This window comes from Haloplanus sp. CK5-1 (assembly GCF_037201915.1).
In the GTDB taxonomy this organism is placed as follows: domain Archaea; phylum Halobacteriota; class Halobacteria; order Halobacteriales; family Haloferacaceae; genus Haloplanus; species Haloplanus salilacus.
The window spans coordinates 2,353,209-2,808,144 of sequence record NZ_CP147505.1; the positions used below are offsets into that span (position 1 = coordinate 2,353,209).

The following is a 454,936-nucleotide window of genomic DNA, read 5'->3' on the forward strand; positions in this document are numbered from 1 at the left end:
TCGGATACTGATTCGTAGAGCAGCAATCACTCGATCTCTGTCAGTAATGGCGTGACCGATACAGAGGGTATTTTGCACATAGGCACCTGGCAAGGGTCAGGAAGAATAATTTCGCCAGCGCGCCCCCCAAAGTATCCAGCCACGCGCCGGGAGTAGTCGTTCCGTCAGGCTGACAACGGGAGTTCCACGACGAACACCGCGCCCGTCGCATCGTTGTCCTCGACGTAAACGCTGCCGCCGTAGCGGTCAACCAGCGTCTCGACGAGATACAGTCCAAGTCCAGTGCCTTCGCTGTCGAGCCCCATCTCCCCCTGCTGGAAGATTTTATCTTTCCGCTCGCCAGAGATACCTGGCCCGTTGTCAGCGATACGTAAGACAGCGATGTCGTCTTCCTGTGTCACAGAGACGCTCACTTCGGGAACCTCCTTGTTGTTGTGCTGAATGGCGTTTTTCATCAGGTTCCGAAACACCGACTCCAGCATCCCGTCACCCGGCACTTCGATGTTCGGAATTGTCCCATCGATACGAACCAGCGCCTCCTCGTAGTTCGACTGAACGCCGTCGACCTCGCTTTCGAGTGCTGGCCGGAGTCGAACTGGTCTCAGTTCGACGTCGGAGTGGAGCATCACCCTCGTCACGTCCCGTGCCGTCGTGGTGATGTCGATTGCGTCTCGTGTCGCATCGAGGACCCGGTCGAGGTTCTCTTCGCCCTCGGGTTCGACGTAGGTTATCAACGTTTCCGCGTAGGCCAACACGAGTTGCAGGTCGTTGCGGATGTCGTGACGCACGACCTGATTGAGGATTTCGAGGTTGTCCCGTTGACTCTCGAGTTTGTGCTGGTATTCCGTGACTTCTGTCACGTCCCGAGCGTATCCCAGGACCGCGTCTTCTCCACTCTCGGGGACTTGATAGGGAATCTTCTTCGTCTGGAGAATGCGCGTCTCGCCGTCGGCGGTTGTCAGTTCCTCCTCGGGGACAAACTTGGGTTCGCCGGATTCGATTACTTCGAGGTCGTCCTGTCGGAACTCCTCAGAGTCCTCAACTGATGGAATGACCTCCGTCTCGTGGCGTCCTTCTACGTCTTCGGGTGCCATCCCGTAGAAGTCGGCCGTCGTCTCGTTGGCCAGTAGATACTCTCCTTCTCTGTTCTTGACGAATATCAAGTCTGGTACGAGGTCGATTATCTGTCTGAGTTTCTCCTGGGTCGTTTCGAGAGCTTGCTCGTATTCTTTGCGCTCGGTAATGTCCCGTGCGACGGCCACGAACTTCTGCGATTCGCCGTCACTGTCGGTAATCGGTGAGATTGTTTGGTAAAGGACTATCTCCGTACCATCAGCTCGCTCGTCGACCATTTCGTTTTCCCAGTGGTTTCCGTCACGCACAGTTTCCCAGAGATCTTCGTAGAAGGCGTCCTCGTGTTCGCCTGATTTGAGCAGTCGGGGTGTGTCACCGATCACTTCGTCTTCGCTGTACCCGGTAACCTCCTCGAAGGCTGGGTTGACGTACTCGATGCTCCCGTCCGTGTCGGTTATGTACACCGCATGGCCGGTCTGTTCGACGGCTTCCCGGAACTGCTTGAGTTTCTGCTCTCGCCGCTTGCGCTCGGTAATGTCCCGACTACTTATCAGTATCCCATCGATCACATCATCATCAAGACGGTTTCGAAGCGTTGATTCGATCCAGCACCACGAGTCATCAGCTCGCCGAAACCGTGTCTGTATCGTCTTCGTTTCACGGGATTGTCGAGCACATATTCGATAGCGTCGGCAACATTTCTCTGGGTCTCTTCTGGTTGATACCTGTACCCATTAGCACCGATCAACTCTTCTGGATCATATCCCAGAACATGTTTGACAGCAGAACTGACGTACGTTATCGTCCCCTCTGGATCGATAATCGTAGCGATGTCAGTCGAATTTTCGATAATCTGTTGAGAACGGTTTAGTTCCTGCTCGCGTTCCTTACGCTCTGTGATGTCGACGAGATACCCCTGACGGTGTGTGATTTCCCCATCGTTCCACACGTTTTTCGTATGGTCGAGTATCCACCGGACGTCGCCGTCGGCGGTGACGATTCGATACGGTTCGTGACTGAAGCGGTCAATGCTTTCCTCGCTGTTCTCGGCGACTTCCTCGGTGACTCGATCGATGTCAGCATCGTGCACGAGTTCGGCGTAGGAGACCTCTCCGGAGGTGAACTGCTCGGGTGAGTACCCCGTGATGTCCTCGACGTTCTCGGAGACGAATTCGACGGGCCAGCCCTCTGCGTCTTTCCACTTGAAGAGGATGGCTGGCCCCTGTGTGAACATGTCGCGCTCCTCTTCGAGGGTCTGCTCGTGACTCTTGCGCTCGTCGATATCGAAGTGGATACCGACAGCGCGGACCGGGTCGCCATCGTCGTCACGCTCGACGACTTTCCCGATGTCACGAATCCACTTCCAGCCCCCATCGGCTGTCTTCATCCGATGTTCGCTGTCGTAGTAGTCGGTCTCTCCGGCCAGGTGACCCTCTAGTGTGGCCTTGACCTCAGAGAGGTCACCGGGGTGGACTCGCGTCTCCCAGGCGTCGAGGTGGTCGTCGATGTTCGCCGGATCGTACCCCAGCATCTCGGCCCACTGGTCGTTGAACTCCACCTCGTCGGTTTTGACGTTCCAGTCCCACACACCCAGTTCGGCACCCTCAATTGCGAGTGCTAGCCGGTCTTTGAGTTCCTGTATCTGTCGTTCGCGCTCTTTCCGCCCCGTAATGTCTCGACTGGCTAGGACGACCCCTTCGATTTTGGGGTCATCGAATCGGTTGATCCCCGTCGACTCAATCCATATCCACGACCCGTCGTCGTGCTGGAACCGGTACTCGACCGTCGCACGAGAACCTGGCGTGGCTATCAACTCTGCTAACTGCTCTGAGACCGCCTCTCGGTCAGCCGGGTGCACATGTTCGATTGCCTCCGTTCCGACTAACTCCTCGGGTTCATGCCCCGAGACGTGACTGGACGCTGGACTTACATACTCGACTGTTCCATCATCGCTGATTATTGTAATCACGTCGGAGGTATTTTCGACAAAGGCCCGGTACCGGGAGAGTTCCTTCTCCCGTTCTTTCCGCTCGGTGATGTCCCGCCCAAGTGCGAGATACTGCGACTCGCCCGACATGTCTGTTCTCGACACCCACATTTCGACCGGGAACGTCGAGCCATCTTTGCGCTGGTGTAGTCCTTCTACTTTATGCGTCTCCTCGCTGTCCATCTCTGCCCAGGTGTTCTGTGCTGTTGCGGGGTCGAGCTCTACCGCGAAGTCCGTGACATTCATTTCGAGCAGTTTGTCGCGGGTATATCCGAGCTCGTCGACGGTCTGCTCGTTGACATCGAGGATGTTGCCATCTGCGTCGTGGATGGTGATGGAATCCGGTGCCTCGTCGAACAGCGCTTGCAGTCGTGTTCTGGCCTGTTCGAGTTCCCGCTCTCTGTTTTTCAGTTCGGTAATCTCTCGGCCCGACCCAACGATTCGCTCGACTGTCCCGTCGACGACAATCGGTGTCAGTTTGGTCTGCCAGGTTGTCGTCTTGTCGTTGAGGTCGAGTTCCTCCTCGTAGATGACGGCCTCCTGGCGTTCAAGACACTCTCTGTAGTTGGCCGCCAGTTCCGACCCGAGTTCGTCGCCGAATACCTCGGTCGGCGTCTTCCCGCGGACTTCCTCGGTGGATTTGCCGGTAAACGCTTCCTCGCGTTTGTTGAACCACTGGAATCGAACAGTCCCGTCGTCGACATCGAGCAAAAAGAGTGCGTCCTGCACATGATCGAAGACCGATTCGTACTCCCGCTTGAGCTCGTCCAAACCCTCTTCTCGTTCCTTTTGCTCGGTGATGTCACGACAGAATGCGACGACCGCTGGTTCCCCGTCGTAGGATATCTCAGTCACGGAAAACTCGATTGGAATTTGGTCACCCGACTTGGTCTCGAGAGTGACCTCATACTGATCCGGGACGTCTTCGCCGCTCGTGCGAGCACTGTGATACTGCTCGACGAGGGCTGCATCGTCGTCTGTGACAAGCATCGTCTTCGGTGCGCCCACGAGTGTTGCTTCGGCGTATCCTGTCAGTTCCTGTAATCGCTCGTTGGCGTAGACAATTTCGCCGTTTCGAGCAACGAGAATACCGTCGTTGCTCTCTTCGACGATTGACTCGTAGGGGACATCGTCCATCGTTGACTTCATATTCAGGTGACGCTCTGATAAAGTTTCAAAAGAGTGTTAGTTCGATTGAGAGGTCAATGTCTCTATAGGTGTTGTACGGCAGCAAACCAACCGCTGAATAGATATTTTTTGTCCTCTCCATCTCGACCGACAATGAGTGACAATAGCATAATACCGTCAGCAGCATTCGCAGCAGTAGACCCATCGCAGGAGACTCGGGGCGAACAATGGTGAGTTGCTGCAGATCTCTGTACTGAGCGATTGTGACTCATACCAACTCGGAATCCGCAGGGCGAGATATGCGCCTTCCGTTCAGCGTTCACTGAACGAACTGCTCGATTACTACCAGAATTGTTGTGACCGATTCAGAGCGTGTAGTCAGCGCGTGAACTGCGTTATTTTCTCTATCTGGATCCTGAATCAGCCGATAGAACGAGTCTGCGTATTGACAGCCGGACCGTATAGGAGACTCTCATTACTCGGAACCACTTTCAATGTCGGCAGAAGACGTGGCACAATGACCAACATTCGTCGTCCTCTCGTATCTGGTTTCGCCATCGCCATCGGCACATTAATTGGACTTGTCTTCCTTGGTGACAGCTCAGTTGAAGTCGGATTAGTGGGTGCAGTTAGCGCGTTCGTCGTTATGTTCGTTCTGAGGGCCTATTTTTGATAAGAGCATACCCTGTGTTGACCGATCCACTCTGATCGAACGGGAGAATGATTCTGTGCAAGATACGCGCGCTGTATTCAGCACGGTCTCAACAAACTATCAGAAACTGAGGGTTTCAACAGAGGGGTCCGTGGGTATCTCAACCCCAAAGACGGTTTGGTGGGCTGTTTTCTCTAGTCTCCCCCAACCAGTTGGTGCGGTCCTCGCGTTCGCTTTCGTTCGGATCGCGCTAGAATTCCTTCCGGCTGGGTTCGGATTCGCTGCAGGTGCGATGATTTACCTCGTACTGTCGGAATTCATTCCTGAAGCACTTGAACTCGGGCGACCGCTCGAAAACAACGGCTATCCTGAACTCGGCATTTCGTTCGTTCTCGGTATTTTGGCGATGGTTCCGTTGGCATTCATCTAAGCCATCGACGGTTCTATCGACCTATAGTAAACCCGGAGACTTCATTGGCAACGGAGAGGTCTTCAAGTTCATCCTTGCTTGCGGTCTAGAAGAAGAGATTGACCGCCCAGAGCCTCGGACTAGATGGAGAACCGTATACATTGAGACGACCAATCTCAACTACTGTGGACGGTTGGTCCCTCCAAGATTCAGTTGGCATCCTCATCGTCCTATAGTAACCGTTAGAATTTTTTGCTCGGAGACTGTTGTGGGTGGTAGTGGATCATCTCGACGAGATCTCCGTCGAGGAATTGCAAGACGCTCTCGACAACGTGGACGAAAAGAAGCCGACACAACGGCTCTTAGCGGCAATTGCGTACAAGAATGGTGTAACGCAGACCGAGCTAGCTGAGTGGTACGACGTTCAGCGACGGACCATCTACAGCTGGCTCAAGCGACTCGACACCGACGAGTCGCTTGAGCAAGCCGTGTCTGACGATAAACGAACTGGGAGAAAACGTAAACTTTCAGAATTACAGCAAGAAGAATTCGAGGAAACCGTTCACGATCCACCTGAAAAGGTCGGGATCGACGCGCCGGCGTGGACGCCGGCGCTTGCCCAAGAGTATCTCGAAGAAACGTACGGCGTTGAGTATTCACTCCCGAGTTGTCGGCGGTTGCTGAAAGAAGCGGGATTGAGCTATCAAAAACCACGCCGTTCAGCCGCCGAGGCTGACGAAGACGAGCAAGAAGCGTTCCACGACGAGCTCAAAAAAAGCGGCGGGAAATGGACGCCACCGTAGTTTGTATTGACCAAACCAAGAAATCCGTGCAAGTTGAGCCGCGTGCCGCGTGGTTTCCGCGCGGCACGCGGCCCTCGGTCGAGCTTTCAGGCCAACGTGATTGGACGTGTCTGCTGGGCGCGATCACCGAGGACGGTGATCGCTTCTTCTCTCGATTTACCGAGTACGTCACGGCCGAACACGCAAAGCATTTCATTTTAGCATTATGTAAAGAATTCGAAGATGACTTGATCGTCGTGTTGGACGGAGCGCCGTATTTCCAGGCGTCGGCCGTCACGGACCTAGCGGCCCGTGACGACCTCGCCTTCGTGACGTTACCCTCGTATTCACCGGAGTTGAATCCAGTCGAAGAATGCTGGAGACAGCTGCAAAAGGCTCTGAGCAACCGCTTTTTTGACTCGCTTGATGAGCTAACAACAGCGATCGACACCGCTCTCGACAAACTCTCTGTTCCTAAAATAAGCAATTACTTCTAATGCCTACTATAGTCCGTTGATTCAGTCGCGCCGCTAAAGACTTAACACTCGGTGAACCCTACTCTGAGGTATGAGCCTGAGTATCTGGGAAGTATTTCAGACCCTGTTTCGGTGGGGCGGGAGTACAGATGAGGCTCCCAGTGAAGAGGCAGATGAGGGTCGCTTTGTTCCGTCGCCATTGGATCTTTCCGTACGAGTCGCCCACGGCGGGTCGGACGATACCGTCGTACGTGAACTCTCCAAGGTAGACGAACAAGCGCGCGAACTCGAGAATACGGACCACAACAACTAGCCCCTCTGTATGTTGTGGTCGGACACAAGATACAGGCCGTGCGGGCTGTAGTGGCACCTATGGAACAGTCACGCCCTGATAGCGATAGAAAGGAAGACGATGAAAAGAAAATCAACGAGCGACTGGATCGGATTATCAACTTCCTTGCAACGTACCTCCCGTGAAGCTCTTCACACCCCAGACGGGGTGAGTGCTTGATTCTAGTCGCTACCGTCTGTGGCCTCATTTGTCAGTTGGTCGACGGATATGATCGATTCGGTCCCCAAGAGAAACATTGGCCGAAAGCGGATTCGAAAACCGTCGACGTGTTGGTTCGATCGGGCTGTGTTGAATCGCTGTAAGGCGTAAAGATTCACTGTTTGACGAAGCGCTTGATGTTATAGACGACACACATCAGCGCGATTTCTCGGAACTCACGAAACCATGACCGCGCTCGCACGGCGAAGCCGAGCGAGCGCTTCACAGCAGAGTTCACGGTTTCGGTCATAGAGCGCTGATTGTAGCGGTTATCGTCGATTCTGGCGTTGTGTGCGTGGTCGTACGGAGCGAAGATGCGGTGCTTGATCAGTGGTCTGATGCCGAGATCGCGTAATCCTTCACGAAGCGATTGCTTGTCATAGCCTTTATCGGCGGCAAGAGACCGCAGATCGCCCGCGTTCCGGCGGGCGATCTGCTCAGCAAGGTCTGCGTCGCTTCCTTTTCGATTCGTTGAGCAGTGAACGTCAAGAACGGCTTGAGACGCTGTATCGACGAGTTTCGTGACTTTGAGCTTTTGAACGCGGTAGCTGATTCGCTGGCAGTAGTGGCGGCTGGCTGGTGAGCGGTCGTAAAACGTGGCGTCGATCGCGGCGTGTTCAGAGAGTTCGTGCAGCTGCGCCGACTGGCGCAGCAGCACTCGACAGATGCTCATGCTGATCCGGTCGAACGCCTTACACAACGTGGACGGCGCGGGGAGATCGGCCGCGTTGAGGCCGATCTCTCCGGTTATTTGTGGCATTTCTTTGAGCAGGTCGATCGTCATGCGGTACGACGAATCGAGGTAAATCCGCAGACAGTGAAGGGAAACGAGTGCATAGTCGGCGAATCCGCCGCCACCTTCCGGGGCGGCGGATTCGCCTCCATCGCCAGTAACTCTTTGAGCAACCGGTACAACCTCCCCGATGAAGCGGGAGATTTGCGTCATAGACAACCGCACTCTCTCGCTTCAACTCCTTTGATTTAGCGGCCTACCTCGCTGCTGTATGGCGATTCAACACAGCCTTCGATCGCGTGAAAATCGGCATATCGAGTGAGAGCGTCAGAGAGCGCGGCTGTATCTACCTGCTCAGCGGCGTACTCATCGGCTGCCCGAATCTGTCGCCGAGACAGCCAGAATCCGATGAGTACCACGCCGATCGAAAACCCAAGTAACGGCCAACGTGGCCCGACGCCGATCAGAGACGCGATGAGGGCGATGCCGGCGACGACCACAGTGCTCACCCTGATTTCGAAAACGTGCATTTCGAGCCGTCCTGCCTCGATCGCCAGGAGTGTAGCTGCAGTCTCATCGTCGAAGACGTCCAGAAACGTGCTCGTGAGGAACAGGCGGCGATAGTTCGGTGGTCCACGGACCAGAGAGTTGGCTGTTTCTTCGTCGTCTGTGTCGAGTATTCGGATGTCCCTAACGTCGAGGCAGGCTCGAGAACAGAGCGTCGCAATTCGGTTCGTAACCTCATCGGTCGGTTCCTGTGTCGATCGGAGCAGGGGAATGAGCCACGGGGAGGTATAGAGGAAGATAACGGCGATAGCCGCGAGTCCCATTACCAGAACAAGGGGCGAGGTTTCAGGCGGGAATACTTCGAGCGGTGCGATGACCACCGCAAGGGTGGCGCTCAAGCCGATTACGTATCGACTCATCTTCCAGAGCGCCGCGCTCGATGACAGTTCCACATCGCGCACGTCGCGGACGCCTCGTACCGTGGGTGCGTAGATCGCGAGCCAGACGATACCCGTAGCGAGGAAGCTACTGAAATTGGCGAGGAGGCGGCTGAGGAAATGCGGCATAGCTGGAAGAAGGGCAACGATTGCCGCACCGACCCCAAGGACAGCTAAAATGCCGTAGGACAGTAACGTGAATGGAAAGAGTACGGCACCATACAGCAAGCGGTACTTTGCGACGGGGTTCGAGAGACGACGGACGACAGCACTCCCCACTGCTCCGACAACCCCCCCGACGAGAACGAGAGCGACGAGTGCAGCGACTGGGGGGCCAAGTGAAGATGACGTGGTCTGGAGGGCAAGCATACAGATGTGTTCCTGAAACGAGCCCAAAATTGTGTCGAAGAACGAAGTAGTGATCGTGTTTGTATACTCGATACTTGCTGCGCTTAATAGTTCTGCGACCGGTCTGGTTGATCTTCTCGTGTACCGTCAATACGTCGCGGACACCGGTTCGGGGACATCCGGGACCGACCGGCATCCGGACCTCGTCCGCCCCTTCTTCTGATGCTGGTGGTGTTTGTCGTCTCCACATTCAACTACGCGCTGGTTACGTTCTGCTGCAGGAACTCGTTACCGATCATTGTGTAATCTGATCTGATTCAATTATCTTGGATAGCATCAATAACGACTGTCCCTGCCAAGATCAGATCTATTGGGACCGAACTGTTGTCATTAATCGTAATATCATATTGATCACGAATTGCGAAATCGCTCTCAATAGTACCAACGGAATTGTCTTCTACATCAGCGATCTCAAACCTGTGGGCAATAAATTGTCCCACGGGCAGGAGCTTTCGACCCACCGTGATGAGTCCCCCACGCGACATGATCTTGGCGATGAGGGATCCGTCTTCTGCGTCGCGGATTCGCCAGGTGTCCTGTAAAAGTGAGAGGTCATTGTCCAAGACGACGAGATCTTCTCCGGTATGAGTATCTGTCAGAACATAGTTGCCAGCGATATCCAACGTGCCCTTTGCCTCTACAGAAGCCAACTTGTTGCCCTCCTGATCAACGAAGGGGAATGTGTCCTTCCCCTCGTACATATTGTAGGTGCAGCGGAAGATTGTATCGCCAGCCACATTCCGGGCTTCGTACTCGGGTCGAAGGTTCTCGTCTCGTCCCGTCTGCTCAACAGCATACTGGGAGCCAGACAGGCCAAGCTCGGTGATCTCGTATTGCTGTGGTGTTCCCATCTTAGCAGTTTTATCGAGACGACAGATAAATTCAGTACATCTCCACGATTCAAAGTGTTGCCGCTCAGCTCGTCTCTGTTGTCTCTGAGAAAAGTCTGAAGCATACGCATACCGTGTCATAAAATCCATGATGAGTACCGTACTTGCTGGCTGAAGAATCACGTAATTCGATGACCGATTCTGACAGGTCCAGACGGCTGGGAGGCCGACGACGGTATGAACACCTACGACGAATGGTTGGGTCAGGAATCCGCACCCAGCGACGGACTGTCCACCCACATGTGTCCATACGTGGAGATAGAACCGAAACCGCCTCAGCACGATTATGCCGGAGTCACCCAGCGAGTCCTATGCGGCCTCCTCGACATCTGTATCGACGGCAGGCACCCACCTGTTATCACAGCGTCGAGAGGCCCTCGCCTGAACGGCGTTGCACCATATTTTCACACGGCCTGCGCAATACATTCAGATGAAGAACAACGCGATAGCGGCCATTCTGTTTACTATTACGGGAGTCGTCGGACTTGTCTACTTCGTGGTAGCCGACGGCACACTCGAGAGCAATCTGTTCAAAGGACTCACCGCACTTTCGTTCATACTCGTGGGTCGGTTGATATATTCGGGAGGCCTTGTTGAAACCCTCAATCGGTAATATGATTCAGCGGCCGTGCTGAATACAGAGAATACAGTCAGCACGGGAACTGCGTTATTTTCTCCAAATAACTCCTGAATCAGCCGATAGAATGCGCTTGCGGACTGACCGCCCCGAAACTGTAGTCCACAAAACAAAAATACGTGGCCCCGGATGTTTGGCGTATGCAATTTGATATCGGTGATAAAATTCGTGATGGACTCGGCCGATCAAAGGAATCGAACGACTCCGGGACATCATTTACCGATGTAGACCGGCCGGAAGACGTGACTGTTGAGCGTGTCAGGTCGGATCTCACGGATGCTATAGCGAGCGGAGACCTCGCCGTTGAGGATACCGAATTCAAAGATGAGTCGGCTCTTCTTGGAGCCGTCGAACCGATAATCCGGGACTACTGTGAGTACCACAACTTGATCGCCTCGGCGAACGAGATCCAAACGGCAATGGGGACTGATACCGATGACACGGACTCAGCTACGATCAATGAGCTGGAGACTGACGAGGCCGTCCGAGCGATCAATCGACACACTCCAAAGGTCGTGTCGGTGCTGGAAGGATTCGGAGAGACTGAACCATTCGCCTGGACGACCAGTTACGTCAACCAATACCCCTATTTCGGTTGTCTCGTCGAATACGTCTTTGCGTACAGCGAACTCGAAGATCAAGAGTAGTTCGAGTACTCGAGTGTTGGCTCGAAATCTACAGCTTGTTGGACCTCAGTATGGGCCGACGACCGATCTACCCCTCTACTGTATTGACCTCTCAGAGTGATCGGTCTACATTATGAATGGGACAGGCGATGGTGAGTTCACGGAACTGCTTCCACCATCGTCGTGAGCGAACGAACGCGCCGTGCTTCCGCTTGAGCGTTGAGTTGACTGTCTCAGATTGACTCCGTTGCCCGTAGAGATCAGTGTCTGGGCGTGCGTTCCATGTCCGGTGGAGTGACGTGAACTCACGATGCTTAATCAGTGGCCGAACCTCGTGTTGACGTGCAAGTCGTCTGATCTTCTGGTCGTCGTAGCCCTTGTCACCGAGTAGAATGTCAATATCCTCGGGGTTGCGCTTGATCGACAACGGAGCAATCTGGCTATCGTGTTTTCGTGTCGTCGTCACGTGTAAATCGAGGATTGCGTTCACCTTCGCATCGACCAATAGCGTCATTTTGAGTTGCTGAATCGTGAGTTCAGCGCGTTTCGTATAGTGTTTCGAAGCGTGACTACGGTCGAATCCTGACGCATCAACACCAACAACTCCGCTTGTCGGAAGTAGCACCGCTGAGAGAGTCAATATAACACGCCACACAGCCATATCAAGCCGGTCGAACGCCTTACTATTATAAGTCCAGCTGGTTGCTTGCGGTCGCCAGTTCGCGCTGTCCACCGAATTCTCTGTGAGTAGCGATTCTCAGGAGCGGTATACGTATGCCAACTGTGCTATGACACCCTACTGTAAGCTAACATTCGAAAGAACTCGTCTACCGAGCGTTCTCGACAGAAGCAGCCAAACTCTATTGATATACCAAATCGAATGACAGCAAGAGAGTTTCAAATAAGCCCAAAGAGCAAAAATTTGAGCCGGTATATTATTGTGATCACCGAATTGAATTCCTGTATGGTTGGGTCTGCAACTCTTATTATTGTAATTACGATCACCGTTGCGATGGTGCTGACCCTAGCTATGCTGCTACGGTTGTTTAAAGACGCTGAGGGCTTGTGACCGGCAGTTCAATTGTATTGGCCGCTCCAGCCTAATCGAATTTGCAGCTAATTTCGTGCGAGATACACGTTCTGTATGCGGTATGCCCACCGGAATTCTGCTGAACTTCTTGAACGTCATTCACCCCGCCGACAGAGATGCCGTCACGGACAAGAGAGCACGCACATTCCCCAAACAGAACGGTTGGGTGAAATTTGTTAAATAGATGACGAAGTACGGAGTCACTATAATCAATGTTTTACTCTACAGCAGTATTTTGCTGCCCTCTGTTCAAGGATTTGATGTAGTGATCTGCCAGTATCGACCTCCCCGTGTCGGGTGTCGTCTACGGACCAGTGTGACGACGCCGATCAGTCGTATCAGAGTACGGAACTAACTAGATCTTCCGCTAGCTAATCGGCTACCAAAATAAGACCATGACAGCGCAGACCAACATCTCGCGTCGACAAGTCGCCAAGGCGGCTGGCCTTGCAAGTATTAACGCGCTCGCTGGTTGTACAATCAACGATAATGGCGGTCCGGAGAACGTAACACCCACATCGATGCCCTCGGACAAAACACGGACCAGCGCTGACAGGACGGATTCTCTCATTAATGCGATCGAGCACGTAGCAGTCACGTTCGAACTGAGTGGATCATCAGACCAACTCGATACTGTCGCTACGCAACTTGCGCAGTCATCGATCATCGGTATCGGCGAGAATTCGCATGGTATTGCTGCGTTCAAGCAAATTCCCTCGTTCCTGGTCCAACGCCTCGTTAGGGACCACGGGTACCGGTTAGTGGCGCTTGAGGGGACGCTCGGCGACTTTTCCTCCGTCAATCAGTATATCCACGGTGATTCGGATGATCTTGACGCGGCGATATCTTCGCTCGAATTCTACTTCTGGCGGACGGGAGCTATCAAACAGCTGTTCGAGTGGCTCCGTAAGTTCAACAGGGGCCGTCCCGACGCGGATGGGGTGGAAGTTCGAGGATACGACGCTCAGTTTCACGATATAAATGCCGGAGCGATTCAGTCGTACCTTGATCGTGTTGATCCGGAGTATTTGGCCGAAATCAACGCTTCCCTAGATCCACTCACCCATCCGCTCTACGAACGGTCGGATGCCTCCTTCATGACGGAGTCACACGTCACTCTTATCGATAATCTGCGGACGCGTTTCCAGAATCGGAAGTCGAAATACATCAACGAGAGTTCGGAATCGGAATGGCAACTCGTAAGACGGCACATCTGGACGCTTGAGCGAGGGTTACAGTTCCTGAAAGAGTCGTCTGCCGAAAATTACACGCGCGGAAAGCGGATCCGTGATGAGGCGATGGCTGAGAACGTCTCGTGGCTGCGTGACTGGACGGATTCGGACCGCGTCGTGGTGATGGGAAACTCGAACCACACCATGCGTGGCGGCGGTGGGCAACATGCCACTCGAATGGGCGAGCACTTGACCGATGAATTCGGGACGGAGTATTACTCACTGGGTATGCTGTTTGGCAGCGGAGAATTTTCCGCGCCAGCTCACCAACGAGGTGACTTCACGACCTACGAAATCGGCTCGACTGTCGACGACACGCTCGAGTCGACGCTCGTCTCAGTTTCGCAGCCGCCGTTTTTCCTCGATTTCGAGAGGGTACGTGATCGACCCCAACTGAGTGCCTGGTTAGATAACACGGCAAAAACCCAGTTCACGGTTCCTCGTACCGCTGATCGTGGTGCTATAGGATTACCAGAGCCACCTGGAGAGCTGTTCGATGGAATCGTGTTCGTACGTGATGCGACTCCTGCAGCCATCATGTCTCAGTCATGAATATTCAACAGCTCCTCACGGACGGCCGTAGCGGTGGGTCGAGACCGTCCGATAATCTCCCGTCCATGCGGCGTCGCGGTCTGCTTGGATCCATCGGAACGGTTATCAGTACGACTGTCGCCGGGTGTTCAGGTGGATACGCAGCCGACGAACCACCTACTGCTACGCCAACGACGCCGACGGAGCGATCACTGGCCCTTCCATCGGTCGTCACGCGGGGTGACTTGCCTGACGGCCGTGTCGAACTCCGTCCAGAGAGGTCGGTGACCCTTTTGAACTTCTTCGCTACGTGGTGTAAACCCTGTCAGGAGGAGATGCCAGACTTCCGGCGTCTCCGCGCGGAGTATGATCCGGACTCACTACATATGGTATCCATTACACCCGAAGTTGACGAGACACTCATCCGGGAGTTCTGGGAGAAATACGGTGGGACTTGGCCGGTCGTGAAGGATCCGTCATTGAAAGCGACCGAAAAGTGGGACGCGAACAGCTATCCGACAAACCTTCTGTTCGATCGTAACGGGAATCCGACTGAGGGAGACTCACCCGAGATTAGAGCCAGGGAGTTCAGTGAACTAAAATCGCTGATCGATCCACTGATCGAGGAGTCGAAATGATGGTTGACCTCGGCTCAATTGCTCTGTTAACCTTGGCGTTCTCAGCGGGGGCTGCAACCTTCTTCGCTCCATGTGCGTTTCCGCTCCTCCCTGGCTATCTTTCGTATTTTTTGAGCGACAGCATCTCCGCAGTCGCCAACACCGGTCGAACGACTGACAGCGGAGTCGTCGAGCGTAGTCGGCGTCCGCTCGGACGGGCTGCCTTGGTGAGTGTTGCTGCGTGTCTCGGCATGACACTCGTCTACGTCGGACTCGCGGGGACGACGATTGCGCTGGGGGCGCAGGCGCTCACGGATATCGCGGTTCTCGAGTTAGTCGTTGGTTCAGTGTTTATCGTCGCGGGAGGGATGATGGCTGCTGGCTGGACCGTCGAGCGATCGCTCATTCAGTTGCCCGAGCGGCGTCGGTCTATCGGCGGCTTCTTTGCCTTCGGAGCCCTGTACGCTGGAGCCGCTGCGGGTTGTACAGCACCGTTGTTCATCGCGATCGTCGTGAGGGGAATCGCGGCGGGGCCAGCGCTCGGAGTCGGACTGGCCGTCTCCTATGCGTTCGGCATGAGTGCAGTGTTGGTCGTGCTGACAGTGCTATCGGCGCTCGGTGGGTCGTCGATTGCTTCGACAGTGAGCCAGTATACCCGGAAGATATATCGTCTTGCTGGAATCCTGCTTGTTCTGTCGGGCGGTGCCGAGATTTATTATTACTTGTATGGATTTCCGGAGGTGATCCTCCGATGAATCCACAGCCGGCCCTCTCGCTACTCGTCGTTGGGTTGCTGCTCACCGCCGGGTGTGCTACATCGCCGGCACCGGCGTCACCACCAAGAATCTCGGGCGGAGAGGTGATTGATGCGACTAGCCTGGTACAGTCGCACACGGACGCTCTTGAGGACGGTACGTTTACCGTTCGATCGACGACAACTATGCGTGGCGTCGAACGTGAGTTTCGGGTGACGACCAACCGAACGTGGCGGGTGGATCCAACTGGCCCGGTTCGTGGGTCGGTGGTGCGGACGACCACGACGGAGGGGGACGTACCCGATCGATATACTCGGACACCCGACAGAGTGGATACCTGGCGGAATGGGACGACCACCGTTCAGCGTGTTCGGAGGGAGAACGGATATCGGCACCAGCGCATAGATCTATTTAATTCGTCAGTCAAGCTGAATCCCGCTCTTCAGCGAAAGAACATCTATCGGCTCACAACCCGGTCGAACGCAACTGTCGAGCGAATCTCTCGGGATGGAAGCCCGTTTTACCGAATTTCGGCGAAGTTGAACGAAACCCGTGTGACGACCAACGCCTCGATGACGTTGCTTGTAGACCCGGACGGGGTCGTTCACGAGATACGGACTGCCCAGACGGTCCGCTATAGATCCGGTCCACGGCGGATTACTGAGCGGATCCGTATCGTTGCCGTTGGTACGACAGGCGTCGACCGGCCCAACTGGGTTAGAAACGCTACCGAGCAGTATTCTCATCGATGAATCGAACCGAATCGTATTCGTCTAATATTCACACGCTCACTGACGGCCGAACGCTCGCCTACACCTGCAGTGGGGCCTCCGATGGAACTCCCGTCGTCGTCCACCACGGAACCCCTGGGTCTCGGTTATTCGCAGGACCCCTCTCGGACGTTGCAGCTACCGAAGGAGTCCGACTCATCACTCCGGACCGTCCGGGATACGGTCGATCCTCGACGCCACCCAGCGACTGGACGTGGTGGGACTGGCAGAGTGATCTGACGGAGCTTCTCGACTCGATGTCGATCGACCGGGCCGCACTGCTGGGCTTCTCCGGGGGTGGCCCCTTCGCGATTGCCGCCGCGACCAGCGAGTGGGCGAGTCGTCTCGGACTCGTCAGTACTGTGATCCCGCCAGCTGAGACCGGACTTGCAACACTCTCGAAGGTCCCGTTCGCAGTACGTCTGCTCTTTTGGGTATCAAGCGTGATCGCGACCGTTGCAGGACCCGAGACCGTCGTCCAACAGTATACCGATCGGACAGTATCGGCTACGATTGCGCAGGCGGTCGCCGAGGACTTCGATGAGGCGCTTCGACAGGACACACGGGCTGTCGCGCGTGAGTGTCGGGCGTTCGCGGCCAATACTCTCGATTCCAAGCGAGTGTCCATTCCCGTCCACGCTTGGCACGGCACCGAGGATGCGAATACGCCACTCGCGCCCGTACAGGCATTCATGAACTCCACTGGTGGACCGCTGGAGATCACCGAAGCCGACCATCTCGGGACGTTACTCGATCACAGAGAGGACACGTTCAGGTGGCTGGATTCCGGATAGTCATCGTTCGATTGCCGAACAGGATTGTACCGATTGAGTGGGAATTTGTCGGATCTAAAGATGTGCTACCGATTAGCTGTATTCGAACCTGTATATGATCATTCGAGGGATACGGAGTGCATACTATCGACGGTCGCGGGAATCTTTCATCGTGAGCGTCGATGGTGACCGGGGCTATGGAGGGGTGACAGAGAGTAACAAGAACTGAATTGTTCCAATATATCCCTCCGCTGCGTCTGTAGCTCATTTAGGGATTTGAGCGCCGATTACTGTCTCTGTATCCCGACCTCACCGCTGGTCCGAGGGAATGAGTTGGAGAAAATACCACACGTTCTTCGTCGACTATAGAAGATGTAATCAGCATAGGATTACTGACAACACTCCAATAAGTCACTTAGACACCGCTGAGTAGGGACTGATGCGGATCGGCTACTCAGTCGAGCGTCTACTCGTGGTCGCGTTAACTTTGGCGTGAGTTGTGCCGGACGGCGAGGGCTTTGAGCCACGATTCTGCTGTCTGCGGTTCGACATGACTGAAACTAGTTGCGAACGATGAGGTTCGTTGTTCTATCTCCCAAAAGACACGTTCGATGGCATTCCGATTCCCGTGTGAAATCATCTGGAATCGGTACCCATCTTCGTCGAGGACGTTCACTAGATAATCGGCGTCATCGACGAGAAATTCGACGCCATCTAGCCGATATTGCCGATGCAGCTCGGTCAGAAACCATCGCGTCGTCTGTTTCGTCGTCGCTGGAAACAGCCTGAACTGCAGGATTTCGTTTGTTTGGGGATCGACGGCACCGTACAGCCAGTAGTCGTCGCCGTTGATGCGGATCACTTTCTCGTCGACCGCAAGTTGATCCGCACTCACCGTCGACATCGGCTGTAGATCGGCCTTGTGCACCCAGTTGTGAACCGCGACGTGACTACGTTTGACTCCCAACTCATCGAGAAACTGACTGGCATCCCTTGTTGACATACCGGCGAGATGACACCGGATGCCCACTTGAATCGCCCACTCGGGAGTCCGCTTTCGCTCCACAAACGACAAGTCGATCCACTCGATACATCCGTTGAGGCGGTCGAATTCTGCCATAAGCACTCAGAACTCGTCCGCCTCATCCTCTAACTTAACGCGACCGCGACGACCGCCCCGAGCGTTATGTTCTCCGGGGACCGCCACACTTCGAGCGCGGTGAACGGGATCTCGCACGTCGGACACGATAACTGATTCATCTCCTGTCGTGTCAATATGTGTTGTGCCGTTCCAAGCGTTCTGTCTAACTTCAGTCAGTGAAGCCGCCACGAACTGCCATTCGTCTATACGCTCATTGTTCAGGAACAGATGTCGGGAAGACGGACTGTATTGCGGACTGTCGTACAGATACTCCTCGGAAGCTTCGTCGTGTTCCTGACCGTCCCGACCGGAATCGGTCCGGTCGCTGGTTGCTGGCTCGCAAGCCGCGAAACCCAGCGCTATCGTCGTAGGTCCCCTTATGAATCCCTTAAGCCGGCGTGCTGGGGGGGCATTGCCTTGGACGGCAGTGACGTTTCTTTGAGAGGGACGGGTTCGGATACAATCACCCGAAAATCGCACCTCATTTGCGGCCGACGCCCGACCACCGATGATGCGTCCGAAATTATATCCACGACCTATCACAACCAATCGGTAGCTGTATGTCACCCTACGGGACCTCTCTCTCTCACTCACTGCTTGGCGCCGCCACTTTGTTGATCGCAGCTGCGCTCACCCGATCGGCGTGGAATCGACGAAGCAGGCCCGGAGCCAGAGCGCTAGCTACTGTCGGGGGTTTGCTCACGCTCGGTAGTATCGTTTTCATAATTATGTTCGTCTACCCGGCACGGTATCAGGGACTTTGGATCGTAGCGTTGTACAACACCTCCGGTTTCGTCGCCGTTTTCGCGTTCCTGTTCGCTATTAGGTTTACCGGGCGTGGCCAGTGGCTCACGCGGCCGGTTCGAACTCTCTTGATATCGCTGCCAGTTACGTTGCTGATAGTAAGTTTCCTCCCGTTCGAACTGGGTATCGAGACGACATCGCAGGCGGGTATCCTCACTCAGCGCGTAATCGGACTCATCTCTGGAGTGCTCACTCCGCTGTACGCTATCGCCGCAGCCATCCTTCTCTGGGCGGCAATCTCTCGAGACGCCGTGCCGTATGGACAGGGGCTCTTACCGGCTGGGTCACTTCTCGTGTTGGCTCTGGCCCCGATCCTGTCGTCGGTATTTGCCTACTCGGAACGGATCTTTCCTGTCGTCCTGCTCCTTGCAGGCGGGGGGCTCTTGGCCACGCTGCACTGGTACCGGCCGCTAGAACAGCTTCCGGTTGCCCGGCCGGTAGTCCAGAGTCGTATCGTCGATGAGTTGTCGGAACCGGTCGTGGCGATCGACCGTAAGGACAGGGTTGTCGATCTCAACACTGCCGCCGAAGACACGTTCGGCTGCGAGCAGGCGGCCGTGGTCGGACGGCCTGTCAAACGTATCTTCGACGATGCGGTGCTGGCACACGAGGAGCGACAACTGATTCGAGTGAGTGATGGAGTCTTGACCGTCGTTCCGGAGGCTGTTGACGACACCGACGGCATTCCCCTCGGCACGGTACTGCTGTTCAGAGACACGACCGACCAGCGGCTCCGCGAGCGGCAAACGCGCATGCTGACCGACCTCCTCTCCGAAGTGATCGGCGTCCAGCTCAACGAAATCGCAAGGCTCGCATCGTCGGTTGAAGGACAGGATAGTTGTAACACACCCGGAGTCGCGCTGAGCGACGCGCGGACCGACCCCGAGGATGTGGGCGAACGAATCCGGACACGTAGCGACCTCCTGCTCACAGTCGGGAAGCGTGCAAGAGAGATAGAACAAGCGCTCGCCGGGACCTCCTTGGGAGAATCAAGCGAGCTGCTAACGGGAATTCGGACCGCCGCGGCGCGCAGTTCGATACAGGCAGACGAGAACACCATCCAAGCGACCGGAGAGTCGTACACCGTCGCAGTCCCACAGCCGCTCTTGATTTCGGGGTTCGCGGCCGTTTTCGACGCTGTCACGATCCGGAACCGTTCGGTGACCATCTCGTTCGAGGCCGACATCGGAGGGCGGGGCGCAAACAACGGATCGATCGTTGGCTCCGAGTCGAGAACCGGATCCGATACGGACGGATCGAATCGACAGCCGGGTCCACGACTAGCCGTTATGAGAGCCGACGGTCACGGGTACGACGGAGTCGTATACGTCGATATACGAACGGACTCCCGTGACGAGGACGCCGATCCGGTGGCAGAACCCACCGCGGAGCATCCCGCAGCGAAGCTGCTCTCGTTGATTGCCATCGATGCTGGCGGGAGCGTGGGTGTCGACGGAACCGCTTGGGAGCATCTCCGCTTGGCGCTTCCCGTACGCAAGACCCGGTTTGAGGGTGAGCGGTGATCGACCCGCTCGTCATCGCCGATGTCCTGCTCGTCGTGTCCCTGGTCACAGCCGGAATCACGGCCGTCGCCCGTCGACCGGAACTCGGGACGACCGGTCTCGGTATCACTGCCGGGTGTCTCGCCGTGGTCGCCGTCCTTGACGTGGCCGTCCGTCTGAGGGTCGCTGACATCGAGACGCTGTTCAGCGGTGTGAGAGTCGCTCTGTTTGGGGCGTCGATAGCCTGGTTGTGGTTCGCAGTCGGACACACCGGTCGCGGTCCAGAACTCACGCGCAGGCGACTTTTCCGTGGCACCGGGACGGCTGTCGCCCTCGTGTTCGCGACGCAACTACCGGTGTCAGTGATCCAGGACGTCTCGATGGCCATCATCAATATCTCAGCAACGTACGGGAGCGTCGCCGGAACCTTTCTGCTCTCACAGGCGACACTCAAGCGCAAATTGGTCCCCCTGTGGCAAGGCGTTCTGCTTCCAATCAGCGGTAGCAGTCTCGTTATGATCGGGTTCGTCGTGTCACTCACACCCCTGCAAAACAGTGTCGTCCAGAATCTCATCTTGGCCACCGTCCTCGGCTCTGGAGTGCCATTAGCGGCGAGCGTGTTCACCGAAGCAGCCGAAGACACCACGAAACAGGCACGGTTGGCCCGCGGCGTGGTTCTCGAAGAAGTTTCGGAAGCCGTGGTCGTAACGGACACGCGCGGAAATATTATTTATACGAACGAAACCGCGAGTCAGGTGTTTCTCGGGACACAGTCTCGAGACGCCTTCGGACGCGATTTCGAGTCACTCATCGGGGTTGGGCCCGATGAACTCCGCGATGCTCCCGTTGACCGTGAGCTGACTACCGAAATCGGGCGCCGGTGGTTCGAGGTGACACACAGCCCGATGACGGAACGGAACGGTGACCGAACCGGAGACATCTACATCTTCCGTGACGTTACAGCGCGGCGGAGCAACCAGCAACGGAGAAACGTCCTCGTGAGGCTCTTGCGTCACAATCTCCGTAACAAAGTAGACGTGATCCGTGCCCACGCGGAACTCCTTGATGACCAGCCGGAACGCGGTAAACAGATCGCAAATTCCGCCAGAGAGCTCGCGACGGTGAGCGAAACCGTCACCGAGATGGACCAACTCCTCTCTCAGGAGCACATCGACCGGAAACGGATCGAAATAGGAGAACTCATCCGGAAGGTAGGAGAACAGGTCGCCGACGATTTCGGAGGGACCGTGACCGTCAACGCGGAGCCGGTAACGCTGTACACCAGTCGTGAGGCTGTCCGGACCGTTGTGGCCGAACTTATCAGCAACGGCATGAAACACGCCGAGATGGATGAGCCACCTGTTCGCATCTCAATTCGTGCATCCGCCGAACACGCTGTGGTTACGATCGAAGACGAGGGACCAGGCATCCCTGAACAGGAGTACGCGGTGCTTGGGTCTGTCGAACAGTCACAGCTCCGTCATGGGCGGGGACTGGGCATCTGGATGGTGCAGTGGATCGTCACCCGACTCGGTGGTACGCTCTCGTTCGACGCCGACAGCTCCGGAACCGTTGTAACTGTTCAACTTCCACGCGGTGAGGGCAAACGTGACGCTCGATATAGCCCTCATCACACGCAAGATTGATACCCGACGGTTGGGTCGGCATATTAGTTCATGATCGCGTCGATATTAGATCGGAATGGCTCGGAAACGAACGTATTAGCGGCTAACGACTGAATCGAACTGAACTGTCATTTGTCGAGCCGTCGTATCATCGTGAACGAATATTTCAATTTCAATCACAATTATAAACGCCGCTGGACGACTGAGGATATGCAGCGCCGCTCAGGCTTTGGGCTATCGATGCTGCTTATGAGTCTCTGGATGGGGCAGACTGCTCTTACCGAATCAAGGACCGTATCGCTGGCTATGGGTATTTCCGCAATCACATTAGCATTCTTCGGCGGTGGACTACTCTCGGGGTACTTCAAACCGGAAGCGATTCCCGACGAAAAAATGAGTCCTCTCGCGAGTCGTATCCTTGTGACAATGCTCGTTGTCGGCATGATGGCCTTTCTGTTGATACTTGCGCTGCAGTACCGTTGATCTATATGCGCCATCAATTGCGGCTACTGAAATCGTTCGGGGGATACATACAGGTCGGCGACCAGAGACTCCGTATGAAATATAAGGGGCTGCTCGTCACCCTCTGGATGATTGGCTCATTTGCTGTCAGTACAGTGGTATTTTCACCGCTGAATGGGATAGCACTTTCTTTCTCGACCACGTTCATATTCTGGGCCTTACTCGAATTGCGGGACATGAGGGGTACTCAGTGAAGCATGAGCAGAATCTCGAAGAGCCGACTGTTGGTATCCGGCGGCAGTCTTCTGTTGGTATTCCAACTTATCGTGTTTCAGAGAGCGTTTAATATAGTCGAACCCCCCGGAGTTCCAAGCACCCTCAGAGGTGCTATCAGCGGCGGGTTGTTGCTTATCGCCACTGTCTGTATCGCCGGCGGAGCGTATCTCCGGTATCAGTGCTCTTCGGTCAGGTAAGCGTTGCACTGAGCGACGAAGAGCTGAAACACTGATGTGATAACAGCTTGACAACATCGTGACGGAAGGGCACCTCTCGAACGGACCTACCAGTGCGTGGTGAATACAAAATACGGAACAGGGATCGCCTGAAAACGTTCGAACCAGCAAAACTCTGTCCTTTAGTAGCCAGGTGTGATGATCATCCACAGTATGACCTCAATTACTCATTAAGTCAAAGACAAAAATATACAGTAGCCAACGCTCACAAGCACTGTGATTCCGTATTCGTCCATCGGAGAGATCACGACGACGCTGTTGCAGTATCTGGCAGTAATCGGCGTTGTTGCCCTCGGGTGTCTCCCATCACTCACGGTGTCGGACTTTCGTGCCCGACTCGATAGCTGGCCAACTGACCGATTCCCGGTGAACTATTTGCTACTGGTCGGTGTTATCGCACTCGGTCAGGGGGTCGCCATCGTTGCTGGGTGGCAGGTGCTTCACATCGGGTCCACGCAGAGCGATCCGCAGTTTCGGGAATTTCGACTTATCGCGGTGCTCATAGCCTACCCGATAGCGGTGTGGGGACTTGGAACGATAGGTGTTCGTCTGTATTGTTGGCAACAATCGATGGAACAGTGGTTGACGCTTCGGACTATCGCCGGCCTCGGAGTCGCTGCTGGGATGTATATTGTAACGCTCATGGGAGCAGCGATCGTCCTCTTTATTGCCGCGCTGTTTTTCGCGTTGCCGACCTGAAACCGCCGGTTCAGACTTCAACATAGTTCTTCGGGGCAGGGATGTCCGAATATACGACCCCGTGACAGGAGGTGAAACGTATCGTGGTAGACAGTAGCGGTCCGAAGTAGACTCGCTGCGATGTTCAGCCACCGATTCTGCCGACCCGTTCGACGGTTCGGACGAGCGTGTGAGGACCCACCGGGGTCACGACGAGTGACTTCTCGCCAACCCGCGCGAGTCTGATTCGACTAGTGTATTCAGAATACTTGATTTCGACCGGCTCAGGCCCAACGAGGGACTTCGTTCACCGATCGACCGAGCGCCTGCAGCGCCCATCGCCGATTTCTCAGTCGTAATCGCACGACAGCGGCGGGGTAATCGTCGATGTCATCGGCTCTGAATGCACTGCCGTTGCTTTCGTTCAGCCACTGAACGGTTCCGATTGACGGCGGTTTCGTCCTCTGGTTCGCTGTCTCCACGGCGTGGTGCACTCCATCTAATCATTGGCTCGTTGAACGTCTCTCGATCACGAGCAACTGTCCCCCCAGCAAAACGAGAGTCAGTGGGCTTTGGTTAGGAATCGAGTCCGACGGGTCGTCCCTGCTCCCACTCGACCGTGAGAATCACATCTCGGAGCGAGGTGAATCTCCGCTCGATGACATCTAACGGATGTGAGTCGATGAACTGCGCCGGTTCGTGCGCGACGGGCGTCGCGCCGTCGTTCACCTGCAGATGAACCGGGCCGAGATCATCGTGGGTCTCGTCCTGATGCCACCCGACGAGCAGACTACGCTCCGGTTCGATCCAGTTGAGCCAGTAGTACTCGTACGGATGGCCAGTCTGCAGTTGGAACCCGATTTCGACCCGCGCGCTCGTCACCGGATACTCGTCGTCATCGAGAAACTGGCGTGGGTCTACCTCAGCGACGACACGGTACGGGCCCGCTTCGCGCGGTTCAGCACGCCGGCGTCGAACGTTCTCGAATTCGCCGCTGAGCCGGTTCTGGATGCGGTCGTGGAGCCGCTTACTCTGCAAGTTCGCTCGATTAGCGAGGAAGACGACCATCAGGCGAGCGTCGAGGGAGAGTCAGTCCGTGGTGACGAGAGTTCGCTGACATCGTCGTACAGTTGGAGAGAGTGCTTCACGAGCCCGAGTTCCGTATTGATCGCATCCCACGTCGCGATCACGTTGCGACGTTCACGGAGTTCCTCTGCAGAGAGTTCCTCGTCAGCGAGTCGTTCTCGGAACTCGTCGAGTGAACTGACGTCGTACTCCGTCGCCAGCTCTTCCTGTTCCTCCTTCAGCTCCGTGAGCTGGCTCTCCAGTTCGTCACGCGAGTGGGCCTCGATCAAGTCCGTCACTTCGTCGAAGAGCATCCGGACCGGGTTCAGGTCGTACGCCTTCGTCCCGTCAAGCGTCGTCTCAGTGACCCAATCGTCACTCTTCAAGCGCTGGAGTTCATCGTCGGCCGTCGTGCGCGAGACATCTGCCCGGTCTGCGATCTCCTGCACCGGCGTTGGCTCGTCCAGCAATTCCACGACGTGCCGGACGCGCTCACGCCCGCTCATACTCCCCGTCCACGATTCCGGATTCGGTTCGGTCATCGTACTAGCTCTCACACTGCGAGACTCAAATAATTTGTCTCTGTTCAAATATTCAAAACGACGGGCGGTTACCTGCGGAGGTGTCCCTCAGCAACCACCCGAAACAGGGATAGCAGTGCTTGCTACAGTTCTCGCCGAATCACCGTATCGATCCGGTAATTATCGCTGCCCCATCCTCCTCACGCTCCCTTTCGGACCTCGTCGACGCGCTCGCGTCCGCGCTCGTTGTGTCGGCGATGTCCTGCACGTCGCTCTCGGTGAGTTCGCTCCCACTGGTGAGTTCGTCCATCACTTCGAGCGCGTCGATCTTCTCTTCGATCGCCTGCCGCGTGACCTCGCTCCAGTTGATCTCCGGATGCTCCTCCATGCGATCTTTGAGGTCGTCGTCCACGTTGACCGTGATCGAAGGCATACAGGATACTATGGAGACACAGAATACTGTGTTTTCGGTTCATTCAGTACCCCCTCGACTTTAACCGTTTCAAGCCCAGCAAGGGACTTTATTTGCCGACCGAACGAGCGCCAGCAGCGCCCATCATTCTGCGTGACGGGAAACATTTGGCAGACTGCGGTACGGCGTTTATAAAGGAACCCCTCCTCGGACGTTTGGATTTCATCACGCTGCGGAACGGGGGTCGCCGGTTTCATGCGATTCGCCTGCATTCGAATGACACCGCGAGGACGTAATACTTGCGTAGAGAGTGTAATTGGCGGCGCGCGCGAGAGACTTTGGTCGTCTTCCCGCCACTCAACTCAGCAATTCAGAGGGTCTGTCGGAACTGAAGCAAGCCAGAATCCCCTCAGGAAATATAGTAGCCTTTGTAAGTCATCACACACCTGATCGCATGACTGCGTTCGATCAGGTGTGCGGACAGTTACAAACGCTACTATAACTATCTGATGTTGATTCTCCGTCGTATTGCGTTCCCTTGGATTAGTAGCGAAGCACTTAGGACGGCGTGAGTAGGTCGTCGATGTCCGCTACAGTAAACAAGGACCACGAGTCATCGAGTTGTGCTTCGAGTCCGTCGACGAACCCGTTTTTCGAGAACAGGGCGAACTGCTCGTCTCGATCCGACGGTCCCCATCGGACGTTCTCTGCCTTTGCTCGCAGACTCTCGACGAGGTCTTCCCCGACCGGATCCGTCGTCCACTTACATTCGGCGAGGAGGACTCGGTCGTCGTTCGGTGCCAGCCCGACGATGTCGATTTCCTCTTCTCCGTACCACCACCGACCGACTTCGGAGTACGGTTCGAATTCGCCGCGTCGAATCCCTTCCCAGACGGCTTCTTGGCAGACATCCTCGAACGTGGTTGCGACGTGCGTTGGGAGGTCCGGTTCAATCGTCCCGTCGTACACGATCTCCGGTGCTTCCTCGATACTGGATCGATGCGGCTCGACGTACCGAAACCAGAACCGAAGGAACTCGTCCGCAACCCGGTACCGTGACCGCTTCGATTTCTTCCCCGAGGCCGTGACTGGGACATCTCGTTCGATGAGGCGGAGTCGGCGAAGTGTCTGTAGGTACTTCGAGAGCGGTCCCGAATCGATCCCCGTTGCGCCGGAGATCTCGTTCGGTGTCGTATGGCCCAGTGCGACTGCTTCGAGGATACTCATGTACCGGGCTGGGTTTCGGAGCTCGGTGCGCAGGAGAAACTCGGGTTCGTTATACAGTACCGCAGATGGTGATAGGACGTGTGATCGAATGTTCGCCGCGAGCGACTGGTCGTAGTCGAACAGCGTGAGGTACATCGGGGTACCACCCGTGACGGCATACGAGCGAACCGCGTCCCTGAAGTCGTACGAGATGACCTCTCGGGCCTGTTGAAACGAGAACGGCGTTACGTCGAGTTGTGCCGTTCGTCGCCCGTATAGTGGGCTCTCGTGTCCCAGGATCTCTGACTCCATCGTGCTCACGCTCGACCCACAGAGCACCAGCATCGAGTCCGTTCCGTCGAGCGCCTGGTCAACGAACGCTTGTATGTACGATGGGAGCGAGTCGTTCTCTTCGACGAGATACGGGAACTCGTCGATGACGACGACGAGATCCTCTCGCTGGAGGTTCTCCCCGAGGTATTCGAACGCTTCGTCCCAACTGTCGATTCGAGGGACGCGCTCGTCGAAGTAGTCCGCAACTTGGTCGAGAAACTTCTCGCGCTGTCGATGCTCGGCTTCCTGCGCGGCAAGGAAGTAAATGTGGGGACGGTCAGCACAGAATTCTTTGAGGAGTTCCGTTTTCCCCACCCGACGCCGGCCATAGACGACAACGAAGTCCGAACCGGGTGACTCCACCGCAGCGGTGAGTGTATCGAGTTCTTCCTCCCGGTCGTAGAAGGTCATACTTAGGATAATGATTACTGCGATAATGACTTAAGAATTCGGGTGGCCACCCCCACCGAAGTGTTTCTCGCACTGCGACCAAGACACCGAATCTGACGAGGGATGCAGGCGGGATGGGAACTGGATCTACGGCAAACTGTTTTCGCGTGGTGTCGACTATTCACTCCTCGGACCCGGGACCGACGGTAAACGAGGCCGGCGCGCAGGGAAGTTGGTTGTGCTGACACCACCGGCAGTGCTCACCCGAAGTGTACCGACTGAACGAGAACTCAGCAATATCGTTCATCGACGACGTCACGTCATCTCTGACTGCTTCCAGATCACTTTCGCTGAACGTTCGGGATTCGACTTTCGGCCCAATGTCACCGACGTAGGCATATCCCGCGCGTGCGACAGGCTCATCGTACAGGTCACGGCACGCTAACAGGTAGATCGGGAGTTGCTTATCGTTCTCCAAGTCGCGGTGACGTTCGGTCGCCTTGTAGTCGATGACGACCAGTTCGTCGTCAGGTGTCCGGTAGACCGCGTCAATGTAGCCGACGAGTTCGTGCCCATCGATAGTGAGTTCGAACTCTCGCTCCGCGTCGATGATCTCATAACTGGGGAGATCTAACTCGAAGTACCGATTGATACACTGTTTTGCCGCCGAGAGAGCGTCGTCAGCGCGGCGCTGACTGGCGAGTCGCTCGCAAATCTCGTACCACTCCTCACGACGTTCCACCCCTTGATTCGCGGCTTGCTCAGCGGTATCGTGGAACAGCAATCCGATCTCACGTTGCGATACACCTCCCTTCGCATCGCTCGTGGCCTCGGTCTCCTGATAGTCGGGGAACGCGTTGACCACGTAGTCCAGATGGTGACTCCGTGGGCATTCTTCGTAGGCCGCCAGCGACGTGTAGCTGTGAGAGAGCGACGGCGACGGTGTCGACGGGCCAGTCAGCGACCCAACCTGGAGGATTTCCCGCTCGGCTCTCGGTGAGAGACTCCCATCGAGAGTGGCCGTTGTCAGGTTCAGCACACGGTCGCGTGCAACCCCAACCGCGAGCTCTTCCCCATCGTGCCTGACGGTACCGCCGATACTTCCGATGGTCTCGTTGGCCAGCGTGTTCGTCCAGTCTACTGCGTCGTCCGGGAGACACTCTTGGACGTCGGTCCAAAGCGGGAGCTGTCCTCGCTCCGGCTGCCATGGGATTCGAGATGGGAGTATTTCGTCAACCAGCTCTGAAACAGTGTTCTCGTCCGCAGCATCGTCACCTTCGTCGCTGCCACCCTGCAGGACGAGGATGTCCTCGGCTCGCGTGATCCCGACGTGGAACACGCGGCGGGTCTCACGAGCATCACGCTCGACGAAGTCCTGCGCGAACGCTGCTTCTGGGCCATCCGAGAGGCTGGTTTCGAGCGCGTCGTACGTGCGTGAACTTGGTGCCCACTCGTCGGCGGTAACTTGTGGGATGAGGACGACCGGGAAGTCCAGGCCCTTGCTTTTGTGGATGGTCATCACGTTGACCGCGTCGTCGGCGACGTCCGGCTGACTCGTGGGTGTGGTGCCACTTTCGTCGAACAGGGAGTCGTAGTGTTCGAGCGAGTCGATAAACTCCGGAGTCAGCGGAGGTTGGACGGCACTATCCCCGTACCCCTCGATGACGTCCTCCAGTTGGATGAGATCCCGGCGCTCCTGCTCGCTGAGATACCACTCGATGTTCGTGCGGTCCGTGAGTTCGCGGTACAGATGGCTGAGCGACGCCGAATCACGAATATCGAGCAGTTCCGTGGCGTGCTCACGGGCTTCTGCGATGCGGTCGGGCTCCTCGAACTCGTCGAGCGGCGTCTCGCGCAGTGTGTCCACGAGCGGGTCGTCGCCCGCGTTGAGCGTGCGGAGGTCCGCGTCGCAGAGCCGGTACCGCATTAGGAGGATGCGATTCCAACTCACCTCGTCTTCGGGCCGTGCGAGTGCCTTCAGGTAGGCGGTGACGGTGCCGACGCCGACCGATTCCGTGGCCAGATCCCCAGCAACTTGGTACGGGATGCCGGCGTCTTCGAATTCCTCGATGACGGGAGTGGCGTGGTCGTTCTTCCGGACGAGTAACGCGATGTCGCCTGGATCGTACGCCTCATCGAGGGTTTCTGCTGCACCGCTCAGTAGGTTCTGGACGACGGTCCGAAGTTGGGGTGGCCCGTCCGAGTCGTCGTCTTCGTCCGGTAGTTCGACGGTAGCGACGGTGTCGCCGTCGTACGCGGGTTCGTCGACGCGAGTGAGTGTCTTGTGCCGTTCACGGTGGTCGAGTTTCCGAATCGCCTCGTTTGCCAGGTTGAGAATCGGCTGTCGGGAGCGGAAGTTCTCCTCCAGCGGTTCGTCCGTGAGCGCCGCGAACGCGCGGTCGAGTTCGTCGGTGATGTTTCCGACGTTCGCGCCGCGCCACTCGTAGATCGCCTGATCGTCGTCGCCGACGACGAACAGGTTGTCGTCGGTGACGAGTGACGTGACGAGGTCGAACTGGAGACGATCCGTGTCCTGGAACTCGTCGCAGAACACGTAGTCCCACCGCTCGGCGATTTCCTCGCCGACCGACGAGTCCATCAGCGCAGCCGTCTCGACCACCAGGCCGTCGAAGTCGATGAGATTTCGCTCGTCCAGTTCTCGCTCGTACGCCGCGTACCCGGCGGTGAGATCTCGGGCAGTAAGGCAGTCGGAAACGAACGAGTCGAGATGGTCCGTGAGTTCAAGAGCCAGATCGTCCGGGATCCCTTTCGGAGCACCGCTTGCGTATCCGCCGAACAGGTACTTCGGGAGTTTGTACGCGTTGTCCGGCAGATCACGCTCGCCAGCTTCGTGGGCCTGGAACGCGGTCTCAAGCGCATCACACAGGTCGACGAGCCGGTCGAGGAGATCCCGAACACTGGCCTCGATCCCGTCCGTTCCCAACCCGTCGCGTTCCGCGGTGAGTTCATCGCGCACCTCGGGAAGTGAATCCAGCACGCTTGCCACGGACCGGCCACCGAGATGGTCGCTGGCGATTGCTTCGACGCGCTCCGGCAGGTCGGCGAGGTCATAGACGCGGTCGGCGGGCCCGAGGAACGCGTCGACGTCCTCGGGCGTGATGCCGCTGCGCTTCATCGACCCGATGAAGTTGAGCAAGTTCGACGCGGCTCCGGACACGTACCCGTCGCTGCCGTACACGTTCGGTTTGACCGACCGGTACTCGATGTCGTCGAGAACGTCCAGTACGATAGCGTACTTCTCGGCGTCCGTGGCGACCTCGAAGTCCGGGTCGATCCCGGCTTCGTAGGCGTAGTCGGCGAGGATCTCGTTACAGATCGAGTGGTACGTGTACGCGTCGATGTCGTACCCTGCTGTCCCGAGTTTCGCGTTGAGTTTCTCCCGCATCGAGTCCGCCGCGTTGTTCGTGAACGTCAACGCGAGAATCCGGTCCGGCGAGACGTCTTCCTCGTCGATGAGGTGCTCGATCTTCCGCACCATCGTGAACGTCTTCCCTGTCCCTGCACCGGCGAGCACGCGCATCGGGTACGCGTCGGAGTTGATGATCTCCCGTTGCTGGGGCTCCGGGGACACGTCTTCCTCCGGAACGGGGAACCACGACGGGTACTCCGTCTCGTCGCTCATCGTCGCACCTCCGTCGACAGGCGATCAGCACACATCTCTCGATAGTCACAATCCGGGCACGCCTCGTCGGTGATGAGGTCGAACGGCTCCGGCTCGTAGGCCTCACCCGTGATGCCGTCGTGCGCGGCACGGATGAGCTCCCAGATCGTGTCGTAGTGCTCCGCGTAGATCTCCGTGGTTTCTCGTGGATATCCACGGGCAGACACCTCGTACCCGGCTGGAGTGCTCTCGAACGACGTGCTGTTGAGCAGGCCGTAGAAACTGAACCGAACCGTCATCCCGTCCTCGTAGAACGGTTCGTTCTTCACGCCCTCGATGTACGTCGCCGTCTGGAACGCGTTCCGCACACGCTTTGGCTCGTGTGCCTCTCCGTCGCGGTGCTCGCCGAGATACTCGGCCGTCCCGGACGAGAGGACTCCGCTCGTGTTCCGCTTGTAATCGAATACGTGTAGCCCCTCGTCCGTCCGAACGACGTTGTCAGCTTTCCCGTGGAGGCCGCGGCCATCGCGTTCGCATTCCACCCAGCACTCCGTGGCGACCGAGTGACGCGCGTGCTCGATCCCGTCACCACCATCCGGGTCGAAGAACGCCTCGACGGCAGCCCGGTTCTCACGCCGCTGGTACTCCTGATGGGCGTCGGATTCGTAGTCGTCCGAGTTGCTGTGTTCCGCCCACTTCGCCGCAAAAACGTCCATCGCGCGGTCGTGAATCGTCTCTGCATCATCATCACGTTCAGTCACATCACACACGTCCTCGATAGTCTCGTGGTAGATCGTCCCTTGGTTGAGATACAGCTCCGTACGATCCGGTGTGTTCACATCCTGTACATACCGGTAATCGTACAACCGCGGACACGTCGCGTAGTTCGCCAACCGCGACGGGGAGAGCGATTCGGAGCTCATCGCCGCACCTCCCCGGTAGCGAACTCGACACGTGCACGCAATGCCTTCCGGAGTTCCTCCCCACGCGCCCCGCTCTTATCGAGCACGTCCTGAATCTCTCCGAGTTCCGCCTCGACCTCATCGAGCGACACCGTCACGTCCTGACTGTTCGCGCGCCGCACCTCCGAAAGCGCGTCGTCGACCCGCGACAGCAGGTACTGCTCCGCCGCTTGCTCGCTCGTGACCTGTGGCTCATCGGCCTCGGTCACCCACGGAAGATCAGCATACGCCGCCGTGAGGAACCGCGATGCCTGTGCACGCTCTTCGAGCGCCGTGTCTTCGTACTCGTAGAGACAACAGTAGAGCCGCTCCGCCGCCGCACCCGCCCCGACAGCCAATCGTCGCCGCGCGTGCTCCGCGTGGTACCGCGCGAACGGTCGTCCTGACGCCGTCGACGTCGTCGGGAACGTCGCATCCATATCCGCTCCATCCAGTTCCGTAACACCGGGATAGTCCGGCATCGACGCGACTCGCTCGCTCGGGAACAACCGTGTCAGGAACGGGTCGCCCGGGTACTCGCTGTCGACGAGATTCACGAGGAACACCGCGCGGAACGACTCGTTCTTAATCGCTTGCAAGTGATCGACGCGAACGCCGCCGTCGAGGTCCGTCGCACTCGTCTGATTCTGCTGCGGTGCGTACTCGTGAGCGCGTTCGAGCATCTGCTTGAACGACTCCCACGTCGCATCCACGAACTCGGTCTCTTCGAGGAACTCGGCCATCCGGAACGCCCGTCGGACGTTCCCAAACTGCGCCCGTGCATCCAACGGGGCCGCCCGTTCCGCGATCCGCTCTTTCAACCCAGCGTCCGTGGCCCACCAGTGAATCGCGTCTTCGAGGCTGTCCGTCTCGCTGACTCGGTCCAAGCGGTCCGTATCGAGTTCCGAACCGTGGTCGGGTCCATCGTCTTCATCGTCAGCGAGATACCGAACGGCCGCGAGGAGTTCCCGAATCGCAGGATCGTCACCGAACCCGGTGACGGTTGTCGATTCCGTCGGAATCCCGGTGCCTTCGAACGCTTCGATAGCGTCCGTCACAGCACTCCCGCTTTGCTTCGTGGCGACAGCGATATCATCGTACTTCCAGTCCGGCCGTGCGACGAGGTCTTCGATCTCGTTCGCAATCTCGGCGAGTTGTTCGTCACCGGAGTCTGTGGCAAGAACGGAAACCGACCCGGATTCTGGATCTTCCGGGACCGTTTCGTCGGCGAAATACGCTGCCGTCGCGGCTGGTCGCGTCGACGGCGTCCCCGATGCCCCACGTCGGGATTCGCTGAACGAGACGTAGTCCGTAACGGGTCCGGTCTCGACCCACGTCCGGCGTACACTCGCGTTCTCCTCGGCAACACAGACGAGATCGCAGTCTCCCGCGAGCGCGTCGAGATACGCGCGATCAAGCGGGAAGAACTCCTCAAACTCGACTGCAAGTACCGCGTCGAAATCAACGACCTCGTCGCGGGCATCCCCCGTGAGGACATCGAGCGCTTCCGAGATGAGTTGTCCACGCTCCATGTGCCCGTGCTCGGCGAGCCAGTCGTGGAACCCGTCGAGCGCAGCCGTGATGTCACGGAGTTCCGGAGTCTCGTCAGGCCTGACCGTCTGCCAGGAGATCGTGCCCATCACCGCATCCACGTCCTCGATGAACGACGGCTGCGCAGACGCCCGTTGGAGGTACTCCGTTTCCCACTCGTAGTCTTCGAGGAACCGGTACAGGAGTTCCCGCCGCAGGGCGTCGGAGAGAATGACGCGGTCATCGGTCTGGTTGAGGACATCGGTCGCGTGCACCACCGACGACGTCACGTACGGCGTCGCCGCACCCGGCAGTTCCTCACCTAACGCTTCACGGAACGCGTCTGCGCTCGTCGGTGCACCCGTGATGACGAGCACATCCTCAGAATCGTGCTCGTCGAGAAGCATTCGGTATTCGTTTCGTGCTGTCCGTTCGACGTTTTCGCCCCCGAACGGTACCGTGACTAACGTCCCGTCGAACCGCCGGTGAGATGAGTGATCAGACATGTCTATTACCCGCGGACGAGCCGCGTGACCCGAGACAGCACACCGGTGTCGTCAGCGGCTGTCTCGGTATCGCGTCGTGCATCTTCAATCACACTGGGCTCATCAATCCAATTCTGGAACCTGTTCGCGCTTTCAAACTGAACCGCCGGCCCGTAAATACCCGCCCGGATATGGGCTGGCGTGGTCTTCTGGAACTCCCAGCATTGCTGCTGGTCCAGATGTGCCGAGAAATCGGCGACGATCCGTCCGTCATCCTTGAAATCGAGTTCGCACAGTCCGTCGGACAGCGCACTGATCCACTTCCGACGCCCCGGATCGTGCTTCTGCTCGGCGGGTTTCTCCAGTGGCACGTACTCTGGTGGTTCCTTTTCGGCATACGCGTACAGCTCTGCGAACACGTCCCGAGCATCCGCGAGCCGATCCGACTGGTCCGGAAGCGAGATATCCCGCTGTAAGAACAGGTGGGCGAACCACGGGAACAGGTTACAACTGTCTGCCTGCCCCGCGATCTGCGCGGCTGCTTCGCGTTCGTCCTTCTTCAGTTCGGAGAAGTTGACGTTGAAATCCAGCGTCTTCATCCGAGTGCGGAGTTCGGATTTCGGCTTCGTGGAGTCGTTCGAGGAGAAAATGAACGTCGGCATCTGGATAGACCCGTCCCACTTCCCCTCCCAGTAGGACTTGATGATGTCCCGGTCGATTTTCGACTTCGCCACGTCGTCAACGATGTACGGGAAAACGGTGTCCGACGCACGATCCCGCTCGATGTTGTCTTTGACGAAGTCGTCTCCGGTCGTAACTTCCTGTACGTACCCGTTCGAGATGAGACGCGTCCCGAACCGCAGGAACATGCCTTTTCCGCTGTCATTGTCACCGTGGAGGAACAGGAACGGTAGATCCTTGTCCAGCTCTGCAGACTCGTATTCGGCGTAGCGATAAGCGCAGTAGTCAGCAAACGGAGCCCAGCAGAGGTAGATAATTCCTTCGTGGAAATGTACCCGCGTCTCCTTTGGTGTTCGCGTTTCACCGAACTCGCCGACAGTTTCGATGTACTGCTCGATCAGGTCGAGTGTGTCAGCGACTTCCTGCGGATCGTCCGGCAGCGGTGCTGTTAGTTCAAGGACGGAGTCGTCAACCCGCAATTCGACATTGTTCTCGTCTCTATCGACGTTGAGGTCTGGATACCCTGTGAAGGTCTCTTTGTACCGCGCGATGCCGGCGAGTGTCGCTACGATTTCGCCGTCGTTGATTCGGATGTTATTGGCAGACAGCGTGTCGTCCAGATTCGAGATTGCGTCTTCGAGGCCCTGCGGGGAGAGGCGGGCACGCTTGTCCGGACTGATTTCGGTTGGATCGGTGTCTGTATCTTCAGCGGCGAAAACCGCTTTCTCTGCTTCTTCGGCGTCGGTGACGACGTTGTACGTATTGACTTGGTCGTCGTCAACTGCTTCGTCGAGCCGGGCGTTCAGCTCGGCGACCGGGTCGTCACTGAACTCGTCGCCACCCAGCCAGATATCGTAGATCTTCGCCTCCTGTTCTGCCGTTTCGGCGTCCTCGATCTCCTCGGTGAGATCCTCCATGAACGGCATCGCGTAGTCCTTGTGGAACGCGTATAGCCGTTCGAACCACTCGTCGACGGGCGTGTCTCCATCGGTACGCCAGGCGATGTTGACGTTGGTTTGCTTGCTCCCCTGCCAAGCCTGCTTGGAGAGGTTCGCCGACCCACAGATGAGTGTGCGAGACCAGTCTTGGTTCTCGACGATGTAGAGTTTCGTGTGAAGCAGGACGCGTGCGGAATCGACGGTGTGGATGAGTAGATCACCGTCTTGGCGCAGTGATTCCAGTTGCGCGGCGATTTTCTTTGCGTTGTTCGTGTTCTTCAGCGAGCGCCGGTAGTCGTCGTGCTGGTTGTCCCCGACGATGACCTCCAGCGAGTCCACTGCGAGATCCTGATTCTGAAACATCTTGTAGATGAATGCCGGGGACTGACTGTACGTGACGCAGTAGACGTGCTGGGCGTCACCGAAGTAGTTCAGGAAACTATCCCATGATTTGTCGGCAGCCATCTCCAGATCGGCGGTGCTGCCGTCATCGAACTCGACTGTTGCTTCGAATTCTCTCTTGGTCATGCGAGGGTCACCGGTGTGTTGACTGGTACGTGAGTGGTTGCGTGGGGCTGTGCCGATGCATGGTCAGATGTACGGGACGCCGCGGATGACGCTGCCTTTGGTGAGGTAGCCCTTCATCGCGAAGTCGGCGCACTTGTCGGCGTAGTACGTGGTGATGGGGAGCCGAGTGGAGCGGCTCAGCGATCCGACGTGCGCTTCCGATAGCCAGTAGGTTTGCTCCGCGAGCGTGTCGAGATCTGTTGATCCGTGCCGTTTCACGATCTGTAGCGGTCGCAGCGTGCCAAGGCTTTCCTCCTTCCCCTAGTCGTGGTCAGGTAGGAGTGGTCGCCGTTGTGGACGTGGAAGGCGACACCTTTGTCCGCGATATCGAACCGTGATTTCGATTCGTCGTATTCGGCGATGCGGGGATTCCCGGATTCCGGATCTCAACGAGGTCGAACCGCTGAATGAGATCCCGGGCTTTGTCGAGACGGTTGATGAGACTCTCGACGTCGAGGTAGAATTTCCCGTCACGATGAATCACGACGTGCTGCGGTGGCCGGCCTTCCTCTTCGGCGAACATTTCCAGAACGTGCTTGATGACGTTCGCTACGTCGTCCTCGTCGAACGTCTCGCCAGCCTGCTTCGTGACAGCCTCGGACGCGAGGATGGTTCCGTCAGCCATAATGACGTTCGCGGCTGCGCCGAGGTGTAGATCCGTATCGTGCTCAACGGTCACATCGGCGATGTCCTGTCCGCGTTGCACCCACTCGGCGGCGGACCGTCTCCAGTTGCTCAGATGGTTGTCGTTCTATGGGTCGGTCACGTACGCGGGGAGATCCCGGAGAAAGTCATATCACGAATCTGTCCGTGGTGTCGGATATGCGCACTGGACTGGGGGAATTCTTCAGAGGCCTTCTCTCCGACAGTACCTACACGCATTCCGACTGGGACGAACGACACTTGCTGAACCGTGACTGGCGGCAGTTCGAGGAACTGATCGCGGTGCTGTGGGAGGATATGGGCTACGACACACGACTACAGCAAGGAAGGAAGGACGGGGGTGTCGACGTCATCGCCGAAGCGACCAACCGGATCCCGTTTTCCGATCCCCCGAAGATAGCGATCCAGGCGAAACGATGGACACAGAAGGTCGAAGAGCCCCTGGTTCGGGATCTGTTCGGTGTCCAGTGTGGGGGGCACCGTCACTCGAGTACGGACGTGTTCGACGAATCGGTCTTGGTGACCAGTTCGGGACGCACTGACGATAGGTCCGGATTCACTCAGGGTGCACGGCAGTTCGCGGAGGAGAACGGCGTGGAACTGATCGACGGGGAAACGCTGCTAGAGCTACTGAACGAGTCGAACCTCAGTCCGTTGCGACTCGGGCGGAAGCCGGGGAACAAGTGGCACCTTCGGGAATCGCCACGCTGTGGGTGGTCACACAAGTTTGACGAGAACCGATCGTATGCTCACACGGCCGAAAAGGTGTTCAACACGGAGGAGCGTCTGATCGAAGCCACCGACACGTACGTCTCGGTCACGACCGACGAGGTCTGTGAGGCCTGTCTGAACCTGCGTCGCGAGTAATCCCGACGGCCTCGCAAACCCCAGTCGTCCAGAGAGGCGTGTGCGCCGACGGTAGTGAGACGAGTCCCGGCTGCCGGCGTCACCGACGCGAACCACGCCGTCCCCAGTCCGACGAGACCACCGACTCGTCGGAGGAGGTGGACCGCACCGAACGGGACGAGGCGGCCGACCGCCGGGCCGTCCGGGTACCGCATGTGCCGTCGGTTGGTCGGGATCGATACCGTGGGGCCACGGGAGAGGGTCCGTGGTCGTGGTGGTTTACAGTTTGTCGCTCGCCTCGTCCAGACAGGCGGTGTCGACGAACAGGACGACGTGATCGCCACGCTCGATCACGGTGTCCCCGCGTGGGATCACGAACGTGCCGTCGCGGGTGATCGCCCCGATGACCGCACCCGCCGGCAGGTCGGCGACCGACTCGCGGATGGGTCGGTCCACGAGGATGCTGTCGGCGTCGATCTCGATCTCCAGCACTTCGGCGCGGTCGTCTTCGAGGATGGCGACGCTCTCGGCGCGGTGTTCGCGGGTGAACCGCGTGAGTTCCTCCGCAGCGGCCTCGCGCGGGTTGATCGCCACGTCGACGCCGACCTCCTCGAAGAGGTCGACGTACTCGGGCGCTTCGACGGTCGCGACGGTCCGATCGGCCCCGAGTCGTTCGGCCAACAGTGCGGCGAGGAGGTTCTTCTCGTCGCTGTCCAGGGCCGTGACGGCGACGTCGACGTCCTCGACACGCTCCCGTTCGAGGAACCCTCGGTCGGTCGCGTCGCTCTCCAGGACCGTCGTGCCGGCGAGGTCCTCGGCAATCTCGCGGGCGCGGTCGGGGTCACGCTCGACGAGTCGGGGTGTCAGCCCCTGCTCTTGGAGGAGTCTGGCCGTGTGGTACCCGACGTCGCTCCCGCCGATGACGAGGACGTTCTCCGCGCTCTCGACTCCCGGTGCGACCGCGTGGGCGAACGTGCGGACGCTCTCCGGGCTGCCGATGACGACGACGTCGTCGCCGGCCTGCAGGACGGTGTCCCCACGCGGGATCACGACCTCGTCCTCGGTGTCGCGGAACACGGCCGCGAACGTCAGTGACTCGTAGCGATCGGCGTCCTCGACGGTCTGGCCCGCGATCGGACTCGTCGGATCGATCTCGAACTCCGCCATCTGGACGAGGCCGCCGGCGAACGTCTCGACGTCCTCCGCGGCGGGGAGCCCGACGATCCGAGTGATCGTCTCGGCGGCCAAGAGGTTCGTCGCGACCATGTGGTCGACCCCGAACGCCCCCATCGACGCCTCCCACGTCCGGACGAACTTGTCGCGTTTGACCCGCGCGATCGCGAGGGGATCGCCGATGGTCTTCGCCGTCCCGCAGACGACGAGGTTGGTCTCGTCGTCGTCGGTGCTGGCGATGACGATGTCGGCCCGGCCGATGTCCGCCTCCCGCAGGACACCGACGTCGGTGCCGTCCCCGGTGATCCCGAGGATGTCGGCGTCGTACATCAGTGAGTCGATCAGGCTGCCGTCAAGGTCGACGACGGCCACGTCGTGGGTGTCCGAGAGACTCCGAGCGATCGACGACCCGACCGTCCCGGCACCCACGATCACGACGTACATCTCCGACCTCCCGCGTCGTACATGCTCGGCCGGTTTACTCGGCGGGGTGAAGTGTATTTCCCTCGACCGCGGGCGAGGCGTGGATCGGGGTCACGAGGTGGCGGGCCGATCGGTGGCGTCGCGGCCACGGCCGCCGTGATGATGGTCGGCGCGGACGTCTCGCTCTTTCGATCCGGGGACGGAAGAGCGCGGCCGCGCGTTCCTGACCGACTGGGCCGAAAGTCACGGACTGGACGACGCGGCACACCTCGTCGAGGTGGGGGACGTGGAGGCGACCATCGGCCGGGTCGGTTCCGAGTACAGCCTGAGGGTGTCATAGAACTCTTCTCACACCGTGATGATTGTGCTTCCCGGATTGTCTCCGCGTTCGTAGTTGGTGATTGCGACGACGAGGCGCAGACACAACGCGAGGAACACCTGCGCTCGTGCATGGACGCGGCCTCGGGCGTGCGTTCGCCCGAGGCCGCAGCCCTTGACTGATTCGTTGGTTCGTTCGACGCCACTCCGGCGGTTGTACGTCTCGTCTAGCGTTGATTGCTTCAGCTGAACGTCGTTGCTGTGTTTTTCAATGCGGTCTTCTACCCTGTACTCGATATCTTTCGGGTCGTCGGTGTTTCGTGGATTGTACGGAGCGACTGGCACGACCCCTGCGGCCAGCAGGTGGTCGTGCCAGTCGAGCGTGTCGTAGGCACTGTCTCCAAGCATCCACATCGGTTTCCCGACGGCGAGCGCGTCACGCGTGACGCGCATCGCCGTCTCTTCTGGTGCTTGTTTGCTCTCGGTGAACTCGGCTGCAATCGGGATCTTTTGCCCGGTTGAGACGATCGTGCAGCCGTAGCCGTAGTAGTACTCGTCATCGGTTGGATCATAGCACTTCGATGCGTCTGGATCGGCGGGCATCGCTCTCACGTCGGTTGAATCGATAGAATACGTCAAGTCGAGCAGGCCCCGCAAGGCGGCCTGCTCGACGAGATGGTCGAAGACCCGGTCAACAACGTGCTCAAGATCAGTGAGGAATCGATCGACCGCGTCTCTCGACGGCGGTCGATCGAAGCTACAGCTGAGCCAGACAACGGTGTTGTTCAGTTCTCGTGCAACCGGACGGATACCGTAGATGTTCTTGTAATAGCAATGGAGAAAGCCACGCATCATCTCGGGCGGCTCAAGATCTCGTGTTCGCCCCGTCTCCGCCGGGGCGAACACGTCGAACCCTTCAAGAAACTCGAAGGAGAGGTGCTCGAACAACGCCAACGTCTCCGTTTCCACGGCATTGAAGAACGATTCTACCGAAGGATCATCTTGCAGGGTCGCTGAACTCATTCCACCTCAGCGTTCACCCTGCTCTTTGGTATGCGAACTGTTCTATGACACCCTCAGTACAGCCTAGTTATCATCGGCGCGACCGAGCGCGGGTTGCTGTCGCGGATCGTCCGTGGCTCGCTCGTCTTCGAGACGATCGACCCCTCGAGACACCCGTCCTCCTGACCGAACGGCCGTCGTCTCGGTCGCTCCGGGAACGGCTGTTCGCTCGACGGTAACGTCCGGTCGCCGATCCGATCCGATTCCGTCGACGGAAACCTTTTCGGCTCTCTGCGCCGACGGAGCGCACATGGGTTCCGCCAGTCCCTCGCTCGCGACCGTTCGAGAGGTCGTCGAGTCACTCGGACCGCCGGGAACGCCGGTGACGACCGCCGAAGTCGCCGCGGAGTTCGACTGCACCGCCCGGACCGTCTACAACAAGTTGGACGCACTGGTCGAGGACGGTGCCATCGAGACGAAAAAGGTCGGCGCTCGCGGCCGCGTCTGGTGGCAGCCGCCGTCCGCAGTCGGTGGATCGGGTGACCGAGGGCCGGCCACCGGATCGACGGCGCGAGCGGATCGGGTCAGGCGGCGACTCGAAGAGGAGCGCGACATGTTCGCCGACGGCCCGGCGGTCGTCTTCCGGTGGACGCCCGACGCCGACGCGGGGTGGCCCGTCGAGTACGTCACCGAGAACGTCGAGGACGTCCTAGGGTACACGCCCGAAGCGTTCGTGTCGGGCGCGGTCACGTACGCCGACCTGTTGCTGGACGAGGACGCCGATCGGGTCGCGCGGGAGGTCGAAACCCACACCGAGCGGATGGCCGACCGGTTCAGCCACGACCCCTACCGAGTGCGGACCCGGGACGGGGAGACGAAGTGGGTCGAGGACACGACGAAGATCGTCCGCGACGACGACGGAGAGGTCGTCAACTACCTGGGGTATCTGATCGACATCACCGAGCGAAAGTGCAACGAGGTAGCACTCCAGCGGACGAACGACGCCCTCCACCGTCTCACGGAGGCGAGTCGGGAGCTCCTGAACACCGACACGGCGGCGTTCGACCGTCGCGCGGCGGCGGTCACCGAAGCCGTCCTCGACGTCGACCACGCGACGGTGTGGCGATACGACGGGGACACGGGCGAACTCCTCGCGGAGACGACGGACGACACATCCGGAACGGTGGCGGAGCGGTCCCCCCGCACCGACTGGCTCGCCGATCCGGTCCGGGAAGCGTTCCTCGCGAACGAGGTCGACGTCGTGCACGACGTCGACGAGGACGGCTCGACACTGGGAAGTTACGTGCTCCTCCCACTGGGACGACACGGGGTGGTCTGTGCCGGATCGACCGACCCAGACCGGTTCGACCGCCGGTGGCTCGATCTCGCGGAGACGCTCGGGGCGACGATCGAGGCGGCGTGGGACCGTGTCGAAAGTGAGCGGCGACTGGCCGATCGAAACGACAAACTCCAGGCGCTCGACCGGTTGAACAGCCTGATCCGCGAAATCGATCAGGCGCTGGTGGAGGCCGACACCGTCGACGCGATCGACGAAGCCGTCTGTGAGACACTGGCGGCGGCCGACGAGTACGCGTTCGCGTGGATCGGCGAGCGCGACCTAGAGAGCGGGGCGGTCGTCCCGCGGGAGTGGGCCGGCGTCGACGAGGGGTATCTCCGGAGCCTCGAGATCGGAACGGGAGCGTCGGGGATCGAGCCGGATCCGATCGCCGCCGCCCTGGAGCGGCGGGAGGTACAGGTCGTCTCCGATGTCGCCATCGACTCCCGGGCGACGGCCTGGCGGGACGCGACCCTGGAACGTGGGGCGCGTTCGTGTATCGCCATTCCACTCGTGTACAACGAGTCGCTGTGTGGCGTCCTGGCAGTGTACTCCGATCGCCCCCAACCCGACGGACGGGACCACACCGTTCTGACTGAACTGGGGGAGACGATCGCTCACGCCATCGACGCGGTCGAGACCAAGCGGACGCTGTTGACCGACGACGTCACCGAGGTGACGGTAGCGATACGGGACGCCGGCAACCCCTTCGTGGCCCTCTCGCGAGCCACGGGAGGAGAGCTCGAATTCGACGGGCTCGTCCCTCGACACGACGGCGGAAGTCGGCTGTTCTGGACGGCCCGGGACGTCGCCACCGGGGACGTGTGCGACGCGGCACGGAGCCACCCGGACGTCACGGAGATCGCCGCCCGTCGCGACGACGCGGACTCCCTATTCGACGCGAGTGTCGCCGGCCCGACCGTCGTGTCGCGTGTCGTCGACGGCGGTGGCGTCGTCCGCTCGCTCACCGCCGCGCCCGAGGGAACGGTCTCCGCCGTCGTCGACCTTCCCACGTCGACGACCGTTCGATCGTTCGTCGAACACCTGCGAACCGTCTACCCGGAGGTCGACCTCGTGAAACGACGGACACGGGACCGACCGATCGCGACACGCCGGGATCTGCGAGAGTCGCTCGCGGACCGCCTCACCGACCGACAATGGGAGGTCCTCGAAACCGCGTATCAGGGTGGCTTCTTCGAATCCCCCCGCGTCCGAACCGGCGAGGAGTTGGCCGAGACACTGGGTATCGCACCGTCGACGTTCTCCTACCACCTCCGGGAGGCGGAGCGGCGGCTCTCGGCGTTCGTGTTCGAGCGTGTCTGAGCCAGCGATTCGAACTATTTCGATGCGCGGCCGACAAGAGTCGAATTATTTCGGGAGCATCCTTTCCAATACGCATTCGGCTACTAGTAGCCGGTATCGAATGACACAACGAACAGTCGACTCGTCGCTGGATGTAACGTTCGACGTACTCGGGGACGGATACCGTCGACGGCTGTTGGTCACCCTGTCGGAGCGGGAGCCACGGCACGCGACGGATGCTCTCGACTCCGCCGAGAACGCCGAGGCGCGAATCGACGTCCGACACCGGCACCTCCCGAAACTCGTCGATGCGGGGTTCGTCGAGTGGGACCGGGAGACGGACGAACTGTGGCGTGGGAAACACTTCGACGAGGTACGCCCACTGCTCGAACTGCTGTCGACCGACGACGACGACGACCGGCTCTGATCGGTTCGTCGGGCGCCGGGTGTTTCGGTCCCCTGCGGTCCGTGGGTCCTTTTGGAGACCGGACACGCGTGACTCGGCGCGGCGGCGAGGCTGGGCGCCGGTCGGGTATCGACGAAATCAGGAATCCGTGAGCGTTACTTCGGGACGTAGTCGCAGGCGTCGTCGCGACCACCTTCACAGAGTCGTTCGAGCGTGTTGCAGGCTCGGTCGTTGCCGTCGGTGCATTCCTCTTGGAGCAGCGCCATGTCTTCTTGTTTCATTGTTTCCTCGTACCATGTTAACGAGTACCATGTATTATATATCTGCCGGTCCCTCGCGACGGTGGTGCAGGAGCGGCCGAGAGTACAGTCGCTCGCGACGAGAATGAATGTGGACGACGGGTTTGCCCGGCGTTCCAATCCGGGGAGTCCCGGTCGCCTCCTCCACCCCGCGATCCGTCGAGCGACGGGCGTCCGGCGGTGGGCTGCTCGCTTCCGCGCCTGGCCCGATGTCGCCGGCGAACCACGACGGAGCGTCCCTGCGGACGCGCGCCGTGGACCGCTGTCCCCGAAGGACGAGGCTTCCACGTTGGCTCCCGAGGCCCGAACCGGTCTGACCGGACGCCCCCGAGTTCGGTCCCCGCTGAAGACCGTAGTGCGGGTTGCGAGCAGGGCCTAACTGCCCGACCTAGTCCGTCCCGACGTACGCCAGTTCGTCTTAAGGGCCTTTCGACTCGGCGCGCCGTCCCGTGGTCAGGACGCCAGCACCGACCGGGCGTACAGTGCGGCCGCGAGGGGGACGACGGCCGTCGCAGCGACGACGATCCAGCGGTGGTCGGTGATCCACGATCCGGGGTATCCGAAGAGCGGGTCGAGCGATACCGACAGCGCCCACACGAGCGCGATCAGGAGGGCGACGACGCCGATGGCGAGGGCGATGCCAGCCGCAGTCGTCGGGTCGGTTCGACCGCGGATCCCGGCGAGGAACACGACGACACCCACCAGCGCCAGGAAGACCAGTCCCCAGACCCCGAGGGGACCGGCGGCGTAGTACCGCCCGAGTGCGGCCCCCCATCCGGAGGCGGTCACGTAGGGGAGGACGAGCGAGACGACGACCGCGACACAGCCGGCGATACCCAGCGCGGCGGCGGCCTGCTCGGTGCGCATACCCGTTCGTGATTCCGCCGAGCGGTTAAATGGCCCGCGTTCGCTCGACCGTGGCGGCGTCGATGAGCAAGGAATTTAGTCGCTGGCCGCCCACGTCGTGGTAACGTGACGGATATTCACACCAACCAGCGCGTCGCGGTGCTCGCGGACGCGCAGAACCTATATCACTCCGCACAGAGTCTCTACTCTCGGAACATCGACTACTCGGCCCTGCTGTCGAAGGCAGCCTCGGACCGGGAACTCGTCCGTGCCATCGCCTACGTCATCCGGGCGGACTCCCCCGAGGAGGAGCGCTTCTTCGAGGCGCTCCAGGATATCGGCTTCGAGACGAAGATCAAGAATATCAAGACGTTCGGCGACGGGAGCAAGAAGGCCGACTGGGACGTGGGGATCAGCCTCGACGCCGTGACGCTCGCGAACCACGTCGACGTCGTCGTGTTGTGTACCGGCGACGGCGACTTCTCACGCCTCTGTTCGCACCTGCGTCACGAGGGGGTTCGCGTCGAAGTGATGGCGTTTGGCTCCTCGACGGCCGACGAACTCGTCGCCGCCGCGGACTCCTTCCTCGACCTGGCCGAACGCGAAGAGACGTTCCTACTCTAAGTCGTCCGCACCGAGGACGCGCTCCTCGACGGATCGCCCGTGCCGTCGGTAGAAGGCGGTCGCGTAGGTGTGTCGGAACGCGAAGAAGAGTGCCGTCGTCGCCACCGACACCAGCGAGATGGCGACGATTTCGGGCGTGGATAGGCCCAGTTCCATCCCGCCGGCGAACAGGTCCCCGAGCGGCGGCGCCGCGCTTTCGTTCCCACCGGGACCCATCCCGCCGCCGAAGGGGTTGGGTTCGGATGAGGGCTCACCTCCGCCCACCGGTTCCGAATCGCTCGTGAGCGTTTGGTAGCCGACGAATCCGGTGATCGGGAGTGCGGCGAGACTCCCCAGTACGAACGTGATGGCCGAGTATCCCAGCGTGCTGAGGAGGTTGTTCCGGACGAACGAGACGCTCTCGGTGATGCCGCCGACGGGACCCGCCTCGTCGACGACGACGGCCACGGGGTAGAACTGGATCAGGAAGAGGACGGCGACGTAGACGAGCATGAGCAGGACGACGACGGCGACCCCGACGAAGAAGACCGGGCCGCCGCCCGCGGACCCGACGACCATCGCGAGCACGGCGGCGATGAGGAAGACGATTCCGAACGTCAACTGGATGCCGACCTCGAGGATCGTCGCGAGCAGGAGGTCGACGTATCGATCCTTGCCAACGGCCGTCAGATCGGCGAGCGACGACTCGCCGTCGAGCGCCGACTGCGCCATCCCGACGACGCCCGCGACGACGAAGGGCGTCACGAAGAACGTGAGCAACTGGAGCAGGGCGGGGACTATTGGGACGCCGGCCAACTGTAGGGCGCGTTGCGGGAGGAGCACCAGCGCGTAGACGAGTGCGCCGAGGACGACGACGGGATTGCGCGAGAGCGCGTCGACCGCCGTTCGGAGGGACCCGGTGGCTGTCATACCCATGACGGGGCGCAGCCATCACATAAAGGTGGTGTGTCGACCACCGGCCTCCCAGCACTGAACTATACGTGGCTGTGTCTTCAACGGGGTGTTATGTCCGCCCTCGACGCCGACTCCACGCCCGAGTTCGACCCCGGCCGGCGGGAACACGATCACCCTCGTCCGCCACACGGCGGAACTCGGACGGAGACGCCGGCTCCCGAGACACCGATCGCACTCGGTGCCGGCGTCCGGACCCCGGTGGCGGCGGTCGGGGTCGCTAGGAACGGCACGGCGTGCCTCGCCTTCCAGCGTTCCCTAGTGGGTCGTCCGCAACCATGACCGACGAGACGGTGTCCGGAACTGCGGACACGATGCGGGCACGGGCCGACGACAGCGGATCGATACTCTGGCTCCTGTTGCGTGCGGATCGTCTCCTCGTCGCCGCCGGCCTGACTCTCACCGTCTTCGTCGGATTCGTGGTCGCGGTCGACGCCGTCGTCCCCTCTTTCGCCACCCGCGTCGAGTCGGGTGATCCGATCGAGACGATATTTTCGACGATGATCTCCGTCGTCGTCACCGGCACGACGCTCGTCGTCACGATCGGACAACTCGTCCTCACGCAGGAGAACGGCCCACTCGGAGACCAGCGCGGACGCATGGACGGTGCGATGGAGTTCCGACGGGACGCCGAGGCGCTGCTCGACTCGCCGGTGTCCGCGGAGCCCTCGGCGTTTCTCGGCGACCTGGTCGGTGCCGCCACAGACCGATCACAGGCTCTCCGGCAGTCCACCGACGCCGCCAGCACCGACACCGGGAGCGATCCCGACGTTCTGACGGAACTCGACGCGTTCACCGAAAGCGTCGTGGAGAACGCCGACAACGTTCGTGGACGGCTCGACGGCGCGCAGTTCGGCACCTTCGACGTGCTGTTCGCTGCCCTCGACTTCGACTACGGCCCGAAGATCGCCCGGATCGAACGTCTCGTCGACGCCCACGACGACGCACTCACCGCCCACCAGCGTGAGATGCTCGACGAACTGAAGGCGACGCTGTCGCTGTTCGGCCCCGCCCGTGAACACGTCAAGACGCTGTACTTCCAGTGGGCGCTGATCGAACTCTCGCGACGGATCCTCTACGCGGCGATCCCTGCCCTGATCGTCGCGAGCGTCGCACTCGTCGGCGTCGACGCCGGCACCGCACCCGGACACACCCTCGGAGTGGACCACCTCGTCGTCGTCGTGGGTGGCGCGTTCGCCGTGACGCTCGTCCCCTTCATGCTGTTCGTCGCCTACATCCTCCGGATCCTCACCGTCGCCGAGCGGACGCTCGCCATCGGACCACTGATCCTCCGGGACTCGTGATCGTCGCTGCCCGTAGACCGAGACACGGTCGTCGCGCCGCTTGGCCCGCACCGACGGAAGTCATACCCCGGTGAAGACCGTCAGTACCGTATGGAGCTCCACCACGTCCGGCGTGGCGCGGGCGAACCGCTCGTCCTCGTCCACGGTCTGGGCGGCAGTTGGCGCACGTGGGACCCCGTCATCGACGAACTGGCCGCCGACCGCGACGTGATCGCGGTCGACCTCCCCGGGCACGGCGAGACGCCACCTCCGCCCGGCGAGACGTCGATCGACGGCCTCGCCGACGCGGTCGAGTCGTTCCTCGGCGACGAGGGCCTCAAGGGCGTCGACGTGGTCGGCAACTCGATGGGCGGACGGCTCGTCCTCGAACTCGCCCGCCGCGGTGCCGTCGGCGCGACGGTGGCACTCGCTCCCGGTGGCTTCTGGGAAGGGTGGGAGCGACACTTCTTCTACGCGACGCTCGCCCCCTCCATCCGACTCGTCCGCCTCCTCCAGCCCGTGATGGGTCGGATCACGGACAGCGCCGTGGGCCGAACGCTACTCTTGCTCCAACTCTCGGCCCGACCGTGGGACCTGCCGCCCGACGTTGCCCGGGAGGAGATGCGGACCTTCGCCGACTCTCCCTCGTTCGACGAACTCCTGTACGGGCTTGCCTTCGGCCCCGGCCAATCCGGGAGCGACTCCACGCCCGGACCGGTCGTGATCGGGTGGGGACGCTCGGATCGGGTCACCCTTCCCAGGCAGGCGAAGCGGGCGGCAGCTCGCTTCCCCGAGGCGCGCTTTCACTGGTTCGAGGACGCCGGCCACTACCCCCACTGGGACGCCCCCGCGGAGGCCGTCGACCTGATCCTCACGGCGACCGGCGACGACGCGTGACCGGTCATCAGGTCCGGAATCACGCCCGTTCGTGGTCGGCGAACGGCGCGCGGGAGACCCGGAGTCGCGGCTCTCGGTCGCCGAGTACCAGTTCGTCGTGTTCGCCCAGCGTGTGACGACCCGCCCGCGGAACTGTCGGCGACTACCCTCGAACACGAGTGTGGCGGCGCGTTCGAAAGCGCCGTCGTCCCCGAAGGCGCAGTGGTGCGAAACTCCACGAGGACGGTGTTATTCCAGCCAGATCTCTCTGGCCTCCTCCTTCAGACGCTCGTGACGTTCCTCCACGTTATCGGGAGTCCACTCGTCGTACGCTTCAAGCTCGTTCACGAGTGGGAAATCGCTCTTTTTCTTGAAGTATTCCTCGTATTTCTCGGCGAACGGCTTGTTACTCACCTTGTAATTCTTCCGTCCGTTGAGCGGCACGAGGTTCCCCATGCGGTCGGTCCACGTGTCCCGCCAGTGGTCGTCGTCGAATCGACTCAGCCAATAGTCGTTGTTTGGCGTCTGTGGCAGGACGTGTTCGATGGTGACGTTGTTTCCATACTCCACCTTCGAGTTGCGGTTATCGAATCGTTCGCCGTTGATGCGCATCAGGATGTACTTTGGCCACTGGTAGTTGCCTTTGCGATAGAAGTTGTTGAGGTCCAGCGCACTCTCGAACGCGTCACTCTCTTCTCCGACGTTCTCGTTGAGTACCGCGAGGGACAGCACATCGTCCGGAGTCTCGGCTTCCTCGATCTCGCGGAGGAGTGCATACACGCGACTGTATCGTCCGGTGTTCGATGACCCGGTGAGCCAGTCGACAGTCAGCCGACGCTCCAGTAGTTCGACGAACGACAACAGCGCGGACTCGTCGTCGAATTTCGCGTCGAACTGGATGAGTGCGACCATCCATTCGTCCGACGGATAGAAGTCGCGCATGAGCGAAACCAGATTGTGATAATACACCTCCTCGGCGTGGGTGGACGCGTCCAACTCCGCGTCGTACACGCGATGGCGATGGACGTCGAATACCGTCTCTAGATAGTCGACGAATTTCGCTCCCCTGAACGATTCGTCTTCGGGGAAGACACGATCTTTGAACTCGTCGTAGACGGATTTCTGAGACTTCTCCTTCACGAGGATGTGGCGCATGAAGCCGATGAACCGTTCCAACCCCTCGTTACCGACCTCTTCTTCCATGTCCTCCCACTTTCGCTGGTACTCCTCGCGCTCGTCGTCGTCGTCGATGTGGCTCAAGTTCTCGGATTTCAGGAGGTCCGCATTGTTGAGAGGCATTCCACGGGCGTTCGTGACGTTGAAAAGTCGGAACGCCGAACTCAGGGAGTTCGTCGAGATGCGCACCATCACGACTCGGAGCGTGAGATACGTGGCGAAGTCGCCGAGGTCGCCGTCTTCCTCGTCTTCCCACGTGCTAAGCTCGTCGTGGAAGGTCTTGATAGCCTGTAGAATGTTCTGCTCCGGTTCCGAATCACCCGTTTCGGGTTTCGGCGCGTCTTCGGTTGCTCCTCGTGTCAAGACGTGGTCGTCAAAGAACTCCCGGTCACGTTCCCGAATTTCGAGTCGCACCGTCTCGGACTTCCCCTTTATTGGATCACTCTCCTCGTAGATGAGTCCGCCCAGCGAGTTCGCTCGGGCCTCGTCGTCGACGATATCTCTGAGAACGGCGATGAGAATCGCGAGCGAAGTCAATCGTTGTTGCCCGTCGATGATATCCGAACGTTCCCCGGAATCCTCCCCGTCGTTCAGAATGATACTGCCGAGAAAGTACGGCTCGTAGGCGCTGAGAATCCGCTTGTTCAGTTCACCCGTGTCGTCGAGTAGCGTTCCGTGTGCGTCGCGACCGACGTCGTACGCATCGGTTAGGTCGTCGATGAGGTCGACGAAGTTCTCCTCGGTCCACGAGAACGGACGCTGGAACTTCGGGATTTTGTAGTGGTAGTCGTCGTACAGTTTGTTGAGGAACTCTTCTTTCGCGTCGATTTGACTCTCGCTCATCCTCTCCGAAACAGGATCACGTCTGAGTATAGTAGTGGTGGTGAATCGTCACCCCACCGGTCGGTATCGACGGCTACTGGCGGAGACGAGCGAGCGTTTTCCCGTCACACTCTCGCAACTCGACGAGTCCGTCGTCCGCCAAATCCTCGACGAGGCCCCGCAGCCACTCCCGGCCGTACTCGCCGTCCGGCGTGTAGTCGACCCGAATCCGCGGTCCCAGTTCGTCTAGCGGGAGTTCGTCGTGTTCCCCGAGAACGCGCAAGATGCGCCCGCGGAACTGTCGACGACTCCCCTCGAAGTCGGGCTGTTCCGGCACGTCCGGTGCGGTGAAATCGCCCGTTTCGTAGGCGTGACACCAGCGGCGCCAGGGACAACCAGCCTCGTCGCACTTCGGCGTCTTGCCACAGGCCACGCCGCCGAGTTCCATGATCGCGTTGTTCCAGACGCGGGACTCGCCGTCGGGCATCAGTTCGCTCGCCGCCCGCTCGAACTCTTCGTCGTCGTCTGCGACGCCGAACGCCCGATACAGCACCCGCTTGACGTTGGTGTCGACGACGGCGTCGCCCGCGTCGAACGCGAAACTGGCCACGGCGTTGCCGGTGTAGGGACCGACGCCCATCAGTTCCTGTAACCCCTCGGGCGTCTCCGGGAACTCGCCGTCGAACTCCCCGGTCACCTGCTCGGCGGCCTCGTGGAGGTAGCGCGCGCGATTGTTGTAGCCGAGTCGCTGGTCGGTCCAGAACCCGACCACCTCGCTCCGCTCGGCTGCCGCGAGTGCGTCGACGGTCGGCCAGCGATCGAGGAACGCCTCCCACGCCTCGACGACGCGGTCGAGTTGGGTCTGCTGGCTCATCACCTCCGACACCAGGATTTCGTAGGGATCCTCGGTCCGCCGCCACGGGAACGCCCGGTGGTCGGTCTCGTACCACTCGACGAGCGCCGCGCGGACGGCGTCGACGTCGGCGTCGGAGAGGACGGCGTCCGTCTCTCCGCTCTCGCTCTCCCTTTCGCTCATTGCCGACCGATGGCGACGCGGTCGCTTAGGGATGGTGGTCGACCCCACGACGGGTGCGACCGACTCCGGCGTACTGCCGCTCGATCGGCCGAGCCGAAAGCCGTATTCCATCCCCGTGTCTTGTGCGGGCGTGAGCCTCGACGACCTCAACGCGGACGTACAGGAGGCCTACGGCGGCCTCGGAGACACGCTCGACGTCGACCTCGACCGGGAGACGCGAAACGAACTGGCGATGTTGCTCGCGGCCACCGGCGGCGACCCGGACGAACTCGTCCGGCGGGCGGTCCACTCGCTGTACCGATCGACGGTCGACACCGGTGACCTCGACTTCCACCTCCGGCAGGGGTACGACGTCACCTACGACGAGTATCTCTCCGGCGTGACCTACGACGAGATGGGCGGCGGCGGAACTTCACAGGTCGACAAGACCGACGAGCGCCGATACCAGCAGTAGTCGGCCGGCCGTCGCCGACGGGTACGGGTGTCGAACGTCGCGCCGACGACCCTCGAGTCGGGCGACTGCGGCGGAGCGGCGGAGACGCAAGTGGTATCCACCGGCCTTCGTAAGGTCGGTGCACGATGGACATCGAGATCGTCTGGGGGACCGGCGAGGGAAAGGCCACCCTGAGTGCGTTCGACGAGGCGTTGAGCGTGGGTGGGATCCACAACTACAACCTGGTCACGCTCTCGTCGGTGATTCCGGAGGGGGCGACCGTCGTCGAGCGGGGCACCCACGAGGAGCGGTGGGACGTGGGCGAACTCGTCGCCGTCGTCCTCGCCGAGAACGAATCGACGGTGGGGGACGAGACCATCGCGGCGGGGCTGGGGTGGGCAACCGCCGAGGAGGGCGGCGTCTTCTTCGAGGGGAGCGGCGAGAACGCGGCCAACGTCGAGAAGCGGATCACCCGCGGCATCGAGACGGCGAAGGGGACGCGTGACGCCTGGGCGTGGCACGACGGTATCGAGACGAAGGTCGTCGAACACACCGTCGACCGAGCCGGTTCCGTCGTCGTCTCCGCCGTCTATCGCCCGGTGTAGCCGCGTCCCTCGGCGGCAGCGGGGGGCTTTTGTGCCACGACCGCCGCGGTACGGTATGGACACCGCCGAAGTCGAGCGACTCATCGAAGCAGGTATCGAGGACGCCGAAGCGACGGTCACGATGCCTCGAGTGCCCGACGAGGACCACGAGGACGAACACTTCGCCGCCGTGGTGGTCTCGCCGGCCTTCGAGGGCCTGCCGCTGGTCCAGCAACACCAACTGGTGTACGACGCCCTCGAGGAGCACATGACGACCGACATCCACGCGATGGAGATGAAGACGTACACGCCCGAGGCGTACGAGGAACACGGTCCGGACGCGTAGCGGTAGTTTTTACGAGGCGGCTCCCGTTCGATCGCGCATGAGCGACGACCCCGACACCGATTCGGACTCGACCCACCGCGTCGAACGGGACAGCCTCGGCGAGATTCGCGTGCCCGCCGACGCCTACTGGGGGGCCCAGACCCAGCGCGCAGTCGAGAACTTCCCGATCAGCGACGAGCGGTTCGGCCGCCGGTTCGTCCGCGCACTCGGCGTCGTCAAGAAGTCGGCTGCGCTGGCCAACCGCGATTTGGGACTGGTCGACGAGGCGGTGGCCGACGCCGTCGTCGACGCCGCCGACGAGGTGATCGCGGGCGACCACGACGGCCAGTTCCCCGTCGACGTGTTCCAGACCGGGTCGGGCACGTCCTCGAACATGAACGCCAACGAGGTGATCGCCAACCGCGCCGCCGAACTGATGGGTGCCGAAGTGGGCGACCGGGTCGTCCACCCCAACGACCACGTCAACTTCGGCCAGTCCTCCAACGACGTGATCCCCACCGCGATGCACGTCGCCGCGCTGGAGGCCGTCGAGAAGGACCTGATCCCCGCCCTCGAGACGCTCGCGGCCGAACTCGACGCGAAGGCCGAGGCGTTCGACGGCGTCGTCAAGACCGGGCGCACGCACCTCCAAGACGCCACGCCGGTCCGTCTGGGCCAAGAGTTCGGCGGCTACCGAACCCAGGTCGAGAAGGGGATCGACCGCTGTGAGTCGGTCGCCCCCCGACTCGCGGAACTCGCCCTCGGCGGCACGGCGACGGGAACGGGGCTGAACACCCACCCCGACTTTCCCGAACGCGCGGCCGAGTACATCGCCGAGGAGACCGGTCTCCCCTTCCGCGAGGCCGACGACCACTTCGAGGCACAGGCTGCCCACGACACCATGGGCGAGGCCCACGGCGCGTTGCGGACGGTGGCCGGATCGCTGAACAAGATCGCGAACGACCTTCGCCTACTCGCCTCCGGTCCCCGGAACGGTCTCGGTGAGATCGAACAGCCCGAGAATCAGCCGGGGTCGTCGATCATGCCCGGCAAGATCAACCCCGTCGTCGCCGAAGCGGTCAACCAGGTCCACACGCAGGTCGTGGGCAACGACGCCGCCGTCTCGGCCGGCGCGGCGGGCGGCCAACTCGACCTCAACCTCTACAAACCCGTCGTCGCTCACAACTTCCTGCAGTCGGCCGACCTCCTCACGAACGCCGCGGAGACCTTCGCCGAGAAGTTCGTCGCGAAACTCGAGGCGAACGAAACACACTGCGAGGCGGCCGTCGAGCGGTCGATGGCGCTCGCGACGGCGCTCAACCCCGCCATCGGCTACGACAAGGCGTCGGCGGTGGCGAAGACGGCGCTGAAACAGGACAAGACCGTCCGCGAGGTGGCCGTCGAGAAGGGGTATCTCACCGAGTCGGAGGCCGACGACGTCCTCGACCCCGAACGGATGACCCACCGCGGTATCCTGAGCGCTGACGACGAGTAGCCGGCCGGATCCGGTTCGTCGGCGTGTCGCCCGCTCCCCGCCGATCACGGCCACACGAGGCCGAAACGACACGTTCATCACCGAGGCGGGGGCTCCTCGAAGCATGTCGCAACTGCACGCCTCTGCCGGCCGTGATATCCTCGTCTGCCGGAACTGTGACGCCGAGTTCCCGGAGGGTCGCGCCACGAAGGACGGCTGGACCTACGAGTGTCCGGAGTGTGGTGACGCGACCGGTCTCGGCGAGGGCCTGCGCCGCGTCTGACGGTCAGGACCGCACCCCCACCCGCACGCCGACGAGGAGCGTCGCGACGGCCGCGACGAAGACGCCGAACCCGAACCCTGGCGCGTCGCTGTCGGTCGTCCCGGTCGGGGCCTGCGTCGCCGTCGCCGTCGCCGTCGCTCCGTCGGTCGCAGTGGGTGTCGTCCCGTCGTCGACGCTCGTAACCGTCGTGACCGTCGGCCCCTCGCCCTCGACGAATGGGTGTCTGTTGGCGTCGAGTTCCGCCCCGTTCGCCATCCCGTCGCCGTCCGAGTCGACCGAGGACGCCGCGACGTAGTACCGCGGGTTCTCGGGCAACGGCGGCAGGTCGTCCGTGGTGACGTAGCGATCCAGCCACGGGCCGAGGTCCTCGTCACCGCTCGTCTCGATCACCGCCGCACGGAACGCCTCGTAGTCCTCGAACGGTTCGGACCGCCCCTCGAACACGTCCCGGAGCGACCGCTCGCCGCCGGTCCGTCGCTGGATCTGTGCGTCCAGCGCGGCGAGGACGTGTGCGCCCTTGGTGTAGTGGGCGGTGGTCCCGCGCCACGTCTCCCCATCCGCGAGGACGACCGCCCGCCGATCCGGCGCGTACTCGGTCGCGCGGAGTCCGTCGAGGAAGGCATCGTAGCTCCCAACGCCGTCGTTGAGCGAGAAGACGCGGCCGTAGTACTCCGCGGTCGCCTCGGTCAGCCACGTCGCGTCGTCCCGGCCGGTCGGCCCGAGACGGGTGTGGACGTACTCGTGGGCGAACACCGATCCGGTCCCGTCGAGGGCGAGGCCACTCGTTCCGATCCAGAACGCGGTGTCGACGGTCGCCGCCTCGATGTCCGCCGTCTCCTCCTCGCGTAGCGGCAGGACGAACACCGTCACGCGACCCCGCTGGACCCCGAGGTCGAAATGCTCGTTTGCGGTGCGGAGGAAGTCGGCCGCCTGCGTGGGGTCGGCCCCCTCGCCCCGGAGGATGAACGTCGCGTTCTCGTCGGCGACGGTCACGTCACGCCGGTCGTGTTCGCCGAGAAACGCGAGGTGACTGTCCGCGTGTCCCGGTTCACCCTCGGCCACCTCGAAGGACTTCGTCCGGATCGGGCGCTCTGGGGCCTGCACCTGCACCCGGCTGTTCGGCTCGGAGACGAGCGCCCAGTCCTCGCGTTCGACTCCGCGGACGCCGTCGGCGAGCGAGTCACTCACCGCCAACCGCAGCGAAAAGGAAGGTGACTCCGTCTCGCCGTCCCAGCGGAACCAGCCCTGCTCGCTCCGTTCGAACCCGTCCGTCTCCCCGACCGAGATACCCGAAAGCGACGTGACGGGGACGCTTACCCGGAGTTCCTCCACCGACGACGGGATGTCGTACTCGAAGGTGAGCGTCACGCTCCCCGGTTCGTCGTTGCGGGCGGCGACGGTTCGCTGGTGGAGGGTCGGCCGATCCGCCGTCTGTGGCGCGGTCGTGGCGTCCCCGTCGTCGACGGCAGTCACCCACCCCGCCTCGCCCCCGGCGTCGACGTCGGCGTCCACCTGATCGGCGTCCGTGCCGGCGGCGGTGACTCCCGGTGCGACCCCGGCGACGACGAGTAGTACCACCACGAACGCCACGAGCGTCCCGCCCCGGCGGGAGCGACTGTCTACCATGCCCGCCGTTGGGATGGGTCAATGAAGTATCTGTGGCCCCTACTCCAGTCGCTCGGCCGCGTCCCGGTCCAAGAGCGGTTGGGCGTTCGCCGTCGGGAGCGTCACCACGTCCTCGCTCGTGAGGTCGTACTCGCGGTCGTCGACGCCGAAGATCTCGCCCACGTCGCGGGTGATCCGCAACATCGTCCGGTCGGTGTCGGGTGTCGCGACGGCGTCTCCCCCGTCAGTGGCCGGTCCGTCGAGCCCGGACGGGGACGGCTCCGGATCCGGATCAGGGCCCGGGTCCGACGGGTCGGTTCGGTCCTCCCCAGTCCCGACCGACGCGGCCGCCGGGACACCGCCGTCGTCCGCGGGCGCGACGGGGCCGTCAGCGTCGCCGTTGCCGTCCCCACCGCTCTCGCTCTCGCTCCCGTTTCCGCCGCCACCCATCGCCTCCGCGAGGAGGTCGTCGGGATCGGGGGCTGCCGGCGTCGGATCGTCGGTCGTCTCCACCTCCGTCGGGTCCGCGGGGGCTGCCGGCGTCGGATCGTCGGTCGTCTCCACCTCCGTCGGGTCCGCGGGGGCCGCCGGCGTCGAGTCCCGTGGACCCGTCGTATCGGCGTCGTCCTCGTCGGCGTCGGCATCGCCGACGAGATCGTCGAGCACCGCCCGGCGGTTGTCCTCGATCCGGGCGACCAAGTCCTCGAACAGGTCCCGTTCCTCGCCCGTGAGTCCCTCGTCCTCCGTAGCCATCCCCGCGGCGGCGAAGGTCGCCCGCTTGACGATCTTGCCGATTCGCCGTTCGTAGATGCTCTCGACGACCTCCTCGGCCGTCCCGATCTCGTCGCTGAGGCGGCTCACCTCGGGCGACGAGAAGGGGTCGTCGACCTCGCTCGCGACGCGTTCGCGCTCCGCCTTCCGCTCGGCGACGTACTCGGCCACGTCGCGGTAGAAGGAGTCCCGGAGGTGTTGGAGGCTGTCTTTCTGTCGTTCGGTCCGCTGGACCGTGCGCAGTTCCTCGACGTTCATTCTTTGACTTTCCGGGCTCGGTCGCGCGCCATCAGGAACACCCCGACGCACTCCGGTACGGAGTGGTCGCCTGCATCGAGTGTAAAGCTGTCGCCGTTCAGTTCCACCTGCCCGGGATCGGTCACCTCGACCCGGACCGAGCGTCGCGTGAACCGCTCGGGGACCGCGTCGACCAGTGGGTCGAACGCGTCGAGGTCGTCGCGGTCGATCCGGCGGACGACCAGCCCGCTCCCGCCGTGGAGACTCCCCGGCAGGCGGATCAGCCGCCGAGTGTCGGTCGTCACCGGTTCGTCTATCGGCGCGCTCTCCGCCTCGACCGTCTCGTGGGCCAGTGCCTCGACCAAGGTGCGTGCGCCCGGCCCGCCGACCTCGACGTTGCCCTCCTCGACGGCCGCCTCGTTGCCGACGAACACGCCGAGCAGAGTCGTCGCGCGTCCCTCGCCGATGCCGTCGACGGCCATGAGCCGGTCTTTCGCCGTCGCTTCGTCGACCGACTCCAACTCCTCGACGAACGCGCGGAGGCGACGGTGGGTCCGTCGCCCCCATCCGCCACGGGTGCGGAGTTCGCGCCGGGTCGTCCCGCCGACCGCGCGCGTCCGAACCAGCCCCTCCACGTCGAGGTCGACCGCGCGGACGTAGTCGACGATTTCGCGTCTGGCGGCCGAATCCAACTCGGCGAGCCCCCCGTCGCGGACGTGGACGTGGTACCCCCGACCCCCGGAGAACACCACGGTCACGTCCTCGAACCCGAAGTCGCGTTCCAGCAGGTCGAGCAGGCGCTCGAGGGCGTCCTTGCAGTCGGCGAGCATCTCGGCGTAGGTGGCCGCCTCGGGGTCCGTTCCGGGGAGGTGGTCCGCGTCGAGGTCGAAGACGAGGTCGGCTCCCTGCCACCCCTTCTCGTCCATCGACCCCGCGCCCGGATCGTCGTACCGCGCCGCCGAAAAGTAGACGTGCCGCGGCGCGTCCCGCTGGAGGAAATCACCCAGATCCCCGAGGTCGTAGATCGACTGGTGGCGGACCATCGTCGTCTCCGCACCGCTCGTCCACGGGATGTGCCCCCACTCCCGAGACGCCGCGGCCGGCGGTCGGGTCGGCTCCGCGCTCCGGTAGTAGTCGCCGAACCGCCCCGCGAGGTACTCGCGTGTCCGTCGGTCCATTCGTCACGCCCTCCGACGTCGACGGTATAGTAGCTTGTGATCGGTCGGCCGTCGTGCCGACATAGGGTCGTGGAAACCCTTTTTTCCGGACGCCGTGAGACGTGGACATGGACACCGCGGCGGTCGCACAGACCGAATCGACGCCGCCGACGGGGACCGCGGAGCTCTTGTCGTGGCTGTGGGGGATCACCGCCGTCCGGATCCTCGCCGCCGTGGTCGTCGTCGGACTGGCGGTCGCCGTCTCGAAACTGCTCGTCCGCCTGTTGGGTCGTCCCGTCGCACGCCGGTTCGAGCGCCAGAGCGTCGCCCAGACGGTACTCGGGCTGCTCCGTGTCACGACCGTCGTCATCGGGACACTGATCGGTGCGAGCTTCCTCGGCCTCCAGATCGGCGACATCGTCCTCTCGGTGACGGTCTTCTCGGCCGTCCTCGGTATCGTCCTCGCACCGATCGTCGGGAGCGTCATCAACGGCCTGTTCGTCCTCGCCGACAACCCTTACGAGATCGGCGACATGATCGAACTCGAGGACGGCCGTCAGGGGTTCGTCGACGATATCACGATCCGGTACACGAAGATCCTCACCCTCGACAACACGTTCCTGGTCGTCCCGAACGCCCAGATGCGCGAGCGAGACGTGACCAACTTCTCCGCGGAGGACGAACGGACTCGGCTCTCGATTCCCCTCCTCGTGACCTACGAGGGCGACCTCGACGAGGCTCGACGGATCATGGAGCGGGCGGCGAGAAACTGCGACGAAGTGATCGAGGGCGGACCGGACATCCGCATCGGGAGTGCCCGCTACCCGGCGCGGCCGACGTGTCTGATCAACTCCTACGCCGACAGCGGGGTTCGACTCGTTCTGCGGTTCTGGGTGCAGACGCCGTACAAGATCTCCCGGATCGAATCGACGGTCCGCGAGCGGATCTGGGAGCGTCTCGACGACTCCGACGTCGAGATCGCCTACCCCCACCAACACCTGAAGTTCGACGAGCACAGCGGTCGCGCCCGCGTCGCCCTCGAGAACGGCACCCAGCCACCGGTCGATCCGGAGGTCGCCCTCCACGACGAACCGTCGATCGACAGCGATGACCTCGATGGAAGTTGGTCCGAGGCCGCCGACGGCGGGGAGTGAGCTATTTCGCGTCCACGGTGATGACGTCGCAGTCGACCTTCTCCCGCAGAAATCGGTCTACGTCCGGATCGTCGAGAAACCGGCCGAACGCCCGCCGCAACCGCCCGACCTGCTTCGAGCCGACGACGACCGCGTCGGCGCTCTCGGCGGCCACCTCGTCGAGGATCGTCTCCTCGACGAGAAAGCCCCGCCGGACGACGTAGCGGGAGCGGTCGAGCGGCCCGAACTCCCGTTCGACGGCCCGCTTCAGCGCCGTCCGTGTCACCTCGCCCGTCTCTTGGTACAGATCGACGTGTAGCACCGTCAGGTCGGCGTCGCGCTCTTCGGCGACCCGGATCGCCTCGGCGAGTGTCGCCCGGGAGTGCTTGCTGAGCGGGTAGCGAACCGGTACGACGACCAACGTCATACGCTATCGACGGCGGGGACCGGTTTCATCTATTCGGTTCGCGGCGGTCGGCTCGCTCTCCGCGCCTGGACGTCCCCAACGCGGGCGATCAGTCCTCGAGTTCGAACGCCACCACGACCTCGGCTTGGTACTCGCGGTCCTCGACACCGGCAACCTCGACACCCAGTTCCTCGACCTCGATCCACTTCACCCGGTCGAGGGTCTCGGTCGCGCGGTCGATGGCGTCGTCCGCGGCGTCGTCGAAACTCTCCGAACTCCGGCCGATGAGCGTGATCTTCTTGAATACCATGGGTCTTTCTCCCTCACACACTTCCCCGACGATTGACTTAAATCTCCGCCGACACCACTCCCGATCACTCCGGACGCCGGGCGACGACCCGGGGTCGGCGGTAGTCCGCAGTCCACCGTCCGTCCTCGAACAGGTCGTCCCGAAGGCGGTCCTCGACGGCCCAGACCACGTCCCGCCTGTCGGCGTCGGGAACGCTCTCGAGGAGTCCATCGCCGAACATCCCGAGCCACGAGACCAGCCCGTCCGCCCCATTCTCGAGCTCGGTCGGCCGGTCGAACAGCCTCGCGTACCGCACCTCGAACCCGTGTGACTCGAGTTTCGTCGCGTACTCACCGACGCTCGCGAAGTACCACGGGTTCTCGACGTCGGTGGTCAGCGTGAGCTAGCCGCCCGGTTCGTCGCCCTCGAGGACGAGGGGATCGAGGTCGGCGCGTGCAGCGTAGACCGCCGCCGAGAGGCCGGCAACGCCTGAACCCGCGATGACGAGGTCGTGGCTGTCCTCGGTCATTTATTCGGTGTGGGTCTCGATGAGCGCTCGGAGTTGGTCTTCACTCTGGAGGCCGACGAGTTCTTCGACCTGCTCGCCGTCGGCGAACAGAACCAGCGTCGGGACGCCCCGAACACCGTAGGCTCCTGCGAGTTGCTGGTTGGCGTCGACATCAACCTTCGCGACAGCGGCGTCGGTCTCTGCGGCCAGCGTCTCGACGACGGGCTCGAGCATCTGGCAGGGGCCACACCAGTCGGCGTAGAAATCCATGAGGACGACGTCGTGTTCTGCGACGACGTCGTCGAGTTGGGACTGCCCGTCGACGTGGAGCGGTTCGTTCGTGGTTGCGGTTCCAGCGTCGGACGCTGTATCGGTTGCCATCACCAGTACGTATGGACCCGCGACCATTAAGGATTTTGGGTGATATATACAATACTACACAAGTTTTTCTGTCGGCGAACGTATCGGTCCGCCGCTCTATACCGCGCGAGAGTTAGCTTTTCCAGGAGAGTAACGGAATCCGGCGGGTAGAGAAGAGAGGAAATTAGCTTTCGGCGGCCGGGGTCGTCGTCTCGGACTGTTCGTACTTGGTCTCGAACTCCTGGATGAGTTGTCCCATCTTCGCGTACCAGTCGTTGAGCAGTCGCTGCATGTCGTCGGCGATCTTGGAGGGGTCCGTCGGCGAGTAGACGTGGTAGTAGCCGCCTTGGTCGTAGTTGATCTGGTCTTTCTCGATGAAACCGGTCTGCAGCAACCGCTGGACGGCACGGTAGGCAGTCGAGCGTTCGCGGTCGACTGCGTCGGCGATTTCGTCGACGGTCAGCGGTTCTTCGGCCTCGACGAGCGTCTGGAAGCACTCCTTGTCGAGTTCTTTGAGGCCGTGGAAGCACTCCAGTAGCCCCTCGCACTCCATATCCCGGCGGAGTTGTTCGGACATCGAATCTGGCATCGTTATCGTGACAACGTAGGTCTCGAGTCGTTAAAAGACTTTTGTGCAGTTAGTACAATTTTGCGGAGAGCCAACAGCGTAGTGAGAAACAACGCGTGAGCCGCTACTCGTCGCTCTGGGAACCACCACAGAGTAAACGAACGACCCGGCCCGACTGGGTAGCGGGTTGGCGCAAACCCAGCTTAGTCCGTAACCGTAGTCCCCTGACGGCGCGTCCGACGGAGCGAAGCGATCGTCGTATAGAGGATCGCAAAGGCGACGACGACCGCCGCGCCGATGACGAGCACCAACCCGAGCAGTTCGAGAGTCGGATTGCCGATGTAGGACCCGATTTCGCCGATACCCACGGCAATGGCACCGATCAGGAGCATTCCGCCGAAGTAGATTTTGATACCGTCGGCGTCGACGACGGCGGTCGCAGCGGAGCCGATACGCGCACCGAGTGCGCTCCCGAACAGCAGCGGGACGACGATACCGAGGTTCACGCCGCCGCCCTGTCCGTAGAGGTAACTTCCGAGACCGCCGGAGAAGACGATTTCGAACAGATCAGTGCCGACGGCGACGGGTACCGGGACGCCAATCGCGTAGATCATCGCCGGCATCCGGATGAAGCCACCACCGACACCGAGGAAGCCGGACAGAAGACCGGTCGCGAAGGCGACGGCAGTGATGACCCACACGGAGACACGGACGTCGCCGCGGAGCGTCACCATCGGTGGGATCCGAACGGTCTGCTGAATCGTTTTGGCGACTTCGGGGGTCTCGTACTCGCCGAGGTCCTTGGCAGCGGCCTCGTGGTCGACCCCATCACCACCGTCACTGGTCACGGCGTCACGGGTCACCATCGCACCGACACCGCCGAGCAGGACCACGTAGGCGACACTGATGATACCGCCAGCAACTCCCAGCGATTCGAGGTAGTAGACGCTGGCACGCCCCGCCTCGATACCCATCGTCGTCCCGGTGATCATGATCGCGCCGAGCTTGTAGTCGACCTGCCCGAGGTCGTGGTGTTTCAGGGTAGCGATGACGGCCGTCCCAAAGACGAACGCCATCCCGCTCCCCACTGCGACGGGTGCCGGGTACTCCAGCATCAGTAGGGCAGGGGTGACGAGGAACGAGCCACCCATGCCGAAGAACCCGAACAGGACCCCGACAACGAGACCGAACCCGACGAACAGCGCCAGCATCTCGGGGCTGGTCCCCAAGATGCCCAGCCCCCCGAGGAGACTATCGAACATCCGTTTCACCACCGATCAGGAGCTTCATCAGATAGGGACCGAAGAGCCGTTCGAGGCCGCCGTAGCCCACGTACAGCACGACAGCTTCCAGTAGAATCGTGCCGATAAGCCAGGCCGTCTCCGGGTCCCACGTGGGAACCTCTAGTCCTGCCATCGGTTCGTCCTCCGACGTCCAAAGACGGTGATTCGCTGTTGCCACATTTCTGCTCAGTATCCCCTACCCGCTTCGATCTTATAACAATTTTGGGGTTACTACACAATACTATATTCGGGTAACCTCGGCGGGAGTATCGATAACTTACGGAGAACATACGGATGCTGGCAGCTCGAGAAATCGCTCAGCGGCGCTGTCGGTGTCGACTATCCCGACGAAATCGAACGAAACCGTGTTGTGGACGCTCGACAAAAATCGTCGATATGCGGGCCCTGTGCGCGACCGATCTGTCGGCTGCAAGTGAGGCCGCAATAGAGAACGAAACCTGCCTCGACTGCTTGGGCCGTATCGGCGTCGAGACGATCCATCTCGTGACGGTCGTTCCGGCGAACGTCCACTCCGGCATGCCCGGCGTGAATTTCGAGGAGCGACGCCGACGGGCGCTCGACGAGTATCGGGCGGTGATCGAAGCCGCCGGGTTCGACGTCGAGACCCACGTCGTCCGTGGAACCCCCTATCGACGTATCAACGGCCTCGCTGAGGCTGTCCACGCTGACCTCTCGGTCGTCGGCTCACGGGGGCAGAGCCCCTTGGACAATCGTGTCGTTGGGTCGACCGCCCGCAACCTCGCTCGGACGACTGTCGTCCCGTTACTGGTCAACCGCATCGAGCGAGCGACCGACGACCCCGAGGTTCTCCGAGAACACCTCTTTCAGCGGCTGCTCTTCGCGACGGACTTCTCCGAGAACGCCGACCGAGCGTTCGACGCCTGCTCCTACCTTCATCACGCGACCGAGGAAGCCACGCTCGTCCACGTTCGGTCGCGGAAAGACGAGGGCGTCGACACCGATGTCGACCCCCGGGAGCAGCTCGCCGAGCACGCAAGCACGCTGGAAAACTGGGGCGTCGAGACGCGGATCGAGGTCCGGCACGGCGATCCCGCCGACGAAATCCTCGCCGTCGAAGCGGAGGTAACGCCCTCGACGATCCTCGTCGGGTCGAAGGGACGAAGCCGCATCCGACGACTCCTGTTGGGGAGTGTCTCCGAAGAACTCGTCGCACAGGCGACGGGGAACGTCTTCCTCGTTCCGCCGCCCCGGGCAGTCTGAGGAAGTCGACGACCAGCACCACGGCCGCCACACCGGCGAGATGCGTCAAAGAACACCGAACAGTACCTCGGTGCCACCTACAAGAGGAGGAACGCGGTTGCGTACGCAAGCCCGAACGCGAGGAGGAACGACCCTGCCCACGCCCCCACCGTCAGGAGAATCTTTCTGGCATCCACCGCCGCCCGCCCGCCAACCGCGGCGCCGCTCCCGATGATGGCGCTGACGACGATTTCGTTGAACGAGACCGGGACGCCCAGCAGGACGGCCAGCTGTGCGATCAGGAACGACGGCACGAGCGCCGAGATGGAGCGACGCGGACCGAGCGACGAGTAGTCTTGGGCGAGCGACTTGATCATCCGCGGCGCTCCCGTCCACGAGCCAACGAGCATCCCCAAACCGCCTCCGACGAGCACGGCAAACGTCGAGACCACCCCGACGTCGTCGAGTAGCGGGAGCAGCGGTCCAACTGCGAGGCCGACCTGACTTCCCCCCGCGGAGAACGCCACGAGCGATCCGAGCACCAGTAGTACCCGACGCAGGCCGCCGCGTTCGTCACGGCTGATGTCCCACCAGACGACGGCCGCGACGGCCAGTGCCGCGAAGCCGGTGATCCCGACCGCCGACGCGGGTCCGTCGACCGCCAGTACCCGCTGTCCGAGCCCGCGGGCAGTTCCCGCCACGCTCCCCTCTCCGAGAAAGCTGAACCGAACGTTCACGAGGACAGCACCGACGAGGCCGGCGAGGACGGGAACACTGTACCGTTCGGGGACGTCGGAACGCGGGAGGAGGCTCGCGATGGTGAACGCGATGCCGCCGCCGACGAACGGCGTCAACACCCAGACAGCGGCGATCTGCTGGTACTTCGACCAGACCGGCGTTCCGCCGAGCGCGAGACCAACGCCGATGACCGCGCCGGTCACGGTGAACGCAGTCGCGATCGGATAGCCGGTCGTGATGCCGACCGCCATCAGCCCCGCGCCCAACACGAGTACGAGGATGACCCCGGCGACGGGAAGGCTGATGCCGCCGACGAGGCCACTGCCGATGGCTTCCGAGACGTTGTTACCCTGGGTAACGGCACCGGCGAAGCCGAAAACCCCGACGAGCAGCGCGGCGCGCATCGTCGTGATAGCGTTCGCGCCGACGACGGGGGCGTACGGCGTGGCGCCGCTCGACCCGGCGCCGATGACCCACGCCATGAACAAACTGGCGAGCGCTGCACCGACGAAGAGGGCGATGAGAGCGAGGTCCATAGAAGTGAAACGAGTTAGTCTGCGCCCGTCGCGGCGGTGTTACGCGCCCGACGCTGGCTCCGCCAGTAGCCCTGGGCGTACGCGCCGACGAACATTCCGGCGAGCGCCCAGAGGATGGTGACGTTGCCGACGCCGAGGCTCGCGTACGCCGCGCCCGGACAGATGCCCGAGAGCCCCCAGCCGACGCCGAAGACGGTGCCGCCGACGAGTACGTTTCGGTCGAACGGCTTCAAGCGGCGCTCGTAGGGGGTGCCCGTGAGGGGCGCAGCGTCTCGGATCCGTGGCAGCAGGGCGAACGCGATCCCGGAGACGATTGCGGCGCCGAACATCACGAACGGGAGACCGAGGTCGTCGAACTGGAGGAAGTTCAGTACGACCTCCGGTCGCGCCATGTGGCTGAATCCGAGCCCGAACCCGAAGATCAGGCCACCGACGAAGATCAGCGGCTCGAACAGCGGGTGCCGGTCGTCGCTCACGAGTCGCTCCCTCCAGTCGCTCCCGTTCGCGCGGTTCGAGACGCGAGCGTCTCGTAGCTCACGGGCTCACCCCCAGCGCGGCGACGACCTGTGCGGTCCCGATCGCGACGGTCAGGAACGTCAGCACGCCGACCAGCGACGTCTTCGACGCCGAACCGACGCCACAGACGCCGTGCCCGGACGTACAGCCCTTGCCGATCCGAGTGCCGATACCGACCAGAATACCGCCGACGAACAGCCGCCACGGTTGGACGTCGGTCGTCCAGAACGTCACACCGGCGACCTCGTACAGTTGGCCGGTCGTTCCGGGTTCGTACAGCGAACTCGTGACCAGACCGGACTGGAACGTCGCCGCGAACGCCAGCCCGCCCAAGATGATGCCGGCCGTGAACACGAGCCGCCAGTCACGCGAGCCGACGTACTGCTGGAACCGCGACTGGTCGGAGGCGTACGACAGCGTCGACTCCAGGAACGTGCTCGCTCCGGCCGGGATACCCGTTCCGACGTAGATCAGGACGGTCCCGAGGCCGACGAGCAGTCCGCCGGCGGCGTACCGGCTGATCCCGTTCGGGAACAGGTCGGCGACCGTCTGGAGCAGTACTGGATCAGTAACCATCGGTGTCGTTAGTCACCCGCGAGGGAGTCCTGGCTGGCTGCGCAGTTGTTCGGCCCGAGTTCCAGGGTGAACGCTTCCTCGTCGCCGACGGCGTTCTGGCCGAGGTTCGTGGCGATGATGTCCTCGTAGTTGGCCGGCCGCGGCGGCATGTCCGAGAGGATCAGGTCGACGAACTCGTCCTCGTCCATCGTGAGCGCGTCCATCTCCGTGACGAGGTCGCCGATGGGTGCCGTGAAGGTGCCGTCGGCGGCGGGCTCGGCGGAGTCGCTGTAGTGCGCACCACCGACGAGCGTGTCGTCGGGCAGCGTCAGCACGCGCTCCTGCAGGGACTCGTAGAGCAGGCGCGCGGCATCCGGCGCACCCTCGTCGCCCTCCTCGAGGTCGGGGCGGGCGACGCTCTCGACGAACAGCCCGTCGCCGGTGGCGAGCAGGCTGTCGTCGACGAGGTACGAGGTCATCCCGGTCGTGTGGCCTGGCGTGTAGACCGCCTCGATCGTTACGTCGCCGACCCCGAAAGTGTCGCCGTCCGCGGCCGTGGTCATCTCGTCGGCGTAGGTGACGCCGCGGTCGACGGCGGCTTCGGGGATGACGCCCTCGACACCTTCCGCGTCGAGGTCGCGCACTCCGGAGATGTGGTCGGCGTGGATGTGCGTATCGAGCGCGTACTGCAGATCGACACCGAGTTCGTCGGCGTTTTCGAGGTAGCGATCGGTGAATGCCCGAAGCGGGTCGATGATCGCCGCCTCCCCGTCGTCGTAAAGCAGGTAGCCGAGACAGCCCGAGGAGGGACGCTGGTACTGGAGGAGCGTGCCGGTGCCGTCGTACCGCTGGACCTCGACGGCCTCGTAGATGCCCGCCCAGCCGTTCATGCCGTCCTCGAGGTGGTCGACGTCGTAGCCGCGCTCCGCGAGTGTGCCCGCGACGTACTCGCTGGCACCGCCCTTCGCGCACAGGACGGTCATCTCTCGGTCGTCGGGAATTCGACCGAGGACGTCCTCGTCGATGTCGTCGTCGAGGAACTCGAAGTACGGGACGTTGATCGACGTGACGTTCTCACCGTCGATACGCCACTCCTCGTAGTCCAACTGCATACGCACATCGAGGAGCGTGACGTCCTCACCGGCGTCGATACGGCCTTTGAGCGACTCCGGGTCGACGGACTCCACGTCGACGTCCGGAGTGGGGAAGTCGTCGGCGTTCATGTTGTGCGGTCATTTCTACCGGGTGGGCGTACAAAAGGGTTTGCATAGTAATTCCTTTTCTAAGCAATACTACTGTAGTGGAATCTCACGATTAACATGGCGTATACCATATTTGACCGCTCTACGCGATCTACTCTGATCCCACATGACAATTAGTGGTTCGCGATCTTCACAAGAACCGACAATCTTTTACTTGGGTAGAGGGTATTGTGCGATAGCTCCAATACAGACTAACGGAGCAGATAACCAATGAGTGCCGAATTCGACATCACGGAGACGCTCGACGTCAAAGGTGCATCGTGTCCCATGCCAGTTGTGAAGACGAAGTCCGCCATCGACGATCTAGCCGAGGGAGAGATCCTCGAAGTGCTGGCGACCGATTCGGGAAGCATGAGCGACATCGACGGCTGGGCGTCCGGTACTGATGGCGTCGAACTCCTCGGACAGGAGGAAGCCGACGACGTGTACAAACACTACGTCCGCAAGACGGAGTAACGATGAGTACGGACACACCCGACGCGGCAACCGACGACGCGCCGTCCCGTGCGGAGCTGGCCGCCCGCGTCGACGAACTCGAAGACGCCCTCGCCGAGGCCACTGCCGAGGACGACACCAAGAAGATGAGCATCATCGCGACGAAGGGCACGCTCGACATGGCGTACCCGCCGCTCATTCTCGCCAGCACCGCGGCCGCGTTCGATTACGAGGTGACCGTCTTCCACACGTTCTGGGGGCTGGACATCCTCCACGAGGAGCGCTCGAAGAACCTCAAACTCAGCTCCGTCGGCAACCCCAACATGCCCGTCCCGAACGCCGTCGCGGCGCTCCCGGGGATGGACCGCGTGACGACGAAGATGATGGAGAAGAAGATCGCGGACAACGACACCGCCACCATCGAGGAACTCGTCGAGACGAGCCTCGACATGGGAGTCGAGTTCCAGGCTTGTCAGATGACCATCGACCTGATGGACTACGACGAAGACGACTTCTACGACGGTGTCACCACGGGCGTCGGCGCGGCGACCGCCCTGCAGGACATGGCCGACGCCGACGTTCAGCTCCTCGTCTGAATTCCCGTGACCACACTCGGGGATCCGATTCTCCGAATCGTCGATGCCGTCCCGGAGGGCGTCGACACGGATGCGGTAGAACCGTCGATCGAGGACGCTACGGCATCCAGTCTCGATATCCGGTTCGCGTACCGTGGTCAGGTCGTTTCGCGTGCTCGTCTCGTACTCGTGTGACCGCACGAACTCGTCTGCGGCCTCGACGACGTACCGTGGGCTCGGTCCGTGGGCGCCGAAATTCAGGTAGACGTCCTCGTGCAGGCGGGGGTGTCGGCGCGAAGTTCTCTCGGTCTCATCTCGTTCTCGGTGAGTTAGTCGCGATACTGCCCGATCAGGTCGCGGAGTATCCGTTCGTTCTGGCCGCCGCGAAGTCGTTTCACCGGTTGCCCGTCGACGAACAGGACGAACGTGGGCGTGCTCTGGGCACCGAACTCGATCGCCGTTTCGAGATTCGATTCGATGTCGACCGTCAGGATCGTCGCGTCGGTGTCTCCCGCGAGTTCTTCCAGAATTGGCTCCATTCGTTCGCAGGTGCCACACCACTCCGTGTAGAACTCGACGAGCGCGACGCTACTGTCGTCGACGACCGCTTGGATGTCGTCGTCGCCGAGTGAAATCACGCCGTCCGTCTCCGCTGTCCGTGTTGCCATCGCCGGACTCTACGCACCGTATGTTTAATAGTCTTGGTCTTTTTTTACAATACAGCCTGCCCCGGTCGATCCCTCATCGACGTCGATTTCGGCGAGTGGCTCCGCGTCGAAGTCCAGCCCCTACACCGATCCGGGCTCGACGGTGCGGGCAGCCGGCAGCGCGAAGTACCCGCTTTCACACCCACTTCGGCGACCGATTCGCCAGCCCCGATACCGAGGTTCCGGAGCGTCGTCCCGGGCGACGGCCAGCTCCCAACCGGTCCCAGTCGGGTTGGCCGGTGTGCCGGAACCGTTCCATCGCTATCTGGAGCGGGACGTGTCGATGCCCAACAGGCGGTACAGGAGACACACTCGAACGAGTCCGGTGCCGACCAGGACGAGGCCCACCAGGGACAGCGCTGCGCCAACCACCGTCCCGAGTGCTAGGAGGTCGCCGAGTATCGCTAGTCCGACGAGCCCCACCGCGAGTCCGACAACGATCCGAGTCCGTCTGTCCGTCGCACCAATATTGTTCTTCATATTCATAGACACACAATACAGATGCATAAGTCTTTCTCGACGGACGGGCTGCCACTGGAGACGCTCCGACGGCGGATCGATCGTGTCGTCGGTTGGCTACCGATCGATCCGGGATCTCCACGCGGCCGGAAGCCGTGTGTAGACGACGGCACTGTCGACGAGCACGTCAACTGGGGCGTACTCGTCGAGGCATGCACGGTGTCGGCCTCGCGGTGTGTCCGGACGTACTCGGGAGTAGTCGGGCGCTCATTCGCCCGCCAACTCCCCATCGAGGACTTTCGCCGCCGTGAGAATCGGATTCCAGACGGGGCTGAAAGGCAGCGCGTATGCCAAGTCGGCGTTCCGGAGTTCAGTCACCGTCGTACCGGCCGTGAGTGTCGTCGCGACCGTGTCGATACGCTTCGCACCGTCCCGGCCGACCACGCCCCCTCCCAGCAGCCGACCGGAGTCCCGGTCGGCCACCAGCGTGACCGTAAGCTCCCCACCACCTGGATAGTAGTGCGCCCGCGTCGGCGCCGTTACTGTGACCGAGACGGGATCGAAACCGGCGTTCCGTGCCCGTTGCTCGTCGATGACTCCAGTTCGGGCGGCACCCAAGTCGAACGCCTTGACGGTATCCCGGCGATTTCGCCAACCGGTTCCGGGTCACCAACGACGGTCTGACCGATCGCACGGCCGGCACGGTTGGCCGTCAGCGCCAGCGGTACGTGGTCCGGCTCGCCGGTCACGACGTGGCGGGCCTCGGCGCAGCCGCCTGCAGCGTAGACGTTCCCGTAGTTCGCCCGGCCGTACTCGTCGGTCGCGATTGCCCCGGTTTCCCCCAGTTCGATGCCGGCGTCCGCCGCGAGGTCGGCGTTCGGTTCGACACCGACGCCGACGATGGCGATTTCGGCGGGGTGGGACTCGTCGCCGACGGTGACGCGCTCGACCCGCTCGTCACCCTCGAAGTCCGAGACGGCCGTGTCGAGGTGCAACCGGACGCCCTGCGCTCGAAGGTGGTCCTCGACGACCTCGGCCACCGCGTCACCGAACGGCTGGAGGACGTGTGGGAGCATCTCGTAGAGGTGGACGTCGACGCCGTGTGCCGACAGCGCCTCGGCCATCTCGATGCCGACGTACCCGCCGCCGCCGATCGCTGCCGACTCCGGCGAGTGTTCGGTGACGTAGTCCTCGATTGCGTCGGCCTCGTCCATGTCGTGGATGGTGAACACGCCGCCGGGACCGAGACCGTCGAACAGCGGTTCGATGGCGCTCGCACCCGTCGCGAGGAGGAGGTGATCGTAGGGCTGGTCGAACGTCTCGCCGCCACCCTCGACGGTGACGGTTTCGGCCTCGGGGTCGACACCGACGACCTCGTGGTCGGTCCGGAGGCCGACGCCGCGCTCGTCACGGAACTCCCCCGGCGTCACGGTGACGAGTCCTCCAGGTCCTCGACCTCGCCCTTGACGTAGTAGGGCATCCCACAGGCGGCGTAGGACACCCACTCGCCTTTCTCGAAGACGACGACGTCCAGATTTGGGTCTTCACGCTTGGCCTTGCTCGCGGCACTCATTCCCGCGGCGTCACCGCCGACGACCACGAACGTGTCGCTCATATCTCGTGGTTGGTGTGGTAGAATCGAAAGTGTTTTGCAGATTGCACAATATTACCACTGCCGTCCCGTAGCTCGGGGCCACCCCACTCGGAGGGGAAGTCCGTGACGGTACTATAGTAGCGTTTGTAACTGTCCGCACACCTGATCGAACGCTGTCATGCGATCAGATGTGTGATAACTCACAAAGGCTACTATAGCTACGGGAGACCGGGACGGTAGAGCCGTCCGGAGTACTGAGAACGTCCACGCGACGGCGATCAACAGGTGGCCGACGAGCGTCAGCGACCTCACGAGTGAGCCGTCGTCAGAGTGACGTCCATCCACGTCGACAGCCTATCGATCGTCAACGAGTCACGTGTGCGTTTCGATCACGGAGCGAAGACGAGCTTCGTCCTGCATTCCGACGAGCCGTTCCGCCGGCTGTCCGTCAGCGAACAAGACGAGCGTCGGAACGCCTCGAACACCGTATTCGGCGGCGAGTTGCTGGTTCGCGTCGATATCGATCTTCGCCACGGTCGCACCGGTCTCGGCCGAGATCGTATCTACGATCGGTTCGAGCATCTCGCAGGGGCCACACCAGTCGGCGTAGAAGTCGGCTAGCACGAGGTCGTACTCGACGACGGTTTCGGATAGCTCTGCGCCGTCGGTGATCCGGATCGGCTCGGACGGGCTCTTCGAGGCGGACTTCTCAGCACCGCCCGTTTCGGCCCGGTCTCGAAGCTCCGCCAATTTCTGTCGGCGGATCTCCTCGATGTCGTCGGTCATTAGCCGTCCGTTCGAACCGCGCCGTAATGTATTTTTCATAGATAGTACAATACTACCTCGGAGAGCATCGAGCGAACGAGGGGCAGGAACGGGCCTGTCGTACCCCTCTCGGTCGTCCGAGTTTCGGCTGTAGCGAATCGAAGCTGTTCTCGAATACCACAATACCACGTTAGCCGAGGTGGTACTGGCGCGATTCTATTCCCACGAAGCCGCGCTTTCGCTGCAGACGGCCCGAAGAGACTTTGTCCCGAAGCCCCGGTCGCGTTAAGTTAGAGGATGAGGCGGACGAGTTCTGAGTGCTTATGCTAGAATTCGACCGCCTCAACGGATGTATCGAGTGGATCGACTTGTCGTTTGTGGAGCGAGAGCGGACTCCCGAGTGGGCGATTCAAGTGGGCATCCGGTGTCATCTCGCCGGTATGTCAACAAGGGATGCCAGTCAGTTTCTCGATGAGTTGGGAGTCAAACGTAGTCACGTCGCGGTTCACAACTGGGTGCACAAGGCCGATCTACAGCCGATGTCGACGGTGAGTGCGGATCAACTTGCGGTTGACGAGAAAGTGATCCGCATCAACGGCGACGACTACTGGCTGTACGGTGCCGTCGATCCTCAAACAAACGAAATCCTGCAGTTCAGGCTGTTTCCAGCGACGACGAAACAGACGACGCGATGGTTTCTGACCGAACTTCATCGACGATATCGGCTAGATGGCGTCGAATTTCTCGTCGATGACGCCGATTATCTAGTGAACGTCCTCGACGAAGACGGGTACCGATTCCAGATGATTTCACACGGGAATCGGAATGCCATCGAACGTGTCTTTTGGGAGATAGAACGACGAACCTCATCGTTCGCAACTAGTTTCAGCCATGTCGAACCGCAGACAGCAGAATCGTGGCTCAAAGCCCTCGCCGTCCGGCACAACTCACGCCAAAGTTAACGCGACCGAAGCCCCAAGATAATACACGAATGACGCTCCCAATTGACCCGAGCCAGATCGACCCCGCAGACATCGGTGAAGAACGGGCAACACTCGAGATGAGCCACGACGATGCCATCGAACACGTCCGCGACGTGTTCACGGACGCCGGCTTCGGCGTCCCCGTCGAGTTCTCCCCGTCCGAGATGCTCAACGAGAAAGTCGACGCGGGTCGGGACCCTTACTACGTACTCGGCGCGTGCAATCCCGAGGTAGCCGACCGCGCGCTGGATGCGACCGACAACAAACTCGGGTCGCTCATGGCCTGTAACGTCGTCGTCTGGGAGAAAGAACCGGACAAGCAGGTCGTCTACCACGTCTCCATCATGCGCATCGCCCGACTGGTCGGGATGGCGCCCGACAACGAGGAGATGGCGGACATCGTCGCCGATACCGGCGAACTCGTCGACGAGGCATTCGCGAACCTCTAACGTAGGGTATCACACGTCCGATGCCGGCCGGGCTGACAACCTCGACGATGCACAGCAACGGTACCGGTTCCTCTCCGTGGAGGAACTGCTCTGAGCACTGTCGTCCGATGGCGACGAGACTGTCGCGGACCTCGGGAGCGGGACCGGGTTCTACGCCGACGACGTCGCACTGGCTGTCGACCATGTGTACGCCGTCGAGTGTCTCTCGTTCCGGTGTGGAAACGAGGCACAGAGCGTCACGTGCCTGCAGTGCTTACCGAGGTGTAGAACGGCCGGCGCGGTTTCGCCTCTTCGAAGTCGACCAGGGCAGCGGATGAGTCCCCGAGCGAAGGAGCCCCTGAGGGGGTTCGATACGGATATCCCCTGTATGCGCCGTCGTCCCTCGAGCACGTCCACTGACGCCGGCGTCCACCTCATCTCGTCGTGCTGGACCTTCGCGGGGCGGGAGCTTACAGTTCGACGTCGCTGACGCTCTCGACGTCGAAGCGAGTCACGTCGGGTTCGCCGGCGAGGAGGTCGGGGAGTGCCGCCTCGAACTCCCCGAAGTGTTCGGTCTCGACGTGTGCGCCGAAGGCCGCCTCGTCCTCGTACTTCTCGACGAACCGGAACAGGTTCGGATCGTCGATATCCGTGTTGACGCGGTAGTCGATGATCCCGTCTTCGGCCCGGGAGTGTTCGGCGAGGTGTTGCATGAGTTCGACCGCTCGGTCGCGGTGGGCCGGATCGATCGGAAACGTCGCGTGGACGACGAGCATTGCGTCACCATCCCCCACTCCCGGACATATATACGCTCGGCACGCGTGCGACGCCGTCGCATCGGGCCCGCGTCCCGTCGACTCCCGCGGGTTGTGGGTCGTAATCGTGCCCGAGTTTGGGCATCCGGGCAACGTCTCCCGTATGTGGGGCTCGACCGCCAGCGAAAAACACGCTAACCCGTGAGAGGCCTGTCGCCTCGCGTGGGTCGGTCCGTCGACAGTACCATTATGTCGCTCCGGCGAACAGTGCTCCCCGTGGATCGGAACGTCACTCGCCCGAACGCTCACGCCACCGAGGGACGGAGCCACTGAGCCGATGCCACCGAACGCCGTCCAGATGGAATCGAACGAGTCGACGGACCACGAACCCTTCGCGACGCTCCGCAACGGGCGGCGACGCGAGGTCATCGACTATCTCCGCGACCGGCCGGGCCCCGTCGACCTGCGCGACCTGAGCGAACACGTCGCCGCCGTGGAGAACGACTGCGATCCCGCGGACGTGACCTACGACCAGCGAAAGCGGGTCCAGACCGCCCTCTACCAGATGCACCTGCCCAAACTCGCGGATGCCGGCGTCGTGTCCTACGACCGGCGTGCGGGCGAGGTGACACTCGTCGACGGGGCCGAGCGCTGTCTCCCCTACCTCGATGCGGTCGACGAGCGACGACGACGCTGGTGGCGGTGGTACCTGCTCGTCGCTGCCATCCTCGCGGTGCCGATAGCGCTCGCGGCAGCGGGTGTCGGCCCGTTCACGCGGGTCCCCGGGTTGGCCTACGCGACGGTCGCCGTTCTGTCGTGTGCCTTCGTGTCGCTGGTCCAAGTCGCGGTCGAACGCGACTGAGCCGACCGATCACGCCGGCCGGGCGTCAGTCCTTCCCCGCCGTCCCGGGGCCGAACCGGTCGGCGAGGACGCCGACCAGGTCCGTCAGGTGGGCGGTACCCCAGATGGCGACGATGACGCCGCCGAGCGTGTCGAACAGCAGGTCCAGCATCGTGTCGCCGAGCCCGTACTGGACGAGGACGGCCTGGGTTCCCGAGAGCGACGCGACGACCGTCACGCCGAACTCGAGGACTTCCCAGAAGACGCCGAACGCGAGGACGAACAGCAGGATGAACACGAACATGAACCGGTCGGGGAGCGAGACGCCGTCGGAGTGGAGTTCGAAGGCCCGAGCGGTGGCGTACCCCGCCGCGGCGACGATGGTCGAGGACAGCGTGTGGGTCAGGTGGTCCCACCACCAGATGCTCCGGTAGAGGTTGGTCGTCGCCCCGGGAAGCCCGGCGGTGCCAAAGGCGTGGAGGAAGACGGCGACGGTGATCCACAGCGTCAGCGCCGAGTCCATCGGGATGTGGTAGTCGCGTTCGAGCACCGCAGGGAGGTACGTCACGCCCAGTCCGACGGCCGCGTTGACGACGATACCCGGGTTGCCACGCTCGAACCCGACGAACACGAGGCCGACGAGTAGCACCTGCATCAGCCGTGAGAGCTGTCGTTGGCGCCGCTCGTTCAGCCCGAGACGGTCACGGATCCGCATCTCAGTCGCTCCCCCTCCCGGCCGCCTCGGTCGGATACCGCGGCGTCGCATCGGCGAACCGACGGAAGTAGTACTCGAAGCAGACGCCGGCGACGACGCCGGCCACCGTCGCGGCGACGAAGTCCCACATGAGCGCCTCCTCGATGACGTGTTCGGGGCGGCCGTCGAGGAGGACCTGCGTCCCGAGGAGCGTGTCGGAGAGCCACCGTGCCTCGGCCCACAGCCCCGCCGTCGCCACCGTCGTGACGACCACGAACAGCACCGCGAAGGTGTGGGTCATCCGGACGGACGTGAACACGTCGAGTTCCACCGCGACGATGAGCGCGGCGGCCGCGACGGCGACGTAGGTGGTCACGCGGCCGGTGAGCGTCACGCCGCCAACGGTCTGTCCGACGACGAGGAGTCGCACGACTGCGGGGACAGAAGCGAGTGCCAACACCTCCCACGGAACCATCGCGTCGGGACGACGGAAGGCGACCGCCGGGACGGCCGCCAGGGCGACGAGCGTCAGCGTGAAGCCCGCCCAGAGGGGGCGTCCGTCGAGGACCGCTACACCGGCGGCGAGACAGAGGACCCCGACGAACCCCCACCCGAGCACGGCGTTGAGTCGCCGGCGCTCGAACAGGTCGTAGATCCCGCTGTCGGGGTCGACGGTTGGCATGGAACGCCCTTTGCCCGGTGGGGGTGAAAACGCTTCGGCACCCGTCGATCAGTGCGAAATCCCACGAGCCGAAGATACAAAACGCCCTCGCGCCGTAGGTCGTCCCATGCCGGACCAACAGTCGGGACGCCTCCCTGCCGACGAGACGGACGAACAGACGTGGTTGGACGTCGTCGACGACGTCCTCGATACGGCCATCGATCGGGAGGAAGAACTGGAGTGTACGTTCGAGGACGTGACCGTCGACGTCCCGTTGCGGATGGACGCCGACGCCGAGTTCGCCCGGTGGCAGCTGGACGGCACCGTCCGGATCCACGTCGACGGGATGCGTGGCCCGCTCGCCGAGTGGCTCCGCTGGTGGTCAACACAGCTCTCCTGACCGACTCGAGCGAGGTGTTTTGACGCTCGCCCGCCTCCTCGCGGTATGGTCGAGGCGACGTTTCGCGTGTTCGAGACCGACTCGGGGTCGTTCCGCTGGCGACTCCGCCACGCCGACGGGACGGTCGTCGCGTCAAGCGACGGAACGTATCCGACTCGGCAGGCGGCGATGGCCGACGTACAGCGTGTCAAACACGTCGCTGCGGAGGCGGGCGTCGACTCGCTCGGGCCCGACGATCCGGCCTGACCGTCACCAGCCTTCGAACTTGTCGCGGCGGTAGACGTCGATCTCGTGGACCGTCGAGTGGTCCTGCGCGGCCGCGAAGCCGATCGCGTCGGCGATCTCCTCGGGTTCGCTCACCTCGCCCGGTTCGAACCGCTCGGCGAACGGGTCGCCGTCGTCGCCGCCGAACTCCGTTCGCACTTCGGTCGGGTTGACGACGGTGACGCCGACGCCGTCCGGCCCGATCTGTGCCTCGACGCTGTGGGCGAACCCCCGAACCCACCACTTCGTCGCGGCGTACACCGGATTGCCGGGCCGAGGGTACTGCCCCGCGAAACTCCCGACGAAGATCAGGTTGCCCGAGGACTCCGCCAGGTGCGGGAGCGCCGCCCGCGTCGCGTAGAAGACGCCGTCGACGTTCGTGTCCATCATCGCCCGGTAGTCCTCGGTCGAGAGGTCGGCCACGTCGCCACCCCGGCCCAGTCCCGCGTTGTTGACGAGGACGTCGAGGCCGCCCCACTCGTCGACGGCGGCGTCGATCAACGCGTCGACGGCCGCCTCGTCGCGGACGTCCGTCGGGACGACGAGGGTCTCCGCGCCGTACTCCGCGTCGAGGTCGGCCGCGATGGACGCCAGTCGATCCTCGCTTCGTGCGGCGAGGGCGACGCGTGCCCCCTCACTCGCGAACTCGTGGGCTGTCGCCTCGCCGATGCCTGAACTCGCACCCGTGACGACGGTCGCGCTGTCTTCGAGGCTCATGGTCGTGGGAGCCGTCGGCCCGCAGACCCTTTACTCTCCCCATGGCTCGAACCGAGATAGTTGCGTTTAAATATCGCCACTCCTTCGGATGGAATGTGATCGACGCGCGGTGCGTCGACGGGCTCCGATGGTGTAGTCCGGCCAATCATATTGCCCTCTCACGGCAATGACCAGGGTTCGAATCCCTGTCGGAGCATGGCAGCGAGTTTTTCGAGCGAGGAGCGCACGACGGGATTCGAATCAGGGAGCGGCCTCCACGCGACTGTGGTTCGAATCCCTGTCGGAGCATGGCAGCGAGTTTTTCGAGCGAGGAGCGCACGACGGGATTCGAATCAGGGAGCGGCCTCCACGCGACTGTGGTTCGAATCCCTGTCGGAGCATTAGATTTGCGGGCAAATCAGATACCTTGGGCCATACCTCTCTCGTGATCGGTCCCCTAGTGTTCGATTCGCCGAGCTGCTGGCTTGGTTGCGCAAAACGGCCACCCGAAGTCGTGTACGCTCCCATTCGAGAAGCGTCGGTCGAGACTGTAAACCGGGGTTATTCTGAATCCCATCCGATCCCAGAGCGACGTTCAGCTGGGGCCAACGGACTTGACGGAAGCGTTCGGTCAGACTCGAACTCACGGTTCGCTCGGAAGCGGCGATCCCAGATGTGAATTAGGTTGCTTTGGGTGTTCTTGTCTCGCTCCCCGTGGCCGAGATTGGTGCCTCAGTCGCTTGGGGAAGTGTGACGACGAACGTCGATCCGTCAGCCCCCGTCTCGGCGAGTTCGATAGTGCCGCCGTAGCGGTCGAGTAACTGCCCCACCGGATAGAGTCCGAGTCCACGATCCCCTTGTCTCGTCTTCTCGAAGAGCTCGTCCAGTGCGCGGTCGGTGATTCCGGGACCGTTGTCGCTGATAGTCACCGTCACAAGTTCGTCGTCCGTCTCGACTGCCTCGGAGACGAATCACACCCCCCGCGTTCTCCCCAACAGCGACGACGCGAACCGTGGTGGCAGGGAGCTGTACCCCCATCAGGATTCGAACCTGAGGACTCCGCCCCGCGTGACGGTGCGGATGCTTGATCCTGACCCAAGCTCCGGAGACCCGCCACCGGCGTCCGCAACGACGCCACGACGCAATAGCGTTTCCCCGTCCGCGACTGGCGAGGATTCATTGTTCGGGCGCTCTCCGGGGTGGGTATGGACCGAGCGGCCTCGGGAGCGGATCGGCGACGAACCGCACGGAACGACTGCGGGGTGACTGGCTGATGCGCTATCTCGCCCGTACGACCGACGGTCGGCCACTCGCCGGCGACGACGAGGGGTTCGTCCCCCTCGGTGCGGCTCTCCCGGACGCGTCGAGTGTCCGGGACGTCCTCCCACGGGCGACCGAGGGCCTCCCTTCCCTCGACGACGCGACCGCCGAGCGAGTTCCCCGGACCGCGGTCACGCTCGGTCCGGTTCTCGACCGGCCGGGGAAACTGTTCGGTATCGGCCTCAACTACGCCGGCCACGCCGCGGACCTCGCGGAGGAGCCACCGGACGAACCGGCGAGTTTCTTCAAGCCCGCCACGGCCGCGACGGGGCCGGGCGGCCCGATCCGCCTCCCGCCGGCCGAAGAGACGGACCGCGTCACCGCGGAGGCCGAACTCGCCGTCGTGATCGGTCGGACCTGTCGGGACGTGCCCGTCGCCGACGCCGACGAGGTGATCGCGGGCTACACGCCGGTTATCGACGTGACCGCGGAGGACGTCCTCCAGCGGAACCCCCGATATCTCACCCGGGCGAAGAGCTACGACACCTTCCTCGTTTTCGGCCCACATCTCGCCACCCCGATGCCCGGCACGTCCCTCGACGACGTCGAGGTACGGACGGTCCTGAACGGGTCGGTCGTCGCTCGAAACACCGTCGCGAACATGCACTTCTCGCCGCGCGAACTCGTCGCCCGCCACTCCGAGGTGATGACGCTCGAACCCGGCGACGTAATCTCGACGGGGACGCCCGGGGCGGGCCGGATCGAACCGGGCGACCGGGTCCGTGCCGAGGTGGATCGGTTCGGGGCCGTCGCCGCCGACGTGGTTCGGCCGGAGGAGACCGATATGGAGTGACGGCCGTACGGTGTCGAGAACAGACCGAATCGGGAGGCTGTGGCTCGTGGGAAGCGACGTGGCCGCTCACGGTGACGACCACGCGAACGCGAGCGGTGGTGGGGGTGGATTCGACTCCCCGTCCGAGCACCGCTGCGTGCAACCCCCGAGAGACAGAGGAGAGTACACGCTGACCCGATCCGCGGTCGAACCGAGGCGTGCGGGAACGGCAGCGCGGGACCGATATCGGGGTCGTCACGGCGTGCAGCCGGGATCGTCCCGGGTTCCAGCGGACGGAGGAGGTTCCCAGGGAACCACCGGCAGGTCGGCCTCAGTTTTCCGGGGGTTCCACCGGTCCGGGGGCGGATTCGACCGGGATGCGGAGGGTAGTGCGACTGCCCCGGGGATCGTTCTCACCGAGGATCATCTCTCCCCCGAGACTCCTAGTTATCCAGTACACGAGGGGCAGTCCGATTCCGCTGCCGTGATTGAGTGGTGTCTCCTCGCCGCTCGAGATTATCGCTTGCTCTTCGATCGGAATTCCGGGCCCGTCGTCGAGGATTTCGATGTCCACCATCTTCCCCGCGTCGTCGCGTTCCGCGATCTCGGCAGTCACGTCGACCGTCGGCTCGGAGCGGTCGTTGTGAACGACTGCGTTCGTCACGGTTTCGCGGACCGCCTCCGCCAACCGACCGTCGGACTGCACCCAGATGTCGTCGGGCGCGCTGACCGTGATCTCGGCAGTCGGATACGTCTCCTCGAAGTTGGAGGCGAGCTCGGAGAGCAGTTCGGAGATGTTACGGACGTCGTCGGGCTCGCCCGCGCCTTCGACGAGATCGTGAACGGTTCTCACCTTCTCGCTGAGCTCGATCAACGACGCCGCTTGCTGCTCGATGGTCTGTAGCTGTGTCCGGGTTCGTTCGTCGTCGATCCGGGCCTCGAGTATCGACACGTTACCAGTGACGACGTTCATCGTGTTTCTGATATTGTGGCGCAGGACTCGATTGAACACCTCGAGTTGTTGGTTTCGTAATCGTTGTTCGCTCACGTCGGACTGGATCCCCACGAAGTGGGTGATCTCACCAGTCTCGTCACTGATGGGGGCGATCGTCTGGTCGACCTCGTACAACTCCCCGGACTTGCGTTGGTTGATTATGTCGGCCTCCCAGACCTCGCCGGACAGAATCGTCTCCCAGAGTTCCTCGTAGAACGTCTCGTCGTGTTTGCCCGATTGAACGATCGCTGGATTCAGCCCGACGAGTTCCTCGCGGGCGTATCCCGTGTCTTGGGCGTACCTCGGATTCGTGTATTCGATGGTCCCGTTTCGATCCGTTATCACGACCCCGTGGCCCGCCTGTTCGACCGCGTTTCGGAACAACTCCAACTCCTCTTCGTACTCCTTGCGTTCGGTGATATCTTCTTGAAAGCTGACGAAGTGTGTCACCTCTCCGCCGCCGTTCGTGACCGGGGCAATCGTGACGCGGTTCCAGAACGGAGTGCCGTCTTTGCGGTAGTTCCGGAGTTCGACGGTTACCTGTTCGTGTGCGTCGATCGCCTCCCGCATCGCGGCAACTGGCTCGGGACGTGTCTCTTCGCCGTGCAAAAACCGAAGGTTTCGACCGACGACCTCCCGTTCCGAATAGCCAGTAACCTGGGTGAAGCCTTCGTTTGCGTAGATGATCGGATTGTCGTCTCGATGCGGATCGGTGATGACGACACCGATGGGAGTCGTCTCGATCGCGTGTGTCTTCCACTCGAGTTCCTCTTGGTAGTTGACGCGTTCCGTGACGTCGCGGGCGGACAAGATGACCGTCGACCGATCGTCGCCCGACTCCTCGAGCGTCGCTCCGCTCACCTCGAGGTGACGGACGTCACCCGCGTTCGTCTCGCAACGGAGCTCGTCGGTCCGTCCCGTGCCAGTCTCCGTCACTCGCTGCAGAAACGACCGGTAGGTGTCTCGATCCGACCGATGGATCGTCTCCGAGGCCCTGAGGCCGAGGAGTTCGTCACGGGCGTAGCCGAGCAAGTCACCGGCTGCAGGATTGCATTCGACGAACGTGTCCTCGGCGACGTCGACGACGAAGAGCGCGTCGTTTGTCGACTCGAACAGTTGTTGAAACCGACTCTCCATTCGTTCGTATCGTCGCGCGAGCGCGAGAGACTGGTTTCGGCGGGTGAGTAGGTTGTCCACCCGTCGAAACAGGACCTGCCGTCCGACCGGTGCGGAAACGACGTCGTCTACGAGTGAGGGTGCCTCGGCGTCGTCGCGTGCTAGTCGATCGACTGGGGCGGGTGCCGTCTCCCGCTGGATCACGAGCACCGGACAGAATACGGGTTGTGTGTCCGCTTTCCGACGCTCGAGTTCCGAGCGGTACGCCGAAACCAGCCGATCACCGATCAGATAGCAGTCGACTGGCTGCAGCGTCTCGTCGGTGACTATCTCGTATCGTTCGGAGAGCAGCTCTTCGAGAGCATCCCGGTCGCCGGATTCGCTCACTAGCAACTGGATCCGTGCTGTGGGTTCGGGAGTCGGTGCGTCCGTCATGGTCGACTAGGTGTCCGTCACTCGTGGTCGGTTGGCGTCGGTGACCCTCGCATGATGCCGTGAACGCTATCGAAGGGCTCCTCGACCGACAGTCCCGTTCCGCTGGTGATCGTGAATCGGTGGAACCGGTTGTCGAAGTCCCCGAGGCGTTTTTTGAGAACGCCGATAACTCGCACGGTCTCTCCGTCGAGTTCGACGTACGAGAGGCCCACGATGTTGTCGGCAATGTAGCTCGTGTTCGTACTCGTCGCTTCGGAAATACCGGTGAGGCGCTCGATTTCGTCGGTGATGATGACGGCGACCCCTCGGTTTTTGAGCGTGCGCGTCAACGAGTGGAGACGGCGGACGAGTCGCTCCGCGTCGCCTTGTAGCGAGAGTTTGTATCCGGACAGTCCGTCGATGAAGACCGCGTCCGGTTCGGTCTCGTCGACGTCGGTTACGACCTGCTGAGTGAACTCCTCGCCCGACCGAACGAGCGGTTCGACTTCCTGGAACGCCAGCGTTCCGTCGTCGTGGTAGTCCGCGATCGGGATGTCGAGGTTGTCGCTCCGATACGTGAACTGTTCGATAGATTCGTCGAACAGGTAGCCGAGTGCAGTCCCCTCGTCCTCGGCGATTCCGGCGAGCATCTGTGCACCGATCGTCGACTTCCCGACTCCAGTCGGACCAGTAGTAACCGTCACCGATCCTCGTTCGATCCCACCCCCTAGTAACGAGTCGAGGTCGTCGTTCCCCGTCGAGAGGAGTTCGGGATCGAACCCTCGATGGCGCTCGTCCGGTACCAACTGGGGATAGACCTCTATCCCACACTCTCGGATTTCGAGACCGTGTGTTCCGTCCTTCTGACCGAGTCCTCGGTGTTTCGTGACCGCGATCCGTCGCTCGCTCTCGTCGAGGAAGAGATTGATAACGCCGTCGCTGAGCGACTCGAAGTCGTCGTACGCGAGGGACCGGTCACCCCGTCCGTGAGTCGTCCTCGTTGCGACGATCGTTCCGGTTCGATTCCGGAGGAACCGTATGAGCGACTGCAACCGCTTCCGGTACTGGTACTCGTCTCGCTCCACGTACTGTAACTGCGTTATCGGATCGATCAACACACGTTCGGGATCCAGATCCTCGATCACGTCCTTGATATCCTTGGTGAATCGCTCGGATTCCACTGCCGTCGTCTCGACGAGGTCGTACGTGATGTCTTCGGCGAAGAAATCGGTTCCCGGCCCGATGTCGAGGAACGTGACGTCCGTTATATCGATGCCGACGCGGGCGGCGTTCGTGAGAATATCCGATTTGGACTCTTCCCCGTGGATGTAGACGACGGTTTCACCGTTGTCGATTCCCTCTCGAAGGAAGTGCTGACCGAGGAGTGATTTGCCCGTCCCGGCGGTCCCTTGGACGAGATACGCTCGGCCCCGAATGAGGCCACCGTTGAGTAAGGTGTCGAGTTCGGGGATCCCCGAACTGATCAGTTCTACGTCCGAGTGGGCCGTCGTGTTGTCGTCTGGCATTCAGTTCCGAGTCAGGATCCCACGGGATTTCGAGTCCACCACATCAGGAGTCGAAACAACGTGTCAGCGTCTCGTTCATACAACGCCCCCTCTCGATCATACGCGATGTAGGAGAGTGAGTCTCATTAACCGTTTCGCAATATCTACGCGGATCGTCGGGGTGTCCGCGTATCGGCTCCGGGGGTTCGTGTCGCCGCCGACCTGACCCGACTGGCGGTGTGTCGGCAAGGGTAAAGGGTCGCCCGCCCGTACCCCGAAGCGATGAACGCGACGGCCGGGATCGAACTCACGGTCCGGAGCGCGGAGAAGCGGGACGCGGGGCGTGGCATCGCACGGTTGCCGGAGGCCGCCCGCCAGCGACTCGGCGTGTTGAGCGGCGACGCGGTCGTCGTCGAGGGGTCGCGGACGACGGTCGCGAAACTCTGGCCGGCGCGGGCCGGCGTCCCCGACGACGCCATCCTCGTCGACGCGGGGACGCGAACCAACGCGGGCGTCGCCGTCGGCGACACGGTGACGGTGCGCGCGACGAGCGTCGCCGACGCCGACTCGATCACGCTCTCGGCACCAACCGGAGTCGATCCCGCGAACGAGACCGCCCGGCGCGAGCTCCGGCGGGCGCTCGACGGTCGTCCCCTCCGGACCGGAGACCGAGTCCGCGTCGAGAGTCTGGACATCGACCCGTTCGTCGTCGACGGGACGCGTCCCGACGACCCGGTCCGGGTGACCGAGTCGACCGACCTCGAACTGACCGGCAGCCGTGCCGACGACGCGGCAGCCGACGACGATGCGGGCAGGCCGGGTGATCCGCGCGAGGGGACTCCCACCGGCGGGACCGACCTCGATCTCGGGGAACTGCCCCTCGCCGACGACCGCCCGTCACCGGCGACGGGCGTCACCTACGAGGACATCGGCGGCCTCGACGACGAACTCGACTTGGTGCGGGAGATGATCGAACTCCCGTTGTCGGAGCCCGAGCTGTTCGACCGCCTCGGCGTCGACCCGCCAAAAGGCGTCCTCCTACACGGCCCGCCGGGGACGGGCAAGACGCTGATCGCCAAGGCCGTCGCCAACGAGGTCGACGCGACCTTTCTCTCCGTTTCGGGCCCGGAGATCGTCTCGAAGTACAAGGGAGACAGCGAGGAGCGTCTGCGCGCGGTGTTCGAAGAGGCCCGCGAGCACGCGCCGGCCATCGTCTTCTTCGACGAGATCGACTCCGTCGCGCCGACACGCGAGGACAACAGCGGGATGGAGGATCGGATCGTGGGCCAACTCCTCTCGCTGATGGACGGTCTCGAGGCCCGCGGCGAGGTGATCGTCATCGGCGCGACCAACCGGGTCGACGACCTCGACCCCGCGCTCCGCCGTGGCGGCCGGTTCGACCGCGAGATCGAGATCGGGGTCCCCGGCGAGGCGGGGCGGCGAGAGATCCTCGACGTCCACACGAGACGGATGCCGACGACCGACGACGTGGACCTCGACCGCATGGCCGCCCGCACCCACGGCTTCGTCGGGGCCGACCTCGAATCCCTGGTGACCGAGGCGGCGATGTCCGCCCTCCGTCGCGCGCGCCGAGAGAGTCTCCCGACCGACGATATCGCCGTCACGCGCGCCGACTTCGAGTCGGCGATGGCGGCCGTCGACCCCAGTGCCATGCGCGAGTACGTCTCCGAGACGCCGACCGAGGGGTTCGAGTCGGTCGGCGGTCTCGGCGAGACGAAGGCGACGCTCGAACGCGCGGTCACGTGGCCGCTGACGTACGGACCGCTGTTCGACGCGGCCGACGCCGACCCACCCACCGGCATCCTGCTCTACGGCCCGCCGGGGACGGGCAAGACACTCCTCGCCCGCGCCGTCGCCGCCGAGAGCGGCGTCAACTTCGTCCGCGTCCGGGGTCCAGAACTCCTCGACCGCTACGTCGGCGAGAGCGAGAAGGCCGTCCGCGAGGTGTTCGACCGCGCTCGGGGGGCCGCCCCCGCCATCGTCTTCTTCGACGAGATCGACGCCGTCGCCACCGCTCGCGACGACGCCGGCGAGGTGGTCGACCGCGTCGTCTCGCAACTCCTGACCGAGTTCGACGCCGCCGCCGACAACCCCGGTCTGATCGTCCTCGCGGCGACCAACCGGAAGGCAGCCCTCGACCCTGCGCTCCTGCGGACCGGCCGGCTGGAGTCCCACGTCGAGGTTCCGCCACCCGACGAGGCGGCCCGCCGCGCCATCCTCGACGTCCACACCCGCGACAAGCCACTCGCGGGGGACGTCGACCTCGACGATATCGCGGGACGCACCGGCGGCTACTCCGGGGCGGACCTCGCCGGCGTCTGTCGGGAGGCGGCGGTCCGCGCCGTCCGGACGGTGGCCGACGCGTACCCCGGCCCTGCGGCGAACGACCACGCCGACGAGGTGGCACTGACGGCCGCTCACTTCGAGGCAGCACTCGACGCCGTCGGGCCGTCGTTGTCGTGAGCGGTGAGTTGACTCAAGGCCCCGTCCGGCGTACGGGCCGACGATGAGCGACGAACGGTGTCCCGACGACGAGTGGCGGACCGTAGTTCGGAACGTTCCCATCGTCTCCGTCGATCTCGTGGTCCGACACGACGGCGGCGTGGTGCTCGGCCGCCGCGAGAACGCTCCCGCCCGCGGCGAGTGGTTCGTCCCCGGCGGCCGCGTCCGGAAGGACGAACCGCTCGCCGACGCGGTCCACCGGGTCGCCCGCGACGACCAACACGCGCCACTCCGGACCTTCGAACCGCCGTTTCCGGACTTCCACCCGTACGTCGAGGCGTACCTCCGGGACGCGGGGCTGGCGGAGTAGCCCACCGACAGACCGACTTCGGTCCGGTCCCTACCGCCGCCATGTCCCGTTCGCTCCTCGCGATGCGCTGGGAGGACGTACTGTTCGCCCACTGGGCGGTCGATCCGGGCGTCGTTGCGGCGACGCTCCCGGAGGGCCTGACGGTCGACACCGACGACGGCGACGCCTACCTCGGCGTCGTCGGCTTCCGGATGCGGTCGATCCGTCCCCGTGGGTTCCCCGTCGGCCTCTCCTTTCCCGAACTGAACCTCCGGACGTACGTCCGCGCCGACGACGGCCCGGGCGTCTACTTCTACAACCTCGACGCCGCCGACCGGATCGGCGTGGCGGTCGCCCGTGGACTGTTTCGGCTCCCGTACTACCGCGCCGAGATGGACGTCGACGACCGATCCGACGGGACCATCGCGTTCCGCAGTCGGCGCGTCCACTCCGGAGCCCCGTCCGCGCGCTTCGACGCCGACTACCGGCCGCGCGGCGACCCCGAACCGGTCGCCCCGGACTCGCTGGCCGCCTTCCTCACCGAGCGCTACCGGTTCTACACGGCGAGCGACGGCGGGCGACTGTACCGCGGGACCATCGAGCATCCGCCGTGGGACCTCGCCGAGGCGACGCTCTCGGTTCGGGAGAACACGCTCTTCGAGGTCAACGGCTTCGACCACCCCGAGGGCGACTCCCTAGTCCACTACGCGCCCGGCGTCGACGTGACGGCCGGCCCGATTCGGCCGCTCTAGTCCCAGAACGACTGCGTCCGGGCGTACTGGCGCTCCTGGTCGAGGATGTCGCGGTAGAAGTCGGCCTCGTCCTCGCGGAGTTTGGCGATGATGCGGGCGGCGTTGTGCGGGCCGACGCCGCGGGCGGCCATGGCGATCACCGCCTGCTTGCCGTGGCTCTGGACGAGGTTGGCCGACTTGTAGGCGCGTTCGGTGAGTCGCTCTTGCTCCTCGTCTTTCTCCCCCGCTCTCACCGCCTTCACCGCCTCTTCGTCCCACGGATTGAGCGCGGCGACCCGCGTCGACTCACACTCCGGACACCGTGGCTGGTCGGGCACCCGCTTCACCTTCGTCTTTCGCGTCCACTCCGTACAGTGGAGACAGAAGAGGATCACCCGGTCCTCGTGGATGCGCTCTTTCAGCGTCTCGACGACGCTCGCGTCCGCGTTCTCCGGGACGAGCAGTTCCCGGCCGCTGGAGCGCCCGCCCGTGCCGATGGGCGTGTGTTCCCGTGCGGTCACCAACTCGATCTCCCCGGACTGAATCCGGTCTAGCACGTCGGCGGCCTCCTCGACCGCCAGGTCCGTATGGAACACCTCCCGGAGCGCCTCCTCGTAGACGGGGGTGTCCTCCAGTGCGGCGAGTAGGCGGTCGGCCCCGAACCGGCCCGACCCCTGGTATCGCTTGAGTGCGCCGAACTTCGCGGCCACCTGTGCCAGCGTGAACTTCAGCGTCTGTGAGTTCTTCAGCGCGAGTTCGAGCAGTCCCTCGACGTGGGCGGGATCGGTCGTCTCCAGCACCTCCACCACGTCGCTCGGTCCGGCCCGCCCCGGCACCTCGAGTTCGATCCGGTAGGGGTCGACCTCCATCCCGACCGACGACCCGGTGCGCTGGCCGACCAGCGCCGAACACAGGCGTCCGAGCGTCTCGTTCACCTCGTGGCCGAACGGGGCGTTGAGAACGACGCCACGGCCCTGCCCCTCGACCACGAGGCGGTCGGCCGTGGGCGTGGGCGCGCCCGCCTCGACCTGCTTCTCGACGGAATCGAGCGCCTCCGCGAGCGTGTACGCGTCGCTCGGATACCGACCGAGGAACTCGCGGGCGACCGCCGACCGGTCCGCGCCGCCCTCGAACTGCGTGGTCGCGACCTGACGCATCTCACCCACCTCGCCGGCGACCGCCGCTGGAACCGGGATCTCCTGGCCCGTCCACGACGGCACTTCGCCCGCGGGGTCTTCGATGGGTGTCACCTCCACTCTGGTCTCTTCCTCGTCGACCTCGGTGATCCGCCACATCTCGCCGCGCTGGATGAACACCTCACCCGGCGTGGCGAAGTTGAGGACGAACCGCTCGTCGAGGGTGCCGACCGTCGTCCGCGAAGAGAGGTCGTACACCTCGTAGGTCTCCTCGTCGGGGATCATCGACAGGTTGGCGTAGAAGTAGCGCCACGTCCCCCCCGACTTCTCCAAGCGGTCGGCCTCCTCGTCCAGCCACAGCAAGCGGTTCCCCGAGAGTTCGCGCACCACTTCGCGGAAGCGTTCTGCCGAGAGATCACGGAAGGGGTACGCTCGCGTCAGCGTCTCGTAGGCCTCGCGAGCGCCTATCTCGCCGTAGTCCATCACGAGGCCGACGATCTGGTTCGCGGCCACGTCGAGGCTGCCGTCGTGGATCGTCGCGGGTTCGACCTCGCCGGCGACGGCACGGCGGGCGATGGCCAGTGCCTCCAGCGTGTCGTCGGGGTGGCTGGTGAGGACCGTCCCCTCGGAGACCTGGTCGCGGCGGTGGCCCGCGCGCCCGACCCGCTGGAGGAGGCGAGCCACCTCCCGGGGACTGCCGTACTGGACGACGTGGTCGACCCGGCCCACGTCGATGCCGAGTTCCATCGAAGACGTACAGACCAACCCGTCGAGGTCGCCCGTCTTGAACGCCTCCTCGACCTCGATCCGGGCCTCCGTCGAGAGCGACCCGTGGTGGACGCCGATCGGCGCATCGAGTCGCTTGAACCGCGACCCCAGCGCCTCCGCGGTCTGTCGCGTGTTGACGAACACCAGCGTCGACTCGTTGTCGGCGACGATGTCGCGGATCGCCCGGACGTGGCTGGCGACCTCGGCGTCGGTCGCCAGTTCGCCCGCCAGCGCCTCGTCCGCCTCGGTCGGTTCGGGTTCGCGCACCCGGAACTCGACGTTCGTCCCCGCCTCGACTTCGACGAGCGAACACTCCCGACCGCCGGTGAGGAACGCGCCGACCTCCTCGGGCGACCCGACGGTCGCGGACAGGCCGATCCGCTGGAACGGTCCAGCAAGGTCCCGTAGGCGTTCCAGACCGACGGTCAACTGCGCACCCCGCTTCGACGACGCGAGTTCGTGGACCTCGTCGACGACGACGTGGTTCACGTCCGAGAGCGCCGTTCGCAGTTTCTCGCCCGTCAGGGTCGCCTGAAGCGTCTCGGGCGTCGTCACCAGTACGTCCGGTGGGTCGTCGGCCTGCTTGCCCCGCCGGTACTGTGTGGTGTCGCCGTGGCGCACGTCCACCTCGACGTCGAGGTACTCTCCCCACCAGTCCAGGCGGTCGCGCATGTCGCGGTTGAGCGCCCGCAGGGGCGTGATGTAGAGCGCCGAGATGCCGAACCGATCCTCGGCGCGGTGGATCGAATCGAACACCGGCAACATCGCCGTCTCCGTCTTCCCCGTCCCCGTCGGTGCGAGGACGAGTGCGTTCTCGCCGGCCGCGAGCGGCGGGATCGCCCGGCGCTGTGGCTCGGTCGGCGTCGAGAACCCCCGCTCGGAGAGCGCCGATCGAACCCGCTCGCCGAGGTGAGTGAAGGCGTCCATCCCCGACGACTCCGTTTCTGCCATCGACCGCCGTAGTCGCGCGAGCCGATTAAGCGCACCGTTCGCGGGCCGGCTCGGTCTCGACGCTGTGTGGCCCCAAACGTTACCCGGCGGGACACACGTCGCAACTCGTGGCCGTTCCACTCGCCGGTGCGCTCGTCTCCTTCGTCGTCGCCTTGCTCGTCGGTGGATTCGCCATCTACGTCGGGGCCCGTGTCGTCGTAGGCGTCGACGACTACGGCCGCGCCCTCATCACTGCGGTCCTCGGTGCCGTCGGGTGGGCGCTCACGTCGCGATTCCGCTGGTCGGCCCCGTCGTCGCGCTGGTGGTGTGGATCGGTGTCCTGAGGTGGCGCTACCCCGGCGGCTGGGGCACCGCCGCCGCCCTCGGCGTCTTCGCCTGGGTCGCGGCGCTGCTCGTCATGTTCGTCGTGAACGCCACCCTTGACGTCGGCATCGGCGCGTTCGGCGTTCCGGGCGTGTAGACGACCCATCTAGACCCGCCGATACGCCCCGAGTCGCGTTCCGTCCAGCAGATACGCCTCGCCATCCGCAAGCGCGTCGGGCAGGAACGGCGACAGGAAGGACTGCCCCTCCACGTTGACCCACGTCCCGCCCGATCGATCGTTGAACGCCGGAAACACGACGAGTTCCGGATCGTTCCACGCCAGCGCCGCAGGGTCGACGCCGAGGTGGTCGGCGAAGGGGTCGACCCCGAGACGACCCCGGAGCCACACCTTCTCCGTCCGACCGCCGCCCACCTCGTCTTTGAGCCTGATCTGTGGGTGCTCGTGCCCGACACAGACCGTCTCCGCGCCGAGCACCGACCGGTCGGGCCAGGTGTGGCCGTGGACGAAGCCCACGTCGCCCCGGCGAAGTCCGCCGGCGTCGGCCACCTCGATCCGGTCGCCGTAGGCGTCCGCGACGCCGCCGTCGTGGTTGCCGGGGACGAGTGTCAGGGGGAGTTCCCGACCATCGAGGGCGTCGACTAGGGCGACCACTTCGTCGTCCTCCCCGTCCACGGGGTCGCCGATCCGGTGGAGCAGGTCGCCGAGGACGACAACCCGATCCGGGTCGACGCGGTCACACAGCGCCAGCAGTCGGGCGCGGCGACCGTCGTCGTCGCTCCGGAGTTCGACCCCGCGCTCGTACCGGAGCCCCGCCTCGATGCCCGCGTGGTAGTCGGCGACGACGAGCGCGCGCTCGCCGCCACAGTCGGCCACCGCGGCCGGCGCGTCCGGCACCGGTTCCACGAGCGCCATCAGATGGCCTTCAACAGATCCTCCGTGGGTTCGTAGCACCGACCGCTCATGAGGGCGTCCTCGATGGCGTCCCCGACCGCACCGGGGTCGGCCCCGTACTCGTCGACGACGGCCGCGACGACCGCCTCGCGGTCCGCTCCGTCGCCGTCGTCGAGTTCCTCCATCACCTCGACGGCCGCCGTCTCGAGGTTCACGTCGTCGGGCACACCCCCGTCGTCGGTGTCGGTGTCCGTGTCGGTTTCGACGTCCGACGCCGACGTGTCGGCGTCCGCCGTCTGCGTCGACTCGGTTGCCGTTCCGTCGGCGGCGTCGCTCGCCTCCTCTCCGGCCTCGGCGTCGAGGTCCTCCGGTCCCGGAACGTCGATGCCGGCCTCGCCCGGGTCGTCGACCTCCGCGCCGCTCTCGAACCCCACCTCGAACTCCTCTTCGACCTCGCGACGCTCCTCCTCGTCGAGTTCGTAGAGGTCGTCGTCGTCGAAGTCGCCCAGGTCGTCGCTGTCGACCGGTTCGTCGACAGGCGCGGCGTCGACGTCGGTCTCCGGGGTGGTCGACCCGCCGGACGTGGTCCGCTCGTCGGCGCCCGCGTCGGCAACGGCTTCGGTCGCGTCCGTCGTGTCCGCTCCCTCCGCCGGCGTCGATCCGTCGCCCTCCGCGTCGGCAACGGCTTCGGTCGCATCCTCGCCGCCCTCCGCGTCGGCGGTGGCCGGCGACGGATCCGCCGTCGTCCCGTCGTCCTCACCCACCGCCTCGTCGGTCACGGCATCCGGCATCGGTCCGAGCGATTCCGTACCGGCCTCGCCGGGCGCGACGTCAAGGGACCGAACGGCGTCCCGGTCGCCGGCGACCACCGCCAGTGCGTCGAGTGCCACCTCCCGGACCGCGTCGAGGTACGCCGTCGTCGTGCCGTAGCGGTCGAGTGCGACGGGGATACCCGACGCGAGCGACTCGTCGTAGCCACGGTCCGCGAGCGCCGCTTCGAGAGCCTCGCCCGAGGCGTCCAGCGACTTCGCCTCGGCCATGGCCGCCACCCGACGGAGGGTCGCCTCGGCGGCCGACACCGTCCACCGGTCCCGGGTATCGCCGTCGACGACCGAGACGCTCTCCGGCCGGACCGACGTGTAGATCCGGTCGCCGTCGTCGGGTTCGAAGGTTCGGGCCTTGCCCGTGAGCGCGACGAAGGCCGGCGGATCGGTCCGCTCGAAGAAGGCCGCTGCGTCGGGTTGGTACTGCCCGGCGTAGGAGACGAACGCGCCCGTGGGGTCGACCACCCGCGCCCGGAGGACGTCCTCGTTGACCGACTCCACCTCGGTGAGGACGCCGACGGCGAACAGTCGATTCACGCGCGCGCCAGTGGGGGTGACGACGTACTTCGGGGCACGTTCCTCGTCGCTCTCGGCGTAGGAGACGGTGGCGTCGTCGAACTCCGTCGCGAAGAGGCGGTGAGCCACCTCGCGGAGGCCGGGTCCCGAGTCGCCCTCGTCGTCGCCGTTCGCGCTCATCGTCCCACCTCCGCGAGCAGTTCCCGTGCACGCGCGGCCGGATCGGCGGTACGCTCCTCGAACGTCTCGGCGTCGAGGTTGGCACCGTACTCGTCGACCGACAGCGACCCACGGACGCGGAACTCGCGGCCGACGATCCGGTCCCGGATGGTGTCGGCCACCACCTCGCGGTCCATCGCGTCCCGGGCCGCGGCCTTCGCGTCCTCGAGGTCACCGTCGTACACCGTGGTAGTGAGCTCCGAGTCGAGCACGACCGTCACGGTTCCGGTGCCGTCGTCGAGGATGGCCTTCACCCGCAGGTCGTCCTCGCCGTCGACCTCGCCGTGGGCACGACACTGACCGTTCTGGACGACCCGGCCACACTCCGGACACCGCTCGATCAGGCCGGAGCCGTCACGCACCTCGATGACGTTGCCGACGAGTTCCACGTCGAACAGGCCACCGCCGCCGACGGCCTCGCCGACGCCCAGTCGCGGCGCGGACGCCGGGGCCTCGACCTCGCGGTCGAGTCGCTCCACCGTCGAGAACTCCGTGACGTTCACCTGCGGGACGCCCCGGTACTCGCGAACGTACACGTCCGAGAGCCGAACCGACGCGCCGGCTTCGAGGTCGGGATGGGGATCCCAGTCGGTGACCGGGAGACGGGCACTCCCGTCCGCGACGACGCCCGAGAGTATCTCTGCCTCCCCGTCCCGCCCGTCGATGGTTCGCCGTTCGATCTCCTGAACCCGCACCTCGACCGTCCGGCCGCGGTCGCCGGGTTCGAGGTCGATCAGGTCGCGTTCGCCGCCGACCTCGTAGGGCGTCTCGACCGGGTCGGCCGTCGCGACGGTCGTGTTCGTCCCCAGATTGAGTTCGGCGTCGCCCTCCCACTCGCGGACGTTCGCGTTGCCGACGGTGATCGAGTCGCCGGGCTCGAACTCGACCGGTTCCCACGCGGTGTAGGAGACCCGGCCGCTCCCGTCGGCGAACTCGCCTTCGCGGATGACCTGATCTTCACCCTGGTAGCGAATCGACCGCATCCCCTTCGTCAGGACGCGGACGGTCACCGTCACCGAGCCGTCGTCGGGCGTCACGTCGGCGACGGACTTCGCCGTCGGCGTCGCAGACGACCGGTCGTCGCCGCCGTGGTTCCGGCGAATGCTCGCCTTGGCTTCTTCGACGGGCACGTTGTAGTCGAGCAGGCTCTCCAGATCCTCTTTGACCTCCGCTTTGTCGACGCCGAGGTCGGAGGCGAGGTCCTCGGCATGATCGTCGAGTTGCATCGGGTGAGTGTTTCGCCGCGCGCTCATAAAAAGCGTCGCCCGGGTCGGGTCGAACGGCGACCGCACCCGCCGGGTCGTGGCCGACGCGGTGGATCGGCCTGGAGGCACCGAAAGCGACTTCTCCTCGGCTCCGAAGGGCACGGCATGGAAGTCGTCGTCAACGCGGCGACGAGCGTCGACGGAAAGCTCTCGACCCGGGAGCGACGCCAGGTCCGCATCTCCGGCGACGCCGACTTCGACCGCGTGGATCGCTTGCGTGCGGCCGCCGACGCGGTCCTCGTCGGCGTCGGGACCGTCCTCGCGGACGATCCACACCTCGGCATCAAATCGGAGGAACGACGGGTCGAACGCCTGCGAAACGGGCGGTCGGCCAACCCCGCACGCGTCGTCGCCGACTCGCGTGCGCGGACGCCGCCCGACGCGACGGTCCTCGACGACGACGCCGACACCTACCTGCTCGTCTCGAGGGCCGCGCCCACGGAGCGCCTCGACCGACTCCGGGAGGGGGGCGTGACGGTGATCGAAGCCGGCGTGGACCGGGTCGACCTGTCCGCGGCCGTCGAGACGCTCGACGCCCAGGGGGTCGACCGACTGCTCGCCGAGGGCGGGGGCGAACTCATCTTCTCGCTTTTCGAGGCGGGGTTGGTCGACGAACTCAGCGTCTTCGTCGGATCGATCCTCGTGGGAGGCCGCGACGCCCCGACACTCGCCGACGGAGAGGGGTTCGTCGACGACTTCCCAACGCTGACCCTCGTCGGTGTCGACCGCCTCGACGACGGCGTCGTCCTCCGATACCGAGTCCCCTCGGAGTGACGGTCGTGTGCTGCGTCGACAGGACGACCAACCGTTAAGGGGATCGGGGGGCTACAGGGAGTATGAGCAGATCGACCGCGGATCAGACCGAACCCATCCACGTCGAAGACGAAGCCCACCTCGACGAACTCGTCGCGGACAACGCCGTCGTCCTCGTCGACTACTACGCCGACTGGTGTGGCCCCTGCAAGATGCTCGAACCGACCGTCGAGGAGATAGCCGAAGAGACGGACGCAGTCGTGCTGAAGGTGGATATCGACGCGCTGCAGGAACTCGCACAGGACCGTGGCATCCGGAGCGTCCCGACACTCGAGTTCTACGCCGGCGGCGAACAGGCCGAGCGTCTCGTCGGCGTCCAAGACAAGGCCGACCTGATCGCGGTCATCGACGACCTCTCCTGAACGGCGACGCGATCCGGGCGACCACCCGGACCAGTCCGTGGTCGTCGGCCGAGAGTATATACCCCCGGGGATGCTATCCCGGCGTATGATTTCACTCGACGAGGCCGTCACCGCGCGCCTCGAATCCCACGGCGAGCGCTTCGAGGTACTGATCGACCCCGACGCGGCACTCGCCATCAAACGCGACGAGTTCGAGGGGGACCTCGAGGACGTGATCGCCGCGGAGGACGTCTTCGAGGACGCCTCCCGCGGTGACCGCCCGGCGGAGTCGGACCTAGAGGAGGTGTTCGGAACGACCGAACCGCTGGAGGTCATCCCCGAAGTCGTCCGCCGCGGCGAGATACAGATCACCGCCGACCAGCGCCGCGAGATGCAAGAACAGAAGCGCAAGGCGCTGATCAACCGAATCGCTCGCAACGCCGTCAACCCGCAGATGGACGACGCCCCACACCCCCCGGAGCGGATCGAGCGAGCGCTGGAGGAAGCGGGGTTCCAGGTCGACCCGATGGAGCGCGTCGAGACACAGGTCGACGACGCACTCGACGCCCTCCGCCCGGTCATTCCAATCCGCTTTGCCGAGGTGACCGTCGCGGTGCAGGTGCCCGCCGACCACGCCGGGAGCGCACAGGCGAAGATCCGGCAGTTCGCCGACCTCGACAGCGAGGAGTGGCAGGCCGACGGCTCGTGGATCGGCGTGCTCACCTTCCCGGCGGGGATGCAAAACGACTTCTACGATCTGGTGAACGAAGTGACGAGCGGCGAGGCCGAGACCCGCATCGTCAAGGACGAAGACGACCTCAACGTCAGGTAGCACTACCGGCTGTAACTGTTTCGAGGGAGCCACACCCCCGGAGTGGCGACTCTCCGTGTCGACTTACAGCCGGCAGTACGACTATCCCCGCCGGAAGCCGAGCATGAATCCGCCGGTGAAGCCGACGGAGACGGACAGCGTCGAGAGGATGGTCGACACCCACCCCGGCGGGCCGTTCGCAGCGCCCTCGCCCGTCTTCAGGATTCCGGCCGACAGCGCCGCCCAGTCGACGGTCAGGATCCCCCGCGACTCCAAGAACTTGAACAGCGCGAGTTCGAGGCCGACGATGATCGCGATGACCTTGGCCAGTTTCTTGGCCGCGAAGCCGATGATCCCCCCGATCACGGCACCGCCCCCGAACTCGAGCCCCAGTTGTTGGGGATCTATCCCCAGTTGTAACGCGTAGAGTAGGCCCTCCATACGGGCCAGTGGGTCGGTAGTGGTTAAGTCGTTTGTGGCGTCGTGGTGCGTGTATCACCGGAAGAGCGGGCACGTCGCTTCAGGGACCCGTCACTCCTCGTCGCCCCGTCTCAGCCACCTGTAGCGGGTGTACGCCCCGGTCGCGAGGGCGGCGAGTCCACTCACCGCCCCGAATCCGGGTGCGGAGTCCCGAGTCGCACTCCGATTTTCGTCGTCCGCTGGCTCCGTCGAGACGGGTGACCGCTCGGTGGTCGTCGGAGACTCGGTCTCCCCGGTAGAGCCAGCGGATCCAGCCCCCTCGAATCGGATGGTTCGCTCGTGATCCGGCGTCGCGACGGTGAGGTCGGTGTGACCGCCGTTCAGCAACCGCTCCCCCGAGAGGCCGACGTGTGCTGCGCCGTCGAAGTACGTCGTCGCCGACTCCGCCTCGATGGCCTCCGAATCGACGTACTCGGGGGTCGACGACACGTCTTCGAACAGGTACAGTAATGCGATACCGTATCCTTGGATCGGAACCCTCGTTTCGAGCGTCGTGTCACCCACACGTACTTCGACCGGTTTCGCAGTCGTCACGCCGCCGGTGTTGTGAAGCTGTATCACGATCCCGGGAGCGCCGTCGTGTTCCGCTCGGAACTCCTCCAACGCCTCACTCGGAACGACGATCCGGCCGTCGTCGTCGGTCCGACCGACGACACGTGCGTCCCCGTCGGGTGGCATCCGAGGTTCGATCCGTTCGTCCGGGAACCAGAACTCGTCCACAGTCGAGAGTCCGGCCGCGGAGAGTCGGCCGCCGCTCACCCGGAACGACGCCGGACGCGGGCCGAGTGCGTCGTGGTGGTTGAGTGTCCGGTGGCGGATCCGTTCGTCGACGCTGTGGCCCGACTCCGGATCCGTCGCGACGGTCGGGGCGGTGAGGATGCGGTCCGCGAACGCATCGGCGGACCACCGTTCGGTTCCGTCGCGGATGTCCAGCGCCGTCAGTTCCGCGCCGCCGATGAAGACGGTCGTCCCGGCTGCGGTCGGATTCACCAGGTTCAGCTGTTCGTGCGTCCACTCCGGGTCCGGGTCGAGGAGTGCGGGTGTCATCGGCGTCACCCGAAACCGGGCAGTCGGGAGGTCATCGGCGTCGTCGGCCATTTCTGGTCGGGAGCCGACCACCACGTACGGATGACGCGCCGCCGTGGGACGGCCGACGACGAACGCGGAGTTCAGGTAGCCGAGTTCGCCGATGCCGTCGAACGGCCAAAAATTCGTTCCGTCCCCGTCCGGGACGAACCGGTCCAGCGGGCCGTCGCGAGCGGAGAGCAGCGTCTCTCCGTATACGGACAGTTTACCCTGGCTGGGGCCGGTATTACCGTCTCTCAGTAAGCCCCCGCCCCCGCCCCAGACAGCCTCGCCGGTGTCCGGATCCACTCCGCTGACAGTGTACGCCCCCCGCACGTAGACGGTCCCGTTGAGCGCGACGGGGCCGTACCGCGGGATGCGGAGTTCGAGCCCCTCGGTCGAAATTTGCTCCCAACGCTGGTCGCCGGTCTCGGCGTCGTAGGCCGACATCGTGCCACCCTCGAACCCGGCTCCTCCGAGTACGAATACGGACCCGTCGTACACCAGCGGTGCCCGGCACGGGAGCGCGAGCACCGCGCTGCGGGTCCGCCACGTTCGCTCACCGGTTTCGGCATCGATCGCGTACAGGTTCCCGTGTCCCCTGGGTCGACGAGTGATCTCCAAGGGTGTGGCACCGACATGGTTGTGGACGTAGACGGTGCCATCGTGGATCGTCGGTGGACTGATCGCCTCGAGGTCGGTCTCGAACGCCCACTCCTGTTCCCCCGTCGTGGCGTCGACGGCGTACAGTCGCTCCCGACCGTTGAGGTAGACGGTGCCGTTCCAAACCAGTGGCGGTCCCGTCGCGTTTGGAGGATCGACCGGGAACTCGAAGCCCCACCGCCGCTCCCCCGTCGCCGCGGCGAAGGCGACCAGTTCGCCGGCCTCGGAGACGGCGTAGACGGTCGCCTCCGTCGCGTCGTCCCCCGAGACACGCCCTGAGACGGCGATCCCCCCCAGTGTCGCACCGATCGACGACAGCACCTGTCGTCGCTCCAGCCCCACCCTCATAGCAGACGGAAAGTATCACTCGTACAAATAGTTGTGCTCCTCCTTCCCGACGCCTTCGGGGACGCCGAATCCACGAGACGGCGACCGGTCACGTACCGGTCGACGGCCTACCGTCCGACCGCGCCGTCGAGGAAGGTGACCTGGTGAGCGGCGGCCGTCTCGAACGCGTCGCCGAGGGGGTCGACGTGGCCGACCGGCAGTCGGACCAACGTCGACCCGTCGATCCGGTCGGCGGCGGTGGCGGCCGTCTCCGAGGCGACGAGGTCGTCCGCGCCGGCCGCGACCACCAGCGTCGGGCAGTTGACGTCGTCTAGGGTCGTGATCGGTCGGTACCGAAACAGCGCGAGGAGGCCCCGCGCCGGCGTCGCGTTCGCCCAATCGCTCCCCCGTGGAACCAGATCGAGATACGCCTCGCCGGTGCGCGACCGCGGCAGGAGGCCGAACTCCCTCGGCCCGCCGACGACCGGCACGGTCGTCGACCGACCGAGCGGGGCCAGCAGCCGGTCGCGCCCGCCCGCCCGCAGCGCACGGGTCAGATAGCCGAGCGAGCGCCGCCGGGCGAACGCCCGCCCGTCGAGTAGCGGCGCGACGGCCACCACTGCGCTCACGCGGCGCGAGGCCGCGGCCGTCGCGAGGGCGTGACCACCGCCGAGGCCGTGCCCCCACAGGACGACCCGGCGTCGCTCGCCGTCGAGGCGGCGAACCCGGTCGACCGCCGCATCCAGATCGGCCGCCTGCGCGGGTGGGTCGATGGCTGCGGGGCGCGTGCCGTCGCTCCCGCCGAACCCGCGGTAGTCGAGTGCGAGAGCGGCGTAGCCGGCGCGGGCGAACCGCTCGGCGTACCGCGTGTATCCGAACGTCGCCTCGGCCGCGAGGTCGGGTGCCAACACGACCACCGGCGGCGTCGCCGGGCGATCCGGTCGGTAGAGGTGTCCCCGACACCGCGTCCCTTCGCTCTCGAACGAAAGCGTCGTCGTCGCGAAGTCGAACCGGCCCGACCGCCTCCGGGTCGCGCTCGTGGTCGCCATCTCAGTCGTCGCTCGGATCTTCGTCCAGCGTCTCCAGTACCTTGGTCGAGAACTCGGTCTCGGAGAGGCGGTACTCGAGCAGTCCCTCGAACCACTCGGCTTTCGCGTACCAAGTGTTCATCACCTCGTCCTCGAACCGGAGGACGGTCGCCTCGACGCGCGTCGGCTCCCACTCCCCCTCGCGCGCCAGGTCGAGCAGGCCGTTCAGCGCCGTCCCCATCTCCATGTGGTCGACCTCGTCGCCCGGCAGGGAGGTGATGTAGGAGAGTTCGACGGGATCGACCCCCTTCACGTCGTGGATGTCGATGCCGAAGTTTCGCAGTTCGGTCTCCAGTTCGGATTCGTCCATGGGCGCCGTTTGGTCTCGGCGATCAAAACCCTTGCCGGACGGTCGCGAGGTCCTGCGAGAAAAGCGGGGCGGGCGGGCGGCCGGTCAGTCCGCGCCGGGTTTCGGACCGAGGCCGCCTCGGTCGATCATCGGGATCGACGTCTTCGACTCCGTCTCGGTCGTCGGTTCGGGCTGGTCCCGTCGGCCGTCGGTCGTCGGGCCGGTTCCCGACTGGGGCTGCAGCGGGATGACGGGATCGATGGTGGTCGTGGTGCGGTTCTTCCGGGTCGTGCGTCGGGACGTGCTCATTGGGTGTGTCGTATGCTGGATCGGTTGGTGGACTGCACTGCGTCATCGAACCACGATCAGCATACGAGTACGACGCGTTGCATCGTGACTGGATCATAGCGTCCATCCGTAATAAACCTTCATGATTGTTGATGTCGTCTACTGCGCTAGGTGACACCACACCACGTGCCGGCTGTCGGTATCTTGAATTGCTTCGGTCACGACTCCCCCATCCACGCGTGACAGTACTGGATCTCCTCGCCCCGGCAGGGGGTGGAGCGTCGTCGCCGACACCGTTGGCCGTCGCCGGCGTCGACGTCGACATCCTCGTCGTGTTCGGTATCGTCCTGTTGACGCTCGTGCTGTTCGTGACGGAGTACCTGCCGGTCGACGTGACGGCCATCCTCGTCATGGTGCTCCTGATGGTGTTCGGGAGCGACGGTGTGGTGAACTTCACCCACATCTCCACCGCCGAGGGCGTCTCCGGCTTCTCGAACCCGGCGACGCTCACCGTCCTGGCGATGCTCATCCTCAGTTCCGGCATCAGTCGGACGGGGCTCGTCCAGATCGTCGGCCGACGGATGGCCGAGTTCGCGGGCACCAGCCGCGACCGACAACTGCTCGCGACCCTCGGTGTCGCCGGGCCCGCCTCGGGCTTCATCAACAACACGCCGGTCGTCGCCATCCTCGTCCCCATCGTCACGGACCTCGCCCACGCGGGGAAGACGTCACCCTCGAAACTGCTGATCCCGCTCTCTTATGCCTCCATGCTCGGTGGCATGCTCACGCTCATCGGCACGTCGACGAACATCCTCGCGAGCGACGTCTCCGACCGTCTGCTGGGTCACCCGTTCTCGATGTTCGAGTTCACACAACTCGGCGTGGTCGTCCTCCTCGTCGGCAGTCTCTATCTGATGACTGTCGGCCACCGCCTCCTGCCGGAACGTGTCCCCGTCGAGGAGGACTACCTCCGGGAGTACGACATCGAGGAGTACCTGACCGAGATGGTCGTCGGCGAGGGGTCGCCGCTGGCCGGCCGGACGGTCGAGACGGCCGTCGCCGACGCCGAGTTCGACGCCGACATCCTGCAGGTGGTCCGCGACGACGAGGTGTACGTCGAACCCCAGGGGGGGATGACGCTCCGGCGTGGCGACCTGCTCCGCCTCCGCGCCGACCGCGAGGCCATCCGGAGCCTCGCCAACCGGGAGACGGCCACACTCACCGGCGAGACGCCGCTGTCGGCAGCGGACCTGGACCCCGACGACGGGAAGCAGACGCTCGTCGAAGTGGTCATCCCCCGGGGGTCACACCTCGCCGGGGAGTCGCTCGCGAGTTCGACGTTCCGCCAGCGCTACGACGCGAACGTCCTCGCCTTCCGCAGCCGAGGGGAGACGGTCCGTGACCACATGGACCGTCGGCGGATCCGCGTCGGCGACACCCTCCTCGTGCAGGCGGCCCCCGACAGCATCGACCGCCTCAGCGACAACGACGACTTCATCGTCGCCCACGAACCGACGGATCCCGACTACCGGACGGAGAAGATTCCCCACGCCGTCGCGATCATGGCCGGCGTCGTCGGCGTCGTCGCCGTCCCGTGGGGGACGCTCGGATCGACGCTCGCCGGCGCGACGGGCGTCGGCGCGCTCGCGGGCCTGTCGGCGCTCTCCCTGCCGATCCTCACGACGGCGCTCGCCGGCGTCGTCGCCATGGTCGCCGCGGGCGTCATCAAGCCCGCGGAACTGTACGACGCCGTCGAGTGGGACGTGATCTTCCTGCTCGCCGGGGTGATCCCCCTCGGCATCGCGCTCGAACAGACCGGCGGGGCCGACCTCCTCGGGGGCCTCGTCGCCGCGACCGGCGGCTACCTCCCCGTCCTCGGCGTGCTGTGGGTGTTCTACCTCGCCACCGGGATCATCACCGGCGTCATCTCCAACAACGCGAGCGTCGTGTTGATGCTCCCCATCGCCGTCGAAACGGCGGCCGGCATCGGGGCCAACCCCTTCGCGTTCGTCCTCGCGGTGACCTTCGCGGCCTCCACCTCGTTTCTCACCCCCGTGGGCTACCAGACCAACCTCTTCGTCTACGGACCCGGCGGCTACCGCTTCGCCGACTACTTCCGGGTCGGCGCCCCCCTCCAACTCCTCCTCTCTGTCGTCACCGTCCTCGGCATCGCCTTCTTCTGGGGCGTTCGGGCGTAGACCGGCACGGCGTTTTTCGTCACTCGGGCCGTTCGCTCGCGCGTAGAGTTCACCGTCGTCCAGGGCGACATCGCCACACAGGGGGCGGACGCACTGGTCAACGCCGCGGGGACCAGCCTCCGCATGGGGAGTGGCGTCGCCGGTGCGCTCCGACGCGAGGCGAAGGGACCGATCGACGACGAGGCCGTCTCGAAGGAGCCGGTCGACCTCGGTGCGGTCGTCGTCACCGACGCCTACGACCTCGACGCCGACCACGTGATCCACGCGGCCGCGATGCCACACTACGGCGACGGCCGTGCGACCGAAGACAGCGTCCGCGCGGCGACACGGAACGCCCTCGCTCGCGGCGACGACCTCGGCTGTGCGTCGCTCGTCGTCCCCGTTCTGGGAACGGGTGCGGCCGGCTTCCCCTTCGAGGACGGCGCACGGATCGTCTGCGAGGCGGTCCACGGCCACGATCCGACGGCGCTGACCGACGTGTGCGTGATCGCCCACTCGACCGCCGAGTACGAGACGCTCGCCCGCGTCGCCGACGACGTGCGTTCGGGCTGAGTCACCGCACCGCGTCGGCGGCCGCGACCAGTTCCTCGACCCGGTCGACCGAGACGGCGTTCCCGGCCTCGCCGCCGCGTTCGAGCGCGCTCCCCACGATCACGCCGTCCGCGACCGAGAGCGCGTCGCCGACGGTGTCGGCTGTCACGCCACTCCCGACGAACACCGGGAGGTCGCGTCCGGTCCCGTCGCGTCGCTCCGTGACCGCCCGGACCGTCCCGAGATCGGTCGTGTGCCCCGTTCCGTCACCCGTCACGACGACGCCGTCGGCGAGGCCGCGGTCGGCTGCCTCGCCGGTCAGCGCCGGCACGTCGCTCGCGTCGGCCCCGAGCGGTGCCGAGTGTTTGACATCCAAGTCGGCGAGCAGGGCCACGTCGGTATCGACGCGCTCGCGCAGTCGGGTCGTCTCGTGGGCCCGCCCTTCGAGGACGCCCTGGTCCGCGACCCGCGCCCCGACGTGGACGTTGACGCGGACGAACGACGCGTCCGTGGCGGCCGCCACGGCGACCGCTCCCGGCCCGTCGTTCCGGAGGACGTTCACGCCGACCGGCCGGTCGGTCACCTCCCGGACGGTGCCGACGAGGGCGGTGAGGTCCGCGACGACGTGTCGCGGGACCGAGTCGGGGTAGAAGGGTGCGTCGCCGAAGTTCTCGACCAGTAAGGCGTCGACGCCGCCGGCGTCGAGACGCTCGGCGTCACGCCGGACCGCGTCGCGGATCGCCTCGCGGCCCCCGTCGGCGTCGTAGCGGGGCGCGCCCGGCAGGGGCGGCAGGTGGACCATCCCGACGACCGGGCGCTCGGCTCCGAAGACGGCTGTCGTGTCCATGGTGGGAGTGGCGTCCGGTGGACGGTTAAACGCTCCCCGGCAGGCAGTCCCGATCCCTGCCGTGTCCTCACTCCTCGCACAGTCCCGCGGGATCGGCGTCGAGGATCCCCCACTCGTGGCCCGGGAGGAGTCGGTCCGCGCGTTCGAGGACTTCGGTCGCGCTCGTCCACCACTCGAAGTCGTTCATCGCCAGTCCGCGAACGAGTCCGTCGCCGTCGCCGTCGGGCGCGTTCTCGAACGTCGGCACCGCGTCGACGGCGACGACGGTCGTCTCCCCACCCGTCTCGACCGCCACCGACTGGTGGCCGACGGTGTGGCCCGGCGTCGGGAACGCCGTGACGCCCGGACAGATCTCGGTCTCCCCCTCGATGGGCGTCACGTCGACTGTCAGCCACGGCGGCGTCCGCCCCAGCGACTTGGCGTCGTACCGCTCGGCGTGCATCGGATAGGGTGCGATGGCGTACTCCAGTTCCCGGCGTCCGACGTAGACGTCGGTGTCCGCGTCGAAGCGATCCAGGTTGTAACAGTGGTCCCAGTCGAGGTGGCTGAGGACGACGGCGTCGACGTCGCCCGCGTCGTACCCCTCGGCCGCGAGGACGGCGTCGAGGGACTGTCCCGGTTCGCGGTGACAGTCGTAGGACGGGTGGTAGTCGGCCATCAGGTCCAGGGGACCAAAGCCCGTGTCGATCAGCACCGTCTCCTCGGCCTCGACGAGGAAGACCGTCGACGGCGCTTCGACGACCCCGGCGCGACCCGCGACCAGTACGCTCGCGTCCACGACGAACGAACCACAACAGCGTGGCGTGACCGTCGGCGTCATGTGTGTCGGTCGCCCGGCGGACGGATAAACGTGCGCGACGCTCGAACTGTTGTTACGAATAGGGTGAAAAGCGACGACACCTTCCCTCGCCGGCCCGAAGACGTGGTATGGAGTACGATATCGCCTCGGACGAATCCGTGAGTACGGCCGTGGTCCGCGCCGTCAGCGCGGCCCGCGGCCGCGAGCAGTGTACCCTCCCCCCGCTCTCCGACGTCCTCGATCCGGACGCGCTGAACGCCCTGTTCGCCGACAGAGCGGACGGTACGGGCAGGGCTGGCGGACACCTCGATTTCGTCTACGCCGCCTGCCGCGTGACGGTCGACAACGGCGAGTACCTCACCCTCGATCCGATCGGGGCCGCCTTCGACCCCGACCGGGTCAGCGGCTAATCACTGCTTGGGGTCGCGGGCGGTCACCAGCCCCTGTGACATGAGCCGTCGAGCGACCACGACCAGCCCGTTCCCGAACCCCTCGCCGAAGATGGCCTGTTCCACTTTCGTCTCCGGCATGATCGAACTGACGAGGATCGCCGACCGGTCGACGAGGAGGAGGCGACCGATCGCCGTCTCGTCGCCGTCGGTGCCCCGGAGCCAATCCAGTCCCGAGAGGAACGTCGTGGCGCGGGGCACGGCCTCGTGGATCCGCTCTTCGATGGACTCGGTCAGCGCACCGATGACCAGTTCGACTCCGGTGTCGAGGTCGTTGAGCGTCCCGACGAGGTCGTCGCTCAGTAGCGACTCGTCGCCGATGACGAGGACCACCTCTCCGGTCGCGTCCTCGACGAGTTCCTCCGTCCGGTTCTCGATGCCCTCCCGTCCGGACAGCGCCCACACTTGCTGGGCGGTGGAGTCGTCGCTCGTCTCGACGGTCCCGACGGTGTCGAGGGCGGTGTGGAGGCGTTCGACCCGGTCCTCGTACCGGTCCCGGAGCGTCTGGGCCGCCTCCTCCAGCGGGACGGCCCGGAACTGCTGTGGGCTGGAGTGTTGGATCTCAACCAACCCCTGGGCCTCCAACACCCGAATGGCGTCGTACACCCGCGTCCGCGGTACCTCGGTCAATTCGCTCAACCGCTTCGCCGTCCCCGTATCCAACCGCGAGAGGCCGACGAAACAGCGCGCCTCGTACTCCTTCAGGCCGAGTTGTTGGAGGACCTCGATCGCTTCCTCCACTTGTTCACTGGTAGTCATGTGTGTCCCAACCCCCCGGGGAGTTCCCGGGACTTCTTGCACGGTTCGCTCCCTGCACAGATAGGTATTGTCACTCTAACGGTGACGATTATCCCCGAGAATCGGACGACTCGCCGATAGCGCGCCGAAAGGGAGTCCCAATCCGACGCTCGTGGGATTGTTGTGACACACCGAGGGACAGTAGTCGAATCGGCGGCGTAGCCGTCCCGCCGTCCGTCACTCGCGTCGCCGTCGAACGTAACCCGTTTAATCACAAAAGGTCTATAGGGCCCCGGTCCGACCGTCTACGCGGCGCGCAGTCGAATGCTGTGTCCCAACCACACCTTTGCTGTGTGCCCCCGGCCACCCCGCGTGGCCGGGTTCGGAGGCACCCCATGGGCTCTGATCCAACCGAGAACCCCCGCTCCGCCGCCGTCGAGCAACTCGAACGGTTCGGACTGAGTTCCTACGCCGCCCGGACGTACGTCGCCCTCGCCGGTCTCGGGACGGGCACCGCACGGGACGTGAGTCGAGTCTCCGATGTCCCCCGGACGCGCGTGTACGACGCCGTCGACGAACTCCACGACCGTGGGTTGGTCGACGTCCAACAGTCCTCCCCCAAGCGGTTCTGGGCCACGTCCGCCGAGACGACCAGTCGGACGTTCGAACGCGAGTTCCGGCGGCGCACGGACGACCTGCGGACGGCCCTGACCGAACTCGAATCCACCGAGCGACGCGACGAACAGCGGGGCGTCTGGACGGTCGAGGGACGGGAGGCCGTCGCGGACCGACTGCGCGGCCTCCTCGCCGAGGCCGAAGAGGAAATCGTCTACATGACCGTCATGGACCTCCTCACCGACGACCTGATCGACGAACTCCACGCGGCGGCGGAACGCGGCGTCTCCATCGAACTCGCTGGACTCTCCGAGGACGTGCGAGAGCGGATCGAAACGGAGGTGCCCGAGGCGACGACGTTCGAGTCGCTGTGGATCTGGTCGGACACCGCGGCCGGGCGACTCGCCATGGTCGACGGCCGGCAGACGCTCGTGAGCGTCTTCGTCGACGACGACGGCCTGGCCGGAAACGGCGGGCAGTCCGAAACCGCCATCTGGGGCGAGGGGGAGACGAACAGCCTCGTCGTCGTGTTGCGGGCGCTGTTCACCTGGCGACTCGACGGCGTGGACCCGTCCGAACGTTGATCAGCGTGGCCGCCGTCCTAGCACTATGACGGACCGTTCGGACGAACGACAACTCGTGCTGGAGGTACAATCACAACTGCCGTCGTGGACGGACGACGCTCGGACGGCGGCCTACGCCGATCTGTTCGAGGGCGACGACCCGCTTCTCACCGACGAGGACCTTCGACTCTTGGACGCCGTGGACTCGGCGATGGAGCGCAACGGCGGCGACGGCGTCTGGGGCACCGACCGGTACGGCGTCCACACGGGGTCGCCCACGGACGGATCGCTCGACATCGTCTGTGTCTACCACCCCCGGATCGCCAGCGACTCGGTTCTCCGGGACGTCGACGCCCTCGACGACGAGACGGAGCGACGGATCGACGAGGCACTCTGGCGCTACAGCGAACGCGTCGCGACGCTCCTCGGGGAGAAACTCGACGACTACCTCGGGGGGTAGGGCGGTCTCGATCCGAACGGGACCCGCGCTCGAAGGGCAGTGATATTTCAATCGCCGGTGCGGAGGGGCGACCGAGATGTACCTCGTGATCGTCGGCGCGGGCGACATCGGCACACCGCTCATCGACATCGCGACCAACGGTGGGAACGAAGTCGTCGTCATCGAACGCGACGAGGCGCGCGCCGAACGGGCGTCGAGGGGGTACGATTGCCTGGTGATCAACGCCGACGCCACGACCAAGGAAACGCTACAGGACGCCGGCGCGGAGCGAGCCGACGCGCTCATCTCCACGACGGATCAGGACGCCACGAACGTCATGGTCTGTCTGCTGGCACAGGAACTGGACGTGCCCGAAATCGTCTCCGTCGTCCACAACCCCGAACACATGAGCCTGTTCCGACAGATCGGCGTCAACACGATGCAGAACCCACAGCATCTGATCGCCGAGTACCTCTACCGGGCGGTCGAGCGTCCGTCCATCGTCGACTTCATGCGCATTGGCGAACAGGCGGAGGTGTTCGAGATCACCGTCGCGAACGACGCACCCATCAGGGGCAAGACGCTCCGCGAAGCCAACGAGGCGGGACTCATCGGCGGCCAGACCCTGATCGTCGCCGTCGAACGCGACGGCGAGACCGATCCGATCACGCCCCGCGGGGACACCCGCATCGAGGCGGGGGATCTGCTCACGGTCTACTCCGGCAAGGGTGCGACCGCCGACGTAACGGATATTTTCGGTCACACCGAGGAACACGACTGACATGGTCCCGCGTCGCGACGGTCGGCTCTCGACGGATCTGCGGATCATCGCGCGGGACGTCGGCTCGCTCCTGTTGATGGAGGCCGGCCTGATGGCCGTCACGGCGGTCGTCGCCCTCGTGTTCCGGGAGTTCCACGCCGCCCTGGGTTGTCTCCTCGCCGGTGGCGTGACCGCCGCCGTCGGCGCCCTCGCCAACCGAGGGGTCGGGGACGTCCCGCCCCCCAAGATGAAACACGGCATGGTCATCGCCGCGAGTGGCTGGTTCGCCGTCGCCACGTTCGGTGCGCTCCCCTTTCTGCTGACCGCGTGGCTGACGCCGCCCGCGGCGATGGACGCGTTCGTCCCCGCCGGGGCTGACACGAGCGCGTGGGACCCGATTCGGGTCGGCACCACCACGACCCTCTCCAGTCTCGCCTACTTCCGCAACCCGCTTCACGCCCTCTTCGAGAGCATGAGCGGGTGGACCGGGAGCGGCCTGACGATGGCGGTCCACGAACCCTCGCTCCCGCGGGCGATCCAGTGGTGGCGGTCGTTCATCCAGTGGGTCGGCGGCGTCGGCGTCATCGTCCTCACCGTCTCCATCCTCGCGAGACCCGGGAGCGGGAGCTACGCCCTCTACCGGAGCGAAGCCCGCGAGGAGAAGATCCACCCCAGTATCGTCTCCACCGTCCGGACGGTCTGGAAACTCGTCGTCGGGTACACGCTCCTCGCCGTCGTCCTCCTCTTCGGTGCCATCCGCAGCAGCGAGAGCGACTACGCCCGGTCGCTCTCCCCCCGGGAGACCGCTTGGCAGGCACTCAACCACGCCATGACCGGGCTCACGACCGGTGGATTCTCCGTCACCGACAACTCCATCGCGACGTACGACTCGCCGCTCGTCGAGGCCACCCTCCTCCCGATCATGATCCTCGGTGCCATCGCCTTCCCCGTCCACTACGTCGTACTCCGGGACCGGTCGGTGCGCGAACTGGTCGCCGACCTGCAGACGCGATGGCTGTTCGTCCTCCTCGGACTGGGCGTGGTCGGCCTCTCGACACAGAACGCCCTCTCGATCCCAGCGGCCGCCGACGCGTTCACCACCCGGTCGTTCCTCCCGTTCTCGACGACGGTACTGGACGGCGCGGGCCACGACGCGATCCGAGACTCGACGTTCCAGTGGGTCAGCGCGCTGACCTGCACCGGGTTCCAGTCGGCCCCGATCGGCCGCTGGGTCGCCGGAGCCAAGGTGATGGTCGTCGGCGCGATGACGCTCGGGGGGGCCGCCGGCTCGACCGTCGGTGGGATCAAGATCGTCCGTGGGTACACCGTCGTCCGCGGCATCGTCTGGCAGTTCTCCCGCGTGTTCCTCCCGAGAAACGCCGTCGTGACCGCCCGTCTCGGCGACCGCACGCTCGACCGCGAGGCCATGGAACGCGAGTTCGGCGAGGCCGCCATCGTCACGCTCCTGTGGCTCCTCGTCCTCGCCGCCAGCAGTCTCGTCCTCGTCAACGTCGTCGGCCCCGACTTCGGCTACGCCGACGCGCTGTTCGAAGTCGCGAGCGCCCAGGGCAACGTCGGCCTCTCCACCGGGATCACCGGCCCGACGATGTCGCCGGTCGCCGAGGGGATGTTCGTCCTCAACATGTGGATCGGTCGCCTGGAGATCATCCCCGTCTTGGTGTTCGTCCGTGCCGTAGTGTACGGATTGGACCCCTGACGACGGGGTCAGTCGTCGGTCCGCACCTCGCCGAGGAACGTCCAGTGGTGGTGTGTGCTCCCCTCGGGTCGCGTCTCCTCCCTGACGTGATAGAGGTATAGTAGCCTTTGTAAGTCATCACACACCTGATCGCATGACAGCGTTCGATCAGGTGTGCGGACAGTTACAAACGCTACTATAGGGACCGTGCGGGCAGTCGTCACAGCCGTCGGCACAGGGCTGTCGCTTCACCACCTCGGTGTACCCGTCGTGTTCGGTCACCCGAGCGACGTCCTCGCCCGGTCCCGGTTCGATCGGTGACTCCGGCTCCCGGCGGTGCTAGAGCAGTTCTCGGGCGTGGACGACGGTGTTCCTGAGTTCTTCCGGCGTGAGTCCGCTGAGTTCCGCCCCGAAGCCATCCGGCAGCCCGTCCGGCGGCGTCGGCGCGTCCGAGGCATCGGTCATACCGACCGGTTGGGTCCCGAGACACATAAGACGCTACCCCGACGTCGACGCGCCCGGCTACTCGTTCCAGAACGCGCCCGTGAACATCACGAACACGGGGATGATCTCCAGGCGACCGATCCACATCAGGAAGATCATCAGGAGTTTGCTGGTCGCCGGGAAGTCGAGATAACTCCCGAACGGTCCCAGGAAGCCAAAGCCCGGGCCGATGTTCCCGAGGGTCGCGAGACTCGCGCTGAGCGCTTCGAGCGTCGTCATCTCCAGACCCACCCGGCCCGCGTCGAGGAGGATGAGCACCGTCGCCACGCCGAAGGTGATGAGATACAGCATCGTGAAGCCGTAGATGGCACGGATGACGTCCTCCCCGACGACGTACCCACCGAGACGCACCGGCTTGACCGCGTTCGGGTGGGCGGTAGTGAACAACTGTCGCCGTATCCCCTTGATGACGACCAACCACCGAACGACCTTGACGCCGCCGCCGGTCGACCCCGCGGACCCGCCGATGAACATCGCGAACAGCAGGATCCCCTGCGTGGTCGTCTCCCACTGTGCGAAGTCACTCGTCGCGTACCCCGTCGAGTTCAGCAGCGAAGCGACCTGGAACGTGGCCTGTCGGAGCGAGTTCTCGACGGCGCCCTCGGTGATGCCCCCGAGTTCGAGGGGCGGTGCCGACCCGGTGAACAGGAGCCCCCACAGAATGACGATCACCCCGGCGTTCGCGCCGAGATACGCCTGGAGTTCGCGGTCCCGGAGGAACTGGGCGTACTCGTCCTGGACGATCAGGTAGAACAGTCCGAAGTTCATCCCCGCGACGAGCATGAACGGGACGACGACCCACTGGACGGCCGGAGAGAACGCAGCGATGCTGTCGGCTTCGGGGGAGAATCCGCCCGTCGGCAGCGTCGTGAAGCCGTGTGCGACGGCGTTGTAGACGCCCATGTTCGGTGCCAGCCCCGCGTAGTGGAGCGCGAGCAGGATACAGACGTACAGGACGGTGAACCCGAGGTAGAACAGCCAGAGGAGGCGTGCCGTTTCGGCGATCTTCGGCGTCAGTTTCTGGAGCTCCGGTCCGGGGGCTTCGGACTCGATGAGTTGTGCGCCGTTGACCGCCGCCTCGGGGAGAATAGCGACCATCAGGACGATGATTCCCATACCCCCCAGCCACTGGGAGAGCTGTCGCCACATCAACAGCGCGTGGGAGTGACGGTCGGTCGAGATCTCCCCGAGGACCGTCGCACCCGTGGTGGTGAACCCGGACATCGACTCGAACAGCGCGTTGACCGGATAGCGGAGCGTCGACTCGGTACCGTAGCCCGCGATCAGGTACGGAACCGCCCCGATGACTGCGACGGCACCCCACGCCAGAGCCACGAGGAGGAGCGCTTCGCGGGCACCCAGTTCCGGGTCGTTGTCGAGGCGTTCCAGTCCGACGCCGACCACGACCGTGATCCCGATCGACAGCAGAAACACGACGGTGTCTTCCCCGTACACGAGGCTGATTCCCAACGGAACGAGCATCGCGACGGCGAGGTACTTGATCACCGTACCGGTGAAGGCGACGCTCTGTCGCCAGTTGATCCGAACCGACATCACCGATCACAGTCCATTACGCTACGGTCTCAGCGTGGACGCCGAAAAATCCCTCGTTCCGCCTACAGGCTACTGTTCACCGCTGCCAACGACTCGCTCTCGACGAACACGACGACGTGATCTCCCCGCTTGACGAGGGTGTCGCCCCGGGGGATCACCCGTTCGCTCCCGCGGGTGATCGCCCCGATGACCACGCCGGCCGGTAGATCGGCGACGGAGTCGCGGATGGGCCGATCCACGAGGACGCTCTCCCCGTCGACCTCGATTTCGAGGACCTCGGCCCGGTCGGACTCGACGATAGCGACGTTCTCGGCGTACTCCTCGCGGGTGAACCGCGTTATCTCCTCGGCGGTCGCCTCGCGGGGATCGATTGCCACGTCGATGCCGACCGCCTCGAACAGGTCGACGTACACGCCGGAGTCGACGACCGCGACGGCTCGCTTGGTTCCGAGGCTCTTGGCGAGGAGTCCGGCGAGCAGGTTCTTCTCGTCGCTGTCGAGGGCCGTGACCACGACGTCGACATCCGCGACGTGTTCGCGTTCGAGAAAGGTCCGATCGGTCGCGTCGCTCTCCAGAACCGTCGTCCCGGCGAGGTCCTCGGCGAATTCGCGCGCTCTATCGGGGTCCCGTTCGACGAGTCGTGGCTTCAGGCCCCGTTCTTGGAGCAGACGAGCGGTGTGGTAGCGATGTCACTTCCCCCGACGACGAGGACGTTGGGCGTCCGGTCGCTCCCCGGTTCGAGTTCGTATGCGAACGTGTGGACACTCTCGGGGCTCCCGATGACGACCACCTCGTCGCCGGCCTCCAACACCGTATCGCCGCGGGGGATTATCACGTCGCCACCGCGCAACACGGCGGCGAAGGTGAGCGACTCGTAGCGGTCGGCCGCCTCGACGGTCAATCCGGCGACCGGACTCGACTCCGAGATGGCGAACTCCGTCATCTGGACGAGGCCGTCCGCGAACGTCGCCACGTCCTGTGCCGCCGGCAGGCCGACGACCCGTGCGATGGTCTCGGCGGTCAGCAGGTTCGTCGCCACCATGTGGTCGATATCGAACGCGCGCTCCGACCCCTGCCACGTCCGCAGGTACTTCGCGTTCCTGACCCGGGAGATGGTGAACGCCTCGGTGACGGTCGTCGCGGTGCCACATAGCGATGTTTGTCTCGTCGTCGTCCGTACTCGCGATGAGGATGTCGGCCCGTTCGAGGTCTGCCTTCTCGAGCGTTTCGAGGTCCGTTCCGTCCCCCTCGGCGCCGAGGACGTCGGCGTCGTACATCAACTGTTCCACCCGACCCCCATCGACGTCGACGACAGCGACGTCGTGGGCGTCGACGACAGCGACGTCGTGGGCGTCGACGACAGCGACGTCGTGGGCGTCGACGAGGCTCTCGGCGATTGCAGTCCCGACTTCGCCGGCCCCGACGATCACGACGTACACGGGAACGCCTCCACGTCACACATGGCCGTCGCTTCGCCCGGAACGGGGCAGTGTATTTCCCCGTGACGCCGTCGTCGACACACTCCGACCGCCTCACCCCGCCGTCGGTCACCCGTTCGGTTTCCGCTCCTGATCGGGGTGATCGGAGATGAAGACGCTCGTGTCGTCCGGGACGTCGTCGGTCACCCATGAGTTCGCGCCGATGCTCACGTGGTCGCCGATATCGATCGGTCCGAGGACGTTGCTGCCGGCCCCGATGACGACGTGGTCGCCGATGTCCGGATGGCGCTTGTAGTCTTTCGCCAGCATGTGTTCCTCGCCCTCCTCCTCCTCGAAGTGGAGTGCGCCGAGGGTGACGTTCTGGTAGATACGGACCCAGTCACCGACTGTGGCCGTCTCGCCGATGACGACGCCGGTCCCGTGATCGACGAAGAAGTGGTCGCCGATCTCCGCACCCGGGTGGATGTCGATCCCCGTCTCGCCCTTCGAGTACTCCGCGAGTTCTCTCGCGTACGCGAAGTGCTCCGCCTCGTAGAGGAGGTGGGCGACGCGGTGGGTCAGGATGGCGTGGAAGCCGGGGTACGACCGGATGATCTCACAGTAGCTCTTCGCCGCCGGGTCGCCCTTGTACGCGGCCTCGGCGTCCCGCTTGAGCGTGTCCCGGATCGTCGGCAACCGGTCGAGCGTCCGGTCGACGGTGCCGGTCAGTTCGTCCGCGTCGCGGTCGGCGTAGGCCGTGATACCTTTTAGGATGCACGTGCCGAGCTCACTCAGGAGATGACGCGTCTCGGCGGGATCGTTCAACAGATCCGTCCCGTTCCAGCACCGGGGAAACAGGAGGCGTCTGAGCAGGAGCGGTTCGTCGCGCAGGAACTCCCGGCGCGGATACTTGCGCGAAGTGTCCGTCGGGTAGGGCGCGTCGTCTACCCCGTAGGAGTCGACGAGGTCTCGGTGGGCGTCGCCGGTGTAATCGTACCCCATCTCTGTCTGGAGTGACGCCGTGGAGTAACGTAGTTCTTTTACTTCGTCCGTCGGCCGACCGCTCCCGACACGAACACCCACCCGAGCGTTTCGTTCGCGGAGACAATCACCATATGATACATATTACAACATGTTCTACCGCCGTTGTGGCTGTCGACTGTCTGACCTGCGATTTCAGCGGCGAGATTCGAGAGTACGAAACCAAGACGGTTGGGTTGAAAAACGACTCCCTCATCCACAAATGCCCCGAGTGTGGATGCGTTATGGGTAACTTGCTCGAGGTGTAGCGGCGCCGACTCACACCCGACATCGAGGGGTGGCTCGATACCGCAGTCGGCGAACTGGGCCGCAGCCTGCCTGTCGGACCGACATCGATCGTGCCGGCTGCTGGGGGAGATGGCCTACGTCGGAGAGTCGAAACCGGTGGGAGTGCGCTTCATCGCAAAGATAGTGGTTGCAGACGCCAAAGCGCGCAGATATTCGCTATTCGCTACCGAACATCTGGCGCATGAGTAGTTGGCTGTATTTAATTTATGAACACAAGATGAGATAGCCGAGAAGATCATAATTCGGAGCGTGTCGGGATGGTTCAGCTCTTCTGACGCGGGTCTATTGGCGTTATCGTCTATCACCGATCTGGAACACCTCGTTCCGGAAGTGCTCGATATGGTCTTCGAGATCGGTGAACCCGTTTCCGGTCACGTCCTTATGATGCCGGTGGCGTTCCGATTCACTCGTCCTCATCAAGCAATTGTTGAGGGAGATCCGCACCGTGCTCGACCAATTCGGAATCAAACGAGACGAGGGTCGCGTCGGCAGCGTCGGCTGCCGAAAGGATCATCGCGTCCATGGGGTACAACAGAGTTTCCGATTGGAGGCGGTTCGCCGCCATCATATCGGAGGCGTCGGGAAAAGTCACGGTCATCCGAGCGGTAACTCGATTCTCAATAGCATCGATTCGATCCCGTTCGAACCGTTTCTTTTTGCTCAGAACACTCCGCAGTTCCATGAGGCTGAGAACCGACACGAGTGGATTGTCGGCTTGATCAAGCAGTTCGATTGCTTCATCAGACCGATCGGTATCCCGAGTAACTGCTGCGACGAGAACGTTAGTGTCGAGGAGTACTCTCATAGCCGTTCGCGGACGTCACGAACGGCTTCGACAGAGTCAACCTCGACATCGAGTCCCAGCTCTGAGAGTGCCTGTCCGAGCGGGACCGTCTCGTCATCATCGGGGTCCGAGGAAACGAATTCCTCGAAGTCGTCCGAAGTGAGACTCATACCTGATCTTGCCCACCAACTCGCAAAAGACTACTGGTGGTCCTGTTGTCCGTGGTGATGCGGTGCTACTCGAATGTACACCGGCAGAATCGACACCGAGAGACACATCGGAGATAACGGTTCGTCGCCGTGGCTCCGTGGATGTAGTTGGCTGTCGTGAAAGAGTCGGGAAGAACGTATAACAGAGTTAGAGAGGATCGTCGACGAGTTAGTTGAACGCAATATTAAATTAGAGCATCGGGTTCTGGCGCTGGAGGGGGGTCAGGAGAAATTTGAGCGGGAAATAGGACTGCGGAATGATTAAATGAAACGGACAATATATTATAATATTACTGAACAAATAATTAGAGATGGTAGTTTCTAACCTATACTGCTGTGCTGATGGCGACATATAGGTTCCGGATAAGCAAGTTAGAGAAATAGATTGGATGACAGGAAAATCTTAGTACGGGTGCATATTACTACGATATAGACCACAATTATGAGAAATAAATTATATGAAATATCATGCACATGTTGTGACTTCACAAAAAGATATCAGGATGAACAAACTGCGCGGGATGATCTAAAAAGCCACGAGCAACTGGTAGATGGTGAACATAATACGGATATAAAAGAAAAAACAATCTGTGTGGATAATATTGGCTATATGTGGATTCCTGTATTGGTTCGTGGGCTATTTGTTCCAGCTTGTGCTTTAGTAGTTTTACTCCCTTCTATTCAATCATATAATCAGATATTCGATACAATTTTAGCATTTCTATTCGTTTTTCTGGCGAGTATATGGTTTATATGTTGGATTATCTCTCCGGTTGCAATATACTTTGATAAAAGACGAATTTATAGATATACTGGTTGGATGCCAGAATGGACATACTACCTTGTAATACTCGGAGTTATTGGAGATCTCTTGGCTGGAATCTATCTATACAAAAGGTATACTCGTGTCGGATTTGATATTCCTTTCTACGGCAAAATTTAACTAATTTCTCATCTATTGTCTACCTATATATCAAAAGAGAAATGTATGTTAGAATTTTGGGACTCAAAGGCAACAAATTGTTGTTTGACGCCCTTAGAACTAAGTAATACATCCTGAGTCATCATTCCTAGCGTACCGTTACATTAATTTCACGTACTGTTGCATTGATTTCGACCTCTACTTCTTCAACAGAAGTATTCTCAATTACAAACAAATAGTCATGCCATCCTATGATCGCATTATTGGATACACTTGTCGTATTAAACGTGGTTGCGTTTTCGTTGTATCGAGGGTGTCATAGAACTCTTCTCACACCGTGATGATTGTGCTTCCCGGATTGTCTCCGCGTTCGTAGTTGGTGATTGCGACGACGAGGCGCAGACACAACGCGAGGAACACCTGCGCTCGTGCATGGACGCGGCCTCGGGCGTGCGTTCGCCCGAGGCCGCAGCCCTTGACTGATTCGTTGGTTCGTTCGACGCCACTCCGGCGGTTGTACGTCTCGTCTAGCGTTGATTGCTTCAGCTGAACGTCGTTGCTGTGTTTTTCAATGCGGTCTTCTACCCTGTACTCGATATCTTTCGGGTCGTCGGTGTTTCGTGGATTGTCGCTAGTTGTCCACTCTCTTGATGGCGGCGGCAACAAGAGTCCGGTCTAACACGGTAAGGACGCTGATACGAGACGAAGTACACATCTGACGCCACGGAGAGTTGAGGAAGAGTCACAAATCTGGATTGTTTTGGCTGTAGTTGTCGTTCAGACTGATCTCCGAAGACAGCTGTCGCTGTTCGCCAGCCTCGCTTCGCCGAAGCGAGGCGGCTCAACCGAGTCCGTGTTCGTATCCTGCTGGCAGTCCTTCTCCGTTAGTCCGGTACTTCTCTTTCCAGCCGAGTTCGTCGTCTAACACCCGTTCGATCCCGTGCAAAAACGCGTCACCAAACGCGAATGTTTTCGGAAGTGCTCGCCCGCCCCGCCGTGGTCGGGCGAGCACGGCCCACTGTAACACGAGCCACAACTGCTCTAACAGAAACCCCACGCCCACGTAGAACAGCCGGATTGTCGTCGATGGCGTTGTTGTCAGGGCACGCGCTTCTCGGAACTTCTCGTAGCTCTTCTCTATCCGTGAACGCTTGTTGTAGGTCGTAGCGACTTGCGCGGGCGTGCGGTCTTCCAGACCGTACGCCGCGTATCCTGTCGCTTTCACACCAGACTTTCCGCGGTCACCGTTCTGATAGGTAACGTTCACCGCCAGTGGATACGTCTGTTCGTGCTCTTTCCCTTCGCAAATCGTCTCTTCGGTCATGTGTGACGCGGCCTTGGAGAGTTTCTTCCGGAGCGAGTCTTTCCGGGTTATGACCGGAAAGACTGGCGGTGCTGTCTCCCGAAGAATACCGATTAACTCCCCGACAAAGGCGTCCCTGTCCATGAGGATCTGGTCGGTCTCGAATGGGTATGTTTCGACGCGGGCGAGCACGCGCTCGACCGCGTCGGCCTTGCTGTCCTCGCCGTCAACTGGTTCAACCGCCAGTGTGAGTGGCTTTCCCTGCGCGATGACGAACGCAGTACAGTACCGGTGACACTTCGTGGTTCCATCTCGTGCTTCCATTCTCCTGAACTCGTCCTCGTCGTCTGGATGACCGTGGAACGGATTGTCCATGAAGTCCAGACAGATGGTTCTCGACCCGCCGCGGTCGAGAACCGTCATCGCCACCAGTGCGAGGATATCGTTGACAGCATCAAGCATCGGCTCTTTCTCCAAGGTGTGCAACCAGTCCATCACTGGCTCGCGGTTTGGCGTGTCCTCAGTGTTCGTCGTGACACCGTTGACGGAGGTTGTGTCAACAGCAGCTCGTAAGACGACTTCCATGATTTCCTCGGAATCGAGGCCGGAGCCCTCGATTCCTTCCATCGGTATCAGCTCAAGCAACTCCATGCTAAGAGACTTCAACTGGCTGCTCGAAATGTACTCGTCCGGATCTGTGAGGATGCGTTTGAGTCTTGGGAACTCCATCACACACAGGAATCCGGGCAGCGGCTGAATCAGGCGACTGATTCAGTCGCGTCATTCTAATCACTACGTGTCAGAAACTGGTCTCTTGAGCCAGAGTGGACAACTAGCGATTGTACGGAGCGACTGGCACGACCCCTGCGGCCAGCAGGTGGTCGTGCCAGTCGAGCGTGTCGTAGGCACTGTCTCCAAGCATCCACATCGGTTTCCCGACGGCGAGCGCGTCACGCGTGACGCGCATCGCCGTCTCTTCTGGTGCTTGTTTGCTCTCGGTGAACTCGGCTGCAATCGGGATCTTTTGCCCGGTTGAGACGATCGTGCAGCCGTAGCCGTAGTAGTACTCGTCATCGGTTGGATCATAGCACTTCGATGCGTCTGGATCGGCGGGCATCGCTCTCACGTCGGTTGAATCGATAGAATACGTCAAGTCGAGCAGGCCCCGCAAGGCGGCCTGCTCGACGAGATGGTCGAAGACCCGGTCAACAACGTGCTCAAGATCAGTGAGGAATCGATCGACCGCGTCTCTCGACGGCGGTCGATCGAAGCTACAGCTGAGCCAGACAACGGTGTTGTTCAGTTCTCGTGCAACCGGACGGATACCGTAGATGTTCTTGTAATAGCAATGGAGAAAGCCACGCATCATCTCGGGCGGCTCAAGATCTCGTGTTCGCCCCGTCTCCGCCGGGGCGAACACGTCGAACCCTTCAAGAAACTCGAAGGAGAGGTGCTCGAACAACGCCAACGTCTCCGTTTCCACGGCATTGAAGAACGATTCTACCGAAGGATCATCTTGCAGGGTCGCTGAACTCATTCCACCTCAGCGTTCACCCTGCTCTTTGGTATGCGAACTGTTCTATGACACCCTCTGTATCTGTATCTTTCTCCCTGTTTGAAGTGTGTAAATTCATCTGCTCGCATTAAAACCACATCAACAGCGGAACCACGCTGGACAATAAGAGAATAATCTATGGTGGGGCTTAGATTATACTCGCCAGCGTACTGTTCGAGATCAATCGACCAATAAGCGAATTCATCACCAGACAACTGGATAACATCATCAATTTCGAAGAGAGCTGCACTTGATTCATCAGATATGGTACCATCTTCGGGCGTACTCTGACCATTAGGTAAATCGTCCTCCTCAATAGATATCCCAGTTGCAGTTTCTTTTGGTTGGCTGGGAGTCGCTGATGTTGTTTCACTTTGTGATGAACCGCCATTTAGGATGTCCCCTAATAGTCGAGCAAAAGGCCCCAAAAATCTTCCAACCTCATCTGTGGATTCAACGGCTACCTTAGCACATCCAGACGAAACTGTAGTCACCACCACACCAATCCAGAGTAGAATCTTCCTGCGGCCTACAGTCATATCTCTAAATTCGCCCGGATAGACGTAAACGTTAGTACAATATTCAAAAAAGATCGCGTCATCTCGACCTTGTTGGATGGAGAGATGAACGGCGTATAGATACGTCTCACCCCCTATACTGCCAAAAAATGGGATGCTTTCAGATTGCTTTAATCTGATCCAAACATCTGGCGCATCATCGGATGCATCTCCATCAACTGCTCTTCGGCGATCTCCTCGTAGATCTTGTAGGTGATGGAGACCGTCAGCAGGAGTCCCGTTCCGGAGACCTGCCCGATAGTGCCGAGCATGTTCGCGCCGACCGCGAGCAACCCGACCAGCGCCCCGCCGATCACGGTCACCTGCGGGATGTACCGCTCCATGACCTTCTCGATGACCTGCGGGTTGCGCCGGAACCCGGGGATCTGCATCCCGGAGTTCTGGATCTGCTGGGCGGTGGCTTCGGGCCCCATGCCCGTCGTCTCCACCCAGAAGATGGCGAAGATGGCGCCGCCGATGACCATGATCCCGAGGTCGACGCTGACCCGGACTAGGATCTGCCACGGTTCGGCCGTGGTGCCGGCGAGCCACCACATCCAGTCGTTCCGCGTCTGGATGGGGGCGAGGTAGTAGAAGAAGCCGGCGACCGGTTGGCCGTTGCTGTACTGGCCGAGCCACACCGGCATCTGGTTCCACGTGCTGTTCAGGATGCGCCCGGCGAACTGGATGTTCGCCTGCAGGGCGCGCACGAGGATCATCGGCAGGACGCTGGCGTAGATCAGCTTCACCGGGAAGCGACCGCGAGCGCCCTTGACGCGTGCGTGCGACAGGGGAATCTCGACGCGGACGCTCTCGGCGTAGACGACGATGGCGAAGATCAGCACCGTCGTCACCAAGGCGAGCAACTGGCCCTGACCGAGCAGGAGGGCCTGAATCCCCTCGGCGGTGAGGGGCGAGGCGATCTCCTGGCCGCCGGTCAGGATGGCGAACCACGTCGGGAAGAAGCCGGGCGTGCCGCCCAGCGCCTCCCAACTGAACAGGCCACCGACGAGTTGTTGGCTCACGCCGGCGATGATGAACAGACCGACCCCGGATCCGACGCCCCACTTGCTGACGATCTCGTCCATGAACAGGATGAGGATCCCGCCGACTGCGATCTGGAAGAACAGGAGCCCCTGGACACCCTGGAGGCCGATCCCCAGTGCTTGGCCGACGGCCGGGTCAGCCGGGAGGAAGTTCCCAGCGAACACCATCGGCGCGCCGGTCAGTACGATCATCACGGCCACCAGCAGCTTCTGGAGCCCCTGGTACAGCACTTGATCCCGGGGATCGTCCGTGTCGAGGCCGAGTAGGTCCGCACCACCCAACAGTTGCAGGACGATGCTCGCCGTGACGATCGGACCGATCCCCAACTGGAGGATCGAGCCTTGCGATCCGGCGAGGATCGATCGGAACCGACCGAAGAGGTCGCTCTGTGTCCCGGCGTCCAGCCCGAACAGCTGGATGTTCGTGAGGAAGAAATACAGCACGAGGACGCCGGCCGTCCAGCCGAGTTTGCGCCGGAAGGGGACGTGCCCCTCCGGACGCGTGACTGACGGCATCCGCGTCAGCACCGGTTCGGCGGTCTCCTTCCATCCCATGGGTTTACTCCTCGTCCGCGTCCGACTCTTCGTCGCCGTCGTCGTCGTCGTCGACCGTCTCGGCCCGCTCCGAGAGGTCGGCGTCGCCGCCGGCGGATTCGATCTTTTCGACCGCGCTCGCGGTGAACGCGTCGGCGACGACGGACAGTTCGTTCCGGACCTGCCCGTCACCGAGCACCTTCACCACGTCTGCGTCGTAACCGTCGTCGGCCACGTCGCGGGCGTCGATGCGGTAGCCACCGTCCGTCTCCTCGGCGAGGCCGTCGGCCGCGTACAGCGAGGCGTTCTCGTCGAGGGTCTGGACCGTCACCTCGCGCACCTCGTCCTGCACTGCGTCGGGGCGCGTGAAGCCGTGTTTGCCGAGCGGTTCGTAGTTGTGGAACTCGTGTTTGTCGCGACCCGCTCGCCCGCGGCCACCACGGTGTCCGGCACCGCGCCGGTTCTTGTGGGTACCGCCGCCGTGGGTCCGCGACCCGCGTTGGCGTTTTTTCTTGTCGCTCATCGCATTGCCTCCAGCAACTGGTCGATCTCGTCGGTCGAGTGCACGCCGATCTGACCGCTCTCGACAGTCGGATGTTTGACGCCGTCGTGGCCGCCGCGTGGCGGATGCAGCCGGATCGACGGGGCGAGACCCTGCTCTCGCAGCGTCGTCTCCTCGTCGACCAGCGCGGCCGCCAGTTCGTCGGCGTCGGCGTAGTCGGTGTTGTCCGCGAGCCACTCGTCCGTGACGTCGGCCGAGCCCTCCTCGGGGTCGGCGCGCCGCCGGATCAGCGTCGCGACGACGTCGGCCGACGGTTCCCCGTGGGCCACGTAGTCGTTGACCTTCGTGATCATCCCGCGGTAGGTGTCGGTCTCCGGGACGAACGTACACTGGTTGACGCCGTGGAGGTTGAGCATCTCCAGGGTGTCCTGTACGTCGCCGGCGATGTTGATCTCGCCACGGAGTTGGACGAGCGCTTCCATCACTCGCTCACCTCCGTCTCGCGCTGCTTGCGGCGCGCCCGCTCGGGCGTCCGCGACTGCGAGGCGTTCCGGAGCGCGTTGTACGTCGCCTTCGCGAGGTTGACCGTCGTCCGGGTGTTGCCCGTGGACTTCGTCCAAGCGTCTTGGATGCCCGCGAGTTCGAGGATGTTCCGCACCGTCGGTGCGGCGGCCAGCCCGAGCCCCTGTGGGGCGGGGATGACCTCGACCGTAACGGAGCCGGCCTTACCCGTCGCCTTCCGCGTCAGCGAGTTGACGCCGCCGGCGCGGTCCTCCCACGACCCGGAGCCGCGGTCGACCGAGATGATGTTCAGCTTCGCCACGTCGATGGCTTTCTGGATCGCCGACCCGACCTGATCGTCGCGGCCCTCGGCGTAGCCGAGGAAGCCGTCGCGGTTCCCCACCGCGACGACACACCGGAACTTCACCCGGCGGCCGGAGTCGGTCATGCGCTGGACCATGTTGATGTCCAGCACTTCGTCGTCCAGCCCCGGCAGGAGCTGGTCGACGATTTCGGCCTCCTTCAGCGGGAGGCCGGAGTCGAGCGCCGCCTGCATCGACGTGATGTCGCCGTCCTGTACCTTGCGGCCGAGCCGCGTGCGCGGTTCCCAGCCGTCGCCGTAGTCGTTACTACTCATGGTCCTCGATCAGTGTTTCGCGCACTTCGTCGAAGTGCTCGGGGAGGTCCGTCGCGTCGAAGTCGCCGCCGTACAGCGGTTCGTCGAGCTGTTCGGCGTAGTCGGCGATGTGCTTGCCGCGGTTGCGCGACCAGTCTGCGAGGACGTCCTCGCTGTGCGGGATTTCGAGTCCCGCGTCGATAGCGCCTTCCTGTACTGCGAACACCTTGTTACCCGGTGTGGCGGTGTTGAGACCGACATCGAGGACGGCCTCGGTGAGGCCGGCCTCGATGGCGCGGGTCCCCGCGAGGAGTCCCGTGAGGTACGCACTGGGGAGATTGCCCGTGGGGGCCTCCCAGCCGTACTCCGCGAGGTCCTCGGAGGACGCGGCCGCGTGGGTCTCGTCGCCGTCCGGACCGGGGGTGATCAGCTGCGCCCTGACGTGCCTGTTGCTCACGCGAGCGACCAGGCGCGGCTTGCCGGATTTCAGCAGGCGCAACCTCTGGTGGTAGTCGGTTCGGTCCTCGCGGCGACGCCGCATCGGGACCTTGTATCGTGGGCCTGTTGCCATCAGTCGTTCACCTCTACGTCGTAGTTGTTCTCGATGTACGCTTCGAGTCGCGCCACGCTGTCGAACTCGCCACCGCTCGCCTTGTTGTAGAGCGTGCGGTACTGGGTCCGATCCAGCGGGCCGTCGTCGCGCAACTCGCGCAGGCGACGCCGCTGGGCGCGGATACGACTCGTCCAATCCTCCTTGCGGTCTTTCCGTGCACCGGCGGTCCCCTTCCGGGAGCCGGCACCGGTTCCGTGGCCGTAGGCTTGCTTCTCCGCCCGTTCGCGGGCGCGACCGCGCGAGTTGTTCGACGTGCCCTTGGACTGGATCGTGCCCTCGTCGACGAGGTCACGAATGTCCTCGCGGGTGATCGCCTCCGCGATTTCGCTCTGGGCCTCGGGGTCGAACCAGACGCGGTCCTTGCCCACGTCGAGGACGTCGGAAGCGAGCCGTTTCTGTGCGCTCAGATCCGTCATTTGGCTTCCTCCTCGGAGTCGACGTCGACTTCGATGTACGTCGGGTTGAGGACGCGAATCTCGCGGTCCTCACAGACGTCTTCGATGCGTTCGCGCTTGCGCCCACCGACGCCGCTCGCGATGCGGACGGCCTCACGGTCGGGGTCGATGCCCTCGAGGTCGTCCGCGTTGTGGACGCGGACCTCCTCGAAGCCGCTGGGGTGCAGGCCACGAGCGGCCGTCGGCGAGCGGTAGCCCGCCTCGACGGTCGCGCCCTTGCCCTTGATCCCGCGGCGCTGTTTCGAGAGCTGTCCGCGCGGCTTGCGCCACGACGGGTCGACGCGTTTTTTCTTGTGGTGGTCCTGCCGGTTGAACTGCGGCTTGCCCTCCCGGCGCTTCTGGACGAGCGCTCGGGCGGCGTCCGCGTCGAGGTCCGGCGTCTTGTCGGCGTGGCCGCGAGGACGGAGTTCCGTCTCCGTCTCCTCTTCGGCCTCCGCCTCCTCCGTCTCCTCTTCGACCGCCGCGTCGGTCTCCTCGGAGACTTCCAGCCCACCGACGTCGGCCTTGATCCGCGCTGCGAGCGCGTTGCCGACGCCGTCGATGTCGGCCAGTTCCGACTGGCTCGCGGCCTTGAGGTCCTCGACGGACTCGTAGCCGGCGTCGGCGAGTGCCTCGGCCTTGGAGGAGCCGACGCCACCGATGTCCTCGACCTCCTCGATCTCGGGATCGTCGTCTGCGCTCATCTACGCCCCACCTGCCTGTGGTTTCTGCGTGATGTAGACGCCGTCCTGGAAGACGCGGGTGTCCTTGTCGGGCACGCGCGTCAACTGTTCGATGTCGGCGGCGGTCTGCCCGACAGCCTCCTTGTCGGGGCCGGAGAGCGTGATCTCTTCGCCGTCGACCTGTACCTCCGTGTCGCCGCGGATCGGAACCGTCCGCGGCGCGCGTTCGCCGAGGAAGTTCTCGATGACGACCTCGTCATCCTCCACGTTGACCTGCATCGGGAAGTGGGCGTAGAAGATCTCCATCTCGTACGCCCAGCCCTCGGTCACGCCGTGGAACATGTTCTCGACGTGGCTTTCGAAGGTGCCGATCGTAGCGCGCGTGTTGGCGTCGTCGGCGTCGCTCTCGATGGCCACGTGGCCGTCCTCGACCACGACCGACACGTCGGGGTACCAGAGGCGTCGCGTGACGCTCCCGTTCGGTCCCTCGACGGTCAGATCGAGGTGGTCGACCTCGGCGGACACGTCGTCCGGAATCGCGATTTCGGTTCGGTTCATTGTGTTAGTAGACGTACGCGATCACCTGGCCACCGATGCCCTCTTCGCGGGCCTCGTAGTGGCTCATGACGCCGTGGCTGGTCGAAACGACGAGCGCCCCGTAGTCGCGGGCGGGGAGATACCGCTTCTCCCACTTTTCGAACTCGTCGGCACCCGCGGAGTAGCGGGGCTTGACGACGCCACAGTGGTTGATCGCACCTTTCAGTTCGATCTCGAAGCGACCGGATCTGCCGTCGTCGACGAACTCGAATCCGTCGATGTACCCGCGGTCGTAGAGGACCTCGAGTACGGAGCCGATCACGTTCGAGGCGGGCTGTACCGTGTGGGACAGATGTCCCACGCTCTCGGCGTTGTCGAGCCCCGAGAGCGCGTTCGAGAGAGGGTCGTTCCCAGCCATGCTTATCGATACTTCCTGAATCCCATGTCACGTGCGACCTCGCGGAAGCACTGCCGGCACAGGTAGATGTCGTACTTGCCGACGAGTCCCTGCTTGCGGCCACACCGGCGACACTGGTGTCGCTCGTCGGTGCGGGGCGTGGCGTGCTCTCCGGTCACGTCGCGGTCGTTCTGGGTCGTTGTCTCACTTTCGCTTTCGCTCATTCCGTTACCTCCACGTCGAAGGTGTCTTCGACGAATGCGACCGCGTCGGCCGCGTCGAGTCGGTGCCCCGACGGGATCGATCGCGACATCTTGTCCCGCTTCGCGACCCGGTAGCCGGGGCGAACCAGGTTGACCGTCACGTCGAGCCCGTAGATACCGATGTTCGGGTCGTACTCCTGGCTCGGGAACGCCGTGTGTTCCTCGATGCCGAAGCTGACGTTGCCCGTCTCGTCGAACTGCGAGGCAGAGAGGTCCACCAGCGGCAGCGCCGTCCGGAGGAACTCTTCGGCCTCGTCGCCGCGGAGCGTCACCTTCGCGCCGATGGGGTCGCCCTCGCGGATGTTGAACTCCTGGACCGTCCGCCGGGCGCTCGTTCGCACGCTCTGCTGTCCGGTGACGTCCTCGAGGATGTCCTCGGCGTCCGCGAGTTCGCGGCCACCTTCGCCGACACCCATGTGGACGACGACCTTCTCGATGCGCGGTTCGCGCATCTCGTGGAAGTCCGCCCTGGACTCACTCATTCGTCGTCACCTCCGTCGGACTCCGTCCGACTTGCTGCCGACTCGTCGTCGGCACCTCCGTCGGTGAAGTTCTCATCGATCACGACGACGTACTCCTCGATCGTCTCGAAGCCGTCGCCGTCGTCCTGCGTGACGGTGACGGCGTTGTCGCCGCTACCGGGCGTGACGGTGATCGTGTCGATCTCGCCGATCTCGCCGGCGTGACTGCCGGCGACGGCGGTCACGAGCGCGCCCTCCTCGTAGACGAAGTGGGCAACGATCTCCTTGGTCTCGTTGTCGATCACGAGCGATTCGCCGGGCGAGTAGGTCCCAGCCTCCGCCTCGTCGACGCGAAGGGTCGCGCCGTCGTGGAGGGTGAGCTGGAACGCACCGCCGGTCACCTGCGTCTTCCGAACGATCTTGCCGAGGCGGCTGTCCGCCGCGTCGGCGTCGATGGGCGTCAGCGCGAGCCGACCGCCCTCGTCGGGGAACACGCGGTAGAACTCCTCGCGCTCCGCGAACGCCAGGATGTCGAACATCCCGATCGGTCGCTCGACGTCGGAGACGGCGTCGCCGTTCACCAGGACGCTGTCCTGATTGAGTGCGTAGTTGGCCTCCTTGCGGGAGTCGGCGTAACCGAGCACGTCCCGCAGGACGATCAGCAGGGGAACCCCCGCCTCGCCGTGCGGGCCGGCTCCGGCCTTGACCGTCCACGTCGCAGTCTTCCGTTCGACCGGCCAGGATTTCGGCACCGAGAGTCGTTTCTGGTGTCGCGTCATTCGCTATCCTCCTCCAGGCGCGCCTGCCGCCGTTCGTCCTCCAGGTCCAGGTCGGTCACGCGAAGGTTGCTCGCGTCTAGGGGCCGGGGCACTTCCTCGCCGTCGGCCTTCTCGACGGTCACGTCCTCGACGTGGACGACCTCCTCCGCGAGGTCTACGGCGATCACTTCGGCTTCCTCGCCGGCGTGGTCGCCGCGGAGCACCTCGACGGTGTCGCCCGCGTTGACGCGGACGTTACGCTGCCCGTACTCCTCGCGGAGGTCGTCGGCCAGCGTCGCACGAACCTGGTCGTGTCGCTCGTGCAGGGGCGCCGTTCGCTTCCGTGTGCGCTCTTTGTGTGGCTGTCGAGTCATACGATCATGGTCGCTGTCGATGCGATGCTCCCGAAGCGTTCGGCGACTTCGCGCGCGACGGGACCCTTGATCTCGGTCCCGCGAGGCTCCTCCATGTCGTCGATGACGACGGCGGCGTTGTCCTCGAACTTCACGCGCGTGCCGCTGGGGCGACGGATGGGCTTGCGCTGGCGGACGACGACCGCCTCCAGCACCTGACGCCGCATCTCCGGCGTACCCTTGGTGACCGAGACGGTCACCTTGTCGCCGATGCCCGCTTTGGGGTGTCGGTTCTTCGTTCCGGAGTAGCCCGCGACGCTGATGACCTTCAGTTCGCGCGCTCCGGTGTTGTCCGCACAGTTGATGAGCGACCCCTTGGCGAGGCCACGGGTGACGTCGGCCTTCAGCGCCTCCATCACTCGTCACCTCCCAGTCGCTCGACGACCACGTGTGATTTGGTCTTCGAGAGGGGTCGCGTCTCCGCGATCCGGACCGTGTCGCCCTCCTCGAGGCCCAGGCACGGGGGTGCGTGGGCCGGGATGCGACTCCGGCGTTTCATGTATCGGTCGTACTTGGGAACGCGAACGTCGTACTCGCGTTCGACGACGACCGTCTTTTCCATTGCTGTGGAGGCGACCGTGCCCTCCAGCGTCTGTCCGCGCACGGCCAACGAGCCGTGGAACGGACAGTGCTGGTCGGAGCAGGCCTCCTCCGGTTCGGTTACGTTCAGTCCTATCGCCATGTGGGTTCACCTGCCTTCTCGGTTCGCAGTTCGGGTCGTGAGAGCAGTCGTGCGCCATCCACCGTAACGTAGGCCACGGCCTCGCAACCGCCCGACTGACTGGCCCGGAGGCCGGCAGTTTCCGACGGAAGTTCGGTCGCGGTCCCCGACGCCTTCCCGGCGTCGGCGGCTTCATCTGTGCGCTCGCGTGGCAGGGCAAATTCGAACGTCGCTCCCCGCTTGGGGAGTTGCCACACCCGATCCCCCTCGGCCAGCGACAGCGTCCGCATCGTCTCGCTTACGACGCGGCCGCCGATCCCGACGGCGTCGGGATTCGTCGACTCGACGACCCGCGCGTGCAGGCCGTTGAGTTCGTGTCTGGTCAGGGTCTCGGGTGTGAGCGCCATTATTCGAAGTCGCCTTCCTCGCCCTGGATCGTCTTGATCCGGGCGATCGTCTTCTTCAGTTCGCTGATGCGCGAGGGACTCTCGGGCATCCCGCCGGCGGCCTGGACGGCCTTGGCGTTCAGCAGTTCCGTCTCGAGGTCCTCGAGTTCCGCCTCGCGCTCTGCGGGCGTCATGTCGCGGATCTCCTCGACGTGGAGGATCGCCATTATGCGTCCTCCTCCTCGTCGGCGTCCGCGTCTTCCATCTCCTCGACGAGGTCCGCGGCTTCGTCCATCGTCTCCTCGTCGACGTCCTCGTCGTCGTCGTCAGCGTCCTCGGCCTCGTCGGCCTCGTCCGCGTCCTCCGGCTCCTCCTCGTCGGGGAGTTCCTCCTCGACGACTTCCTCGACGATCTCCTCGTCGAGGCCCTCGTCGAGGTCCTCGGGCGTCTCGGTCGGGACGTCGACGTCCTCGTCCTCGCCGACGTCGGGGATCTCCTCGGGCTCTTCCTCGAGGAGGTCCTCGACGCCCTCGCCGGTCTCTGCGGCCTGCTCGACGGGTTCCACGTCGGCGTCCTCGGCGATCTCGAAGTCGTCGGGCAGTTCCGCGCCCGGCGGGATGATCTTCACCGTCACGCCGATGGTGCCGAGTTTCATCACGGCGACGCCCTGTCCCTCGTCGACGATCGACTCGGCGGGTTCGCCGTTGTGCTTGATGTAGCCGCGGTTGAACTTCTCGACGCGGCTCCGTGCGCCGGTGACCTTCCCGGAGAGGACGATCTCGGCGCCGAGTGCGCCGGCCTCCATGATCCGGTCGATGGTCGTGTGACCCGCCTTGCGGAAGTACCAGCCGCGCTCGAGGGCGTTGGCCAGGCGGTCCGCGACGATGCGGGCGTTGAGGTCCGGTTCGTCGACCTCCTGGACGTCGATCTGGGGGTCGTCGAGGTCGAACCGCTCTTCGAGTTCGGTGGTCACCTTGCGGATATTCTTCCCACCCTTGCCGATGACCATGCCGGGCTTCTCGGCCTTGAGGACGATCTGGGTCCCCATCGGGGTCTTGGCGACGTCCATGCCGCCGTAGCCCGCACGGCCGAGTTCGTCGGCGAAGAACTCGTCGATCTGGGAGCGCTGCAGCCCGTTCTCGATGAACTGATGTTCGTCAGCCATTATTCGTCGTCCTCCTCGATGATCAGTTCCACGTCACAGAGCGTGGTGTTCCACGGGTCCGCGCGACCGAACGCGCGGGGCTTGCGGCCCTGGCGCTCGCCGACCTTGTGGGCGGCGACGTGTTTGATCGTCATCGACTCGCCGTCGAACCCCTGTTCGTCGGCGTTGTTGCTCGCGTTCGTGAGCAGTTTCTGGAAGTCCTTGCTGGCCTTCTCGGGGTAGCGACCGGCGTCCCAGCCGTCGATGTCGCTCCGGTGACCGACACCGGTGTTGTGCTGTTTGAACGGGACCGACCGCTCTTCGTCGATGACTGCCTGGAGGTACTCCTGGGCGTCGCCGACGGTCATTCCCTTGATCTGCCGGGCGATGGCCTTGCTGTGCTTGATGCTGATGGGCCGCTCTCGGAGCATCGCCTTGGCGGTCGTCTCCGGGTCGGCCTCGACGCTGTAGTTGATTCCCATGTGTTACTTGAGTGGCACGAACTTCGAGGACCGTGTCGCGCCGATACCGGCCTGCCCGTGTTCGACCGAGGTCCGGGTGAGCTGGAACTCGCCGAGGTAGTGTCCGATCATCTCGGGTTCGACCGCGACGCGCTGGAACGCCTGGCCGTTGTACACCTCGAAGGTCAGTCCGACCATCTCGGGGACGATCGGCATGTCCCGTCGGTGGGTCCGGATGGGGTCGTTGGCCGTCTCCTCCTCGCCGGCCTCGCGGGCGCGGTCGAGGAGCTTCTCGTGTTCGAGCGACAGGCCTCGAGTGATGGTTCGCCGCTGTCGAGCGGGGAGCAGTTCCGCGACCTCGTCGAGCGACATTGACTGCAGCTCGTCGAGCGTGTGACCGCGGTAGGTGAACTCACCTTCGCGGCCGGTTCGGTATTCGGAACTCATTATTTGTTACCTCCGCGACCGGTTCGCTTCGAGGCGATGTCGCCCACTTTCCGTCCCGGCGGGGCATCCCGTGAGACGGACTTGGGCTGGCCGGGGTGCTGGCGGCCGCCGCCACCGAACGGGTGGTCGACGGCGTTCATAGCCACCCCGCGAACCCGCGGGTACTTCGTCCCTCGGGCTTTCATCTTGTGGTGCTTGTTGCCGGCCTTGACGAACGGCTTTTCGGTTCGCCCGCCGCCCGCGACCACGCCGACCGTCGCCCGGCAGTCCGGGTTGAGACGCTTGACCTGGCCGCTCGGCAGTTTCACGACCGCGACGCGTTTGTCGTGAGTCATGAGTTGGGCGCTCGTCCCCGAAGCTCGGGCGAACTTGCCGCCGTCGCCGGGGCTACTCTCGACGTTACACACCGGCACGCCCTCCGGGATCTCCGCCAGCGGGAGCGTGTTCCCGGGCTTGATCTCCGCGGAGACGCCGACCTGAATGGTCTCGCCGACGGTCACGCCCTCGGGCGCGAGGATCAGACGTCGGTCGCCGTCCTCGAACTCGACGTCCGCGATCGGTGCCGAGCGCGCCGGGTCGTGTTCGATGCCGACGATTTCGCCGGCCGTCGTGTCGCGCTGTTCGTCCTTCTTGTGCTCGAGATTCGCCTTGTAGCGGTGGCTCGGGGCACGGAACGTCGGTCCCCCGCGGCCACGCCGTTGGCCTTGAATGCGTCGTCCCATCTTAGAACACCCCGATCCGCGAGGCGATTTCCTGTGCGTCGTCGTCCGCCGAGAGCTGCACGACCGCCTTCTTCTCGCCACGGGCGGTGATCTGCGTGTTCACCTTCGTGACCGTCACGTCGTAGCGCGACTCGATGGCGTCCGTGATCTCGGGCTTGTTCGCGTCGATGTCGACGATGAACTGGAGCTTGTTGTCGAAGTCCATCTCGTCCATCGCCTTCTCGGTCACCAACGGGTGCTCGATGATCGAACTCATCGGTCGGCCACCTCCGCCACCGCACTCTCGGTCCACAGCGTGAGTCGGCCGGCGTCGGTGCCGGGAGCGAGCTCCTCGGCGTTGACCTCCGCCGCGGTCGTCACGTCCGCGCCTGCGAGGTTGCGCGCCGCCTTCGACGGCTCCTCGCTCGTCACGAACAGGATCGACGAGGGTTCGCGGTACTTCCGGCCACGGGCCTTGCCCTGTCCGGCCTTGACCGATCGCCCCTCGTCGGCGCGTTCGACGTCCGCGTGGACGCCCAGCGACTCGAGGAGATCGACGACCTCGCGGGTCTTGACCAGGTCCTCGAACTCGTCGTCGACGACCAGCGGGAGGTCGAGGTCCTCGTCGAACTCGTGGCCGCGTTCGGCCACGCGGTCGGCGTCGGTCGTCGCCGCGATGGCCGACCGGATCGCCAGCTTTCGCTCCTTGTCGTTGATTCCCTTGCCCTGGTCCTTCTCCGCTTTCGGTGGGTGTGCCTTGCGCCCGCCGACGGTCTGGGGCACGCGGGCCCCCTGCCCGTTCTCGCGTGGCACATGGGCCATACCGCGGCCGCTACCGAAGGACTCCGCCGGGGTTCGCAGCCCGGCGTAGGGGTCGGCTCCGTACGCCTGCTTTCGGTTCGCCTGTGCGGCCAGGACGGCACGCTTGATGAGGTCCGGCCGGTAGGCCGTCTCGAAGACCTCGGGGAGGTCCACCGTGCCCGCATCCTCGCCGTTCAGATCGCGTACTGTTGCTTGCATTGGTTATCCCTGGTTGGATGCGGTCGAAACGTAGCGCACCTCGGGGTCGAGGCGCGGTTGGTCGGTCGGTCGGATGGCCGGGCGGAAGCGCAGGAGGCGCTGGTCCGGCCCCGGCAGCGAGCCCTTGACGAGCGCGTACGGCCCGTCGACCTCGCCGTAGTTGACGAAGCCGCCGTCGACGGAGGGTTCGTCGCCGTCGCCGACGTCGATCAGGCGCTTGTTGAGCTCCGTCCGCTGGTGGTAGCCCGTCTGCCCCTGCTGGGGAACCGTCGAGCGCACGCGGGACGGGTTCCACGGACCGAGGTTCCCGATGCGTCGTCGCCACCCCTGGCGGGCGTGTTTGCCCTTCCGCTTCTGGACGCCCCAGCGCTTGACCGGACCCTGGGTGCCCTTGCCTTTCGTGATGCCGCTCGCGTCCATGTACTCGCCCGCACGGAACACGTCGGCCATGGCGTGCTCGCCGCCGTCCTCGACGAGGTCCAGCGCGAAGTCGACGCGCTCGTCGAGCGAACCGCCGCCCACGCGCGTCTCCATCACGTCGGGTTTCTTCTTCGGGACGTTCGCCAAATCGCTCGGCGTCGTGTGGGTGATGACCCGCAGGTCGTCGACCGCACCGCGCTCGACGGCCTCGCGGAGCGACTCGGCGTCGTCCTCGAAGCTGTCTTCGGCCGGCAGGTCGAGCGTGCGGTCGAGTTCCGGGTGGAACTCGTCGGTCCACACTTCGGTTGCCGGCTTCAGTCCGTACGACGTCTGTTCGTAGGCTCGCAGGGCGACGGCGCGCATCGGTGGCGTCTCGACGACGGTCACCGGGACCGACTCCTCCATCCCTTCGCGGGGGGAGTTGGCCTCGTCGTTGACCATGACGACGTGGGTCATTCCGGCCTTGTAGCCGGCGAACCCCTGCAGCGCAGGGGCGCCCTCGTCGTCGGGCCACGAGCGGATACGCGGGACTTCGCTGGTCGCGCGCTTGCGCGGGCCGAATCCCATCGAGCCTTTTCGTGGTCTGCTTGGTTGTGGCATGGATTTACTCCGTGAGTGTCAGGGGGGCGAGCGACGCGAACATCGCCTCCTCGGTTCGCACCGTCTCGCTCCCCTGTCGCGGAATCGTATTCAGCCAGAGGTCGAACCCCGGTCCGGGTTCGACGTCCGTGTCGCCCGCTCGGGCGACGTCCTCGACCGATACGTCGAGGATCGCCGGAAGCCCGCGGCCCGGCGCGCCGAAGGCGACGGTCATGTCGCCCGCACGTCCGGCCATGTCGGCCAATCGATCGACCGACAGCGGCGTCCCGTGACGGGACGTCGCGATTCGGAGCCCCGCGTCGGGGCGTCCCAGCGCTTCCGACAGGTCCGCGCGCCGAACCGCGAACCCCGGTGGGGGCTCGTCGACGATTCGGGCGCGGACCGGTTCTCTCGAAGAGATCCTGATGGCGACGCGCTCTCCAACGCTCGCCTCCATCCCGTCAGGGAGGAGGAGGGAGATCGGGTGTTGCAGTGCGCAATTGACCCGAACGCGGCCGTCAGGTCCGACCTCGGTCACGATTCCTTCTTGCAACGACCCCGGACGATCAGGTCCGGAGCCGGTCCGTGACGAGATGCGGAGGGGCGGCAACACGCCGGCGTACTCCAGTTCGTCCCGCCGGCCCCACGCCTCCTTTCGGAGGTAGGGGGGCGTGGCGGCGTACCGGAGCACGACCTCGACGAACCCGCCTCCCCAGCGCCGTTCGCCGTCTTCGTCGGGGAAGACGACGAGGCGGTCCGCCCGGAACACCGTCGCCGCGCGGGCGACGTAACCGAGTTTGCGAGTCGCCTCGCGTTTGTCCTCGGCTTCCCGGACGAGGGAAGACGGCACGAGCACACCGAGCGTCATGCCGGGCCTTTCCGCGTCACGTCACTAGACTGTGCCATTCGTACCGCATCCTCCTGTAAAAGGGTAGCGGAAATCGGTTCGGGCTGTGAGCCGCTCACACGCCGAGAGACGCCGGTTCGTGGGGAGTTCTCGCACGACACGCTCCCCCACGCCTGCCCCGGATTTCGGAACGCTTAATAATCCGACCCCGGTTGGTGTAACTGCGAAGCGCGCTGGTAGTGTAGTGGTATCACGTGACCTTGCCATGGTCACAACCTGGGTTCAAATCCCAGCCAGCGCATTCCTGCGGCCTTCTTCCTCCCGAATTCCGCCGTTTTCGCTGGGAGCAATGAATGTACGTTACAGGTCACGAGGTGGGTTCCAAATCGGAGCCCCGGAGCGGTACAGCGATTAGAAAACATGTCAGGGTCACTTCAAAAATACGTATAAAAAAGTCGGGGAGAGCTAGTCGGTCGCGTTAAGTTAGAGGATGAGGCGGACGAGTTCTGAGTGCTTATGCCAGAATTCGACCGCCTCAACGGATGTATCGAGTGGATCGACTTGTCGTTTGTGGAGCGAAAGCGGACTCCCGAGTGGGCGATTCAAGTGGGCATCCGGTGTCATCTCGCCGGTATGTCAACAAGGGATGCAAGTCAGTTTCTCGATGAGTTGGGAGTCAAACGTAGTCACGTCGCGGTTCACAACTGGGTGCACAAGGCCGATCTACAGCCGATGTCGACGGTGAGTGCGGATCAACTTGCGGTTGACGAGAAAGTGATCCGCATCAACGGCGACGACTACTGGCTGTACGGTGCCGTCGATCCCCAAACAAACGAAATCCTGCAGTTCAGGCTGTTTCCAGCGACGACGAAACAGACGACGCGATGGTTTCTGACCGAACTTCATCGACGATATCGGCTAGATGGCGTCGAATTTCTCGTCGATGACGCCGATTATCTAGTGAACGTCCTCGACGAAGACGGGTACCGATTCCAGATGGTTTCACATGGGAATCGGAATGCCATCGAACGTGTCTTTTGGGAAATAGAACGACGAACCTCCTCATTTGCAACTAGTTTCAGCCATGTCGAACCGCAGACAGCAGAATCGTGGCTCCAAGCCCTCGCCGTCCGGCACAACTCACGCCAAAGTTAACGCGACCGTCGTTGCAGCCCCACACCGGTATCGACCGGTGGGGAGTAGCCGACGGTACGGACGAACCGACTCCGATATTTTAGGCAGACCTAATCGACAGTTACTTTAGGTGGGCCTAAAGAGGGGTCGACATGGAAACGGACGTCTGCGTGATCGTTCCGACGATACGGGAGTACGAGTGCGTGCGGTCGTACGTGGCGAACGCCGAGCGCCACGGCTTCGACACGGACCGACTGGAGTTCGTGTTGGTGACCGAGGACTTCTGTCCGACGGGGGAGATGGAGGCGATGCTCGACGAGTTGGGCGTCGCGGGCGAGGTGTTCGACGGGAGTCGACGCGAGGAGTGGTTCGACGACCACGGCGTCGACGACTACGATCACCTGATCCCGGCCGCGAGCCACGCCCAGACGAGTTTCGGTCTGCTGTACCTGTGGGCCAACGACCACCCCTACGCCGTCTTCATCGACGACGACACCCGTCCCCACGAGACCGTTGACTTCTTCGGCACCCACCTCGACAACCTGACCGAGGAGCGGACCGTCGAGTCGGTACGCTCCGATACGAACTGGGTGAACGTGCTGTACCACGCGGCTGACGACCACGGCCTCTACCCCCGTGGCTACCCCTACTCCGCGATGGACGAGACGGTCGAGACGGGGGAGGCCGAACTCACGGACGTCGTCGCCTCGCAGGGGTTGTGGACGAACGTGCCCGACCTCGACGCGGTGCGCATCCTGATGGACGGCGACCTGCAGGGACAGGCCGAGACTCGGCTCACCGCCGACGACTTCGGGCCGGACTTCGTCGCCGGGCCCGGCCAGTATCTCACCGTCTGCTCGATGAACCTCGCCTTCCGTCGCGAGGTCGTCCCGGCGTTCTACCAGTTGCCCATGGACGACAACGAGTGGTCGGTGGGGCGGTTCGACGACATCTGGAGCGGGGTGTTCCTCAAGCGCGCCGCGGACCTGCTGGACAAACAGGTCGTCACCGGCGACCCACTCTGCCGACACGACAAGGCGCCGCGGTCGACGTTCGACGACCTGCACAACGAGGTGGCGGGGCTGGAACTCAACGAGCACCTCTGGGAACTGGTCGACGACGTCGACCCGGCCGTCGAGGGCCGGGACGCCGACGCCTACGCCACGGTCTTCGCGGCGATGGCCGACGCCCTCGTCGACGCCGAAGCCGACTACCGCAACGGCGACTTTCTCGCCCACGTCGGCGAGTACATGCACGACTGGCTGGACTGCCTCGACGAACTCCAGTCGGCGACGCGGACGGTCCCGGCCGACGACTAGGGGCGGCGGCGAGCGCCGACGCGGACGTTCCGACGCACCAGGCGCTTCCCCGAATCGGCAAGTATAAGTGTTTTAGGGCGGCCTAAATCAACCATGCGCGATAGTCCAAGTTCTCGACGTCGGATACTGCGGATCGGAGGCGCTGCCGGCCTGGCATCGATCGCCGGATGTAGCGGGCTTCTCGGGGGGTCAGAGACCGGCGACGGTGGCGACGGTGGTGACGGTGGCGGCGACACGGTCGGACAGATCGGCTCCGGACGCTCCCCGTTCGGCGAGCGCGACCTCTCCGGCGGCACCTCGATGTCCGAGATGCCCGAATTGAGCGGCGAACTGACCCTCTACTCCGGCCGCGGCGAACCGCTGGTCGGTCGCCTCGTCTCCTTCATCGAGGACCTCTACCCCGACCTGACGGTGCGCCCGCGGTACAACGCGGCGGCGGACCTCGTGAACCAGATCGAGACCGAGGGCGAGAACAGCCCAGCCGACGTGTTCTTCTCGGTCAACGCCGGGTCGCTGGGCGCACTCAAGGACCGTGGGCGGACGGCGGACCTCCCGAGCGAGGTTCTCGACGCGGTCCCCGACCAGTTCCACGACCCCGACGGGACGTGGGTCGGCACGTCCGGCCGCGCACGGACCATCCCCTACAACACGAACGCGCTCTCCGAGTCGGACGTCCCGGACGACATCTTCGCGTTCCCGGAGACGGAGGCGTTCCGCGACGCCATCGGCTGTGCCCCTTCGTACAGTTCGTTCCAGGCGTTCGTCACGGCGATGCGCGCGCTCAACGGCGAGGAGGAGACTCGCCAGTGGCTCGAAGGGATGCTGGAACTGGGACTCGACTCCAACTACGCCGACGAGTTCCTCGTGAGTCAGGCCGTCGCGGACGGTGAACTCCGCGCCGGCTTCGCCAACCACTACTACATCCAGCGAGTGCTCGCCGGCCGACCCGACGCCCCCATCTCCACCGCGTTCACCGAGGGTGATGCGGGTGCCATCTTCAACGTCGCCGGGGCGTGCGTCCTCGATACGGCGTCGTCGCCCGATTTCGCGTCGAACTTCGTCCATCACTTGCTGTCGGCCGAGGCACAGGACTACTTCGCACGGGAGACCTTCGAGTACCCACTGGTGCCGGGCGTCGACCCCATCGGCCGCCTGCCGAGTATCGATGAATTGAACCCGCCCGAAGGATTAGACCTGACTCAGCTGTCCGACTTGGAGGGAACGGTCTCCCTCCTGCGTGACGTCGGAATGCTCTGACACCACACCATGGCAGCGGACCACCACACCGTCGACGACGGCGGCGAGAGCCTCCCCCTCCCAACGACGATAGCGAGCGGTGCGGTCGCCGCCGCGGTGTTGCTCCCGCTGGTGTGGTTGGTCAGGACCGCCCTCGACGTCGGCCTCGACGACGCCATCGCCATCTCGACCCGGCCGGCGACGGTCCAAGTGTTTCTCAACAGCGCCGCACTCGTCGCCGTCGTCACCGTCGCGTCGGTGCTGATCGGCGTCCCCTTCGCGTATCTGACGGTGCGGACGGACCTCCCCTTCCGCCGGGCGGTCACCGTCGCCGTCTCGCTTCCCCTCGTCATCCCCAGTTACGTCGGCGCCTTCGCCTTCGTCTCGGCTTTCGGCCCACAGGGTGCCTTCCAGCGGCTGCTCGCCCCCCTCGGCGTCGAGCGACTCCCCGACATATACGGCTTCACCGGCGCGGCGCTCGTCATCACGCTGTACACCTACCCGTACGTGTTCATCACGACGCGTGCGGCGCTGAAGTCCCTCGACACGACGTTGATCGACGCCGCGCGGACGCTCGACCACGACCGGTGGGAGGCGTTCCGCCGCGTGACGATTCCCCAGATACGGCCGGCCGTGACCGCCGGGTCGCTGCTGGTCGCGCTGTACACCCTCTCCGATTTCGGTACGCCCGCGATCATGCAGTTCGACGCCTTCACCCGCGTCATCTACGTCGAGTTCACGAGCTTCGGCCGCGACGTCGCGTCCCTGCTCTCCCTCCAACTCGTCGCGGTGACCCTGCTCATCCTCGGCCTCGAATCGCACGTCCGTGGCAACGAACCGCTGCACGCCGGGCGACAGGGGGGACGGACGGGCGGGACCATCCCGCTCGGGCCGTGGAAGTACGTCGCGCTCGCGGCCTGTCTGATCGTCGCCGGCATCGCGTTGCTCGTGCCCCTCGGCATCCTGTTGACGTGGCTGGCGCGGGGCGGAGCGGAGGTGGGGAGCGCGCTCGCCTTCCGCCCGGAGTACGCCCTCAACTCGGTCGGCGTCTCGGCCGGGGCGGCCCTCGTCGCGACGGTCGTCGGCCTGCCGGTGGCCTACCTCGCCGCCGGCTACCGCTCCCGGCTGGCCGACGCCTTCGAGCGGGCGACCTACGTCGGCTACGCCGTGCCGGGTGTGGTGCTCGGTCTCGCGCTGGTCTATCTGGGCACCTCGTACGCCCGTCCGCTCTACCAGACGGTCTACCTGCTGGTCGCGGCCTACGTCATCCGGTTTCTACCACAGGCGGTCGGATCGATGCGCGCCTCCTTCCTCCGAATCAACCCCGCGCTCCCCGAGGCGGCGCGGACGCTCGGTCGCTCCTCTTTCGGTGCGTTCCGCGCGGTGACGCTGCCGCTGATCGCCCCCGGCCTCTTCGGCGGCGCGGCGCTCGTCTTTCTGACGACGATGAAGGAACTGCCGGCGACGCTGTTGCTCCGGCCGTCGGGGTTCAAGACGCTCGTCACCCACATCTGGACGGCGACCGAAGCCGGCTACTACGGTCACGCGGCCGTGCCCGCGCTCATCCTGCTGGGTGTCTCCGGGCTCTCGATGCTTGTTATCCTCTCACAGGAGGGGTACGATGTCAAATAGAACGATGCACGCGACGAACGAGGCGGTGGATCGACGGACAGAGACGGACGGCACGACCGTTCTCGAACTGGACGGGGTCGACAAGTCGTACGGCTCCGAACGGGTCATCGGGGACCTCTCGCTGTCGGTCGAGGAAGGAGAGATACTCACCCTCCTCGGCCCCTCGGGGTGTGGGAAGACGACGACGCTCCGGCTCATCGCGGGGCTCGAACGCCCCGACGCCGGCACCGTCGAACTCGACGACGCGACCGTCTCCGGAGCCAGCCGGTTCGTCGCACCCGAGGACCGCGGCGTCGGCGTCGTCTTCCAGGAGTTCGCGCTCTTTCCCCACCTGACCGCCGCCGAGAACGTCGGCTTCGGGCTGGAGGGGTGGAGCGACGAGGACCGCCAGGCCCGGATCGACGAACTGCTCGACCTCGTGGGACTCGAAGCACAGGGCGACTCCTACCCCGACGAACTCTCCGGCGGGCAACAGCAACGCGTCGCGCTCGCACGGTCGCTCGCACCCGAACCCGAGGTGCTCCTGCTCGACGAACCGTTCTCCAACCTCGACGTCGACCTCCGTGTCCAGATGCGCGAGGAGGTGCGCGAGATCATCAAGCAGACCGGCGTGACCGCCGTCTCGGTCACCCACGACCAGGAGGAGGCGATGTCGATCAGCGACCGCGTGGCCGTCATGAACGACGGCCGGATCGAACAGGTCGGCGACCCCGAAGGGGTGTTTCAACAGCCCGAATCCCGCTTCGTCGCGGGCTTTCTCGGCCACGCCAGTTTCCTCCCCGGCTACGTCCACGGCGGCGAGGTGACGACCGGTCTCGGGCCGATCCCACAGTCCCAGATCAACGGGTTGGCGAGCACGTACGACCGGACGCGCATCGACGTGCTCGTCCGCCCGGACGACATCAGAGCGATCCCGGTCGACGGCGACGCCACCGACGGCCGGATCGTCTCGCGGCGCTACCTCGGCCCGACGATCCTCTACGAGGTCCGCCTCGACGACGACACGAGCGTCCAGTGTATGCACAACCACGACGAGTCCATCCCGCTCGACACGCGGGTCCGCATCGAACTCGACGCCGACCACGAACTCGCGTGGTTCCCGGGCGACCAGCGGCCGACCGAGGCGTCCGACGTCGACACGGAATAGTGCCCCGTCGACCCCGTCGCGACCGCCTCCTCGCCGCCGCGCTCGTCGTCCTCGCCGGCGTCGTCGTCTACTGGCTGGCGGTCGACCTCTTCCCGTACCACTCAGTCAACGACGACGAGGGCGTCTACCTCACGCAGGCGGCCATGCTGCTGGAGGGACAGTTGTACCTCCGGCCTGGACCCCTCGGCGACCTCGTGCGACCGTGGTTTTTCGTCGAGGAAGCGGCCGGCGACGACCTCCGGTACTACTCGAAGTACTCCCCCGTCGCGGCCGGGTTCTTCGCCGTCGGGCAGGCACTCGGCGATCCGAACCTGAGCCTCGGCGTCGTCGCCGCCGGCAACGCCGCCCTCGTGTACGTACTGGCGACCGACGCGTTCGACCGGCGGACCGCCCGATTCGCCGTCGTCGCGCTCGCCGCGACCCCGCTGTTTCTCTTCTCCTCGGCCGTCTTCCTCCCCTACGCCCCGACGACGCTTTGCAACCTCGCGTTCGCGGTGGCGTACGTCCGGACGATGCGCCGCGACTCACCGCGGTGGGGTGTCGTCGCTGGCGCGGCCATCGGCCTCGCCTTCTTCGCCCGCCCCTACACCGCCGTCTGCTTCGCCGCGCCCTTCATCGCTCACTCGCTGGGATCGCTGTGGTGGACGCGCGGGACGGACCGCTTTCGCCCGACACTCGCTCGACTCCTCGCCGTCGCGGGCCTCGGTCTCGCCGGCGTCGCGGCCACCCTCGGCTACAACGCCCTCGTGACTGGCGATCCGCTCCTGTTTCCCTACCAGGTGTTCGGCCCGCAGGACGGACCCGGCTTCGGCCGGCGCGAACTGCTGGGGTACGACCGCCTCTACACGCCCGCACTCGCCGCGGAGACGACGGTCAGACTGCTCACCCTCCTGTCGACGGAGTGGACGGTCGCCGGTCCCGTCGGCACGCTACTCGCGTTGGTCGGACTCCGCCGGCTCCCGACCGATCGGGCGTCGGTCACCGACCCGACGCTCTCCCCGCCCACGCTCCGGGCCGTCGTCGTCGGCATCGTCCCGGCCGTCGTCCTCGGTAACGCCTACTTCTGGGGGACGCTCAACGGACTGGAAAACGGGCTGATCGGCCTGCTTGGGCCGTACTACCACTTCGACCTGCTCCTCCCGCTGTCGGCGTTCGCCGCCGCGGGTGCGTTCGTCCTGTGGGACCGATTCACCGAGAGGGTCCGCCGACTCGACGGGCGGGAACGGCGGGCCGTCCTCGCCGTCGCTCTCCTCGTCGGGACGGGCGTCGGCGGCGCCGCGGCCGTCGACGCCGTCGACGGACCGTACGACGAGAACCGTCTCCGCACGTCGAACCTCGCGACGGCGTACGAGCCGGTCGAGGAGCGGTCGTTCGACGACGCCGTCGTGTTCCTCCCCACGCCCTACGGCGACTGGCTCAACCACCCGTTTCAGCACCTCCGCAACGATCCGGGACTGGACGGCGACGCCCTCTTCGTGCAAAATCAGGGCGACGTCGAGCGGTTCGAGACGATCGACGCGACCGGCGACCGGCGACCGTACCGCTTCACCTACCGCGGGGACTGGACCGGTGCGGTGACGGCGGTCGATCCGGCGCTGGTCCCCCTGTCGGTCGAACGGGGCGACCGCGTGACCGCGACGACGACGCTCGGCGTGCCGGCGCGGGCGACGACCGCCAGGGCGCGGATCGTCACGGAGGCCGGCAGCGCCCGGTACGGAATCGGTCGCGTCGACGACTCGGTGACGGTCGACTGGGAGGTCGGCGGGGAGCGCGCCGGCGTGACCGGGCGCGACCCGGCCGGGAACGCGACCGCACCGCTCCCGACCGGCGTGAGCGAGGTGACGCTGCTCGTGACGTTCGTCGAGCCACAGGGAACGACGGTCACCTACCGGCAGACGGTGAGCGTCGAGCGGACGCCGACGGGCGTTCGCGTCATCTGGCCGCCCGAGACGCGGATCTGTTCGCTCACGACCGACTGCGGGCGTGAGGGGACGTACGTCGGTCCGGACGGCGACTACGTCTCGGGCGTGTCGGTCGAGACGAGCGCGGCGAGTCGGAACGCGTCGTGGGCAGGGTAGCGCTCACAACAGCGTCAGTTCGACGGTGGAAAACGAGCGGTATGCGTCGCCGAGCGCCGCCTCGGGGTCGCCGGTCGCGTCCACCGGCGCGACGGCGACGGCGCCGCGGTCCAACTCGTCGAGGACCGTCCGCTCGCCCAGGAGGACGAGACGATCGGGGTCGCGCCGGTCGAGGACCGCCCGGCAGTCGTCGAGGTGGGCGGCCACCTGTTCGTCGCGGCGGCGCTCGAACCGCGACTGGGAGAACCCACCCTTCGAGTGGGTTGCCTGCACGTCCGTCTCGACGGTCTCGACGTCCCGCAGCTCGCCGCCCTCGTCGACGATACCGACGGCGAACAGGTCCGAGCGCACCAGCGCGACGGTGAGTCCCTCGGGTGGTCGAAACCAGTCTCCGTCGAGACGGAAGCCGGCCCCCCACTCGACGAACGGGGCGGGAGCCAACGGCGGATCGAGCGCGACGCTCACGAGACCGGCGTCGTCGGCACAGACCAGACAGGGCGCGACGCGGCGCGCGAGGGCGGCCCGGTCGCCGAGGGCGTCGGTGAGGGCCTCGGTCGTCGGGTCGTCACGCGAGCCCGATCCCTCGTCTCCTCCGACCATCGTCGTCAACGCTCCCTCCGGCCCGGTCTCGACGCTCCGGAGCCGGGCGAGCACCTCGTCGAGACGGTCGTCACGGAGCGACTCGGTCCCGCGCGGTGTGAGGTCGGGTGCGTCCGCCGACTCCTCGGCGACTCGATCCTCGAGTTCGGCGATCCGGTCCTCGAGACGGTTGACCCGCTCCTCGGCGGCCTGTCGGTCCGTCACCGCGTCGGCGCGACGGTCGCTCTCGGCGTCGAGGCGACGCTCTAGGTGGCGCTTCTCCTCCTCGAGTTCCTCGATGCGCGCCTTCAGTCCGGCCCGCCCGAGCAACCTATCGAGCATAGGGAAGCGAGCGTGCGCCGACGCCTTCTACCCTGTGGCTGAGGCGAGGGGGGCGAGACCGCAGCGACCGGAAGCGAGGCTTCGTGGCGGCGCGGCGAGCGCGCCGAGGCGCGGAGCGGGCGGTGGACCGAAGCACCGACCCGATCAGACGGCCGAGTCGCCGGGGTCGTAGCCCGCGTACCGCAGGAGTTCGGCCGCGCGGTCGGGTTTGGCGAGGAACACCTCGCGCCGATCGGGGAGGTCACCGTCGCTCTCGACGACGCTCGGGGGGAGGCCGAGCGTCCCGGAGGGGACTCCCTCCTCGCCGTGGACCGGGAAGTGTGCCCCGTCGAGTTTCATCACGAGCGGTGCGTCCAGCCGTTCGACGCCCTCGCCGGTGGCGTACAGCCGCTGGTTCATCCGTTCGTGGTCGGCCTCGTGGATGACCGCGTGGTCGTGCTGGTGGGGTTCGACGTACAGTCGCCCGAGGTAGTAGCCGGCGGAGAACTCTTCGAACATGCTGTTCGATGCGTGGTAACGTGCACCACGATATAAGTCTTGTCGGCAGCGTTTATTACGAACCGCTCGCGGCCGTCACCGGGGTCGCCCGACCGTCATCGACCAGACGGCGACGAGACCCAGGAGGACCGCCGGAAACAGCGGCAGGACGAGCATGGCGGTCCGGTAGTGCGCGCCGAGGATCCCTCCAGCGGCGGGCCAGAGGTAGATGATCAGCGGGACGACGAGGACGGCGACGACGACGGCGGCGACGAGGACCCACCCCTCGCGGCCGAGTGCCTCCTCGTCGGGCGGGTCGTCGGAACCGGCGTCGGGGCCGACCCCGGGACTGGTATCCGCGCTCACCGTCGGAGGTGTCGTCGGGGTCGGTCACGTCGCGGGGACGGGGTCGGACTCGACCGGGAAACCACGGGCTGGGCCGGCATCATGGTCGATGGACCGCCTCGACGGACAAAACGCTGTGGCTCGACGGTCCGGTTCGCACGACTGCTCCGGACGACCGTCGGGGAACGGGGATCACCGACTCGTCGTGTCCGTGCTCCCGCAGTCGGGACACTGGAGGAGCGATCCCAGCGACGGGTGGGTCGCAGTCTCCCAGTCGTCGCTCTCGGTCGCTGCCTCGAAGCCGCAGTCGAGACACCTGACGACGGTGGTTGTCGTGTCGTCGACCATACGGGTCCGTACGTCCCGACGTGTCATAGTAGTTTCTCGTCGACGGCAACCCCTTTGGTCGGCGGGCGCCGAACCGATCACATGAGCGACGGTGACGACCACGACCACGGACACGACGGCGACCACGACCACGGACACGACGGCGACCACGACCACCACCATCACGACGTCGAGACTCTCGGTGCGGGCGTCGTGACCGTCACCTCCTCGCGAACGCTCGACGACGACTCGGCGGGCGACGCCATCGCCGCGGCGTTCGAGAGCGAGGGCCACGAGGTGGCGACCCGCGAACTGGTCCCGGACGACCACGATCGGGTGCAGGCGACGCTCGCGAACCTCGCGCGGCGTGGCGACGTCGACGTCGTCGTGAGCACCGGCGGGACGGGCGTGACCCCCGACGACGTGACCGTCGAGGCGGTCCGACCGCTGTTCGAGAAGGCGCTTCCGGGCTTTGGCGAACTGTTCCGACGACTCTCGTACGACGAGATCGGAACGCGCGTGGTGGGGACACGGGCGGTCGCGGGGGTCGTCGACGGCACGCCGACGTTCTGTCTGCCGGGGAGCGAGAACGCCGCGACCCTCGGTGCGGAGGAGGTGATCGTCCCCGAGGCCGGCCACCTGTCCGGACTGGCGACGCGAGAGGAGTGATCGAGCGTCGTCGTCAGGATTTAAGCCCCCGGCCGAGTAGGTCGGGCCATGAGTCAGCAGGAACCACCCGAGCGAGACGACGAGTCGCCGTACGCCGGGAGCAAGGACCGGGACCTCCGGAGCCGCGAAGTGACCGAGGGGCGCGACCGCGCGCCTCACCGATCGATGTTCCGAGCGATGGGGTTCGACGACGACGACCTCGAGTCGCCGATGGTCGGCGTCCCAAACCCCGCCGCCGACATCACGCCGTGTAACGTCCACCTAGACGACGTCGCCGAGTCGGTCGTCGACGGCATCGACGGAGCGGGCGGCATGCCCATCGAGTTCGGAACGATCACCATCTCCGACGCCATCTCGATGGGGACCGAGGGGATGAAATCCTCTCTGATCTCGCGGGAACTGATCGCCGACTCCGTCGAACTCGTCTCCTTCGGCGAGCGGATGGACGCCCTCGTCACGGTCGGCGGCTGTGACAAGAACATGCCCGGCATGATGATGGCCTCCATCCGGACCGACCTGCCCTCCGTCTTCTGTTACGGCGGGTCGATCATGCCCGGCGAACACGACGGCCGCGAGGTCACCATCCAGAACGTCTTCGAGGGTGTCGGGGCCGTCGCCGAGGGCGACATGTCCGACGACGAACTCGACACGCTCGAACGGAACGCTTGCCCCGGTGCGGGCTCCTGTGGCGGGATGTTCACCGCGAACACGATGGCCTCGATCAGCGAGGCCATCGGCTTCGCGCCGCTGGGCTCCGCGTCCCCGCCCGCCGAGGACGAGGCCCGTTACGAGGTGGCCCGCGAGACGGGCGAACTCGTCGTCGACGTGATCGAGGCCGACCGCAAACCCTCCGACTTCCTCTCGGTCGAGTCCTTCGAGAACGCCATCGCGCTCCAGGTCGCGGTGGGTGGCTCGACCAACGCCGTCCTCCACCTGCTGGCGATGGCCGCGGAGGCCGGCGTCGACCTCGACATCGAGGACTTCAACCGTATCAGCGCCCGCACCCCAAAGATCGCCAACCTCCAGCCCGGCGGCGAGCGGGTGATGAACGACCTCCACGAGGTCGGCGGCGTGCCGGTCGTCCTGCGGGAACTGCTCGACGCCGACCTGCTCCACGGCGACGCGCTCACCGTGACCGGCGAGACGATGGGCGAGGCGCTCGACCGCTACGATCCGCCCGCGGTCGCCGACCTCGACGCCGACTTCCTGCACACGGTCGACGACCCGATCCACGAGCGCGGTGCGATCCGGATCCTGACCGGCAACCTCGCCCCCGAAGGCGCGGTCATCAAGATCACCGGCGAGGACCACCTCCACCACGAGGGTCCGGTTCGGGTGTTCGAAGAGGAGAAAAACGCCATGGAGTACGTCCAGGAAGGTCACGTCGAGTCCGGGGACGTCATCTGCATCCGGAACGAGGGCCCACGCGGCGGCCCCGGAATGCGCGAGATGCTCGGCGTCACGAGCGCCGTCGCCGGCCAGGGCCACGCCGAGGACGTGGCACTATTCACCGACGGCCGGTTCTCCGGTGCGACGCGTGGCTTCTCCATCGGCCACGTCGCCCCCGAGGCGTTCGTCGGCGGTCCGATCGCCGCCCTCGAAGACGGCGACGTGGTGACCATCGACATCGACGACCTCGAACTCTCCGTGGATCTGAGCGACGAGGAACTCGAGGCGCGTCTCGACGGCTACGACGCCGAACCGAACTACACGTCCGGGGTACTGGCGAAGTACGGTGCCATGTTCGACTCGGCGGCAAACGGCGCGGTCACCGACCCCGGCTCGAAGCAGGACTGAGACGGCGACCGACTGGCCACCGACGGAGTGTTCCGTCCCGTGCTCGTGACGACGGTGGGGGGAGTTTCATAGTGTTTAGTTCGAATCTTTACCGGTGAGATACGGCCAGATGTTCGGTTCGGTGATCGCGCTCAATCCTCGTGGAATGCATTCTTTCAGCGTCGAGAGATCTGGCATAAGGCGATACTTGAACCACTCTTGCAATTGGTCCCAGCACCCTTCGACAGCGTTCAATTCGGGAAGTTTCGACGGGAAGTACCACACTTCGAGATCATCCCCTCGCACGCACGAGACCGAACTGTCTCCGACAGTTTCGGTCTCGCGCTCACCACTCACGTGCTCCCACAGATCCCTCGCGTAGAAGTAACCCGCTCGATCCAGAAACACCACTAACTCCTCACCGAACTTGTCTTTCAGCGCTTCTAACAGCCGAATCCCGTGGTTCCGTGTGAGATTCTCTTCTGTCCAGCAGAAGAAGCTGTCACCGTCGTCGGTGACAGCGCCCAGCACCGTCACTGAATCCCACGCTGTTGCAACCTCTATTGTCGGGTTTGAGCCAATTGGGTAGAAGCCACGTCGCTGAACAGTTCCGACGTGCTTGGTGAACTGATCGACAACAACGACAGTTTTCTCGGTTAGTTCGGGCCGTTTTTTTCGACTGTCTCCTGAAACTCAGTTTTCTCTTCAGGGTCGGCTTCATGATGTTGAGGCCGTGCTGTCCGCAAGGACAGCCCGGCCTCTTTCAACAAGTCATACGCGTAGGTTTCGTGGTATTCGACGCCGTATTCCTCTTTGGCGTGATGAAGCAAGAGTTTCGCTGACCACGCTTGCTGGTCGTATCCGAGTTCGGTCGGCGGCTGTTGCAACTGCTCGAACAGTCGCTCACGATCTTTGCCCTCGATTTTTGCTGGACCTCCTGGTCGAGGAGCGTCGTAAGGTGCCTGCTCGATCGGTTCTTCCTTGAACCGATCGAGCCAGTTGCGAATCGTTTTCTCGACAACACCGTGGCGGTCAGCCAGTGTATCCAGTTGATCGCCCTTCTTGCGCCCGATCGCCGCGAGAACACGTTCTCGCGGCTTCCCTTCGTCGATCTGGTCCTTGAGATCGTAGAGTTCTTCGAGCGTGATATCGTCAAGCCGACCCATTACCAACGCCAGCGTCTCTATCGGTAAAACAGTTCCCTAGACACTATCAGTCGTCGATCGAGAACTCACCGCTCGTAGGAGGCAACTCCACGACAAATACGCTTCCGTCCGGATCGTTGTCCTCGACCCAGACGGTTCCCCCGTAACGGTTCACGAGCGTTCGAACGAGGTAGAGCCCCAATCCGGTCCCCTCGCTGTCGAAACTCTTCTCGCCCTCCTCGAAGATCTGCTCTTTCTGGTCGTCGGGGATGCCCGGGCCGTTGTCGGCGACACGAATCCGAACCGCCTCGTCGTCAGCAACCGCCGAAACGGAGACTTCCGGGAGTTGCTTGTCGTTGTGTACGATCGCGTTGGTGAGCACGTTCCGGAACACCGAACCCAGCATGTCGTCGGCAAGCACCTCCGTGTCCGGAATCTCTCCTTCGACGGTGACGATGGCGCGTTCGTGACTAGTTCGTACGTCGTCGATCTGCTCTTCGAGGACGGGACGGACGGTCACCGGGATGCGGTCGGCCTCCGAGCGAAGCAACACTTTGGTGACATCGCCGGCGGTTCGAGTGATGTCGACGGCCTCACGACCCGCCTCCAAGATCTGCCGGAGGTACGCCTCCCCGTCGTCCTCGGCGTACTCTTCCAGCATACCGGCATACGCGAGCACAAGCTGGAGGGCGTTGCGAACGTCGTGGCGTACGACCTGGTTGAGCACCTCGAGGTTGTCACGCTGGCGCTCGAGGGTCCGTTCGTACTCCTTACGCTCGTCGATGTCGAGATGGATACCGACGGCTCGAACCGGCTCGCCGTCCGCGTCGCGACTGACGATTCGTCCGATATCTCGGATCCATTTCCAGCTACCGTCGGCGGTTCGCATCCGGTGTTCCGTATCGTAGAGGCCGGTGTCACCCAAGAGGTGGTCGTTCAGTGCGTCCTCGACCCGATCGAGGTCGTCGGGATGGACGCGCCGTTCCCACGCTTCGACGTGGGGATCGATCTCGTCGGGCGAGTATCCGAGCATCCGGGCCCACTGCTCGTTGAACTCCACCTCGTCGGTGGTCAGATCCCAGTCCCAGATGCCGAGATTCGCACCCTCGGTTGCGAGTTCCAACCGCTCTTTGAGCCGTTGGAGCTCTCGTTCTCGCTGTTTCTGTTCGGTGATGTCGGTCGAGACACCACAGAGGCCGGTGATCTCGCCGTCTTCGTAGACCGGGGATTTCCGTGTGAGCCGGACCGTGTTTCCCGACACCGTCGGGACCGTCTCCTCGATTTCGAGGACTTCGCCCGTCTCGATAACCCGTCGATCGTCCGCCCTAGCCTGTTCGGCGACCTCCGGAGGGACGAGGTCGTCGTCGGTCAACCCGACGATATCCCGGTCGTCCACGTTGAACAGTTCACGGCACGCTTGATTCATCATGAGATACTGCCCGTCGGTGTCTTTCAGAAAGACCGCCGCGGACATGGTCTGCAGGACGGTCTCGAACTGGCTGTGGATGTGCTCCAGTTTCCGTTCGTGCTCTTTGCGTCCCGTGATGTCCCGTGCGACTCCGACGATCCGGGTCACCGTTCCGTCGTCGGTGATCGGGGTGAGTTTCGTCTGCCAGTGACTCGTCCCGCCTGGGAGAGTGAGCGTCTCCTCGTACTCGATCGTGTCACGCTGTTCGACACAGCGACGGTAGTTCGTTGCGACGGCTGCACCCTGTTCGTCGCCGAGAAGGTCACGAGGGGTCTGGCCTCGCAGCTCGTCCTCGGACAGCCCGGTTCGCTGTCGGTGCGAGGCGTTGTTCCGCTGGAAGGTGAATCGGTAGTCGTCGTCCGTCTGCTCGACGTCGATCAGGAAGACTGCGTCCTGCATTTCACGAAAGATCGCCTCGTAGATCTTCGTCGACCCGTCATCGATCGCCCGAGCACCCCCGACGTCGGAGTCTTCGTTCATTTGGTCTTCTCCGAGGCACGTACGTCTCCCGGCTAATTATAGTTCAAGGATCGGTTCCGTGGAGCGAGCGTGGTCGTGACACCGAGAGACGATCGCACTCGTCGATCACGGGTGCGTCGCGATCGCCAGCCGTGTAGCGCCGATTCGTCCGAGTTCGGGATGGTGGTCCAATCCGGCCGTTCGGACGGGGCGACGGTGGCTACCGAACGGAGCGGAACTAATCGCCCAGGTCACGTAGCGTCTCGTGAACGCCGACGACCATCGTCGGGACGATCAGCATGAACAGGTGTTCCTCCAGCGGGATCCCGAGCAGGTCGATCCCCGTCCGCATCGGAATCGAGAAGACGCCGACCGAAAGCGTGTACCAGTCCCAGACGTACGCGAAGGGGTAGAGGACGGCGGCCGTCCGCGCGGCGGCCCGGACCGCGCCCGCTCGGACCACCAACGCCACGGCGACCGCCCCCCACAGCACTTCGGTCGCGAGGTAGGTGTACGGGCCGAGGACGGTGATGTCGGGGAGTGCGACCCCCGAGAGCGGGCGGACCCAGACGGCGACGACGAGGAGGGCGAAAAAGAGGTAGGACGCCCGTACCAGCAACATCGTCGCGAGTTCGGCGTCGGCGCGGCGGGCGACGAGGGCGACGGCGAGGAAGGGGAGCGTCGCGAACGCCGATCCACGGGGGACGACACCCGTCGCGGCGAGGGCGACGACGGCGGCCATCCCCGCGCTCATCAACGCCCCGGCGACGAGTCGTGCCCGGTCGCGTCCGACGATGACGGCGACGGTCCGCTTGTCGACCGAGCGGTCGTACGCGTAGTCGGTGGCGTCGTCGACGACCTTGATCCCCGCGAGGACGACGACGAACACGACGGCGAAGGCGACGGCGGTCGTCGAGAGCGCCAGGGACTGGACGTAGTAGCCGCCGAGGAGGGCGAAGCCGATGCCGACGGGGTAGCCAAGCGTCGCCCCGAAGGGGTTCGTGTCGAGGTGAGGCGCGTGGAGGACGGCGACGATCCATCCGGGAAGCGAGAGTAGGGCTGCGACGGCGTCGACGCGGAGGGCGAGGACGACGACCCCGACGAAACAGAGGAGGGTCGACCCGGCGAGCGCGAGGTGACAGCCCCGACGGGTGAGCGGGTGGTCGTCGTCCTCGCCGCGGCGGTGGAAGTCGACGAGACCGTCCTTGACGTGGGCGGTGTAGAGCGCACAGAAGGCGACCGCGAGGTGGAGGGCAGCGAGGCGGGGCGCGCCGAGGCCGCCGAGGACGGCACCGAACCCGGAGGCGGCCAGGGGCGGGAGCATGAACACCGGGTGGATCTGGGAGGCGATGGCCCCGAGAGTGGCGCGGGGGCCCGAGCCGTGTCGGGCGATGGCCATACCGTGGACACGTTCCACACCCACATATACTGCCGGTCGTGGTGGGGGTCGAGGAGGGGGAGCGACGCCGGGGTCGATCGAGAGTGGACGGCCGGTGTCACCCCCGGCTACGCGAAAACCGAGCGGACGGCGCGTCGAACCCGGGCGAACACGCCCGCGGACCGTTCGTCGACCGACTCGGGGGACTGGTCGGTCACACACGTGATCTCCAGACCCTGGTCCCGGCGGAGCGTTATCGTCACTTCGTCGGTGGTCGGTGCCCAGTCGCCGTCGTCCTCGACGACGCCGTGTTCTTCGAGCGCCTGCAGTCGGTCCTTCACGTCCCGCATGTCCATGTTCAACCCGCGAGCGATGTCGCCCGTCGCAGCGGGGCCGTTCGCGTAGAGGTACTCGAGGATTCGGAGGCTGGGCCAGGACGCCACGGTTTCGACGAACTGTACGTCTGCAGCCAGATCCGTGTCGAACAGCCGTTCCAACTCCGTGCGTGATGGAATCTGCATATCAGCTCTGAGTGAGGTTGGAGAGCTCTCTGCTCGCCTGGTCGGTCAGTTTGTACTCGATCCCTCTCGTGCCCTCGGTCGCCCGGATCAGCCCCTCCTTCTCAAGGTCGGTTAGCGACTCTTGGACGTGATAGGGACTGACGTCGAGTACCTCGGTGACGGCGTTGGCGGTGTTCGGTCCGTCGTCGTCGAGGTGCCCGACGATGTCCCTCGCGAGATCCGACAGCTGTTCGAGTTTCTGTGAGGCGTCTTCGGCGAGGACACGCCGGACGAAGTCGAAGTCGATGCGCTCGCGTTCCGCCCTGGCACCCTCCTCGATGACGGTGTTACACTGCCGTCGAAGGTGCCGCGGGTAGGGGGTGACGTCCTGGTGGATGAGGTCGATGGCGTCCCTCGTGAAAGGTTCGACGCCGTCCTCGTCGTGAGAACAGCCCACCCGCTCCCCCCGCTCGCTCGCCGCACAGTAGTATCGGAGCCGTTTGTTCACGAGGTCGAAGGCGCCGTCCGAATCCAGCCCCGAGAGCGTGATTTCGTCGCCGATCCGGTCGGACAGCGGCTCGATCTTCGACTGAATCTGATCGAGCATGTGTGCCGTCCCGTTGAAGACGAAGACGGGTTCCCAGTCCTCGATGTCCCGCTGCAGGTGGAGGATCTGCCGGAGCGTCCCGTCGCTCCCGTTTATCACCTCGTCGTAGAACATGACCGTCCGGACGTCGTTTTCGTACCGCTCCTGTAGTGCCGCGGTGACGTCCTCGTAGAGGTCGGCCTGTGCGGCGGCCGGGTCGACCGGCTCGCCGAGTTCGTCGAGGATCCGCTTGGCCATCGCCTTGCTGTATCGTCCCTTCTGGACGGAGACGAACACCGGCAGATAGCCGTCCACGTCCGCGAGAACGTCGTACATGGTCTTCGTGAGGATCGTCTTCCCGGTCCCGAACGGGCCGATGATGAACGTGTTGACGTTTCGCTGGATGTTCTCGCGGAGTCGGCGCAGTTCGTCCTCGTAGCCGGCGAAGAGCCTCGGATCGGGCCACTTCTCGGCGAACGGGTTCGCCGTGAACCCGTGCTCCCCCGGTTCGTACGGCCAGTTCCCTCCCGATTCGAACTCCGCTTTCATCTCGGAGATCAGGTCGTCCGTCATTGCCGGCCGTTCGAAGTGGGCGATATTCAATATGGCGGCGCCAGTGACTAGATAATAGTTATCGGCTTAATCGGCTTTGATAGGTTTATCTCACTTACTAGAAAAAACAACTATAACAACCGAGGCCGACACCGAGAGTGTGGTGTCCATCATGGGAGATCGAATCCGCGTCGACGGAACCGACGTTCCGGTTGCGGACGGAACGACAGTCGAGGACCTCAAAGAGCGACTCGGTCGCGAGGACGACGAACTGGCGACCTACGAGGAGAACGGGGAGGTGAAAGTGCTCGGCGACCGGGACGTGGTCGCCGACGCCGTCCCCAGCGGGACGAACATCAGCTTCCAGCCCGGCGAGGGGAACGTCTTCGGATGAAGCGGGGGCGCGCGTACGAGGAAGCCGAGAAGCTCGGGCACCGGTATCCGGTCCGGTACAGCGAGGCCGACCGGCGTGTCGTCCTCGAGCGGTTCGACTACCCCGAGGGGTGGTCGCCCCGGTTCGCGCCGATGCGATACGACCTCCCGACGACCTACCCACGGGACATGCCCACGGTCTACGTGTCGAACGAGGTCACCCACGAACACGGGAAACCGGAACACCTCCTCAACAGGATCGGTCCGGCCGACGACGCCGACGACGAGTGGTCGAAGTGGTGCATCGAGGACCACAACGTCGGGTGGGATCCGGGGACGGACACGCTGGTCAAACTGACGACGATGATGCGTGCGTCGCTCGCGAACCCGAACGCCGACAACCCGTTCGCGGGGGACGCCTGAATGCGGACGCTCCGCATCCCCGCCGCGACGGTTCGGCGACTCCGGGCGGAACTGCTCGACGACGACGAACGGGAGCGGTTCGCGTTCCTGTACGCGGGCGACGAGGGTGATCTGCTGGCCAGCCGCGTCGTCCCCGTCGACGACGACGCCATGGCTCGCCAGTCGAAGACGGCGTGTCGACCGGACCCAGCCGTCGAGCGAACCCACGTCGGGGCCTGTTACGACGAACGACTGGCTCCGGTGTTGGTCCACAGTCACCCGTTCGCCGACACCCCGCGATTCAGCAGCGTCGACGTCGAGTCGATGGGTCGGTTTCGGGAGTGGCTCTCCGGGCTCTACCCCGACGAGTCGTTCGGGTTCTCGGTCGTCGGCACCCGCGGCATCGAGGCCGTCGGCGACGCGCCGGGCCGCCTCCAGGCGCTCGACGTCGAAGTCCTCGGCGAGTGGAAGCTCGACACGCCCGTCCCGGGGGCCACGTCCCGGTTCGACACGCCCGCCGACGCCGACGCGACGGCGGACGACGACCGGTTCGACCGGAACGTTCGCGCCTTCGGCACCGAGGGACAGCGTCGGCTGCAGGAGGCCACGGTGGGTGTCGTCGGCGTCGGCGGGCTGGGGTCGATGGTCGCACAGCAACTGGCGCGTCTCGGCGTCGAGGACCTCGTCCTCGTCGACGACGACGTGGTCGAGGAGAGCAACCTCTCGCGGCTGACCGGCGTGTACGACCACCACGTGGGCCGGCCGAAGGTGATCGCCGTCCGGGAGCATCTCTGGCGGGCGGGCAGCGACGATATCGCCGTCGAAGCGGTCGACGGGCGCGTTCAGGACCACACGGAGGCTCTCGACCGGTGCGACGTCGTCGTGGGCTGTGTGGATTCGATGACCGCGCGCTCCGTTTGCAACGAGTACGCGGTCAAGCACCTCACGTACTACCTCGACGCCGGGGTCCGAATCGACACGGCGGATGATCGAGCGGTCGAGATGACCGGGTACGTCCACCTGGTGGCCCCCGGAAGCAACGCCTGCCTCGACTGCTTGGGACGCCACGACCAGGACGCCACACGTCTCGAACGGATGGACCCAGCCGAGCGGAGCGCGGAACTGGAACGCGGGTACATCGACGACGACGACCTGGCGCCCGAACCCGCCGTCGTCCACCTCAACGGCCAGTGTGCCTCGAAGGCCGTCTCCGTCCTCGTCGAACTGGTGACCGGCCGGACCGATCCGCCGGATTTCATTCGGTACGAGGACCACGCCCACGAGATGACCGAGCTGACGACCGACCCGTCCGATGCGTGTCCGACCTGCGGGTCGGACGGTGTTCTCGGCGTGGGTCGGCGGTCGTTCGGCGACGCACACTTCGAACCGGCCGAGGACGCGGCGGCGTCGGACTGAACACACGCTCCGGCACCGAGAGGTGCCACTCCCCCACGTTTCGGGCGTGTCGTCCCGTCGAATCGCCCGCGTGCAGTACCCGTCGACGACCGATCGACAGCTTATCGGTCCCTCCGCCGTAGCCGTCGGGTATGACCGCACGCGAGCGACAGGGACCGCTGGACGGTCTCCGCGTCGTCGACTGCTCCGGCATGATCGCCGGCGGGTTCGCGACGACGCAGTTGGCCGACTTCGGCGCGGACGTGATCAAGGTCGAACACCCCGAGGGGAGTGATCCCCTGCGCGAGTGGCCTCCCTACGACGAACGGGAGGAGCCACGCCCCTCCGAAAAGAGCGAGGAACTACCGCCCTCGGAAGGGAGCGAGGACCCACGTCCCTCGGGAGACGGCGACCCCGTGTCGCTCTGGTGGAAGTCGATCGGGCGCAACAAGCGCTGTGTGACGCTGGATCTGAGTACGGCCGAGGGGAGCGCGCTCCTCCTCGACTTGCTCGCCGACGCCGACGTCCTCTTCGAGAACTTCCGGCCGGGCACCATGGAGAAGTGGGGACTCGGCCCGGACCGCCTCCACGAGGAGAACTCGGGACTGATCGTCGTCCGACAGTCGGGGTACGGACAGACCGGTCCACGCTCTCAGAAGCCGGGCTTTGGCACCGTCGCGGAGGGCATCACGAACTGGGCACACGTCAACGGCTTCCCGGACAGCAAACCCCTGTTGCCGCCGATCAGCCTCGCCGATCTGACCGCCGCCACCTTCGCCGTCCAAGGCGTCATGTTCGCGGTGTTCGAACGCGACGTGGGACGGAGTGGCGGGAGCGGCGAGGGGCAGGTGATCGACATGAGCCTCTACGAACCCCTCTTTCGGCTCTTCCTCTCGGAGGTGGAAGCGTACGACCGCCTCGGCGAGGTGAGAGAGCGGATCGGCAACCACCACGAGAGCGCCGCCCCGCGGAACGTCTACGAGACGACCGACGGCTACATGACCCTCTCGGCGTCGGCCCAGTCCATCTTCGAGAACGTGGCCGAGGCCATCGGCCGGCCGGAGCTGGTCGACGACCCGCGCTTTGCCGACAACGAGAGCCGCGTCGAACACGCCGACGAACTCGACGACGTGATCGAGGCCTGGACCCGGGAGCGCTCGACCGAGGAGGCCATCGAGGAGATGGAGGCCGCGGACGCCATCGTCGGTCCTGTCTACGACATGGCCGACATCTTCGAGGACGAACAGTACGCGGCGAGAAACGACATCGTCGAAGTCGAGGATGACGACCTGGGAACCCTGAAGACGCCGGCCCCGGTGCCTCGTTTCACCCGCACGCCGGGAGCGGTCGAACACGCCGGCCCGAGACACGGCCAACACAACGACGAGGTGTTCCTCGACGAACTCGGCCTCGACGAGGGCGAGTACGACCGCCTGCGCGACGCGGGCGTGATCTGATGGCGACCCTTCGCGACGTGACCATCCGGGAGGCCGCCCAGACTCCCGGACGGAGCTACGGGGTCGACGAACGGATCGCTGCCGGGCGAGCGCTCGACCGTCTGGGCGTCGACGCCGTCCAGGCGGGCTTCCCGGTCGTGGGCGAGACGGACCGCGAGACCGTCCGTCGCCTCGCCGACGACGGCCTCGACGCCGCCATCGTCGGCCTGGCGCGGGCCACGACCGGCGACGTCGAGGCCGCCCTCGACGCCGGTGCCGACGTCGTCGAGGTGATGATCCCGACCTCCGACCGGCAACTGGCCCACGTCCTCGGCGCGTCCCGCGAGGAGGCGCTGGCGATGGCCGGCGAGGCCCTCGACCGCGCCCGGGAGGGCGGCGCGGACGGCCACCTCACGCTCGTCGACGGCTTCCGGACCGACCCCGCCGCCCTCGCCGACGTCTTCGCGTCGGCCTCGTCGGTGCCGACGGTCACCGTCGCCGACACCGTCGGGGCGCGCACGCCCGAGACGGTCCGACGGATCGTCGCCGACCTGCTGGACCGGGGCGTCGACGCCGACCGACTCGGCGTCCACTTCCACGACGACCTGGGGGTTGGGGCGGCGAACACGCTGGCGGCGACCCGGGCTGGCGCGACGAGCGCCGACGTGAGCGTCGCGTCGCTGGGCGAGCGGGCGGGCAACGCCGCGCTCGAACGGGTGGTCGTCGCGGACGCCGTCGACGGCGATGGCGACGGCGCGTTCGCGGTCGACAGGTCGGCGCTCGTGCCGGCGTGCCGGGCCGTCCTCGACGCACTCGGCGAGGACGTCGACCCGCGGACGCCCGTCCTCGGCGAGGCGGTGACGACCCACGAGTCGGGCATCCACACCGCGGCGATGCTGCGCGATCCGGGGGTGTTCGAGCCGTTCGATCCCGCGACGTTCGGGGGCGAGCGCCGCCTCGTCTTCGGCGAGGGGAGCGGTCGAGGGAGCGCCCGGGCGCTTCTGGAGCGGGCGGGCGTCGACCCGACGGCCGAACGCGTGGACCGGCTCCTCGACCTACTCGCCGAGCGCGGCCCACTGGACGTCGAGGCCGCGACGGCGCTGATCGAAGAGTCGTTCTGAGGCCGGGCGAGGCGTGCCAGCGTGGCTCACGGAATCGATTTACGACGCAAGCCCGTGTCGGAGGTATGAACTACGATTCTGCGCTCGACCGTGCGTACGACACGCTCCCCGAGCGAACGCGGGAGGCGGGCGACCGCCTGCAGGTTCCCGACCCAGTCGGCGAGACGGACGGTGCGTTCACGCGGCTGACGAACCTCGGCGACATCGCGGAGGCACTCGACCGGGACCCGGAACACGTCCACCGGTCGATCCAGCGTGAACTCGGGACGAACGGCCAGTTCGACGGCGACCGAGCCCGCTACAACGGCTCCTTCACGGCCGACGAGTTCGACGCCGCCATCGACGCGTACGTCACCGAGTTCGTCACCTGCTCGGAGTGTGGGCTCCCCGACACCAACCTCGTCCGCGAGGACGGCGTCGACATGCTCCGGTGTACGGCGTGTGGGGCCTTCCGCCCGGTCGCCAAGCGCCCGAAGCAGACCGAGAGCGAGGAACAGGCCGTCCTCGAGGAGGGGAAGACCTACCAGGTGCAGATCACCGGCACCGGCCGCAAGGGCGACGGCGTCGCCGAGCGGGGCAAGTACACCATCTTCGTCCCCGGCGCACAGGAAGGGCAGGTCGTCGACGCGTACATCGAGAACATCAGCGGGACGCTCGCGTTCGCGCAGTTGGCGTAAACCGAAACCGATAGCCGGGGGGCCGCCGTCGTCGACCCATGCGACTGGCGCGCATCTCCACCGCGAAGGGACCGCTGACCGGCGAGTACGACGACGGCGTCGTCCACGCCGACGGCGACGCGTACGTCGTCGGCGAGGACGCCGAACTGATGGCGCCCTGCGAGCCGACGGCGATATTCTGCACCGGCCGGAACTTCGGTGCGAAGATCGAACAGATGGGCGAGGGCGACCGCCCGGACCGGCCGGACTGGTTCGTCAAGCCGCCCCACTCCCTGCACCCGCCCGACCACCCGATCGCGTACCCCGACTGGGTGGAATCGTTCACCTACGCCGGGGAGCTCGCGGCCGTGATCGACGAGCGGTGTCACGACCTCTCGGTCGAGGACGTCGACGACGCCCTGCGGGGGTATACGATCCTGAACGACCTCGACGCGTACGAACAGGACCGCCGAACGGCCCGGAAGGCCTTCGACGGGTCCGCACCGCTCGGGCCGTGGGTCGAGACCGACGCCGACCTCGACGGGATGGCGATGGAGACGGTCGTCTCGGGGGAGCGACGACAGTCCGCGACGACCGACGAGATGATATTCTCGCCCCCGGAAATCGTCGCCTTCCTCTCGGAACGGTACACGTTCCGTCCGGGCGACGTGATCTCTTTCGGGAGTCCGGCCAACCCCGGGTTGCTCGAACCCGGCGACACGGTCGAGATCACCTACGAGGGAGTGGGGACGCTCCGAAACACGATCGAGTAGCCGAAACGTCTTTGCGCCGCGCGTGCGCCGGCGACTCCATGGCCGAGCGTCTCGACGTGTCCGACGGGTTCGACGTCCACGACTACCGCGCGGGGTTGAAACTCCAGCAGCAGGACGGCGACTCGATGCACTTGGAGAACCGCGAGGGGTACGGCTGCCCGGCCTGCGGTCGACCGTTCGACCGACTCTTCGTCTCGTCGGACGACCGGGTCACCTTCGGCAACCCGCCGGATTCGCCGTTCTGTCTCGCCCGAACGGACGGGAAACTGCTCCTGTTGACACACTAGTCCGGATCGACACCGGCCGTGCCCACTGACGTCACGGGGAGCCGTCGAGGCGTGGACCGAAGGCGTGGCGTCCGGGGAAACCGAAAAGGGTGTGGGCGTACGCCCGAAACCGGCCACACGATGTACGAGGAGATCCTGCTCCCGACGGACGGGAGCGAGTCGATGGACACGGTGGTCGACCACGCGGCAGACGTGGCGGGGCGTCGCGACGCGACCGTCCACGTCCTGTACGTGGTCGACGACCGGTCGTTTCTGACCCTGCAGGATGGCATGCAGACGGACGTGGAGGACGAACTCCGGGCCGAGGGGGAGAGTGCCACCGCGTCGGTCGCCGACCGTCTCGACGACGCGGGCGTGACCGTCCGGACGGCGATCCGCAAGGGGGACCCGGGCGACGAGATCCTCGCGTACGCCGAGGCGTCGGGGATCGACCTCGTCGTGATGGGGACCCACGGCGACGACTACCAGCAGACGATGCTCGGGAGCGTCTCCCAGAAGGTCGTGACGATGGCCGACGTGCCCGTCCTCACCGTCGGTATCGACGACTAGCTCTCGGGGTCGAACTCCAGTGCGACGGAGTTGATGCAGTAACGTTCGCCCGTCGGGTCGGGGCCGTCCTCGAAGACGTGGCCGAGGTGACCGCCACACCGTGCACACGACACCTCGGTCCGCGTCATCCCGTGGCGGGTGTCCGTCTCGAAGGTCACCGCACCCTCGATGGCGTCGTAGAAACTGGGCCACCCGCTCTTCGAACTGAACTTGGTGTCGGAGTCGAACAGCGGCGCGCCACACCCCGCACAGGCGTAGGTGCCGTCCTCGGTCCGCTCGATGAGGTCGCCGCTGAACTTCGGTTCGGTGCCGCGTTCGCGGAGGACGTCGTACTCCTCTTCGGACAGGCGGTCACGCCACTCCTCCTCGGACAGGTCGGCAGGGGATCGTTCCTCACTCATACACGCTCTAGGGACTGGGGACTCATAGCCTCGGCGACCGGCGCGACGGTCACGTCCGGGTCGGTACGCCGTCGAGAGCCAGCAAGTCGGTCAGTCCGTCGAGTTCGAACGTGGGTGAGACCGAGAGGTCGTACGCCTCGCGGTGGGGGCGGCGGACGAACGCCGAATCGAGGCCGGCGTTCCGGGCCGCCAGCACGTCGGACTCGCTGTCGCCGACGAAGAGGACGTCCGCGTCGGCGTCGAGATCGGAGAGGGCCCGCCGGAGGTAGTAGGGATCGGGCTTTTTCCGTATCAGGCTCCGGATCGTGGGCGAGCGACCGTACATCGGGTCGAAGAGGTCCCGCGTCGCGAAGAAGTCGTGCATGAACTCGACGGTCGTCTGCTGGTTCGAACTGACGATGCCGCGGGGGGCGTCGATGGCGCGGACGGCGTCGAAGTCGTCGTACAGCGTCGCTCGGCCCGCCCGGAGTTCCGCGCGCTGGGCGTGTGAGGAGTAGTGGTCGCGGGCACACCAGAACCGCGACGGGTCGAGGCCGTACCGCGCACACACCGACGAGAGGCGGTCGGGTGTGACACCGATAGAGAGACGCTCGACGTCGTCGTCGTCCGGGTCGGGGACGCCGAGGGCGTCGAACGCCTCCCACGTCGCGCGCCGGAGCACGGGTTTGCCGACCGGCTCGACGAGGACGCCGTCGTTGTCGAACAGCACCGCCTCGTAGGGCATACGTGGGAGTTGGGGTCGACGGCGAAAAGCGTTACCGACCCCCGCGTCGCGTACCGCGGGAAAGCCGGGGTTTAATTCGCTCGCCCGCGATGTGCGCCCGATGGGTGACGAGCGCGTGGACCGACGGACGATCATCGGGGCCGGGGTCGGGTTGCTCGCGTCGCTATCCGGCTGTGGGCGGCTGTTCGTCGAACCGGAGACGACGACGCCCGGTGGCGGCGAGACGCCGACACCGACGCCGACCGCCACGGCTACGGGGACACCCACACGGGGGCCCCCGGCGACGCGGACGCCGACACGGACGGCCACCGCCGCTCCGCTTCCGAGCGACGGGATCGAGGTGCGGGACCGACGGCTCTCGATCCGGCTGAACCCGACGAAGTCGTACGCGTTCGTCGGCTACCGATTCGAAGTGGAGAACACGGGCGACCGGCCGATCAGGGACGTGGAGTTCCGTGTCGATGTCCGCTACGCACACGAGGACGTCTCCCGGATCGTCGCCACCGACTACCCCCGGTTCTGGTTCGTCCCGCTGGAGGACCGGGACGATGCCGACGAGGACGACGAGGACGACGAGGGACTGGACACGGACGACAGCGAACGGGTGACCGACGAGGTCCGGTTCGAACGCGACGGCCGCGCGGAGAAGTCGACCGCACTCGATCGGTTCGACATCGAACTCACGCTCCGCCGGGTCCGGCGGCGCTGAAGCGGGGCGACGGAACGGGCGCCGAGCGTGGGGGACGACCGCCGTGACAATAACTAAGTCGGTCGCCGTCCGAGTGTCGGCATCTAGCCGGCCCCGTTCGGCACTACCCATGCTCGCGCTCGCCACCCTCGCACTGTTCCTCGCCGTCGGCCTACTGGTCGGTGGATACGCCGTCGCCCGGATCGACGGAATCGGCCACCGCCGGACCCTCGTCGTCGTGGCCGTTCTGCTCGCGGCGGGCGGTGTGACCGCACAGGCGATGCCGGTGTCCGTGACTCCGTCGTCGGAGTCGACGCCCGCGGCCGCACCGACCCCGGAGGCCGCGGCCGTCGCCGACGCGACTGGGGGGACGGAGGTGGTCGAGCGCAGTGAGGCGGCGAGCGACGCGTCGACGCCGTCCGACCCGGTCGGGAACGCGACGGTCGTCGCGGTGAGCGCACCGGACCGCCTCACCTACCGGACCGAGTCCGGTGCCCGGCACACGGTGGGCCTCGCCGGTGTCGACGCTCCGGGCCTCGACGGGGGCGACCCCGAGACGTTCGACGGCGTCCTGACCAGCGACCGGGGGCGACGGTGTCTCGCCGACCACGGCCGGCGAGCGCTCGTCGACCTGCGCACCGACCTGCTCGACGAACAGGTGACCGTCCGAACGGTGGGGACGGCGAAGGGAACGAGGGTCGCCACCGTCGCCGTCGACGGGCGGCTCGTCAACCGGCGACTCGTCGAACGGGGTGACGCCCGGGCGACGGACCGGCGGTACGCCGACGCCGAACGGGCGGCGCGAAGCGCCCACCGGGGCGTCTGGTCGTGCGGCGTCGTCGAACCGGACCGGCCGCTCCGCGAGTCCAACACCTCGACACTCCGAATCGCGGCGGTCCACCCCAACCCGCCGGACGACGCCACCCCGGGAATCGGTGGCGAGTACCTCGTCGTCGAGAACACCGGGGAGCGGGCGGTCGACCTCTCCGACTGGCACGTGGTCGTCGACAGCACGCACTACTACTTCTTCGACGACCGGCGACTCCAACCGGGGGCGGAACTCGTCGTCCACGTCGGGGCGGGGCGCGACACCCAGGGTCACGTCTACTGGGCGGCCGGCCGTCCCGTCCTCGACGACGGGAGCGGGACGATCCGACTCGTCGACGGCGACACCGACCGCGCGGTTCGGCTGTCGTACTGACAGCCCCACGCGCCGACCGTGGCCGGCCGCCGAGTATAAATCGAAAGAACGTTCAACGAAGTTGTAGTTTGACTTATCGGATCGTCATCGTTATCATCGGCCGACCGCAGGTGAGATCATGAAGCGGATCACGATTCTGTTCGTCGTCGGCCTGCTGTTGGTCGCGCCGGTCGTTCCCGCAGTCGCGTCGAGTCTTGTCTCGGGGAATCCGGTGTTGAGCGCCAGCGTCGCCGACGAGACCTTCCAGTCGAACGAGGAGGCACGACTCACGGTCGCCGTGACCAACGACGGCAACATCGAGGACGGCGGCCCGGGGCGGTTCGAGGAGCAGGTCCAGACGGCCCGGAGCGTCCAGATGCGGGTCGAAGAGGGGCGAATAAACGCCCCGATAGACGTGAAGACGGGGACGGTCACGGCCGGGAGCATCGGCCCCGGCGGGACGGCCCAGTTCGGCTTCGATCTGGATATCGGCGACGCCGAACCGGGGCGGTACACCGTCCCCGTCGAGATCACGTACCGACACGCGCGAGCGGTGCTCTACGACGAGACGAGCACCGGCCCGGCCCAGATCGATTACGTATGGTTGGAGGAGGAGCGGACGGTCGATCTGACGATCCGAATCGAGGAGCGCGCGGAGTTCGACGTGGTCTCGGAGGGGTCGAACGAACTGCTCGCCGGCGACACCGGATCGCTCGCGTTCACCGTCGAGAACACGGGGAGTCAGACGGCGCGGAACGCGACGGTCCAGTTGGAGTCGCGGGCGTCGGGGCTGTTCTTCGGTAACGCCGACGCGCCGTCGGCGACCACCGGCGTGTTCGTCCGCTCGCTCGCACCGGGCGAGACGCGACGGGTGTCGGTACAGGTGGGGGCCGACACCGACCTCTCGCCGGGCGAGTACCCCGTCGACGCCGTCGTCTCCTACCGCGACCGAAACGACGTCGCCAAGCGGTCGGACACTCTGACGGCGGGCGTCGTCGTCAAACCCGAGCGGAGTTTCGTCGTCGAGGACCTGACGACGCGGGACTTCCGGGTCGACGAGTCCGAGGCGACGGTGTCGGGGCGAATCGTCAACACGGGACCGGCACCGGCCCGGAACGTGGTCGTCAGGATGCGCGACGCCGGGCCGGTGACGCCGACGAACGGCGAGTCGGCGGTCGGCACCCTCGATCCGGGCGAGTCGGCCCCGGTCACGTTCACCGTGGCCATCGCGGGTGACGCCGAACCGGGGACCAACTCCTTCACCTTCGACGTGGAGTACGAGAACGCCGACGGCGACGTGCAGATGGCGTCGAACCCGATTCGGAAGCGGGCGACGATCGACGAGTCACGCGACCGATTCGAGGTGGGGAACGTCTCGACGACGGTGACGCCCGGCGGCACGGCACGGCTCACCGCCGACGTGCGATACGTCGGCGACGACCCCATCTCGGCGACCAACGCCAGGCTGTTCACCAGCGATCCGCTGTCGACCTCCGACGACGGGGCGTTCCTCGGTCGGATGGAATCGGGCGAGACGGTGACCGCTTCCTTCCGGATCAGCGCGACGAGCGACGCCATCCCCAAACAGTACGACGCGTCGATCGAAGTGCGGTACGACGAGGCCGACGGGGACACGAAGTTCACGGACGGGATGCCGATCGGCGTGTCGGTGAACGAGACCGAGGGCGGGCCGCCGGTCCTCCCGATCGTCGGCGGCGTGGCACTGCTCGTCGTCATCGTGGGTGGGCTCTGGTACCGCGGACGATGAGAGAGGAGACGGAGGCGGACTCGGACGCCGACGGAGGGGTCTGACGTGGGACGACTCAGTGACCTCTTCGGCGGCGTCGGCCACGAGGTGCAGGCCCACCCAGCCGCGACGCTCCTGGTCGCTGTGATCCTCCTCGTCGCCGCCTTCGGCGGGGCCGCCCAGATCACGAGCGTCACGGGCGATCAGGCGTTCACCGGCGAGAACCCGACCCTGGAGACGTTCGACGAGACGTTCGACCGGGGATCGATCTCCGTGTTGGTCCGGGGTGAGGTGAGCGATCCGGCGACGATCCGGGCGATCGACCGGTTCGACGATCGGATGTCCCAGGTCGACGACGTGGCCTACGTGTCGAGTCCCGCCGATCGCGTCCGCGCGGAGTACGGTCGGATCCCCGACTCTCGGGCGAAGATCGAGCGAGCGATCGGTGATCCGGACACCGCGTTCATTCGGGTGACCTTCGAACCGGGGCTGACACAGCCCGAAGAGCGGCCGATCTACGAGGAGGCGACGGGGGCCGAGGAGTGGGCGCGCTTCCCCGCCGGCGTCGACGTGATCGTCACCGGATCGGCGGCCTTCTCCGCACAGCTGTCGGAACTGATCCAGCAGAGCACGAACCAACTGCTCGGGCTCGCGGTCGGGCTGATGATCGTCGCCCTCTTTTTCCTGTTTCGGGGCGTCCGACTGCGACTCCTGCCGATCGTCGCGGTCTTTACCGGCGTCCTGTACACGTTCGGCGCCATCGGCTACGCCGGCGTCCCCAACTCGACGCTGACGAGTTCCGTCTTCCCCATTCTGATCGGTCTCGGCATCGACTACTCCGTCCAGTTCCACGAGCGCTACGAGGAGGAGTTGGAGGCCGCGCCGCCACGCGAGGCGTTGCCGCGGGCGCTGTCGGGGATCGGCCCGCCGGTGTTCGTGGCGATGCTCGCCGCGGCGCTCGGCTTCGGCGCGACGTGGATCTCGACACAGGGCACGCCCGCGTTCGTCTGGTTCGCTCAGACCTCGATCTTCGGCGTCCTGCTCACCTTCCTCGCGGCGATCCTGATCTTGCTCCCGACACTGACGCTGTACGCGCGGTGGCGGGGGCGAAGTGGCGGGACGGACGGCGATAGCCGGACGGACGGCGGTGACGGAAACGGGGGGCCGACGCCCGACCCCGACGAGTCGGAGCGTATCGGGGTCTTCGGGCGGATGCTCGGGCGGAGTGCCCGGACGCTCGCGGCCAACCCGGGGATCGTGCTGGTCGTCGCGATACTCCTGATGGGCGCGGGGTTCCAGGCGGGCACCGAACTGGAGACGCTCGCGGACACCGAGGAGTTCGTCCCGCAGGACCTGCCGGCGTACGTCGACCTCCAGCAGTTCCGTGCCCAGACCGGCGGCGGGAGCGCCGTCCAGTTCGACGTGATCGTCCTCGGGAGCGACCTCACACACCCCGAGGTGTTACACTGGATGGAGCGGTTCGAACACGTCGCCGTCGGTGCGCCCCTGGTCCAGGGGGTAGACTCGCCGGCGACGCTCGTCGCCGAACACAACGGCGGCGAGATCCCCGAGACACGGGCGGGCGTCGAACGCGTCCTCGAGGACGTGCCCGAGGAGGAGCGCGCGAACTACTACAACGACGGCTACGCCCACATCACCGTCGTCGGGGCCGAGGACATGACGACCGACCAGACGCTGTCGTTCATCACGAACGTCGACAAGGCGATCACGTTCAGCAACCCGCCGCCGGGCGTCCAGGCGACGCTCACCGGCACGGCAGCCATCTCCCCGCCGTCGATCGTCGAGCAGATCGAGAACCGGAACGTGACGACGGGACTGGGCGTCCTGTTTGTGTTCGGCCTCCTGCTCGCCTACTACCGACGGCTGACGAAGGCGGTCGCGCCGCTGATCCCGATGGTGTTCGTCATCGGGTGGCAGAACCTCTACATGGCTGCCCTGAACATCTCCGTCTCGCCACTCGGGGCGTCGCTGGGGGCCATGAGCGTCGGGATCGGGGCCGAGTACACCATCATCGTGATGGAGCGCTACTACGAGGAGAAGGGACTCGCGGGCGTGGGCAGACTCGACGCCGTCGAGACGGCGGCCACGCGGGTCGGCAAGGCCATCTCGGTGTCCGGGATGACCACCGTCTTCGGCTTCTCGGCGCTGACGCTCTCGCCGTTCCCCATTCTCGCCGACTTCGGCTACCTCACTGTCGGCGTCATCTTCCTGACGCTGGTGGCCGCGCTCGCGACGCTGCCGCCGACGCTGATCGTCCTCGACGGACTGGTCGACCGGCTGCCGACGCCGTTCTGGGCGGCGACCCCTGTGGACGAGAGGGGAACGCATAACTAACCGCGCACCGAGACGCCGGATATGCCCACGGCACCCGCCGATTCGGAGTACGGTACCAGCCTCGTCCCGACGGTCACGCCCTTCTCGAACGGGTCGGTCGACGCCGACGCGGTCGCCGACCTCGCCGAGTTCGTCCTCGAGAACGGCGCCGACGGTCTGATCCCCTGCGGGACGACCGGCGAGTTTGCCAGTCTGACCGACGAGGAGTACGAGACGGTCGTCCGGACGAGCGTCGAGGCCGCCGACGGCGCGCCGGTCCTCCCGGGGGCCGCGGACACGAGCGTCGCCGGTACCCTCGACCGGATCGACATCGCGGCCGACTGCGGCGCGGACGCCGTCCTCGTCGTCCTGCCGTACTTCCACGGCGCGAACGACCCCGCCGGCAACGAGCGGTTCGTCCGCGCGGTGCTCGAGGAGACGGCGCTGCCGGTCGTCCTCTACAACATCCCCTCGTGTGTCGGGCAGTCGATCGACGCCGACCTGGTCGACGCCGTCGCCGACCACCCCGACCTCGCCGGGATGAAAGACACCAGCGGCGACCTGACTCACCTCCTCGAGGTCGTCCGACGGACGGGCGACGACTTCCACCTGTTCCAGGGGTTCGACAGCCAACTCGCGCCCGCGGTGTCGATGGGGGCGACCGGCGGCATCAACGCCGTCGCGAACTACCTGCCCGGCCTCATCGAGGACACCATCGACGCGGCGGCGGCCGACGACGTGGCGCGAGCGCGGGACCTGCAGGTCGACCACATCGGTCCGGTGTTCGACGTGTCGCTCGACCACGGGTTCGCCCCGGCGACGAAGGCGGCGCTGGTCGAACGCGGTGTCATCGACGACGACGAAGTCCGCCCGCCCCTGGTCGAACTCGACGACGACGCCCTCGCCGCGGTACGGTCGGTCCTCGACGACACGCTCGACGCCGTCACCGAGTGAGCACGGGGTCTGCCCACTCCCGATCAGTAGAAAGACCAGTCGTCGTACACGTCGGAGGGATCGGCCTCGGCCACCTCGTCGTCCGCGACGAACTCGTCGACCTCCGCCACGTCCTCGCGGAGGCTCCGACAGACGGCAGCGAGGCGCTCGCGTTCGGCCTCGGCGATGGTGTCGTCGTTCTCCTCGACCCGTCGGAGCAACTCGCCCGTGCTCGCGACGATGCTCCGGGCGAGTCGGAGCGACTGGGAGGGCGGGTGGACGAACTCACAGAGCGCCACGTCGCCCGAGTACAGGTCGTAGTCGAGGCGCGGCAGGTTCGTCGAGTTCGAGTAGCCAAAGCCGCACTTGAGCGCCGGCATCGGGTTCTGGAGACCGTTGACGCGTTCGGTGAACACCAGTTCCAGATCGTCGGCGAGGCGGCCGTACTCGTCCCCCAGCGCCCGCAACTCCTCGGTCGGGGGTGACTCCCCGTCGTCGTACTGGTCGTCGAGATCGTCGTAGAACCCCTCGAGGTCGAGGACGGTGAGCGCCACCAGTTGGAAGATGCCGGTTTCGGCCTCGGCCAGCGCCCGGAGTCGGTCCCGCACCTCGTCGTACTCGCCGAGGAGGTGCGCCTCCCGGACGTCGTCGAGGACGCTTCGCACCTCTCGCTCGCTGTCGTAGAACGCTTCGACCCATCGTCGTGGCGGATCGGCGTCGGTGGAGTCGGACATCGTCACGGCATGTCGCCTTCGACAGCAAATGGTTTGTGCCGGAGCGGGCGAGCGACCCTCGAGCCACGAGGCTTATCCTTCCGCCCCGCGAACGGGAACCGTGAGCCAGACGACGATCCGGATCGATCCACACGTCCACTCCGAGGCCTCATACGACGGCCACGACCCCGTCGAGTTGCTGCTGGAGCAGGCGGCGGAGATCGGTCTCGACGGCATCGTCGTCACCGACCACGACGTGATCCACGAGTCGCTCCGCGCGGCCGAACTCGCCCCCGAGTACGGCCTGTTCGGTATTCCCGGCGTCGAGGTGTCGACTGCCGTCGGCCACCTGCTCGCCATCGGAGTCGAGGAGATGCCGCCCCGACGGACCGGCCTCGAAGAGACCGTCGAGTGGATTCGCGACCACGGCGGCATCGCGGTCGTCCCCCATCCGTTCCAGCGGAGCCGGCACGGGGTGCCCCGGCGACACCTCGTCGACTGCGACGCCATCGAGGTGTTCAACTCGTGGCTGTTCACCGGCTACCGGAACCGGCGGGCGCGGCGGTTCGCTGCCGAGGGCGACTATCCTGGGGTCGCCGCCAGCGACGCCCACTCGGTCCCCCACGTCGGCCGGGCGTACACGGAATTCGTCATCGACGACGCCGACCGGGCGTCCCTCGACGGCGATCGAGTGCTCGACGCCGTCCGGAGCGGCGCGACGCGGATGCGGGGGCGGCGACAGCCGGTGTTGACCTCGGCGCGCCACTACGCCGTCGGATCGGCGCGCAAGAGCGGCTACTACGCGAAGGTCGGCGCGCTGAAGGGGCGATCCGGACTGACCCGTGGCGCGCAGTTGCTGTCCGACGCCGCCTCCCGCTGACGGCCACACCGTTATGCCCGTGGCCGGTCTGGTACCCGTATGCCCGCGTACGATCGCCTCGCCGACCGCACCCTCTCGGTCGACGCGACCGCCCGTACTCGCCACGAACGCGAGACGTCGAGCGACTTCACCCGCGTGACCACCGTCTTCGAACTCCACGGCGACGGCGCCGTCGGCCGCGGCGAGGACGTGACTTACGACGCTGCCGATCACGACGCACTCGCGACGGTGCCCGACGACCACTTCGACGACGTCCTCGCCGGGACGTGGACGTTCGACGAGTTCTCGACGGCGCTCGACGACCTCGACCTCTTCCCGACGAAACCGCCGGAACAGCCCTCCGCCCACCACTACCGGCGCTGGGCGTTGGAGAGTGCCGGCTTGGATCTGGCGCTGAAACAGGCCGGCGTCGGCTTCGCCGACGCCCTCGGACGCGACCGGGATCCGGTCGCGTTCGTCGCCAGTACCCGTCTCGGCGACCCACCGACGACCGACCGGGTCGACTCGATCCTCGACTGCCACCCCGATCTGGGGCTGAAACTCGACCCGACGAGCGACTGGACCGACGACGTCGTCGACCCCCTCGCCGACACGGGGGCGGTGCGAGTGCTCGACTTGAAGGGCCACTACGTCGGGACGACGGTGGACCAGAAGCCGGATCCCGATCTCTACGATCGCGTGCTGGGGGCGTTCCCGGACGCGGTGATCGAGGACCCGGCGCTCACCGATGCGACGCGACCGATCGTCGAGGAGGCGCGGGACCGTCTCTCGTGGGACGCCCCGATCACGGGTGTCGAGAGCGTCCGTGACCTGCCGTATCGCCCCCGGTGGCTCAACGTCAAACCATCCCGCTTCGGAACCGTCGAGTCGCTGCTCGAGACGCTCGAGTACGCCCGCGAGAACGACGTCGTCTGCTACGGCGGCGGCCAGTTCGAGCTCGGCGTGGGCCGGGACCACATCCAGACGCTGGCCGCGACGTTCTACCCCGACGCGCCCAACGACGTCGCCCCCGGCGGCTACAACCTCCCCGACCTGCCCGACGACCTACCGGGGAGCCCGCTCCGCCCCGACCCGACGGCCGGGGGCCTCGACTTCTAGTCCGCGTCCGGTGCGTCGTCGCCGTCGGCGTGGGCACGCACCCAGAGTTCGCCGATCCGCGAGAGGCGCGTCCGGTAGGACTTGCCGTGTTCCTCCTGTTCGACGTACCCCTTCCCGCCGGGGCCGAGGCGGTCGACGTTGTAGATCACCTTCGACCGGAAGCTGTCGGTGTACTCCTCGCCGAGTTCGGCGGCGAGCGCCTCCGCGAGTTCGGAGACGGAATCGAACTCGCCCCGCTCGCCGAGTTCGAACAGGATCACCTCCTCGAACGGTTTGACGTTCGAGAAGGAGGCGACCGGCAGTTCGACGATGTGGTTGCCGTCGATCCGCTTCGCACCGATGGTGGTCCCGCGTTCGTCGAACTCGTCTAAGAGTTCGGCGGTGCCCTCCAGTCGCTCTCGGACGCGCTCGTCCGCCACCTCGTCGCCGTCGCCGTCGCCGTTGCCGTCGAGGACGTCCGAAAGCAGTTCCCGGTTGGCGCGCAACTCCTCGGCGAGTTCCGTCTCCAGGTACTTCTCGGGGGCGGTGTAGTAGGTGTGGATGCGGTCCCGGTCGGCCTGCCGTTCGAGCGTGATGGAGTGGGCGGCGGTGGCGAAGGCGAAACTCACCGGCCGGGGCATCGAACTCACGTTGACCCACACCTCGCCGTCGGGCGCGCCCTCGTCGAGTTGGTCGTTGATGAGGTCGTAGGCGTCCTCGAAGGCGGCGTCGTAGTCGTAGACGTCCTCGATGACGATCCGGCGGGTCTCCGCCCCGAGCAGGTTCCGGAAGTCCTGTTCGAGTTTCGCCGAGAGGTCACGGGAGTACTCCACGTTGGCCTCGCTCCCGACCGCACCCTCCAGTAAGATCACGCGGTCCACGTCGAACTGGTCGCGGATCAGCGGCGCGATCAGCCGGTCGTAGTCGAAGCCGACCGGGACGATGTGGGTCTGCATACACTGGCGTAGCGAGGCTATTTATAAAAACCTCCAGTCTCGCGGTCGGGCACTGCAGCCGAGGCCGGGACCGGAGCGACGTTTTATACCATCCCCGTCGGTGGTGTCCGTCATGGCGACGAGTGACGAACTGGCGGATCGGCTCCGCGAACTCCGGACGTCGCTCGAAGCGCTGCCGGAGGTGACGGAGCCACCCAAACCGACGCTTCGGATCCTCGGCTCGATGCGCTCGGAACGCCGGTGGAACACGCTGCTGTCGTACTTCCTAGACCCATCCCAACCCCACGGCTTCGGATCGGACCTGCTCAAGCGGTTCCTCGACAAGGCGAGCGAGGAAACGCGCCGGGAGATCGACTACTACCACCGCGACATCGAGGCGGTCAGGGTCGAGACGGAGGTGCAGTCGTCCCAACGAAACAATCAGCCGGACATCGTCGTTCGCGTTCCCGGCAAGTGGTTCGTCTGTATCGAGTCCAAGGTCGAGTCGACCGAAGGGCGGCGACAGACTCGGCGCTACGTCGACGACCCACACATCGGGACCGAAAAGAAGAGTTCGTACCGCGAGGACGGCCGGTACTACGTGTTTCTCTCCAAGGGATTCGCGCCCGATTCCCGCGCCGAGCGCTTCGAAGACCTGTACTGGCGGCACGTCGTCGAGGCGTTTCGGACCGCCCTCGACCCAGTCCCACGGCCGGTATCCCCAACGCAGCGTCAGCCAACTGATCGACTTCCTCGACACCATCGTTACGGTCACACACATGGACGACGACGACTTCACGAAGACCCAGAAAGAGAAGGTTCGACTGCTCGGCGAGTACAAAGACGACATCGACGAACTGTTCGACGCCGCGGAGACGCTCCGCAAGCAGGCGATAGAGGACTGGCCCGAACTGTTCTTGGCGCAGGTCGACGGGGAACTGTGGACGGACGGGTGGCACTACCGGTACGAAGACTACCGCGAGTACGGCTGTCTGTTCAGAGACGGTTGGTATCTGGACGACGAGGCACTACGTCCGACGATCGATCACACCGAAACGAAGGGGAGCACCGGATTCCGACTCCACTTCAACCACCTGATCCGGAACGAGGAGTCCTTCGCCGAGGGGACCCTCACGTACCGCCTGCGGTCCCCGACCCGTGTCGACCTCCGCGACGAGTTCAACCGCGTCTACAACAGCACCGAGTGGCAGGACGACCTCGACCCGCTCCTGGCGGAACACGACATCACGAACTTGGGAAACAAGGCGAACTACACGCGAAAGACCTACGAGTTCGGCCAGTCCGGGCTGCCCGAGAGCTACTTTCAGACGCTCGCCGTCGCCTTCGAGGAGCACCTCGAAGTCGCCACTCTCGTCGACGAGATGCTCGCAGCGGCCATCTCGAACCTTGACGACACCTGATCGCGTTCGTCTCGCCGCCCGACGCGCCTTCGTGTCGTCCCGAGGTGTCGACAGTCAGTCGTCCGCCGGCACCGTCACCTCGTCCCCGACCCGAAGCGTCCGCCCCCGCGACCCCTCGGGCACCTGCGAGATGAGCATCACCGTGTAGTAGTGGTCGAACGCGTCGGGGTCGGCCCACTCCGGGAACGTCTCCTCGCGTTTCTCGACGAACCGCTCCCGAAAACGGTCCAGCGGGTCGCCCGTCTGCGGGTCGCGACTCGGGACCACACACCGCGAACAGGGTTCGTACCCCTCGAACCGGACCGGGTCGTCGTCGCCGACGACGAACCCCGGCGCGTCCGGACCGACGAAGCGGTCCTCCCAGAACGCGGGGACGTCCCCAATCTCGACGTTGGCCCGGAGGCGACGGCGCGCACTCTCGACGGTCATGTCGTCGAACCACGACGCCACCGCCTCCAGTGTCGCGGTGCTGATCACCGACGGGCCGGCGTCGGGGCGGTCGACGAACGCGGGCGGCTCGTGCCGGCGGACCTCCACGTCGTCGCCGACGAACGCGCCGAACCACTCGCTTGCGGCCGCCCGGCCGTCGTCGGCCGAGAGGTCGAACTCCCGGCGCTCGCCGCCGGCTTTCGGGTCGACCGCCAGCGTCCCCGCGTCGAACGCCGTCCGCAGGTCGTGAAACCGGTCGGTCTGCTTGCCGTTGTAGGCCAGCGTCTGCATCTGATCGCCAGTCTCGATCCGGCCGGCGGTGGGCTCACACATGGCGAACTCGCGGTCGCCGACGACCGTCCCCGACTCGGAGATCCGCGCCGATTCGACCTCCATCCCGTCGAGTCCCTTCACCGGATAGCGTCTGAGTCGTGCGACGTGGGCCATGTGCCCCCGCTACGCCCGTCGCTCCCATAATCGTTGGTGCGTTCGCGAGGTCGCGTTAACTTTGGCGTGAGTTGTGCCGGACGGCGAGGGCTTTGAGCCACGATTCTGCTGTCTGCGGTTCGACATGGCTGAAACTAGTTGCGAACGATGAGGTTCGTCGTTCTATCTCCCAAAAGACACGTTCGATGGCATTCCGATTCCCGTGTGAAATCATCTGGAATCGGTACCCGTCTTCGTCGAGGACGTTCACTAGATAATCGGCGTCATCGACGAGAAATTCGACGCCATCTAGCCGATATCGTCGATGAAGTTCGGTCAGAAACCATCGCGTCGTCTGTTTCGTCGTCGCTGGAAACAGCCTGAACTGCAGGATTTCGTTTGTTTGAGGATCGACGGCACCGTACAGCCAGTAGTCGTCGCCGTTGATGCGGATCACTTTCTCGTCAACCGCAAGTTGATCCGCACTCACCGTCGACATCGGCTGTAGATCGGCCTTGTGCACCCAGTTGTGAACCGCGACGTGACTACGTTTGACTCCCAACTCATCGAGAAACTGACTGGCATCCCTTGTTGACATACCGGCGAGATGACACCGGATGCCCACTTGAATCGCCCACTCGGGAGTCCGCTCTCGCTCCACAAACGACAAGTCGATCCACTCGATACATCCGTTGAGGCGGTCGAATTCTAGCATAAGCACTCAGAACTCGTCCGCCTCATCCTCTAACTTAACGCGACCGTTCGCGACGGGCCAAGCTACTTGCCGTCCGCGACCCAAGCGGCGGTATGGCTATCACGCTCTACGCGCTCGACGGCTGTCCGTACTGTGAGAAGGTCCACGACGCGCTCGACGCGGCGGGAATCGACTACGACACGGTGTGGGTCGAGGCGCTCCACTCCGACAGAAACGAGGTCAAGCGCGTCAGCGGTCAGCGCGGCGTGCCGGTACTCGTCGACGACGACCACGGGGTCACCATGGCCGAGAGCGACAACATCCTGCAGTACGTCGAACGGACGCTCGCATGAAGATCTACACCGGTCGCGGTGACGAGGGGATGACCGACCTGCGGGACATGTCCCGCGTCTCCAAGACCAGTCCCCGGATCGAGGCGTATGGCACCGTCGACGAGGCCAACGCGCTCATCGGCACGATCCGACCGACGGGGTACGACGACGTGGACGAACGCCTCGAACGGGTACAGAACCACCTCCACATCGTGCAGGCCGACTTCGCCAACCCCGCGCCCGACGAGGACGACCCTGTCGTCCGCGAGGACCACGTCGAGGAACTCGAAGCGTGGATCGACGAGGCCGACGAGGAACTCGACCCGCTGGATTCGTTCGTCCTCCCGGGCGGGAGCGACACCGGCGCCGCCCTCCACCACGCCCGCACCGTGGTCCGCCGGGCCGAACGGCGGGCGGTCGACCTCGCCGGCACCGATCCCGTCAACGCCGAGGCCATCGCCTACTTGAACCGTCTCTCGGACGCCCTCTTCACCTTCGGGCGACTCGTCAACGCGCGGGACGGCGTCCCGGCGGATCGACCCACGTACTGACGCGCCGAATCGCGTGTGTGTCACCGCACACCCGTCGGGATTGGCGGTTGCGACGGGCCCGGGACGGCCGCGACGACTCGTTTTCGGGGTCGGCTCCCCAGCCACCGCCGCCGGTGCTCGCACGTGGTACCGTCGTCCCGCTGTCACGGGCGCGAGACCGGCGACCGCCCACAAGAGCTATATTCGTCCTGTGCATTCGGTCAGATATGAACAAACACTTCGAAGACACCCTGTACTACCTCGGTCGTGCCGGCGAACACGCCAAGGAAGGCGTCATGGAAGAGATCGAACCGCTCGAAGAGCGGGTCCGCGAGTTCACGGGGGCGGAGGAGGACGAACCCGAACCTTCGCGGCTGCAGAACCTGCAGGACGACTTGCGGGACCTAGAGGAGCGGGCGGAGGGGGAGGCCAAGACCGCAATCTCGGACGCTCGCGAACGACTCCGTCGGTACCGCGGCGACTCGTCGGAGTAAGACAATCCTTAAGTCGCCGTCGCAAGTACCCGCACACGGCGCGGGTTGGTGGTCTAGCCCGGTTATGACGGCTCCTTCACACGGAGCAGGCCGGCGGTTCGAATCCGCCCCAACCCACTTGCTCGCTTGACGCTCGCAAAGGACCGCAAGCCGCATCTTCAGGCCTTGATTCAGTGGTTCCCGCAGTGAGAGCCACTTCAGGGAGGGGAGAAGGAGTCACGCGAGTTGTTGGCTCCTCCTCACCGTAGCCACGTATAGCGATTGTACCAAAAGGAGATACTCGTGTGAGGGTACTAAGTGTTCCGACTGTTAAAGGTCGTTAAGATTTCTCGCCCCGCGTGAACGCTCACGCCCCTTCGTCATTCAGCAATTGCTCGGGGTAGAGGTCGGAAACTAATCCGATAATCTGGTACTCCAGTTGTTCGAGCGGAGCCTCGAAGTCGTGATAGAGGCCGACATCTTCCTCTCGCCACGCCTTCGTCCAGAAGTACGTCTGTTGTCGGAGTTGCCTCCCTTCCTCGAAAAGCCGGTCGGCCCACTTCTCGTACTTCTGCTTCTGGTTCTTGTCGTGGTCAAAGATGATCGCACTTAGATTCCCGATGTGGTAGTAGTGGCCGTCTCCCCATCTGGCGAATTTTCCGGTACTCGTTCGACGAAGGCCCTTCAAATTCGCACTTAGCCCCTCTCCATCTCTCCCGTATTTGCCTGCCTTTCCCACGTAGAGAGGGACGACGTAACCATCCTCCAACCAGTACATCAAGTAGATCAGACCGTCGTAGGTGTCGTCAGTCGTCTCCCAGTCATTGATGACCTTTCGTCCCTCCTCTCGGACGAGAGTCTCCATCTCCTCACTTCGTTTCAAGATTCGACGGTCATCTTTCCCGTAGTGCTTGAACTGGGCATTGAGATTATCGTCAGTCTCGAAGAGAGGAGTTGGATTCTCCGTGTCGACGTATTGTTGAGCCCACTCCTGCCAGAGATCTTTCTTTGTCGTCATAGTCGCTCCTTGTACCAGCTTTGCTTCTCTCCAATTCCTAAACCTTCGGTCGGGTAATCCAAGAGCCTACCCAGTGTTTCAGTCAATCGTATTTTATTTTGTGGGGAACTATTATGTGTGTATAAAATGGCTATGTCCTAATGACAGAATTTGACGAGATAGTGAGTCCAGAAAATCGAGCACTTATTTGGCCGGTATTGTTGGCAGCGTCTCTATTTATTCCGTGGATTAGGGTGTCTGGTTTGATCAGTATCCGTGTCATCGGATTTGATATGGATATTGGTCCAATAATTCTCATTATATCCGTTTTAATAGCTGGTTCATGGTTGTATAAAGATGGCCAGCACCGAGAGAAAGTATGGCTTGGGGGCGGTATTACTGCTACTTTACTAACTATTGCAGCTATGTGGAATCTACAAGATGGTATCAGTCAGTATCAGACCGAAACGGAAGGGAATTTGTTTGCTAACTTGGTTACACTTAATTTCGGTGTCGGTGTATATCTGGCAATTACCGCTTCCGCAGCGATCACTTATATTGGTTACAGCATATACACAACAGAAAATTCGGAGAATAAAGTTGATCATGATAAAGATAGTACCGTCATGTCTTCTAATACACTGAAAAAGTATGGTATCATAGTTATCGCACTAATTTCTCTTGTCAGTATTGCTGCCTATGGATTCGGAATAGGCGACTTAATCTCTGACCCTGCATCTAATCTTGAAGTTGACGGTGAGGGGTACTCCCAAGGGACAACAATGGGAGCCGTAGTGGATGTTTCAAATCCCGGTGAGGAGGAAGCTACAGCTACACTTACTGTTAGAATGAAAATTGATGGAGAAGTAAAAAGCAGTTTCACCAATGAACGAGAAATCACAGTTCAGTCGGAAAATAGTATAACAGAAGACTTTCGATTAGGAAGCTTTAATGACTTAACAGATAATGAGGCAGAAAGTATTTCTAACGGTGATTTTACTATCGAATTTCTAATTAACGGAGAAATCAAAGACACTTATTCAGAATCATAGGCACTTTTTTGATAGATTTCTATTTTGAAAGAATATAAAGCGACCCCCGCTCACCCATTATGGAAAGCACAGGTTGCGGAAGTTTCCCATATTGGAATACTATATGCAATACTTCCGCAAAACTAACTCCCCTACGTGCTTCTTCGAGAGAAGAGCGGTTCTGTTACTTCATAGAAATCGGGTGGTGCGAATCGTCGCTGGTGAGCTGTTCAGACCTTACCTTTGAGAATTAAACCGTGGTAACAGGCTTGCCCTCCGCGTGTTGTGGGGTCGGTTCCGTCCGCGATTCGTTCAGTTGAAGCGTCTGGGTCGGCTGATGGTAGACCGGCGATAGCTCAACACCACGGTAGTACAGTTCTCGGAGGAGGGCGTTATGCTCATCTATTACCTCACGGTCGAACTCCAATTCGCCTGTCTGCCGAAGGAGTGGCCGGAGTCGCCTTTTTAGTTCCTTAATAGTACCTGACGTGTCATACTTCTCATCGCAGCTTTGCGGTCGGCTGTCGTATTCGATATTTACGTTATTTGCCATAGTTATGACTCACTATTTGAAGTTATGCACCGCTCTTGAGAAAGCGAATGCGTACTACTATTAGGGAGATTAGTACTTAAATCATTTGGACATATATCATATATTTAGGGATTGGAATATGCGTGATATAAGGCCTGAAACGCCTATTTTTACCATTACCAGCTATCCCGATATATTGAGATTATCAGATGGCAAACCTAATAACGATACATATCTCTGGCACAAGCACAGAGCTTCCAAAACTTCCCGATATGGTAGTACCATATACAATACTTCCGCAAACTTAGAGACTTCGGAAAAGACCGTCCGTGTGCCTCTCCCAAGGTCAAGCGGTCACGGGGGAACGTTCTCTGTATGCCCGAACTGTGCGAGCGGCGCTTCCCCTACCCCAAGGTAGTATGCTCCGATGAGGTCCGTCTCGATTTCTTTACGCTTGTGCGAGGTGTCGAGGTCACTCCGTTCGGCGAAGGCGAAGAGCGCATCTTCACCGAAGGTTTGCTCGTGATTGTAGAGCCGTGAGGAGATGTTACTGGATTCCCCGATGTACGCCAAGGTCGATTCCTGCCCCTCGTACCAGATACGATAGACTCCCGTATCGGGCGGATTGGCGTCGAGACGTTGTGCCAGTCGGTATGGCTCGGACCAGTCGAGATTCATCCAGTCTCGGGCCAGTGGTGTACGCCAGTTCTGCCAGTTGGGAGGAGCGATACCACTTGCAGAATTAGGTTCATCCTCGCCCGATTCGAGGCGGCCACCCTTGTACGCAGGGTCGTTGTAGCTGTAGGAGGATTGCTTGTAGCCGTCGATGATACGACCGAAGTTCGCTGTCGGGCTACGGTCTACCTCTCGTCGGTGTAGGGCGATGAGAGCCGCTTCTATCCCCTTCCGATGTTGTTCGTCCTCTGCTCTCGGAGGAATCGTGTGCGAGACTTCGAGCGCAGAGCCAACGTCATCTCGAACTGCCCAGAGACAGGGAGCCGCCGTATGTGGGTCTCGGTAGGGCATCTCCTCTGCGTGGACACCTCTTGCGAGGCTTTGGATTCGTCTTCGGGTATCGCCGGATTCACCGATGTATTCGAGGTGGTCACGTTTCTCGCTCCCGTGACAGATACGGTACAGTCCCGGTTCTTTCGGAACGTTAGAGAATGAGTCTGCATCGAGTAGGTTCCATTCAGACCAGTCGAGGTTCATCCAGTCGACAGAGAAAATACCCATTTCTATAGATGTTTAATTACCAGTCAAGATGGTTCAGTCGTCCTGACGCTCCTGATAGGCCTCTATAACATTTCTTTTCTCTCTTTCACGGACATCAACGTTGTTCAGAACCGCTCTAATCCCGCTATCGCTGACAGAATACAGTTCCATTACGAGCGCGTTCGTTTCATTCCATAATGAGGATATCTTCTCATCTAATTTTCCAAGAGATGATATAATATTCTCATCCGAATGTTCCATTACTGCATCGGATTCAAAACTGCTTTCGATATCATCCACTACATTCCGTGTATTTTCGGCGCTGTCTTGTCGAACAACCGGTATTTCTGTCTTGTCCAAGATATCCTCTACGCACTCAATTTTCTTCCGCGTTCGGAATAGGGTCAACTTCATAGCGGCTAAGACGTGGTCTCGCAGTTGCCGAGTGTCGAACTCTGCTTCAAACAACTCGGTTTCTGACTGGTCATCAACTCCGTGGACGAGAACGCTTTTTGTACCCTTTGACTCTGCCGAAAATTCTGGGTATTCTTCTGTTAGCTCATCTTGGTCAGTGTCAGGGTAGAAAGTGACCGAGTCTGTCCACGCTTGGTCCCGATTTCCGCTCTGGATATACGTTTTATCGTTTGAGAGGATAGTAGATAGGGAACGGTTCTCATCGCTAAGAAGTTCACTCTTTTCCTCCCAAATGTTGAGAAGTAACTCTCTATGATGGTTTCTGTCCAGAAGCTCCCCAACTGTCTCTTCGAGAGTTTCGATTTCGTCCTCATCTCCGTTTATATCCGGAATTGATAGATTCCTCAATTGTGGTGCTTGGAATTGGAAGTCTCCTCCCCTCATACGCAGGGCTCCGAACAAACCAGCATACAAGAAATCAGCCACATAACTATTCAATATTCCACCATAATACAGCATACTTTCGTCGCCATCATAGAATAGGTTAGTGTCAACAGAGGAATATGAACCATCAACATCTGGATATGCCTCAATTGTAGACGCTACCTTAGCAAACACCAGCTTCTCCTTCTGATATTGGTCACGGCGCAAATCGGTGATAATGTCGTGTGTGGTGTCAAGAACTGGTTGGCCGTAATCATCGCCTTGATGTCTAATCTCCTCAAACTCCCAGAAAGAGAGAAGCGGGTCAATTGCACCAGTTTTGATGAACTTCTTTTTGTGGTTGTCTGGGTCGTCTTCGGAAAGAGCTACGGTGAACTCTTCAGCTTCACTCGCGGTACTTGATGCTTGGACAGTTCCCGCATTCTTGAGCATTTGACAGTTCTCATAAATATCCCAGAAAACGCTGTCGTCAGTCAATAGCAGGAAACTCCAAATATTCTCATCAAGCTCATCCAAATAATCATACTCGTGCTCGTGGTCGTAATCGGAATCGCCAAGAGTGTCTTTCGTAGGCGGGCTATGACCTCTTATCGCCGCATCATCTGGAGCACTGTTTGCTTGATAGACCGGGATTACCGGATAGACACTGGGGTCATCAAAGACGTTGAGTTGGGAAACATCAGAGAGGCTCACGAAGTGGTTCTCGTTGTCGATTAAGTATTCACGGAATCCCTGAGCGTAGGGGGCGGCCAAGTGTTTGTTCGGGACAATATACGAGACATATCCCTCATCTTGGACAAGGTCAAAACCAAGCTGGAGAAACAGTAAATATACGTCATAGGCTCCGCTGGCAGATTCGTCGAACTTGTGTTCCCAGAAGTCACGTTCACATTCTTCAAAGTGCTTATTCCGAGCGATAGCGTTGATATATGGCGGATTTCCAATTACAAAATCAAATCCTGTATTCTCCTGCAATTCCCCATCATCGGTAAAGTAGGTATGCCAGAATGCGGCAGGCCAGTGTTGGGGAATTGTTTCATCGAAAATATCTGTCGACAAGTCCTCAGATATTAGATAATCCTCGAACTCTTCATTAAGTGCCTCTTTTAAGTCATCCTGCTCATCAAGGATATCATCGGCAATTCCCTCCTGAGTATGGTCACTGACATAATCGTTTCTCAGGCTGGATAAGTTCTGAAGAGTGTTCGTATGGTCTTCGTTCAAGTTGTCAATTGCATCCTCATCCGGTAATCCAGCGAGTGCGTCACCATTCTGTAGATTTAATTCGAGATTGGGAAGAGTGTAGCCTCCCCCGCGTGGAATATTGCTGTAACGGAATGCCTCTGGTACCTTTTTGATGCTTTCTAACCAGATATTCACTTTCGCAACTGCTAACGCATCAGCGTCCTTATCATTCCCAAAGATATGACGGAGAATGATTTTAGCCACTAACTCTCGGTCATTTTTATATCCAACAATATCTCGGAGTTCTTGAACACTGGCGGCATTTTCTTGGTCTTCCTGTGAAATATCAAGCGAACCGTTGAAATCCAGATATTCTATTTCTTCAAGCTGGTCGATTATTTTCCGATATCGTTCCCAGATAACATCAAATGCCTTAATCAAGAATGAGCCAGACCCGCAGGCAGGGTCAATAACTTTGAGTGACTGCATCTCCTTCAGCGTCTCCTTAGCGGTCTCAAACTCTTCATTTTCAACCGCAGTATGGAAGTCGGAGACATACTCGTCAAAGGTTTCCCCCACAGTTTGTTCAACCATATAGCGAGTCACCTCTTTTTCTGTGTAGTAGATACCTTCTTCTTCCCTGCGTTCGGCAAGTGAGGTCTCATACGCCTTGCCGAAGATATCCTCGTCAATTTGTCGATAGTTAAAGTTTGTAATTCCCTTTCGACTGGAGGTTTGTTGCCAATCTTCAAGACCGAGTATTTGCGGCAGAATTTCGTAAAACTCCTCAAGATTCTCCTTCTCGTCGTCTAGAAGCTCTATGAAATCAATCTCCTCTTCATCGAATAGTTCGGTATCATAATATGCGAAATACCAATCGTTGACTTCGCTGAGGAATTTTTCGAGGACTTTCTCGCCACCGATATGTTCCCAATCTCGCGTAATTTGGTTCCAGCGTTTCTCTATCCAATTAAAATTGACAACGAAATGGTCGTCCAGTGTCTGAATAAATATGAACTTGTTTATGAATGTGATGACTGCTTCAGTTTGCTCTCTTTCCGAGACACTGTCTTTGAAATCCAGTTCGTGTAAGCTTTCTCGCCACGAGTCAAGGCCCTCAAAGAAAGATTCGTCTAACGCTCCTCGCTCTGCTCGCCCCTCCACTCGTTCCAGATAATCTCGGAGCTCCCCGATAGTCTGAAGGTCATCGTATACTTCATCAAATTGTAATTCAGCTATAGGCTCACTTTGCCGTTTACTGAAAAAGACCCATTCATCTAAATTTGTAAATACGAGATACTCATTTTCTCCTCTATACCGCTCTATCTGTTCTTGGTGGTTTCGCCAATTCAAACGGCGCTTATCAATTCGTTGAATATCTCCATCACGTTCGTAGGCCTCAAACGGCGGTTTGATTTCAAGCAAAATAGGCATTCCATCAGCTTGGAGCCGATAATCCACGATACCGTTCTCTATCCGTATTTCTGGACTCATTCGACCAAAAATGGCCCTTGCCAAGACTGAGGCGCTCGTGACAAGCTTATCTTTTAGTGCTGGCTCAGGTTCTGAACCGTTCCTCAAATCATCAAGATACTCTAAGACTAATGAACTCTCCAAGTTTAGGTCTCGAAGTTCGTCAAGTTCGATTTGGTCCCTATCAAAGATTGTCTGTAAATCAGACACTATCGAGTGGAGTTTCGCACGTTCCTCTGAAGACAAATCAGACGTACTCATTAGACCCTCATTCTTACACCATCCTTTTTAAAGTTGCTCAGGACCGATGGTGTGTCACTGGTGTCAACGGTTTCTATCGATTGGATGAAAAGGAAAATCTGCGTGTTGATATGGTAGCGTGTTTTCGAGAACTGTCGTGACACCGTGGTAAAGATGGTTTCTTACATCTTGGGCAAGTCTCTGTCTCGCTCCTCAACCGAGATTAGACGGTTGTTCCAGAAGACCGCCTCGACTATCACCTCATCGGCTCCGTCTGTCTCTTCTCCGATAGTCGTCTCTCCACACTCATCGCACCACACTCGTCGGAGTACCCACCCATCTCGGTCGTAGTGAGTCGCATACGCTCGCACGAGGTCGCCAGTCCGAATTCGCTTGTTACATTGGTCGCAGATATGCCCCGACCGAACTCCGTTGAGGGCCTTCGCAGGGTTGGTATGAGCCATCGGTCTACACCTCCAGCGAGGAGTAGACGACATTACACTCGTCACAGACCCATCCTCGCTGACCCGTCACTGTATCGAGGAGCGCACCATATTCGAGAGAGTCGCCACACTTCGGACACTGCTTGCCATCGGTCGACCGAGTGCGACTCATTCGTCTTCCCCCACGTTCGGGTTCGGCTCCTCGAAGCCGTCACGGTAACACGGCCAACAGGGAAGCTCCTTGAACAGAGGGCTACAATCGCAGTCGTCGGGTCGCTCGTTGAGGTGGTTGGGTTCCTCTGGTTCGACCGTCACGCCACCATCTGCCCTCATTGCAGGTTCGGTAGTCGCGGCTTCAAGAACCGGCTTGCGGATAGCGACTGCCAGCAAATGTTTACACGCGCCTTCTTGATACTCGAAGGCGGGACAGGTGCAATCAGACGGAATCCCGCTCTCGACGTGAACCGTGTAGGTGTGTTCCTCAGGCTCGTCGTGCGAGCCATTCACGACTTCGACATTACTCCCTTCGAGAATCGTGAACTCGAAGCCTTCCCACTGTGCCCGCTTCTCGACTATCGTATTTGCGTCGAGTAGTTCGACCACTTCGGAAGGGGCTAATTCCGACATCTTTAGCCCTCGATGAAGATGGTGAACTCATTTCCACAATCGCTACATCGGTGGGTGAAGATGAGCGAATCGGAGTAGCCCCGTCGCTTGCTCGTCGTGATAGCCTCGATTGAGCACAGGCAGGGAACTCCTGAATCGAGACGGAATCCCGGTAGTTGTCGCAGTCGGTCGATTTGCTGTTCGCCAAGTTCTTGTCCGCTGGCTTGCGTAGTTGGCATTGGCCTGTCTCTCCTGAGAAGGCCACCGTCCGCCTGCTCCAACAGGCGGGCATTTTCCGAACGATAATCCCCGAAGGGACGGCTTCCTTCTCATCTTTTCCTATAAACGGAAGGAACTTAGTTCTTTCCTATTGTGGGAAATCTTATTGCGCTCCGATGAGAACCGTCGGATATGACCGAAGAAGACCCTCGACGCCAATATTCAGACGTTGACTTCCTTGATGCAGTTGCAAAACACACGCCTGCATCAACCTCCGAGGTAGCTGATGAAGTGGGTTGTACGCGCCGTAATGCTGATATGAGGCTCAAGAAACTGGCTGATGAAGGAAAGGTGAAGCGGAAAAAAATCGCCGCATCGCAAGTCTGGGCGCTCGTAGAAAGTTAAGAAAGCGTGTTTTGCATCAGGTAGTTTATTTTTATACGAATAGGAATGAAGCCGTATATTATTAGAACGCACTCCTTTCGCGGACTTACCTCTCGCTGGGGTAGGGTAAATGCGGTTGTTAACAACTCACATGGATCGAAATCTTGAGTCAAGAAAACCGGCTACCCCCAAATTTCATCCCGTCTCAAAATGCGGTCAGGTTAATGCGGCCCCATCGAGAATTATGCTGAATTCTGCTAATGGTCCTAAATATGCGCTATATGCATATATAGGATACACCCTATGCAGCCCAAGGATAGGGGCCAATGAACTCACCTCAAGAAGTGGCAAAATTCTTATCGTATTGGTTGCCACACCCGACAAACCGGAGAGCATCACGCCTTAGTATAATTTTTCTTATGAAGCGGTAGAAGTCTTATAAACACTAATATAGCCACTCTTAGAAAATACGGATGCAAAAAATCGCCGGACAAGAAACCGGTTCATATTCCTACTCGGCAATCATCAAATCCTTAATATTAAGTACCTATCAGCCCTATACTGTAGTACATCCCGACGAAAAGAACTGGGATGTCTGAGAACCAATGATAGCAGAATACCTACACGCAGAGCGGATGCTGTACGATTCGCAGAACGAGAGCGGCCAGTTCGGGGTGTCGGCGAATGAGTGAGTCTGAGGCAAAAATGACCTCGGAGATGAGTGCTGAAGAAGAGCTTCAGATGAGAGTGTCAGGCAAAGAACCGTCTATCCAGACTATCAGCCCTGATGAGCTCCGTGAAATTCGCCCCTCCCCAAACATGGATGAAAAGATAGAACGCGACGTGATGGGATCACATACTGCGCATGTTATTTGTGGGAGTACTATTTTCATCGCGTCAGAGACGGGCGATGTGACTCCCGAGATGGCAGCGAGTCTGTTGTCACACGAAATGATGCACCACATTTTACTGGCAGAGATCGGGGTCAAAGCCGCTCAAAAGTATGATGCGGTGGCTGACGATCACTACGAGGGATTTGAAGATAAAATGCAGAAAATGAAAGAAGTAGAGTAGCCAATTCGTGTCTCTGTCGTCTGGTTAACATTGGAGTGAAATGCCCCGCTCGTCTCTCGAAGAAGCACGTGGTCAAGTTACGGAACTTCCCCATATAGAAAGACGATATACAAGACTTCCGCAAAGAGAAAAGCGGCAATAAAATCTGGTACCAGTAAGTTTACCAAAAGGTTTAAGTAGGAGGAGTTCCTACATAATGTTACGAAGAGAAACACTACCGGTTGGTATATCGGTAGGACACGGATCGGACGACTATCTTTGCTGATTCGTGAGTTGTCTAGTGACTCCGCGAGCTACGAAGCAGTCGGAAGTCTGCAGTTGTAAATCACTCCACAAGGAGAACACAGTATGACACGAGACAATACGATCGTCCTCAGCGACGAGGAGAAAGCACTGGTAGAAGAGACAAAACAGACGCTCTATGGTGAGGAGAGTATCCCTCACTGTCACGTTATCGGCCACGCACTACGCCAAGTCCTACACGACGCTCGGACGACAGGCGCGCCTACGGAGGTCTCTGTCGAGAACTAACATCTGAACCAGCTACGACAATAGCTGGCTCAGTTCTGGAGGAAAAGATATGACTTCATTCCATAGTACGAACTGTCGAGACTTAAATCTTTCGGTTGGGATAGTGCTGAAATTAATTGGAGGTGGCTCTGTATGAGCACCGGTGTGAGTAAGCCGGATGATGAGTGGAAACCGTTTGGCCAAGCCCACCTGACTGACGCAATAGAGCGTGCCAATGCTCTCAATCAGTCGGTTTCCGAAGCTCATCCGAATCTGCTCACCATCTGGAACACCTCTGACGAGGAGCGGGCCAAACTCTTGGACGAGTATCTCGACGCTCTCGAAGCAGTCTGTCCCGACCCTCGGCTCATACCGCTTGATGAAACAGGGAAAGCGCCTGCCATCAGGGGAACGTGTAGCCTCGACTCTCAGCAAGCGCAAGAGATGCTCTACACGCCAGAGGAGGCTATCAAGGCCATCGAACGAGGGGCTAACGGCTTCGCCCTCTATGCAGGACGCTCGGACCACGGAACAGAGGACCTCGTCTTCGCAGACCACGACGACCTCCACGCATTCCCGCTTGACACCTTGCCCGATACCCTTACTGTCGTCTCTGGGTCGGGGGAGGGCTATCACGAGACCTTCGTGAATGCGGGCGACGTACGAAATGCGATGAGCGACGGTGGTGAAATTCGGGCGAGCAACTGGTACGTAGTAGTTCCCGGTTCCATCCACCCATCTGGCGGTATCTACCATCTCGAAAAAGAGCGCCCTATCGGGGAACTGGAAACCGACGACATTCCCGAAAGGCTCCGCCCCGCTACCGATTCCTACGACGGCGAGAACATCGAACTTTCGGGAGATTCGACAGACCGCTGTTTCACGAATGAGTTGGGTATGTCACTCGATGAGGTACGAGAGTACGATGAGAAACTCGATGAACTGCTGAGAACCCCACCTCGGCCAGACCTCGACGCTGACATACAGGATGACAGTGCTGTTGACGGCCACCTCATCTGGCGACTTCGATGGCATCACTTCCAGTTAGCCGACATCGAGGCTATCTGGCGACAGTACCGCCCTCGCTCGAAACTGGAGCGCGACGAGTGGGTCAAGCGACGGCTCCGCGAGTGTGGGATGCACGACGAACGCTGTCGCTATGATGGAAGCGAGCAATCCATCACCCTCCCCGAAACCCCGTCATACTCTGACTGGGACTGGCAGACTGGCACTACGGGCGATGAGACAGCCCTGACGCTGGAAGAAGCGCGTACCCGATGCCAGAGACGCATCGATACGGCTCTCAGCAACGGGGCGCACACGCTGATAGACGCCCTGCCAGCGATGGGGAAAAGTAGCGGTGTCATTCGGGGAGCAGCGAAGACTGAGACTCCCATCAGTGTGTTCACTGCTCGGCACGACCTCTATGGTCAGTACAGCGAATGGTGCGAGGAACACGGCCTATCGTATCATCGGCTTCCGTCCTTCCACGAGGACTGTCCTACGGCTCGTGGCGAACACGGTGATGACTGGCGCGAGAAGGTACTCGACATCTACGACGAGGGAGTGATGGCCAACGAGATTCACAAGTGGGCCGAGCAGTATTTCGGTCAGTCACTCCCCTGTGATGACGGGCAAGAGTGTCCCTACAAACAGGGATGGGATTTCGAATCTGACGAGTACGATGTCCTCATCGGTCACTACCAGCACGCCTACAATCCAGACATCACGGCAGGGCGAGTCGCCGTCTTCGATGAGTTCCCTGCCGATTCGTTCCTGTTGGAATTCGAGGGCGACACGGTTACATCAGCGGTGTCGGCCTACGTTTCCGAACACGACGGCCTTCCCTTCGAAGACTTCACCGAACTGGTCGAAGTTCGTAACTCCGAAGAAGGGAAAGAAGCGCGCGAGTGGTTCGATGCCGACGACCTCGAACGAGACGGTGAGCCTGTCCTGAAAGATACGAGCGGGTCGGCCAATGCCTACGCGCCCCTACTCACATACACGATCCTCATCGGAGAGAACCTCGGGAACGGATGGGAACACGCCGACCTTGATAAAGGAGCAGGGGTCGGCACTCACCGCAAGGCGGCACAGAACCGAGATTCGGGCGAGGTGTTTCTACTCCTGCCGCCAGAACTGGATGGCGCGAGCGGTGTCATCGCCCTCGACGGAACGCCGACGCCCGACCTCTGGCAACTGGCGGTCGATACTGGATTGAGCCACGCGCAAGTACTATCGGACGAGGAGCGGGCCGACTATCTCACCGATGCACTCGGTGATTCCATCATCCAAACGACGGAGGCCACCAAGACGTATTCGAGCGGTACCTATGTCTCCCCAGAGAAGGATGGCCTTCTCTTCGAAGCGGTGGCCGAGCGTGAAGAGACGAAGCCTGCCCTCATCTCGACAACAGAGGCCATTCGCCAATACGAGCAAGAAGGTGTACTCGCCTCTATCGGAACGCACGAGCACTACGGCAATCTGAAAGGGACGAACGAATTCCAACAGGAGCGGGTCGGCATCGTAGCAGGGAGCCAGCACTACGGAGACGATTACGTCGAACGATGGGGCGCACTCGCTGGCCAGAGTGTCGAACGCGGGGACGGCAAAGGGATGGACCTCGACTATGGCGAGTTCGGGAATAAGGTTCTCCGTCATATGCGAGAGCACGAGGTACTCCAAGCCGTACTCCGGTTCGGGCGAGACGGTGATGGTGCGAACATCTACGTCCACACTGCCGCCTTACCCGAGTGGGTTCCCGTCGAAGCAGAAGGGCACATCGAACGCTGGAGTAAGGGAACACGCGAGGTCGTGGAAGTGCTGGAGGCTAAGGCTCCCAACGAATGGCGGACAGCAGATGTTGCAGAAAAGGTTGACATCTCTACACGGCAAGTGCGGACGAATCTTGACCAACTTGCTGAAGCTGGCTATGTTGAGAAGCGAACAGAAGGTCGGGGAATCACGTGGGTTGTTGAAGATGAGACGATAGACCGCCTCGGTCAAGTTGAGTTCCGCTCGTCTTAGACAGAGGCACGAGGGTTGCGGAAGTTTCCCATATTAGAACACGTTATGCCAGAGTTCCGGAAAACCCCCGACCCCCACGTGTTTCGGAGAGAGATGAGCGGAGTTAGAGGTTCGTCAATTCACTCTGCCGTGCTTGTCGCTTCTCCTCCCTCGAACGAGCGTCGTAGTGTTCTTCCAAGGTGTCAACAGAGACGGCCATCCGTTCCGAAGCAATCGACTTGCTCACGTTCGAGTTGAGGTGATGATGAATGGCACTCCGCCGAATGGGGTGTGGTGATACGGAAGATGGGCAGGCCGAGTAATGGTTCGATTCCGTCGCTTCACACGTATCTACATCCCTGCCGTGTGGACATTCCTTCCCGTGGTAGCAGGATCGAGTCACCCTGTAGACGATGGACTGGACGGCGTTGCCAGAGATACGACCGTTCGACGTAGTGAACAGTGGCTCTCTCCCATCAGATTCGGCGTGTGGTATCCGGTTATGCGAGAGGTAGTCATCTACTGCTTCAGAGAGGCCAGCATCGAGTATCGACAGATTCCGCTCACCCTCCTGCTTGAGTTTCAGCGGTGTGCTGACGCTCGCATCAGGCCGGTGCTGTACCTCGATATACTCGTCTTCGGAGTGCCAGTCTGCTACATCGAGCGAGACACAGGCCCCTCTCCGCATCCCCGTGTGGTACAGCAAAGTGAAGATGACGTGTTCCTTCGAGGCGTATTCATATTTCCGCAGATGCTCACGGATGGCACACGCTTCCTCGTGAGTGATTGCACCATCTCGAACAGCCTCTCCCTTCGAGACCTTCGGGATGATGAGTTTCTCCGAGATGCCTGTCTCGATTGCTTCGATTGATTCGCAGTATCGGAGAAATACCCTGAAGGTGCGGAGTTGTTGTTCGAGGGTTATGTCTGCCACATCACCTTGCGCAATACGCCAGTTCTTGTAGTTCTCGCAGTCACGGCCAGACAGTTCGTTGAGATTCTCGATTGAAGCGTGTTCGCACCACTTCAGGAAGTGTTTCAGTCTGTAGCGATGGTTCTGGATGGTGCTTTCCGAAGCGTCTTGGCCCCGTGATTTGAGGTACTGGTCTACCGCTTCCTCTGGTACGATAGGTTCGAGCGATTGTGTCATTGGCTTTCCTCTTGGTTGGCACAATCGCCAGATTGGAGGCGGTTCGAATCCGCCCCAACCCATCCTCTCTTCCGCGATCTTGTAGGACAGGATATCGCACTCTGAGCCTGTTGAACCCGGTGTTTTCACTCCCGGCGACCAACTGCCGAGTTTGAATTCGTCATCGAAACCGACGATGCTGTCTTGCACCCCGGACACGTCCTCGCATTTCGTTGAAGGAGAAATAAAACCACCGGGACATCTACTACCAGCGACGGAACCCATACCGCTTATCAAGCACGGTGAGTAACTGTGGTGTGCGGGGCTGCTGGTCTAGTCCGGTTATGACGTCGCCTTCACACGGCGAAGGTCCGAAGTTCAAATCTTCGGCAGCCCACTTTCTCAGTCTTCCGCGTGACCACGTAGTCACTGGTGCAGTCGTGAACGTCAAAACAGTGCAGATGCACCACCTGTCACTGCAACGGTGCAGGCGTGAACGCCAAAATAGTGCAGATGCACCGCCTGTCACTGCGAATGGTGCAGACGTGAACGGTGAATCAGTGAATCGGTGAATCGACACCGACCACACCGATCTTGTCAACACCACTCACCGACAGAACAGGCACTAAAATAGAACAAACGACGGACTGGCTGCACGACCATACCGCGAACCCGAGTAGTGCGGGCACCGGTTGTGACGGGGCGGTCGAGGTCTGTTTTCCACGGCGTACGTGTGCGTGTAGAGTCGGTGTTTACGGGCTTGATTTGAAGAAATATATTTTTTCATGCATAAACTCTATCAACACAACACCCGGAATGGGCGTGCTGACAGTACACCGGCACCGATTAAGCGCACGACCATACAGCAGAATTAACCCCTTGAATTCCACGGTGAATCACTCGTCGAACACGCCGAGTTTCTACGGCGGTTAAGAGGGGGGTACAGGGCTTCTTAACCAAATACGGGTAGGTTAAGAGACGCTATAGCTCCTCAGATGTGTGTGTTCAATAGGTAGTGGTTAAGGGGATTTACCCCCTGGAGTGAGAATGGTCGGTTGACCGGGGGTCGTGCCCGCACTTGCCGGGCGGGCTCGCTCAGTCGCCGGTTGGCTTATCAGATTCTTTACTCGTCCTTGCCGGGGAGAATATCGAGCGGGATGCCCGTGAATCCGGCTTGCGTAGGTTCGCCGCAGTGCCGGCACTCCCAATACAGGTGAGCGCGTTCTGCCCCGCCGTCGCGGTCGTCGCGTAGCGCATCAGGCCGCTTGATGGGGTGACTAAAATCGACGCCGCAATTGGGATTCATGCACGTCCAATCGGGCTCCTTGTTCTTGCGGAAATTCACGCTTTTCGCACCGCACGCAGGGCACCCTGTTTCGTGATTGCCCGTCACGTCGTGCACCCGCGGATTCGGCGGGGAGTAGTGAGGGTTGCCGTCACGGCCGCCGTCACGAATACTGTTCACGCCGCGTTCGAGCGGGCGGTGCTCGGGGTGCTGGCCGCCGCAATTATCACACCTGTCGGGACCGTTCGACGACGGGTCGTTCCGACCAGCGAACTCGGAAGTGTCCTCAATGAACACCGGCAGTCCGTCAAGAGCGGGATGGTGCGGGACTGCGTCATCATCACTGTTATCAACGTTCTTGAACGCAGTGAGTTGCTGCTGGTCGTCGCTGTCCGGTGACTTGGTTTTTGCGGCGATTGTGTCTTCGATTTCGGTGATGCGCTCGACGGTGGCGACGTCATCGGCACTCAGCGGGCTTGCCGGGCGACCGTCGCTCTCACTGCCCGCGTTTTTGTCAACAGTTTCATCGTCGAATCGAAAGTGCCGAAGTCCCGGCTGGTTATCCGGGTCCGTGACAGTGTCTTTAACGTGTACGCGGTGTTCGTGCCGGTGCTGGTCAGCTGGCCGCGGGTCTTCCGCGATCGGTGACGCGACGACGACCCGTCCCTTGAGCGAAGGGTAGTGGTTGCCGGCTGGCATGCGGATATTCGGACCGGGAGTGTGTCGGATACCGTCGTTCCGAAGGTCGATGTAGCCTTGGATGAGGGCTTCTCGGTCGAGTTCGATGCTGTTCGGGATTGGCGGCAGTTCGTTGACTGATTTGCACAGTACGCTGATTGCTCCGCGTCGAACTTGCCCGGTCTCGATGATGCGTGACGGGTCTGCCAATCTGGTCGGGGGCGTGGTGTGACGGCGTGGGGTGCCGCGAGCGGCTCTTCGGGTCATATATTACTGTTGATTCGTGTCGACCATAACTGTGAGCAGGCGGTCGAACCTATGTCGTTACATTAATGTGAAGTGTCGGTGGGGAAGAGATTATTTTGGACGTTGATACAAGGCGACTGAGGGTGTCATAGAACAGTTCGCATACCAAAGAGCAGGGTGAACGCTGAGGTGGAATGAGTTCAGCGACCCTGCAAGATGATCCTTCGGTAGAATCGTTCTTCAATGCCGTGGAAACGGAGACGTTGGCGTTGTTCGAGCACCTCTCCTTCGAGTTTCTTGAAGGGTTCGACGTGTTCGCCCCGGCGGAGACGGGGCGAACACGAGATCTTGAGCCGCCCGAGATGATGCGTGGCTTTCTCCATTGCTATTACAAGAACATCTACGGTATCCGTCCGGTTGCACGAGAACTGAACAACACCGTTGTCTGGCTCAGCTGTAGCTTCGATCGACCGCCGTCGAGAGACGCGGTCGATCGATTCCTCACTGATCTTGAGCACGTTGTTGACCGGGTCTTCGACCATCTCGTCGAGCAGGCCGCCTTGCGGGGCCTGCTCGACTTGACGTATTCTATCGATTCAACCGACGTGAGAGCGATGCCCGCCGATCCAGACGCATCGAAGTGCTATGATCCAACCGATGACGAGTACTACTACGGCTACGGCTGCACGATCGTCTCAACCGGGCAAAAGATCCCGATTGCAGCCGAGTTCACCGAGAGCAAACAAGCACCAGAAGAGACGGCGATGCGCGTCACGCGTGACGCGCTCGCCGTCGGGAAACCGATGTGGATGCTTGGAGACAGTGCCTACGACACGCTCGACTGGCACGACCACCTGCTGGCCGCAGGGGTCGTGCCAGTCGCTCCGTACAATCCACGAAACACCGACGACCCGAAAGATATCGAGTACAGGGTAGAAGACCGCATTGAAAAACACAGCAACGACGTTCAGCTGAAGCAATCAACGCTAGACGAGACGTACAACCGCCGGAGTGGCGTCGAACGAACCAACGAATCAGTCAAGGGCTGCGGCCTCGGGCGAACGCACGCCCGAGGCCGCGTCCATGCACGAGCGCAGGTGTTCCTCGCGTTGTGTCTGCGCCTCGTCGTCGCAATCACCAACTACGAACGCGGAGACAATCCGGGAAGCACAATCATCACGGTGTGAGAAGAGTTCTATGACACCCTCTCTCTGTTCCTAAAATAAGCAATTACTTCTAATGCCTACTATAGTAGTTGCTGAATATGGAACGCCCGTAATTAACAACTGCCAGTAGATCCGACGGTCGAATCACGACTTTGGTACTTCGGTTTCAGGTACTATCCGAGATATCTCGGATACGCTACGTCGGAACTCCCACTCATAGTGTCTAGGGAACTGTTTTACCGATAGAGACGCTGGCGTTGGTAATGGGTCGGCTTGACGATATCACGCTCGAAGAACTCTACGATCTCAAGGACCAGATCGACGAAGGGAAGCCGCGAGAACGTGTTCTCGCGGCGATCGGGCGCAAGAAGGGCGATCAACTGGATACACTGGCTGACCGCCACGGTGTTGTCGAGAAAACGATTCGCAACTGGCTCGATCGGTTCAAGGAAGAACCGATCGAGCAGGCACCTTACGACGCTCCTCGACCAGGAGGTCCAGCAAAAATCGAGGGCAAAGATCGTGAGCGACTGTTCGAGCAGTTGCAACAGCCGCCGACCGAACTCGGATACGACCAGCAAGCGTGGTCAGCGAAACTCTTGCTTCATCACGCCAAAGAGGAATACGGCGTCGAATACCACGAAACCTACGCGTATGACTTGTTGAAAGAGGCCGGGCTGTCCTTGCGGACAGCACGGCCTCAACATCATGAAGCCGACCCTGAAGAGAAAACTGAGTTTCAGGAGACAGTCGAAAAAAACGGCCCGAACTAACCGAGAAAACTGTCGTTGTTGTCGATCAGTTCACCAAGCACGTCGGAACTGTTCAGCGACGTGGCTTCTACCCAATTGGCTCAAACCCGACAATAGAGGTTGCAACAGCGTGGGATTCAGTGACGGTGCTGGGCGCTGTCACCGACGACGGTGACAGCTTCTTCTGCTGGACAGAAGAGAATCTCACACGGAACCACGGGATTCGGCTGTTAGAAGCGCTGAAAGACAAGTTCGGTGAGGAGTTAGTGGTGTTTCTGGATCGAGCGGGTTACTTCTACGCGAGGGATCTGTGGGAGCACGTGAGTGGTGAGCGCGAGACCGAAACTGTCGGAGACAGTTCGGTCTCGTGCGTGCGAGGGGATGATCTCGAAGTGTGGTACTTCCCGTCGAAACTTCCCGAATTGAACGCTGTCGAAGGGTGCTGGGACCAATTGCAAGAGTGGTTCAAGTATCGCCTTATGCCAGATCTCTCGACGCTGAAAGAATGCATTCCACGAGGATTGAGCGCGATCACCGAACCGAACATCTGGCCGTATCTCACCGGTAAAGATTTGAACTAAACACTATCAGTCACAGTACGAAGTCTCGTAACCACTCCCAGCTCTCGATATTGTTAGGCTCAGTTGCTCGTGCCCGAGTGACGTTCAACGACCCAATGATTAGCAGCCATGCGCCACGCCGTAGAGGCAGCGAACCAGAGGACGAACCCGCCGTCGAATGGAATCGTTCAGTAGCTGAACGAAAGCAACTGCAGTGCACTCAGAGACGGTAATATCGACGATTACTCCGACGCTGTCGTGCGATTACGAATGAGAAATCGGCGATGGGCGCTGCAGGCCTTGGTCATTCGGCGTGATAACTCCTACTTTTGACCGATTCAGTCGCTCTACTCGTTGGTTTGTGATGGCCAGTACCCGAGACTCGTGTGGTTCGCCCAACCCAAGACGACTAACCATGAGTCTCGAACCAATCGATGCCGAAACCGCGCTCGAACTGTACCTCGCGGACAGAGGGAATGAACTTTCGGAGGCCTCGCTGAAGGGGCACAAATACCGGCTCGGCCACTTCGTCCGGTGGTGTGAGGATCAAGGAATAGAGAACCTCAACACGCTTAGCGGTCGTCAGCTCCACGAGTACCGGCTGTGGCGACGCGACGACGGTGACCTCAACAAGGTCAGCGAGAAGACCCAAATGGATACGCTACGCGTCTTCGTCAGGTGGCTGGAAGCTATCGATGCCGTCGAACAGGATCTCAGCCAGAAGGTTCTGTCACCGGCAATCACGCCCGACGAAAATTCTCGGGACGTGATGCTAGACAGCGACCGCGCATCGGCAGTGCTCACGCATCTGGAAAAGTACCAGTACGCCAGTATCGAACACGTCGCGCTCTCGCTGATGTGGCATACGATGATGCGTGTTGGTGGTGTTCACGCCCTCGACGTAGAGGACTATAACCCGGCCGACCAGTGCGCCGAAATCCGCCATCGTCCGGAGACAGGAACGCCAATCAAAAACAAGGGCGATGGCGAGCGGATGGTCGCATTCTCCGATCAAATCTGCGATCTTCTCGATGACTGGTTAGCGACCAAACGACCATCGGTCACCGACGAGTTCGGTCGGGAGCCACTGCTGTCCTCGCGCCAAGGACGAACCAACAAGACGACGCTTCGCGCCTACGTCTACCGGTGGACACGACCGTGTGTCACCGAGAATGAATGCCCGCACGACCGTGATTCCGAAGAGTGTGAAGCCATGACCCGCGACACCGCTTATCGGTGCCCTTCGAGTGTTAGTCCTCACGCGATTCGGCGAGGCAGTATCACACATAGTCTCAACAGCGACATGCCAGATAAGGTCGTTAGCGACAGAGCGAACGTCAGCCAGCGGGTGATCGAGCAGCACTACGACCGGCGCACGGAGCGCGAAAAAATGGAACAGCGGAGGGAATACTTGGACAATATTTAGTCTAATCCCTGTAGTGCTGCCAGAGAATGACAATCTACCAGATTTTCTCGCTTTCCCTATATGAGTGAGTTATTGCCTGCTCTTTTTGATTGGAATAAAACGAATCCTCATTTTCAAACCCCGTGACGTTACTCTCTAAAGACTCCCCGAGCAGATCCGGTCAACCTCGCTGCCGCAGATTGTCTGAACTACGATCTACGACACTCAAAACACCCCTGATATCTCTAATGCCAGTATGCGAAAGATTCGATATCTGTAACATTCACCTTGCTGTCGCCGGAGGACGGAAATCGGAGAAGCTCCTGAGCGAGTTTACGTTCTGTATCGCGGCGCTCAGTCCGAGCATCGGCGACGCATTCCTCAACGACAGACAGGTTGTAGTCGTCTGCTAACTCGGCTGCCTCCTCAATAGTTATCAATGAGCGTGACTTTTTAAGCTGATCACGGAGATTACGTAGTTGGAGGGTGTCATAGAACAGTTCGCATACCAAAGAGCAGGGTGAACGCTGAGGTGGAATGCGTTCAGCGACCCTGCAAGATGATCCTTCGGTAGAATCGTTCTTCAATGCCGTGGAAACGGAGACGTTGGCGTTGTTCGAGCACCTCTCCTTCGAGTTTCTTGAAGGGTTCGACGTGTTCGCCCCGGCGGAGACGGGGCGAACACGAGATCTTGAGCCGCCCGAGATGATGCGTGGCTTTCTCCATTGCTATTACAAGAACATCTACGGTATCCGTCCGGTTGCACGAGAACTGAACAACACCGTTGTCTGGCTCAGCTGTAGCTTCGATCGACCGCCGTCGAGAGACGCGGTCGATCGATTCCTCACTGATCTTGAGCACGTTGTTGACCGGGTCTTCGACCATCTCGTCGAGCAGGCCGCCTTGCGGGGCCTGCTCGACTTGACGTATTCTATCGATTCAACCGACGTGAGAGCGATGCCCGCCGATCCAGACGCATCGAAGTGCTATGATCCAACCGATGACGAGTACTACTACGGCTACGGCTGCACGATCGTCTCAACCGGGCAAAAGATCCCGATTGCAGCCGAGTTCACCGAGAGCAAACAAGCACCAGAAGAGACGGCGATGCGCGTCACGCGTGACGCGCTCGCCGTCGGGAAACCGATGTGGATGCTTGGAGACAGTGCCTACGACACGCTCGACTGGCACGACCACCTGCTGGCCGCAGGGGTCGTGCCAGTCGCTCCGTACAATCCACGAAACACCGACGACCCGAAAGATATCGAGTACAGGGTAGAAGACCGCATTGAAAAACACAGCAACGACGTTCAGCTGAAGCAATCAACGCTAGACGAGACGTACAACCGCCGGAGTGGCGTCGAACGAACCAACGAATCAGTCAAGGGCTGCGGCCTCGGGCGAACGCACGCCCGAGGCCGCGTCCATGCACGAGCGCAGGTGTTCCTCGCGTTGTGTCTGCGCCTCGTCGTCGCAATCACCAACTACGAACGCGGAGACAATCCGGGAAGCACAATCATCACGGTGTGAGAAGAGTTCTATGACACCCTCTAGTTGAGTAATCTGATCATCCTTTTCAGCCTTTGACAGCACACCGAATGAGACTGCGAAGTCAAGGGAAGACTCACGTGAGTCTATATCATGGTCAAGAGCTTCAATTACAGCGTCTTTGAGATTCTGTGGATATTGCTGTCGGATGGCAACTTCTTCCACTGACGCTTCAGCCGTGAGGTTTGAGCCCCTCCCTGACCGATGTTCGGCGATGCGTGTATCGAAGTTCTCTGTCTGACCGACGTAATACACCGTGTCCGCGGCGTCGGCGAATACTTTCCACGCTGAAATACGCTTACGGTTCCCACACGGGTCGGCTGCGTCGTAGACCGTTGATTGGTGGTAATTCCGATGGCGAAATGCCCATCTTGGGACCTCAGTAAGAGGATGATCTCTTGAGTTCAATGTGAGGCGCGGTTCGAACAATAAGGGGAGTTGCCATTCAGGTTCACATTCGAGCGCATAGATCTCGTATAGGCAGTCATTGAGTTCGTGCTGTGACGACGATCGGTTTGATCCGACTTTCCCGGAAGCGGAAGCCATGATAATTCACCCTTCGTCCTCGAATCCACGCTGGACTGATTCGACGAATTCGACGGTCTGTTCTGCCCTCTCAATCTTCGGACGAACCTCGTTACTCATTTTCCCGCCGTAGGTACCTCGTGCGATTCGCATTCGATCCGAAGCGTCGTCCCATGTGTACCGGGGATTTTCGGACAGTACGAACGCGACGAATTCGCGGGGGGAAAAGACGGTCTCCCGTTGAATCCGACGTATTTCTGCCCGAATAGCATTGAGGTAAGCGCCTGCCCAATCGGAGAGGGTATTCTCGTAAAACTCCTCTCGCGGGTAATCTCCAGTGAGCCCTACCTCAAGATTTCCAGTCAATTGTGGGGCCTTATCGCCAAAATCACGTAAGGGATCGAGTTCGCTGAGTTCGACGTATTCTTTTCCGAAGTGAGTGCTGTATGACCCTAGGTCGTCTTGGAGATTTTCAACGACGTGATCGTCGTTCCATAGCAAGACGAGTTCTTCATCTGCTTCCTCCCGAGCCTCTTCTTTGATGTTGTTCTTGACGTTTTTTGGGAGTGCTCCGAAGACGAGATCCGCATCGTAGTTGGTCATCCTGCTATCGTCGTCCGAATTGTTGGTTTTCATCATAGCACAAGTTTTGCTATGTGCCCAACCAACTTTAGTTTTGCCATATGCCAAACCAACGGTGTCAAAAATAGACAGTCCAACCTGATTCCAGTATCTCCTCGTCAGTGATCAAATCCGGAGTCAGGGTCATCCTCAGCATCTCTGAATTCGTCTTCATAGCGTTCGCGTTCTTCGGTGGAGTCGGGGAGGTCATAGTGCTGGTCTTGGACGCGTGGGGTCACATCGCAGCGCTGGTCAATCGCATCTGATGAAACACCCCTGTTCTTCTGGTCAGTAATGTAGCCAGTCCGGATGTGGTGTGGCGCTCGGCTACTTGGACACTTGAATGCAGAATTGTTTTTCTGAGCCGCCTCACAGTCTTCGGGGTCACGGTCATGCGGGCACCCGAGTCCAACTGCGCAGGGCCGAGTCCATTTGTAGGCGATCTTCTGCAACGTAGACAGGCTGATCCGACCATTGCCTTTCGTGAGCAGCGGTTTTTTCCCGTCCGAATCAGTTTCCGAGGGCCGTTGGTTTTCGAGATAGTCTTGAATGATGTCGGCGCTGTCGCCGTACAGCGTAATCTCCCGCTCACTCTGTTCGTTGTTTTTCAGCTGTGTCTCTTCCTGATGTTCATAGTTAAGAACCCGCTCCCCATACTCGAAGTCTCCTACATCGCGCCCTCGCAATCCATTTTTTCGCGGGCCAGACTGACACATCAACACCATCGAGACATGCTCGACGTCGGCGTATTCGTATTTGCGCAGATAGTCTAATGCTGCCTTGGCGATTTCCGGTTCGAGTTTCTTTTCGTCCACGCCTTCGCCACCCTCATAGTCCACCTCAGGGATCTCGACAGCCTTTTCGAACCGGACCGGAGCCATTCGGTGTTCGATTAAGTGCTGGATGAACTCACGGAACAGATACATATCGTCCCTGAGGGTGTTCTTCGATAACGGTTCTTCCCGCGGCAAGGATTCGTACTTCCGCCAATTCTTGTAGCGTTTCACGTCCTCACTGGCGAGGTCTTCGGTCGTTTCTACGTCAATCTCTTCTTGCAGGTACGTCTGCAGGTAGTCGAGTTTCCTATCGTATTGACTCGTGGACCCGACTTCCGCAAGCTTGGCACCACGGAATTCCTCTAGGACCTCCATCATCGGACGAGACTTCAGTGACAGTTCCGGAAACGAATCCGCAATTTCATCCACGACAGTAGACGCGATTTGCTCCAAAAAATCCTCTGTTGGATCCTCAGAGAGACGTTCTTTCAAGATCTCTACGTCGTCAGGACGGTCAGGCATTGGTTGAGTGGTGTGTTTGTGTTGTCTCGTGAGCCGACAGTGTCAGTTGAACTCGTCAAGCGAACTGTCGATAGTCGTTTGCGTGTTGTCGCCCGCGTAGGCGTCGTCCGGCAGGATTTGACGGACGCGGTGTCGGAAGAAGACGCGCCGGTAGCGTCGCCGCCGTTCTGACGTGAGGTAGAACTCCCGGACCGAAACGGGATCGGACGCACCTTGCTCCTCAGCGAGTTTGCCTGCTGCCTCCAAGAGATCGGTCTCCGCGTCAGCCAAGATGTTATAATAGAACGACCGGCCGTGCTTGGGGGTGGCAAGTTCCCCGTCGATCGTTACGTCTGCCCTTCGACACAGGGTTTTGAAGCGCAGGCGCGCCTGTTTGGCACACAACGATTCTCGGTGTGCTGAATCACTCGGGTAGAGGTATCCGTTCCAGTTTGGCTGCTGAGCGCGTTCATCGAGGAGACCAGCAAGCGCCTCAAGACCAAAGATGAGCGAAACCTCGCCTTGACCGTTTTTGCGCTCTCGGTCTCCGAATTTGATTTTGGGGTCGTGTTCGTTGAGGTTGATCTGGTCCACGTGGACTGCTGGCAGTTCTTTCGTCCGAACGCCCCAAACGCAGTATCCAATCACCAGCATTCGTTCTGCATCTGTCTCCGCGACCAGCCACAGTCGCCTGACTTGGTCACCAGTCAGGGAGGTCGGCTCGGTACTCCAGTCCCATCGGAACTCAGCCTCTATTCCGTCCATCGGGTCATACGCGATACGGCCCGACCGGTCAAGCCATTCAAGAAACCGGTGTGCAGCACGCAAGTGGTGGTGTGCTGAATCGTCCGAGATTAACTCTGCTCTGAGGGTCTTCCCGACCTCTTTGAACGCATGGTAGACGTCAGGTTCGACTGACGGGTCATTTGCAAGCGCTACAACACCGTCGTCTCCATATTCTTCAGCGAACCGCCGTAACACCTGGTCGAGTCGAGACCGGTTTGTTCGCTTGGTTGAGTCTGCCCAATCTCGACATTCGACGCGATCATCGAGATAGGCCTTCGCTCGCTCTATGGTGGCGACGTCTTCAATACTCCAGTCGTATCTCTCCTCGTCCGATCCGCCTGCGGAGGTGAGCAGAATGAAAAACTCGGGTGTCCCCATCTCGTGTTTCTCGCGGAGAACCCATCGCAGGTGGGAGTATCCGTTGTCAGTCAGCCACCGTACTGTTGGATAGTCCCGATGTGATTGCGGCTCCTGATCTCTCCATTCCGCCAGGAGTTCTTCCCCGATGTCTTGGAGTGCGACCAAGTCGTGACTCCAGTCCTGATACTCTCGGGTCTTATCCGAATCGTTCTCTTCTGAACGGTTAGGCATATCTCCCTGTATGGGGGGTGCTTAAATAGTTCTTGTCAGATAAAGAATATATTTGTGAAAGATATTTTTCTGCTCAAAACAAGTGGGAGCGTAACAATATTTTTAATCAGGAAGTCAAACGCAGGGCTGAACGGTCGTACCTGAAGCCGCCTTGCACTCCCGTTGACGAGCCCGTAGATTATGATTACAACCAGTCATATTTACACACCTCTGTGTCGCAGCTTTGTCAAGCACGCTCGTCCACTAACGGTTTTAATCAGGGTACGTGGGTCGATCTTTTGCCGATGTTGCAGACACCGTGCGTAATGCATTCAACGCACCCTTTCGCCGTCCTGCATATTCATAATCAGTCATATCAAATATTAATATGCTAGTATTCGAGACCATTCAACGGTGTGCGCGTCCTCTCCCGGCGCTCACTCGGCAGTCTGAAAACTCTCACAAACCGGGATTCAGATTCCCTGCCCGTTTCGCCCGAACACTTCTCAGACCGAATTAGCGTGCTTGTCGAACGAGCCAACAGGAGACGTCCCGTCACCCGAACTCGATTCTTCGTCAACCGATGGTATCTGCTCACACCACACGTTGGGTAACTCCCCATTATCGTACTCCGCAGCCGGATAGACGGACACGCATGTCCCGTCCAATGTCGAGTGCTCGCTCGCGTAAATCGGCCTCAGCACGACTGCGTCACGCGTCAGCATCTTGTGCAGGTGGTCCGGAAGTTCAGTAATGATGGTGACGTGTGCAGCATTCCCATCACCTGATGCTAAATCATCGTTACTGACACCGGACAGACTAGACACGCCGACGAATTCGAGCGATGGTCGGTCTACCTCATCGGTTGTGAGCACCGCTTTATCATCCTCCTCGTGATAATACCACGCGACCATTGCACCCCTCGTTGGATAGAACTGGTGACTCTCAAACCCGAGTTCAGTAACAAGCGGGGCTGGAAGTTGGAACTGGTTCTGACTCGATACGTTACATCTAAACGCAGATCGGTAGGATCCGCCGGATCGACTGTTTGTCTGTTGTGCTACCATCGGTCTAAACCCGTTAAATGAAACTGCTACGTAAAAACCCTCGTCAACGACGGGTACAATCAGGAATCTGTGACTGGTGGCCAGCCAAATAAAATTCCCGAACAGACTAATCTAGAATAGACTAATTGAGAATTGGCTATTTCGCTATAGTATCTTGGACGAGCACCGGCGACAAAAGAAGCGGTTACTCTCCCCCACTGGCAACCTTGACGACGGACGCTGTCTCACCACCGATCAATAGCTCAGTCCCTACTGTCCGTTTCTGATTCGTCGTCTCGCTCGCTCCTCCAGCACGTGACTGGCATACGTGGCGTCATCTCGATCGCTGTCTGCAACGGTTTCGAACGCCTGGCGCGAAATCTGCTTTGTCAGTAACTCACCATCCTCAATCTTCCAGGCAAACGGCTCAGTCGGATCAATCCCCCGCTCTTGCAGCATCTCCTCATCCACCCGTAAGGACATCACAAGCTCGTCGCCGTAGGCTCGCGCCTGATCACGGCTCAACACCAAGTTATCCAGGTACCCATCACCATCAGGTGTAGGTGTCGCCCACTCGACTGTCCAGTCAGGTCCGACGTGAGTTGAACGCATGCCACCCCATAGGTCATGGGAGAAGAAAACCTTCGATGACGGGGGTCTCGATTAATCGCCAACTGTGCTTTTGTCACTCGAAATAGAACGTGTCGATATTCCATGGATGAGACGTATCGCGTAGAGGAACATACGGGGAATTCGGCCCACCCCTCCGCCGAGGACGTTATCGAACTCGCCTTGGAACGAGCGGCTGATTCCCGACCGGAACAGGATCCGGACGCCCACTTCGACCGATACGTCAGCACCGCTGTCGAAGCGCATAGCAAATCTGCAGTTACCGAGTGTATCCGTCTCGTCCTCGTTGAGGGGCTCACCCAACGCTCCGCTGGCGTCGAAGCCTTTGGCGAAGAAGACTACGTCCGCGGGATCGAGGTCGGCGTCGCCAGTCGTTCCTATCTCCAGGAATTCCTTGAGGAGCAAGCAACCGAGTCGTGAGAAGTAACGAGAGGAACAGTCGAGAAGATCTCCTCATCAACTTTGGAGTCTGTTTGTGGACTCCAAAGTTCAAGTCCCCATGGCCCGTGATGGTATATAAAGAGGCTTCGTTATAATGAGCGCTCCTGCAGATTCCAAAGTTCGTGCGAAAGTATGGCTCACTCCAGACCAAGTCGAAGTACTCCGATCGGCCTGTTACGCGACAGGTGCAGAGTATCTCCAACAACGCAACGAAGCCATCATTGCGTTTACGTACGATACCGGACTTCGAGTCGGAGAACTCGTCCAAGTGGATATCTCACTGCTTCGGAGCAACAACTCGGAACTCTATCTGCCAACAGAGATCCAGAAAGACTACCCCAACGAGAACTCGCCACCGCCGGTAACGCTCGAACTGGCGGACGATACTGCACGATTGCTGTCGGCCTACCTCACCAATCGATGGAAGGAATCACCAGCGCTGTTCCCATCTCGTTCCTCAGACCGAATTTCCGAGCAGGGCGTCCGGAATATGCTTCACAAAGTGGCTGAAGCAGCAGCAGTGCGCCCATACAAAATTGACGGCAGTCGCGGTGATGCCGGTGACGTGACACCGCATGCGCTCCGACATGGTGTTGCCTACCGGATGATGAACGAAGAAGATGAGAACACGCTCTACGACGTCCGCAATCGGCTTCGTCACCGGAGTATCCAGACGACCGAACGGATCTATGATCACCTGCTGAAGGTCTAATCCGACAATAGTACTGGCACAATGGCCTGAAATTCAGAAGGCACGCGAACTGGCTATACGGCTCCGTCTGAATCCAAATGACAGACACGGCAAGAACAAGTATCGCCCTCCCCGTAGCATACCAACGAGATGCGTATCGCGTTCGATGATGGAACTCTCCTGATCGAAGACGCGCCTGACACCGTCCCCTATGCGGAGTGGGACGACCGCGTTGACGAGTATCGAGCGCAAGCGCACCATTATCGAGCCCTGCGGGCGTGGGCCGGAGAAATCGACGGGCAAGCAACCTTGGACGAGGCCGCGGCAGCTGTGGAGACCGTCGATGACGCAGCACGGTCGTACCGTGACCTCCACCTGACACCCACGGTGTCTATCGAACCGCGCGACTATCAACAGGCCGCGTTAGCAGCCTGGACCGACCACAACCGCCGGGGGAGTGTCGTTCTTCCGACCGGCAGCGGGAAGACATTCCTGGCCGTCCAGGCTATCGCCGACGCCGGTGTGAGTTCCCTCGTCGTCGTCCCGACGATCGACCTCATGAACCAGTGGCATGCCACACTCACCAACGCCTTCGGTACGCAACTGCCGGACGGTGTCGGTGTCCTCGGCGGCGGCAGCCACACCGTGACCGACCTGACGGTAACGACGTACGATTCAGCGTATCGTTACATCAACGAGTACGGGGATCAATTCGGCCTGCTCGTCGTCGATGAGGTGCACCACCTGCCAGCGCCAACCTACCAGCAGATTCCCGAAATGACGATTGCTCCGTATCGACTCGGGCTCACCGCTACATACGAGCGGGCAGACGGGCAACACGAGGTCTTGGATGAGCTGATCGGCCCTGTCGTCTACGAAGAAGACGTCGATGAACTGGCGGGCGAGTATCTCAGCGAATACGAAACGATCCATCTGCAGGTCGAACTCACCCCCGAGGAACGCGAGCGATACGACGAGGAGTACCAGATCTACCGCGACTACGTCGATACCCACGACTTCGACCTCTGGAAGGAGGAAGGCTATCAGGAGTTCCTCAAACGCACCTCGTACGACCCGCACGGACGGCGCGCGCTGATCGCCAAGCAGCGCGCCGAGGAAATCGCCCGCACTGCCGCGAAAAAACTCGATACGCTTGACAACCTTCTGAAACGCCATCACGACGACCGAACGATCATCTTCACCGCGAACAACGACTTCGCGTACGACATTTCCAAAGAATTCGTTGTGCCGTGCATCACCCACCAGACCGATACGGACGAGCGCACCGACATCTTGGAGCGGTTCCGCACCGGCGAGTACTCGATGCTCGTCACCTCGCAAGTCCTTGACGAGGGCATCGACGTGCCAGCCGCGAACGTCGGCATCATTCTCTCGGGCAGTGCGTCGAAACGCCAGTACGCCCAACGCCTTGGCCGTATCCTCCGGCCGACCGACGACCGGCAAGCCGCTCGCCTCTACGAGATCATTACTGACGAGACGATGGAGCAATACGTCTCCCAACACCGCCGACAGGGGGTATCCACCAGTGCTGACAGCTGACCTGGCCCGCTCGCGCCGGCGAAACGGAACGGTCTCGCCCCTGTTCATCGATCCCGACGACCAGCAGTATCGGGAGACAGCACAGGAGCTCATCCAGATCTTCGAAGACAATCTTGGGGAACCCAAAGGCGAGTTAGAAGAGACGATCGACCAACTCACAGTCGCGGATACGGATTACAAGATCATCCAGGGATTGGCGAAACTGTTGTATGACGAAAGCGAGTTCGCCACCGTCGCTGCCGCTGCTCCACGCGAGATTCGGCAGCGGTTATTCGAAAAGGCAAACGCGTCGTATCCCATTGTCCGACAACCGACTCTCGGTGAGGACACGCAGAAACTGGCGGTCTACAGTACTGTGGCCGATCAGCTCGGCATCTCGCTCGAAGAGTGCTATCAGGGGATGTATGCGGACCTTGCGGACAACAAGCGACTCGTTCGGTTCGGCGACCGCGTTGCCGACGCGTATGAGGCATCGGACGACGGGACGACGACAACGCGACTGACAGGCGATAGCGAAGAATCCTACGCGGACGACACAGTCAGTGTCGAGTGGCTGCTCACACGGTACAACCTCGCGCTAGCCCAAGCGGTGCTGTACGACGCGACGCGGATGCAGATTCGCGTGTGGGACCACTTCAGCACCGTGTTCAGTTACGTGAAGCTGTTCGGGTTGATGCATCGGATCTACCCCATTGACGAGACCGGGAATCGCGTCCCGAGTACGGACGTCGCAGATGGGTATGAAGCGATTTTGGATGGCCCCGCATCGCTATTCTCGCAAACACAGAAATACGGAATCCGGATGGCGAATTTCCTCCCGGTATTGCCGTTATGCGACCGATGGGAGATGCACGCAGACATCCTCGCAGACGACGCCGGACCGCAGGATACGACGCTCTCCTTTGACCTCGACCACACTGACGGTCTCTCGTCGCATTATACTGCGCAGGACGACTTCGATAGCGACGTGGAGCGCACGCTCGCCCGGAAATGGGATCGGGCAACCACGGAGTGGGACCTCGTCCGGGAAGATGACGTGCTGGATTTGGGCGCTGAGGTGATGCTTCCTGACTTCGCCCTCAAACACCCTGACGGGCGGCGGGCACTGCTGGAGATCGTCGGGTTCTGGACACCCGAGTATCTCGATGAGAAGCTGGCGAAGATCAGGAGCGCAGACCGGGACAATCTGCTCGTCGCGGTTTCCGAGCGGCTGGCCTGTTCAGCAGACGATTTCGCTGGCACGAGCGACCGCCTGCTCTGGTTCAAATCCGGCATTCACGTCTATGACGTCGTTGACCTGGCCGAGGAGCACGCCGTTGACACAGCCCGCCGTCACTGATTGGGATTCCTGTCAGTCCTCGACCGTTCTACAAGGGTAGGTTTCCACGAGCCCGGGAGTGCCAAGCCAGAACCAAGCGACTAACCTCATCTCACGCGTGGGGTCACCTATGAAACTCCGATACTACGCTGACGCCGATATTCGTGAGCACCACGAACACGTGCTCCGACTGTTGCGGAGGCTCCACGATGACCACGGCATCGATGTGGAGATCGATCGGATCGACGAGCAACACGGTCAGATCACGGAGTTCCCTGGCGAGGTGCGGTCTGCGACGCCAGAAGCCGTCTACGAACGTGACCTCAAACGGAATCGTGCTCTGAACCAGTCCATCGAGCCGACCCCGTCGGAAGGCTTCAAACGGTACGGGAAGCTCGACATCGCCGGCAACGTCGCACTCGTCGATGATGAGGGTACCGTCCAGTGGGCTTCGACGCTGCCAGGCTATGCTGACGGCTACGGACCAGGTGTTGAAGACCAGACTGCGATGGACTTCCTGGAAAATATCGCCACCGCACCGAGCAATCGCTTCTGTGTCGAGTGTCTCCACTTGCTGGACGGTGACGAACGCTTCTGTCCGAACTGTGGCTCAGAACTCCGGTAACGGGTGCCCTTAGAGCTCTTCAAGTCGGCCAACATACCGTTCACGGTCGAACATCTCGGTTTCCGCCATCATCTCGTGGATTTCTTCGAGGAGGATGGTCCCCACCGTGTCGATTGCCTTCTCTCTGCTGTGCCCTTGCTCCATCAAGCGGTCCACCGCGTGGTTGACTTCTGCCAGCTCGGATTGCTGGAGCTGTCGTTCGACGACTGCTCGGATTTCGTCCCCGAGTTGGTCGTTTGTCTCACGCATCGGTCACCACCTACTCGGCATTCTACGCGTCCACTCGTATCAATCTCAAGGACACTCGACACGGGTGCGCTTCAGTCGTAGTAACTCAGCCGCTCTACTACCTCCGCGAAAGCGACATTTTCGCGCACGTCAGTAATTTCGACAGTGGCACGTTCACCCTGTTCAGTGTCGGGGACAATCACGACGAATCCCCGCTCAACACGGGTGATTCCGTCCCCCTGGTCGCCAATGTCCTCTATTTCGACGGTGCGCTGTTCGCCTTCCTCGACCGGTGGTTCTGGTGGGTCACGTTCACGTTGGGCGTTGTCATTAGTGCCGCTGGTTTCATCGCTTGATGAGGACGGCGATGGTGATGACAGAAGCACCACTCGATACGTCTCACCCGCTCGAATGTCGCCAAGCAGAATTTCTTGCTCAGGGACTTCGACAACATAAGACCCGTCGCGCTCTTCGACAGTGGCAGAAAACAGACAGCGAAGTTGCTCTGAGATCTCCATTTGTAGCCCGTACCCCGGATTACATGACTGAGACCATTTGACTCTACTGTCTCCGAACTACTCCGGTGCCACAACGTCTTCGCAGTCCGGGGATTCCGCCCATATCCCTGTTTGACCGTCTTCTTTCTCGTACTCAACAAGAAGCCACGCAGTAGGGAGACGCTTGCCGCACTCCGGACAGCGACCGAGAGACGCTTCGTCTGTACTCATCGAAAGGGGGATGGAAGGAGCGTGTGACACATTCCTTCCATGCAAATTCTAGCCGCCGTGTGACCTAAGCCTTTGGTGGCCTTGCGGATCGAACACACCGAATTTCCACTGAAATCGATCCAACAACAGCATTAACTCACAGCCACCGGAACATCGAACACGCATGGGTGTCCGTGCCGTACTCGCTCGGCTGCTTTCGGGTGATGATACGGAGATCGTCGTCGAGTGCCGTCGGTGTGGCGCAAATCTCCCACAGAATGCAGACGAATGTCTTCAATGTGGGTCAGAGGAGATTGGGCGGTACACTATTTCGAAGTGACTATCCCACTGTTCGGGAGTCGGGTCGCCAGCCCTCCGGCACGACACCCCCCGAGCGGTTGATCTCGTTTCGAACGTATCTGCTGCTAGTGTACGGCCCTGAAGGCACCCTTCACCGTGACTGGAGTCTCATTCCCGCCGATGTCGAAGTCTGACGAGCAGATCGGCGGTACACCGGTTATTGCGTTGTGATACGGCGATGCACTCTTGACCAGTCGCTGCTGATCGGTTGGAGTTAGGAAGGAGTCATTGGCAGGGTGGTTGGGTTACAAACGGAGGAACCTACAGGGCCGTGTCTGCTGACGTGGCCTCCAGCTTTTCCAAACAGTGACAACGCTGCGGCGGCGTTGTTGGCAGCTTTGAGACGAAGGATGACTGCCTCGTATTCCGTCGGTGTGGCAATCGTGGCGGCACGGTCGATGTGACGCTCTGGTAGACGTTCGAGGGTGTCATAGAACTCTTCTCACACCGTGATGATTGTGCTTCCCGGATTGTCTCCGCGTTCGTAGTTGGTGATTGCGACGACGAGGCGCAGACACAACGCGAGGAACACCTGCGCTCGTGCATGGACGCGGCCTCGGGCGTGCGTTCGCCCGAGGCCGCAGCCCTTGACTGATTCGTTGGTTCGTTCGACGCCACTCCGGCGGTTGTACGTCTCGTCTAGCGTTGATTGCTTCAGCTGAACGTCGTTGCTGTGTTTTTCAATGCGGTCTTCTACCCTGTACTCGATATCTTTCGGGTCGTCGGTGTTTCGTGGATTGTACGGAGCGACTGGCACGACCCCTGCGGCCAGCAGGTGGTCGTGCCAGTCGAGCGTGTCGTAGGCACTGTCTCCAAGCATCCACATCGGTTTCCCGACGGCGAGCGCGTCACGCGTGACGCGCATCGCCGTCTCTTCTGGTGCTTGTTTGCTCTCGGTGAACTCGGCTGCAATCGGGATCTTTTGCCCGGTTGAGACGATCGTGCAGCCGTAGCCGTAGTAGTACTCGTCATCGGTTGGATCATAGCACTTCGATGCGTCTGGATCGGCGGGCATCGCTCTCACGTCGGTTGAATCGATAGAATACGTCAAGTCGAGCAGGCCCCGCAAGGCGGCCTGCTCGACGAGATGGTCGAAGACCCGGTCAACAACGTGCTCAAGATCAGTGAGGAATCGATCGACCGCGTCTCTCGACGGCGGTCGATCGAAGCTACAGCTGAGCCAGACAACGGTGTTGTTCAGTTCTCGTGCAACCGGACGGATACCGTAGATGTTCTTGTAATAGCAATGGAGAAAGCCACGCATCATCTCGGGCGGCTCAAGATCTCGTGTTCGCCCCGTCTCCGCCGGGGCGAACACGTCGAACCCTTCAAGAAACTCGAAGGAGAGGTGCTCGAACAACGCCAACGTCTCCGTTTCCACGGCATTGAAGAACGATTCTACCGAAGGATCATCTTGCAGGGTCGCTGAACGCATTCCACCTCAGCGTTCACCCTGCTCTTTGGTATGCGAACTGTTCTATGACACCCTCAGACGTTCATGTATCTCCGGACGCTACCTCTCCTCCTTTCGGAAGGTCGTGATCAACTGGTTGAAAATGCATCTGCTCCACGCTGGTAGACAGCGTGCGCCTGCCGAATCAACGCGTCATGTGGGTCAGCTTCAGGCCGTCGGGTCAGTATCTGTTGGAATGCCGCCTCCAATTCGCTGTCTCTGTGGAGGGCCAGTGCGGCCGCAGCGACCGCAGGACTGCGGGACGCGCCGGCCGAACAGTGGAGGAGTGTCTTCTCGCCGGCAGCAAGTTGAGACACAACCGCATCAACTGCCGTCTCAAACGCGTCTTGACTGTTCTGTGGGCCATCCATCATCGGGACCTCCACGAGCGTCAGTTCGGCTGGCACGTTCCCGGCGTGGTTGGTGGCCGTTAGTGAGACAATCACTTCGATCTCGTGTGCGCGGAGCGTTGACTCGTCGGTGGCATCCGCAGCGGTCCCGACGAACAGGTTCTGTGCGACTTCCTCCATCCGCCGTCGTCACTCCTCCGTGAGCTCGTAGACGACCTCGACTCGTTCCGACACCGCGATCGGTGTTGGAGAGAGATCAGCGTCGGGCCCGTCCAGCGCGTCCTCAACGATACGTTCCATACCAGTCGCCCCATCAACGTCTTGGGTGGTCACGTTCTGGACGTCTCCGACCGCCAGCTGTTCAGCAGCAGCGAGGCGTTCAGCCTTCTGACGGGCACGCTCCATCGCGGCCGTCAGCGCATCATCCTGGAGTTGCTGGCGCTCTTGGTCGTGGATCTGAAACTGAACCGTTTCGACCGTGCCACCAGCGTCGGTCACGTCCGCGACAACGGATTCGGCTGTCTCTGGTACACACTTGAGACGGAGGCGTCCTGTGGCCTGATACCGTGCGTCGATATCGGGACCAAACGGTTCCGTGGCATCCGCAACCTGGAGGTCTACGGTCTGGATGTGGTCTGCCGAGACTGCTGTGACCGTGTCCCGAATCGTGGCCACTCGGTCACGGGCCTGTGCCAAGGCGGCGGTCGCCTCGCCGCCCTCTGCTTTCACGTTTGCTTCGACTGTCGCCAGTTCCGGAGTCGTCTCGCTGCGAGCGGTCGCCTCCGTCGTGATGGTGCGGTTGGTCATGACTGCGCCGTTGCTTCGTCATTTCGGCGCACGACTGATGAATCCCCGTCAGACACCCACATAATTCGAATTCGGAGCTGGAAACGGGTGCAGGCGCTTGTCGAAGCTAGTGACACAGCGGTCTCTGGCTGTCAATTGGTTAGTGGAGGAGTGCAAGACAGCGAGATGGGAGTCAGCAGGCCACCCTCGTTTTATGAAGCTGTAATCATCTCATTTCAAGCAACTGTTCAGTACTCATGCATAGATTACTACCCACGCGTGCCATACCGTGGTGTATGTTCATCCGCGATTCGGATGGGGTCTGGCATCACGAAGAGTGCAGTCTCGTGACGGTGCGCGTTGGGAACGATCGTAATCAGTGTGCTGATCTTGATCCTGAGATGCCAGGCGACTGGTGTGAACACTGTCTTCCCGATCCAGCCGACCGATAATTTCGGTGGTCGCCCGATGACTATTGCGCGCTATCCGCCACCAGTTCATGAACCATCTCCGGCCAAGAGACATCGGAGCAATAATTTTCGCCCGCAATCTCGTATGCGAGAGACAAGATGCCGGAGTGTCCCTACTGTACGGAATCGTGCCAAGATGAGCAGCGGTTACGATCGCATCTCTATCACGAGCATCCCCGTGAAGAACTCGGTCGTATCGACGAACGGCGGGTCAAGCATTCATACGAGACGTTCATCCAGGATGATATTACTACGCTCGAAGAATACCTCGAAAAAGAGCCGACACGACAAACCACCGTTGAGGCTGTCGAGACCTTTGAACGAGTGCTTCGGAAAACGCTTGAATGGGAAGATATCGAGACGGTTCACAACCGGATTGTCGCCGCTGAAACGCTCCTGTTGGACACACTCGACACAGCCGTGCAGACATTGGGCAGGGAGTTCCTCCTTGACATTATCGAGACGTACGACCCTCGTGCCGAGAGGACACCCCCACCGGGAGTGGGGGCAACCATTGGGAATATCGTCGGCCGAGATATCATACGGACACGACTCGATGAGGGCGTCGAAGCGATTCCCGCAGCGGAACTGGCGTATCTTGAGACGCTCGCCAAATACGAGCATCCGGTCGAGTCAGCTGCCGACCGACGATTCAAAGACAACCGATGGGCTGTCTCCTATGCCTATGGGTGGGGAATCGGCCATCCGACCCACGATGTGGCCGGAGACATCCACACGATGGCCCGAGACGCCTCTACTGCGGATTGGAGCGAGCAGACACTCATACAAGCGTTTTACGCCGATCCAGGTGCGGCTACAGACATCCTCGAAGGACTTCTGGCGGACAATCAGATGCATCAGCGGCGATTTTTCCTTCACTCACTCAAAGAAGTGACCAGGGGCATCGGAATTCACACCCCACAGTGGGACTGGAATGCAGAGATCGAGAGAGAATTCGAACTGGAAGACGATCTCGTCAAGCGACTCCGAACTGTCGTTGCGGACTCCGAATTCAGCAACGAGGTCTCCGAAGACTGGCCGTATACGCCAATATGAAAGAGCGTCTGTAGCACTGTCGTGCCCGGAACGGACCCGGCGACACACGTTCATTTGGGTCCACCTCTGCGTCTCGACCCATCTCTGTGGTGTCTTTCTGGTCATCCCTCTCCGTCGCTACATCGCTCACGAGTGGCGGCCGGTTGGGGTAGTATCAGTATATGCGCTCTCCAATTCGATTGTTTCCGCAGTGAGGAAAGAGCCTACACTCTTTCATCATTCGGGATGACAGATTCGACAGCATCAAGAATGTCACTCTTCGATGGCTGAGTTACCTGCCCGGTTTGCTTCCCATCACAGGACGCTCTCATCCGGTGATAATATACATCAGCATGAATGTCTATATCGATATCAGTCTCCATCGACTCGTATGACGTTTCAGTTACTGTCGGCGGCTCGTCACGCATTCGAGACGCGCGTTCAGCAGCCCCTTCTCCCATCGCAGAGACGAGTGAGTAGACATGATCCACCACAACCTCCTCAACTCCAGTTGTGATCGAATCATAGCCTCGCACGAGAAAATAGATGTCATCTTTGTAATCGTACGACCAAATATCGATATGGACACCGATAGCTATCCCACCCTCTCGTATCTGCAGGTCGTATTCATCCTGAAATGACTCGATTCTGTTCTGTGCCGTCTCAATATCAGCATCCGCTAGGTCGTCATTTAGATCATCAAGGAATTGTGCTAATACATCTCTGGCTGGTTCCATGCGCACCCTGATTTTTAGCGCTATCCTCAAGAATCATGAGATTCGCCACTCCCACACAGCAGCTGAATAGCCACTTCCCTTCACATCCTCCACGACTCAGCTGCTTAATCAGATGGGACAACACCCACCGAATACAACCATCTCAACTACGGGTGTGACTCTTGATGTGTTCGGAGTGCATCAAATGCGGTTTGAGCGCGCTCCCCATGGACCTCGTCTTGAACATTGACCTCAGCGAACGGCCGACGAATCCCCTCGGGCCCGCGAATCGTAATCGCGTCCTTCTCGATGAGGATGACGCCAAGGCGAAGGGCTTGTTTCGCTGCCGTGTGCTTGGTTTTGTTGAACGCTCGTTCGAGCGTATCGATGGTGTCCGTATCCACGCGGGTGCCAAGTCTGACATCGTCGCCGTCGAATGACGGTTCAGCCCATGGTCGTGGCAGCACGCCGAATGGGCCTTCGAACGTGGGGAGCACAGAGTCATCAGAGCGCTGGTCAGCGCGTTTCATGCCCATGCCGACGTAAATCAGATTCTCAGCTGTGGCACTGAGCTCTCGCGGGCTCTCGCCGCCTTCGACGTCCCGGGCGATATCGGCAACGTGGTCACGTAACCCCTCCTGAATACGAAGGTTCAGTGATTCTCGATCGGCCATATTCGGGTGTTTGACGGCCGGATACTTAACCGTGACACCTTGGTCACAAGATTTATTCCATAACCTCATGTTATGACTAGTTGCATAGGAGATACGTTCCATGCAGATACCAGGCCGAACCAGCAACCAGCAGCACAGCGACCCCACCATCCCGACATGCAGACTCGCCACCACAGGAGACTGCACCCTACAGCCACAGTACGCATGACTGAGAGCTTCAACCTGCCGCTAGCCGACGATTCTCGAAGCCCGAGCAGTTCAGCGATGATGCCGGCAACAGATGCACATCTGCGACGGCCAGCTGAATCCGGCCCGCGCCTGTATCAACTCCTACCAAACACGAGCCATGTCGAACCACCGTACACGGTCGCCGGTCTCAATGCAGGCCCCGTATCGATGTCACATCGACGCGAGGCCCATCCAGCAAAGCCACACCACGCAGTCACAGCACTGTACACCCCTGATGGAACCTGTGCTTATCAGCAACGTGTCCTCGCCTGCCGCCTAAACCTCCTTGACGACGAGCATCCGTACAGTGATGATGTCGAGGGGTACCACGACCAGAAACTCGACGATGCGTCTGTGGACGGCGACGGAGGAGCGTACACAGACTGGATCGACTCCACCCACACCGAAGACCAAGTCAACGGGTTCACGCGAACCGTCTTCTCGGTCCGCAAACCCATCCTGGTCGCCCACACCAGCGACCAACGCACCGCCAGTCGGCCGGTCCTGGTGACGGCACTCGTCGTCCAAACAACGCCATGGGGCGTCATCGAGACCGGGACGTATCACTGGCCGGACCCCGACCCCGGCGTCGCGCGAGACACGGTTACCACGCTGGCAGATACCCTGACACATCGAGTTGAGCGTCTCCCACGGCCGACCCCTGACGACCAGTGGCCGCTGTTCTATGGGCACGACCAGAGTCAAGCCGAACTCGCCACGGCAATGCAAACGACCATCGCTGAGCTCACTGACGAGCAAAGCGAACTGAAAAACGAGCCCGGTGCGGTGCTGGCAACCCTCCTCGATCGATTTCAAGCGGACTACGACGTAGCGCAACGCGAGGCCCTGAATATACTCGACGTGCTCGAACAGCGAGGCGACATCAACGAAAGCGGTGCCGGATTAATCACACTCACATGACCAAACATAATCTCAGCGCCACAGTTGTACCGCAGCCGCGCGACCCACTAACCAACGACTCGGACGACACGCATCGATCACGATGACTCAGAACAACACGCGGCGAGCATTCCTACAAGGTATCGGCGGCGTGAGTGTCATCGGGCTCCCCACCCGCGCGGACGCCAAGGCCAGTACCAGTGCCGATGATGCAAGTCTCACTGCCACCGACCTTGTTATCCCCGAATCCGAGGTTCCACCAGGATTCGAGCCGTACCCGACACCAGACACAAGCCCGTTCAGCGATGCCTTGGACGAGTCAGCACTCGACGTTGCGAGCACCGAGATCGCTATGAAGGGGTACTGGAACGGTACCACGCAGTCCGATCCGGAATGGGTCCTGTCCACATCAGCACTCGTCGCCGACAACCCCCTGCCGCGAGCGCCCATCGAGGCGGCTGCACAGCAGTCCTATGACGAGTACGTAACAGCGTATAACACGGAAACAAGTCCACTGATCGACTTCGAACAATCACACACGCGTGCTGGCCAGATCTCTGACTGGCATGTCGATATCATCGAACGGCGACCGTTCGAGGACTCAAACGACGCCGCAAGGCACATTTTCACCGACCACATGCGCCACCAGTTCCTCGGGAACGTCGTCCTCGGCACCATCGCATTCGGCCCGACCGACACTGATCCACCAATCGATTCGCTTCTCGCTGAGTACGCTACGATGCAACGCACCCGGTACGAGACGCACGGAGCCATGCCATGACCGACACCAGTCCGCATCCGCCCGGGTTGGTGACCGACGCCGAAGCCGAGATCCTCGCGGACCCGGACACCGATCTTGACGAGCACAGCGAGCTTCGTGCGCGACTCAGAACCCGGCTCACAGAAACGATACACGACTTCAGCATGCTCTACCCGACGCTACCAGCCGACGACCTCGCAGCCGTGTTCGCCAGCGATGACGCCGAAGCCCTCGCACCCGTCCGAACCGGGACCCAAGACGGGCTCGCACTCCTCATGCTCGGCATGCTCCTCGGCGACGACATGATCGAGATGCGGCTTCGAGACGCCATTCAAAACGCTGGACTCAGTTACGGCGAAGATATCGACGCGACGCTTGAACTCCGCCGCGGTCCGCTCCCGACGCTCGAACAGTTCGCCACCCAACTCGACGACGAGGGGCTCACCGAGCAGACGTTGCCGCTGTTCGAGTACTTTCTCCACCAGCCCGAGACAGATTCAGAGGAGTTCGAACACATCGCGTCGAAACTACACATCGACGTCACGCCCGACGAGAAAGCAGAGATAGACACCGCAATGACCGCGTTCGAACGCCCGCCCCAAACTGTCGTCACTGCCGTGTCCGTCACCGACGCATCGGACGACGACCTGGATCCAGACACATGACCGCAGCACTCACCGGGATCACACCACGACCCTATCAGGAGGAGGCCCACGCGTGGGCCACGAGTCACGACGGAGCAGTCGTGTGCCTGCCGACGGGAACCGGCAAAACCCTCGTCGGGTGCATGTGGGCGCGAACGCGACTCCACCAGTCTGGTATCGACCGGATTCTCATCCTCGAACCGTCTCGATTCCTCGTTGAGCAAACCCACGCCTACTACGATGAGTACACGACCATCCCGACCACGAAACTCGATGGGACAGTTCACCCCACGGAACGGGCTCAGCAATGGCAGGACCACGACATCGTCGTTACGACGCCCCAAACCGCCGTCAACGACGTCGCACATCTTGAGTTCGATGCCGTCATCATCGACGAATGCCATCATACCACCGGGCAACACGCCTTCACCCAACTGCTGGACCTCACCGAGTTTCAGTATAAACTCGGCCTCAGCGCAACCATCCCCGCAGCCAAAGAACGTGAAATCACGGCTGCTATCGGACCGATTCATCGTCGGTCGTGGACTGATCTGCCCGATGAGCACGTACCAGACTGGCTCGGCGACATCTACGACACCCCGTATCCGGAGGCGTACACCGACGTCATCGATGCTCTCGAAGACGCGCGGCGTGAGTTCGCCGGGACGCAATTCGCTGGCCTCCCAACGCTTGGCATCCGCATGCTGTGCCGTGACGGCGCACTCGCCTTAGAGGAAACGCTGCGGCGAGACACCGTCATGGGCGATGTCCTCGGCGACGACACGCTTCCTCTACTCGATGCCTGCCCCGCGGTACACAAAATCGACGCTTGCCGAGACGCACTTGCCGACCATGACTTCGAGAAAGCCGTGTTGTTCGTTGACCGTGTCACCATCGCTAAACAACTCGACGACGAATTGAGCGAGTACACGACCGCAACACTGCTTGGCCGGGTCCACACAAGCCGCGACGCGCAACAAGCCGCCGTCGAAACCGCGCAAGCTGACGACACCGACCTCATCATCGCTACCGCCGCCGGCGAAGAAGGCATCGACCTGCCTGCCGCCGACCTCCTCATCGTCTGGAGTAACGTCGTTAGCTCCGTCCGATTCATCCAACGCCTCGGTCGCATCATGCGCCCCGACGGGTCCGACGCCCCACGCCACGCCGTCTATCTCGCCACTCCGGACAGTCCCGACTACGAAGCCCTACGACGCGGCATCGATGAAGCCCACCGTGCCGGCCTCGACATCACCAACATCGACACCGACACGCTCATCACCCGCAGTAGCGTCGGCCGCGTCCACCACGCACTCGAAGGCACACCCCGCCAACGTGACGCGCTCGCCGACATGCTGAACCAACCAGAGACGAAACTCGACGACTGGCTCCGCACGAGCGTCCGCGATGGCGACGTGTTCTACCTGTACCGCGTTCCCGACGACCTTGATGCATGGCGACAGGCCTCGAAAGGTCTCAGCGAAGCCTTTGGGCTCGCACCCGGCGAAACGAAACTGGCAGACGCAGTCCGAAACAACTTCTCCCCCACCAAAGCCCACCGCTACTACCTCCAAGAATCCGATATTCACCTTCTCGAAACCGAACATCCACAGATGCTGGACGGCACCGAAACTACGCGCCTTTCAGTCGATTACGGCCCCACATATCAAGATCGCTCAGCATACAGCGCGTACGGCACCGTCAGTTCAGTCACCGACTCCATGACCAGCACGTTAGCTGACCACGAGCAATTCTACGCAACTATTTCTGCCGACTCCAGAACCCCGAAATTCGCATTCCAAATGCTCTACCAAGGCACAGCAATCGAACCAGTCATCACGGCCGTCGTCCGGAATGCAGACGCCGTCGCCACAACGCTTACTCGCCGCCTCACCAACTAATCAGCATCAACGTAGCCTCCAAACAGTCATTCAGCGATTATCCAGAGATTCTCACAGAGTTCCGGCAGAGGAATCCCAAAGATTTCGACCTATGCACCGTAGAGAAAGCGTACTACCAACGCTACCGAGAAGAAAACGATATCATATAGTGGAAGTCAGCAGACTACGCAGCGACCAGGCTCTTATGGAAGTGTTTCTACCGGTGAGCACGACGCTTTTGGGCCAGCTCTCCGCTGACTCAACAGCCGTACCAGTTTCATCAACCGCCCCTGACTGTTATCAGGTGTGGTGATTATAACTTAGAACATGGCTTCAGAGAACAATATCACCGAGGACTCATTTTCTGAGAGTCTTTCCCGGATTGACGAATATCTTGGGAGATTACAGCATTTGCCGGCTAAATCTACATTCAAAAGTGCCGTTGAAGATGACCTTTGGAGGGCGGTAACGCAAAAATCGAACCCATCATCTGAGATTAAATATGACGAACTTCCAGAGGTGGCACACTCACTCTTTGGGAAATTTGAGGAAGATGGGGAGAGACTCGACCCGTGGTGGCTACACGAATTCGATTGGACGGCTGAATTCGGTGGTGAACAACTCACACTCCGAAATGACGAACTCGAATCATTCGCTGAGAACTTCGATCGCCACCGAACTCTAATGCAGAAAGCGAGGTTCAGAGAGGAGACATTCAGAACAGAACAGAGGTCGCTCTATGTTATACACGATCAACTTCTAACAATAAAGACCGAGCTTGAGAAGCACATTGAAGCGGATGGCACATCTGCATTTCCTGAATTCCCGGAGAAATTATTCAACGTGGAACACGGCCGTGTCGTGATTTCTGATAAGTTTGATGATTGGATTGACTCTTTTCTTGAATTGCTGCCTGCACTCGGATCTGAAGCAACTGCACTATATCTAGCAAATACGGGCACGTCTCAATCATCGGCAAAAACTGCACTCGAACCAAAGCTGTTCGAGCAATTGGACCGGCTTGGAGTCCTACAGGATAGTGGATATAACCACACGTATGTGAATCCGTACGAGACCATATTAGGTGCATCGTGGATTGCGAATCGTAGAATCCCCAACGGTGAGGGAGATTCCGAATTAGCAGGGTTGCAATATCAGCTCTACAGAAGCTTCATAGAAACCTTTGAGCCAGCAGATGAGTCAACGGCGAAATTGTTCAACGACGCAATGAAGAGTACCCCTCCAAAACTGAATGAGGGAGAACTTGGCGCATTTACTAGAGTAGCATGTGGATCCGCATTAATCCTTTCCAACAGCAGGCGGCCACAATTGATGACGGTGCCGATCTACTCAGTCAACACGTCTGGCAAATCGGGATATCAATCCAACAACTACCGTGCAATCAGAAAACTGTTTGAGCGGAACGGATGGTTTGAGCATGCGTGATGAAGATTTAGATCAACAAGAAGAGGATGATATTCCCGTTGGCGAGGACCTAGATTTCGAGACCATCTCTGGAGGAAAGCCTCGGTCGTTGGGGAAAGACAGAACCTCCAGCGATAGTGAGGCGAATGAGGAGTCTACACGATTACATGATCGAGTTATCCCCACTGTTGGTGTCGAATCGATAACTACCAAATCTGAAAAAGTATCCGGATCCACTCTTTCGAACCATTCGAGAGTGGCCGTAGACCGTGTTGGTTCAGCACATGGTGTCGTTACTATCAATAGCCATTCTGTTACTCAACAAATCGAATTAAATACCGTTTCGCAGGGAGATGAAGATGCTTCCGATTCGGAAGAGCAAACCCTGCCCAATCACATCCGAACCGTCGGAACCACTGCGCATGTTGAGTCTCTTCGCCACCAGGTCACGAACCCTCTCTACCTTCGAGAGGAAACAGCCACACACGTAGAGACACTCGGTACAACACAACTGAAGACGCTGACTACGGACAACCGCAGCACGTCGAACATCATGACCCTCAACCAATCGCAAACCGGCAATCGGCCAGAACAGGAAGCTGAGGAATTTGATCCCGCCTACCACTGGACAGGTGGAAATCCGTACGGGTCAACAATACCACAGTGTATCATCCACATCAACAGCAGCGATGCTGAATCACTTCCTTTTCTTCAGCGAGTACTCAGAGATACCTACACCGAACTAGAGGGTGGCCGGCCACGGACGAAGACGGCCACAGTCCGTGCGGGATCAATCGAGAATACCACGATCCACGGGGCGATTGTGACGCTTGACCTCACTACGGAAGCGTGGACCGTCTCAACTGAAGATCAGCAGATTCGCATCAATCACGGAGATCGAGACATGATACCCGATCTCAAGTCAATTATCTCCACTCTTTATGCGGGTAAGTTGGGATACTTCGTGCTCAACATTGATGCGGAGGATCTTCAGTCCCGGTTTATTCCAGATGAGACACAAGAGCTGATACGAACACTTCTACCAACAACCGAAGATTACGATTCGGATCAGACTTCAAACGAACTACTGCAGCGGACCGCGGCCCCTATTCGACTCGCTTCACCACGACAGGATAGCTCCTCCGAATTCATCGAGGTTGCCAAGCGGTATTTTTCTTTCGAGCATATTGACCACTCTCGTATTGCCGATATTGAGGCAGAACACGAAGCTCGCCTCCGCGCAAACGACTGGCGACGAATCGCGCTAACACAACAACAGGAAGCGTCTGAGGGTGAAAGCGATGAGCACTACTTGTGGAAAGCCGCGATGACCGCCGGGATTGCCTGGCAAATGTATGAAGAATATTCAGTGCTGGAAGAAGAGATTAGCTTCAACAAGTTCGTTGAAAAGCATTTGATGTCTTCAGGTCCGATTCACTCGGAAACATCGGACGAATCAACTGATGAAGTACCAGATATAGAAATTAACACCGGCAGGACGTGGGCATGGAATGGAGTGCGACACTATCTGTCAGCAACTAATCCCGAACCTCCCAAAAATTCACGAGTCGTTTTTGAATTCGAAACAGGGCGTGCCGAAGGTGCGTTCAATTTCCGAAAATTCTACCATACTCTAGATAAGTACAGTGAAGAATCTGAGGTGTGGATCTACTTAGTTGTACCTCCTCGAACGCTGTTCCGCTCTGAACTCCGCGCAGAAATGATCCATCAACTGGTTGAACGGTGGACGTCCTCGTCCGAATCCGACCAACGCGCGGAGTTGTGTGTTCCTGTATTGGGCCAGTATGGATGTGAGAAACTAATCTCGGCTCAATCCCTGTTAGCTGAGTGGTTCGGAGATAAAGATGAGTGACCCGGTGACTGAACTGGATGAGTGGCTCGTTGATACAGCGGCGGAATGGCCAAGTGAACTTCGAGTTGCGTTATTCAATAGTGGTGAACGGATTCAGCGACACCAATTAGCAGGTCTGGTGAGAAATGAGGGGGAAACAGGAGGCACATTCAAGCTAACTTCCAGTGTTGAAACCCGAGACCGCTACCGATGCCGTGTGGTTGATGGCCAGTTGGAACATCTACGGTACCATCAACTTGTGATTCCAACAGCCTCTGACGAGTTCCCCAATGGTGAGGGTGAATTCGTAATTGAGGTGCCGGAGGCTGGATCTGAATCAATCCCTTCCCTGCCTTCGAATGTGGATGCTGTCTCCGCAGCGCTGTTATTAGCTGCTCAAAAATCAGAGAATCATCTATCGAGCGTCTGGTCCACACGAGTTGCTGGCCTAGATGAGGAGAAACAACGAATCAAAGAATTCCTGACGCAGTCGCTCGCCAGTTGGGGCCTTCGGGACGAAACCGGAATGCTACTCGAAGGACCGCCAGGAACGGGCAAAACTGAACTTGTAAAAGAGATTTGTGAAGAGCTCTATGGTGCCGTCCCGGTTACAATTAGTGGACCTGAGGTACTGAGTCGGTGGGTCGGAGAATCCGAAGCAACGCTCCGACGGACATTCACGAAGGCGCGTAACTCCCCGGTACCCGTGCTCTACATTGACGAGGTTGACGCCATAGGCTCTTCTCGTGTCAACAGTACTCAAGACTACACAGCACAGGTCGTCTCACAGCTGTTAGTGTTGCTTGACGGCATTGAGACGAAATCCAGTCGAGGCCCTTCCTCTGAGCCACTCAAAGTGATTGCTTCAACAAACACGAAAGAGACACTCGATAATGCGCTTACCCGACCCGGACGGTTAGGTGATGGATCACTATCTATCGATCGTCCCGATTCCAAAGTTCGGAGTGCGATTTTCCACCACTACTTAGAAATAATACATTCGGCGGCAGACGCCCTTGATGAGGAACTTGGAAGGGTCGTATGCGAAGATCCGAATAAGCTTCCACATACGCTCATTTCTGAAACTGAGCGTTACACCGGTGCGGATATTGAGATTCTAATACTCACAGCAGCACGAACGGCAAAACGCTCCGGCTCAAAGTTGAGTATAAACCACCTCACAGAGGCACACAAGGCCATCGAAGATGAACTCCCAACAGAGTCTGCTGAATCAAAGCACTAGATTAAGACTCCCACTCATCTGACACCGTGGGAAGTGGGAGATGCTCCTCAGGAGCATCAATCGATCCGACCTCAGGAAGTGGATACACATCAGTCCCATCTCGCGCAATGAATCCAATACGGACTAATTCATTGAAAAGATCCTTACGTGCCATCTGCTCGTACTGTTCTGTTTCAATCAGATTGTATGCATCCCAAAGGAACGAGCGATCAATATCAGAAGAATCTCTTGCATGATCTCGTCGATAGACTAACGCTGCAATAATTCGTGCTGTCCGAGATATGCCACCTCTCGATAGTGCCTCTAACAACTCGTCAGTCCGATCTTTCACCAAGATGTCTTCATAAGCACTCAATAAGACCACATCAAGTGTTTCCGAGACATCGTCAATCTCAAACTGGTTGGGATAGCTCCAATTGTCCTCTGAAGTGTAAATCTGTGGCCCTGACGAACTCCACTCTATTGTTTCGACATCATTTTTATTCAAAAACACATTAACAAATTTGTCTAACGCGTCAGCAGTTCCGAACCGGATTTGAAGATTACCTCGGATTTTCCTTCGTGTAAGTCTTTGAGAGAATAAAAATGACGCCGCTCCAAAGCCCGGGTATTCGGCGTTATCTTGGATTATGTCGTATACATCACCTTGGGAGGTCATAATCATTCTTCCAAGTTTCAATATTTATAACCTACGACGGACCCGAGACAGTTGGCAACTCTCCAGTCAGTTCAATTGATACTGTGGTGAGGGTGTCATACAACGGTCCTCATGGCTGTTCTTCGCTCTCCTGATTCGCTCAGTGCAGCCACGTTTTTCGAGGAGCGGTGGCCTCGCTCCGCTCGCCGCGGATGCCCGTGTTCAGTAGGCAGAATACACTGAGCAGGCAATCCATTCCCGATACTCCCTGAAAACAGCTCCCTTGTGAACTGGTCTATGACGCCCTAACCGGATGATTACGTTGCGTTCAACCCTTCGTCAATCGCCTGCAACGCCGCAATAGCTTGCTGGATGTGGTCCTGAACTTCGGGTTGGTTAGCCGATACTCGGGTATCGCGCTGTTCACGTTCATCCAGCGACTCACCTGCGGTCTCCTCAGCCCCATCGATAGTCGTGTCTTTCACTATTACAATATAACCGCTTTTCTCGATGCCCCCCGCTGTACACCGTCTTCAAGCCTCACTAACCAGGTCTTTTGCGGACACACCCCGTCTGTGTATCTTTTCTAGTTCTAAATCTGATCTATCACTCTAATTGCGGACACACCCCGTCCCACGACTGATCGCCACCCGGCAGCATGCCTGTAAGAGTGCTGGCTTCGATCCTCCCACGACACCACTGCGACCCATACACCACCCTGAGGGTGTCATAGAACTCTTCTCACACCGTGATGATTGTGCTTCCCGGATTGTCTCCGCGTTCGTAGTTGGTGATTGCGACGACGAGGCGCAGACACAACGCGAGGAACACCTGCGCTCGTGCATGGACGCGGCCTCGGGCGTGCGTTCGCCCGAGGCCGCAGCCCTTGACTGATTCGTTGGTTCGTTCGACGCCACTCCGGCGGTTGTACGTCTCGTCTAGCGTTGATTGCTTCAGCTGAACGTCGTTGCTGTGTTTTTCAATGCGGTCTTCTACCCTGTACTCGATATCTTTCGGGTCGTCGGTGTTTCGTGGATTGTACGGAGCGACTGGCACGACCCCTGCGGCCAGCAGGTGGTCGTGCCAGTCGAGCGTGTCGTAGGCACTGTCTCCAAGCATCCACATCGGTTTCCCGACGGCGAGCGCGTCACGCGTGACGCGCATCGCCGTCTCTTCTGGTGCTTGTTTGCTCTCGGTGAACTCGGCTGCAATCGGGATCTTTTGCCCGGTTGAGACGATCGTGCAGCCGTAGCCGTAGTAGTACTCGTCATCGGTTGGATCATAGCACTTCGATGCGTCTGGATCGGCGGGCATCGCTCTCACGTCGGTTGAATCGATAGAATACGTCAAGTCGAGCAGGCCCCGCAAGGCGGCCTGCTCGACGAGATGGTCGAAGACCCGGTCAACAACGTGCTCAAGATCAGTGAGGAATCGATCGACCGCGTCTCTCGACGGCGGTCGATCGAAGCTACAGCTGAGCCAGACAACGGTGTTGTTCAGTTCTCGTGCAACCGGACGGATACCGTAGATGTTCTTGTAATAGCAATGGAGAAAGCCACGCATCATCTCGGGCGGCTCAAGATCTCGTGTTCGCCCCGTCTCCGCCGGGGCGAACACGTCGAACCCTTCAAGAAACTCGAAGGAGAGGTGCTCGAACAACGCCAACGTCTCCGTTTCCACGGCATTGAAGAACGATTCTACCGAAGGATCATCTTGCAGGGTCGCTGAACGCATTCCACCTCAGCGTTCACCCTGCTCTTTGGTATGCGAACTGTTCTATGACACCCTCACCACCCTGGCTACTCTTTGCGCGAAAAATCGGACCGCGATTCAGTCAGTCTCCGCGAAGCGCGTCCTCAACGCCCGCTAACGCGTCCAGCGCTTGCTGAAGATTCTCCCGGATCGACTCCCCATCGCCAGCCACGACCGCCCCGTCGGCTGCAACCGCCTCAGCATTCGGGCGTTGATCCACACCCGTCTGCTCAACATCACCACCGTCGCTAGTTGTCCACTCTGGCTCAAGAGACCAGTTTCTGACACGTAGTGATTAGAATGACGCGACTGAATCAGTCGCCTGATTCAGCCGCTGCCCGGATTCCTGTGTGTGATGGAGTTCCCAAGACTCAAACGCATCCTCACAGATCCGGACGAGTACATTTCGAGCAGCCAGTTGAAGTCTCTTAGCATGGAGTTGCTTGAGCTGATACCGATGGAAGGAATCGAGGGCTCCGGCCTCGATTCCGAGGAAATCATGGAAGTCGTCTTACGAGCTGCTGTTGACACAACCTCCGTCAACGGTGTCACGACGAACACTGAGGACACGCCAAACCGCGAGCCAGTGATGGACTGGTTGCACACCTTGGAGAAAGAGCCGATGCTTGATGCTGTCAACGATATCCTCGCACTGGTGGCGATGACGGTTCTCGACCGCGGCGGGTCGAGAACCATCTGTCTGGACTTCATGGACAATCCGTTCCACGGTCATCCAGACGACGAGGACGAGTTCAGGAGAATGGAAGCACGAGATGGAACCACGAAGTGTCACCGGTACTGTACTGCGTTCGTCATCGCGCAGGGAAAGCCACTCACACTGGCGGTTGAACCAGTTGACGGCGAGGACAGCAAGGCCGACGCGGTCGAGCGCGTGCTCGCCCGCGTCGAAACATACCCATTCGAGACCGACCAGATCCTCATGGACAGGGACGCCTTTGTCGGGGAGTTAATCGGTATTCTTCGGGAGACAGCACCGCCAGTCTTTCCGGTCATAACCCGGAAAGACTCGCTCCGGAAGAAACTCTCCAAGGCCGCGTCACACATGACCGAAGAGACGATTTGCGAAGGGAAAGAGCACGAACAGACGTATCCACTGGCGGTGAACGTTACCTATCAGAACGGTGACCGCGGAAAGTCTGGTGTGAAAGCGACAGGATACGCGGCGTACGGTCTGGAAGACCGCACGCCCGCGCAAGTCGCTACGACCTACAACAAGCGTTCACGGATAGAGAAGAGCTACGAGAAGTTCCGAGAAGCGCGTGCCCTGACAACAACGCCATCGACGACAATCCGGCTGTTCTACGTGGGCGTGGGGTTTCTGTTAGAGCAGTTGTGGCTCGTGTTACAGTGGGCCGTGCTCGCCCGACCACGGCGGGGCGGGCGAGCACTTCCGAAAACATTCGCGTTTGGTGACGCGTTTTTGCACGGGATCGAACGGGTGTTAGACGACGAACTCGGCTGGAAAGAGAAGTACCGGACTAACGGAGAAGGACTGCCAGCAGGATACGAACACGGACTCGGTTGAGCCGCCTCGCTTCGGCGAAGCGAGGCTGGCGAACAGCGACAGCTGTCTTCGGAGATCAGTCTGAACGACAACTACAGCCAAAACAATCCAGATTTGTGACTCTTCCTCAACTCTCCGTGGCGTCAGATGTGTACTTCGTCTCGTATCAGCGTCCTTACCGTGTTAGACCGGACTCTTGTTGCCGCCGCCATCAAGAGAGTGGACAACTAGCGAGTATAGCAGTAATGTTGCCGCGCATCTTATCGCTTCGGGAGAATGTTAACAAGGGCGGTGTGATGACATGTATCAATAGACGCGTTCAGGCCGGATTATCCACATTTTGATGCGTATAAGGCCGACGTGTTACAGGAGAAATCGACACTTGAGCAACTGCTCACGATGGACAGCGAACTGGCGAATTATATTCATTTGAGCAAATATATCGGGCCGCTGCATCCTGCGGATCTCCCGATTCTGCGGCGTGAATACTCGACACGATTCGAACAATTCCTTCACGACCGGTTGGACGGCGTCGTGGCTGATCCGACGGAGCGAACAGCTCCCTATGAGCACCAGTTCGGTGACTTTCGGAAGCGATTGCGGAGTTGAATCAGAACTTACCGGGTGCGGCGGATTCGCCGGTGACGACCTTACCACGACCTGCAGAGCGGTTGTTGACAAAGTCGCTCCGCCGGCACATACGAAACCACAGTACACGCTCGCGTTGTCGATCCGGAATTCCATGCGACGGTACTGTCAGCGGTTGAGCCAGTAGTGCCAGTCCGACACGGCCTGCTCGGTGTCGTCACTGGCGTCAACTGGTTCCAGTTGACTCAACGGCACCCCGAACTCTCCGTCCATCCATTTGATGGTCACGAACTGCTGGCGGAGCGAGGGCTCCGATGATGGTTTGCCGATTACACGAACTGTCTCGCCCTCATCCAGCGGCGACACCTCCTGCTCCTCGGTACAGCGGGCCTCAAAGGGGAAGTCCATCGTCTCCTCCAGATAGATATGCCACCCCATCGCCTGTTCGTGCTCATGATAGGCGTCCACGATAATCTCCATCTTGATGCGCTCTTCGCGTTCCTCGTCTCGTTCGACCATGTGCCCGCGTACGCACCCTGCTGGTAAGTCGTTCCGGGCTGCTCACCAACCGACCCGTGACCAGCCCCCCTAAAGTGAAGACCAAGTTGCTCCGGAATCCCACTCATCGCTTCTAAAATCTGCCGTGTTGAATAGATGCTGAGTCACGGCTAGAGTGGCTCACAGAGCGGTTCTATGTTAGAGATGGCGAACATAAGGACGATTTCACGGAACTGTCGATACCAGCCGAGCGCTCGCACGGCATCGCCGAGCGAGCGCTTCGTTGTCGAATACGATGTTTCGGCCATCCAGCGCTGAGAGTAGCCTTTTGCCCGGATGAGCGCGTTATGTCCTAGCGTCAACGGTCTCGATCCACGCTGTAAGATGAGTGGCTCGACACCGAGGGCGTAGAACTCGTATTTCGTGATCCAGTTGTGGAAGGCTTTGTCAGCAGCCACGGACAGCAGGTCGTCCGCGTTCCGGCGGACGACCTGCGGCCCGGTCTTCGTATCGTGTTTCCACCGGGCCGAGATATGTACGTCAAGAACAGCAAGAGACTTTCTATCGGTTAGTGTCGTCACTTTCAGTGTCTGTACGTTACTTCCCGACCGCTGGCGGTAGTACGACGAGGCTGAGCGGCGGTCGAAGAACGTGCTGTCGAGTGCAGCGTGACCAGACTGCGGGTGTTGCTGCGCGGAAACGCGCAGCAACGCCCGCCAGACCCACATCTCCAGCCGGTCGAACGATTTGTAGATCGTGCTGTAGTCTGGCAGATCGTCCCGATCTAAGTCGAGTACGTCACGAATCTCAGCCATGTACTCCAGCCGATTCGGCGTTTCACGGTAGCTGTGGCCGTCTTCGAGCCGGAAACAGTGGATAACGACGTGTTTCCAGCGGGCGAACCCGCCGCTGGCGGGCTCGCCCGCGTGCTTCCCCAACGCTTGTTTGACTAGGTGCCGACACTGCTCAACGAAGTCGAGGAGATCGACTTCCATAGACAGAATCGATTTCCTCGGCTTCGCCCTTCTACTCCGTGATATAAGCCGATTAAATCGGTATTCAACACGGCACTAAAATCTGTCCTCTCTGCCGATCAACCCGTGGTCTACGAGGGAACCAGCGATGTGCAGTGGAACACTATCGCCGACCAGCTGACATGGAACGGCCCGGGCTATAACCCTAAGCGGGGTCTATCGACTCGATATGGTCGAGACAGTCACAGCCACACGGCTTCGAGACAGGATCGACGCGGGAGAGTCTTTCACGCTGCTGGATACCCGCCCCGAGGAGAGCTATGGGGCCTGGCACATTCGGGACGCGATCCAGTACACGTACGACCCCGACTCTGAGTTCGACGCCGAGGCGTTTCGGTCCCGGACAGGGCTCACACCGGACGACGAAATCGTCACCATCTGTGCGAAGGGAATCTCGTCGTTCGACATGGCCACACAACTCCAAGACACCGGCTACGAGAACGTCACCGTTGTCGAGGACGGCATGGAGGGCTGGAGCGAAGTGTACGACATCGTCGAGATCCCGGCGGTGGGTGACGTGGAAATCGTCCAGTTCCAGCGGCGTGCGAAGGGCTGTCTGAGCTACCTGATCGGCGATCCGGCGTCGTCCGTGGCGGCCGTCGTCGATCCGACGCGACACGTCGAACGGGTAGCCGCAGCGGCTTCGGACCGGGGCTACTCGATCGAGTTCGTCTTTGATACGCACGTCCACGCCGACCACGTCTCCGGGGGGCGCGAACTCGCCGACAACGTCGGCGCAACCTACTATCTCGGAGCTGACGCAGCCGATCGAGGCGTCGCCTACGACTACCGGCCGCTGGAGCGAAACGAGGTCGTCGCGGTCGGTGACCACGATATCAAGGCCGTCCCGTCGCCCGGCCACACCTCCGAAATCGTGAGCTATCTCGTGGATGACGAGGCGGTTCTGACGGGTGATACACTATTCGTGGACTCGGTCGGCCGTACCGAACTGCAGTTCGGCAACAGTGACGCCGACGCCGGTGCAAAACTGCTCTACGAGTCGCTTCACGAGACGCTGCTAGCCGAACCTGACTCAGTCACCGTCTTGCCGGGCCATTTCTCCATCGAAGCTGACGGGACGACCGACGTGACTCCCGGTAAACCCGTCTCGACGACGATCGGCCAGGTGCGCACAGAACTCGAACTGCTGACCGTTGACCGCAAGACGTTCGTGCGCCAACTTACCGCCGCCCTCCCTGAGAAGCCGCCGAACTACGAGCGGATCATCGATATCAATGCCGGCCGGGACGCCGCCGATGAGGCGGCGACGACAGAACTGGAACTCGGCCCGAACAACTGCGCGGCGACCGGGGACTAACTCCTCTCACTCTTCGTCGTCGGCCTCTCGGAACGCGACCGAGTTAGTGAGGCACTTGCGGGTGAGTCATTAAGTAGCGCCCTTCATGAGTTCATGAAGTAGCGATAATCCGGCCTGGTCATAGTGAGTGGAGACCAGTCACTGAACGGCGGGAGCGTGAACTACTTTTGTAAGTCGCCATCGCCCTGCCGTTGGCGGGCGATAATCCCATATGTAGCACATCTTCTCTCGCTGAAGTTGCTGTAGTGTTATACTGACTCCGCTTCGAGATACCCTGTCTTCGGTTCCGGGTAATAGATCCGTGGTTCGTTGTCATCCGGCGCTCCGGGTACGGTCCGCAGCGTTGTTTTGCGGGCCGCAACTGCGAGAACCATTGAGTCTAGAATATCGTCATCACTCACGTCTTTCACGTGATGCTTCTCTCGGGCGTCCTTACGGACGGCTCCCATACCATTGAGGACATTCCGGAGGAGTTGAGTTCGCATCGCTTGTCCTCGTTCGGAGGATTTCGAGTACGCGATTGGCTGTCCGTTCAACGCATAGAAACACAGTTCGGGATGGCTCTCCCGAATCACGCCGTCGTACTCATTACCGACGACTGCTGCGACGTCCTGGATTGCGTCCCCAATATTGTACGCCTGCCGGGAGAGGCCATGGTCCATCGCTTCCTCGTGTGCCGTGCTGGCAGTCTTGTAGTCGTCACTGTCGAGCGCATTTTTACACGGCGGATAGAAGGCCGTGATCCCGCGGCATCCAAGGAGTTCCTTCGCCTGTTCATCACACTTCCGGCGCTCTTCCGTTGGCAGTCCGATCGGGATATCGACGAGGACTTGAAGTGCATCCCCGTTATCCTCAACTAGGTTCCCGAAGTCGTTGTAGAGAGAGGTGCTGACACCGTCGTCCGAGAGGATGGTGGCAAACCAGCCACCGGAACAGGCATCAACGCCGACGAAGGAATCGTTAGGACGAGCAGTCATGATTCGATATTCAAAACGGTGCCAACCACCACCTTTTCCGCCCGAACGAGTTGAGGATTGAAAATCTTCCCGAACGGATACAACTTACCGTCATAACGGAGGTCATAGGCGTCTTGATGTCGATGGGGTTCGTTCTTGACGACGAACTGGATTGTCGGTTGAGGGCGTTGTTCTCTAAGTCGTCGCCGCTATGGTCCATCTCCATGGCGAGGTCCTCAACGAGATTTCTGTCTTCGCATTTTACCGTTTGCGACCCTCGATATCAACTAGAATGTAACCCGCCTCATCATGCTTGCTGGCGAGTGCACGCTCCTGTGTTTCTAGGTAGTCATCTATTTTTTCTATTGGGGTCGGGGACTCTTCTGATGGCAGATTTGCAATGAAGCGACCGAACATGAATAGTGCTCGTTCGTATTTTTGGGCCTTCCCATCAGGACACGTATCCGAAAAACCACGACAGAAGTTGGCGTACTTAGTAGTGTCCTGACTGGCTTGAGTGAACAGTTGCTGATCAGTATCCCGAACCCCCCATAGATACACATACGCATTCCAGACTCGCCTATCATAGATGGGATATTCTTTTGAATAGTTATCCTCGCTTGCAGCCAAATGCAGAAGAAATGCCGATGTTACAAGACTCTTTGTTGTGACGACCCCCGCGTTTTGCAATTCAGTTGAAACGGTCTCGATTGCTGCTTTACGATCTTCGTCATTAGGGTCTTCACTGAGACAGTCGCCCCAATCGAGTTGTTCAATTACAGACTCAACTGGATCAAACGGACCATTCCGATTCAGACCTTTCCAATCCCAAAGCTGTCTGGCTCGACTTTTGACTGTGCAAGCGTCCATCGCATCTTCGTATTGGTCCGCATAGTCTGTGTATACAGGATAGAGCGAGGCCCAATAATCGATATTCAGTGGTGGCGTCAGCATATCACAATCTTAGCTTGTATGTGAGGGTGTCATAGAACTCTTCTCACACCGTGATGATTGTGCTTCCCGGATTGTCTCCGCGTTCGTAGTTGGTGATTGCGACGACGAGGCGCAGACACAACGCGAGGAACACCTGCGCTCGTGCATGGACGCGGCCTCGGGCGTGCGTTCGCCCGAGGCCGCAGCCCTTGACTGATTCGTTGGTTCGTTCGACGCCACTCCGGCGGTTGTACGTCTCGTCTAGCGTTGATTGCTTCAGCTGAACGTCGTTGCTGTGTTTTTCAATGCGGTCTTCTACCCTGTACTCGATATCTTTCGGGTCGTCGGTGTTTCGTGGATTGTACGGAGCGACTGGCACGACCCCTGCGGCCAGCAGGTGGTCGTGCCAGTCGAGCGTGTCGTAGGCACTGTCTCCAAGCATCCACATCGGTTTCCCGACGGCGAGCGCGTCACGCGTGACGCGCATCGCCGTCTCTTCTGGTGCTTGTTTGCTCTCGGTGAACTCGGCTGCAATCGGGATCTTTTGCCCGGTTGAGACGATCGTGCAGCCGTAGCCGTAGTAGTACTCGTCATCGGTTGGATCATAGCACTTCGATGCGTCTGGATCGGCGGGCATCGCTCTCACGTCGGTTGAATCGATAGAATACGTCAAGTCGAGCAGGCCCCGCAAGGCGGCCTGCTCGACGAGATGGTCGAAGACCCGGTCAACAACGTGCTCAAGATCAGTGAGGAATCGATCGACCGCGTCTCTCGACGGCGGTCGATCGAAGCTACAGCTGAGCCAGACAACGGTGTTGTTCAGTTCTCGTGCAACCGGACGGATACCGTAGATGTTCTTGTAATAGCAATGGAGAAAGCCACGCATCATCTCGGGCGGCTCAAGATCTCGTGTTCGCCCCGTCTCCGCCGGGGCGAACACGTCGAACCCTTCAAGAAACTCGAAGGAGAGGTGCTCGAACAACGCCAACGTCTCCGTTTCCACGGCATTGAAGAACGATTCTACCGAAGGATCATCTTGCAGGGTCGCTGAACTCATTCCACCTCAGCGTTCACCCTGCTCTTTGGTATGCGAACTGTTCTATGACACCCTCTGTATGTAGTAAAAATACGCAGGTCCCGTACTTTCCTATCCACGTTGAGAAACCAAGGAATTTCTCTGCCCGAGAACTCGATGGCCGACAACACCAGCTCACCTGAGAACGATCGATAATCCGGCCCTGTTACAGTGAGTCCATCCCACGGGATCACCTCCACAGTATCGTCCCGACGTTCGGCGGCGCAACGAACGACGTCGAGCCGGTGCATGCGAGACTCGAAATGTTCTCCTGCGGTATCACGTGGTGTCTCATTCCGGGTGGTCGGCATCGTGACACGAGCCACCCTTCTCGCGGTTTCGTCGGCAGCAGGGACATGGGTGCGTCGCCTTGAGGCAGGGTGAGCTCTCGACGCTCAGATACCCGACGGAGCCCGACAACCGGCTTAATCACCCTCTTCGTCGTCTTCGCCGTCTTCGTCGTCTTCGTCGTCTTCAAGACCCTGCTTCATGCCCTCCGCGAGGGCTTCACCGAAGTCTTCCTCCATCCACCGGGCAATCTCGGCTGCGCTGGCGTCCTCGTCGGGACGGTCGGTCATACAAACTCCATAGGACAGTGAATGAGTAAAGGCCACGGGACAGACAGCACCTGATCGTTAGTCAAAATATAACCTGACAGTCACTATTTGGAGGAGTATGAGCGGCGGGCCGACGAGGTCATCGACAGTATTGAGCCAGAGAAAGATCCATATCTCGGCCCTGTCACAGTGGTTCCATGCCATCGGATCGCCTCCGAAGTATCGTCCCGATGTTCGGCGGAGCGACCAGTTACGTCGAGACACTGGATGCCATCCTAGAATTCGTCGAGTCTCACCAGCCGACGACGGACGAGCTCGTCGGGTGGCATCGCGGGACGTTCACGAACGTGTCGAGCCGTGACTCGATTATGCGCCGGGTCAGGTATTTGCAACAAGTCGGCTTCCTCCAGCAGGAACAGACCGGATGGGAACTCGGTCCGGCGGGCACAGAGTATGTGGAGAACCAGGATACGGCGACGTTACTCCGGATCATGTGTAACCGGAACGTTGGCCTTCGGAGTCTCTTGTATGCGCTCTCTGCTGGACCAATGTCGATTGCCGAAGTAAGCGACCAGCAACTGGATACGCACCCGGAATTGGGGTGGGCTCGTGGGGAGACGGATATGGCCAAGCAGCGGGCGAACTGGCTCCGAAGCATGGGACTCGTCGAGAAGCACGGTGATGAGTACGGACTCACAGCAGAAGGCCGACAGTTTGTCGAAGACGCGGTTGAGGAGTGGGCAGATACGGCGTGGACATCGGATGCAGCTGCACACGATCTGACCGCCGGCACCTACGAAACAACAGCCCATGCCCGCGCTGTCGATCCGGAGTTCCGTGCGACGGTGCTCTCACGCCACGAGCGAACTTGTCCTGTCTCGGGGGTTGACCATCCCGGGTTATTGGACGTAGCTCATGTGCTGCCGTGGAGCGACTACCCGGAGTATCGGGCCGACCTGTTGAATGTCCTGCCGCTCAGTAAGACACATCACGCGGCGTTCGATCGAGACCTATTCACGATCGATCAGGACTACCGGCTGCGGGTGAATCCGTCATTCGAGACAGGGAGCGATCTGTTACAACGGACGATTATCGATCAGGCAGGCGAACGAGTGCCAATACCCGATAGAAGTCTGGACCCGGACTACGTCAGTCAGCATAACGCGGCGCTTGAGTGGGTATGAGTGGCGACGAATCTTAGAACACTCTTCTACACAGCTCGGCGGCCGCGGCATGGATCCTCTACACGTGGCCCTGCTCTCAGACCATGCCTGAACATCTTACGGTGAGGAAGTGTTCTAAACCACCATCACAATATGACCACTAATGCCGGAGGACGGTGTTCCAGACGAGGATGAAGTGGCATCAGCCGAGGAGTTAATGCAACACATCGAGGAGAATTGGCGGGAGAAAGTCGAAAAAGCCACCCTCGACGACTGCGAGCAAATCCGCGCAGCGGGAGAGTACGTCCGAGCGGCGGAAAGCTGGCAAGACGCCGTCAGCCGCGTCGCCGATGGGCTTGCCGTCTCGGAGGAACGGGCAGAATGGCTCGTCGGGCTCTACATTAAGATCTTCACTGATCCGTCGAAAAGCGTCACGGGCTACGGTCTCAACATCGGAGGGCTCTACTTCAGCACGCAGAAATCCGTGGAAGAAATCCAACCGGAGACAAGGATAGACTCCGTAGACGAAGCCGAGGAGTACCTCCGAGAGTACGTCGGGGTACACGCCGACGAGGCAGACATCGACGAGGTAACCTTCACTGACGACTTGCCGGAAGAACCCCCCTACCCCTCCCTTGACCTCAACCTCGAAATTCCAACTCCACAACTCACGGGGCTCACGGAAGCGTTGGAGGCCATCACCTCATCGTACCATCAGCAACTGGCCGCCCAACTCTCCACGATACTTGACGGCTACTTCGACTCACTTCTATCCGACACATTAGAGCCAATCGCCGACCTCGCCGAGCAGTACCGCGAAATTGAGGAATCCGACTTCGAGTTCAAGTGGCTCTCCAACGTCAAGCACGCAGCCTTCATGCAGCTCTACCGTGAGTACTGCGATGAGGGGAACGATGCCGCGGCCGAACTCCTCGCCGCCCAACTCCGCGACGAGGAAGACATCGAGAGCTTCAAGGAGTACTTCCGCTCCTTCAACGAATACGACGAACGGCAGGAGATCATCGAAGAGGCACTCGACGCCCACGCTGAGGGAAGATATGTCCTCAGCATCCCCACCCTCCTCACCCAACTCGACGGCATCTTCATCGACCTCGCCCTCGATATCGGCCTTTGGCGGCCTGACCACGATGTAACCGGGGTCGCAGTCGTCAACAAGGGCGAAGGAAGCCCCCGCCACATCTCCGAGATCGACGAGGAATTCCGGGACTACTACAGCAGCCGTCTCTGGCCGAACCGTGTCGAAATCCTTCACGGGAAGCGCACCGACTATGCCGACGACGAACTCCTCTCGGCGAAGCTCATCTGGCTACTCTTCCAGACACTCCATACTGTCGAGAACATCCGATCAGCCGAGGACTTCGGAGACTATCACATCCTGCACGCAGTAGCTGAGGACGATGTCTACTCCATCACGGCCATCGCCGACCACCTGGACTACCAGGAGGACTACGTCGAAGAGCGTTGTACGGCCCTCGAAAACCAACATGCAGTCTCCGTCTCGGAAGATAGTGAGGTCTCCATCACCGAGCTTGGACACGAGTATCTCGAAGGCGACCGAAGCCTCGTTGACTGAGGCGATGGAGTAGACCTCGGTCGCTTGTTTGCAGTCCAGTCGTCTAGAGGGTCGTGGACTATGGCACGGTCGTAGTTATGACGGAAGAATTCTAGCTAATGCTTATAAAGATAGAGAATAAGCTAGATAATATGCTCCTTGAGCCACCAGATCGGGAACGCGGATTCACCCGGGAGCGTCTACTCCGCATCCTTCTCTCGCACCCAAACGGCGATCTCAACAAGCGTGCGCTCGCACAAGAAGCAGAAACAAGTGACGCATGGACCGCCAAATTCACTAATCAACTCGAAGACAAGGGCCTCGTTGAAGGGACAACCGTTCAGGATCCACGTGGTCTCTACGACTACTGGCGGGACAAGCGTGTCTCCCCATCAACGGTGACTGTCGCACTCCAGTCCCCGGTTGAGACAATACAAGATACAGATCTCACTCACGCCTTCACAACCTACCAAGCAGAGAACGCACAGCAGGGATTTCTCTTCACATCAAACACTGCAGTCTACGTAGACCCGGATGAGATCGAAGAATGGATTTCACTCATCGAAGAACAGGGACTCATTGGAGGCGGAAACACAGAATTCAGAGTTACGGACAGCCATGTGTTTTACCGAGCGGAAACGGTCAACGGTATAGAGACAGTCTCTATCCCACAGTTGATTGTTGATCTCCTTGATGAGGGTGGGCCATGCGTCGAAGCAGCTGAACGCCTGATCGAGACATACCATGAGTGATGCCGATCGTAGCCAGTACTCTGACGAAGTCACAGAATTCTCCGAGAACGAACTTCAACAACTTCTGGAGGCCACATCACCCCCTGTGAGTCTCCTCGGTGGGTGGGCAGTCCATCTTCACGTGACGGAAGCATTCGAAGCCGAAAACGGGCGGGAGTATATCGGTTCACGGGACATCGATCTTGGCGTACACGTCGAACCAGAGTGGGATGTCGAAACGCTTCAGTCAAAACCCGTTTCCACCACACTCACTGCCGTTGAATCAGAGATGGAGTACAACCGAGGTCGGTTTGGGTTCTATCAGTACTTCCACCGAATGACGAAGGAACGACTCAGTGATGAGGAAGCAAACGATTATCGGCAGCACGAGATCTTCCGTCTCGATATCGATGTGCTCCCGAGTACCGAAGAATTAGACGCATTTGCTGAGGCGTTCGGGTTTCGACCACCAGCTGATCCACTACTAAAGCCAGTGTTTGGCGACGGGGAATTTCAGGTACTCAACGAGTTCGTCGAATGGGAAGCCCCCACCGAGGTCCGTCTGGCTCCAAGAGAGATACTTGCAGCAATGAAAGTTCGAGCCTTTCCGGATCGAGACAAGAGTCACAAGCGATTGAAAGATTTGGCTGACCTTCACGCACTCCTTTGGTATGGGAGTGATTTCAACCAGCTCCAGTCGGAGGTCACCGCTCACCTGTCACAAGAAGACATCACACAGTTCACAGAGACTGTTACCGATTCCGGATTTGCGAATGCTGCAGGGCTTATCGAAGTTGATGCGACTGTGCTACAGAATTCAATCCAACGATTACTTGCCTGAACACAGCTCTAAATCGGTTTCTCGATTGTGTGTGAACTATGAGCCGATGAACCAGTAGCGGGTAGAGTGTGCCCCTTGTCCAAAATACGCCTCGGCGATGGCACTTGACCAGAGGTAGGTCTATGAAGAAGGAACAAGAGGACCTATATGCTGTTCAGTGTCAGTTGGCACACGCTTCTCGACAAGGCCGACGACCTCGCTGCTGACGCAACGCTGGTGACGCCCCTCTCTCACAAGGAGTTCCGGATTACAGACACACAGGAGCACCGAATTATTATCGAGTACACCGATCGTGACCGCGACGAGAAGTGGCCGCTCAAGCGCGACCAATTCGAAACCCTCTATCACCGTATCCAAGACGCTCCCGACAACACGTTCGACCTTGACCGACTTCCCCCCGATGCTGATCCATATCCTGCTGTCCTGTCCCTCCATCCTCGCTTCGAGATCGATGGGGAGCATGGGACTGGTCGAGACGCAGGGAGACGCGTATATGTTGACGGACGAGGGTCGGCAGTTCGTTGCGGACGCCGTCGAACAGTGGGCAGATACCACGTGGACGGATACTGCGTCTGACACCGAACTGATTGCCGCCACCTACGAGACCACGACACACGCGCGGGCGGTTGATCCGGAGTTCCGAGCTACAGTCCTGTCGCGGCACGATCGAACGTGCCCGGTGTCGGGTGTTGATCATCCAGGGTTGTTGGACGTCGCCCACGTGCTGTCGTGGAGTGACTATCCTGAGTACCGTGCTGACGTAGCGAACGTCCTCCCGCTGAGCAAAACGCATCACGCTGCGTTTGACCGTGAGTTATTCACGCTCGACCAGGACTATCGGCTTCGCGTGAACCCTGCATTTGAGACCGAGAGCGAGTTACTGCAGCGGACGATCATCAACCGTGCTGGTGAGCGGGTGCGGCTCTCTGCCGAGGGGCTGGATCCGGCGTATCTTAGACAACATAACGCGGCGCTCGGGTGGGTGTGAGTTGGGAAGGCCTGAGAATTAGTACGATGACTCTGGAAGATATTCGATGGAGTGCTCGTAGTGGATGCAGTACGTCAGAATATCGTGTACTTCGTCTTTGCACTCTTTGACTGTCCAGTACCGCTGATCAACGGTTTGTGTGTTCGGGGACTCAACCACTTCTCGGACGAAGTCCTTCGGATCAGCGTCGGGAAACACGTCTGCTAATTTCCCGTCCTGTAGGCTATCATAGACCAGTGCAGCGTTGAACGCCATTCCTTTCCAGAACCGTGGAGGATGCGATCCGTGTTGCTCGGTCGAATGGCTGCCAACGGGGATGTGAGTACTCTCGTGCACGAGCAGGGCAAGATGGCGTTCGCGTGTGATTTCGTTGATGGCGGTCATCCGAGTTCTGTATCCGACCGTGTATTGCGATTTACGACTTCGTGGTCCACAAGACGCGAGATGTGTGCGTGTCACTCCAAAATCAACGTCTTCTCTGCCAATCGGGTAGGGTGACGACCTGGATGGATGATCTGGTTGGACGACGTTGACAACTTCCACGAAGGCGTCCAGAGCATCGCTTCGGTCCATTTCCCCTTCTGGTGGTAATGATCGCGTGTTACTAGAATACTGTTTATGCTGATTAGTTCGATAGTGATTCGGTTTCTCTTTAGGGGTTTCAGAGTTTTTGTTCATTGTTATGTCTTGTTCTATACTATATTCTGGACAGTTATGAACTTTTTGTGCTAATATGGCGGGGGTGAAGCTGAGAATATCTATTTTGGAGTACAAACATACGAGGATCCGCCTAGATGAGTGAATTCCGTCGAGTTGTGCTACCCGGTTCTGAGCGGGTCGAGAGCGTCATGCTGAATATCAGGTGTCCGGATGCACAACCCCCGACTGATATTATATTGGTAGATAGTGGGTAAGCCCGTTACCGATAATGAAGAGGAGGACGATCCCGAACATGATAGCGGGGAGATGGTTGGTGTAGAGGATGTCGTCCGGTTCATCGGCATTATTTGGATTGTGGATAGGGAGACTGACGCGGTAATAATTGTGAGTCTCTGGTGTCGTATATACACGGATTGAGAGATAGCCCAAAATAGCTAAGAAAACGACAGCAAGTATGACTTGGGAGGATCGTGTCGGATAGAGTGTTGTAGCCAAGAGGGCAAAGCCAACTCCAAGGAGAAGGAGGACGGCGTGCAGTCGGCGGAGAATACGTCGTGCCCAATCCAAACGTTCATCTGCATATGTCATATATTCGTCTTTTCGTACCCGCAATTCACTGAAATCAAATGCTTCCCCGGTGAAGCCGGTAATCAGATCGTCGTAAGTTGTGTAGTCCTCTTCGCCTTTTGATTTGATCTCATCTAGTTCTTCAATCCGACGATCAATCAACGGGAAGTAGAAAACAAGGATGGCTCCGATCACAAAAAGAGAGAACGGGACCACCATGTCTATATTGCCCCAACGGAGGATGAGAAACAAATTGGCGAGAATCGCACCTAAAAGCGTGAATACGAGGCGCTGGATTTCGTTCGACAACGCCGCGGTCGTATCAGCAACTTGGGACGTGATATCGGTCATGAAGGCGTGAGTATCTCGCACCGCATCACTCAGATCGTCAAAATTGCCTTCCACCGTTTCCGCCTCAATAAACCGATAATGGTCGCGGATCGCATCAACTGTATTTGGTATATCTGTGATGTCATTACATTGCTGAACAACACTCCGACGCCAAAACCCAACGAAGGTTGCTCGATCCTCTCGATCTGAAAAATCATGATATAACGAACAGAGATTGCTAACTTGATTGTGTACCATACCAGATGCTTGAGCGTCAATATCTACAACAGACTGCAACGTTTCCGGTCCATGCTTCGTGTAGAATTCAAACACTCCCTCATCTTGGGTTACCCGATCCGCAAACACAGACAAGACTGCATAGACAGTCGCAGTCTTGAACACGTTAGCAAGCGACGGTGAATCAGCAAAGATCGCGGGGGTGATAATCGGTGCACTATTGCGAAAGGTTGTATTTTCACCTACAAGTGACATACGCCTCCTGTACTCCTGCAACGATTCCTGTGTCACCGAGATATCCTCGCCCAACTGGAAGACAGGGAATAATGTTGTCCCATCCACCGATTCACCGGTATTTTGAAAATAAACGAGCATCGGTAGTTGGTCTTGGGTGAAGAGCCGCGAACCATAGTCGGTGAACGCGTGGTCAGCAAGCCAAGATCGGAGCTGTTCAATATCGAACCAAAATAGGGGGTCAACATCATGTGACTGAACATCGTTCAACGGCACATTTGTCAGAATGACATCACCGATTTCCTGTTTATCCAGAATAACCGGACAATCAACGGTATACGCCGTATCTTGTTCAATCTCAATGAGCAAGTCAGCCAGAGTGTCAATGAGCTGTGTATCCCTTCCCTGCGCACTATGACTGGATAGCTGGCGTTCGTAACCCGGACCGTTGACTGATGTGTCGTCACCGAGTTGTTGGAAAGTCTGTCCGTCTAAATCGATACCACGGTCCGTAATCCGGAACAAGTGTTCACTTATTCCTGTTTGCCGTAGATCAACACTGAAATCGCTAAGCACGCGGGGGTGCTGATACAATTTGGTGAAGAGCGAAGTTAGTTCCGTCTTGCTGTGGTCTGTGATGGTGACGTCTGCTGTTATATCGTGCAGTTCTTCAGTCAGTTTTTCTTGCGTATGGATCGGTTGGAGTGAGGCAAGTAAAGCATCAAGATCTCCAATATTCATAGGTACTGTTCAAGCACAGCGTCAAGTTCCTCAAAGTCGTTGAGATCCGGAAACACGGTGTGTTTGTTGTTTCGATCTATGGCCTGGATATCCGGCTTCCCGCCGGTCAGTATGACGAAATAAGTACCGTCCTTCTTGGCGAGACGAACAGTCGATCCGTCGGTTAAATCACCCAAAGTCACATCTAACTCGATTCCCGATATCTCCAGCTTTACCTTTGCATCTAATAGATCTTCGTTGCTCACCTCATTCGGGAGTTGATCCAGTTCTTCGGTAGAGTCTACCTCCGGAAACGGACCGCGTCCGTCAGCAACATACTCAACTAATTCTTCATCGTCAACCTTTGTTTCCTCTAGTCGGAGGAAACTCCACCAGTAATCCGAGTAACTTCCGCTACTCTGGTAGACTTTTGCCCGGTCCGTATCTGTTGTGTCATCGTGTTGATTATAATGCGGATAAATCAACCCTTTGTGCGTCTTACGCTGAATCACCCGTTCCGCTTCCTTCAAAATCTCCGTCGGATCCGTCTCATACGCATCCTCCAAGTAGGGCGTCTTATACGGTCGTGCGTTAAATTTTACCGGTACTCATGGACAGAGATAGTTCCAGATATTCGGTTCAGACACTGTAGAGAGTCCTCGTTGAATCTGCTGTTTTAGCGCTGAGAGATCAGGAATGAGACGATGCTTGAACCATTCGTTGAGTCGATCCCAGCACCCTTCGATCGGGTTGAGTTCCGGCAATTTCGACGGAAAGTACCAGACATCGAGATGCTCTTCACCTTCCTCATCTCCGCGCACGCACTCGACCGAACTGTCTTCGACAGTCTCGGTCGAGCGCTCATCACTAACATGCTCCCAGAGATCTCTGTTGTAGAAGTACCCAGCACGGTCAAGAAACACAACCAGTTCTTCACCGAATTTCTCTTGGAGCGCACCAAGCAGCCAAATGCCTTGTTTTGACGTGAGATTCTCTTCGGTCCAACAGTAGAAGCTGTCACCGTCGTCGGTGACAGCGCCAAGCACTGTCACCTTATCCCATGAGTTCGATGTCTCTATCGTCGGATTTGACCCAATCGGGTACCAGCCACGGCGTTGAACAGTGCCGACGCGTTTGGTAAACTGATCGACGACAACAACGGTTTTCTCGGTCAGTTCAGGTCGTTTTTTTGAACTGTCTGTTGAAATTCGGCCTCTTTCTCTGTGTCAGCTTCGTGATTGCGCGGCCGTGCTGTCCGGCAGGACAGCCCGGCCTTCCCCATCAACTTTCGTCCATGACCCTTGCTGTATTCGACATCATACTCCTCTCTAACGTGGTGTAACAGGAGCTTCGTTGACCACGCTTGCTGATCGTAGCCCCGCTCAGTTGGTGGCTCTTGCAGATGATCGAACAACTCCTCGCGCTGATTGTCTGCAAGTTTCGAGGGCCGTCCAGGTCGAGACTGGTCGTAGGGTGCCTGCTCGATCGGTTCTTCGTCGAACCGATCGAGCCAATTGCGGATCGTTTTCTCGACAACATCGTGGCGTTCGGCGAGTCTGTCGATTTCATCACCCTGCTTCCGGCCGATCGCCGCGAGAACACGTTCTCGCGGGATCTCTCCTTCCGTTTGCTCACGTAACTCGTGGAGTTCTTCCAGAGTAATATCGTCCAGCCGGCCCATTACGAGAGAATACGACTACTGTAGTAAATACTTTCGCACGACCGTATTAATGATTGCCACAAAATCGTGATCCTCGAACTCGTACGGCACAATCAGTAGAAGGTCCGACCGCGATTGTGTTTCTGTCAAATACCACTCAGCGACAGCCTCTCCATTCCTTTCGAGTTTTGTACTGGCCCGCAACTCCTCCAATACTGTTTTCGTTACCAGCCCGTTCTCTCGCTCTACCGAGGCATCCTCGCCAAACTCGTGGATACGAGCAGATTTGCTCCGCCCATACTTCGGTGTTTTCCGCGGTCGGCCTACGTTTGGATCATCAATCAGGTTTTCAACAAGTCGTTGCGAGACATCACGAATCGTTTCATTTTCAGGGTCTCCGATCTCGGAGGTGTCTACGATTCCTAACGTCTCCGGGCTATCTCGCTCTTTAAAACAGCGAAAAATAGCCACCCCGTTGATCTGTACCATATCACGAAAAGAGTCAGCTACAGACCATAAATCCTCCCGTCATCTGACTTTCCTTTTTGTCAGTATCTCAATTGGGTGGTCGATTACTCGATTTCCATGTTCATGTAGCCGCCTTTGACGACATTCTCGAAGCCCTGCTCTGTTATCATGGTCTCGACGTCCTCAACCGTATCTAGGATCTTCTCGGAGGCAACCGCCGTCTGCTGCGGCCAATTTAGCGTATCAACGTCGGGCACACTCACGAGACGAATAACATACGAAGTGTCTCCCTCTCGAATGAACGCTTTACACCGGCGGTACTCATTAGTCGTCAGGCGGAAGCGGAACGGTGGCTCACGTCCATTGACTGCTTTCACTTCGACAGGCGTGAACGTGAGCCCGAACCCGTCTGACTGCGCTTCTTGTGTAACCGGACCAAATGGGTCAATAACGTCGAAACCAGGACCGCGCTCCATCGTCACGTTGATAAGCTGAATAAACGGAAAGTCTCTGAGTTGTTCGCCGTCTTGCAGACGATCCTGCCAATCGACGATCTGCTGCTCCGAGAGTCTCCCCATATCATCGAGAATGTTCAGAAGGCGGTTCTCCCATGCAGTATCGACATGCCACTTAAAATTCGTGCCTTGCTGATTCTTGTAGAGTTGCTGGAATCCGCTTCGAAGGTGCCGGAACACACCGCCAGGATTGTCCTCTATCCAGTCAGCAGTCCGTTCGAGAATTCCAGCCATGACGTACGCCTCTGCCTGCTGTCCCCGACCGCGGAACTGTGAACTTCCACCACCGGATCCACTAGACCCACCCGATACCGTCAATGTCGGTGACGCGCGTTCCGGAGTTGGGAGGCCACTTTGGCTGTCGGTATCGGGGGAGAATGAAATGCTGTCTCCATCCCCAACAGACGATGTGATATCCGAGAAGGCCTGGTTTTGATGTTCTTGGGCACCGCTGTCAGTGGTCGGCTCTGGAAACGTCCCGTCGTCAATGTATCGCCGGATAGCAGGTCGCCAGCCCTCAGCGTCGTCTGGCAGTAACGTGTCGATTGTGTCCAATTCGTGTTCGATGACCGTTTCTAACCGGGTATCGACGGTCAGATAGAATAACCGCGGTGGGCAATCAAGACTCTCAGCGAGTGACTCGGGGATTTCTGCTGTCCAAGGGAGATCCGTCTGGTCGTTGGTGGTGAACGCCTGGAGTCGAGATCGCCACGTTTCCAGTTCGGTGAGTTCCTCCGAATCCGTATTTTCGACCGCCTGCTTCACGGTCAAGAGCCGACCATATCGATTCGGGATATCAGGATCGAAAGGGTGTGAGTGAAGCGTTCGGCGATGGTCTGCTAACCACTGAATAATAGTCCCTTCCGTCGATGAACCGAGGTCGGCTGCTTCAAGCGCCTCAGGCCACGAATCACTCTGTGGTGATGAATCGAACAGCAACGAAAGCACGAACGCAAGGTCGTCAGGGACACGGGCACGAATGGTTGTAACGAGAGCCTCGATTGACTCTTCCGGGTGTTGGTCCGAGGCAGGTGTTTCACCATGTGCGAGCCACTGTTCGATAGCATCAAGAACTGCAGGTTCAACCTCGGCAATCGCGTTCAGGGCGTCGTTACGCTGCTCGATTGGGGAGCCAGTAATCGCATCCAGGAGATCTGATACAGCATCGATACGGGCTTCAAATTGGCGGGTTTCCCGGGTGCCGAGTAGTTCTTTGACTGTCTCGATGGGGAACGTCAGCTGCGCCCATCGGGTTTCGAGATCACGAATCTCGATATCCGGCTGAAGTGCTTCTCGGAACGTCGCTACTTTTGTGGGTCGTTCGACCAGGAGGGCAAGCCCCATTGCAAGTGCATCCAGCGTGAGATCACCATCGAGTGCTGTCTCATTAAACAGCAGCGCGTCGTTGCTGTCCGTGGTTCGGTAGAGTGCTGACCTGTCGTCGGATAGCTGCCGTAATGCGCGATCAGGGAACGATTCGGCGACTTTTAAGTCGCGTGCTGCCGCGGTAATCTCGTCTGCCGTTTGTTTGATTTCAGCTTCATCTGTTCGCTCAGTCGAGGCGACGAGCAAATCTCGCCGATCTAACAACTCGGTACGGAACTGTTCAAGTTGACCCGAGTAGCTGTCGCCCACGAAATCAAGGGCATCCTGCTCAAGAACGAGTTTCGAGGCATCGACCTTCTCGACTCCAAGAGCGTCTGTGAGACGGCTGAACGGGCCTTCAGCTGGTTGATGAAGCACGAAATAGTCGTTGTCTTCGACCTCTTGGGTTTCCCACGGCTTGGGAGACTGTGCTTCGTAATGGCGAATGCGATCGTCGGCATGGCGATCGATCCAGTCAAGCGGTGCTGCGACCCAACTGTTCCCCTCCCGGAGTGGAAGGTGGGTAAGGAACGGCCAATCGGTAAGTTCACCTGACTCAACATCGTCCGGGAGCTGATGCATCAGGGGTTGCAGTAGTCGTGTATATGCCTGCTGCCAGTCGTTCGTCCGATCCGGGGGGATCGTCAGTGGTACTGGCGTGTCCTCGTTCAACCCTTCTGCTGCGAGCGCTTCCTGGAGTGCTTGAAGATGGTCGGCAGCCTCTGTCGCATTCAATTCGGTGATCGGCTTGACACCGAGTGTCTCCAGCACATCTGCCGAGAACTCGTCTACTGTCTCTTCAGTCACGTGGGGGAATAGCCTAGCAGCTTGCGCACCCCGCGTGCTTGTTCTGACGACTGCATATCGGAGCCGAGTCGTTTCGGCTTCCCATTGATCGACAACATCCTCGTGTGTGTCCAGCATCGGCTCCCAAATCGAGAGTGTTCGGAGTTGCCAGTTGAACAGCGTTGGGACCCGTTGGGTCCATGTTCGACGCTTATGGCCGTGACTGCAACACCAGCCAGTCTGGAGAAGTGTGTCAATGTAGGCGTCGCCATGCCGACGGAGGAGCTCTCGAACCGCGTTACCGTGGGATGCCAATCGATCGGTATCATCGATCCAAGTCCATGATGAGAGGGTTACGTCGTCGAGAATGCGATCATGCTTGACATCACATTTTGAGGAGTGGTCGGCCGTATCGGTCGGATGGTACTCCGGTGCCGTGACCAGGGTTTGATACTCACTGTCGTATGACCTGAGGGTCTGCTGAAGATGACTGATTTTATCGGGTATACCCGAACTGAAGCTCTCGGTGTCCCATTCGTCTGGATTCCAATGTGGCGATCGTTGCATCCGCGGATGCTGGTCGCCGTACATCCAGACGATCTGGATACCGGGAAGCGTTGCCGCTCCGAGCAACGAGAGCGTCCTCGCTAAGTCCTGGTTGCTGACTGGCCGCTGAATACGCTCACGGATAGGCTCTGGCGAAGGCCACACGTCTCCAGGATAGACCTCCGTCGCAAGAGCTGTCCAGTCATCTGTCGTCTCGGTTTCGGAATCACTGGTCGTTGCTTGCGCCCGATACTGCTGCCAGTCGTCGTCGAGCACTGTCGCGGCGAGTGGCTGAGCTGATTGTGCCCCGGGTAAGATGAGATCGTTCTCTCGGAGGTCAACGCGCCGACGCAAGTTCTGTCGCTGATCGCCGCCTTCGCCCTGTTCGATTGCGGTTCGAAGATACTCTATCGGGAAGAACGATCCCTCGTCTGCCTGTAGATCGTTGGATTCGCTACCGAGTCGGTCGATAAGGACCGCGAGAAACGCGAAGTCAATTGGATGGATGGTGTCATGACCGCCATCGACGAACGCGTCAAGCAATGACCGGAAGAAACTCGGAATGCCCTCATACGCCCGGAGTCCCCACGCGCGGCCAGCCCGGCTCAACACCCGGTTGACGTGCCCGGACTCTTGAACAGGCTCGTCCAGGAAGTACACCGTGAAGTTCGACTTCTCGGGCGGTGTCGGCGGATAATCAACACTCTGTGCGGCGGATTCGATATCCCAAATGACCGACCGGGAGCTACTGTCGTGCTGCGCACCGCCATCTGCACGCCGTCGCTCAAGTCGTGTCAAAAACACCCGGTCATCATCTGAATCATTTTGAATCTTACACGGCAGCAGAAGCACGCCATCGAATACGTCAGCATGCTCTTGAAGGAACTCTCGGAGATCATCATCGCCCTCCGTGCCTTCGACTAAGAGTGAGACGGTACCGGTGAGTAATTCCCGAGCCGGGGTAGCCGCTGTCGCAACCGCGGGTTCGCTCTCGTCGCTTACAGCAAGCGTTTGGGCAAGAGTTCGAGCCCACTCGTTCGCAATCGCTCTGCTCGCCTCCAAGGGATCCTCTGGTCCCACGAGAGCCTGAATGCGGTTAGACCAGTCTGCAGGAAACTGCTGATACGTCGTGAGGATCTCTGTCGCAGGAATTGGGCGCAGCTCTGACTCAGCATGGTCCACTGATGAGGACTGTTCGAGTTGTCTTTGGATGGTGTGGTAGGCACTGTAGCCAGTGAGAATGTCAGCGTTCCAGTGCAACAGTGTCTCGGCTGCCGACACCGGATTCGTTGAGGCTGTCGGGATACAATCGATCTCACGTAATCGCTCGAAGAGAGCTGTGTTGAACCACTGGAGCAGTTCCGTCGGAGTCGATGGATCTGTGACCTCCACGTCCGGTTGCGAGGGGAGGAGAATCCAAGGATAGAGATCGCTGTAGTCGTTCGAGTTCTGGTGTTGAGCTTCTGCTGTTTCTATCCCGACCGCTGAAATCAGATCGATGGCCTCTTCGAGGACAGCCTGATTATGATCTGAATTGTTTCGACTGAGATCCTTGCGGTTGGTTTCGACCCTAAAGCGGCCGTGAAGACAGAAGGGGAAGGGGTTGTTTGACGTGTTTTGAATCGGATAGAAGAGGTACAACGGATAACTCTGAATCGGAGTTGTCTCGTGATCTTGGCTGTCCGGGAGTTTATTGACGAGTAGTCGGGTGCCGAAGTCACCCCCATCGTCGAACGCGAATTGATCAAATCCCCTGACAGCGATCGGGTTTGAGTCGGACCCCTGATAGACAGCAACGCGAACGTCATCATGCGTCAGTTCGTCGTGAGTAACCGACTCCGATCGCTCACGGTCAATCTCCCAATATTCGGCTGTTTCAACACCCCCGTTCCCACCGTGAATCCGTTCTAGGTGCAGTTCGTCGATATGACCGAGTTGAACCAGTGTTTCGGGCTGAAGCCCTGATTCATCATCAGCCGTTTGTGAGAGGTACTTCCAGATGCGTTCTGGCCGGGTTTCGATGTCGCCTTGATCTTCTTCCGGTTCCGGGATATCCCACGCCTCAAGCAGATCGCGCCAAGCATCGTCTCGATACCGAACGAAGACAGCTGTTCTGAATGGCTCCTCAACTGTGTGTCCGTATTCATCCGTCCCAACATCCCGAAGGAGCGATGTCGCCCGTTGGACAATCGGGTCGGATTCCGTCTTTGACGCAGTCAGATCCACTGGAGCCGGGAAATTGAACAGCGGTAACTTTGAGAGGTCTTCACGAAGATCCGCGGACAGATCATTGGAGCCGGTCACCGATTGCTCCTGGAGGATGGCTGCGAGTTCTGTGTCTTTGATATCAGTGGTCAGCGTTTCGACATCGACATTATAGCCAAGACGAGTCAACAAGGACGCAATAAGATACGAGCGACTCAAACGAACCCCGAGAATATCCTCGGAATCCTCCTCTGGTCGGGTGTAGATCTCGAACGAATCGCCAGTAGCGAGAATCGATTTCAGCCCAACACCTTTGTGACCGATAGATTGATCATCATCTTCGTCGCCCTTCCCTGTCTCGCCAATCATCGTTACTGCGTTCTCGACCTGTGGATCAAAGAAATCGAATCGGCTGCCGGTGTTCGCCACCAACACCCCCTCGTCGTACACCCCCACGTAGACTCGCCCGCTATCACGGTCACCCTCGCGGATCGCGTCACGGGCATTCTGCAGCAGCTCAAGGATCTCTCGTCCTTCGTGCCCGCCTGCTATCTTGCGCTCAGCGTTACCGATGATGACCTTGTCACGAAGCGCATCGGCAACACGATCATCACCAGCCGCTTCATCAACATCTTCCAGAAAATCTCCCCATCGGTTCCGCCAACGTTCGTAGAGATCGGATTCCGAAAGCATCAGTTTCGCTCCGTCTTCCTCGACGATACACTCTCAGAATGATACATAAGCCACGACTACTCCCGCCACCTAGAAAAGTATTCTTGAGGGTGAGTCGTCTGTAATCTGCTGCCTATTTATTGAACTACGGTCTCCGTTTTTCGTCCTTATCTTTACGTGGCGAGGGGGAAACTTATGATGTATTCCGAGATATATTCGACTAATGACGACCGCTGGACTCTCTTCAAAGATAGAACGTCCGGTGGGATCCAGTGTCTGGAGAGGACCAAATGACTGACTGGCGTTCCTTTGATGGCACACTACTCGAAGTCCCCTTCGGGTCAGAAACCGTTCAGTCGGTCGCTGTTGAACAGTACCGCGACATCCTCGTAGACCACGACCACGAGGACGTACTCGTCCTCACAGGCTCACCGACGAGTATGACGACGTTCAGGGAGGTGCTCGGCGACGAGTGTCCGGGCGCTGCGGTCCCGTATGTGACCTCGGTGATCGTCCACGCGACGGACGTTATCAACCGTACGGACGACCGGGCGATCCTCTCGGACGCGATGCGGCGGGAAATCATCCACAGGTTCCTGGCGGACCAGGAGTGGGACCACGAGTACTTTCAGCAGGCATCGGAACAAGAGTCCTTCATTAGTGATATTGCCGACTTGCTGGAGACCGCGACCTGGCAGAACGTCACGTTCGACACGACACCCGAACTCCTAGAAGTCGCCACAGTGCGTGACGAGTTCCATGCCTGGCTGGACGCCAACGACCATTTAGAGCGTGGACAGATGGTCACGAAGGCGACTGAAATCCTCGCTGACCCGGACGAAGATGTGCTTGATGTTGATGCGGTGCTTGCCATCGAATTCGAGGAATTCGTTGAGTCCGATCGTCGCTATCTACAGAACCTGGCCGACGGTCGAGACCTCGTCTGTATTGCGGAAACCGACGCCAGCATCAGGCGCACGTGGACCGAGACAGGCCCGGTAACCGACCACGTCTCGTTTACCGACCATGAGACGGTTGACGCAACACCGCCGGCGACGCGCCCGGCAGCCACAGCCGCGTATTTCGCCCGGGATGAGGTACCTACTGACCCCGACACCGGGGACGTGCAGGTTCTCGTTGCGGAGACGGCTGATGACGAACTGGAGCGCATCGCCGATGAGATCGAGCAGATCCGCGAGCAGCAGGACGTCGCATACGAGGACATCGCGGTCGCGTTGAAGTACAGTGGCGAGGCCGTCATCGAGGCGATGCAGGCGCTTGAACAGGCCGGCATCCCGACCGAATCGGCGACTGTCATCGGGTTCGGTGACGATCCAGCGATTCGTGAACTTCTTCAGGTGGTCTATACACTTGCGAGCGAAACCGAGCTGGACGCCGAAGATGCAGTAACGGTCGAGGATCCTGACCTCACAGACGAACTCCGGACAGCACTCGCCGAGATGGACCACCTCGGGGAAGCGGTTCGCAGATGGGCAAGTGAATCGGGGCTGAAAGAACGGGTCGCAGCTGATACGGCACCGCTCACCGCCCGCACCCGATTTTCGAACGTCCGCCGTGCGTTCAACATGGCTGATTTCCTCGAAGACACGGCGTTCATGGACGCGACGTGGGCCTCGCTCGCGGAGATGCTGACACGAGCCCACGAGTATGCACCCCAACAGAACCAGACCAGTGCGATTGAGCGCGATGGCGGCGTCCGCGTGGACCACGTCCGAGCGCTCAAGAACGGCTCGTTCCGCGTCGTGTTCATTCCGCAGGTGACCGACGAACGGTACCCCGGCCAACCACAACTCAGCAGTCTGTTCCCGCAGGAACGGGTCACGCGTATGCCGGACTATCCCGGGGTCTCGCAGGTCGAGGCCGATGCTGTCACGGCCACGTTCACAACGGATTCGACAGCATCGAGCCGCCCGGTACGCCAGTATCACGCCGAGCACGCACGTAGGTTGCTCGCGGTCGGAGCCGCAAGTGCGACAGAACGCCTCTATGTGAGTCTGCACACCCACGAGGATACGGCACTCGACGAACGGGTCCAGCCGTCACGTTTCCTCGCGGATGCGTACCGAGAGTGTCCATGGCTGACAGACGCAGACGAGGCACCGATCAACTCAGAACTCGCAGCCGAGAAGTTCCTCCTCTCACGGGTTGACAAGGCCCTCGCAGATGTCCGTCGTGCGAACAGTCAGGACGTGACTATCTCGCTCGATGATGTTGAAACCGACTTCGCCGAAATCCAGGCGTTACTCGCCGATAGTGGCGAGCGCGGTGAGCAACTTCGGGAGGCACTGCATGCACGGCTCGATTTCGCTGCCGGGAGGGTTCACCGTGAGTAACACCAACGACGATGGCACCGTGTACTTGTCGCCATCACGGCTGGCGACGTATGCGGACTGTCAGCGGAAGTTCGACCACGACTACGTGAAAGACGTCTCGACGCCCGACCAGAATCGCCTCTATCTCAATCAGGGGCTGGCGTATCATGAGACAATCGAGGCCGTCTGCGAGGCGACCGATCCTGACGACGATGCTGACGTGATTTATCGCCGCGCCATGGACGCTTTCGACGAGAAGTGGGAGGCCAACCTCGACCCCGATGAATACGAGACACGCGCCCACCAGGACTACCAACGTGCGGAGAACTGTGCGGCGATCGAGGCGTTCTTTGATCCTGAGGGTGGGGACGGGATTCGGCACGCTCGACGGTCAGTTGCTACCGAGAAATGGCTTGAATCCATCCATGATGGTCTCGGGCTGCACGGGTACGCAGACAACGTCCTTCGGACTGAGGATGGCCTCCACATAATCGACTACAAACGCCGACTCAGCGGTATCATCACGTCCTACACGGCGAAATACCTCGAAGAACACCTGAATGGAGAAACGCACGAACCGGGACGGGTGAAGAATGCGTTCCAGACGGCCACCTACATCGAGGGCGTCAAGCAATCCAACCTGTACGAGGAGGGGATGGACGTTCGGTTCACCTTCTACGCGCTGTTCTACGAGACGACCGCTGAGAGTACGCCAGATGGGTTCGAAATATCGGTTCGTGGACGGCCGCGAGAAACAACTGGTGTGTACGACGAATACTACGACACGATTTGGGGCCTCATCGAAACAGCCCACGAGGGTATCACGAGCGGTGCTCACGCGCCAGAGCCCTTCGAGTTGATCAACGAGGAAGCGTGTTCTGATTGTGACTACCGGGAGATGTGCCCTGAGTATCTCGCCGAGGAGGTGCGACGATGACTGACGACGCGCCTGACTGGTTGCCGACCGTTGAGGACGAGGTCGATCCGGAGGATCAGCAAGAGGCTATCATCGATTCCGACGCGTACCCGATGCGCGTCCTCGCGGGGGCCGGGACTGGCAAGACGTTCACAATGGTCCGGAAGATTGAGCACCTGATCGACGAGCAGGGTGTGTCACCGGACCGGATCCTGGCGCTCACGTTCACGAACAACGCTGCCGGGTCGATGCGAGAGAAACTCAACGCGAAACTCGGCACGGCAGGCTATGATATCGACGCGTATACCTATCACTCGATCTGTAACGAACTCCTGACTGACTACGCCTATGAAGCCGGGATCGACCCGGACTTCGAGGTCGTCAGCGACGCCGAAAAGTACGCGATTGTTCTTGATGTCCTCGATAAAATCGAGTACCGATGGGTGAAGCCCAACGTGTACGGCCCGGAGTTCCGTGGTAGCGGGGCGGCGTCGAAACTCCTGTCGTTCATCGGGACGATGAAACGCAGCGGTATCAGGCCCGACGAGATCGATGCGTTCCTCGGCCCGGCTGAGAAGCTCTATGAACTTGAAGACCTGCCGGGACGGATCGAAACAATAGCGAGCGACCACTTGGGCGGCCGCTCGGTATCGTCGGTACTTGACGGGCTGCGAGACGTGCGAGCCGAGATTGCAGCTGAACGTGACGATCTTGGCGACAGCGAGGTCGAAGCCGCAGTCGTGGACTTTCTCGATCGGCTGGTCGCAGTGTGTGACGCATTCATCGCAGCCTTCGAGGCACACGAGGCGGGTGATCGGTCGCTGCCTGAAGATGCGCACAAGCTGCCAAAGTACCTGCTCGGGGGATACAGCAGCGGTGCACCGTCAGGGATTCCGAAGCTGAAGATGGAGTTGCCAGCGCATCTCGACTCCTTCATCGATGAGTGCCTCACAGCACGCGATCTGGTTGCTGGCTACGCCGGCTACGAGCGCGAACTCGACGACCGGAATCTGATCGATTTTGATGGGCTCGTCGTGAAAACGGTCGATTTACTCACGGGCGAGGTTGGTGACGAGGTCGCCGACAGATGGGAGTACGTGTTCTGTGACGAGTTCCAGGATACTGACCGGCTCCAGTTCGACTTGGTCACGTCACTTGTCTCCGATGACCGGCTGTTCGTCGTCGGTGACGACGACCAAGCGATTTACGAGTGGCGCGGCGCTCGCGTTGCGAACATCACCACGGAGCTGACCGATGAGTTCGGCCCGTCGCTCACGGACAAACCGCTTGAAGAGAATTTCCGGTCACGCCAGCCGATCCTCGACCTCGCAAACGACCTGCTGACCCGGCTCGAAGAGCGCACCGATGGGAAGACGCTGACGCGCATCGACGAACCAGACTACGATGGGGACACAGTCGCAGTTATCGACGAGGCCGAGGAGGAAGACGACCGGGCGCAGCAACTCGTGACAGTCACGCAGAATCTCCTGGCGGGGGCAGCCGATGAACTGGACAAGACCTACGACCGGGGTGACATCGCCGTGCTCGTCAGGAAAAATGACCATGCCGCGCCGCTGCTCGATGCCTTCGACCGGGCTGGCATCCCGTATCAGGTTGTCGGCGACCTAGCGACGGAATCGATCGGTGTTGGCACCGTCGTCGCCTACCTGAAGGCGCTGGCCCGGCCCGAAGAGGATGAGGTTAGCTGGAACCGTGTCCTGACGATGCGCTACCGGCTTACGGACGCTGATCTCCGTCGGCTCAACGACCACGATGACGATGAGGGTAGCCTGATTGAGGAGCTCCGCGAGGCCCCACTCTCGGAGTTCGAAGAGCCTGAACGTGTTCAAGAGGCGCGTCGGCACGCGACGCAGTTGCTGGAGATTCGGGACAGAGCCTCGCTTTCGCACCTGTTCAGCGAACTCAAGGACGTAACGAATATCGAGTGGTATCTGAGCGAGCAAGAACGGCGTGACCTCGAACAACTCGATGAGGTTATCGACCAATATGGGCACACAGCCGTGCAGCCGCCGCTGACGAGCGAGTTCATCGAGTCACTCCAGCATTACGAGTCGCTGTTCGCCGAGAGCGGGTCATCACCGACCGACCAACCTGAGCTGGCCGACGACGCCGTCAACGTCATGACCGTTCACAAAAGCAAAGGGCTGGATTTCCCGGTCGTGCTTATGCCGCGGCTCACGGCCGATGAGTGGGAACCGGGGTCGCGGACGTACGACACATTGGAAGCCGGGCTCTCGGATGGCCCTACGGCTGCCTTCGATGAAGACTTCATCGCGCGAGACGCCGCGGAAACCCGTCGTGTACTCCACGTCGGGGTTACCCGTGCTGAAGACATTCTCGTCCTCCAGGGTAGCCATGACGACGAAGAGGAAGACGGCGACGACGATTCGTCCGACACCCATCCGATCGCTACAACTGTCGATGACCTGTTGCCAACGCGTGTCCCGTGGCGACCCGGGAGAAACCACCTCCCGATCTGGCAGGATATCCACGACTGCCTTCCGCCCAAAGCATCGGACTGGACTGAGACGCTAGCCAACGAGCAGATTGGACAGGTCGGGGGTGCAGTCGAGTATCAGGACAACGATCTCTCGCCCGCAACTGCCCGCGAGCGCGTGCTTGAGTTCGCCTCGTCATCAGTCGATGGTCGCCTTTCTCCTGTAGGCGAACGACTGACCATCCAGGTCGAATCCCTTACGGGCCCGACGACGGCAACGCCAGCTCTCTCACATAGCTACACGTCGCTGCAATCGTACGAAGAGTGTCCACGACAGCACTATCTCGACTACGTCGTCAACGCATATCCGGACTATCGTGCCACTGGTGAGGACGACTCCGATGGCATCTCTCAGCGTGACATCGGGCTGCTGTTTCACGACACGGCAGAACAGGCGGCCAACGAAGGGACAGTGGACCGAGAAGACTGGTACGAGATATGCGAGCGCCTTGCCAGTCAGCGCCGCGCCGATGATGCCCTCGACCCGGCGAAACAGTGTATCGACCGGTATTTCAAACTGGAATTGAGTGCCTACGACATCATCGACGCGGAGCGGGAATTCGAACTGGATATCGACGGTCACGAACTCATCGGGTTCATCGACGCCGTCTACCGGACGCCGGATGACGACTTACTGGTTATCGATTACAAGGCGACCGAGCGATACCGCGATCTTGGGGACGACAAGCAACTGCCGATCTATCTGTTAGCTTGCCGTGATTTGTACGATGAGCCGGTGAGGCAGGCGGGCTATGCCTACGTCGGCGATATCGGCCCTACAGTCGAGACGCGCACGTTCAGCGAGACAGAGTTGCAGGCTGTCAAAGACGACGTCACGACGGCGATGAACCGGATTGTTGAGTTCTCGTTCAGCGAGTATTCGGCCGGCGATCATTGTCGGTGGTGTCAGCACAATCAGCTGCCGTGTGCACCTGATAACTTGCAGATCGACTGACAGGGAATCGGATCTGGTCGCCCTCACTCACCTTTCAGTTCCTCGTACGATTCGACGATCGAGAGATCTCCCTCCAACTTCGGTTTGAGTTTCGGGCTGCGCGCATCGAGTTTGAGGCGCTCGTGTTGCCAGTCGAGTTCGTCTTTCCCGCGCCAGACACCGTAGACGGTTACACTCGGCACTTCGATGATGCCGAACACGACCGCCAGCATGTAGAGGAGGATCTCGATCTCTCGCCAGCTTGCTGTCGCCGTGTCCGGGAATTCCGCGGGGAAATCGACCCGCTGGCCAAGCATCCGGTGGGCTTGTGCCCGCTCAACGAAGTTCCGGTCGTTGCTGAAAAGGAGGATGTCACTCCGGTACTCGCGGTCGTACTCGTCGTACGCATCGATGATCGCCTCATCTCCCTCCGCACTCTGAATCTCGATTGCCTGCTCGATGTCTCGAATCCGTCGGTAGGTGAGCAGGCCGAGCCGACCGAGACGAGCAGAGCCGAGTGGCTGGTTCCAGTATTCCTGGTAGACATCACCGAAGGCATCGACGAACGGATCCGTTTCGTGGCACTTGTAGTCCCAATCCAACTCGTCACGGACCCCCGTTGCAAGTACGAACCCGTTGACATAGCCGATCCCGCTGTCGGGATCGTGGAGACCGAGGACGCGGTCGATTCGCCACGGTAGAAGGTTCGTATCGAAGCCGGCAAACACCGGGGGGTGTCCAGCCATGAGGTCGGGATCGCCGTACCGATCCAGAAACGTCTCGATTTCGTCTTGGTTGGCGGGTTCGAGAATTCCGCTTGCCAGCACTGCCTTACGAAACGCATCTGCATCGGGGAGGTCCTCGAAGACACGCTCGGGATACTGTCGCCCGATATCCTGCCGTGTAGCGGTATAGTCGTCGAGCTCCGTCAGGAATCGGATCGTACACCCATCGTATTCGTCGAGTTCGACCCGTAGTAGTTCCCCGATTTCACTAGACGGATGTTCCACGACGAATTCTTCATCACCGCGATCGTACAACCGATTCAGCAGGACCGTCAGGTGCTGGCGTTGGATTCGCATTAGATCACCTCGGTGAAGTCGATGAGATTGATCGCCGTCCGCGGAATGGTGGGATACGTCTCCCCGAAGTACGCCTCGGTCTCAACGTGCGAGTAATAGAGGTGATCGACATTGCGTTTGATACCGGCCTGGAAACTGATTACTGACCAAAACCGCCGCCCCGGAGAAATATCGACCGCGATGTCGGCGTTCGCGTCATCACCAGTCTCAATTGCCGACTGGAGGTACGCGATGATTGCCTCGAAATCGGTCTCCTCCTCGATTGTTTCGACGGTGATCGACGGTTCCTCGCCACCCTGTGAAGTGACAACCGTCTTCATCAGCGATGTCGCAGCGTCCGTGACGTCATCGATAATCGGGTTATTGAGGACATAGATGTCAGTTGGAACATAGCCGTCGTGACACGCAGCGATGAGCGGATTAACGACTGGAGGGATGCTTGTCGATCCGTTCGTAATCCAGACCCGGTCCATAGTATGTTCTCAACCCATTAGCGTATCAACGTAATGGGGACTTTCCGCGGACAATTTCATACGCTGCGGCGGCAGTTCACGACGGCTGACCGTGTGGCTGGATTCGTGCGGTTCGTCACCGATGGATTGGGTCTCGATTGGGGATCGTTTCAGAACGGAGTCAAACTTCTCTGGTTCTACCTCATGATCTGTTAGCTCCAAGGCTTTCGTGCAGTTTCTCCTCAAACTGATTTTCAGCAATCGTGACAGAGTGTGTTAGTAGTTATCGTTACCCCGAAAAAGTAGTTGCTTTAGCGTCTGAGATGCCGGCTAATTGCGGACACCCCCCGTCCCCCCACCAGAGTATCCAGCGATCGAGCGGTTTGGTCGGTGTGTGGGAGTTCACTACTCTGGTCGCACGGATGAGACACCGGGATTCGACCAATCATCTGCATCATGCTCCTCCCACGGTATGAGATAGACTCCCTTCTCAGCGCGTGCCTGACAGTCCATCTCTTCCATCAGATTGTTCCAGCGATCTTCAATCTTCTCACCAGGTTGCTTGTGCAGAGATTCGTCAAGGTCGTCAATCAATTGTCCTGTGAGGCGACGATGGCGGTCGGTATCGTGTGGCCCCAACACGTCTTCGTATCCCTCCCCACTGACGAAGTACCGGACGAGTGTCGTGAGGCGCAACGCGCGGTCATCACAGATATCGAACCGCTCCTCCAGCGTTAGACACATGCGCCCGGCCCAATCGGAAGCACCCATACACATCCTGTGTCACGCCAGCGTAATAGAAGCTCCCTGGAGAATTTAACCAGCGTAGGGATCACCCTCGTTACAGAGAACGGCGATGAAGCGGGCCGATTGGAACGCATCAGGGATCCCTCTGTCTGTGAGAGCAAGTTCCTGATACGGTATAGAACCGGTCACATTCCTACGTTGATCTCCGTGGTTGCCAGTGCGTGCGCGAGGAGTTTGAGGTCCTCACGATAGTCGATCGTACCGAGCCACTGGTCGGGCAGCGAATCGCTTGTCGAAGCGCCCGCCGGCGAGCGCGCCCGTGACCGCGCCAATCGTGTCCGTATCGCCGCCACGATTGACGACTCGGAAAATCGAGTGAAAGACTGCCGCTAGCTGGTGATTATACAACTTCCATTGGCCAAGTGACTTCTTGCGTGCTGGCGCGCACAGGAGATCGGCGCGTGCCAGCGATAACGCCCGAATCCGGCTCACTGTAAATCTACAATGGAACGTTTGAAACTCGGCCATGGCACGGTGTTTTCCCAAAATACAGAATTGAAAGCAGAAGGCTTCTGAATCCATTCTATCCCGTTTTAGCACCGTGAGAGTACAGAGGTTTTTAACTACCGAATAAAAACGAGGTTTGCTGGTCGAATATGACAGAGAGCACATCTTCGAGGTCCTATGACGCGATGACTCGGCGGAATGTCCCGTTGTCACGGCCCCTTGGATGTGCTGAAACGTTGCTGTCGTTCGGACAGCCAGTCTAGGTGAAAACGACATGATACCTACTACCGAAGAGAAATCGACGACCCCCCGAGACGAATTGAACCGGATTGTGAGTCAGTCGGCGACCGAAGAGTCGTCGATAGCAGAGAACTCGCTGGAGACTGTTCTCCACGCCAGCGAGACAGTAGACGAGGCGGTTCGCCCCCGGATTGAGACATTCGCTACGGATACACCGCTTAGCTCAATAGAAGCCGAAATTTGGGTGCTGCGAAGCACCGTCGATTCGCGGGGAACCCGTCTTAATTATGGAGCAATCGCGCTTGCTATGAGAGCGCATGACAGTCCGTTTGGAAGGAATTGGGAACCAGATGGAGGGTCCAGTTACATGGAGTGGCCGACTGAGGCGATGGTCAAAGACATTCACATGGATTCCAAAGAAAAATTCGAAGAAGCCAGAGATTTCGTGGGTGCCAGTACCTTCTACAACCGCGAAGAAGTACTAGAGTCTCCTGCGATCGTATGGCTCGGCCGAGACACGATTGATCGACTTGAGAGCCAGAGTCTAGGACAACCTGCTGATACCACACTGGATGACGTAGTAACCCAACTATTGGCAGAGACCGAATCCCGGCTTACCCTGGAAGAGTTGACTCACGCGTATCTCACCGCTCGTGGTGACGAGAACATCGCGCAGATCGTTCTGCACGAGGGGACATCTGGCTCCACACTCTGGTTCAGAGCCTACGGCAATGTGGATGATGAACTCCCGGACGTCATCGCCAAGACAGATGCCATCGAAGTCGGAGGTCAGCGGTATGACTTCTACTTCGATGAGGATCCTTATTGGCCAGATGATCGAGGTGGCATAGTCACGCTCTATGCAGCTGAAGGACTGAACGAAACCGAGCCAATCTCACCAGAACATGGCATTGAGGCCGTCCGCGAACGAGTCACCGAAGCCTCCGAGCAGGAAGGATTCGACGGCCTAGCAGAACAGTAGGCGAATGCGTCCCGAGGGAAACTTCTGGACCAATCACACCGCTCCAGCTCGACAGGCGCTCCCCGCGGCAGGGCCCGGGTTCGACTCCCGGGCGGGCCATCAGGCCGGCGGAGATCCCGGCTCAAAACAACTATGAAACGAGCAGACAGCAGCGGAACAAGCACAGACAAAGACAACGGTGACACGGTACTCACCGAGACAGAGTTTGAGAACATGGGATGGCCGACTGACATAGAGCGCGTAGATTCTGGAATAGACCGTGTCTACATGATCGCAAGCTCACTCGGTAACACGAGGATGCTTGATACCAAAGAGGCTCAGGTGCTCGCATTCCGCGCGATCGCGGACGTTGGACGAGAGCGAACAGCTGAGGAGACAGGTATGTACACGTCAGAAGTGGACCGTGAGCTCAGGTCCGCGCGGCGAAAAGCAACCGGCGCTCGGGAATTAGTCGAAATTCTCGACGACTGCGGGTACTGAGCTAGGGCAGCACCTTCTTTCCCTGAGATTCGGACTGGCATACCGAGACACTCCTGAGGACACATTTGGCCTGAACGGCCCCACCCACTCAAATACGACTGACACGAATCTCAAGATATGACTGATGACGAACCCATCGACCCCTCGGAACTTGACACTCACACGCTCAAGCAAATCAAACGCGTTGTCGAAGCGTACCCGGTAGTATCGGAAGATCCATCGCAGATCAGTGAGTACAGAGCAGGGAAACATGCTGCGTACACCACTGTTGCTGCGACGCTCTCAGAGTGGATCGATAAATCCTGATTTCCGGAACTAACTGGTCAACGAGATCCTGAAGAAGATTTTCTCGGACAGTATTGGACAAGCGGGGACGAGGTGGCAACTACTGTCGATCGAGATTGAGATACTGTTCTCCCACTGTGGCCCACACTATTATGTACCCATACTATCAATTAAATGTTGGCGAATCGCATGACACCGGCGACCCCCATCACGAAACGTGATGAAATCAAAACGGCCGAAGAGGGGTTCCTTTATAAACGTCGTACCGCCGTCTGCCAAATGTTGCCCGTCACGCAGAATGATGGGCGCTGCAGGATTTGAACCCGCGACAATCTGGTCCGAAGCCAGACACTCTGTCCAGGCTGAGCTAAGCGCCCCTCCGTCCGAACACAGTCGAGCGGGCATGTTAAATGACGCGGTTCGGCGTCGGACGTGTATCAATTCCGAACAGTGAGCGGCGGTTTCCATGCGTCGACGCTTCATCCTTCGATTATCGAACAATCAAAAAGAATATTACTGGCACACCGTATTCTCGTACTACCTCATGATTTCCGGCGAGCAGTATTGTCCATTGGGCGAGGGTTCTCTCTTCCTCGAGATTCACGCGAGGGTTCGAAATGTATGATCTTGGCCCGCCGCTGAACGCCGAGGTCGACGAGGGAACCAACCTGTTGCTCTCCGGCCCCGCGCTCTCCGGCAAGACCGAACTCGCCTTCGACATCCTCGCCACCGGCGTCAGCAACGGCGAGGGGGCCATCGTCGTCAGCAACACCGACGGTGCGAAGCGTGTCTTTGAGGATCTCTCCAAGCGATTCGACTACGCGGACAACCCGGTCGCGGTCGTCGACTGTGTCACCCGCCAGCAGGGGGTCAACGAGGCCCGAGACGACTCGCAGGTCCGGTACACGTCGTCGCCCGTCGACATGACCGGCGTCGGGATCAAGTTCTCCGAACTCCTCGAGGAGTTCTACGAGACCCAAGGAATCCAGCGCAACCGAGTCGTGTTGGACTCGCTGTCGACGTTGCTCATGTACTCGGATCTCCAGACCGTCTTTCGGTTCCTCCACGTCTTCACCGGACGGGTCCAGAGCGTCGACGGGCTCGGTCTGTACGCCATCGACTCGGGGGCACACGACGACAAGACGATGAACACGCTCAAGCAGTTGTTCGACGGCGTCATCGAGACCCACGAGGACGGAGAGCCGACAGCGAACCTCCCCCGATAGGGTGAAGATGCAGGTGCGTGTGATTCATTCCTCGCCGTCGCGTAGTGGACGTCGATGACCGACTCGACCGACGCCGACGTCGACGACCTGCTGGACGCGGAGACGATCGCCGTCGTCGGCTGTTCGACCACGCCGGGCAAGGCTGCCCACGACGTACCGGCGTATCTCGATCGACACGGATACGAAATCGTCCCGATCAACCCGAACCACGACGAGGTGTTGGGTCGGCAGGCCTACGACAGCCTCGCCGAGGTGCCGGTAGAGGTGGACTTGGTCGACGTGTTCCGTCCGAGCGAGGAAGTGAGCGACATCACGGACGCGGTGGTCGAACGCGCGACGACTCGGGGCGACGTGTGGGGAATCTGGCTGCAACTCGGGATCCGCGACGACGACGCGGCGGCCCGCGCCCGAGACGCCGGCCTGATAGTCGTCCAAGACCGGTGTCTCAAGGTCGCTCACGGCGAGTTCGGGTAGTCAGGCGTCGGTCGAATCCTCGCCGTTGCCGTCTTCGTCGCTCGCGACCGCTTCGGCGTCGGCGACGTGGACGTCGGCGGTGATGGCCGCCACGTCGATCCCCTCCTTCTCGGCGAGCGCCTCAACGATGGCTCGCTGTTCGGCCAGTTCGCGGTTCAGGTCGTTGACCTGATCACGCGTCTCGACGACGGTCTGTTGCATCTCGTGGACCTGTTCGCGGAGTTGGTTCAGCCGTCCGTACACGTCTTCGGCCATGTCGGCGACCTGTTGGAGCTTCTTCGCCGTGCTTCCGAGACCCATACACCCATCTTAGTCGCAGGGTTTGAGTGTGTTTCGGGGCCGTCACCCCGACACGTCGACGTGGGGGACCGCCAGTCGGAGCAGGAGGTAACTGCCACCGCCGAGGGCGACGTAGCCGGCGACGACGAGCGGGTACGTCGGGCCGACGCTGTCGACGGCGAGTCGGGCGACGGTCGTGACCGGGTTCGTGGGCAGGAGCGTCGTCCCGCCGAAGGCAGCGAGGACGCCGACGGAGTAGAGGAACTGTGCGGCACGGCGGTCGGGGGCCAACAGCGCGATGGTCGCACCCAGCGTGACGACCACCAGCGCGAGCGCGGCCACGACGACGAGGACGGCGACGGGATGGCGGACGGTCGTCCCGTTTGCCCCCAGGAGTCCGATCCACAGCGCGGTCTGGGCGGGGGCGAGCACCCCTGCGGCCCACACCTTGCCGTCGACGATGTCGACCATCGAGATGGGTGCGGCCCGGAGGAGTTCAAGCGTCCCCCGGTCGAACTCCTCGGTCAGCGAGTCGACGGTCATGGACCCGCTGATGAACACCGGGAGGAAACACAGCAGCGGGAGCAACACGGTGTAGGTAAACCCGTAGTAGGGTGGCGAACTGACCCGCGGCGGGAGGTCGAGTGGCGTCGACGACAGCGACGACGACCGGTCTGCCCGCTCACTCCGCTCGAAGGCGGACAGAGCGTCGCGCAACTGGACGACGATCACGGTCGTTCGGACGTTGCCGTCGGGTGCCGTCGCCGTCACGAACACCCGCCCGTCCCGCCGATCCGCGAGGAGGATGGCGTCGACGGTACCCGTCTCGAAGGCGCGCTGCGCCGCCGACTGGGTGTCGTACCCCACCCCCGTCATCGACGGCTGTTCGTCGACGACCCGCAGGAGGTCGTCCCGGGCGTCACCGGTGACGCCGACGGTCGTCTCGAAGCCGTCGGCGCTGCCGGGGTCGTACAGCGAGACGAGGCCGACGACCAGGAAAGAGGAGAACGCGGCGATGAACAGTTGGATGAGCAGAGCGAGGACGATGGTCTTCTCCGAGCGCAGGGTTCGAAGCTCTCGACGCGCGACGACCAGACGTGGGTCACGCAAGGGTGGTCACCACCGCGAAGTTGTACGCCGCGTGGATTCCAATAGCGGGGAGCAGCGCCGCCAGGTAGGCGTACCGGCCGCGACGCGCCCCCAGTGCCGCGACGCTCGTCGTCGTCGCGTGGAGGGCGAGCGGTGCGAGCAACAGGGCGAGGCCGACGGCGAGCGTCGGGCCGTCGCCGACGGAGGCGAAGGCCGCCCGACCGAGTTCGAGGTCCGGCAGCCCGACGAACTGGACGATGGCGGTGAACTTCTCGCCGACGAAGAAGCCGAGTCCGGAGAGCGCCCCGAGGAGGAGGGCGACCCCGTCGGTCCGCCGGCCGGCGAACGGGCCACGGAAGGCGGCGTAGACGTGGACGCTCTTCGCCACCTCCTCGACTGCCGCGACGACGACCAAGAGCAGAGGGACGGAGACGTTCCCGGGGAGCACGAACAGGACGGCGATGGCGAGCAGTTCCGCGATGAAGACGAAGGGAATGGAGAGCGCACTCAGGAGGGCCACGGATCGGGGGCGGGTGATTCGGCTGTTGAGCGCGTCGAGGAACTTCAGGGGCACCGGCCGCTGGGTGAACATGTCCTCCTCGCGGTAGACGCCGACGCCGAGGGCGAAGAGGACGGCCGAGCCGACGTAGAAGGGGCCAGTCGAGAAGAGGTACTCCGCGGCCGTGACGCCGACGCCTTGCAGGTCGCGGACGACGAGCGTCAGCGGCGAGATGAGCGCGATGGGCGTGACGTTCGTGAAGATGGCGGGCACGAACGCGTAGGAGGTGAGGAAGACGGAGACGAAGACGGTGACGAACGTGAGTTCCTTGAACGAGCGGGCGAACATGGCCCCGACGAACGTGGCGGCGAGAAAGAGGGCCGCGACGGGGGCGACAGCCGCGACGCTCGTCACGCCGCCGCCGATGGCGAGCGTGATGAGCGCGGTTACCGAGACGAGCAAGCCGAGGTAGGGGAATGTCTTGCCCGCGACGATGGCCGACGGAGAGACGGGCGCGACCAACAGGAGTTCGCCCCGTCGGTTGATCCGCTCGTTGAGAATCGTGCTCCCGTAGGGCTGGATGACGAAGTTCATCGGGACGAAAAAGACGAACGCGAGGACGAGCGACGCGAAGGGGAACGGCGGGGAGATGTCGGCGGGTGATCCGGACGTGCCGCCACCCAGAAGCCCGTCGACGGCACCGATCGAGGGGACACCGACCGGGCCGTCCCGCGTCGCGCCGTCGGCGTCGAGTCCGCCGTCACCGGTCGGGTCGGTCGCGCCGCCGTCGGCGTCCGATGGCGTGCCGGCGTCGCCCCCGTCGTCGCTCGGCGCCGTGTCACCCGTGTCGTCGGTACCGCCGGCCTCACCCCCAGCCGTCACCGCCCCGCCGCCCCGGTCGTCGTAGCGCAGCGTCACCACGACCGGGAACGCGGCCGAGACGTTCTCCTCGGACGCCATTCGGTCGATGTTCCGTCCCTGGACCGCGTCGCGAAGCGTCGACATCGCGGCCCGTGCCTTCCCCGAGTCGGCGACGTAGAACCGGCCGTCGCGGATCACCACCTCGACGCCGCGGCCGAGTTGCCCCAGGTCGGGGGGCCGCGTGGCCAGTGCCGGACTCTCGACGACCACGTCGTGGTAGGGACTGTCGGGAGCGACGCCGACGCGGTAGACGTCGCGGTCGAGGGCGACGCCGCCGCTCGCGAGCGCCGCGCCGCCGACGGCTCCCGCCAACAGGAGTGCGAGGACGCCGAGGACTGCCGTCCGCCGGTCGAGGACGCCGACGCTCCGGCGTGTCTCCCAGCGGGAGATGCGGGCGACCGATCGCGCGGTGTCGCGGGTGCTCTTGGCGGCCGACCGGAGTCGCTCCACAGGCGATCGGTCGCTCACCGTTCCCCTCGGGGGCCGTCGGTCTCGGCCGCCAGATCCAGAAAGATCTCTTCGAGGCTCGGTTCACGGGTGCGAATGTCGACCACCTCGGTCCCGGCATCGGCCGCTCGCTCCCGAACCCGCTCGACGGCCGCCATGTCCTCGACGGTGACGACGTGGCGGTCGCCCGCCGGTTCCGTGCCGGCATCGGGGAGAGGGTGGGTGGTGAACACGCGGTACTCCGTGGTCCCGTACCGCTCTCGGATCTCGGGAACGGTTCCGCGCGCGACGATTTCGCCTTGGTTCATGATCGCGACGCGATCACAGACACTCTCCACGTGGTAGAGGTTGTGGGCGCTGAACAGGACGGTCTTTCCCGCGTCGCTGAGGTCCCGGACGAACTCCAGGACGTAGTTGGTGGTCAACGGGTCCAGCCCGCTCGCGGGTTCGTCGTACACGAGGACGTCGGGGTCGTTCACCAGCGACCGCGCGATGGCGACCTTGCGTTTCATGCCCTTGGACACGTCGCCGAGGCGACGGTCGCGGTGTTCGAGTTCGAGTCGATCCAGGTTCCGCTCGATCCGTTCGGTCGCGACGTCTCGGGGCACGTCGTAGAGGTCCGCGAAGAAGCGGAGGTACGACCGCGCGGTCATGTCCTCGTACAGCGGCGACTCCTCGGGGAGGAAGCCGAGCGACCGGCGCATCTCGGGGTCGGCGGCGTCGAAGCCCGCGACGGTCGCGGAGCCGTCCGTCGGGTCGACGAGACCGGCGATCATCTTCAGCGTGGTCGTCTTGCCCGCACCGTTGGGGCCGACGATCCCGAAGATTTCGCCCCGATCCACCTCGAACGTGCTCCCGACGACCGCGGGGAAGTCGCCGTAGGTCTTGCGGAGCGCTTCGGCCTCGATCATCGCCCGGAGGGACGGACGGCGGGGGGTTAAACGCACGGCTCGCAGAATCAGTCGTGATACGGCTACGGTCCGGCGACGACGTCGACCCGGTCGCGGAGCCACGCGGTCGCCTCGTCGACGGCCGCGGCGTCGATTCCCGTCAGTTTCAGACGGTTTCGTCCCTCCGTGCTCGGATAGCTCCCGACCGTCACGTCGAAGCGGTCACGGACGCCGGCGAGGGCCTCGACCATCGACCCCTCGGGCTGAGGGTGTACAGGGTTCGCGAGACGGTGTCGCCGCCGAACTCGGCCGCCACGAGGTCGAACAGCGCGCGCATCTCCGCCGGCACGCCCGGGAAGGCGTAGACGTTCTCGACGACACAGCCGGGACACAGCCCCTCGGGGTTGAGCAGCGGGCGACTCCCCTCGGGGAGGGCCGCCCACGCGTCCACGTCTATGTCGAGGTCGTGGGCCTCGACCAGATCCGGATTGCGCTCCCGGTAGGCAGCCACCGTCTCGATCACGTCCTCGCGGACCGTGGGGTCGACGACGAGTCACGACCGAACGCGTCGGCGACGGCGTCGGCGGTCACGTAGTCATCAGAAATCACAGATTTCTGATTGGCTGCACGAGAGCTACGCTCTCGTGAACGTCGTGGGTACCGCCGAGACCACCGGTGACGACGACGGCGTCGAAGGCCTCGCGCCACTCGCGGACCGCGGCCGCGATGGCGTCGCAGTCGTCCGGCAGGGTGAGGATGCGCGCGACCGTCGCGCCGGTGTCGGTGAGTCGGCCGGCGAGCCACGTCGCGTTCGTGTTCTCGGTGTCGCCCGCCAGTACCTCGTCGCCGACGGTGAGGATGCCGACTTCCATCGGGTGGACCGAGGTGTAGCGCGGTCAAAAACCGACTGGATCCACGTTCGACACCGATACCGGTGGGCTGTGAGTTCCCAACCGGACCGAACGCGGCGGCCTACCGCCGATGCAGTTCCGTTACCCGAGCGATGCGGTCGTCGAGGCGTACCTTTAAGATAGTTCGATTGACATTTGGTGGCATGGCGCGAACAGAAGAGACGTACGAGGGGCACTCCATCGTGGTCGAAGACGGTGACGGGTTGGTGCTGACGGTCGACGGGAACGAGGTGGCAGTGAACGTCGACGACCACGGGCCCAAGACGCTGTATCGTCACCGCGACAGCTACCGCAGTTTCGAGGACGCGGTCGAACTCGCTCGTGCACTCGTCGACGAGGGGGTGGTGCCGTGACACCGATAGCGCCCGCGTCGAGGGGGTGGCTGTATGTCCAGTAACACGTACCTCCGTCAGGACGCGGCCGAACTGAGCGACGAGGCGGTCACGCGGCTCACCGACGCGATGATCGAGTTGCAGACGACGATGCGGGAGGGTGCCGAGGTGAGTATCTACGAGGAGTTCGTGGCGGTGCACTGGGCGGTCACGCGCTTGGATACGGACGGCGCACACGGTGGACCGGCCTTCCTGCCGTGGCACCGCGAGTTCCTCTACCGGTTCGAGCAGGAACTCAGAGCGGTCGACAGCAGCGTGGCGCTACCGTACTGGAACTGGAGCGGCATCGATGAGACGACGACGGAGGGCGATGTGGAGTTCGACGATGGCTGGTCGCCGGGGAGTATCTTCGACGCGATATTCACCGACGACTACCTGGGCGGTGCCGGCGGCGCCGACAGCGGCGGCGAAGTGACGAACGGCTTCCACACCCGGATGGACGAGGACTGGTCGATGCCACAGCGTTTCGCGGACCAGCGCTTCGGACTCGGTACGACGTTCGAACGGAACACTTCGTTGGACGAGTCGGAGTGGGTCGACTGGCAGACCGAAGTCGAGGAGGGTGGCGTCCAGGCAGCGGGTGGCTTCGAGAACGGAATCATCGAGGAGACGGCCTATCCGGACTTCCGCCAGCACCTCGAACGGTATCCACACGGCCCCGGACACACCTGGATCGGGGGACAGATGCGGACGATGTTCTCCCCGTTCGATCCGGTCTTCTGGCACCACCACGCGGAGGTCGACCGAGTGTGGTTACACTGGCAAAAGGAGGTCGTGGCGGACGACAACTGGGCCGACACCTTCCAGAGCGGGAACAACCCCGGGCACCGCATCGACGACCAGATGTGGCCCTGGAACGACGACGGTCGCTCCCCGGACATTCCCGGGTCCATCGACGACGCGCTTCCCGACGTGCCGCCCGGCGATACGGTCCGCGTGCGTGACGCCCTCGACCCGTACGAGTACGACTACATCTACGACAGCGACACGCAGGCGGGGGCGGCCGCCGTGACGGGTGCGATCTGTAGTTCGATCTGTGGCAGCGGCGGGAGTAGCAACTGAGTGAGAGGGGATGAGCAGGCTCGACGCGTTCCGGTCCTGCCGGCACGACCACAACGTCGGCCTCCCCGGCACCGACTACGCCGTCTGCGCCCGCTGTGCCGGACTCTACGGCGGAGTCGTCTGCTGGGCTACCGTGGCCGCCGCCTGTGGGGACTGCCGGGCCGCGGTACGAGGCCTGCCGGCGGTCCACGGATTCGCCCTCTCGTTCGGGCTGACGCTCCCGCTCGTCGCGGACTGGTGGGCACAGTGTCGTGGCCTCCGGCACAGCACGAACCGCGCGCGTCTAGTGACGGGCATACTGCTCGCTCTCGGGGCCGTCACGCTCGTCGTTCAGTACGGTCGGCTCCCCGCCTTCGGCCCGGTCGCCGTGGGGTGGGCCGTCGTCGTCGTCAAGGTCGGCACGTACTGGCGGGCGCGGCGGCCCCCCTACTGGGGCTGTGACGCCTGCGAACTCGGTTCGATCGGGGAGTACTTCCAGCGGCGTCGGGGGTGACGGTCGACACCGAGTCCGGTCGGGAGCGACGCCGAACGGTGGGGCGTGCTGTCGGCTCCGGGAGCCGTCAGTCGTACTCGTAGAAGCCCCGGCCCGTCTTCCGGCCGAGGTCGCCGGCGTCGACCTTCCGCTTGAGAAGGTAGGGTGGTTTGTACCGGTCGCCCAGTTCCTCCGCCAAGGTCTGGCTGGCGTCGAGACAGACGTCGAGGCCGATGTGGTCGGCGAGTTCGAGCGGCCCCATCGGGACGTTCGTGCCGAGTTTCAGGCCGGCATCCATGTCGGCCTTGCTTGCGACGCCCTCGTCGTAGGCGCGGATGCCCTCGTTGATCCACGGCATCAGCACCCGGTTGACGACGAACCCGGGCTTGTCGTCCGCCTCCCACGTCCTCTTGCCGAGGTCCTCGGCGAACTCGTGCGAGAGGGCGACGGTTTCTTGGCTCGTGCGCTCGCCGACGACGAGTTCGAGTCCCTCCATGATCGGCGCGGGGTTCATGAAGTGGAGGCCGGCGACGAGTTCGGGGCGGTCGGTCGCCGAGGCGATAGTGGTGATCGAGAGCGTCGACGTGTTGGTCGCGAGCACCACGTCGTCGTCGACGACGTCGTCGAGGTCGGCGAAGATGTCCTGCTTGATGTCCATGTTCTCGATGGCGGCCTCGATCACGTAGTCACAGTCGGCCAGGTCGTCGAGGTCGGTCGTGCCGGTGACGCGGTCGACGGCCGCGTCGGCCTCGGAGCGCGACAACTGCTCTTTCTCGACGAACCGCGAGAGGCTGTCGTCGATACGGTCGAACCCCTCGTCGATCAGCGGCTGCTCGATGTCCCGCATCACCACGTCGTACCCCACGGTGGCGGCGACCTGTGCGATGCCGCTGCCCATCGTCCCCGCACCGACGACGCCGACGGTGTCGATGTCCTGTAGGTCACGCATGGTCGGCCCTCCGCGTGGCAGGGTTGTAAGGGTAGCGACCTCGTCACTGGCCCCAGAACCGATAAACCGCTCCGGACGCTCGACACGCCCGTGACGGACGCCTTCGACGGCTTCGACCACGCGTCGCACATGCGGTCGGCGTTCGAGTGTGCCCGTGCAGCCGCCGCCCGCGGTGACGAACCGTTCGGCTCCGTCCTCGTCCGCGACGACGCCGTCGTCGTGGCCGAGTCGAACCGCGTCAACACGGAGTCGGACCTCCGACGCCACCCGGAACTCCACCTCGCCCACCGCGCGTGTCGGGCGTACGACCCCGACGAGCGCGCCGAGATGGTGATGTACACCAGCACCGAACCGTGCCCCATGTGCGCGGGCGGGATGCGGACCGCCGGTTTCGGGCGGGTCGTCTACAGCGTGAGCGGCGACGAGGTAGCGGCCTTTACCGGCCGCGGGACGACCGTTCGCTCGGCGGCGATTCTCGACGGTGTGACCGGCGCCGTCGGCCCGGTGCTGCCCGACGAGGGGCTGGCGATCCACCGCGCGTTCGACTGGTGACGCGTCGTCGAAGGGGTCCGCCGCCGACCACACGCTTTATGTGTGATTTCGTCGGAACAACACGTACATGATCCCCGGTGCTGACTCAGCGATCACCCGCGACGGCAAAGCGCTGATCCTCGCGTACGACCACGGCCTCGAGCACGGCCCGGTCGACTTCGACCCGGTCCCCGAGACGACCGATCCGGCGACCGTCTTCGACGTCGGCACCCACGACGCCGTGACGGCCGTCGCCGTCCAGAAGGGCGTCGCCGAGGCGTACTACCCGTCCTACGAGGACGACGTGACGCTCCTAGCGAAGCTCAACGGCACGAGCAACCTCTGGATGGGCGAACCCGACTCGGCGGTCAACTGGTCGGCCGACTACGCCGCGGAGCTCGGCGCCGACGCCATCGGCTTCACGCTGTACGGTGGCTCCAACCACGAGGTGGAGATGGCCGAAGAATTCCGCGACGCCCAAGAGGCCGCCCGTGAGCACGACATGGGCGTCGTGATGTGGTCGTACCCGCGCGGACAGGGGCTGAAAGACGACACGAGCCCCGAGACCATCGCCTACGCGACCCGTCTCGGACTGGAACTCGGCGCGGACATCGCGAAGGTGAAGTACCCCGGCTCCGCCGACGCGATGGAGTGGGCCGTCGACAACGCGGGGAACATGAAGGTCGTCATGAGCGGCGGGTCGAAGACCAGCGACGAGGCGTTCCTCTCGACGGTCGCCGAGGCGGTCGAGGCCGGTGCGTCGGGGCTCGCCGTGGGCCGCAACGTGTTCCAGCGGGAGAACCCTGAGGCCATCCTCGACGGCCTCGAAGCCGTCATCTTCGAGGAGGCGTCCGTCGACGAGGCGCTGGCGACGAACGACGCCCTCACGGCCGACGACTGATGGTTCGATCCGACACGGTCGCGGCGATCCGCGAGACGTTGGCCGCGGCGACACCCGAGATCCGGGCCGGGCTTCCCGGCCGCCGCGAGAAGGGCGACGAGGAGAACCCCTCCGGCGACCGTCGGTTAGCCGCCGACGAGTACGCGGACGACCTGCTCGAAGAGCGCCTCGGCGGACTCGACGGCGTCGGCGAGTACGCCAGCGAGGAGCAACGCGACGCCGTCGACGTCGGCGGGGGACTCTCCGTCGCCGTCGACCCCCTCGACGGCTCCTCGAACCTCAAACCCAACAACGTCATGGGGACAATCGTCGGCGTCTACGACGCACCCCTCCCGGCCCGTGGCCGGGACCTGGTCGCCGCGGGCTACGTCCTCTACGGGCCGATCACTACCATGGCCTTCGCCCACGACGGGTCGGTCACGGAGTACTTGGTCGAGGAGGGGTCGACGACGCCCCTCCGCGAGGACGTGACCATCCCCGACGAGCCGACGGTGTACGGCTTCGGCGGGCACGTCCCCGACTGGCCCGACGACTTCACGGCCTACGTCGAGGAGGTCGAATCGGAACTCAAACTCCGCTACAGCGGGGCGATGATCGGTGACGTGAACCAGGTGCTCACCTACGGCGGGGTGTTCGCCTATCCCGCCCTGAAGTCGACACCCTCGGGCAAACTCCGCCTCCAGTTCGAGGGTAACCCCGTCGGATACGTCGTCGAGTCGGCCGGCGGCCGAGCTTCCGACGGGACGGGGTCGGTCCTCGACGTCGACCCAGACGGACTCCACGACCGCACGCCGGTGTACATGGGCAACGCGTCGCTGGTCGACCGGGTGGAGTCGGCGCTCGACTAGAACCACAACGACCCGTTGACCCGCGGAAACGAGTCATTTCCCCGGCGTAAGCGGCGTATACTCACGTGGGTTGTGTGTCACTCGTCGTCGTATGGCAACGAGCGACTCCACCCCCGAGGAGCCGGCGACGGTCGGTCCGGCGGTCGGCGGCGCGTGGCTCTCCCGCCTCGCCGCCCTGACGACGGCCCACGCCGCCCGGCTCTGGGTCGCCGTGATCGTCGGTCTCGTTCTCGACGCCGCGCTCACCGTCTACGGCATCCGCCTCGGACTGACCGAGAGCAACCCCGTCGCCGCGGACCTCATCGCGAGGGTCGGCGTCGTCCCTGCACTCGCGCTCCTGAAGGGGGCATCCCTCGCCGTCGCCGTCGGCGGATGGTTCCTGCTCCCCGAACGCTATCGTGGACTCGTCCCCGCCGGACTGGCGATCCCCTGGATCGGCGCGGCAGCCGTGAACGTCCTGGCGGTCGGCGTCGTACTGGTGTGAACGAGGTCGGACGCGTCCGGCGAGGGCGCGTGACGTTCATGGCGGTCGAAAGGACTGTATTGGCGGAGGTCGAATCGGGGGCCGGATGGCGGACATCAATCCGTTCGAGAGCCTCAAAGAACAGATCGACGACGCGGCCGCCTACGTCGACGCCGACGCCGACGTGATCGACCGACTCAAACACCCCGAACGCGTCCTGTCGACGACGCTCTCGGTCGACATGGACGACGGATCGGTCGAGCGGTTCGACGCCTACCGGGTACAGTTCAACGGCGACCGCGGGCCGTACAAGGGCGGAATCCGCTACCACCCGAACGTCACCGAAGACGAGGTGCGGGCGCTCGCCGGGTGGATGACGTACAAGTGTGCCGTGGTGGACATCCCGTACGGCGGCGCGAAGGGTGGCATCGCGTTCGACCCTCGGGAGTACTCCGCGAGCGAACTCGAACGGATCACGCGCGCCTTCGCTGTCGAACTCCGACCGCTCATCGGCGTGGACCGGGACATCCCCGCGCCCGACGTGAACACGGGCCAACGGGAGATGAACTGGATCAAGGACACCTACGAGACCTTGGAGCGGACGACCGAACCCGGCGTCGTCACGGGGAAGGCCCCCTCCTCGGGGGGGAGCGCCGGGCGCGTGGAGGCGACGGGCCGGTCGACGATGCTCACCGCCCGGGAAGCCTTCGACTACCTCGGCCGGGGCATCGAAGGGGCGACGGTCGCCGTACAGGGGTACGGGAACGCGGGATCGGTCGCCGCCGAACTGCTTGACGAGGCCGGCGCGACGGTCGTCGCTGTCAGCGACTCGCGGGGCGGCATCCAGGCTGCAGACGGACTGGACACCGAGGCAGTGACGGCACACAAGCGGGAGACCGGCGTCGTCGGTGGCTTTCCCGGGGCGGACCGCGAACTGTCGAACGAGGAACTGCTCGCCGCCGACGTCGACCTCTTGGTACCGGCGGCCCTGGAGAACGCCGTCGACGCCGACGTCGCCCGCGACGTGCGGGCCGACGTCGTCGTCGAGGCGGCGAACGGCCCGTTGACCCCCGACGCCGACGACGTCCTCACCGACCACGACGTCTACGTCTTCCCGGATATCCTCGCCAACGCCGGCGGCGTGACCGTCTCCTACTTCGAGTGGGTGCAGAACCGACAGCGATTCTCGTGGACCGAGGAACGCGTCAACGACGAACTCGAACGGATCGTCACCGAGGCGTTCGACCGATTGGTCGACGCCTACGAGTCCTACGACGTGCCGAACATCCGGACTGCGGCGTACGTCCTCGCCCTCGAACGGGTGATCGACGCCTTCGACGACGCGGGCAACTGGCCCTGAGTCCGGGCGAGTCGTCCCGGGGGATTCAAGACGCCGCGGGTGGCTCACACAGGTAATGTTGGAGGACCACCTCATCAGCGCGGCCCACCTCTCCCGGGCGGACATCGAGACGGTGCTCGACCGCGCCGAGTCGGTCGATTCCGCGGGGGAGGCCGGCCACGGGAGTCACGACGGTCGCGTCCTCGCGCTCTGTTTTTTCGAGCCGAGCACCCGAACGAAGATGAGCTTCGAGTCGGCGATGAAGCGCCTCGGCGGCGAGACGATCGACATGGGGTCGGTCGAGTCGTCGTCGGTGAAGAAAGGCGAGAGCCTCGCCGACACCGTCCGCGTGATCGAAGGGTACGCCGACGCGATCGTGCTCCGCCACCCCAGCGAGGGATCGGCGAAACTCGCCTCGCAGTTCGTCGACGTGCCGCTGGTGAACGCGGGCGACGGGGCCGGCCAACACCCGAGTCAGACGCTCCTCGATCTCTACACGATCCGCGAGAACGCCGGTCTCGACGACATCACCGTGGGCATCATGGGCGACCTGAAGTACGGCCGGACCGTCCACTCGCTGGCCCACGCGCTGACCAACTTCGACGTGCGCCAACACTTCGTCAGCCCGGAGAGTCTGCGCCTCCCCCGTAACGTCCGCTACGACCTCCACGAGGCCGGCGCGCAGGTCCGCGAACACACCGACCTCGACGAGGTGCTCCCGGAACTCGACGTGTTGTACGTTACGCGCATCCAGCGCGAGCGCTTCCCCGAGGAACGGGAGTACCGCGCCGTCGCCGGCGAGTACCGCATCGACAACGAGACGCTGTCGGACGCCCGCGACGACCTGACGGTGATGCACCCGCTCCCTCGGGTCGACGAGATTGCGCCGGCGGTCGACGAGACGGCGCGTGCGAAGTACTTCGAACAGGCACACAACGGCGTCCCCGTCCGGATGGCGTTGCTCGACATCCTCCTCGGGGACGAGGGGGGTGACCGACGATGAGCGACACGGAGAAGGAACTCCGCGTCAGCAAGATCCGCGACGGCACCGTCATCGACCACGTCACCGGCGGGCAGGCGTTGAACGTCCTCGCCATCCTCGGCATCGACGGAAACGGCGGCGAGACGGTCAGCATCGGCATGAACGTCCCGAGTGACAAGTTGGGTCGCAAGGACGTGGTGAAAGTGGAGGGGCGCGAACTCAGCCAGTCGGAGGTGGACGTCCTCTCGTTGATCGCCCCCGAAGCGACCATCAACATCATCCGCGACTTCGAGGTGATTGATAAGAACCGGGTCGAGCGCACGGCCTCGGTAACCGGCATCCTGGTCTGTCCGAACCACAACTGCATCACGAACGCCGACGAACCCGTCCGGACCGAGTTCGAGGTGTTCGACGACGGCGTCCGGTGTTCGTACTGTGGCACCATCGTCCGCGAGGGCGACGTGGCCGAACACATCGACGCCCGAGGCTCGGGCGAAACCGCTTTGTGACCGGTGGCCCAACGTTGTGGTATGTCCGGTAAGACGAAGTTCATCCTCGTGCTGGCACTGATCGCGATCGGCTACGTCCTCCTCTCGGGCGACAAGAACCCCGTGGAAGTCGACGTCGACGAGTAACGCGTCCACGGGTCGTTTTTCGGGTGCGGATCACCCACCGCGCCATTTACCCACCACGCCCTCGTACCGTCGGGTATCCGCATGTACGGGGTCGTCACGCGAAACGCCGAGGAACTGGAGTGGTCGACGTTCGACACCGGCTTCTACGAGGTGAAAGACGTCACCGGCCGGGCGGCAGCCCCGCTCTCGACGGGCGTCAACATGGTGTCGACGTTCGGCGACAACGCCGCGGTCGGCGACGACCCCGACTTGGCCGCCGTCGACGCCGAGGGGCGATCGGCGACCCGCGAACGACCCTACTTCGACTGGTCGTACGTCTGCCCGACCCACGACCGCTACCGCGAGGGCGTCCTCGAAATCGTCGACGATTGCGTAGCCGAGTCCCCCGACCTCCGACTCGACGACGTGGGGTTCCCCCGCGATGGCTACTGTCGATGCGAGCGCTGTGACCGCCGCTTCGCCGACAGCGACTTCGACGACCGCGAGGACTGGCGCGCCTCGGTCGTCACCGACTTCGTCGCCGCGGTCCGGGACCGCGTCCCCGGCGACCTCTATCTCACCTGCTACCCCGACCCCTACCCCGGCCATCTCCGGGCGCGAAGCGGCCTCGATATCGAGGCACTCTCCCCGCACGTCGAGGAGTTCGTCGTCCCCATCTACGACACCGCCTACGGGACGACCTACTGGCTCGAGACCATCGCGAAGGGGTTCGAGAGCCGACTCGCCGGCCTCGACGTCGACCTGGGCGTCGAACTGTACGCCGTCGAGGTGGACGTCGACGCCCTCGTCGACGCGACGACGGTCGCCGAGGCGTACGCCGACGCCGTCTACTTCGGCTACGACGCCTCGAACGCCGCGGCTGCGATCCGGCGACTCCGGGCCGACCGTCGCGAGAGCGTCACGCACGGCAACGTCGGCGGAGACGACGACGCGTGAGTTACAGCGGCCCGTAGGAGAGTGCCCAGACGACCACGATGCCGAGCGTGAACACGAGTATAGCGAACAGCGCGAGCACGTAGAGCAGACGACCGGTCGTCATGGTGGCTGTAGGGACGCAGACCGTGATATATCATGCGCCATCGACGCCGTCGGTGTGGCGGGCGCACGGATCGGACGGAGTGACGCGACCACTGTGGCGTCAGTTCTCGAGCGCCTCGATGGCGGCATCGAACGCGTCCGTCGTCGCGTCGTCCAGCGGTTCGTCGGGGTACTTCGCTTCGAGGGCGGGGAGCGCACTGTCGTCGCCGAGGACGCGAAGTGCGTCCGCTGCCCACGACGGATAGCCGTTGCCCCGCCCACGGTCGAGGTACGAACAGAGTTCCGCCACGAGTCGCTCCTCGGGCACCGCGTTCGTATGTCCGTACACGTAGCCCGCGATGAACGCGTAGTACGCCGGAACGGACTCGTCGCCGAACACGGCGTCTTCCAGCCAGTCGAGGTGCGGTTCGAACACCGACGGCCGGGCCTGTGCGACCCGGGCCAACGAATCGGCGACGTACACCGTCGCCCGGAGTTCATCCGAAGCCATCACCTGCTGTGGTGACGGGATTCCGTCCACGTCGTCCGGGTAGTGCGCCCCCGTCTGGAGGAGCGTCGACACGTGTGGCTCGAACAGATCCGGGCGGTCGTAGAGGTTCTGTAACGCCTCCGCGCCCCGCAACCGCTCGTCGACGTCGTCCGCGTTCACTAGCGCGACGATGCGTGACATCTCCTCCGGGGTGATGGCCTCCGGGTCGTCGACGGCCCGAGAGACCAACTCTTCCCGGTCGACTGCGTCGGTGCCGTCCCGCTCTGACGTGTTCGGGGAGTCGTCGGTCATGCTCTCAGATCGACGTCGAGGTTCAGGTCGGTGAATACGTGGTAGTACACATGTCGCTTGGGCATCCCGGTCGTTTCGCAGAGTTCGTCGATGTCGCTCGCGGTGAACTCTCCGCCGAGTTCCGACAGCAGATCGTAGTACGACGACGAGTATCGCGGGCGGTCTTCGTCGGTTCGAGCGACGATCCCTCGCCGGACGGCCGCGTCGAGTGCCGCCTGGAACTCGTCTTCCGTACCGGGAGCGGCCGGCCGTTCGACCCACTCCGACCGTTCGAACTGGTGGTAGTGGTCCGGACCGGTCCGGATGGGATGCTCGTCTCCTGATTCGAAGAACTCGCGGACGAGCCGTTCTCGATCCGTGAGTTCGTCCGCATCCGGCTCCAGTGTCACGTCGCCGTAGCGAGCGAGGAGTGCTTCGACCACCGCCGGATCGATGTCGTACTGGTCGACCACGCCGGCAGCAGATCGGGTCACGTCACGCACGAATCACTACCCGCTGTTAAAAGTACCCCCGCCCGTTCCGGTCGCGTTAAGTTAGAGGATGAGGCGGACGAGTTCTGAGTGCTTATGCTAGAATTCGACCGCCTCAACGGATGTATCGAGTGGATCGACTTGTCGTTTGTGGAGCGAAAGCGGACTCCCGAGTGGGCGATTCAAGTGGGCATCCGGTGTCATCTCGCAGGTATGTCAACAAGGGATGCCAGTCAGTTTCTCGATGAGTTGGGAGTCAAACGTAGTCACGTCGCGGTTCACAACTGGGTGCACAAGGCCGATCTACAGCCGATGTCGACGGTGAGTGCGGATCAACTTGCGGTTGACGAGAAAGTGATCCGCATCAACGGCGACGACTACTGGCTGTACGGTGCCGTCGATCCTCAAACAAACGAAATCCTGCAGTTCAGGCTGTTTCCAGCGACAACGAAACAGACGACGCGATGGTTTCTGACCGAACTTCATCGACGATATCGGCTAGATGGCGTCGAATTTCTCGTCGATGACGCCGATTATCTAGTGAACGTCCTCGACGAAGACGGGTACCGATTCCAGATGATTTCACACGGGAATCGGAATGCCATCGAACGTGTCTTTTGGGAGATAGAACGACGAACCTCATCGTTCGCAACTAGTTTCAGCCATGTCGAACCGCAGACAGCAGAATCGTGGCTCAAAGCCCTCGCCGTCCGGCACAACTCACGCCAAAGTTAACGCGACCCCCGTTCCGGTGACCGGTTACGGCCCGCGTCCGATCAGGTCGTCGAAGGCGTCGCCAGCGACGCCCGGACCGTCGGGCACGGCCACCGTCCCCGCCTCGACGGGCACCGGATCGGGGGCCAGATCGGTTTCGAGGGCGTCGCCGGTCGCCAGCCCACAGGGACGCACGTCCGGAATCGTGGCGGCGACGTGGACCGCCGCCGTCCGTGCGGGTGCGGCGTCGACGGTGGTCGTCACGACGGGGTCGACGCCCGCGCCGAGTGTGTCGCGTGCGACCCCGACGGCGCGGGCGGGGCCGCCGAGCGCCATCGGCTTCACCACCAGTACGTCCGCGGCGTCGGCGGCCAGTACGTCGGCCACCGTCGCCGCGGTCAGCGACTCGTCGAGCGCGATATCGACCCCCCGACCCCGGAGACCGGCGTGGCCCGACAGATCGGCGGCAGGGAGGGGTTGTTCGACGTAGGACAGATCGAGCGACGAGAGGGCTTCGACGGCCTCCTCGGCCGTTTCGCGGTCCCACGCGCCGTTGGCGTCGGCCCGGAGCGTCACGTCCGAGCCGACGGCGGCCCTGACGGTCCGGAGTCGCGTCACGTCCCGGTCCAGGTCGCCGACGCCGACCTTGACTTTCAGACAGTCGAACCCGGCGTCGACGGCGTCGAGCGCGGCCGCCACCGTCTCCTCGGGTGACGCGTCGCCGAGCGTCGCGTTGACGGGGACGCTGGGTGCGGGCGCGTCGGCGAGCAACGACGCGAGCGGCCGGCCCTCGAGTCGCCCGAGGGCGTCGAGCGCGGCGGATTCGACCGCGTGGCGGGCGGCGGGCGTGTCGTCTAACGGAGCGGTCACGACCGGCGGTGCCGTGGACAGGGGTTCGAGCGGTGTCGCGGCCGCTGCCTCGAGGAGCGTCCCGTCGGCGTCCGCCACCGCGTCGAGTGCCGCCCGGCAGTCGTCGAGCGACTCGGTCCACCCCGGGAGCGGCGTCGCCTCGCCGACCCCCGTCACGCCTGCCGACCCGATCCGGACGATATCCCCCTCGCGCCGGTCGATCGTCCCGGCAGCCGTTCCGAGCGAGCGATCGAGGTCGAGTGCGAACGGGCGTCGATTCATAAACCCAAGGCGAGACCGACCGCGAACAGGCCGGCGTGTGCAGCGAGCAGTTTGCCGGTGCGTTCCAGCGCGGGGTTGAGCGCGCCGCCGGACGTTCGCGTACAGACGGTGCGGGCGACGGCGGCGGCGAGTGGGATGGTGAGGAGTGGGAGACAGACGAGGACCGACCCCGGACCGGCGAGCCACACGCCGACCGGGACGAGATAGGAGAGCACCAGCAGGCCGACGTACTGGACGCGACTCCAGCGGTAGCCGATCCGGACGGCCAGCGTCCGCTTGCCCGTCTCGGCGTCGGTCTCCATGTCCCGGACGTTGTTCACGACGAGGATGGCCGTCGACAGCGCGGCGACGGGGAGGCTGGCGACGACCGCGATCGGGGGTACCGTCTCCGGGGGGACGGTGAGCGGGAGCGGGGGCGCCAGTACGGCCGCGGCTTGGACGTAGTACGTGCCGGTGACTGCGACGAGGCCGAAGAAGACGAAGACGAAGACGTCGCCGAGGCCGTGGTAGCCCAGCGGGTAGGGACCGCCGGTGTAGGCGAGACCGGCGGCGACGGAGACCAAGCCGACGATCAGGATCGGGAGGCCGCCGACGTAGACCAGCGTCGCACCGACGAGGATCGCCGCCGCGAACGTGAGATACGTGGCCCGCTTGACCTCTTCGGGGGCGATGAGCCCCGACTGTGTCACCCGCGTGAATCCCTCGCGGTCGTCGGTGTCCGCGCCCTTGACGGCGTCGTAGTAGTCGTTGGCGAAGTTGGTGCCGATCTGTATCAACGCGGCCCCCACGAGCGCGGCGAGCGCGGCGAGGGGATGGGCGACGTCCCGTCCGACCGCCAGCCCGACGCCGACGGCGACCGGAGCCGCGGCCGCCGGGAGCGTCTGTGGCCGTGCGGCCATCACCCACGCCCGTCGTCGTCCGACCTCCTCCGTACTCATCGTCCGGTCGTGGGAACGCCAGCGGCGTAAAGCCTCCCGGTTCGGGAGCGTGTTACCACCAGAACCGGAACAAGACGTAGAACGTCGCGTACGCGCCGACAGTCGAGAGGATGGGAACCACGTTCTGCATGAGGACGACCCGCCCCGTCGTCTCGGGGTTGAACAGTTCGGCCGCACTCGGCGTGTCGGCGGGGTCTTCCTCGCCGATGTCCGGGGACTCCTCGCCCGGTTCCTCGGCCGTCAGCGCGCCGACCGAGACGTTGGGCTTCTTCTCGCCGCGGACCCCCTCAGAGACGGTGATCGACCGTGTCGCCCGACCCCAGCCCAGGCCGACGATGGACATCGTGGCGATGATGACGAAGGAAGCGGGGATGCCAATGGCCGAGAGACCGATGACGATGCCGGAGGAGATGACGGCGACGACGATGGCCGCCGTCAGTGGCAGGTCGGTGATGTCGTTGCCCAGCGTGTCGAGGGTCCGGCGGGCGATGGTGAGCGCACCGATCGTGACCGCGCCACAGCCGAGCAGGATCAGGAGGTTCATGTCGACGCCCGCGCCGTACAGCGGCGCGATGGCGTTGGCGATGTTCGAGGTGCCCGAGGAGAAGGCCATCAGACAGCCGATGGCGACGACCACCACGACGCCGACGATCTCCCGGCGGGTGGTGTTCGGCCCCGACGTCGGGATCGGGACCGCACCGGACCGGTCGACGGTCAGGAGGTCCCCGTCGCTCCCGTCGATGGCGATCCAGCGGTTGATCGTCGGGTAGAAGTATCGGCCGACGACGCCGGAGACCCAGAAGCCGAGCAGCGGGGCGACGATCCACCAGACGGCGATCTCGCCCATCACAGCCCAGTTGAGTTCGCCCGCGGCGACGCCCAGGCCGGCGATGGCTCCGACGGCAGTCATCGACGTCGACGCGGGGACGCCGGCGTAGTTGCCGACGAACAGCGCGCCGCCGATGAAAAACAGGACGACGATGCTGGTCTCGATGGTGAAGATGCCGGGGTCGTACACCAGATCCCGGCCGAGCGTGTTCACGACCCGCCGACCGAGCGTCCACGCGCCGACGAAGAAAAAGGTCGCCATCAGCGCGCCGGCCATCAGTTTCGAGATGACGCCCGCGCCGACAGCGGGGCCGAAGGCCGGGCCGGTCGTCGCGCCGCCGATGTTGAATCCGACGAACAGCGAGACGGCGAAGCCGACGAGCAAGAGCGCGCCGATCATGCGTGGCCGTCGGATTCCAGTCGGACAGTGGTCATCGCTTCGCCTCCGGTTCGTCGCCGCCGTCCTCGTCGGTTCCGTCGTCGATTTCGTCGGCCCTGGGCCGTCGGTCGACGCGTTCGTTCACCTGCTCTAGCTGCTCGATGATGTCGTCCATCTCCTCGGAGACCGTCCGTTCGACGTTTTCGGTGACGGTCCGTTCGACCTCCTCGGTCACCCCCTCGGTGATCGTCTCCTCGACGTTCTCTGCGACCTCCTCGGTGATCGTCTCTTCGACGTTCTCGGCGACCTCCTCGGACACTTCCTCGGTGATCGTCTCCTCGACTTTCTGTGTCACCTCTCGTGTCATCCACTCGGGATCGAACCGCGCCATCTTCCAGACGACGTGGATCACGTACGAGACGATCGCACCGATCCCGAAGGCGACGCCGACGCCGGTACCGACGAGGAGGATGAGTGCCGCCGCGAGGAGAATGACTGCACCGTACGCCAGGTCGACGAAAAAATCAACACGGTTCGGATTCATCGGTCACCATATACGTCGAGTTTGGTGTGCAAGCATATACTATCTGCCTTTCGCCGGGCGGTCGTTCCCGGCCGTGCTCAGTAGTGCCACGGCACGTCCGAGAAGTCCGGTTCCCGCCCCTCGAGGAAGGCGTCCCGGCCCTCGGCGGCCTCGTCGGTCATGTACGCCAGCCGCGTCGCCTCGCCCGAGAAGACCTGCTGGCCGACCATCCCGTCGTCCGCGAGGTTGAACGCGTACTTCAGCATCCGCATGGCGGTCGGACTCTTGCCGGTCATCGTCTCGGCCCACGAAAGCGCCACCTCCTCCAACTCCTCGTGGGGGACCGCCTCGTTGACCATCCCCATGTCGGCCGCTTCGTCGGCGTCGTAGGTCTTCCCGAGGAAGAACACCTCGCGAGCCTTCTTCTGGCCGATCTGTCGGGCGAGGTAGGCGGAGCCGAAGCCGCCGTCGAAGGAGGCCACGTCCGGATCCGTCTGGAGGAACTTCGCGTGGTCCGCGCTCGCGAGGGTGAGGTCACAGATCACGTGCAGGGAGTGGCCGCCGCCGACAGCCCACCCAGGGACCACGGCGACGACGGGTTTGGGCATGAATCGGATCAGCCGCTGGACCTCGAGGACGTGCAGGCGGCCGACGGTCGACGTGTCGGTGTCGAGGGTGGTGTCCTCGGTGTCGGCGTCGGTCTCTGCCGCCGGCGCGTCGTCCTCGCGGTACTCGTACCCCGACTCCCCCCGTATCGACTGGTCGCCGCCGGCCGAGAACGCCCAGCCACCGTCCGTCGGCGAGGGGCCGTTGCCCGTCAGGAGGACACAGCCAACGTCGGCCTGTTTGCGGGCGTGATCCAGCGCCGCGTACAGTTCGTCGACGGTCCGCGGGCGGAAGGCGTTGCGGACCTCGGGACGGTCGATGGCGACGCGAACCGCGGGCACGTCGTCCGCGCGGTGGTAGGTCACGTCCTCGAACTCGTCGGTGACGGCCGTCCAGCGGTCGGGATCGAAGAGGTCGGAAACCATACCCGAGGGCGGGGCGGCGCGCGCAAAAAGGTGCAGGTCGCCGGTCACGCCCGCCGGTCGAGCCACTGCGCTACGGGTCCAAAGGGGCTGGTGAGCCACGCGGCGACGACGACGGTCAGCGCGACGACGAGGCCGAGGAGGATGTTCGCCACGATGAGCACGGCGTACGCCAGAACTGCGAGAACGACCGCGCCGGTCGCGAGGGTTCGCGCCCGCGTCATATCGTCGAGCGGAGTCCCCGGCGACAGTCGGTCGATCAGCCAGCCGACGGTGTAGACGACGGCACCGATGAAGGCACCGAGCAGGACACGCTGTGCGACGACGGCGGCGACGACGACGACGGCCGTGACGGCGAGGAGCGTCGTCTGGCGGGTCGCGGAGGGCATCACGCCCGGCTGGGACGTCCGGCGATATAAAACCCGATCAGTCGGTCAGCTCGTCGACGGTCGCCTCAAGCAGTCGTTCCCGCGTCCGCTGGCTGGCCTCGGCGTCCGTCCGCACCTCGATCACGTCCGTCCCGTCGCTCGCGACCGACTCGGCGTAGGCGTCGCAAAACGACGCCCGGTCGGAGACGGCGACGTGGTCGAGGTCGTAGAGGTCGGCCACCGGGTCGAACTCCATCCCGTGTGGCGTCTTGAACGACTCGGTGAAGGGGGGGTCGAACGACTCGATGGGGAGGCGGTGGAAGATGCCGCCGCCGTCGTTGTTGATCACCACGATCGTCGCGTCGACGCCACACCGCAACGCCGACAGCAGGCCGTTGCCGTCGTGGTAGAGGGCTAGGTCGCCGATCACGAGCGTCAGGTGGTCGGTCGTTGCGCTGCCCGCCCCCAACGCCGTGGAGACGACGCCGTCGATGCCCGACGCGCCGCGGTTCCCAAGGACGGTATAGCCCGCTGCCGTCGGCTCGACGTACCGGTCGGCGTCGCGGACGGGCGACGAGTTCGAGACGACGAGCGTCGCGGGTTCGGGTGCGAGGTCGGCCACGTCTGCGAGGATCGCCCCTTCGAAGTAGCCACCCGCCCCGTCGTCGGCTTGCAGCCGATTGCTCGTGGAGCCGTGCTCCACGCCGTCGTCGGTCGCCTCGCCCACAACCTCGCGGTGGGTGCGGTCGGCGGCCGCCCAGCGCTCGCGCCACTCGGGGGCGTCCGGGCCACTGACCGTCTCCGCGAGGGTGCCGAGGAGACGCGAGGGGTCGGCGATCACGAGGTCGGTTGCCCGGAACTCCGCCTCCCGCCACGCACCCGCAGGATCGACGACGAACTGGCGAGCGTCGGTGCGGGCGAGGTACTTCCGGAGTCGCTTCGAGGTGGGGGAGGCTCCGATCCGCAGGACGACCTCCGGGTCGGGCCAGTCGGCCGCCACTCCGGGGTCGAGGTAGCCGTCGTAGCCGCCGAGGGTCGTCGTCACGCGGGTGTGGCCGCCGAAGCGCAGGCCCGAGAGCGGGTCCGCGAGGATCGGGAACCCGGTCGCGTGGGCCAGCGCCGTCACCGCCTGGGGATCGACGCCCGGCGGGTCCGTCGGCCCCGCGACGATCAGCCCTCGGCCGACCGACAGCGCCTCGGCGAGGCGGCGGCGCTCGGTGCGGTCCAGGCGCGGGACGCCGGCCGTCGTCGACACGAACGGCCGGTCGTCGTCGCGGCCGGCCGCCGCGAGGGGGTCGAGGTCGGCGGGCACGTCGCCCTCGACGTGTGTGGGTTCGAGGGGCTTGCGAAACGGGCAGTTCAGGTGGACCGGTCCCGAGGGCGTCCCCGTCGCCTCGGCGAGTGCCCGGCCGACCGTCGTCCGGAGCGATCGGAGTTTGCGGGCGTCGGCCTCGGGTTCGGGCAGGTCCTTGTACCACCTGACTGCGTCGCCGTACAGTTTCTCCTGGTCCACCGTCTGGTTCGCGCCGCTCTCACGGAGTTCCGGGGGGCGGTCCGCGGTGAGGAGGAGCAGGGGCACCCGGCCCTCGTCGGCCTCGACGACTGCCGGGTGGTAGTTGGCGGCCGCGGTACCGGAGGTACAGATCAGGGGCGTCACCTCGCCGGTTCGGCGGGCGCGGCCGAGCGCGAAGTAGGCGGCCGAGCGTTCGTCGAGGACCGAGTAGGCGGTCAGATCCTCGTGCTCGTCGACGGCGGCGACGAGCGGTGTCGACCGACTCCCCGGCGAGACGACGGCGGCGTCGACGCCGGCCCGGACGAGTTCGTCCACGAGTGCCCGCGCCCAGAGGACGTTGCGGTTTGGTGCGCTCATTCCAGTTCGTCGAGGATCGGCCGGTACTTGAGTTGCACTTCGTCCCACTCGCGGTCGGGATCCGAGTCGTCGACGACCCCGACACCCGCGAAGAGCGTGGTCTCGGTGCCCCGGGCGAGTGCCGAACGGATGGCGACCGCGAAGGTGCCGTTGCCGGCGGCGTCGACCCAGCCCACGGGGGCGGCGTACCACCCGCGGTCGAACGGCTCCGTCTCGCGGATGGTGGCGAGCGCGCGCTCCGGGGGCAGTCCCCCGACCGCCGGCGTGGGGTGGAGCGCCTCCACCAGATCGAGGACGTGCGTATCGTGGTCGAGCGTCGCGGTGATGGGGGTGAAGAGGTGTTGGACGGTCTCCAGTCGGCGGACCCGGCGCCCGCCGGCGGTGACCGACGACGCGAACGGGGAGAGCTGTTCTCGGATGGTTTCGGCGACCAGGTCGTGTTCGTGGCTGTTCTTCTCGTCGTCGAGGAGTTCGGCAGCCAGCCAGTCGTCCTCGGTCGGCGTGTCGCCCCGGCCGGTCGTGCCCGCGAGCGCGCCGGTCGTGACCGTCCGCCCGTGACGGCTGACCAGTCGCTCGGGCGTCGCGCCGAAGAAACTCGGGCGGTCCGGGTCGGCGGTCGGTTCGACGAGGAAGCGGTAACAGTCGGGGTACGTCTCGCCGAGGTTCGCGAGCACGTCCGACACCGACAGGGGGTCGTCGAGCGTCACGGCGAGCGCCTGCGCGAGGACGACCTTCCGGAGGTCACCGGCGTCGATCCGATCGATGGTCGCCTCGACCGACTCCCGCCACGTCTCGCGGGGCGTCGTGCGCGTCCGCGAGACGATGCTCGGCCCGCGGTGGGGGTCGGCATCTTCGGCCGAGGTGAGTCGCTCGCACGCCTCGTCGAGCCGTCGCTCGACGGCGTCGGCCGTCGCGTCCGGGCCGACGGCGTTGACCGTCACCCAGGTGCCGCGGTCGGTGTCGGTGACCTGTACCCGCGGGAGGACGAACCGTGCTCCGGGGAAGTCGGCCCACGTGTCGTCGCCGTCGCTCGCCTCGTCGTGGAAGGCGAAGCCACCAAACAGCCGGGGGCAGGCAGCTTCGGTCCCGGCGTGGACGTCGCCGGAGCGGAGCAGTCGGTCGATGCTATCGCGGACCGACGCGAACCGGTCGCGACCCTCCGCGGTGACGGCCGCGGCGACGCCGCCGGCGACGACCGTCGCCTCGTCCGGGGCGGTCCAGAACGTCCGCGGTGCCGGCATGGCGTCGAGGGCGGCACGGAGCGACGGCACCGATCCCCGTACCGACCGACTGACGAGACCGGTCTCCGTCTCGTCGCTTTGGGGGACTCCCATTATAAAGTCCTGCGTACGCCGTACCCTTTTACCTAACTATCGCTGTAGCGCTCCTCGGCCCACGGGTCGGCGGTGACCGAGTACCCCCGCTGCTCCCAGAACCCGCGTCGGGGCTCGGTGCAGAACTCGACGCCCGTCACCCACTTCGCGCCCTTGTAGGCGTACCGGTGGGGTGTGACCACACGCACGGGGCCGCCGTGATCGCGTGGCAAGGGCTCGCCGTCGAACTCGAAGGCAAAGAGCGTCTCCGGGCGCAGGCAGGCGTCCAGTGGGAGGTCGGTCGTGTAGTCGTCCGCGGCGTGAAAGAGGACGTGGACGGCGTCCGAACCGACGCCGACGTGGTCGGCCAGCGTCGTGAACGGCAGACCGGTAAAGTCGCAGTCGAACCGGCTCCAGCCGGTGACACAGTGGAAGTCCTGGCGCTGTGTCTCGACGCCCAGCGACGTGAACGCGTCCCAGTCGAGGGTGACCGGGTCCTCCACCGCGCCACTCACCGAGAGCGTCCACTCCTCGCGTGTGACCCGCGGGGTCGACCCCTTCGAGAGCACCGGAAAGGAGTCGGTACGGTGCTGTCCGGGCGGAAGACGCTCGTCGCCGAACTCGCGGTAGATGTCGGTGGCGTCCCGATCCATACCGGTCCTGTGGTGCCGACTCACCTATGCGTGTCGGTCGGGTACTCGATTCGTTAATTCGATTTTACGATCTGCGTGAAATTACTCGTTCGTCGGTGTGTGGTGTTCGTGAACCCCGAAGCAACCCCACAGAATTTAAATACGCCCCTCGCAAACCGTCGACCGTCCAAATGCCGAACGTGGAAATAACCGTCCCCGAACATCTGGAGATGCAGATCGCTCAGTTGGTCGAACAGGGGGAGTTCGTCAACAGGGAGGAGGCCATTCAGGAACTGCTCTCGACCGGTCTCAGAGCCTACAAGACGAGTGGCCCGATGGAAGATGAGGAGCCCAGCTTCGAGGAGGAGGGCATGATGGGCCACGAAGACGAGTACGTCTTCTGATCGTGGGAACCTACCGCAACAATCCTTAACCCGTCTACGGTCGTACGGGCGAACATGCACAAGGAAGAACTCCTCGAACTGCACGAACAGATGGTGACGATCATGAACTACTTCCGTAGCCAGGAGTCGGTCGACGAGAGCATCTTCGATCCCTACGAGTCGCTGAGCGTCGACCCCTCGCACGTCCACAAATCGAAAAGCGAGCACAAACACGCCGTGTTCGTGTTGGGCAATGCCCTGGCGACGGCGATGACCGAAGACGAGTTCTCCGACGCCGGTCGGGTCGGCAAGCGCATGGCCGAACTCGCCGAGGACGCCGAGAGCAAACTGTAACTCTCGAACGACGCGCGACCGGATCGACACGCCCCCGTCGGATTCATTACCGACCGGCCGAGAACGGGGGACATGCTCGGCCTCCCGGAGGCGGCGACCCTCTTCAGGCTGGCGCTGGGTCTCGCTCTCCTCCTCTCGGTTCTCGTCGTCGTCGCCCTCGACCGGCCGAGGGGTCGGTGGGGTGCACACCTCCGATCCCGATTCCTCGCCGGCGTCCCCTGGGGGACGCTGATCACGGCTGGATTCGTCCTCGCGGTGTACCTCTTCGTCCAGGGTGGGTGGTCGAACTGGTACGCTCCCGTCACCATCCCCTTTCGGGCGTGGTCGTACTTCTACCCGGTGGGCGTCGCGACGGCGGCGTTCGCCCACTTCGGTCCCGCACACCTGATCGGCAACCTCGTCGGGACGCTCGCACTCGCCCCGATCGTCGAGTACACGTGGGGTCACTACCCGCGGGAGCGTGGCACCCAGACGTTCACCTCGCCGCCGACCAACCCCTACGTGCGGGCGCTCGTCGTCGTCCCGGTCGCCGTCCTCGGCGTCGGCCTGTTCACCGCGCTGTTCGCGGTCGGGCCGGTGATCGGGTTCTCGGGCGTCGTGTTCGCGTTCGCGGGCTTTGCACTCGTCCACTACCCGATCACGACCGTCGTCGCACTCTCGGCGAGCAATGGGATTCGGACGCTGTACCGGGCGTTCCAGCAGCCGACGTTGACCGCGAGCGCCGGGCCGTCGTACTCGTCGCCGTGGTGGGCCGACGTCGCGATCCAGGGCCACGCCATCGGTCTCCTCGCGGGCGTCCTCCTCGGGGTGTGGCTGGCCCGTGCTCGCGGCGACGACCGGCCGTCGGCCGCGCGCGTCGCCGTCGGCGTCGCCCTGTTCGGCGTCGCACAGGCGCTGTGGGCGGTGTACTGGTTCCGCGGCGGCGAGACGTACGTTCTCTACCGGGCGGCCGGACTCGCACTCGTCGTCCTGTTGGCGACGCTGGTGGCGGCGACCGTTGTGGCGTCGGCGCGCCCGCTCCTGTCGAGGGCCGGGGAGGGGGACGGGGGCGCCCTCCGATCGCTCCCCCGGTGGCAGGTCGGTGCGACCGCCCTGGTGCTGTGTACGGCCGCCATCGCCGGCCCCGCGGTGCCAGTCAACCTGACGACGCCGGCCGAGGGCGACCTGCCCGCCGACCCGGTGACGGTGCGCGGGTACGAGGTGACCTACGCCGAGGATGTCCCCAACGGGATGGTGTCGGTCGTCGACGTGGAGGCGTTCGGCGAGACGACGCAGGTCAACACCTCGGGAGTGATCGTCAGGAACCGCGAGCGCGGCATCTGGATGACCGCCGTCCCCGCCGGTCGACTGGCGTTTACCGGGACGACCCGCGTCAGGGTCGGTGGCGTCGGCTGGCGCGACTCGGTTCGCGTCCAGCGACGGGGGTGGAGCGCCATCGGCGGCGGCACGACCTACCGGGTACAACTCTCCTACCGGGACGAGAACGTGACGGCGTACACCGCGCCGCCGGCCCGCGCCGAGCCCGTGATCGCCGGCCGGAACGTCTCCGTCGTCAGCGGCTCCGAGGAGTTCCGACTCGACGTCTCCGTCGGCAATCGGTCGGCCACCACGCCCGTCCCCGGGGTCAACGAGACGGTGTCGGCCGGCGGGCTGGATTTCATCAACGTCGGCGGACGGATCTACGCTGTCGACGGATCGACGCGGGTCCGCGTCGCTCGGCGCGAGACCTACGAGTGAGGCGTCGGGTGTGACGGGGTCGCCCGGCTACCCCGACCGCCACTCGATCCGGAACACCTCGGTGTCAATCTCCGTTCGGGCGGCGGCGTGGTGGTCGAACTGTCTGTCGAGGTCGAACTCCGCGGCGAAGGCGTGTGTCACCTCGCCGGCGTTGTCGGCGGCGAACGCCTCCACGAACTCCCGGCTCCCGGCGTTGTGGACCGAGTAGGAGACGTCGGACACCTCGGCCGCGGTCGACAGGAACGCGCGATCGGCGTGTTCGTTGCCGTCCTGCGCGCCGAACGGCGGATTCATCACGACCGTCGTGGGACCGTCCGGACGGATCGGCGCGCGGGTGGCGTCGGCGTTGACCCAGTGAATCTCCGTCCGAGAACCGACCCGTCGTCGGTTCTCGCGGGCGATCAGGAGCGCGTCGCGGTCGATCTCGACGCCCACCGCTCGCGTCGGGCCACGGAGCGCCGCGCCGAGCGTGAACATCCCCGTCCCCGCGCCCAAGTCGACGACTGTCCGTCCCTCGATGTCGTCGTTCAGGTCGGCGATGTGGATCACGTGGGCCGCGAGTTCCGGCGGCGTCGGGTACTGTTCGAGGGCAGCTTGCGGGTTCTCGAACCCGGCGACCACCGCCAACTGTCCCGCGAGACCGGCCTTGGTCGCCGTCATCGCTCCACCGCCGCGCCGACCCACGCCGTCCGTCCGCCCGCCACCTCGACCTTGCGGACTCCTGTGGGTGTCATACTCACCACCACATATTTTTTGGTAATACTAAAGTCTTCGTAAATGCTCTATAGTAATTATCGGGGTGTATAATTTCCTAGACAGTAATGTGGGGAGAGCCCGTACGGTAGCCGGGGGTCACACGCTCCAACACCCCCATTCCCCTGCTGTCCGCGGCGTCACCCCGCTGCACACGACCAGACGCCGCGTCCGTTTTCGCGCGCCTCGGCTTCGAGCGACGCGTACCGGTCGCGTTCGCGGAAGGTCGAATCGTAGAGGCGGGCGTGGCCGCGTTCGAGCAGCGCCGCGTTGAACGAGCGGCCGTCGACGACGACGTACGCGAGGAGGCGGTCGTAGCCGCCCCGCCGCCCCGCCGCGGCGTCGAAGCGGAGCGTCACCTCGCGGCCGGCGAGCCTCTCCTCGGCGTAGGCGCTCGCTCGCTCCCCGTGACGCCGCAGACAGTCGCGACCCGCTTCGGTGTCCGCCACGTTCTCGAACTCCGTCGGGTCGGTTTCGGCGTGGACTTCCGGCGTGTCGACGCCCAGAAGTCGGACCGTGTCCTCGCGGCCGTCGGCGAAGCGGACGTCGACCGTGTCGCCGTCGACCACGTGGGTCACGTAAACGGTGGCCGTTCCTTCGGGAGTCGCCGTCGTGGACGGATCCGGCGTCACGCCGACACAACCGGCGGTCACGAACAGGAAGAGGACGGGCAGGAGGCGTCCCCAGTCGCGTCGGATCACGGACATCCGGTCGGTCCGTGGGGGCATAAGCCCTCTACATCTCCGCGAGGGTGTCGATACCCAGGAGTCCGAGGCCGTTCTCGAACACCTGCGCGGTGGCCGCGGTCAGGGCGAGGCGCTCCGCGGCCGCCGACTCCGCGTCGAGGACGCGGTTCTTGTGGTAGAAGGAGTTGAAGACGTGTGCCAGATCCAGCAGGTAGCGCGCGAGGGAGGCGGCGTCGTACCGCTCCTCGCACAGGTCGAGGACGAGGGGGTAGCGACCGAGGTGGTAGATCAACTGGTGGTCGGTGTCGTTGAACGCCGTGGGATCGATGGCGTCCACGTCCGGCACCGCCTCGGCGTCGTCGAGGATGCTGTACGCCCGGGTCGTGGCGTACTGGACGTACGGGCCCGTATCGCCCTCGAGCGACACCGCCTCGTCGATGTCGAAGGTGATGTCCTTCCCACGGTTCGAGGCGACCATCCCGTATTTCACCGTCGCGAGCGCTATCTTCGCGGCGATGGCGTCGACCTCGTCGTCGGCGACGCCACGGCCCTTCTCCTCGACGATGTCGCGGGCGCGCTCCCGGGCGGCGTCGAGTACCTCGCGCACGGTGACGATCTGGCCGCCGCGGGTCGACATGCTCCCCTCTGGGAGGCTGATCATCCCGTAGTTGATGTGACGTAAGCGCACGTCGGTAAAGCCCATCTTGCGGGCGGCGACGAACAACTGCTTGAAGTAGTGATCCTGTTCGCTGGCGACGACGTACACCGACTGGTCGGCGTCGAACTCCTCGGTGCGGTAGGCGATGGTTGCCAGATCACGGGTGCCGTAGACGGTCGAGCCGTCCGACTTGACGATGTAGAAGGGGTCGAAGTCGGCGTCCTCGACGCTCCCGGCCTCCGCGAGGGTCTCCCGGGCGCGGTCGGGCGAGGGGTCGATGTCGGCCCGCGCCGGGTCGCCCGCGCCCTCGTACTCGTCGGGGTAGATGGGGACGAACACCGACCCGTCATCGGCGCGTATCGCCACGTCCGCTTCGAGGGCCCGGTCGACGATCCGGTCGTTCCACCCCTCGCGGGCGTAGAAACTCTCACCGATCCAGAGATCGAAGTCGACGCCGAGTTCCTCGTAGATGGCCTCGAACCGTTCGATGCTGGCCTCGCGGAACTGCTCCCAGCGCTCGACTGCCGCCTCGTCGTCCTCCTCGAGGCGGGCGAACCACTCCTTGCCCGCGTCGGTGTGGTACTCGCGCTCCGCCTCGACGCTGTCCTCGAACGAGTCGGTGAGTGCCCCGAACTCCTCGACGTCCTCGAGCATCGAGTCGCGCCGTTCGAACTGCTGATAGAGGTCGAGGAGGTGGGCGATAGGGTCGTCCTCGAAGGCGTCCTCGTCGCCGAACTCGACGTACTCGTGGAGTAGGTTTCCGAACTGCACCCCCCAGTCGCCGAGGTGATTGTCCCGAGTGACGTCGTGACCCAACGCCTCCAAGACGTTCATGAGGGCGTCGCTGAGGATCGTGTTCCGGAGGTGGCCGACGTGGAGTGGTTTGGCGATGTTCGGCGAGGAGACGTCCGCGACGATGGTATCGGGATCGGTGCGGTCCCGGGAGCCGTACGAGTCCGCCTCGCCGTCGATGGTCGAGAGCGTCCGCCGGGCCATCGTCTCGACGTCGAGGTGGTAGTTGATGTGGCCGTTCTCGACGGTGACGGCACCGATTCCCTCGGGGAGTCCGGCGGCTTCGTGGGCGTCGGCGATGGCCGCCGCGACCGCCATCGGGTTTGCCCCCTCGTCGGCTGCGATGGCAAAGGAGATCGCAGAGGAGAACTCACCTTTCTCGTCGTCGTCGAAGTCCTCGAGTTCGAGCGCCGAGGCGTCGACGGCGCGGTCGTGCCCCGCGTCCGCGACGGCTCCGGACAACCCGTCGATCAACTCGCGTTCGATAGATCGAAGCATTCCTTGGCTGTGGTCGCCTCCACACCCCGATAAATCTCACTACATGGTCCGCTCCGACCGCTCCGCTCGACGGCGCACTGTCGACAGGAACGTCCCGACGTCGACTCGCTTCGCTCCTTGGCGGGACGTGAACGGCGCGAGACGGCTGTCTCGCGTGCGGCCGGTCAACAGCGTCGACCGGCGACTGAAGTGAGCGTCCCGACGGCGATTTGAACTCACTCACGTCGCTTCGCTCGTTCGCTGCTCAAATCGCCGTGCATCCGTTTCTGCCGACGGCCGACTCGCTCCGCTCGTCGGCGTAGTGTCGGCAGAAACGTCCCGACGGCGATTTGAACGCCGGTCCCTGGCTCCGGAAGCCAAGAGGATAGTCCACTACCCTATCGGGACTCGGTCGCGAGCGGACGTTCGCCGGAATCACGTATATATGTATTGATCGGGGATCGTTCGCTTGGTGCGGTGTCGATACTGCGACCGGCGAAAGCGCCGGGGGATCCGACCACAGGGTTATCCGCGTCGCCGCCGTAGTTCCTGTATGGCAGACGACAAGAGCGGCCGAGACAAGCAAGCACACGACGCCGAGGACCGGCAGCAGACGCGCGCCCTCGTCGAGGAACTGGAGCGAATGGACGAGACCGAACCGCCGGTTGAGGCGGACGATCTCGGCGAGTTCGAGGCCGAACTCGGCGCGTTGACGTTCCCGGTGACGGGGACCGACGTCGTCGCCTCGGTCGGCGACTACCGGGTCGAGACGGCGGACGGAACCTACACCGTCGCGGACCTGGTACCCGAGACGGCCGACGAGACGTTCGACTCTCCCACGGCCCTCGGCGCGCGGGTCCAGCGGCCGACGGTCGCGTCGGCGATGAAACGGATCGTGGAGGCCGCCGAGACCCTCCCGAACGAGACCCTCGGCCGGTCACAGCGCGAGGCCTACGAGAAGACGTTTCGCGAACTGGGAGCGATCGACGCCGTCGACGAGGACGGGGGGATCGAGGTCGTCACCGACTGGATCGTCGACCGAATCCACGAGAAGGAGTCACTCCCGGGGTCCCGAGGCGTTCGCCGGCAGGCGGCGAAGTTCTGCCGGGCGAACGGGTACGAGATCAGAAACGACGAGTGGCTGGGCGTGTAGCACGCCGGATACGCGGCCCCGTCGCGGCGACTGTACAGTCGGTTGACGGCCACCGCAGCCGTCCCGTTTAAGTTGGCCCCCGCAGACACAGGGGTATCGAGGGTAGATCCATGACGATCACCGACGAAGAGGTGCACGTCCTCCACGTCGACGACGACGAGGCGTTCGCCGACATGGCCGCGACGTTTCTCGAACGGGAGGACGAGCGCATCGACGTCCGGACCGCGACGAGCGCGGACGAGGCGGAGGCGATCCTGGCCCGCGACGACGGTGAGGTGGACTGCATTGTCTCGGACCACGACATGCCGGGACGCACCGGCGTCGAGTTGCTGGAGGCCGTCCGGACGGACCGTCCGGACCTCCCCTTCGTGCTCTACACCGGAAAGGGGTCGGAAGCCATCGCGAGCGACGCCATCTCGGCGGGTGTGACCGACTACCTGCAAAAGAAAAGCGGCACCGACCAGTACACCGTGCTGGCCAACCGGATCACGAACGCCGTCGAGTCGTACCGGTCACAGCGGGCCCTCGCGGAGCGCAACCGGGAACTCATGCAGTACGAGCGGATGATCAACTCGATGGGGGAGGCGGCCTGCATCTACGACGCGGACGGCCGCTACGTGATCGTCAACGAGCATCTGGCGGAGTGGTACGGCGAGACGCGGGCGGCACTGGAGGGACGGACCAGCAACCTCATCCCGGTGATCGAGGCGCAGTCGGACGCCGACGACCCGTACCGGGCGCTGTTCGACGGTCGATGCGAGCGACTCGACGGTGAGGTCGAGTCCGAGTTCCCCGGACACGGGCACGCGGTTCTGGAGTATCGACTGACGCCCTTGACCGTCGACGGGGTCGTGGAGGGAGTCGTCGGCGTCGCCCGCGACATCACCGACCGCAAGGAGCGCAAGCGGGAACTCGAACGCTACGAGGCGTACCTACAGGAGTCGACGGACATCATCACAGTCCTCGACGAGTCGGGAACGATCGAGTACGGGAGTCCCTCCATCACACGGATTCTCGGCTACGAACCGGGCGAAATCGTCGGAGAGAACGGGTTCGAGTTCATCCACCCGGACGACGTCGACGACCTCTACGCGAAGTTTTCCGCCCTCATCACGGATCCCGGTGCGACGGTCACCGCCGAGTGCCGGTTCCGCACCGCGGACGACGAGTGGTGTTGGCTCGAAGTCCGTGGGACGAACCAACTCGACCACGACGCCATCGGCAGTATCGTGACGAACAACCGCGACATCACCGACCGCAAGGAGCGCGAACGCGAACTCGAGCGGCGGACAGAGGAGTTGCAGGCGCTGGCGACGGAACTCGAAGAGCAGTACGAGTATCTCTTCGAGGAGGCACCAGTCATGGCGGTCGTCACGCGCGCCGAAGACGGTGAGCCGATAATCGAGGACTGCAACCAGTTGTTCGTCGGGACGCTGGGCTACGAGAAGTCGGACGTTATCGGACGGAACCTCGGCGAGTTCTACACGGATGACTCCCGTCGAGCGATGACGGAGGGCGGCTACGAGCGCGCGCTCGAAGGGGAGTTCATGCGGGAGGACAGGGACTTGGTGACCGCCGGCGGCGACGTCGTCGCGTCCCTGTTGCGAGCCGTCCCTCGCTACGACGGCCGAGACGAAGCCACCGGCACACTCGCTCTGTACGTCGACATCAGCGCGCGACGGGACCTAGAGCGTCAGAAATCCCGGCTCGAAGAGTTCACCAGTGTCGTCTCACACGACCTCCGGAACCCGTTGAACGTGGCGCAGAACCGCGTGGAACTGGCCCGTGAAGAGTGTGACAGCGAGCATCTCGACGCCGTCCTGAAGGCACACGAGCGGATGTCGACCCTGATCGAGGACCTCCTCTCGCTGGCACGGAGCGGCACGGACGTGGGCGAGACGGAAGCGGTCGGGCTACCCCCACTCGCGGACCGCTGTTGGCGGACCGTCGCGACGGGCGAGGCGTCGCTGTCGGTCACGGTCGACCGGCCGATCCGTGCCGACCGAAACCGTCTCCGACAACTCCTGGAGAACCTGATGCGGAACAGTATCGAACACGGCGGAGACGACGTGACGGTTACCCTCGGCCCGCTTCCCGACGGGTTCTACGTCGAGGACGACGGCGTCGGGATCCCCGCAGCCGAGCGCGAGGCGGTCTTCGACGTGGGCTACTCGTCCGACTCCGAGGGGACGGGGTTCGGGCTGAGCATCGTCGAGCGAATCGCCCAAGCCCACGGCTGGACCGTCCGCGTCACCGACGGACCCGACGGCGGTGCGCGCTTCGAGTTTACCGACGTCGGCCTCGTCGAGGACTGATTCGTACGACCTCTCGATTCGGGGAGCAGTCCGGCGGTATCGCCGTGGCTGTCACTCACTCGTGAAAAATGTTTAATTTTTGAGTTATTTTTAAATAATGTGTCTGTGATTACACGGTATGGCAACGGAGACAAACGACGGCGTACTGGCGAGGATCTATCGAGAGCGGGTCGGACGCCCGACGACACACGACGAGGTGCGTGGCTACTGGGTCTTTCTGACGGGGTTGGTGCTCGGGACGCTCGGTATCGTCCTCTTCCTGCCGAGCACGTCCGCGACCGGCGCGTCGGCGCTCACGCTCCGCGAGGTGAGTATCTTCATCGCGGCGGTCGGGTTGGCGATGCTCGTCGCTGGACCGGTGATCCGACTCCCGCTCCAGTCGTGGGCCAACTACGCGGCGTATCTCGGACAGGCGATCTGTTTCGTCGCCGCAGTCTGGTTCGTCCTGGTGTTCCCTGCGGAGTGGAGCGTCCAGACCGGGAGCCAACCGGTGATACTGCTGTACGCGGTCGGGCTGGCGATCCTCATGATCGGCGGCGCGGTCGTCCCGCTCGTGGCCGGCGTGACCCGAGAGGATCTGGAGGCGAGCGAGGACCGGGCCACACGACTCGAAACCGAGGTGGCAGACCTCGAAGCGGAACTCGACGCGGAGCGTGACCGACACGAATCCGAACTCGACGCCGCACGAGGCGAGACGGCTGCTGGCGAAGCCGACCGAGCGGACCTGCAGGCGATCATCGACTCGATGCGCGCCAGTCAGGCGACGTTCGAACTCTACGAGGACCGTGCGGACGAGTGGCGGTGGCGGCTCCGCCACCGGAACGGAAACATCATCGCCGACGGCGGCGAGGGCTACACCCGCAAGCACAACGCCCAGAAGGGGATGGTGAGCGTCCGTCGAAACGCCCTCGGTGCGACGACGCTCCTGTTCGAGCGAGAGGCGGAACTCCCCGAGGACCAAGAGAGCATCGACCCCGTCGAGGAACGGGAGAGTCGAGCGACGTTCGAACTCTACGAGGACAACGCAGGCGAGTACCGTTTCCGACTCCGCCACGACAACGGAAACATCATCGGCGACGGCGGCGAGGGGTACGCGTCGCGGAGCAACGCGAAGCGTGCGATCGGTCGGCTCAAGGAGTACGTCGGCCCGGCGGACTACCTCTGGTTCGACCCGACCGGCTTCGAGGTCTACCTCGACGGGGCGGGCGAGTGGCGGTGGCGACTCGTCCACCGGAACGGGAACATCCTCGGTGACGGCGGCGAGGGGTACACCCGACGCCACGACGCCAACCGAGCGGTCGACCGGATTCGCAACCGCGCCGCCGACCTCGACGCCGAAGTGTACGAGGACAACGCGGGCGAGTACCGCTGGCGGCTCCTCGGCGGCGACGGGAGTATCGTCGCCGACAGCGGCGAAGGCTACGACTCGAAGAGCGGCGCGGAGGATGCACTCTCCAGCGTCCGCGAGTACGCCCCCGACGCGGACGTCCTCGACATCGGCCGGGCCGCGTTCGAACTCTACGAGGACCGGGGTGGCGACCACCGCTGGCGGCTCCGCCACCGTAACGGTAACATACTGATAGACAGTGGACAGGGCTACGCGGACCGCAGCGGTGCCCGCGACGGAATCGAGAGCGTCAAGCGGAACGCACCCGGTGCCGAGACGGACGCGTAACGCGACCGTCGCACCGTACGGTGATCGACTTTATGTTGGCGTCCGTCGAACACCGGACGATGGGAGACGCAACCGAGCGGGACCTCACGGCGGACGGCCTGTACGACGAGATGGAGGTCCTCGAACCGTACACGACCGGGGAACTCGCATCGACGATGGAGGCGTCACGGGCACAGGTTCGTGACCTCCTCGAACGGCTCGCGACGTCGGCACGCGTTCGAAAGAAAACCACCGACTCCGAGCGTGCCATCTGGCTCCGGACGCCGTCGACCCACGAGTGTGGCAACTGCGGGTACACTTACGAGGTCACGTTCCTCCACCCGGTGCTCTCGGCCGTCCGGTTCTGTCCCCGGTGTGGCACTCGAGTAGAGTCATGACGGGTCCCGGCTCGGACGAGGCCCCCGACCGAACCGTCGGGGAAGAGACGGACATCGAAGTCGTTACCGACCCCGATACCGAGTCCACGGACAGATGAGTACGTCGCTACTGGCCCGCCTGCGGAATCGCTGGATCGGCTGGCACGCGCTGGGGATCCGGCTGACAGTCGCGCTCACCGTCGTCATCGCGTTGCTCTCCGTCGCGACCGGTATCGCGAACATCAGCGCACAGACGGTGGTCGGCCCCCTCGCCGAGTTCATCCCGCGTGCCATCCAGCGGACTGCAGGGTTCACCGGGACACTGACCGGCTTCCTCATGATCGCGAGCGCGTACGGCCTCCGCCGTCGGCTCCGCGCCGCGTGGTACTCGACTGTCGTGTTGTTACCCGTCACGGCGCTCCAGGGTGTGTTGCAGTCGAGTCCGCTCTCGCTCCCGCTGATCGTGCTGTCGGTCGTGGCGCTGCCGAAAGTGCTGTACAATCGGGGGCAGTTCGACCGAACGGTCGAGTTGACGACGGCACAACTCGCCGCCGGCGTGGCCATCGTCGGGGCACAGATCTACGGCACCGTCGGCACCTATGCGCTCCGCGAGGACTTCACGAACGTCTCCACGCTCGTCGACGCGTTCTACTACACGCTCGTCACCGCGAGCACGGTCGGCTACGGCGACGCGACGCCGACCTCGCAGGTCGGGCGGCTGTTCGGCATGTCGGTCGTCGTCATTGGGACGGCCAGTTTCGCCATCGCGCTCGGAACACTCTTGGGGCCAGTCATTCAAGCCCGGTTCGCGAAGGCACTTGGACGCATGTCAGAAGGCGACCTCGACCTCCTCGACGACCACGTGCTCGTCCTCGGGTACAGCGACATCGTCGCCGCCGTCCTCGACGAGAAGCCGGGGTCGGACGTGCTGGTCGTCACTCCCGACAGGGACGTGGTTCGGAGTCTCACGGACCGGGGCGTCAACGCTCTCACCGCCGACCCGGACGACGAGGCGTCGCTCCGCGAGGCCGGCGTCGACCGCGCTCGATTGGCCATCGTCGCGACGAACGACGACGCGGCCGACGCGCTGACGATCCTGACCGTCCGACAACTCAACCCCGACGTCGAGATCCGCGCCGTCGCGACCAACCGCGAGAACATGCGAAAACTGGAACACGCCGGCGCGACGTCGGTCATCAGCCCGATCGTGATCGCGGCCCAACAGCTCCTCGAATCGTCGCCCGACGGCGACGTGGACCTCCTCGCCGACGACTTCGACGGCGGCGACGCCTGACCCGCGGCGAACCGACGGGCCGACTCCACGGTCTCTCTCGCTGCAACGCTCCGGACGGTTTTTATCCGTCGCCGTGGAGTGGTGTCGTATGGTCCAACCGAGTGGCGCTGTGACCGTCCTCCAGACCGGCGACGGCAGCCTCGTCGTCGTGGCCGTTCAACTCGTCATCGCACTCGCACAGTTGGCGGGGATGTGGGCGGTGTTCGAAAAGGCGGATCGTGCGGGATGGGCGGCCATCGTCCCGATATACAACCTCTATGTCATGCTGAAGATCGGCGACAACGCCTGGTGGTGGCTGCTATAGTAGCCTTTGTAAGTCATCACACACCTGATCGCATGACTGCGTTCGATCAGGTGTGCGGACAGTTACAAACGCTACTATAGTCCTCATCGTTCCACTGGTGAACCTCTACGCGTTGTACAGGATTCACGTCGGCGTCGCCCGCGCCTTCGGCAAGGGGGTCGGCTTCGGTCTCGGCCTGACTTTCCTCGCGCCCGTTTTCTTCCCCTTGCTCGGATTCGGCGACTACCGATACACCGGGTGAGGGCGTGGCGGTCGGTTGGCCGCTGCGGCATCGTCGCTTCCGGATCAAGGTACCACACGGTCGTTATCAAATATCAAAAATTTGTGGTTTTGGTATGATGCCGTAGACTGTTTCGGCGTATTCACCCATGCTTCGGCTTCGTCTTTCGATACCAACTGACGACAGACTCAGAAATACCACAAAAATTTTATGTTAAATTCAAACATGATCCTCCATGCGCGGAATTATTAGCAACATCAAGGATGCGATCACCGGAGATACAGGAGATGGGCTCCCCAAACATGGTCGAAAGGAGGACTTTTCTCCGGAGAGAGTGAGATCGGAAGTCGATCGATTGTTCGAACAGGACTCCCTGAGCGAAGACGATTTTAATGATTCACGGGAAGAGGTGTTATCCAAAATCGAAGACAGTGCGGAAAAATTGGAAGAGATAGAACCGAAGATTGAACGATATCCGAGCATAGGTAGGGACCTTGATAGAAAATCCGAAATCGAGAAGGAACAGTCGGATTGGCGAGAGAAATACGCGACCTCGGAACTGATCGAAACGATCGAAAGTATCTCGTCTATCACAGGCCGGATAGTCGCTCATGGGTTCGAGTCATCCGAATCTCAGCAACTACGTCGAGAGTTACGGGAGTATCCAGCACTCGATGATATGTGGTTGATGATTCTCAGCGCAAGGTCGGCCGTTGACGAAGATGAACTGGAGGACATATTCACGTAACGGAGGCCGCACGGACGACTACCCTCATTTTCGAAGTGACGTTCCACACCCCAACGGAACTGGTGATCGTACTGAGGGGCTCCGCTGACGCGGTTCCGCTGGTAGTTTTCGACATCGCTCGGGTCGTCCCGAAAACGGGTGTGGCGGTCGACCGCGAACGAGAACGAGGCGTCCACCCAGAACGCGTTCCACCCCGTCGGCGTCCGAATCCGCGGACGCGGAACTGCAGGTCGTCGGCAGCAGCGGAGAAGGCACGGATGGACACCGTGAGAGCAGTCACTCGGTATAGAACGACCCGAAGCGGTTGCGGACGAGCGACGGCCAGAGGATCACCTGTGAATGGCACAATCGTGTCGTGACCGACGAGGACGACGGGGTCGTCAGTATCTTCTCTCAGTTTCAGGACGTCACTGAACGTACAACTCGGCAACGGGAGTTGGAAGCACAGGTGACAGCGATGGAAGCAGCGTCGGATGGCATCGCTATCCTCGACCACGACGGGGAGTTCGTCTACACGAACCCGAGTCACGCGGCCATCTATGGGTTCGATAATCCGGACGGAGGGTGTCATAGAACTCTTCTCACACCGTGATGATTGTGCTTCCCGGATTGTCTCCGCGTTCGTAGTTGGTGATTGCGACGACGAGGCGCAGACACAACGCGAGGAACACCTGCGCTCGTGCATGGACGCGGCCTCGGGCGTGCGTTCGCCCGAGGCCGCAGCCCTTGACTGATTCGTTGGTTCGTTCGACGCCACTCCGGCGGTTGTACGTCTCGTCTAGCGTTGATTGCTTCAGCTGAACGTCGTTGCTGTGTTTTTCAATGCGGTCTTCTACCCTGTACTCGATATCTTTCGGGTCGTCGGTGTTTCGTGGATTGTACGGAGCGACTGGCACGACCCCTGCGGCCAGCAGGTGGTCGTGCCAGTCGAGCGTGTCGTAGGCACTGTCTCCAAGCATCCACATCGGTTTCCCGACGGCGAGCGCGTCACGCGTGACGCGCATCGCCGTCTCTTCTGGTGCTTGTTTGCTCTCGGTGAACTCGGCTGCAATCGGGATCTTTTGCCCGGTTGAGACGATCGTGCAGCCGTAGCCGTAGTAGTACTCGTCATCGGTTGGATCATAGCACTTCGATGCGTCTGGATCGGCGGGCATCGCTCTCACGTCGGTTGAATCGATAGAATACGTCAAGTCGAGCAGGCCCCGCAAGGCGGCCTGCTCGACGAGATGGTCGAAGACCCGGTCAACAACGTGCTCAAGATCAGTGAGGAATCGATCGACCGCGTCTCTCGACGGCGGTCGATCGAAGCTACAGCTGAGCCAGACAACGGTGTTGTTCAGTTCTCGTGCAACCGGACGGATACCGTAGATGTTCTTGTAATAGCAATGGAGAAAGCCACGCATCATCTCGGGCGGCTCAAGATCTCGTGTTCGCCCCGTCTCCGCCGGGGCGAACACGTCGAACCCTTCAAGAAACTCGAAGGAGAGGTGCTCGAACAACGCCAACGTCTCCGTTTCCACGGCATTGAAGAACGATTCTACCGAAGGATCATCTTGCAGGGTCGCTGAACGCATTCCACCTCAGCGTTCACCCTGCTCTTTGGTATGCGAACTGTTCTATGACACCCTCCGGACGATCTACTGGGCAAGACGTGGCGGTCCTGTTACGACGAGGCTGCAATCCCCCGATTCGAGGACGAGATCCTGCCGGTGTTGGGTGAGGAGGGAAAGTGGCAAGGTGAAATGACTGTCACAACCGCCGCAGGCCGGGTCCTCCGTCAAGAATTGACGCTCACACAGTTAGACGACGGGCGAGCCGTCTGTGTCGTTCGGGATATCACCGACCGGGCGAATCTCGAAAGCGAACTGACAGACACCGTTGAACGGTACGAGACACTCGTAGAGAACTTCCCCGAAGGCGGTGTCTTCCTCTACAACGAAGGTCACGAGTGCATTCTTGCAGGAGGGGCTGGGCTCTCCAGTCACGGGTTGTCCACTGACGAGGTCGTCGGTTCCCGGCCGAGTGACCGCTACCCACCGGAGATTGTTGAAGAGCTTGAAGGTCACATTCGGGATGCCTTCGAGGGGGCACACAGCAGGTTCGAGCAGGCGTACGGCGACCAGTACTACCGGATCTGGACGCTACCGGTCGGAGACGATGAGGCCCCCGATCACGTAATGGCGGTCTCGCAAGAGATCACCGACCGCAAGGAACGCGAGCAGGCGATCGAGGACTTGCACGGTACCGCTCGGTCGTTTATACAAGCTGAGACGTCCGAGGAGATTGCGGACATTACTGTCAACGCAGCTCGAGACATCCTCGATCTGCCAGCCAGTTCAGTACACCTCTACGACGAGGAGAGCGACAATCTGCCACCAGCTGCATGGACTGATCGGTTCGACGCGATCATCGGAAAACCTCCGACGTTCTCCGATGGCGAAAGCCTCGGATGGGAGGTGTTCGAATCGGGTGAGCCACACGTCTACAATGACGTTTCGGCCGCCCCCGGACGTTTGAACCCGGACGCGGACGTTGGCAGCCGGATCATCCTTCCGCTCGGCGATCACGGAGTCTTCCTGATCGGATCGGAATCGACCGACGCGTTCGATGAGACGGATGAGTCGCTCGCACGTACGCTTGCGACCCACGCGACGAGCGCATTCACCCGGATCAGGCAAGAACAAAAACTCCGTGAAGAGCGAATCTTCATCGACCAGGCCCTCGATACACTCGCGGATCTCTTCTACGTCATCGAACCGGATGGTACGTTACGTAAGTGGAACGACCGGTTTTCGGAAGCCGTGGGCTACACAGACGAACAAATCGGCGACATGCGGGCAGTCGACTTCTTCCCCGAGGATGACCGTGAGCGGGTAGCCGACACGATCGAGGAGGCAGTGACTACCGGTTGTCCGTCAACGACCACCGTATGTGTGCGACGTATCCGTGACACGACGACATAGAGCCAGTAGTTGAACAGTCCTAACGGTCGGATAGACCAAGGCGGACGCTCGTTCCGTGTCCCACATCTTTCGCTGAAGGGTCAGCGGCCGAGACATCGACCGTCATCGCACAGGACGACCTACGACGCGGGTGACATCGACGACTGGACGGGGATCCTATCCCTCCCCCTCACGGGATGGGTTCGACGAATCGCTGCGCGTGAACACCATGCGCCCCGATACGGGTTCGAATCCCGGTAACCGTTTTCGTCCTCGCTTCGCTCGGACGGAAAACGGGCGTGGCGGGATTCGAACCTTGCGTCGGGCCTGACGGCCCGACTAACCACCGCTCGCTTCGCTCGCGGTGGCGCGGTCGAGAGGTTAGGAACCGCTGGTGTTCGACGGGATCAGACCATGTCCGACGAACTCGAACCCATCGACCCCGACGAAGCCGTACAGATGTACCTGCACGAGCGTCGACCCGAAGTCGCCTCATCGACGCTCCAGTCCCACGAGTACCGCCTCAAGCACCTCATCCGATGGTGCGAGCAGGAAGGCGTCGACAACCTCAACGAACTGTCTGGGCGTGACCTGCACCGCTACAAGCTCTGGCGGCAGGAAGACGGTGACCTGACCAAGGCGAGCCTGAAGACCCAGATGGACACAGTGCGGGTGTTCATCAGTTTCTGCGAATCGATCGACGCCGTCGTGCCCCAACTCCACGAGAAGGTACTGTCGCCGACGCTCTCGGGAAGCGACAACCAGCGGGACGTGATGCTCGAAAGCGAGCGAGCCGACGAGATCCTCGGCCACCTGCGACGCTTCGAGTACGCCTCACTGGAACACGTCCTTCTCTGCCTCCTCTGGCGCACGGGTGTCAGAGCAGGCGGCGTTCGAGCGCTCGATGTCGACGACTACGACCCCAATGAGGAGCGTCTGAAGGTTCAGCACAGGGACGAGACGCCTCTGAAGAACAAGGAGGACGGCGAGCGATACATCGCGCTGACCACCGAGACCTGCACTGTCGTCGAGGATTGGATCGCGTATGAACGTCCAGACGTTGTCGACGACGAGGGTCGAGAGCCGCTACTGGCGACCAAGCAAGGCCGACCCCACATCTCGACGGTTCGGGACATCGTGTACCGCTGGACGCGACCCTGTCAGTACGGGAGCGGCTGTCCCCACGACCGCGATCCCGACGAATGCGAAGCGGGGAAGCACGGGCACGCCAGCAAGTGTCCGTCGTCCGTCTCTTCGCACGCCGTCCGTCGCGGGGCAATCACGCACTTCCTGACCGAGGATGTCCCGGAGAAGGTCGTCAGTGATCGCATGAACGTCAGCCAGGAGGTACTGGATGAGCACTACGACAGACGGAGCGAGGAGGTGAAGGTCGAACAGCGACGGGAATATCTCGACGGGATGTAGTCAGGAAGGCCCGTCATCGGCCTTCTGCGAACTCTGGAGTAGACTTGGATGATTACCTCTCGTGTCTCGGGGCACGTCTCGCAAACTGTCCTGAGCACGGTTTCTCAGACATTACAGAGCAAAGCATGGACACGGGGATGATCAGTCGTCGCAAGAAGCGCCCCGGCTCACCACCCGACAGTGCAGACGGATACGACGATTGGCTCGCAGGATGGAAGCGGCCACCAGATCCTGACGATCTAGACGAGGGCCAATTGCTGGAGGTTCAGACGGATGATCGAGATCCGGAATCGGCCATCGTAACGGGCACATCCGACGACGGCATCAGCATCCGCACTGAGCATCTCCCCTGGAGGAGGATGGGCTATCCATCTTAGCGGTCGAAGACGAGAATTTCTCTGCTATGCTTGATTTTCCGGACTGGGTAGAGTCGTAACGAGACGGCTGAAGGTTCAGACAGGCGATCGAGTCCGGCAATTCGACCGACAGAACCGAAACCCGAAACTTCCCACCTTTGCGACCCGGATACCTTTCCCGTAGAACGCGATCACATTTTTCGTGGATAAACCGAGTGTCCTTCGCTTATTTGAACATTCAGCGCGCATCGAACATCTGTCCCCAAGTGTGGTTTTCACGAACTGCCGTGCTACATCAAGTTCTCAGGATGGTTCTCTTGGAGCCTTCGGCGGCTGATGTGATTAGTTTGCTGAATACAGAGGATATATTCGGCACGATTCCGACAATCTGTCGGGAGTAGAGCGTTCAACAAAGGTAGAATGCACAGCATGAACAGATACTTACCGGTGCCGCAAGCAAGTAAGTCTCGACGTAGAGGTGACAATGGATAGTAACACCCTCGTACCGCTTATTTTTCTGTATACCAATAATCGTGCCTCTATTGACGGCGCAACGCGGTTCCAGAAGCTCGTGTTTCTTGCACAGGAGGAGGATGATATCCCCGATGCATACGATGATTTTCGACCAGATAGGTTCGGGCCATTCTCAAAGTCACTCCACCATGATCTTGAGGTCTTCCGGCAAAAGGGCTACATTGAGCGGAACGTGGTCACCAATGAGTACGGCCAAGAGAAACATATCTACTCACTATCCGAGCGCGGTATCCGTATCACAAAGGAACTTATTGATGATTACAAGCCGTTTTTCGATGTTGCGGAATCAATCAAAGGCAGATATAACAGCCAACCGCTGCCAGATCTCTTGAAATACGTTTATAGGAAATATGAGGGCTACCGAACAGCAACTGAGATCGACACTGCGAGTTTGTTTGATCCAGATGCTAAATCTGAATTTGAACACGCATCGTCAATCGGTGGCGAGCCAAAGCCGGTCGCCGAGTTACTTCAACCGACTCCACATACTCTGTATCAGCTTCCGAAGCGCGATACAAACGCGTATATCTACTACTTCACAGACTCTACCTATAGCCAGCCGAATAGTAAGTACAAACAGCTGGACGATCAGTTAACACTGTTAGGTCGCCATCGACAGCAACTTGAGGTTGTGATCATTGATCGAGACCGGACAGACCCTACTCTGTGGAAGATTCTTATGAATGGTCTCGATATTGATGACTATCCCGCAATCGTTGTTGCCGGACGTGAACTCGGTGTTGGTGATGTCACTATTGCGGATTCTATGTTTACGCCAACACCAACCGACTACGCAACTCTTGAAAACGGTATGCTCTTAGACGACATACTACGAGACGTTGATGAGACGCGGGACTTCCTAAACGGCTTGTATGATGCCGCACTCACCAATTCGATACAGTCAGGAATGAGGAAAGAAAAAGTTATACAAGGATTAAGTATTGGAAAAGACCAGATTGAGAAGATACTCACTATTTCCACCTAAGCAATCTAATTGCCTTCTGAGTAATATCTGATGGATCAGACTGGCTAGAATCCTCAATAATCCTGTCCGAGGTACGTGTCCTTTGCAAGCTTAACCAAGACCGCAGTCAGAGAATAGCCGCTAACATCACGGAAAGTCTACTGTATCCAGTCCCTCGAACCTGAAGCACGCACCGAGTGATTTCCATCCTCTCAATGGTGAGGTGCTGCAAGGGTGCAGAGCGATCCATCTCTCCCACTGCGACTACGTCTGAACGTTGAACTCGCCGGCGTACCACCCGACACCCTCTTGATCGATACTCCCCCCGAAGATCGTCATGAGTCGGATGTCTGTATCGTCGATCGGGAGTACCCCTCCCTTCCAAGACTCAACGTCGTCGACGACGAACTGGATCACCGATCCCTGATTCATGATGAAATTGACTCGGTCGAGGAGCATATCGTGGACACTCTCGGCGGCATCCTCGGGATCGTCCGTAGTCGCGAGGTAGTCGTCGAGTCCGGTGACGGTCACGTCAAGGGGGAGTTCCTCCCGTTGATCGACCCGCCGGAGGAACTCGACGATACTCAGTTCGTCGTCGTAGACGCCGTGCTTCGCGGCGGCGTCCTGCGACATAACGTGATAGCGGATTTCCAGCGTCATCGATCAGTTGGCTGATACTGTGTCGGTTTGGTTCATAAACCTGTGGCGCTCAGAAGTCGTCGAGGTCGAGCTGTTCGTCGGTACGCTCCTCGACGTAGTCGGCGATGTCCGCGTAGTCTTCGTCGTTCTCGATCTCTGCGAGTCGTCGCAGGGCTGCGATCGACTCGGTGTCGCTCCACTTTCCGAACTCCTGAGCGAGGCGGTCGGCCTCGTAGAGGTATCGGAGGTAGTGCGCCCGATCGATCGCCAGCGGGTCGCGTTTGCCCTCGATGGCTTCGGCTCGCTTCTCGGGAGAGAGCACGGCCAACTGATCCCCTTCTTGCTGGAGCAGGCGCTCCGTGACGAGTTCGGCGACATCCACGCCCCGCGTCCGGAGATCCTTGTTGAGCGAGTTGTAGGAGACGGTGTCGCCCCGACCGAGCACGTAGGTCAGGTAGACGGCGCTGAGGGCGTCCATTTCGTCGCTGAGGGTCTGGATACGCTCTTCCATCAGCTGCTCGTCGACGATGTCGCGGATCGTCCCCACTGCGTCGTCGACCGACATCTCGCTCTCCTCGTGGGTGACGTTCGGGAAGTGACGGGAGTACACTTCGAGGCACTTGCCCATCGTCACGGCGAAGATGTCCCCTTGCGTGAGCCGCGAGCCGCTCTCTTCGAGGCGATTGATTTCCTCCTCGGCGCGGAAGTAGATCTCGTCTTCCAGCGAGCGCCAACTGACCGTTTCGGGGTCTTCCGCTCGCTTCCGACACACCACAATCATGTCGTACTCGATGTTGGCCTTCTCATGAATATGGGTCGAGCCACGCATCTCCCCGCGGATGGGGTACAGGGAGGTGACGTAGAATCCTGCGTTGAGCACCGACTTGAGTACCGAACTCCAACCTTCCGTGTCCTTATGATGGAACGTGAAGGCCATGATTCCATCATCCTTCAGCTTGTCGTGGGACTCCGAGAAGACGTTCGTCAGGGTCTCGATGAAATGGCCCTCGTCTCGGAACGTCTCCACGTTGTCCTCTCCCTTACGATCGACGACCGCCTCGCTCGCCTTCGGTGTGAGTTCAGCGGTGAAGTGGTCGTACTCCTCTTCGAGCACCTGCTTGAGCCAGACGTAGTAGAAGTCCGCCACTTCCGCGTACATGACGTTGTCAAAGTACGGTGGGTCAGTGACAACGGCGTCCACGCTCTCGTCCTCGACCGGGAGGTACTCTGAGGTCCCACAGCGGAGGTGGATATTGTAGGTCGCGTCTTCTAGACCTTCGACGGGGTCGCCGATGCGGTCGGGGTCGTCAGTCACGAAGCCTTCTATCTTCCCGACGCCGTCGCGCTGTTTTGTCTCACCGTTTTCGACGTACTTCTCGTAGGGGTTCTGGCAGAATTCCTTGCCTGCTCTCATCTTGTCGAATTCACCGGAGAATGTTCCTCGCCCATACTCTGTCCCCCAGACGTTATTCTCAACGGGGGTGTGGCGAGCGGTAATCGTGTGCCGCTTATAGATCCCAGTGAGCTTATTATATGGCTTATCGTACTCGCAGAACATATTATTGTACGCCAGAGAGCTTGAAAACGCCAATAAGAGGAGTTCCTTGATGTTTTGATCTTCTATATTGTCGATCTCGCTGAGAATTTTTGAGAGACCGAGTAGCTGTCGAGTGTTAAACATCTGATCGTACCGCTCGTAGCCGTGCTTCCGAGCGAAGTCAGACGTACCGACGTACCGCTCTGTTTCAGGGATTGGTAGCTCTGATCGCTTTTCTTCAAATTCCGACTCTGCTTCCGCAAACAGTTCTCGGTCGAACTCCGTCGCAGGTTTGTATCCCTTCTCGTCCGTCTCAGGACAGTAGTATTCGACGGCGTAGAGCGACTCCTCGGGCTTACCGAATCGCTCGACGCTCTCGATGATCGACATCTCGGGATGCTCGTCACAGTGCGGGCAGGTGTAGTTCTTCCGCGTGACGTGCCCCGCGTCTTTCGGGACGTACTCACAGGAACACTCGGGGCAAGTCGTCTCACTACGATAATCGTCCGTCTCGAAGATGTGCCAGCAGTCGGGACAGATAACGTTGTAGTGGTCGTCCTTCGATGACCGAGCATTCGAGAGCCGATAGTCCTTGAACAGGGGCACGTTCTCCCCACAGTTCCGACACGGCAACTCCTTCACCCAGAAGTAGTACATCGCGTCGGCGTGCTCGTCACAGTGCGGACACTCCGTTCGATAGTAGTCCTGAATCTCCTCGCCGACGCTCGCTTCGAGTTCCTCGAACGCGGCGTCGAGTTCGTCTAGTTCGACCGGCTCGACTTCCTTCTTGACGACGAACCACGCGACGGGGTTCAGTTCGCTCCCGATGGCGTTACACCCCAAGCGGAGCGACTCGACGATGCTCGTCCCGCCGCCCATGAACGGATCGAGCACGGTTTTCCCGTCGAAGTCGACATCTTCGAGGTAGTATTCCCAGAGCGCGTCAGGGTTGTCCCAGTCGATCTCCGGAAGCCCGTTCTCCTCTTGGAACGTCGACTGTCGCTCGCCACGGACGGACATCTCCCCGTCGGCGAGAGAGTAGAGTAGCATCGTCCGGAAGACCGAGCCGAGCCGTCGCGCCCACCACTTGTGCATGGTGTAGACGGGACGGTAGTACCGCTTGGCGTGGGCTTCTTTCTCCGCGATCTCGTTTACCTGATCGATGGGGAACGAGATCTCGATCGGGCGTCGATCCGTCATCGCTGAACCTCCAGACGAGGGGTAAGGCATTCCATGAGACTCAGACCACCGTGTTGATAGACGCTGTATTTCCCGCGAACCGGCCAAGTGTACCGACCGACCGGCATATAGTAACCGTCCGCCTCGACCGCCAGCCGATCCTCGACGAGGTCGTCCGCGTCAGCCTCGTCGACGCTGATGAATCGCTGACCGCCGAACGTGTCTCGAAGTCTGTTCTTCTCGTGCTCGCTAATGGCGAAGGAGTATCCCGACTCCTCCCGCACGTAGCCGTGATCCGCCCCGACGACGATCCGATCCGCGTCGAGTTGGTCGAGGATCGACCGGAACACGTAGAGGGAGTCGTCGTAGGCGTCCTCGACCGACGATAGCTCGGTCTTCCCCTCCTGAATGTTCTCCAGCAGGGCGTCGGGGTATCGGCTCCAGACGAACCGTTCGTCGCCCGACAGCGAGGGATCGAGGTCTCGAACCGTCGCGGAGGGGTACTCCCGTTCGAGATCCGAACACCCGACACGGTTCTTGTACGGTGTCGTCTCCGAGGGAACCGTCGCATACGAGTAACTCACGTCCACGTCGTACCCATCCGCTTCCAGCGCCGAGGCAAACAGTGCAGCCTCGCGGACGCTCATCGCGTCCATGACGAGGAACGCACCGTCGTCGGGAACTTCGATCGACGCCTCGTTGACACAGCGCCACGGGAGTACCTCGCTGTAAAACTCCCAGTAGATGTCGACGAGCGTCCGCTCCAATTCAACCGATGCCCACTCTCGGTCGTGGTCGTAGTGCTCGCTTGGACCTTCAGACGGCGGCCACCAGATGTCCCACAGGACCTCCCAAACGACATCTACGGGATCGTCCGCCTCGACTAGCGACTCCAGTCGCTCACTCGTCAGCGTCACGCTCGATCACCACCGTTGCCTCGATCTTCTCGCCGTCCGGAAGTCCGTCGATGAGGTCGATGAGTTCCGACTTCGAGAGGGCGTCGACATCGTAGGACAGTCGGACGTGCGTGGCAGTGTCGGTCGTCTCGTTGATTCTCGATTCGGCGGTGCTCTTGAGCACCCGTGCCGAGTTCCCTTCGAGAGAGACTTCGACGGTTTCGGTCGACCGCTCCGTCCCGGTGGATTCGGTCTCGTCGTCTCCGTTCGAATCATCCTCGATTTTGTCGTCCGTTTCATCATCTCCTCCCCAGTCGGTAATGCCTCCTCCCGAGTCGTCACCCCCTGTTTCGTCTTCGTCATCATCGGACTCTTCGCTGAATACCGACTCCGGGAGCTTGTCGGGATGTCGAATCGTCATCTCGTCCTCGATTTCCGTGGGATACTGACCGAGATCGCCGACGTAGAAGTTGGCTCGATTGCCTTCGAGTACGATATCGCCCTTCCGCTGGAGTTCGCTCACGGCGGAGTAGAACACACCTTCGTCGAGAAGGACAGGGAGGCGACGGAACTGGAGGAAGTCGTTGAGAAGTGATCCGACGCGAATACCACCCTCGTTCTCCCTGACGCGGGCAACGATTTCCTCCCCGACGTAGGTCGTGTCCTTCCCAATCCGTTCCTTGACCGCTTCGATGTCGGGATCGACCGTGATTCGACGGAGCCGGAGATCACCGTCCGGGGTACTACTCCACTTGACCCACTTCCCGTAGCGATCCTCCAATTCTTTCCGGAGCTGTCGGTACTCGTCGCGGATCAGCGGCTCAAGCTCACCCTGCTCGTCTTCGACCTTGCCGCGAAGATTCTCCGCTCCAAACACCCGCGCCGCCTTACTGACGATGTCGTCGTCTTCGAGGACGCTTTGTTTCGGCGTGATGAACTGGACGGTGTTCTGATACCGTCGCTCCTCGAAGAACGCACTCAGTTCCGACGTGAGTGTCCCGTTGGAGATGTTCTCCAGCGTCACCACGAACGTCTGCTTGCTCTCGTCCGGTACGTCGTCGTAGCCGTAGACGTAGACACTGCCGTCGAACACCTCGTCTCGGACAACGTCCACGAGCTTCTCGACGGCCCGATCACGGTTCTCTTCGAGGATGCGCTCCTGCTCGCGGGTGATCAGCGCGGTCAGCTTCGGGTCTTCGGTGATGAAGTAGCTCCCGTCCTGTTTGTCGAGGTAGTGAGCCGTGCCGTAGAGTCCCTCTAGCGTCATGTGGAGGCGGTCGACGGTCGTCTCGTCGGGCTTGAACGTTCCCAGAAGGCACTGGGTCGTCGAAGCCATCTGGGATCGATCGTCGAGCGTGTAGAGGAGGATCACCTGAAGCAGGTCGACTCCGTGCTCGGTTTCTCCAAGCTCCTCTTTGTCCGAGGTGAATCGGTCGAACAGCGTTCGGTTGATCCCCCGGAACGCCCGCGGGTTGACATCCGAGGTGACGACGAGATCCGTCTCGTCGTGTACCTGACGGACGGTGTCGGCGAGGACGTTCATCACGCCCCGGACGTTCTGGCGTTCGCGGGCTGCCTCGTAGATACTGTCGAGCAGGTCGAGCAACTCCGGATGGAAGGGATAGGTCTCGACCATCCGATTCTCGTAGCGTTTCGGCTCGTCGATCTCGATCGGGAACTCGTAGCTGTCGACGTACTGCTCCACGACCGATCGAACCGTGCTCTCGTCGATGTCGTCCGGCGTCCCCTCGAACAGCCGGTGGATGATGATCCGTTCGCGGTCGCCCGTGGCGTTCAGATCTTCGGCGTGCGGATTCGTTCGGTCGAGGATCTCCTTCAGCCGGTCGCTCCTGTCGAGGAGCGTGATGAAAGCGAAGAGATCCCCGTTCGGATCGTTGGCGACTTCGAGAAGGTTCTGGAGGAAGAAGCGATTGCGTTCGAGCAGATCTCTGTCGGCCTCCTCGGAGAACGATTCCCACCACGACTCGATTTCGTCGAAGAACACACCGAAGGTGCCGTTCTCGGCCAACTTCTCGACGTGATCGGTCGTGGGATACCGATCGATCTCCTCCAATACGTCCTCTCGCCCCGCACTACGATAGATCGGCTCCCAGATCAGATCCGCATCGGTCTCGCTCGTCGAGACGATGGCGGCATCGGAGTCCGTCGGGAGGTCGATCGGGATGTCCCACTCGTCGGCCCACGATTGGGCGACAGTTGGGTGATTGAACATATGGTAGAGCACGAGTAGCCCGTGGGACTTACCGGAGCCATACGGTCCGGTAAGCATGATTCCGCCCTGACTGTCTCGCCCGTTGAGCTTGTCGGCGACTCGATCGAAGATGTTCCGGAGGGCGTTCGAGGGGTACGTAGCAGTGAGCAAGCGATTCGGATCGTTCTCAAGTCGCTCGTCATCGCCAGTGACCTTGTGGGCTTGGAGGACCCCTTGGAATCGTCCTTCGAGGACTTCGTCGCGGGGAGTGAGAAGTTCGGAGATTTGCATGGGAGTGTATGCTTGGTCTGTCGATAAGAGCGAGGGTGAATAATAGGTGGGGTTGGCTTCGAAGGGGAAGATTGACCCTCTGAGGTTAGATTGACACATTACGTCTGAGCCTTCAGACGCGTATTCGACCGCCCGTACCGGGTTTCAGTTTGTCATGGGTGTCGAAGTGAACCACGAGTGATATAAATTGAGTCATACCCAAAGGGACGTATGGGTAACCCAGACGGATACACGACGATACGTGCCCATCGAGACGCTCGCAACGAGGCTCGTAAGACGAAGAAACGACTCAATCTGTCGTGGAACCAGTTTCTCCGACAGGCAGCGGACGAGCTAGACTCCGATAGTAACGATTAGTTAGACAACAAATGCCGGGGATCACCAGTCCCCGACGAGACGCAGCCGCCTGAACCCAAGACTGGCAAACTGCGATGGCAACTACGAACCCAACACCCAAAGCTTCGGCGAATAGCTCGATCGACACGCTGGAAGATGTCCGTAATCGAGTCGTTTCTACAATCGAGGATGCACTCGATAAGCAGAGTCCGAGTTTAATTGATGCACTACCTGCAACTGGGAAGAGTCGCGGCCTTGTTGAGGCTATCAACCGAACAGGCGAACAGGTAGTTATCTTCACCCAGCGGGGTCGGAAAGAGCAGTATGATCAGTATAAAAAGTGGTGTCGTGACTTCGGGCTTACCTGTAAAACGTTGCCAGCAGTTGATGAGCTATGCCCGACGTTCGGTGAAAACCACGGCGACACTCAACAGCCAATACACGCCCTCCGGAACGCCGGTGCATCTCCCAGTCATATCCACGATCGGTTAGACCTTCCCTGTCAGGAATCGGGACCGTGTCCATACGAGAAAGCAATCGACTTCGACCCTGACAACTACGATGTCCTTGTTGGTCATCCAAAGCACGCCTATGTTGAGGAATACGTCGAAAATCGGGTCCCAGTCTTCGACGAGTTCCCCGGAGACGCTTATATCACCGATATTGAGGACACAGCTGATGTCGTGAGTACCTTCCTCCGAGATCGGGGACTGCTATTCGATGACTACGCGGACCTTCTACAGAATCGAGACAAGGAGTATCTGCGGCGGATAGCACTCGACCAACTCACGCAGGTCTCACTGATTGACGAGCAATCTCTCTTCCGGAAGAATATCGAAAAGAGGCACAAACTTGCCGGTCTCTGTGTTCTAACGCTGCTCAAAGGCGAGGATCTCGGCAACGGATGGGAGTCAGCCATTCTTGGCGGAAACCGAGTTGGCGTGTTCAACCGTAATGAAGGCACTGTCCACATTCTCAATCCGCCGGGTCTTCCAGAACACGTCCTAGGTCTTGATGGCACACCCACGAAGCCGATGTGGGATTTGGCACTGGGGTTTTACGACCGAAATCGACGACTGGACCATCAGCAAGTGCTTGACGAAACTGAGCGCCAACAGTACGTGACGGCCATCCAAAATCTACGGATAATCCCGACTACGACCAACGTCCGCCCGTACTCTGGCGGGACTACAAAATCCGACCGAGATGCATCGTTACTCAACGAGGTTGAAAGACAGCACACCGGGACGAAGGGACTCATCTCGTCTAGGCGCGGTCTTGATGATCTCAAGGAACAGGTAGGCGAGCTTGATGGATTGGAGACGGCATACTTTGGGAATCTAATCGGGTCGAATGAGCTTAATGACGTTGATGTTGGAGTCATCTTTGGATCTCCTCACTACGGGAACGATGTAATCAAAAAATGGACCGCTCTCGCCGGTGTTGCTGGGAAGTCAAACGGTAAAAGTGGGCTCGACAAATCATACGGGGAGTTCGGTGACAAAATCCTTCAGCATATGCGTGAACATCGTGTACTGCAAGCTCTCTTCCGGTTTGCGAGACAGGGTGATGGAGCGACAGTGTACGTCGACACTATCGCCTTACCTGACTGGATTCCAGTTGTTTCGAACCCTGAAGAGACTACTATCGACACATGGTCGTCAGCCGAGCAAGATATCATCGGATCACTCAAACAACTTGAGGAAGCGAGGACAAAGAAGATTGCAGACGAAGCAGACCGTCATCCCCGGACGGTCAGAGCGGTTCTCGGAGACCTTCCAACCGATTTGATTTCGGAACGTCGTGCCGAAGATGGACGAGGTGGAGCGAAAGTCTGGATTGACAGCGGAATTGACTCCCGCAACCCATATGGACAGGTCAACCTCCCGGCTCCAAGGTCACCGACTCGTTTTTCGGAACAATCCCGTTGTAGGGAGTCTAAGGGAATTGTTCCGAAAAAATCGTCTCGTCAGTTAAGAGTCCAGCGAGAAAGGAAGCAGCAGGCCGAGTTCCAGCGACGACGAGGTCGACAAATTCAGCAAATGCAGATGGAACGGTTGTACGGATCTGGTTGAAGATTCAGATAAGGGGAACCTTGCGAGTTCGTTCCTAAATTCGTCTGAAGCTGTAAACGAGTCATCTTTTGCTCGGCACTACAGAGCGCGAACTCGCTGAAGGTTCAGACACAAAAGCCACATCAAGCCCGCTTCATGTCGTGTCACCCCTACACCTTCACAGGTTCCCATACTCAGAGTAGCAGTCTCTTTCTCCGTCTGAACCCTCATAGTGTTTAGTTCGAATCTTTACCGGTGAGATACGGCCAGATGTTCGGTTCGGTGATCGCGCTCAATCCTCGTGGAATGCATTCTTTCAGCGTCGAGAGATCTGGCATAAGGCGATACTTGAACCACTCTTGCAATTGGTCCCAGCACCCTTCGACAGCGTTCAATTCGGGAAGTTTCGACGGGAAGTACCACACTTCGAGATCATCCCCTCGCACGCACGAGACCGAACTGTCTCCGACAGTTTCGGTCTCGCGCTCACCACTCACGTGCTCCCACAGATCCCTCGCGTAGAAGTAACCCGCTCGATCCAGAAACACCACTAACTCCTCACCGAACTTGTCTTTCAGCGCTTCTAACAGCCGAATCCCGTGGTTCCGTGTGAGATTCTCTTCTGTCCAGCAGAAGAAGCTGTCACCGTCGTCGGTGACAGCGCCCAGCACCGTCACTGAATCCCACGCTGTTGCAACCTCTATTGTCGGGTTTGAGCCAATTGGGTAGAAGCCACGTCGCTGAACAGTTCCGACGTGCTTGGTGAACTGATCGACAACAACGACAGTTTTCTCGGTTAGTTCGGGCCGTTTTTTTCGACTGTCTCCTGAAACTCAGTTTTCTCTTCAGGGTCGGCTTCATGATGTTGAGGCCGTGCTGTCCGCAAGGACAGCCCGGCCTCTTTCAACAAGTCATACGCGTAGGTTTCGTGGTATTCGACGCCGTATTCCTCTTTGGCGTGATGAAGCAAGAGTTTCGCTGACCACGCTTGCTGGTCGTATCCGAGTTCGGTCGGCGGCTGTTGCAACTGCTCGAACAGTCGCTCACGATCTTTGCCCTCGATTTTTGCTGGACCTCCTGGTCGAGGAGCGTCGTAAGGTGCCTGCTCGATCGGTTCTTCCTTGAACCGATCGAGCCAGTTGCGAATCGTTTTCTCGACAACACCGTGGCGGTCAGCCAGTGTATCCAGTTGATCGCCCTTCTTGCGCCCGATCGCCGCGAGAACACGTTCTCGCGGCTTCCCTTCGTCGATCTGGTCCTTGAGATCGTAGAGTTCTTCGAGCGTGATATCGTCAAGCCGACCCATTACCAACGCCAGCGTCTCTATCGGTAAAACAGTTCCCTAGACACTATCAGACAAGCTTATCGGACTATCTACCGAAACCCGAAACTCTCGTTCAAGCTCTTCAAGAGACACTCGCGCAGAGGGCGGGAGCAATTTTCAGCCATTCATCGGGGGTGGGTAGTCGAACGAGAAGTAGTGTCTCAGTTCCGGTCGGTCAGAGCCTTCAATAGGTACTCGCCATTCTCCGTCAGTCCGTAGATCTTCTTGTCCTCGGAGTCATCGACGACCTCAATCATGCCCTCTTGACGCAGTTCCTTCAGGTGAGTGTAGATGTATCCATGAGAGAGGTCAAGGCGCTCCGCAAGGAGATACCCGTGCGCTTGCTCCTCGTCTAGCGCCTCCAAGATTCGAATCTTCGTCTCCGGCACCAGTCCCATCACAGAAATCTCTGACCGATGGGATGGAAAGCAATAGAACAGCTTTCTCTGAGGGGTCAGCGAAAACAAACAAGTAGCTTAGAATGAAATTAGCCGCTATGACTGATCTCTCTGTTCCTTCGGTCAAACGCTGGAAATACCACCACACAGTAGAGGAGGAGAATATCGACAAAGCCGTTGCACGGTTTAGGGTCCATGTCGAGAACACCATCGACGATCTACGTTCGGAGGAGGATGCAGGACCACCGTATCAGATAGAGGCAGACATCCTAGTTATGGAAGTACCTGATTCAGAAGGTGAGAGTACGTTGCTTAGTTGGGGGAACCAGAAGGATCGATATTACGAAACAGAGTCAGGCGATAGAATGAGCAGTAATGAACTCGTCTATCGTCTTAAACAGGGCGAGGTAGAGGAACGAGACGGCGAAATATACGTTAATGGAGAGCAGGTAGTTCCTGTTGATGAGACAACTGAATGTAGCGGGCCAAATTTCGACGACCGGAAGGATGGGGACCAGAAAGGGGACATAGGGGAGGTGAACGAATATGACGGATCTGAGTGATTTGAAAGAACAACTGACTCCCCGAGGACAAGAAATACTGGAGGAGACGATAGAACGGAAGGGCGAGGAATGGGTAGTGGAGAATAGAGATCTCATTCTGGCTCAAGCTAAGAAGGTGGGCCACCGAGCGGAGTAGAATAGGAGACTCTCCAGTCAACGACCAGAACGGTAAGATGAGAAGATAATAATGTCCGACTCAGAACCCAATTCCGCCGAGGCTGAGCGAAAAGACTCCGAATACTGGAATGTCGATCCCAACTGGGATACAATGGTGAGCAACCCCGAATACCGCGAAGCATTCAACGATGCTGAGCGGGAGGGACACTCCACTGAAGAGTCGCACATTCTCGCCCACGTCGAAGTCTGGGACAAGAAGTCCGCCCTCGAAAAATTCGACGAGGGGACTGTCGAGGAACTGATCGACGACGAGGATGAAGGCAGCGGGATGATCCCGGATTCGAACGAGGGATTCCGTGGGGATACGAGTGGTAATCGGGATGGGGACGATGAGACAGGGAGCTACACCCTCGACGACTTCTGAGCGGGGAACGACGACCACAGTCGACGCTGGGATCGTCGACACCACCACAGGGGCGGATGAGAAAGGTTCGAGCGATCAACTGGGGACACACACCTACGAGATTCCAATACCTGTTAGGGTCGTCTACAGGACTTTGCGTGACCTGAGAACGGATCTTGTCTCTTTAGTTGTGAAGACGGTCAGGACGGTGCGATCTATGAGGTTTCCTCGACTCTTCCGGAGGCTCGAAGAACAATTGTACGGACAGATCATCGAGATACGAGGAAGACTCGCTGAAGGTTCAGACGAAGCCTTGCCTGAGCACTGGAGTCCATCCACGATCCGTCTGAACGCTCGAACGAAAGTCAGTCCGTCTGAAGGTACAGACGGCTGATCTGATTCTCGTCCGAAGTGGGTTCTGTATGGGTCAGCGAAAACTAACAAGTAACGTGAATAATATTTGCGTCCCACGGGGGGATTGTCGATGAGAGATCTCAGTTTGACGATCCGGATGGGCATCGCCAGTACCGTCTTGATGGGTGTGTACGCACTCATCGGACTGCTTCTGTTCGCAATCGGTGGCATATGGGTCGCTGTCGTGGGGCTTCCCCTGCTCGTAGTGCTCCAGTACCTCGTAACGGTTCAATTTCCCCTGTGGACAGAAGAGAGTAGACAAATCACACCTGACGATCACCCAGAGCTACACGAGCGAGCGGATCGGATCGCCGACGAGTTAGACATCCCGAAGCCCAAGATGTACCTGATCGAGAGCGACCGCTTGAATGCCTTCGCGCTAGGTCGGCGAGGAAGCGGGAAGGTGTTCCTCCACAGGGGTCTCGTTCAGCGAATGTCGCTTGACGAGTTAGAGCCGATCGTCGCTCATGAATTCGCTCATCTTCGGAATCGAGATTCAATCCTGATGGGTCTCGGGACTTCTGTCGTTACTCTCGTCTCATCCGGTCTGTTCATCATCTTCCTTCTCGCCTCGCTGGATTCCGAGCACCCTTGGCTCGTCCGTCTCGTTGGTGGGGCCGTAAGCATCTGCGTTCACCTTTTCCTCCTCATCTTCGTCGGAATGGTGTCCCGTTACCGCGAGTACGTTGCCGACGAGGATGCCGTTCGAGTCACAGGGCGCTACGACGGGATGCGAAGTGCGCTGGAGAAGCTACGCTTGGAGAAACGACGTGTCGATGAGGTAGATATGAGCGCGAGCCGGAGCGCGATCAGCTTCGTCGACTTCTCAGGTGGGATAGCGAGTAGTCTACTCGCAACCCATCCCTCGATGGATAAGCGTATTTCTCGGATTGAACGGCTGGAGTCGGAAGCTGAAGAGATCCCTGACACCCAAGGAGTACCGAGCCAGCCAGACACTGAGACTACCGAAGAGGACTCACCAACGACTACACTGGGTGAACTCCCCGACCAACAGTTACTGGCCACGCTCCAGTCGATGGACGAGTACGAGTTCGAACACCTCGTGGCCGAGCTATGGAACGAGATCGGATGGCGAACGTCGGTGACTACCGCATCGGTGGATCGAGGTATAGACGTGATCGCCGAGCAGGATTCACCTGTCCCACAGAAACAGATCATTCAGGCCAAGCGGTACAGTTCGGACAACCCCGTGAGCAGCAGCGAGGTTCAGCAGTATGCGGGTCTGTATGCTCAAGAGGATAATGTGGATGCAGTGATCGTCGTAACGACCGGACGCTTCACCTCGAACGCATCGGAGGTCGCGGTAGACTCGAACGTCAAGCTCGTCGATGGGGAAGACCTGTGCAAACTGATTCGAGAGGTAGATCGAGACTTCTCACTGGTTGACTGAGAGGGGATACCGTCGTCACGTATTCGGTGGGGTATCATGGGCGTGTAGCACCGTCTCTGGCAACCGTTCGAGTAGGATTGATGCGTCTCTCCGAAACATCTCGCATTCCTCCGAAGGTTCCCATAGGGCCGCTCATACCCGTCTTCCGAGACCCACAGGGCACTTTGTAGGTAACCTCGTCCACTGCACACGCATCGGGGACCGCTGAGGTGACAAAGCATATTGATCTGGCCCGTATGATTCAATACGAACGCCAGACGGAGCCGACCCCCGACTCGACGCGGGTTCGACTCTCGCTACGCGGTGACGCGGGAGTACATAAATGAAGACGGAATATCCCGATGCTGTCCGGTAAATCCTAATCGCTGTTGAGGAAAACGGGCGTGGCGGGATTCGAACCCGCGGTCTAGAGGTTAGGAACCTCTCGCCCTGTCCGCTAGGCCACACGCCCTACCGCGAGCATAGCGGGGACGGTGACAAAAATGTCGGTATCCTCGTCCGCGAGTTCGACGGCCACACCAGAGCTTATTCGTCGTTGGAACCCGATGATCGATCATGGACAAACGTCCCACTGCGGCAGATCGACGACGACTCCTCGCACTGGTTGGAAGCGGACTCGCAACCGGACTGGCAGGCTGTTCCGGTGGTGGCGGCGGTGGTGACGGCGGCGACGGCGGTGATACCGCCACGGCGACGGCCACGCCGACGAGCGGTGGCGACGGCGGCGACGGCGGCGTGCCCAGCGAGTACGAGACGGCGACCAGTCTGGACGGCACGGAGCGCGATCCGGAGGCCCTCTCCTCGCAGGACGCAGTGAACTACCAGGAAGAACCACAGGATGGCCAGCAGTGTTCGAACTGCCGGTTCTACATCGAGGATATGAACGACGACGGGATGGGCGCGTGTGCCATCGTCGCCGGCACCATCGATCCGGAAGGGTACTGCGTGAGTTACGCGGAGTACGAGGGATAGCGGGCCGATCCGTCCGTCCCGTCAGTTCACGTCGATCCGAGTTCCCTCGGAGTCGGGGTCGGCTTTGGGCATCCGGACCGTGAGGATACCGTTGTCGTGGGTGGCGGTGATCTCGGCGGTGTCGACGGCGGTGGGAAGGGAGACCGATCGCGAAACCGACGAGTGGCGGCGCTCGCGGCGGACGAACTCGCCGTCCTGGGACTCCATATCGGTCTCCTCGTCGCGTTCGGCCGAGACGTGGAGCGTCCGGTCGTCGACGCGCACGTCGATGTCCGCCGTCTCGAATCCGGGTAAGTCCCCGGTCAGGACGAGTTCGTCACCCCTGTCTTCGAGGTCGATCCGAAGTCCGGCCGTCGTCGGGACCCCCGTCTCGACGGCGTCGGGATCCCACAACTCCGCCGCGTTCTCGAAGTTCTCCTGCATCTGCTCGAACAGTCGGTCGAGTTCGTCGAACGGAGTTCGTCGATCCATGGTGTCACGTAGGGTCCACAGCGTCATAAGTCGGCGGGCGACCGACGAGGGTGGCGGTCCGTCGTCCCACGGTCGCGTCTCAGTCGCCTCGTCCACGGACACCGTCTCCGACCGCCCGCTTCGACACCGTGAGTTCGAATCCGCCGTCCGTACCGGTCGAGACCACCACGTCGTCGACTGCACGGAGGTACTCGCTCGCGTGTTTGCCGTCGGGACAGAGTCGCGTTCGCTCGGCGAGCAGTCCAGCCTCGGTCAGGGCGTCGAGTTTCCGGTACGTCGTCGAGAGGGGAAGGTCACACGCCGAGGAGAGTTCCCTCGCGGACAGGGCTTCCTCGCTGGCGGCAGCGAGGACCGCCCGGCAGTCGTCGTCCTGCAGGGCGTCGAGAACCGTCTGTATCTCGGGTTCGTCGTCGACGGTCGTTTCGTCGGTCGGGCGCTCGTTCTGTGGAGTGGCGACGGCCATCGGTGATCACACGTATCCACACCCGCAACCCTCACCAGCATACACCCTCTATATCAGGGGTATTTTATACACCTCCTCGGCTTCGACCGCTGGGAGGGTCCAATAGATAGCCAGGCTTAGGACCATCCGCGTCGAAGGGGGATGCCATGAGTTCCGGGATTCGGGTCGAACTGAAGGTCGACGCTGACGGAACGTGTCCCGTCACGCAGGCGGTGGCGGGCACCGACTCCGCTACCGCCTCCGTGTCGCGGAGCATCGACCCGGGGCGAACCGGATCGGTCACCGAGGAGTTCATGCTCGAAGACTCGGCCGAGGGTGTGGATCCGACGTTCGACGACGTCGACGAGGAGGTGGAGGCCGTGTTCACCTACGGATCGAAGACGGTCTACCGGTTCAGCCGCGACCTGGGGCTTGGCTGTCCGTGCGAGTGCGTCGAGGAGTTCGGCTGCCCCGTCGTCGACGTCCACACGCGCGACGGCGTCCTCTATCTCGTCTTCCACGCCGCCGACATGGGCGAGTTACAGGAGATCATCGTGACGCTCCGGGAGCAGTATCCGACCGTCGATATCCGGCGACTCCTTCGATCCACCGGCGACCAAGGAGATCACGACCTCGTGTTCGTCGACCGAGGGGCCCTCACCGAGCGACAGCGGGAAGTGCTGGAGCGCGCCCACAAGATGGGGTATTTCGACCACCCGAAGGGGGCGAACGCGGGCGACGTGGCCGACACACTAGACATCTCGGGGACGACGTTCACCGAACACCTGGCTGCCGCCCAGACCAAGTTGCTGGACGCGATCCTCGAAGGCTGAGTCAGGTCCCGCCGTCGACTTCGATCCGTCGACCGGTCAGTTCCGCCGGATCGAGTTCGTACAGGTCGACGTCGAGGTCCTCCGTGGGTGCGTCCCAGGCCTCGAACAGCGGTCGTTTGGCCGTGCCGTATCGCTCGACGTGTTCGGGTGTGAGGTCGGCTCTGGGGACCGCTTCGAGTCGCCCGGTCGCGACGACGCTCCAGTAGGTCGTCTCCCCCTCCTCGTAGACGACGAACCGGACGCGTGGCGATCCGGAGAGAAACGGTTCCCGCTCGCTGCCGGGGGTGGAGACGAGTCGCATGCAGAACCCCCCGCTGTCGGCGTCGTAGCCGTACGAAATCGGGACCGCGTAGGGCTCGTCCTCGCGGGCCAGCGCGAGGACGCCCGTCTCGTGACGCCCCAAGACCGCGTCGATCTCGGCGTCGGTCAGCACGGCCTGTTGCTCGACGGTCATGGGTATGTCTCCGGGAGCGGCGGGATGACTCTTTATATCTTCCGCGAATCGGCGGCATCAGCCGTCGGAACGGAACGCGTTCGGCGAGAGCGCGGACCCACAGACGACACACCCGTGGTCGAGGAGCGCCTCCCGCATCGGCGCGTTCACGGCCATGGACTCGCCGCACTCGGGACAGTGAAAGGTGAACTCGGCTCCCCTGTTCATCGTGTATCGAGGTAGGAGCGCCGCCGTCATATGAACCCCCGTCCTTTCCAGACGGCTGGGAACACCGGCCGCGTCAGGCGAGGGCGATGTCGAGATAGAGCATCACGATCACCCCGAAGATCGTTCCGAGGGTGGCGATGCGCTCGTGGCCACCCGTGTGTGTCTCAGGGACGATTTCGTCGCTGATGACGAACAGCATGGCTCCGGCAGCGAAGCCCATGGCGTACGGCAGCAGGAACGACACCGTTCCGACGGCGTAGGCACCGATGACGGCAATCGGGATCTCGACGACGCCCGAGCGGACCCCGGCGAAGACGGCGTAGGCCCGGCGGTCCAACCCCGCGTTGATCGCCGCTACCGACACGGCGAGTCCCTCGGGGATGTTCTGGATGCCGATGGCGAACATCAGGGGAATCGCCGTCTCGAGGTCGCCGCTCCCGAAGCCCACCCCGACCGCGAGTCCCTCGGGGATGTTGTGGAGGGTAATCGCCAGGACGAACAGGACGACGCCGGCGAACCGCGAGTCGTCGACCGACGGGTCGCGGCGAGGGTCGGCGGCGTCGGAACGTCGCTGCCCGGTCACGAGATAGTGGGCGTGGGGCACCAGCACGTCGGAGCGATCCAGAAACAGCGCGCCGAGTCCGACGCCGACGAGGACGGGGAGCGGGTTACCACCCGAGTACACCTCGATCCCGGGGATGATCAGGCTGGTGAAACTCGCCGCGAGCATCACGCCCGCGGCGAAGCCGAGCGCCCCGTCGAGGGCACGCTCCGACGGGTTCCGCCAGACGAACACCAGCGACGCGCCGAACAGGTTGAGCGTCGCGATGACCAGTCCCCCCACGAGACCGTGGACGACCGGATCGGTACCGAACAGCCGCGTGAACGTCTCGATCACGGGAGTGCTCCCGTCCCGGTGAGCGCCATCGTGTTCGCCGGTTCACACTCCGAACGCTTGAACCTACCTCCGTCTGCGAACCCGCCCCCGGTGATCGTCAGTCACTGCTCAGTCGCTGCACCGTCTCGTCGATCCGTGCGACGCGTGCCGCCTGTTCCTCGTTGGTCGCTGCGACGTGTGCGACCTCGTCGGCGACGCGGTCGGCCTGCTCGACCAGTTGATCGATCATCCCGGCTATCTCCTCCGTCGAGGCAGCCTGATCGTTCGTCGCCGCCGAGACCTCTCGAATCCCCCGGGAGGCGTCGGCGACGGCGTCCGCGATATCCTGTAGGTTCTCCATGGCCGCCTCGATTCGTTCCATCCCCCGATCGACCTCCCGGGTCGTCTCTTCGAGGCTGTCCACCGTCGCCGCCGTCTCCGATTTGATATCGTCGACCATCTCTTCGATCTCCCCGGCGCGTTCTTGGGACTGCTCCGCCAGCCCCTTCACCTCGTCGGCGACGACCGCGAACCCCTCACCGGCCTCGCCCGCCCGCGCCGCCTCGATGGAGGCGTTCAGTGCCAGCAGGTTGGTCCGGTCGGCGATTCCGTCGATCACTTCGACGATTTCGTCGATCTCGTCGATCCGTTCCTCTAGCCGGTCGACATCGGCGGCCGCTTCGTGTGTGGTAGCGCTCACTTGCTCCATCGTCTCGATGGACTCGGTCGCCGCCTCGCGGCCGTCGGCCGCCAACTCCTCGGCGCGGGCGCTGGTTTCGGAGACCTCGTCCGCAGTGGAGGCGATCTCCTCTACCGTCGCGCTCATGTTCGACACCTCGCTCGACACCTCCGACATGGAGTCGGCTTGGTCGTCGGCGATCTCGCTGATCGACCCCGCACTCGCGGCGACGGACTCGGTGGAGTCGCGCAGTTCGGCGACCGGATCGGCGAGGTCGCGCTCCACGTCCTCGATCAGACGCTCGCGCTCGTCGATGGTGTCCGCAAGTTGTTGGTTGTACGAGTGGATGTAAGTGTCCGCGACCACCTGCATGTCGAGGTTGATGATCCGAAGGACTGCGAGAATGTCGGCCAACCCCTCGTCGAGTTCCGATCGAACGGTACTCTCGACGTCCTCCCCGTCCAGTTGGTCGATCAGACGGTCACCCATCCGCTCGACCAACAACGGCATGATGAGGTCGTAGTAGACGCCGTACTGGCCGATGTACTGTTTCATCGGCATCTCCAGCAGATCGTGGAGTTTCCCGATCCGGGCTCTGTTCCCGAAGTAGTCCAGTCCGTACTCCCCACCGGCGAGCGTGACCAGATAGGCCGACTGCGTCCGTTTCAACTGCTCGACGCTCTTCTCGGAGCGATCGAGCACCGCCTGCGTCTCGGCGCGTCCGGTGAGGTTGTCGTAGAACTCCTCCGCGATCCGATCGGCTTGACGTTCGAACAGCGGCTGTAGGTCGGCGAGCCGCGTCGCGTCCGTCTCGTCGAAGCCGACGAACTCCTTTCGCCACTCGATCTCCGACTCGTCCAGGCCACAGTCGTCCATGAGCGAGTCGATCGACACCTGTTCGTTCAGATTCCCACGGCCGAACGTCCCCTCGAAATCCTGCATTGACCCGTGGTCGAGGGGTCATCCGCATAAAACTGTCTTCGAGTTCCAGCCGGCGATAATTGGACGTACGGTGTCCCTGTCACTCACTCGTCGTCGGGATGCCCGACCGTCAACACCGGTACGCTCGACGTCCTGACGAGGCGCTCGGTCACGCTCCCGAGGACGCACCGATCGAGTCCCGACCGGCCGTAGGTGCCGACGACGACGAGGTCGATCCCGCGGTCCTCGACGTGGTCCCGGGTCACCCCAGCTATCGACGCTCCGAACGCCACCTCCGTCGAGACGTCCGTCACGCCGGCGTCCGTCGCTGCCGTCTCCGCGTCGTCGAGAATCGCGGTCGCGCTCTCCTCCAGTGCCGACAGCCGAACGTCCGCGCGGACGTCGATATCGGGGACCGTCGTCTCGACGGCGGACAGAAGGTGGAGCGTCGCTCCGGACGTCGTCGCCACGTCCGCACCCAGCGAGAGTGCCGCTCCGGCCGGAGCGCTCCCGTCGGTCGGAACCAAAACGCGACGGTACGGGTAGCGCGTGCGCTCGTCGTCGGGACGAACGGTCAACACGGGCACGCCAGACCGTCTCAGGACGCGTTCGGTCGTACTTCCGAGGAGGAACTCGTCCAGCCCCTGCCGGCCGCGCGTAGCCATGACCACTAGGTCGACCCCGTAGGTGTCGGCGTACTCGACGATGGTCCGGTAGGGGTCTCCCTGGAGGACGTCCGTGACGATGGGGACGCCACGCCCCGTCGCGCGTTCCGTCGCGTCCCGGACGATCCGGGCACCCTCCCGTTCGAGGACGTCGACGACCCGGCCGCGAACCGGCGTGACGCTGTCCCGTGCCGTATCCGCGACGTTGAGGAGGTGAACGGTCGCGTCGTGGGTGGCCGCCAGTTCGAGGGCGTGATCGACGGCGGCGGTGGCCCCGTCGCCCCCGTCGGTCGGGACGAGGAGTGTGTCGAACACGCCTCGTCGTTCGGGACGCTCGGTGAAAACGGTGGGTGACGACGACGGACCGTCCGACCGCGAGTCGAGGCGTTCACGGCCGCGGCGGGACCGGACTCGTGTTCGTGGGATCCGATCCCGAGACCCGGTAAGAGTTAACAAGGAACAGCCCCAGCTGGAAAGTAGTATGCCAACGACACCCGATCCCGCACCGTGCGACAGAGACGAACACCTGTTCGAGTGCCGGAGCTGCGGGAAACGGCTCTGCAGTAGCGACGCGCCGCCGTCGTGCCCGGACTGTGACGGTGTCCTGCAGAACCTGAGTCAGCCTCGCCCCCAGTAGCACGGCGCCGACACCCACCGGAGCGTCGCAGTCCCGCAGTTCGATCCCTCGTTCTCGTGTCTCCGAGAGCACGATTAACTCGAATAATAAAAAATATAGACGCCGGTGAAACCCAGGGGGGTTGAGGACGTGTGCTACCGTCGCAATCGCGTATGGACGGCCGTCACCAGTCGGTAGACCTCGACGTGCAGCTTCGGACGTTGAGCGCCGCCGAACGCCGCGAGGTGCTTCACACCCTCTCGGCGGCGGACGCCGACGCGGGGACGACGGTCGACATCGGGCGGTTCGTGGACGCCTCCGACGCCGACCCACTCCTCTCGATGCACCACATCCACCTCCCGAAACTGGAGGAAACGGGGCTCGTCCGGGTCGATCGGGACTCGAACCGGGTCCGGCGAGGGCCGGAATCCGACGACATCGAACCGCTGCTCAGGCTCATCGACGACCACGCGGACGAACTGCCGGTCGACTGGCCGTAGGGCGTGGTGTCGCGACGGTCGCGAGACGCGTACGCTACCGCCGAGTCAACACTCCGAACGCCCGGTGTCGACGACGATCTCGTCCTCGTCGACGGTCACGTGACACCCGTAGTGAGCGAAGGAGACGACGCCGCGACGTCGGGCGCCACCCGTCGTCGTGGGGGCGAACAGCGCCGCAAGCGCGTCGGGATCGACCGTTTCGTAGAGCGGGTCGATGTCGTGTGTCGGCACCCCCGTCGCGTCGGCGATGGCAACCACGACTGCCGCACCCAGCGATCCGTCCGTCGACGCGTCGTACGGCGTCCGGTGTACCGATCCGTCGGTCTCCGATGCGTCTGTCTCCGGTGTGTCGGCCCCCGAAACCCGGTGTGGCGAGTCTCCGCGAATCGTCGACTCGTCGTTCCCGGCTCCGGCCGCACTCCCGGGTTCGTTCTCCGTCATCGGTCTCTCTACGGACACGACGCCTGTCGGTCGCAAAGCGTTTTCGATCGACACGATTCGAGTCTTCGGGCCCGTCACGGGACTGTCACGGACGACTCGTCCAACGACCGACCGCGACGGAGGTGGACCTCGAGTGCTCGTGTGGCTCTCGACCGCACGAGAACGGAGGCCCGCCGACGCGACCGTCCGACCTCGGCTCGCTCCGGAGCGAGCAGTCCCGAAGCGGAATCCTTACGCCCGCACCGGCGCGAACCAGCGGTATGGCCGAAGCCGAGGAAGCGACGGACGGCGCGGCGCTCGTCGCCGACGACGTGCGCAAGCGATACGGGGACGTCGTCGCCCTCGACGGCGTCTCGCTGTCGATCCGGAAGGGTGAGGTGTTCGGACTGGTCGGCCCGAACGGCGCGGGCAAGACGACGCTCGTCCGGGCGCTCACGGGGACGACGGGCTGCGATGGCGACGTTCGCGTCCTCGGTGCGGCGCCGGAGGCGGTCGCGTCCCACCGTGTCGGACTGCTTCCACAGTCGTTCCACCCTGCCGACCGTCTCACCGCACGCGAACTGATCGCGTACTACGCCGGCCTCTACGACGAGGCGCGGGACGTCGACGCCGTCCTCGCCGACGTCGGCCTCGCCGACGACGCCGACACGTGGTACGAGAACCTCTCCGGCGGTCAGCGCCGCCGGGCCTGCGTCGGCACGGCGCTCGTCAACGACCCCGACGCCCTCTTCCTCGACGAGCCGACGACGGGCATCGACCCCGCGGGTCGACGCGCGCTGTGGTCGCTGATCGACGACCTGGCCGCCGGCGGCACCACCGTCCTCCTCACGAGTCACTCGATGACGGAGGTCGAACGCCTCGCCGATCGGGTCGGCCTGCTCCGAGCGGGGAGCCTCGTCGCAGTCGGTACACCCGGATCGCTGATCGCCGAACACGCGGGTGACAGCCACCTGATCGTAGATCCCGGACGCGGCGTCGGTCGCGCGACCGTCGCGGACGCCCTCGACCGGCCGGTCGAGGAACGCGACGGCCGTCTGGTCGTCCGCGACGTCGCACTCGCAGACGTGGGACGGGTCGTCGGCGACCTGGAGGCCGCCGGCGTCGACGTCGAGTCGTTCACCTGGGCCGAGCCGAACCTAGAGGAGGTCTACCTCCGACTGACCGGCGAGTCGATCGACGCTGGCGGCGGGCGCACGACCGGAGGGCGGCCGTGAGCCGTCGTCGACGGATCGCGGCCACGTTCGTCGCCGCACTCGACTCCTTCGTCCGCCGCAAGACCGCCGTCTTCTTCACGTTTTTCTTTCCGGTCTTGCTGATACTGATATTCGGTGCGCTGGTGGGGACGCGCCCGACCGGCGGGGGCCTGTTCGCCCGCGATCCGGCGTACTACATCCCCGGCTACCTCGCGGTCGTGGTGGTGTTCACGCCCCTCTCGCGGGTCGGGAGCACCATCGCCCGCCACCGCGACGGCAACCGCTTCGAGAAACTGGCGACGACGCCGCTCCGACGGTGGGAGTGGCTGGCCGCCCACACGCTGGTCAACGTCGCCATCATCGGTCTCGCTGGCGCGCTCCTGTTCGTGTTGGTCCTGGCCGTGACCGGCGCGTCGGTGGTCGTCGGCGCGAACCTCCTCACCCTCGCCCCGCTCGTCGTCGGCGGCGTCGCGTTGTTCTGCGGACTGGGTGCGATCATCGGTCGGATCGCCGACTCGCAGGACGGCGTCATCGCCGCCAGCAACTCCGTCGCGCTCCCCGTGTGGGTGCTCTCCGAGACGTTCGTCCCGCCGTCGATGCTGCCGGTGTGGTTCCGTCCCGTGACGGCGCTGTCGCCGTTGACGTACTTCTCTCGAGGGGTTCGGGCCGCGGCCGCCGGCGAGTCAGCCGCCGTGCCGCTCGCGGTCCTCGTCGCCCTCGCGGTCGGGTTCTTCGTCGTCGGGGCCGTCGCCGTCCCCACGACCGAGTGATCGGCTCCGCGTCGGGGGTCGGTCGTCGTCTCCGGTCCCATCGCCTTCCGACACCGACGGTCCGGTCCCCGCGTTCGCGTCGAGGCCGGCGTGGCCCGGGTTCGGGGTGGGGGCCGAATCCCCCTCCGTCTCGATCCACCCGCGGCGGGCCGCGAGTGCCCGCCGGAGTCGAGTCGGGAGCGTCGCCCGCAGTTCTTCGGCCGTCGCGTCGTCGACGTCGACCGCAGCGGCGTCGGCCCCGATCAAGGAGAGTGACCCTGCGGTGTCCGCGGTGACGGTCGCCAACCCCCAGCGCCGCTGGAACACCGTCCGCGAGTCGATCACCGTCTGGATACGGTAGTAGGGGACGACCGTCGTCCGCCGGCGGAGGAAGCCGTTCCGGGTGAGGAAGTGGTCGTCGCCGATCCAGTAGCCGCGGTGGTGCCACTTGAGGTGGGCGGCGACGGGCACGAGGACCGACAGCGCCGCGGGACCGTACCACGGGAGCGACTGCGTCGAGAGCAGGTCGATCCCGTAGAGGACGGCGACGGCGACGCCCAGGCCGACGAGATAGCGAACCGCGTAGCGCCGCCGGACCCGCTTGGGCGGTCGATCGAAGGTCGGGACACCGACGCCCTCGATCCGCTCTGCGAGTTCGGTGACACGGTCGCGTGCCGCGAGGGGGACGGCGGCCTCGGACCCTCCCTCGCCGCTGCCGGGGGCGTACCCCGCCGTCTCGATCCGGAGCGATGCGAAGCCGAACCGTCGCTTCAGCGGGTTGTCGACGACCGTCAGCGTCTGCACCTTGTCGAGGGGGATCGACCCGTCGTACCGGCGCAACAGGCCGCGTTCGTACTGCAGTTCGTCGCCGACGCGAGTCAGTCGGAAGCCGTAGTAGTTGAGGACCGCGATCGTCGCGCCGGCGAGCCACGACACCAGCACCACGGCGACGGCGAGGGCGACGACGCCCGCGGCGAGACGGGTCGTCCGCGCACCGTCGGGGAGCAGCGACGACACCGCCGGGAGGCCGCCCGAGACGATCACGAACAAGAACCCCGGAATCCGGAAGTCGAAGGAGAACGCGCCGACGATGGCGAGTTCCCGTCCCGTCAGGGCGAACAACTCTTCGGTGTCGGCATCCGCCTTGGCTCCGGTCTCGGTTTCGGATTCGGCGTCCTCTTGCGTCGACGCGCCGTCGCCCCGCTCGCGTTTCAGTCGACCGATCTCCGTCTGGAGGCGTTTGGCCTCCGGGAACTCGACGAAGCGGAGCGACGCCTCCGTCTCGCTCCCGCCGGCCGTCTCGAAGTCGACGGCGGCGATGCCGAGGAGTCGCTGGACGACGTTTCGGCGGATGTCGACGTTCTGGACCCGTCGGATCGGTATCTCGCGGTTCCGACGGGAGAGGACGCCGGAGCGGATGTCGAGCGTCTCGCGCCCGAGCGCGTACTCGAACCGACGGTAGTAGGCCACCTCGTAGCCGAAGAGGACGGCCAGCGCCGCGCCGGCGAGACCGACCCCCGCGAGCGCGCCGATCCGCCCGAACGCGGCCGACGCCCCGGAGTAGAGCAAGAGCACGGTGAAGACGATGCTCCCACCGCGTGCGACGGTACGGTAGGGGACCGAGAGCGGGGAGAGCTTCATACCGCGTCGTCGCCCTCGGCGCGGATCGCGAGTCGCTTGAGTCGCTCGCGGAGGTCGTCGGCACCCGTGGGCGTCAGCCCGGGGACCATCACGTCGGCCCCGCGGGAACCGGCGGTGTAGACGACGGTGTTCGCGAGTCCCAGGAGTCGTTCCAGCGGGCCGCGCGAGGAGTCGACGTGCTGGATGCGGACGAACGGAACGACCGTCCGGACCCGAGTGAACACGCCGCGTTCGAGGTAGAGGGCGTCGTCGCGCACCTCGTAGCGCCAGATCCGGTACCGCGCCGCCGCGAGACCGACACCGATCAGGAGGACGACGACGAAGACGGCCGGCGCCGCCCACACGGGCAGATCGACGAGAAAGCGGTCGGCGGCCAGCGCGATCCCACCGACGATGGCGGCGAAGACCGCTGCCTGACCGGCCCAGACGACGCGGATCCGCGGGTGGAGGCGGTTCATTTCGCGCCACCCCGACGACGGCAGGACATACTCCACCGGTTCCGGACGGCGACTCAAATATGTGCTGGGTACCTCACAGCGCGTCGAGTAACGCGTCCACGTCCGAGGCGGTGTTGAAGACGTGGACCGACGCCCGGACCGCCTCGGGGTTCGGGAGCGACCGGACGTGAACCCCCTCGTCGGCGAGGCGGTCGACCAACCCCTCGGGGTCGTCGGCCGCGAACGTGACCAGTCCCGACTCGTACTCGCGGGGGCTCAGGAGCCGATCGCCCAGTCCGGCTTTCAGCCGGTCGGTCAGGCGCTCGATCCGGTCGGTGATCGTCCCGTGGCCGATGGCTTCGATGGTGTCCATCGCCTCGATCAGTCCGCGATACGGGGCCGGCGACGTGGTGCCGACCTCGAACCGGCGCGCGCCGGCCGCGAGTTCGAGGTCCTCCTCGTCGGCCCCCGCGTCGGCAACGCTCCGGTAACTCGCGACGCCGGGCGTCAGTCGGTCGGCCACGTCGCGGTCGACGTGTAGGAAGCCCGCGCCCCACGGCCCGAGCAGCCACTTGTGGCCCGCGCCGGCCACGAAGTCCGCGTTCCACTCCCCGACGTCCACGGGCACCTGTCCCGGCGACTGGACGCCGTCGACCAGGACGAGCGTGTCGTGGTCGTGGGCAATCTCGACGATCCGCTGGATCGGAAGTTGGGTGCCGTAGTTCCAGGTGATCGAGTTACAACACAGGAGGCGCGCGTCCGCCGCGGCGTCGGCGAGGGCGTCGAGGTTGAGCCGCCCGGCCTCGGTGTCGAGGACGCGCACCTCGACGCCCTGCTCCCGGAGGTTCCACCACGGGACGACCCCCGCGGAGTGTTCGAGATCGGTCCGCACGACGACGTCGCCGGGCGACCAGTCGATTGCGGCGGCGACGCGGGCGATGCCGTCGGCGGTGCTCTCGGTGAGAGCGATCTCGTCCGGGTCGGCACCGACGAAGTCGGCGGCGCGTGCCCGCGCCTCGTCGAAGGTGTCGAATGCGGCGGGGTAGGCCCCCTCCGCGACCGGCGCGACGTACTCGTGGTGTTCGAGGAAGTCGCTCGTCGCCTCGACGACGTTCCGCGGGGCCGGCCCCGACGCGCCGGTATTGAAGTAGACGCCGCGCTCGCAGGCCGGGATCGCCGCCCTGAGGTCCGCTGGATCCATACCCTCTCTCGGGGTGGCGGCCACCTCAACGTTTCCCGTCTCGGTGTGCCGACTCCCGCCGCAGACTCCGGCGCCAGCGATCGGTCAAACGTCGCTTTGTGCCTTGGGAGGTATTTTGCGGGCTCCCGACGTGGAGTCGGACATGGAACGACGACGACTGACCCTGGTACTGCTCGCGGCGCTGGTACTACTCGCCGGGTGCAACGGTGCGGGGAGCGCCGGCGGTGGTGGCGACGCGGGCTACGCGGAGACGGCAGTAGAGGCCCAAGCGGAGCCACGAGCCGCGGATTCTGGCGGGAGCGGGGGCGGCGGTGACGGCGGCGACGGCGGCAACGCGGGTGACACCGACGCCGACGCGTCCGGACGATCGATCATCCGCACCGGCGAGGTGCGAATCCGGGTCGAGGACTACGAGGCTTCGGAGTCGAACCTGACGGCAGTCGCCGAGGAGCGTGGCGGCTACGTCAGCGACTCCGCGAAACGGATCCGCGAGCGCGACGGCGAGGACTGGACGACCGGTCGGGTCGTCCTCCGGGTACCCGCCGAGGACTTCTCCGAGTCGATGACCGCCGTCGAGAGCGAGGGGACGGTCCTCGAGTCGCGGACGTCGAGCGAGGACGTGACCGATCAGGTGGTCGATCTCGAGGCGCGTCTCGAGAACCTCCGCGCCGAACGCGACCGCTTGCGGACGCTGTACGACCGCGCCAACGACACCGAGGACGTGATCGCCATCGAGCGTCGCCTCTCGGAGGTTCAGACGGAGATCGAACGGACCGAGGCCCGCCTCCAGAACATCCAGCGACGGGTCGCCTACGCCACCATCACGGTCGAACTGGTCGAACCCCGCCCCGACCGCCCGGCGCCCGATCAGTGGTACGACACGCCCGTGGTGGGCGCCTTCCTCGAATCGGTCGAGGGCGTCGGCATCCTCCTCCGGGCGATGGTCGTCGGCGCGGCGTACGCCGCGCCCTACCTGCTCGTCTTCCTGACGCCGTTCGCGGTCGTTGCGGCACTCCTCTACCGTTTCCGTGACCGACTGACGTAGTCGGGAGCAGGGTTTTGACTGCCCCGTCCCAACGGCGGGTATGACTCGGCTCTCGTCGCCGCTGCGTGTCGGCGGCGTGACGATCCCGAACCGGCTCTACCGCGCCCCGCTGCTGGAGTGTGCGGGCAACGGCGACGACGCGGTCGACCGTCTGATCGACGCCCTCGAACCCGCGGCGGCCGCCGGCGCGGGACTGGTCTGCCAGGGGGCGACGATCGTCCGCGGCGACGGTGGCTGTGCGGCCCCGGGCATGACGCGAGTCCACGACCCGGAGTTCGTCGCCCGACTCGGACGCCTGACCGACCGCATCCACGACCACGACGCGACCGTCGCGATCCAACTCGAACACGGCGGTCTCCGGAGCATGGAGACGTGGCACGCCGGCTACCGCGCCGACAACCCCGACCTCCGGCAACCCGCCGTCTCGCGACCCCCGTGGCCCCTCCGCCTGCTCGACCGACTGGGCTTCCTGTCGTACGACCCACAGGTCCTCTCCACTAAGGAGGTGTACGACTTGGCAGAGGAGTTCGGCCGCGCCGCCGGCCACGCCGCCGACGTCGGCTACGATCTGATCCACGTCGCCGGGGCGAACATGGGCATCGTTCACCAGTTCCTCTCGCCGTTCTACAACCGCCGGGACGACGAGTTCGGCGACGGCGTCCGGTTCCTGGAGGCGATCCACGACGCCGTTCGCGACCACGCGGGCGACGTGCCGCTGGTGACGAAGGTGCCCGCCGAGACGGCGGCCCCGCCGGTGATCCGTCGCCATCTCGACCGCTCGGACGCCGTCGAGGTCTGTCGACGCCTCGACGACGTCGGCTACGACGCCCTCGTGCCCGTCTCCGGGTCGGTGTTCTGGGACATGAGTATCGTGCGCGGATCGTTTCCCGCCCGGGCGTGGCGCGACGCGGCGTTTCGCGAGGGGTACGACGAGGCCTTCGGCGGCCGCCTCCGTGCCGGCCTCGTCGCCCTCGCCAACCGGGTCGAGTCGTGGGCGTACGACTTCGACCCCGCGTGGAACGCCGACCTCTGTCGGGCCGTCCGCGACGCCGTCTCCGTCCCCGTCTGGTGTGAGGGCGGGATTCGAGAACGGCCGCGCATCGACCGACTACTCGGCGACGCCTGCGACATGGTGGGGATGGCTCGGCCGTTCTACGCCGAACCCGAACTGCCCGCACGACTGCTCGCGAACGCCGAGGCCAGCGCAGTCTGTGACTCCTGTAACAACTGCACCGTGCCGCAGGTGACCGGTGCGCCGGGCGTCTGCCGGACGCCAGCGGTGGTCGAGCAAGCGGGACGACTCCGGCGACGGGGGGCTTACGCGACGGGGGGCGAGTCCGAGTCGGGATCGGAGGGGTAGAGTCCCTCCTTGCACGCCCGGAACGGGAGGGCGGCGTCCGCGCCGACGGCCGCCGAGATGGCGTCGGCCGCGCCGAGCAACCAGTCGGCGCGCTCGATTCGGGACTCCAGGTCGCCCGGCCCGATCCGGAACCGATCGACCAGTTCCTCGGCGGTCGCGCCTTCGATCCACTCGTGGAGGACCCGTGCCGTCTTGACCGCGGTCAGCCACTCCTCGAAGTCCTCGGCCTCGTTCATCCCGGTCGTGAACTCGTCGGCGTGGGTCCGTGCGAACCGGTACATGTCCGCACGCTCCCGGTTGCCGAGGTACGTGTCCTGCATGTCGGGAGTGTCACAGACGATTTCCAGCGCCGTCAGCGCCGTCGACGTGTCCATCTCCGCGGCCGTCCGGATCCCGGCGACGATCCGTGCGCCCGTCTCGGGGGTGACGTACTGGCGCGAGACGCGCCCCCCGAGGTCGGTCGCGGCGAGGTCGTCGCCGTCGACGATCATCCCCATCTCGACGAGGTCGGCCACCGCCGTGTCGACGACACCGCCCAACTCCCCGGTCGGCGTCCCGTAGGCGAAAAACGTCGCGTCGAGGACGTCGAGGACGCCCTCGCGGGAGGCGGCGAAGTCGGAGGCGACGATCGAGAGGACGTGCGTCCGGAGCGCGTTCCGGTCGGCGAGGCGTGACTCCACGCGCTCCGGGCCGGCCTCGACGTACCGCTCCCGAAGGTCGTCCCGAGAGGCATCGTCGCCGACCAACACCGCCTCGCCGTAGGGGTCGAGGTGGGGGCGACCCGCCCGGCCACACATCTGGTGGACCTCCAGCGTCGGTAACCACTCCATCCCCGACCCGGTGTAGCGCTGCTGGTCGCGGATCACGACCCGCCGCGCGGGGACGTTGACGCCCGCCGCGAGCGTCGGGGTGGCACAGATCACCCGCAGATCCCGGTCGCGGAAGGCCCGTTCGACGGCGATCCGGTGGTCGCTCCGCAGGCCGGCGTGGTGGAAGGCGACGCCGCCGTCGGCGCAGTCGGCGAGGCGACGCCCCGTCTCCGTGCCGTCGAGGCCGCGGATGTCGGCGGCCACCTCGGGCGACGAGCCGAGACCCGCGGCCGCGAGGCGGTCGGCCAGCGACTCCGCCTCGGTGCGCGACCGGACGAACGCGAGCGCCTGCCCGCCGTCGTCGAGGGCTTCGGTCACGAGCGCCTCGGTCGCGTCGGTCGCGTCCTCGGGGTCGCCCGAGACGTCCATCGAACGCTCCGTGCCGTCGTCGAAGGCGACCGACCCGTCGGCGTAGACGCCGGTTCGGAGGTCGACTGGCCGCCAGTCGCTCTCGACGAGTGCGGCGTCCAGCCAGCCCGCGATGTCCTCTGGGTTGGCGACCGTCGCCGAGAGTGCGACGACGCCGACCCCGGGGGCGCGCCGCTGGAGGGTCGCGAGCGTCACCTCCAACGTGGGCCCCCGGTCCTCGCTGCCGACGAGGTGGACCTCGTCGACGACGACACAGGCGAGGTCGGCGATCCAGTCGGCCCCGTTGCGGATCGCCGAGTCCACTTTCTCGCTCGTGGCGACGACGACGTCGGCGTCGCCGAGGTCCTCGTCGGTCGAATCGAAGTCGCCGGTCGAGATGGCGACGTCGGCCCCCGGGAGGTCGGAGAAGGTCTCGTACTTCTCGCGGGCGAGCGCTCGGAGCGGGACGATGTAGAGGCCGGGGCCGTCAGCGGTGAGCATCGCCAGCGAGGCGACGAACGTCTTGCCGCTGGCGGTGGGGACGGCGGCGACGAGGCGACGACCGTCGGTGACACCGGCCTCGACGGCCGCGGCCTGTGGCGGGTAGAGTTCGTCGATCCCCCGCGACTCGAAGTGGTCGACCATCGCGGGCGACAGGGGGAGGTCCCGGACTCGCATCACGGTACCGTGGGCGGCCATCGCACCTAAACCCACGGCCGGACCCCGGACGATCCTACAGGTAACCGCCCTCGGCGAGGCGCTCGACACCCTCGCGGAGGCGCTCCTTGCTCGCGGCGTAGGAGAGACGGGCGTAGCCGGGCGTGCCGAACGCGCTCCCGGGGACGGTGGCGACGTGTGCCTCCTCGATGGCACCCTCGCACCACGCCTGATCGTCTTGGTCGACGGGCAACATCATGTAGAACGCACCGTCGCCGACGGGGACATCGATGCCGTGGTCGGCGAACAGGTCGACGAGCATGTCGCGGCGCTCGCGGAAGGCGTCTCGCATCTCGACGACGGCGTCGTCCGTGTTCTCCAACGCCTCGATCCCGGCGTGTTGGACGAAGTTGACCGCACACGAGACGGAGTGGGACTGGATCTTGCCGGCCTGGGAGACGAAGTCGTCGGGCGCACGGAAGTAGCCCAGCCGCCACCCGGTCATCGCGTACGCCTTCGAGAAGCCGTTGACCGTGAGCGTCCGGTCGGCCATCCCGTCGAAGGAGGCGAGGCTCGTCGGGTCGACACCGTAGGTGATGTCCTCGTACATCTCGTCGGCGACGACCGTCACGTCGTGGTCGACGGCGAGGTCGCGGACTCCCTCGAGGGCGGCATCGGAGTAGACGGCCCCCGTCGGGTTCGACGGCGAGTTGACCACCAGCAGTTCGGTGTCGTCGCTCACCGTCGCCGCGAGGTCGTCGAGTGCGGGTTCGAGTTGGAAGTCGTACGGCGAGAGGTCGACCCGCGAGAGGTCGGCGCCGGCCATCTTCGCCTGTGCCTCGTAGGAGACCCACGCGGGGTCGAGCAACACCACTTCGTCCCCGTCGTCGATCAGCGTGTGGAAGATTTCGTACAGCGCCTGCTTGCCGCCGGGCGTGACGATCACGTTCTCCGCCTCCGCCGGAACGCCACCCTCGCGGAGGTCGGCCGCGATTGCCTCTCGGAGTGCCGGGATGCCGTTCGAGGACGTGTAGGTCGTGTGGCCGGCGTCGAGGGCCGCCTTGCCCGCCTCGACGATGTTCTCGGGCGTGTCGAAGTCGGGTTCGCCGACCGAGAGGTCGACCACGTCGACGCCGTCCGCCTCGAGTTCGTTTGCGAGGTTGCTGATCGCGAGGGTCGCACTCGGCTCGACGCGCTCGACCCGCGACGCGAAGTCGAAGTCCGTCATGGTAACGTGCGTACCATCTCGACGGCCGCGTTTACCGCTTCCGCTCCTTTCTCGACGCGCTCCCGGGCTTCGGCCCCGCTCATACCCGGCCCGCTCACGCCGAACGTGACCGGCGTGTCCCGGTCGATGCTCACGTCGGTCAGCGCCCGAGCGGTCGCGTCGCCGATCACGCGGTCGTGGTCCGTATCGCCGGTGACGATGGCACCGATCACGGCCACGGCGTCGATATCCTCTCGACGAGCGAGGCGGTCGGCCGCAAGCGGCGCGTCGTACGTCCCCGGCACCGACACCGTCTCCGCGATGTCGGCGTCGGCCTCCCGGGCCGCCTCCCTGGCCGCCTCCGTCATCGGTTCGGTGACCGACGCGTTGTACTGCGCGGCCACCAACCCCAGTGTAACCATATCGGGCGTCTCGGACCGGGGTGGCAAAGGCCTTGCTCTCGGCACCGTCGAAACCAAAAGGGTTGTTACCGCAGAGCGGACAGGAGAGAGCGATGCCCGCCCAGGGTCGTTCCCGTGGCGCCCGTGCGCTCCTCGCCGTCACCGCCGTCGCTCTCGCCGTCCGAATCGTCGGCCTCGGCACCCGTATCTTCCACTGGGACGAGGGTCGCGTCGGCTACTGGATCCTCCGCTACCACGAGACCGGCGAGTTCGCCTACCGACCCATCGTCCACGGCCCCTTCCTCTTCGTCGTCAACGACTGGGTGTTCTCGGTTCCCTTCCTCGGGGCCTCCGACTTCAGCGCCCGCCTGATCGTCGCCGTCGTCGGCGGCCTGCTCCCCCTGTCGGCGTGGCTCCTCCGTGACCACCTCGACGACCTCGAAGTCGTCGCGCTCGGCCTCGTCCTCGCGGCCAACCCGTTGCTCGTCTACTACTCGCGGTTCATGCGAAACGACGTGCTCGTCGCCGCGTTCGCGTTCGGCGCGTTCGCGCTGTTCGTCCGCGCCGTAGACCGGGGGGACGCCCGCCTCGTCTACCCCGCCGCCGCCGTCCTCGGACTCGCGTTCACGACCAAGGAGAACGCCGTCGTCTACCTGCTGTGTTTCCTCGGTGCCGGGGCGCTACTGGTCGACCACCGCCTGTTCAGGGCCGCCCGCGCCGACCGATCGGTCCGGACGCTCGTGACCCGCGAGTGGCGAACCGCCGTCGCCTACCGCCTCTCGGGGTGGGGTGGCTCCGTCCGCCGCGGACTCGGCCTCGCCGCCCTCCACACCGTCGGCGGAGTCGTCGCCTTCCTCGCCGTCGTCGTCTTCTTCTACGCCCCACGGCCCGACCTCTGGGTTGCGCTCGGCGACCCCGCCCGTCTCCCGGGCGTCGTCGAGGCGGCGACGGTCGGCTCCTGGGAGTCGTTCTACGACCTCTGGGTGGCGGGGAGCCACCAGAGCCACGACTACCTCCCCTTCCTCTACGACTATCTCGAGACGCTGCTGTACGGCGCGCCGTTCGCCCTCGCGTTCGCCGCCGTCGGCTTCGTCGCCGACGGCTACGGCTCGGACCGGGGCTCGAGAGCGCTCGTCGCCGCCGCGGCCTACTGGGGTGCGGTGAGCGTCGTCGGCTACCCCATCGCGACCGACATCCGCGCACCGTGGGCGGCGGTCCACACCGTCGTCCCCCTCGCCGTGCCGGCCGGAGTCGGCGTGGCGGCGCTCGCCCGGTGCGTCCGGCGGGCCGTCGTCGAAACCGAGGACGCCGACGCCGAGGGGGAGAGCGGGGGACTCACCCGCCCGACGGCCCCGTCGTGGACGCTCCCGACCCTCCTCGCGGCGCTGTTGCTGTCGGCCGCGGCCGTCGGCGTCGTCGGCGCGAACGTCACGTACACCGACAGCACCTCCGACGACGAGGCGGGGGAGGTGCTCCAGTGGGCCCAACCCGAGAACGAGATGAAAGAAACACTCGAACTCGTCCGCGGCGTCTCCCGAGTCGACGACGGCACGGACGTGCTGTTCGTCGGCACCCACCCGCCGAGCAACCCGAGCGACGTGCGCTTCTACGTCGAAGACGAGTCGTCGCTCGACCAGCCACGTCCCGGCGGCCCGTCGTGGCACTCGCGGCTTCCTCTGCCGTGGTATCTCGAACGCTACGGTGCGACCGTCGAGAGCACGCCCCCCGACCAAACATCGCTCGGCTCGGATCCCCCGCCGGTCGTGATCGCCGCGGGGTGGGACGAGGACCGCGTCGCCCGACAGTTGTCGGGGTACGAGCGTCACCGCCACGACTTCCGACTCTGGAACGACGAAATCGTGATCTTCGTCGACGAGGCGGCGCTGGCGACGGCCCGGGACCGGGGGTACGTGTAGCGTGACTCCGTCACCCCGCCCCGGTGTCGAACCGTAAGCCATTCCCCCGGACCTCCCTCAGCGAGACGCGTGAGCCGCCCCCGAGTCACTCGACCGACGCTTCTTCGACTCGCCGTCCTGGCGGTGGTGTGTGTGCTCCTCCTCCCCTCGGCAGCCTCGGCGTTGACCTACGACCCCGCGGAGGACACGAACCTCGAACCCGGGACGATCGAGCGCCCAGCCGACGGCTCGACGGTCATCAGTGCACAGGGGTACACGTTCCGTGGGAACACGAACCCCAAGAAGCCCGCACGCCTCGTCTCCGTCGGTCCGGAGGGTGACCTCGACTGGACGCACGACGACACCGTCGGTGGCGACGCGTGGTTCTTCGAGGTCGATCCCATGCCCAACGGGAACCTGCTCGTCTCCTCGCCACGAGCGGGCGACACGGTTATCTTCGAGTTCGACCCCGGCACGGAGGAACGCGTCTGGCAGGAGCGCTTCGACATGACGGACACGCACGGCGTCGCCTCCCTCGGCGACGACCGCATCGCCATCGCGAACATGCGAGCGTGGAACGAGTCGACCGGCGTCAGCGAGGACCGGATCGTCGTCTACGACCGCTCGACCGGGGAGGTCACCTGGGAGTGGAAGTTCAAGAACCACTACCCCGCGGGCACCGACGGCGGGTACAGCGCCGACTGGACCCACGTCAACGACGTCGAACCGATCGGCGACGACCGCCTCCTGCTGTCGCCGCGCAACTTCGATCAGGCCATCGTCGTCGACATGGAGAGCAAGGAGATCGTCGAGCGTCTCGGGAGCGACGACGACTACGACGTGTTGCGCGAACAGCACAGCCCCGACTGGCTCGAGAGCGAGAACGGGACGCCGACCATCCTCGTCGCCGACAGCGAGAACGACCGCGTCGTGGAGTACGCCAAGGAGGACGGGGAGTGGGTCCGGACGTGGGAGGTGGGTTCGGAGTCGCTCAACTGGCCCCGGGACGCCGACCGCCTCCCGAACGGCAACACGCTGATCACGGACACGCTCAACCACCGCGTGATGGAGGTGACGCCGACGGGCGAGGTGGTCTGGGAGTACTACGCGACGTGGGGGCCGTACGACGCCGAGCGCCCGGTCCACGGCGACGACTCCAACGGGCCGACGATCCGCGACATGAACGCGAGTGGGAGTTACGCCATCACCGGGAGCGCGAACCTCACCACGGGAACGGAGGGATCATTCGTCGCGGGCGGCCTGCGCACGACGTTCGAGGGGACGCCCGTGGAGGGAGTGGCCGACGAGGTGGCGACCCGGTGGGCACACGTGCTGCCGTGGCTCCGCCCCGTCTGGATGTCCGAGTCGGACGTCGTCGCGGCTATCGGCGCGCTCCTGGTCGTCTTGGGTTGGACTGGGGAAGAACTGCTCGTGCGGCGACGACGGATCGGGAGCCACGTTCGGCGACTCGCGGATCGCTGAGGGCCACGCAGCCCCGGGGTATGGTGACGCTACCACGACCCGTGAGACTAAAACCCTCCCCGCACGGAATCGAGTCATGGACTATCACGCCGCTGCGGACTTTCTCTCCGACCTCCGCCGGTTCGCAGTCGAACCGGGGACGGAGTCGGTTCGGGATCTGTTGACGCGCCTCGACGACCCACAGGCGGGCGTCACGTTCGTCCAAGTCGCCGGCTCGAACGGCAAGGGAAGCACGGCGCGTATGACCGAGTCGATCCTGCGCGAGGCCGGGTACCGAGTCGGGCTCTACACGTCGCCACACTTCGACGACGTCCGCGAGCGGATCGGGGTCGACGGTCGGAAGATACCCGAATCGGCAGTCGTCGAGTTCGTCGACCAGGTACGCCCGTTCCTCGTCGATCGGGCGGTCGAGGGGGAACCCCTCACTTCCTTCGAGACGCTCACCGCGATGGCTCTCTGGCACTTCGGCCGTTCGGACGTGGACGTGGCGGTGCTGGAAGTCGGGATGGGCGGCCGCCTCGACGCGACGAGCGTCGTCGATCCCGTCGCCGCGGCGGTGACGGCGGTGAGCCTCGAACACACCGAGGTCCTTGGCGAGTCGATCGACGACATCGCCGCCGAACAGGTGACGGTCGCACCCGACGACGCGCCGTTGGTGACGGGCTCGGCGGGCGAGGCACGCGACGCCGTCCGCCGGCACGCGCCCGACACCGTCGCCGTCGGGACCGCTGCCGAATCACCGGACGTGACCGTCCGCTACGACGGCCTCGTCAACCACACCGAGGCGGCGGTGGGGATCGCCGGCGACGACTGGGGGATCGAGACACGGGTTCCGATGCCTGGATCGTATCAGGCCCGGAACGCCGGCGTTGCGGCCGCACTCGCCCGGCAGGTGGGCGACGTCGTCGAGGGGAGCGTGACCGAGGCGCACCTCGCCCGCGGCATCAGGAGCGCCCACTGGCCCGGGCGGTTCGAGGTGATGGAGCGCGAGCCGCTGGTCGTCCTCGACGGCGCACACAACCCCGGCGCGTGTGCGGCAGTCGCCGAGACGCTCGGCGAGTACGACTACGACGACCTCCACCTCGTCTTCGGGTCGATGCACGACAAGGACCACCAGTGGATGGTCGACGAACTGCCGTCGCCGTCGTCGGTGTGGGCCTGCGCGCCGGCCCACGAGCGGGCGGCCGATCCCGCGGTGCTCGCCACTGCCTTCGAAGCCGGCGGGACCGCCGACGCGACCGCCGCACCCACGGTGTCGGCGGCGCTTTCCCGTGCCCGCGAGGCGGCCGCTCCCGACGACTGTATCCTCGTCGTGGGGTCGCTGTTCGCCGTCGGCGAGGCGCGGCGGACGTGGTCCCGGCTCGCCGTTCCCCGGGAGGTCGACACCGTCGACGACGCGCGGACGACCCTCGACCGCTCGAACTCCGACGCGGACGCTACGGTCGCCGAGGACAGTGTCCACCGGGTCGCGACCGTCCGCCTCGACCGCCGGGAGGCGCGAGCGATCGACCGCGCCGCCGGGCGGGCCGGCGCGACGGCGGTGACTGCCGACTACCGGACCGGGCGCGAACTCCGGCCGGCGGTGCTCTCGGGGACGCGGACCGAACTCCGATCCCTCCTCGCCGCGGTCGGCGACGAGTACGGCGGCGTCGCCGACCGCCTGCGTGAGGCCGTCGGTCTCGGGGCCGACACACCGACCCACGGCTACCCGTGGGAGGAACGCCCGTCGGTGATGGGTATCCTGAACGTGACGCCGGACAGTTTCCACGACGGCGGTGACTACTTCGATCCGACGGCTGCGGTCGATCGCGCCGAGGCGATGGTCGAGGCGGGTGCGGACGTGATCGACGTGGGCGGCGAGAGCACGCGCCCCGGAGCCGACCCGGTGTCGGCCGCCGAGGAGATAGAGCGCGTCCGCCCGGTGATCGACGCCCTGTCCGACCTCGACGCCCTCGTCTCCATCGACACCCGCAAGGCCGAGGTGGCGCGGGCCGCCCTCGACGCCGGAGCCGACGTCCTCAACGACGTGACTGGGCTCGCCGACCCGGAGATGCGCTTTCTCGCCGCCGAGTACGACGTGCCGGTCGTCGTGATGCACAGCATCGACGCGCCGGTCGTCCCCGACAAGACCGTCGCCTACGACGACGTGGTGTCGGACGTGATCGACGAACTCGCCGAACGGGTGGCGCTCGCCGAACGTGCCGGCCTCGACCGAGAGAAGGTGATCGTCGACCCCGGCCTCGGCTTCGGCAAGGAACCGGTCGAGGAGTTCGAACTCCTCGACCGCCTCGGCGAGTTCCGGGCGCTCGGCTGTCCGGTCTTGGTCGGCCACTCCCACAAGTCCATGTTCGGCTACCTCGGGCAGGGTGCGGACGAGCGCCTGCCGGCTACCGTCGCGACGACGGCGCTCGCCGTCGACCGGGGGGCCGACCTCGTCAGGGTCCACGACGTGCCCGAGAACGTCGCCGCGGTCCGAGCGGCCGTCGCGACGGCCGACGCCGAGTCGACGCCCGAGGACTGGCGGGCGTGATTTAACACGCCGGCTCACCTACCCGACGCCGTGTGCACGCTCACGCTCGCCTGGCAGGTGTTTGCGGACGCGCCGGTCGTCGTCGCAGCCAACCGCGACGAGCGATCCGACCGAGCCTCGGAGCCACCGTGCCGGACCGGGTCGGATCCGGCGGTCGTCGCCCCCCGTGACGCCGAGGCCGGCGGCACGTGGATCGGACACAACGACGCCGGACTGTTCGTCGGGATCACCAACCGCCCGACAGAGGGGACCCCCGCCGAGCGATCCCGGGGGTTGCTAGTCGACGACGCCCTCCGAGAGTTCGACGCGCGGGCGGCCGCCGAACTCGTCGAACGCGCCGTCGACGCCGACGCCTACGACGGGTTCAACCTCGTCGTCGCCGACGGCGAGAGCGCGTTCCTGTTCGAGTGGGACGGCGACTTCCGGCGGACGCGACTCGGCCCGGGCGTCCACGTCGTCGTCAACAACGGGGCGGCCCTCGGCGGCGGCGGGCACGTCGCCGACGCGTTCGTCGTACCGGAGGGCCCCGCCGCCGAGTGTGCGACCGAACGCGCGGACGACGCTCGCGCGGTCCGGGCGGCGCTGACACCCGAACCCGGCGAGGCGTCGGCGGCGTGGCTCGACCGGGCCGGGGACGTCCTCGCCGACCACGACGTCGGCGTCTGCATCCACGCCGAGGGCTACGGCACGCGGTCGTCGTCCCTCCTCCGCCTCGGCAAGACACCCGAGTATCTGTTCGCCGACGGACCGCCCTGCGAGACGCCGTACCGTCCGGTCGACGCGGGTGAAGGTCAAGTTTAAACACGTCCCGGCGATTTGTCCGGGTATGTTCCGGACCGACGGTACGGAGGTGCGTCGATGAGCGCGAGCGATACGGCGGACCTCTCGGCCGACGAACGTGCGGCGCTTGATCTCGTCCTCGAGACGCGGGGGATCCACCAGAGCGATCTGTGGAAGGAACTCGACATCTCCTCGCGGAAAGGGAGTCGGATCGCCGAATCGCTCGTCGAGAGCGGCCTCATTCGGCGCGAGGAGACCGTCTACCAGGGACACAACACCTACTACCTGATGCCGACGGTCGAGGACCTCGATTTCGCGATGCTGATGGCCGGCGACATGCTCTCACCGTTCATCGGCGAGGAGGAAGTCGACCCCCGGAGCGACGCCTTCTCGCAGTGGCTGATGAACCTCGCGTACGAGGAGTACTGAACACACGGTAGTCGGGTCTGGTCGTCGGACCGAACGGAGAAGGTGAGGGAGGATAGTCCGCGGGACCGAGGCCGTTACTCGTCGTCGTCCGCGTCCTCCTCGCTCGGGAGGAGGTCGAAGTCGTCGAGGTGTGCCTCGATCTCGTCGTTGTCGAGTTCGTGGAACGCACCCGACTCGGTGGTGATGCTTGCCACGTCGACGCCGGACGGTTCGAGCGTCCCCTCGTCCGCGGAGGCGAGTGCCCGGAGCGCGAGGGCGATGCCGCCGTCGAGGTCCAGGTTGTCGCCGTAGTTCTCCTCGAGGTACTCCTGGAGGTCACCACGGTTCGCACCGATGGAGACGGCCTTCCACTCGTAGGGCGTCCCCGAGGGGTCGGTCTCGTAGAGGCGCGGTTCGCCGTCCTCGATGCCGCCGACGAGGAGGGCGACGCCGAAGGGGCGGGCACCGCCGACCTGCGTGTACTGCTGGATGTGGTCGGTGACCTCCTTGGTGAGCGCTTCGATTCCGATGGGCTCGCTGTACCGGAGGCGGTTGACCTGTGCCTGCCGGCGAGCGAAGTCGATGAGCTGTCGCGCGTCTGCGACGTGCCCGGCGCTCGCGATACCGGCGTGGTCGTCGGCCTTGTGGATCTTCTCGACGCTCGTCGGCTCCATCAGCGGCGACCGGGAGCGCTTGTCCGCCGCCAGTACCACGCCCTCCTCGGTTCGGACGCCGATGCTCGCTGTTCCTCGCTTGACGGCCTCTCGTGCGTATTCGACCTGGTAGAGGCGGCCATCGGGCGAGAAGATGGTTATCCCGCGGTCGTATGCCTGTTGTTGGGCTTGTCCCTGCATTGTATCACGTTGACTCTGACTCGAAATCGAGTGCGGCCGTCTCCGGGTCTCGGTCGGTGTGACGTCTGCTCCGGTCGCGGATCGCCGATCCGACGGTCACTCCCGAACACGACGCGTCTCTCGGTCGCTACTCCGGCCCGGGCTCCTAAATACCTTTCTTACTCGGGCCCTATCGCTCGATACTTCCGGACGCGTCGACGCTCCGGCGGTCGCGACCCCGTCATCGCTCCCCGCTCAGGAACGCTTCACACCCTCGAACGGTCCCCGACACGCCGCGGACCCACAGGCCGACCGGGTCCTCGTCGACGGCGTCCACGCAAGCGAGCGCCGCCCGCCCGGACGACACCTCGCCGTGGCGGGCGCGGACGACCGCCTCACCGTGCCCCGTCTCGCCGTCGAACCGGTAGCGCAACACCCGGAGGTCGGCGTCCGCGCTCCCGGCGTCGCCCAACAGGTTGCCAGCGGCGTACCACACCGCCCGCTGGAACGCCCGCCGCGGGACGTCGACGCCGGATGGCGTCTCCAGTTCGACGGCGAGATACCGCCAGCGCGGGCGGAGATGCTTCGGCAGGTGTTTCATCCGCTACCCCCGCTCCCGTCGCCGTCGTACCGTCCCCGTTCGACGCCGGGTTCCACGAACGACTCGGACCGTCGGTGCCGATTTCGAGCCGCGAGATCACCCCACTCCCCGAGGCCCGCCCGGATCGTATCGGGGTCGAACCCAACCGCCTCGCCGACGGCGACGAGTTCCCGCGGCGCGCGCACTTGGAGGCGCGACGCCGCGTTCGCGCTGACGACGAACGGCGCGTCCGCGTCGGCGACGAGTTCGCGGAGTTTGCGCAGGTCCCGCAGCGCCCGCACCCGCCGCCCGCCGGTCGCCCGGAGGACTGGTCCGAGGTCGAACTCGATGCGGACGCCGTGGGTCGCCGCCGCGTTCGCGAGGACGTGGTTCACGTCGCCGTCGTCGGCCATCGGGCGGGTGAGCACGTCGACCCGGTCGCTCTCGACTGCGAAGCGATTGAGGCGGTCGGTGCCGCCACGCACACAGAGGATCGTGTGGTCGGGGCGGCGCCCGCCGACCGCGCCGCTCGCGTGTTCGGGGTCGGACGCCACGATCTCGACGGCGTCGACGACGTCGATACCCGTCGCCTCGCGGAGCGCCGCGTGATCGGGTGTGGCGTCCCGTGCCCGGAGGACGACCCCCTCGTAGCCCATCCGGGCCGTGGTTGCGACGAGGCGCTCTCCTCCCTCATCGCCGTCGACGTGGACCGCCTCGTACATGGGCGGACCGATGGGGCCCGGGCGCTTGGGGGTTGCGCTTCGTACGGATTGTTGTAAGTCATTACGCATGAGTGGACGGACTGCCTCGGCGACTCGCCGGTGAACAGTCACGACAAACTGTATCAGTACAGCGCCGCCAGTCCGTCGGTCAGCGCCGTCGCCGCCCGCCGCACGTCCTCGATCCGGACGTACTCCCTGTCGGCGTGGGCGACGGGTCCCGTCTCGTCGGCGAGGACGCCGGGGCCGAAGACGACCGTCGGCGCTGGCGTGAAGTAGGAGGCCTCGGTCGCGGCACCGAAGGGGCGGACGGTCCCACCCTCGCCGTCGGTGACACGGTCGGCCGCAGCCGCGAGCGTCCGGACGATCGGTTCGTCGGCGTTGGTCGCGAACGCCTCGAAGAAGGGCGTCGGGCGCTCGGTCAGGTCGAAGGAGACGCCGACCGTGTCGGGTGTGGCGTCGTCGACGGCCGCCTCAAGGTCGGCCCGGAATCCCTCGGCCGACTCCGGGGGGACGCTCCGGCGGTCGACGGTGATCGCACAGTCGGCGGGCACCTGGTTCGTCGCCTCGCCCCCCTCGACGACCGTCGGGGTGAGCGTCGCCGGGCCGAGGTCGGGGTGGGGCTCGCGGTCCGCGTCGAAGGTTCGGACCGCGCCGAGTGCGCCCTCCGCCGCGGCGACGGCGTTGGCTCCCGCCTCCGGTTCGGCGGCGTGGGCGTTGCGCCCGGAGAGGGTGATCGTCCCCTCGAACCGGCCCTTCGCGGCCGTGCAGACGTCCAGCCCGGTCGGTTCGCCGACCACGTACGCGTCGGCGGCCCCCCGAGGCGCCTCGCCATCGACGCCCGGCAAGACCGAGAGGTCGAGCGCCGCCGCACCCGTCGAGTACACCTCCTCGTCGGGCGTGACGGCGAGGGTCAGTCGCCCCCCTCCAGGGTTGACCGCGAGAAACGCCGACAGGATCGCCGCGAGCGGCCCCTTGGCGTCACAGGAGCCACGGCCGTGGATCGGCCCCTCCTCGTTGTCGCGGCGGTACGGGACGTGTGGCGACACGGTGTCGATGTGGGTGTTCAGGACGATGTGTGGCGATCCAAACCCCCGCGTGGCGAGCGTGTTGCCCGCGTCGTCGACGAGGGGGTCGATTCCGTTCTCGCGGAGCGTCTCGACGAGGAACTCGCGCATCTCGCCCACGTCCTCGTGTGACTCGATCCGGACGGCGGTATCGAGGAAGGCGATGGGATCGAACTCGTCGTCGGTCACGCCACGTCCTCCACGTCGACGTCGAACTCGCGTTCGACCGGCCCGGTCAGGGTCGCAGGGCCGTCGTCCGGGACGACGATCACGAGGTCGCCCCCCGGCGGCGACACCCGAACCGGCCCGTCGGTCTCCAGGCGGCCGGTGCGCTTCGCGGCGGCGACAAGCGCGACGGCACCGGTGCCACAGGCCAGCGTCTCGCCCTCGACGCCGCGTTCGAAGGTCCGCTGGCGGAACGCCGCCGGTGCGCCGGGCGCGCCCTCGCGGGCGTCGTCGTCGATTTCGACCCGCGAGGCGAGCGTGACGTTCGCTCCCTCGGGGAAGATGGTCGCGTGACGCACCGGCGGCGCGACCGCATCGAGGTCGACCTCGTCCACGTCGTCGACGAACGCGACGGCGTGGGGGACGCCCGTGTTCAGAGCGGTGACTGTCAGCCCCTCGATTGGCGTGTCGATCAGCGGCCCGCCGGCGTCGTGAGCCAGCGGGACGTCCGCGGGGTCGAACGAGGGTCGTCCCATCTCGACGGTGACGCCCTCGCTCCGGACGACGGCGTGGCGGTCGCCCGCCGGCGTCCCGATCACGACCTCCCGTTCGCCGGTCTCGCGGGCCGCCCACGTCGCGGCGACGCGCGCGCCGTTGCCACACATCGCCGCGACCGAGCCGTCGGGTTGGACGAGCGTCATCGTCACCCGAACGGGCGAGGCGGTCGGATCGAGGTCCAGAAAGAGGACGCCGTCGGCGCCCGTCCGCTCGCCGCCCACGCCCGTCTCGCGGTCGCAGTGGGTCGCCGCGAACGCCGCGCGGTCCGTCACCGGCGCGTCCGCCGGTACGACGAGGAAGTCGTTCTCCGTCCCGTGGAACTTCTCCGCCCGGATGGTCATCATCGGTCGCCCTCCAGTGCGGTGAGCGCGTCGAGCGACTCGCGTTCGCGGGCGAGCCGTGCGGTTCCGCCCTCCAGCACGACTTCCGCCGGACGGGGGCGAGAGTTGTACGTACTCGCCATCTCGTAGCCGTACGCGCCGGCGTTGCCGAGGGCGAGCAGGTCGCCGCGTTCGGGGGTCGGGAGCGGTCGCTCCTCGCAGAACAGATCCGCCGTCTCGCAGACGGGGCCGGCGACGGTGACCGGGAGCTCCGCCCGGCCGTCGGCTGCGAGGTTCCGGATGGCGTGGTAGGCGTCGTACATCGCCGGGCGCAACAGGGTCGTCATGCCGGCGTCGACACCGGCGACGACCCCGCTCTCGTCCCCGCCGCCCTCCTTCACCGTGTTCACTCGCGTCAGGAGGACGCCCGCGTCGGCGACGACGTAGCGGCCGGGTTCGACGGCGAGGACGGCGTCAACCTCGCCAAGCGCCTCGCGGGTGGCGTCGGCGACGGCCGCGATGTCCAGGGGCGGTTCGGCCTCGCGGTAGGGGACGCCGAAGCCGCCGCCGACGTCGACGAACTCCAGGTCGCCCACCTCGCGGGCGAGTTCGCCCATCCGCGCGACGAGTTCGCGGTGGGCGTCCAGGTCGTCGCCGGAGATGCCGCTCCCGGCGTGGGCGTGGATGCCGACCACGTCGAAGTCGGCACGGGCGTCGGCCAGAAGCCCGGGGACGCGGTCGTACGGGACGCCGAACTTGGCGTGGCCGCCGGTCGTCACCTTCTCGTGGTGGCCGGCCCCGACGCCGGGGTTCACTCGGACCGCGAGTCGGCCGTCGAAGCCACGGGAACGGAGGCGGTCGAGCGTGTCGGCCGCGCCGGCGACGACGGTCAGGTCGGCCCCGTCACGCCAGCGGTCGAGGACGATATCGAGGTCCCCACTCGGCGGGTTGACAGCCGTGTACTGCACCTCGCGCCCCTCGAAACCGGCGTCGAGGGCGCGAACCACCTCGCCGGCGGAGGCACACTCGGCACCGAGGCCGGCCTCTCGGACCGTCCGGAGGACGGCCCGACCGGTGTGGGCCTTGACGGCGTAGCGTACGTCCGCGTCGCCGTCCTCGTCACCCGCGTCGAACGCCCGACGCAGACGAATCGCGTTCTCCCGCACTCGGTCGAGGTCGGTGACGTACAGCGGTGTGCCGTGTTCGGCCGCCAGCCCCCGCAAGTCGGGGGCCGTCCAGTCGGCGAGGCGTCGTACGGCGGGACCCGTCGGCCCGTCCGTGGCGTCCGCAGCGTCGCCGACCGCCTCCTCGCTCATTCCCGGAGCGCCTCCTCCCGCCTCGTGGCATCCCGCGTCTCGGCCTCGATGTCCATCGCGACGACGGCGGGCTTGTACGCTCCGCCCGCGAACAGGTCGTGGTCGCCGATGGAGGACTCCACCATCCGGGTGAACGCCCGGCGCTCGGGCGGCAGACGGCCGTAGACGACTTCCTCCTCGACGAGGTCGTAGACGGGGATGCGCGGCGAGAGGAGCGTGTTCTCGCCGACGACGGTGTTCTCGCCGACGACGAACCCGGAGGTGACCCGGCACCCCGCTCCGAGCGAGGCGCCGTCCTCGACGATCACCGGCGCGTCCTCGACGGGTTCGAGGACGCCGCCGATCAGCGTGTTCGCGCCGAGTTTGACGCCCTCGCCGATCTGAGCACAGGAGCCGACGGTGTCACAGGAGTCGACCAGCGTCCCGTCGCCGACGTGTGCGCCGACGTTGACGAAGGAGGGGCTCATCATGATGCAGTCGCTCCCGAGGTACGCCCCGCGTCGGATCGTCGTGCCGTCGGGCGTGTTTCGGGTGCCGCGCTCCCCGAGGTCGGTCGTCTCCCGCAGGGGGAGGACGTCGTGGTAGTCGACGCCGCCGTACCCGCGGGCCTCGGTCGGCCGGAGGCCGAAGTTGAGCAGGATGCCACGCTTGACCCACTCGTTGACCTCCCACTCCCCGCCGCGCTTCTCGGCGGCGCGAACCTCGCCCGCCTCGAGGGCGTCGAGGAAGGCGTCGAGGGTCGCACGGTCGTCGTCGGTCGCCGTCTCGGCGTCGACGGCGTCGTCGTCGTAGCGGTGCCACAGGTCGGATACGTCGGATTGGAGCGTCATAGCATGTCCTCGAAGTCGTACGCGCCGGCCGGTCGGCCGGTCAGCCACTCGGCAGCGTCGAGCGCACCCTCGGCGAAGACGCCGCGGGACTCGGCGCGGTGCGTGAGCGTCAGCACCTCGTGGTTCCCCGCAAGTAGTAGTTCGTGTTCCCCGGTCACGTCGCCGGCCCGGCGGGCGTGGACCCCCACCTCGCCGTCCTCGCGGGGCTGTTCGCCCTTGCGGCCGTGGACGCGGTCGCTCCCGTCGGACTCCGTCCGACTCCCCGAGGAGCGTGGCTCCTCGCGCACCTCGTCCACGTCGTCCAGAATCGTCAGCGCGGTGCCCGAGGGGGCGTCCCGCTTGCGGTTGTGGTGGGTCTCGGTGAGTTCGACGTCGTACGCCGGCACCGCGGCGACGGCCTCGCGGATCGCTCGCCGGAGCGCCGCCACGCCGCGAGCGAAGTTGGCCGCGCGGAGGACGGGCGTCGACTCGGCGGCGGCCGCGACGCGGTCGAGTTGCGCATCGGAGAAGCCCGTGGTGCCGACGACGGCCGCGACGCCCGCCTCGGCGCAGGCCTCGACGTAGCGCACGCTCGGGTCGGGGACGGTGAAGTCGACCAGGACGTCCGGGTCGCGTTCGTCCAGTAGACGGGGCAGGTCGGCCTCGTCCTCGACGTCGTACCCTTCGACCGAGTCGACTGGCGAGCGGTTGACCGCGAGGGCGACTTCGACCCCGTCGCGGTCGCTCGCCGCCGCGAGCACCTCCCGGCCCATGTGGCCGCCGGCACCGGTGACCGCGAGACGCATCACCCGTCGACCTCCAGCGGTTCGAGGTCCGCGAGGACGGCTTCGAGGTCGGCGCGGTACTCCTCCGAGAGGCGGGTGAGCGGCGAGCGGACGTTGCCCGGCCCGTAGCCGCGGATGGCCATCGCCTCGTTGACCGGGATGGGGTTGGTCTCCCAGAACAGCGCGCGCATCAGCGGACCGAGGTCGTGGTGGACCTCCCGGGCGCGTTCGTAGTCGTCGTCGAGCGCCGAGTGGACCATCTCGACGGTCCGCTCGGGTTCGATATTGGCGACGACGCTGATGGTGCCCCGGCCGCCGACCGAGAGAGTCGGCAGGATGAGGCCGTCGTCGCCGGCGAGGACGGCGAACTCCTCGTCTCGGGTGCGCTCGACGACTTCGGAGACCTGCGCGAGGTCGCCACTCGCGGCCTTGTACCCCCGGATGTTGGGGTGGGCGGCCAGTTCGACCGCCGTGTCGACCTCGATGTTCCGGCCGGTTCGCCCGGGGACGTTGTAGACGATCTGGGGCACGTCCACCTCGTCGGCGATGGTCCGGTAGTGGTCGTACATTCCCGCCGGTTCGGGCTTGTTGTAGTACGGCGAGATGAGGAGGAGGGCGTCGGCCCCGGCGTCCGCGGAGCGACGGGAGAGCGAGAGCGCTTCGCGGGTGTTGTTCGACCCGGATCCGGCGATGACGGGCACGCGGTCGCCGACGGCGTCGATGACCGCTTCGACTACCTCGATGTGTTCGTCGTGGGAGAGGGTCGCGCTCTCGCCGGTGGAGCCGACGGGGACGAGGCCGTCGACGCCGGCGTCGGCGAGACGTCGGGCGTCGGTCCGGAGCGTCTGGAAGTCGATACTGCCGTCCTCGTGGAACGGCGTCGTCATGGCGGGGTAGACCCCGCGGAACTCGGATAGCGTCATTTGCTTTGGATGGGGTGGCTGCGCTGTTAGTCGTGTCGGAACTGGGCCGGCCGGAGAGCGCCCGGGACGGGGTCGCTACGCCCGCCGCGAGCGAGGCTACCGGCCGCGTTTCTTCAGGAGAGTCACGAGGCCACGCGCCGCTGGCGAACCGTCGGCGACGACCGGGACGCGAGGCCGGATCACAGTACCAAACGGACGGTGAACGGATTTATACTTTGTGTCCGAGCGAGCTCCCGCCACCAACTACTCGTCGCCGTCGGACTGCCCCGGTTCCCCCACCGCCTCGACCGGCAAGACGTCCCCGAGTTCGGACTGCAGTTCGTCCGGGCCGTGGAAGGCGTCGCTCCCCATCTCCGAGACCAGTTCGCCCAAGTTCGCCTCGCTGTCGGCGAAGGTCACCGTCACGTCGACCAGTTCGGCCGCGGCGTCGTCCCGAGTGACCGGAAATTCGAGCCGCTCGAACGTCGACTCGACCCGGCTCAGTTTCACGCGTTCGCCCATACCCCGGGGTTCGACCTCGGGACACTTAGTGGTGAGCACACGCCGCCGTTCGGGGCGGCACCGCGTCGGCGGCCCCGACTACTCGAACTCCGGATCGCGCTTCTCGACGAACGCCGCCATCCCCTCGCGCTGGTCGTGCGTACCGAACAGGCCGCTCCACGCCCGCCGCTCGACGGTCATCGCGCCCTCGCCGCCGGCCTCGTGGTAGGCGTTGAGCGCCTCCTTGGCGGCGTAGAGGGCGTGGCGCGGCTTGGCCGCGAGTTCGGCCGCCATCTCGTCGACGTGGTCGTACAGGTCGTCGTGCGCGACCACCTCCCCGATCAGTCCCCGCTCGTAGGCGTCGGACGCGTCGAGTCGGTCACCGAAGAAGATCAGTCGCCGCGCCGTCTCGTCGGAGACGAGCCGCTGGAGGAGTTGCGTACCGCCCCACCCCGGGATGATGCCGAGGTCGATCTCCGTCTGTCCGATGACGGCCCGCTCGCTCGCCACGCGGAGGTCGCAGGCGAGCGCGAACTCACAGCCGCCGCCGAAGGCGTAGCCGTTGATGGCAGCGATGGTGACGCCGGGGAACTCCCGGAGGTCGCGGACGACTCCCTGTCCCCGCTCGGCGTAGGCGAGTGCCTCCGGCGTCGAGAACTCTTTCATGTAGTCGATGTCCGCGCCCGCGATGAAGGCGTCGTCGCCGGCCCCGGTGAGAACCAGGACACGCGCCGCTTCGCTCTCGGCCTCGGCGATGGCCGACTCGATTTCTCCCAGCGTTTCGGTGTTCATGGCGTTCAGCGCGTCGGGTCGGTCGACGGTCAGCCGGGCGACGCCGCCGTCGACATCGAGGGTGACGGTGTTCCAAGACACGCCCGAGTCGACGGGAGCCAAGAGGTTAATCGTTCGGGGTCTGCGGGTCCGTCGGCGAACGGAACACGCATATGGGCGTCGCCCGAACCGCACGGCGATGACACTGTCGGAGGAGGAACGCGACCGGCTGGCGGACATCGTCCGCCTCCAGCCGACGAAGAACAACGAACTACAGGAACGGTGGGGACTCGAGGGTGGGAGCGAGGTCCACTCGTACCTCGAGGACCACCTCGGCGACTACTACTACCGCAACGAGAACAGCTACATCTGCGCGACGCCGGAGGCGGCCGACCTCGTCGACGTCGAACCGGGCGTCGAAGGCGACGATGACGGCGTGCAGGTGATCCGCGTCCCGGAGCTCGAAGCGCAGGTGTTCGAGGTCGTCGCCGGGCCCGACGACCGCTCCGAGAGCGTCGTGAGCGTCCTCCAGAGCGTCCGGGATGCGTTCGACACCGACCCCGGCGTGGACGCAGTCCGGGAGGCGCTGGGCAACCTCCGGCGCAAGGGTGTCGTCGAAACCGTCTACCGAACCGTCCCGACCTACAAACTCGCGGTCGACCGCGAGGGCGTCGCGGTCGAGGTCGTCTGACCGTCCGTCACTCCCCGTTTAGCCCGCGCTGCCGTCGCCGTCGCCGGGCCAGAAGCCGTTGGATTCCCTTACCCGGCCCACCCTCGATCGGCCACCCGCGGGTCCGCCACGCGGGGGGTTCGGGTTCGAACCCCGGACAGGACCCGGCACACTCCACGGCGGTCTGGTGGCACTTCTTCTCGGCACACCACGGGACGAACGCCCCAGCCCGCTCGCGGAGTTCGAACCACCGGCAGTCGGGGCGCATCGTCCCGACGTACGACCGCCAACCCGACCCGTAGGCCCGCTCGGCGAGTTCCAGTCGTTTGTCGGCCCGGTCGTCCGGCGGCGACGACGCCTCGGCGTCGGGATCCAGCGTCGCGGGGTGCCACGCGACCCGCGAGTCGACGCCGTCGCCGTCGAACTCGAGGGCGAGGACGCCGGCCTCGACGGGCAGGTCCTCCAAGAGAGCGGGTTCGGCCGTCTCGCCCGTGGCGGCGGTGGCGACCCACACCTCGTCGGCGAGTGCGGTCGAGACGTCGTGGTCGAGTTGGTCGGCGAGCGCCCGCGCCGCACTCGCCGAGAGGTCGGGCTTGTTCTCGACGGCGACGAGGCGACACACCCAGTCGGGGTAGGACGCGACCCGCCGGATCTGGATGCGGTTGCCGTCCCGTCGGGTGTCGACGACGCCGCGCGCGTCGGCGCGGTGGACCGCGGCGCGGACGTACCGCCACGGGTAGCCGGGGTCGGGGAGCGCGTCGCGGTACCACGCCCAGTCGGCGGGGGCGTTGCGGACGACGTGGAGCAGATCCGAATCGAGCGTCCGCTCGCCGAAGGCCGCGCGGGCGGCGAGGCCCTCGGGGTCGGCCTCAACGACGACGGTGTCCCAGCGGCGGTTCCGGGTGCCGAGTTGGCGGGCGACGACCGGGACGGCCTCGGTCTCGCGGTCGGGCGGCCACACGCGTTCGGCCCACCGGCAGGTGACGAGTTCGAAGCCGAACTCGGCGTCGCCGGGCGCGCCGTCGATCACGGCCGGTCGACGGCGTCGTGGGGCGGCATCGTCACCCGATGTACGTCCGTTCGCCCGCCTCCGTCTCGGGGTCGACGAGTTCGTCCAAGTAGTCGTGGGCGTCCTCGAGTATCTCCCGCGGGCCGTCCTGTGTGATCGTGTTGATCGCTTGGTCGTAGTCCCGCCACTGTAGGTCGCGGTGCTCGGTCGAGAGCTCCGCACTCGCCTCGAACGAGCGGGCGATGAACAGGTGGACCGTCTTGTGGATGGTGTTGCCGCCGGCCTCGAACACGTAGTCGTACTCCTCGCGGAAGCCGTCGATGAGCCGGAAATCCTCGATCCCGGCCTCCTCGGTGACTTCTCTGATCGCTGTCTGCTGAAGCTCCTCGTCACCCTCGACCCCGCCCTTGGGGAACTCCCAGTCGCCGGGACGGCTCTTCAGGAGGAGATACTCCCGTTCACCGCGGGTGTCGCGAAAGAGGATGGCTCCAGCACTGGTCGCTTCGACCGTCATTACCGGCCATATACGGTCACGGGTTAATAGAATATCGGACGGGGACGAGCCCGGACGGGTGCGCTTTTGACCTTCGAGCGCGCACCGGTGTAGTAACGATGGCCTTCGTGACCAAACTCAGCTTTCAAAGTGGGGATCGAGAGGTACTCGAATCGCTCGTCACCGACCTCAAGCGGATGGTCGAGCGCAAGGGCGCGGAGTGTAAGGGCCCTCACTCGGCACCGCCCGAACACCTCACCGTCCCGCAGTATCGAACCCTCCAGCCCGGCGATCAGTACCCCTCGTGGGAGTACACGTCCTACTCGCGGCGGCTGGAGATCCACGGCAACGACGAGGTGGCTCGACGGATCGGCCACATGGAGTTTCCCGAGAGCGTCCACGTCGAGATCGAAGTCGATCGAAAGAAACCGCTCGGCCACCGAAACGGCTAGAACGCGCTCTCGCCCACCTTCGCTACGAACGTCGCTTCACCGGTGGCGTCGCCGTCGTCGAACTCGGTGATCCGGATGCGACACTGCGTGTCGACGTACTCCGGGTCGGCGTCCGGCACCCGGATGATCGTGTCGCCGACTCGGGCGACGACGGTACCGTTCTCCACGCCGGTCAGGAACACCTCTATCTCGTCGTCGACGTCGAACGACGGCCGACTGGTGCGGAACGACCAGCCCCGCAGATACTTGCCGAGGAGGCTCATACGCGCGCCACCTCCTCGGCCCCCCGGTCGGAGGTGTACTCCCGCCCGAACCCGGTCAGCGCCGCGAGGACGAACACGCCGACGAGGAACCACCCGTGGAAGACGAACGGCACCACCTCGACGGGATTGACGACCATCGACTGGGTGAACCAGTCGTACTCTCCGGGGAGTCCCTGGATGACCGTGTAGCCGACGAGGACGCCGCCCGACCACGGGAAGATGTAGCCGAGCGCCGACGTGTTCGCGTCGAGGATGTTCGCCCGCCGGTAGCCGTTGATGTTGAACCGCTCCCCGAGGCGAGCGATGTACGGCGAGATGGCGATTTCGGCCGCGGTGTTGATCGTAATCATCGCGTTGACGAGGGCCGTCCCGAACACCATCGTCAGTTCGGTCCGGCGGACGCCCGTCGCGACCGAGCGGAAGAACCACTCCTGGATGGCCGCGAACCCGCCGCCGCGGATCATGATCTGTGCGCCCGCGACGATGAGGAGCGTGAGGACGATCAGCGGGAAGAAGCCCTGCGCGCCGGCGTAGAGACTGCCACCGACGCCCGTCTCGGCCGGCTCGACCAGCGTGACGAACGGCAGCACCGACAGCGACTGGGCGATGCCGAGGTTCTGTGGGGCTTGGAAGACGATCATGTCGGCCACCGAGGCCAGTCCGAGAACGAGGTTCATCACGAACGCGACGATGATCCCCCACGAGATGGCCTCGACGATGTGGCGGCCTGCGACCGCCGTCCCGATCACCGCGAGCATCGACAGGAGGTGGACGAGACCACCGGGTTCGCTGTTCTCGATGAAGATGGTCCGGGCCTCCGCCGGCACGTCGAGGCCGGCCATCGCCCCGCCGGCGACGACGAAGGCCACGACCGCGAGCACCGCAGCGACGATGGCGTACTTGAACCGGGAGGCGACGACGCCCCCGATGTCGGCGTTCTGGGTCACCGCCGAGACGATGGTCGTGTCGCTCACCGGCGCGAGGTTGTCGCCGAACACCGCCCCCGAGAGGATCGCACCGAACAGCAGGACGGGGTTGGCCCCGAGCAGGATCCCCGCGGGGAAAAACAGCGTCGTCATGGCGACGGTCGTGCCGTAGCCGGTGCCGATGCCCGTCGCCAACAGTCCGGAGAGGAGGAAGGTGAGTACGGGAAACAGCGCGGCTCCGATCTCTGCGGCGTTGGCCGCCCAGACGAGACCGCCGACGAACCCGCCAACTTGGATCGTCTCGGCGAACATGCCGGCCCAGAGCCACGCGACGACCGCCGTCGCGGCCACCCGGCGGGTCATCCCCTCGAAGATGGTGTTCGCGTAGAACTTCCAGTCGCCCTTCGCGAACAGCATGCCGAGGATGAGTGCGATCAGCATGCCGGCGACCAGTCCCGTGGTATCACCGATCCGCAACAGCCCACTCTGGACGATAGCCCAGACGATGAAGAAGGCGATTGGGAACGCGCTCATCCACCGCCCGCCGTAGAACTCGATTCGACGGCCCGATTCCGCCTCGCGACCTTCGTTGATCTGTTCCATTACGTCCGAATCGGTCGTGTCGTTTCTATCTGACATGGTTCGTCACCGATGGATCCCATCTCCGGTTCGGTCGCTGTCCCTGCCGATCCGACAGGGGGTGGATTCGCGGGGGCGGTAAATAAAATGACCTGACGCGTGGCCGGCGCGACCGTCACGACTTATGTGGGTGGCTCGCCTCCGCCCCGGCATGAGCGCCCCGACTCCCGACTTCGAGGACCTCCGTGACCTCCGTCGCGACCTGCACCGACACCCCGAACCCGCGTGGCGGGAGTTCTACACCACCGCCCGTCTCGTCGACGAACTGGAGACGCGCCCGCTGGACGCGCTCCACGTCGGCCCGGAAGTCCTCGCCGGCGACCGGCGTGGCGTCCCCGACGACGCCGACCTGGAGGAGTGGGCACACCGCGCCGTCGAGGCCGGGGCACGCCAGGACGTCGTCGACCGACTCGACGGCGGCTACACCGGACTCGTCGCCGTCCTCCGGCGGGGAGAGGGGCCGACCGTCGGCCTCAGGGTCGACATCGATGCCCTGCCGATCACCGAGGCCGACGGCGACGACCACCACCCCGCCGCCGCGGGCTTTCGCTCCGAGAACGAGGGGTACATGCACGCCTGTGGCCACGACGCCCACGCGACCGTCGGAGTCGGCGTCCTCGACGCCGTCGCCGCGAGCGACTTCGAGGGGACGCTCAAGCTGTTCTTCCAGCCCAGCGAGGAGACCATCGCCGGCGGCGAACCGATGGCCGAGAGCGGGCACCTCGACGACGTCGACTACCTGCTCGCACTCCACGTCGGCCTCGACCACCCCACCGGCGAGGTGGTCGCCGGGATCGACGGATTCCTCGCGGTGAGTCATTTCCGGGCCGACTTTTCGGGCGCGTCCGCCCACGCCGGTGGTCACCCCGAACGGGGGCGTAACGCGGTCCAGGCGATGGCGGCCGCGGTCCAAAATCTCTACGCCGTCCCCCGCCACCACGAGGGGGCGACGCGGGTCAACGCCGGCCGCGTCGGTGGCGGTACCGCCTCGAACATCGTCCCCGAGGAGGCGTTCATCGAGGGCGAGGTCCGGGGCGAGACGACCGAACTCATGGAGTACATGGACGACCACGCCGAGCGAGTCGTCCGGTCGGCCGCCGAGATGCACGACTGCGAGGTGGCGATCGAACGCGAGGGCCGGGCGCCCGGTGGGGAGAGCGACGACGCTCTCGCCGCGGTCGTCGGCCGTGTCGCCCGGTCGACACCCAGCGTCACCTCGACGCTCGACACCGACACGCTCGGTGGAAGCGAGGACGCCACGTACCTGATGGAACGGGTCCAGGATCGGGGCGGCCTCGCCACGTACGTCTGTGTCGGCACCGACCACCCCGGTGGCCACCACACGCCGACCTTCGACGTCGACGAGGAGACGATCCGGCTCGCCGTGGACGTGCTCGCCGGGACGACCCTCACTCTCGGCGACGACCCGGCTGCCGTGACGTAGGTGTCAGATCGCGTCCCACGCTCGCTCCGCGTCGCATCCGCAGTAAGACTTTTCGGGTATGATTACGCAGATGACACCATGGCGGACGATGCCACGCAGATAACTGACCCCTCGGCGTTCCAGTCCAAGTCACTCGCGAAACAGGTCCTCTACTCGGTCCTCACGCTGTCCCTCTACTGGCTCTACTGGTTCCATACGGTCAACAAGCAACTCGACGCGGGGACGGACGCCGACATCGACCCCACCATACGCACGGTCGGATTGTTCGTCCCCGTCTACAACTTCGTCGTCATGTGGCGGACGAGCAACGACTGCGAGGCGGTGGCCGACGAGGACGGCATCCTCCTCTTTCTCCTCTGGCTGGTGTTCGTTCCCGCGTTCTGGTATCTGGTCCAGACCGGCATCAACGACGTCGCCGAGTCGACGGGCTGAGGCCTAGTACTTCGGCTCCGCGCCCGTCGTCTCGTACACCCGCTCCATCACGTCGTCACGCTCGGCCTGCCACGCCGCCAGGTCGCCGGGGGCCGTGGGGTAGGAGTCGTACCGACCCATCAGTTCCTCCGAGAGCTTCTTCGTCCGGTAGAAATCGAGGATAGTTCCCCAGTAGCCGAAGCTCTTGACGGCGCTCTTGAGTTTCAGGGCGAGTCCCATTGAGGTCGACCCGGAGTAGAGCGCCTCCGCGAGTTTCTCGCCCGGCAGCGAGGCCAGGAGACCCATCAGGTCGTCGACGTCGACCGCCGTCGAGAGGACGTTGTACACGTCGAGGCCGGCGTACCGCGCCCCGAAGTGATCCATGACGCGTTCGTTGTACTCCCACAGCGCCGCCTCGGTCGGGCCGCCGTCCGCGAGGGCGTCGACGATGGCGTCGGCGGCGTAGGTGCCGGCGTAGGCCGCGCCGGCGATACCACCTCCCGTCGTCGGGTTGACGTGGCCGGCGGCGTCACCGACGGCGACGAACCCCGGCGCGACCGCCGAGTCGTACGGTCGCCGGGTCGGGAGCGCCGCACCGAGTTTGTCCGTCACCTCCGCACCCCGGAACTCCGGCCGGTTCCGGAGGTCCTCGCGCAGGTCCCTGACGAGTTTCATCGGCTCCTCGGTCATCTGGAAGCCGAGACCGGCGTTGATCGTCGTACTCGTCCGCGGGAAGTACCAGAGGTAGCCCGCCGCCCGCTGGGTCGGCTTGAACACGAGGGCGTCGTCCCACTCGACTGCCTCGGGCACTTCGACGATCTCGCGGTAGGCCGAGCAGAACTGCGAGTACGAGACGTTGGTGTCGAAGGTGGCGTCCTCGAGGTCGGCCTTGTCCTGGAGGATGGAGAGCGCGCCGGCGGCGTCGACGGTCACGCGGGCCTCGTAGGTGACCGGATCCCCCTTCCGGACCCCGCGAACCCCGGTCACGCGGCCGTCCTCCTGCGTGACGTCCTGAACGACGGTGTCGTAGTGGAACTCGGCGCCCGCGTCGGCTGCGCCGTCGATCATGCGCCGCCCGAACTCCAGGCGGTCGATGACGGCGAGTTCGCCGGGCACGGGGATGTCGAGGACGGTGTCGTGGTCTGGGAGTTCGAACCGGCCGTGGTCGACGCCCGTGTTGGTGAACGAGGACCTGATCTCCGATTTTGGGATGGCGTCCGGGAACGCGTCGGCCCCTTTCAGGGCGTCGCCGCAGGCGATGTGGCCCGCCTCCGACTCGTCCTTTCGTTCGACGACGAGGACGTCGAGGCCGTCGCGGGCGGCCGACGCCGCGGCGTAACAGCCGGCGGTACCCGCGCCGACGACGACGACGTCGCACTCGTGGGTGGTCATTGGTACTGCGTCACTCCCGCGGCTGGAAAACTCTTCCTTCCCGTTCCGTCGCCACCGAGACGACGGGATTGGGTCGTCCCCGTCGCTACGCGGCCGCCTCGACCGCCCGCTCGATCCGCTCGCGTGCGGTCGCCACCAACTCGTCGACGGCCTCGCTCTCGGCGTACAGTCGGACGTAGGGTTCGGTCCCGCTGGGGCGAACGAGCAGCCACGACCCGTCCCGCCGTTCGAGTCGGATCCCGTGTGACCGGTCGACGGTCGCGTCCGGGAACGCCTCGGGGAGCGTCGTCGCCAGTCGCTCCATCGCCGCCGACTTTCGGTCGTCCGGACACGCGACGCTGACCTTCCGGTACGGTCGCTCGATGACGGGTTCGCGCAGGGTATCCAACCCCTCGCTCGCGACGAAGCGAGCGATCACGGCAGCGCTGACCACGCCGTCGATCCACCCGCCGAAGGCGGGGTGGATGTGTTTCCAGGGTTCGGCCGCGAACGCGACCGTGCCACCCTCGGCCCGAACCCGGGCGACGCCCTCGTGGAGCGAGCCGAGCCCGACCCGCTCGACCCGCCCACCCGCGGCGGCGACGCGGTCGTCGATCCGGGCCGAGGCGTTGGGCGTCGTCACCACGACCGGGTCGGCGGCGTCGCAGTCGCGGACGTACCGCTCGGCGACGACGGCGAGTACCGTGTCTTCGTGGACCACCTCGCCGGCGCCGTCGACGATCACGATCCGGTCGGCGTCGCCGTCGTGGCCGATTCCGAAGGCCGCGTCGCCGTCGGCGACGAACCGCCGGAGGTCCGCCAGCGATTCGGGCGTCGGCTTGCTCCCCCGGCCGGGGAAGTGGCCGTCGACGTTTCCGTGGAGCGTGACGACGCTCGCACCGAGTTCCCGCAGCACCGTCGGCGTCGCCAGCGCCGCCATCCCGTTCGCGCAGTCGACGACGATCTGCAGGCCGTCGAGAGGCGCGCCGTACCCCCGCGCGTAGTCGACGACCGCCTCGCGGTAGGCGTCGAGGACCGGCGCGTCGCGCACGTCGCCCCACTCGTCCCAGTCGACCGGCGGCGATCCCTCGGCGACCCGGCGCTCGACCGCCCGCTCTGCCTCGCGGTCGAACTCGACGCCGTCGTCGAAGAGTTTGATGCCGTTGTCGTCGGGCGGGTTGTGCGAGGCGGTGAGCATCACTCCCCGCCGGCCGCGGGTGGCGAAAGCCAGTGCGGGCGTCGGGACGACGCCCACCCGCCGGACTGCGGCGCCGCCGGAGAGGGCTCCCGCCTCGACGGCCGACGCCAGGCCCTCGCCGGTCGTCCGCCCGTCGCGGCCGATCACCACCTCGTCGCCGTCGCGTGCGACCGCCCGCCCCACCGCCATCGCGAGTTCCGGTGTTACGTCCGTGACCGCACTCCCGCGGATGCCTGCCGTCCCGAAGAGGTCCATACCGACCGTCCGTGAGCCACCGGTTTGTATCGGTCGGTGAGGGACCGAAAGGTTGACCGGGACCCCGGCGGATGGACCGGTATGTCAGCGGCCGCCTCCGACGGTCCCGGGTCGTGGATCGACCGGGTCGTCGTCGCCGTCGTCGCCCTCTCCGTCGTCGCCCTCGCGGGCCGGGTCGTCGGCCTCGGCGCGCGTCCGTTTCACTGGGACGAGGCCCGCGTCGGCTACTGGACCCTCCGCTCGCTCGACACCGGCAGTCTCGCCTACCGTCCGGTCGCTGGCGGGCCGCTGCTCTACGTCGTCGACCGACTCGTCTTCGGGGCCGTCGGCGCGACCGACGCCACCGCCCGCGCCGCCGTCGCCGTCGTCGGCGGCCTGTCGCCGCTCCTCGCGCTCCTCTTCCGCGGAGTGGACTCGGACTCGGGCTACCGCCTCGGCGACGCCGAGACGGTCGCGCTCGCGGCGTTGCTGGCCGCCAGTCCGGTCCTCCTCTACTATGCGCGCTTCCTCCGCGGCGACGTCCCTCTCGCCGTCTTCGGCCTCGTCGTCGTCGGCTGTGGTGTCCGACTGCTCGACGCCCCGGAGGACGCCGACCCCGCGGGCTATCGCTACCTCGGCGCGGCCGCCCTCGGCCTCGCCGTCGCTGCGTCGGGGTTCGTCGTCGGCTACATCCTCTGTTGGCTCGCCGCCGCCGGCCTCACCGTCGACCAACGACGGCTCGTCGGTGAGCAGAGTTCATCTGGCTCCCGGACGGAGTCCGGGAACGTCGGCGAGGGCGGCGTCGCCCGCGAGCGCATTGGAAGCGTCCTCGTCCGGCTTCGTGGCCCGCCTAGGGCCGCGATGGGTGCACTCGCCGTCTTCCTCTCGGTCCACCTCTACTTCTACGCGCCGCGGACCGACGGCGGCATCAGCCCGACGCTGGGTGCGGTGGAGGCGGCCTTCGTCGGCGCGGCCCGCACGTTCTACGGCGTCCGCGTCGTCGGCCGACGACAGGGCGGCGAACACGAACTCCTGCCGTATCTGAGCGCCCACGCCGAGACGCTACTGGCGGCGTCGGCCGTCGTCGTCGCCCTCGCCGCCGTCGGCTTCGCCGCAGATCGGTACAGCCGTGGCCCCACGCGGCCGGTCGTCGCCTTCCACGCCTACTGGGCTGGCGCGTCGCTGCTGGTCTTCCCGGTCATCACCGAGGAGAGCGCGGCGTGGCTCACCGTCCACACCGTCGCGCCGGCGCTGGTTCCCGCGGCCGCGGGGGTCGGACTGCTCGTCCGCTACGCCGCCCGCGCGCTGGACCGCGACGACGCCGTCGGCGTCGCAGTCGCGGGATTGCTGGCGCTCGCCCTCGTCGGCGGGTTGGGCGTCGCCGTCGCGGACACGGCCTACGGACCGACGACGCCCGAGAATCCCCTCGTCCACCACGCCCAGCCCGCGGACGACCTCGACCCCGTCCTCGCCGACGTGGCGGCCGCGAGCGATGGCAACGAGGGCGTCGACGTGTTGTTCTACGGGCGGACGTTCGTCACGGAAGCCGACGCCGACACGGGCCGACCGCCGGTGAGTGACGCGTGGGGGAACCGGCTACCCCTGTCGTGGTACGTAGAGCGGGCGGGCACGGAGACAGCGGGGGTCCGCGACCCCGGAGAACTGTCGGCGCTCGACACCGTCCCGCCGGTGGTGATCGCACCGTCCGACCGGCGGGCGACGCTCGCCGAACGGCTGCCGGGCTACGAATCGAGTACGTACCGACTGTCGCTGTGGAACCGAGAGGTCGTCGTGTTCGTCCGGCGCTAACGGAAGCCCATCGCTTCGATCTGTTCCTGATACCGATTCCGGATAGTGACTTCGGTCACCTGGGCGACGTCGGCCACCTCGCGCTGGGTTTTCTTCTCGTTACAGAGCAGGGAGGCCGCGTAGATGGCCGCCGCCGCGAACCCGGTCGGCGACTTCCCGGAGAGGAGGCCCTGTTCGGCGGAGACGTCGATGATCTCGGTCGCTTTGGCCTGGACCTCCTCGCTGAGTTCGAGCGCCGAGGCGAAACGCGGGACGAACTGCTTCGGATCGACCGGCTTGAGTTCGAGACCGAGTTCCTGGGAGATGTAGCGGTAGGTCCGACCGATCTCCTTCTGTGGGACGCGGGAGACTTCCGCCACCTCGTCGAGTGACCGGGGGATGCCCTCCTGCCGACAGGCGGCGTAGAGGGCGGCGGTGGCGACGCCCTCGATCGAGCGGCCGCGGATGAGGTCCTCGTTGAGCGCGCGCCGGTAGATCACCGAGGCGACCTCCCGCACCGACCGGGGGACGCCCAGCGCCGAGGCCATGCGGTCGATCTCGCTCAGCGCGAACTGCAGGTTCCGCTCGCCCGCGTCCTTCGTCCGGATGCGCTCCTGCCACTTGCGCAGGCGGTGCATCTGGGAGCGCTTCTCCGAGGAGAGCGACCGCCCGTACGCGTCCTTGTCCTTCCAGTCGATGGTCGTCGTCAGCCCGCGGTCGTGCATCGTCTCCGTGATCGGTGCGCCGACGCGTGACTTGCTCTGGCGCTCCGAGTGGTTGAACGCCCGCCACTCCGGTCCGCGGTCGATCTGCCGTTCGTCGATCACTAGTCCGCAGTCGTCACAGACGAGTTCGCCCTGATCCGCGTCGGTGACGACGTTGTCCGAGTTGCATTCGGGACAGTCCACGGATTCGTCAGCGTCCTGTTCGGTTTCCTGGCTTCGCTGACGTTGGCGGCTAGGACGTTCCATTATAAGTGTCGTGGCGAACCTATTGTTTAAATCTTTTGCCGACTCGTCACGACTCGCGCCGACGGTACCGCGGCCGTCGGGACCGGAATCGGGCGCACTCCCTGTGGAGCGGTACAAAACTATAGTAGCGTTTGTAACTGTCCGCACACCTGATCGAACGCAGTCATGCGATCAGATGTGTGATGACTTACAAAGGCTACTATATTAGTTTCGACATCCCGTCGCTGCGTGTTTCGTCCGTGGGGGTCGTCCCCGAGTTACTACGTGGGAAACAGTGAGATACGTTGAACTGTGTCGGCACCCATCGACGACCATGCCAATCTCCGATGTCGAGTGGGACGACGGTGCCCAGTCGGCCGGCTCTCCGGCAACACGAACTGCCTCCGTCGGCCGATACGGGGACGAGGGGGAGTTGACCGTCGCGTTCCTCCCGGACTCCGTCGACAACGTGGACGCGAAGATGGAACGCGTTCGTGGTAACGACGCCCACCCAGAGTCGCTCCGCCAAGTGCTGACCGAGCGTCGGGACGGACTGGTCGCCGAAGGCGTGGTCGCGGTGACGAGCGACGGGACGACGAACTACCGACTCGACACCGACGAAGCCCGGGAATGATGCCTCCGCGAGAGCCTCCCGATCGGCCGGACGCCGGATCCGGACGGACCGAATCTCGGTGTCCAGTTTCCCGCAGAACGGCCCTCCTGTCCCTCGGTATCTGCTTCGCCGGAATCGGTTCCGGGTGTCTCGGTGAGTCCGGACCCTCCTCCGATCGGATCCGCTGGCGCAGGAGTATTCGTGGGCGACCACTCCTCGACGATGGGACGCTCTACGTCATGGATCGACTGACGCTCCACGCGCTGTCGCCGACCGACGGGAGTTCACGGTGGACGACCGAGTACAGCGAGAGCGACTTCGATCAGCGGCTCTGTCTCGACAGTGACATCGCCGTCGATGACCAACGAATCTACGTTCCCGGTTGCGACGGGCTCCGTGCCCTCCGGCGCTCGGACGGCACGCAGGCTTGGTTCGTCGGATCTCCACTCAGACAGGGTGTCGGCGTCGGCGACGGGCAGGTGTACGCGAACGCCGAGGATCTGCTCGCCATCGATGCCGACAGCGGTGACGTCGTCTGGCGGGCGGATACGGGCGGGGACCGTCTCACGACGCCGGCAGCGACGGCAAACGGCGTCGTCTTCACCAACCGCGTCGACGGGATCGTTACGGCGTTCGACGTCGACGGCGAGCGACGGTGGCAGTACCGGACCGACACCGAGACGCGAAGCCCGACGACCGCGGACGACACCGTCTACGTGGCCACGTCGACCGAACCGGGACGGACAGGGAAACTGTGTGCGCTGAACCGTGCGGACGGCTCCGTTCGATGGACGGTCGACACGCCGTCGCCGAAACGTGGAACGCGCCCGGTCGTCGACGGCGACGCGGTGTATCTCGGCTGTAGCGGGCGGGATCACGGGACGCTCCTCGCACTCGATCGCTCGGACGGCTCCGAACGGTGGTCGTTCACGGACGAGAACAGCACCGTGTACGAACCCGCCGTGACTGCCGATATGGTGTATGCTGGATCGAACGACGACCACGTCTACGCGTTCTCGCGGACCGGCGAGCACCAGTGGGAAATCGAGACGAACAGCGTCGTCGGGACGGTCGTTGCCGGGGAGAACCTCCTCTACGCGGCGAACAACGAACGCGTTCTCGCCATCGAACGGTCGTGAGGTTCAGGTCGGCGAGCACTACCGTACGCCGGAACTAACTGGAGTGCGCAGTCAGGGACGTCGCCTCCAGCGTTCGCGTCTCGGTCGACTCGACTGACCCGTCGAGAACGGTGGAGGCTGCGACTCTCTTCGCCAACGGTCCCGGACGGGTCGCGTTAACTTTGGCGTGAGTTGTGCCGGACGGCGAGGGCTTTGAGCCACGATTCTGCTGTCTGCGGTTCGACATGGCTGAAACTAGTTGCGAACGATGAGGTTCGTCGTTCTATATCCCAAAAGACACGTTCGATGGCATTCCGATTCCCGTGTGAAATCATCTGGAATCGGTACCCGTCTTCGTCGAGGACGTTCACTAGATAATCGGCGTCATCGACGAGAAATTCGACGCCATCTAGCCGATATCGTCGATGAAGTTCGGTCAGAAACCATCGCGTCGTCTGTTTCGTCGTCGCTGGAAACAGCCTGAACTGCAGGATTTCGTTTGTTTGGGGATCGACGGCACCGTACAGCCAGTAGTCGTCACCGTTGATGCGGATCACTTTCTCGTCGACCGCGAGTTGATCCGCACTCACCGTCGAAACCGGCTGTAGCTCGGCCTTGTGCACCCAGTTGTGAACCGCGACGTGACTACGTTTGACTCCCAACTCATCGAGAAACTGACTTGCATCTCTTGTTGACATACCTGCGAGATGACACCGGATACCCACTTGAATCGCCCACTCGGGAGTCCGCTTTCGCTCCACAAACGACAAGTCGATCCACTCGATACACTTGCTGAGGCGTTCGGATTCTGCCATAGACACTCAGAAATCGAACGCCTCATCCTCTAACTTAACGCGACCCCCGGACGTCGGCGAGACGGCGGGTGGCTCCTCACCGTGTCTCGGTGGAGTCGGGAGTGGCTTCGGCGTCAGTTGCGAACCGACAGGAGAGGGGTGTGAGCGGGCTCAGCCGAACTTTTTTATCATTTGCAAGTAAGAGCCACGGTGCGAACATCGCGGGACACTCGGGACTCACCGACATCACAGGATCCGACGGACAACAATGAACGAAGGGAAACACTGGCAGGAAACGTGGCGGGACGAAGAGTTGTTCGAACTGGACGATTCGGCGACCGACCCGACGTACATCCTCGGGATGTTCCCGTTCACGACAGGCGAGTTACACATCGGACACGTCCGGAACTACACTATCACGGACACGTTCGCCCGGTTCAAACGAATGCGAGGCGAGGACGTCCTGCACCCGATGGGGTGGGACGCGTTCGGCTTGCCGACCGAGAACGCGGCCCAGAAGAACGGAATCGACCCGGAGATCTGGACGAATCAGTCGGTCAACCGGATGCGAAACCAGATGGAGAACCTGGGTTTCAGCTACGACTGGTCGCGTGAGATACGGACCTCCGACCCAGGATACTACCGGTGGACACAGTGGTTGTTCAAACGGTTCTACGAGGCGGGCCTGGTGGAGCGCAAACACGGGCGGGTCAACTGGTGTCCCAGTGACGAAACCGTTCTGGCGAACGCGGAGGTCCAAGACGGTGCCTGCTGGCGGTGTGGAACGACCGTGGAGACCCGCGAACTCACGCAGTGGTTCTTCACGATCACCGACTACGCGGACGAACTGCTCGACGGACTGGACGAGTTATCGGGGTGGCCGTCACAGGTCAAGGAACGCCAGCGGAACTGGATCGGGCGGCGTGAGGGGACGAAAGTCACCTTCGAACTGGCCGAGGGTGGCTCAGTCGACGTGTTCACCAAACGGCTGGACCGCATCCACGGCGCGACGTACCTCGCCCTCGCCCCACACCACGACCGCAGTCTCGAACTCGCAACCGACGATTCCGCGGTAGCCAAGTACATCTCCTCGACCGGCGACGACACCGACCGCGGCGTCGACGGTGTCCGTACCGACGCGACGGCCATCCACCCGGTCACTGGTGAGGAGTTGCCGGTCTACGTCTCCGAGTACGTTCTCGAGGACTTGGGTACCGGCGCAGTGATCGGGATTCCCGCTCACGACGAACGGGACTTCGAGTTCGCACGGGCACACGACATCGAGTCCCGCCGCGTCGTGGAACCCGACAGGTCCGAGGACGGTGACGACGGACCCTTCACCGGGGACGGAACGCTCGTGAACAGCGGCGAGTACGACGGCCTCACGAGTTCCGAAGCCCAGTCTCGGCTCCACTCCGACCTCGAGGTGGCAGAGTCGTACACGGACTATCGTCTCAGGGACTGGTGCATCTCGCGCCAGCGGTACTGGGGGACGCCGATTCCGATCGTCGACTGCCCGGACTGTGGATACGTCACGGTCCCGGACGAGGACCTCCCGGTCGAACTCCCCGAGTACGTCCAGACCACGGGAAATCCGCTCGAGGAAGTCGAGGACTTCGTCGACACGACCTGTCCGGAGTGTGGCGCCGACGCCGTCCGCGAGACGGACACGATGGACACGTTCGTCGATTCGTCGTGGTACTATTTGCGGTTCATTTCGCCCGACGAGGACGAGATGCCGTTCGATATCGACCGCGCAAACGAGTGGCTACCCGTCGACCTGTACGTCGGCGGGCAGGAACACTCCGTACTCCACCTGCTCTACATGCGGTTTTTCGCCCGTGCGCTGTCGGACATCGGCCTGCTGGACGTTCGCGAACCGGTCACGACACTGTTGCCACACGGCTACGTGTTGAACCACGGCAAGAAGATGTCGAAAAGCGACGACAACACTATCTCCCCGGCGGAGTACGGCGAGGGCCTCACTCGACTGTTCATAATGGGGGGGGTGAAGCCACAGAGCGATTTCGACTGGTCGAACCACCGACGGGACGCGAGCTACACGCTTCGGAAGGAGATCGCCGAGTTGGGGACGACACACATCAACGAGGTGACCGACGCCGGCGACCGGCCGGTCGACGAGTACGTCTCCAGAGCCGTCGACCACGCTATCGAGACGATCACCGACCACTACGAGTCGCTGGAGTTCTACGACGCCGTCCGGGAACTCCGGTCGTTGTACTCCGTACTCTCGCAGTACCGGGAGCACACGACGCCGGACGCGGACGTGTTCACTCGCGGGGTTCGTGCACTCGTGGCGATGATCTACCCGATCATGCCACACATGTGTGAGGAGGTCTGGCACTATTTGGACGACACGCTGTTGGCGGCGAGTTCGTGGCCGGAGCCGGAGCGTCGGACCGATGACTTCGAGCTAGGGCAACGAACCGTCTCGAGTGTCCGGTCGGACATCCGGGAGATCTGCGATTCGCTCCAGGACATGGAGCCCAGCGAGATCCGTCTCGTCGTCTCGCCGGAGTGGAAGTACCGTGCGATGCAGGTCGCGCTGGACGAAGATTCGCGAGTCTACGACAAGGTCGTCGAAACAGTAGATGACCCCGATACGGCCGACCAACTCACCGAGTACGCCCAGTATCTGGCCGAGAACCGTCGGGAACTCACGGAGGAACTCCCGCCCGACCGGGAACGGGACACGCTCGAACGGGCGTCGTGGATGATCGAGATGGAGTTCGACGCGACGGTCTCGGTCGTCCCCGCTTCGGAGGCCGACCCCACGATGCGCGAGCGGGCACAACCCGGGAAGCCAGCGATCAGCATCTCCTGATTCAAAACCGTGTCGTGTCGGAGCCGAACCAGTTTCAACAAGTTTTTAGTGAATTCCATTGCCCACAGGAGGTGGGCGAGGGTCGCCAAGCTAGGCCAACGGCGCAGCGTTGAGGGCGCTGTCCTGTAGAGGTTCCGGGGTTCGAATCCCTGCCCTCGCATCACCACTTCTTCCGGTACGGTCACGCGACGGCGACGCCGTCCGAACGGTCGGCCTCGGGGAGTTGCGACCCTGTTCGAGCGAGAAATCCGTGATCGAAACCTACCACTGTGGGAAACATTTAACTAAAAACAGGGTACTGTTCAAGATATGAGCCAACAGACTCGAAAGGGCACGTCCCGGCTGAAAGAGCACCTCGAGGAAGCGAAAGAGCGGATCGAGTTCGAGGGAGAAGGATACCGTACGAACCCGGTCGACGGGAACTGCCGTCTCTAGATCGGTTCTCAAATGGATATTCGCATCCGAGACCCGATAGGCAACGCCTTCTCGATCGAGGTTCCGGCGACGGACGGGACGGTGAGTATTCGAGAGGCACTGACTCGCCACAACATTCCGCCGTCGTTCGTGATCGCGCGGCAGGAGGGAGCGATCGTCACGGAGGACCGGCCGCTCACCCCCGAGACGGAACTGCAGGTCGTTCGACCGCTCGACATCCGGCATTTCATCGAGTACGAGACGGAGACGGAACGGACCGACGACCCGGTCTACGTCGACCGGCGGTTGACCTTCGACTACGACGTCGACACGATCCGGATGCAGCGCAGGGAACTGAACGCCGAACAGTTCGTCACACACTTCGAGACGACCGTAGCCGACACCATCGACTACTACGACATGCTCCCCGACGATGGGTACGTGTTCGCGCTCAGTGGCGGCAAAGACAGCATCAGTCTGTTCGCCGCGATGCAAGAGCAGGCAGAGCGGATCGACGCGGGGGAGTGTCTGGCCGTCACGCTCGAAGGCTGGGGGTTAGAACAGGAGAACACCTATCGATACACCAAGGAGATCACCGACGAGTACGGTGTCGATCACGTCACGATACCGAAATCGGAGATCGAGTCGGTGTTCAACCTGACGGCGAGGTTCGACGAGGTCAAAGACGCCGTCGTCGCTGACACCGACATCAACGGGAAGACCGAGACGATGATCTTCGCACAGATCCAGCGACGACTCCTCGAGGTGGAGGCCGCCGACCACGGCTACGAGACGCTATGTTTCGGCCTCAATAAAGAGGACCTCCTCTCGGAGATCGTTCTCACGTTCACGTCCGGCCATCTCGCCTCGTCACTGCCCGTCAGGCCTGCAGGTGCCTTCGAGTACGTCTACCCGTTGGCGTTCCTCTCGAAGAAGGAGACACTCCTCTACGTCCTGAACGCACTCTCGCGGTACGCGGACCAAGAGGAGACGACACCGATCGAAGTCGGGGCCGACACGTCCCACTTCTACATGAAGATCGTCGGCGATCTGTGTGAGAAGTGGCCCGGTATCGAGTATCAGCTGTACCCCGCATACGAGGAGATCACCCGGTATATGCTGTCCGAAATCACCTGGGGCAACTGCGAGAACTGTGGCTCCTCCATCGTCGAGGACGGAACGACGCCCCACGACCCGCTGTGTGGTGCCTGTCAGATATTCCTGGAGAAAGACGTCATCGAGGCGGGCTAAATCGCCATCTATTTTTATACTGCTCCGTTGATCGCAACCCAGCGCGTGGGTAGCCAAGCTAGGTCAACGGCGCAGCGTTCAGGGCGCTGTCTTGTAGAAGTTCACCGGTTCGAATCCGGTCCCACGCATCACTCGTTTCTCCGCCGGTCTCGGGGACACCGGCGGCCGCCGTGAGTAGATCCGGAGCACCACAAAGAACGGACGATGCGCGCCGGCGGATCGACGACGGCGCGTGTCCAGTCAGTCGACGATGTCGATGGCGGGGCGACCCGGTTTCGCCTTGGAGGCGGCGTCGTCCGGGGCGTCCTCGCCGGCCCGGACCGTCACCGTCGTGTCGAACTCGTCTTCGATGAGCCAGGCCGCACGCTCGAGTGCGTCGCGTTCCTGATCGGGGTCGAGTTGCGGTCTGAGCCGGCCCGGTCCGGTCAGTTCCTTCGCGTAGTCGGCGGCAGCGTCACCGTGTTTGCGAACCTGTTCGTCCTGCATGACCGTGCCGATGAGGTCGTCGTCGGTCTCCTGTGCGAAGTCGTAGACGGTCTTCTTCCAGGCCGGTGTGACCGTCAGCACTATCTCCTCGGGGTCGTCGATGTCGGCCATCTCGACGATGTCGCGGATGTCCTCTCGGGTCGACTTGAGGAGGCGCTGTTCGACGTCGTAGTTGGCTGGCCGTTCGGCCTCGGGCCAGTCGGCCTCTAAGATGAGGTCGTCGTTGCCGAGTTCGTCCCAGATTTCCTCTGCCACGTGGGGGGCAACCGGTGACAGCAGTTTGGTCGCGGTGACGATACCGTCCTCGAACGTCTCGGGGTCCGGGTCGGTGATGCTCTGGTACCGGTTGAGCAGCGAAACCAGACTCCGAATCGCTTGGAGCGAGTGGTTGAAGCGGAGCTCTTCGTACTCCGTGGTGGCCTCGGTCACGGTCGCTGCGATCTCTCGCTGGATGTAGTCCGCGTTCTCCGTGGCTGAACCGGTACTCGTCCGGCCGGACGCGTACTCCTCGGCCAGCGTGTAGAGGTTCTGCAGGAAGTGGTACGCCGACCTGACACCTTCGGGACTCCAAGCGAAGTCCTTCTCCGGCTGGGCAGCCTCCATGATGAACAGCCGCGCCGTGTCGGCGCCGTACTCCTCGATGATCTCCTGTGGGGAGATGCCGTTGTCCTTGCTCTTCGACATCTTCTGGCCGTTCTCGCCCAGCACCATCCCCTGATTCGTGAGGTTCTCGAACGGTTCTCGGACGCCGTCCACCAGGCCGATGTCGTTGAGTACACGCGTGAAGAACCGCGCGTAGAGCAGGTGCATGATTGCGTGTTCGACCCCGCCGACGTACTGGTCGACCGGCAACCAGTCGCTGACCTTCTCGGTATCGAACGGCGCATCCTCCATGTCGGGGCAGACGAACCGCATGAAGTACCACGACGAGTCGACGAACGTGTCCATCGTGTCCGTCTCGCGGCGTGCCGGCCCGCCACACTCCGGACAGTCGACCTGCTTCCACTCCGGAGACTCGTCGAGTGGGTTTCCTTTGGTGTGGACGTACTCGGGGAGTTCGACCGGGAGGTCCTCGTCCGGAACCGTGACGTATCCACAGTCCGGGCAGTCGACGATCGGAATCGGCGTCCCCCAGTACCGCTGGCGCGAGATGCCCCAATCACGTAGTTTGTACTCCGTGACGTGGTCGCCGTCGAACTCCTCGACGAACCTGTCGCGTGCTTCCTCGGACCCGAGCCCGTCGAACGACCCGCTGTTGACGAGGATCCCGTCGTCGGTGAAGGCGGACTCCTGGACGTCTATCCCCTCGGGGTCGACGTCCGCGTCGGGGGCCGGTTCGATCACCTGCTCGATCGGGATGTCGTGTGCCTCCGCGAACTCGTGGTCCCGGTGGTCGTGGGCAGGGACCGCGTAGAGCGCCCCGGTCCCGACCTCTTCGAGGACGTAGTCGGCCACGTAGATCGGAATCTCCTCGCCTGTGGCGGGGTTTATCGCGTGTTTACCGGTGAACTGGCCCGAGGTCACCTCGAGTTCGTCCTCGTCGGCGCGCTGGGCCTTCTCGATGTAGGCAGCGACCGCCTCGTTGTCCTCTGCGATCTCCCGCGCCACCGGATGACCCGGGGCCAGCGTGAAGAACGTCGCTCCGTAGATGGTGTCCAGTCGTGTCGTGAAGATATCCACCTCGCCGTGGCCCGGAATCTCGAAACTCACGGAACTGCCGGTCTGTTTGCCGATCCAGTTCCGCTGCATCTCACGGACGTTGTTCGGCCAGCCGTCGAGTTCGTCGAGACCCTCGAGCAGTTCGTCCGCGTAGTCCGTGATCGTGAAGAACCACTGGTCCATCTGGCGGGTGTCTATCTGTGTGTCACAGCGCCAGCAGAGTTTCTCCTCGCCCTCCACCTGCTCGTCTGCGAGGACGGTTTCACACGACGGGCACCAGTTGAGGTCGGCCGCCTGCCGCTCCACCAAGCCGGCGTCGTAGAACCGTTTGAACAGCCACTGGTTCCACTGGTAGTACTCCGGTTTGCACGTCGTCACTTCCCGTTCCCAGTCGTAGCCGAACCCCATCTCGACGAGCTGATTCCGCATCGACTCGGTGGACTTCTCGGTCCACTCGTTGGGGTCGATGTTTCTGTCTTCGGCCGCGTTCTCGGCCGGCAGCCCGAACGCGTCCCACCCCATCGGGTGCAGGACGTCCTCGCCCCGGAGCCGGCTGAAACGCATGAACGCGTCCGTGATAGTGTAGTTCCGGACGTGACCCATGTGGAGGTTCCCCGACGTGTACGGGAACATCGCGAGAACGTATGTTGGGTCTTCGACATCATCGGTCGTGCGGAAGGCGTCCTCCCCGCTCCACGTTTCTTGCCACTTCGGCTCTATCTGGGTGTGGTCGAACCCTCGCTCGGACTCGCTTTGGTCAGTCATACAACTTTACTGTATTATTTCGCCCCCGTAATTTAACGCTTTCTTGAGACACCACAGGGCGTCGTCGCGAGCCGGTGGAATTTTTCGGATTCCTGACTCGTCCGCCCGGCCGTCGGAACAAGCTCGCGGAACTGCTTCCACGGAGGTACCCCCTCCAGACCGCCACCTCCAGGCAGTCAGACGCCTCACGGAGCACCGGGAGCGTCACGGATGCGGGGCGTCCCGATACGTTCGGCAGCGAGGTCACGGGAGGTAATCGTCCCCTCGACGCCCGGACGGAGGAGAGCACCAGTCACGACGTCGCTTCGGCGGCCGAGAGAACACGCGGGATCACGGCGGATGGTATCCGCTCGACCAGTAAAAACAGATGTATAAACTCGGATTACAACACCCAGCATGAGCGGTCGGATGGTGCCCCACGAGACGCCCCCGATGATCGTCCACGAACACGGGCGGATCCTCTATGCCAACGAGCCCGGTCTATAGTAGCCTTTGTAAGTCATCACACACCTGATCGCATGACAGCGTTCGATCAGGTGTGCGGACAGTTACAAACGCTACTATAGCCCTGTTCGAGTCTCCCTCTCCGGACGACCTCCTCGGGGAGTCGCTCTTCGAGTTCGTCACGGACCACGACCAGCACTCCCTCGCCGAGCAGTTCGATCGACTCTACGCCGGGGAGACGTCGTCCGTGGGGAGCACGATCGAACTCTCCACCCCGATCACCGAACCCACGGTCGTCGTCGCGTTGAGTTCCGCCATCGCGTGGGAGGGTGCCGATCGCATCCAAACTCACTTCTTCGAGATCGACGGCCCGTTGTCGCCGAGCCTCTCGGCCCACACGATGGATGCGACCCCGATCGGTATCTCCGTTGCGGACGCCACCCGGGACGACGAACCGCTCGTATACGTCAACGAGGGGTTCGTCGAGTTGACCGGCTACTCACGTGACGAGACGCTGGGGCGGAACTGCCGATTCCTACAGGGAGAGGGGACGAGCGAGGAGACCGTGGCCGAAATCCGTGCCGCGATCGACGCCAACGAGCCACTCACCACCGACGTACGGAACTACCGGAAGGACGGGTCGATGTTCTGGAACCGTCTCTCTATTGAGCCGATCCGAGCCGACGATGGAACGGTCACTCACTTTCTCGGCTTTCAGGAGGACGTCTCGGACGAGAAACTCTACGAACGGGAGCGAACGCTGTTCGAACTGCAAGCCGATGCGGTCGAACAGACCGTCTTCATCACGGATGCCGACGGCACGATCGTATACGTCAATCCGGCGTTCGAACGGACGACGGGCTATACGGCGGACGAAGCGATCGGGAGCAACCCGCGGCTCCTGAAATCCGACCAACAGGACGAGACGTTCTACAGCGAGTTGTGGGACACGATCACCGCCGGCGACGTGTGGGACGCGGAGATTGTCAACCGGCGAAAGTCCGGGGAACGGTATCAGGTCGAACAGAAGATCGTGCCGATAACTGACGAGCGTGACGAGATCACACATTTCGTCGCCATCGAAGAGGACGTAACGGACGCGCAGTTCATCGAAGAGGTGTTGTCGGTGATGGACCGGGTGTTGCGACACAACGTCCGCAACTCGGTAACGGCGATCAGTGGGTATGCGGACCTCCTCGAGGGAGAGTTGGACGAATCGGAACATCGTGCGGCAGTGCAGACGATCCGCGAGCGTGCCGAGGAGTTGGAAAAACTCAGTACCGAAACGCGAACGATCCGCGAACTCTTTCACCGACGCTACGCCCAGCACTCGCTCTCGGTCGGTGCGATCGAGGGGTTCGTCGAAACACGACGCACGCAACACCCACGTGCCGATATCGAGTTCAGGATGGACGTCGATCCCGGGATCGAGATTCAGAACGGGAGTTTGCTCCAGTTGGCGATCGACGAGGCACTCGAGAACGCGATCGTTCACAACGACCGAGACTCCCCCCACGTGACGGTGCTCGTCGACCGGACCGAACACGATTCGGAGATCCGCATCGAGATCACCGACGACGGTCCGGGACTCCCCGAGGACCAGTGGGCCGTCATCATGGCCGGTGTCGAAACGACGCTCGCACACAGCACCGGCATCGGCCTGTGGTTGATCTACTGGACGGTCACCGCGCTCGGTGGTACGGTACGTCGAACGGACAACGAGCCACGGGGCACCACACTCACCTACCGGATACCGGTCGGCGCAGGCGACCACGCCGACCGGTGGAACGACGGGGAGTGGCTCTGATCCGTACGGTGTCGAGTTCTTCGAGCGCCACCCCGATTCGAACCGCCGACCCGGACCGGGACGAGCGATCGCTCAGCCCACATGCGTGTCGAGCCGTCGCGTCGAGGGGTACGATCACGGCCCGTCTGCCCGACGCAGCCTTCCCCGCAATCGTCTCACACCCCCGAAGGGGAGAACACCCTCAGAGAAATCGATCGTCGATATCCTCGTCCGGAATCATACACCGGTCTCGTCGCCCGAACCAGTCGTATCGGTTGGCAGCGACGACGTCGTACAGCCGATCGCGGAGACGGGCCGGCAGGAACCCGCCGACACGTGCCACCCGATAGGGCCAGCCGAGCAGTTCCGCCAATCGTATCGCGGCATCCGACTTCGTATACGCTCGGTCGTCCTCGACGAGGACGAAAGAGTCGAACTCGTCCGTCGGAAGCCCGTGTCGAGCCAAGAGTTCTTGGCCCGCTTCCGACTGGAGCGGGGCGAACTGGAGTCGACCCTCGGGATCTCGGGGAACGAGAAACGCCACGAGCCCGTTGCAGAGATTGCAGACGCCGTCGAACAGCACGACCGGTCCGTTCGCTGCGGAACCCGTCTCTCCGTCCGTGTCAGCGGTCATGCTGGACCACGTCGGAGAGTCGTTCGCTCCGGGACGCGACGACGTCCACCCCGGGACCGAAGTGGTGACACAGGCGGGCACCGACGACGCTGGCGTCCCTGTGTGTCCAGAGGAAGTAGACGCTCGGGACGCCGTCGCGGATGACGTACGTCCGGCCGTCGGTCTCCGGGAGCCACGCGCTCCCGTCGTGACGGTCCGCGCCGAGCGATTCGGGGAGACCGGCGTCCATCACCTCCGGATCGATCGGCCGACTCTCGAACAACGGGTGTCACCAGTCCACCTCCAGGAGGACGACCATACGGGAGCTATGCGTACACCGGCAAAAAAGCCACCCACGTCCCACCTCGCGGGTGTAGTGGGGGCCAGGCGTCGAACCAGAACCGTCTCACCAGCCCGTACATCGCTCCGGAGAACCGTATCGGGGCCGATCTCTGTCGCCGAGGCATCCGTTTCTCGCCGGCGTGAACGCTGCCGACTGCACGACGGGGCACCGAGTGTCACACCGAGGACCGTCGCGTAGAACGCATATAGCGACCGAGAGCCTACGGCGAGGTAATGGACGATCCGCCCTCGGCACGGACGCACTCCCGTATCCACACAGCACCCCGAACGGACGTCTCGCAAGACCAAGGTTCGTTCCGGATCCACTTCAACTTCCCTGGCCGCGCCGTCCCCGACCACGACGACCACGGCTACGGGCCACTCGCGACCGTCGTCGAGTCGTTTATGCATCCGGGGACGCTCATCCGGATGCACCAGCACCGCAACGAGGAGATCGTCTCGTGGGTTCCCGAGGCTGTGATGCGTCACGACGACCGGCAGGGCAACGAACTCGTCACCGATCCCGAGCACCTGATGGTGATGAACGCCGGCAGTGGCTTCTGGCACGCCGAGGAGACGCTCGCGGACGACCCACCCCTACGGATGCTCCAGATATTCGTCCGCCCACACAGTCTCGACCTCGAACCGGGCATTCAGCACGAAGCGGTGCCCGATCCCGTCGCGAACGACTGGCGCCACCTGTTCGGTCCCAAGGGAACCGACGCCCCGTTGTCCGTCCGCAACGACGTCGACTTCCACGACTGCTGTCTCGATGCCGGGGATACGGTCACGCTCCCATCCCGACCGGGCTGGCACACCTACCTGTACGTCTTCGAAGGAGCGGTGGAGGTCGACGACGCGTCCGTCGGATACACCGAGAGCGCACTCGTGACCGACGATCGTACCGTCTCCGTCACCGCAACCGACGACTCCACCGTCGTCGCGTTCACGATCGATCCCGACGCCCCGATCACGCGACAGGGCACGATCGGCCGCTGAGACGCCGGCACTCCGGCTCTCGAGGCCGGTGTGAGTGGAGTAGGCATCCTCATCTAGCGGGCGCACGTTTAAGTTGGCGGGCACCCGTTCGCCACGTACAGATGTCTGGGGACGCGGCGTCGCGGGGTGGTGGGACGCTGGGCGAACTCCGTCGACGACTCGTCCGGACCTACGAGATGCTCCGCGGGTCGTCCATCGACGTCCGCCCGTTTCGCCCGGGTGAGGACGGACCACTCGCCAGTTTCGACCTCCCATCCACCCACGAGGAGCGCGACCGCTACTGGGTGAACGCCCCCTTCGCCTTCGTCGTCATCACGTACGACACGGAGGAGAGCGAGCACCGGTACAACGTTGTCGAACCCGACTTGGACGAGTTCGAATCCGCGCTGCTCGCCCGGGTTCGGGAAGATATCCGCGACCCCTTGCTCTACCGGGACGTGGACCCCGAGACGGAGGGGACGGTGCTGACGACGGAACTCGAGTCGCTCTTGGAGGAGTACGGCGTCGACGTGGGGATGGCGACGTTCCACAAACTCCACTACTACCTCGTCCGGGATTTCCGTGGCTTCGGCCGTCTCGACCCGCTGATGCACGACCAACACATCGAGGACGTGTCGTGTGACGGCTACGGCCTGCCCATCTTCGTCTACCACGACCAGTACACCGACGTGGGGACGAACGTCGTCTTCGAAGACCCCGACGAACTCGACAACTACGTCGTCCGCCTGGCCCAGCAGTCCGGCCGGCACATCAGCGTCGGCGACCCCGTAGTCGGGACGACGCTGCCCGACGGCTCGCGGGTCGAACTCGCCCTCGGCGAGGAAGTGACGCCTCGGGGCTCTGCCTTCACCATCCGGCAGTACGCCGACGACCCGTTCACACCCATCGACCTCGTCGAGTACGGCACCTTCAGCATCGAGCAGATGGCGTACCTCTGGCTCGCCATCGAGAACAACAAGTCACTCATCTTCGCCGGCGGCACCGCGTCCGGGAAGACCACGTCGATGAACGCGGTGTCGATGTTCGTCCCGCCGCGGTCGAAGGTGCTCTCCATCGAGGACACCCGCGAACTGTCGCTGTACCACGACAACTGGCTCTCCAGCGTCACGCGCGAACGCCTCCACGAGGGGGCCGACATCGACATGTACGACCTGTTGCGGTCGGCGCTCCGCCACCGCCCGGAGTACATCATCGTCGGCGAGGTGCGGGGCGACGAGGCGGTGACGCTGTTCCAGGCGATGAACACCGGCCACACGACGTTCTCGACGATGCACGCCGACAGTATCGAGACGGTGATCAACCGCCTGGAGAACGAACCGATCAACGTCCCGCGAGCGATGATCCAGTCGCTCGATCTGCTCTGTGTCCAGCGGCTCACCCGTCTCGAGGGCGAACGGGTCCGCCGGTCGGCGGCTATCAGCGAGATCGGTGGCGTCGACCAGCGGACCGGCGAACTCGACTACTCCAACTCCTTCACCTGGGACGCCGACACCGACACCTTCGAGCGGTACGACAGCTCCCTCCTCGACGAGATTCAGGACGACCGGGGATGGACCCGGACCCGCTTGCTGGAGGAGCTCCGCGACCGACGGCGGTTCCTCACGGCGCTCCGGGACCGCGGCATCACCGACTACCGACAGTTCACCGCGCTGATCAACGAGTACTACGCCGACGCCGAACGGGTGCTCGACCGTATCGGCGACATAGACGCCGACGACGGGACGGAGGACGGCGGGACCGACTCCGGTGACCGCGTGTGATCGCGCACCTGCTTCCACTCGGACTCGTCGTCGTCCTCCTCCTCCCCGTCGTGCTCTCCCCGTTCAGTCGACGGGCTGACCTGTTCGTCTCGCGACTGGCCGTCCCGATATTCGGCGACTACGTCGGCGGGAGTTCACGCAAGGCCCGGCAGCGTTCGCGGATGCGGGCGACACACGCCGGGACGACCCACCGAGTGTTCGCCTCGCGAACGCTGTTTTTCGCCGGATTGGCCGGCGTCGTCGGGGGCATCCTCGGTGTCTACGTCGCGGTGTGGCTCGTGGACCTCTTCTCGATCAGCCGGGGTGCGATCCTCGCCGTCGTCCCCGGGCCGCTCTCCGTGCTCGCCGGACTCACTCGCTTGCAGGATCTGACTCCCCTGGGCCTGTTCGTCCTGTTTCTCTTCTTCGGGGCGACCGTCGGTACGGTGCTGGCAGTCGGGACCTACTGGGCGCGGTGGGCGTACCTCGACCAGTTGGCGACCGCACGGGCGAGCGAAATCGAGGCGACGCTGCCCCGGACCATCGCGTTCGTCTACGCGCTCTCCCGGAGCGGGATGCCGTTCCCGTCGGTGCTCGCGACGCTCGCCGACAACGACGACATCTACGGCGAGGCCGCCCGCGAAATCGGTGTCGCAGTCCGAGAGATGGATACCTTCTCGACGGATATCCTGACTGCGCTCAGACACACCGCCGAGCGAACGCCGAGCGAGGGCCTAGAGGAGTTCTCGGACAACCTCGCTAGCGTCCTCGGGAGCGGGCGGAACCTGTCGTCGTTCCTTCGCGAGCAGTACGAGCGCTACCAGGAGGAAGCCGAGTCCCAACAACAGCAGTATCTCGAACTCGTCGCGACCTTCGCCGAGGTGTACGTGACGGCCTTCGTCGCCGGTCCCCTCTTCCTGATCACCATTCTCGTCGTCATCGGCCTGGTCATCGAGGACACGCTCACGCTCGTCCGGATCATCGGCTACGTCGGCATCCCGCTGGCGAGCGCCGCTTTCGTCGTCTACATCGACAGCCTGACTCAACACGAGACGGCGATGACGAACGTCAGCCGCGACGCCGACGTGGCCACCGCAGCCGCGGCAAGCGGTGAGAGGGACACGTCGACCGGACCGCCGACACCGCCCGTCTCGGACGGCGGCGAGACGGTCGACCACTGGCGGCGAAACGCCGCTCGACTCGCAGCCTACGACCGACTGCGCACGCTACGGGCGTGGACGAAACACCCGCTCCGGAGCGTCCTCGAACGACCGTGGATCAGCCTCGTCGTCACCGTTCCCGTGGGAGTGCTCTGGATCTTGGCTCGCTCCGTCCCCATCCCGCTCGGCCCGTCCGCGCTCCAGACACTCGACCAACCGGTCATCGAGGCGTCGCTGTTCGCGATGATCGTGTTCGCCGCCCTCCACGAGACGCACAAGCGGCGAGTCAGGCGGCTCGAACGCGCCGTCCCCGACTTCCTCGACCGCCTCGCGAGCGTCAACGAGGCGGGGATGACCGTCGTCGAGAGCATCCAACGGGTCGCCGGCACCGACTTGGGTGGCCTCGAAGCCGAAGTGGACCGGACCTGGCGGGATATCCAGTGGGGGACCGACGCGTCGACGGCCCTCAGACGGTTGGCGGTCCGAACCCGCGTCCGGATGGTGTCACAGGCGGTGACGCTGATCACGAACGCGATGGACGCGAGCGGCGACATCGCACCTGTCCTCCGGATCGCCGCCGACGAGGCCCAAGAGACACGCCGTCTCAGGCGCGAGCGGCGACAGGAGATGCTCACCTACGTCCTCGTCATCTACATCTCGGTGCTCGTCTTCCTCGGCATCATCGCGGCGCTGACCGTCGCCTTCATCCCCGCCGTCCAAGAGGCGGCCGGTGCAGGGACCGGCACGTCGGCGTCGGCTCCCGGCGTCGGCGGCTTGGCCGGCGCGTTCTCCGGGACGGACGTCGACACCGGGGCGTACGAACTCCTCTTTTTCCACCTGTCGGCGATCCAGGCGGTCTGTTCTGGCATCATCGCCGGCCAACTCGCCGAGGGTGGGACGTCGGACGGGATCAAACACGCGGCCGGGCTGCTCACACTCGCCTACGTCGTGTTCGTCCTCGCACTCTGATCCGTCGCGGCACGTATATGTGCGCCGCGCCACGCGAGGGTACATGGACCGACCGGATCCACGGACCACCTACGACCGCATCGCGGACCACTTCGCCGCGACGCGCGAACATCCGTGGCCGGAGATAGAGTCGTTCGTCGCCGACGCCGAGCCGACTTCGCTGGCGCTCGATGTGGGGTGTGGCAACGGTCGCCACGCCGAGACTCTCGCCGACCGCGCCGACCGCGTCGTCGGCCTCGACGCCAGCAGAGGGCTCTTGGAGACCGCGCGACGACGATACGTAGACCGGGGACACGACTTCGGCTTCCCGCTCGTTCAGGGCGATGCCGCCCGGCTCCCCCTCTCGGCCGACCGGTTCGGCCTCGGCGTCTACGTCGCGACGCTCCACCACCTCCGACCACGGGCGACCCGGATCGACAGCCTCGACGAACTCGAGCGCGTTCTCGCGCCGGGCGGACGAGCGCTCGTCTCCGTCTGGAGTACTACCCACGACCAGTTCGACGCCGACCGAGGGTTCGACACGACCGTCGACTGGACGCTCCCGGACGGCGAGACGGTCCCGCGGTACTACCACATCTACAACCCCGAGGAGTTCGACCGCGACCTGTCCGCGAGTTCGCTCGTCGTCCACGATGCCTTCCGGGCGAGCGGCAACTGTTACGCCGTCGTCGGGCCGGGCGACTGACGCGCCGCGAACCGCCGATCCGCCCCGGCGCTCTGGGGACGCGACCGCACAGACGTGGAGGACTTAACCCCCCGGCGGGAGTACGTCCACTCGATGAGCGATATCGACACCGACTACGACTATGACTACGACGTCGCCGTCGTCGGCGGCGGGCCGGCCGGTCTGACCGCCGCGCTGTACGCCACCCGACTCGGTCACGACACCGTCGTGTTGGACCGCGGTGGCGGGCGAGCGGCGATGATGCAGGACACCCACAACGTCATCGGCGTCACCGAAGACGTCTCGGGCGTCGAATTCCTCGCGACGGCGCGCGAACAGGTCCAGTCGTACGGCGCGACCTACCGCCGGGCGTTCGTCTCCGGCCTCGACAGGGACGACGACGGCCGGTTCCGACTGGAGACCGACGACGCGACGCTCGCCGCCGACCGCGTCGTCCTCGCGACGGGGTTCAGCGACTCGCGTCCCGATCCGCCGCTCCCGCCGACGGGCCGGGGGCTCCACTACTGTCTCCACTGCGACGCCTACATGTTCGTCGACGAGCCGGTGTACGTGATGGGCCACGGTGACAGCGCCGCCTACGTCGCGATGATCATGCTCAACTTCACCGACGAGGTCGACCTGCTCACCCGCGGCGACGATCCGACGTGGAGCGACGAGACCGGCGAGATGCTCGACGCCCACCCGATCGACGTGATTCACGAGGAGATCAGCGGCATGAACCGCGGCTCGGACGGGTGGCTGGAGAGTTTCGAGTTCGAGGACAGCGTGGGGCCACGTCCCACGGGCAGCGAGGGACGCGGTCACTCGGGCAGTCGGCCTCCGGCCGACGACAGCCGGACGGAGTCCGGCGACGGTACCGTCCGCGAGTACCGCGGTGGCTTCCCGATGTATGGATCGGAGTACAACGCCGGCCTGGCCGACGACGTCGGCTGCGAGCGCAACGACGACGGCACGGTCGTCGCGGACGACCACGGCCGGACGAGCGTCGACGGCGTCTACGCCGTCGGTGACCTCGTGCAGGGCCACAACCAGATCCCGGTGGCGATGGGGCAGGGTGCGAAGGCCGGTATCGCCATCCACATGGACCTGCGGGCGTTCCCGCGCAGCCTCGACGAGATCGAGGAACGGGGTGCGGTCGACCCCGACGAGGTGCCGGCGATATCCGAGGCGCTCCGGGAGCAGGCACGGGCGTTCCGCGAGGGCGAGGCCACCGCCGCGGCCGACGACTAAACGTAACTGCCTTATCCACCGACCCTGAAGCACGTCGTGCGCGCCGGTGGTCTAGTGGTAGGACCTGAGCCTTCCAAGCTCATGGCCCGGGTTCAAATCCCGGCCGGCGCATACCTCCTACTCCCTGTTTTCTCCGAAACCGGTGAAAGAGGTAGAAGCCCGATGAAAGCCTCAGCCGAGGAACGAAAGGACGCACTGGACAAAATGGGCTGATTAGCCACGCTGAAATCGTTGATCGGTGATAGGTTTCAGAAGTAGTGCTGAATACAGAGCACGAATCGACCACTAGAGAACGAGCCGGACCCATCGGTACGGACGGATGGTGCACGTAGATACCTGGGGCTCAGCGCAGATACTGCAGGTGTCAGGTACGAATCGGCCGAACTGATTGTCATTTTAATTAAAAAGAGTACCACCGACAAAATGTTCGGTGGCTATAACCGTATGGGTCGTACCCGAATACATGGAAATATCGTTCAGGTGTCCGTGCAGCTCGGAGGTGAGAGCTGACGGGGAGTGGAAGTCGGAGCAGTCCGCCGATCTGACACAGCAGTGCCCGAACTGTGGTGAGGAGTTCATTGTTACCGTTACCTCGCTCGGTAAACCATCGCCCACAATCAGGGTAGACGGAGGAAATCAGGGGTAGCCACGGCTGATAGCCGCAGTATTGACACTGAATCATGGAGTGCTCAGCCCCAAGCCGGGGAGACAACGATAGATTTCACGCTTGGTAGTTATAAAAGATACCACGATGACTGTCCGCTGTTCTATATGACCGATTCTACCGACTCACGCCCGACGGTGTTGATTGTAGACGACGAACAGGGCTTAGTCGATGTGTATGCGGCCTTCCTAGCTGATGACTATACCGTACGGACAGCCTACGGTGGGGAGGAGGCACTCGACCAGTCTAATGAAGACGTCGATGTCGTGCTCTTGGATCGCCGGATGCCCACCATTTCGGGAGACGAAGTCCTCTCAACAATTCGAAATTGCGAGAGCGACTGTCAGGTTGTTATGGTGACGGCAGTGTATCCAGACTTCGACGTGTTGGATATGGGATTTGGCGGATGTCTCACCAAACCCGTTGATAGCGGCGAGTTACATAGCGTTGTCGAGCAACTGCTCACGCGGCGTGGGTACGACGAACAGATCCAGAACTATTACCAACTGATCGCCAAACGCGCTGTGCTTGCAGCTGAAAAATCCGAAAACGAACTCAACGCAAACGACGAATTCACTGCTCTCAAACAGCGAATCGGCGAACTTGGGGCCAAGGTAGATACAGCCATCGGAGAGTTTGATGTCTCCGACTTTGGAGCATCATTCCGTAAATTAGACAGCTCCTAACGATTGGTGCCCTAATTCGTCGAGTGAGTCGTTGGTAGATTAGTCAGTGAGTGATGGGAACTCACATAGAATGAAAGTGAAATTTGCGAAGGCATATCAGTGTTGGCACCGTTACTCCGGTAGCTATTTATGCCCATTAATCACACACCAATTTCGCAGATAAGTACCGGAGTCGAGGGTCTCGACGAATTATTACGCGGGGGGTTTATCCAGAATCGGATGTATCTGGTCACCGGAGAGCCAGGGACCGCAAAAACGACGCTCGCCATGCACTTTCTCCACGAAGGACTTGCCAACGACGAAACAGTCCTCTATATTCACGGGGAAGAATCCGCCGAGGAACTCAAAACCAATGCCGCCCAATTCGGTATCGATATCAGTGCTGTGGAGTTTCTCGACCTCGGCCCCGATTCGGACTTTTTCACCGAAGATTCGTCTTTCGACCTCGTCGATTCCAGTGATATCGACCAAGAACGCTACACCGAGGTGATTCACGAGGCAATCGAAGAAATTGACCCCGGACGGGTGGTCGTCGATCCGATCACCCAACTCCGTTATCTCGAAACGTCCGACTATCACTACCGCAAACGGATCCTCTCGTTCATACGGTTGCTCAAAAAGCGCGGCGTCACGATCCTCGCTACGGCCACACTGGATACGAATCAAACCGCGTCCGCAGATATCCGATCCCTGAGTGATGGTGTCGTCACACTCTCCCGTGTCGCCGATGGGCGGCGCATCGAAGTAATGAAAAATCGGGGTGTAGGCCAGATCGAAGGCGATCACGGAGCCGAAATCCGCTCCAGCGGACTCGAAGTGTATCCTCACATTCGTCCGGAACCGTCCGACCGTGAGTTCGATCCGACCCCGGTCGGATCCGGTATCCCCGAACTCGATGAGATGGTTGGCGGGGGGTTCGAACGCGGAACCGTGACCTTCATCACCGGTCCAAGTGGGGTCGGGAAGACCACGCTTGCGACAGTGTATCTCGTCCAAGCGGCACGACAGCTAGGCAAGTCGGTGATCTACCTCTTCGAGGAACGGATCGAAACGTTCGAACACCGATGCCGATCGCTCGGGATCCCGATCGACGAATTGCGGGAGGAGGGACTACTTCTGATCAACGTAATCGAACCGGGGACACTCTCCGCCGAAGAGTTCTCCCACAAGGTGCGACGAGAGGTCGAAGAGGAAAACGTAGAGACCGTTATGATCGATGGTGTGAGCGGCTACGCCTCGGTGATCAAAGGCAACGAAGACGGTCTTGATCGGGACCTACAGTCCCTGACTCGCTACCTTATCAACAGAGAAGTGACCGTCTTCGTCACCGATGCAACGCACCAGGTGACGGGACTGTCATCCGCCACGAGCCACAAGATCAGTCAAATCGCAGATAATCTCACGTTCATCAGTTACGTGGAAATTCAGAGTTCACTTCGAAAAGTTATCGGCGTACTCAAAAAACGAACTGGTGAGTTCGAATCCAGTTTTCGTGAGTTCGAAATCACCGCGGACGGTATCCAAATCGGTGAACCCCTAACGGAATACAGCGGGATCCTTCACGGCGCACCACAGGCCGGCGGACCACCACAACGGAATCTCGAGTCAGAGTGATGACGCAAAAACGGACACTTCCCATCGGACCCAGCGAAACATCGGAGACAGTCCAATTACTCGTCGCCGATGCTGGAAACCGGTCGACAATCAGTAGAATGCTCGACGACCACTTCGGAGTGGAGACGAGTCAGACCGTAACCGACGCCGATCTGTACCTCGTAGAGGATCACCTGTTTCCGGAGTATAGAGTTGCGTTACGCGACCGGATCGAGCGAGAACATCCGGCGTTCTGTCCGGTGGTTCTGATTCGACGTGAGAGTACGGATCTGAAGCAGGGAAACGGGAACCAGTCTACCCCCGAAGAGGTCACTCTCTACGACGAGGTGGTGGATGCACCGATCGACCCATCCCAATTGATCCGGCGACTGAACTCGTTGCTCGTCCGCCGTCGGCAGTCTCAGGAGTTGATGCGGCAGGTCTCGACGTTGGAGGAGCGTGAGCAACGCCTCCGCCGTTTCGAGCAATCCGTCGAATCGACCGGGAATGGAATCGTCATGACCGATTCCGCCGGGACGATCGAGTACGTGAATCCGGCTCTCGAATCGATGGCCGGATACACTGAAGACGAAGTCCTCGGGGAGTCCCCACAGAGACTCTTGCCCGAAGGAGCTGAAGGAGTCTTCGACGAGGAGTTCTGGGAGACGTTAGCGGACCAAGGGGGATGGGAGGGTGACTTCATCATCGAGGGCAAGGATTCTCAACGTCTAGTGGTCAATGCGACGGCTACCGCACTTCAGGATGTGAACAACCAAACCGAGGGGTTCGTCATCGTACTCAGTGACATCACCGAGCGGATCCAGCATGAACAAGACTTGGAGGACAGAGAAGAGGAACTCGATCTGCTCCGGAAAATTTTGACGCGATATCTCCGCCACAACATGCGAAACGATCTCAATGTCATCCAAGGCAGTGCAGAGTTGCTGCAAATAGACGGGTCGCTGTCACCGGAGCAGATCGAACTGACCGAGTCGATTATCGATAAAACGGAAGCCCTCTCCGAGATGAGCGATACGGCACGGACCTACAGTTCACTACTCGGAAGGGATACCGAGTTGTCCACGTTTGATCTCTCGAAACTCACGACTGAGGCGGTTCGACGAGTCCGACAGACCCACTCTGACGTGACGTTCGAACTCGATGTTCCCGAAACGTGTGAAATTCGTGCCCGAGAAGGGATTCAACGTGCGTTCGAGGAACTGATCGACAACGCTGCACGGCATAATGATGCGACGGAACCGTGGGTGCGTATTCGGGTCCGAGACCATGACGGAGCACGAGTGGTAATCGAGGATAACGGGCCGGGCATCGCGAATCAGGAAATGGAGTCTTTGGAAAAGAGGACCGAAACACCGCTCACGCACAGTCAGGGTGTCGGCTTATGGCTCAGTAAGTGGCTGATCGAGGGAGTCGAGGGACAGCTATCGATCGAAACAACCGACACAGGGACACGTGTTACAGTCGAATTTCCTTCGCTTACCAAAATCGGTTCGACGAGGCGAGAAATAACCACGCTGAAAGAGCGCGAACAGCGGCTGCAGACGATCAAAGACCGCATGACCGATGCGATACTCGAAGTCGATGCCGATTTCACCGTCACTCATCTCGACGAACGAGCCGAACGCATTTTCGACAAAGAGGCGGAGACTGTATTGGGTCAACAGTTGTGGGACGTGTTTCCCACTCTCACAGACACGCAGTTCGAACCGGTCATCCGGAACGCGATGGAATCGCGCTTATCAACCGGTGTCGAAGGGTATTTGGAAGAAGTAGAGGTCGGTCTGGAAGTTAGCATATATCCCGAGTTCGACGGGGGACTTACGTTTTACACCTGCGATATAACGGAGCGCAAGGAACAAGAGAAAGTACTCACACGCAACACCCGCTCGATGGATGAGGCACCCATCGGCATCACGATTACCGATCCGAGCCAAGAGGACAATCCCATCATCTACGTGAACGACCGGTTCCGGGAGCTGACTGGCTACTCGGACGCGGAGAGTCTCGGTCGGAACTGTCGGTTCCTCCAAGGCGAGGCCACCGACCCCAAACCGGTTGCGAGGATGCGAGAGGCAGTCGACAACGAAGCTCCCGTCTCCGTCGAACTCCGGAACTACCGAAACGACGGCACGGAGTTCTGGAACCGGGTGTCGATCGCCCCCGTCCGTGACGACGATGGGTCGGTCGTCAATTACGTTGGCTTCCAGCAGGATATATCCGACCAACGACGGCGCGAGCGGGTTCTCCGGAATATGTATGACATTATTTCGGATCGACACCAGTCGTTCGAGGACAAAGTACAGTCACTACTGGAACTCGGTCGAAGTGAACTCGGCACGGAGTACGGGACGCTGTCGGAGATCCGCGGTGAGGAGTACGTGTTCGAGTTCGTCGCGACGGACGACGACAGCATTCATAGTGTCTAGGGAACTGTTTTACCGATAGAGACGCTGGCGTTGGTAATGGGTCGGCTTGACGATATCACGCTCGAAGAACTCTACGATCTCAAGGACCAGATCGACGAAGGGAAGCCGCGAGAACGTGTTCTCGCGGCGATCGGGCGCAAGAAGGGCGATCAACTGGATACACTGGCTGACCGCCACGGTGTTGTCGAGAAAACGATTCGCAACTGGCTCGATCGGTTCAAGGAAGAACCGATCGAGCAGGCACCTTACGACGCTCCTCGACCAGGAGGTCCAGCAAAAATCGAGGGCAAAGATCGTGAGCGACTGTTCGAGCAGTTGCAACAGCCGCCGACCGAACTCGGATACGACCAGCAAGCGTGGTCAGCGAAACTCTTGCTTCATCACGCCAAAGAGGAATACGGCGTCGAATACCACGAAACCTACGCGTATGACTTGTTGAAAGAGGCCGGGCTGTCCTTGCGGACAGCACGGCCTCAACATCATGAAGCCGACCCTGAAGAGAAAACTGAGTTTCAGGAGACAGTCGAAAAAAACGGCCCGAACTAACCGAGAAAACTGTCGTTGTTGTCGATCAGTTCACCAAGCACGTCGGAACTGTTCAGCGACGTGGCTTCTACCCAATTGGCTCAAACCCGACAATAGAGGTTGCAACAGCGTGGGATTCAGTGACGGTGCTGGGCGCTGTCACCGACGACGGTGACAGCTTCTTCTGCTGGACAGAAGAGAATCTCACACGGAACCACGGGATTCGGCTGTTAGAAGCGCTGAAAGACAAGTTCGGTGAGGAGTTAGTGGTGTTTCTGGATCGAGCGGGTTACTTCTACGCGAGGGATCTGTGGGAGCACGTGAGTGGTGAGCGCGAGACCGAAACTGTCGGAGACAGTTCGGTCTCGTGCGTGCGAGGGGATGATCTCGAAGTGTGGTACTTCCCGTCGAAACTTCCCGAATTGAACGCTGTCGAAGGGTGCTGGGACCAATTGCAAGAGTGGTTCAAGTATCGCCTTATGCCAGATCTCTCGACGCTGAAAGAATGCATTCCACGAGGATTGAGCGCGATCACCGAACCGAACATCTGGCCGTATCTCACCGGTAAAGATTCGAACTAAACACTATCAGTCGGGGGACGTAGTGCCGGTCTCAGCCACGAACTGCGAACTCGTCGCCAGTTCCGAGGAAACCATCGTGGCCGGTGATATCGAACGCGATGCCCCAGGACAGACCGACCGGGCTGGCTTCACCGAGTGGGGGATCGTATGTTATCTCGGAGCTCCCGTGTTTATCAGTGACGAAGTCTACGGAACGTTCTGTTTCTACGGCACGGAGGCCCGGTCCGGTCAGTTCTCCGAGTGGGAAGTCACGCTGGTTGATCTCATGAGTCGCTGGGTGAGCTACGAACTTCAGCACCGAGAAGCGAACAAACAACTCCAACGGACGAACGAACGGTTGGAGCAATTTGCGTCGGTCGTGTCGCACGACCTGCGGAATCCCCTCAATGTCGCCGATGGTCGCTTGGAGCTGGTGGACGAAGAGTGCGACAGTGCCCACCTCGATGCCATCCGACGAGCGCTTGATCGAATGGATGCGCTGATCACCGATTTGCTAGCGCTCGCGCGGGAGGGCGACAGTAAGACTGAGATAACCTCGGTCGACCTCGCGATGCTTGCGGAGAACTGTTGGAACAACGTCGATACTGGAAATACGAACATCGCCACCGATATCGATCGGACGGTTCGAGCCGATGAAGGCCGACTGAGCCAGATATTCGAGAATCTCATTCGCAACGCTGTCGAACACGGCGGTGGCGATGTGACGGTCCGAGTCGGCGAACTGGACGACGGTTTTTACATCGAGGACGACGGAGTAGGTATTCCCGAAGACGAACGTGACGACGTGTTCGACACAGGCTACTCGACAAGCGACAAGGGAACCGGATTTGGGCTGAGCATCGTCAAGCAGGTCGTCGATGCCCACGGCTGGAGGATCCATCTGACTGAAGCCTCCGGGGGTGGTACGCGGTTCGAGATCACCGGCGTCGAGTTCGCTGCCGAATAGATCCGCTGTATTCAGCACATCTCGACAGTTATCGAGTAGTTCGCTCGAGCCGGGCTGAACGTGGGACGTGTATCTTGCGAACGAGTCATCGAACTCGTGGAGGAGACGTCCGGCGGTGCCGCTTCGAAATCACCGGGGTCGGTGCTCCGTAGTGGGGCCGTGGGCTCCCGACAGGCTGCTCGAAACGGGAGTTGGACTGCCGCTGGATAGATGGACACCGCGCAATCCAGATACGGGGCCGGGGTCAGCCCCTCTCGATGCCGGTCGGACCCCGTGGAGGACGAATGTGGTGAAACGCCGCCGATCGGGTTCGTGGCATCGAGACGAGGATCGGTTTCAGTCGCCGTGTGACTGCCAGTCGCCGTAGTAGTACACCGTCGACCCGTCGACGACGTACACCGCCTCACTCTCGTCGAACAACACCCGCTTTCTGGAATCGATTGCAATCCCGACGAGGTCCTCGAGCGAGTCCTCCGAAACGTGATCACGGCCCATGGAGGGTGGGACGGTTCCAGCCGAAATCCCCTCCGAGTATCGCGTGCGATGGACCTGATTCGCGAGTGTCTCCTGTCCTCTCACGCGACGCGAAATGACTCCGATAGCCACCGCCAGGAGTAACACGCCAACACCAAGCCCACCCGGCACTAGGTACGAGAACGCGGTTCGCGTGGGGAGGACGACCTCTCGGGTCACCGGTGTACTCTCCGTCTTCCCGACTGCGAGTGGCTCCACCGAGTACGTCTGCCCCGAGTGCCGGAGGGACGACGTTCCTTCCACGGTGCCCGAATAGAGACTCGTCTCGTACGACGTCGTCACCCGAACGAACACGTGGAGCGAACTCTCCCTCCCGATTTTACTCCGAATCCGTTCGGTCCGATCCGTCAATTCGGGCACGTCAACCGTCGTCGACGTGTCCAGCGAACCATCTGCAGTCGTCACCCGTTGCTCTTCGAGGGTTGGAGCGTTGCCAGAACACGGTGCCACCGCTCGTGGCCTGCATGACGAGTTCGGCCCGTTGAGTCAGGTGGACCTCCTCGTCCGGCGGGACCGTCGTGTGGACGGTGAGCGTCAGATTCGGTGTCGCAGGCAACAGGTACACGGGCTTGTCTCGCAACCGGGTGCCCCGCTGGTACAGGGAACTCCCACCCGTTACGACAGCACTGGTCTGGAGCGTCGATTCGATCGTTTGTCGATTCGTGTTATCGGTAACCGTGGTCGTCGGGGGATGAGTGTAGACCATCCCGCACTCCCCAACAAGAGCACTCCCACGACAAGCAGGACGATGAGGAACGTGCCACCATACGTAGCGATGAGGTACTTCGCTCAAGCAATACCCGGAAGTCCGATCATGCGTTGACCGGGGCATTTCGGTCCGGGGCACTAACTTCGGGACCCGGTGCTGTCGCGGACACGTGGAGATGCACCCGCTCGTCCGACACTTGCCGCTTTGGGGGACTCGTTGTCCGCTTCATCAAAAACACCCGAGTCGTCAAAATGCACGTGACCTATGTACACCCGGTGCGTGGGTCGGTACCGACCGGTTTCCATCTACGCCTTCGAACCGACAGTAACCGACGACGACCCCACGGCGGGCGAAGAAGTATAATTCCGATGACGACACGAGATGATACGCCACGCTGGCCCTCGGACCGTGTTGGGTTATCGATCCTAGCGGTAGTGAGCGGCGTTTGTGCCGCCCTCATCGTCCTCACGCAACTGCCGTACATCGTCCTCGCAATCATCCTCGCCTACGTACTCACACCTGCCCAGCGGCGACTCGAACGCTACACGAGTGCGGGGACCGCTGCCCTCTCCCTAACCGCGCTCTCGGTACTGCTCCTGTTCGTTCTCGTCGCCTACGTCACCGCGATTGCCCTCCAGCAGGGACTGGCGCTATTCAGGGCCGTACAAGCCGGAGAGTTCAGTCCCAGCGTCATCCAGAACCGCGTCGCCGCCATCGGGTACGTGGTCGATATCGATCTGTTGTACGCGACGTATCAGAAGCAGATCACCACTGGCTTGGAGGGGTTGGCCACCGGTGCGATGACCGCTCTCAGCGGCCTTCCCGGTGTGTTCCTCGGTCTAACCGTGACGACCTTCGTGCTGTTTACCCTCCTGCGGGATGGCGAACAGTTCATCACGTGGCTCCGAACGGTCATCCCCGTATCGGAAAGTGTCGGGCAGGAATTGCTGGCGGAACTCGACGACCTCATGTGGGCGTCCGTCGTCGGTAACGTCGCAGTCGCGGGGATTCAGGCCGTGTTGCTTGGAGCCGGATTGGTGCTCGTTGGTATGCCCGGCCCCGTCTTCTTGACGGCCGCGACGTTCGTCCTCTGCTTGCTTCCTCTGGTGGGGGCGTTTGGAGTGTGGGTGCCCGTTTCGCTCTACCTGTTCGGACTAGGTCGCTCCATACCGGCCCTGCTCATCTTCATCGTCGGTTCCGTGGTCAGTGTGTCGGACACCTACCTTAGACCGGCTATCATCAACCGAAGTGGGGCACTCAACGTCGCAGTCATCACGGTCGGAATCTTCGGCGGCATCGTCGTGTTCGGGGTCGTGGGTCTGTTCATCGGCCCCGTCGTCCTCGGTGGCACGAAGGTCGTATTCGACCAGTTCGCTCGGGAGCGGGCCGAATCCGCCGGCTGAGTACGGCTGCAACGAGAGCCTCTTCGAACTCGTAACGGGGGACGGCACACCTGTAGGAGCGCGAGGCTCTCTACGTCGAGGAAGCCCCTGTGATGGCCATCTTTTAACTGGGTATGCGCGGTAGATCCTACCGGTCCATGTCGCCGAATTCGCTGCGGGACGAAGCGGACACGAATCCCGGCGATAGAGGGGAGGATGGGGGCGAACCACGGTGCAAAAACAGAGCGGCACCGAACAGTAGGGACTGCTCGCGAATCGGATCCGAAACGCCGTCGAACAGTACCACACGCGGCAGGAACGAAGAAAGGCGGACCGCTACCGTCGGAAACTCTACCAAGTGACGTCCGATACGGTCGCGACCACCGAGGAAAAGATCGACCGACTACTCGAACTTGGGTGTGACCGACTCGGTGTCGAGTAACGCCCACTGGAACTCGTAGGGGCATGCGTCTTTAGCTAAGCCTCACCCCTCGGTTGTGTAGCGTTAGCGAGCGTTTCCTGTAGTATCGGTCGGTGGCTGTGGATTTTCTGTGCATCTTCGATCAGCCATTCCAACAGCGGAGGTGGCGAATAGCCGAGGAATTCACCAAGATCGTTGAGAATGAGTTGGGCGTGCGACCGGAAGGTCGCCGCCCAACGCCCTGGAGGGAAGACAGCGTCATCATCGGCGCACTCTGTCACCAGCGACAGCAACAAACGGCTCACTAACAGCGACAACAGCGCTGCATACACCAGGATCTTCACAACGTGCTCTTTCGTTGTGTCGAACTCATCCAATCCGTACTGCGTCTTGAGCTCCCGAAACAACCGCTCGACAGCCCATCGACACCGATAGATCGTCGCTAAATCTTCCGGGAGAAACCCCTCACGCGGGAGATTCGTGATGTAGAGATGGTAGTCGTCGGCGTCCTCATCGCGGACGCCGCCGACACGAAACCGCTTGGTGTCCAGCGACCGCGTCCGTTCGACGTGAAGAGAGGTTCTCCAGCACGACGGTCCGCTGCCCGATTTTCGTTGGGGCGTCAGTTACGGAACGGTTACCATACCAATCGCACCCCGATTCACTCGTGTTGTCGAAACAACAGCAAACATGAAAATCAAGATACCTATGATTATTCGTCCCCCAACAGCCAGTATGGGCTCCGTCTCCCCGCTGAACGAGGACGATCTGCGCCTCCTGGTCGCTTACTCGCCCAGTAGTGATGAGGAGATGTGTGAAGCAGTTGTCAACTCTTTCCTCGCCGCCGGTATCGACGTGTCCGAGAAACCAACACAGCTCGTCGATTGGATCAACGCCGACGTCTTCGATGACCTCCAGTGGTCCGCAAATCGGCCGCTCCGTCTCGGCGCTCGAATCTGGGGCCATCGAGTGGTTATCACCTCGGAAGAGATCCGAATCTACACTCTATCGTGAACCGCCACGGGGTCGAGCCACGACTCACCCGGTCTGTTCCGCGGTAGAAGACGGCTTAGAACAGGCACTGCACCGAAGAACAGGACGACTGTCGGAGGAATCGACCAGCCTGCAACACGGTGGGTGCGAACGAGAAAACGATCGACAAAGTACCGTGACTACGGGACGAGAACTCCTCGCCGATTCTTCAGCACCCATATCACAGCAAGTGGTTCACTATTCTGCGGTTCTTTCGTCGGCCGACTCATCCTCGGCCGAACGCCGTCGGTGTAGAACTGAAGGGATGATCGGGCGGAAACCCGTCGATACCTACGATTGGGGACTCGAAGCATACCCCTCGCTGTCGGCCATGCCCGAAACTGCCGGTAGTCTGAAGACGTATCGATTCCGCTCTCCGAGAGCGTTGTGATACGGAACGAGGCGGTCGAACGATCGAGTGGTCCACGCTCAGTTTCGACCGTCCGGCGACGATAGCGGTTGTATCGAGGTAAAGTGTCCGGAGCGAGGACACCCGAACCGGCGATGAAGCTCGGAATCCGACTCCGTTTGGAAAATTATCACTTTTAGATATTGTTAAGAGTATCTATATATTGGGCGCCAGTCGCCATCGAATCACCGTACATTGGGGTACGGACGGCCGATTCGAATCACGGGCGATCGACGAAACCGTGATTCGACTCGACGGCGAGTGGAGTTGGTTGTACGCCGCTGTCGGTTCCTCTACCGACCGCCCGCCCACATCGCCTCGGTCCGACGAGAAACACCGCAACCACCTCGCTGTTTCTCTCGGAAGTACGTGAGACACGTCGAAGTCGACGACGCAGTCGTTCTCGTCGGCGCAATTCCGTGGTTGCAGGCGGCTTCCACTGGCACGGGCTCCGATTCCAGCATCTCACACACGGGAACCGGCGTGCCGTCGAACGTATCTTTCGAGGAGGACGACGACAAACTATCTAATTCTCAAACATATTCGGTCACGTCGAACCGAGTACCGCTGAAAATTGGGTCCAAGCATTCGCCGTCGCGTGGACGGAGCGTATCCGGACACTACCGACTTGGTTCGATTCGGAATCACGGCGTGTGGTCAACGGCGACGTCAGCCAACTCGGACTTTTCGTTTCGTCGAGCGAAATCGGATCGTCGTCCCCCACGTTCTGTGCTCGACCGTGGCTCGTCAGATGACTCTACGCGCCACACGAAATATAAGAATTTAGGTGGTGTGTGAAATTATACTACTGAGTATCCGCTCGAATCGCACACCCGGCTGTCTGCTCTCGCCTCCACACTCTACCGCGATACGTCCGGGCGGTTCACCGGAACGATCGGATTCGGACCTCGCTCGATAGTCGTCCACCACGTCGCTGAACCCGACCGTCGCCACGGAACCGACGCTTACGGACGGTTCGTCGAGGAAGCCGTTCGATGGGCACTCCCGCGACGACGGCGGCCCACACGACGGGGCGCGTGGTCTAGTCGTCCATCGCCGCGTCGGAGATTTCGAGCGCGTCGTCCAGTGCATCGACGGCCTCGTCGACCTCGTCTCTGGTGATCGTCAGCGGCGGCGTGACCACGATCGTGTTGACCGACGTGTAGAAGTACACACCGTTGTCCAGCGCGCGTGCTCCGACCTCGTCGAGGACGGTCGTCGTGCTCGATACCTTATCCTCGCGTTGCTCGAAGGGTACGCGCTCGTCCGTGCTCTTGGTGAGTTCGAGACCCTGGTGCAGTCCGACGCCCCGTCGTTCCCCGACGCTCGGGTGTCGTTCGGCCAGCGATTCGAGTTCGGATTTCAGGTACTGGCCCATCTCTCGCGCGTTCTCGACGAGTCCCTCCTGCTCGTAGGTTTCGATGGCCGCGACGCCGGCCGCACACGCGGTCGGATGGCCGGCGAACGTGTGGCCCTGATTGAGGAGGTTGTCCTCGAAGAACTCGGCGATCTCCTCGGTGACCGTCGTCGCGGCCAGCGGTTGGTACGATCCCGTCAGACCCTTCGCCATCGTGATGATGTCCGGTTCGGCGTCGTACAGACCCGACGCGAACCACTCGCCGGTCCGGCCGAACCCGGTCATCACCTCGTCACAGATAAGCAACGCGCCGTGGTCGTGTGCGATCTCTTGAAGTCGGGGAAGGTAGTCGTCAGGGGGTGTCAACACGCCGTTCGAACCGACGAGCGGTTCGACGAGTACGGCCGCGACCGTATCGCCCTCCAGTTTCAGCATCTCGTCGATGTACTCCAGACTCTCGTCCGGATCGAGGCTCGAGCCGTACGCGTACGGATCGGGGCCCTTGACCATGCCGGGGACCTCCGGTTGGATCTCGGGGCCCTGTGCGACGCGTCGGGGATCCCCCGACGCCGACAGGGAGGCGGCCGTCGCGCCGTGGTACGACCGGTACCGCGAGAGGATCTTGTGCTTGCCCGTGTACGCCCGGGCAATCTTGAACGCGGCCTCGTTGGCCTCGGTGCCGCTGGTCGAGTAGAAGGTCTTCTTGAGCGATCCGGGCGTGATCTCCGCCAGTTTCTCCGAGAGGCGGGCCCGCGGTTCGGTCGCCCAGCCAGGATTCACGTACGGGACCGTCCGGATCTGCTCGGCGACGGCGTCGGAGACGCGTTCGGCGTCGTACCCGAGGCTCGTGCAGACGTACTGGCTGCTGAAATCCAGAATCGAGTCACCATCGGCGGTCACGATCCGCGGGCCGTCGGTGTCGACGATCTGTGTGGGATCGAAGTCGCGCTGCCGCGTCCACGTGCCGAGCGTGTACTCCCGGTCGAGTCGCTCTATCTCGTTTCGTCCTGACTGTCGATTGCCCATGCCGACATGCCGTGAGCGCGTGACATAAATATTCTGCATGATCGTTCCCGCGTGGAGGATTCGCGCCCGGACCCGGTGGTCGCGACGCGTTCGACGCTATCGTGAACGTCTGGAGCGTGTTCGGAGGTCCGGCGAATCGTTCGAAACGGACGGAGGGACCGCCAGCGACGCAAACGCGTATGATACGGGGACCCGACTGGACTCAGTCGTCGGCCGGCGCTTCACTCCGTTCTTGATAGGTTCCTTCGAGATCGGCGAGTTCCCGATCCTGCAGATCGTACACGAACTCCTGCACACGATCCTGGTCGGGTTTCTCCGTCACGAGCGAGACGCCGATCATAACGACGGTGCAGACGAAGAGTCCCGGAACGCCGACCCACAGGCCGAACGGGACGGCCGCATCGGCGACGTTGTAGTAGATGAGTACGACCAGACCGGCTGCGAGGCCACCGACGGCGCCCTGCCAGTTGGCACGAGCCCAGAAGAACGCGGCCAAGGCCGGGGGGACGAGCAGTGCGTACCCCGGAACCGCGAGCGAGACCGCGATCTCGACGAGTAGCCCCAGATCGATGAGCGAGATCCCGAGGGCGACGACGCCGAAGATCCCCGAGAGCACCTTGGAGTACTGCGAGAGCGTCTTCTCGGAGTAGTTCGTGCCGACGAGTTCCGAGTAGACGTCCCGAGCACCGATCGACCCCATCATGAGGATCATCGAGTCGGCGGTCGACATCGCGGCTGCAACCGCAGCGGCCATCAGAAGCCCGAAGAGGGGGCCCGGCATCTCCAGGATGTACTGGAGAATGACGGTGTCGGGGTTCGAGAGGTCCGGGAACGCGATCAGTCCCGCGTACGCGATGATCATCGGGAAGAAGGTGAGCAGTCCGATGGCCGCGAGTGAGGAACCGAATCCCATCCCCCAGAGCCCGGAGACGCGTTTCGCCGAATAGTACCGCTGCCAAATGAACGGCCAGACTGACTGTGAGAGGCCAAACCCGACGGCGGCCGTATAGAGGTACAGGGGGTCCATCGTCAACTGGTTCGCGTAGTCGACGGTCTGGGACACCCGCCCGTACACGCTCGTCGGTGTCGTCCACAGAACGTACGCCGAGACGACGATGAGGCCGACCCAAATGAGGATCGCCTGCAGTGCGTCGCTGTAGGCGACACCGCGCATCCCGCCGATGGCGATGTAGACGGCCATCACGACACCGATGATCACAGCCGCGAGTTCACGGGAGATCAGTCCCTCGGTGAGGACGTTCAACACCAGCCCCATGCCGGTGAACTGAATCGTCACGTAGAACACCGTGAATCCGATCGAGATGAGTGCGATCAGGACGCGCAGCGACGAACTGTCGGCGAATCGCTCACAAAGCAGGTCCGCGGGCGTCACGTAGTCGTTCCCGCGTTTACTCATCCGCCAGACGCGTTCGCCGATGATAACGAGGGCCGGGAGGTCGATGAACGCGACGCTGCCGACGAGTACGATTCCGGAAATACCGGAACTGTACGCGATACCACCACCACCGAGGAACGTGAACGCCGAGAACGCCGACGCGATCATCGTCAAAAAGACGACGAAACTGCTCAGCGAACCACTCGCGACGAAGTAGTCGCTGACGGACAGTTCCGTCAGTCTGCTGCCGTATTCGGCCAGCATCAAGAGAACGATGAGGTAGATGGCTGTCACCGCGAGGCCGGCGTACATCCACGTGGTCGTTACCATCTACCGGTCACCCCCCTGCTCAGGGGCGCCGCCGAACACTTCCCGGAGGTTCGGCTTCTCCAGGTAGTACCACGCGAAGGTACTGTTGATAGCGAACACGACGACCATGATCCCGAGCAGTACGACCCAAGTCACCGGGAGACCCATAACCAGGCCGCCCGGGGATTGGTAGTAGTACAGGTACCCCAGGAACGACGCATTGCTTATCAGTATGAACACGAGCCACCAGCGCCGGATCTGTGATTGCTTCATAACTTCAGTACACATGCTACGTTCTACCATGTTATAGTTAACCCCGGTTCGGGGACCGATACGCGGGCCTCCTCGCGTGACTATCGATGCCCGCGTTCGAAGGCGGGGGAGCGTGGTGTCGCATCCCTCCGAGTGGCCCGTCCCGGTGGAACCTTTTTAGCCTCTCAGCACACATCCGAATTATGACATTCGGCAGGTCGGAGTTCGAGGCTCGATACGAGCGCGTTCGGACGGCGCTTCGGGAAACCGAGATGGACGCGGTGCTGGTCACGAATCCGGAGACCGTCGAATATCTGGGTGCCGGCGCGGGCTTGGATCTCGCGTGGTACCGTCAGTTCTCCCGGTCGATCGACTTCCCGACGATCGCCGTCGTTCCGGAGGCTGGCGTTCCGACGCTGATCGTACACAACGTCTTCGAGGACGTCGTCCGACAGGCGACCGATGGTGCGTGTGAGCTTCGAACGTACTACGAGGGAGGGCCGGGGGTCCGGTCGTACGTCCCGCCGACAGTCGACACACTGACCGAGGTCTGCCCGGCAGAGCCGAACGTCGGCATCGAGATCGGGTCGGGTACCACCACGGACCTGAAACTCGGTGTTCCGCTGGGGGCGTTGCAGGCGATCCGAGAGCGACTCCCACACGCCGAGTTTCTCGACGCAGGCGACCTCCTGCGATCGATCCGAATGGCAAAGACCGACGCCGAACTCGGCTGTATCCGTCGTGCCACCGCCGCGATCGACGCCGCCTTCGAGCGCGTGTTCGCGGAGATCGAACCGGGGATGAGCGAGACCGACGTCGTCGCTATCTGTAATCGACTCGTCAGTGAACACGGCGCGCGCCCGGTCTGGACGCTCGCGTGTACGAACCCGTTCGAGATCCTCCCCCGCCCGGACGTGACGCTCGATGCGGGTGACACGCTCTTTCTGGACATCGGGGCGACCGTCGGTGGGTACCACTCGGATTACAACCGAATGGCAGTCGTCGGCGACCCCTCGGCCGAACAGATGGAGCACAACCGGATCGCCGCCGCTGTGACGAACGAACTCGCCGACGCCGTCGAGCCAGGAGCGACACCGGCCGACATCGTAGAGCGCTGTCGGGCGGAGTACCGCTCTCGCGGCCTCGGTCCCACGCTCGGGCTGACCTCCGAGACGAAGATCGGACACAGCATCGGTCTCACGCTCTCGGAGGCACCACAGTTGACGGGGTACGACGAAACGGCGCTCGAACCCGGGATGGTGCTCTGTATCGAGCCGGCCGTGCTGACGGACGAGGCGTTTTTCATGTCCGAGCAGATCGTCGTCGTCACCGACGACGGGAGCGAAATCGTTTCCAGAGCCGACCAGGAGCTAGCGTCGATTACGTAGCGATCGATCAGAAGTTGGTCCGGACCGACACGCCGTCCGGGACACGGATCTCGATTCCCGTCGGTCCGCCCTCGTTGAGTATCGAATCACCGGTACACGGTGCGACACCGACTATCGCGTCGCGCTCCGCACGAAGCTCTGCAGTGTCACCAGGCTCCGATGGGGGTTCGCGGAAATCCAGGTAGCGGTGGTCCGTGATCGTCACCGCGGTGAAGAGGTTCATCACGTCCTGGACGCGAGCGGGATCGATCCCGTACGGTTCCAAGACCTCCTGAAGATTGCCGCGACAGCCGATCTCGTCGTCCTGCCCGTAGTACTCGTCGACGATCCACTCGTTGCATGGAGCGAGCAGGAGGTCGTTTATCCCACAGTCGTCGTGGACGAGTGTCGCGATCGGTTCCCCGTCGGTCGTGTAGAGGCTGTCCCCCTCCTCGAAACGGATCTTCCCCGTTCGTCGGTAGGTGTACTTCGAGGAGAACGCCGCCGTATCGTCGTCTGCCTTCGGGAAGACGGTCACGTCAACCGCCTGTCCGCCGTGGGTATCGACGACTTCGAACGATTCGCCGGCCGCTAGTTCGAACGCCGCACCGGACTTGGCTTCGATATGTACTGATTTCATACGTCGTGACTCGTGTTCGGCGTCGACGACTCGAGGGCTGCACACAGTGCCTCGAACATCACGTTCGCGGCGAGAATCGCGGTCGATCCCGACTGGTCGTCGTACGGGGGTGCCACTTCGACCAGATCGAACCCGATCAGGTCCACTCCGTGGAGTTGGCGGGTGAGCGTGAGGATTTCACGCGAGGTGAATCCCCCCGGCATCGGCGTTCCGGTACCGGGCGCGTACGCCGGATCGACCGAATCGATATCGATGGTAGCGAACACGGGCCCATCGACGACCTCCTCGATCCGATCACCCACGGCGTCCAATCCGAGGGTCGTCGCCTCGGTAGTCGTGTACGATTCGATTCCGGCAGCCTCGAACCGTTCGACGTCGTCGGGACCGTAGAGTCCCCCTCGCTCGCCGATCCGTATCGACGTCTCGGGGTCGATCAGCCCCTCCTCGATCGCGTAGTGAAAGGTCGTCCCGTGATTGTGGTCGCGTCCGAAATACTCCGTCCACAGGTCGGAGTGCGCATCGAACTGCACGAGCGAGACGGGGCCGTACTCCTCCGCGATCGCTCTGAGCACTGGTAGCGTCGTCGAGTGGTCGCCACCGGCGAGCACGGGGACGACCCCGTGATCGAGAACGGTCCCGATGCGTTCCTCGATCGCCTCGAACGTATCCTCGATATACCCCGGCACGACCGGCACGTCGTCGTGGTCGACGATCGTGAACTCGTTCAGATCGGTGTCCGTTTCGGGATTGTATGGTTTGAGCAGCGTCGAAGCCTCCCGGATGGATCGGGGGCCGAATCGCGCGCCCGGCCGATACGACGTCGCGTCGTCGAACGGGATGCCGAGAAACGCCGCGTCGGCGTCCGTCTCCCCGAGGTCGTAGACGTGTGGCCGCCGCATAAACGTCGCCACGCCGGCAAATCGCGGAACCGCCTGCGGGTCAATCATCGCCGATGATTCCGTCGTGGCCGTACTCCCGTTTGCCCGTCGCTTCGACCGCCGGACGAACGAACGTCGCCGGTGTGGTTGACGATGCCATCCCCTACTGCTACCGAGTGACGGTTAAATAAGTTTGTTGCCGTGTCCGAACGGGACTACAGCCAGGCACGTCCCAGGAAAGCACGTCCGGCACTGGCACCGCTTCGAAGCGATTCCTGCTGAGACACACCGACAGTACCGGAAACTGCCCCGAGTCGCTCGCCGAAATAGTAGTTTCGACTATAACAAAGTACAAGTACACGTCGGTGTCTCTAATGGAGTTGTGACCGACGACACACGGAGAACCATCCAATCGGTGGAGCGAGCCTGCACGATTCTGGAGAAGATCCACCAAGAACGGGAACTGACGCTGACGGACTTGGCCGAAGATATCGACCTCTCGCTGGGCTCGCTTCAGGTGTACATGAACACGCTCTGTCGGTGTGGATTCGTCGTGAAGGAGAACCGAAAGTACAGCCTCGCTCCGCAGTTTCTCATCTACGGTGAACACGTACGGAACACGCTCCCGCTCTACCGTGTCGGCCAGAAAGTGGTCGACAACATGGCACACGAGACGGGGTACAACGCCCACCTCATCACCGACCACAACGGGCGAGAAGTGACGTTGTACCAGTCCTTCGGTGAGGATTCCGTCGGCACCGACCTGTACATTTGGCACCAAGCCAAACTGGAGTGGCAACTCCACTGGTCCGCATCCGGGAAGGCGATTCTCGCCCACCTCCCGGAGGAACAGATACGTAGCGTCATCCGTGAAAACGGCCTACAGCGACGGACACCACACACGATTACCGACGAGGAGACGCTCTTTGCGGAACTCGAACGAATCAGGGAACAAGGGTACGCGTTGAACGACGAAGAGGAGATATTAGGACTCAGAGCGGTTGCTGCGCCGATTCACGACCAACAGGGACAGTTACTTGGATCCGTGAGCCTGTCCGCTCCGAAATCCGAAGTCCCCGACGGCCGCTTCTACGACGAACTTCCGAACTACGTTATGAACAAAGCTAACATAATCCGAGTGGAACTGCAGGCAAACGATGTCGACAGAGAGTAGCGACACCGCCTCAAAACCGCCGATAGAGCGGATACCACGATCAGAATCGTCGAGTTCGTTCGCAGTTGTATAACAGGCATATGATTGTTATTTAAATTCGGCTCGTAGTGCTACGATAACAGTTCTCATACCCATTCAGTCGAGTCGACCGTGCTGTTTCGTGGGTATTCGTAACAATAACAAACATACTTTGTCCATTTCAAATCGAAACTCCCGAGCCTACACAGTACGCCGACCACTCCGTTTCCGTACCGGGATGAACCCCCCGCCCCACTGGATCGCCCCCGATTCCGGAATTTTCGGACGCGTCGTGCCGTCATCCCGGAGAAAGGTTTAATGCCCGCCGTGGTATCCACTGGCGTGCATGTCCGAACACAGAGCCCCGAATAGCGAGTTGATCGAGCTGGTGTCCGATCTGGTCAGAATCGAATCCGAAAACCCACCGGGAAACGAGAAACCGGCCGCGGAGTTCGTCGCCAACTGGTTCGAGACGGAAGGGATCGAAGTGGAGATGATCACCAAGCCGTTCGGAGACCGCCCACAGGTCGTCGCGCGAGTCGGTTCGGGCGAACCCACGCTGGTGCTCAACGGACACACCGACGTCTACCCAGCGGGTGATCGGTCCGGCTGGAACCACGATCCGTACGAAGCAGAGATCGAAGACGGGAAACTCTACGGTCGCGGGAGCGTCGACATGAAACTGGGTCTGTCCCTCGCGATGCTCACCGCGAAGAACCTGAAACCGGAGATAGAGTCGGGAGAACTCGACGGATCGATCATCGTCCACGCACCGATCGGACAGGAGACTGGTGACCCGGGGACGCTCGCGCTCATCGAGGAAGGGTACGCTGGGGACTATGCGGTGGTGTTAGAACCGACGCAGATGGAGACGGTCACCTCGAACAAAGGACTCGCCTGGTACGACATTACGGTCAACGGCGAGCCGGGGCACTCTGCACGCCCGGACTCCGGAGTCAACGCGATCGAAGAGGCACACGCGCTCATCGGACGACTGCTGGAGTACGACGCGGAACTGCGAGACCAGGACCACGAACTGGTCGGGCCAGGATACGCCAACCTCACACAGATCGAGGGCGGGCTGACGGGTAACATGATCCCCGAGAAGATGACGCTGCGCATGGAGCGTCGGTTCTTCCCGAACGAGACGGTCGAAGAGATGGACGAGGAGGTCGGCACCCTCCTCGAGGAGATCGCCGCCGATCACGACCTCGACATCGAGTGGGAGCGCGTGAGTTCCTACGAATCGACGGACGCACCGGTCGATTCGTACCCTGCCGAAGTGTTTCGAAAACACGCCAGCGACACCGCCGGTGTCTCGACGGAACCAGCGGGGCGTCCGTGGGCTGCCGATACGCGCTGGTTCATCAATCACACCGACGTGCCAGCCATCACGTGGGGGCCGGGAGACAGCGCCCAGTGTGGTCGGTACGACGAACATTTCGACATCGACGAGGCCGAAACGGGACTGGAAATCCTCCAGCACGCAGCCCGAGAGATTATCACCACATCCGAGGACTGAGAATGACCGACTGTACGAGGACACGTCAACCAGCGCTGCGACCACGTGCCGTGGCGCCCGGTGCCTCGCAGCCAAACCATCGGTAGAATGACAGAACAACACTCCCGCATCGACGACGAACTGGCGAAACTCATCAGCGAACTGGTATCGCGCGAGACCGAGAACCCACCCGGCAACGAGCGACGGGCCGCCGAATACGTTACGAACTGGCTTGCGGAGCGAGGTATCGACGCGGAGCTGATCCGGGAACCGTACGAGGACCGCCCGCAGGTTGCGGCCCGCGTCGGAGCGGGCGACCCGACCGTCGTCCTCAACGGACACATCGACGTGGTGCCCGCAGGTAACCGCGAGGAGTGGTCTCATCCACCATACGACGCCGAAATCGAGGACGGGCGGCTGTACGGGCGAGGGAGCGCCGATATGAAGACCGGCGTCGCCATCGCGATGAAGGCGCTCGTGGATCTCGAGCAGGCCATCGACACCGACGCGCTCTCGGGTGGGCTCGTGTTCCACGGCGCGATCGGCGAGGAGACCGCCGAGCCCGGGACGAAGACGCTGCTCGAACGCGGCTACGACGGCGACTACGGGGTAGTGCTGGAGCCGACCGGGATGCGGACCGCGACCAGCGAGAAAGGGCTGGCGTGGTACGAGATCACGGTCGCCGGTGAGCCCTCCCACGCGAGTCGCCCGAACCAAGGCGACAACGCCATCTCGAACGCCCGACCGGTGCTCGCAGCGCTCGAAGCCTACGACGATCGGATCGGCGAACGCGAGGACGATCTCGTCGGGCAGGCCCACGCAACGGTGACCCAGATCGAGGCCGGCACCAAGGAGAACATCGTGCCCGAGGACGCCGTCATCACGATCGACAGGCGGTTTCTACCCTCGGAGTCGGCCGAAGGGATCGACGCGGAGATCGACGAGTTGCTCGCCGGCGTCGAGGCCGCTCACGATATCGAGACGTCGTGGCGCCGGACCCGGACCTACGAGTCGGCCGCGATCGAGCCCGACAGCCATCTCGCGGACGTCTTCCGGGAGGCCTCGGCCGAGTACGCCGACGTGCCGACCGATCCGTGGGGCATGAAGGCCTCGACCGACGTGCGAAACTTCGTCAACGACGCGGACGTCGAAGCGATCACGTGGGGGCCGGGCGATCTCGCGCAGGCCCACACCTACGACGAACACGTCACGTTGGCCGACGCAACCGCCGGCCTGCACGCCCTCGAAGACGCGCTCGAGGTGCTACTGGACGAGTAACGTCGGGACATCCCGCCGAGAGTGCCGGCGGGGATCGGACGACCGCTCGCTCGCGACCGTCACGCTCGGTGCCACGGGCGCCGGCTTCCAAGAGGCGAGCACCTAGCACGTGCGTGTAAACCGGCTCGGGAAGCGCGAGCGGACACCCGAACCGGAGATTCGATATTCGGGTTCGATTGGCAGAAGTTTCACTTTCGAATACTATCTTTACTTTCGATAGTTCGGGCCGAACGTCCTCGAAAAGCGTCTCACGACCGGGGCGGACAGTCGATCGACAGCGGATCCGCGAGAGGGCTCCGAATCGGCTCCCGGTTGACGAACGGTGGTCCGAACCAGCGATCGGTAGTTCCGGCCGTGCCGTGACACCGAAACCGAACGAGACTCCACCAGAGACCCTTCGGACCACTACGATCGGTGTCACCGAACCACCGGGGAAACCGATCCCGTACCCGCCGCGTTTCTCGTCGGTGTTGCCCACACAGCCGACCCGCAGTGCAACGAAGAGGACTTCGAGTTTGGACCGATCGACGTGAAACGCGGAACGCGCCAAACCTATACTCGGAAGGACAGAACGACGAATTGTTTGGTTTCATACTGTTTCGACCGCGTCGAACCGGAGACCGCTTTGAACTGGGTTCGGCGTTTCGGTCGCGGGTACGATGCCCAAACTAAACCGGGCCCGGGATCGAAACGTCGCAATCTCCACTCGAAGAGTTGCCCCCTCACTACGGTAGCCTATCGAGAACTCACAACCGCTCTAAGACCGCGTCGATCACCGCCGTCGTCGCCGGCCGATGGAGTGGTTCGTTCTCGTTCCCGCACTGTGAGCTCATCAGACAGGCCGGACAGCCAGTATCCCGACCACAGTCACAGTCGGCCACGCGTTCCCGGGTCCGCGTCGCGACCCGTTCGAAGTGATCGTAGATGCTGTGGGCGAACCCGACCCCGCCCTCGACGGCGTCGTGGACGAACCACACGGGTGCGTCTATCTCGGGATGCAGGACGGTGCTCAACCCGCCCAGATCGGAGGTGTCGAGGCGGAGTTCGAGCGGCGCCAGTTTGATCGTTCCGTGTTCAGCGCCGTGCAGACCGCCGCCGAGGGTCCACTCCCGATCACCCACGGCCGTCCCTTCGGGAGCGTCCAAGACGGACGTCCGCGGAACTGCATCCATCACGGTTCCCAAGATCGACCGCGGGAGTTTGACCCACATGAGTTGTGTCCGCAGCGAAATCGGATCGACGCCCGTCGGCTCGGGGGCACCGACCATCCGCCCCGTCTCGAGATCGATCCGTTTGTACGAGTGGTGATGTACCTCCACGGTACCCTCACCGGCGTGCAGCGAGAAGCCGCCACCGAGGTCGACGGACCGTTCGCTCACCACGTCGTGGACCTGTTTGTCGCTCATCGTCTGTGTGTACTCGCGTGTCCCGACCGACCGAACCTCGACGACCGGTTGCGGACGATCCTCCAGAACGGCGGTCACTTCGTACTGCTGGCCGTCGTAAAGCGCCAGGGCACCGGGGTGGTAGTCGCGATACACCCGCTCTTTCCCCAACGGCTCCATGTCGATCTCACCGTTCGTACACCGAACCTCGTACTGTTGGTCGGTCGTCGCGTACATCGAGATCGTCGACTGGGGACGAGGCGGACCGTCGTACTGTGCGCCCCGATCCAAATCCCCGACGAGTTGCCCCGCATCCCGCCACATCGTGATGGCACGTTCGAGTCGCTCTCGGGGACCGAACCACTCGGCGTCCGAGGCCGTCAGTGGTTGCTCGGCGGCCGCACAGAGGAGGTGCCGGGCGTACACCGCATCGTTCGTCAGATCGACCACCGCATCCTCGACGTCGTCACTCAGGAGATACTCCGGGTGATCGAGGATGTACTGATCGATCGCATCACTACGTGGGACGAACACGGACAGAGCATCCGAAGTCCCCCGACCGGCCCGCCCGATCTGTTGCCAGAAGGACTGTCGCGTCCCTGGATACCCCGAGAGGATGGTCGCGTCGACCGAACCGATATCGATCCCCAGTTCGAGTGCGTTCGTCGAGATGACGGCGTCGAGCGCCCCACCTTTGAGTTCGTTCTCGGTCGCGCGGCGCTTTCGCTTGCTCAGACCCGCGTGATACGGAGCGACGTCGAGATAGCCATCGTCCGGGCGTGCGCGTGCCGCACTGACCGCCTGCTTGACGCCGACTTCGGTTTCTTGGCGAGCGCGAGCGAAAGTGAGCGTCTGAACACCATTGAGGCCGAGATGGGCGGCGACGCCTGCCGCCTCCTCCGTTGTGTCGCGACGCATTGCGGGAACGGCCTCTTCCTCTGTGAGGGCCCTTCCGTCCAGTTCGTCCCCGTCGATCGGTGGCTGCCAGAACGCGATATCACGTCGACCGCGCGGACTCCCGTCCTCGTCCACGACGGTGAACGTCGAACCGGTCAGTGCCTCGGAGTGGGCCGCTGGATTCCCGATCGTCGCCGTCGAGCAGACGAGTTGGGGATCGGCGCCGTAGTAGTCGATGATACGTCGCAGTCGCCGGAGCGTCCAGGCGACGTGCATCCCGTGGATACCGGTGTAGGTGTGACTCTCGTCGAGGACGAGTAATTCGCAGTTTCGGTAGACGTCGCGCCAGTTCACGTGGTCGTTCAGATAGACGTTGATGCCGGCGAAATTCGAGATGATGACGTCGGCTTGGTCACGGACACGCGGTCGGCGGTCGCCCGGGGTGTCCCCGTCGTATTTCTCCGCTTTCGCGTCGACACCGAGTCGGTCGAAGAGGTCGTTTATCGCTTGTTCCTGATCGGTGCTGAGTGCCTTCGTTGGATAGAGGAAGAGCGCCCGTGCGTCGGGATGCTGCCGTTTGAGCAACGCGAAATAGAGAGTGTAGATCCACGTTTTGCCGGATGCCGTCGACGTGGCAACCGTCACGTTCTCGCCGGCGCGTAAGTGCTCCAGCGCTGTCGCCTGATGGGCGTAGAGGTCCGTTTCGAGTGCCGTCGCAATATCGGGTGGGAGGACAGTCTCGGCGTCGACGTGGTCGGCCTCCCGGGGGGGTTGTGTCTGCGTGTGTACCAACTGGTCGTCGTACTCGGGATACGTGCCGCTCAGTGTCGCGGGTCGGAGGAGTGCCCCGGCAGACGGATCGATCGAGTGGTCGGTCATCGTCGGAAATCACCGAGTGTGCCCTGGGTACTGGTCGTCGACGAACTGTACCCCTCGCGAGTGTCAACTCCGGTATCGGTCCGCGACGCATCGGCTATCGCGTCGAAGACGTGAGCGAGTGCACGAACGTCGTCCTCGCAGTAGCGTCGGTGTCGATTCCAGTCGAGTTCCGTCGCATCACAGGGATTGGACTGCCAGCGCTGGAACAGTCGGGCGACCGACGCACCGCTGAGGCCCGTCTCGTCGGAGTCCCAGCCCAGCGTCGAAGCCACGTCTTCGAGTTTGTTGGTCCGGCCGGGCAGTACCGCGTTACCCTCGTCGGTTGCCCAACGGTAGGGATCGAACAGCCACAGCTCCCGCCAGGCATCGAGATACTGCGGACAGTGGCGCTCGATGTGTTCCTCCAGAACCGGGAAATCGAAGCCGTATCCGTTGTAGGCGACGATGGGCCGGTTCGTGACGTTCTCGGTCAACCACGACATGAACCCAGTAACGGCTTCCCCGGGAGTGTCGGGGTCGCGAGCCACGAACGAGAGGTACGATTCGGATCCCGCCCGATCCAACACGCCGATCATCCAGACCACCGTCGGCGAGAGCCCGTCGGTCTCGATGTCGACGAACACGGGGTCGGCGTGAGGGAATCCGTCGTCGCTAAACCGGCGGACCTCGCCCTCGACCGTCGCCGTTGCACCGTCGACGACCCTCTTCGCTGTGGATCGCCCGAACCCCGGAAGCTCCTGAAGCTCGGTAATGTCGGCCGACGCGACGTCCGTCCGAGAGTCATATCCCGCCTCCCGAAGGGTCTCGGCCCGGGACCGACCGACCTGTGGAAGCGCGCGAATACCGAACGCGTCCGGCGCAAACGTGCGCGTCGACACCACGCCGTCCGCGTGGAGTTTGAGGTGAGCCATGGCGTCTCCCTGTTGGCCCTGGCGGACGTTTGCCCCCGGCATGACACCGTGCACCAGCAGGTCGCCCCACTCGGATCGATACGACGGATTGGCGTTCGTAGTCAAGTGGGTGTACGAGCCGCCGAGTGATGCTGGTTGGAGGGCGTCGATGTATGCTTCCCGACCCTCGAGGCGGGTTTCGAGGTGTGTCAGGTCGATTTCGATCGTCAGCAGATCCGAGAGCAGATAGAGCTCGCCGCCATCCGTGAGCGATCCGTCGCGGAGCGACTCCGGGAGCGAGGACAAGCCATCGATATCGTCGATCACCACCACTCCGACCGACCCGTTCGTCTGCGTTTGGACGCGGTCGGTCGTGTAGCCACCAACGGTCGCTATCGGACAGTCCGTCGGTGCGATCCGTCGCAATCGGTGTTCGTGTTGCGGTTCGGTCGCAACGATCAGATCGGGGTCTACGAACCGAACCGAGTCGGTGAACTGCTCGTGTGTGAGCCGGGCGAGTGCCGACGCCGAGTACACGAGTAGATCGAGTCGGTCCGTGGTCGTCATTCCGAATACATCCTCGATATCGGCTGTCGGTATATGAAGGCTCGGGGGACGGGGAGCGTTGCGAGACGGAACGAGGCGGTCGAGGGAGCGGGTCCACGCTCGGTTCCGACCACCTCGGCGGCGATAGCGGTCGTCTCGAGTTGGAGTGTCCGGTGCGAGAGGCGACACTCGAGCCGGCGATGGTGCTCGGTATCCGCCTCCAGTTGGCTGTATTGTCACTTTCGGATACAGTCTCGATTCGCTAGCTGTTGGGTGTCGATCGTCCTCGAAGCACCGCGCACCGATGGGTACAGACGGTACTGATCCGACTCACGCCGTGATCGACGAAACCGTGATTCGACTCGACGACGACCGATACTGGTTGTATGCTGCTGTCGATCCCAACCACCTGCGCCACGTTCGGCTCGATCCGGCGAAAGACACCGCGACGACCTCGCTGTTTCTCTCGGAATCGCGTGAGACACGTCGGGTCGACGACGCAGTCTCGCCCGTCGACGGTGCACCGTAGCTGCAGACGGCTTGCCGTCGTCACGGACGCCGATTCCTGCATGTGACACACGGAAATCGGAACGCCGCCGAACGTGTCGTCCGTGAAACGAAACGTCGACCGACGTTCAACTACGTTCAGTCGCGTCGAACCGACTGCCGCCGAACATCGACCACGAGCGTTTGCTTCCGTACGGGACTAGCATCTTAGACACTACCAACGACCATATCCGATGTGGAAAAACAGTGTGCTATCATAAATCACGTGACGATTATTATCGAATGGGCAGAACTCGCTGTGTTAGATGACGATAGGGAACGCATCTGAGACGATCATTCGGGCACTAGTGATCGAACCCGCAGGGGGTGACCTCACACCACAGCTCACCCGCGAGAAACGGGACGATTTCGAACTGCTGACGGTTTCCTCTCTGGAAAACGCACGGTCGGTTCTCACTGCGGAACACGTCGACTGTATCGTCACCCGTCACAGTCCGCCGGTGATCGACAGCGTAGAAATTCTCTCCGCGTTACGGGACGATCACCCCGAATTATCCATTCTCATCGCGACGGGGATGGCACACGCCGACCACGTTCTCGACAGTTCAGCAACCGGTATCGTCGAAATGACCGACGGTGAGGTCCACGAAGGGCTCGTCGTCAACCAGATCGCGTCCGTCGTCTCACGCGTCCGTGAACGTCGCAACTACGAATCTCGGTTGCAGGCGAGTCAGGAGAGTCTGCAGTGACTCCATCGAATCAGTTCGGATCCCGAGGCATCGTTTATAGAACAAGTTCACCAGATGCTCTCGTTTGGGGCCGACGTGTTCGGCATGGACATCGCGTTCCTCGCCCGTATCGACGCGGAGGCTGGTGGTTTCGAGGTGGTGGCGCAGAGGGCGATCACGAACTGATTCAGGCTGGAGTCTCCAATAACCTCTCACACGAGGGTGTCATAGAACAGTTCGCATACCAAAGAGCAGGGTGAACGCTGAGGTGGAATGAGTTCAGCGACCCTGCAAGATGATCCTTCGGTAGAATCGTTCTTCAATGCCGTGGAAACGGAGACGTTGGCGTTGTTCGAGCACCTCTCCTTCGAGTTTCTTGAAGGGTTCGACGTGTTCGCCCCGGCGGAGACGGGGCGAACACGAGATCTTGAGCCGCCCGAGATGATGCGTGGCTTTCTCCATTGCTATTACAAGAACATCTACGGTATCCGTCCGGTTGCACGAGAACTGAACAACACCGTTGTCTGGCTCAGCTGTAGCTTCGATCGACCGCCGTCGAGAGACGCGGTCGATCGATTCCTCACTGATCTTGAGCACGTTGTTGACCGGGTCTTCGACCATCTCGTCGAGCAGGCCGCCTTGCGGGGCCTGCTCGACTTGACGTATTCTATCGATTCAACCGACGTGAGAGCGATGCCCGCCGATCCAGACGCATCGAAGTGCTATGATCCAACCGATGACGAGTACTACTACGGCTACGGCTGCACGATCGTCTCAACCGGGCAAAAGATCCCGATTGCAGCCGAGTTCACCGAGAGCAAACAAGCACCAGAAGAGACGGCGATGCGCGTCACGCGTGACGCGCTCGCCGTCGGGAAACCGATGTGGATGCTTGGAGACAGTGCCTACGACACGCTCGACTGGCACGACCACCTGCTGGCCGCAGGGGTCGTGCCAGTCGCTCCGTACAATCCACGAAACACCGACGACCCGAAAGATATCGAGTACAGGGTAGAAGACCGCATTGAAAAACACAGCAACGACGTTCAGCTGAAGCAATCAACGCTAGACGAGACGTACAACCGCCGGAGTGGCGTCGAACGAACCAACGAATCAGTCAAGGGCTGCGGCCTCGGGCGAACGCACGCCCGAGGCCGCGTCCATGCACGAGCGCAGGTGTTCCTCGCGTTGTGTCTGCGCCTCGTCGTCGCAATCACCAACTACGAACGCGGAGACAATCCGGGAAGCACAATCATCACGGTGTGAGAAGAGTTCTATGACACCCTCAAATAAAAACAAAAAATTACTTAACTGAGCCACTGGCATCGTCCGCGTAAGAACAGCCTGTCCCCTAGGTGGCGTCCGTTTCCTCATAGTGAGACGGGTTGTAGGCACCGGTGGAACTCTCCCCGCGTGTCTGCGGTGATGTGCTTGCCTCGGACGGTTCTGGGAGCTACGGAGATGGATGATACACTCACACGGGCCGATGCGCCGATGGACGACCGAATTCTCGTTCTTCACGTCGACGACGAACCCCAAGTGGCCGACCTGACCGTCGAGTCGTTGGAGGCGACGACCGGCGGGTTCGACGTCCGCACCGAAACGGATCCACACGAAGCCCTCGGGCAGTTGTCCGTCGATCCGATCGACTGTGTCATCAGCGATTACCGGATGCCTGGGCTGGACGGCATCGAACTGCTCCGCGCCGTCCGTGAGGAGTATCCCAATCTGCCGTTCATCCTGTTCACGGGAGATGGCAGCGAGGAGGTCGCTTCCGAGGCGATAGATGCGGGCGTAACCTCCTACGTCCGGAAGGGCGGCACCGACGTGTACGACCGACTCGCAAACGCCGTTCGGAACGCGGTCGGCCGCCGCCGCTCCGAACGACGAGCCCGGATCGCTCGAGACCGACTGCTCGCGCTCTACGAGCAAACTGACGGGTTTTACATTCTCGATTCGGAGTGGAACGTCGTCTACTGGAATCAGACGATCGCAGACAGAACGGAGTTGCCGGCCGACGAGGTGCTCGATGAGAACTTCTGGGACGTGTTCCCCGAAGCGACTGAGACGCATGTGCACAACGTCTTCCAGCGTGCGATGTCGTCCGGTGAACCGACGGAGTTCGAAACGAACTACGAGCCCTTCGGATACTGGGTCGAACTCCGAGTGTATCCCGTCGAGAACGGTCTCTTCGTCCACTCGCGGGAGATCAGCGAGAAAAAAGAGCGCGAGCAGGAGATGGAGCGGCGCAACCACATTCTGGAATCGTTTGCCAGTACGGTGTCACACGACCTGCGAAACCCCCTCAACGTGGCCGAAGGGAACCTCCAACTGGCACAGGAGACGGGTGATTTCGAGCACCTCGAAGAGGTCGCACAGGCACACAATCGCATGCGGAACCTCATCGACGAACTGCTCCGACTGGCGCGCGGTGAGGAGTTAGAACTCACCCTCGTGTCGGTCCAGGGGGTCGCCGAGCGGGCGTGGGACACCGTCTCCTCGGGGGCGACTGAACTGATACTCGACGCGGACTCGGAGATCCGAGCGCACGAATCGCAGTTGCAACGGCTCTTCGAGAACCTCTTCTGGAACGCTATCGACCACGGAGACGCTTCGACGATTCGGGTCGGGATGCTCGATGACGGCCTGTTCGTCGAGGACGACGGCCCGGGTATCTCTCCGACGGAACGCCAGACGGTGTTCGATTCGGGATACTCGACGGCCGAGGGGAGCCCGGGCTACGGGCTCTCGATCGTGAGAGGGATCGTCGAAACCCACGCCTGGGATATCGAAATCGCGGAGAGTGCCGCGGGCGGCGCGCGGTTCGAAATCACGGGGCTCGATCGCGAAGCGTGAGGACGTGGTGATCGGTGTCTGGACGCGTCGGTACTCCGTCGCGGGCCCTCGGGTTCCGGGGGTTCCGACGGGACCGAGATCGTCGGTCACCCGGCCGGAATGACCCCGCTCGCGACGTCGTCGATCCGTTGCCGGTGGAACGGCGAACGGGTGGGTGGGATCGTCCCACGGACGGGGTCGAGCGGTTCGACACCGCCCGCCTCGCAACCGCGTCTAGGCGGTGAATTCGTGGGGTCGAGCCAGACGGTGAACCCATCGTCGTCTTTGATGAGTCCCCGCAGGAGGTCCGAATCACCGATGCTCTCGGTGTCGAGGCTCTCGTCGGCGACGTGGGTCACTTCCTGAACGCCCGAGCCCAGCCAGCCGATCGTCGACTCCGTCCCGAGGGCTTCCGAGTCGAGGACGACGATGCGGTGTTGTGCCTGGCCACCGTCGGTTCGTAGCGCGTCCATGTCGACGTCGAGGACGGCGGTCGGATCGACGACGGTCGTCGTCTGCCCACGGAGGGACGTGATCCCCTCGACGTGTGGGTCGGACCCGGGCAGTGACCGGATGTTCTCCCCGTCGACGATCTCCGCCACGTAGTCGATGGCGACACAGTAGTCCTCGTCACCGAGCGTGAACGTGAGAACCTCCGTCTCCGCTCCGTCACCCATCGTCAGTCACCAGCCTCGGCGTCGGTGTCCCAGTCCTCACTGGACGTTTCGACCAGGTCCGCGATCTGGGTCACCTTCGCGGTCTGCTCCTGGTTGGCTGCGGCGAGTTCGTCGATCTCGTCGGCCATCATCCGGGCGTTTTCGTTCGCGTCGTCGGTCATCGCAGCGATCTCCTCGGTGCTCGACGCCTGCTCGTCGGTCGCGTCGGCGACTTCCTCGATGCCGTCGTTGACCTCGCCGACGGCCTCGCTGATCTCGTCGAGACTGTCGTCGATGCGCCCGTTCGCGTGGGCGATGCTGTCGACGGTCTCGGAGGTGTTCGACTTGATCCGGTTCGCCATCTCCTCGATATCGACCGTCTGTTCTTGGGTCTCCTCCGCGAGTGATTTGATTTCGTCGGCGACGACGGCGAACCCGTCGCCGCCGTCCTCCGCGCGTGCAGCCTCGATGTTGGCGTTCAACGCGAGGAGGTTCGTCTGATCGGCGATGTCCTGGATCACGGTCACGATGTCGTCGACGCGATCCCGAAGCGTGGAGATGTCCTCTGCCACCTCCCTGGCCGCCTCGTCGACCGCGTCCATCGCGTCGATCGCATCGGACGCGGCGTCCCGGCCGTCCTCGCAGAGGTCGCGGGCCTTTCGGCTCTCCGCACGGACCTGATCCGCACTGGAGGCGATCTCCTCGACCGTCGCGCTCAGGTTGGACGCCTCGTTTGCGACCGTCTCCATGTTGTCGGCCTGTTCGGCCGCGACGCCGTTGATTTCGTCGGTGCTGTCCGAGATCTGTTCGGCCGCCGACGCGAGTTCTTGGGTTGAACTCTGCAGTTCTACGAGCCGGCCTGCTTCGCGACGCGTAAGGTCTCTCGCTGGGCCGGAGTGAGCCGTACCGGGGCGATTCCGTTCGGTCCTCCGGCCGGTACCGTCGAACGACCGATACCGGGACGTCCCGGGCGGTGCACCGACGGACGAGTGCGGCGAGGGCCTCCCGGTCGGCAAACCGCAGTTGAACGAATCACCCGCCGTCCGCCCCGCCCCCCTGCAGAAGGGCTATCTCGGGCGAGTCGAGCGCGGCGAGGAACCAACTCGACGAGGTCGGTATCGTGACCGCCACGACCCTGTAGTCGGAGTCGGTGGCGACGGACTCGACATCCGCGACGGCCTGTCCTTCCGGGAGATCCTGGAGCGTCTCGGGGTCCGTCGACTCGAGACACAGATACAGCGTCACCCCGTCGTGTGCCGGAACCAGTCCGAGGATCCGCAGTGGGTCGGTCGCGTCCCCGCCGTCGGGCGGCGCGAGCGGCAGCGCCGCCGCTCCAAGGTCGAGGTCGGCGATGATCGTGGTCCTCCCGGTGTGTCTACTCCGACGGCGGTGCGTTCCATGGCGTTCGGGGTCATCACTCCCCCTCACACGCGACCGACGTGATCTCGAAGCGCGCGCCCCCATCGTCGCCGTCCGTCAGATCGATCTCCCAGTCGTGGGCCTCGGCGACCCGTTCGACGATCGCGAGACCGAGTCCTGTCCCATCGTCGGTCGTCGAGTACCCGCTCTCAAAGACGTGATCCCGGTCGTCGATCGGGATCCCGGGACCGTCGTCTTCGACGTAAAACCCGTCGGCGAGCGATCCGACGGTCACCTGCACGTCGTCACCGCCGTGTTCGACGGCGTTCCACAGGAGGTTCTCCAGGAGGTGCCGGAGCCGGTTCCGGTCGGCCCGAATCGTCCGGTCCGTCTCGACGGCCAGACTCGCATCGGCCGGTGCGACCGTCCGCCAACACTCCTCGACGGCGGCCGCCAGATCGACCGACTCGAACTCGGCCACCGCCTCTCCCTCCCGTACCAGTATCAGCAGTTCTTCGATCAGCGCCTCACAGCGGTCGAGTGCGCGTTCCGCCGCTATCCGGTGTTCGTTTTCGCCTTTGCACTCCCCCCCTAACAGTTCGAGACGCCCCTCGATGACGTTCAGCGGGGTCCGCAGGTCGTGGCCGATCACCTCGAGGATCCTCTCCAATCGCTCGTTTTGCCGTTCGAGTTCCCGTTCGTACTCCTTGCGTTCGCTGATATCCCGGCCCAGTGCGACGAACCGCAGTTCGTCCCCGAGTTCGAGTTTCATCACCCACACCTCGACCGGGAACGTGGACCCGTCCCGTCGCCTGTGCCGAGTCTCGACCTCAAGTCGCTCCCCGACGTCCATCGACGCCCACACGTCCCGTAGTTCGTCCCGCGTGTGCTCGGTGTCGAAATCCGCCACGTTCATCGAGCGGAGGTCCTCGCGGGAGTATCCCAAGTTCTCCACGTTCTGGTGATTCACCTCGACGATCTCGCCGGTTTCGTCGTGGACCGCGATCGTATCCGGTGACTGCTCGAACAGCGCGCGCCAGCGCTCCCGACTCCGTTCTAACGCCCGTTTTCGCTCTTTCCGTTCGGTGATGTCCACGTTGACCGCGACGAACTGTTCGATGTCCCCGGAATCGTCGGCGACCGGTGCGATCGTCTGATCGACGACGTATCGCTCCCCGTCTTTGGACGCATTGACGACTTCGCTCCGCCAGACGTCGCCCGACAGGATCGTCTGCCACAACTCCCGATAGAACGATTCGTCGTGTTCCCCGGACTGGAGCAGTCGCGGGTTCTCGCCGATAACCTCGTCGGCGGTGTACCCGGTCGTCGCTTCGAATGCCGGGTTGACGTACTCGATGGTGCCGTCCACGTCAGTGAAATAGATCGAGTGTCCGGACGCTTCGACGGCGTTTCTGAAGAGCCGGAGTCGCCGCTCGCGCTCCTTGCGCTCCGTGACCTCACGGACGATTCCGTCGAAGTAGACGTCGCCGTCCTCTTCCGTTCGCATCGCGGTGACTTCGACCCAGATGTCGTCCCCGGAGAGCGTCTCCTGTCGGAGCTCCACGTCACGGACGATACCCTCGGCTTCGAGCCGTCGGCTCAACGCCGTTCGCTCCGCCGGATCCTTGTAGAACGCCGTGACGTCACGTCCGATCATATCGTCGACCGACTCGGCGTCGAACGTCTCGGCCAGGGCGGGGTTCGCGTCGACCACTCGCCCGCCCGCGTCGGGTGTTGCCCGGTAGACGCCCGCGGGGAGGTTCCTGATGATGCGTCCGTAGCGGCGCTGGCGCGCTTGCACCTCGGCGTGTGCGAGCGCGTGGGAGATGTCCTCGCCGAGTTCGACGAGCAACTCGCGCTCCCGCTCGTCGAACGCGTGGGTTCGGTCGGCGTAGACGTTCAAGACCCCGTACATGGTGTCGTCGTACACGAGCGGAACGGCGGCGCTCGACTGGTATCCCCGCTCCAGCGCATCCTCGCGCCACGGTTCGTACTCGTCGTTTTCGGGGATGGTCTGCATGACCGCCAACTCGCGGGTGCGGACGGCACGACCGGTGGGACCCGCTCCAGTCGAGCTCTCGTCGGTCGTCACCTCTATCGAATCGAGATAGCCCGCTTCGACGCCGGCTGCAGCCCGTGGCGTGACCGTCCGTGAGTCCGGATCGTGCTCGCCGATCCACGCGAACCGGTAGGGCTCGGCCCCGCTGAGGACCTCACAGACCCGCGATTCGATCTCGTCGCGCGTCTCCGCCCGCACGAGCGCCTGATTCACGTCCCGGAGGACGCGGCGGATGCGTTCGAGAGCAGCCGCACGTGTTGTCGCGCGGTACTGCTGGACGGCGTTCAGAATGCGATTCGCGAGGAGTTCGTACTGTTCCGAACCGGTCCCTTTCTGGAGGTAGTCGGTGACCCCCCGCGCGATGGCTTCGCTGGCGACCTCTTCGCTTCCCTTGCCCGTGTACAGGATGAACGGGACGTCGTCGTGTTCCTCGCGGACCGTCTCGAGGAACTTGAATCCGTCCGCCCCCGGCATGTCGTAGTCGGAGACGACACAGTCGAAGTCCTCCTCACGGAGGACGTCCACTCCCTCGGATGCGCTCGTCACCGTTTCGACGCGAAGCCGGTCGTCCTGGCGTTCGAGGAACTCGACGAGCATCTCCCCGAGAGCCGGGTCGTCGTCGACGTGGAGGACCCGAATCGGTCCCCGGAGGTCGTTCGCTGTGAGTCTCATCCGAGATTCGGTGACCGTCCTCGAGTTCGACCGTCCCGGGACCGTCCCGTCCGGCGTCCGCGCCGCGTCCCGGGACGACCGTCACGGTCAGCGACCGCTTCGTCCCTGTGTGACGGGCACCCGACGGGCCTGCTCCGTCCCTTTTCGACGGCGAACAGTCGCTGTCTTGGTGTGTGTGTCGGTGCCATCCGTCGCTACGTTGGTGCCGTGACGGTGATGTGTGTCGTATCGGAGACGACGACCCGGCACCCGACATACGAGAAGGAGACGGAGAGCGCCTCGCGGTCGGCGTCCGACGCCGACGCGAACAGCCGGTCGAGGCACTCGGGGTCCACCGACTCTCCGAGTGGGTCGAGTTCGAGCGGATCCGTGTGGGTTATCGCGGCGACTCCTTCCACGATGGCAGTCGAGAGGCGGTGATCGGTGTCCGGATCGACTTCGATGCGGTACGTCTCGTCCGGATCGTCCGTGCGTACCGATTCGATCGACAGTCCCGAACAAGCCGAAGGGGAGGTACTGGGGGTGTCGTTTTCCCGCATGATGTTCGTGTCCCGACGTGTCTCGCGCCCTGCCATCAAACCCCACCACATTATAATAATCCACCCTTCGATGTCGGGTTATATGAATGGGACCGACCTCGTGAACGCGCTCCGGGGCGACTGCCCCGAACGGAGCCACCTTCGGGAGGTGGAAGCGATCGCTGACCTCGGGAGTTGGTACGCCGACTTCGAACGGGACGAAACCGAGTGGTCGGAGAAAGCCAGCGAGATATTGGGCGTCCCGGTCGACGAGGACTCGTTCGGACACGACGATATTCCGTCACTCGTCGCCGCCCCACGGCAGGACGCCGTCCGACGGGAGCGAAACGCGGTGTTCGACGGCGACGCGTTCGATATCGAGTACCGGATCGACGTCGACGGATCGACGAGGTGGATCCACGAGCGTGCGGAGTGTCGACGTGACGACAGCGGGGATCCGGTCGCGGCGATCGGTGTCCTGCGAGACATCACCGACCGCAAGGGACGGGAACGGCAACTCGACGCGGCCCGCAAGCGATATCGGACACTCATCGACGCTGCACCGGATCCGATCTTCGTCGCGGACGCCGAGACGGGCGAGATCGTCGAGGCGAACGCGGCCGCAGCGGACCTTCGAGGGCAACCCCGGGACGAACTCGTCGGTCTCCACCAGACTGCGCTCCACCCCGACGAGGCGGCCGACCGATATCGGGAACTATTCGAGGACCGAATCGACCAGCGGAGGACGATCACGGAGTTCGACGACGGCACGCCCGTCTCTCTCACGACGATCGACGGGGATCGGATCCCGGTCGCGATCAATACGTCGACCGTGTCGCTCGACGGCCGCACGCTCGTCCACGGGATCTTCCGCGATGTCTCCGAACGACGCCGCCACGAAACCGCACTCGCCGGGATCAACACGGCGTCACAGGCCCTCCTGCAGGCAGAAACCGACGCGGAAATCGCACGGATCATCGTCGACGCCGCGACCGACCTGCTGGACGCGTCGGGAAGTTGTGTGTACCGCTACGACAGCCACTCCGGGGAACTCGTTGCGGAGGCGTACTCCGAGCGTCTCGACGACGCTCTCGGGCACGCACCGCGTGTTTCGCCCGGCGAGGGCGTCGTTTGGCGTGTGTTCACGGACCGGGAACCGGCGCGGTTCGACGACGTTCGAACCGCCGACGGGGTGGACGACGACGGGACGCCGATACGGAGCGAACTGCTCGTTCCGCTCGGGGACCACGGGGTCTTCCTCGTCGGTGACACGTCGGTCGGGGCGTTCGACGACACGAGCGAGGGAATCGCGGAGACGCTCGCCTCGACTGCCGAGGCGGCGTTCGACCGCGTCGAACGGACACGGACACTCCGAGAACGGGAACGGGAGTCACAGGGTCAAGCCGAGCGCCTCGAACGGATCAACCAGCTCAACGACGAAATCCGGACGATCATGCAGGGGTTGATACGGACCCACTCCCGCGACGCCATCGCCCAGCAGGTGTGTGACTCGCTCATCTCCCTCGATCGATTCGCGTACGCGTGGATCGGGACACCCGACCACGCGACGAGCGAAATCCGCGTGTCCGCACAGGCCGGCTCACCACAACACTATCCGGAGGCGGTCTCGCTCGATTTCGAGCCGACGAACATGCACCCCTCGGTACGAGCGGTCAGGGAGCGAACGACGATCACCGTCCCCCGAATCGCGACGGCTCCCCACCGCCTGGAGTGGCGGGATACCGCACTGCGCCACGAGTTCCAGTCGGTCATCAGTGTCCCACTGATCTACGACGAGTTCCTGTACGGGGTCGTGACCGTCTACAGCGACCGCCCCGACGCGTTCGACGACAGGACCGAGTCCGTGTTGACCGAACTCGGCGAACTCGTCGGCTATGCCCTCAATGCGAGCGAGCAACGGGATGCACTCCTCGGTGGGGGCGCGGTCGACGTGACGTTCGACCTGACGGGGGTCACCGATCTCTTCGTCGAGTTCGCGGATCGTCTCTCGGCCGACATCCGGATCGAAAACATCACTCCGCGGTCGGAGGGGATGTACCTCGTCCACTTCCAGTGTGACGACGCCGAGCGTGCGCAACTCCACACCGTCGCCGACGCCCTCTCGTCCGTCACAGACCTCCGGGTGATCTCCGAGACCGACCGGACGGTGTACGAAGCCGTCGTCATCGGCGAGTGCCTCGTGACCACCCTCGCCACCATCGGTGCGAACGTCCGTTCGGTCATGGTCACGGGAACGCACTGCAGGATCAGGGCGTCGCTCCCCGACGAGCGGGAGAAACAAACGCTCGTCCGACATCTCAAAGACCGGCATCCGGATATCGATGTGGCGATACACCAACAGACCACCACGTTTTCGTCCGATTCGTGGTTGCGATTGTTGGACTGCTCGCTGACGGCCCGGCAGCGGGACATCCTGGCGACTGCGTATTACAGCGGATTTTACGACCAGCGGCGCAAGCGAACCGGAACCGAAATCGCGGACTCGCTCGGCATCTCACAACCCGCATTTTCGACACGACTCCGGGCTGCACAGCGAAACCTCCTCTCCACGATATTCGGCGACGGAACGGGCACGCGGTCACTCGACGGGTGAGCGGCGTGGCGGTCGACCCCCGCACAACGTACAATAAAGTGTCCCGCCGCGGACGTACGCGTATGAGCAACGGAGACGTCGACGACGTGGACAAGGCGATCCTGTACGCGTTACAGGCGGACGCCCGAAACACCTCGTCCGGTGACATCGCCGAGCGAACCGGCACCTCCGACAGCACCGTCCGCAAGCGCATCCAGCGCCTCGAGGACGACGACATCATCAAGGGGTACAGCGCCGACGTCGACTACCAGGCCTCGGGCTACCCGCTCCGCATGCTCCTCTTTTGCACCGCCTCCATCGCCGACCGGGGCGAACTCATCCCCGAGATCCTCGGCATCGACGGGGTCGTGTCGGTCCAGGAACTGGTCACCGGTGACCGGAACCTCCTCGTGACGGCCGTCGGCGAGTCGGACAACGACATCACACCCGTCGCCCAGGACCTCATCGACATGGGGCTGACGGTGGCCGACGAGGTGCTCGTCCGGAGCCACCAGACGACACCCTTCGGCGAGTTCGACCCTCGGGCCGATTCGGACGACTGAGTAACGATCCGAGTGACGTCCAGCGCGGCCGTGCGTCCGACGACGGCCCGTATCGGGGCGGCCGAGCAGCCGAGGACCGCGCTCGCCGCTCACCGTCGGCCGCCGAACGACGCCGTGATCCCGCGTGTCGGACTGCGACCGGCTCGGAGACGACCGTGTCCGTCGCGCCCCGTCCGAAACCATAACGTTCTATAATCCGGATTATTAGAACGATTTGGGAATAAAGACAGATTTAATAACCAGTTCGTTCGTACTGGTGAGTAGCGACGACCGGCACGCGCGATCGTGAGCGACGATCTGACGACGCGGTGCTCGGTCGTGAACGGACGACGATGACAGGACACGAACGGACGACGACGGTTGGAGAGCTTCCGACGCCGGAGCCCGACGGGTCGCGCCTCCCGGCGGCGCTGACGAGACTGGTGTGGCTCCTGTGGGTCGTGAGTTGTGTGGCGCTCGTCGCCCAGTCCCGGGTCGGCGGCGCGTGGGACCTCGCCAGGGTCGTGCGCGTGGACGGCCTGACGGTCGTGATGTGGGCGACGGTGACCTTCTTCAGCGGTATCGTCCACAGTTACTCCCGGCGCTACATGGCCGGCGGTCGAACGGTCGATCACTTCTTCGCCCGCGTGTTCGCGTTCACGCTGGTCGTGATGGTGCTCGTCGCGGCCGACAGCCTCGTCGTCTTCGGCGTCTCCTGGCTCGCGATGGGGCTCCTGATGGCCGACCTGATCGGACACGTCGATGGCTGGCCGCAGGCGGGGGCCGCGGCGTCGCTCGCACGCCGGTACTTCCTGGCGAGCAGTGGGTCGCTCGCGGTCGGACTCTCCACGCTCGGGTGGATCACCGGCGCCACGACCGTCTCCGGCGTCGCCGAGAGCATCGGCACCGCCGCTTCGACTCCCGTCCTGTTCGCCGCCGGTGCACTCCTGCTTGCGGCGTCGATCCAGTCGGCGCTGCTCCCCTTTCACACCTGGCTGCTCTCGTCGATGACGGCCCCGACGCCCGCCTCGGCGCTGATGCACGCCGGTTTCGTCAACGCGGGCGGGGTCCTCTTGGTGCGCTTCGCCCCGGTCGTCACCGTCGATCCGGGGGTCATGCTCGCCGTCGCCGTCGTCGGCGCGGCGAGCGCGCTCGGGGGCAAGCTCCTGAAGACCGTCCGGACGGACGTCAAGGCCCAACTCGGCTGCTCCACGGTCGGACAGATGGGCTTCATGATCGTGCAGGCTGGCCTCGGCTTCTTCGCCGCCGCCATCGCACACCTGATCCTGCACGGGTTCTACAAGGCGTATCGATTCCTCTCCTCGGGGAGTCAGGTCGCCAACGAACACCCCGACGCCTCCACGTCGGACGGGTCGACCGGTCCACTCGGCACCGCCGTCGTCGTCGCCACCGCGCTCGCGGGCGGTGGCCTGTTCGCCGTCCTCACCGGGAAGGGAACGGCCCTGGACAGCGGCCTCCTGCTCACTCTGGTGGTCGTCCTGACCGTCCTCCACGCGACCCGCGAGGTGGTCGCACACACCACGTTGCCGGCGGCGATCCGATACGGTGTCGTTCCGCTCGTCGCCCTCCCCGCTCTCGCGGCCTACGCCATCGTCTACCGCGCCATCGACGGGCTACTGGCCGGCCTTCCAGCGACCGGCCAGCCGGCGGAACTGACGGTGATCCACGGCCTCGTCGCCGTCGCGTTCGTCGTCGCCTACCTCGCCATCGAGCGCGGCGTCTACACCCGAAGTCGGCGCCTATACGTGGCGCTGCTGAACGCGGGTCGCCCGCCGACCGACACCCTGCTGACGAACACGGAGGAGTACGATGAGTACTGACCCCGGGATCCGGGAGTGTATCGACGCGGCGGCCGACGCGGTCGGCTCCGCCTGGCCGCTCCACTCGTTCGTGACGGCGAACCCACTCGCCGGATTCGAGGACCGGCCCTTCCACGAGGCCGTCGCGGACGCCGAACGCGTCCTCGGCGGCGACGGCTACCCGAGCGCCGACGTGTTTCGCCGGGCGTGGGAGTCGGGACGGATCGACTCCGAGGCGCTTCGCTCACGGTTGGACGACCACGGCTACGACGCCGACCCGGAGGCGTCGCTCGACCGCTTGGCCGAGCGGACGGCCGCCGGGCGCGAGACGGCGCCGGAGACCGATCGGGTCGACGCGGTTCTGACGAAGTGGCTCGCGGCCTTCCTCGATCGGGGGCGGGCGACGTGGTCGATGCCGAACCGCGAACGCGGGTTCTACGACGCGTTCCGCGCCGTCGCACCCCACGACGGCGAGATTCCGGACGGCGACGCCCTCGCCGACCTCTCCGACGATCCGATCGACGCGATCCGGGACCGCCTCGCCGACTACCCCGTGGGTCAGTGGCGGGATATCTTCCAGTTCCAGTTGGCGGCGCTCCCGGGCTGGACGGGCCTCATCAAGCGGCGGGCTGCCGACGGCGACGACTGGCAGTCGGCGTACCCGATCACGCTGGCGGGGTATCTGGCGATCCGGCTGGCGCTCGCGACCCAGTTCGACGCGCCCGTCGCGCCGGCCGAAGCGCCCGGCTGCGAGGCCGACGACGCCGACGGGGACCGCGTCCCGCTCCCGGAGCTCTGGCTCTCGGCGTGGGAGGCGACCTACCGCACGGAACTGGTCGAGTCGGTCGCCGACGCGAGCGACTCGGCCGACGACGATGGCGGCCGTCCGGACGCCCAACTGGTCTTCTGTATCGACACCCGCTCCGAGATCATCCGCCGCCACGTCGAGGCCACGGGGGACTACGAGACACACGGCTACGCCGGCTTCTTCGGCGTCCCGATGCGCCACGACGACTACGGATCGGACGTGGCCGTCGACGCCTGTCCACCGATCGTCGACCCGCAACACCGGATCGCGGACCGGCCGGTGGAGTCGGCCGACGAACGCGACGACTACGACCGGTGGCACGCCGCGGTCGACGCGGCGACGTCGGCGGTCCACGGCCTCACGGAAAACGCCGCGACCGCGTTCAGTTTCGTCGAGAGCGCCGGCCTGGGGTACGGGGCGGCGCTGGCCGCTAGAACTCTCCTCCCGGGGCGCGTGGCCGACCTGCTCGGGTCCGCCGACGAGCGTGGCCCCGACGAACACGGGTTCTGCGAGCCGTCGATCGACCACGACCCGGGCGTCGAGGGCGACCTCCCAACGGGTCTCACCCTCGACGAGAAAGTCGAGTACGCCGCGACTGCCTTCGAACTGATGGGGTGGGAGACGTTCGCTCGCCTGGTCGTCTTCACCGGACACGCCAGCCGGACGGCGAACAACCCCTTCGATTCGAGCCTCGACTGCGGGGCCTGTGCGGGCAACCCCGGCGGCCCGAACGCCCGCGTCCTCGCGGCCATCTGCAACGACGACGCGGTCAGGGCGGCGCTCCGGGACCGCGGGATCGACGTCCCCGACGACACCGTCTTCCTCGCGGGCGAGCACAACACGACGACCGACGAGGTGGAACTGTACGCCACCGACGTCCCCGAGAGCCACGAGGCCGACCTCGAACGGCTCCGCGCCGACCTCGGGACCGCCCGCGTCGGGGCGGCCACCGAACGCGCCGAAGACATGGGAGCCGACCCCGACTCCGGCCCCCGCGACGTGCGGCGGCGCGCCGTCGACTGGGCGGAGACACGCCCGGAGTGGGGACTGGCCGGGAACGCCGGGTTCGTCGTCGGGCCCCGTGGCCTGACCGACGGTCTCGACCTCGACGGTCGGGCGTTCCTCCACTCCTACGACTGGACGACCGATCCGGACGGCGACGCTCTCGAAGCGATCCTGACCGGGCCGTTGATCGTCACCCAGTGGATCAACGCCCAGTACTACTTCGCGACGGTCGACAACGCGGCCTACGGGAGCGGCTCGAAGGTGACCCAGAACCCCGTCGGGAACGTCGGCGTCTACCAGGGGAACGGCGGCGACCTGTTGACCGGACTCCCGCTCCAGTCGCTGATGAGCGCCGACGGCGAGCCGTACCACCAGCCGCTCCGCCTCTCGACGGTCGTCCACGCGCCGACCGACCGTGTGACCGAGGTGCTGGCCGACCACGAGGACGTGGCCGGGCTGCTGGACGACGGCTGGCTGTCGCTGACCGTCGTCGACCCGCAACGGGACGACCGCGCGTTCCACTACGATGGCGGCCTCGAGTGGACGCCGGCGTCGGGTCGCCGCGAGGCCGCTGTGTCCGAACCGGAATCGGAGCCCGCGGTCGCGGACGACTGACCGGTAACGGTACTTTCATGTCGGCCACGCGCCGATTCCTGTGCGTGCCCTCCACACTCGACCTCTCCCAGACGTTTCGGTACGCGTTCGGTCGTATCGCCACTCGAAACGGTCTCCTCTTGGTCGCCGCCTACGTGTTCGTCCAACTCCTCAGTCAGGCGACCACCCAGTCGCTGGCCGCACGGCTCACGGCCGACCGGCTTCCCGCCGACGCTGTCGGGAGCCTGTATCCGCTCGCCGTCGACCTTCCCGTGGCCGTCAGCGGCGGCCTCACCGTGGTCCTGTTCCTCTGTGGCACCGTCCTCGGCGTCCTGACCGTGCGCGCGTTCCACCGCGACCTCGAGGCCTTCCCGACGGCCGACCACACCCGTCGACTCGCCCGGACGACCGTCGTCGCGCTCGTCGTGTCGCTGATCGTGTTCCTCGCGATCGTGGTCGGGACGTTCCTGTTCGTCTTCCCGGGGATCTTCCTCGCGGTGAGCCTGGTGTTCGCCGTCCTCGTGGTCGCCGTCGAGGATGCGGGCGTGATCGAATCGCTCAAGCGGAGTTGGGCGCTCGCGTCGGGCAACCGCATCCGTCTGTTCGCCATCGGGTTCGTCCTCGTCGTCGCGAGCGGGATCGTCGGCTTCGTCTTCAGCGCCATCGGAGCCGTCGCTCCCCTCGTCGGCGAGGTCACCGGTGCGGTCGCGACGGGTGTGATCGGTATCTTCGGGATCGGACTCGTCGTCGGCGCGTACCGTCAGATCGCGCCGGCGACGGCCGACGCGGTCGATCCCACGTCGACGGCGCTCTGATCCGACCGTGTCACGGCACACGCGCGGCTCGCTCCGCCCCGCGGCCACCGAGTTCGTCGTGGTCGCGGCCGTGTTGGTCGTGCTGTACCTGTGGCAGCGGCTCCTCCGTCTCGCCTCGTCGGTCGCGTTCGGATCGCTCCCGGTCGCCGGCGGCGTGTCCGGCGCGCTCTTTCTCGCCGGGGTAGTCGCCATCATCGGCGGGTACGCCAGGGTTCGGCACGTCGACTGCGGGTTGAGGCCCCCGACCGCCGGCGACCTCCCGTGGATCGGTGTCGCGGCGGGTTCGCCGCTCGGTCTCGTCACGCTCACGGCGCTCGTGTCCCGGGCGACCGGCGTCCGGTACGGCTCGCTGACGGGGACGGCCGTCGCCGCCGACCCGCCGCTGGTTCCGGTGGTGACCGTCGCCGGCCTCGGCCTCCTCGTCGGTATCCCGTCGCTCGTGGTGGTGTGTCAGGTGCTCGTCCAGGGGAGCTTCGCTCGCGTCGTCGATGGCGACGCTGTCGTCGTCCCGACGACGGCCGTGACCGGGTTCGTGACCGTGAGCGACACCGGCGGATTGGCCGCCATCCCCGGCCTCGGGCGGCTCGGTGGCGTCGTCGTGTTCGCGGTCCTCCTCGGCGGTGCAGCGCTGGCGAACGAACGCATCGACCCCCACCGTCGCGGGCTCCGAGTGCTGGCGTACCTCCCGGTGGCGGCGCTCGTGGCGCTCGCCGTCGGGTCGGGCGTCGCTGGCCTCGGGTCCGTCGCGGCCGGGCTGTTCGCGGCGACCCAGTTCGTGACTCTGGGGGTCGCCGCGTACGCCTACGCCCGTACTGGTTCCCTCCTCGTCCCGGCGTTCGCGTACGCGGCACTGCTGTCGGCGAACCGTGTCGTCGTGGTCGCCTTCGAGGCGGGGGCGGGACTGTGACCGCTCCCCGAGTGGCGATCATCGGTTGTGGCTGACGGGGGACTTCACCCGCTCGGGTGGTCGTTGAAGCGGTCGAGGATCGCCCGGTAGGGCGCGTTCCGCGTCCACCGGCGCGGGTGGCCATCTCCTCGCCGATCCGCTCGTCCGCGACCCGTTCTGTCGCCGCCGACGCGAAGATCAGGTCGGTCTCCCGGACTTCGGTCGTGAAGAAGTCGATGGCCGCCACGTCGCCGTGGGTGTCGCCGATGGCGATCCGGTCGCCAACCCCGTCGGGTCATCGGTGACGATGTACAGCCGCCCACGAGCGAGAGATGGACGCTCACTCGGCCGATACTGGCCCCTGACTCCCCTCCAGCGAGAGCGTTTCGCCCGTCCAGTCGATCTCGAGTCGGTGACGCGAGAGGTACGGCAGGAGGTCGTCGCGAACGACGAGGCCGACGTACGTTCCGTCGTCGTCGACGACCGGGAGGCGGCTCACGCCGTCGTCGCGCATCCTGTCCGCCGCGAGGCCGACCGGTGCCACGTCGGCCATCACTGACGAAACAGGGAAGTCGATCATATGGTGATATTATTCCATATACAATTAATTATTTCGGGGGAATACCTCCGTATCTGCTACGTGTATGCAGAAATAGATGAGAACTGGAATTTCGGATGTGTGCTCAGAGCGGCGGGCTCAACGCAGCGCGGTGGGACCTCGGATACCTCTTCGGGGCGTTCCGACTCCTCGGTGGCGGGTTCGTCGTCGCCGGCCTCGGACTCGTCGCGTGGCGTCGACACTGCCGGTGAGTCAGTCCACCGTCGGTCGACTGCCCGAGCGCGACTCGCGGCGGTGGAGCACCACCGCGGCGACGGTGGCGACGACGCCGGCCAGCGTCGCGATACCGAACGCGACCCGGTAGCCGAAGACGGTGTACACGCGCGCACCGTTGATCATCTCGCCGGTCCAGTACGCGTCGAGGACGGCCCCCATGACCCCCGGGAGGACCGCCGCCCCGAAGTAGCCGACGCCGTTGACGACGCCCGTGATAGTTCCGGCGACCCTCGGTGCGTGGCGCTCCTTCCCGACGGTGAACACGAGGGCGACCCCGCCGTTCCCCAGCAACGCGACGAACAGGGCGGCCGCGACGATCGGGAGCGGTGGCACGAACAGGAGTACACCGTACGCGGCGGTGAAGGCGAGCGCCGTGGCGACGATCAGTTCCGTCCGCCGGCCGAGCCGATCCGAGAGCGCGCCAAGCGCCGGCGAGCCGAGGACGAACCCGACGTTCCCGACGAGGACGAACGTCGAGGCACGGGCGATGGAGATGCCGTACGTGTCGACGAGGAAGGGAACGCCCCAGAGACCGAGGACGGTGAAGTTCACCCCGAGGACACAGAACAGCGCGATTCCCATCAGCCACGTCTCGGGCTCGACGACGACGCGCCGGACGTTGGCGAGGGTTTCGGCGGCCGAGGCGACCCGTCTCTCCTCACCACGGCCGACGTCGACGACCGCCGCCTCCGCGTCGGACGGTTCGTCTCGGACGGCGACGGCGATGGCGACGGTGAGCACGCCGGTCGCCGCCCCCGCCGCGAGCATCGCCGTCCGCCACCCCACGCGCTGGGTCGCGAGTGCGAGCGGCGTCGTCGCGAGGACCCCCCCGACCCCCGCCGCGGCGACGGTGTATCCGGTCATGGTGGCGTACTCGTCGGCGCGAAACCAGTTGGCACAGAAGCGCAGCGTCGAGATGTACAGCACGCTCCCGCCCAGCCCGACGACTGCCCGGGCGAGGTAGCCGGCGACGAGCGTCTCCGCGACGGCGAAGGCGACGACACCACCGGTCAACACGCCGAGGCCGACGGCTCCGACTCGACGGGGACCGTACCGGTCGACGATCAGCCCCGCCGGAAGTTGGAGGGGAGCGTAGACGTAGAAGAAGGAGGCGTGTAACAGCCCCAGTTCCGCCCCCGTCGCGTCGAACGCCCGTGCGAGCGGGTCCGCGAGGACGGCCGTCGTCGTCCGGTGGAAGTTGACGAAGAGGAACCCGCCCGCGAGCAACAGCCACAGTCCCGCACGCCGGCGTCGTGTCGAGAGCGAGAGCGAGGGCACGTCACCCTCTCCGCGATTCGAAACAAAAGAGGGTCCGGTTTCGCGGTCGGCCTAGTGGAAGGTCCGACTCGAATCGGCGCCGTTCGCCGGGGTCGCTTCCTCGGTGGAGAACCGCTGTTCGATCTCGCGGTAGCGCTCGCGGATCTCCTCGGTCACGCTCGCGACGACCTCGTCGAGCGCCCGCTCGAAGTGGTCCATCGTGATCCGGACGTTCCCCAGCGACTCGCCGATCTCGTCGGGCGAGACGCTGTTGATGAACTCCCGGGAGGCGGCCATCGAGGCTTCGCGGCAGACCGCCTCGATATCCGCGCCGACGTAGTTCTCCGTCCGCCGCGCGAGGCGGTCGAGGTCGACGTCGTCCGCCAGCGGCTTGTCGCGGGTGTGGACCTCGAAGATGGCCCGGCGCGCCGTCTCGTCGGGCACGGGCACGTGGACGTGTCGGTCCAGCCGCCCCGGACGCAGGAGCGCCGAGTCGATGAGGTCCGGCCGGTTCGAGGTGGCGATCACGACCACGTCCTCCAGGGTCTCCAGCCCGTCGAGTTCGGTCAGGAGTTGGGAGACGACGCGCTCGGAGACGCCGGAGTCACCGGTGTTCTGTCCCCGCTCGGTCGCGATGGCGTCGATCTCGTCGAAGAAGATCACGGTCGGGGCGTTCTCGCGAGCCTTGCTGAAGATCTCGCGGACGCCCTTCTCGCTCTCCCCGACGTACTTGTCGAGCAACTCGGGTCCTTTCACCGAGATGAAGTTGGATTCGGCTTCGTTGGCGACGGCCTTCGCCAGGAGGGTCTTCCCCGTCCCCGGCGGGCCGTACATGAGCACGCCCTTCGCGGACTCCATGTCCATGGCCTCGAACACCTCGGGGTAGTCCAGCGGCCACTGGATCGTCTCGCGGAGGCGCTCTTTGGTGTCCTCGAGGCCGCCGACGTCGGCCCAGGTGACGTCGGGCACCTCGACGAACACCTCCCGGAGCGCGGAGGGTTCGATACCCTTCATCGCCTCCTGGAAGTCGTTCTGGTCGACCTCGAGGGATTCGAGGATCTCGGCGTCGATCTCCTCCTCTTCGAGGTCGATCTGCGGGCGAATGCGCCGGAGGGCGCTCATCGCGGCCTCCTTCGCGAGGCTCTCCAAGTCCGCGCCGACGTAGCCGTGGGTGGAGTCGGCGAACCCTTCGACGTCGACGTCGTCCGCGAGGGGCATGTTGCGGGTGTGGACCTGCAGGATCTCGCGGCGGCCGTCGCGGTCCGGGACGCCGATCTCGATCTCGCGGTCGAACCGGCCGCCACGCCGCAGCGCGGGGTCGATGGCGTCGACCCGGTTGGTCGCGCCGATCACGACGACTTCGCCGCGGTCCTCGAGGCCGTCCATGAGGCTCAGGAGTTGTGCGACGACACGCCGCTCGACGTCGCCGCCCGCCTCGCCGCGCTCGGGGGCGATGGAGTCGATCTCGTCGATGAAGACGATCGCCGGGGCCTCCTCCTCGGCCTCCTCGAACACCTCGCGGAGTTGCTCCTCGCTCTCGCCGTAGTACTTCGACATGATCTCCGGGCCGCTGATGTTGTGGAAGGAGGCGTCGATCTCGTTGGCGACGGCCTTCGCGATCAGCGTCTTACCCGTGCCCGGCGGCCCGTGCAGGAGCACGCCCTTCGGCGGGTCGATCCCCAGCCGTCGGAACAGCTCCGGGTGGCGCATCGGCAGTTCGATCATCTCGCGAACCTGTTCGAGTTCGCGGTCGAGGCCGCCGATGTCCTCGTAGGTCACGTCGGGCGTGTCGCCGTGGGCCTCGCCCTCCGTCTCCTCGCGGATCTGCTCGGCGGGCTTCTCGCTGACGGCGATCTCCGTCGAATCGGTGACGACGACCGTCCCCGATGGGTCGGTGTCGGCTACCTTCATCGGGAGCGCCTTGCTCTGGCGACCGCCCATGAACCCGAACCCGAAGGGGACTCGCAGGGTCTGTCCCTTCGTGATCGGCTTGTCCGTGAGTTTGTCGCGGAGGTAGTGGCCGATGTCGCCTCGGATGCCGATCTGCTGGGGGAGCGCGACCGTCACGCGCTCGGCGGCCTTCACCTCGGCCTTCTCGACCTCGACGCGGTCGTCGATGCCCACGTCCGCCTGCTGGCGGAGTTGGCCGTCGATACGGATCACGCCCGTGCCCTGATCCTCGGGGAGGCCGGGCCAGACGCGAGCGATCGCGGTGCCCTCCCGCCCCTCGATCCGGACGTAGTCGCCGACCTCGAGACCCATTTCGGCGGCGGCCGCGCGGTCGATGGCGGCCAGTCCCCGCCCGGCGTCCTTCTGTTTCAGGGGTTTGACGGTGAGCTTCATTCGCCGCGCACCTCCAGCACACCGTTGTTCGTGTCGACGCGCTCGACCGATCCGGGGAGGTCCAGTTCGGCCTCGGTCTCCCCGTCGACGACCACGATGGCCGTCCCGTCGACGATGTCGACGTCCAAGTGGTCGCCGCCGACGTCGGCCGCCATCACCCACTCGTCCTCGTAGTCGTACCGCCGCACGAACGTCTCGGATTCTCCGGCGTATTGCTGATTCACCATGATACTTCTTAACTCCAAGTTAGTTACCTAGATATATAAAGATTTCGTAGGACAATCGCAATACAGCGTCGGGAGAAGAGAATTAGAATGCACTTGCGGTTCACATGTACTCCCCGCGGGAGGCGGCTTTATCAGTCTGCCCCGGTAATCGGTCGTATGGAGACAGTCACACACCACGGCCGGGAGACGGCTTACCGTCGCTTCGACCCGGGTGGCGACGGGGAGCCACTCCTCTTGATCCACGGAAGCGGTGGTTCGCACGTCGTCTGGAGCGCACAGACTCCCCTCGCCGCCGACCGTCCGGTGATCGCTCTGGATCTGAGCGGGCACGGCGAGAGCGAGGACGTGGACGCCAGTCCGGGCTACGAGACGCTGTCGGCCTACGTCGACGACACCCTCGCCGTCGCCCGCGCGACCGACGCGCGCTTCCTGTGTGGGCACTCGATGGGCGGTGCGGTCGTCCTCTCCCTGCTGATCGAGCGCGACGCCGACCCCGGCGGCGTGGTCCTCGCCGGAACGGGCGCGCGACTGGCCGTCCTCGACGACCTCCTCCGGTGGCTCCGCTCGGACTTCGAGCGGGCGGTCGAGTTCCTCAACGGTCCCGACCGGCTCTTTCACGACCCCGACGACCGGCTCCTGTCGGCCGCCAGCGAGGCACTCCACGAGACGGGACGGGCCGTCACCCACCGCGACTTCCGGACCTGCCACACGTTCGACGTGCGCGAGCGACTGGACGAGGTCGACGTCCCCGCGCTGGCGGTCGTGGGCGAACACGACGCGCTCACGCCGCCGTGGTACCACGAGGCCCTCGCCGAAGGTATCCCGGACGCGGAGTGGACGACCGTCGACGACGCGGCCCACCTCGCCATGCTCGAACGGCCCGAGGCGTTCAACGCGGCAGTGTCCACGTTCCTCGACGGAATCGCCACGCATTAGCGCGTCGCCCGCCTATCGAGATGCGTGCCACAGCGCGTCGATCGGACCGATCCCGAGGGCGTCGACTTCGGGTGGGTGATGCAGGTGACGTTCGTCGCGACCATCGTCGTCGGCGCGCCCTTGGTGGCTGCCCTGTCGACGACCACGCCCCTTCCGACGTGGGACGCGCGGGCGGTCTTCGCCGTCCGGGTCGGCGCACTCGTCTGGTTCGTCACCGCGCTTCTCGCCTACGTGTACGCCCGGCACGCGACGGATGCGGACGCAGACTGACGTCCCGTCCCCGAGGCCGGAACCTCTTTGCCACGGACACGACACCACTCCGTATGATCGACGAGACCATCGAGGAAATCCGCCGGATGGAGACACACAGTTCGTCGGTGGTCGCGGTCAAGGCCACGGCCGCGCTGGGCGAACTGCTCGATCGCGAGTATCGGAACGTCGAGGAGTACGAACGCGACCTCGAACGCAACGCCGGAGCGCTCCGGCGGGCCAACCCCTCGCATGCCTCGCTCCACAAGGCGATGCGGGAGGTCGTCGACGCCGTCCTCGAGGCGGCCGACACCGTCGAACAGGCCAAGGCCCTGACCGAGGCCGAAATCGATCGGGTCACCGAGGACATCGAGACGGGCAAGCGGCGGGCGGCCGACCGCGCGGCCGACACGTTCGAGGACGGCGAGACGTTCCTCACACACGACTTCTCCTCGACCGTACTGGAGGCCATCGAGACGGCGGCGGCCGACGGGCGACACCTCACGGCCTACGTCACCGAGGCACGCCCCCGGTATCTCGGCCGCAAGACTGCCCGACGCCTCGCCGAACTCGACCGGGTCGATCCCCACCTCCTCGTCGACAGCGCCGCCGGCTACGTCCTCGACCGCTGTGACCGCGTGATCGTCGGCATGGACTGCATCGTCGAGGACACCCTCTACAACCGAGTCGGCACCTTCCCCCTCGCCGCCGCCGCCGACGTGGTCGGCGTCCCGGTCACCGTCGTCGGGTCGGGGTCGAAGGTGATCGAGGAGGACTTCGTCTTCGAGAACGAGACGCGGCCGCCGGCCGAGGTGGTTCGCGAACCGATCGAGGGCATCACCGTCGAGAACCCGGCGTACGACGCGACGCCCGTGTCACTGATCGACGAAGTGGTGACTGACCGCGAGCGCTACGAGCCCTAGCGCCGGATCAACTCGGAGAGTCGGTCACGGAGGCGTTCGTCCGGGCCGAGTCGGAGGTAGTAGGCGTCGCCATCGTCCTCGTAGTACCCTTCGATGCGGCGTTTGATCTCGAAACCGATCGTCTCGTAGAAGGAGAGCGCCCCCTCGTTCGTCGCTCGCACGTGACAGGTCACGGTACGGTGGTCCTCGGCCACCTCCGCGACGAGGCGTCGGCCGAACCCCTCGCCGCGGTGGTGGGGGGCGACGGCCAGAAAGAGGATGTAGCCGTCCCGTCGCGTCGTCGCGAACCCCGCCAGGTCGTCACCGAGATAGAGGAGGTGGGTCGTCGACCGTCGGTAGGCGTCCATGAAGAAGCGCTTTCGCTGTTTCAGGACGCCCTCCTCCCGCCGGATGCGCTCCTTGAGTTCCCACGCCTCGTCGGCGTACTCGGTCGCGCCGGGCCCATCCACTCGCTTCTCGACGGTGACGCTCACTACGACCACGCTAGTGTGTGCGTTCGTTATAACTTCATCGTCCCCGTCGCTCGTTGCCGCCGCCCCGTGCCGAGGTCGACGAGGAACCGTTTTTAAGCTGGCCGTCCTGTCTCCGGCGACCGGTCCAACCTCCGGTCGACCCACCATGCCCTTCGAACTCCGACCCCACACGGCCGACGTGGCCGTCGCGGCGACCGGCGACGACCTCGGCGGGACGTTCGCCGCCGCCGCCGACGGCCTCGCGGCCGCCACCTGCGATGACATCCCCGACGTGGGCGATCGATTCTCGCTCACCGTCCGCGCCGAGGGACGGGAGGCGCTCCTCTTCGACTACCTCGATCGACTCATCTACGAACGCGACGTTCGGGGCGTCCTCCCCGCCGGCAACGCGGCGACGGTCAGTGAGGTCGACGGCGAGTGGCTGATCGAGGCGACTGCCCGCGGCGTGCCCTTCTCGACCATCGAGGCCCGCGACGTGAAGGCGGTGACCTACTCCGAAATGCGGATCGGCCGCGTCGACGACGGCTGGGAGGCGTACGTCGTCCTCGACGTGTAGTAACGTATTCCCGCGTCGGTCACGTCGCCCCACACATGACCACACGCGAGTTCGACGGGATCCGTCTCGAACGGGTCCGGGAGTTCGTCTGGGAGATTCCACGGGAGGGTGAGATGGGCGTCCCCGCGCGGGTGCTCGCGAGCGAGGCGTTGCTGGAACAGATCGGCGACGACAAGACGCTCCAGCAACTGAAGAACGCGACTCACCTTCCCGGTATGACCGGCCACGCGATCTGCATGCCCGACGGCCACCAAGGGTACGGCTTCCCCGTCGGCGGCGTCGGGGCGACAGACGCCGAGAACGGCTGTATATCGCCCGGAGCGGTCGGATATGACATTAATTGCGGGGTGAGAATGATGAAAACAAACCTCACCTACGACGACGTGCGCGGCCACGAGGAGGAACTCGTGGAGGCGCTGTTCGCGAACGTCCCGTCGGGACTGGGTGGCGGCGGCGTCGTCGACGGCGACATTGACACCGTCGAAGCGGTCCTCTCCCGCGGCGTCGACTGGGCCCTCGAGGCGGGGTGGGCCGTCCCCGACGACCTCGAACACTGCGAGGACGAAGGGCGGCGGCCCGACGCCGACCCCAGTGCCGTCTCCCAGAAAGCAAAGGACAGAGGGAAGAACCAACTCGGCAGTCTCGGGAGCGGCAACCACTTCCTCGAAGTCCAGCGTGTGACGGACGTCTACCGCGACGACGTGGCGGCGTCGTACGGCCTCGAAGCCGACCAAGTCGTCGTCCTGATCCACTGTGGGAGCCGAGGACTCGGCCACCAGACCTGCACCGACTACCTCCGGAAGATCGAGAAGCGCCACGACGACGTACTCGCGGCCCTCCCGGACAAGGAACTCGCGGCCGCGCCCGCCGGGTCGGAACTCGCCGAGGAGTACTACGGCGCGATGTGTGCCTGCATCAACTTCGCGTGGGTGAACCGCCAACTGATCATGCACCGGACCCGACAGGTGTTCGAGCGGGTGTTCGATCGCTCGTGGGAGGAGATGGGGATGGACCTGCTGTACGACGTGGCTCACAACATCGCCAAGCGGGAGACCCACACGGTCGGGGTCGACCCGCAGGGGCGGCCGGTAGGAGGCGGCGTAGCCGCCGACCGCGAGGAGCGCGAACTCTACGTCCACCGCAAGGGAGCGACACGTGCGTTCCCCGCCGGCCACCCGGAGGTGCCGGCGGCCTACCGCGACGTCGGTCAGCCGATCATCATCCCCGGGAGCATGGGCGCGGGGAGCTACGTCCTCCGGGGCGGCGACGACTCGATGGACCTCACCTTCGGGTCGACCGCCCACGGTGCCGGCCGACTCATGAGCCGAACCCAGGCCAAACAGGAGTTCTGGGGCGAGACGGTCCAGGACGAACTCCGCGACCAGCAACACGTCTACGTCAAGGCCCAGAGCGGTGCGACCGTCGCCGAGGAGGCCCCCGGCGTCTACAAGGACGTCGACGAGGTGGTCCGGGTGTCGGACGCCCTCGGCATCGGCGACCGGGTGGCGCGGACGTATCCGGTGTGTAACATCAAGGGGTAGTCGTCGTCAGCGGCCCGGACCGGGGCCGGGATCGAACCCCGGCCCGGACGACGCCGGCCCGCCGGATCCGCCGCTCAGTTCGACGAACTCGCTCGCCGGAACCGGTTCGACCGCCTCGCCGTTCTCGTACCGGAGGTAACTGAGGTAGAACGTCGCGCCACAGCCCTCGGCGTCGTCGTCACGAAGCGTCCCGTCCTCGCCACAGACGAAGCGCACGCCGTCTTCGCTCTCGATATCGCCGTCGGCGTCGACGTACGTCCACCCAGAAAGCGGGTACGGCGTCACCGACTTGTCTTCGAGATATCCTTCGCGTTCGAGTTCGACGATGGCCGCACACTCCGGACAGTGGTAGGTGACGGGATATCCCATGATCGCAGTAGGGGCGAGACGGACTTATACTGTCGGCTCCGCGGCGTCACCGCACGACGGTCACCGGGATCGGCGACTTGCGGACGACCGTCTCGGCGACGTTGCCGACGAACAGCCGCTCCATCAACCCGCCGCTGTGGCTCCCGAGGACGATCCCGTCGAACTCCTCGGCGCGGTCGAGGATCGTCCGCACCGGATGGCCGACCCGGACCTCGGTCGTGATCTCCGCGTCGTACTCGGTGGCGACGGTCCGAGCTCGGTCCAGCGCGTCCACGGCGTGGTCGTCCGCGACCCCTTCGGGATCCTCCGAGAGGGCGATTTCGGTCGCCTCGCCCATCATCGGCGACGGGCCGCCGCTGACGTGGAGCACGGTGATCTCTGCCTCCGGGAAGACCTCCAGTGCGTACCGGAGTGCACGACCGGCCATCTCGGAGTCGTCCATCGGCACCAGGACGCGAGCTATCATACGATGAGTACGGTCGACCGAGGAATAAAGACTCGCCCGTCGCGTGGCGTGACCTTCGGTACGTTTATTATTCCGACCCCCAGCCTTTGTTGGCATGAGCGGACGACCCCTCGACGTGCTGGAGGCCTCACTCGACGAGGATGTGACGGTACATCTCAAGGACGGCCGGGCGTTCCACGGCGTCCTCGGCGGCTACGATCAGCACATGAACGTCGTGATCGAACCGGTCGACGACGTCGACGACATCGACGAGGGCGTCCTCGGCGATCCGGACCTCGAACGGATCGACAACACAACCATTATACGCGGAGACAACGTCGTGACGATAACGACATGACGGGAGCAGGAACGCCGACTCAGGGCAAGAAGAACAAGACGACCCACGTCAAGTGCCGACGCTGTGGTGAGAAATCGTACCACGTCCGAAAGAAGGTCTGTTCGTCGTGTGGCTTCGGCAAGTCGGCCAAGCGCCGCGACTACGAGTGGCAGAGCAAGGCCGGCGAGTAATCGACCGGTTCGGTTCACGACTCTCCCCCTCGACACCCCTCCGTCGTACGCTCACGCCCCGAGACGCGGATTTCGCCCGACTATCGGTCGGCTCCGGTCGGCGTAATAACGTGGATTTTTACCCTCCCGCACAGTATCCTCGCCCATGGCACACGGGCGGGACCACCGTTCCCCGGACGGGATGACCGAGAAATGTGGCGTCGTCGGCGTCTCCCTCGCCGACCGCGACGCCGCGCGACCCCTGTACTACTCGCTGTACGCGCTCCAGCACCGGGGCCAGGAGTCGGCGGGAATTGTCACGCACGACGGGTTCCAGCAACACAGTCGCGTCGAGATGGGGTTGGTCGGTGACGTCTTCGACGCCGACGATCTCGACCAGTTGAACGGCCCGGCCGGTATCGGTCACGTTCGCTACCCCACGTCGGGCGGCGTCAACGCCTGTTGCGCACAGCCGTTCTCGGTCTCGTTCAAGTCCGGATCGCTCGGCCTCGCACACAACGGCAACCTCGTCAACGCCGGCGAGATTCGGTCGGAACTGGAGGCGCTCGGCCACGCCTTCACCTCGAACGGCGACACCGAGGTGATCGCCCACGACCTCGCACGGAACCTACTGGAGGAGGATCTGGTCCGCGCGGTCAAGCGGACCATGGGCCGCATCCATGGCTCCTACGCACTGACGATCATGCACGACGACGCCGTCCTCGGCGTGCGCGACCCCGAAGGGAATCGCCCCCTGTGTATCGGGAAACTCGACGACGGCTACGTCCTGGCCTCCGAGTCGGCGGCCATCGACACGCTCGACGGCGAACTCGTCCGGGACGTTCGCCCGGGCGAACTCATCGTCCTCGCACCCGACGGCTCCGGCTTCGACTCCTATCAACTGGTCGACCGCGACGCCACGGCCCACTGCTTTTTCGAACACGTCTACTTCGCCCGCCCGGACTCGATCATCGACGACGGCCTCGTCTACGACGTGCGCCGGGACCTCGGCGGGGAACTGTGGGCCGAGACCGGCATCGAGACGGACGTGGTGATGCCCGTCCCCGACTCCGGACGCTCCTTCGCCTCGGGGTACGCCGAGGCCGCCAACGCCGACGGCGCGGACGTGGAGTTCGCGGAGGGGTTGATGAAGAACCGCTACGTCGGCCGCACGTTCATCATGCCGACACAGGACGAACGCGAACGGGCGGTACGGCTGAAACTCAACCCGATCAGGAGCACCGTCGAGGGCAAGACCGTCACGATCATCGACGACAGCATCGTCCGGGGGACCACCTCGACGCAACTGGTCGACCTGATCCGCGAGGCGGGGGCCGAGGAGGTCCACGTCCGCATCGGTGCGCCGCCCATCGTCGCCCCCTGTTACATGGGGATCGACATGGCGAGCCGCGACGAACTCATCGCGGCCGACAAGAGCGTCGAGGAGATTCGGGAGATCATCGGGGCCGACAGCCTCGCCTACCTCTCCGTCGACGCCATCGCCGGCGTCCTCGAGCGGTCGCGTGACGACCTCTGTCTGGGCTGTGTCACCGGCGAGTATCCCTACGACATCGACGGCGAACGGACCGACCGAGAGGTGACTCGGCCCGCCGTCGGTAGTGAGTCCGCCCCCGCGGACGACTGACCTGTCAGCGGCCCTGAAAGCGGCAACCGGAGGCGAAACCGGCAACATTTTTGAAGGGTTGTGTGTATCCATAATCGACAATGACCGAGGAACGCGAGGCTCGACTGGGACGACGACGGCTGTTGCGGGCGAGTGCCGGTGCCGTGGGAGCCGGTCTGGTGGGTACCGGGGCGGCCGGAACGGCAGCCGCGCAGTCGGAGCCGTTCGACGGCTGGCTGAGCAACGTGGGTAACTACGAGGGGCTCGTCGACGAGACGGGGAGCGACGAGGTGACCGTCGAGGTCGGCGTCGAACAGGGCAGCGGTGCCTTCGGCTTCGGACCGGCCGCGGTCCAGGTCGACCCCGGGACGACCGTCGTCTGGGAGTGGACCGGCAACGGCGGCGTCCACAACGTCGCCGCCGAGGAGGGGGCCGACTTCTCAAGCGAGAACAGCCAGGAAGCGGGGTTCACGTTCGAGCAGACGTTCGAGGAGTCGGGCGTCGTCAAGTACTTCTGTCAACCCCACCGGGCACTGGAGATGAAAGGTGTCGTGGTCGTCGGCGACGTCGACACCGGCGCGGAAGTGGTCGGCGGTGGCGGTAGCGGTGGCGGCGACAGCGGGGGCGGTGGCGGCGACAGCGGGGGCGGTGGCGGCGACAGCGGGGGCGGTGGCGGCGGCAGCGGTAGTGGAAGCGGCGGCGGTGGGCTCGTGATGTCGCTGACGGTCGGCGGGGCCACCGTCGCGGCATTCCTCTCGCCCATCGTCTTCGGACTCGTGTTGATGCTCCGTGACGTGTCGGACGACGCGCCCGAGGACGCTGCCGAGCACGGCGAGTCGAGCCACTAAAACTCGGTGTCGTCGACGAACGCCCGTATTATCGCGCCCTCGGCACGGTGGAGACGTTCGCTGGCGGTCGACTTCGCGATGTCGAGGTGGTCGGCGAGTTCCGTCAGCGTGCACTCCCGCGGCGTGTCGTAGTACCCCCGCCCGACGGCCGTCTCGATCAGCTGCCGCTGTTCCTCACTCACCACCGAATCGGGGTCGAGCGACGTGCGGATCGACCGCACGTCGAACTCCAGTCCGAACGTTCGGAGTTGGTCGCCCAGTGACGACAGGCGGTCGCGCGAGGCGGTGATTTCGAGGTTCGCGACGCCGTCCCGGACGGTCACCGGCGGTTCGAACGGCGCACGGGAGTTCCGGATCGACAGCAACAGGAGCGGTTCGTCGGTCTCGAACTGGACGAGCGCCCGGTCGTCCCCTCGGTGGAGCACCTCGAAGACGCGGACGCCCTCGGTCTCGTCGAGTTGCGAGAGCAGGGTCCCGATGTCCTCGGCGGTTATCTCGACCAGGCCGACGCCCGTATCGCCGTCGGGGAGCGCCGCCAGGACACGCCAAGTCGCCTCGGGAAACCGCGTAGAGAGCTCTGCGATCCAGATGGAGTCGGGGAGCGTCACGGCGAGTTTCGCAGTCGGCATAGTGGACGGAGGGGCGCCGTGACCATAAGCGTCGACGGCGCCCGGAGTGGCATGTCGCCGCTCGATGGACGGGGGTGTTCAGCATAATTCAAGGTGGAGCCTCCGACCTCAAGGAGCGAGCGTAGCGAACGAGTAGGTCGGAGAGGAAACCGACACGCTACTGCACCAACTACGTTCGATGGCTGTCCAACTCCCCTATCGAATCGTCACTAGTATAACAACATAGGCCTATATCTGAAACACGGATGGAGGTACGTCGCACCGTCCCCGTCAAACTCGACGTGGCCGACAGCGACGCCGACCTTCTCCACGAAACCATCTCCGAATTCTTGTGGGCCGCCAACTACGTCGTCGACCACGCGTGGCAAGGTGAGTACAAGACCACAGAGGGTGTCATAGAACAGTTCGCATACCAAAGAGCAGGGTGAACGCTGAGGTGGAATGAGTTCAGCGACCCTGCAAGATGATCCTTCGGTAGAATCGTTCTTCAATGCCGTGGAAACGGAGACGTTGGCGTTGTTCGAGCACCTCTCCTTCGAGTTTCTTGAAGGGTTCGACGTGTTCGCCCCGGCGGAGACGGGGCGAACACGAGATCTTGAGCCGCCCGAGATGATGCGTGGCTTTCTCCATTGCTATTACAAGAACATCTACGGTATCCGTCCGGTTGCACGAGAACTGAACAACACCGTTGTCTGGCTCAGCTGTAGCTTCGATCGACCGCCGTCGAGAGACGCGGTCGATCGATTCCTCACTGATCTTGAGCACGTTGTTGACCGGGTCTTCGACCATCTCGTCGAGCAGGCCGCCTTGCGGGGCCTGCTCGACTTGACGTATTCTATCGATTCAACCGACGTGAGAGCGATGCCCGCCGATCCAGACGCATCGAAGTGCTATGATCCAACCGATGACGAGTACTACTACGGCTACGGCTGCACGATCGTCTCAACCGGGCAAAAGATCCCGATTGCAGCCGAGTTCACCGAGAGCAAACAAGCACCAGAAGAGACGGCGATGCGCGTCACGCGTGACGCGCTCGCCGTCGGGAAACCGATGTGGATGCTTGGAGACAGTGCCTACGACACGCTCGACTGGCACGACCACCTGCTGGCCGCAGGGGTCGTGCCAGTCGCTCCGTACAATCCACGAAACACCGACGACCCGAAAGATATCGAGTACAGGGTAGAAGACCGCATTGAAAAACACAGCAACGACGTTCAGCTGAAGCAATCAACGCTAGACGAGACGTACAACCGCCGGAGTGGCGTCGAACGAACCAACGAATCAGTCAAGGGCTGCGGCCTCGGGCGAACGCACGCCCGAGGCCGCGTCCATGCACGAGCGCAGGTGTTCCTCGCGTTGTGTCTGCGCCTCGTCGTCGCAATCACCAACTACGAACGCGGAGACAATCCGGGAAGCACAATCATCACGGTGTGAGAAGAGTTCTATGACACCCTCGACCACAAGCAAAGCCAAACTCCAGCGCGAAACCTACGACGACGTGCGGGCCGAAACAGGGCTCCAAGCTAACCTCGTTCAGAACGCTCGCAACAAGGCCGCCGACGCCGTACAGAGCATCGTCTCTCGGTGGAGGCAAGGTGACGACGCGGGGAAACCACACTTCACTGCCCCGACGCTCGTCTACGACAAGCGGTGTGCGACGTTCAACGACGACCACGCGACGCTCTCAACCGTCGAAGGGCGTATCACCGCCAAGTACGTCCTCCCCGACGAGAGCCGCGAGACGCCCCACTCGGAGTACCTGTTCAACGATGATTACGAAGTGACGGGCGGGGAACTCCACTACTGCGACGGTGAGTTCTACCTTCACGTCCGAACAAAGGCGGACGTGGAGTTCGAGACCGCCGACAAAGGCAACGACGGGCACAACACAGTCCTCGGCGTTGACCTCGGCGTCGAGAACGTCGCCGTCACCTCAACTGGCGAGTTCTGGAACGGGTCGGGGTTGAACCACTGGCATCGCGAGTTCGAGAAACGGCGTGGGTCGCTCCAACGGCGCGGGACGCGGGCCGCCCACGAAACCATCCAGTCGGTCGGACGCACCGAGACGGGCCGCTACGACCACGTTTTACACACTGTCTCGAAAGAACTCGTCGCGGAAGCCGTCGAATACGACTGTGACGTAATCGCGTTCGAGAACCTGACTGGGATTCG

Annotated in this window: 433 protein-coding genes, 10 tRNA genes, 1 other RNA gene and 25 pseudogenes (2 of these 469 only partly in view); 222 read left to right on the plus strand and 247 right to left on the minus strand. The window is 62.7% G+C overall.

Translation table 11 applies throughout. The features are described from left to right. Positions 1–18: the 3' end of a hypothetical protein gene (locus NBT81_RS12485; RefSeq protein WP_338739012.1), read on the plus strand. It extends 198 nt beyond the left edge of the window; 18 of the gene's 216 nt are visible here — the last part of the coding sequence; its start codon lies beyond the left edge, outside the window; the stop codon is at positions 16–18. A 146-nt stretch (positions 19–164) separates the two neighbouring features. Here NBT81_RS12485 and NBT81_RS12490 read toward each other — a convergent pair whose 3' ends face one another. Together NBT81_RS12490 and NBT81_RS12495 are read right to left on the minus strand one after the other, a co-directional pair. After that, positions 165–1,643, minus strand: coding sequence for a PAS domain S-box protein (locus NBT81_RS12490; protein WP_338739014.1), 1,479 nt, complete (start codon positions 1,641–1,643; stop codon positions 165–167). Beyond that, complete coding sequence (locus NBT81_RS12495; RefSeq protein ID WP_338739016.1) at positions 1,640–4,198, minus strand: PAS domain S-box protein; 2,559 nt, start codon at positions 4,196–4,198, stop codon at positions 1,640–1,642. The genes NBT81_RS12490 and NBT81_RS12495 overlap by 4 nt, the downstream gene beginning before the upstream one ends. 812 nt (positions 4,199–5,010) lie before the next feature. Here NBT81_RS12495 and NBT81_RS12500 point away from each other — a divergent pair. From NBT81_RS12500 to NBT81_RS12510, 3 genes and pseudogenes are all read left to right on the plus strand, one after another. Further along, positions 5,011–5,271, plus strand: a pseudogene (locus NBT81_RS12500) (ZIP family metal transporter); the annotation flags it as partial. Between the two features lie 257 nt (positions 5,272–5,528). Continuing rightward, a protein-coding gene (locus tag NBT81_RS12505) for an IS630 family transposase (RefSeq protein ID WP_338739018.1) occupies positions 5,529–6,529 on the plus strand; the annotation gives its coding sequence in 2 pieces (ribosomal slippage) (positions 5,529–6,021 and positions 6,021–6,529; 1,002 coding nt in all). A 70-nt stretch (positions 6,530–6,599) separates the two neighbouring features. Then, positions 6,600–6,821, plus strand: a complete 222-nt coding sequence (locus NBT81_RS12510) for a hypothetical protein (RefSeq protein ID WP_338739020.1) — start codon at positions 6,600–6,602, stop codon at positions 6,819–6,821. A gap of 352 nt (positions 6,822–7,173) precedes the next feature. Here NBT81_RS12510 and NBT81_RS12515 read toward each other — a convergent pair whose 3' ends face one another. From NBT81_RS12515 to NBT81_RS12525, 3 genes are all read right to left on the minus strand, one after another. Beyond that, on the minus strand, positions 7,174–8,004 hold the full coding sequence (locus NBT81_RS12515) for an IS5 family transposase (RefSeq protein ID WP_338739022.1): 831 nt from the start codon (positions 8,002–8,004) through the stop codon (positions 7,174–7,176). Between the two features lie 35 nt (positions 8,005–8,039). Continuing rightward, positions 8,040–9,104 (minus strand): peptidase, encoded by a 1,065-nt coding sequence (locus NBT81_RS12520; protein ID WP_338739024.1) that lies wholly within the window; start codon positions 9,102–9,104, stop codon positions 8,040–8,042. 296 nt (positions 9,105–9,400) lie between these two features. Further along, positions 9,401–9,994 carry a hypothetical protein gene (locus NBT81_RS12525; protein ID WP_338739025.1) on the minus strand — a complete coding sequence of 198 codons (594 nt, stop codon included), beginning with the start codon at positions 9,992–9,994 and terminating at the stop codon, positions 9,401–9,403. Positions 9,995–10,463: 469 nt separating this feature from the next. On the opposite strand from NBT81_RS12525, the gene NBT81_RS12530 reads away from it, so the two are divergent. Both NBT81_RS12530 and NBT81_RS12535 read left to right on the plus strand, forming a co-directional pair. Next, a complete protein-coding gene (locus NBT81_RS12530; protein WP_338739026.1) occupies positions 10,464–10,646 on the plus strand; it encodes a hypothetical protein in 183 nt (60 codons plus the stop codon). 164 nt (positions 10,647–10,810) lie between these two features. Next, on the plus strand, positions 10,811–11,317 hold the full coding sequence (locus NBT81_RS12535) for a hypothetical protein (RefSeq protein WP_338739027.1): 507 nt from the start codon (positions 10,811–10,813) through the stop codon (positions 11,315–11,317). 91 nt (positions 11,318–11,408) lie between these two features. Here NBT81_RS12535 and NBT81_RS12540 read toward each other — a convergent pair whose 3' ends face one another. Further along, the gene (locus NBT81_RS12540) at positions 11,409–12,029 is read right to left on the minus strand and encodes an IS5 family transposase (protein ID WP_338739028.1); all 621 of its coding nucleotides are present in this window, start codon (positions 12,027–12,029) and stop codon (positions 11,409–11,411) included. A 752-nt stretch (positions 12,030–12,781) separates the two neighbouring features. Between NBT81_RS12540 and NBT81_RS12545 the strand changes: the two genes are divergently transcribed. The 4 genes from NBT81_RS12545 (at position 12,782) to NBT81_RS12560 (ending at position 17,085) form a co-directional block, all read left to right on the plus strand. Continuing rightward, positions 12,782–14,170 (plus strand): erythromycin esterase family protein, encoded by a 1,389-nt coding sequence (locus NBT81_RS12545; RefSeq protein WP_338739029.1) that lies wholly within the window; start codon positions 12,782–12,784, stop codon positions 14,168–14,170. A 65-nt stretch (positions 14,171–14,235) separates the two neighbouring features. Continuing rightward, positions 14,236–14,787 carry a TlpA disulfide reductase family protein gene (locus NBT81_RS12550; protein ID WP_338739030.1) on the plus strand — a complete coding sequence of 184 codons (552 nt, stop codon included), beginning with the start codon at positions 14,236–14,238 and terminating at the stop codon, positions 14,785–14,787. Beyond that, a complete protein-coding gene (locus NBT81_RS12555) occupies positions 14,787–15,521 on the plus strand; it encodes a cytochrome c biogenesis CcdA family protein (protein WP_338739031.1) in 735 nt (244 codons plus the stop codon). Before NBT81_RS12550 ends, NBT81_RS12555 begins: the two co-directional genes overlap by 1 nt. Before the next feature lie 748 nt (positions 15,522–16,269). Then, positions 16,270–17,085, plus strand: a complete 816-nt coding sequence (locus tag NBT81_RS12560; RefSeq protein WP_338739032.1) for an alpha/beta hydrolase — start codon at positions 16,270–16,272, stop codon at positions 17,083–17,085. 460 nt (positions 17,086–17,545) lie between these two features. Here NBT81_RS12560 and NBT81_RS12565 read toward each other — a convergent pair whose 3' ends face one another. After that, on the minus strand, positions 17,546–18,184 hold the full coding sequence (locus tag NBT81_RS12565) for an IS6 family transposase (protein WP_338739033.1): 639 nt from the start codon (positions 18,182–18,184) through the stop codon (positions 17,546–17,548). Positions 18,185–18,765: 581 nt separating this feature from the next. On the opposite strand from NBT81_RS12565, the gene NBT81_RS12570 reads away from it, so the two are divergent. From NBT81_RS12570 to NBT81_RS12585, 4 genes are all read left to right on the plus strand, one after another. Then, a complete protein-coding gene (locus NBT81_RS12570) occupies positions 18,766–20,532 on the plus strand; it encodes a histidine kinase N-terminal 7TM domain-containing protein (RefSeq protein ID WP_338739034.1) in 1,767 nt (588 codons plus the stop codon). After that, complete coding sequence (locus NBT81_RS12575; protein WP_338739036.1) at positions 20,529–22,157, plus strand: PAS domain-containing sensor histidine kinase; 1,629 nt, start codon at positions 20,529–20,531, stop codon at positions 22,155–22,157. The genes NBT81_RS12570 and NBT81_RS12575 overlap by 4 nt, the downstream gene beginning before the upstream one ends. 132 nt (positions 22,158–22,289) lie before the next feature. After that, positions 22,290–22,619 carry a hypothetical protein gene (locus NBT81_RS12580; protein WP_338739038.1) on the plus strand — a complete coding sequence of 110 codons (330 nt, stop codon included), beginning with the start codon at positions 22,290–22,292 and terminating at the stop codon, positions 22,617–22,619. Positions 22,620–23,326: 707 nt separating this feature from the next. Continuing rightward, positions 23,327–23,809: a hypothetical protein gene (locus tag NBT81_RS12585; protein WP_338739039.1), complete on the plus strand. Its 483-nt coding sequence runs from the start codon at positions 23,327–23,329 to the stop codon at positions 23,807–23,809. A 555-nt stretch (positions 23,810–24,364) separates the two neighbouring features. Here NBT81_RS12585 and NBT81_RS12590 read toward each other — a convergent pair. The 10 genes from NBT81_RS12590 to NBT81_RS12635 all read right to left on the minus strand — a co-directional run bounded on the left by NBT81_RS12590 (position 24,365) and on the right by NBT81_RS12635 (position 37,158). Then, positions 24,365–24,856 (minus strand): hypothetical protein, encoded by a 492-nt coding sequence (locus NBT81_RS12590; protein ID WP_338739040.1) that lies wholly within the window; start codon positions 24,854–24,856, stop codon positions 24,365–24,367. After that, on the minus strand, positions 24,856–25,359 hold the full coding sequence (locus NBT81_RS12595; protein WP_338739042.1) for a DUF7342 family protein: 504 nt from the start codon (positions 25,357–25,359) through the stop codon (positions 24,856–24,858). Before NBT81_RS12595 ends, NBT81_RS12590 begins: the two co-directional genes overlap by 1 nt. A gap of 175 nt (positions 25,360–25,534) precedes the next feature. After that, on the minus strand, positions 25,535–25,807 hold the full coding sequence (locus NBT81_RS12600; RefSeq protein WP_338739044.1) for a hypothetical protein: 273 nt from the start codon (positions 25,805–25,807) through the stop codon (positions 25,535–25,537). Between the two features lie 537 nt (positions 25,808–26,344). Beyond that, complete coding sequence (locus tag NBT81_RS12605) at positions 26,345–27,736, minus strand: ATP-binding protein (RefSeq protein WP_338739046.1); 1,392 nt, start codon at positions 27,734–27,736, stop codon at positions 26,345–26,347. A 160-nt stretch (positions 27,737–27,896) separates the two neighbouring features. Beyond that, positions 27,897–31,358, minus strand: a complete 3,462-nt coding sequence (locus NBT81_RS12610; protein WP_338739048.1) for an ATP-dependent DNA helicase — start codon at positions 31,356–31,358, stop codon at positions 27,897–27,899. Continuing rightward, complete coding sequence (locus NBT81_RS12615; protein ID WP_338739050.1) at positions 31,355–32,260, minus strand: PD-(D/E)XK nuclease family protein; 906 nt, start codon at positions 32,258–32,260, stop codon at positions 31,355–31,357. Before NBT81_RS12615 ends, NBT81_RS12610 begins: the two co-directional genes overlap by 4 nt. Continuing rightward, the gene (locus tag NBT81_RS12620) at positions 32,257–34,314 is read right to left on the minus strand and encodes a DNA helicase UvrD (protein WP_425498660.1); all 2,058 of its coding nucleotides are present in this window, start codon (positions 34,312–34,314) and stop codon (positions 32,257–32,259) included. Before NBT81_RS12620 ends, NBT81_RS12615 begins: the two co-directional genes overlap by 4 nt. A gap of 5 nt (positions 34,315–34,319) precedes the next feature. Further along, positions 34,320–36,440, minus strand: coding sequence for a phospholipase D-like domain-containing protein (locus tag NBT81_RS12625; RefSeq protein WP_338739054.1), 2,121 nt, complete (start codon positions 36,438–36,440; stop codon positions 34,320–34,322). Between the two features lie 63 nt (positions 36,441–36,503). Beyond that, a complete protein-coding gene (locus NBT81_RS12630; RefSeq protein WP_338739057.1) occupies positions 36,504–36,698 on the minus strand; it encodes a hypothetical protein in 195 nt (64 codons plus the stop codon). 52 nt (positions 36,699–36,750) lie between these two features. Beyond that, entirely contained in the window at positions 36,751–37,158 is a 408-nt protein-coding gene (locus NBT81_RS12635; RefSeq protein WP_338739059.1) for a hypothetical protein, read from the minus strand. Positions 37,159–37,301: 143 nt separating this feature from the next. On the opposite strand from NBT81_RS12635, the gene NBT81_RS12640 reads away from it, so the two are divergent. After that, a complete protein-coding gene (locus NBT81_RS12640) occupies positions 37,302–38,009 on the plus strand; it encodes a restriction endonuclease (RefSeq protein ID WP_338739061.1) in 708 nt (235 codons plus the stop codon). Positions 38,010–38,267: 258 nt separating this feature from the next. On the opposite strand, the gene trkA (NBT81_RS12645) is transcribed toward NBT81_RS12640, so the two are convergent. Together trkA (NBT81_RS12645) and NBT81_RS12650 are read right to left on the minus strand one after the other, a co-directional pair. Then, positions 38,268–39,605 (minus strand): Trk system potassium transporter TrkA, encoded by a 1,338-nt coding sequence (trkA, locus tag NBT81_RS12645; protein WP_338739063.1) that lies wholly within the window; start codon positions 39,603–39,605, stop codon positions 38,268–38,270. 327 nt (positions 39,606–39,932) lie between these two features. Beyond that, entirely contained in the window at positions 39,933–40,925 is a 993-nt protein-coding gene (locus tag NBT81_RS12650) for a transposase (RefSeq protein WP_338738304.1), read from the minus strand. Positions 40,926–40,982: 57 nt separating this feature from the next. Between NBT81_RS12650 and NBT81_RS17370 the strand changes: the two are divergent. The 3 genes and pseudogenes from NBT81_RS17370 to NBT81_RS12660 all read left to right on the plus strand — a co-directional run. Next, positions 40,983–41,143: pseudogene (locus NBT81_RS17370) on the plus strand (universal stress protein); the annotation flags it as partial. 71 nt (positions 41,144–41,214) lie between these two features. Next, positions 41,215–43,563 carry a bacterio-opsin activator domain-containing protein gene (locus NBT81_RS12655; RefSeq protein WP_338739065.1) on the plus strand — a complete coding sequence of 783 codons (2,349 nt, stop codon included), beginning with the start codon at positions 41,215–41,217 and terminating at the stop codon, positions 43,561–43,563. Between the two features lie 100 nt (positions 43,564–43,663). Next, a complete protein-coding gene (locus tag NBT81_RS12660; protein ID WP_338739067.1) occupies positions 43,664–43,969 on the plus strand; it encodes a DUF7344 domain-containing protein in 306 nt (101 codons plus the stop codon). 134 nt (positions 43,970–44,103) lie between these two features. Here the strand turns inward: NBT81_RS12660 and NBT81_RS12665 are convergent, their stop codons facing one another. The 3 genes from NBT81_RS12665 to NBT81_RS12675 form a co-directional block, all read right to left on the minus strand. Continuing rightward, entirely contained in the window at positions 44,104–44,229 is a 126-nt protein-coding gene (locus NBT81_RS12665) for a hypothetical protein (RefSeq protein WP_338739069.1), read from the minus strand. 107 nt (positions 44,230–44,336) lie between these two features. Beyond that, an RNA gene (ffs, locus tag NBT81_RS12670) (signal recognition particle sRNA) lies at positions 44,337–44,646 on the minus strand. A 54-nt stretch (positions 44,647–44,700) separates the two neighbouring features. Beyond that, positions 44,701–45,114, minus strand: coding sequence for a DUF7548 family protein (locus NBT81_RS12675; protein WP_338739073.1), 414 nt, complete (start codon positions 45,112–45,114; stop codon positions 44,701–44,703). Positions 45,115–45,219: 105 nt separating this feature from the next. Here NBT81_RS12675 and NBT81_RS12680 point away from each other — a divergent pair, with 105 nt between their 5' ends. Next, complete coding sequence (locus tag NBT81_RS12680; protein WP_338739075.1) at positions 45,220–45,717, plus strand: NYN domain-containing protein; 498 nt, start codon at positions 45,220–45,222, stop codon at positions 45,715–45,717. On the opposite strand, the gene NBT81_RS12685 is transcribed toward NBT81_RS12680, so the two are convergent. After that, complete coding sequence (locus tag NBT81_RS12685) at positions 45,709–46,626, minus strand: hypothetical protein (RefSeq protein ID WP_338739077.1); 918 nt, start codon at positions 46,624–46,626, stop codon at positions 45,709–45,711. The genes NBT81_RS12680 and NBT81_RS12685 overlap by 9 nt on opposite strands. Positions 46,627–46,946: 320 nt before the next feature. On the opposite strand from NBT81_RS12685, the gene NBT81_RS12690 reads away from it, so the two are divergent. After that, positions 46,947–47,972 (plus strand): hypothetical protein, encoded by a 1,026-nt coding sequence (locus NBT81_RS12690; protein ID WP_338739079.1) that lies wholly within the window; start codon positions 46,947–46,949, stop codon positions 47,970–47,972. Between the two features lie 90 nt (positions 47,973–48,062). Further along, the gene (locus NBT81_RS12695; protein WP_338739081.1) at positions 48,063–48,848 is read left to right on the plus strand and encodes an alpha/beta fold hydrolase; all 786 of its coding nucleotides are present in this window, start codon (positions 48,063–48,065) and stop codon (positions 48,846–48,848) included. Positions 48,849–49,076: 228 nt separating this feature from the next. Here the strand turns inward: NBT81_RS12695 and NBT81_RS12700 are convergent, their stop codons facing one another. Together NBT81_RS12700 and NBT81_RS12705 are read right to left on the minus strand one after the other, a co-directional pair. After that, entirely contained in the window at positions 49,077–50,846 is a 1,770-nt protein-coding gene (locus NBT81_RS12700) for a DUF262 domain-containing HNH endonuclease family protein (protein ID WP_338739083.1), read from the minus strand. Positions 50,847–50,919: 73 nt separating this feature from the next. After that, positions 50,920–51,861, minus strand: coding sequence for an A/G-specific adenine glycosylase (locus NBT81_RS12705; RefSeq protein ID WP_338739085.1), 942 nt, complete (start codon positions 51,859–51,861; stop codon positions 50,920–50,922). Between the two features lie 130 nt (positions 51,862–51,991). Between NBT81_RS12705 and NBT81_RS12710 the strand changes: the two genes are divergently transcribed. The 5 genes from NBT81_RS12710 to NBT81_RS12730 all read left to right on the plus strand — a co-directional run bounded on the left by NBT81_RS12710 (position 51,992) and on the right by NBT81_RS12730 (position 54,960). Continuing rightward, positions 51,992–52,315, plus strand: coding sequence for a hypothetical protein (locus NBT81_RS12710; protein WP_338739087.1), 324 nt, complete (start codon positions 51,992–51,994; stop codon positions 52,313–52,315). A gap of 125 nt (positions 52,316–52,440) precedes the next feature. Beyond that, the gene (locus NBT81_RS12715; protein WP_338739089.1) at positions 52,441–52,899 is read left to right on the plus strand and encodes a pyruvoyl-dependent arginine decarboxylase; all 459 of its coding nucleotides are present in this window, start codon (positions 52,441–52,443) and stop codon (positions 52,897–52,899) included. A gap of 55 nt (positions 52,900–52,954) precedes the next feature. Next, entirely contained in the window at positions 52,955–53,224 is a 270-nt protein-coding gene (locus tag NBT81_RS12720) for a BolA family protein (RefSeq protein WP_338739091.1), read from the plus strand. A gap of 37 nt (positions 53,225–53,261) precedes the next feature. After that, complete coding sequence (locus NBT81_RS12725) at positions 53,262–54,698, plus strand: class II fumarate hydratase (protein WP_338739092.1); 1,437 nt, start codon at positions 53,262–53,264, stop codon at positions 54,696–54,698. A 103-nt stretch (positions 54,699–54,801) separates the two neighbouring features. Beyond that, on the plus strand, positions 54,802–54,960 hold the full coding sequence (locus NBT81_RS12730; RefSeq protein ID WP_338739094.1) for an HVO_2901 family zinc finger protein: 159 nt from the start codon (positions 54,802–54,804) through the stop codon (positions 54,958–54,960). Positions 54,961–54,963: 3 nt separating this feature from the next. Here NBT81_RS12730 and NBT81_RS12735 read toward each other — a convergent pair whose 3' ends face one another. From NBT81_RS12735 to priS, 3 genes are read right to left on the minus strand one after another with little or no spacing between them, the layout of a single operon-like run. After that, positions 54,964–56,586 (minus strand): hypothetical protein, encoded by a 1,623-nt coding sequence (locus NBT81_RS12735; RefSeq protein WP_338739096.1) that lies wholly within the window; start codon positions 56,584–56,586, stop codon positions 54,964–54,966. Between the two features lie 39 nt (positions 56,587–56,625). Further along, positions 56,626–57,594, minus strand: coding sequence for a hypothetical protein (locus NBT81_RS12740; protein WP_338739098.1), 969 nt, complete (start codon positions 57,592–57,594; stop codon positions 56,626–56,628). Then, entirely contained in the window at positions 57,591–58,751 is a 1,161-nt protein-coding gene (gene priS / locus NBT81_RS12745) for a DNA primase small subunit PriS (protein WP_338739100.1), read from the minus strand. Before priS ends, NBT81_RS12740 begins: the two co-directional genes overlap by 4 nt. A gap of 107 nt (positions 58,752–58,858) precedes the next feature. Between priS and NBT81_RS12750 the strand changes: the two genes are divergently transcribed. Further along, positions 58,859–59,884 (plus strand): mechanosensitive ion channel family protein, encoded by a 1,026-nt coding sequence (locus NBT81_RS12750; protein WP_338739102.1) that lies wholly within the window; start codon positions 58,859–58,861, stop codon positions 59,882–59,884. A 1-nt stretch (position 59,885) separates the two neighbouring features. Here NBT81_RS12750 and NBT81_RS12755 read toward each other — a convergent pair whose 3' ends face one another. The 8 genes and pseudogenes from NBT81_RS12755 to NBT81_RS12790 form a co-directional block, all read right to left on the minus strand. Further along, entirely contained in the window at positions 59,886–60,290 is a 405-nt protein-coding gene (locus tag NBT81_RS12755; RefSeq protein ID WP_338739104.1) for a universal stress protein, read from the minus strand. 88 nt (positions 60,291–60,378) lie between these two features. After that, positions 60,379–60,579 (minus strand): dodecin, encoded by a 201-nt coding sequence (locus NBT81_RS12760; protein ID WP_338739106.1) that lies wholly within the window; start codon positions 60,577–60,579, stop codon positions 60,379–60,381. Between the two features lie 64 nt (positions 60,580–60,643). Beyond that, positions 60,644–60,946: pseudogene (locus tag NBT81_RS12765) on the minus strand (SAM-dependent methyltransferase); the annotation flags it as partial. An 18-nt stretch (positions 60,947–60,964) separates the two neighbouring features. Continuing rightward, a pseudogene (locus NBT81_RS12770) lies at positions 60,965–61,087 on the minus strand (FAD-binding protein); the annotation flags it as partial. Next, positions 61,088–61,447 (minus strand): thioredoxin, encoded by a 360-nt coding sequence (gene trxA, locus NBT81_RS12775; protein ID WP_338739110.1) that lies wholly within the window; start codon positions 61,445–61,447, stop codon positions 61,088–61,090. 163 nt (positions 61,448–61,610) lie between these two features. Continuing rightward, positions 61,611–62,015: a helix-turn-helix domain-containing protein gene (locus tag NBT81_RS12780; RefSeq protein WP_338739112.1), complete on the minus strand. Its 405-nt coding sequence runs from the start codon at positions 62,013–62,015 to the stop codon at positions 61,611–61,613. A 182-nt stretch (positions 62,016–62,197) separates the two neighbouring features. Beyond that, complete coding sequence (locus tag NBT81_RS12785; RefSeq protein WP_338739113.1) at positions 62,198–63,256, minus strand: sulfite exporter TauE/SafE family protein; 1,059 nt, start codon at positions 63,254–63,256, stop codon at positions 62,198–62,200. Then, complete coding sequence (locus NBT81_RS12790; RefSeq protein WP_338739115.1) at positions 63,246–63,410, minus strand: DUF7512 family protein; 165 nt, start codon at positions 63,408–63,410, stop codon at positions 63,246–63,248. The genes NBT81_RS12785 and NBT81_RS12790 overlap by 11 nt, the downstream gene beginning before the upstream one ends. Positions 63,411–63,673: 263 nt before the next feature. Here NBT81_RS12790 and NBT81_RS12795 point away from each other — a divergent pair, with 263 nt between their 5' ends. Beyond that, a complete protein-coding gene (locus NBT81_RS12795) occupies positions 63,674–64,519 on the plus strand; it encodes a universal stress protein (RefSeq protein WP_338739117.1) in 846 nt (281 codons plus the stop codon). 77 nt (positions 64,520–64,596) lie between these two features. Here NBT81_RS12795 and NBT81_RS12800 read toward each other — a convergent pair whose 3' ends face one another. The 4 genes from NBT81_RS12800 to NBT81_RS12815 are packed head-to-tail and all read right to left on the minus strand — an operon-like array spanning position 64,597 to position 68,066. Continuing rightward, positions 64,597–65,772: an inorganic phosphate transporter gene (locus NBT81_RS12800; RefSeq protein WP_338739119.1), complete on the minus strand. Its 1,176-nt coding sequence runs from the start codon at positions 65,770–65,772 to the stop codon at positions 64,597–64,599. Between the two features lie 14 nt (positions 65,773–65,786). Continuing rightward, positions 65,787–66,248, minus strand: a complete 462-nt coding sequence (locus NBT81_RS12805) for a YeeE/YedE family protein (protein WP_338739121.1) — start codon at positions 66,246–66,248, stop codon at positions 65,787–65,789. Positions 66,249–66,306: 58 nt separating this feature from the next. Beyond that, positions 66,307–66,864 (minus strand): YeeE/YedE family protein, encoded by a 558-nt coding sequence (locus NBT81_RS12810; protein WP_338739123.1) that lies wholly within the window; start codon positions 66,862–66,864, stop codon positions 66,307–66,309. An 8-nt stretch (positions 66,865–66,872) separates the two neighbouring features. After that, a complete protein-coding gene (locus NBT81_RS12815) occupies positions 66,873–68,066 on the minus strand; it encodes an MBL fold metallo-hydrolase (RefSeq protein ID WP_338739125.1) in 1,194 nt (397 codons plus the stop codon). 249 nt (positions 68,067–68,315) lie between these two features. On the opposite strand from NBT81_RS12815, the gene NBT81_RS12820 reads away from it, so the two are divergent. Both NBT81_RS12820 and NBT81_RS12825 read left to right on the plus strand, forming a co-directional pair. Beyond that, positions 68,316–68,561: a sulfurtransferase TusA family protein gene (locus tag NBT81_RS12820; RefSeq protein WP_338739127.1), complete on the plus strand. Its 246-nt coding sequence runs from the start codon at positions 68,316–68,318 to the stop codon at positions 68,559–68,561. 2 nt (positions 68,562–68,563) lie between these two features. Further along, positions 68,564–69,136 (plus strand): DsrE/DsrF/DrsH-like family protein, encoded by a 573-nt coding sequence (locus NBT81_RS12825; protein ID WP_338739129.1) that lies wholly within the window; start codon positions 68,564–68,566, stop codon positions 69,134–69,136. Positions 69,137–69,277: 141 nt separating this feature from the next. Here the strand turns inward: NBT81_RS12825 and NBT81_RS12830 are convergent. The 6 genes and pseudogenes from NBT81_RS12830 to trxA (NBT81_RS12850) form a co-directional block, all read right to left on the minus strand. Continuing rightward, positions 69,278–69,429, minus strand: a pseudogene (locus tag NBT81_RS12830) (aminotransferase class V-fold PLP-dependent enzyme); the annotation flags it as partial. 15 nt (positions 69,430–69,444) lie between these two features. After that, the gene (locus tag NBT81_RS12835; protein ID WP_338739131.1) at positions 69,445–69,783 is read right to left on the minus strand and encodes a thioredoxin family protein; all 339 of its coding nucleotides are present in this window, start codon (positions 69,781–69,783) and stop codon (positions 69,445–69,447) included. A gap of 123 nt (positions 69,784–69,906) precedes the next feature. Continuing rightward, positions 69,907–70,081, minus strand: a pseudogene (locus tag NBT81_RS17375) (class I SAM-dependent methyltransferase); the annotation flags it as partial. Between the two features lie 2 nt (positions 70,082–70,083). Next, complete coding sequence (locus NBT81_RS12840; RefSeq protein WP_425498663.1) at positions 70,084–70,308, minus strand: YgaP family membrane protein; 225 nt, start codon at positions 70,306–70,308, stop codon at positions 70,084–70,086. A 240-nt stretch (positions 70,309–70,548) separates the two neighbouring features. Further along, positions 70,549–71,896 (minus strand): annotated as a pseudogene (locus NBT81_RS12845) (FAD-dependent oxidoreductase). Positions 71,897–72,247: 351 nt separating this feature from the next. Further along, on the minus strand, positions 72,248–72,661 hold the full coding sequence (gene trxA / locus NBT81_RS12850) for a thioredoxin (protein ID WP_338739134.1): 414 nt from the start codon (positions 72,659–72,661) through the stop codon (positions 72,248–72,250). Positions 72,662–72,963: 302 nt separating this feature from the next. Between trxA (NBT81_RS12850) and NBT81_RS12855 the strand changes: the two genes are divergently transcribed. From NBT81_RS12855 to NBT81_RS17380, 3 genes and pseudogenes are all read left to right on the plus strand, one after another. Continuing rightward, positions 72,964–73,602, plus strand: a complete 639-nt coding sequence (locus NBT81_RS12855; protein WP_338739136.1) for an IS6 family transposase — start codon at positions 72,964–72,966, stop codon at positions 73,600–73,602. A gap of 29 nt (positions 73,603–73,631) precedes the next feature. Next, positions 73,632–74,072 (plus strand): DUF302 domain-containing protein, encoded by a 441-nt coding sequence (locus NBT81_RS12860; RefSeq protein WP_338739138.1) that lies wholly within the window; start codon positions 73,632–73,634, stop codon positions 74,070–74,072. After that, a pseudogene (locus NBT81_RS17380) lies at positions 74,032–74,271 on the plus strand (hypothetical protein); the annotation flags it as partial. The gene NBT81_RS12860 and the pseudogene NBT81_RS17380, both read left to right, overlap by 41 nt. Before the next feature lie 250 nt (positions 74,272–74,521). On the opposite strand, the gene NBT81_RS12865 reads toward NBT81_RS17380, so the two are convergent. Continuing rightward, positions 74,522–74,827, minus strand: a complete 306-nt coding sequence (locus NBT81_RS12865) for a putative quinol monooxygenase (RefSeq protein ID WP_338739140.1) — start codon at positions 74,825–74,827, stop codon at positions 74,522–74,524. Between the two features lie 316 nt (positions 74,828–75,143). Here NBT81_RS12865 and NBT81_RS12870 point away from each other — a divergent pair, with 316 nt between their 5' ends. After that, the gene (locus tag NBT81_RS12870; protein ID WP_338739142.1) at positions 75,144–75,668 is read left to right on the plus strand and encodes a DUF7344 domain-containing protein; all 525 of its coding nucleotides are present in this window, start codon (positions 75,144–75,146) and stop codon (positions 75,666–75,668) included. A gap of 25 nt (positions 75,669–75,693) precedes the next feature. Here NBT81_RS12870 and NBT81_RS12875 read toward each other — a convergent pair whose 3' ends face one another. Both NBT81_RS12875 and NBT81_RS12880 read right to left on the minus strand, forming a co-directional pair. After that, complete coding sequence (locus tag NBT81_RS12875) at positions 75,694–76,362, minus strand: hypothetical protein (RefSeq protein ID WP_338739144.1); 669 nt, start codon at positions 76,360–76,362, stop codon at positions 75,694–75,696. Position 76,363: 1 nt separating this feature from the next. Further along, positions 76,364–77,023: a hypothetical protein gene (locus tag NBT81_RS12880; RefSeq protein WP_338739146.1), complete on the minus strand. Its 660-nt coding sequence runs from the start codon at positions 77,021–77,023 to the stop codon at positions 76,364–76,366. 106 nt (positions 77,024–77,129) lie between these two features. Between NBT81_RS12880 and NBT81_RS12885 the strand changes: the two genes are divergently transcribed. Together NBT81_RS12885 and NBT81_RS12890 are read left to right on the plus strand one after the other, a co-directional pair. Further along, positions 77,130–77,402 carry a hypothetical protein gene (locus NBT81_RS12885; protein ID WP_338739148.1) on the plus strand — a complete coding sequence of 91 codons (273 nt, stop codon included), beginning with the start codon at positions 77,130–77,132 and terminating at the stop codon, positions 77,400–77,402. Between the two features lie 45 nt (positions 77,403–77,447). Beyond that, positions 77,448–77,648: a YegP family protein gene (locus tag NBT81_RS12890; protein ID WP_338739151.1), complete on the plus strand. Its 201-nt coding sequence runs from the start codon at positions 77,448–77,450 to the stop codon at positions 77,646–77,648. Between the two features lie 3 nt (positions 77,649–77,651). Here NBT81_RS12890 and NBT81_RS12895 read toward each other — a convergent pair whose 3' ends face one another. Beyond that, positions 77,652–78,383 (minus strand): SDR family oxidoreductase, encoded by a 732-nt coding sequence (locus NBT81_RS12895; protein WP_338739153.1) that lies wholly within the window; start codon positions 78,381–78,383, stop codon positions 77,652–77,654. 121 nt (positions 78,384–78,504) lie between these two features. Here NBT81_RS12895 and NBT81_RS12900 point away from each other — a divergent pair. After that, positions 78,505–78,579 (plus strand) — tRNA-Glu (locus tag NBT81_RS12900). 463 nt (positions 78,580–79,042) lie between these two features. On the opposite strand, the pseudogene NBT81_RS12905 reads toward NBT81_RS12900, so the two are convergent. Continuing rightward, a pseudogene (locus NBT81_RS12905) lies at positions 79,043–79,303 on the minus strand (sensor histidine kinase); the annotation flags it as partial. A 332-nt stretch (positions 79,304–79,635) separates the two neighbouring features. Between NBT81_RS12905 and NBT81_RS12910 the strand changes: the two are divergent. Next, the gene (locus NBT81_RS12910; RefSeq protein WP_338739155.1) at positions 79,636–80,475 is read left to right on the plus strand and encodes a fumarylacetoacetate hydrolase family protein; all 840 of its coding nucleotides are present in this window, start codon (positions 79,636–79,638) and stop codon (positions 80,473–80,475) included. 310 nt (positions 80,476–80,785) lie between these two features. Here the strand turns inward: NBT81_RS12910 and NBT81_RS12915 are convergent, their stop codons facing one another. Continuing rightward, positions 80,786–82,999, minus strand: a complete 2,214-nt coding sequence (locus NBT81_RS12915; RefSeq protein WP_338739158.1) for a PAS domain S-box protein — start codon at positions 82,997–82,999, stop codon at positions 80,786–80,788. 17 nt (positions 83,000–83,016) lie between these two features. Beyond that, positions 83,017–84,504 carry an ATPase domain-containing protein gene (locus NBT81_RS12920; protein ID WP_338739160.1) on the minus strand — a complete coding sequence of 496 codons (1,488 nt, stop codon included), beginning with the start codon at positions 84,502–84,504 and terminating at the stop codon, positions 83,017–83,019. A 261-nt stretch (positions 84,505–84,765) separates the two neighbouring features. Here NBT81_RS12920 and NBT81_RS12925 point away from each other — a divergent pair, with 261 nt between their 5' ends. From NBT81_RS12925 to NBT81_RS12935, 3 genes are read left to right on the plus strand one after another with little or no spacing between them, the layout of a single operon-like run. Next, entirely contained in the window at positions 84,766–86,967 is a 2,202-nt protein-coding gene (locus NBT81_RS12925; protein ID WP_338739162.1) for an AAA family ATPase, read from the plus strand. A gap of 43 nt (positions 86,968–87,010) precedes the next feature. Next, a complete protein-coding gene (locus NBT81_RS12930; RefSeq protein WP_338739164.1) occupies positions 87,011–87,316 on the plus strand; it encodes an NUDIX domain-containing protein in 306 nt (101 codons plus the stop codon). 41 nt (positions 87,317–87,357) lie between these two features. Further along, a complete protein-coding gene (locus NBT81_RS12935) occupies positions 87,358–88,047 on the plus strand; it encodes a DUF2071 domain-containing protein (RefSeq protein ID WP_338739166.1) in 690 nt (229 codons plus the stop codon). Here NBT81_RS12935 and NBT81_RS12940 read toward each other — a convergent pair. Then, positions 88,044–90,881: a DEAD/DEAH box helicase gene (locus NBT81_RS12940; protein WP_338739167.1), complete on the minus strand. Its 2,838-nt coding sequence runs from the start codon at positions 90,879–90,881 to the stop codon at positions 88,044–88,046. The genes NBT81_RS12935 and NBT81_RS12940 overlap by 4 nt on opposite strands. Before the next feature lie 107 nt (positions 90,882–90,988). On the opposite strand from NBT81_RS12940, the pseudogene NBT81_RS17385 reads away from it, so the two are divergent. Then, positions 90,989–91,341, plus strand: a pseudogene (locus NBT81_RS17385) (hypothetical protein). A 9-nt stretch (positions 91,342–91,350) separates the two neighbouring features. On the opposite strand, the gene NBT81_RS12955 reads toward NBT81_RS17385, so the two are convergent. Genes NBT81_RS12955 through NBT81_RS12965 form a run of 3 tightly spaced genes read right to left on the minus strand, consistent with a single transcriptional unit; the run spans position 91,351 to position 94,882 of the window. Continuing rightward, a complete protein-coding gene (locus NBT81_RS12955) occupies positions 91,351–92,118 on the minus strand; it encodes a metallophosphoesterase (RefSeq protein ID WP_338739173.1) in 768 nt (255 codons plus the stop codon). After that, positions 92,118–93,617: a hypothetical protein gene (locus NBT81_RS12960; RefSeq protein WP_338739175.1), complete on the minus strand. Its 1,500-nt coding sequence runs from the start codon at positions 93,615–93,617 to the stop codon at positions 92,118–92,120. Before NBT81_RS12960 ends, NBT81_RS12955 begins: the two co-directional genes overlap by 1 nt. Continuing rightward, positions 93,614–94,882, minus strand: a complete 1,269-nt coding sequence (locus tag NBT81_RS12965) for a Single-stranded DNA binding protein (RefSeq protein WP_338739177.1) — start codon at positions 94,880–94,882, stop codon at positions 93,614–93,616. Before NBT81_RS12965 ends, NBT81_RS12960 begins: the two co-directional genes overlap by 4 nt. A 144-nt stretch (positions 94,883–95,026) precedes the next feature. On the opposite strand from NBT81_RS12965, the gene NBT81_RS12970 reads away from it, so the two are divergent. The 3 genes from NBT81_RS12970 (at position 95,027) to NBT81_RS12980 (ending at position 96,907) form a co-directional block, all read left to right on the plus strand. Then, positions 95,027–95,695 carry a 2,5-diamino-6-(ribosylamino)-4(3H)-pyrimidinone 5'-phosphate reductase gene (locus tag NBT81_RS12970; RefSeq protein ID WP_338739179.1) on the plus strand — a complete coding sequence of 223 codons (669 nt, stop codon included), beginning with the start codon at positions 95,027–95,029 and terminating at the stop codon, positions 95,693–95,695. A gap of 62 nt (positions 95,696–95,757) precedes the next feature. Continuing rightward, a complete protein-coding gene (gene trxA, locus NBT81_RS12975) occupies positions 95,758–96,096 on the plus strand; it encodes a thioredoxin (RefSeq protein ID WP_338739181.1) in 339 nt (112 codons plus the stop codon). A gap of 85 nt (positions 96,097–96,181) precedes the next feature. Beyond that, a complete protein-coding gene (locus NBT81_RS12980; protein ID WP_338739183.1) occupies positions 96,182–96,907 on the plus strand; it encodes a ribosome assembly factor SBDS in 726 nt (241 codons plus the stop codon). An 81-nt stretch (positions 96,908–96,988) separates the two neighbouring features. Here the strand turns inward: NBT81_RS12980 and NBT81_RS12985 are convergent, their stop codons facing one another. The 5 genes from NBT81_RS12985 to NBT81_RS13005 all read right to left on the minus strand — a co-directional run bounded on the left by NBT81_RS12985 (position 96,989) and on the right by NBT81_RS13005 (position 101,107). Next, positions 96,989–97,327: an FUN14 domain-containing protein gene (locus NBT81_RS12985; protein ID WP_338739185.1), complete on the minus strand. Its 339-nt coding sequence runs from the start codon at positions 97,325–97,327 to the stop codon at positions 96,989–96,991. A 90-nt stretch (positions 97,328–97,417) separates the two neighbouring features. Beyond that, positions 97,418–99,442 (minus strand): PQQ-binding-like beta-propeller repeat protein, encoded by a 2,025-nt coding sequence (locus NBT81_RS12990; RefSeq protein WP_338739187.1) that lies wholly within the window; start codon positions 99,440–99,442, stop codon positions 97,418–97,420. 107 nt (positions 99,443–99,549) lie between these two features. After that, complete coding sequence (locus NBT81_RS12995) at positions 99,550–100,470, minus strand: alpha/beta hydrolase (protein ID WP_338739189.1); 921 nt, start codon at positions 100,468–100,470, stop codon at positions 99,550–99,552. A gap of 1 nt (position 100,471) precedes the next feature. Then, positions 100,472–100,819: a hypothetical protein gene (locus NBT81_RS13000; RefSeq protein WP_338739191.1), complete on the minus strand. Its 348-nt coding sequence runs from the start codon at positions 100,817–100,819 to the stop codon at positions 100,472–100,474. A gap of 84 nt (positions 100,820–100,903) precedes the next feature. Next, positions 100,904–101,107 carry a hypothetical protein gene (locus NBT81_RS13005; RefSeq protein WP_338739193.1) on the minus strand — a complete coding sequence of 68 codons (204 nt, stop codon included), beginning with the start codon at positions 101,105–101,107 and terminating at the stop codon, positions 100,904–100,906. Between the two features lie 275 nt (positions 101,108–101,382). Here NBT81_RS13005 and NBT81_RS13010 point away from each other — a divergent pair, with 275 nt between their 5' ends. Next, complete coding sequence (locus NBT81_RS13010; protein WP_338742558.1) at positions 101,383–103,284, plus strand: SLC13 family permease; 1,902 nt, start codon at positions 101,383–101,385, stop codon at positions 103,282–103,284. A gap of 69 nt (positions 103,285–103,353) precedes the next feature. Further along, a complete protein-coding gene (locus tag NBT81_RS13015) occupies positions 103,354–103,836 on the plus strand; it encodes a macro domain-containing protein (protein ID WP_338742560.1) in 483 nt (160 codons plus the stop codon). A gap of 1 nt (position 103,837) precedes the next feature. Here NBT81_RS13015 and NBT81_RS13020 read toward each other — a convergent pair whose 3' ends face one another. Further along, complete coding sequence (locus tag NBT81_RS13020; RefSeq protein WP_338739195.1) at positions 103,838–104,662, minus strand: BtpA/SgcQ family protein; 825 nt, start codon at positions 104,660–104,662, stop codon at positions 103,838–103,840. A 67-nt stretch (positions 104,663–104,729) separates the two neighbouring features. Then, on the minus strand, positions 104,730–105,482 hold the full coding sequence (locus NBT81_RS13025) for an N-acyl homoserine lactonase family protein (protein WP_338739197.1): 753 nt from the start codon (positions 105,480–105,482) through the stop codon (positions 104,730–104,732). 107 nt (positions 105,483–105,589) lie between these two features. Here NBT81_RS13025 and NBT81_RS13030 point away from each other — a divergent pair, with 107 nt between their 5' ends. Beyond that, positions 105,590–105,871 (plus strand): HalOD1 output domain-containing protein, encoded by a 282-nt coding sequence (locus NBT81_RS13030; RefSeq protein WP_338739199.1) that lies wholly within the window; start codon positions 105,590–105,592, stop codon positions 105,869–105,871. On the opposite strand, the gene NBT81_RS13035 is transcribed toward NBT81_RS13030, so the two are convergent. Beyond that, positions 105,872–106,669, minus strand: coding sequence for a TrmB family transcriptional regulator (locus NBT81_RS13035; RefSeq protein WP_338739200.1), 798 nt, complete (start codon positions 106,667–106,669; stop codon positions 105,872–105,874). A 374-nt stretch (positions 106,670–107,043) separates the two neighbouring features. On the opposite strand from NBT81_RS13035, the gene NBT81_RS13040 reads away from it, so the two are divergent. The 4 genes from NBT81_RS13040 to NBT81_RS13055 all read left to right on the plus strand — a co-directional run bounded on the left by NBT81_RS13040 (position 107,044) and on the right by NBT81_RS13055 (position 110,742). Then, on the plus strand, positions 107,044–107,847 hold the full coding sequence (locus NBT81_RS13040; RefSeq protein WP_338739203.1) for a TrmB family transcriptional regulator: 804 nt from the start codon (positions 107,044–107,046) through the stop codon (positions 107,845–107,847). 25 nt (positions 107,848–107,872) lie between these two features. Next, positions 107,873–108,286 carry a DUF7539 family protein gene (locus tag NBT81_RS13045; protein WP_338739205.1) on the plus strand — a complete coding sequence of 138 codons (414 nt, stop codon included), beginning with the start codon at positions 107,873–107,875 and terminating at the stop codon, positions 108,284–108,286. A gap of 76 nt (positions 108,287–108,362) precedes the next feature. After that, positions 108,363–109,046, plus strand: coding sequence for a TrkA family potassium uptake protein (locus NBT81_RS13050; RefSeq protein WP_338739207.1), 684 nt, complete (start codon positions 108,363–108,365; stop codon positions 109,044–109,046). 1 nt (position 109,047) lies between these two features. Further along, positions 109,048–110,742 carry a potassium transporter TrkG gene (locus tag NBT81_RS13055; RefSeq protein ID WP_338739208.1) on the plus strand — a complete coding sequence of 565 codons (1,695 nt, stop codon included), beginning with the start codon at positions 109,048–109,050 and terminating at the stop codon, positions 110,740–110,742. Positions 110,743–111,060: 318 nt separating this feature from the next. Here the strand turns inward: NBT81_RS13055 and NBT81_RS13060 are convergent, their stop codons facing one another. The 6 genes and pseudogenes from NBT81_RS13060 to NBT81_RS13085 all read right to left on the minus strand — a co-directional run bounded on the left by NBT81_RS13060 (position 111,061) and on the right by NBT81_RS13085 (position 116,480). Further along, entirely contained in the window at positions 111,061–111,186 is a 126-nt protein-coding gene (locus tag NBT81_RS13060) for a hypothetical protein (protein ID WP_338739210.1), read from the minus strand. 57 nt (positions 111,187–111,243) lie between these two features. Then, positions 111,244–112,779: a TrkH family potassium uptake protein gene (locus NBT81_RS13065; RefSeq protein ID WP_338739212.1), complete on the minus strand. Its 1,536-nt coding sequence runs from the start codon at positions 112,777–112,779 to the stop codon at positions 111,244–111,246. A gap of 62 nt (positions 112,780–112,841) precedes the next feature. After that, positions 112,842–114,218: pseudogene (gene trkA / locus NBT81_RS13070) on the minus strand (Trk system potassium transporter TrkA). Positions 114,219–114,326: 108 nt separating this feature from the next. Beyond that, positions 114,327–115,199, minus strand: a complete 873-nt coding sequence (gene epsC, locus NBT81_RS13075; RefSeq protein ID WP_338739214.1) for a serine O-acetyltransferase EpsC — start codon at positions 115,197–115,199, stop codon at positions 114,327–114,329. Between the two features lie 730 nt (positions 115,200–115,929). Beyond that, positions 115,930–116,331: a type II toxin-antitoxin system VapC family toxin gene (locus NBT81_RS13080; RefSeq protein WP_338739216.1), complete on the minus strand. Its 402-nt coding sequence runs from the start codon at positions 116,329–116,331 to the stop codon at positions 115,930–115,932. After that, the gene (locus NBT81_RS13085; RefSeq protein WP_006114452.1) at positions 116,328–116,480 is read right to left on the minus strand and encodes a hypothetical protein; all 153 of its coding nucleotides are present in this window, start codon (positions 116,478–116,480) and stop codon (positions 116,328–116,330) included. The genes NBT81_RS13080 and NBT81_RS13085 overlap by 4 nt, the downstream gene beginning before the upstream one ends. Before the next feature lie 481 nt (positions 116,481–116,961). On the opposite strand from NBT81_RS13085, the gene NBT81_RS13090 reads away from it, so the two are divergent. Beyond that, the gene (locus NBT81_RS13090) at positions 116,962–117,462 is read left to right on the plus strand and encodes a hypothetical protein (protein WP_338739227.1); all 501 of its coding nucleotides are present in this window, start codon (positions 116,962–116,964) and stop codon (positions 117,460–117,462) included. A gap of 309 nt (positions 117,463–117,771) precedes the next feature. Here NBT81_RS13090 and NBT81_RS13095 read toward each other — a convergent pair. The 29 genes and pseudogenes from NBT81_RS13095 to NBT81_RS13235 form a co-directional block, all read right to left on the minus strand. Continuing rightward, positions 117,772–118,068: pseudogene (locus NBT81_RS13095) on the minus strand (transposase); the annotation flags it as partial. Between the two features lie 214 nt (positions 118,069–118,282). Beyond that, entirely contained in the window at positions 118,283–119,473 is a 1,191-nt protein-coding gene (locus NBT81_RS13100) for an ISH3 family transposase (RefSeq protein WP_425498664.1), read from the minus strand. Positions 119,474–119,582: 109 nt separating this feature from the next. Then, a pseudogene (locus NBT81_RS13105) lies at positions 119,583–120,281 on the minus strand (transposase); the annotation flags it as partial. Next, positions 120,278–120,838 carry a hypothetical protein gene (locus NBT81_RS13110; protein WP_338739229.1) on the minus strand — a complete coding sequence of 187 codons (561 nt, stop codon included), beginning with the start codon at positions 120,836–120,838 and terminating at the stop codon, positions 120,278–120,280. The gene NBT81_RS13110 and the pseudogene NBT81_RS13105, both read right to left, overlap by 4 nt. Positions 120,839–120,987: 149 nt before the next feature. Next, positions 120,988–122,457, minus strand: a complete 1,470-nt coding sequence (secY, locus tag NBT81_RS13115; RefSeq protein WP_338739231.1) for a preprotein translocase subunit SecY — start codon at positions 122,455–122,457, stop codon at positions 120,988–120,990. Positions 122,458–122,461: 4 nt separating this feature from the next. After that, positions 122,462–122,959, minus strand: a complete 498-nt coding sequence (locus NBT81_RS13120; RefSeq protein ID WP_338739233.1) for an uL15 family ribosomal protein — start codon at positions 122,957–122,959, stop codon at positions 122,462–122,464. Beyond that, the gene (locus tag NBT81_RS13125) at positions 122,956–123,420 is read right to left on the minus strand and encodes a 50S ribosomal protein L30 (RefSeq protein WP_338739235.1); all 465 of its coding nucleotides are present in this window, start codon (positions 123,418–123,420) and stop codon (positions 122,956–122,958) included. Before NBT81_RS13125 ends, NBT81_RS13120 begins: the two co-directional genes overlap by 4 nt. After that, a complete protein-coding gene (locus tag NBT81_RS13130; RefSeq protein ID WP_338739237.1) occupies positions 123,420–124,076 on the minus strand; it encodes a 30S ribosomal protein S5 in 657 nt (218 codons plus the stop codon). The genes NBT81_RS13125 and NBT81_RS13130 overlap by 1 nt, the downstream gene beginning before the upstream one ends. Beyond that, positions 124,069–124,626: a 50S ribosomal protein L18 gene (locus NBT81_RS13135; protein ID WP_338739238.1), complete on the minus strand. Its 558-nt coding sequence runs from the start codon at positions 124,624–124,626 to the stop codon at positions 124,069–124,071. The genes NBT81_RS13130 and NBT81_RS13135 overlap by 8 nt, the downstream gene beginning before the upstream one ends. Continuing rightward, positions 124,626–125,084, minus strand: coding sequence for a 50S ribosomal protein L19e (locus NBT81_RS13140; RefSeq protein WP_338739240.1), 459 nt, complete (start codon positions 125,082–125,084; stop codon positions 124,626–124,628). Before NBT81_RS13140 ends, NBT81_RS13135 begins: the two co-directional genes overlap by 1 nt. Continuing rightward, complete coding sequence (locus NBT81_RS13145) at positions 125,081–125,806, minus strand: 50S ribosomal protein L32e (RefSeq protein WP_338739242.1); 726 nt, start codon at positions 125,804–125,806, stop codon at positions 125,081–125,083. The genes NBT81_RS13140 and NBT81_RS13145 overlap by 4 nt, the downstream gene beginning before the upstream one ends. Continuing rightward, positions 125,807–126,343, minus strand: coding sequence for a 50S ribosomal protein L6 (locus NBT81_RS13150; RefSeq protein ID WP_338739244.1), 537 nt, complete (start codon positions 126,341–126,343; stop codon positions 125,807–125,809). 4 nt (positions 126,344–126,347) lie between these two features. Next, on the minus strand, positions 126,348–126,740 hold the full coding sequence (locus tag NBT81_RS13155) for a 30S ribosomal protein S8 (RefSeq protein WP_338739246.1): 393 nt from the start codon (positions 126,738–126,740) through the stop codon (positions 126,348–126,350). 2 nt (positions 126,741–126,742) lie between these two features. Continuing rightward, positions 126,743–126,943: a 30S ribosomal protein S14 gene (locus NBT81_RS13160; protein ID WP_338739248.1), complete on the minus strand. Its 201-nt coding sequence runs from the start codon at positions 126,941–126,943 to the stop codon at positions 126,743–126,745. Further along, positions 126,940–127,464, minus strand: coding sequence for a 50S ribosomal protein L5 (locus NBT81_RS13165; RefSeq protein ID WP_338739250.1), 525 nt, complete (start codon positions 127,462–127,464; stop codon positions 126,940–126,942). The genes NBT81_RS13160 and NBT81_RS13165 overlap by 4 nt, the downstream gene beginning before the upstream one ends. Beyond that, complete coding sequence (locus tag NBT81_RS13170; RefSeq protein WP_338739251.1) at positions 127,461–128,222, minus strand: 30S ribosomal protein S4e; 762 nt, start codon at positions 128,220–128,222, stop codon at positions 127,461–127,463. The genes NBT81_RS13165 and NBT81_RS13170 overlap by 4 nt, the downstream gene beginning before the upstream one ends. Then, positions 128,219–128,575: a 50S ribosomal protein L24 gene (rplX, locus tag NBT81_RS13175; protein ID WP_338739253.1), complete on the minus strand. Its 357-nt coding sequence runs from the start codon at positions 128,573–128,575 to the stop codon at positions 128,219–128,221. Before rplX ends, NBT81_RS13170 begins: the two co-directional genes overlap by 4 nt. Beyond that, on the minus strand, positions 128,572–128,970 hold the full coding sequence (locus NBT81_RS13180) for a 50S ribosomal protein L14 (protein ID WP_092634472.1): 399 nt from the start codon (positions 128,968–128,970) through the stop codon (positions 128,572–128,574). Before NBT81_RS13180 ends, rplX begins: the two co-directional genes overlap by 4 nt. Next, positions 128,970–129,296 (minus strand): 30S ribosomal protein S17, encoded by a 327-nt coding sequence (locus NBT81_RS13185; RefSeq protein ID WP_338739258.1) that lies wholly within the window; start codon positions 129,294–129,296, stop codon positions 128,970–128,972. Before NBT81_RS13185 ends, NBT81_RS13180 begins: the two co-directional genes overlap by 1 nt. Further along, positions 129,287–129,682, minus strand: coding sequence for a ribonuclease P protein component 1 (locus NBT81_RS13190; RefSeq protein WP_338739260.1), 396 nt, complete (start codon positions 129,680–129,682; stop codon positions 129,287–129,289). The genes NBT81_RS13185 and NBT81_RS13190 overlap by 10 nt, the downstream gene beginning before the upstream one ends. Continuing rightward, the gene (gene rpmC / locus NBT81_RS13195) at positions 129,682–129,888 is read right to left on the minus strand and encodes a 50S ribosomal protein L29 (RefSeq protein WP_338739262.1); all 207 of its coding nucleotides are present in this window, start codon (positions 129,886–129,888) and stop codon (positions 129,682–129,684) included. The genes NBT81_RS13190 and rpmC overlap by 1 nt, the downstream gene beginning before the upstream one ends. Next, positions 129,888–130,826 carry a 30S ribosomal protein S3 gene (locus NBT81_RS13200; protein ID WP_338739264.1) on the minus strand — a complete coding sequence of 313 codons (939 nt, stop codon included), beginning with the start codon at positions 130,824–130,826 and terminating at the stop codon, positions 129,888–129,890. Before NBT81_RS13200 ends, rpmC begins: the two co-directional genes overlap by 1 nt. Next, positions 130,826–131,287: a 50S ribosomal protein L22 gene (locus NBT81_RS13205; protein WP_338739266.1), complete on the minus strand. Its 462-nt coding sequence runs from the start codon at positions 131,285–131,287 to the stop codon at positions 130,826–130,828. The genes NBT81_RS13200 and NBT81_RS13205 overlap by 1 nt, the downstream gene beginning before the upstream one ends. 3 nt (positions 131,288–131,290) lie before the next feature. Further along, positions 131,291–131,713, minus strand: coding sequence for a 30S ribosomal protein S19 (locus NBT81_RS13210; protein ID WP_338739268.1), 423 nt, complete (start codon positions 131,711–131,713; stop codon positions 131,291–131,293). After that, on the minus strand, positions 131,713–132,435 hold the full coding sequence (locus tag NBT81_RS13215; protein WP_338739270.1) for a 50S ribosomal protein L2: 723 nt from the start codon (positions 132,433–132,435) through the stop codon (positions 131,713–131,715). The genes NBT81_RS13210 and NBT81_RS13215 overlap by 1 nt, the downstream gene beginning before the upstream one ends. 1 nt (position 132,436) lies before the next feature. Further along, positions 132,437–132,691 carry a 50S ribosomal protein L23 gene (locus NBT81_RS13220; protein WP_338739271.1) on the minus strand — a complete coding sequence of 85 codons (255 nt, stop codon included), beginning with the start codon at positions 132,689–132,691 and terminating at the stop codon, positions 132,437–132,439. Continuing rightward, positions 132,688–133,434 (minus strand): 50S ribosomal protein L4, encoded by a 747-nt coding sequence (gene rpl4p, locus NBT81_RS13225; RefSeq protein ID WP_338739272.1) that lies wholly within the window; start codon positions 133,432–133,434, stop codon positions 132,688–132,690. The genes NBT81_RS13220 and rpl4p overlap by 4 nt, the downstream gene beginning before the upstream one ends. Positions 133,435–133,437: 3 nt before the next feature. Next, positions 133,438–134,454: a 50S ribosomal protein L3 gene (locus NBT81_RS13230; RefSeq protein WP_338739273.1), complete on the minus strand. Its 1,017-nt coding sequence runs from the start codon at positions 134,452–134,454 to the stop codon at positions 133,438–133,440. Positions 134,455–134,458: 4 nt separating this feature from the next. After that, positions 134,459–135,301 carry an RNA methyltransferase gene (locus NBT81_RS13235; RefSeq protein ID WP_338739274.1) on the minus strand — a complete coding sequence of 281 codons (843 nt, stop codon included), beginning with the start codon at positions 135,299–135,301 and terminating at the stop codon, positions 134,459–134,461. Positions 135,302–135,510: 209 nt separating this feature from the next. On the opposite strand from NBT81_RS13235, the gene NBT81_RS13240 reads away from it, so the two are divergent. The 7 genes from NBT81_RS13240 (at position 135,511) to NBT81_RS13270 (ending at position 143,826) form a co-directional block, all read left to right on the plus strand. Next, positions 135,511–135,581: transfer RNA gene (locus tag NBT81_RS13240), tRNA-Gly, on the plus strand. Between the two features lie 215 nt (positions 135,582–135,796). After that, positions 135,797–136,435 carry an IS6 family transposase gene (locus tag NBT81_RS13245; protein ID WP_338739275.1) on the plus strand — a complete coding sequence of 213 codons (639 nt, stop codon included), beginning with the start codon at positions 135,797–135,799 and terminating at the stop codon, positions 136,433–136,435. Between the two features lie 131 nt (positions 136,436–136,566). Continuing rightward, a complete protein-coding gene (locus NBT81_RS13250) occupies positions 136,567–137,733 on the plus strand; it encodes an alpha-1 4-glucan-protein synthase (protein ID WP_338739277.1) in 1,167 nt (388 codons plus the stop codon). 93 nt (positions 137,734–137,826) lie between these two features. After that, a complete protein-coding gene (locus tag NBT81_RS13255) occupies positions 137,827–138,990 on the plus strand; it encodes an extracellular solute-binding protein (protein WP_338739278.1) in 1,164 nt (387 codons plus the stop codon). Positions 138,991–138,999: 9 nt separating this feature from the next. Further along, a complete protein-coding gene (locus NBT81_RS13260) occupies positions 139,000–140,601 on the plus strand; it encodes an iron ABC transporter permease (RefSeq protein ID WP_338739280.1) in 1,602 nt (533 codons plus the stop codon). Then, positions 140,591–141,748: an ABC transporter ATP-binding protein gene (locus tag NBT81_RS13265; RefSeq protein ID WP_338739282.1), complete on the plus strand. Its 1,158-nt coding sequence runs from the start codon at positions 140,591–140,593 to the stop codon at positions 141,746–141,748. The genes NBT81_RS13260 and NBT81_RS13265 overlap by 11 nt, the downstream gene beginning before the upstream one ends. Then, on the plus strand, positions 141,748–143,826 hold the full coding sequence (locus tag NBT81_RS13270; protein ID WP_338739284.1) for a glycosyltransferase family 39 protein: 2,079 nt from the start codon (positions 141,748–141,750) through the stop codon (positions 143,824–143,826). Before NBT81_RS13265 ends, NBT81_RS13270 begins: the two co-directional genes overlap by 1 nt. A 3-nt stretch (positions 143,827–143,829) precedes the next feature. Here the strand turns inward: NBT81_RS13270 and NBT81_RS13275 are convergent, their stop codons facing one another. The 4 genes from NBT81_RS13275 to NBT81_RS13290 form a co-directional block, all read right to left on the minus strand. Beyond that, positions 143,830–144,747 carry a Vms1/Ankzf1 family peptidyl-tRNA hydrolase gene (locus NBT81_RS13275; RefSeq protein ID WP_338739286.1) on the minus strand — a complete coding sequence of 306 codons (918 nt, stop codon included), beginning with the start codon at positions 144,745–144,747 and terminating at the stop codon, positions 143,830–143,832. Between the two features lie 144 nt (positions 144,748–144,891). Continuing rightward, entirely contained in the window at positions 144,892–145,245 is a 354-nt protein-coding gene (locus NBT81_RS13280) for a DUF5802 family protein (RefSeq protein WP_338739288.1), read from the minus strand. A gap of 75 nt (positions 145,246–145,320) precedes the next feature. Next, entirely contained in the window at positions 145,321–145,590 is a 270-nt protein-coding gene (locus NBT81_RS13285; protein WP_338739290.1) for a hypothetical protein, read from the minus strand. A 171-nt stretch (positions 145,591–145,761) separates the two neighbouring features. Further along, positions 145,762–145,917, minus strand: coding sequence for a hypothetical protein (locus NBT81_RS13290; protein WP_338739292.1), 156 nt, complete (start codon positions 145,915–145,917; stop codon positions 145,762–145,764). A gap of 81 nt (positions 145,918–145,998) precedes the next feature. Here NBT81_RS13290 and NBT81_RS13295 point away from each other — a divergent pair, with 81 nt between their 5' ends. Both NBT81_RS13295 and ilvD read left to right on the plus strand, forming a co-directional pair. Further along, positions 145,999–146,565 carry a molybdenum cofactor biosynthesis protein B gene (locus tag NBT81_RS13295; RefSeq protein WP_338739293.1) on the plus strand — a complete coding sequence of 189 codons (567 nt, stop codon included), beginning with the start codon at positions 145,999–146,001 and terminating at the stop codon, positions 146,563–146,565. Positions 146,566–146,613: 48 nt separating this feature from the next. Beyond that, positions 146,614–148,362: a dihydroxy-acid dehydratase gene (ilvD, locus tag NBT81_RS13300; protein ID WP_338739295.1), complete on the plus strand. Its 1,749-nt coding sequence runs from the start codon at positions 146,614–146,616 to the stop codon at positions 148,360–148,362. Positions 148,363–148,437: 75 nt separating this feature from the next. On the opposite strand, the pseudogene NBT81_RS13305 reads toward ilvD, so the two are convergent. From NBT81_RS13305 to NBT81_RS13330, 6 genes and pseudogenes are all read right to left on the minus strand, one after another. After that, positions 148,438–148,926 (minus strand): annotated as a pseudogene (locus NBT81_RS13305) (IS630 family transposase); the annotation flags it as partial. A 71-nt stretch (positions 148,927–148,997) separates the two neighbouring features. Then, positions 148,998–149,507, minus strand: a complete 510-nt coding sequence (locus tag NBT81_RS13310) for an IS630 family transposase (RefSeq protein ID WP_338739297.1) — start codon at positions 149,505–149,507, stop codon at positions 148,998–149,000. A gap of 46 nt (positions 149,508–149,553) precedes the next feature. Then, positions 149,554–151,434 carry a PAS domain S-box protein gene (locus NBT81_RS13315; RefSeq protein ID WP_338739299.1) on the minus strand — a complete coding sequence of 627 codons (1,881 nt, stop codon included), beginning with the start codon at positions 151,432–151,434 and terminating at the stop codon, positions 149,554–149,556. 217 nt (positions 151,435–151,651) lie between these two features. Further along, the gene (locus NBT81_RS13320; protein ID WP_338739301.1) at positions 151,652–152,812 is read right to left on the minus strand and encodes a lycopene cyclase domain-containing protein; all 1,161 of its coding nucleotides are present in this window, start codon (positions 152,810–152,812) and stop codon (positions 151,652–151,654) included. A gap of 107 nt (positions 152,813–152,919) precedes the next feature. Beyond that, positions 152,920–153,312, minus strand: coding sequence for a helix-turn-helix domain-containing protein (locus NBT81_RS13325; RefSeq protein WP_338739303.1), 393 nt, complete (start codon positions 153,310–153,312; stop codon positions 152,920–152,922). 1 nt (position 153,313) lies between these two features. Further along, positions 153,314–154,450, minus strand: a complete 1,137-nt coding sequence (locus tag NBT81_RS13330; protein ID WP_338739304.1) for an AAA family ATPase — start codon at positions 154,448–154,450, stop codon at positions 153,314–153,316. Positions 154,451–154,601: 151 nt separating this feature from the next. On the opposite strand from NBT81_RS13330, the gene NBT81_RS13335 reads away from it, so the two are divergent. The 9 genes from NBT81_RS13335 (at position 154,602) to NBT81_RS13375 (ending at position 161,420) form a co-directional block, all read left to right on the plus strand. Continuing rightward, positions 154,602–154,823 carry a hypothetical protein gene (locus NBT81_RS13335; RefSeq protein WP_338739306.1) on the plus strand — a complete coding sequence of 74 codons (222 nt, stop codon included), beginning with the start codon at positions 154,602–154,604 and terminating at the stop codon, positions 154,821–154,823. Next, positions 154,820–155,224 carry a hypothetical protein gene (locus NBT81_RS13340; RefSeq protein ID WP_338739308.1) on the plus strand — a complete coding sequence of 135 codons (405 nt, stop codon included), beginning with the start codon at positions 154,820–154,822 and terminating at the stop codon, positions 155,222–155,224. The genes NBT81_RS13335 and NBT81_RS13340 overlap by 4 nt, the downstream gene beginning before the upstream one ends. After that, positions 155,225–156,619, plus strand: coding sequence for a ThiF family adenylyltransferase (locus NBT81_RS13345; protein WP_338739310.1), 1,395 nt, complete (start codon positions 155,225–155,227; stop codon positions 156,617–156,619). A 131-nt stretch (positions 156,620–156,750) separates the two neighbouring features. After that, positions 156,751–158,055, plus strand: coding sequence for a CaiB/BaiF CoA-transferase family protein (locus tag NBT81_RS13350; protein WP_338739312.1), 1,305 nt, complete (start codon positions 156,751–156,753; stop codon positions 158,053–158,055). Next, positions 158,055–159,155 carry a homocitrate synthase/isopropylmalate synthase family protein gene (locus NBT81_RS13355; RefSeq protein ID WP_338739314.1) on the plus strand — a complete coding sequence of 367 codons (1,101 nt, stop codon included), beginning with the start codon at positions 158,055–158,057 and terminating at the stop codon, positions 159,153–159,155. Before NBT81_RS13350 ends, NBT81_RS13355 begins: the two co-directional genes overlap by 1 nt. Before the next feature lie 65 nt (positions 159,156–159,220). Next, entirely contained in the window at positions 159,221–159,832 is a 612-nt protein-coding gene (locus NBT81_RS13360; protein WP_338739316.1) for a translation initiation factor IF-2 subunit beta, read from the plus strand. Between the two features lie 38 nt (positions 159,833–159,870). Continuing rightward, the gene (locus tag NBT81_RS13365; RefSeq protein WP_338739318.1) at positions 159,871–160,584 is read left to right on the plus strand and encodes a fumarylacetoacetate hydrolase family protein; all 714 of its coding nucleotides are present in this window, start codon (positions 159,871–159,873) and stop codon (positions 160,582–160,584) included. Between the two features lie 38 nt (positions 160,585–160,622). Further along, on the plus strand, positions 160,623–160,871 hold the full coding sequence (locus NBT81_RS13370) for a DUF7385 family protein (RefSeq protein ID WP_338739319.1): 249 nt from the start codon (positions 160,623–160,625) through the stop codon (positions 160,869–160,871). A 120-nt stretch (positions 160,872–160,991) separates the two neighbouring features. Next, a complete protein-coding gene (locus tag NBT81_RS13375) occupies positions 160,992–161,420 on the plus strand; it encodes a universal stress protein (RefSeq protein ID WP_338739321.1) in 429 nt (142 codons plus the stop codon). Here NBT81_RS13375 and msrB read toward each other — a convergent pair. Continuing rightward, positions 161,417–161,821, minus strand: a complete 405-nt coding sequence (gene msrB / locus NBT81_RS13380) for a peptide-methionine (R)-S-oxide reductase MsrB (RefSeq protein ID WP_338739323.1) — start codon at positions 161,819–161,821, stop codon at positions 161,417–161,419. The two genes, NBT81_RS13375 and msrB, sit on opposite strands and share 4 nt — an antisense overlap. 49 nt (positions 161,822–161,870) lie before the next feature. Further along, complete coding sequence (locus NBT81_RS13385) at positions 161,871–162,545, minus strand: HAD family hydrolase (protein ID WP_338739325.1); 675 nt, start codon at positions 162,543–162,545, stop codon at positions 161,871–161,873. Between the two features lie 100 nt (positions 162,546–162,645). Between NBT81_RS13385 and NBT81_RS13390 the strand changes: the two genes are divergently transcribed. The 5 genes from NBT81_RS13390 to NBT81_RS13410 all read left to right on the plus strand — a co-directional run bounded on the left by NBT81_RS13390 (position 162,646) and on the right by NBT81_RS13410 (position 169,448). After that, entirely contained in the window at positions 162,646–163,254 is a 609-nt protein-coding gene (locus NBT81_RS13390) for a hypothetical protein (protein ID WP_338739327.1), read from the plus strand. Between the two features lie 109 nt (positions 163,255–163,363). Then, positions 163,364–164,434 carry a lamin tail domain-containing protein gene (locus NBT81_RS13395; RefSeq protein WP_338739329.1) on the plus strand — a complete coding sequence of 357 codons (1,071 nt, stop codon included), beginning with the start codon at positions 163,364–163,366 and terminating at the stop codon, positions 164,432–164,434. 118 nt (positions 164,435–164,552) lie between these two features. Further along, a complete protein-coding gene (locus NBT81_RS13400; RefSeq protein ID WP_338739331.1) occupies positions 164,553–166,181 on the plus strand; it encodes a COG1361 S-layer family protein in 1,629 nt (542 codons plus the stop codon). A gap of 45 nt (positions 166,182–166,226) precedes the next feature. Further along, positions 166,227–168,515 carry an RND family transporter gene (locus tag NBT81_RS13405; RefSeq protein ID WP_338739333.1) on the plus strand — a complete coding sequence of 763 codons (2,289 nt, stop codon included), beginning with the start codon at positions 166,227–166,229 and terminating at the stop codon, positions 168,513–168,515. 21 nt (positions 168,516–168,536) lie between these two features. Beyond that, positions 168,537–169,448 (plus strand): dihydrodipicolinate synthase family protein, encoded by a 912-nt coding sequence (locus tag NBT81_RS13410; RefSeq protein ID WP_338739335.1) that lies wholly within the window; start codon positions 168,537–168,539, stop codon positions 169,446–169,448. Between the two features lie 23 nt (positions 169,449–169,471). Here NBT81_RS13410 and NBT81_RS13415 read toward each other — a convergent pair whose 3' ends face one another. Beyond that, positions 169,472–170,161, minus strand: coding sequence for a hypothetical protein (locus tag NBT81_RS13415; protein WP_338739337.1), 690 nt, complete (start codon positions 170,159–170,161; stop codon positions 169,472–169,474). Positions 170,162–170,261: 100 nt separating this feature from the next. On the opposite strand from NBT81_RS13415, the gene NBT81_RS13420 reads away from it, so the two are divergent. Together NBT81_RS13420 and NBT81_RS13425 are read left to right on the plus strand one after the other, a co-directional pair. Continuing rightward, positions 170,262–171,020, plus strand: a complete 759-nt coding sequence (locus NBT81_RS13420; protein ID WP_338739339.1) for a CehA/McbA family metallohydrolase — start codon at positions 170,262–170,264, stop codon at positions 171,018–171,020. Between the two features lie 39 nt (positions 171,021–171,059). Beyond that, entirely contained in the window at positions 171,060–172,118 is a 1,059-nt protein-coding gene (locus NBT81_RS13425) for a hypothetical protein (protein ID WP_338739341.1), read from the plus strand. Here the strand turns inward: NBT81_RS13425 and NBT81_RS13430 are convergent. Further along, a complete protein-coding gene (locus NBT81_RS13430; protein WP_338739343.1) occupies positions 172,115–173,053 on the minus strand; it encodes a DUF6293 family protein in 939 nt (312 codons plus the stop codon). The two genes, NBT81_RS13425 and NBT81_RS13430, sit on opposite strands and share 4 nt — an antisense overlap. Before the next feature lie 223 nt (positions 173,054–173,276). Between NBT81_RS13430 and NBT81_RS17390 the strand changes: the two are divergent. Together NBT81_RS17390 and NBT81_RS13440 are read left to right on the plus strand one after the other, a co-directional pair. Continuing rightward, positions 173,277–173,588 (plus strand): annotated as a pseudogene (locus tag NBT81_RS17390) (PD-(D/E)XK nuclease family protein); the annotation flags it as partial. Positions 173,589–173,811: 223 nt separating this feature from the next. Next, positions 173,812–174,453, plus strand: a complete 642-nt coding sequence (locus tag NBT81_RS13440; RefSeq protein ID WP_338739347.1) for a hypothetical protein — start codon at positions 173,812–173,814, stop codon at positions 174,451–174,453. 54 nt (positions 174,454–174,507) lie between these two features. Here NBT81_RS13440 and NBT81_RS13445 read toward each other — a convergent pair whose 3' ends face one another. Beyond that, on the minus strand, positions 174,508–175,329 hold the full coding sequence (locus NBT81_RS13445) for an MOSC domain-containing protein (protein ID WP_338739349.1): 822 nt from the start codon (positions 175,327–175,329) through the stop codon (positions 174,508–174,510). Positions 175,330–175,384: 55 nt separating this feature from the next. After that, complete coding sequence (locus NBT81_RS13450) at positions 175,385–176,023, minus strand: IS6 family transposase (protein WP_338739136.1); 639 nt, start codon at positions 176,021–176,023, stop codon at positions 175,385–175,387. A 92-nt stretch (positions 176,024–176,115) separates the two neighbouring features. On the opposite strand from NBT81_RS13450, the gene NBT81_RS13455 reads away from it, so the two are divergent. From NBT81_RS13455 to NBT81_RS13470, 4 genes are all read left to right on the plus strand, one after another. Next, entirely contained in the window at positions 176,116–176,355 is a 240-nt protein-coding gene (locus NBT81_RS13455) for a glutathione S-transferase N-terminal domain-containing protein (RefSeq protein WP_338739351.1), read from the plus strand. Further along, positions 176,352–176,885, plus strand: a complete 534-nt coding sequence (locus NBT81_RS13460; protein WP_338739353.1) for a cob(I)yrinic acid a,c-diamide adenosyltransferase — start codon at positions 176,352–176,354, stop codon at positions 176,883–176,885. The genes NBT81_RS13455 and NBT81_RS13460 overlap by 4 nt, the downstream gene beginning before the upstream one ends. 206 nt (positions 176,886–177,091) lie before the next feature. After that, complete coding sequence (locus NBT81_RS13465; RefSeq protein ID WP_338739355.1) at positions 177,092–177,358, plus strand: DUF7553 family protein; 267 nt, start codon at positions 177,092–177,094, stop codon at positions 177,356–177,358. A 42-nt stretch (positions 177,359–177,400) separates the two neighbouring features. Next, a tRNA-Val gene (locus NBT81_RS13470) sits at positions 177,401–177,475 on the plus strand. Between the two features lie 229 nt (positions 177,476–177,704). Here NBT81_RS13470 and NBT81_RS13475 read toward each other — a convergent pair. Further along, entirely contained in the window at positions 177,705–178,355 is a 651-nt protein-coding gene (locus NBT81_RS13475) for a hypothetical protein (RefSeq protein WP_338739357.1), read from the minus strand. A gap of 140 nt (positions 178,356–178,495) precedes the next feature. Between NBT81_RS13475 and NBT81_RS13480 the strand changes: the two genes are divergently transcribed. Next, positions 178,496–179,386, plus strand: coding sequence for a hypothetical protein (locus NBT81_RS13480; protein WP_338739359.1), 891 nt, complete (start codon positions 178,496–178,498; stop codon positions 179,384–179,386). Between the two features lie 865 nt (positions 179,387–180,251). Here the strand turns inward: NBT81_RS13480 and NBT81_RS13485 are convergent. The 4 genes from NBT81_RS13485 to NBT81_RS13500 all read right to left on the minus strand — a co-directional run bounded on the left by NBT81_RS13485 (position 180,252) and on the right by NBT81_RS13500 (position 185,914). Then, positions 180,252–181,109 carry a GIY-YIG nuclease family protein gene (locus tag NBT81_RS13485; RefSeq protein WP_338739361.1) on the minus strand — a complete coding sequence of 286 codons (858 nt, stop codon included), beginning with the start codon at positions 181,107–181,109 and terminating at the stop codon, positions 180,252–180,254. Between the two features lie 57 nt (positions 181,110–181,166). Further along, positions 181,167–184,889 (minus strand): Eco57I restriction-modification methylase domain-containing protein, encoded by a 3,723-nt coding sequence (locus NBT81_RS13490; RefSeq protein WP_338739363.1) that lies wholly within the window; start codon positions 184,887–184,889, stop codon positions 181,167–181,169. Positions 184,890–185,336: 447 nt separating this feature from the next. Beyond that, positions 185,337–185,483: a hypothetical protein gene (locus tag NBT81_RS13495; RefSeq protein WP_338739365.1), complete on the minus strand. Its 147-nt coding sequence runs from the start codon at positions 185,481–185,483 to the stop codon at positions 185,337–185,339. Continuing rightward, positions 185,480–185,914, minus strand: a complete 435-nt coding sequence (locus tag NBT81_RS13500) for an SWIM zinc finger family protein (protein ID WP_338739367.1) — start codon at positions 185,912–185,914, stop codon at positions 185,480–185,482. The genes NBT81_RS13495 and NBT81_RS13500 overlap by 4 nt, the downstream gene beginning before the upstream one ends. 414 nt (positions 185,915–186,328) lie before the next feature. Here NBT81_RS13500 and NBT81_RS13505 point away from each other — a divergent pair, with 414 nt between their 5' ends. The 4 genes from NBT81_RS13505 to NBT81_RS13520 all read left to right on the plus strand — a co-directional run bounded on the left by NBT81_RS13505 (position 186,329) and on the right by NBT81_RS13520 (position 191,131). Continuing rightward, positions 186,329–186,541, plus strand: a complete 213-nt coding sequence (locus NBT81_RS13505; RefSeq protein ID WP_338739369.1) for a FaeA/PapI family transcriptional regulator — start codon at positions 186,329–186,331, stop codon at positions 186,539–186,541. 663 nt (positions 186,542–187,204) lie between these two features. After that, positions 187,205–187,594, plus strand: a complete 390-nt coding sequence (locus tag NBT81_RS13510) for a hypothetical protein (RefSeq protein WP_338739371.1) — start codon at positions 187,205–187,207, stop codon at positions 187,592–187,594. Between the two features lie 348 nt (positions 187,595–187,942). Then, on the plus strand, positions 187,943–188,125 hold the full coding sequence (locus NBT81_RS13515) for a hypothetical protein (RefSeq protein WP_338739373.1): 183 nt from the start codon (positions 187,943–187,945) through the stop codon (positions 188,123–188,125). A gap of 132 nt (positions 188,126–188,257) precedes the next feature. Continuing rightward, positions 188,258–191,131: a bifunctional DNA primase/polymerase gene (locus NBT81_RS13520; RefSeq protein WP_338739375.1), complete on the plus strand. Its 2,874-nt coding sequence runs from the start codon at positions 188,258–188,260 to the stop codon at positions 191,129–191,131. 103 nt (positions 191,132–191,234) lie between these two features. On the opposite strand, the gene NBT81_RS13525 is transcribed toward NBT81_RS13520, so the two are convergent. Continuing rightward, positions 191,235–192,260 carry a tyrosine-type recombinase/integrase gene (locus NBT81_RS13525; protein ID WP_338739377.1) on the minus strand — a complete coding sequence of 342 codons (1,026 nt, stop codon included), beginning with the start codon at positions 192,258–192,260 and terminating at the stop codon, positions 191,235–191,237. A 301-nt stretch (positions 192,261–192,561) separates the two neighbouring features. On the opposite strand from NBT81_RS13525, the gene NBT81_RS13530 reads away from it, so the two are divergent. After that, positions 192,562–192,636 (plus strand) — tRNA-Val (locus tag NBT81_RS13530). 726 nt (positions 192,637–193,362) lie between these two features. Here NBT81_RS13530 and NBT81_RS13535 read toward each other — a convergent pair. Beyond that, complete coding sequence (locus tag NBT81_RS13535) at positions 193,363–194,469, minus strand: hypothetical protein (protein WP_338739379.1); 1,107 nt, start codon at positions 194,467–194,469, stop codon at positions 193,363–193,365. A 173-nt stretch (positions 194,470–194,642) separates the two neighbouring features. Between NBT81_RS13535 and NBT81_RS13540 the strand changes: the two genes are divergently transcribed. The 5 genes and pseudogenes from NBT81_RS13540 to NBT81_RS13560 all read left to right on the plus strand — a co-directional run bounded on the left by NBT81_RS13540 (position 194,643) and on the right by NBT81_RS13560 (position 199,861). Continuing rightward, on the plus strand, positions 194,643–195,635 hold the full coding sequence (locus NBT81_RS13540) for a transposase (protein ID WP_338738304.1): 993 nt from the start codon (positions 194,643–194,645) through the stop codon (positions 195,633–195,635). A gap of 242 nt (positions 195,636–195,877) precedes the next feature. Then, positions 195,878–196,387 carry an IS630 family transposase gene (locus NBT81_RS13545; RefSeq protein ID WP_338739297.1) on the plus strand — a complete coding sequence of 170 codons (510 nt, stop codon included), beginning with the start codon at positions 195,878–195,880 and terminating at the stop codon, positions 196,385–196,387. A gap of 71 nt (positions 196,388–196,458) precedes the next feature. Beyond that, a pseudogene (locus NBT81_RS13550) lies at positions 196,459–196,947 on the plus strand (IS630 family transposase); the annotation flags it as partial. A gap of 394 nt (positions 196,948–197,341) precedes the next feature. Next, positions 197,342–198,352: a tyrosine-type recombinase/integrase gene (locus NBT81_RS13555; protein ID WP_338739381.1), complete on the plus strand. Its 1,011-nt coding sequence runs from the start codon at positions 197,342–197,344 to the stop codon at positions 198,350–198,352. A 516-nt stretch (positions 198,353–198,868) separates the two neighbouring features. After that, entirely contained in the window at positions 198,869–199,861 is a 993-nt protein-coding gene (locus tag NBT81_RS13560; protein WP_338737836.1) for a transposase, read from the plus strand. A gap of 570 nt (positions 199,862–200,431) precedes the next feature. Here NBT81_RS13560 and NBT81_RS13565 read toward each other — a convergent pair. The 6 genes from NBT81_RS13565 to NBT81_RS13590 form a co-directional block, all read right to left on the minus strand. Continuing rightward, on the minus strand, positions 200,432–201,007 hold the full coding sequence (locus tag NBT81_RS13565) for a hypothetical protein (RefSeq protein WP_338739383.1): 576 nt from the start codon (positions 201,005–201,007) through the stop codon (positions 200,432–200,434). 137 nt (positions 201,008–201,144) lie between these two features. Further along, the gene (locus NBT81_RS13570; RefSeq protein ID WP_338739385.1) at positions 201,145–202,230 is read right to left on the minus strand and encodes a hypothetical protein; all 1,086 of its coding nucleotides are present in this window, start codon (positions 202,228–202,230) and stop codon (positions 201,145–201,147) included. 135 nt (positions 202,231–202,365) lie between these two features. Continuing rightward, a complete protein-coding gene (locus NBT81_RS13575) occupies positions 202,366–203,679 on the minus strand; it encodes a hypothetical protein (protein WP_338739386.1) in 1,314 nt (437 codons plus the stop codon). Positions 203,680–204,164: 485 nt separating this feature from the next. After that, entirely contained in the window at positions 204,165–204,725 is a 561-nt protein-coding gene (locus NBT81_RS13580; RefSeq protein ID WP_338739388.1) for a hypothetical protein, read from the minus strand. Positions 204,726–204,974: 249 nt separating this feature from the next. After that, entirely contained in the window at positions 204,975–205,316 is a 342-nt protein-coding gene (locus tag NBT81_RS13585) for a hypothetical protein (protein WP_338739390.1), read from the minus strand. 51 nt (positions 205,317–205,367) lie between these two features. Then, a complete protein-coding gene (locus NBT81_RS13590; protein WP_338739391.1) occupies positions 205,368–205,739 on the minus strand; it encodes a hypothetical protein in 372 nt (123 codons plus the stop codon). A 130-nt stretch (positions 205,740–205,869) separates the two neighbouring features. On the opposite strand from NBT81_RS13590, the gene NBT81_RS13595 reads away from it, so the two are divergent. From NBT81_RS13595 to NBT81_RS13610, 4 genes are all read left to right on the plus strand, one after another. Then, complete coding sequence (locus NBT81_RS13595; RefSeq protein WP_338739392.1) at positions 205,870–206,487, plus strand: tyrosine-type recombinase/integrase; 618 nt, start codon at positions 205,870–205,872, stop codon at positions 206,485–206,487. A 129-nt stretch (positions 206,488–206,616) separates the two neighbouring features. Then, positions 206,617–208,026, plus strand: a complete 1,410-nt coding sequence (locus NBT81_RS13600; protein WP_338739393.1) for a DEAD/DEAH box helicase — start codon at positions 206,617–206,619, stop codon at positions 208,024–208,026. After that, a complete protein-coding gene (locus tag NBT81_RS13605; protein ID WP_338739394.1) occupies positions 208,013–209,365 on the plus strand; it encodes a DUF790 family protein in 1,353 nt (450 codons plus the stop codon). Before NBT81_RS13600 ends, NBT81_RS13605 begins: the two co-directional genes overlap by 14 nt. A gap of 109 nt (positions 209,366–209,474) precedes the next feature. Next, positions 209,475–209,969: a zinc ribbon domain-containing protein gene (locus tag NBT81_RS13610; protein ID WP_338739395.1), complete on the plus strand. Its 495-nt coding sequence runs from the start codon at positions 209,475–209,477 to the stop codon at positions 209,967–209,969. A 9-nt stretch (positions 209,970–209,978) separates the two neighbouring features. Here the strand turns inward: NBT81_RS13610 and NBT81_RS13615 are convergent, their stop codons facing one another. From NBT81_RS13615 to NBT81_RS13635, 5 genes are all read right to left on the minus strand, one after another. After that, on the minus strand, positions 209,979–210,218 hold the full coding sequence (locus NBT81_RS13615) for a hypothetical protein (protein ID WP_338739396.1): 240 nt from the start codon (positions 210,216–210,218) through the stop codon (positions 209,979–209,981). A 71-nt stretch (positions 210,219–210,289) separates the two neighbouring features. Next, positions 210,290–210,715 carry a TRAM domain-containing protein gene (locus NBT81_RS13620; RefSeq protein WP_338739397.1) on the minus strand — a complete coding sequence of 142 codons (426 nt, stop codon included), beginning with the start codon at positions 210,713–210,715 and terminating at the stop codon, positions 210,290–210,292. 991 nt (positions 210,716–211,706) lie between these two features. Then, entirely contained in the window at positions 211,707–212,699 is a 993-nt protein-coding gene (locus tag NBT81_RS13625; RefSeq protein WP_338737836.1) for a transposase, read from the minus strand. Positions 212,700–212,806: 107 nt separating this feature from the next. Further along, positions 212,807–213,247 carry a dual specificity protein phosphatase gene (locus NBT81_RS13630; RefSeq protein ID WP_338739398.1) on the minus strand — a complete coding sequence of 147 codons (441 nt, stop codon included), beginning with the start codon at positions 213,245–213,247 and terminating at the stop codon, positions 212,807–212,809. A gap of 9 nt (positions 213,248–213,256) precedes the next feature. After that, positions 213,257–213,874, minus strand: coding sequence for an SIMPL domain-containing protein (locus tag NBT81_RS13635; RefSeq protein WP_338739399.1), 618 nt, complete (start codon positions 213,872–213,874; stop codon positions 213,257–213,259). A gap of 548 nt (positions 213,875–214,422) precedes the next feature. On the opposite strand from NBT81_RS13635, the gene NBT81_RS13640 reads away from it, so the two are divergent. Next, positions 214,423–215,379 (plus strand): hypothetical protein, encoded by a 957-nt coding sequence (locus tag NBT81_RS13640; protein WP_338739400.1) that lies wholly within the window; start codon positions 214,423–214,425, stop codon positions 215,377–215,379. 203 nt (positions 215,380–215,582) lie between these two features. Here NBT81_RS13640 and NBT81_RS13645 read toward each other — a convergent pair whose 3' ends face one another. Then, positions 215,583–216,095 carry a hypothetical protein gene (locus NBT81_RS13645; RefSeq protein ID WP_338739401.1) on the minus strand — a complete coding sequence of 171 codons (513 nt, stop codon included), beginning with the start codon at positions 216,093–216,095 and terminating at the stop codon, positions 215,583–215,585. A gap of 146 nt (positions 216,096–216,241) precedes the next feature. Further along, positions 216,242–216,748, minus strand: coding sequence for a hypothetical protein (locus NBT81_RS13650; protein WP_338739402.1), 507 nt, complete (start codon positions 216,746–216,748; stop codon positions 216,242–216,244). Between the two features lie 204 nt (positions 216,749–216,952). On the opposite strand from NBT81_RS13650, the gene NBT81_RS13655 reads away from it, so the two are divergent. From NBT81_RS13655 to NBT81_RS13685, 7 genes are all read left to right on the plus strand, one after another. Further along, positions 216,953–217,897: a hypothetical protein gene (locus NBT81_RS13655; protein WP_338739403.1), complete on the plus strand. Its 945-nt coding sequence runs from the start codon at positions 216,953–216,955 to the stop codon at positions 217,895–217,897. Positions 217,898–217,979: 82 nt separating this feature from the next. Next, positions 217,980–218,657: a hypothetical protein gene (locus tag NBT81_RS13660; protein WP_338739404.1), complete on the plus strand. Its 678-nt coding sequence runs from the start codon at positions 217,980–217,982 to the stop codon at positions 218,655–218,657. Continuing rightward, on the plus strand, positions 218,654–219,301 hold the full coding sequence (locus tag NBT81_RS13665; protein WP_338739405.1) for a hypothetical protein: 648 nt from the start codon (positions 218,654–218,656) through the stop codon (positions 219,299–219,301). Before NBT81_RS13660 ends, NBT81_RS13665 begins: the two co-directional genes overlap by 4 nt. Beyond that, positions 219,298–221,181 (plus strand): DEAD/DEAH box helicase, encoded by a 1,884-nt coding sequence (locus NBT81_RS13670; RefSeq protein ID WP_338739406.1) that lies wholly within the window; start codon positions 219,298–219,300, stop codon positions 221,179–221,181. Before NBT81_RS13665 ends, NBT81_RS13670 begins: the two co-directional genes overlap by 4 nt. A 306-nt stretch (positions 221,182–221,487) precedes the next feature. Next, a complete protein-coding gene (locus NBT81_RS13675; protein ID WP_338739407.1) occupies positions 221,488–222,606 on the plus strand; it encodes a hypothetical protein in 1,119 nt (372 codons plus the stop codon). Beyond that, positions 222,599–224,458 carry a hypothetical protein gene (locus tag NBT81_RS13680; protein WP_338739408.1) on the plus strand — a complete coding sequence of 620 codons (1,860 nt, stop codon included), beginning with the start codon at positions 222,599–222,601 and terminating at the stop codon, positions 224,456–224,458. Before NBT81_RS13675 ends, NBT81_RS13680 begins: the two co-directional genes overlap by 8 nt. Further along, entirely contained in the window at positions 224,451–225,680 is a 1,230-nt protein-coding gene (locus NBT81_RS13685) for an ATP-binding protein (RefSeq protein WP_338739409.1), read from the plus strand. Before NBT81_RS13680 ends, NBT81_RS13685 begins: the two co-directional genes overlap by 8 nt. Before the next feature lies 1 nt (position 225,681). Here NBT81_RS13685 and NBT81_RS13690 read toward each other — a convergent pair whose 3' ends face one another. From NBT81_RS13690 to NBT81_RS13700, 3 genes are all read right to left on the minus strand, one after another. Beyond that, complete coding sequence (locus NBT81_RS13690; RefSeq protein ID WP_338739410.1) at positions 225,682–226,338, minus strand: hypothetical protein; 657 nt, start codon at positions 226,336–226,338, stop codon at positions 225,682–225,684. Positions 226,339–227,058: 720 nt separating this feature from the next. Next, positions 227,059–228,051, minus strand: coding sequence for a transposase (locus NBT81_RS13695; protein ID WP_338737836.1), 993 nt, complete (start codon positions 228,049–228,051; stop codon positions 227,059–227,061). Between the two features lie 100 nt (positions 228,052–228,151). After that, complete coding sequence (locus tag NBT81_RS13700) at positions 228,152–228,289, minus strand: hypothetical protein (RefSeq protein ID WP_338739411.1); 138 nt, start codon at positions 228,287–228,289, stop codon at positions 228,152–228,154. Between the two features lie 135 nt (positions 228,290–228,424). Here NBT81_RS13700 and NBT81_RS13705 point away from each other — a divergent pair, with 135 nt between their 5' ends. Next, a complete protein-coding gene (locus NBT81_RS13705) occupies positions 228,425–229,615 on the plus strand; it encodes an ISH3 family transposase (protein WP_425498664.1) in 1,191 nt (396 codons plus the stop codon). Positions 229,616–230,350: 735 nt separating this feature from the next. Here NBT81_RS13705 and NBT81_RS13710 read toward each other — a convergent pair. Beyond that, positions 230,351–230,701, minus strand: a complete 351-nt coding sequence (locus NBT81_RS13710; protein WP_338739412.1) for a calcium-binding protein — start codon at positions 230,699–230,701, stop codon at positions 230,351–230,353. A 149-nt stretch (positions 230,702–230,850) separates the two neighbouring features. Beyond that, positions 230,851–231,675, minus strand: a complete 825-nt coding sequence (locus NBT81_RS13715; protein WP_338739413.1) for an IS5 family transposase — start codon at positions 231,673–231,675, stop codon at positions 230,851–230,853. Positions 231,676–231,883: 208 nt separating this feature from the next. Between NBT81_RS13715 and NBT81_RS13720 the strand changes: the two genes are divergently transcribed. Further along, the gene (locus NBT81_RS13720; protein WP_338739414.1) at positions 231,884–233,032 is read left to right on the plus strand and encodes an MBL fold metallo-hydrolase; all 1,149 of its coding nucleotides are present in this window, start codon (positions 231,884–231,886) and stop codon (positions 233,030–233,032) included. A gap of 248 nt (positions 233,033–233,280) precedes the next feature. On the opposite strand, the gene NBT81_RS13725 is transcribed toward NBT81_RS13720, so the two are convergent. The 5 genes from NBT81_RS13725 to NBT81_RS13745 all read right to left on the minus strand — a co-directional run bounded on the left by NBT81_RS13725 (position 233,281) and on the right by NBT81_RS13745 (position 236,574). Next, positions 233,281–234,009, minus strand: a complete 729-nt coding sequence (locus NBT81_RS13725; protein ID WP_338739415.1) for a DUF429 domain-containing protein — start codon at positions 234,007–234,009, stop codon at positions 233,281–233,283. A gap of 240 nt (positions 234,010–234,249) precedes the next feature. Next, entirely contained in the window at positions 234,250–234,942 is a 693-nt protein-coding gene (locus tag NBT81_RS13730; RefSeq protein WP_338739416.1) for a hypothetical protein, read from the minus strand. A 43-nt stretch (positions 234,943–234,985) separates the two neighbouring features. After that, positions 234,986–235,978 (minus strand): transposase, encoded by a 993-nt coding sequence (locus NBT81_RS13735; RefSeq protein ID WP_338738304.1) that lies wholly within the window; start codon positions 235,976–235,978, stop codon positions 234,986–234,988. Beyond that, complete coding sequence (locus NBT81_RS13740) at positions 235,975–236,247, minus strand: hypothetical protein (RefSeq protein WP_338739417.1); 273 nt, start codon at positions 236,245–236,247, stop codon at positions 235,975–235,977. Before NBT81_RS13740 ends, NBT81_RS13735 begins: the two co-directional genes overlap by 4 nt. Before the next feature lie 174 nt (positions 236,248–236,421). Continuing rightward, complete coding sequence (locus NBT81_RS13745) at positions 236,422–236,574, minus strand: hypothetical protein (RefSeq protein ID WP_338739419.1); 153 nt, start codon at positions 236,572–236,574, stop codon at positions 236,422–236,424. Positions 236,575–236,750: 176 nt separating this feature from the next. On the opposite strand from NBT81_RS13745, the gene NBT81_RS13750 reads away from it, so the two are divergent. From NBT81_RS13750 to NBT81_RS13775, 6 genes and pseudogenes are all read left to right on the plus strand, one after another. After that, complete coding sequence (locus NBT81_RS13750; RefSeq protein WP_338739420.1) at positions 236,751–237,737, plus strand: HNH endonuclease signature motif containing protein; 987 nt, start codon at positions 236,751–236,753, stop codon at positions 237,735–237,737. A 142-nt stretch (positions 237,738–237,879) separates the two neighbouring features. Further along, positions 237,880–239,310 carry a hypothetical protein gene (locus NBT81_RS13755; RefSeq protein ID WP_338739421.1) on the plus strand — a complete coding sequence of 477 codons (1,431 nt, stop codon included), beginning with the start codon at positions 237,880–237,882 and terminating at the stop codon, positions 239,308–239,310. 131 nt (positions 239,311–239,441) lie between these two features. Next, positions 239,442–240,041, plus strand: a complete 600-nt coding sequence (locus NBT81_RS13760) for a hypothetical protein (protein WP_338739422.1) — start codon at positions 239,442–239,444, stop codon at positions 240,039–240,041. Beyond that, entirely contained in the window at positions 240,034–240,861 is an 828-nt protein-coding gene (locus NBT81_RS13765; protein ID WP_338739423.1) for a nucleotidyl transferase AbiEii/AbiGii toxin family protein, read from the plus strand. The genes NBT81_RS13760 and NBT81_RS13765 overlap by 8 nt, the downstream gene beginning before the upstream one ends. A gap of 147 nt (positions 240,862–241,008) precedes the next feature. Next, a pseudogene (locus tag NBT81_RS13770) lies at positions 241,009–241,326 on the plus strand (hypothetical protein); the annotation flags it as partial. A 1-nt stretch (position 241,327) separates the two neighbouring features. Continuing rightward, on the plus strand, positions 241,328–241,849 hold the full coding sequence (locus NBT81_RS13775; protein WP_425498791.1) for an HNH endonuclease: 522 nt from the start codon (positions 241,328–241,330) through the stop codon (positions 241,847–241,849). 18 nt (positions 241,850–241,867) lie between these two features. Here NBT81_RS13775 and NBT81_RS13780 read toward each other — a convergent pair whose 3' ends face one another. The 7 genes from NBT81_RS13780 to NBT81_RS13810 form a co-directional block, all read right to left on the minus strand. Beyond that, positions 241,868–242,233, minus strand: coding sequence for a hypothetical protein (locus tag NBT81_RS13780; RefSeq protein ID WP_338739425.1), 366 nt, complete (start codon positions 242,231–242,233; stop codon positions 241,868–241,870). A gap of 507 nt (positions 242,234–242,740) precedes the next feature. Continuing rightward, on the minus strand, positions 242,741–244,618 hold the full coding sequence (locus NBT81_RS13785) for a hypothetical protein (RefSeq protein ID WP_338739426.1): 1,878 nt from the start codon (positions 244,616–244,618) through the stop codon (positions 242,741–242,743). After that, positions 244,615–245,163: a hypothetical protein gene (locus tag NBT81_RS13790; protein ID WP_338739427.1), complete on the minus strand. Its 549-nt coding sequence runs from the start codon at positions 245,161–245,163 to the stop codon at positions 244,615–244,617. The genes NBT81_RS13785 and NBT81_RS13790 overlap by 4 nt, the downstream gene beginning before the upstream one ends. Positions 245,164–245,205: 42 nt before the next feature. Beyond that, entirely contained in the window at positions 245,206–245,805 is a 600-nt protein-coding gene (locus tag NBT81_RS13795) for a transposase (protein ID WP_338742561.1), read from the minus strand. Beyond that, on the minus strand, positions 245,769–246,278 hold the full coding sequence (locus NBT81_RS13800) for a helix-turn-helix domain-containing protein (protein ID WP_338739428.1): 510 nt from the start codon (positions 246,276–246,278) through the stop codon (positions 245,769–245,771). The genes NBT81_RS13795 and NBT81_RS13800 overlap by 37 nt, the downstream gene beginning before the upstream one ends. Before the next feature lie 15 nt (positions 246,279–246,293). Then, positions 246,294–246,746: a hypothetical protein gene (locus tag NBT81_RS13805; protein ID WP_338739429.1), complete on the minus strand. Its 453-nt coding sequence runs from the start codon at positions 246,744–246,746 to the stop codon at positions 246,294–246,296. An 83-nt stretch (positions 246,747–246,829) separates the two neighbouring features. Beyond that, a complete protein-coding gene (locus tag NBT81_RS13810) occupies positions 246,830–252,835 on the minus strand; it encodes a sacsin N-terminal ATP-binding-like domain-containing protein (RefSeq protein WP_338739430.1) in 6,006 nt (2,001 codons plus the stop codon). Positions 252,836–253,104: 269 nt separating this feature from the next. Here NBT81_RS13810 and NBT81_RS13815 point away from each other — a divergent pair, with 269 nt between their 5' ends. Genes NBT81_RS13815 through NBT81_RS13825 form a run of 3 tightly spaced genes read left to right on the plus strand, consistent with a single transcriptional unit; the run spans position 253,105 to position 259,536 of the window. Then, positions 253,105–255,168 (plus strand): DNA helicase UvrD, encoded by a 2,064-nt coding sequence (locus tag NBT81_RS13815; protein ID WP_338739431.1) that lies wholly within the window; start codon positions 253,105–253,107, stop codon positions 255,166–255,168. After that, positions 255,161–256,084, plus strand: a complete 924-nt coding sequence (locus NBT81_RS13820; protein WP_338739432.1) for a PD-(D/E)XK nuclease family protein — start codon at positions 255,161–255,163, stop codon at positions 256,082–256,084. The genes NBT81_RS13815 and NBT81_RS13820 overlap by 8 nt, the downstream gene beginning before the upstream one ends. After that, positions 256,081–259,536, plus strand: coding sequence for an ATP-dependent DNA helicase (locus tag NBT81_RS13825; protein ID WP_338739433.1), 3,456 nt, complete (start codon positions 256,081–256,083; stop codon positions 259,534–259,536). The genes NBT81_RS13820 and NBT81_RS13825 overlap by 4 nt, the downstream gene beginning before the upstream one ends. Before the next feature lie 23 nt (positions 259,537–259,559). Here NBT81_RS13825 and NBT81_RS13830 read toward each other — a convergent pair whose 3' ends face one another. The 4 genes from NBT81_RS13830 to NBT81_RS13845 all read right to left on the minus strand — a co-directional run bounded on the left by NBT81_RS13830 (position 259,560) and on the right by NBT81_RS13845 (position 262,579). Next, entirely contained in the window at positions 259,560–260,597 is a 1,038-nt protein-coding gene (locus NBT81_RS13830) for a hypothetical protein (protein WP_338739434.1), read from the minus strand. Beyond that, on the minus strand, positions 260,597–261,070 hold the full coding sequence (locus NBT81_RS13835) for a hypothetical protein (protein ID WP_338739435.1): 474 nt from the start codon (positions 261,068–261,070) through the stop codon (positions 260,597–260,599). Before NBT81_RS13835 ends, NBT81_RS13830 begins: the two co-directional genes overlap by 1 nt. A gap of 384 nt (positions 261,071–261,454) precedes the next feature. Continuing rightward, the gene (locus NBT81_RS13840) at positions 261,455–261,820 is read right to left on the minus strand and encodes a hypothetical protein (RefSeq protein WP_338739436.1); all 366 of its coding nucleotides are present in this window, start codon (positions 261,818–261,820) and stop codon (positions 261,455–261,457) included. 219 nt (positions 261,821–262,039) lie between these two features. Then, positions 262,040–262,579 carry an ADP-ribosylglycohydrolase family protein gene (locus NBT81_RS13845; protein WP_338739437.1) on the minus strand — a complete coding sequence of 180 codons (540 nt, stop codon included), beginning with the start codon at positions 262,577–262,579 and terminating at the stop codon, positions 262,040–262,042. Here NBT81_RS13845 and NBT81_RS13850 point away from each other — a divergent pair. From NBT81_RS13850 to NBT81_RS13860, 3 genes are all read left to right on the plus strand, one after another. After that, positions 262,578–263,525: a hypothetical protein gene (locus NBT81_RS13850; RefSeq protein ID WP_338739438.1), complete on the plus strand. Its 948-nt coding sequence runs from the start codon at positions 262,578–262,580 to the stop codon at positions 263,523–263,525. The two genes, NBT81_RS13845 and NBT81_RS13850, sit on opposite strands and share 2 nt — an antisense overlap. 132 nt (positions 263,526–263,657) lie before the next feature. Beyond that, positions 263,658–264,005, plus strand: a complete 348-nt coding sequence (locus NBT81_RS13855) for a hypothetical protein (RefSeq protein WP_338739439.1) — start codon at positions 263,658–263,660, stop codon at positions 264,003–264,005. A 117-nt stretch (positions 264,006–264,122) separates the two neighbouring features. Further along, the gene (locus NBT81_RS13860; protein ID WP_338739440.1) at positions 264,123–264,311 is read left to right on the plus strand and encodes a hypothetical protein; all 189 of its coding nucleotides are present in this window, start codon (positions 264,123–264,125) and stop codon (positions 264,309–264,311) included. A gap of 281 nt (positions 264,312–264,592) precedes the next feature. On the opposite strand, the gene NBT81_RS13865 is transcribed toward NBT81_RS13860, so the two are convergent. Continuing rightward, positions 264,593–264,667, minus strand: a tRNA-Arg gene (locus tag NBT81_RS13865). Positions 264,668–264,907: 240 nt separating this feature from the next. Between NBT81_RS13865 and NBT81_RS13870 the strand changes: the two genes are divergently transcribed. Next, positions 264,908–265,516: an RAD55 family ATPase gene (locus NBT81_RS13870; RefSeq protein ID WP_338739441.1), complete on the plus strand. Its 609-nt coding sequence runs from the start codon at positions 264,908–264,910 to the stop codon at positions 265,514–265,516. Positions 265,517–265,570: 54 nt separating this feature from the next. Beyond that, a complete protein-coding gene (locus tag NBT81_RS13875; protein WP_338739442.1) occupies positions 265,571–265,990 on the plus strand; it encodes a CoA-binding protein in 420 nt (139 codons plus the stop codon). Here NBT81_RS13875 and NBT81_RS13880 read toward each other — a convergent pair whose 3' ends face one another. The 5 genes and pseudogenes from NBT81_RS13880 to NBT81_RS13900 all read right to left on the minus strand — a co-directional run bounded on the left by NBT81_RS13880 (position 265,991) and on the right by NBT81_RS13900 (position 270,987). Beyond that, complete coding sequence (locus NBT81_RS13880) at positions 265,991–266,290, minus strand: DUF5798 family protein (RefSeq protein WP_338739443.1); 300 nt, start codon at positions 266,288–266,290, stop codon at positions 265,991–265,993. 42 nt (positions 266,291–266,332) lie between these two features. Beyond that, positions 266,333–267,379, minus strand: a complete 1,047-nt coding sequence (locus tag NBT81_RS13885; protein ID WP_338739444.1) for an ABC transporter permease — start codon at positions 267,377–267,379, stop codon at positions 266,333–266,335. Then, on the minus strand, positions 267,372–269,246 hold the full coding sequence (locus tag NBT81_RS13890; RefSeq protein WP_338739445.1) for a PrsW family glutamic-type intramembrane protease: 1,875 nt from the start codon (positions 269,244–269,246) through the stop codon (positions 267,372–267,374). Before NBT81_RS13890 ends, NBT81_RS13885 begins: the two co-directional genes overlap by 8 nt. Further along, a complete protein-coding gene (locus NBT81_RS13895) occupies positions 269,243–270,136 on the minus strand; it encodes an ABC transporter ATP-binding protein (RefSeq protein WP_338739446.1) in 894 nt (297 codons plus the stop codon). Before NBT81_RS13895 ends, NBT81_RS13890 begins: the two co-directional genes overlap by 4 nt. A 62-nt stretch (positions 270,137–270,198) precedes the next feature. After that, positions 270,199–270,987 (minus strand): annotated as a pseudogene (locus tag NBT81_RS13900) (competence/damage-inducible protein A). 182 nt (positions 270,988–271,169) lie between these two features. Here NBT81_RS13900 and NBT81_RS13905 point away from each other — a divergent pair. From NBT81_RS13905 to NBT81_RS13915, 3 genes are read left to right on the plus strand one after another with little or no spacing between them, the layout of a single operon-like run. Continuing rightward, on the plus strand, positions 271,170–271,379 hold the full coding sequence (locus NBT81_RS13905) for a hypothetical protein (protein WP_338739447.1): 210 nt from the start codon (positions 271,170–271,172) through the stop codon (positions 271,377–271,379). Between the two features lie 33 nt (positions 271,380–271,412). Next, entirely contained in the window at positions 271,413–272,480 is a 1,068-nt protein-coding gene (locus tag NBT81_RS13910) for a tyrosinase family protein (protein ID WP_338739448.1), read from the plus strand. 10 nt (positions 272,481–272,490) lie between these two features. Continuing rightward, positions 272,491–272,973, plus strand: coding sequence for a DUF2085 domain-containing protein (locus tag NBT81_RS13915; RefSeq protein WP_338739449.1), 483 nt, complete (start codon positions 272,491–272,493; stop codon positions 272,971–272,973). Positions 272,974–273,040: 67 nt separating this feature from the next. Here the strand turns inward: NBT81_RS13915 and NBT81_RS13920 are convergent, their stop codons facing one another. Beyond that, entirely contained in the window at positions 273,041–273,901 is an 861-nt protein-coding gene (locus NBT81_RS13920) for a 3-hydroxyacyl-CoA dehydrogenase family protein (RefSeq protein WP_338739450.1), read from the minus strand. A 90-nt stretch (positions 273,902–273,991) separates the two neighbouring features. On the opposite strand from NBT81_RS13920, the gene NBT81_RS13925 reads away from it, so the two are divergent. From NBT81_RS13925 to NBT81_RS13960, 8 genes are all read left to right on the plus strand, one after another. After that, the gene (locus tag NBT81_RS13925; protein ID WP_338739451.1) at positions 273,992–274,453 is read left to right on the plus strand and encodes a nucleoside deaminase; all 462 of its coding nucleotides are present in this window, start codon (positions 273,992–273,994) and stop codon (positions 274,451–274,453) included. Between the two features lie 67 nt (positions 274,454–274,520). Further along, complete coding sequence (locus NBT81_RS13930; protein WP_338739452.1) at positions 274,521–275,333, plus strand: class I fructose-bisphosphate aldolase; 813 nt, start codon at positions 274,521–274,523, stop codon at positions 275,331–275,333. Continuing rightward, positions 275,333–276,181 carry a class 1 fructose-bisphosphatase gene (locus tag NBT81_RS13935; RefSeq protein WP_338739453.1) on the plus strand — a complete coding sequence of 283 codons (849 nt, stop codon included), beginning with the start codon at positions 275,333–275,335 and terminating at the stop codon, positions 276,179–276,181. The genes NBT81_RS13930 and NBT81_RS13935 overlap by 1 nt, the downstream gene beginning before the upstream one ends. Before the next feature lie 91 nt (positions 276,182–276,272). Next, on the plus strand, positions 276,273–276,665 hold the full coding sequence (locus NBT81_RS13940; RefSeq protein WP_338739454.1) for a DUF5658 family protein: 393 nt from the start codon (positions 276,273–276,275) through the stop codon (positions 276,663–276,665). An 85-nt stretch (positions 276,666–276,750) separates the two neighbouring features. After that, positions 276,751–278,004 (plus strand): Glu/Leu/Phe/Val dehydrogenase, encoded by a 1,254-nt coding sequence (locus tag NBT81_RS13945; protein ID WP_338739455.1) that lies wholly within the window; start codon positions 276,751–276,753, stop codon positions 278,002–278,004. Positions 278,005–278,059: 55 nt separating this feature from the next. After that, positions 278,060–278,986 (plus strand): aspartate carbamoyltransferase, encoded by a 927-nt coding sequence (pyrB, locus tag NBT81_RS13950; protein ID WP_338739456.1) that lies wholly within the window; start codon positions 278,060–278,062, stop codon positions 278,984–278,986. Then, positions 278,983–279,474, plus strand: coding sequence for an aspartate carbamoyltransferase regulatory subunit (gene pyrI / locus NBT81_RS13955; RefSeq protein ID WP_338739457.1), 492 nt, complete (start codon positions 278,983–278,985; stop codon positions 279,472–279,474). The genes pyrB and pyrI overlap by 4 nt, the downstream gene beginning before the upstream one ends. Before the next feature lie 207 nt (positions 279,475–279,681). After that, positions 279,682–280,536 (plus strand): hypothetical protein, encoded by an 855-nt coding sequence (locus NBT81_RS13960; protein ID WP_338739458.1) that lies wholly within the window; start codon positions 279,682–279,684, stop codon positions 280,534–280,536. A gap of 202 nt (positions 280,537–280,738) precedes the next feature. Here the strand turns inward: NBT81_RS13960 and NBT81_RS13965 are convergent, their stop codons facing one another. Continuing rightward, complete coding sequence (locus NBT81_RS13965; RefSeq protein WP_338739459.1) at positions 280,739–281,419, minus strand: hypothetical protein; 681 nt, start codon at positions 281,417–281,419, stop codon at positions 280,739–280,741. Next, on the minus strand, positions 281,416–281,892 hold the full coding sequence (locus tag NBT81_RS13970) for a hypothetical protein (protein ID WP_338739460.1): 477 nt from the start codon (positions 281,890–281,892) through the stop codon (positions 281,416–281,418). The genes NBT81_RS13965 and NBT81_RS13970 overlap by 4 nt, the downstream gene beginning before the upstream one ends. Positions 281,893–281,985: 93 nt before the next feature. Here NBT81_RS13970 and NBT81_RS13975 point away from each other — a divergent pair, with 93 nt between their 5' ends. Continuing rightward, entirely contained in the window at positions 281,986–282,624 is a 639-nt protein-coding gene (locus NBT81_RS13975) for an IS6 family transposase (RefSeq protein WP_338739461.1), read from the plus strand. Between the two features lie 24 nt (positions 282,625–282,648). Here the strand turns inward: NBT81_RS13975 and NBT81_RS13980 are convergent, their stop codons facing one another. From NBT81_RS13980 to NBT81_RS14020, 9 genes are all read right to left on the minus strand, one after another. Then, a complete protein-coding gene (locus NBT81_RS13980) occupies positions 282,649–283,734 on the minus strand; it encodes an o-succinylbenzoate synthase (protein WP_338739462.1) in 1,086 nt (361 codons plus the stop codon). Beyond that, complete coding sequence (locus NBT81_RS13985; RefSeq protein ID WP_338739463.1) at positions 283,731–284,672, minus strand: 1,4-dihydroxy-2-naphthoate polyprenyltransferase; 942 nt, start codon at positions 284,670–284,672, stop codon at positions 283,731–283,733. The genes NBT81_RS13980 and NBT81_RS13985 overlap by 4 nt, the downstream gene beginning before the upstream one ends. Before the next feature lie 52 nt (positions 284,673–284,724). Further along, positions 284,725–285,900: an inorganic phosphate transporter gene (locus NBT81_RS13990; protein WP_338739464.1), complete on the minus strand. Its 1,176-nt coding sequence runs from the start codon at positions 285,898–285,900 to the stop codon at positions 284,725–284,727. A 31-nt stretch (positions 285,901–285,931) separates the two neighbouring features. Next, a complete protein-coding gene (locus tag NBT81_RS13995; protein ID WP_338739465.1) occupies positions 285,932–286,423 on the minus strand; it encodes a hypothetical protein in 492 nt (163 codons plus the stop codon). 77 nt (positions 286,424–286,500) lie between these two features. After that, entirely contained in the window at positions 286,501–287,433 is a 933-nt protein-coding gene (locus tag NBT81_RS14000; RefSeq protein WP_338739466.1) for a 1,4-dihydroxy-2-naphthoyl-CoA synthase, read from the minus strand. A 44-nt stretch (positions 287,434–287,477) separates the two neighbouring features. Next, positions 287,478–287,819 (minus strand): hypothetical protein, encoded by a 342-nt coding sequence (locus NBT81_RS14005; RefSeq protein ID WP_338739467.1) that lies wholly within the window; start codon positions 287,817–287,819, stop codon positions 287,478–287,480. A 37-nt stretch (positions 287,820–287,856) separates the two neighbouring features. Continuing rightward, the gene (gene menD, locus NBT81_RS14010; protein WP_338739468.1) at positions 287,857–289,668 is read right to left on the minus strand and encodes a 2-succinyl-5-enolpyruvyl-6-hydroxy-3-cyclohexene-1-carboxylic-acid synthase; all 1,812 of its coding nucleotides are present in this window, start codon (positions 289,666–289,668) and stop codon (positions 287,857–287,859) included. Further along, positions 289,665–291,002 (minus strand): isochorismate synthase, encoded by a 1,338-nt coding sequence (locus NBT81_RS14015; protein WP_338739469.1) that lies wholly within the window; start codon positions 291,000–291,002, stop codon positions 289,665–289,667. Before NBT81_RS14015 ends, menD begins: the two co-directional genes overlap by 4 nt. 32 nt (positions 291,003–291,034) lie before the next feature. Further along, a complete protein-coding gene (locus NBT81_RS14020) occupies positions 291,035–291,634 on the minus strand; it encodes a molybdopterin-dependent oxidoreductase (protein ID WP_338739470.1) in 600 nt (199 codons plus the stop codon). Positions 291,635–291,804: 170 nt separating this feature from the next. Between NBT81_RS14020 and NBT81_RS14025 the strand changes: the two genes are divergently transcribed. The 3 genes from NBT81_RS14025 to NBT81_RS14035 all read left to right on the plus strand — a co-directional run bounded on the left by NBT81_RS14025 (position 291,805) and on the right by NBT81_RS14035 (position 294,087). Next, positions 291,805–292,017, plus strand: coding sequence for a ribbon-helix-helix domain-containing protein (locus NBT81_RS14025; RefSeq protein WP_338739471.1), 213 nt, complete (start codon positions 291,805–291,807; stop codon positions 292,015–292,017). A 54-nt stretch (positions 292,018–292,071) separates the two neighbouring features. Beyond that, positions 292,072–292,350: a UPF0058 family protein gene (locus NBT81_RS14030; protein WP_338739472.1), complete on the plus strand. Its 279-nt coding sequence runs from the start codon at positions 292,072–292,074 to the stop codon at positions 292,348–292,350. Positions 292,351–292,422: 72 nt separating this feature from the next. Then, entirely contained in the window at positions 292,423–294,087 is a 1,665-nt protein-coding gene (locus NBT81_RS14035) for a rhomboid family intramembrane serine protease (protein WP_338739473.1), read from the plus strand. Positions 294,088–294,114: 27 nt separating this feature from the next. On the opposite strand, the gene NBT81_RS14040 is transcribed toward NBT81_RS14035, so the two are convergent. The 4 genes from NBT81_RS14040 to NBT81_RS14055 all read right to left on the minus strand — a co-directional run bounded on the left by NBT81_RS14040 (position 294,115) and on the right by NBT81_RS14055 (position 297,861). Further along, positions 294,115–294,747, minus strand: a complete 633-nt coding sequence (locus NBT81_RS14040) for an METTL5 family protein (RefSeq protein WP_338739474.1) — start codon at positions 294,745–294,747, stop codon at positions 294,115–294,117. Positions 294,748–294,980: 233 nt separating this feature from the next. Beyond that, a complete protein-coding gene (locus tag NBT81_RS14045) occupies positions 294,981–295,541 on the minus strand; it encodes a thermonuclease family protein (RefSeq protein WP_338739475.1) in 561 nt (186 codons plus the stop codon). A 34-nt stretch (positions 295,542–295,575) separates the two neighbouring features. Further along, positions 295,576–297,474 (minus strand): arginine--tRNA ligase, encoded by a 1,899-nt coding sequence (locus NBT81_RS14050; protein WP_338739476.1) that lies wholly within the window; start codon positions 297,472–297,474, stop codon positions 295,576–295,578. 314 nt (positions 297,475–297,788) lie between these two features. Then, positions 297,789–297,861 (minus strand) — tRNA-Arg (locus NBT81_RS14055). Positions 297,862–298,006: 145 nt separating this feature from the next. Between NBT81_RS14055 and NBT81_RS14060 the strand changes: the two genes are divergently transcribed. The 9 genes from NBT81_RS14060 (at position 298,007) to NBT81_RS14100 (ending at position 306,110) form a co-directional block, all read left to right on the plus strand. Further along, entirely contained in the window at positions 298,007–298,606 is a 600-nt protein-coding gene (locus tag NBT81_RS14060; protein WP_338739477.1) for a hypothetical protein, read from the plus strand. A gap of 110 nt (positions 298,607–298,716) precedes the next feature. After that, a complete protein-coding gene (locus NBT81_RS14065) occupies positions 298,717–300,921 on the plus strand; it encodes a PAS domain S-box protein (RefSeq protein WP_338739478.1) in 2,205 nt (734 codons plus the stop codon). 118 nt (positions 300,922–301,039) lie between these two features. After that, the gene (locus NBT81_RS14070) at positions 301,040–302,596 is read left to right on the plus strand and encodes an HVO_2922 family protein (RefSeq protein ID WP_338739479.1); all 1,557 of its coding nucleotides are present in this window, start codon (positions 301,040–301,042) and stop codon (positions 302,594–302,596) included. 59 nt (positions 302,597–302,655) lie between these two features. Continuing rightward, entirely contained in the window at positions 302,656–302,973 is a 318-nt protein-coding gene (locus NBT81_RS14075) for a FeoC-like transcriptional regulator (protein WP_338739480.1), read from the plus strand. Positions 302,974–303,067: 94 nt separating this feature from the next. After that, on the plus strand, positions 303,068–304,246 hold the full coding sequence (locus tag NBT81_RS14080; protein WP_338739481.1) for an NAD-binding protein: 1,179 nt from the start codon (positions 303,068–303,070) through the stop codon (positions 304,244–304,246). Between the two features lie 88 nt (positions 304,247–304,334). After that, positions 304,335–304,550, plus strand: coding sequence for a DUF5684 domain-containing protein (locus NBT81_RS14085; protein WP_338739482.1), 216 nt, complete (start codon positions 304,335–304,337; stop codon positions 304,548–304,550). A gap of 97 nt (positions 304,551–304,647) precedes the next feature. After that, a complete protein-coding gene (locus NBT81_RS14090; protein WP_425498669.1) occupies positions 304,648–304,791 on the plus strand; it encodes a DUF5684 domain-containing protein in 144 nt (47 codons plus the stop codon). Positions 304,792–305,005: 214 nt separating this feature from the next. Continuing rightward, positions 305,006–305,518 (plus strand): hypothetical protein, encoded by a 513-nt coding sequence (locus NBT81_RS14095; RefSeq protein ID WP_338739484.1) that lies wholly within the window; start codon positions 305,006–305,008, stop codon positions 305,516–305,518. 355 nt (positions 305,519–305,873) lie between these two features. Beyond that, positions 305,874–306,110 carry a PAS domain-containing protein gene (locus NBT81_RS14100; RefSeq protein WP_425498670.1) on the plus strand — a complete coding sequence of 79 codons (237 nt, stop codon included), beginning with the start codon at positions 305,874–305,876 and terminating at the stop codon, positions 306,108–306,110. On the opposite strand, the gene NBT81_RS14105 is transcribed toward NBT81_RS14100, so the two are convergent. Further along, positions 306,100–307,092 (minus strand): transposase, encoded by a 993-nt coding sequence (locus NBT81_RS14105; protein WP_338737836.1) that lies wholly within the window; start codon positions 307,090–307,092, stop codon positions 306,100–306,102. The genes NBT81_RS14100 and NBT81_RS14105 overlap by 11 nt on opposite strands. Before the next feature lie 138 nt (positions 307,093–307,230). Here NBT81_RS14105 and NBT81_RS14110 point away from each other — a divergent pair, with 138 nt between their 5' ends. The 3 genes from NBT81_RS14110 to NBT81_RS14120 all read left to right on the plus strand — a co-directional run bounded on the left by NBT81_RS14110 (position 307,231) and on the right by NBT81_RS14120 (position 311,760). Further along, entirely contained in the window at positions 307,231–308,481 is a 1,251-nt protein-coding gene (locus NBT81_RS14110) for a PAS domain S-box protein (RefSeq protein ID WP_338739486.1), read from the plus strand. A 393-nt stretch (positions 308,482–308,874) separates the two neighbouring features. Continuing rightward, positions 308,875–309,885, plus strand: coding sequence for a tyrosine-type recombinase/integrase (locus NBT81_RS14115; RefSeq protein WP_338739487.1), 1,011 nt, complete (start codon positions 308,875–308,877; stop codon positions 309,883–309,885). A gap of 840 nt (positions 309,886–310,725) precedes the next feature. Then, positions 310,726–311,760, plus strand: coding sequence for a hypothetical protein (locus NBT81_RS14120; RefSeq protein WP_338739488.1), 1,035 nt, complete (start codon positions 310,726–310,728; stop codon positions 311,758–311,760). A 243-nt stretch (positions 311,761–312,003) separates the two neighbouring features. Here the strand turns inward: NBT81_RS14120 and NBT81_RS14125 are convergent, their stop codons facing one another. From NBT81_RS14125 to NBT81_RS14140, 4 genes are all read right to left on the minus strand, one after another. Further along, positions 312,004–312,375 (minus strand): hypothetical protein, encoded by a 372-nt coding sequence (locus NBT81_RS14125; RefSeq protein WP_338739489.1) that lies wholly within the window; start codon positions 312,373–312,375, stop codon positions 312,004–312,006. A gap of 76 nt (positions 312,376–312,451) precedes the next feature. Further along, complete coding sequence (locus NBT81_RS14130) at positions 312,452–315,148, minus strand: DUF1156 domain-containing protein (RefSeq protein ID WP_338739490.1); 2,697 nt, start codon at positions 315,146–315,148, stop codon at positions 312,452–312,454. Next, a complete protein-coding gene (locus NBT81_RS14135) occupies positions 315,115–316,014 on the minus strand; it encodes an alkaline phosphatase (protein ID WP_338739491.1) in 900 nt (299 codons plus the stop codon). The genes NBT81_RS14130 and NBT81_RS14135 overlap by 34 nt, the downstream gene beginning before the upstream one ends. Further along, positions 315,998–318,496: a DUF499 domain-containing protein gene (locus NBT81_RS14140; protein WP_338739492.1), complete on the minus strand. Its 2,499-nt coding sequence runs from the start codon at positions 318,494–318,496 to the stop codon at positions 315,998–316,000. The genes NBT81_RS14135 and NBT81_RS14140 overlap by 17 nt, the downstream gene beginning before the upstream one ends. Positions 318,497–318,927: 431 nt before the next feature. Here NBT81_RS14140 and NBT81_RS14145 point away from each other — a divergent pair, with 431 nt between their 5' ends. Continuing rightward, positions 318,928–320,907: a hypothetical protein gene (locus tag NBT81_RS14145; protein ID WP_338739493.1), complete on the plus strand. Its 1,980-nt coding sequence runs from the start codon at positions 318,928–318,930 to the stop codon at positions 320,905–320,907. 215 nt (positions 320,908–321,122) lie between these two features. Here the strand turns inward: NBT81_RS14145 and NBT81_RS14150 are convergent. The 3 genes and pseudogenes from NBT81_RS14150 to NBT81_RS14160 form a co-directional block, all read right to left on the minus strand. After that, positions 321,123–321,611: pseudogene (locus NBT81_RS14150) on the minus strand (IS630 family transposase); the annotation flags it as partial. Positions 321,612–321,682: 71 nt separating this feature from the next. Further along, positions 321,683–322,192 carry an IS630 family transposase gene (locus tag NBT81_RS14155; RefSeq protein WP_338739297.1) on the minus strand — a complete coding sequence of 170 codons (510 nt, stop codon included), beginning with the start codon at positions 322,190–322,192 and terminating at the stop codon, positions 321,683–321,685. A gap of 179 nt (positions 322,193–322,371) precedes the next feature. Next, positions 322,372–322,608 (minus strand): winged helix-turn-helix domain-containing protein, encoded by a 237-nt coding sequence (locus NBT81_RS14160; RefSeq protein WP_338739494.1) that lies wholly within the window; start codon positions 322,606–322,608, stop codon positions 322,372–322,374. Positions 322,609–322,706: 98 nt separating this feature from the next. On the opposite strand from NBT81_RS14160, the gene NBT81_RS14165 reads away from it, so the two are divergent. The 3 genes from NBT81_RS14165 to NBT81_RS14175 all read left to right on the plus strand — a co-directional run bounded on the left by NBT81_RS14165 (position 322,707) and on the right by NBT81_RS14175 (position 325,516). Continuing rightward, positions 322,707–323,171 carry a hypothetical protein gene (locus tag NBT81_RS14165; protein ID WP_338739495.1) on the plus strand — a complete coding sequence of 155 codons (465 nt, stop codon included), beginning with the start codon at positions 322,707–322,709 and terminating at the stop codon, positions 323,169–323,171. A gap of 187 nt (positions 323,172–323,358) precedes the next feature. Beyond that, positions 323,359–323,712, plus strand: coding sequence for a hypothetical protein (locus NBT81_RS14170; protein WP_338739496.1), 354 nt, complete (start codon positions 323,359–323,361; stop codon positions 323,710–323,712). Positions 323,713–324,175: 463 nt separating this feature from the next. Next, on the plus strand, positions 324,176–325,516 hold the full coding sequence (locus NBT81_RS14175) for a M48 family metalloprotease (protein WP_338739497.1): 1,341 nt from the start codon (positions 324,176–324,178) through the stop codon (positions 325,514–325,516). 378 nt (positions 325,517–325,894) lie between these two features. Here the strand turns inward: NBT81_RS14175 and NBT81_RS14180 are convergent. Then, a tRNA-Arg gene (locus NBT81_RS14180) sits at positions 325,895–325,967 on the minus strand. Between the two features lie 104 nt (positions 325,968–326,071). Here NBT81_RS14180 and NBT81_RS14185 point away from each other — a divergent pair. Next, positions 326,072–326,488: a high-potential iron-sulfur protein gene (locus tag NBT81_RS14185; protein WP_338739498.1), complete on the plus strand. Its 417-nt coding sequence runs from the start codon at positions 326,072–326,074 to the stop codon at positions 326,486–326,488. A 21-nt stretch (positions 326,489–326,509) separates the two neighbouring features. On the opposite strand, the gene NBT81_RS14190 is transcribed toward NBT81_RS14185, so the two are convergent. Together NBT81_RS14190 and NBT81_RS14195 are read right to left on the minus strand one after the other, a co-directional pair. After that, positions 326,510–326,959, minus strand: coding sequence for an Hsp20/alpha crystallin family protein (locus NBT81_RS14190; RefSeq protein WP_338739500.1), 450 nt, complete (start codon positions 326,957–326,959; stop codon positions 326,510–326,512). 79 nt (positions 326,960–327,038) lie between these two features. Continuing rightward, on the minus strand, positions 327,039–327,422 hold the full coding sequence (locus NBT81_RS14195; protein WP_338739501.1) for a helix-turn-helix domain-containing protein: 384 nt from the start codon (positions 327,420–327,422) through the stop codon (positions 327,039–327,041). Positions 327,423–327,568: 146 nt separating this feature from the next. On the opposite strand from NBT81_RS14195, the gene NBT81_RS14200 reads away from it, so the two are divergent. After that, on the plus strand, positions 327,569–328,234 hold the full coding sequence (locus NBT81_RS14200; protein ID WP_338739502.1) for a helix-turn-helix domain-containing protein: 666 nt from the start codon (positions 327,569–327,571) through the stop codon (positions 328,232–328,234). 1 nt (position 328,235) lies between these two features. Here NBT81_RS14200 and NBT81_RS14205 read toward each other — a convergent pair whose 3' ends face one another. The 5 genes from NBT81_RS14205 to NBT81_RS14225 all read right to left on the minus strand — a co-directional run bounded on the left by NBT81_RS14205 (position 328,236) and on the right by NBT81_RS14225 (position 332,352). Beyond that, entirely contained in the window at positions 328,236–328,688 is a 453-nt protein-coding gene (locus NBT81_RS14205) for a pyridoxamine 5'-phosphate oxidase family protein (protein ID WP_338739503.1), read from the minus strand. 57 nt (positions 328,689–328,745) lie between these two features. Continuing rightward, complete coding sequence (locus NBT81_RS14210; RefSeq protein ID WP_338739504.1) at positions 328,746–328,895, minus strand: DUF7560 family zinc ribbon protein; 150 nt, start codon at positions 328,893–328,895, stop codon at positions 328,746–328,748. 73 nt (positions 328,896–328,968) lie between these two features. Continuing rightward, entirely contained in the window at positions 328,969–329,793 is an 825-nt protein-coding gene (locus NBT81_RS14215; protein ID WP_338739505.1) for a ZIP family metal transporter, read from the minus strand. A gap of 97 nt (positions 329,794–329,890) precedes the next feature. Continuing rightward, entirely contained in the window at positions 329,891–331,393 is a 1,503-nt protein-coding gene (locus NBT81_RS14220; protein ID WP_338739506.1) for a globin-coupled sensor protein, read from the minus strand. 83 nt (positions 331,394–331,476) lie between these two features. Then, positions 331,477–332,352 carry a universal stress protein gene (locus tag NBT81_RS14225; protein WP_338739507.1) on the minus strand — a complete coding sequence of 292 codons (876 nt, stop codon included), beginning with the start codon at positions 332,350–332,352 and terminating at the stop codon, positions 331,477–331,479. A 166-nt stretch (positions 332,353–332,518) separates the two neighbouring features. Here NBT81_RS14225 and NBT81_RS17395 point away from each other — a divergent pair, with 166 nt between their 5' ends. Next, entirely contained in the window at positions 332,519–332,674 is a 156-nt protein-coding gene (locus NBT81_RS17395) for a rubrerythrin-like domain-containing protein (protein ID WP_425498671.1), read from the plus strand. A gap of 152 nt (positions 332,675–332,826) precedes the next feature. After that, a complete protein-coding gene (locus NBT81_RS14230; RefSeq protein WP_338739508.1) occupies positions 332,827–333,153 on the plus strand; it encodes a DUF7344 domain-containing protein in 327 nt (108 codons plus the stop codon). Positions 333,154–333,198: 45 nt separating this feature from the next. Here the strand turns inward: NBT81_RS14230 and NBT81_RS14235 are convergent, their stop codons facing one another. Next, positions 333,199–333,594: a HalOD1 output domain-containing protein gene (locus tag NBT81_RS14235; RefSeq protein WP_338739509.1), complete on the minus strand. Its 396-nt coding sequence runs from the start codon at positions 333,592–333,594 to the stop codon at positions 333,199–333,201. Between the two features lie 260 nt (positions 333,595–333,854). Here NBT81_RS14235 and NBT81_RS14240 point away from each other — a divergent pair, with 260 nt between their 5' ends. Together NBT81_RS14240 and NBT81_RS14245 are read left to right on the plus strand one after the other, a co-directional pair. Then, entirely contained in the window at positions 333,855–334,808 is a 954-nt protein-coding gene (locus tag NBT81_RS14240; protein ID WP_338739510.1) for an ABC transporter ATP-binding protein, read from the plus strand. Continuing rightward, on the plus strand, positions 334,805–335,557 hold the full coding sequence (locus tag NBT81_RS14245) for an ABC transporter permease (protein WP_338739511.1): 753 nt from the start codon (positions 334,805–334,807) through the stop codon (positions 335,555–335,557). Before NBT81_RS14240 ends, NBT81_RS14245 begins: the two co-directional genes overlap by 4 nt. Here NBT81_RS14245 and NBT81_RS14250 read toward each other — a convergent pair. From NBT81_RS14250 to NBT81_RS14260, 3 genes are all read right to left on the minus strand, one after another. Continuing rightward, on the minus strand, positions 335,471–337,177 hold the full coding sequence (locus NBT81_RS14250; protein ID WP_338739512.1) for a PH domain-containing protein: 1,707 nt from the start codon (positions 337,175–337,177) through the stop codon (positions 335,471–335,473). The genes NBT81_RS14245 and NBT81_RS14250 overlap by 87 nt on opposite strands. Continuing rightward, the gene (locus NBT81_RS14255) at positions 337,174–337,635 is read right to left on the minus strand and encodes a PH domain-containing protein (protein WP_338739513.1); all 462 of its coding nucleotides are present in this window, start codon (positions 337,633–337,635) and stop codon (positions 337,174–337,176) included. Before NBT81_RS14255 ends, NBT81_RS14250 begins: the two co-directional genes overlap by 4 nt. Positions 337,636–337,708: 73 nt before the next feature. Continuing rightward, complete coding sequence (locus NBT81_RS14260; RefSeq protein WP_338739514.1) at positions 337,709–338,815, minus strand: aminotransferase class V-fold PLP-dependent enzyme; 1,107 nt, start codon at positions 338,813–338,815, stop codon at positions 337,709–337,711. A gap of 142 nt (positions 338,816–338,957) precedes the next feature. Between NBT81_RS14260 and NBT81_RS14265 the strand changes: the two genes are divergently transcribed. Then, on the plus strand, positions 338,958–339,860 hold the full coding sequence (locus NBT81_RS14265; protein ID WP_338739515.1) for a DUF4349 domain-containing protein: 903 nt from the start codon (positions 338,958–338,960) through the stop codon (positions 339,858–339,860). 40 nt (positions 339,861–339,900) lie between these two features. Further along, positions 339,901–341,220 carry an NADH:flavin oxidoreductase gene (locus tag NBT81_RS14270; RefSeq protein WP_338739516.1) on the plus strand — a complete coding sequence of 440 codons (1,320 nt, stop codon included), beginning with the start codon at positions 339,901–339,903 and terminating at the stop codon, positions 341,218–341,220. Here NBT81_RS14270 and NBT81_RS14275 read toward each other — a convergent pair. The 3 genes from NBT81_RS14275 to ribH are packed head-to-tail and all read right to left on the minus strand — an operon-like array spanning position 341,178 to position 344,723. Beyond that, positions 341,178–343,115: a DEAD/DEAH box helicase gene (locus NBT81_RS14275; protein ID WP_338739517.1), complete on the minus strand. Its 1,938-nt coding sequence runs from the start codon at positions 343,113–343,115 to the stop codon at positions 341,178–341,180. The two genes, NBT81_RS14270 and NBT81_RS14275, sit on opposite strands and share 43 nt — an antisense overlap. Positions 343,116–343,170: 55 nt before the next feature. Next, complete coding sequence (locus NBT81_RS14280) at positions 343,171–344,322, minus strand: pyridoxal phosphate-dependent aminotransferase (RefSeq protein WP_338739518.1); 1,152 nt, start codon at positions 344,320–344,322, stop codon at positions 343,171–343,173. Further along, the gene (gene ribH / locus NBT81_RS14285; RefSeq protein ID WP_338739519.1) at positions 344,319–344,723 is read right to left on the minus strand and encodes a 6,7-dimethyl-8-ribityllumazine synthase; all 405 of its coding nucleotides are present in this window, start codon (positions 344,721–344,723) and stop codon (positions 344,319–344,321) included. The genes NBT81_RS14280 and ribH overlap by 4 nt, the downstream gene beginning before the upstream one ends. 92 nt (positions 344,724–344,815) lie before the next feature. Between ribH and NBT81_RS14290 the strand changes: the two genes are divergently transcribed. The 5 genes from NBT81_RS14290 (at position 344,816) to NBT81_RS14310 (ending at position 351,818) form a co-directional block, all read left to right on the plus strand. Then, positions 344,816–346,618, plus strand: a complete 1,803-nt coding sequence (locus NBT81_RS14290; protein ID WP_338739520.1) for a flippase activity-associated protein Agl23 — start codon at positions 344,816–344,818, stop codon at positions 346,616–346,618. A 69-nt stretch (positions 346,619–346,687) separates the two neighbouring features. Further along, entirely contained in the window at positions 346,688–348,079 is a 1,392-nt protein-coding gene (locus NBT81_RS14295) for an aryl-sulfate sulfotransferase (protein WP_338739521.1), read from the plus strand. Positions 348,080–348,155: 76 nt separating this feature from the next. Beyond that, positions 348,156–350,609: a dihydropteroate synthase gene (gene folP, locus NBT81_RS14300; RefSeq protein ID WP_338739522.1), complete on the plus strand. Its 2,454-nt coding sequence runs from the start codon at positions 348,156–348,158 to the stop codon at positions 350,607–350,609. 30 nt (positions 350,610–350,639) lie between these two features. After that, positions 350,640–351,410: an NRDE family protein gene (locus tag NBT81_RS14305; RefSeq protein WP_338739523.1), complete on the plus strand. Its 771-nt coding sequence runs from the start codon at positions 350,640–350,642 to the stop codon at positions 351,408–351,410. Positions 351,411–351,467: 57 nt separating this feature from the next. Further along, positions 351,468–351,818: a MarR family transcriptional regulator gene (locus NBT81_RS14310; RefSeq protein ID WP_338739524.1), complete on the plus strand. Its 351-nt coding sequence runs from the start codon at positions 351,468–351,470 to the stop codon at positions 351,816–351,818. Between the two features lie 74 nt (positions 351,819–351,892). Here the strand turns inward: NBT81_RS14310 and psmA are convergent, their stop codons facing one another. The 11 genes and pseudogenes from psmA to NBT81_RS14365 form a co-directional block, all read right to left on the minus strand. After that, a complete protein-coding gene (psmA, locus tag NBT81_RS14315; protein ID WP_338739525.1) occupies positions 351,893–352,651 on the minus strand; it encodes an archaeal proteasome endopeptidase complex subunit alpha in 759 nt (252 codons plus the stop codon). 244 nt (positions 352,652–352,895) lie between these two features. Next, positions 352,896–353,231: pseudogene (locus NBT81_RS14320) on the minus strand (Rpp14/Pop5 family protein); the annotation flags it as partial. Beyond that, a complete protein-coding gene (locus NBT81_RS14325) occupies positions 353,228–353,932 on the minus strand; it encodes an RNase P subunit p30 family protein (protein WP_338739526.1) in 705 nt (234 codons plus the stop codon). The pseudogene NBT81_RS14320 and the gene NBT81_RS14325, both read right to left, overlap by 4 nt. A gap of 122 nt (positions 353,933–354,054) precedes the next feature. Further along, entirely contained in the window at positions 354,055–355,185 is a 1,131-nt protein-coding gene (locus tag NBT81_RS14330; protein ID WP_338739527.1) for a M20 family metallopeptidase, read from the minus strand. Further along, positions 355,182–356,063: a diaminopimelate epimerase gene (dapF, locus tag NBT81_RS14335; protein ID WP_338739528.1), complete on the minus strand. Its 882-nt coding sequence runs from the start codon at positions 356,061–356,063 to the stop codon at positions 355,182–355,184. Before dapF ends, NBT81_RS14330 begins: the two co-directional genes overlap by 4 nt. Continuing rightward, a complete protein-coding gene (lysA, locus tag NBT81_RS14340; protein WP_338739529.1) occupies positions 356,060–357,355 on the minus strand; it encodes a diaminopimelate decarboxylase in 1,296 nt (431 codons plus the stop codon). Before lysA ends, dapF begins: the two co-directional genes overlap by 4 nt. Beyond that, positions 357,352–358,185, minus strand: coding sequence for a 2,3,4,5-tetrahydropyridine-2,6-dicarboxylate N-succinyltransferase (locus NBT81_RS14345; RefSeq protein WP_338739530.1), 834 nt, complete (start codon positions 358,183–358,185; stop codon positions 357,352–357,354). The genes lysA and NBT81_RS14345 overlap by 4 nt, the downstream gene beginning before the upstream one ends. Then, positions 358,182–358,970, minus strand: a complete 789-nt coding sequence (gene dapB / locus NBT81_RS14350) for a 4-hydroxy-tetrahydrodipicolinate reductase (protein ID WP_338739531.1) — start codon at positions 358,968–358,970, stop codon at positions 358,182–358,184. Before dapB ends, NBT81_RS14345 begins: the two co-directional genes overlap by 4 nt. Continuing rightward, complete coding sequence (gene dapA, locus NBT81_RS14355) at positions 358,970–359,872, minus strand: 4-hydroxy-tetrahydrodipicolinate synthase (protein WP_338739532.1); 903 nt, start codon at positions 359,870–359,872, stop codon at positions 358,970–358,972. The genes dapB and dapA overlap by 1 nt, the downstream gene beginning before the upstream one ends. A gap of 243 nt (positions 359,873–360,115) precedes the next feature. Continuing rightward, on the minus strand, positions 360,116–360,373 hold the full coding sequence (locus NBT81_RS14360; RefSeq protein WP_338739533.1) for a hypothetical protein: 258 nt from the start codon (positions 360,371–360,373) through the stop codon (positions 360,116–360,118). Between the two features lie 78 nt (positions 360,374–360,451). After that, a complete protein-coding gene (locus NBT81_RS14365; RefSeq protein WP_338739534.1) occupies positions 360,452–361,225 on the minus strand; it encodes an enoyl-CoA hydratase/isomerase family protein in 774 nt (257 codons plus the stop codon). 97 nt (positions 361,226–361,322) lie between these two features. Here NBT81_RS14365 and NBT81_RS14370 point away from each other — a divergent pair, with 97 nt between their 5' ends. Continuing rightward, positions 361,323–361,814: a DUF5797 family protein gene (locus tag NBT81_RS14370; protein ID WP_338739535.1), complete on the plus strand. Its 492-nt coding sequence runs from the start codon at positions 361,323–361,325 to the stop codon at positions 361,812–361,814. Positions 361,815–361,821: 7 nt separating this feature from the next. On the opposite strand, the gene NBT81_RS14375 is transcribed toward NBT81_RS14370, so the two are convergent. Continuing rightward, a complete protein-coding gene (locus NBT81_RS14375; protein WP_338739536.1) occupies positions 361,822–362,823 on the minus strand; it encodes a DUF5787 family protein in 1,002 nt (333 codons plus the stop codon). Between the two features lie 31 nt (positions 362,824–362,854). Further along, positions 362,855–363,316: a bis(5'-nucleosyl)-tetraphosphatase gene (locus NBT81_RS14380; RefSeq protein ID WP_338739537.1), complete on the minus strand. Its 462-nt coding sequence runs from the start codon at positions 363,314–363,316 to the stop codon at positions 362,855–362,857. Between the two features lie 98 nt (positions 363,317–363,414). Here NBT81_RS14380 and NBT81_RS14385 point away from each other — a divergent pair, with 98 nt between their 5' ends. Further along, a complete protein-coding gene (locus NBT81_RS14385) occupies positions 363,415–363,747 on the plus strand; it encodes an uS10/mL48 family ribosomal protein (protein ID WP_338739538.1) in 333 nt (110 codons plus the stop codon). Here the strand turns inward: NBT81_RS14385 and NBT81_RS14390 are convergent. Continuing rightward, positions 363,744–364,010 (minus strand): DUF7513 family protein, encoded by a 267-nt coding sequence (locus NBT81_RS14390; protein ID WP_338739539.1) that lies wholly within the window; start codon positions 364,008–364,010, stop codon positions 363,744–363,746. The two genes, NBT81_RS14385 and NBT81_RS14390, sit on opposite strands and share 4 nt — an antisense overlap. Next, the gene (locus NBT81_RS14395) at positions 364,007–365,575 is read right to left on the minus strand and encodes a Na+/H+ antiporter NhaC family protein (RefSeq protein WP_425498673.1); all 1,569 of its coding nucleotides are present in this window, start codon (positions 365,573–365,575) and stop codon (positions 364,007–364,009) included. The genes NBT81_RS14390 and NBT81_RS14395 overlap by 4 nt, the downstream gene beginning before the upstream one ends. Before the next feature lie 151 nt (positions 365,576–365,726). On the opposite strand from NBT81_RS14395, the gene NBT81_RS14400 reads away from it, so the two are divergent. Further along, positions 365,727–367,019 (plus strand): amidohydrolase, encoded by a 1,293-nt coding sequence (locus NBT81_RS14400; protein ID WP_338739540.1) that lies wholly within the window; start codon positions 365,727–365,729, stop codon positions 367,017–367,019. A 78-nt stretch (positions 367,020–367,097) separates the two neighbouring features. Further along, the gene (locus NBT81_RS14405) at positions 367,098–367,451 is read left to right on the plus strand and encodes a DUF4234 domain-containing protein (protein WP_338739541.1); all 354 of its coding nucleotides are present in this window, start codon (positions 367,098–367,100) and stop codon (positions 367,449–367,451) included. A 3-nt stretch (positions 367,452–367,454) separates the two neighbouring features. Here NBT81_RS14405 and NBT81_RS14410 read toward each other — a convergent pair whose 3' ends face one another. Both NBT81_RS14410 and NBT81_RS14415 read right to left on the minus strand, forming a co-directional pair. Next, on the minus strand, positions 367,455–368,822 hold the full coding sequence (locus NBT81_RS14410) for a geranylgeranyl reductase family protein (protein WP_338739542.1): 1,368 nt from the start codon (positions 368,820–368,822) through the stop codon (positions 367,455–367,457). 85 nt (positions 368,823–368,907) lie between these two features. Next, positions 368,908–370,254, minus strand: a complete 1,347-nt coding sequence (locus tag NBT81_RS14415) for a phosphomannomutase (RefSeq protein ID WP_338739543.1) — start codon at positions 370,252–370,254, stop codon at positions 368,908–368,910. Between the two features lie 81 nt (positions 370,255–370,335). Here NBT81_RS14415 and NBT81_RS14420 point away from each other — a divergent pair, with 81 nt between their 5' ends. Then, the gene (locus NBT81_RS14420; RefSeq protein ID WP_338739544.1) at positions 370,336–372,042 is read left to right on the plus strand and encodes a flippase activity-associated protein Agl23; all 1,707 of its coding nucleotides are present in this window, start codon (positions 370,336–370,338) and stop codon (positions 372,040–372,042) included. Here NBT81_RS14420 and NBT81_RS14425 read toward each other — a convergent pair. Then, positions 372,039–372,992, minus strand: a complete 954-nt coding sequence (locus NBT81_RS14425; protein ID WP_299333293.1) for a transcription initiation factor IIB — start codon at positions 372,990–372,992, stop codon at positions 372,039–372,041. The genes NBT81_RS14420 and NBT81_RS14425 overlap by 4 nt on opposite strands. Positions 372,993–373,305: 313 nt before the next feature. On the opposite strand from NBT81_RS14425, the gene NBT81_RS14430 reads away from it, so the two are divergent. Further along, on the plus strand, positions 373,306–373,605 hold the full coding sequence (locus NBT81_RS14430; protein WP_338739545.1) for a hypothetical protein: 300 nt from the start codon (positions 373,306–373,308) through the stop codon (positions 373,603–373,605). Next, positions 373,605–374,723, plus strand: a complete 1,119-nt coding sequence (locus NBT81_RS14435; protein ID WP_338739546.1) for a PQQ-binding-like beta-propeller repeat protein — start codon at positions 373,605–373,607, stop codon at positions 374,721–374,723. Before NBT81_RS14430 ends, NBT81_RS14435 begins: the two co-directional genes overlap by 1 nt. A 155-nt stretch (positions 374,724–374,878) precedes the next feature. Here NBT81_RS14435 and NBT81_RS14440 read toward each other — a convergent pair whose 3' ends face one another. After that, the gene (locus NBT81_RS14440) at positions 374,879–375,517 is read right to left on the minus strand and encodes an IS6 family transposase (RefSeq protein WP_338739547.1); all 639 of its coding nucleotides are present in this window, start codon (positions 375,515–375,517) and stop codon (positions 374,879–374,881) included. A gap of 247 nt (positions 375,518–375,764) precedes the next feature. Between NBT81_RS14440 and leuS (NBT81_RS14445) the strand changes: the two genes are divergently transcribed. From leuS (NBT81_RS14445) to NBT81_RS14465, 5 genes are all read left to right on the plus strand, one after another. Beyond that, complete coding sequence (gene leuS, locus NBT81_RS14445; RefSeq protein WP_338739548.1) at positions 375,765–378,341, plus strand: leucine--tRNA ligase; 2,577 nt, start codon at positions 375,765–375,767, stop codon at positions 378,339–378,341. A gap of 75 nt (positions 378,342–378,416) precedes the next feature. Further along, positions 378,417–378,501, plus strand: a tRNA-Leu gene (locus NBT81_RS14450). 149 nt (positions 378,502–378,650) lie between these two features. Beyond that, complete coding sequence (locus NBT81_RS14455) at positions 378,651–378,776, plus strand: hypothetical protein (protein WP_338739549.1); 126 nt, start codon at positions 378,651–378,653, stop codon at positions 378,774–378,776. An 81-nt stretch (positions 378,777–378,857) separates the two neighbouring features. Next, a complete protein-coding gene (locus NBT81_RS14460) occupies positions 378,858–380,006 on the plus strand; it encodes a hypothetical protein (RefSeq protein WP_338739550.1) in 1,149 nt (382 codons plus the stop codon). A 43-nt stretch (positions 380,007–380,049) separates the two neighbouring features. Beyond that, positions 380,050–380,134: transfer RNA gene (locus tag NBT81_RS14465), tRNA-Leu, on the plus strand. A 112-nt stretch (positions 380,135–380,246) separates the two neighbouring features. On the opposite strand, the gene leuS (NBT81_RS14470) is transcribed toward NBT81_RS14465, so the two are convergent. Beyond that, complete coding sequence (leuS, locus tag NBT81_RS14470) at positions 380,247–382,916, minus strand: leucine--tRNA ligase (protein WP_338739551.1); 2,670 nt, start codon at positions 382,914–382,916, stop codon at positions 380,247–380,249. Positions 382,917–383,454: 538 nt separating this feature from the next. Between leuS (NBT81_RS14470) and NBT81_RS14475 the strand changes: the two genes are divergently transcribed. Further along, positions 383,455–385,167 carry a PAS domain-containing protein gene (locus NBT81_RS14475; protein ID WP_338739552.1) on the plus strand — a complete coding sequence of 571 codons (1,713 nt, stop codon included), beginning with the start codon at positions 383,455–383,457 and terminating at the stop codon, positions 385,165–385,167. Positions 385,168–385,348: 181 nt separating this feature from the next. Here NBT81_RS14475 and NBT81_RS14480 read toward each other — a convergent pair whose 3' ends face one another. Together NBT81_RS14480 and NBT81_RS14485 are read right to left on the minus strand one after the other, a co-directional pair. After that, a complete protein-coding gene (locus NBT81_RS14480) occupies positions 385,349–385,780 on the minus strand; it encodes a thiol-disulfide oxidoreductase DCC family protein (protein WP_338739553.1) in 432 nt (143 codons plus the stop codon). Then, positions 385,770–386,042 (minus strand): hypothetical protein, encoded by a 273-nt coding sequence (locus NBT81_RS14485; protein WP_338739554.1) that lies wholly within the window; start codon positions 386,040–386,042, stop codon positions 385,770–385,772. Before NBT81_RS14485 ends, NBT81_RS14480 begins: the two co-directional genes overlap by 11 nt. A 293-nt stretch (positions 386,043–386,335) precedes the next feature. Between NBT81_RS14485 and NBT81_RS14490 the strand changes: the two genes are divergently transcribed. The 12 genes and pseudogenes from NBT81_RS14490 (at position 386,336) to NBT81_RS14545 (ending at position 400,325) form a co-directional block, all read left to right on the plus strand. Further along, a complete protein-coding gene (locus NBT81_RS14490) occupies positions 386,336–387,100 on the plus strand; it encodes a pirin family protein (protein WP_338739555.1) in 765 nt (254 codons plus the stop codon). A 101-nt stretch (positions 387,101–387,201) separates the two neighbouring features. Then, positions 387,202–388,860: a type II/IV secretion system ATPase subunit gene (locus NBT81_RS14495; RefSeq protein ID WP_338739556.1), complete on the plus strand. Its 1,659-nt coding sequence runs from the start codon at positions 387,202–387,204 to the stop codon at positions 388,858–388,860. Next, a complete protein-coding gene (locus tag NBT81_RS14500) occupies positions 388,857–390,968 on the plus strand; it encodes a type II secretion system F family protein (protein WP_338739557.1) in 2,112 nt (703 codons plus the stop codon). Before NBT81_RS14495 ends, NBT81_RS14500 begins: the two co-directional genes overlap by 4 nt. 43 nt (positions 390,969–391,011) lie before the next feature. Continuing rightward, complete coding sequence (locus tag NBT81_RS14505; RefSeq protein ID WP_338739558.1) at positions 391,012–391,653, plus strand: class I SAM-dependent methyltransferase; 642 nt, start codon at positions 391,012–391,014, stop codon at positions 391,651–391,653. Between the two features lie 93 nt (positions 391,654–391,746). Continuing rightward, complete coding sequence (locus tag NBT81_RS14510; protein ID WP_338739559.1) at positions 391,747–392,883, plus strand: NAD(P)/FAD-dependent oxidoreductase; 1,137 nt, start codon at positions 391,747–391,749, stop codon at positions 392,881–392,883. 40 nt (positions 392,884–392,923) lie between these two features. Continuing rightward, positions 392,924–392,994, plus strand: a tRNA-Gly gene (locus NBT81_RS14515). A 660-nt stretch (positions 392,995–393,654) separates the two neighbouring features. Beyond that, the gene (locus tag NBT81_RS14520; protein WP_338739560.1) at positions 393,655–394,233 is read left to right on the plus strand and encodes a HalX domain-containing protein; all 579 of its coding nucleotides are present in this window, start codon (positions 393,655–393,657) and stop codon (positions 394,231–394,233) included. Positions 394,234–394,362: 129 nt separating this feature from the next. Beyond that, positions 394,363–395,847 carry an ATPase domain-containing protein gene (locus tag NBT81_RS14525; protein ID WP_338739561.1) on the plus strand — a complete coding sequence of 495 codons (1,485 nt, stop codon included), beginning with the start codon at positions 394,363–394,365 and terminating at the stop codon, positions 395,845–395,847. A 98-nt stretch (positions 395,848–395,945) separates the two neighbouring features. Then, positions 395,946–398,273 (plus strand): PAS domain S-box protein, encoded by a 2,328-nt coding sequence (locus NBT81_RS14530; protein WP_338739562.1) that lies wholly within the window; start codon positions 395,946–395,948, stop codon positions 398,271–398,273. A 36-nt stretch (positions 398,274–398,309) separates the two neighbouring features. Beyond that, a complete protein-coding gene (locus NBT81_RS14535; RefSeq protein WP_338739297.1) occupies positions 398,310–398,819 on the plus strand; it encodes an IS630 family transposase in 510 nt (169 codons plus the stop codon). A gap of 71 nt (positions 398,820–398,890) precedes the next feature. After that, positions 398,891–399,379: pseudogene (locus NBT81_RS14540) on the plus strand (IS630 family transposase); the annotation flags it as partial. Between the two features lie 22 nt (positions 399,380–399,401). After that, the gene (locus tag NBT81_RS14545) at positions 399,402–400,325 is read left to right on the plus strand and encodes a GAF domain-containing sensor histidine kinase (RefSeq protein WP_338739563.1); all 924 of its coding nucleotides are present in this window, start codon (positions 399,402–399,404) and stop codon (positions 400,323–400,325) included. Positions 400,326–400,661: 336 nt separating this feature from the next. On the opposite strand, the gene NBT81_RS14550 is transcribed toward NBT81_RS14545, so the two are convergent. Both NBT81_RS14550 and NBT81_RS14555 read right to left on the minus strand, forming a co-directional pair. Further along, positions 400,662–401,309: a DUF5305 family protein gene (locus NBT81_RS14550; protein ID WP_338739564.1), complete on the minus strand. Its 648-nt coding sequence runs from the start codon at positions 401,307–401,309 to the stop codon at positions 400,662–400,664. After that, the gene (locus NBT81_RS14555; protein WP_338742601.1) at positions 401,221–401,424 is read right to left on the minus strand and encodes a hypothetical protein; all 204 of its coding nucleotides are present in this window, start codon (positions 401,422–401,424) and stop codon (positions 401,221–401,223) included. Before NBT81_RS14555 ends, NBT81_RS14550 begins: the two co-directional genes overlap by 89 nt. Positions 401,425–402,002: 578 nt before the next feature. Between NBT81_RS14555 and NBT81_RS14560 the strand changes: the two genes are divergently transcribed. Beyond that, positions 402,003–402,971: an AI-2E family transporter gene (locus NBT81_RS14560; RefSeq protein WP_338739565.1), complete on the plus strand. Its 969-nt coding sequence runs from the start codon at positions 402,003–402,005 to the stop codon at positions 402,969–402,971. Positions 402,972–403,427: 456 nt separating this feature from the next. Here NBT81_RS14560 and NBT81_RS14565 read toward each other — a convergent pair. Then, a pseudogene (locus NBT81_RS14565) lies at positions 403,428–403,931 on the minus strand (transposase); the annotation flags it as partial. Between the two features lie 175 nt (positions 403,932–404,106). Between NBT81_RS14565 and NBT81_RS14570 the strand changes: the two are divergent. Together NBT81_RS14570 and NBT81_RS14575 are read left to right on the plus strand one after the other, a co-directional pair. Next, on the plus strand, positions 404,107–404,385 hold the full coding sequence (locus NBT81_RS14570; RefSeq protein ID WP_338739566.1) for a hypothetical protein: 279 nt from the start codon (positions 404,107–404,109) through the stop codon (positions 404,383–404,385). A 431-nt stretch (positions 404,386–404,816) separates the two neighbouring features. After that, positions 404,817–405,426: pseudogene (locus NBT81_RS14575) on the plus strand (IS6 family transposase); the annotation flags it as partial. Positions 405,427–405,854: 428 nt separating this feature from the next. Here the strand turns inward: NBT81_RS14575 and NBT81_RS14580 are convergent. The 3 genes from NBT81_RS14580 to NBT81_RS14590 form a co-directional block, all read right to left on the minus strand. Beyond that, a complete protein-coding gene (locus NBT81_RS14580) occupies positions 405,855–407,195 on the minus strand; it encodes an aspartate aminotransferase family protein (RefSeq protein WP_338739567.1) in 1,341 nt (446 codons plus the stop codon). A gap of 202 nt (positions 407,196–407,397) precedes the next feature. Continuing rightward, complete coding sequence (locus NBT81_RS14585) at positions 407,398–408,921, minus strand: sodium:solute symporter family protein (protein WP_338739568.1); 1,524 nt, start codon at positions 408,919–408,921, stop codon at positions 407,398–407,400. After that, positions 408,922–409,173, minus strand: coding sequence for a hypothetical protein (locus tag NBT81_RS14590; RefSeq protein ID WP_338739569.1), 252 nt, complete (start codon positions 409,171–409,173; stop codon positions 408,922–408,924). 182 nt (positions 409,174–409,355) lie between these two features. On the opposite strand from NBT81_RS14590, the gene NBT81_RS14595 reads away from it, so the two are divergent. Then, entirely contained in the window at positions 409,356–410,540 is a 1,185-nt protein-coding gene (locus NBT81_RS14595) for a Xaa-Pro peptidase family protein (protein WP_338739570.1), read from the plus strand. A 7-nt stretch (positions 410,541–410,547) separates the two neighbouring features. On the opposite strand, the gene NBT81_RS14600 is transcribed toward NBT81_RS14595, so the two are convergent. Then, positions 410,548–411,159, minus strand: a complete 612-nt coding sequence (locus tag NBT81_RS14600; RefSeq protein WP_338739571.1) for an urea carboxylase-associated family protein — start codon at positions 411,157–411,159, stop codon at positions 410,548–410,550. Then, on the minus strand, positions 411,156–412,058 hold the full coding sequence (gene speB / locus NBT81_RS14605) for an agmatinase (RefSeq protein WP_338739572.1): 903 nt from the start codon (positions 412,056–412,058) through the stop codon (positions 411,156–411,158). Before speB ends, NBT81_RS14600 begins: the two co-directional genes overlap by 4 nt. A 394-nt stretch (positions 412,059–412,452) precedes the next feature. On the opposite strand from speB, the gene NBT81_RS14610 reads away from it, so the two are divergent. The 3 genes from NBT81_RS14610 to NBT81_RS14620 all read left to right on the plus strand — a co-directional run bounded on the left by NBT81_RS14610 (position 412,453) and on the right by NBT81_RS14620 (position 416,008). After that, complete coding sequence (locus NBT81_RS14610) at positions 412,453–413,211, plus strand: IclR family transcriptional regulator (RefSeq protein WP_338739573.1); 759 nt, start codon at positions 412,453–412,455, stop codon at positions 413,209–413,211. Positions 413,212–413,575: 364 nt separating this feature from the next. Beyond that, the gene (locus NBT81_RS14615; protein ID WP_338739574.1) at positions 413,576–414,751 is read left to right on the plus strand and encodes a M20 family metallopeptidase; all 1,176 of its coding nucleotides are present in this window, start codon (positions 413,576–413,578) and stop codon (positions 414,749–414,751) included. 108 nt (positions 414,752–414,859) lie between these two features. Then, positions 414,860–416,008, plus strand: a complete 1,149-nt coding sequence (locus tag NBT81_RS14620; RefSeq protein ID WP_338742563.1) for a M20 family metallopeptidase — start codon at positions 414,860–414,862, stop codon at positions 416,006–416,008. Positions 416,009–416,754: 746 nt separating this feature from the next. On the opposite strand, the gene NBT81_RS14625 is transcribed toward NBT81_RS14620, so the two are convergent. Continuing rightward, positions 416,755–419,169, minus strand: a complete 2,415-nt coding sequence (locus tag NBT81_RS14625; protein WP_338739575.1) for a DEAD/DEAH box helicase — start codon at positions 419,167–419,169, stop codon at positions 416,755–416,757. Continuing rightward, a complete protein-coding gene (locus NBT81_RS14630) occupies positions 419,166–420,626 on the minus strand; it encodes a ribonuclease H-like domain-containing protein (RefSeq protein WP_338739576.1) in 1,461 nt (486 codons plus the stop codon). The genes NBT81_RS14625 and NBT81_RS14630 overlap by 4 nt, the downstream gene beginning before the upstream one ends. A 140-nt stretch (positions 420,627–420,766) precedes the next feature. On the opposite strand from NBT81_RS14630, the pseudogene NBT81_RS14635 reads away from it, so the two are divergent. The 4 genes and pseudogenes from NBT81_RS14635 (at position 420,767) to NBT81_RS14650 (ending at position 424,696) form a co-directional block, all read left to right on the plus strand. Then, positions 420,767–421,315: pseudogene (locus NBT81_RS14635) on the plus strand (IS6 family transposase). 102 nt (positions 421,316–421,417) lie between these two features. Then, positions 421,418–421,861, plus strand: a complete 444-nt coding sequence (locus NBT81_RS14640; protein ID WP_338739577.1) for a hypothetical protein — start codon at positions 421,418–421,420, stop codon at positions 421,859–421,861. Between the two features lie 252 nt (positions 421,862–422,113). Next, positions 422,114–423,106, plus strand: coding sequence for a transposase (locus NBT81_RS14645; protein ID WP_338738304.1), 993 nt, complete (start codon positions 422,114–422,116; stop codon positions 423,104–423,106). Positions 423,107–423,301: 195 nt separating this feature from the next. Next, positions 423,302–424,696: a response regulator gene (locus tag NBT81_RS14650; protein ID WP_338739578.1), complete on the plus strand. Its 1,395-nt coding sequence runs from the start codon at positions 423,302–423,304 to the stop codon at positions 424,694–424,696. Between the two features lie 86 nt (positions 424,697–424,782). Here the strand turns inward: NBT81_RS14650 and NBT81_RS14655 are convergent, their stop codons facing one another. From NBT81_RS14655 to NBT81_RS14675, 5 genes are all read right to left on the minus strand, one after another. Beyond that, a complete protein-coding gene (locus NBT81_RS14655) occupies positions 424,783–425,352 on the minus strand; it encodes a chemotaxis protein CheW (protein WP_338739579.1) in 570 nt (189 codons plus the stop codon). Positions 425,353–425,354: 2 nt separating this feature from the next. After that, entirely contained in the window at positions 425,355–426,080 is a 726-nt protein-coding gene (locus tag NBT81_RS14660; protein ID WP_338739580.1) for a methyl-accepting chemotaxis protein, read from the minus strand. Positions 426,081–426,363: 283 nt separating this feature from the next. Further along, entirely contained in the window at positions 426,364–426,759 is a 396-nt protein-coding gene (locus NBT81_RS14665; protein WP_338739581.1) for a hypothetical protein, read from the minus strand. Continuing rightward, positions 426,746–429,421: a PAS domain S-box protein gene (locus NBT81_RS14670; RefSeq protein WP_338739582.1), complete on the minus strand. Its 2,676-nt coding sequence runs from the start codon at positions 429,419–429,421 to the stop codon at positions 426,746–426,748. The genes NBT81_RS14665 and NBT81_RS14670 overlap by 14 nt, the downstream gene beginning before the upstream one ends. Positions 429,422–429,615: 194 nt before the next feature. Next, positions 429,616–429,996, minus strand: a complete 381-nt coding sequence (locus NBT81_RS14675; protein ID WP_338739583.1) for a HalOD1 output domain-containing protein — start codon at positions 429,994–429,996, stop codon at positions 429,616–429,618. A gap of 46 nt (positions 429,997–430,042) precedes the next feature. On the opposite strand from NBT81_RS14675, the gene NBT81_RS14680 reads away from it, so the two are divergent. The 6 genes from NBT81_RS14680 to NBT81_RS14705 all read left to right on the plus strand — a co-directional run bounded on the left by NBT81_RS14680 (position 430,043) and on the right by NBT81_RS14705 (position 439,023). Further along, positions 430,043–432,553, plus strand: a complete 2,511-nt coding sequence (locus tag NBT81_RS14680; protein WP_338739584.1) for a GAF domain-containing protein — start codon at positions 430,043–430,045, stop codon at positions 432,551–432,553. 62 nt (positions 432,554–432,615) lie between these two features. Next, a complete protein-coding gene (locus tag NBT81_RS14685) occupies positions 432,616–433,095 on the plus strand; it encodes an Lrp/AsnC family transcriptional regulator (RefSeq protein WP_338739585.1) in 480 nt (159 codons plus the stop codon). A 332-nt stretch (positions 433,096–433,427) separates the two neighbouring features. After that, the gene (locus tag NBT81_RS14690; protein WP_338739586.1) at positions 433,428–434,915 is read left to right on the plus strand and encodes a proton-conducting transporter membrane subunit; all 1,488 of its coding nucleotides are present in this window, start codon (positions 433,428–433,430) and stop codon (positions 434,913–434,915) included. Next, a complete protein-coding gene (locus NBT81_RS14695) occupies positions 434,905–437,322 on the plus strand; it encodes a DUF2309 domain-containing protein (RefSeq protein ID WP_338739587.1) in 2,418 nt (805 codons plus the stop codon). Before NBT81_RS14690 ends, NBT81_RS14695 begins: the two co-directional genes overlap by 11 nt. Positions 437,323–437,366: 44 nt before the next feature. After that, positions 437,367–438,116, plus strand: coding sequence for a hypothetical protein (locus NBT81_RS14700; RefSeq protein ID WP_338739588.1), 750 nt, complete (start codon positions 437,367–437,369; stop codon positions 438,114–438,116). A gap of 7 nt (positions 438,117–438,123) precedes the next feature. Next, the gene (locus tag NBT81_RS14705) at positions 438,124–439,023 is read left to right on the plus strand and encodes a hypothetical protein (protein ID WP_338739589.1); all 900 of its coding nucleotides are present in this window, start codon (positions 438,124–438,126) and stop codon (positions 439,021–439,023) included. A gap of 319 nt (positions 439,024–439,342) precedes the next feature. On the opposite strand, the gene NBT81_RS14710 is transcribed toward NBT81_RS14705, so the two are convergent. Then, positions 439,343–439,582, minus strand: coding sequence for a CBS domain-containing protein (locus NBT81_RS14710; RefSeq protein ID WP_338739590.1), 240 nt, complete (start codon positions 439,580–439,582; stop codon positions 439,343–439,345). A gap of 95 nt (positions 439,583–439,677) precedes the next feature. On the opposite strand from NBT81_RS14710, the gene NBT81_RS14715 reads away from it, so the two are divergent. Further along, on the plus strand, positions 439,678–439,812 hold the full coding sequence (locus NBT81_RS14715; RefSeq protein WP_338739591.1) for a hypothetical protein: 135 nt from the start codon (positions 439,678–439,680) through the stop codon (positions 439,810–439,812). A gap of 1 nt (position 439,813) precedes the next feature. Here the strand turns inward: NBT81_RS14715 and NBT81_RS14720 are convergent, their stop codons facing one another. From NBT81_RS14720 to NBT81_RS14730, 3 genes are read right to left on the minus strand one after another with little or no spacing between them, the layout of a single operon-like run. Further along, entirely contained in the window at positions 439,814–441,115 is a 1,302-nt protein-coding gene (locus tag NBT81_RS14720; protein ID WP_338739592.1) for an MFS transporter, read from the minus strand. Positions 441,116–441,166: 51 nt separating this feature from the next. Next, on the minus strand, positions 441,167–443,437 hold the full coding sequence (locus NBT81_RS14725; RefSeq protein ID WP_338739593.1) for a CDC48 family AAA ATPase: 2,271 nt from the start codon (positions 443,435–443,437) through the stop codon (positions 441,167–441,169). Continuing rightward, on the minus strand, positions 443,434–443,664 hold the full coding sequence (locus tag NBT81_RS14730; protein ID WP_338739594.1) for a DUF7127 family protein: 231 nt from the start codon (positions 443,662–443,664) through the stop codon (positions 443,434–443,436). The genes NBT81_RS14725 and NBT81_RS14730 overlap by 4 nt, the downstream gene beginning before the upstream one ends. A 156-nt stretch (positions 443,665–443,820) precedes the next feature. Between NBT81_RS14730 and NBT81_RS14735 the strand changes: the two genes are divergently transcribed. From NBT81_RS14735 to NBT81_RS14745, 3 genes are read left to right on the plus strand one after another with little or no spacing between them, the layout of a single operon-like run. Continuing rightward, entirely contained in the window at positions 443,821–444,600 is a 780-nt protein-coding gene (locus tag NBT81_RS14735; protein WP_338739595.1) for an alpha/beta hydrolase, read from the plus strand. Positions 444,601–444,624: 24 nt separating this feature from the next. After that, positions 444,625–444,870, plus strand: a complete 246-nt coding sequence (locus NBT81_RS14740; protein WP_425498675.1) for a DUF5822 domain-containing protein — start codon at positions 444,625–444,627, stop codon at positions 444,868–444,870. A gap of 53 nt (positions 444,871–444,923) precedes the next feature. Then, a complete protein-coding gene (locus NBT81_RS14745; RefSeq protein ID WP_338739596.1) occupies positions 444,924–445,772 on the plus strand; it encodes a translation initiation factor eIF-2B in 849 nt (282 codons plus the stop codon). On the opposite strand, the gene NBT81_RS14750 is transcribed toward NBT81_RS14745, so the two are convergent. Then, the gene (locus tag NBT81_RS14750; protein WP_338739597.1) at positions 445,769–446,245 is read right to left on the minus strand and encodes an N-acetyltransferase; all 477 of its coding nucleotides are present in this window, start codon (positions 446,243–446,245) and stop codon (positions 445,769–445,771) included. The genes NBT81_RS14745 and NBT81_RS14750 overlap by 4 nt on opposite strands. A gap of 145 nt (positions 446,246–446,390) precedes the next feature. Here NBT81_RS14750 and NBT81_RS14755 point away from each other — a divergent pair, with 145 nt between their 5' ends. Continuing rightward, positions 446,391–446,801 carry an archease gene (locus NBT81_RS14755; protein WP_338739598.1) on the plus strand — a complete coding sequence of 137 codons (411 nt, stop codon included), beginning with the start codon at positions 446,391–446,393 and terminating at the stop codon, positions 446,799–446,801. A 35-nt stretch (positions 446,802–446,836) separates the two neighbouring features. Further along, positions 446,837–448,342: an RtcB family protein gene (locus tag NBT81_RS14760; protein ID WP_338739599.1), complete on the plus strand. Its 1,506-nt coding sequence runs from the start codon at positions 446,837–446,839 to the stop codon at positions 448,340–448,342. 6 nt (positions 448,343–448,348) lie between these two features. Here NBT81_RS14760 and NBT81_RS14765 read toward each other — a convergent pair whose 3' ends face one another. Together NBT81_RS14765 and NBT81_RS14770 are read right to left on the minus strand one after the other, a co-directional pair. Continuing rightward, positions 448,349–448,711, minus strand: coding sequence for a hypothetical protein (locus tag NBT81_RS14765; RefSeq protein WP_338739600.1), 363 nt, complete (start codon positions 448,709–448,711; stop codon positions 448,349–448,351). Between the two features lie 46 nt (positions 448,712–448,757). Continuing rightward, entirely contained in the window at positions 448,758–449,177 is a 420-nt protein-coding gene (locus tag NBT81_RS14770) for a universal stress protein (RefSeq protein WP_338739601.1), read from the minus strand. A 94-nt stretch (positions 449,178–449,271) separates the two neighbouring features. On the opposite strand from NBT81_RS14770, the gene NBT81_RS14775 reads away from it, so the two are divergent. The 4 genes from NBT81_RS14775 to NBT81_RS14790 all read left to right on the plus strand — a co-directional run bounded on the left by NBT81_RS14775 (position 449,272) and on the right by NBT81_RS14790 (position 452,135). Beyond that, complete coding sequence (locus tag NBT81_RS14775) at positions 449,272–449,514, plus strand: LSM domain-containing protein (protein ID WP_338739602.1); 243 nt, start codon at positions 449,272–449,274, stop codon at positions 449,512–449,514. Continuing rightward, a complete protein-coding gene (locus tag NBT81_RS14780; RefSeq protein WP_114449848.1) occupies positions 449,511–449,684 on the plus strand; it encodes a 50S ribosomal protein L37e in 174 nt (57 codons plus the stop codon). Before NBT81_RS14775 ends, NBT81_RS14780 begins: the two co-directional genes overlap by 4 nt. A 145-nt stretch (positions 449,685–449,829) precedes the next feature. Continuing rightward, complete coding sequence (purF, locus tag NBT81_RS14785) at positions 449,830–451,308, plus strand: amidophosphoribosyltransferase (RefSeq protein ID WP_338739603.1); 1,479 nt, start codon at positions 449,830–449,832, stop codon at positions 451,306–451,308. Between the two features lie 80 nt (positions 451,309–451,388). Continuing rightward, entirely contained in the window at positions 451,389–452,135 is a 747-nt protein-coding gene (locus NBT81_RS14790; protein WP_338739604.1) for a halocyanin domain-containing protein, read from the plus strand. Here NBT81_RS14790 and NBT81_RS14795 read toward each other — a convergent pair. After that, positions 452,132–452,764, minus strand: a complete 633-nt coding sequence (locus NBT81_RS14795) for a helix-turn-helix domain-containing protein (RefSeq protein ID WP_338739605.1) — start codon at positions 452,762–452,764, stop codon at positions 452,132–452,134. The two genes, NBT81_RS14790 and NBT81_RS14795, sit on opposite strands and share 4 nt — an antisense overlap. 245 nt (positions 452,765–453,009) lie before the next feature. Between NBT81_RS14795 and NBT81_RS14800 the strand changes: the two are divergent. The 3 genes and pseudogenes from NBT81_RS14800 to NBT81_RS14810 form a co-directional block, all read left to right on the plus strand. Continuing rightward, positions 453,010–453,150: pseudogene (locus NBT81_RS14800) on the plus strand (RNA-guided endonuclease TnpB family protein); the annotation flags it as partial. Between the two features lie 55 nt (positions 453,151–453,205). Further along, positions 453,206–454,198 (plus strand): transposase, encoded by a 993-nt coding sequence (locus NBT81_RS14805; RefSeq protein ID WP_338738304.1) that lies wholly within the window; start codon positions 453,206–453,208, stop codon positions 454,196–454,198. Between the two features lie 10 nt (positions 454,199–454,208). Further along, positions 454,209–454,936, plus strand: the 5' portion of a protein-coding gene (locus tag NBT81_RS14810; protein ID WP_338739606.1) for a transposase. Its footprint extends 436 nt past the window's final position; 728 of the gene's 1,164 nt are visible here — the first part of the coding sequence; the start codon lies at positions 454,209–454,211; the stop codon falls past the right edge of the window.

Coding starts and splice junctions, on each gene's coding strand:
- NBT81_RS12495 (WP_338739016.1), bottom strand. CDS start 4,198: ATGGACGATGTCCCCTACGAGTCAATCGTCGAAGAGAGCAACGACGGT.
- NBT81_RS12510 (WP_338739020.1), top strand. CDS start 6,600: ATGAGCCTGAGTATCTGGGAAGTATTTCAGACCCTGTTTCGGTGGGGC.
- NBT81_RS12515 (WP_338739022.1), bottom strand. CDS start 8,004: ATGACGCAAATCTCCCGCTTCATCGGGGAGGTTGTACCGGTTGCTCAA.
- NBT81_RS12520 (WP_338739024.1), bottom strand. CDS start 9,104: ATGCTTGCCCTCCAGACCACGTCATCTTCACTTGGCCCCCCAGTCGCT.
- NBT81_RS12525 (WP_338739025.1), bottom strand. CDS start 9,994: ATGGGAACACCACAGCAATACGAGATCACCGAGCTTGGCCTGTCTGGC.
- NBT81_RS12530 (WP_338739026.1), top strand. CDS start 10,464: ATGAAGAACAACGCGATAGCGGCCATTCTGTTTACTATTACGGGAGTC.
- NBT81_RS12535 (WP_338739027.1), top strand. CDS start 10,811: ATGCAATTTGATATCGGTGATAAAATTCGTGATGGACTCGGCCGATCA.
- NBT81_RS12545 (WP_338739029.1), top strand. CDS start 12,782: ATGACAGCGCAGACCAACATCTCGCGTCGACAAGTCGCCAAGGCGGCT.
- NBT81_RS12550 (WP_338739030.1), top strand. CDS start 14,236: ATGCGGCGTCGCGGTCTGCTTGGATCCATCGGAACGGTTATCAGTACG.
- NBT81_RS12555 (WP_338739031.1), top strand. CDS start 14,787: ATGGTTGACCTCGGCTCAATTGCTCTGTTAACCTTGGCGTTCTCAGCG.
- NBT81_RS12560 (WP_338739032.1), top strand. CDS start 16,270: ATGAATCGAACCGAATCGTATTCGTCTAATATTCACACGCTCACTGAC.
- NBT81_RS12565 (WP_338739033.1), bottom strand. CDS start 18,184: ATGGCAGAATTCGACCGCCTCAACGGATGTATCGAGTGGATCGACTTG.
- NBT81_RS12570 (WP_338739034.1), top strand. CDS start 18,766: ATGTCACCCTACGGGACCTCTCTCTCTCACTCACTGCTTGGCGCCGCC.
- NBT81_RS12590 (WP_338739040.1), bottom strand. CDS start 24,856: ATGGTCGTCTTCCTCGCTAATCGAGCGAACTTGCAGAGTAAGCGGCTC.
- NBT81_RS12595 (WP_338739042.1), bottom strand. CDS start 25,359: ATGAGCGGGCGTGAGCGCGTCCGGCACGTCGTGGAATTGCTGGACGAG.
- NBT81_RS12600 (WP_338739044.1), bottom strand. CDS start 25,807: ATGCCTTCGATCACGGTCAACGTGGACGACGACCTCAAAGATCGCATG.
- NBT81_RS12605 (WP_338739046.1), bottom strand. CDS start 27,736: ATGACCTTCTACGACCGGGAGGAAGAACTCGATACACTCACCGCTGCG.
- NBT81_RS12610 (WP_338739048.1), bottom strand. CDS start 31,358: ATGAGCGACGAGACGGAGTACCCGTCGTGGTTCCCCGTTCCGGAGGAA.
- NBT81_RS12615 (WP_338739050.1), bottom strand. CDS start 32,260: ATGAGCTCCGAATCGCTCTCCCCGTCGCGGTTGGCGAACTACGCGACG.
- NBT81_RS12620 (WP_425498660.1), bottom strand. CDS start 34,314: ATGTCTGATCACTCATCTCACCGGCGGTTCGACGGGACGTTAGTCACG.
- NBT81_RS12625 (WP_338739054.1), bottom strand. CDS start 36,440: ATGACCAAGAGAGAATTCGAAGCAACAGTCGAGTTCGATGACGGCAGC.
- NBT81_RS12640 (WP_338739061.1), top strand. CDS start 37,302: ATGCGCACTGGACTGGGGGAATTCTTCAGAGGCCTTCTCTCCGACAGT.
- trkA (WP_338739063.1), bottom strand. CDS start 39,605: ATGTACGTCGTGATCGTGGGTGCCGGGACGGTCGGGTCGTCGATCGCT.
- NBT81_RS12650 (WP_338738304.1), bottom strand. CDS start 40,925: ATGAGTTCAGCGACCCTGCAAGATGATCCTTCGGTAGAATCGTTCTTC.
- NBT81_RS12655 (WP_338739065.1), top strand. CDS start 41,215: ATGGGTTCCGCCAGTCCCTCGCTCGCGACCGTTCGAGAGGTCGTCGAG.
- NBT81_RS12660 (WP_338739067.1), top strand. CDS start 43,664: ATGACACAACGAACAGTCGACTCGTCGCTGGATGTAACGTTCGACGTA.
- NBT81_RS12665 (WP_338739069.1), bottom strand. CDS start 44,229: ATGAAACAAGAAGACATGGCGCTGCTCCAAGAGGAATGCACCGACGGC.
- NBT81_RS12675 (WP_338739073.1), bottom strand. CDS start 45,114: ATGCGCACCGAGCAGGCCGCCGCCGCGCTGGGTATCGCCGGCTGTGTC.
- NBT81_RS12685 (WP_338739077.1), bottom strand. CDS start 46,626: ATGACAGCCACCGGGTCCCTCCGAACGGCGGTCGACGCGCTCTCGCGC.
- NBT81_RS12690 (WP_338739079.1), top strand. CDS start 46,947: ATGACCGACGAGACGGTGTCCGGAACTGCGGACACGATGCGGGCACGG.
- NBT81_RS12695 (WP_338739081.1), top strand. CDS start 48,063: ATGGAGCTCCACCACGTCCGGCGTGGCGCGGGCGAACCGCTCGTCCTC.
- NBT81_RS12700 (WP_338739083.1), bottom strand. CDS start 50,846: ATGAGCGAGAGTCAAATCGACGCGAAAGAAGAGTTCCTCAACAAACTG.
- NBT81_RS12705 (WP_338739085.1), bottom strand. CDS start 51,861: ATGAGCGAAAGGGAGAGCGAGAGCGGAGAGACGGACGCCGTCCTCTCC.
- NBT81_RS12715 (WP_338739089.1), top strand. CDS start 52,441: ATGGACATCGAGATCGTCTGGGGGACCGGCGAGGGAAAGGCCACCCTG.
- NBT81_RS12720 (WP_338739091.1), top strand. CDS start 52,955: ATGGACACCGCCGAAGTCGAGCGACTCATCGAAGCAGGTATCGAGGAC.
- NBT81_RS12725 (WP_338739092.1), top strand. CDS start 53,262: ATGAGCGACGACCCCGACACCGATTCGGACTCGACCCACCGCGTCGAA.
- NBT81_RS12730 (WP_338739094.1), top strand. CDS start 54,802: ATGTCGCAACTGCACGCCTCTGCCGGCCGTGATATCCTCGTCTGCCGG.
- NBT81_RS12735 (WP_338739096.1), bottom strand. CDS start 56,586: ATGGTAGACAGTCGCTCCCGCCGGGGCGGGACGCTCGTGGCGTTCGTG.
- NBT81_RS12740 (WP_338739098.1), bottom strand. CDS start 57,594: ATGAACGTCGAGGAACTGCGCACGGTCCAGCGGACCGAACGACAGAAA.
- priS (WP_338739100.1), bottom strand. CDS start 58,751: ATGGACCGACGGACACGCGAGTACCTCGCGGGGCGGTTCGGCGACTAC.
- NBT81_RS12750 (WP_338739102.1), top strand. CDS start 58,859: ATGGACACCGCGGCGGTCGCACAGACCGAATCGACGCCGCCGACGGGG.
- NBT81_RS12755 (WP_338739104.1), bottom strand. CDS start 60,290: ATGACGTTGGTCGTCGTACCGGTTCGCTACCCGCTCAGCAAGCACTCC.
- NBT81_RS12760 (WP_338739106.1), bottom strand. CDS start 60,579: ATGGTATTCAAGAAGATCACGCTCATCGGCCGGAGTTCGGAGAGTTTC.
- trxA (WP_338739110.1), bottom strand. CDS start 61,447: ATGGCAACCGATACAGCGTCCGACGCTGGAACCGCAACCACGAACGAA.
- NBT81_RS12780 (WP_338739112.1), bottom strand. CDS start 62,015: ATGCCAGATTCGATGTCCGAACAACTCCGCCGGGATATGGAGTGCGAG.
- NBT81_RS12785 (WP_338739113.1), bottom strand. CDS start 63,256: ATGTTCGATAGTCTCCTCGGGGGGCTGGGCATCTTGGGGACCAGCCCC.
- NBT81_RS12790 (WP_338739115.1), bottom strand. CDS start 63,410: ATGGCAGGACTAGAGGTTCCCACGTGGGACCCGGAGACGGCCTGGCTT.
- NBT81_RS12795 (WP_338739117.1), top strand. CDS start 63,674: ATGCGGGCCCTGTGCGCGACCGATCTGTCGGCTGCAAGTGAGGCCGCA.
- NBT81_RS12800 (WP_338739119.1), bottom strand. CDS start 65,772: ATGGACCTCGCTCTCATCGCCCTCTTCGTCGGTGCAGCGCTCGCCAGT.
- NBT81_RS12810 (WP_338739123.1), bottom strand. CDS start 66,864: ATGGTTACTGATCCAGTACTGCTCCAGACGGTCGCCGACCTGTTCCCG.
- NBT81_RS12815 (WP_338739125.1), bottom strand. CDS start 68,066: ATGAACGCCGACGACTTCCCCACTCCGGACGTCGACGTGGAGTCCGTC.
- NBT81_RS12820 (WP_338739127.1), top strand. CDS start 68,316: ATGAGTGCCGAATTCGACATCACGGAGACGCTCGACGTCAAAGGTGCA.
- NBT81_RS12825 (WP_338739129.1), top strand. CDS start 68,564: ATGAGTACGGACACACCCGACGCGGCAACCGACGACGCGCCGTCCCGT.
- NBT81_RS12835 (WP_338739131.1), bottom strand. CDS start 69,783: ATGGCAACACGGACAGCGGAGACGGACGGCGTGATTTCACTCGGCGAC.
- NBT81_RS12840 (WP_425498663.1), bottom strand. CDS start 70,308: ATGAATATGAAGAACAATATTGGTGCGACGGACAGACGGACTCGGATC.
- trxA (WP_338739134.1), bottom strand. CDS start 72,661: ATGACCGACGACATCGAGGAGATCCGCCGACAGAAATTGGCGGAGCTT.
- NBT81_RS12855 (WP_338739136.1), top strand. CDS start 72,964: ATGCTAGAATTCGACCGCCTCAACGGATGTATCGAGTGGATCGACTTG.
- NBT81_RS12860 (WP_338739138.1), top strand. CDS start 73,632: ATGACGCTCCCAATTGACCCGAGCCAGATCGACCCCGCAGACATCGGT.
- NBT81_RS12865 (WP_338739140.1), bottom strand. CDS start 74,827: ATGCTCGTCGTCCACGCGACGTTTCCGATCGATCCGGCCCACCGCGAC.
- NBT81_RS12870 (WP_338739142.1), top strand. CDS start 75,144: ATGCCACCGAACGCCGTCCAGATGGAATCGAACGAGTCGACGGACCAC.
- NBT81_RS12875 (WP_338739144.1), bottom strand. CDS start 76,362: ATGCGGATCCGTGACCGTCTCGGGCTGAACGAGCGGCGCCAACGACAG.
- NBT81_RS12880 (WP_338739146.1), bottom strand. CDS start 77,023: ATGCCAACCGTCGACCCCGACAGCGGGATCTACGACCTGTTCGAGCGC.
- NBT81_RS12885 (WP_338739148.1), top strand. CDS start 77,130: ATGCCGGACCAACAGTCGGGACGCCTCCCTGCCGACGAGACGGACGAA.
- NBT81_RS12890 (WP_338739151.1), top strand. CDS start 77,448: ATGGTCGAGGCGACGTTTCGCGTGTTCGAGACCGACTCGGGGTCGTTC.
- NBT81_RS12895 (WP_338739153.1), bottom strand. CDS start 78,383: ATGAGCCTCGAAGACAGCGCGACCGTCGTCACGGGTGCGAGTTCAGGC.
- NBT81_RS12910 (WP_338739155.1), top strand. CDS start 79,636: ATGCGCTATCTCGCCCGTACGACCGACGGTCGGCCACTCGCCGGCGAC.
- NBT81_RS12915 (WP_338739158.1), bottom strand. CDS start 82,999: ATGACGGACGCACCGACTCCCGAACCCACAGCACGGATCCAGTTGCTA.
- NBT81_RS12920 (WP_338739160.1), bottom strand. CDS start 84,504: ATGCCAGACGACAACACGACGGCCCACTCGGACGTAGAACTGATCAGT.
- NBT81_RS12925 (WP_338739162.1), top strand. CDS start 84,766: ATGAACGCGACGGCCGGGATCGAACTCACGGTCCGGAGCGCGGAGAAG.
- NBT81_RS12930 (WP_338739164.1), top strand. CDS start 87,011: ATGAGCGACGAACGGTGTCCCGACGACGAGTGGCGGACCGTAGTTCGG.
- NBT81_RS12935 (WP_338739166.1), top strand. CDS start 87,358: ATGTCCCGTTCGCTCCTCGCGATGCGCTGGGAGGACGTACTGTTCGCC.
- NBT81_RS12940 (WP_338739167.1), bottom strand. CDS start 90,881: ATGGCAGAAACGGAGTCGTCGGGGATGGACGCCTTCACTCACCTCGGC.
- NBT81_RS12955 (WP_338739173.1), bottom strand. CDS start 92,118: ATGGCGCTCGTGGAACCGGTGCCGGACGCGCCGGCCGCGGTGGCCGAC.
- NBT81_RS12960 (WP_338739175.1), bottom strand. CDS start 93,617: ATGAGCGCGAACGGCGACGACGAGGGCGACTCGGGACCCGGCCTCCGC.
- NBT81_RS12965 (WP_338739177.1), bottom strand. CDS start 94,882: ATGCAACTCGACGATCATGCCGAGGACCTCGCCTCCGACCTCGGCGTC.
- NBT81_RS12970 (WP_338739179.1), top strand. CDS start 95,027: ATGGAAGTCGTCGTCAACGCGGCGACGAGCGTCGACGGAAAGCTCTCG.
- trxA (WP_338739181.1), top strand. CDS start 95,758: ATGAGCAGATCGACCGCGGATCAGACCGAACCCATCCACGTCGAAGAC.
- NBT81_RS12980 (WP_338739183.1), top strand. CDS start 96,182: ATGATTTCACTCGACGAGGCCGTCACCGCGCGCCTCGAATCCCACGGC.
- NBT81_RS12985 (WP_338739185.1), bottom strand. CDS start 97,327: ATGGAGGGCCTACTCTACGCGTTACAACTGGGGATAGATCCCCAACAA.
- NBT81_RS12990 (WP_338739187.1), bottom strand. CDS start 99,442: ATGAGGGTGGGGCTGGAGCGACGACAGGTGCTGTCGTCGATCGGTGCG.
- NBT81_RS12995 (WP_338739189.1), bottom strand. CDS start 100,470: ATGGCGACCACGAGCGCGACCCGGAGGCGGTCGGGCCGGTTCGACTTC.
- NBT81_RS13000 (WP_338739191.1), bottom strand. CDS start 100,819: ATGGACGAATCCGAACTGGAGACCGAACTGCGAAACTTCGGCATCGAC.
- NBT81_RS13005 (WP_338739193.1), bottom strand. CDS start 101,107: ATGAGCACGTCCCGACGCACGACCCGGAAGAACCGCACCACGACCACC.
- NBT81_RS13020 (WP_338739195.1), bottom strand. CDS start 104,662: ATGGACACGACAGCCGTCTTCGGAGCCGAGCGCCCGGTCGTCGGGATG.
- NBT81_RS13025 (WP_338739197.1), bottom strand. CDS start 105,482: ATGACGCCGACGGTCACGCCACGCTGTTGTGGTTCGTTCGTCGTGGAC.
- NBT81_RS13030 (WP_338739199.1), top strand. CDS start 105,590: ATGGAGTACGATATCGCCTCGGACGAATCCGTGAGTACGGCCGTGGTC.
- NBT81_RS13035 (WP_338739200.1), bottom strand. CDS start 106,669: ATGACTACCAGTGAACAAGTGGAGGAAGCGATCGAGGTCCTCCAACAA.
- NBT81_RS13040 (WP_338739203.1), top strand. CDS start 107,044: ATGGGCTCTGATCCAACCGAGAACCCCCGCTCCGCCGCCGTCGAGCAA.
- NBT81_RS13045 (WP_338739205.1), top strand. CDS start 107,873: ATGACGGACCGTTCGGACGAACGACAACTCGTGCTGGAGGTACAATCA.
- NBT81_RS13050 (WP_338739207.1), top strand. CDS start 108,363: ATGTACCTCGTGATCGTCGGCGCGGGCGACATCGGCACACCGCTCATC.
- NBT81_RS13055 (WP_338739208.1), top strand. CDS start 109,048: ATGGTCCCGCGTCGCGACGGTCGGCTCTCGACGGATCTGCGGATCATC.
- NBT81_RS13060 (WP_338739210.1), bottom strand. CDS start 111,186: ATGACCGATGCCTCGGACGCGCCGACGCCGCCGGACGGGCTGCCGGAT.
- NBT81_RS13065 (WP_338739212.1), bottom strand. CDS start 112,779: ATGTCGGTTCGGATCAACTGGCGACAGAGCGTCGCCTTCACCGGTACG.
- epsC (WP_338739214.1), bottom strand. CDS start 115,199: ATGGGGTACGATTACACCGGCGACGCCCACCGAGACCTCGTCGACTCC.
- NBT81_RS13080 (WP_338739216.1), bottom strand. CDS start 116,331: ATGAGAGTACTCCTCGACACTAACGTTCTCGTCGCAGCAGTTACTCGG.
- NBT81_RS13085 (WP_006114452.1), bottom strand. CDS start 116,480: ATGAGTCTCACTTCGGACGACTTCGAGGAATTCGTTTCCTCGGACCCC.
- NBT81_RS13090 (WP_338739227.1), top strand. CDS start 116,962: ATGAGAAATAAATTATATGAAATATCATGCACATGTTGTGACTTCACA.
- NBT81_RS13100 (WP_425498664.1), bottom strand. CDS start 119,473: ATGGAGTTCCCAAGACTCAAACGCATCCTCACAGATCCGGACGAGTAC.
- NBT81_RS13110 (WP_338739229.1), bottom strand. CDS start 120,838: ATGACTGTAGGCCGCAGGAAGATTCTACTCTGGATTGGTGTGGTGGTG.
- secY (WP_338739231.1), bottom strand. CDS start 122,457: ATGGGATGGAAGGAGACCGCCGAACCGGTGCTGACGCGGATGCCGTCA.
- NBT81_RS13120 (WP_338739233.1), bottom strand. CDS start 122,959: ATGAGCGACAAGAAAAAACGCCAACGCGGGTCGCGGACCCACGGCGGC.
- NBT81_RS13125 (WP_338739235.1), bottom strand. CDS start 123,420: ATGGAAGCGCTCGTCCAACTCCGTGGCGAGATCAACATCGCCGGCGAC.
- NBT81_RS13130 (WP_338739237.1), bottom strand. CDS start 124,076: ATGAGTAGTAACGACTACGGCGACGGCTGGGAACCGCGCACGCGGCTC.
- NBT81_RS13135 (WP_338739238.1), bottom strand. CDS start 124,626: ATGGCAACAGGCCCACGATACAAGGTCCCGATGCGGCGTCGCCGCGAG.
- NBT81_RS13140 (WP_338739240.1), bottom strand. CDS start 125,084: ATGACGGATCTGAGCGCACAGAAACGGCTCGCTTCCGACGTCCTCGAC.
- NBT81_RS13145 (WP_338739242.1), bottom strand. CDS start 125,806: ATGAGCGCAGACGACGATCCCGAGATCGAGGAGGTCGAGGACATCGGT.
- NBT81_RS13150 (WP_338739244.1), bottom strand. CDS start 126,343: ATGAACCGAACCGAAATCGCGATTCCGGACGACGTGTCCGCCGAGGTC.
- NBT81_RS13155 (WP_338739246.1), bottom strand. CDS start 126,740: ATGGCTGGGAACGACCCTCTCTCGAACGCGCTCTCGGGGCTCGACAAC.
- NBT81_RS13160 (WP_338739248.1), bottom strand. CDS start 126,943: ATGAGCGAAAGCGAAAGTGAGACAACGACCCAGAACGACCGCGACGTG.
- NBT81_RS13165 (WP_338739250.1), bottom strand. CDS start 127,464: ATGAGTGAGTCCAGGGCGGACTTCCACGAGATGCGCGAACCGCGCATC.
- NBT81_RS13170 (WP_338739251.1), bottom strand. CDS start 128,222: ATGACGCGACACCAGAAACGACTCTCGGTGCCGAAATCCTGGCCGGTC.
- rplX (WP_338739253.1), bottom strand. CDS start 128,575: ATGACTCGACAGCCACACAAAGAGCGCACACGGAAGCGAACGGCGCCC.
- NBT81_RS13180 (WP_092634472.1), bottom strand. CDS start 128,970: ATGGAGGCGCTGAAGGCCGACGTCACCCGTGGCCTCGCCAAGGGGTCG.
- NBT81_RS13185 (WP_338739258.1), bottom strand. CDS start 129,296: ATGGCGATAGGACTGAACGTAACCGAACCGGAGGAGGCCTGCTCCGAC.
- NBT81_RS13190 (WP_338739260.1), bottom strand. CDS start 129,682: ATGGCGCTCACACCCGAGACCCTGACCAGACACGAACTCAACGGCCTG.
- rpmC (WP_338739262.1), bottom strand. CDS start 129,888: ATGGCGATCCTCCACGTCGAGGAGATCCGCGACATGACGCCCGCAGAG.
- NBT81_RS13200 (WP_338739264.1), bottom strand. CDS start 130,826: ATGGCTGACGAACATCAGTTCATCGAGAACGGGCTGCAGCGCTCCCAG.
- NBT81_RS13205 (WP_338739266.1), bottom strand. CDS start 131,287: ATGGGAATCAACTACAGCGTCGAGGCCGACCCGGAGACGACCGCCAAG.
- NBT81_RS13210 (WP_338739268.1), bottom strand. CDS start 131,713: ATGAGTTCCGAATACCGAACCGGCCGCGAAGGTGAGTTCACCTACCGC.
- NBT81_RS13215 (WP_338739270.1), bottom strand. CDS start 132,435: ATGGGACGACGCATTCAAGGCCAACGGCGTGGCCGCGGGGGACCGACG.
- NBT81_RS13220 (WP_338739271.1), bottom strand. CDS start 132,691: ATGAGTTCGATCATCGAGCACCCGTTGGTGACCGAGAAGGCGATGGAC.
- rpl4p (WP_338739272.1), bottom strand. CDS start 133,434: ATGCAAGCAACAGTACGCGATCTGAACGGCGAGGATGCGGGCACGGTG.
- NBT81_RS13230 (WP_338739273.1), bottom strand. CDS start 134,454: ATGCCACAACCAAGCAGACCACGAAAAGGCTCGATGGGATTCGGCCCG.
- NBT81_RS13235 (WP_338739274.1), bottom strand. CDS start 135,301: ATGACGCTCGGTGTGCTCGTGCCGTCTTCCCTCGTCCGGGAAGCCGAG.
- NBT81_RS13245 (WP_338739275.1), top strand. CDS start 135,797: ATGCCAGAATTCGACCGCCTCAACGGATGTATCGAGTGGATCGACTTG.
- NBT81_RS13250 (WP_338739277.1), top strand. CDS start 136,567: ATGGAAACGGACGTCTGCGTGATCGTTCCGACGATACGGGAGTACGAG.
- NBT81_RS13255 (WP_338739278.1), top strand. CDS start 137,827: ATGCGCGATAGTCCAAGTTCTCGACGTCGGATACTGCGGATCGGAGGC.
- NBT81_RS13260 (WP_338739280.1), top strand. CDS start 139,000: ATGGCAGCGGACCACCACACCGTCGACGACGGCGGCGAGAGCCTCCCC.
- NBT81_RS13265 (WP_338739282.1), top strand. CDS start 140,591: ATGTCAAATAGAACGATGCACGCGACGAACGAGGCGGTGGATCGACGG.
- NBT81_RS13275 (WP_338739286.1), bottom strand. CDS start 144,747: ATGCTCGATAGGTTGCTCGGGCGGGCCGGACTGAAGGCGCGCATCGAG.
- NBT81_RS13280 (WP_338739288.1), bottom strand. CDS start 145,245: ATGTTCGAAGAGTTCTCCGCCGGCTACTACCTCGGGCGACTGTACGTC.
- NBT81_RS13290 (WP_338739292.1), bottom strand. CDS start 145,917: ATGGTCGACGACACGACAACCACCGTCGTCAGGTGTCTCGACTGCGGC.
- NBT81_RS13295 (WP_338739293.1), top strand. CDS start 145,999: ATGAGCGACGGTGACGACCACGACCACGGACACGACGGCGACCACGAC.
- ilvD (WP_338739295.1), top strand. CDS start 146,614: ATGAGTCAGCAGGAACCACCCGAGCGAGACGACGAGTCGCCGTACGCC.
- NBT81_RS13310 (WP_338739297.1), bottom strand. CDS start 149,507: ATGGGTCGGCTTGACGATATCACGCTCGAAGAACTCTACGATCTCAAG.
- NBT81_RS13315 (WP_338739299.1), bottom strand. CDS start 151,434: ATGAACGAAGACTCCGACGTCGGGGGTGCTCGGGCGATCGATGACGGG.
- NBT81_RS13320 (WP_338739301.1), bottom strand. CDS start 152,812: ATGGCCATCGCCCGACACGGCTCGGGCCCCCGCGCCACTCTCGGGGCC.
- NBT81_RS13325 (WP_338739303.1), bottom strand. CDS start 153,312: ATGCAGATTCCATCACGCACGGAGTTGGAACGGCTGTTCGACACGGAT.
- NBT81_RS13330 (WP_338739304.1), bottom strand. CDS start 154,450: ATGACGGACGACCTGATCTCCGAGATGAAAGCGGAGTTCGAATCGGGA.
- NBT81_RS13335 (WP_338739306.1), top strand. CDS start 154,602: ATGGGAGATCGAATCCGCGTCGACGGAACCGACGTTCCGGTTGCGGAC.
- NBT81_RS13340 (WP_338739308.1), top strand. CDS start 154,820: ATGAAGCGGGGGCGCGCGTACGAGGAAGCCGAGAAGCTCGGGCACCGG.
- NBT81_RS13345 (WP_338739310.1), top strand. CDS start 155,225: ATGCGGACGCTCCGCATCCCCGCCGCGACGGTTCGGCGACTCCGGGCG.
- NBT81_RS13350 (WP_338739312.1), top strand. CDS start 156,751: ATGACCGCACGCGAGCGACAGGGACCGCTGGACGGTCTCCGCGTCGTC.
- NBT81_RS13355 (WP_338739314.1), top strand. CDS start 158,055: ATGGCGACCCTTCGCGACGTGACCATCCGGGAGGCCGCCCAGACTCCC.
- NBT81_RS13360 (WP_338739316.1), top strand. CDS start 159,221: ATGAACTACGATTCTGCGCTCGACCGTGCGTACGACACGCTCCCCGAG.
- NBT81_RS13365 (WP_338739318.1), top strand. CDS start 159,871: ATGCGACTGGCGCGCATCTCCACCGCGAAGGGACCGCTGACCGGCGAG.
- NBT81_RS13370 (WP_338739319.1), top strand. CDS start 160,623: ATGGCCGAGCGTCTCGACGTGTCCGACGGGTTCGACGTCCACGACTAC.
- NBT81_RS13375 (WP_338739321.1), top strand. CDS start 160,992: ATGTACGAGGAGATCCTGCTCCCGACGGACGGGAGCGAGTCGATGGAC.
- msrB (WP_338739323.1), bottom strand. CDS start 161,821: ATGAGTGAGGAACGATCCCCTGCCGACCTGTCCGAGGAGGAGTGGCGT.
- NBT81_RS13385 (WP_338739325.1), bottom strand. CDS start 162,545: ATGCCCTACGAGGCGGTGCTGTTCGACAACGACGGCGTCCTCGTCGAG.
- NBT81_RS13390 (WP_338739327.1), top strand. CDS start 162,646: ATGGGTGACGAGCGCGTGGACCGACGGACGATCATCGGGGCCGGGGTC.
- NBT81_RS13395 (WP_338739329.1), top strand. CDS start 163,364: ATGCTCGCGCTCGCCACCCTCGCACTGTTCCTCGCCGTCGGCCTACTG.
- NBT81_RS13400 (WP_338739331.1), top strand. CDS start 164,553: ATGAAGCGGATCACGATTCTGTTCGTCGTCGGCCTGCTGTTGGTCGCG.
- NBT81_RS13410 (WP_338739335.1), top strand. CDS start 168,537: ATGCCCACGGCACCCGCCGATTCGGAGTACGGTACCAGCCTCGTCCCG.
- NBT81_RS13415 (WP_338739337.1), bottom strand. CDS start 170,161: ATGTCCGACTCCACCGACGCCGATCCGCCACGACGATGGGTCGAAGCG.
- NBT81_RS13425 (WP_338739341.1), top strand. CDS start 171,060: ATGCCCGCGTACGATCGCCTCGCCGACCGCACCCTCTCGGTCGACGCG.
- NBT81_RS13430 (WP_338739343.1), bottom strand. CDS start 173,053: ATGCAGACCCACATCGTCCCGGTCGGCTTCGACTACGACCGGCTGATC.
- NBT81_RS13440 (WP_338739347.1), top strand. CDS start 173,812: ATGGACGACGACGACTTCACGAAGACCCAGAAAGAGAAGGTTCGACTG.
- NBT81_RS13445 (WP_338739349.1), bottom strand. CDS start 175,329: ATGGCCCACGTCGCACGACTCAGACGCTATCCGGTGAAGGGACTCGAC.
- NBT81_RS13450 (WP_338739136.1), bottom strand. CDS start 176,023: ATGCTAGAATTCGACCGCCTCAACGGATGTATCGAGTGGATCGACTTG.
- NBT81_RS13455 (WP_338739351.1), top strand. CDS start 176,116: ATGGCTATCACGCTCTACGCGCTCGACGGCTGTCCGTACTGTGAGAAG.
- NBT81_RS13460 (WP_338739353.1), top strand. CDS start 176,352: ATGAAGATCTACACCGGTCGCGGTGACGAGGGGATGACCGACCTGCGG.
- NBT81_RS13465 (WP_338739355.1), top strand. CDS start 177,092: ATGAACAAACACTTCGAAGACACCCTGTACTACCTCGGTCGTGCCGGC.
- NBT81_RS13475 (WP_338739357.1), bottom strand. CDS start 178,355: ATGACGACAAAGAAAGATCTCTGGCAGGAGTGGGCTCAACAATACGTC.
- NBT81_RS13480 (WP_338739359.1), top strand. CDS start 178,496: ATGACAGAATTTGACGAGATAGTGAGTCCAGAAAATCGAGCACTTATT.
- NBT81_RS13485 (WP_338739361.1), bottom strand. CDS start 181,109: ATGAACCTCGACTGGTCTGAATGGAACCTACTCGATGCAGACTCATTC.
- NBT81_RS13490 (WP_338739363.1), bottom strand. CDS start 184,889: ATGAGTACGTCTGATTTGTCTTCAGAGGAACGTGCGAAACTCCACTCG.
- NBT81_RS13495 (WP_338739365.1), bottom strand. CDS start 185,483: ATGAGTCGCACTCGGTCGACCGATGGCAAGCAGTGTCCGAAGTGTGGC.
- NBT81_RS13505 (WP_338739369.1), top strand. CDS start 186,329: ATGACCGAAGAAGACCCTCGACGCCAATATTCAGACGTTGACTTCCTT.
- NBT81_RS13510 (WP_338739371.1), top strand. CDS start 187,205: ATGAGTGAGTCTGAGGCAAAAATGACCTCGGAGATGAGTGCTGAAGAA.
- NBT81_RS13515 (WP_338739373.1), top strand. CDS start 187,943: ATGACACGAGACAATACGATCGTCCTCAGCGACGAGGAGAAAGCACTG.
- NBT81_RS13520 (WP_338739375.1), top strand. CDS start 188,258: ATGAGCACCGGTGTGAGTAAGCCGGATGATGAGTGGAAACCGTTTGGC.
- NBT81_RS13525 (WP_338739377.1), bottom strand. CDS start 192,260: ATGACACAATCGCTCGAACCTATCGTACCAGAGGAAGCGGTAGACCAG.
- NBT81_RS13535 (WP_338739379.1), bottom strand. CDS start 194,469: ATGACCCGAAGAGCCGCTCGCGGCACCCCACGCCGTCACACCACGCCC.
- NBT81_RS13540 (WP_338738304.1), top strand. CDS start 194,643: ATGAGTTCAGCGACCCTGCAAGATGATCCTTCGGTAGAATCGTTCTTC.
- NBT81_RS13545 (WP_338739297.1), top strand. CDS start 195,878: ATGGGTCGGCTTGACGATATCACGCTCGAAGAACTCTACGATCTCAAG.
- NBT81_RS13555 (WP_338739381.1), top strand. CDS start 197,342: ATGAGTCTCGAACCAATCGATGCCGAAACCGCGCTCGAACTGTACCTC.
- NBT81_RS13560 (WP_338737836.1), top strand. CDS start 198,869: ATGCGTTCAGCGACCCTGCAAGATGATCCTTCGGTAGAATCGTTCTTC.
- NBT81_RS13565 (WP_338739383.1), bottom strand. CDS start 201,007: ATGACCAACTACGATGCGGATCTCGTCTTCGGAGCACTCCCAAAAAAC.
- NBT81_RS13575 (WP_338739386.1), bottom strand. CDS start 203,679: ATGCCTAACCGTTCAGAAGAGAACGATTCGGATAAGACCCGAGAGTAT.
- NBT81_RS13580 (WP_338739388.1), bottom strand. CDS start 204,725: ATGGTAGCACAACAGACAAACAGTCGATCCGGCGGATCCTACCGATCT.
- NBT81_RS13585 (WP_338739390.1), bottom strand. CDS start 205,316: ATGCGTTCAACTCACGTCGGACCTGACTGGACAGTCGAGTGGGCGACA.
- NBT81_RS13595 (WP_338739392.1), top strand. CDS start 205,870: ATGAGCGCTCCTGCAGATTCCAAAGTTCGTGCGAAAGTATGGCTCACT.
- NBT81_RS13600 (WP_338739393.1), top strand. CDS start 206,617: ATGCGTATCGCGTTCGATGATGGAACTCTCCTGATCGAAGACGCGCCT.
- NBT81_RS13610 (WP_338739395.1), top strand. CDS start 209,475: ATGAAACTCCGATACTACGCTGACGCCGATATTCGTGAGCACCACGAA.
- NBT81_RS13615 (WP_338739396.1), bottom strand. CDS start 210,218: ATGCGTGAGACAAACGACCAACTCGGGGACGAAATCCGAGCAGTCGTC.
- NBT81_RS13620 (WP_338739397.1), bottom strand. CDS start 210,715: ATGGAGATCTCAGAGCAACTTCGCTGTCTGTTTTCTGCCACTGTCGAA.
- NBT81_RS13625 (WP_338737836.1), bottom strand. CDS start 212,699: ATGCGTTCAGCGACCCTGCAAGATGATCCTTCGGTAGAATCGTTCTTC.
- NBT81_RS13630 (WP_338739398.1), bottom strand. CDS start 213,247: ATGGAGGAAGTCGCACAGAACCTGTTCGTCGGGACCGCTGCGGATGCC.
- NBT81_RS13635 (WP_338739399.1), bottom strand. CDS start 213,874: ATGACCAACCGCACCATCACGACGGAGGCGACCGCTCGCAGCGAGACG.
- NBT81_RS13640 (WP_338739400.1), top strand. CDS start 214,423: ATGCCGGAGTGTCCCTACTGTACGGAATCGTGCCAAGATGAGCAGCGG.
- NBT81_RS13645 (WP_338739401.1), bottom strand. CDS start 216,095: ATGGAACCAGCCAGAGATGTATTAGCACAATTCCTTGATGATCTAAAT.
- NBT81_RS13650 (WP_338739402.1), bottom strand. CDS start 216,748: ATGGCCGATCGAGAATCACTGAACCTTCGTATTCAGGAGGGGTTACGT.
- NBT81_RS13655 (WP_338739403.1), top strand. CDS start 216,953: ATGACTGAGAGCTTCAACCTGCCGCTAGCCGACGATTCTCGAAGCCCG.
- NBT81_RS13660 (WP_338739404.1), top strand. CDS start 217,980: ATGACTCAGAACAACACGCGGCGAGCATTCCTACAAGGTATCGGCGGC.
- NBT81_RS13665 (WP_338739405.1), top strand. CDS start 218,654: ATGACCGACACCAGTCCGCATCCGCCCGGGTTGGTGACCGACGCCGAA.
- NBT81_RS13670 (WP_338739406.1), top strand. CDS start 219,298: ATGACCGCAGCACTCACCGGGATCACACCACGACCCTATCAGGAGGAG.
- NBT81_RS13675 (WP_338739407.1), top strand. CDS start 221,488: ATGGCTTCAGAGAACAATATCACCGAGGACTCATTTTCTGAGAGTCTT.
- NBT81_RS13680 (WP_338739408.1), top strand. CDS start 222,599: ATGCGTGATGAAGATTTAGATCAACAAGAAGAGGATGATATTCCCGTT.
- NBT81_RS13685 (WP_338739409.1), top strand. CDS start 224,451: ATGAGTGACCCGGTGACTGAACTGGATGAGTGGCTCGTTGATACAGCG.
- NBT81_RS13690 (WP_338739410.1), bottom strand. CDS start 226,338: ATGACCTCCCAAGGTGATGTATACGACATAATCCAAGATAACGCCGAA.
- NBT81_RS13695 (WP_338737836.1), bottom strand. CDS start 228,051: ATGCGTTCAGCGACCCTGCAAGATGATCCTTCGGTAGAATCGTTCTTC.
- NBT81_RS13705 (WP_425498664.1), top strand. CDS start 228,425: ATGGAGTTCCCAAGACTCAAACGCATCCTCACAGATCCGGACGAGTAC.
- NBT81_RS13710 (WP_338739412.1), bottom strand. CDS start 230,701: ATGGTCGAACGAGACGAGGAACGCGAAGAGCGCATCAAGATGGAGATT.
- NBT81_RS13715 (WP_338739413.1), bottom strand. CDS start 231,675: ATGGAAGTCGATCTCCTCGACTTCGTTGAGCAGTGTCGGCACCTAGTC.
- NBT81_RS13720 (WP_338739414.1), top strand. CDS start 231,884: ATGGTCGAGACAGTCACAGCCACACGGCTTCGAGACAGGATCGACGCG.
- NBT81_RS13725 (WP_338739415.1), bottom strand. CDS start 234,009: ATGACTGCTCGTCCTAACGATTCCTTCGTCGGCGTTGATGCCTGTTCC.
- NBT81_RS13730 (WP_338739416.1), bottom strand. CDS start 234,942: ATGCTGACGCCACCACTGAATATCGATTATTGGGCCTCGCTCTATCCT.
- NBT81_RS13735 (WP_338738304.1), bottom strand. CDS start 235,978: ATGAGTTCAGCGACCCTGCAAGATGATCCTTCGGTAGAATCGTTCTTC.
- NBT81_RS13740 (WP_338739417.1), bottom strand. CDS start 236,247: ATGCACCGGCTCGACGTCGTTCGTTGCGCCGCCGAACGTCGGGACGAT.
- NBT81_RS13745 (WP_338739419.1), bottom strand. CDS start 236,574: ATGACCGACCGTCCCGACGAGGACGCCAGCGCAGCCGAGATTGCCCGG.
- NBT81_RS13750 (WP_338739420.1), top strand. CDS start 236,751: ATGCCATCGGATCGCCTCCGAAGTATCGTCCCGATGTTCGGCGGAGCG.
- NBT81_RS13755 (WP_338739421.1), top strand. CDS start 237,880: ATGCCGGAGGACGGTGTTCCAGACGAGGATGAAGTGGCATCAGCCGAG.
- NBT81_RS13760 (WP_338739422.1), top strand. CDS start 239,442: ATGCTCCTTGAGCCACCAGATCGGGAACGCGGATTCACCCGGGAGCGT.
- NBT81_RS13765 (WP_338739423.1), top strand. CDS start 240,034: ATGAGTGATGCCGATCGTAGCCAGTACTCTGACGAAGTCACAGAATTC.
- NBT81_RS13780 (WP_338739425.1), bottom strand. CDS start 242,233: ATGACCGCCATCAACGAAATCACACGCGAACGCCATCTTGCCCTGCTC.
- NBT81_RS13785 (WP_338739426.1), bottom strand. CDS start 244,618: ATGAATATTGGAGATCTTGATGCTTTACTTGCCTCACTCCAACCGATC.
- NBT81_RS13800 (WP_338739428.1), bottom strand. CDS start 246,278: ATGGGCCGGCTGGACGATATTACTCTGGAAGAACTCCACGAGTTACGT.
- NBT81_RS13805 (WP_338739429.1), bottom strand. CDS start 246,746: ATGGTACAGATCAACGGGGTGGCTATTTTTCGCTGTTTTAAAGAGCGA.
- NBT81_RS13810 (WP_338739430.1), bottom strand. CDS start 252,835: ATGCTTTCGGAATCCGATCTCTACGAACGTTGGCGGAACCGATGGGGA.
- NBT81_RS13815 (WP_338739431.1), top strand. CDS start 253,105: ATGACTGACTGGCGTTCCTTTGATGGCACACTACTCGAAGTCCCCTTC.
- NBT81_RS13825 (WP_338739433.1), top strand. CDS start 256,081: ATGACTGACGACGCGCCTGACTGGTTGCCGACCGTTGAGGACGAGGTC.
- NBT81_RS13830 (WP_338739434.1), bottom strand. CDS start 260,597: ATGCGAATCCAACGCCAGCACCTGACGGTCCTGCTGAATCGGTTGTAC.
- NBT81_RS13835 (WP_338739435.1), bottom strand. CDS start 261,070: ATGGACCGGGTCTGGATTACGAACGGATCGACAAGCATCCCTCCAGTC.
- NBT81_RS13840 (WP_338739436.1), bottom strand. CDS start 261,820: ATGGGTGCTTCCGATTGGGCCGGGCGCATGTGTCTAACGCTGGAGGAG.
- NBT81_RS13850 (WP_338739438.1), top strand. CDS start 262,578: ATGATACCTACTACCGAAGAGAAATCGACGACCCCCCGAGACGAATTG.
- NBT81_RS13845 (WP_338739437.1), bottom strand. CDS start 262,579: ATGTCGTTTTCACCTAGACTGGCTGTCCGAACGACAGCAACGTTTCAG.
- NBT81_RS13855 (WP_338739439.1), top strand. CDS start 263,658: ATGAAACGAGCAGACAGCAGCGGAACAAGCACAGACAAAGACAACGGT.
- NBT81_RS13860 (WP_338739440.1), top strand. CDS start 264,123: ATGACTGATGACGAACCCATCGACCCCTCGGAACTTGACACTCACACG.
- NBT81_RS13870 (WP_338739441.1), top strand. CDS start 264,908: ATGTATGATCTTGGCCCGCCGCTGAACGCCGAGGTCGACGAGGGAACC.
- NBT81_RS13875 (WP_338739442.1), top strand. CDS start 265,571: ATGACCGACTCGACCGACGCCGACGTCGACGACCTGCTGGACGCGGAG.
- NBT81_RS13880 (WP_338739443.1), bottom strand. CDS start 266,290: ATGGGTCTCGGAAGCACGGCGAAGAAGCTCCAACAGGTCGCCGACATG.
- NBT81_RS13895 (WP_338739446.1), bottom strand. CDS start 270,136: ATGATCGAGGCCGAAGCGCTCCGCAAGACCTACGGCGACTTCCCCGCG.
- NBT81_RS13905 (WP_338739447.1), top strand. CDS start 271,170: ATGGCGCGAACAGAAGAGACGTACGAGGGGCACTCCATCGTGGTCGAA.
- NBT81_RS13910 (WP_338739448.1), top strand. CDS start 271,413: ATGTCCAGTAACACGTACCTCCGTCAGGACGCGGCCGAACTGAGCGAC.
- NBT81_RS13915 (WP_338739449.1), top strand. CDS start 272,491: ATGAGCAGGCTCGACGCGTTCCGGTCCTGCCGGCACGACCACAACGTC.
- NBT81_RS13920 (WP_338739450.1), bottom strand. CDS start 273,901: ATGCGTGACCTACAGGACATCGACACCGTCGGCGTCGTCGGTGCGGGG.
- NBT81_RS13930 (WP_338739452.1), top strand. CDS start 274,521: ATGATCCCCGGTGCTGACTCAGCGATCACCCGCGACGGCAAAGCGCTG.
- NBT81_RS13935 (WP_338739453.1), top strand. CDS start 275,333: ATGGTTCGATCCGACACGGTCGCGGCGATCCGCGAGACGTTGGCCGCG.
- NBT81_RS13940 (WP_338739454.1), top strand. CDS start 276,273: ATGGCAACGAGCGACTCCACCCCCGAGGAGCCGGCGACGGTCGGTCCG.
- NBT81_RS13945 (WP_338739455.1), top strand. CDS start 276,751: ATGGCGGACATCAATCCGTTCGAGAGCCTCAAAGAACAGATCGACGAC.
- pyrB (WP_338739456.1), top strand. CDS start 278,060: ATGTTGGAGGACCACCTCATCAGCGCGGCCCACCTCTCCCGGGCGGAC.
- pyrI (WP_338739457.1), top strand. CDS start 278,983: ATGAGCGACACGGAGAAGGAACTCCGCGTCAGCAAGATCCGCGACGGC.
- NBT81_RS13960 (WP_338739458.1), top strand. CDS start 279,682: ATGTACGGGGTCGTCACGCGAAACGCCGAGGAACTGGAGTGGTCGACG.
- NBT81_RS13965 (WP_338739459.1), bottom strand. CDS start 281,419: ATGACCGACGACTCCCCGAACACGTCAGAGCGGGACGGCACCGACGCA.
- NBT81_RS13975 (WP_338739461.1), top strand. CDS start 281,986: ATGCTAGAATTCGACCGCCTCAACGGATGTATCGAGTGGATCGACTTG.
- NBT81_RS13980 (WP_338739462.1), bottom strand. CDS start 283,734: ATGAATCGACGCCCGTTCGCACTCGACCTCGATCGCTCGCTCGGAACG.
- NBT81_RS13985 (WP_338739463.1), bottom strand. CDS start 284,672: ATGAGTACGGAGGAGGTCGGACGACGACGGGCGTGGGTGATGGCCGCA.
- NBT81_RS13990 (WP_338739464.1), bottom strand. CDS start 285,900: ATGATCGGCGCGCTCTTGCTCGTCGGCTTCGCCGTCTCGCTGTTCGTC.
- NBT81_RS13995 (WP_338739465.1), bottom strand. CDS start 286,423: ATGAATCCGAACCGTGTTGATTTTTTCGTCGACCTGGCGTACGGTGCA.
- NBT81_RS14000 (WP_338739466.1), bottom strand. CDS start 287,433: ATGGTTTCCGACCTCTTCGATCCCGACCGCTGGACGGCCGTCACCGAC.
- NBT81_RS14005 (WP_338739467.1), bottom strand. CDS start 287,819: ATGCCCTCCGCGACCCGCCAGACGACGCTCCTCGCCGTCACGGCCGTC.
- menD (WP_338739468.1), bottom strand. CDS start 289,668: ATGAGCGCACCAAACCGCAACGTCCTCTGGGCGCGGGCACTCGTGGAC.
- NBT81_RS14015 (WP_338739469.1), bottom strand. CDS start 291,002: ATGGGAGTCCCCCAAAGCGACGAGACGGAGACCGGTCTCGTCAGTCGG.
- NBT81_RS14020 (WP_338739470.1), bottom strand. CDS start 291,634: ATGGATCGGGACGCCACCGACATCTACCGCGAGTTCGGCGACGAGCGT.
- NBT81_RS14025 (WP_338739471.1), top strand. CDS start 291,805: ATGCCGAACGTGGAAATAACCGTCCCCGAACATCTGGAGATGCAGATC.
- NBT81_RS14030 (WP_338739472.1), top strand. CDS start 292,072: ATGCACAAGGAAGAACTCCTCGAACTGCACGAACAGATGGTGACGATC.
- NBT81_RS14035 (WP_338739473.1), top strand. CDS start 292,423: ATGCTCGGCCTCCCGGAGGCGGCGACCCTCTTCAGGCTGGCGCTGGGT.
- NBT81_RS14040 (WP_338739474.1), bottom strand. CDS start 294,747: ATGACGGCGACCAAGGCCGGTCTCGCGGGACAGTTGGCGGTGGTCGCC.
- NBT81_RS14050 (WP_338739476.1), bottom strand. CDS start 297,474: ATGCTTCGATCTATCGAACGCGAGTTGATCGACGGGTTGTCCGGAGCC.
- NBT81_RS14060 (WP_338739477.1), top strand. CDS start 298,007: ATGGCAGACGACAAGAGCGGCCGAGACAAGCAAGCACACGACGCCGAG.
- NBT81_RS14065 (WP_338739478.1), top strand. CDS start 298,717: ATGACGATCACCGACGAAGAGGTGCACGTCCTCCACGTCGACGACGAC.
- NBT81_RS14070 (WP_338739479.1), top strand. CDS start 301,040: ATGGCAACGGAGACAAACGACGGCGTACTGGCGAGGATCTATCGAGAG.
- NBT81_RS14075 (WP_338739480.1), top strand. CDS start 302,656: ATGGGAGACGCAACCGAGCGGGACCTCACGGCGGACGGCCTGTACGAC.
- NBT81_RS14080 (WP_338739481.1), top strand. CDS start 303,068: ATGAGTACGTCGCTACTGGCCCGCCTGCGGAATCGCTGGATCGGCTGG.
- NBT81_RS14085 (WP_338739482.1), top strand. CDS start 304,335: ATGGTCCAACCGAGTGGCGCTGTGACCGTCCTCCAGACCGGCGACGGC.
- NBT81_RS14095 (WP_338739484.1), top strand. CDS start 305,006: ATGCGCGGAATTATTAGCAACATCAAGGATGCGATCACCGGAGATACA.
- NBT81_RS14105 (WP_338737836.1), bottom strand. CDS start 307,092: ATGCGTTCAGCGACCCTGCAAGATGATCCTTCGGTAGAATCGTTCTTC.
- NBT81_RS14115 (WP_338739487.1), top strand. CDS start 308,875: ATGTCCGACGAACTCGAACCCATCGACCCCGACGAAGCCGTACAGATG.
- NBT81_RS14120 (WP_338739488.1), top strand. CDS start 310,726: ATGGATAGTAACACCCTCGTACCGCTTATTTTTCTGTATACCAATAAT.
- NBT81_RS14125 (WP_338739489.1), bottom strand. CDS start 312,375: ATGTCGCAGGACGCCGCCGCGAAGCACGGCGTCTACGACGACGAACTG.
- NBT81_RS14130 (WP_338739490.1), bottom strand. CDS start 315,148: ATGCCTTACCCCTCGTCTGGAGGTTCAGCGATGACGGATCGACGCCCG.
- NBT81_RS14140 (WP_338739492.1), bottom strand. CDS start 318,496: ATGCAAATCTCCGAACTTCTCACTCCCCGCGACGAAGTCCTCGAAGGA.
- NBT81_RS14145 (WP_338739493.1), top strand. CDS start 318,928: ATGGCAACTACGAACCCAACACCCAAAGCTTCGGCGAATAGCTCGATC.
- NBT81_RS14155 (WP_338739297.1), bottom strand. CDS start 322,192: ATGGGTCGGCTTGACGATATCACGCTCGAAGAACTCTACGATCTCAAG.
- NBT81_RS14160 (WP_338739494.1), bottom strand. CDS start 322,608: ATGGGACTGGTGCCGGAGACGAAGATTCGAATCTTGGAGGCGCTAGAC.
- NBT81_RS14165 (WP_338739495.1), top strand. CDS start 322,707: ATGACTGATCTCTCTGTTCCTTCGGTCAAACGCTGGAAATACCACCAC.
- NBT81_RS14170 (WP_338739496.1), top strand. CDS start 323,359: ATGTCCGACTCAGAACCCAATTCCGCCGAGGCTGAGCGAAAAGACTCC.
- NBT81_RS14175 (WP_338739497.1), top strand. CDS start 324,176: ATGAGAGATCTCAGTTTGACGATCCGGATGGGCATCGCCAGTACCGTC.
- NBT81_RS14185 (WP_338739498.1), top strand. CDS start 326,072: ATGGACAAACGTCCCACTGCGGCAGATCGACGACGACTCCTCGCACTG.
- NBT81_RS14190 (WP_338739500.1), bottom strand. CDS start 326,959: ATGGATCGACGAACTCCGTTCGACGAACTCGACCGACTGTTCGAGCAG.
- NBT81_RS14195 (WP_338739501.1), bottom strand. CDS start 327,422: ATGGCCGTCGCCACTCCACAGAACGAGCGCCCGACCGACGAAACGACC.
- NBT81_RS14200 (WP_338739502.1), top strand. CDS start 327,569: ATGAGTTCCGGGATTCGGGTCGAACTGAAGGTCGACGCTGACGGAACG.
- NBT81_RS14205 (WP_338739503.1), bottom strand. CDS start 328,688: ATGACCGTCGAGCAACAGGCCGTGCTGACCGACGCCGAGATCGACGCG.
- NBT81_RS14210 (WP_338739504.1), bottom strand. CDS start 328,895: ATGAACAGGGGAGCCGAGTTCACCTTTCACTGTCCCGAGTGCGGCGAG.
- NBT81_RS14220 (WP_338739506.1), bottom strand. CDS start 331,393: ATGCAGGATTTCGAGGGGACGTTCGGCCGTGGGAATCTGAACGAACAG.
- NBT81_RS17395 (WP_425498671.1), top strand. CDS start 332,519: ATGCCAACGACACCCGATCCCGCACCGTGCGACAGAGACGAACACCTG.
- NBT81_RS14230 (WP_338739508.1), top strand. CDS start 332,827: ATGGACGGCCGTCACCAGTCGGTAGACCTCGACGTGCAGCTTCGGACG.
- NBT81_RS14235 (WP_338739509.1), bottom strand. CDS start 333,594: ATGACGGAGAACGAACCCGGGAGTGCGGCCGGAGCCGGGAACGACGAG.
- NBT81_RS14240 (WP_338739510.1), top strand. CDS start 333,855: ATGGCCGAAGCCGAGGAAGCGACGGACGGCGCGGCGCTCGTCGCCGAC.
- NBT81_RS14250 (WP_338739512.1), bottom strand. CDS start 337,177: ATGAAGCTCTCCCCGCTCTCGGTCCCCTACCGTACCGTCGCACGCGGT.
- NBT81_RS14255 (WP_338739513.1), bottom strand. CDS start 337,635: ATGAACCGCCTCCACCCGCGGATCCGCGTCGTCTGGGCCGGTCAGGCA.
- NBT81_RS14260 (WP_338739514.1), bottom strand. CDS start 338,815: ATGGATCCAGCGGACCTCAGGGCGGCGATCCCGGCCTGCGAGCGCGGC.
- NBT81_RS14265 (WP_338739515.1), top strand. CDS start 338,958: ATGGAACGACGACGACTGACCCTGGTACTGCTCGCGGCGCTGGTACTA.
- NBT81_RS14270 (WP_338739516.1), top strand. CDS start 339,901: ATGACTCGGCTCTCGTCGCCGCTGCGTGTCGGCGGCGTGACGATCCCG.
- NBT81_RS14275 (WP_338739517.1), bottom strand. CDS start 343,115: ATGCGAGTCCGGGACCTCCCCCTGTCGCCCGCGATGGTCGACCACTTC.
- NBT81_RS14280 (WP_338739518.1), bottom strand. CDS start 344,322: ATGACGGACTTCGACTTCGCGTCGCGGGTCGAGCGCGTCGAGCCGAGT.
- ribH (WP_338739519.1), bottom strand. CDS start 344,723: ATGGTTACACTGGGGTTGGTGGCCGCGCAGTACAACGCGTCGGTCACC.
- NBT81_RS14290 (WP_338739520.1), top strand. CDS start 344,816: ATGCCCGCCCAGGGTCGTTCCCGTGGCGCCCGTGCGCTCCTCGCCGTC.
- folP (WP_338739522.1), top strand. CDS start 348,156: ATGGACTATCACGCCGCTGCGGACTTTCTCTCCGACCTCCGCCGGTTC.
- NBT81_RS14310 (WP_338739524.1), top strand. CDS start 351,468: ATGAGCGCGAGCGATACGGCGGACCTCTCGGCCGACGAACGTGCGGCG.
- psmA (WP_338739525.1), bottom strand. CDS start 352,651: ATGCAGGGACAAGCCCAACAACAGGCATACGACCGCGGGATAACCATC.
- NBT81_RS14325 (WP_338739526.1), bottom strand. CDS start 353,932: ATGTACGAGGCGGTCCACGTCGACGGCGATGAGGGAGGAGAGCGCCTC.
- dapF (WP_338739528.1), bottom strand. CDS start 356,063: ATGATGACCATCCGGGCGGAGAAGTTCCACGGGACGGAGAACGACTTC.
- lysA (WP_338739529.1), bottom strand. CDS start 357,355: ATGAGCGAGGAGGCGGTCGGCGACGCTGCGGACGCCACGGACGGGCCG.
- NBT81_RS14345 (WP_338739530.1), bottom strand. CDS start 358,185: ATGACGCTCCAATCCGACGTATCCGACCTGTGGCACCGCTACGACGAC.
- dapB (WP_338739531.1), bottom strand. CDS start 358,970: ATGCGTCTCGCGGTCACCGGTGCCGGCGGCCACATGGGCCGGGAGGTG.
- dapA (WP_338739532.1), bottom strand. CDS start 359,872: ATGACGCTATCCGAGTTCCGCGGGGTCTACCCCGCCATGACGACGCCG.
- NBT81_RS14360 (WP_338739533.1), bottom strand. CDS start 360,373: ATGGGCGAACGCGTGAAACTGAGCCGGGTCGAGTCGACGTTCGAGCGG.
- NBT81_RS14370 (WP_338739535.1), top strand. CDS start 361,323: ATGACACTGTCGGAGGAGGAACGCGACCGGCTGGCGGACATCGTCCGC.
- NBT81_RS14380 (WP_338739537.1), bottom strand. CDS start 363,316: ATGACGGTCGAAGCGACCAGTGCTGGAGCCATCCTCTTTCGCGACACC.
- NBT81_RS14385 (WP_338739538.1), top strand. CDS start 363,415: ATGGCCTTCGTGACCAAACTCAGCTTTCAAAGTGGGGATCGAGAGGTA.
- NBT81_RS14390 (WP_338739539.1), bottom strand. CDS start 364,010: ATGAGCCTCCTCGGCAAGTATCTGCGGGGCTGGTCGTTCCGCACCAGT.
- NBT81_RS14395 (WP_425498673.1), bottom strand. CDS start 365,575: ATGTCAGATAGAAACGACACGACCGATTCGGACGTAATGGAACAGATC.
- NBT81_RS14400 (WP_338739540.1), top strand. CDS start 365,727: ATGAGCGCCCCGACTCCCGACTTCGAGGACCTCCGTGACCTCCGTCGC.
- NBT81_RS14405 (WP_338739541.1), top strand. CDS start 367,098: ATGGCGGACGATGCCACGCAGATAACTGACCCCTCGGCGTTCCAGTCC.
- NBT81_RS14410 (WP_338739542.1), bottom strand. CDS start 368,822: ATGACCACCCACGAGTGCGACGTCGTCGTCGTCGGCGCGGGTACCGCC.
- NBT81_RS14415 (WP_338739543.1), bottom strand. CDS start 370,254: ATGGACCTCTTCGGGACGGCAGGCATCCGCGGGAGTGCGGTCACGGAC.
- NBT81_RS14420 (WP_338739544.1), top strand. CDS start 370,336: ATGTCAGCGGCCGCCTCCGACGGTCCCGGGTCGTGGATCGACCGGGTC.
- NBT81_RS14425 (WP_299333293.1), bottom strand. CDS start 372,992: ATGGAACGTCCTAGCCGCCAACGTCAGCGAAGCCAGGAAACCGAACAG.
- NBT81_RS14430 (WP_338739545.1), top strand. CDS start 373,306: ATGCCAATCTCCGATGTCGAGTGGGACGACGGTGCCCAGTCGGCCGGC.
- NBT81_RS14435 (WP_338739546.1), top strand. CDS start 373,605: ATGCCTCCGCGAGAGCCTCCCGATCGGCCGGACGCCGGATCCGGACGG.
- NBT81_RS14440 (WP_338739547.1), bottom strand. CDS start 375,517: ATGGCAGAATCCGAACGCCTCAGCAAGTGTATCGAGTGGATCGACTTG.
- leuS (WP_338739548.1), top strand. CDS start 375,765: ATGAACGAAGGGAAACACTGGCAGGAAACGTGGCGGGACGAAGAGTTG.
- NBT81_RS14455 (WP_338739549.1), top strand. CDS start 378,651: ATGAGCCAACAGACTCGAAAGGGCACGTCCCGGCTGAAAGAGCACCTC.
- leuS (WP_338739551.1), bottom strand. CDS start 382,916: ATGACTGACCAAAGCGAGTCCGAGCGAGGGTTCGACCACACCCAGATA.
- NBT81_RS14480 (WP_338739553.1), bottom strand. CDS start 385,780: ATGACCGCTGACACGGACGGAGAGACGGGTTCCGCAGCGAACGGACCG.
- NBT81_RS14490 (WP_338739555.1), top strand. CDS start 386,336: ATGGACGATCCGCCCTCGGCACGGACGCACTCCCGTATCCACACAGCA.
- NBT81_RS14495 (WP_338739556.1), top strand. CDS start 387,202: ATGTCTGGGGACGCGGCGTCGCGGGGTGGTGGGACGCTGGGCGAACTC.
- NBT81_RS14505 (WP_338739558.1), top strand. CDS start 391,012: ATGGACCGACCGGATCCACGGACCACCTACGACCGCATCGCGGACCAC.
- NBT81_RS14510 (WP_338739559.1), top strand. CDS start 391,747: ATGAGCGATATCGACACCGACTACGACTATGACTACGACGTCGCCGTC.
- NBT81_RS14520 (WP_338739560.1), top strand. CDS start 393,655: ATGACCGATTCTACCGACTCACGCCCGACGGTGTTGATTGTAGACGAC.
- NBT81_RS14525 (WP_338739561.1), top strand. CDS start 394,363: ATGCCCATTAATCACACACCAATTTCGCAGATAAGTACCGGAGTCGAG.
- NBT81_RS14530 (WP_338739562.1), top strand. CDS start 395,946: ATGCTCGACGACCACTTCGGAGTGGAGACGAGTCAGACCGTAACCGAC.
- NBT81_RS14535 (WP_338739297.1), top strand. CDS start 398,310: ATGGGTCGGCTTGACGATATCACGCTCGAAGAACTCTACGATCTCAAG.
- NBT81_RS14570 (WP_338739566.1), top strand. CDS start 404,107: ATGGGCTCCGTCTCCCCGCTGAACGAGGACGATCTGCGCCTCCTGGTC.
- NBT81_RS14580 (WP_338739567.1), bottom strand. CDS start 407,195: ATGGGCAATCGACAGTCAGGACGAAACGAGATAGAGCGACTCGACCGG.
- NBT81_RS14585 (WP_338739568.1), bottom strand. CDS start 408,921: ATGGTAACGACCACGTGGATGTACGCCGGCCTCGCGGTGACAGCCATC.
- NBT81_RS14590 (WP_338739569.1), bottom strand. CDS start 409,173: ATGAAGCAATCACAGATCCGGCGCTGGTGGCTCGTGTTCATACTGATA.
- NBT81_RS14595 (WP_338739570.1), top strand. CDS start 409,356: ATGACATTCGGCAGGTCGGAGTTCGAGGCTCGATACGAGCGCGTTCGG.
- NBT81_RS14600 (WP_338739571.1), bottom strand. CDS start 411,159: ATGAAATCAGTACATATCGAAGCCAAGTCCGGTGCGGCGTTCGAACTA.
- speB (WP_338739572.1), bottom strand. CDS start 412,058: ATGCGGCGGCCACACGTCTACGACCTCGGGGAGACGGACGCCGACGCG.
- NBT81_RS14615 (WP_338739574.1), top strand. CDS start 413,576: ATGTCCGAACACAGAGCCCCGAATAGCGAGTTGATCGAGCTGGTGTCC.
- NBT81_RS14625 (WP_338739575.1), bottom strand. CDS start 419,169: ATGACCGACCACTCGATCGATCCGTCTGCCGGGGCACTCCTCCGACCC.
- NBT81_RS14630 (WP_338739576.1), bottom strand. CDS start 420,626: ATGACGACCACGGACCGACTCGATCTACTCGTGTACTCGGCGTCGGCA.
- NBT81_RS14640 (WP_338739577.1), top strand. CDS start 421,418: ATGACGATAGGGAACGCATCTGAGACGATCATTCGGGCACTAGTGATC.
- NBT81_RS14645 (WP_338738304.1), top strand. CDS start 422,114: ATGAGTTCAGCGACCCTGCAAGATGATCCTTCGGTAGAATCGTTCTTC.
- NBT81_RS14650 (WP_338739578.1), top strand. CDS start 423,302: ATGGATGATACACTCACACGGGCCGATGCGCCGATGGACGACCGAATT.
- NBT81_RS14655 (WP_338739579.1), bottom strand. CDS start 425,352: ATGGGTGACGGAGCGGAGACGGAGGTTCTCACGTTCACGCTCGGTGAC.
- NBT81_RS14660 (WP_338739580.1), bottom strand. CDS start 426,080: ATGGAGACGGTCGCAAACGAGGCGTCCAACCTGAGCGCGACGGTCGAG.
- NBT81_RS14670 (WP_338739582.1), bottom strand. CDS start 429,421: ATGAGACTCACAGCGAACGACCTCCGGGGACCGATTCGGGTCCTCCAC.
- NBT81_RS14675 (WP_338739583.1), bottom strand. CDS start 429,996: ATGGCAGGGCGCGAGACACGTCGGGACACGAACATCATGCGGGAAAAC.
- NBT81_RS14680 (WP_338739584.1), top strand. CDS start 430,043: ATGAATGGGACCGACCTCGTGAACGCGCTCCGGGGCGACTGCCCCGAA.
- NBT81_RS14685 (WP_338739585.1), top strand. CDS start 432,616: ATGAGCAACGGAGACGTCGACGACGTGGACAAGGCGATCCTGTACGCG.
- NBT81_RS14690 (WP_338739586.1), top strand. CDS start 433,428: ATGACAGGACACGAACGGACGACGACGGTTGGAGAGCTTCCGACGCCG.
- NBT81_RS14695 (WP_338739587.1), top strand. CDS start 434,905: ATGAGTACTGACCCCGGGATCCGGGAGTGTATCGACGCGGCGGCCGAC.
- NBT81_RS14710 (WP_338739590.1), bottom strand. CDS start 439,582: ATGATCGACTTCCCTGTTTCGTCAGTGATGGCCGACGTGGCACCGGTC.
- NBT81_RS14715 (WP_338739591.1), top strand. CDS start 439,678: ATGTGTGCTCAGAGCGGCGGGCTCAACGCAGCGCGGTGGGACCTCGGA.
- NBT81_RS14725 (WP_338739593.1), bottom strand. CDS start 443,437: ATGAAGCTCACCGTCAAACCCCTGAAACAGAAGGACGCCGGGCGGGGA.
- NBT81_RS14730 (WP_338739594.1), bottom strand. CDS start 443,664: ATGGTGAATCAGCAATACGCCGGAGAATCCGAGACGTTCGTGCGGCGG.
- NBT81_RS14735 (WP_338739595.1), top strand. CDS start 443,821: ATGGAGACAGTCACACACCACGGCCGGGAGACGGCTTACCGTCGCTTC.
- NBT81_RS14745 (WP_338739596.1), top strand. CDS start 444,924: ATGATCGACGAGACCATCGAGGAAATCCGCCGGATGGAGACACACAGT.
- NBT81_RS14755 (WP_338739598.1), top strand. CDS start 446,391: ATGCCCTTCGAACTCCGACCCCACACGGCCGACGTGGCCGTCGCGGCG.
- NBT81_RS14760 (WP_338739599.1), top strand. CDS start 446,837: ATGACCACACGCGAGTTCGACGGGATCCGTCTCGAACGGGTCCGGGAG.
- NBT81_RS14765 (WP_338739600.1), bottom strand. CDS start 448,711: ATGGGATATCCCGTCACCTACCACTGTCCGGAGTGTGCGGCCATCGTC.
- NBT81_RS14770 (WP_338739601.1), bottom strand. CDS start 449,177: ATGATAGCTCGCGTCCTGGTGCCGATGGACGACTCCGAGATGGCCGGT.
- NBT81_RS14775 (WP_338739602.1), top strand. CDS start 449,272: ATGAGCGGACGACCCCTCGACGTGCTGGAGGCCTCACTCGACGAGGAT.
- NBT81_RS14780 (WP_114449848.1), top strand. CDS start 449,511: ATGACGGGAGCAGGAACGCCGACTCAGGGCAAGAAGAACAAGACGACC.
- purF (WP_338739603.1), top strand. CDS start 449,830: ATGGCACACGGGCGGGACCACCGTTCCCCGGACGGGATGACCGAGAAA.
- NBT81_RS14790 (WP_338739604.1), top strand. CDS start 451,389: ATGACCGAGGAACGCGAGGCTCGACTGGGACGACGACGGCTGTTGCGG.
- NBT81_RS14795 (WP_338739605.1), bottom strand. CDS start 452,764: ATGCCGACTGCGAAACTCGCCGTGACGCTCCCCGACTCCATCTGGATC.
- NBT81_RS14805 (WP_338738304.1), top strand. CDS start 453,206: ATGAGTTCAGCGACCCTGCAAGATGATCCTTCGGTAGAATCGTTCTTC.